The sequence below is a fragment of the Candidatus Caldatribacterium saccharofermentans genome (assembly GCF_050267035.1).
In the GTDB taxonomy this organism is placed as follows: Bacteria; Atribacterota; Atribacteria; order Atribacterales; family Caldatribacteriaceae; genus Caldatribacterium; species Caldatribacterium saccharofermentans.
Genome location: NZ_CP187957.1, coordinates 1,181,096 through 1,635,004, shown reverse-complemented (window position 1 = coordinate 1,635,004; position 453,909 = coordinate 1,181,096). Strand labels below are relative to the sequence as shown.

Below are 453,909 nucleotides of genomic sequence, written 5' to 3'. Positions count from 1 at the left end.
ACAGCACGATGAATTATGAACTCCTTGGGGTCTCGAGGAGGCCGCCTGAGAATGTCCTTGTGTCCAGGCTCCATGCCCAGTGGAACCGTGCAAACCCCATCGGTAACCAGATTGACCCAGAGCACCATGACCGCGGTTAAAGGCAATTCCAGGCCAAGTATCAAGGTAGCCATAAAGGTCAGGATTTCTCCAAGATTCGTGGAAAGAAGGAAGAACACCACTCGGCGTAAGTTATCGTAAATTCTCCTCCCCTCTTCTACCGCTTTGACAATGGTGGCGAAGTTATCGTCCATCAGGATCATGTCAGAGGCTTCTTTAGCCACTTCTGTGCCCGCAATGCCCATGGCTATGCCGATGTCTGCACCTTTGAGAGCAGGGGCGTCGTTTACTCCGTCACCGGTCATTGCTACGATGTGGCCCTGTTCTTTGAGGGATTTGAGGATCTTGAGTTTGTGAAAAGGAGTGACTCGAGCAAAAACGCCGTACTCCAGAGCCGCCCGGGCAAGTACCGGGTTTTCCATCTCGTCGATTTCTTTGCCCGTGATCACCTTTCCGTTATCGACAATCCCCACCTGCTTAGCAATGGCGAGAGCGGTTACAGCGTGATCACCGGTGATCATAACCGGTCTGATTCCCGCTTCTTTAGCAGCTCTAACTGCCTCGATACTTTCCTCACGCGGGGGGTCAATCATCCCCCAAAGCCCGACAAATACCAACCCTTCTTCCACATCGCTACGCTCAAGCTTCTCTTTATCCCCGAACTTTCGGTAAGCCCCGGCCATCACCCGGAGAGCTTTAGACGCAAAATCTTCGTTTATTCCCTCTATCTCTTTACGGAGGGTTTCATCCAGTTCCACAGGCTGTCCGTCCTTCAGTACATGGGAGCAAAATTCAAGTATACGCTCTGGAGCCCCCTTGACATAGGCAACACGACCACCGGATTCCCTATCTGGATGGAGGGTAGCCATGTACTTGGCGTCACTGGAGAAGGGAATTTCCGATAGCCTCTCCTCCTTTTCTGCAGTCTTCTCCAGTCCTGCCTTCATGGCGGCAACTATCAGCGCACCTTCGCTCGGATTGCCCTCGACTACCCATTGACCTTCCTTTTTCTTGAGCACGGCATTATTACAGAAAAGCCCAATTTCGAGCAATTTCTTAAGGTCATCGGGAAGTTCTTCAAGCTTTTCTCCTCCTTCTGTCCTGATCTCACCTTCAGGTGTGTAGCCTTCTCCGGTGAACTCATAGATTCGACCACCGGCCCAAATTCTCGTAACGGTCATCTGATTCTTCGTAATGGTGCCTGTTTTGTCAGAGCAGACTACCGTGACAGAGCCAAGGGTTTCTACCGCAGGAAGGCGCCTGATAAGGGCATTCCGGGAAGCCATACGTCGAACGCCCAGAGCCAGAGTCACACTGATAACCGCAGGAAGACCTTCAGGAATTGCTGAGACGGCTACCGCCACCGAGAACATCAACATCTCTGCCGGCTTATAACTGCGAAGGAGTCCCAGGATGAAGACGAAGGCAGCCAGGACAATACCGGCGACTCCAATAACAATACCCAGCTTATGCATTCTTTTTTGCAAGGGTGTTTCTTCTCTCTCTGTGGCGCTGACCTGGGCAGCTATTTTGCCAATCTCAGTCCTCATGCCCGTTGCCACAACCACTGCCAGACCCCGGCCACCGGTCACACTGGTGGACATATAGACCATGTTTTTCCGATCTGCCAAGGGGGTATCCGGGTCCAGAACCCCTACTTTCTTTGCTACCGGCACTGATTCACCCGTGAGGGCCGATTCATCCACCTCCAATTCCTTGGCCGAAATAAGCCTGGCGTCTGCAGCAACCCGGGCGCCGGTTTCAAGGACAAGGACGTCTCCCGGCACCACCCCAGTAGCATCGATTTCCTTTGGGATCCCATCTCTCAAGACTCGGGCGTGGGGAGAGGCCATGCGACGCAGCGCAGCCAATGCTTCTTCAGCTCGCCATTCTTGAATGAAACCAAGCAGGGTGTTCAGGACGATCACACCGGCGATCACCATCGCATCAATGGTATGTCCTATAAAAAGAGAAAGGATGGCAGCCCCGATAAGCAGGTAAATCAAGGGGTTGCGAACCTGCCTTACGAGGAGCTGGAGAGGGTTTGTTCCTTCTTCTGTCTCCAGAGAGTTAGGACCCACTTCTTCCAGACGACGCAGGGCTTCTTCAGTTGTCAGACCTTTCTCAGAAGTCTTAAGACGTCCCAGTACCTCCTGTACACCTATAGCGTGCCAGTTATCACCCTGAGTCTGCTCCTTCACAGCCCCACCTCCCTAAGAGCTGAAAATGTGTTCTGAAAAAGGACCCGTTGATGGCGCACAGGTTCGCATCTACGGGGTGTTCAGAAAGTCCAGTGCCTCTCAGCTCTTCCTGGGGTCCCCTCCTCAAGTTCCAGTGGGTTTTCTCCTATTGTACACTTCTTCTGTCCGCCTTTCGAGGTGGAACCCCATGGTTGCAAAAGGTCCACTTTATCTTTGAAGAAACAGTGAAACCCTCTCTCCTGAGGAGGACGGCGAGCCTTGTCTTCGAAAAGCGAATATTTCTCCCGGAGTTTTTGAATTCCCTCCACAAGCTCCGGTGTCCACTGGGGCTTCCGGATCTTTTTGGGTCTTCTGGATCTATCTCCGAGGCTTTTGAGGTTTCTGGGGTTCCACTTCTTCTTCCACCGAAAGGAGGCTCCGGGCTATCCCATCTTTCGCAAGTAACAGCCACAGGGTGGGGGCTGAGCAAAGTCGAGGACTTCAAGGATCCTCCCTTCTTCGAGAGTCCATGGATTCTGGAAAGCTTCCCGATGGCACTCCCCGTGGAGAAGCCCGAAAGGTGAGGATCTCCAGAATATGCCGATAGACTTTTTGCTCCCTTTGTGCTACTCTTCATGTAGGTGCAGGGCCTCCCTTCTCTTAGGGTTTTCGACACCTGAGTTAGGATACAGGGTCCTGCACCTTTTTGTCTACCCTACCTGTTGCAGATCTCTGTGAACCTATCCACAGCCTGTATAGGTCCGATAGTGTCAACCTATTGTAGGGATGTTTCTTAAAACCCTCTCCACTCCTGAACTCTCTCATTATGGGTTTCTCCTCCTCAACCTCACCCATCCAGAGGATTACGGTCACCTCATATCGCAGGAACCCAAGACGTACTCTCGCCAGGGCCTTGAGGGTCATGCGGAGAGTACTCACTGCTTTCCGCATCACCGGGATGGTGTTTTACGGTTTCAGGGGAAAGGGCGAAGGGAGGAAGCTTACGCTTTTGGGCTCTCAGAATGTCGCGTCACACTGAGCACCGTTGAATTTCAGGGCTCGGAAAGATATCTGTGGGCTACTCCTCTTCCCCATTTCATGAGGCGAAGGGAAAGCCTCGCCAGAAGAGAGGCTGATCACCTCGGGACCGGCGGTAAGTTCCCGGTTTCTGAGGAGGATGTTCTTCCTGGGGGAAGGACCAGGGCTTCCAGGAAAGGTCAATCCCCCTCTTTTTTCTTAAGCCAATCGGGTCATCGAGGAATTGCCGGCATCCTTGGGTTGACAGGGGTGCTCCAATCTTTCCTGCAGATGACCCGGAAAGAGGCCCTGCTTTTTCCCAGAAGATTCCCCTCTTTAGCTTAAAACCCGCAATACTTCCCTTACGGCTTCACGACCACCTTGAGGTATGGCCCCTTTTGAATCTCCCGGAGCATCTCGGGGAGTTCCTGGAGGGAGATGACCTTCGAAATGTACGCTTTGCCATCGATGCGTCCTGCACCCATAAGGTCAAGGCAGGTACGGATGTGGGCGGTGGTGGCCCCTGAGGTCCCGTGGATGAAGAGCTCCTTGTAGTGGACCGTGTTGCCATCGACCTGGACCATACGGTCGTCCTTGGGAAGACCTCCGAAGAAGTTCACCCGTCCCCGGGGGGCAGCAAGTTCCACCGCCTCTTCCTGGGCCTTACGGGAAGATGCGGCAACAATGACGACATCAGGGCCAATCCCCTGGGTTTCCGCAAGGACAACCTCTCTCAGGTTCTCCTTCGCAGGGTTGATGAGCCGGTCAGCACCGAAGCGCTTCGCCTCGGAAAGGCGGGCTTCCTGGATCTCGGCAACGAAAACCCTCGTTGCTCCAAGGACCTTAGCAAGCGCTACGTGCATGCATCCGACCGGTCCTGCACCGATAACCAGAACCCGGTCACCCAGTCCCACCCGGGAGAGGAGCTGACCGTTCAGGGCACAGGCCATGGGCTCGGAGATCGCCGCTTCCTCAAAGGAAAGGCCTTCGGGAAACTTCACGAGATTCCCCCGCCGCACGGCCTTCTCCGGTACAAGGACGTACTCGGCAAACCCTCCGGGGTAGTAGTACCCAAAAGCCTCGGTCCTCTCCTTGAAAACAAGGCAGAGATTCGTGAGCCCCCGCTGGCAGAAAAAGCATTGCCCGCAGGAAACAATCGGGTCCACCACGACCCGATCTCCTATCTCGTACCCCTCCACACCTTCTCCTTTCTCGGCAATAACCCCGGTAATCTCATGGCCGAGAATCTGGGGTCCGGTGATGGCCCGGTGGCCAAAGTGGAAAATGCGAACATCAGTCCCGCAGATGGCACACGCTTCAACCTTCACCAGCACGTCCCCTTTCCCCACCTGAGGAACCGGTCGTTCCTCAACCCGAAGATCCAGGGGTCCGTAGAAAACCGCCGCTTGCACGTTCCATCACTCCTTTTGTGGGCGTCGCCAAAATTCGTACCAGGAAATGATTCGCTCCCCCAGAGGGCTTGCAGGGGGAATACCACAGAACTCCTCAAGTAGAGGAAAAAGGCCTTTTTCCTTTATTATCTCCCGAAGCCGAACCGCCTCAGGATCCCCATGCCAGTCGTAACACAGGGCAGCAGCGCACACGCAGGCAACGTATTCAGGGAACACCCCCTCCTCGAGGCAGAGCAGAGCGCTCCCGATAAGGCGCTCAGAAGGAGCGAGTTTCCGAAGGGGATCCCGGGCAACCCGGTGCACGGTATCCCGAAGGAGGGGATTCCCAAAGCGTACCCGGATGTCCTCCCGGATCCTCCTGTGCTCTTCCCGGTCAAGGTCGGGAAACCGGCGAAAGAGCGCCTCGGTTGTTTCATCCAGAGCCTTCTCGAAAACTTCGTTGATCAGGGGGTCAGAAAACCCCTCGTGGACGTAGGTACGACCCCTCAGGTACCCGAGGTACGCCAAAGCGGCATGGCCGAGATTGTGGGTATGGAGTTTCCGAAAGAACTCGGCTTCGAAGTTCACCACCGGTTTCATGCTCTGAACGCGGGGCGGAAGAGCCCGCAAGGCCCTGGCATCATAAGGAAACTCACGGTACGCATCGGCAACCACAAGGAGGGGATCCTCAAGCTCCGGGAACGCTTCTCTCGAGGGAACCATACGGGCCACACTCGTAGCCACAAAACCGATATACTTCTCGGCCCACAACTGCTCTTCCCCGGTGAGGTGCTGGAAAACCGCTTTTTTGAGGAAGCTTGAGGCATCTTTGGCATTCTCACAGAGGTAGATGTCAAGAGGTGGCCCGCTGCATTCCCGGCGTCTTTTAATTCCCAGAGCTATGAGGGGAGCAAGGCTTTCAAGGTTTTTCACCCCAACTGCAGTTCCAGAGACCTCAGCCTGAGAAAACACCATAGCAACTGCTTCTACGTCAGAGGCATGGAGCGCCCGTACCGGACCGATGGAGCACTCGATGGTTTCTTTCGTATACGCATCGAGAATACGGAGGGGATACACCTTTCGGGTGTTGAGGAGGTCAACGAGGTCCTTTCGGACATCGACGAAAACGACCTCGTATCCCGCCTCGAAAAAGAGCTGCGCCATGAATCCCCGTCCGATGTTACCTGCCCCAAACTGCAGGAAGATGCCCAAGGTGCACCTCGAGTTCTTTTTCCCTATTGTACGCCCTTTTTCAGTCCCGCGACAAGGTACTCCTCAGGGGTATCACGAACGATGAGAACGGAAAGCCCAAGGCCGGCAAGCATTCGGGCGACTTCGTCTCCCTCGGGAAGGAGATGGTTTCTGGTGACCTCGTTCTGTGCGTGGAGAGCATTGATGTACTCCCGAGAAGCGGTGTGGAGAATGGCAAAGACCCCGTTGTCCTTGAGGAAAGCAAGGAGGTGCCGAAGAGTCCCCTCCTTGTCCTCGAAATGAGGAAAGGAGGAGTAACAGATGATGGCATCGAAAGTCTCGGCGAACACCACTTCTTTTGCGTCGCCGTGAACGTACCGGATACCATCGTCCCCGAATTTCTTCCAGGCTTCCGCAAGCATGGCCTCAGCAAGGTCGAGCTCCACGATGAGGGAAGGAGCAAAAAGTTCCCGGAGAAAAGGGATGAGGATTCCCGTGCCCGAGCCGACATCAAGAATGACACCACCCCGGACAATGGGAAGTTCCGAAAGCAATGCCCGGAGTTTCCCTTCAGGAACCTCCTGCATGGCGTCCCAGAAGGGAGCTTTCTCGTTAAAGAAGGCGCGGATATCCTGCGACATCTTTCTCCCTCCTCAGAATGTTCTGTGTTCAAAGTCAAGTCCCCTGGAAGGCAAGACTCCTTTTCCGTTCTAAGTAATGGGGATCATAGGGAATCCCACTCCTCAGGATGGCGAAGATCTGCCGGAGGAGCTTGTTGGCTACGGCAATCAGGGCCACCTTCTTGGGTTTCCCCCGGGCAATCAGGCGTTCATAGAGCACCCTGCACTGCTCATTGAACCGGGAAGCACTGAGGGCGGAAAGAAAGAGGAGCTTCCGCAGGAAGGGATTCCCCCTTCTTCTTCATCCAGGCTCGTTCCTTCCTCTTCCCGGACTGGTCTATCTGGGGGGCAAGACCCAGAAAGCTTGCGAGTTCCTTACTCCTTGCAAAGCGGGTGAGGGGAGAGAGGATGCCCAAAATGGCACAGGCCAGCCTCTTCCCTACCCCAGGGATGCTCAGAAGGAGCTCGTACGCTCTTGAGGCATACTGGAGGGCCAGGTCTTCGGCTTCCTTCTCTAAGGTCCTCAGGGTCTCTTCGATTCTCTGGAGTTCCTCCTCGTAGAGCTTTTGGAGTCTGGGGTGGGGGAAGGGATGGTGATGGAGGGCCTCCAGGTGGTTGAGGATCTCGGTCCTCCTTTTCTGGTAGTCCTCGATGGTCTTCTGGATCTCCTCAAGGAGGTAGGCTTTCTTGTCCTTGGGGACGAAGGGTGGAGGGGAGGCGAAGAAGCCGAACTGGGCCAGGATCCTGGCATCCACAGGGTCAGTCTTGGCTCTTTTCTGGAGCATCTCGGCGTACTTCTTCACCACGAAGGGGTTGACCACGCTCACCGGGTAACCTCGCTCTTTGAGGAAGAGGGCGAGCTTCAGGTGGTAGACCCCTGTGGCCTCCATGACGAAGAGGACGCTGCTCATCTCCCCAGGGAGGTACGGGGTGATTCGCCGCAGAAGCTCCTCGGGAGAGGAAGGGACGGAGAAGTCCCGGAAGCGCTCCCCGTCAAAGAGGCTCACCGCACACCGCTCCTTCCCCACATCAATGCCCACCACGAGTTTCCTCTCCACTGGTACTCTCCTCCTTTCTCTTCGTCTTCCTGTATCCTCCCTCTCTCAGGCTCTCATCGTGCACCATGCAGGCTCTTCCGCCTCAATGCTCCCAAGCCTTGGGAGAGGGGAAGGTGGGGGACAGCATTCCGAGCAGTCTTCACCGACCATGACAGTTGGGCGTCCTTATCCCACCTTCTCTTCTTCCTTCTTCATAATACATCGAATAAATGGTTTCCCAGGAATTTAATATACGATGACTGGGGAGAAGTCACTGCGAGGTCGCTGTTTTGCCTCCGAAGCAGTCTCATCTCTTGGGCGGTCATTGCAAGGTCGTCGTTTCGTCTGCGAAGCAGTCTCGTGAGACTGCTTCGCTTCGCTCGCAGTATCGTCTCCGAAGCAATCTCTTTCTTCTTTTTACCTTGTGGAATACGGGGCTGCTTCCGGCTACACTCCTCGCAGTAACCCACGAAAAGGTCACTGCAAGGCCGTCGTTTTGTCTCCGAAGCAGCCTCAGAGATTCCTCGCCGCTTCGCGGTTCAGAATGAGCGTAGTAAGTCCCGGAACCGCCACAAGCTGGATGGCAATTCCCGGCAGGGAGACCACAAAGAGACTCTGGAGAAGCGCCAGCACATTGAAGCCTCTCCCCAGGATGGCAAAGAGCACGAAGTACCCAAAGATTGCCACCACACGGCCCAGAAGCATCGCTCCAAAAAGCGAAGGAACAATGCCCCACCGGAGGCGGCGGAAAAAGAGGGAACTCGCAAGCCCGTACATCCCGAGTTCCCCCATCATGACGAGGAAATTGGGGAAGGGCGGCATGCCGCTCACCAGGAAATTCACCGGAGGGAGAACCACACCGAGGAGGAAACTCTCCCCACTCCCGAGGAGGAACCCTCCAAGGAGCGCCGGGATATGCATGGGGAGGAATACCTGCCCGGGGATGCCTGAAAGATGGAACAACGACGGAAGGACAATGCCAAGGGCAAGGAGCACCGAAGCCCTGGTGAGGTTGCGGACTTGCAAGAGCACCACCCCCTTTGTGACACGATTATGGAAGATTGTAGCACGAACACCTGCTGCCTGGAAAGATGTTCCCTGGTATAATAGGGAACGTATGGCGATGCATCTTGTGCGTTTTGGGGTTTCCATGGAAGCGCAACTCCTTGAGGCATTCGACAAAACCCTGGCTCGGGAAGGCTTCGCCAACCGTTCCGAAGCCCTGAGGCACCTTGTACGTCGCTTCGTGAGCGAGCAGCGCCTTGAGCATCTTGAGGGGGAGGTCTTCGGAGCGGTCACCATTGTGTACGACCATACGGTCCGGAACTGCACGAAGCGACTCCTTGAGCTTGAACACACCTTTCGGGATACCATTGCTTCCACTACCCATGTGCACTGCAATACAAAGACCTGCCTTGAGGTGATGCTTGTGCGGGGGGACGCAGCGTCTGTCGCTGCCCTTGTGCGGAAACTCAAAAACCTCAGGGGTATCAAAAGCTGCCATGTGACCTGCGTGAGTTCCCATGGATGAAAGAATACGATACGTCGCGCTTCGCCGAACACTCCTTTACGTCCTTTTCTGCAACCTCGGTGTTGCCCTTGCCAAGGTCCTCTACGGGAAAATGGCGGGGGTTGCGAGCGTCACCGCCGATGGGTTCCACTCTCTCTCTGATGGGGCCTCAAACATCATCGGGCTTTTCGGGCTTGCCTTTGCTTTCCGTCCAGCAGACGCCAGTCACCCCTATGGACACAAGAAGTTCGAAACTTTTGCTTCCCTGGGCATTGCCATGCTCCTTTTTGGTGCAGCTTCAGAAATCATCCGTGAGGTATGGACCCGCCTGAGCACATCCCATATCCCCGAAATCCGAACTGAAAGCTTTGCCATCGTTGCGGTCACTATCCTCGTGAATACCTTTGTGGTTTTCTGGGAAAAATCGGTAGGTCGAAAATGGCGGAGTGACTTCCTCCTTGCGGATGCCCTGCACACTCAGAGTGACATTTTCGTTTCTCTGGGAGTCTTTGGAACGCTCGTAGCAGTGAGGCTTGGCCTTCCCTGGATGGACACCCTCACAGCACTCGTCATTGTCGGCCTTATCGTCAGGGCAGGAATTGCCATCATCCGGGAGAGTTCTCGCATCCTCTGTGACGCGAACGTGCTCCATCCGGAGGCCATTGCCCACGTCGTGCGGGAGATTCCCGAAGTCCAGGGATGCCACAAAATCCGAACCCGTGGACGGGCCGATGACATCCACCTCGACCTCCACGTCCTTGTGGACGAAAACATGTCCGTTGAGGAAGCTCACCGGATCTCGGAAGAGGTGGAACAGGCCATCAAGCAGAAGTTTCACGGTGTGACCGACGTGACGGTGCACATTGAGCCGACCACCGAAAAGGAGGAACACCAGTGAAGTACCGCATTGACCCGGCGATTTTCGCCTCGTACCCCGAGTACCTCCGGGGTGTTCTCGTCCTCTCGGGGATGGCGAACCACGGCGAGCAAGAAGACGTGGTCTGTCTTCTCCGGGAAGCAGAACACACTGCCCGGGAACGCTACACCCTTGAAACCCTCCGGGACGATCCGAAAATCGCAAGCTGGCGCGAAGCCTTTATGAAGTTCGGGACGAACCCCAACCGGTATCCTCCCTCCATCGAGAGCCTCCTCCGGAGGGTCCTCAAAGGAGGTACTCTCCCCTATATCAATACCCCTGTGGCCCTCATGAACACAGTGTCCCTCCGTTATGGTCTTCCCTGCGGAGGCGATGACCTGGGGAAAATTGAGGGAGACCTCGTGCTCACCTATGCACAGGGGGACGAATGGTACATCCCCCTCAACGGTACCGAGCCCGAACCTCCGCAAAAAGGCGAAATCATCCTTCGGGATAGCCGTAAGGTCCTCTGCCGGAAGTGGACCTGGCGACAGGGGGACGCGACGAAAATCACGGAAAGCACCGTATCCGCGGTCATCAACATCGATTGCCTTCCTCCCTTCACGCTTGAGAACCTCGAGGAGATTCTCGCTGAAGCCTCGTCCCTTTTTGCCCGGTACTGCGGCTGCCACGTCATAACGGGTGTCCTGAAGAACGATGCCCCGGAGCTTGAGATCCCTGTGGTACAATAAGGAAAAGGAGGAGAGCCTATGCGATACGCATTCCTGGCACTGTCTTTTGTGTTCCTCTGGGTTTCCCTCGCCTGGGCCGATGGGGAAGTCCCTTCTTTTGCCCCGTATAGCATTGACGTTCCCGAAGAAGGCTACGCCCAGGTGATGTTCGACCAGGGGTATAACCTCTACCAGGTAGGGAGGAAGGAAGAAGCCATTCAGTTCTTCATCGAGGCTGTCACCACGAAACCCGACTTTGTGAAAGCCTGGATCTGGCTTGCCCGAACTTATCAGGAAGAGGACATGTACGATGAGGCCATCTGGGCCTGGGAAAAGGTGGTGCAGCTTGACCCAGAGAACCAGCAAGCCCGGTATTTCCTGCGGAAGGTTCGTAACTGGAAACAGTACGGGAAAGAGGCCTGGGAGAACTACGAGCAGGGTATTGTAGCTCTGGAGCGGGGTGAGCCCTACGACGCCATAGAGTACTTCAAAAAGGCCATCGAGGCCAACACAACATTCGACAAAGCCTACTACTGGCTTGGGATTGCAAACCTCCGCACCGGCGACTACCATAACGCCGTCTGGGCCCTGGAAAAATACGTGGCGCTTCGACCGGATGATGCTGCCGGACAGTACTGGCTCAGGGAAGCTCGTTCGCGCCTTCCGAAGACAAAATAATCGCTACTGCCCGCACTGGAGAAGCAGTTGCAGAGGAAACCTTCAGGGGAAAGCCGAAAAAGAGGGCTTCTTTCCCCACGAGGCAGGCGACGTTGGTAAGGTTTTCGTAAATCAGCACTCCTGACCCAAGGAACAGGCGGTGCAAGGGGAAGGGCGGTTCGTCAATGCTCTCTGCTTCAACCCCCACTCCTTTCACGCCGCAGGCAAGGAGTGCCTGTGCGTCCTCCTCGGTGAGCTTTGGGTTCCCCACAAAGAGGACGACGTCCCCCTCCGCCACGTTGAGTTTCCGAAGTAGCGTCTCCTCAAGAGGACGGGGAAGTCCCCCGAGATCAAGGGCTCGAGCCCGCCCAAAGAACCGTTCAAGAGCGATAGCCTCCACTCCCGGGGCATTTTCAAAGAAGTGCTGGGGAACATCCACGTGGGTTGCCGCATGCTCTGGAAGGAAAAGCGCCCGGGTGGCGAACCCGTGGACATCGTGCCGATGCCAGGGGAGAACGAGGAAGGGTGGGTCCCCGGAGAAAGAGGACTCCCCCGGAACAAGGGTCCGGGAGAGGTCGACAATCAGGTTTTCAGGCTTTCTGATACGCCGCAATGAATCTCCGAATGGAGCGGTCATAGGTTCGCTCAACGTCAGGTGGAAAGAAGCACCCCGGAATTTCCCCATGGGCGCGGTGGTACGCCACACACTCGCAGCATTTCCCACGCTTTGCACAGGAAAGATACGTACAGGTGCACTGAGCAAGGTTTTCTTTCAGGTGACACTCGGGCATACGCGCTCCTCCTTTTCCTCAACGACTTTGGGATCCCTCCGGATGTGTCCTTCATAGAGGAGGTAGGTTCGAAAAATCTCCAGGTACATCTTCAATCTATGGTACACCCCAAGGAACGGGCCGTACTTTTCCTCCTTGTGGTAGTGTGCAAGACCCCAAAGTGGGACCATCTCGATATTCGCCGCGGTATCATGGGCAAACTTTGTCAGAAAGACTTCAACCCCAAAGCGAGTCCAGGAGAAATCGGGGAGATTCCGTACCCATTTCCCCCGTACCGCCCGCTGCCCATTGAGAATGGGGAAGAAGCGCTGGGCAAGGTCGCTCGACCCCCTTCCCCCCTTGAACACCCCAATCGTCATATCGAGGAACGGATACCGGACGAGGGGCTCAGCCAGAGCCAGAAGATGCTCCTTCTGGAGGTACAGGAGGTCCGCATCGATGAAGAGGTAGATATCGCTGTCTTGCGTTTCCCGAATGCCGGAAACCAGGGCCTTCCCTTTTCCGAAATTCCTGGGATGGCGAAGGACCAGAACAGGGAAGCGTGAGGCCACAGACGCCGTGTCATCCCGTGAACCATCGTCGATGACCACCACCTGGTCCACGAAGTCTGCGGCACAGACCACCTCAAGGACTCTTCCAATCCGCGGAGCCTCGTTGTACGCTGGAATAAGAACAGTTATACTTTGGCCGTCAAGCATTGGTCTCACTCTTGCAAAGTGGCGTGAAAGCCTTAGAATATTATACATAAAACGCACGAAAGGGAAAGCCACTTGCCAGAAGCACGAGAAGAAAAAGTCACTGAGTGGCTCAAAAGGTTCTATTACCTTCTCATCCTTGCCCTTGCGCTGTACCTTGTGCACCTTCTGCGGGATGTTCTTGTCCCCTTTGTCCTTGGGGGACTTCTGGCCTACGCGCTCACCCCCGCCGCGCGATTCCTCAACAAAAGAGGGCTTTCTTGGAAACTCTCGGTGGTCATCGTCTTCCTCGCCTTGCTTCTCTTCTTCGCCCTACTCTTCTTCCTCATCATCCCTGAAGCCCTGTCACAGCTCAAGGCTCTAGCGTCTGCTGCCCCCAGGTACATTGAGGACTTCGTTGGGAAAATCCTTGAAGCAGCCAGGGCCCTGGATGCCAGGTACCCAGAGCTTCATCTTGCCGAGGCAGTGGAGGATTTCCTACGGAACTTTCTGGGAAACTTCGAAAACTACCTCCAGACCATCACGAAGAACATTCTGAACCTCGTTTCGCTCTTCATGAGCGTGCTCTTTCTGGGTTTCGTCGTCACTCCCTTTGCCCTGTACTACTTTATGGTCGACGCGGCGAAAATCCGGGGGGCACTGGTGCGAATCCTTCCCAGGGAACGTCACAGGGAGTACGTCGAAATCCTCCGGGATGTGGACAGGGTCGTCGGCAATTTCATCCGGGGTCGGCTGATTCTCTCCCTCTTTGTGGGATCCACAGCAACCGTGGGGTTGCTCGCTATGGGCATTGAGTTTCCCCTGGTCATCGGCATCATCGCCGGAATCGCCGACGTCATCCCGTACCTTGGACCCATTGTGGGGGCTATCCCGGCACTCCTTTTTGCCAGCACAAAGTCGCTCTGGCATGTGGTGGGGGTTGTGGCCCTTTTCAGCGGCATCAACTTCGTCGAAGGCGTGGTTGTTACCCCCCGGGTCATGGGGAAAGAGACCGGATTGCACCCGGTGACGGTGCTCTTTGCCCTCCTTGTGGGAGGAAAGCTCTTCGGAGCCCTGGGAGTCATCGCTGCCATTCCTGTGGCGGGAGTGCTCAAGGGTATTCTCCTCCACCAGAAAAAGACGAAGACAAAGGTGACAGAACATGGGAACACTCTGTAACGCTTTAGCTGTGGTCCTCGGAGGGCTTCTGGGAATGGTCCTGCGGGGGAAGTTTCCCTTGCGTGTTCAGGAAGCCCTCATGCATACCCTGGGGCTTGTGTGCGTACCTCTTGGGCTCTCCATGGTCCTCAGGGGGGAGAAGTTCCTGGCTCTCCTCTTGAGCCTTGTGGCTGGAAGTGCGCTGGGAGAACTCCTGCAGCTTGAGGGACGTCTGGAACATTTTTCGAGGCAGCTTGAGGAACGTCTGAAGGCTGAAGCAGGAACATTTGCTCCGGGGTTTCTCGCTGCAACACTGCTTTTCTGCATCGGCCCAATGACCATCATGGGGTCTCTTGAGGACGGCCTGGGGAAAGTCCCCCAGATTCTCTACACGAAGTCTCTCCTTGACGGGACAGCCTCGGTTGCCCTTGGAGCAAGCCTTGGCATTGGCGTTCCTTTCTCAGCCCTTTCCATCCTCCTCGTCCAGGGAAGCATCACGCTTCTTGCTCGATTTATCGCCCCGTCCCTCTCAGAAGCCTTTGTCCGGGAAATGACCGCAACCGGAGGCGTCCTTATCCTGGGGATTGCCCTGAATCTCCTCAACCTCAAGAAAATCCGGGTGGCCAACCTCCTTCCGTCTCTTGGCTTTGTGGCGCTTTTCATCCGTATCCTTTAGGAGGTGACCCCTGTGCGCATTGCTGTTTTCTCTGACATCCATGCGAATCTTCCGGCACTGCAAAGTGTCCTTGAGGATATCCAAAAAACCGGTGTGGATATGATGGTGTGTCTTGGGGACCTCGTGGGGTACGCTCCGTTCCCAAATGAGGTCATCGAAACGGTGCGGGATCTTGGAATCCCCACCATCATGGGGAATTACGACCAGGGGGTGGGGTTTGACCTTGAAGACTGTGGCTGCGCATACCGAACAGAAGAAGAAAGGGCGCTGGGGCACGTATCGCTTACCTGGACTCAGGGAACGGTGACCGGGGAGAACAAGGCGTTCCTTCGGAACCTTCTCCCCCGGTACGAACTTAAGGCAGGAGCTTTCCGTTTCCTTTTTGTTCACGGAAGTCCCCGTCGGATCAACGAGTATCTCTTCCCCGACCGGCCGGACTCGAGTTTCCTCCACATGATGGCTGGCGAAAGCGCCAATGTCCTCGTCTGCGGTCATACCCATATCCCCTTTTTCCGGGAGGTCAACGGACTCTTCATCGTGAACGACGGGAGCGTCGGACGGCCAAAGGACGGTGACTGGAGGGCAGCCTGGGCCCTGCTTGAGGTTGGGGAGAAACTCTGGGTTTCCTTTCGCCGCTGTGAGTATGACCTTACCCCCCTCAAGGAGGCCTACCCCCGGAGTGGGCTTCCAGAGAGGTTCCTTGAGGACCTCTTGCCTTCTCCTGAAGCGCATTGACACCTTTTCAGGGGATTTGTATAATATGCTCAATTTTTAAAGAGGGAGGATAGTTTCAGGTTCATGGTGGAAATCGACAGCGTCGTGGAAGGGAAGGTTGTGGGCATCACCCGCTTCGGTGCTTTCATTGAGCTTGAAGATGGCAAACGGGGTCTTGTGCACATCTCTGAAATCGCCCACCACTTTGTGAAGGATGTGAACGACTACCTCAAAATCAACGACCGGGTGAAGGTTAAGGTTATCGGTATCTCTCCTGATGGGAAGATTGACCTCTCCATCAAGCGGGTGAACGAGGACAAGGAGTACCTTGAGAAACTCGAGAGGAGCCGGGCGAGTTTCGAGCAGAAAATGAACCGGTTCCTGAAACAGAGTCAAGAGAAGCTCTCAGACCTCAAGAGGCACCGGAACGGGAAAAAGAAACGCTGAGATGTCGTGGCATCCCAAGGAAATTGCTGCCCTCCTCTGGGACCGCAGACCCTGGCTTGTCCTCACCGGAGCGGGGATTTCTACCGAAAGCGGAATTCCTGATTTCCGGACCCCTCAAACAGGTCTCTGGGAACAGTATGATCCGGTTGAAGTCCTCTCCACCGAAGCCCTCTTTGAGCGCCCTCAGGTCTTTTTCGGGGTTGGTTTCCGGGTCCTCATGCGCTTCAAGAACGCCAGACCCAACAGAGCCCACGAAATCCTTGCCGAATGGGAAAAACGAGGCCTTGTGGAGGCCGTTGTGACCCAGAACATCGACGGCCTCCACATCGAGGCAGGATCCCGGAGGGTCCTCGAAATCCACGGACACCTTCGCTCAGGTCACTGTGTGATGTGCCATGCCTCTTTCCCCATCGAGGTCCTTGAGGAAAAGGTCGCCCGGGGTGAAGTCCCACCCCGGTGTCCGTGTGGAGGAATGATCCGGCCGGATGTCGTGCTCTTCGGCGACATGCTCCCACCGTGTTTCGAAGAGGCCACAGAGCTCGCTCACCGCCTGCCTCTTCTGGTTATCGGTTCGAGCCTCCAGGTGTCACCGGCGAATTTCCTCCCCTCGTACACGCCGCTTCTTGGCATCATCAACCTCACCCCGACCCCCTTCGACTGGAAGGCCCGATTCGTTATCCATGAAAAGGCCTCTCTTGCCCTGGAAGCACTCCACAGAGAACTACTCCCCAAATTCCCGTAAAAGGTCTTCGGTCGCACGTTCGCCGAGTTTCTGCACCGCCCCTGGATTGGCCGGGGTTCGCATCCCGACACGAGCAAAAAAGCGGTTTTTCTTTTCACGGCTTTTGAAGGTGCGCTTCGCCCAGTTGCTCCCGTACCCCCGTCGTGAGGACATCTCAAGGACCGCATGGCCCCAGAGCACCCAGGCACTCTCCAGGAAAAAGTCCGCTAAAGGTGCAAGGTATGGAGAATCGAAGTCGTCAACGAACTTCTGGCCGTAACGGTTGAGCTCCGTGCCCACAAAGACGGGGAAATGGTGCTTTTTCGCCGTTTCCACAAACTCGTAGAGCTTGCGGACCTTGAGTTTCCGTTCCTCATCGTCGGGAATATTCCAGTTCCGGTCAGGAATGAGGAAAAAGGTTTCTACGTCATTGGCCTCGCAGAAAGCGATAAGTCTCTCAGGGTCGGCCTCCCCACTCCGGGTCCCGTCAAGCCAGGAAAAGGAAGGAAGGGCACCTACCGAGAAAATCATCTCGTTCACTTCCTGAATCCTGGGGAAATCCCCCACATCGGGCTGAACGTATCCTACGCCGCCGAACTTCATGAGGCGTGAGCGGATGAAATCATAGAACGAAGCCCGGTCTTTCTCCAAAACCTGGACTTCTTCTTCCCGAACACCAAGCTTTTCCGCCCAGAAACGGGCACGATCCCGGGGATCTGGGAAAACGCTCTCTGCTCTCCTGACATAGGCCACAACAATGTGGCGCTCGGTGGGATTGTGGGAGGGGGTAAGAGGCAGGACATCAGCTTCATAGTCGATAGCAGCCTCCTGAAGATACGCATTGACCCGGGCGATAATCTTTTTATTCCGCTCCTGAGCGATCCGCTTGAGCCTCCGCAGGGTTTCAAGAGCCCGGGTCCCTTCCTCAGGAAGACGCACAAAACCGTTCCCCATGTAATAGGCAATGCCAGGCTCGTTGGGAGAGCTCAGCTCTTCATTCCGGAACTCAGGGAGGTAAATCCGGGTCTCAAGACCCGAAACCACGGGAAGCCCCAGGGTGAATCCCCCAAACCGGAACTCCTCCAGAGCATCTAAGACGTCAAAGTCGACACTCCCCGCTACACTGAGACCCTCCTTTTTTGCCCGCCACACGATGTGGAGAGGCGAATACCCACAGGCGTTGAAGGAGAAGAAGGTGTGGAAGTGGAGGTTCACCACCGGGCGAGGTGGAGGGAAGGAAATCTCCCCCCTCCGGTAAGCTTCAGAAAGCTTGAGAAACGCTGCCTTCCTTCGCTCAACATCGAAGTCATCAAGCTGTGCCTCAAGGTCTTCGATCCGCACAGGTCACCGCTCCTTTCTCTTCAAGAATCCTTCTCCCTACCCAAACGAGAAGTTGCTGGAACAGGAAAACCCCCAGAAGGGCACAGGGCACAGCGGCCAGAACCACCGCAAAACCAAACCGTCCCCCAACAAAGCCGAAAAGCCAGGGGAAGAGGAAGGTTCCAAGACCATTATTGAACAGCACCCAGCCCGAAGCCGTAGAAGATACCTCAGGAAAGGCAACCATGGCATAGGTGAGCGTGAGGGGGATGAGCGTTGAGAGCGAAAACCCCGCAAAGAAGAGCAAAAGGGGTGCCAGAAAGGAGGAAGTTTCAGAAAGAAGAAACAGTGCTATCCCCAGAGCACCCCCAAGAGCGTTTGCCCGCATCAGGGTGAGGTATCCGGCCCGCTCGGAGAACGAAGCAAGGGCAAAACGGCCCACAAGAAGCCCCAGCCAGAAGTAGGAAAGGTACACGGCTCCGACAACCTGAGGCAACCCCCGGCCTTTCAGGTAGGTCACCAGCCACCCGTTGAGAGTACTCACCCCAGCCGCGTAAAGGAGCATCATCCCCCCAAGAAGGAGGAAGGTTTTCCGGGTAAAAGCCCGGAAGACCGCGTTCCCCGGAGGAGCGCTGATATTCCGGGGGATGAATGGCAGAAAGAACAGCCCCGCGGTCACTGCCACAAGCCCTGTGACGAGCCCATACAGGCTCTGGAAACCGTATCCCCGGGTATGGAGGAAAGCGTAAAGCCTTGGCGCAAGGAGCGACCCAAGGCCGAAGAACGCATGGATGAGGTTGAGCACCTCTCCAGGGCGTTCCGGGAAAAGGCTCTGGGCCACAGGATTCACCATGCAGTCCACAAAGCCCACCCCAACCCCCATGACCAGAAATGCAAAGAGAAGCCAAGAAAAAGATGACCCCACGGCGATGCCCAGAAATCCAAGCACTGCCAGGAGCAGCCCCAGACGGAGCACCGTTCCCCGGAACACAAAGTCCCCCAGGATACCTCCAAAAATCAGGGCGAGGAAGTACCCCAGACCCTGGAAGAAGAACACCTTTCCGGAAAGGGCATAAGGAAGGGAAAAGCGCTCTGCAATCTCGGGAATCACCGATCCTGCTCCTGAGATACCCACACCTATCACGATGAGGGCAAGGAAAAAGGGGATGAGGAGAACGCCACGTTTCACCGCTGCACAACCTCCGTAATCATCGTCAGAATGCCCTCCTTCACAAATTCTACGGCAATGGCCGAAAGCAAAAGCCCGAGAACCCTTGAGAGCACCTCCACAATTCGCTCCCCAAGGAACACCGCAATCTTGGGAGCGAAAAGGAGCAGTACCCAGGTGACAAAAAGGGTGCTCACCAGGGCCAGGAAGGGGATGAAATACCCATACTTTCCTGCAAGAACAATGATGGAGGTAATGGCCCCTGGACCGCAGAGAAGCGGTGTCCCGATGACCACGGCAATGGCTCTGGTGTCAGCCTCTTTTTTGGAAAACTGCAACCCCAGGATATCCTCAATGCCAAGGAGGAGCAGGATCACCCCTCCCGCCACCATGAAGCTGGAAAAGGAAATCCCAAGAAGAGAAAACAGGGCCTGCCCCCCAAAGAGGAAAATGACAAGGAGCACAAAAGCTACAAGGACAGCGAGGAAAGCCTGTTCCATTCGCTCTCTCTCGGACATCTTGCGGGTGAGGGCGAGAAAGGTCGCCATCCCTAAGAAAGGGTCAAGGATAACGATGAGCACCACAAAGGATTTCAGAAAGGCCCAAAATGCGTCCACCGTATCACCTCGCTTCCATTATAGGGAAATCCAGGGAATTGGAAAGAAGCTCGATGGTTCTCTATAAAAAAATACAGGAGGTGGTTTGCAGTGCCCCGGGTGGAAAAGGTGGGAGAGATTTTCCGCTGTGAGGTCTGTGGCAACGTGGTGGAAGTGAAGGAAGTCGGCGGTGGAGAGCTTGTGTGCTGCGGACAACCCATGGTCAAGGTCGAAGAAGCCCCGAAAAGGAGACGCCAGTGTCGCCGAAAAGCCTCTGCCTGATGATTGGCCTTGCTCTTTCGGTCTTTGCAGGAAGCTTAGCGCTTGCCCATCCCCCATCGCAGATTGCGGTAAGTTTTGATCCCGAAACGTCGCTTCTTGTCATCCGCGTCATCCACAGCGTTCCCAATCCCCAGGGTGACCACTACATCGACGAGATCCGGGTCTTCCTGAACGGAAAAGAGGTCATTCTCCAGCGCTTTTTCTCCCAGTCCTCGGCCCAGGAACAGCAAGCTCAATACCTCGTTGTTGATGCGAAGAAGGGCGATGTCCTTGAGGTTTTCGCCCACTGCAACAAATTCGGTGACAGAAAAGCCCAGCTCACCGTGGAGTAACAAAGCGGTGCCCGGGGTGTTCCCGGGCACCTCCTGAATCTTTAGCGGAAACTCCTCTTGAGCCTTCGCTTTTCCTGTGCCCGTTTCAGAGCAAGTTCGATGAGGCGATCAAGGAGCTCCGGGTAAGGGATGCCACTCACCTCCCAGAGCTTCGGGTACATGCTGATTTTTGTGAACCCCGGAATGGTGTTCACCTCGTTGATGAAAATCTCTCTCTCCCGCACGAAGAAGTCCACCCGGGCCATGCCCTCGCATCGACATATCCTGAAGGCCAGAAGGGCAAGTTCCTGTACCCTTCGCGTTGTTTCCTCATCAAGCGGCGCAGGAGCAAGGAGCTCTGCCCCTTCAGGGTCCAGGTACTTGGCCTCATAGGAGTAGAACTCGTGGCGCGGAACGATTTCTCCGGGCAGTGAGGCGAGAGGCTCTTCGTTGCCCAGAACCGAGCACTCGATTTCCCTCCCGGCGATGTACTCCTCGATGAGGACCCTGTCATCATACTGAAAGGCTTCGGCGATCTTGCGTTCAAAATCCTCACGACCTTCCACCTTCGCCGTACCTACCGAAGACCCAAGGGTTGCCGGCTTTACAAAAAACGGGACCCCCAGGATATCGGCGACTTCAGAAAAGCTGGGAATAGTGCTTCCCCTGACACAGAGGAAACGTACTACCGGAAGTCCCGCCTCCCGAAGGAGTCTCTTGGTCACTTCCTTGTCCATGCAGATAGCAGAGCCCAGAACCCCAGAACCGACGTATGGGAGATTCGCCATCTCAAGAAGCCCCTGGAGCGTCCCGTCCTCCCCAAAGGTCCCGTGGAGCAGGGGGAAAACCACATCCGGGGTAGCAACGACCTCCCTGCGGGAGAGACTGTACAGCCTCCCCCCTTCAGGATGGGGAAGGAGCACCACCTCTTCACAGTGCTGAGAACACTCCCCTCGTTCAAGGTCCTCCTTCTCACAGAGTCGCCAGAGGCCATCCTTGTCAATGCCCACAAGCAGCACCTTGTACTTCTCAGGATTCAGCGCCGCAACGACGTTTCGGGCCGATTCCCAGGAGACCTCGTGTTCCACAGACTTTCCGCCAAAGAGCACAAGAACCGTAAGTTCTGGCACTTCTCCTCCTCCTCAGAACGTCAGTACTTTCCAGATCGTCTCAGCAAGTACCCGCTTGCCTTCGAGAACTTCCATCTTGAAGAATACGGTTGCCGCATGGTGCAGAAGCTCAAGAGGAACGGCCACTTCAAGGCCATTTTTTCCCATGGCGTACCGTAAAGCCCTGAGGGACCCGTCTTCTGAGGGAATTGCAACTACCTTCGGGCCTTCCGTTCCCACCTCCACATCTACGACGGTTTCCTCACCCCGGAGAGGGACAACAGGTAGGAAATGGAAACGGTACCTTACTTCTTTCGAGGACAGATGGTGGACGGCAAGGTACAGGTATTCGGCATCTTTTGCCATAGCAAGGAAGGAAGGCAAGGAGGCCTTCCGGAACCCATTTTGCCGTATTCGTACTTCTGGCGAGGAGAAGGTAATGTTCGGTCCATCCCAGTCATCCCATTGTCCATCAACCGTAATTCCTTCAAAAAGGGTGGGAATCCTGGCTTTGCGGGCCTCAACGAAAAGTTCATTGGCCCGGACAAAGCTCAAAGGATATCCTCCCACAGACTGGGAACGGTATTTTCGAACTGCCCGCATTTTGGCAAAAACGGTGTCCTTCCCCAGGAAGTAGTACCGCCACTGGATGGTGGGCACAAGGAGTTCCCTGGGGGGGATGAGTTTCACTCCCGGTCCGGTCAGGCTCCCATGGGGCCAGAAGTTCCAGTGAACGAGGTACCAGAACACCCGGGTATTCTCGAAAAAGGGGTCCTCATAGCGGAGGCGTTCCAGCGCATACATGGTGAAGTTGTATACTGCCCGGTGGTCAGGATGGGTATCAAAGGGGGATGCAGTGAGAACGAGAGTGGGCCGCACCATACGGAGGATTTCCTCAAGATCAGCAACCACGCTCTTGCCGCAGTACGGGCTCTCCGGCCTGAAGCTTGTATCCGGGGTAAACTCTCTCCGGGTCAGGCGGGAAAAGTAGGGAATGTCCGGTAACCAGTGCTCATACCAGAGGAGCTCCAGACCCCGGTCGGGATACCCGAGGAAAAACACATGGTCTTTCGGGACCCCCAGAACCTCAAGGGCCTCTAAAGTTTCTCTCTGCCGACGGTCTCCAAGAAGGGGGGCTCGGCTCGGTCGACTCACGAGAAACCTGAAGGCTTCACCATTCGTCACCACAACCACATAGACCCTGGCCCCCTGTTTCACTGCATCGTATATGAACCCTCCTGCTCCAAAGACCTCATCGTCACAGTGGGGAGCCACGACAAGAAGAACATCCCCGGCCGTACACGAAAGGGAGCTACTGTTTGCAGGGCTCAGATGAGCAAAAAAAGGGATAGAAGAGCGAACCTGAGCAAAAAGCAAAAATCCCGAAAGAACCGCAACAACGACAACGAGAATGGCAAACTTCAGATGCCCTTTTGTCATCCTCATTCAGGAGCCTGTTTCATTCTCGTCGTGAAACTTCGAACAATCTTTCGAAAGGTTGGGAAAACCGCGTCAAAGGTTTCTCTCGACGTCCAGCAAATAATCCGGTAAAACCCCTCATTCCTGGAGAAGAGGTAGAGAATTCCCTGCATTTCCCTTCCCCATTCGGGGAAGGAATACACGTACCAGTAGGCGGGGACGTGGTCGATCTCGGTCCTCCCCTCACCGAGAATCTGCACACCCGGGTACAGGAGAATATCGCTGCGCACCCGTTCCTTGAAGGCGTCAAAAGAAGTGTAATACCGGTACTCCAGGGTCACCCACACCCATGCCTCCCCAGAACGAGCCGAAAGCATGAGGGTGGGATCAAAAGATTCCGGAGGATTTTCGACTTCCCACCCCTCAGGAAAAGCTATGGCAAAGCCGGCAAGAGGAGAAACGTAAGACACGAATTCCTCAGCTGAAGCCGAAAAGGAACAGCACACCACCGCACAAAGCGCAAGAACAAGAACGCGCACCATCTTTTCTAACCCCCTTTTCTCAATTATACCTGAAGTAAACCTCTGGCGAACCCCAGAACACCGAAAAACTCCACACTGGGGCAATGTTGACGCGGAGAGTATAATGGAGGGAGAACAATACCCAGGGGTGAAGGCACCATGCGCGATGTGGTCGTGGCCGGATTTTTGGCTTTGAAGGACTACGTGGCCACGCACGTTCTCACCTGTCTTGTGCCTGCCTTTCTCCTTGCAGGGGGCATCGTCAGCTTCATCAACCGGGAAGTTATCCTCGAATACCTCGGCGAGAAACGGTCGAAACTTTCCTCGTTCTCCCTGGCCAGCATAGCAAGCTTCTTTGTTGCCGCCTGTTCCTGCACGGTGATTCCTGTTGCCAGTGGTCTCTATTTTGGCGGTGCGACTGTTGGTGTTGCCTTCATCATCCTCTGGGTGGCCCCAGCCACCAATGTCCTTGCCCTCACCTACACTGGAAGCCTCCTTGGAGCCTCTATGGCCTTCGCCCGGGTGGTCGCGGCGATCATCATGGCTTTTCTTGTCGGCAGCATCATGAGCCTCGCTTTCCAGAGAGAGCACACAGTACCCGTGTCTTCCGAAGGAGGTAGTAGTCAGCCAAAAGGTGCGATTCTTGAGAGGCGAAGCGCCTTTCTCCTCTTCCTCGTTCTCCTTTCCCTTCTCCTCCCCAATTACCTCATTCGGAGCGGACCCTACCTCCACAAGGTCATCCTCTGGGCGGCACTGACTGCGATCTTCGCCACGTACGCAAAGCTTGCCTTTCCCCCGAAAGCCATACAGGAATGGCTTCGGGAAACCTTCTGGTTTGTGCGGCTCATCTTTCCCCTGCTTCTTCTTGGTGTTTTCGTGGTCGGCGTTATCGGAAAGCTCCTCCCTGAGACCTGGATTCGTACCTGGCTTGGGGGGAACAGCATCCGGTCCTCCTTCCTTGCCACGCTCATCGGTGCTGTAAGTTACTTCGCCACGCTCACCGAAGCGCCTTTCGTGAGCACCCTTATGAAACTCGGCATGGGCAAGGGACCAGCGCTGGCTCTCCTCCTCACTGGACCCGGCCTGAGCCTCCCCAACTGGCTGGCCATCGCCCGGGTCTTCGGGGGAAAGAAAGCTCTGGTGTACGTTGCGACCATTGTCCTCCTCGGTACAGTGGTCGGCTGGTTTTTCGGGAATTTCATTTTCGCTCCCTGAGGAGGTGGATACCCGTGAACATTGCCGTTTTCGGCATGGGATGCCCGAAGTGCAAGGCAACTGAACACAACGTCCGAGAAGCGTGCAGGGCCCTGGGGATTGATGCAGAGGTGACTCACGTTGCCGACCCCAGAGAGTTCGCTAAAATGGGAGTCCGCATGACCCCTGCCGTGGTCGTTGACGGAACGGTGCTCTTTTCCGGGAAAGTCCCAACCGTTGAGGAGCTCAAAGAAGCCCTTCAAAAACTCCGTTCGTGAGACCATGAAGAAAGCGTCATGCCCTGTATGCCACAGTGAGGGTCAGAACGTTCTGGCCCTCACTGTGAAGCACCTGGTGAGGGAGGCCCTGAGGGACACCGTACACGAAACGACGACTTACCACCTTTGCCTCAATCCACATTGCCCGGTGGTCTACTTTGATGCCTCTGGGAAGACCCTGAAGAAAGAAGACCTCAAGATTCCCGTATGGTACAAGGACGGAGCTTTTCCGAAGTACATCTGTTACTGCAGTCGGGTCACGGAAGAGGAGATACGCTCTGCCATCCGCCAGGGAGCAAGAACCCTAGAAGACATCCAGAGGATGACCGGCGCCGGAAGTAAGGGGTTTTGTCTTACTGAGAATCCTTCAGGACGGTGCTGTCACGGAGAAATCGCAAAAATCCTTGAGAAAGCTTGCAGGGTATCGCCACAGAGCCAGTAGTAACCCTTGAAAGATTCCCCTTCAGAATCTATAATGTTGCAAAAAGTGAATACCGTCCGTTGAGGGTGCCTTAAGGCTTAAAAGGGAAAGCGGTGAAAATCCGCTGCAGCCCCCGCTACTGTATACGGCGACGAATCCCAACCACTGGGGAACACCTGGGAAGGTGGGAGGAGGATGACCCGTGAGCCAGGAGACCTGCCCTCAACGATGCTAACCCTTCGGAGGGAAGGGCAATGGCAAAGATACTGCCCCTCTTTCTGGAGGGGCATTTTTGTTCCTCAAAGGAGGTGGACCCTGTGCGTGTTCTTCTCGTGGCTCTCTTTAGTGCAGCAGGTTTTCTCTTTTGCACTTCCCCCGTGTACGCCATGCACATCTCAGAGGGATTCCTGCCACCCCTGTGGTGCGGGGTGTACTTCGCCCTGAGTGCTCCCCTGGTCTTTCTGGGGTTTCTGCAGGTGCGAAGGATGCAGGATCCCCACACCAGAATGTTCCTTGCCCTGGCCGGAGCGTACATTTTCCTCCTCTCTGCCCTGAAACTGCCCTCGGTCACCGGTTCCTGTTCCCACCCCACAGGGACAGGACTCTCAAGCATTCTCTTCGGTCCTGTGGTCACCGCTTTTCTCTCGTCTCTTGTCCTCCTCTTCCAGGCGCTCCTTTTAGCCCATGGGGGCATCACCACCCTGGGAGCCAACATCCTCTCCATGGGCATTGCGGGACCCCTCACAGGATTCCTGGTGTTCCAGCTCCTGCGAAGATACCGTTTGACTGTGGCCGTCTTCTTTGCCGCCTTCACAGCTGACCTTGCCACCTACGTGGTTACCTCTTTTCAGCTTGCCCTGGCTTTTCCGGGACGGTCTTTCCTCCTCTCCTTCGCCAGGTTCATGGCCCTTTTTGCCGTCACCCAGGTCCCCCTGGCCGTCATGGAGGGGCTTTTGACCGTGGCGCTTTTTGAATACCTCCGGGCCCGAATGGGCGCTGAACTTACCCGTCTGGGGGTGAGGATAGCATGAAGGGGAAGATTCTCCTGCTTTTCCTCTGCTGCGTGGTGCTCTTTTTCGTTTCTCTCCGCCTTGGACAGCACCAGGGAGATCTTGCAGGAGCCGATGAAGAAGCCCAGGCACTCATTCAGGAAATCGCCCCGGATTTCAGCCCCTGGTTCTCCCCCCTCTGGGAACCACCCTCAGGGGAAATCGAAACCCTGATTTTTGCCCTGCAGGCAGCTACAGGAGGGCTCATCATCGGGTACATCCTCGGGAAGCGAAGCACGCACTGATGTTCCGGCACGTTGTGATGTTCGCCTGTGAAAGTCGGGGGCGCACCATGCACCCGGGGGAGAAAATGCTCGTCGTGTTTTTCCCCATCGTCCTTTTGGGATTCTCAAGAAGTGGTGCGCTCCTTGCCGCAAACATTGGGCTTTTCCTTTCCCTCCACCTCTTCTTCCGAACACCCTGGCGGTGGGTCCTGCGCTCCACACTCACCCTCCTGGGCTTTGTCGGTAGTTCCAGTTTTGTCCTTCTTCTTGAATACCCCCTGGATTTCGTCCTCCTTGTGGTCCTCCGCGCCGCTTTCTCGGCTTTCGCCCTGACCTTCTTTCTCTTCACCACTCCCCCGGGGGATATCTTCCTCTTTCTCTCACGCTTCCGGACACTTCGGGAGTTCTGTACCATCGCCCAGGGCATGGAACACTTCATCCTTGTCCTTGAAGAGGAATACCACCGTCTCGTGGTGACCATAGGTCTTCGGGGAGGATTCCGGACCTGGCGCCTTGCCATCCGAAACAGCGGAAAGATTGGAGCACTCCTTTTCAAGAATGCCCTCACCCACTACGAGAGGACGAAAGAAGCTCTTGACTCACGCCTCTTCCCCGGCTTCATCCCCTCCTGGGAGAAGCCATACACGTTCTCAGGGAGGCGCCTTGCCGTCATCCTGGCGTACATTGCCGGTCTGGGCTGCGCTGTAGCCTTCCTTTCATGACCTCAGATAACGTCTTCCGGGTCGAAAACCCCACCCAGAAAGAGGAGCGCTCCCGTCCTGTCATCCCGTATGGCGAAAAAGAAAGGGCGGTTGACCACCATGGTGAAGGTCTCCCCCATTCCCCTCGACACCACCACGGCCGAGGCCGCTGAAGCCTCGGTGCCTTCTTCGTGCACTTCCACAAAAGCCCGGTGCACGACGCTACTTATGTAGGCCTCACCCTCAAGGAGGTTGCAGAAATCCGCCCCGGGCACCAGCGCAGGGCCCATCCCCAGGCGTTTCAGCACATCCCGGAGCTCCTTCGCACCATACGCGAGACGGAACCTGGGCAGGCTCACCGTCCCCTCCCGCTCCCGAAACCCCCTTACCAGAGCCTCCCAGCGTTCCCAGCTCAGGGAACGGATGAAATCCTCAAGGTCTACACCGGGGTCGGGAAGGAAGAGGTACATGCCGAACCGTCCTTCTTTTCCGTAGGGGATGGCCACCGCCTGGAAATCCTCTCCCTTAAGGTACCGATAGACCCCCGACCGGGTCATGAACAGACAGGTTTTCGTTCCTCCCTCGGGAAGGAAAAATGGACCGGGCCTCGTTTCACCCCTGTCGAAAGCCACCGTCCAGGCGCCTCGGAAAAACACTGCACTCGTGACGATCACAAGAGTTTCCGGGTCGATACGCTCGAGAATCTGCTCGATTGTTCCTTTAGTGTGCTCTCGAACCCAGCCGTTCACTGCCTCAAGGGCTCCGGGATGGGCGACGTCGAGCACCCTCACCTCGGCACCGTATCCCTCCCTGCCTGCGGAGAGGAACTCCTCCCTGACCGGCAAACCCTGCCTGACCCAGAGGGCGCAGGCTTTGTGAAGCAATACCCCGGGGTCTTCCTCGTGAAGGCTTCCAAGAAGCGCCGCATGGCCCTCCTGGACTTCCCGAAGCCCAAGACCCTCAAGGCCAAGCGCCAGGGCTATGGATTTCTGGGTTTCCCCACAGGCTCCGGCACAGGTTACGGCCAGAGGCAGAAAAAGGCCAAAAGGCGAGAGGGCGACGTTCCCCGTCTCTTCATCAAGGAGCCTCGAAAACAGACGGAACCCAAAATCCCCCTGGGCAGCAACCACCCGCGCCTGAAGATCCGGGTCATCCCCCGCAAGGGGCAGAATGCCCAGCTGCCCGTCGTTCTCGTTGTAGAAAAACAGGGCACTCTTCTCGTACCGACTGAGCATGAGGAATCCGGGGGTGTAGTGTTTCAGAGAAAAGCGCTGGGGGTTCGGTTCAAACTCCGGGTGAGCCCATCCCCCCACTTCGTGCTGCCAGCAGGTGCCGTCAAAGGAGAAGTGAGAGACCTCCACCGGAACACCTTCTGAGGCCAGAACCTCGACCTCCGGCCCTCCCAGCCCCCGCAGGATGCCAAGACCCGGGATGCGTTCCTCCTGAAGGAGACGGGAACCGGAGAAGGTCACAGCCCCAAGGTAGCCGTCGTTCTCGTTCCCCACAATGAGCCCGAGCCGCCCATACCGGGCCACGAGGAAGAAGAACATCCCGTAGTGGGGGATGCGGTACCGTTTGGGATTCTCCTGAAACTCAGGACGGGCATAGCCGGCAACCTCGTCGTGGAGGTATGCTCCTTCCGCCCAGAGGCCCACCTCCACCGGTCCACCCAGAGAGCGAACCTCAAACTCCTCCCCTACCCTCGTCACCCGGGCAAGACCATCCACCTCAAGCTCGGTGAAAGGACCTCCCTGGAAAACCCGGTACATCAGGTACCCGTCGTTCTCCCGCAGGAAGACGAGGTACACCTTCTCATAGCGGGCAAGAAGGAGCACGCAGGTCCGGTAGTGGGGTAAAGGGAAATACTGGGGGTTAGCCTGGAATTCCGGGCGGGCCCATCCTCCCACCTCGGTGTGGAAATACAGCTGCTTCTCCTCTTCCCACCCGGCGATGAAAGTGTTCCCCCGGACCTCCACCCCCTGCGAAGGTCTTTCGGGAGTGGCACTCCCTGCAAGGATGAGGTACGAAACCTCAACCGGCTGTGCAGGATTTCGGGCCTGCACCTCAAGGACGTAATCTGTGGCCCAGAAGAGGCGGTGGTCGGGGTTTGGCACGGCTACAAGGCGCACGAACTCGGGGTCATCGATGAGCACAATGTGCTCCCAGGGCAGGGCGAAGACCCCTCCACGGTGAAGGAAAAGCAACACCGGAAACAAAAGAACCAGAAGGAAACGCTTCATCCTCTCCCCTCCTCTCTGTGCTGCTTTTTCCAGTATACACCACCTTGGTCCTTGGTCAGTGCCAATCTCCTCTCATCGTTCACTTTTTCCTTTGACTTTTCCCAGAATCATCCAGAGGAAAAACAAGGTTGGGGAGAAAAGAGCGTCAGGGGAATATCCCTGAGCAGGTTGGCAACGATTTTTATTTTCTCCTGCTAAAATAGTGGCAAAAACACCTTGGGGGGATACACCATGATACGGGGCTTTCACTCAGTGCGGGGGAAGATGCTCGTTTTCATCCTCATCCCGGTGGTTGCGGCTCTTCTGGGTATCGTGGTGTGGCAGAACCTGCAAAGCCGCAACCGTGCCTACGAGAACGCCCGGGCGGTGATGGAGGCTACTGCCAGGGAATTGGCCAATGAAGCCGATGCCATCCTGGAAGTGGCCATGAATGCCGCCAGGACCATGGCTCAAGGATTTTCAGCCTTTGAGTCCATCCCGCAGGAGCACCGGCGGGAGGTCCTGAGGGGAATGTTACGGAAAATCCTGGAAGAGAATGAGGATTTTTTAGGGACGTGGGCGTGCTTTGAGCCCAACGCCTTAGACGGTCTGGATGAAAAATACCGGGGAACTGAAGGACACGATGAGACCGGTCGCTTCATCCCCTATTTTTTCCGGGATCAGGGAAAAATCTCCGAAGAACCCCTCCGGGATTATGAAACCCCGGGAGCCGGAGACTACTACCTTTTAGCCCGAAACTCCGGGAACGAGGTGCTCCTTGAGCCCTACGAGTACGAAATCGCTGGAAAAAAGACCCTCCTGACCACCTTCTCGGTACCCATCCGCAAAAACGGGGTAGTGGTGGGGGTGGCCGGCGTGGACATCGCCCTTGACACCCTGAACGAGCGATTCAGCGGCAAAAGGGTTCTCGGGAGCGGCTTCCTGCGCCTGGTCTCGGCTAAGGGTATCGTGGTCGCCCACCCCCAGGAAGACCGCATCGGGAAAATCTGGGGAGAGGTCAAAGATAACTCTGCGGCGGTGATTCTGGAGCGAATGAAAAGAGGAGAAGTGTATACCGGGGTAGAATACTCCGAAGCTTTGAAAAAGTACACCCTCAAGACCTTTGTCCCCTTTTTCGTGGGGGATACCCGGGAGCCCTGGATTGCCGGAACAGTGGTTCCCCAGGAAGAGGTCTTTGCCCAGGCCAACCGGGATTTCCTCCGGTCGATTCTCATAGCAATTGCTGGAGCGGTGGCAATAGGGCTTCTCATCTTTGTGGTCTCCGGGGCCATCGGTCGCCCCTTACAGGTCCTGGCCCGGGTGGCCGAACAGGTGTCCCGGGGAGACCTGCGGGTGGAAGTTCGAGCAGTCCGCAGCCGCGACGAAGTAGGAGTGCTCGCCCGAGCGCTCTCCACCATGGTGCAGAACTTGCAGGACACGATTTCCCGGATTACCAACACTGCTTCCACTCTGGCTGCTTCTTCGGAGGAGCTTTCTTCGTCTATCGGTGAGATTTCTCGAGCAACCCAGGAGATTACGAAAACCATTGCCCAGGTTGCTGACGGAGCAAACCGCCAGGGAGAGGAGCTCCAGAAGCTCAACGAACGGGTCCATGAGGTGAGTGATGAGGCGAAGAACATCGAGGAACTCTCGAAGAAGAACCTCAACCTCCTTGAGGTGACGCTCAAAGAAAGGATTGGGAGAAACGCCGAAGCCCTTGATGAGGTCACGAGGAACATCGAGGAGGCGGTACGTGAGGGTGGAAGCGTTGCCGATGAGGCAGAGAAAGGCCGGGGGGCCTTGAACCTCCTTGTGGAGAACATCGAACGCATTGCCCGGATCTCCCAGGAGGTGGGCCAGAGCATCGCCAAGCTCGAGGGCCGCTCTCAGGAGATTGGACGGATTGTGGACGTCATCACCGGGATTGCGGAACAGACGAACCTCCTCGCCCTCAATGCTGCCATTGAGGCTGCCAGAGCCGGAGAGGCAGGGAGAGGCTTTGCGGTGGTGGCCGAAGAGGTGCGGAAACTCGCCGAAAGCTCGGCTCAAGCTGCCCAGCAGATTGCCCAGCTCATCGCCGAAATCCAGAAGGACACCCAGGATGCTGTGCACCGCATGGACCGGACAAGCGCTGAGGTGGCAGAGGGTGTCTCCCAGGTCCAGAACGTGGTCCGGGGGCTCCAGAACATCATCGACGCCATCGGAAAGGTCCGGGAGGCCATTGCCCGGATCAGCGCCTCCCGGGATGTCCTTGAGGAGACCCGGAAGGACATGGAGGGGGTGCAGAACGAGGTCATCCGCTTCTCCGGGGACATTGCCAGGGCTGTGGCGGTCATCACCGAGAACATCGCCGCCATTGCCGAGCAGGTGGCCGCTCTTGCTGCCATTGCTGAGGAGAACGCTGCTTCAAGCGAAGAGGTCTCCGCATCCACCGAGGAGCAGAGCGCTTCCCTTGAGGAGATCGCTTCAGCAGTGGAAGCTCTGGCTAGACTAGCCGAAGAATTGAGGAATTCCGTGGACCGATTCCAGGTGTAAATTTCGGTGCCGCAAACGAAACCTTCGTTTGCGGCACTCTTTCCCCAAAGGCATGTAACCCGGAAGTCTCAGCCTGGAGAATATCTGAAGTTCAGGCAGGGTGGTGGGAACCCTCCCCATCCTCCCGGGAATAGAGAGCCTGCAACGGTTCCGGAGGAATCCCGAGGTTTTTAGCACGGTCTCCCGGCCTCCCTGTTCCTCACAGGATGTTCCCTCTTTACGGAGGATAGCCCCCTCGAGGACTCCTTTCCTCCCCGTTTTCCTCAAGGATGGTCCTGAACACGTTCCCGGGGAATACGTGGTACAATGGATGGAGAAAGTATTCTGGCAAGGAGGGGACAAGATGTCACAAATTCGTTTTCTGGTGGTTGTTTTCACCCTCTGCGTGGTGTTTGCGGGAGCCCAGGGGCTTTGCGCTGCAGAAACCCAAAAAACCGCCACAGAGTTTTTCTCAGACGGTGACCTCATCAGTGGCTGGTACTGGTTGCGGGATCCTTCGTTCAACCAGGTTGCCGAGTGGGTGTTTGAGGGGATACCCGAAGGGATAGAAGACCTGGTGCTTGACCTTGAGGTTCTGGCCACCAGCCGGGCCGATGGCCCCCGGGGGGTTGACGCTCGTTTCTTCCTCTCCTACGGTATTCCTCCACAGGGAAGACAGGGAGGGCTCATCGTGGGAACAAAGGAGGTCTTCCTCCCCAATGTTTCGCCACCTCACGACCCGGTGGGGTACACCTGCCGGGGACGCGTGACCATCCCCCGGAAGAACCTGGAACGTGCCTCGGTCCTCTGGATACGGGTTCACCGGAACCCCGGGCCGTTCCTTTCCGGAAAAAGTCCCTCCACCGTCCATGTGGCTTTCCGGAAAGAGAGCGTCACGCTCCTTTTGAGCGGGGAGACCCAGGAGGGAGCTGGAAGTGGCTTTGCCGAACCGGATGCCGAAAGAAGAGAGAACGCGGTGGCGATTACACCGGGTACAATAAGCGGTGACCTGGGATATAGACGCAGCGACGGCTCCATTGACTCGGCTGACTGGTACCGCTTCCCGGCAGAACAGGGGCAAATCATCACCCTCTCCCTTGCCTTCCCTCAGGGAGCTTCCTTCTCCCTCTCCCTCTACCCTCCCGGTTCGGGAAGTAGCGTGGGGAGCGTGGTGACAGTGGGGAACAGGAAGTCCCTGGAGTACGTGGCCGGGGAAAGCGGGGAGTGGTTCGTACGGGTATATCGCTTGCGCGGAGCGGGGGAATACAGCTTGAACCTTGCAATTGCCAACCAGAACGATGCCGGAAGCGGTCAAGACGCCGGGAACAACCGCTGGGATGCCCTCCGTATCGGGGAAGGGACCTGGCAGGGATTTTTGAAGAGCGCTGACTCGACTGACTGGTATCGTTTTCCGGTGGAGAAAGGGCAAATCATTCGTCTCTCCCTCACCTTCCCTCAGGGGGCTTCGTTAACCCTTTCTCTCTACCCTCCTGATTCGGGAAGTAGCGTGGGGAATGTGACAACCAGAGGAAACACAAAATCTCTGGAGTATGTGGCCGGGAAAAGCGGGGAGTGGTTCGTACGGGTTTCTCGCCTGCAAGGCGCGGGGGAATATGAGCTGACCATTGGGAAAGAGGCTATGGCGACACCAACGCCCACCCCCACCCACACGCCGCAACCCACTCCCACCTCCACTCCCCAGCCTCCAACGGAGGTCACTCCTCCCCCGGATCTTGCCACACCTCCGCCTTTTGCCGGGTACCTGATTACCGTGGTGACCGGGGACAAAACGGGTGCCGGAACAGATGCCAACGTTTACATCACCCTCTACGGGGAGAAGGGGAAATCGAGGGAACTCCTCCTCGATAACCCCCAGCGCAACGACTTTGAGCGGAACCAGACGGATACCTTCACCATCCCTCCTTCCCAGGTCGCCGACCTGGGAGCTATCCGCCAGGTCTACCTTCGCCATGACGGGAGTGGCGTTGCCCCGGGATGGTACGTGGCATCTGTTACCGTAACGAACGTCGCCACCGGGGAGAAGTACCGGTTCATCTTCAACCGCTGGCTGGCCACCGATGAAGAAGACGGCGCGCTGGGTGCCTTCCGGGAATGCCTCCCCACCACCAAACAAACCTTCACCCCTCCCTACTCTGACACACGGGTGTGGACCCATAAAGTCGGTAATGCCGACTGCAGAGCCTCGGCCAACAGAGAATCCGGTGGCATTGCCTTCTACATCGACGCCTGGGTGGGCGGGTCCACCGCCACGTCCGGGCAGTCCATCTGGGTGAGCACCTCCCGTCCGGCGACCCTCATTGTGACCCCCACCATCAAATACGTGGGCGGAACGTACAATTTCGCCCTCGCCTCTTTCTCTGAGCTTGAGCTCTTCTGCGAGGTCAACGGGAATCTCTACCGCACTGGCATATCTCCAGCTTTCACCGGCCCGGTCGTCCTCGACAAGGTGCTGTCCCTTGCGCTCCTTGCGGCAGGGGGGCTCGCCCCGCAGAACGCCCGGAGTATTGTGGACCTCATCGCCACCGGGTACAGTCTCACCCAGCTTTCGGCAGCCCTGCAACAGCTTGAAGCAGCCGGAAACGTCGCTACCGTGCGGAGGAGTTTCACCGTAGAAGCTCAACAGGGCCTGAACAAAATCTCTGTGGGTTTGCGGGGTAATGCCTCGGGGGTGGCAACCGGCTCGGCCTTTGTGATTGTGGGTGGACAGGTGACATCAATCGAGGTAGAGGGAATACCGTAAGAAGATCCCGGTGCAAACCCGGGCTTCCGCTTTTTTCCGTCCCCACTCCCCGTGTGGGTAGCCGCCGGATGTTACCGTATCCAGGCAACGACGTTCCGGTTCCTTGGAGGAGCCTCCCCAAGGCAATCCAGGGCGTACCCCAGGGCCACTGCCCAGAGGGGTCGGTACCCTTCGGGAATCTGCAAAAGCCTCCGGTACACCTCGCCCTCAGGGCTTGAGAAAAGGAGCTCCACAAAGCCAATCCAGCAGGAAGCTACACCCAGAGATTTCGCCGCAAGGAGCATGTTCTCGGTCGCCGCCGCACAGTCCACCGGGGCAGAGGGATGGTCTTCTTTTCCCAAGACCAGTATCACCGTTTTAGCATGGTGAAAAACGTGAAAGTCCTCCCGTCTGGCGCGGCTTTCAAGAAACTCGTCCCCTGAGGAGAGCATGATGCTCTTTGTGGCCTCGTTCATCTCCTCAAGAAGCCCCTCGTTCTCAATAACGGTGAAAAACCAGGGCTGTCCGTTCCGGGCCGAAGGGGCAAAGACCGCAGCCTCAAGAATGGCCCGGATTTTCTCCTCTTCCACCTTTTTTGGGGAATACGCCCGGACACTCCGTCGGGTTCTGATGGTCTCCATCACCGCATCTTCGAGAAAACTCTCCATAGCCCTTCCTCCTGAAAGGACAGAACCTCACCGTTTCAGTTCTTCCCGCATCCTCTCGTACTCTTCCCTCGTGATCTCCCCCCGGGCATAGCGGCGCTTGAGAATCTCGATGGGGTCCTCCTCAAAGAACCTGGAAGGGCGAAACATGTGCCTCCCGGCCCAGAAAAGGAGAAAGAGCAGGCAGAAAAGGCAGAGGAGTATCACAACGCCTGCGAGAATCCTCCCCCAGAAAAACCACCCCCAGGGGGAGTAACAGTAGCCCCAGAAGGGGACCCAGAACAACCCGTGTCCGTGCATACCACCGCCTCCAGGGAAATTATACACCGGGTTTCTGGAGGGATTTGTGACCAGAATGTGTCGCAATTGTGAAATCTCTCCGATGCAGCGGGGAAGTCCTCAAGAGGAGTCAGCGCCGACGAAATGGACCCACAGGAGTCAAAGGAACCGGACAATTTTCGAGTTCTCTACATTCTTGAATGCCGCCGGGCATCGGCTTACTGCCACGAAGCCGTACCACCAGGCGAGCCACAGGAGTAGCCACAGAAGCCGTCCTCTTCGCCACCTTCAGCCGGAGTGACCAGCAATACACCTCCACTGATCCCCGGGCGCGATCCCGCTCACCTGAGTCTGCCCGGGCCCTGGAAATAACCGGACTTCGGCCCCATTATAGCGAATGTGTCTTCGGCCTGCACAAAGACTAGTTCGACCCCGGAGAGATCCCTAATAGCACCTCAAGAAGTGCATCCCAATAAAAGACGCGCCGCTTTGTGGAATCTCTGGGGAATTTGCTGGAAAGCATTCCAGGCATTTACCCCGGGGCAACAGGGCACCTTTCTTTTACAATGTCCCTCATCACTGTCCCGGAGGTGTTGAGGATGCAGCGGAAAATTCTGGGAGTGTTCCTCACCGCCCTTCTGATCTTTGTCCTCCCGGCGTGGGGAGGAACCGAAGAAAAACCCATCACAACCATAAGGGAACTCCTCCGCAACCCCCAGGCGTACTTCTTCAAGGAGGTCACTTTGAAGGGAGACGTTATCCAGGTTCTGAGCAAAGAAGCTGCGGAAAAAGGGAAAGACGAGGTTACCTGGCTCATTCTGCTTAATGACTGGAGCACCACCGGCGTAGCTATAATCATGGGCGTAACCTCAAAAGACGGGGCAAAACCGGTTCAGGGGGACAGAATCAGAATCTCTTGTTCCGTGATTTCCTACACAGTCTACGAGACGGTTTTAAAAACCACCAACGAAGCCATCATCTGCCTCCATATTGAAGAGAAGCACGGCCCCATCGTTTTTCTCAACTAACCCAGAAACCCCACCGGTCCCGGGGACTCAAGCCAGAAAGGTCCCCGGGATTTTCAGCTTTGCCTCTCCTCCCACTCCACCGTACAGCCGTAATCGCGCAAAAGCTTCTCAAGATCCTGCTTCAGCCGCCGCATTGCCCCTGTGGGGTCATCGACCCGAAGAAGGACCGTGGCTCCTTGCAGCTCCCGCAGCCTTTGCGCAGCTTGAAGCAGAGGATACAGGATATTCGCGCTGGTCCGCACCGTAAGCGTTATCGCCCCTGACTCAGGGGAGGAAACCGCGGTTCCCGGCTCTTTTTCCTGTTTTTTGGGAGACGCAATCAGAACCACGTTGCCGTTTTTCAGTACCTCCTCCGGGACTTCCTCGCCCACAAAAGTCCTGCTACCGGCCTGAACCCCAAAAATCCCCTGCCGCACACCTTCCCGGATAGCTCCTGTGATGGCTTCCTTAGGGTTTTTCAAAAGCGGCTGGCCCACCACACCCGTGAAGATGGTGTTCACCTGAGAGAGCGAGACCTCGCCGCCGTTCTCCTGAAGCACTCCCTGCAGGTACTCCGGAGCAATCCGTTCCAGGAGAATGCCGTTTTTCTCCAGGAGCTGTCTTGCGTACTCATCAAGGGTCTTTACTCCTGGGAACGCCGAAGTCGCAGACGATACCTTCTTCACTCCGGAAACGCCCGGACGGTAGACATCCTGGTACATCTTCAGGAAAAGGCCTTCAATACCCGTTCGTTTTTCCCTGAGCTGCTCCTGCACCTGTTCCCGGTCCTCGGGTTCCATTTCCCTGAAAGACGGCGAATGGGCGACTTCTTCAAGAGCCAGGTATCGCCGGACCAGCCCCTGCAGGGCCGCAAGTTGTGTGGTATCAGGGGCAAGGAAAACGAGCATGTTCTTATTGGTGCGGATATTGCCCCCCACCGACTCAAGCGCCTGCACCATCCACTCCTCGGGATTGGTCACCCCCGGGGGAAGGATGACAAGGGTGGGCTGCGCGCAATCGGGAACAGACTGCGGTTCCCCGGGGGCTACCACAACCTGGAAAACACCTTTCCCCTTGCCCGATACCTCCACAAGCCACTCCGCGATTTTCCCCTCCACCTGCTCATCGGTGATTTCGTTCTCAAAGTCCAGAATCATTTTGTTCAGGTTTGGCCTGGCGCTAAAGAGGTACCGCCGATCCCGGTAGCGCAAGTACCACAGGCGCTCGCGAAGACGTCCCAGGACCTCTGAGACCATGGCGGGATTGACCTCAGGACGCAGAAGGGCAGTACGAATCTCCTCCTCCGTTGCCCCTGCGTCACGGGTGGCGGCAGAAATGCTGTACAGGAAAATACACGTCGCCGCTCCCCGACCGAGCTGTTCCCGGTGGTATTCGCCGCCCAGTGCCCGATCAACCTCCTGCGACCGTCCCAGAACATCCCCGGTCACGATGGCGTCGAAGCCGCTATCGAGAAGCCGCACCACCTCCCCCCGGATATGCCGGTCAGCAAGGTCAACGTGGTGTGGCTGAATCAGGATAGCCGAACCCGGCCGCTGACTCCAGAGGCGCCGCAGAACCAGGGCCAGAAGCCGCAGGGCTCCCCGGGTGCGCTGGAACTGCGGGTGCGGCCCCCAGCGTTCATAAAGCAAATCGATGAGTTCAGGATGGAAAGGATAGGCCGCCAGCATCCGCTCCCTGTAATCCGGAGAACGCAGGCGGTCGGGGAAAAAGCGAGCGTATTCATCGTAGTAGTCCCGCAGGGCTTCTACAGCTTTTCTGTGGTCCCGCTCGCTCCCCGTATTCTGGAAGAGCCGCCGCCGCAGGACTCCAAAGATTTCATCCTGAGCCACCGGTGTCTCCACAAGCTCCATCCGCCCCAGGACCTTTTTGGCGTACTGGAAAAGCCGTTCCGCCACCTCCTGACTCTCCGCAGGAATCTCAAGAGAAGAGGCCGGCAAGGCCAGGACGAGCACACTCCGGGGCGTGGCGCTCACTGCAGAGGTGAGTTCCCCAAGGAACGTCCCGGTTTGCTCCATGAGACTGCTGTCTCCCACCCTCACCGCCCGGGCTTTCAAAAGATATTCCAGAACCTCATCCATGAGAACGAGAGCCGGCTGGTAGCGTTCGAAAAGTTCGGTGAGCTGTCGCCCTCCGGGAGAGGTCAGCGTCCGGTCTGCTTCGGCAAGAAGCTCGTAACCCTCTCTCCCTCCAAGCTGGTATGCCAGCTCCCCCCAGAGGGTCCGGATGGTGAAACCTTCCGGCACCGTTCTCCCCCGTACATCAAGCCCCCGCCCGTCTAAAACCGCCACCCGGACGTCCCGGGGCAGAGCCTCAAGACCGAGCCGGTCGAGAATCGGTCGGAGCACCTCATGCTCATCCAGCGCCTCAGGAGAGCAAACGGCGTGGTACAGTGCGGTCATGGTGTGGGTTTTGCCACCACCAAAGGGGGTTTCAAGACGCAGTACCGGTGCACCCCGCCCCTTCCCCGAAAGCCTCCCCAGAACCCGCTCGAGCAAATCCGCAAGGGCCCGGGTCATGAAGGTCCGCAAGAAGAACCGCTCGGCGTCGGTGTAGTCCTTATCGGCCAGACCCTGCGCCACATGGAAGAGACTGATGGCAAAAAGGGAAGGGTCCGGATCTCGCGAGAACACATCAGGATGTGGCTCACAGACTTCCCAAACCCGTTTGACGCCCTTCATCACACCCGATCCTCCCTGAGCATTTATTCAAAAAGCCGCAACTGCGCCGCAGCTTGCCAGGAAGCTTCGCTCTGCCGGATGAGACTCCGCCGGCTCCCCAGAAGCTGTGCCAGAGCCGTCGCTTCTTCTTCCGTCTCCTGGCCGTTTTGACTCTGCTCTATCTCCAGAAGCGCCTGCGCCACCTGCCACAGCGGATGGTCCTCCGAAAGAATCCCCGCCTGCCCTAAAAGGCCAGAGAGTGCTTCCACCTCTCCCCGCCGCCAGAGATACAGGAGAAGGTGCAGCTGGTCGATTTCGGGAAGGCGGAGAAAGCCGCCGTCTTCGAGGGCCTTCTGCAGGGACCTTAGAAAAGCCTGTTCCGCCATCCGCCTGCGGAAGGCGAGAAGCTCCACCTGGTCTTTCTTCCGCAGGACAAGCCAGTGTTTTTCTGAAAGCACGTCGAGTTCCGCCCCCGCAGATTTCGCCAGCTTGTTCGCCTCATCAAAGGAGAGGGTTTCCCCGCCGTACGCCCAGCGGTAAAGGATATAGAAGCGGGTGGGTTCATCAAGACGGGAAAGACCCAGTTTTTCCAGCGTGAAGACCGTCACGATTGAACGGACCTCATCCAGGAGATGCTCCACCGTGATTTCCTGACCGTCAGGCCGCATGACCTTCCGGTAACGCCCGAAAACCCCCACCGCCGGCCCAATGGCGGAAATAAAGAAATCCGCTCCGCGGATTTGAGCTTCCCAGAACCTCGAAAGGCGTTCCCGGACAACCTCCTCCAGTTCCTCCCGCACCTTCGCGTACCAGCCAACCCCGGCGTTTTCCGGACGGCGCCGGCAGGCCATGAGAATGGTGCTCTGGATGGCGCCCTTCCCCCGCTGGTGGGTGGAGGCCTCCATTTCGGTGTGGACGGGAAAAGATGCCGTCGGGTACAGCCCGGCATCAAGGAGTGCCTGGATGAGGCTCTCCCATGCTTTCGTGGAGCGGTGGGTGAACATCACCACCACCATCCCTTCGGGCCTGAGGACCCGGTAAATTTCGGCAAAGGCTTCTTGCATGAGCCGCTGGTAGTGGGCCTGGGCAATCTGCTCACCCCGCTTGCCCCCACCAAAGCGAGCAGGGTTGACCACCGCTTCTTCGTCTTTGGGGACAAGCGGTGTAGCGAAGGCTTCGGGGTAGAGGTCTCCCACGGTGCGCCTGAGCCACACGTAGAAGAAATCCGAAAGATCGGCGTAGGGGACGTTATCAGCATAGGGTGGGTCAATAACCACGGCATCAAAAAATTTCTCCGGAAAAGGCAGCGCGGCGGCAGAGCCAAGATGCACAGAGCCTGTCTGTACTCTTACTTCGATCGCCCTTTTAAGACCAGCCAGAACCGAGTCAAGGGCGCTTATCCATCCGCTTTCAACAGTGTTTCTTTCTGCGTAATCCCAAGTCATGTGCAAATGATGCCCGCTAAATACAGCTTCTACTTTATCATGTCCCGCCCTCCAAGCAGAAAGAAGGGCGTTGTAATTTGCCATAGAATCCATTACTAACGCCAGATACGTCGCCACGGCTTTTGCAAAATCGGGGTCGCCGGTTTGCTGAAGGATTTGCCGGTAGGCCTCCCGCACGTACTTCCCGAAGGTGCACAGCGCCAGAAGCTGGCGGGGGTTGAAGAATTTGCCCCACTGAAGAAAGCCATAACTTGCTTCAACGCTTTGCTGCTGACCTGCTCCAACCAGGCGTGAAGGCTCCTCCGGCACCCAGGGGAGGCCAAAGGCCCAGGGGGATGGGGTCTGCACGAGGTTTTTCAGGGCCTCTTCGGCTTTGCAGAAGGCGGCAAGGTCTTCTTCCTGCACCAGGCGGTAGTTTCGCCCCTGTCCTCTGCCGCGCGTTGTCACCACCGCCACAAGCCGGTGCCCCATGCGTCCGGCTTGGGCTTCCGCTTTCACGTAGTCGTCCTTGACGCTTGTGCCGCAGACAAGGCACACGGCGTTGCCCCGGCTTACTGTCCCTTTTGCAGGGTCAAAGTCAACGGCACCGCCCTGCACGATGACAAAGTCCACCCGCCTTGCCGCACGGTTTGGGATGGGTTTGAGGGCTACCTTTTTGTTGTCTTTGCGGGCAAGCCACCATTTTGAAGCCAGTGGAATCTCGGCGCCACAGGAGGGATTGGGGCAGCGGATGGTCCGGCTCCAGATATAGGCGATGGGGGTTTCCCCGGCCAAGGAAGGATAGAATTCGGCAAGCTCCTTTTTGGCCCTCTCAAGCACCCACTCACCGAAGCGCTTCACCTCGCGGGTGAGCTTCTGCCCAAAGCGCTGCGGGTACTCAACGGTCGCTTTGAGGATGAGGTAGGCCACGGGGTTGTATTCAAGGGCGTACGCCTCGGCACCCAGGCGCAGGGCCTCAAGGGGGATGGAACCGCCACCGGCGAAGGAGTCAAGGACCTTCGGTGGTCGGTCCCCGAAACGCCGACGAATGAGCGTTCGGGCCCGCTCAAGGAGGTAGCGCCCCCCGGGGTCGCCATCGTGCACCTCCCACCGGCAGAGGTTTACAAGAAAGCGCTCCTCCACCTCTGCCTCTTCGGGAAGAAGCGCTCCCAGGACCGCTGCCCGAGCCACGACAAGGGGCTTTCGCGCCCACCAAACATGCAGGGTGGAGATGTGCCCGTGGCGGATGGCCTTTTCACGCCGGGCTTCCTGCGATAGCACCGCGATCGGCAGCGCCTGCTCAATGAGGAACCGTTCCCCCATCTGGCCAACCTCCCTGCCCTCTGCACTCATTATCGCACACTCTCATTTCGAAACCAATTTGCAGAGACGGTTCGATAACCTGCTAAGACGGTTTGATAATGTGCGCGCTTGGGACATAGCGCCTGCCACGCTTCTCACCTATCGGTTCCAGCCAGCCTTTCAAAACCAATCGGCGGGCGATCAGTCGGGCCCGGACAGGCGACACGCCAAGCGCTTTCTGGATGTCGCTGTTCTTCACAAAGCCTTTTTGTTCAAGGACAGGTCGTAACTTTGCCAACTCTGGGGGGATTTCGGCGACGGCTTTTTCTGGCTCAGCGATGACCTCGTAGACCCGTCCTTTGGGCTTAGTCAGCCGTACGATACCTCGACGCATGAGGTCCTTAATATCTCGACTGGCAGTATAGAGGTCTACACCAACGAGTTTCTGGTAGGCCCGGCTGGTGAACCGTCCACCGTGCTCGTAGGCGTAAGCGAGCAGGCGAACCTGATTGCGCGCAAGCCCCTGACGTTCAAAGCGCCGGAGCCACCGCATCGTTTCGGGACGATAGACGGGAGTACTCCAGAGGGTGACGACGAACCGTCCCCCCTCCAGGCGAAACTCCGGAGGCCGGAGTCCCTCCCGCTCCATAACCTCAAACATGCGTGGGATGCCTTCGCCCAGCTCGCGCATATAGCCAAACGCTGTGAGAACCCTCACAATGCGAGGATTGCGTGAAGCGTGAACCCGCTCCCTATTCCTCAGCTTTTCGAGGGTCACCGGCTCCACCAGCTCGCCAGGGCTCCAGACCTCCATACGGTCGTCGAAGAGATGCACCTCGATGCCGAGACCCTGAAAGCGATAATCCCGATGCGCCACAGCGTTGACCACAGCTTCCTGCCAGGCAAAGTCGGGATAGGCCAGCCGCTCCTCAAAGAAGAGATCCAGAAGCTTCTGGCGCTCGGGGATGTACGACCGAATCGTGTGATAAGCTTCTTCAACCAATCGCACGAGTGGGGCCTCTATGCGGATGCGCTTGACGATGTTCAGCTCAGCACCGGTTCGGCGTTCAGTACCCTCCCACAGAATGAATTCAATTCCACAGCGGGGATGCCAGCGGGTTGGGTCCTTCGCAAAAAGCAGCACTGCCGCCAGGGTAAAGCGCAACTGACCGTTGATGTTTTCAGCCAGCCGGTATTGAACGAGGAGCTCCTCGGCGGAAAGATGCATCCCGCTTTTGTGTGCCAGCTCCTGTACGAGATCTGTGTCCAGATCTGCCAGCGTGACATCAGGGAGAAACTGCATCTCTGTGCTCCGTTGCAAACGGGAACGCTTCATCGCCTCGATATCCCCAGCCGGAAAGGGCAGATTCTGGGAGCCCACCCGTAAGAGATATCGTCCATCGGTGAGCTGGTGAACTTCCGCACTCCAGTCCGTCTCAAAAACCCAGACGCGCCGCTCTTCCAGGACAACCTCCGAGAAACGAAAATTCAACCAGGGACGAACAAGGTCCTGGATCTGCCTCCGGATGGCATCCGGGCAATATTTGTCCGGAACGCCGAAAACCGTTCCATCGTCTTCCACACCGAGTACAATGGTGCCACCATCGGCATTAGCCATCGCGACCAGCGTTTCCGCAACATCGCGAACCACATCCTTGACAGGGCGGGGATGAGGAAATTTGCCCCTCCGGTCATAGCAACTCTTGCGCTCTAAGAATTGCCCTTCAGGCTGCGTCGTCAGGTAGTCCAGGGTCATGGCCACTGCGTAGAGCCCCCCTTCCAGTCCTCAACCACCACTTTGACCACTCCCACAACGGGCTGTGCCCGGAGACGCTGCGCGGGATTCTGGATGGTATGAAGCTGGGGACTATCCAGGGCATTTTCCACCACGTAGACCCAGTAAGCGTCCTGCAGGCGTTCGGCCATCTGCCACTCATGAGGGGTGAGCTCCAGAGGACCGGTGGACGCAAAGGATTTGACCTCGATGTAGCGGGTTTCGGTGGAAGATGAGGAGACGATGTCGTAGCCCAGGAATCTCTGGCTCACATCCTCGGGCTTTCGGCCTGCCTGCCATTCGTACTCCATGGCCACCCGCATACCCACCTCCTCCACGCGGCGCTTCACGTCTTCAGGCGGAGGAGGTACCTCCTCTGGAGCCTTCTGGACTTTGGGGAGAACGCAGACCACCGCCTCAAGCTCTGGCTCAAGGAGCACAATCTGGCGCTCCTTCTCGAGCTCCTCCAGGCGTTCCCGCTTTTCCCGAAGGAGCGCTTTGCAATTCTCCTCTTCCTGACGGATGGCAATCCCCATGTCCTCGCCCCGGTCCTGACGGGCGTGGTAGCTGAAGAGCTTGTCCTGGGATTCCCTGATCAGGGTATCGTAGGAATTCTTCAGGAATTTCTCCTTAATAGCACACTCCCGTTCTCTTCGCCTCTGTGCCTCTTCACGGAGCGCACCAATGCAGGCAAGGACCTCTTCTCTGGCGGCTCGGCTCACCTCCTCGAGGTAGTGGGGTAAATCCTCGGGAAGGGGCAAATCCTCGGGCCAGGAACCGAGCTCCCAGACCATTCGCGGGTCCACCTCAGAGATGGTGCCACCTTCTGCATCGTGGAAAAGGGTCACAAGGCGTTCCAGCACCGGACAGCCCCGTCCATCCTGGAGGCGTACCCGGTATACCCAGAGCGTCCCCCGGCGCCCCTTTTCGTCTCCCAGAACCACCATGACGGGACGGTCTTTCTTCAGGTTGTGGTCAATGAGGGCCTCAAGGAGCGGGTGCCCCGGAGCGAAGAACTCGGTGTCCGTTTTCCTCGCCACTTCCCGCTCAAAGGCTACCCGGATGCCTCTTGCGAAACTCTCCTGACGGAGGTTACAGGACTTCAGGAACTCTCGGGGAACGCTGAGGCGGAAAACCCCGGGGTGGTGGCGGTCCTCAACGCACTGCCCACCGACACTCTGCACCGCAAGGCGACTGAAGCGCTCCACATCCCAGGGAACCAGCCGGTGGAGAATCGAATCCACCTCGTGTTTCCTCACCGAAGAGAGGTCGATGTAGTGGCCGGCCAGGGCGTTCTCCTCGAGAGTCCGGCGGAACTCCTCCACCCGCCGCTCGATATCCACCTCAAGCAGGCGCTCAAGCTCCGGTTCCTCACCTTTTGTCACCGCCTGCATGATCAGCTCTTCGAGGCGCTCGCCCTCAAGGAGCATGCCGATGACGTCGTACACAGTATCGCCCAGGCGTTCCCGCATCCGTTCGAGCTTCTCCATGAGCCGCTCGAGCACCTTGCCCTCGCGGGTTTCGGGGTAGAGCAGATTGAAGATGAAGCAGTCGCGCTTTTGCCCGTACCGGTGGATGCGCCCCATGCGCTGTTCCAGGCGGTTGGGGTTCCAGGGAAGGTCGTAGTTCACCATGAGGCGGCAGAACTGGAGGTTGATCCCTTCCCCGGCGGCATCAGTGGCCACCATAACCGGCACCTCGTCCCGGAAACGCCGCTCCTCCTCAATGCGGGCCGACAGATCCATCCCTCCGTGGATGACCGCACAGGGGAATCCCCACTCTCGAATCCGTCGCTCCAGAGCCACAAGGGTGTCCTTGAACTCGGTGAAAATGAGTAGTTTCTCTTCAGGGTTATGGCGGAGGTACTCCTCAACGACCCGCCGCAGTTCCTGGACTTTGGCTTCTTCTCCCGCTTTCTCGGCCTCCTGTGCCAGGCGGATTAACCGCTCAATCTCCTCGATTTCTTCCCGCAGTTCCTCGGGCGAAGAGGCCGCGGTGAGTCCCTCAAGCTCTTCCTGGAACTTCTCCAGGCTCTGGGCGGTCATCTCTGCCAGGTCTTCCCGGACATCCTCCCAGGTGTCCTCATGGAGATCGGGGAATTCCTCTTCCACCCTCCTCTCCCACTCCTTGAGGAGCACCTGGAGCTTACTCCTGCGGCGGCGGAGAGACTCCCGGATGGCAAAGAGGCTTGAAGACAGCCGGCGCTGCAGGGTGGTCAGAGCCAGGGCGACGTTGCGGCTCTTCCGGTCCGTCTTTCCGGACACCGTAACGTAAAAGCGGCGGACGTACCGGGTAACCTCTTCGTAGAGATGTTTTTCCGCTTCGGTCAGAAATACCCCGAGAGTCCTCACCTCCCGTTTCCTGAAAAGCTTCCGCCCTTCCAGGTCAGTCACCTGCTCCTTGGTGCGGCGCAGGACAAAGGTCAACTCCTGGGCCCGTGCGGCCCTCTTGAGGTCCTCTGGTCTTGCAAAGAGGCGGGGCTCAAGGAGGTTCAGGAGGAGAAAGTAAGCCTCGTCGTCTCCTCTGTGGGGCGTCGCGGTGAGAAAGAGGAGGTGATTCGCTCTTGAGGCCAGCGCTTCGCCGAGCTGGTACCGCTTGGTCTTGTAGACCTTCTGCCCATAGCGGGTGGCCGAAAATTTGTGGGCCTCGTCTACAATAACCAGGTCCCAGGACTGGCGGGACAAGGTCTCTCGCACATCCTCCTGGCGGGCGAAATCCATGGAGACCAGAACCTGCGGGTTGTGCTCGAAAAAATTCTCCTGATAGAGCGTGGCAAGGAGATCCCGCCGGAGGACGACGAAGCCCTCCCGGAACCAGTCGGCCATTTCTCTTTGCCACTGGTCCACAAGGTGGGCCGGAACAACGACAAGGGTTCGTCGAACAAGCCCTCGGGCCTTGAGCTCTTTGAGGAGCAGTCCTGCCATGATGGTCTTCCCAAGGCCCGGGTCATCGGCAAGGAGGAAACGGATCCGGGGCAAGGGAAGGATGTGCCGGTACACAGCATCCACCTGGTGGGGCAGAAGGTCAACCTGGGTTACGCTCACCGCATAATGCGGGTCAAAGGCATAGGCCAGGCGCATTCTGAGGGCATCGATAAACAAAAGGCAGGGTTCTCGAAGGCGCAGAGCCTTCTCCGGGAAAGCCTCCCAGAGGGAAGGAAGACGGCGCACACGGTGCGCAAACTCCTCCGGGGTGAACACGAACCGCTCGGCTTTCTGCGAGGGATGGAAGATGACCCCCAGGGTGACACTGGTATTCCCCTGCCGGATTTCGAAAACCTCTGCCTCTTCGGGGAAAGGGTCAATTCGAACACGGTCGCCTACCCGCACCTGCAAGGGAACCGATGCCCTCCCTCCTTTTGAGAGCGCTCTCTGCCAAGTATAGCACAGGGGAAAGCGGTGTTGCACCCTGTGGGTGGGGGGTACTCCTTGCATCCTTGCGAGGATTTGGTAAAATAAGAAATGCTCTTTGCGGTGAGCGTAGCTCAACTGGTCAGAGCACTGGACTGTGGATCCAGGTGTTGGGGGTTCAAGTCCCCTCGCTCACCCCATTTCCTGCGCGCCCGTGGCTCAATGGATAGAGCAACGGACTACGGATCCGTAGGTTGGGGGTTCAAATCCCTCCGGGCGCGCCAGCTTTTTCTTCCCGCCTCTTCCGCAGCTCTGCGCCGTCTGCCTCTCTCTTTTCTCTGCGTTTCTCCCGAGTCCGGTGGCCTTAGCGGAGCTCGCTTTTCGGGGTGAGTTCTGTGGGCAAAGCCAGTAGCTCCACATGCGCGAAGTTTTGAGGCTTTACTTGAGCTCTTCCTTGTATAGGTTCACATCATGTGGGACACTCGGAAAGCCCGGTGTCTCTCAGCTCCTCCCGGGGCTCCTCTCCCCATTGCAGATCTCCGTGAACCTATCCAGCCTTCGTAGCTCCGGCTACAGGAAGACGGGAAACCCCTCTCGTGATGCTCCCCAGGGACGGGGTGGCGAATGCCGAATGCTTTCATGCTTCCCCGGGAATCCCTGCCCCTGGAGGCTCTGGAAAGCCCACACTCCTGAAACACCCGGCGCATGGGGCTGTGGCGATTGCGGACCAAAAGGTGTCACCAGAGTTCTCCCTCCGCGGCAAGATCCCCAAACCTTCCGGTGTTCCGCCCACAAGCCACACGTATGCCAGAGAGTAAGGTATAATCCTGTAGCAAGGGGGTGACACGGTGCGGCCGGAGGAGCGCCGTTCCTGGAGGGTCCTCGGTGGTGTTCTGGCCTTCGCAGTGTTTCTGGCGGTGTGGGCCTACCACTTCCCCATGCTCCTTGTTGCCATCCCGGCGCTCGCTTTCATCGTTCTCTGCACGTCCCTCTGGGGGATAAAAGGAGGGCTGATTTCGGCAACTCTCGGTGCCGCCTTCATGACTGTTTCCTACCTCACCCACCCGGAACCGACGGTCCGGGGGCTTGTCTTAGCGTATCTTGGGTGCTGGAGTGGGGATGGTGGTGAGCCGCATAAGGGAGAGCGAGAAACGCTACCGGCTCCTCTATGAGAGAGGAGAAGAGCTCGAAGAAATCCTGAAAAGGGAAAGGGACATCTTCCGGCAGTACTTCGACCTTGTTCAGACTATCATTGTGGCCCTGGACAGGGAGGGGAAAGTAACCTTCATCAACCGCAAGGGATGTGAGGTCCTTGGCTATCCCTACAGTGAGATTATAGGGAAGAACTGGTTCGAGAACTTCCTCCCCGAGCGGATAAGGGACGAGGTAAGGGGGGTCTTCCAGAGGCTTGTCTCCGGGGAGGTAGAACCCCTGGAATCCTACGAAAACCCCGTGCTCACCCGCGATGGAGCTGAAAAAATTATTCTCTGGCACAACACCGTCTTACGTGACGATTCCGGAAGTATCACCGGAGTCCTAAGCTTGGGCGAAGATGTAAGTAGACTTCGTCGTCTAACTCACAGGTTAGAGTTTCTGTACAGGGGAGCAGAAGTGTTACTCACCAGAGAATTGAACAAAGAAGAACGGGCTCAGGCTGCAGTTCGTATTCTTGTAGAAGACCTCGGCGTAGCCTTAGCCTGGATAGGTTACGCAGAACCCGATGGAGAGGTAAAAATCCTGGCACAGTATCCGGAGGAACATCCCTATACCAGGGACCTCAATATCCGCTGGGACAATACTCCCTGGGGGCAGGGTCCCACAGGAATGGCGATCCGCAGTAGTACCCCTCAGATTACCCAAGACGTTACCAGTGACCTCCATTTTACCCCTTGGAGAGACAGGGCAGTCCAGTTTGGCTTTGCATCCACCGCCGCATTCCCTTTAATAACAAGAGGACACACTGTTGGTGCTCTTAACCTCTACAGTACTCAGAAAGCATTCTTCACTCAGGGACTTGTTGATACCCTTCAGACATTTACTAACCTCCTTGCTTCAGCACTGGAGAATGCCCGCCTTTTCGAAGAAATCCAGCAAAGACTTGCGCGTACTCAGGCACTCCGCAACATCGATATGGCAATTACTGGGAGCCTGGACCCGAGGGTTACCATTAATGTTGCTCTGGATGAGGTTACCCGCCAGCTGGGGGTAGATGCAGCTGACATCCTGAAGCTCAACCCTCATACCCTCACCCTGGAGTATGCCGCAGGACGAGGTTTTCATACCCGGGTTATAGAGGGGATGTCTCTCAAGCTGGGTGAAGGATTAGCTGGAAAAGCTGCGTTGGAAAGGCGTATCATCTACGAACCCAATCTCCCAGGCAATGAGGAATTTGTAAGAAAGGAACTTATTACCGTAGAGGGCTTTGTCTCCTATTATGCGGTTCCCCTTATTGCCAAGGGAAAAGTCCTGGGGGTCATGGAAATTCTTCACCGATCGCCCTTTAAGGGCGACAGCGACTGGCTGAACTTTCTGGAGATTCTGGGAGGACAGATCTCGATTGCCATCGATAACGCGGAGCTCTTCTATAATCTGGAGCACTCCAATATAGAACTCGTCCAGGCTTACGATGCCACTCTTGAGGGATGGGCATATGCCTTGGAGCTTAGGGATCGAGAGACCGAAGGGCATTCAAGAAGGGTGACAGAACTCACCGTGAGAATCGCCAGAGAGATGGGAATAAAAGATGAGAAGATCGTCCATATAAGACGTGGGGCATTACTCCATGATATTGGAAAATTAGGGATTCCGGATGAGATCCTCCTCAAGCCGGGGAAACTTACCGAGGAAGAATGGGAGATCATGAAAAAGCACCCGGTGTACGCCTACGAGATGCTCTCGAAGATAGCGTATCTTCGCCCTGCCCTGGATATTCCCTATTGCCACCATGAGAAATGGGATGGGAGTGGCTACCCCCGGGGGTTAAAGGGTGAAGAGATCCCCCTCCCTGCCCGGATCTTCGCTGTGGTGGACGTCTTCGACGCCTTAACGAGCGACCGACCCTACCGGAAGGCCTGGTCCAGAGAGGAAGCCATAGCGTACATCAAGGAGCGAAGCGGAAAAGATTTCGACCCTGCGGTGGTCGAGGTGTTCCTTGAGGTGATCGGCGCATCCCGTACCCAGGAGGCATCCTGAGGAGGAGCTCCCGGAAGGTCCATACCTCCACCATCGGGCCTTGCCTTTGCCCGGACAGGGTGAAAAAGAGTGCTCCTCCGCCACTCCAAAGCACGAGTCCCGACACGATGGTCTGCGGGATCACCTGTATCCCTGGAGATGCCAAAGGGGATGCCCCGGAAGATGCGCTACCCGATGATGGAGAGGAAGGACACGGAGGGATTCTCGGAGTTTCCCTGCTTCTTCCGTTTCTCCCTGTACATGCGGTGGTCAGCCTCCCGGATGGCCTCCTCAGGTTCTCCTCTCCCGTCCCACACGCTCACCCCGAAGGAGAAGGAGAGGTCCCCGAGGGATCGGGCAATGCGCTCCAGGACTTTCCAGGCGCTCTCCTCCCCTTCCCCGGGGAAGGCGAGGAGCACCTCATCGCCACCGAAGCGGACGGCGATGTCCCCACCGCGGATGTTCTAAAGGACTGCCTGGGCAAAGCGCCCAAGGACCCTGTCCCCGGCGGCATGGCCCTTTTCGTCGTTCACCTTCTTGAGGCCGTCGACATCAAGCATGGCGAAGGCGATGGTCCCGCCGGTACGCTTTTGTCGCTTCACCTCCCGGGGGAGCCACTCCTCGAAGAAGTACCAGCGGGTGTAGAGGTTCGTGAGGTGGTCCCGGATGGAAGAGCGCTTCAGGCTCTGGAGGCCCGCCCTTCCACCGAGAAAAAGGAGGAAAAGCCCCACGAAGGTACTGGCGGCAAGGGGAAAAGGACTGTAGATAATCCCCAGAGAGGCGATGGCAAGGCCCCGTAGGTGGAGGCATGGTAGTGTGTTTCCCGGATAAGCGCACGTATCCGGTAATAGGTATCGATGGCGACAGCGGCCAGGGCAATGAAGAATGCTCCCCGCAGAACGTCCCCCACTGTTCTCCCCTCCCACAGAAACCCGGGAATGAACGTCAGCAGGGTATTGTACCAGAAACAGAGACAATTTTACCGAGCCGGTTATTCTTGCTCACCACGTCCGTGGGTTTCCCCCATTCCCCTCCAATCCTTTCAAAAAGGCAGGGTTCAAGGGCCTCTTGGTGAGAGAAAAAGAAATCTGTTACAATACATTCAGTTATCAGTATCCTGCTGGCGGCGGAAGTTTGCCCGGGTGGAAGGGAATCCGGTGGACATGGAGGATTTCGGACAAATCAGGAATCTCCTGCGGGAATACCGCTCCCTTGAGGGAGCGGGAGCGTTCTTCAGAGCCCCCGGGGGTTTTGCCACCTTCCGGAACCCTGTCACGAACCAGCACCACTGGCTCTTCTACGACGGAGAGAAGGACCGCATTATCGAGCACCGTCTGGACGCCATACAGTTCATCCGGAGCCAGCCGCATGAGGAGCGGTGCCGTTTCCCGGGGACTTTAACCCTCAGCCGCTCATCAAAAAGCTCCGCGGCACCTCTTCAACCGCATTCGTGCTGCAGAGATTGCCCTGGAAAAGCTCCCCGTTCCCCAGCGGCAGATTGTTAACTGGCTCCATGCCCTCTCACCCTCCGCGGGGAGGAACAGGCTGCTCCAGTATTTCGAGGTCCGCTCCCTCACCGGTGCCGCCTTCAACGAGCTGCGGAACCTCTGGCGGGAACGCTCCCAGTGGTCCCTGGAGGAATGGCTCCACCGCCTTCAGGAGTTCGCCGAGAGTCACCCCTATCCTGCACAGGAGGATGAAGCACGCGCTCTTACCCCGGAGAGCGAAGAAGCCCTGGAGTGCATCGCCTGGACGCTCCTTGTGTAAGGGGCTGCCCGGACTGGGTTGGGAAAATTCGTGGCGGGAATTGAAAATATAACGTTCTGGTTATAGAATAGAAAATGGAGATCGTCCAGTATCCCGAGGAGCTCGATCCTGAGAAGAAGGGAATCCTGGACAGGTTTGCCGAAAAGCACCGGCGGAGATACGGGAAGTTCCTCTCCCACTTTGAGGAGATATGCCGGCGACTCAAAGAAGACAGCACCTTTTTCGAGGTTCTCAAGAAAAACGGCTATGTGAAAAACCTGGGTGGGGAGCTCTGGGAATTCCGGATTCCACCTGCCGGAAAGGGAGGGGTCTTGCAGGTATACTTCTTGTTCTCAAGAGTGATACGGGAGAAAATCGTTATCCTCGATCTGGAAATCAAGAAGGAAAGCGAGGCGAACCTTGAGAGGGCAAGGGAGAGACTGAAGATCTACCGGAAGTGGGAAGAGGAAAGGTAGGGAGAGAGGATGGCCGAGAGAAAGAGTGCGCCGAGGAAAGCGGTGGTGGGAGACATGAACGTGGAACGGGATATTGAGGAACTGTTTGAGAAGCTGCGGAAGGACCGGGAGACGGCCGAAACACTCGATTACTACGCACCGCTCAACGCCCTGATCCTCGAAGTTGTCGAGGAGCGAACTTACCAGAATCTCACCCAGGAGGAGCTTGCTCGACGCCTCGGCACCAGACAGTCAGCCATTTCCCGGTTTGAGAATCTGGGGAGAAAGCCGGGCTTTGACTTCCTGCAGAAGGTGGCCCGGGCTCTGGGGGGAAAGCTCTTCATCACCATCCACGGCCAGTACGCGGCGCTTGTCCCCCGCAAGTACCGGGAGCTCATCAACAGGCTGGCCAGGGAAAGGGATACGACACCGGAGGCAGTCGTCAGAGAACTCCTCGTGGAGGCTCTGGAGAGGAAGATGGGGGAGGAGCTTTTTGCCGAAATCATCAGGACAGTTTCCGTGCCCAGGAAGAATCCCGTGGTGAGCGCTGGTCCTGAGGAGAGCACGTCGGAACCGTGGGAAGACGACGAACGACTCAGTCTCGCAAGCTGAGCCCGGAGGAGTTCCAGAAATTCCTGGAGCTCATCGACAGCCTCGAACTTGAGGACATAACCGTGATGAAGATGAGCTTTGAGCTCCTTTCTCCTCTAGAGGAGGGGACTGTGGCCATCAAAATCGGAGAGCGAGCCGGGTCTCCCCAGCGGAAGGGAGAGAGCCTGGAGGTACCTCAGGCCTTCGCCATCACCGTCGAGCAAAAAGAGGAGGAGAAGCTCCGCTTTCGGGTGGAGTATCTCCTCACGTTCTCCGTAGCCAGGGAGGAAACTGTTTCGCAGGCTCTTGAGCACGAGGGAGTCACCAGGTTTTTCCTTGAGCAACAGGTACCAAAGCTTGTGTGGCCCTTTCTGCGGGAAGACTTCCACTTTGCCTGCTCCAAGCTGGGGCTCCGGCCCATAACCCTGAAGCTCCGCAAATAAGGAGACGAATCTGGGAGAGAAAATACAACCCGTCTTCGGGTTCCTCAGGACACACTCACCGGAAAAGCCTTGAGAACGCCCTCCCGGTGGCTTTCCCGAGAGCCCTCTGGAGGACCCTCTTCCCCAGCGCTTCAGGGCCTTTTGTTGCGGCCTCGACGTCACCAAGGAGCCTCGCAAACGTGTAAAGGAGCGACCGGGTTGCTTTGAGGGAGTCTCTTCTTTGGGCCACCTCCCACCCCTCCCGAAAGAGAGCACACCAAAATTTCGGCCAGGAGGAAAAACCCGGGGGGTTTGCCCCAAGGATTTTTTGCGCCCGAGCTTGTGCTCACCCGGAATGTGGTGCTCATCCCCTCACGGTGGTTTCGGTGGCTCTTTGGCCGGGGGCTCCCGGATGTGGTCTGAAGCAGTTCCTGTATAGTGGGGAAGGCGTCAAAATTGAGGCCGAAGACTGGAGCCTGGACCCTGAACACTTCTCTCCCGCCATCCGCGCAAAGGACAACTTAGTGCTGGGGCGGGGTTGGCAAAAACTACCTGGTGCTCTTCTCTCCGGACCTTGAGGTGCAGTCGGGGGACATCGCGGTGGTGGAGGTGGACGAGGAGGGGCTCACGGTGAAGCAGGTGTTCCTCCGGGGGAACCTGGTGGTCCTGCAACCCAGAAACAGCCGCTACGAGCCGAGGATCCTCGAGAGGGAGGAAGTGAGCATCCGGGGCAAGGTCCTCCTTGTCCTCAACTACCTGAACCACCTGAGGAGGGTGTGAGGGGCTTCCGGGCGAAGGAGGGCGGGATGAAAGAACGTGGAGCACGGAGAACCTGCCTGAGAAAGGGTGTTTTCTTGCCGTTCATTCCCGGGCTATAATGGGAAAGAAAGAACCTGAAGGAGGGGTGAAAGGTGAGAAAGTCCGGTTTTGCTCTTCTTTTTCTGGTGTTCCTTTTCGTCTTTTCTTTTGTGTTTCTCGCCCATGCTGAGAGCGATGAGGTGGAGGAGTGGATCGACGCACTGAAAGATGAGGACCCACGCATCCGGCAAACCGCCGCCGAAATCCTGGGGAGACTCAAGGACCTGCGGGCTATAGGTCCCCTCATTGTAGCTTCGGTGGATGGGGACTCGAAGGTGCGAGAAGCGGCTTCAAAAGCACTCCGAGCTTTCCCTGGATGGGAAAAAAGCGATGCCGCAAAAGGTGTGGTTCCGGAGCTCATCGAAGCCTTGAGGGATGAGAGCTCCTTGGTTCGATGGCATACTGCCTTGGCTCTGGGGAGAATCAAGGACCCCCGGGCGGTGGAGCCCCTCATCATGGCTTTGAAGGATGAGGATTCTGGGGTTCGCTGGCAGGCCGCCGAAGCCCTGGGGAAAATCAAAGACCCCAGAGCCGTGGAACCGCTTATTGAAACTCTGAGGGATGGGGTTCCTCAGGTTCGACGGACTGTTGCCTTGGCCCTAGGAGAAATCGAAGATTCAAGAGTAGTGGTACCGATTATCGGGGCACTCCAAGATGAGGACCGCTCAGTTCGAATAGCTGCTGTAATAGGCTTGAGGAAAATTGGAGACCCCAGAGTGGTGGAGCCCCTCATTGCAGCCCTGAAGGATGAGGACTCCGAGATCCGGAAGGCTGCCGCCTTCGCTCTGGGGGAAATCAAAGACCCCCGGGCGGTGGAACCCCTCATCGCTGCCCTGAAGGATGAGGATTCCGGGGTTCGCCAGAATGCTGCCTTCGCCCTGGGGCGGATCGGGGACCCCAAATCCGTAGATCCCCTTATCGAAGCCCTTAAGGATGAGGATCTCGGGGTTCGAGCGGCTGCCGCCAAAGCCTTGGGGAGAATCGGAGACCCAAAAGCCGTAGAACCACTCATTGCGATGCTGAAGGATGAGTATCCCTGGTTTCGGTGGCATGCCGCCGAAGCCCTAGGGAAAATCAAAGACCCCAAAGCAATAGAACCGCTCATCGAAGCATTAGAGGATGAGGACTCTTCGGTTCGATGGCGTGTTGCCGAAGCTTTAGGAGAAATCAAAGACCCCAGAGCAATAGAACCACTCATCGCAGCCCTGAAGGATGAGGATCTCTGGGTTCGAGGATATGCTGCCTTTGCTCTGATACGTATCGACCCGGGCTGGCGGGAGAATAGCGCTGTGAAAAGTGTGATTGCTGAAGTTTTCTCAGCTCTGAAGGATGAGCATTTCGGGGTTCGAGCGGCTGCCGCCAAAGCCTTGGGGAGAATCGGAGACCCAAAAGCCGTAGAACCACTCATCGAAGCTTTGAAGGATGAGGATCTCTGGGTTCGACAAAATGCCGCCCAAGCTTTAGGAGAAATCAAAGACCCCAGAGCCGTGGAACCACTCATCGAAGCCTTGAAGGATGAGGTCCCTGGGGTTCGGTGGTTTGCTGCCCAAGCCCTGGGGTGGATAGGAGACCCCAGAGCAATAGAACCACTCATCGAAGCGCTCCGGGATCCATTTTCAAGAGATTATGTTGCCGAAGCCCTGGAGAGAATCACCGGAGAGAAGCTGGGGAGGAATTTCTGGAAGTGGCGGGAGTGGTTTGAGAAAAAGACCGCCGCCTCCGCACCCACCACCTCCAGGGTGGAATTTGAGGGGGAAGGCGTCCCTTACGTGTGCGGAGGAGGGTGCTGGAACGGGGGTCGGGATCGCTTTGGGGGGTTGAATGAGATTTCCATAGAGAACGGGAGGCCGGGAAAGTCCGTCCGGATATTCCCGGTGCGGGGAACCCTTCCGCAGAAACTGCGGGTGGTTCTCGAAGGCCGGAGGTGGCAGCCGGACCTGGGGGATCACATCGATTACGCTGCTTTGGGGTTGGAGCGGGGGGATAATAGCTGGAGTAAAACCCCCCAGACCATCATCGAGGGTACCCTCACCCCGGGTGGGTCTTTGACGCAGAACGGGTACACGCTCACCTATGAAGGTGGGGGATTCCGTATCTCCCTGGCCGGTGACTATTCGGAGGCCTTCAAAGCTGTCCCCTGGAAAGGGGTGGTCCTGAGGGTTTACGATGAGGCGGGGGTGGAGATGGGGAAGTACTCCTTCAAAGAAACCCGGATAGGTTCGGACCCCTCTTCCCCCCTCGAAGCTGGGGGTATTTTCCCCCGGGTGGAGTCAGCCTTCGGGCAGTGCGTGTGGTGGGCGCTGTGGAGGAAGTGGGAAGAGGAGTGGAAGCCGGATTCCAGTAAGGTGATCAAAGCGGGTTCCCTTTTCTATCCCCCTCCCGGTGGGAAGCGGATCGAAAAGGGATGGCGACCGCTCCCCCACGACATCATCGTCCTCCACAGAGGTCCGGGGAACGGCCACTACGCCTTTGTGGAAGGGGTGGATGATGAGGAATATCGAAGCGGTGCCAAACCCTACATCAAGCTCTCCATCAGCGAATTCAACCTGGCCACGGATTTCGGGGGTTACACGCAGACGTACTCCGCAAGCACCGTTTACTGGTGGCCGGACGGGGAGGAGGTGAGGTTCACCCGCAACCCCCAGCCTCCCTACCGGGGTTACCCCTGGACGAAGAAGACGAACGAGCAGTGGGAATGGTACTACGTCGGCCCCGAGCGCTCTCCGGTGGGTACAGGTCCTGCCCGCAACCCACGTGTGCCTTGAATACAGCAGGGCCCCTGCTCCTCTGGGGGGGCAGGGGCTCACACCCCCCATCCTCTTCTTCACAAGGAGGTTCACCGGAGTCGCCCGCTCGTGCTCCCGGCAGAGATCCTCGTGAGTGAGGGCGAGGTATCGCTTCGTCATGGAGAGGTCTGCATGGCCGAGCGTTCGCTGCAGGGCAAAGACATTCCCCCCACCCCTCAAAAAGAGGATGGCGAAGGAGTGGTGGAGATCATAGGGCGTCACGGGGTAGCCTGTCTTTCGCGAGTACTTCCTGAGTCTCCGGGAGAAAGCCTCGACCGAAAGCTCCTTCCCCTCAAAGCCGAAAGATGCGGGGACTCCCACCACTTAAGGAGCCGAAGCTGCAAAAGCCGCTTCACTTTCCGGGGGAACCACTCCCTGGGGAAGTTTTAACCATCCGAGTACGGAAAGAGTCAGCTGTTAAGTACGGTAGAGAACCCGGTCTGTAAGTTTTCAGTGGCTTAGGAGGTTTTTGACCCCCCGTCAACTGTACCGCCTCCTCCGGCCTCACCACCCGCCACTCTCCAGGCAGGGGTCCGGGTTCAGCCACTTTGCAGCCCTCCGGGGGTCTGGAGTCATGACGGACTGCCCTCCTCAAACCGGTCGAGCAAGGCTTTGATCTTTTCACGTAGCAGGGGAACATCTTCGGTGGCCGTAACCCAGACGATCTTCCAGTCCACGGCAAAGTACTCGTGGACGGCGATGTTGCGGAAAGCGACGATGTCCACCCATTCGATTTCCGGGTGCCGTTCGGTGAAGCTTCGGGGCAGGCGTGCCGCCGCCTCGCCGATGACGATGAGCTTTTGCAAAACGGCGCTCTGGACGAGCTCATCCTGCATGAAAGCGGCCTCATCCGTCCGCCGGAGAAACCGCTCAATGGCATCGCAGGCGTCCAGGATGTCCTGCAAGTAGAGCCGCTCAGGACGCATAGAGGACGACCTCTTCTTTCAGGATCTCCTCGCGGATTAGAGGCTTCAAACCCGGGCGCGGCACGAGGTCCACGGGACGGTGGAAAATCTCCGCAAGCTCACGCTGCATGCGGCTCAGCTGCAAAAACCCCACACGTGCGTCAGGCTCGAACTCCACCAGAACGTCAATGTCGCTCTCCGGTCCGAAATCGCCACGCACGGCGGAGCCAAAGAGGGAAAGCCGCCGGATGCGGTGCCTCCGACAAAATGCCTCAATTGCCTGAAGCGGAATACCGGAAAGGCGCAGCACATTCTGCCTCCCCGCCACAGCGCACCACCTCTGCTACCGGAAGAATTTCGACATTGCTCTTCCGGTGGCTTTTCCAAGAGCCCTCCGGAGAATTCTCTTCCCCACTGCTTCGGGGCCTTTTGTTGCGGCCTCGACATCGCCGAGGAACCTTGCCAGGGCATAGAGGAGCGACCGGGTTGTGGTAAGGGATTCTCTCTTTCTCCGAGCCATCTCCCACCCCTCCTGGAAGAGAGTATACCAGAATTCCGATCTTCCTCTATTGAGGTAACCCGGAGGTTCTATCCCTTACAGGTAGGTGACAAATCTGTTTTGTGGCCTTGAAATGAGAATTCCTGAGAGAGCCGTGTCCACCCGTCAAGGCAAGCTTTAATGGCCTCTGGCATTCCTCCGCCTCTTGCCAGAGAGGAGCAACCCGGGGTCGTCTCTGGGGACCGGGCGCGGGAGTGTTATGATGGTAAAGGTGAAGGATTCGATGAGGACGAAAGTCCTTGAAGACATTGTGCGGATCCTCAGGGACCGCAGGGAGGAGCTTCACCGAAATCACGGGGTGCGTGAACTGGGCGTCTTTGGCTCCTACGTGAGAGGCGAGCAGCGCCCAGATAGCGACGTTGATATTCTCGTCGATTTTGACGAAGTTCCTTCCTTTTGGGTGCGAAGGTGGATCTTGTAATGAAAAGGGCTTTGAAAAGGCATATCGGCAAAAACATTCTTGAGGAAGTTGTGTTTTTGTGAAGAGAGCATCCTAGATTCCTTAGAAGATATCCTCATATCCTCAATGAGTGCGTCTACCTCATAAAGCGTTCCAGGGCGATCACGTATCAGGATTTCCTGGACAACGAGGACCTGAAGAGAGCCTTTGCCCGAAGCCTTGAAATCATCGGTGAAGCAGCGAAAAAGGTTTCTCGTTCCATTGGGGCACGACACCCCGAAATGAACTGGCGCGATGTTGCTGGCATGAGAGACAGGTTGATTCATGACTACTTCGGCGTTGACTACGAGGTGATTTGGAAAACGTCGTGGAGGACATACCAGTGCTCTATGCGGCAAAGTCCATCCTAACGATCTCAGTGAAGAAGGAAGGCATTCTGAGCACTGAAGCTATGTCTTCCTCGTCCTTGAAAAACCCGCATCCTGGGAAGCAAGATGAGAAGGAACCCACATTGGCACCCCTTTACCCCGGGCCACAGTATGCTTTTCAAGATCAGCTATCCAGGCTCCCTGGAAGGATTTTCGAATTCTCCAGGGAGAGCCACGAGCTGTTTGCAGGATCGAGGAGGAGCTCAACAGCGTCAGCAGAATTTCTCCCCCTCCACGTCCCGGGGTAGCGTTTGAAGCAGCACAGGGCATGGCGGAAAGGAGTTAGACCCAGGTGGTATCCCACCGTTTCTCATTCATGGGTTTTTCTCCTTCTTCCCGCTGAAGGGCTGCGGGGTAGGATACCCTTCCAGGATACGCTTTCCTTCCACCGTATCACCGCGGACTTGCGCTTCTATGGAGACTTTTCCGCTACTTTCCACCCGCTGGGGCGTTCCCAGGCCGGGAGCGATGTCCTGCAGTTCCCGGGTAAGCTCAGGCGGCATCGAAGGCGGCACAACTTCCATCCATCCCCGCTCCTCTCCGGTCATGGACACTGCACTTCCCTTCCAGGTTCCCTCGAGTTCTGCTTCACTTGCGAAACGGTAGCGGATGCTTTGTCCCTCCCCAAGGGGGATCTCCAGGGAACCTTCGTGCTTGTAGGTCATGGTGGCCTTTCCGTCCGGGGTGAGGGTGAGGGTGAAGGGAACCCGGTAATTTCGAAGGCCCAGCTTCTCCAGGTTCGGATCGGCAAAGAGGATTTCCCCCCGGTAGGTGCCGCTTGGGTCTTCCTGGGGGCTGCGGATCACATACCCTCCGCAATCGTACTCCACGAAGATGGCATCGTCTTCTTCGGCCTCCACTTCAACGCTGAAAGAGTTCAGGTCCTGTCTCAGGAAGTTCTTCACCGGAATACGGGTTTTCTCCTTTCCCCGCTCCACCACCACGAAAACCCCGTTGCGGATTGTGAACCTCTCCTGCCACTGGAAGTTGAGGTGATGCGTGATTTCCCCCACCACTTCAAAAACCCCCTCTTTCCCCGCTACCGGCGCTACCGAGGCTTTGACGTCAAAGCGGGGCAAAAAGGCGTAGAGCACCCCGGCGCAGGCCCGGACCGCAGTGGGGAGGAGAATGGATTGCTGGTCCTCGACCACCCGACGGTCGATGGCGTAACGGCGTCTCCGCCACCACCGGTCCAGAAACCCTCCCTTTGCCAGGGCCCGGTAGCGGTGTCCGTCGGTGGTGGTGGAGTACAGGTACCCGTCCCTGCCGTCCTCAAGCTTCTCTAAGGACGGTAAGGTGTACCGTCCGGGGATGGTGTCCTGGGAGAAAAAGTTGGCGTTGGTGTAGGAGGCGACATCTTTCATGAGCGCTTCGGCATCGAAGCGGAAGTATTTAAGGTTCGCCGGACGCCCTCTCTCCAGGGCCTCACGGAGGTGGTCGCCGGAAGTGCCACGCTCGTAGGGGTCGGGATCCCCAAGAATGGCCGCATGGCCGTCGTTCCGCACATGGGCCGGAACGGTCATATCCGCCACCATATGCATCACTTCTCCTACTGCCCGCCAGGCCTTGCCGTAGAGGTCTTTGGGGTCCTTACTCTCAATGGCTTTCTTCAAGTACTCTTTGGCCTGGAGCCAGCCGTACTCCTGATCGAAGAGTCCCAAAAACTCCATGGTATCCTCAGGGCGGGTTCGAAAAGTCCAGGTGACGGCATCCCGCTGCGGGTTGTCAAAGGTGGTTCCCCCAAGGAAACGTATGAGCCGCACCAGGAACTGCTGGTCGGTGAGGTAAGGCCGTTCAGAGTTCGTCGGGTCATAGAAGTGAAGAAGAGCCATGGGCCCTTCAGGTTCGTCGGCGGAAAAACCGCCTCCGATGAGCCATTCCCGGATGGTCTTCTCCCGAGCCACCTCGATGCGCGGGAAGAGGTTGCGGGTACCGTCCTCCGGTCCCCAGTCGATGCCCTTCCAGCGCTCTTCGTTGAAAGAGGCGAATCTGAGGTAGGGGTCTTTACCGTCTTCCCGGAAAAAGGTCTTTTCAAAGTACTCAATGGCGGCGCGGTTGATGGCCTGGTGGGCCTCTCCCATGGCGTCATCGTACCCCCAGCCCACCGGGGAGAGAAAGAGCACGAAGGACAAAAGACCGAGAATCAGAATCGCTCGATTTTCCATTCTTCCCCCTCCCTTTTGAGGGTGATGGGATAGGTCACCCCGTCCACAGTCATCTCATAGAAAGCCTCATCAGAAGATACCTCCACCTCCCGAGCCTCACGGAGCGCTCGGGCGACTTTCCGGACCTCCTCTTCAGAAACGGCGGGGTCCCCCTCCAGGGATTGCCGGAGGTCCGAAGATAGAAGTTCCCGGAGGGCAGCAAAGTCAAGCGCATCGAGTGCTTTTGCGGCAGCCTGGAGGACCTCACCGGGCCCGGTGGCAACATGAGACGGTGCGGGTTCACTGGCCGCAGGGGGTTCGGCGCCCTCCGGGGCAAGAACGCGGAAAGACAGCCGAACCGGCTTTCCAAGCGGCACCCCTTCCTGGGAGCGCAAACCGCTTCCCAGAAAGAGGTAGTACGTTTTCCCTGCCGGCCACCTTTCTTCCAGGGGGAAAACCTGGAGTTTCCGGGGGTCCTCTCCGGTAACGGTGACCCTCACCGCAAGGGGTATCTCTCCACTTTCATGCTCACTCACCCACACGGTGTCTTCCCGCAGCGAAGAAGCATCAAGGGGAAAGGTGAAGGTCACTTCCAGGATATCTTCCGGTCGAAGGGTGAGCTCCGGCCAGTCAGTGAAGGTGTTCCCCCAGAGGTTCTGGGGGAACGCCAGGAAACCCAAACCGACGAGAATGAACAAGACCAGGAACGTCCTCATGGTTTTCCCTCCTCAGAATTCCCGGTAACTCTGGGGAACGATTTCCCCCTGGCGGTATTCCATCTCGGCGAACTTCCGCCCGTCGGGGAGCCACTTCACCCATTTCCCTTCCCGTTTATCCCGGCGGTACGGCCCCTCGGATTCCTTGGTGCCGTTGCGGTAGTAAAGGGTGAAGAGGCCTTCCCGGAGTCCATCCCGGTAGGTGCCCCTCTGGCCCACCACACCGTTATCGTAGAAAGAGACCCACACACCTTCTTTTTTGCCGTGCTCGTAGGTGCCCTCAAACTTTTTCTGGCCATTCTCGTAGAAGGCGGTTTCGGTGCCGTGTTTCACCCGGCGGCCCTGGTTATCGAGGTAATAGGTGTACTCCAGTTTCACCTTTCCACTGGGGTAATACTCCCGGTGGGTGAGAAGTCGTGGGCCAGGGCTTTTGAGCTTGAGGGGAATTCTCTCCATGGCCAGCATCTCTTTCGTGACGGTATCGAAGGCCTTCACGGTGAGGGTGAACTGCCCTGCTTGGATAAAGCGGTGTTCCACGGTAGCACCGTCGCTTGCGAGGGGCTGGGTTCCGTCCCCGAAGTTCCATACATAGCGGACTGGATTCGGTGGTGGGGGAGAAAGGATGGCCGAAAACCGCAAGGGTTTTCCGGTTTCAAGCTCTGCCGGCTCCGGCTCAATGCGAAGCGCAAATTCCGGGGGTTTGGTTTCCGCGGGAGTGGCTGTGGGAAGGGATTTTTCCAGAGTTTCTGCGGTGGGGATTGAGGCCACCACAGTTTCCGGAGGTGTCGGTGGTGCTTCCGGGATAACGGTTCCTGGCAAGAGATGAGGAGAGGGAACTGGCGAAGGCACAGGGCTTTCCGGAGGGGTGGTAGCGAGTGCTGGTGGTTCTTGTGGTGTCTCCTCCGGAGGAACGATTTCGGGTAGGGGGGAGGGAGGCTGTGATGCTTCCCCGGCAAGAGCGGTTCCCGGTGGGAGAGAAGGTACTGGTGATGTTTCCTCTGGAAGAACGATTCCCGGTGATGGAGAAGGCGAAGGCATCGGTGGGGTTTCCTCTGCAACAAGAGTTCCCGGTGAGGGAGGGGGAGTCTCCAGAGGGAGCGCCCGGATCTCACTCACCAGAAAGGGCACCGGGGAAGGATTGGCAAAGCCAAAAAGCGCATAAGGGGTGACTTTTCGGGCCGCATAGATCATGCCGGGGCTACAGGCCACTCCGGCGATACTGCCCGTGGTTTTCACCGGAAAAGGGAACTGGTGGTCCTCGAGGGTACCCCAGGCTTCCTGGAGATTCCCCCCGGCATCAAAGTGAAGGAGGAAACCGGAATGATTATCGGCTACATAAATGTCTCCCCGGTGGTCCACGGCGATACCCGCCGGGGTAAAGTAAGGCCTTTCTTTGGTGAAGTCAGTTTGCAGGGAGATTCCCCGAACCCGGGGGACTCGCTCGATGGACCGCAGGAATTTCCCGGAAGGATCAAAAACCGCAACACGGTGACTCCCCGGATCGCTCACCAGCACCTCTCCGTCTTTCCCGATGGCGATACCGGTGAAGACCAGGTCCTGGAGGGTCAGTTCTCCATCGCCAAAAGAGTAAAGCACTTTCCCCTCCCGGTCCAATTTGGTCACCCGGGAAGCCCCAACTTCCACCACGTAGACGTTTCCTTCCCGGTCGACGGCGATGCCCTCAGGTTTTTGGAGCTCGGCTTTGCCGAAAACTCCCAGGAAGTTTCCCTTCCGGTCGAACTTCTGGATGCGATTCATACTATCGGTCACGTAGATATACCCCTCCGGGTCAAGGGCAATCCCTGCAGGGTAGAAGAGTTTCCCCGGCTCCATTCCCTCTTCTCCAAAGGTGAAAAGCAGCGTTCCGTCCGCCCCAAAGACCACCACCTGGTGGCGGCTGTGGTTGGCCACATACACTCGCCCCTCCAAATCACAGGCCACCCCCTGGGGGGAATCGAGCACTTCCTGCCCGAGGAGCCTGCGGAGGGGATAGGGAAAGGCGCCGATGGTGATGCTCTCAAGAATCCTTCGGGCTTCGGGGCTGCCCTTCTTAAGGAAAAGCCCGAATCCGAGCTTTGATCCTTCCAGGAACACCATGAAGGCTTCTTTCCCCATGAATTCGGCCCGGTAGAGGGAGGTGGTGACACCTCCGATGGTGATGGGTTCCTCGGTGAAGGGGGTGCCGCTCTGCTTCAATTCTTCGATCGGGCCGGCAGCGTATTCTCCGCTCAGGACCACAAGGATATCGGCACTCTGGAAGATTTGTTCTCCTTCCGGAGGCTCTCCCTCCCAGAGGGGACGGATGAACCCTCCCGGGTCACCAGGTCTTTCTCCGAAAACCCGGAACCACCCCTCCGGAAGCTCCAGGGTAAGCTGAGCGATGGTGTGGGTCTTCCACTCTTCGGCTCTCCCGGGAAGACTGGGGGAAATACCGATGACAAGCACGAGAAAGAGAACCGGGAACTTCCAGCGCATTGTACCTCTTTCCCCTCCTTTTCGAGGTGTTTGGAGTATTGTAGGAGAAAGAGCAGAACATGTCTACAGCGTCCTCACGCAATTTCCCCCGCGGCCCCAGGAAGAGCTTGTGGATGAACGGAATGGTCAAAGGGGTCTCGTCATACTCTATCTCCCTGATCGCTCTCCCGACAGGGTCGATTGTTTCGGGGACTCGGGAACAAAGCGACGTCAACACCCTGCAGATACCGAAAGTCCATCACTCCTGTTGCGTTCCTCTCTCAAGCTCTACGGAAAAATCCACCACAACGCTGATCGCCACAGGATTTCTCCCCTTCCTTACGGTTTCCTGAAAGGACCGGCTGTTCGAAATGGCAGCGTGGAGACTGTCTACAGCCACCGGGACCCTCAGCCACACTTCCCGGGTTACAGGATCAAAGATGATTTCTTCCATGTCCCCAATCCACTGTGGAAAGGCGGAAGGAGAACCGGTCAGCATTGCCTGCGGCGAATACGCATAGAACACCGTGGGAGCACCGATGATTCCGGGGTCAGGGACGGGTGTGCTTCTCCCGTGAACATCCAGAACCACTACGGCAAGTGGATTCCCCTCAAATGTTCGCTTGAAGCGGAGGAATTCTCTCCCTTCTGGCGTCTCTTCCCTGATCCCGGAAATTCGAAAGACAAAGGGTGGTGCAGGGGTTATTCCTGTAATCCGACCAGGAAAGGAAGAAGAATATTCCCGAGAGAAGTCAAGCGTTGCCGTTCCCTGGAGAACTCTCTCCCCCTTGCCAGTGGCAACCTCGAGGATCTCGACAGGGCCATGGTACCGGTCCCTTATCACGTGACCCCCGGCGGTCACCTGTATCGTGGCGCCTTCCCTTCCACACCACCGGCACTCCACATCGAACTCAAAGTTCGAACGCTCTCCAGGGTCCCTCCGGCCGTTAAAGTTGGTATCCTCCTCTCCATCACAATAACAATCGCCGTCATTGTTGACATCGAGTTCCTTTCGCCTCCCATCATGGTCGCAATCGGCATCCCTCGGCCGGTAATCTCCCTTTTCGTCAAAGATGTACGCCCTAATCTCGTAAAGGTCCGATACCCCATCACCGTCACTATCGGGGTTCCGGGGGTTGGTGTGGAAACGCTTCACTTCGTCAAAATCAATGACGCCATCCCCATCAGAGTCACGTCCCGGGAGAACACCAGAAGAACGCTCAATGTCCCGACCAAGGTCGTACTCATCCTTACAGGGAGAGTACTGCCCTTCTAAAGGTGGCACAATGGCATATCCTGCCCAGAACATTTCCTCGCCTGTGGGAAGACTCCGCAGAGACCAGCGAGCGTTCTCCCCAAGGCCAAGCTCCACGCCGAAGAGATTGAGAGGGCAAAAAGCCGGATCGTGCACTATAAGAGCGGGATCTCTCGGGTCATCGTCATAACCAACGACAACAACGGCATGGTCTACCCGCCGTTGCAGGAGCAACAGATTTTTGCCTTCAGGAACTGCAAGGATAAAGGGCCTTCCCTGGTCAATATACCCTTGAAAAGTGCCAAAAAATCCTGCCGTGTTGGATGAGACATCAAGGACCAGAGGAGGGTTGGACGCACCAAGAGCCCACTGAAGCAGTTCAGCAACCCGACTCCCGGGGACACCCAGCGAGTGGCCGAGGTCGCCCTCAGGCTCATGACCACCATAAACCTCATAGGCAATCCGATCCTGGCTCAAGTCCCCGCCAAAGTATCGGGTAATCATCGCCAGAGAAGCAAAGACGCAATAGTGTTGACTGTGCTCCGAAAGTTCCTCAGAGAGCTGAGGACCGTCCCAAGCTCCGGAACCTCCTTCGCTGCACCCATCAAGGCACAGCATCCAGGTGTCCTTGTGCTGGGTGATGAAAGGAACGGGGAGAATGACTTCCCGGGCCAGAGAAACCACACAAAGGGAGAAAACCATAACCAGAGAAAGTGCGAAACACCGCACAGTGTACCCACCTCCAGCTTTCCCCTCAACCCTGCTCATTGAGATGCCTTGACCTTCTCACCCCGGGGAGCCCAGGATGGTGATCCGAAAGGCGAAACAGCCCGGAGTGAAGACAGAGGAGAAACACGTATCGGTCGACCCTGATGAGAGGTACCGCAGCCTGAGATCACAACCTGGACGGCGAGGTCCACTCTCAAAAAGCCCGGGCACAACCGTCCCGGGCCAATAGCGACACGCCTGTAGCCAGGACACGCACTGCTTAGAAAGAGAACTGTTCCCCTATCGCCGCCCCGCAAGGAACGGTAAACCTGACACCGTTACTGGAGACTCCGTTTACGGTGACCACGATATCCCCGGTGGTGGTCGCAGGAACGAGGACGGTGATCCGGGTACTGGACCACGAAAGGACCTCAGCAGGGACACCGTTGAAGGTCACCACACTCCCTCCCTGGGTATCGCCAAAGCCAGTCCCCTTGATGACCACCGTCTCTCCCGGTGCACCACAGGTAGGATGCACTTCGGTGATGGACGGTGGCTCAAGTGAGGGCGTGGAAAGCGGAACACCGCCGTTTTCACAACCAGAAAGGGCAAAAAACGCCAAAGCCACGATCAAAAACCACATTCTCCCCATGTATACTCCCCCCTCCAAGGGACAAAAAGACCCCGGCTCAGGGCAAAAGGCTCTGAGCCGGGGGAGCACCAGGCTATGGAGTGACCACTCCAGTCGCCACGTTCAAGGCAGCGTTGAACGGATTGCCGGCTTTGTCAGTCACCCCCATGAGCGGGGTGTAGGCGAAGAACACCTGAATCTGGTCACCGGCGATCAGGCGGTCGGTCATCCAGTTTCCAGTGAGCGTAACGCTCTTCCGATCTGCACTGAGGGCCACCTGGGTGACGTTGAAAGTACTCCCTCCAGGACAGATGAGGCAGATAACATCCCAGACCGCAGGCAACGTAAAAACATTCATATCCCCAACCACAATCTCCTCATTGAAGTACACCACAATAGTCGGGGCATTGCCCAAAGGAGCATCGGCCTTTGCCGAGAGCGAATGGAGGTAGGGCCCGGTCCCATCGACGACGATGGTGAAGGGAGTCCTGCTGCTCTCCGGTAAACTCCCCTGGGTAGCGGTGAACGAGAGGTTATAGGTACCCTCGGTGGTCCCGGAATTCCACGTCCAGGCGAACTCCCCGCTTGGCAAAGCCGAGGTCTGGCCGATCACGGTACCATCGCGGTAGACCTTGATCACCGCACTGCTTGGGGCAGTCCCCTGGAAGTAAACATTCTGGGAGAAACGAACCGGATCACCACTCTGGAGGATTCTTCCGGTAACCGGCGAACCTTCACGAACAATGGTGATGCTCGGAGCGGCCGTTCCCGGTGTCGAGGTCGGGGCAGGTCCTGGAGAAGGCCCCGGAGTCCCCCCACAGCCCACGAGAACCACACAGAGAAGAACAGGCAACACAAGGAAAAGGAACCACTTTCGACGCATGCTTTCCCCTCCTTTGCAGGTGATGCACTCATTATACTCCCCCGGAAGGCAAAAATCAAAAAACCCGACCCATATCCGGCCCAGGAAGTGCTACAATATTCCCCGAAAGGAGGGAGAGGAAGAGCATGCGAAAGAGGAACACCCTGGTGCTCTGCATCGTTACCATGCTCTTTGCCACCTTCGCGTTCCTTCTTGCAGGATGCGGACCCCAGAACCCACAACCCGAAGCCCTGCCAGAAGCGTCCCCTGAGGCATCTCCTCCAGCGTCCCCCGGAGCGTCACCAAGAGTCTCACCGGCACCGCAGGGGCTTGTAGGACTGCTGTTATAGCCAGAAGGAAACCAAAGCCCTGGAGCCTGCCTGGGCTCGGGCTTAAACAGCAGACCTGGAAGAAAGCAGAGTGACCCCTGTACTGGTGAGAAGTTCGGGAGCATTCCCGGTCGGGCGACCCGGTATACGCTCACAGGGCGCTAACTCGAGATTTCTCTGTCCTCCACAGGATGTTTCCCGTTCATGGAAGAACTCCCCCCTACTCCTGCAAGCAGTGAGTGACCCCCAGCGACACCCCCGAATGAACACGAACCCACCCAAAAGGAAAAAACAGGTTGCAGCAAGGAAGGAATAAAAAGAAGGTAAAACCCCTTTCAGGGCGAAGAGGTGATGGAGATGAGCAACATCCTTTTTGTCGCTGTGACGTTGTCCCTTTTCCTTTTCAGGGTCCAGGCCGCTTTCGCCCAGGAAAACCTTGAAAAGGCCACCTTCGCCGGTGGATGTTTCTGGTGCATGGAGAGTGTTTTCGAGCACATCCCCGGGGTGGTTGAGGTCGTCTCCGGGTACACCGGGGGACACACCGAAAACCCCACGTATGAGGAAGTGTGTTCTGGGAAAACTGGCCACTTCGAGGCCGTCCAGGTAACCTATGACCCGGAAAAGGTCACCTACGAAGAGCTCCTCGAGGCCTTCTGGAAGAACATCGACCCCACCGATCCGGGAGGGCAGTTCGTCGACCGGGGTCCTCAGTACCGCACCGCCATTTTCTACCACAGCGAATCCCAGCGCATCGCAGCAGAGCACTCAAAGGTAGCCTTAGAACACTCGGGGAGGTTCGAAAAACCGATTGTTACCGAGATTCTCCCCGCCTCCACCTTCTACCGGGCCGAAGAGTACCACCAGGACTACGCCAAGAAGTGCCCGCTGCAGTATGAATTCTACCGTTCCCACTCTGGCCGAGAGGAGTTCCGAAAGAAATACTGGCAGAAACCCTGGGAGAACTTCCAGAAACCCTCTCCGGAAGTCCTGCGCCAGAAGCTCACCCCTCTGCAATTCCGGGTCACCCAGGAAAACGCCACCGAACCACCATTCCAGAACGAGTACTGGAACAACAAACGCGAAGGCATTTACGTGGACATCGTCTCTGGAGAGCCCCTCTTCAGTTCCCTGGACAAGTTCGACTCCGGGACCGGATGGCCGAGCTTCACCCGGCCGCTTGAACCGGGCAATATCGTCGAGGTGGAAGACCGCAGCCACTTTATGGTGCGCATCGAAGTCCGAAGCCGCCATGCCGACTCCCACCTGGGGCATGTTTTCGACGATGGACCCCCACCCACCGGGAAACGCTACTGCATCAATTCCGCCGCCCTGCGGTTCATCCCCAAAGAGGACCTGGAGAAAGAAGGATACGGTAAGTACCGGAAGCTTTTCGAAGAATAAGCCCCAGCCATCCCGGAAGACCTGCCTCTGGGATGGCTTCTCCAAGACCCTGTGATACCCGGTTCTGAGGTTCCTTACTCCCTTGACACTCCTGGTATAATCAAAGGAAGTCGAAAAATCCGGAGCGTGAAACCATGACGAGGGCCGTTATTTTCGACATAGACGGAACCATCACCGATACCAATCCTCTCCTCCTTGAGGCCATACAGAGGGCCTATAAGGAGTTCACCGGAGAGGAAAAACCAGAAGAGTACTTCGTGTTCACCCTGGGCATTCCAAGCCCGGAAACGGTGCGAAAGCTCGGTATCCCCGAGGACAAATCTCAGGACTTCGTCAAGCGGTGGCAGGACCTCATCAGGGAAGCAATGCCTAGGGTGCAGCTTTTCCCAGGGATGCGGGAGGTCCTTGAAACGCTCAAAGAAGCGGACATTCCCATGGCGATCGTTACAGCAAAAGTACGCTCAGAGATGAGCTACCAGTTCGACCACCTGGGGCTCAATAACTTCTTCAGGGTCATCATCTGCGCCGAGGACGCTCCCCGTCCCAAACCGTATCCGGATCCCCTGCTTTTGGCTTGCGAGAAGCTCTCTGTCGCTCCTCAAGAAGCGCTCTTTCTTGGAGATAGCGTGTACGATATCACTGCGGCTCGCCTTGCAGGGGTACCTTTTGCTCTGGCCCTCTGGGGAGCGCTGGAGCGTGAACGGGTGCTCACGATGCACCCGGATTTCGTCCTCTCCTCCCCCAGGGACCTTCTCAAGATTCTCCGGAAGAGTCTCCGGGAGAGAGCGAAAGCATTGCTCTGAGGCTTAAGGCGTTCTCAAACATCGGGATGTTGTTGAAAAGACAGAAGGCGTCTTTTGAGGATGCTTTGAGGAGCTTCGCAAGGAAACGAAGCTCCTCGTCGCTGTAGCAGTACCGGTAGGACCCCCTGCCGTGCAGGCGGAAGTACACGACCTCCCCCCACTGGGGGGAATCCCCAAAAGGGTCCACAACGTGGACGAGATCAAGCTCCTGGCAGATGACCCGGATGTCCTCTTTTCGCCACTTCCCCCGGGGTTCCCAGGCAAGGAGCACCTCTTTTCGGGGGAAACGCTCAAAGAACCGAACCAGGTTCCTCCGGTGCTCCGGAGTTGGAGTGAACGAGGGAGGACACTGGAAGACGATCACCTTCGCCTGCAGGGCCACCGCCTCTTCAAAGGTGAAGCGAGCACACGTTGCCACCTCTTCGGTGTCCTGGAAGAACCCCAGGTTTTCGGGACGAAAACCCGAAGGAAGCCGGGTGCGCCGGTACGTGGGGGAGGAAGCCGGATGGGTGATGCCCTGGAAAGCCTTCATGGTGAACACGAAAGACGGCGGAGCTTCCTCTCGAAGGCGGACAAGACTTTCTGGGGGAACGAGGTTGTAAAAGGTTTTCTGGACTTCCACCACATCGAGGTGCTGGAAGAGCTCAGCCCGCTTCCTTGGGAAACCGCAGACACCAACGCGAATCATGGACAGAGCAGAATAGCCGACGCAACCTTGCGTTCTCCCAGAAGGTCTGAGGGAAGGTTCAGGATTTTCCCCTCAAGGTAGAAGGTCGTCGACCCCCCACCATCGAGATTCAGGGCAGATCTCATCCGGTACGTCTTCAGTTCCTCAACGAGCTCCTCAATCGTCATCCCCACACTGTGGCCCGGTCGCCTCCCATCGACAATGAGAAAGAGCACACGTCCATCCTCGAGGTTCCCCACCACCGTGCGGGGGTGTCGTTTGGCCACAATATCAGGATTGAAATCTCCAAAAGGCCCGGGTTGCCCTTCGAAGAAAAGGAGCGGGCCTCCACTCACGGCATACCGGACTTTCCGCCACTCCTCAAGCTGTTCTGGTGAAGAAAAGAGGGTCATCCGCACCCGCACGCGGTCGCCGAGCCGGAAAGCCTCGCGGAGCCTCTGCGCTCCCTGGCCCCGGCCAAGGAGAATGAAACCATCCCGGGGGATAGGGGTTTTCCCCTTCCCATCAAGGCGGATTTCCTGCACCACGCCACCCCGAACGATGACCTCAACCCCCTCCTGGGGAGGGGTTTCATTACCGAAGAAAAAGTCGTAGAAGGTCACCTCATCCCCGTTGTTCAGGCGGTTGATGCCCTGAATCGCCACCTCGCCTCCCTCCCCGATGGCCCTGCACTCAAGACGGGTCTCCCCAATCACGAGGTGATTCTCCGTGGTAAAACCTGCCGAGTACCACCCTTTCTGGGGTTCGGAGAGAATACGCCCATCAACCATGAGCAGTCCTATGGGGTCGCCGTTTTCAGCAAAGAAACTCGCGTTCATGGCAAAGAGAGCCCCATGGCGCCGGGCAATGTCGCTCGTTTTTTCCCGGTCCATCACCTGGTCCTTCGCCAGGGCAACCCTGAGACGGAATGGCGCATCAAGCGGGTCAAAGATGAGAGCCAGGGTAAAGAAGGGTCCGGGAGGAAGGGCTTCCTCTCTCTTTCCGGTTCCCCCTAAAGCCACGGGATACGAGGGAAAACCCTGCTTCTCCAGGCGAGCCCGAAAAGCAGCAAGCTCCTCTTTTTTATACGGTCCAACCCGAACCTTGAAGAGCCCCCCTTCCTCGACGACACTCGCGGAATACCCGAGTTCCTTGAGCCACCCGGCCACCCTCTGAGCCCGCTCTTTCTCTCCGTAAGCACCGACCTGCAGGAGAAACATCCCACCGGAAACCCCCAAAGAGGAGCCCACCGGTTGCCCGGCGGTCTGCCGAGAAAGGGGAGAAAATCCCCACTTCTTCACCACAAGCTCAAGGTTGGGGTGGATACTTTTGCGGCGCTCAAAGCGGATATCCCCCCGGGCGTATTTCTTCAGGGTTTCCTTTATGATGGTGAATTCCTGAGTACTCAGGACCCTTTTTGGGAAGACATTGCCGGAGATATCCCCCCGGATGAGGGGTGGTTCTAAAGATGCTGCCAGAAAAAGCCAGCGCCGGTCTTCATCACCGATATCCCCGATGTCTCGAAAGACCACACCCCGGGTATCCACAAAGGACAGAAGGTCATCGTAGGAGAGCGCCTGGAGGATGGTCTTCACCGCCTCAAGGCGCACAACCGGATCGGCCGACCTTTTCCCCGGAGGAAGCGAGAGCGAAGTCTCAAGGATACCGTTCAGGGACTTCAGGAAATCCCCCCAGGTGACTGGGGTGAGTTGGGCAAAAGCCACAGAGGAGACCAGAAACTCCAGAACCAAGAAAACGACAAGGAGCCCTAAGGGGGCTTTCCAGGTTTTCCTTTGCAAAGGGGCATCACCTCAGGATGTGGTCGCTTGAGCCTTGATATGCCGACTGCTCAGCTCTTCCATGACCTCGACATACGTCAGGCCTTCGTGTTTCAGCAAGACAAGGAGATGATACAGGAGGTCGGCCACCTCATACCGGAGGTGGTCCCTGCGGGTTTCTTCTCCCTCAAAGGCGGCAAGAAGGACCTCAGTGGCTTCTTCGGCAACTTTCCGGAGAATCTTCTCCTTCCCCTCGGCAAGAAGCCTCGCCGTGTACGAGGAGGGAGAGGGGTGCTTTGCCCGCTCCTCAATAATCGAGAACAAATCCCCCAGGAAAGCCAGAAGTGGCGAGGCAGGGCAGGATGCCCGGGGCTCTAAAATCTCTGTCCCCTCAACCATCCGGTGGAAGCACGAGAAAAACCCCGTGTGGCAGGCCACGCCTTCCTGCCGCACCTGGACGAGGAGGCAATCCCGGTCACAATCCACATAGACCCGCTCAACATGCTGCACGTGGCCACTTGTTTCCCCCTTGTGCCAGAGGGTTTTTCGGCTCCGGCTGTAGAACCAGGTGGTTCGTGTCTCTAAGGTCTTCCGAAGGGCCTCCTCGTTCATGTAGGCCACCATGAGGACTTTCCCCGTGACCGCATCCTGGACTACCGCGGGGATAAGCCCGTGTTCGTCGAAGCGGAGCTCCTCAAAAACGCCCATTCAATCCTCCATCCGCACCGGGATACCGCGTTTCCGCAAGAAAGCCTTGGCCTCAGGAATGGTGTAATGACGGTAATGGAAAATCGAGGCTACAAGCGCCGCATCGGCTTTACCTTCCTGCAGAACTGCGGCGAGATGCTCAAGTTTTCCCGCTCCTCCAGACGCAATAACGGGAATCTTCACTTTCTCGGCAATTTTCCGCGTGAGACTGATATCGTACCCCGATTGCGTCCCATCGGTGTCCATGCTGGTCAAGAGGATTTCCCCTGCACCCAGCCGTTCTACCTGCTGCGCCCAGGCAATGGCATCCTTCCCTGTGGGGGTTCTTCCCCCGTTGATGAAGACCTCCCAGTAGCTCCGGGAGGTAATCCGGTCCCAGGTCCGCTTCACGTCAATCGCCACCACCACACACTGGCTCCCGAAACGCTCAGCAAGCTCGGTGATGAGGTTGGGATTTAAGACCGCCTGGGTGTTGATGGAAACCTTGTCCGCTCCTGCTTTCAGGAGCTTGCTCACGTGTTCGACGCTTCCGATACCTCCCCCCACGGTGAAAGGAATGGTGAGTACCTCGGCGACCTTTTCCGCCACGTGAATCATGATCTCGCGCTGCTCATAGGACGCCGTGATGTCAAGGAAGACCAGCTCATCTGCTCCCTCTTCCTCATAGCGCTTGGCCAGCTCCACCGGATCACCCACATCCCTGAGGTTCTCAAAGTGGACTCCCTTGACCACCCGACCTTCCTTCACGTCAAGACAGGGAATAATCCGCTTGGCTAACATTGCCTTCCTCCTGCACGCTCAAGGATTTCCCGGAAACTCACTCGACCTGTATAGAGCACCTTCCCCAGAATAACCCCAGAAACTCCAGGGATGGTCTGAAGAAGGAGAATGTCCTCTATCCCCCGCACACCTCCAGCAACAATTACTGATACCCCGCTGTCCTCGATGAACCTCCGGATGCTTTCACCATCCACGCCCTCAAGCGTTCCATCCCGGGTCACATCGGTCAGAATGAAACGAGTGACACCTCTTTCGTGGAGTTCCCGGGCAAGATCCGAAGCCCGCAGAGACGTCCCCTCGGTCCATCCTGAAACCGCAAGTACGCCATCCCGCACATCCAGGCTCACAGTGAGGCGCTCGCCCCCCACTTTGAGCATCTCCGCAAATGTCTCCGGGTCCTTCACCACGACGCTCCCCACCACGGGGAAGGCCACCCCAAGGTCGAGATAACGGCGAAGGACTTCAAGCGTCCTGATACCTCCACCCACCTGGACGGGAATGCGCACACTCTTCACGATGCTTGCCACACTCGGGAAGTTCCGGGGCTCCCCAGCCCTTGCTCCCTCAAGGTCCACCACATGGAGCATAGGCGCTCCCTCTTCTTCAAGCTGTTTTGCCACGATGAGGGGGTCATCGTGGTAGACCTCAAGGCGCTGGTAGTCCCCCTGGGTGAGACGAACTACCCGCCCGGCGAAGAGGTCAATTGCCGGAATAAGAAGCATTGCTATCGATGCTCCTCACCCAGTTCTCAAGGAATTTCATACCCCAGGTGGCACTCTTTTCGGGATGGAACTGTACACCCCAAAGGTTGCCGACGTTCACCACCACCGGGATGGTCACATTGTAGTTGCAGATGCCCACCACACAGGACTCGTCTTCAGGAAGGACGTAGAACGAGTGAGCGAAATAGAAAAAGCGCCCCTGGGGGATGTTCTCGGTGAGCGGCGCCTGCCGCTTGAAGTAAATCCGGTTCCAGCCCATGTGAGGAACCTTCGTGGTCGGGGGGAGCTTTCGCACCTCTCCAGGGATCAGGGCAAGGCCCTTCTTTTTGGGGGCCTCCTGACTCCGTTCAAAGAGGAGTTGCAACCCAAGACAGATGCCGAGAATGGGTTTCCCGTCGTCAAACATCTGGCGAAGAACAGATACAATCTGACCCTTCTCCATATTCTCCATGGCTTCTCCAAAGGACCCCACACCAGGAAGAATGATGGCTTCTGCAGCCCCAAGGCGCTCGGGGTTGCTGGTGACCTCGACAGTTTTCCCAAGACGCTCCAGGGCCTTGGCGATGCTGCGGAGATTGCCAATCCCGTAATCCACAATGGCGATCATAACCATCCTCTCCTACAGAATTCCTTTGGTCGACGGAAGGACATCTCCCCGGACCTGCACTGCCTCATGCAGCGCCCGGCCAGTAGCTTTAAAGAGCGCCTCAAAAGCATGGTGCGCATTTTTCCCCCACCATATTTTAGCATGGAGAGTGAAACGCGCAAAGGAGGTAAAGGATCGGAGGAACTCCTCAAGGAGGACGACCTCAAAATCCCCCACCTTCGGCCCCAAAGACGAAGGGACATCGTAAACGAGGTAGGGACGCCCGCTGAGGTCCACCACGGCCATCCCCAGAGCCTCGTCCATGGGGACGAAAGCCGAACCGAAGCGCTGAAGACCTTTTTTGTCTGCAAGGCACTGGTGTAGAGCTTCTCCAAGGACTATTCCCACATCTTCCACAACATGGTGGTTGTCAACACGTTTCTGGTCTCCCTCGGCCCGGAGCACAAGATCCCACCCTGCGTGGAACGCCAGAGCCTCAAGGAGATGCGGGAAGAACGGGACATCGAGCACAATGTCGATCTGTCGCGCACCATCGATGTTCACAAAGACCTCCACTTCGGTCTCTTTTGTCGTCCGCCGGAGTTGTGCCTCGCGAGCCAGCTCCATCACCCCTTCCCTAATTCTACAAAAAGCTTTTCCATCCGTCGAGGGGAAGACAAAAACGTCACCCCCACCCTGGAGAAAGCCCAAAAAACCGCTATCCAAACACCAGGAGGAAATTTCGGAGAGAGTCTTTTCCCTTCGCCCCTCCCTGTGCTAAACTCAAAAGGGAGAACACGAATGGGGGTATCGATACATGGCCAGAGATATTAACTATTTTTTCGGCATCGGAAACCTCACCAAGGACCCCGAACTCCGGTACACCCCTCAGGGGACACCAGTCTGCCGCTTCCGAATGGCCATGAATCGGCGGTACCAGGGGAAGAGCGGCCCGGTTGAAGAGGTTACCTACATCACGGTCGCTGCCTGGTCCAAACTCGCTGAGCTCTGTGCCCGTTACCTCCACAAGGGGAGCAGGGTTGCGGTTGTGGGCGCCCTCCGTTCCAGCTCCTGGGAAGACCGAAATGGTGGGAAACGCACTTCCTACGAAATCCGGGCTGAAAACATCCAGTTCCTCAGTGCTCCCCGGGGTGCAGCTTCAAGCGACCAGGACATCATCGACTTCTCACAAGACATCGATGTGGAGCGTTTTGGGACCTTCTCCGATGAAGAGAGCGGAGAACCCCTGGGGGACCTCGAAGACATCCCGCTTGAGGGCAATGAAGAAACTGCTGACGATATCCCTCCTTTTTAGTGCTCTGGTCCTTTTTGCCTTTGGAGCTCTGGGCGAAGCTCAGATGGTCATCACCGTTAACGGGGAGCGTATCCAGAGCGGAGCCCGGGTTGTCTCCCGGGGTGGTACGCTCTACGTCGCCGTTGAAGACCTTTTTCGGGACATCGGGGGGGTTGCTTACTACTCCCCCATCATGAACAAAGCAAACCTGAAATTCGGCAAAACCTCCTGGGTGCTCTCCCTGGACAAGGGCGTTGCGATTACCGACAACCGGGAGGTTCCCTTAGAGGGGAAAGTCTTTGTGGAGAACAACAAACTCTACCTCTCCCTCCCTCTTCTTGCCGAGCTTTTTGGCTTTCGCATCTCCACAAGAACGCAGGAAACTCCCACCCCAGAGGCCCCTCAACTTGCCCCATCTCCCAGGGCTGGGGCACCGATTCTTTCGGGCGTTCGCTTTTCCTCGTACAATGAGGAAATGCGCACCCGGATCACCTTTGACTTCCAGGGTAGCGTTCCTCCCTTCACCTCCCAGATTGACCGGGAGAGGAACACCGTGACCATTCTCTTCCGCAACTGTAGCCTTGGGAACGTCGCCTCTCCCATTGCCGTCAACGACCCACGGGTGGGGACCATAACGCTTGAGGAGAAGAACGGGCAGGTCGAGGCGAACATCGCCTTCCGGGGGGCCATTCAGGTTCGGGAGGGAAAGCTCAATGGAGGAAACCCCCGGGCATACTTTGACCTGAGGAGCCTTGTGGAGGTCACCGAGGAGGTTCCTCCCTCTCCGGTAACATCCCCTTCTCCGAAGCCTTCTCCTTCACCACGTCCATCCCCCACACCCGCGTTCTCTCCCACACCCAGTCCCTCTTTCGAGGTCATCAACCGTAACGTCGTGGTGCTCGACCCAGGACACGGGGGGAACGACCCGGGATGTGTCCACAACGGGTACCAGGAGAAAACCATCGTCCTTGAAATCGCAAAAAGAGTGCGGGATATCCTTAGGGCCCGGGGATACGAGGTGTACATGACCCGGGAGGATGACACCTATCCCACTCTTGACGACCGGTACCGCCTGGCCAACAGCAAAAACCCCTTTGCTTTTGTGAGCATCCACTGCAACGCCTCACCAAACCCAAAAGCAAGCGGTATCGAGGTCTTTGTGGGAGGGACGAAGCCCCGGGGCGAAGGAGCACTCGATGTGGCCCAGCGGGAAAATGCCCCCTTTCTTGCCGAGCAAACAACCTTTTCTGAAAACCTCGAGAAACTCAATTCCATCTACACCTCGGCCTACTACCTGAAGAGCCGTGAGGCGAGCGCCAAACTGGGAGACCTTGTGGTGCAGCGTGTCGCCAGTCAGACCGGCCTTACTGCCCGGGGAGTGAAGGAAGCGCCTCTTGTGGTTCTCGGTCACATGTTCTATCCGGCATGCCTCGTAGAGGTCGGGTTTCTGAGTAACCCCGGTGAAGCGAAGAAACTCGCCTCGCCTTCCTTCCAGGACCGTATCGCCCGGGGGATTGCCGATGCCATAGAGGCCTTTGCGAAAAGCCCCGAGCTTGCCAAGCTCCTTGGAGGATAGAAAACCATGGAGGAGTGGAAATACAGGACGAAGAAAAAGAGACGGAAAAAGCGGACGTTCTCCTGGCAAGCGCTTCTCTACATCCTGCTTGGGGTGCTCCTCTTCTTCGGTGTGGTGTACGGAAGCGAGATGCTTCTGCGCCTCTTCCGCCAGCCTCCTTCCGAAACCCCCCGTCCCACCGGGATTTTCATCCCCCGCGGAGAGGAGATGGAGGTTGTGGTGTACTTCGCCAACGCCGACTTCACTGCTTTAGTAGGGGAGAAGAGACGGATTACAAAAGACGAACGGTGGATGGAACGGGTGATCGGGGAGCTCTTGAAGGGTCCGGAGAACAAAGACCTCTTCAACGCCCTGCCCTCCGGAACCCGTCTCAATGCTGTCTTTGTGGAAGGGAGAACGGCTTACGTCGACCTCAGCGCTGAGATGGCGAAAAACCAGTCAGGGGGAGCGTCGCAGGAATTCCTGAGCGTGTACGCCATTGTGGACACCCTGACCGCCTTTCCCGAAATCGAAGCGGTGAAAATCCTCATCGATGGGAAAGAAACTCAAACCCTCTGCGGTCACATCGACATTTCTGCGCCTCTGCGAAGGGACGAGCGCATCATTGCAAAAGTTCAGTAGTTTTCAGGAACTCGGACAGTATCTCAAAGGGAGGACATCCATGCGGAGCGATGGGCGGCGACCAGATGAACTCCGGCCAATCAGCGTTGTGCGAAACTACCTGAAGTACGCCGAAGGGTCCGTATTCATCGAAGCGGGGAATAACCGTATTGTGTGCGCCATATCCGTCGAAGACCGGGTACCCCAGTTCCTCCGCAACACGGGCCAGGGCTGGATTACCGCCGAGTATGCTATGCTCCCCCGTGCCACCACAACCCGGAACATCCGGGACGCTGTGAAAGGGCAAATCGGTGGGCGGACCCATGAGATCCAGCGCCTCATCGGAAGAGCCCTGCGTTCGGTGGTGAACCTTGAAAAACTCGGAGAGCGGACCATCCTTGTGGACTGCGACGTCATTCAGGCCGATGGAGGGACGCGGACGCTGGCCACAACCGGCGCCTTCATAGCCCTCGTGGATGCCCTGTGGAACCTCCTTGATCGGGGAACGCTCCCGGAACGGGGTATCGTGCGGGACTACCTTGCTGCGGTGAGCGTGGGCATCGTGAACGGCGAAATGCTCCTTGACCTCAACTTTGAGGAAGACTCTGTGGCTCAGGTGGATATGAACGTGGTGATGACCGGAAGCGGAAAACTCGTGGAAGTCCAGGGAACAGCCGAAAAGGAGCCTTTCTCCCGGGAGACCCTGAATGCCCTCCTCGACCTTGCCCAGAGGGGCATCCAGGAAATCCTGACTCTGGAGCGGAAACTCCTCGATCGGGGCCTTCCATGAGACCCACGGTGTACGTTGTCACGAAAAACACAGGAAAACTCGTCGAGATACAGGACATCCTCAGACCTTTCGGCATCGAGGCAAAGAGCATCTACGACGTTGCCGATATCGGTGACGTTGCAGAAACCGGGGAAACATACCTGGCGAATGCCCTTATCAAAGCCCGGACAGGGTTTGAAAAAACGGGACTGCTTTCAGCTGGAGAAGATTCAGGGCTTGAAGTCGATGCTTTAGGAGGGCTTCCCGGGGTGTATTCTGCCCGTTTTGGAGGGCCCGGGCTTTCCCAGCGTGAGCGCATCGAGCTTCTTTTGCAAAAGCTCCAGGGCGTTCCTCGCGCACAGCGCACTGCCCGTTTCGTGTGCGTTGTCGCCCTGGTATGGCCGGGGGGAGAAAAGGTTTTTGAGGGAACCTGCGAGGGCTTCATCGCTGAAGAACCTCGGGGAGACCGGGGATTCGGGTACGATCCGGTTTTCGTCTTCCCACCCTTTGAGAAGACCTTCGCCGAACTCGGCCCGGAAGTCAAAAACCGCGTGAGCCACCGGGCCCAGGCATTCAGGAAACTCGCGCAGTTCCTCAGGGAGAATCTACAACAAGCGAGCATTGCTTGGTATCCTGAGTCATAACGAGTAAAGGCGAAGAACATGGCAGGCTGTGGAACACACCGCCTTTCCATTTCAAACAGTGACCGTAAGCATTGGGGTTGCCACTGCAAATGCAGGCGACTCCGCCGACTCCCTTCTCGACAGAGCCGACCGCTGCCTCTACCAGGCAAAGAGGGCGGGCAAAAACCGCGCGTGTGCAGACCCCTCATAGGGGCGCGAAAACACACAGCCCTACAGAAACCTTGAGAAAAACATCACGCACGGAGCCACGCAGAGGGAGTGCAGTACCCCACTCACCACCCCAAGGGGGACGAGTTTCCCCCCGCTGACCCGTGAGAGCACCCCAAGGGTTGTGTCCATACTCGTTGCGCCGCCCAGGGCCACCGCCGCCCATCCCCCGAAGACCCGATACACCCACTCGAGGTTCACAAGGGTGAGAATTTCCCGGAAGACGTTGGTGGCAAAGGCGAAAAGTCCCAGAGAGGGATTCCCCAAGCGAGCCAGAAGGACCCCCGAAAGAGAATACCAGCCAAACCCCGAAGTCACGGCGAGGCACTCCCTGAGAGTCATCGGAGAACAAAGCGCAACGAATGCCGCCCCAGAAAGACTTCCAACCATGGCCGCAAGCGGCAGGAGGAATACCCGCAATCCCAGCGACCGAATCTCCTCAAGGGCTTTGCTCTCCCACGCAAGCTCCATCCCCACGCCGAAAACGAGCACATAGAGGGAAACGTCAATCCATCGCTCCAGAAAGCCTTCAAGAGTGGAGGGGAAAAGGCCGGAAAAACCGAACAGTATTCCTGCACCCAGACTGAGCACAATGCCAATCACAGCCGTTTCCTCTTTCTCACCATTCGTTCCGCAAGGCCTGCAACAACCACCGCTCCAGCCCCTGCAGCGAAAGCCAGAGACAGCGCCGAAAGACCGAAAGAAGCCAGCTTCATCCGCAGGAACTCCTCCTGCCCCAGGCGAACCCCCATGGCAAAAAGCAGGAACAAAAGCCCCACGGTGCTCAGGGTTTTCCCTGTTCTTCTAGCCAGACCGGACCGCACCAGCCTCCCCACAAGGAAACCAAGGGCAAGCACTGCAAGGAGAAGCCACATCATTCGGACTCTCGCTCAAAGACAATGCCCTCGTACTTTTTCAGGACACTCCTCCGCCACCGGAGGAACACCTCCTCAACCTCTTCAAGGCGCTCTCCATTTCCCTCCTCAAGGAACCGCTTGAGAAGCTCCTTGATTTTCCGGGCCTCCCGGTCAGGAGGGTGCAGGGACTCCACAGCATAGCGAGAAGGGACCTCCCCACCCTCAATGGTCACGAGGATATCCCGAACCCGGTTGTGGAAAGCGATCACGCCCTCCAGAGAAACGGCACGCTGTGAAAGACCCGGGAGGAAAAAGGTAGCAACGCTCAAAGCCACAAAAACAATACAGGCCCCGTAGAGCAACCGTTCCCCCCATCGTTTCCAGGAAAGCCCCGAAAACCCGGGAGCAAGAACCCACCCAAGGCCCATACCAGCGAGAAGCCCACCCACATGGGCAGCGTTATCGATTGCCGGAAAGGTGAAGCCAATGAGAAGGTTGATGAAAATGAAAGGGAGAATGCCCATGCCGAGGCGATGCAGCGACGTATTCCGGTACTTGAGTCCTCCGGCAAAAAGGAGTCCCGCAAGACCAAAGATGGCCCCACTCGCTCCCACGCCAATCTGGCGGAAATTCACAAGGTACGAGAGGAAACTCCCTGAAAGCCCAGAGAGTACATAGGCCACGAAGAACTTCCGGTACCCGTAAATGCCCTCGACAAGCCGCCCAAGCTGGAAGAGAGCGTACGTATTGAAGAAGAGATGCCAGACATTTCCGTGGAGAAAAATGCAGATGAGGAGCCTCTGCCACTCTCCTGAGGCAATGAGCGGTCCATATTTGGCCCCAAGGCGCAAGAGGTTAGGAAGAGTAAAGCCACCGCTTGCCACGGTGGCCACAAAGAACACCAGGTTGAAGACGATAACCGGATACAGCATCAGGAAACCCGGCTCAGCGCTTCCTCGACTTCCCGCCGGAGGGTCTCATCGGTAGAAAGGTACTGGTTGATTTCGCTTGAGAGCTTCACAAGAAGGTACAGCCAGTAAATGGCAAAGGTGATGATACCCAGGATGATGAAAAGAGCAATGCTTCGCCGCGGGACCCGGAAGACCCTTCCGGTGAGGCGGACACCGTATTTGTCCTCAAGGTACTGGTAGAGCTTGTCCTTAAGGTCGGAGAGCTTCCCGATGGAACGGAACACAAAGGAGAGGTACACGGCAAGAAAGATGAACGCCAGGATGTTGAAGACGATGGCGTACACCCCGGTGAAGAGCCCAATGACATAGAACACAAGGTAGACCCAGAACGGCCAGGTCTGCACGATGAACTCCTCACTCCGGTTGGCGAAAAATCCTATCTCCCCCCGGAGAGGGTCCTCCAGATGGTCCTTGAGGTTCAGGAAAACATCCCGGGTATTGGTTACATTGGTGTTGATGGCCCGGGACCACTGGTAGAGAACAAGAAGCTGAAAGATGGCGCTGAGGATACCAAAGACCGCCACTCCTGCCACAGCCCCAGCGGTAGCTCCCACCTGGAGTTGCACTGCAGAAACCATGGCCGAGATAGAGAAGACCACGGCAAGAATCACGAAAACAACCGCAAGCACCGCCAGGGACATGCTCACCCGATTCTCCTCGAGGAACCTCGAAATGGCCACGAGTACTCCCCCCTTCCTCCCTTTTCCGTCATTGTAGCACAGAAGGGCTTTTTTTCAGCATGTCAGGGTCCTATTCCCCGAGAATTTTCACTAGCACCCGCTTGGGGCGCTTCCCGTCAAACTCTCCGTAGAACACCTGCCCCCAGGGACCAAGGTCGAGTTTTCCTTCAGTGATGGCAATGACCACTTCCCGTCCCATAATGGTCCGCTTGAGGTGGGCATCGGCGTTGTCCTCGCCGACGTTGTGGCGGTACTGCTCATAGGGCTTTTCAGGGGCAAGCTTCTCAAGCCACCGCTCGAAATCCTCGTGCAGCCCTTCTTCGTCGTCGTTGATGAAGACGCTCGCCGTGATGTGCATGGCATTGCACAAAAGAAGCCCTTCCTTGATGCCGCTTTCGCGGACACAGTCTTCAAGGAGGGGGGTGATGTTCACGAAGGCCCGTCGCGTGGGGATGTTGAACCAGAGTTCCTTCCTGTAGCTGCGCATGGTTCCTCCTTCGGAGCTCTGGCGGAGAGGGAGGGATTCGAACCCTCGAGGCGGATTTTCGTCCGCCTAATCGCTTAGCAGGCGATTGCCTTCAGCCACTCGGCCACCTCTCCAGGACAGGGGTAGTATACCATGGAAACCTCATGCCTTCAATACCCCGAAAGGGCGTAGGCACTCTCAAGCACCCTTTGAACGAAAACCCCATCCGCAACAGTTGCCCCAAGGGAAGGTTGTCCGGCAATCCGCAAAAGGAAATCGTGGGCACAGGCAATGTGCGGGCGAACCCAACCGATGGCGAATTTCCCGGGAATGCGATTCGGGTAGGGGTACTGATGGACTGATTCAATGAGCTTGAATCCCCGGTTCCCCCCGTATGGACCGCCTCTCTCCCGAGCATCGTAAACCTCAAGGAAATTCGGCTGCATCGAATTGAAACGGACGGCACCCTCCATTCCTTCAATCTCAAGACGCAGCTCGTCGCAGCTTCCCGTGGCGAAGCGACTGGCCTCAATAGTCAACGGCGCACCGTTTGCAAGGACTCCAGAGACCTCTGCCCAGTCATCAACAAGAACCTCCTCGAAGTCTTCCCCTTCAGGATTTCTGGGGCGCTTCGTGATGAAGGTCTTCCCCCGGGCTCCCGTCACCACAAATGCTCCCAGAAGGTAATGGACAAGGTCGATGAGGTGTGACCCCAGATCAGCCAGGGCACCGCCTCCCGCAAGGTCTTTCCGGAGACGCCAGCTCATAGGACGCCGGGGGTCGTTGTACCCTGAATGGAGGTACTGGGCCCGAACCCGGACCACCTCACCCAGAAACCCCTCGTTTATGAGTTCTCTTGCCCGCAGGATTGCAGGAACGAAACGATTCTGAAAGGCCATCCCGAAGGCCACACGGCTTTGCGTCACGATTTCCTGGATCCTCTCGGCTTCCCTGAGGTTGAGCGCCAGGGGTTTGTCGCAGTAGATGTGCTTTTGTGCCTTTGCAGCCTGTTCCACAACCGGAAGGTGAAGAGCATTGGGTGTGGCCACCACGACAACGTCAATGTCTTCCCTTTCAAGGAGCTCCTCAACACGATGGGTGGCAAAAGGAATCCCGGTCTCCTCTTTCGCCTTTTTCGCCGTCTCCTCCCGGGAAGTGCAGATGCCCCGAATCTCGGGGAGAAAGGGAAGATCACTGTAGTAAAAAGGGAGGGCCGAAAACGCCAGAGCGTGGACCCTCCCGATAAAGCCAAAACCCACGATGCCAATACCGAGTCGCTCCATCTACTTCACCTCAAGTTCCGGGGTGAGGATTTCGATGCCATGCATGTACCGGCGGAGCACCTCAGGCACAACAACCGTTCCGTCTTCCTGCTGGTAGTTCTCAAGAATCGCCACAAGTGTCCTCCCCACCGCAAGACCTGAACCGTTCAGAGTGTGCACGTAGTGGAGCTTTCCCGTGTACGAACGGAAACGGATGTTGGCCCGGCGGGCCTGGAAGTCCTCGAAGTTACTGCAGGAAGAAATCTCCCGGTACCTCCCCTGAGACGGCAACCACACCTCGATATCGTACGTTTTCGCCGCAGCAAAGCCCAAATCAGCGGTGCAGAGGGTCACCACCCGGTAGGGAAGCCCCAAAAGCTCAAGTACCTCTTCCGCATCCCGCACGAGTTCCTCAAGCTCATCGTACGAGGTATCGGGGTGGACAAACTTCACAAGCTCCACTTTGTTAAACTGGTGCTGGCGGATGAGCCCCCGAACGTCTTTCCCGTAAGAACCTGCCTCCCGTCGGAAACAGGCGCTGTAGGCCACATAGTAGATGGGAAGGTCGTCCTCTTCGAGGATCTCATCAGCGTGGAGGTTCGTCACCGGAACTTCTGCAGTGGGGATGAGGTGAAGGTCATCCTGACAGTGGTAGAGGTCGTCAAAGAACTTCGGGAGCTGCCCTGTCCCGGTCATGGTCTTCGTGTTCACAAGGAAAGGCGGGAAAATCTCCCGGTATCCGTGTTTTAAGGTATGGAGGTCGAGCATGAAGTTGATGAGCGCCCGCTCAAGGAGCGCCCCTGCACCCTTGAGGACGGTGAAACGTGAAGAGGCAATCTTCGCCCCCCGCTCAAAGTCAAGGATGTTGAGAGTCTCCCCAATTTCCCAGTGAGGCCGGGGAGGGAAGGTGAACTCCCTCGGTTCCCCCCACCGGCGAACCTCCACGTTGTCCTCTTCACCATTCCCAAGCGGAACGCTCTCGTGGGGAATATTGGGGAGGAAGAGGAGCTTCTCCTTCCACTCTTCCTCCACCTCCTTAAGTTCCCGGTCGATGGACTCGAGGCGTTCGGAAATCTCCCCGCCTTCAGCAAGAAGTGCCCCGGGGTCTTTTCCTTCCCGCTTCAGGGCCCCGATGGTCTTGGCCAGCTGATTCTTCCGCTGTTTTAAGGCATCGGCTTCTCTCTGAAGTACCCTTCGCTTTTCGTCAAGGGCAAAGAGGGTGTCCAGAAGCTCTGTGCTCATGCCCCGTTTCCTGAGTGCCTCGGCGACATCCTCCCGGTGTTCCCGCACCCACTTCCAGTCAAGCATGGTCACTCTCTCCTTCAACCCTTGATGACTCCCAGAGGTCGGGCGTAGGCCACCTTTTTCGAGATTCCTGCCCGCTCCACAACCTCAACGACTTCTCCCACGTCCTTGTAGGCCTCGGGAATTTCCTCCCTCAAAGTTGCCTTGCTCTCGGCCATAACCAGAATACCCTGCTTCTCGAGTTCTGCGGCGATGTCCCGGCCACGGGACGTCCGATCGGCTTCAGAGCGGCTCATCACCCGCCCGGCTCCGTGACAGGTGGACCCGAAGGTTTCCCTCATGGCGAGTTCCGTCCCCACCAGGATATACGACCCTGTACCCATATCCCCTGGGATGAGCACGGGCTGACCGACGCTTCGGAAACGCTCGGGGACTGCAGGGTGACCTGCGGCAAAAGCTCGGGTCGCCCCCTTGCGGTGCACACAGAGTTTCAGGCGTTTTCCGTCAACCTCGTGTTCTTCAATCTTGGCGATGTTGTGAGCAACGTCATACAGGACCTCCATCCCAAGGGCCCGGGCTGACTTCCCGAAAACCTCTTCGAAAGACTCGCGAATCCAGTGGGTGATGAGCTGGCGATTTGCCCAGGCAAAATTCGCCGCCGAGGCCATGGCCGCGAAGTACCCTCGTCCCTCCGGAGAGTCAAGTGGTGCACAGGCGAGCTGCCGGTCCGGAACCTTGATACTATAGCGGTTCATGGCGTTCTGCATCTTCTGGAGGTAGTCGGTACAGATCTGGTGACCAAACCCCCGGGAACCGGTGTGGACCATGATGATGACCTGTCCTTCAAAGAGCCCGAAAACTTCCGCAATGTCCGGGCGAAAGATTCGTTCCACCACCTCAATCTCCAGGAAGTGGTTCCCCGAACCCAGAGTTCCGAGCTGGTCCTTCCCCCGCTCAACAGCCTTGTCGCTCACCGCATCAGGGTCAGCTCCCTCCATGGCCCCACCTTCCTCGATGCGGTCCTTGTCCTCCGGCCAGCCAAACCCCCGGGAAATCACGTACTGCGCTCCCTGGGTCATGACCTTGCGGAGTTCTGCTGGTGAAAAGGAAAGCTTGCCCTCCGAACCCACACCGGAGGGAATGTTCCGGAAAAGAACCGAAAGGAGCTTTTCAAGGCGAGGGAGAACCTCGTCTTTTGTGAGGTTCGTCTTCACTACCCGAACCCCACAGTTGATGTCAAACCCCACACCCCCCGGGGAAATCACCCCTTCCCCGAAAAGGGTGGCCGCCACACCCCCAATAGGGAACCCATACCCCCAGTGGATATCGGGCATGGCCAGCGACTTCCCCACAATCCCCGGGAGAAAGGCGACGTTGGCCACCTGTTCCGGGGCCTGGTCCTTCCGGATGGCCTTAATCATCTTCTCGCTGGCGTAAATGACTCCTTCAACCTTCATGCCGTGTTTGTAGTCTTTGGGAATTCGCCAGCGCCAGTCGTCTATCTTCTGCAGTGGCCCACTCCACTCAGCCATATGCTCAACCTCCTTTCAGATATCGAAGTATACCTGTGCCCGGAAAAGCCCTGGCTCAACTTCCTCCACTTTCACCTCGTGGTACGTGCAGGCCTTCACCACCCGGAAAAGCTCGTGTCTCTCAAAGTCCAGGGGTTCTCCGGAAACCCGAGCCCTGAGGTAATACTGCCCGAGTTCCTGGATGTCAAAGGCCTTGAGAAGCACTTCCTCAGCTTCGAAAAGGTAGAGCAGCTCATTGAGCCAGGTCACAAGAAGGTCCTCGTAGTCGCTTCCCTCAACGGCAACTTCTGCCGTGAACCCCCCATCTACCTTTTCTAACGCCCCGATAAGAGAAAACATTCCCAGCGCGGCGTTCGCGAAAAGCTCCTCCAGGGACCTTCCCCAGGCTACAAGACCGATATCCGCAGTGTGGTCGAGGACTTCAAAGGGCTTTTCCATCAGTACCCGATTGGAACCCCCTCTCCCAGGCGAAACAGCGCCTTGAGTTTATTCACCAAAACCTCCGTGGCGTTGAGGAACGCTTCCTCGGTGCTTCCCCCAATATGGGGCGTGCAGATGACGTTCTCATGGGTGAGAAGCTCAAGGTCCTGAGGTGGCTCGGTTTCGTATACATCCAGAGCCACACCGGCAAGGTGTCCTTCCCGAAGCACCTGAAGGAGAGCCTTCTGGTCGATTACCTTCCCCCGCGAGGTGTTGATGAGGTACGCACCTTTTTTCATCTTCCGGAGCATCTCTTCAGAGAAAAGACCCGTGGTCTCACTATTTAAGACCACATGGAGCGAGACAATGTCGCTTCGCTCAAGGAGCTCCTCAAGCCGGAAGGCTCGTTTGACTCCCCGCCGGGTGAATTCTTCTTCCGGAACATACGGGTCGTAGGCGAGGACTTCCGCCCGCATGGCCTTCACGATTTCCGCTACCCTTCGGCCGATACTGCCAAAGCCCACAACCCCCCAGGTTTTCCCCTCGATGGTCTTCCCCGTGTACTGGCCCTTGGCCCACTTCCCCTCTTTCAGGAACGCACAGGTGAGGTACAGATGGCGCAGAAGGGCGATGGCCAGTCCCACAGTGAGTTCGGCAACACTTGAAGCCGAAGCTTCGGGAGTATTGATGACCTGAATGCCTCGAGCTTCGCAGGCCCTCTTGTCGATGTTATCCGTTCCCACTCCAGGACGGGCAACAACCTTGAGCCTTGGGGCATTTTCGATGATGCGGGCAGTCACCTGGGGTTTGGAACGGACGACAAAAACATCCTTATCCTGAATGGCTTGGAGAATTTCTTCCTCATCGTGTGAGGAGAGTACCTCCACCGGTCCAATTTCTTCAGAAAGCCGCTTGACCATGTCCTCCGGAACCCCATGGGCACAGAGAATACGAATGGTTTCAGCCACTCCAGTCCACCTCCACTCCCGCAAGAATGGTCGAAATATTCACCTTCTGGCCCTTGCCTCTCAGGACCTCTCCAAGGACAAAAAGCAGAGTCCCAGGGTTTCAGCAACCTTCAGGGCATCACCGTGTCGCACCCAGATGGTTCTGTCCTTTTTTTGCCACCTTCCCGCTCCATATGCCTTCTCGCTCAAGGGCCAGAAGGACCTCGTCCTCCACAACTCCTTCAGGGAACCTCAGACAAGTCACCGAAGGGAAAGCCGCCATGCCATGCACCATCAAAAAGGGGGCAGCGAGCTGAAGGCTTCGCCCTCCAGGTCTTTTCCCCCACAACAAGGAGTGAACGGTTCCTGGAAAGCAACGGACTCTCCACCACCGCCACATCCACAGCGCTTTCGTCCAGGGACAGGGGGAAAACCCCAAAGGACTCGCTCACATCAAGGGCGTACAGCACATCAAAAGACCTGCACACCCTTCCCAGAGCCTCAAGCTCAACAGCGAAAGGCTCCTCCCTCCCCACATGGGTGACGAACACCCCTTTGATGGAGCTTGCCTTCTCGGCCTCAAAGAGGAGATAAAGGTCCTCCACCTGTGGAGGCTTCCCTCCATATCCCTCAAGGCGGATGACCGAAAGCCCGAAGCCCTCGGCAACCCTGACCCAGTGTTCTCCCCTTTCCCCAGAGACCAGACACACCACCGTATCTCCCGGAGAAAAGCAGCTGACTACCATCGCCTCTCGTCCCCAGGCCACGGGGAAGGGACAGAGGAAAACCTCCTTTTCTGTCCCCAGAAGGTACTGGGGAACCTCGGGAACTTCCATTGTGTCTCTCCTCCAGAAAACAAAAGCTCTCGCCCAAGGGGCGAGAGCTCTCCCGCGGTGCCACCCTTCTTCGGTGGTTGCCCACCCTCAAAACGCTAACGCGCCTAAAGCGCGTTGGGCACTACTCCCGTTCGTACCCACAACTCCAGGGCGGATTCAGGGAAGAAGAGGACCGGCTTCCACCTTCCCCGGTTCTCTGCACCTCTTCAGACTCCCCTACTACTCCCCTTCATCGTCTTTCGACGCACCTTTTACAGAAACTATAGCACAAAGCGAGGAAAAGTCAACGGAGGGAAGGCGAGGAAAGGCACCGGACAACATCGCCTTTCCGCAACCGCACAAGACTCAGAAGCAAGAAAGCGTCTTTTTCCAAGTGGAAGCGTATGAGGTGCCTGCCAGAGGTGTACTCAAAAACCTTCTTCAGAAAGGTATTCTCACCGCGAATCTCAGAGAACGGGAAGAATTTCCCCCGGACAAGCAGTCCTTCCCGGTTCACCACAACCGGACCGAAGGAAAAACTCCGAAGTGCCCCTCCAGGGTAGGTTCGCTCCGTTACGAGGACCTTCGGGAACACGATTTCAGGGGTGTGTTCGCAAAAAGCACCAAGGAGACTTTCCTGGTTTGCGGTGAATTCCTCCTGGGTGAGCCCATCGATGAAGCCATACGCATCGATGGTCCACTTCCTGTGACAGGAAAGGCAGAGCACCTCGTTCCCCTTCCCGATGATGCTGCGGAACCTCCCACAGGCGGGGCAGAAAAACACCACCCGTTCAATGCCCTCAGCCCGTCTTTCCCCCTGAAAGGAAATCCGGTGACGCTTCTGCCACTCCCACTCAGAATGCCAGAAAGACGGGAGAGAGCCACAGGCGGTGAGGGTAAAGCGAATGAACACCGGACCCCTGCGAGAGTGGTCTGCCCAGAGGGGTTTGCGCATCCAGGCTCCCTGGATGTGGGCGAAAACCACCGGAACCTGGAGCCGGGCAAGGAGTTTCTCCGTTGCTGGAGTCACTCCCCGGTTCACCCCGTTCCAGGGAATTCCTCCTTCAGGGAAAAGCCCCACCACTCCTCCTCTCTCCAGCACCCGGAAGATACCCCGGACCGCGCGGCAGTCGGGCAGGGCTTTTCTTTTGGGAATGGCGCCCACGGCACGGATCAGAGGACCGAGAAAGGGGTGCTCGAAAATCAGCCGGTTGGCCACCCAGACAATCGGGTATGGAACAAGGGCGTCAATGAGAAAGGGGTCGAGAGCGCTGAGGTGGTTGGCAACAAGCAGGAAAGGCGGAGGGGGTAGCTCACCCTCTACCTCAAGGGGAAAACTGAGGAAATACGGTGCAAGTACGCGCTTCCCCAGGCGCCACAGCAAGGTCCCTCCGGGGAGATTGTGCCGTTCCCAAGCCGAACCCGTAGTACTCCCACCCTTCAAAACCCGGTGCCCCTGAAGCGACTCCAGGCTCTGGGGAAATTGTACCATGGACCATGCCCAAAAGCCACTTCATTCGTTCTTGAGAAAAACCCGGTGGCAACATCCCGCAGAGGGAGTACGATAAAGACAGAGAGGCGCTCTCGCCGAAAACCCCAAAAAACTGGTGCGCCCGGCGGGAATTGAACCCACAACCTTCGGCTCCGGAGGCCGACGCTCTATCCTGTTGAGCTACGGGCGCACCTCTACTCTCAAGAGTATACTCGGGAAACACCACAAACACAAGAGACCCCCACAGGGAAAAGAGCTTTCCCTGTGGAGGATTGCCGTCACTTCACGACTTCCTTCAGGAGCTTTCCTGGACGGAAGAAAGGTACTTTCGTTTCAGGGATATGGATCTCCTTCCCAGTCTGCGGGTTTCTCCCCCTGCGTCCTGCTCTCTTCTTCACCCCAAAGGTTCCAAACCCCACAAGCTGGACCTTCTCACCCTTCCGCAGAGCGTTCTGGATAACCTCAAGCATTGTATCCACGATGCGAGCAGTGTCCTTTTTGGTGATAGCCATACCCTCCTTTTTGAGCTCCTCCGCAAGAGTACCCACCAGTTCCTGCTTGTTCATCCTCCCCAAACCTCCTTTTCCTGAAAATGAATTTTAAGCCGGAAGTACGATGAAGCGTATCGCCGTTTTTTCCGAATCGTCAATTTTCACGTCCACGAAAGCCGGGATACAGACAAGGTCAATACCACTTGGAGCAAGGTACCCCCGAGCAATGGCAATAGCCTTCACTGCCTGGTTCACCGCACCTGCTCCCACTGCTTGCATTTCTGCCCGCCCATGCTCCCGAATGGCTCCCGTCAGCGCCCCGGCTAAAGCTGCCGGCCTGGTTCGGGACGAAATCTTCAAAAGTTCCACCCGGAAACCTCCTTGCACCTTCTGTGCAACTCCCACACAACCCCATGTCGTCCTCTTCAGGACGAAACAAGGCTTTTTCTCTTTTGCCAGTATTTTAGCGCACTGTCAAGGGTTTTGTCACGGTCGGGGAGAAAATTCGCTAAAAATTTGCTCTCTGAGCCTCAAGGTACTCCTGAGCCCTCTTCAGGATGCCCCGCTCATTCTCATAGTGGAGTAAGTCCAGCGCCTGAGCGAGGTCAACCCACCGAACCTCCTCGACCTCATCCTGTGGAGGGAGGGAACCCCGGGTCATCGCCTCCATGAGGTAGAAGGCGGCGTGTTCCTCAAAAAGCCGTCCGTTGCGCTCATAGGTGAAGGCAATTTCTCCAATCCTTGGGCCCAGGCGGGGAACACATCCCGTCTCTTCGGCAACCTCTCGCAGCGCTGCAGCTTCCTCACTTTCTCCTCCCTCAAGATGCCCCTTGGGAAGCGTCCAGAAGGGAGAACCTCGTTTACGGATAAGGAGCACTTCGAAGGAAGAGCCCTTTCTCTGCACCACCACTCCGCCACTTGAGCGAACGAGAACCTTCTCCATGGCCTCACCCGAGATTTCGCTTGAGAATCAGCGCACCCTGGGGAACACCAAACTCCCGCGCCACAGGAACACACTTTGCCTTGAGGAGGAAGTAGATATTCTCCCCCCGACCGCTCAGGGTTTCAAAGTTCCCCTGTCCTTTGGAGATAATGAGGTCGGCTCTCTTCCAGACCTCCTGAAGCTCAAGGGGTGCCCGCGAAAGGTCGATGCCTGTTTCGGCCTGGCCCGTGGTGAGCAAATGCACCAGCCCTTCAAGGCCGGCTTCACGAGCATCCTCAAGAAGGGCATCGTTTGAGATGGGACCTCCCTTGACGACGAAGAAAATCTCCTTCTCCCCCAGGTTCTGTATCTCCTCCACGAGAATCCGGTCAAAAACAATTTCCCCTGCGTTATCCCCAACGTATACAATGGTTCGTGCCCGGGAAAGGTCAGCAGCAAAAGCAGGGAAATCGTACCTCCCCCACTGGGCAGAGGTCACCTGGGTGAGAATGCCCTCCACATCCACCTCCCGGTACACTCCAAGGTCGATGATGTTCCCCGCAATGGCCACAAGAACTGCTCGTTCAAGGCGATTTTCCCCAGAGGCCACGAACTCTTTAAGCCTTCCATAAAGCTCAAGGGCCATGCGGTTGTAATGCCGCTTGAAACGGTAGTAAATGTCCTCGACCCCTGTGGCTTCCTTGGCAATCTGGTGCGCCAGAGTGGTCATGTACGCAGGTGTCCAGCAGGGATCCGCCTGGGCGTAAAGCGCACAGACCCTCTGGGAAACCTTCCAGAGAAGGTCGAAGGAAGCCCCAGCGATTTCCGCAGCTTCCTGGGCCTGACGGATGTTGCAGGTGAAGCACTCAAGCTGCGCCTTCATACCTCCACAACCTTTCCATTGCGGCTTTCCACCATTTCCTTAAAGAACTTCCGCAACTGCTGCTCATTCCCCAGAACGTAGATGATGTCCCCTTTGAGTAGCACCTCGTCGGCCGAGGGCGAAACTCGGTACTCGTTATCCCTCCTGATGGCCAGAACAGTGATACCGTAGCGATTCCGCAGCTGGGCCTTCCCCAGGGAGACTCCATGGAGGAGCGCAGGAAGCCTCACCTCCACAATGTTGTACCCCGGGAAGAGCTCCTCCGTCCGTATGGCGTTGGGGAAAGCCAGAGTTTTCGCCACTCTCAGGGCCATATCCCGCTCGGGGAAAATCACCCGATCCGCTCCGATTTTCTCCAGAATCTTCCCATGCATCTCGTTGATTGCCCGGGCGACAATGAAGGGAACCCCGAGTTCCTTCACCGCAAGGGTGGTGAGAACACTCGACTGGATGTCGTTCCCGATGCTCACGATGGCCACGTCGAAGTTCTTCACCCCCAGGGCCTCGAGCACCTTCTCATCGGTGGTATCAGCCTGGACCACCTCGGTGATTTTCCCCGCCATCTCTTTTACCGGGTCCTCTTCGATGTCCACTCCAAGAACCGTGAACCCCTGCTGGTACAGGGCGATGGCGATGCTGCTCCCAAAAATACCCAGTCCAAAAACGGCAAACTGTCTCATTGTTCCACCAGACCTCGCTTCTTCACGCTAGCCTTGGCCTCAAGGCGCTTCATGAACCATTCCCTGTTCACCACAAATCGTTCCAGGCGCCCTTCCCCTACTTTCTCGACCTCGTCAAAGGCCTCGGCTTCAAAAACGAGACGGTTCCGGTAAATCTCCACAAGGGTGGCCCGGGCAGTGACCTTCATGCCCTTTGGGGTTGCTGCGATATGGGAGATGCTGATTCTTGTTCCCACGCTGACGTACCCTTCGGGAAGGTGATGCTTAACCGCTTCGTGGGCAGCGTTGTCCATGAGCGACACAAGCATAGGGGTTGCGAAAGCGGGCACCATATCGGGGTCAAAGCGGTCTGCCGTGGTCTCCTCATTCACCACCATGCTGGCTACTCCGGTCAGACCAATACGCAGCGTGTTCGCTTTCATGGACCTTTTCTCCTCCTTTGGAAGGACTTTCGTCCTGGGGGATGTCCAGAATCCGCTCGATGTCTTCCCGCCCCAGGACCTCTTTTTCCACCAGCTCTTTCGCCAGCGCGTCGAGCTTCTCCCGGTACCGGACGATGATGTCCTTTGCCCGCTCGTACGCCTGATCAATAAGGGCCCGGACTTCCCTATCGATGGCATAGGCGATTTCCTCACTGTAGTTCCGGTCTTCGGCAATGTCACGTCCCAAGAAAACCTCCTTGTGCTTTCTGCCGAGGGTCAGAGGGCCAAGGAGCTCGCTCATGCCGTACTCACAGACCATCTCCCGGGCGATTTCCGTGGCTTTCTTGAGGTCGTCATGGGCACCGGTCGTCACATCCTTGAAAACCACTTCCTCCGCCACCCGTCCTCCGAGGAGAATGGAAAGGCGCGCCATGAGTTCCTGCTTGGTGAGGAGGTACCGGTCCTCCGCAGGGAGCTGCAACGTGTACCCCAGGGCGACACCCCCCCGGGGGATGATGGAAATCTTGTGGATTGGATCACTGTTTGGCAGGACCTTCGCCACAAGAGCATGCCCTGCTTCGTGGTACGCGATGATGCGTTTCTCTCGTTCGCTGATGATGATGTGTTTCCGTTCCGGTCCGGCAATGACCTTGTCGATAGCCTCCTCAAAATCCTCCATTTCGATGACATCCTTCCCCTTGCGGGCCGCAAGGATGGCCGCTTCGTTCACGAGATTAGCAAGATCTGCTCCAACAAAGCCAGGCGTGCGACGCGCCAGAACCTCAAGGTCGACGTCTTTCCCCAGGGGTTTCCCCCGAACGTGCACCCTGAGAATGGCCTCCCGTCCCCTGACATCCGGCTGGGGAACAGCAATGCGCCGGTCAAACCGCCCCGGGCGCAAAAGGGCAGGGTCAAGGATATCAGGACGGTTCGTAGCGGCGATGAGGATCACGCCCTGGTTGGGGTCAAAGCCGTCCATCTCCACGAGGAGCTGGTTGAGCGTTTGCTCTCGCTCGTCATGTCCCCCCCCAAGTCCTGCTCCCCGGTGCCGCCCCACAGCATCGAGCTCGTCGACAAAGACGATGCAGGGAGCGTTCCTCTTGGCGTTGGCGAAAAGGTCCCGAACCCGTGCCGCCCCAACTCCCACGAACATCTCCACAAAGTCCGAACCGCTGATGCTGAAGAAGGGTACCCCTGCCTCTCCGGCAATGGCTTTGGCAAGAAGGGTCTTCCCTGTGCCCGGAGGACCATAGAGCAGCACACCCCGGGGGATTCGGGCGCCGATTTTCTGGAACTTCCGGGGGTTTTTCAGAAAATCCACAACTTCCTTCAGCTCTTCTTTCACCTCGTCAATACCGGCAACGTCGTCAAAGGTGACCCTGACCTTCTCCGGGTCCACGAGCTTGGCCCGGCTTTTCACGAAAGAGGTCACTTTACTCCCCCCCTGAATCTGCTGCAGGAGGAAAATCCACACCACAATGAGTAAAATCGTGGGAAAGAGTGAGCTCAGAATCCTCGTCCACCAGGACGGTTCAACAGGGGGACGCGCCTCAATCTCAACGTTCTGATTCCGGAGAATCCGGATGAGCTCGGGGTCCTCGGGGGCATAAGTGGTGAAACGAGTCCCGTCAAGCATCTGCCCGCTGATACTCCGGTCAGCAATGACCACCCGGCGGACGGCTCCCCGCTGCACCGCGTCAAGGAACTGACTGTAGGTCAGTACCTGTGGAGGGGCCTCGCGCTGCATAAGCGAGGTGGCCAGGGAAATCACAATGATAAGGAAGAGAAGATAGAATCCTAAGTTCCGGTAAAATCTCCCACCAGGAATATTGTTCATCCGCACTGACCCTTTCCTTCCCTCTGGGCATCGTGATAGTAGTCGGGCTTCAGGACAAAGATAAAGGGATAGTTCCGGTACCGTTCCGCGTAGTCCAGACCATACCCCACGACGAAACAGTTGGGAATTTCAAATCCCAGGTAATCGATGGTTAGGTCCTGCACAAGTCTCCTCTCGGGCTTACTCAAAAGTGCACACACCTTAAGGCTTGCCGGGCCCCGGGTGGAGAGCACCTCCTTGAGGTGTCGCAGAGTCAGTCCTGTGTCCACGATGTCCTCAACGATAAGGACGTGTCGCCCGGTGATGGGTTTGTCCAGGTCTTTGAGAATTCGTACCACGCCGCTTGTTTCACACTCGTCTCCGTAACTTGATATCGACATAAAATCAACGCTCAGGGGAACCCGAATATTCCTGACAAGATCAGCCATGAAGATGAATGCTCCCCGAAGCACCCCGACAACCCTCAGTTCCTTCCCCGCATAGTCCCTGCTTATGGCCTCTCCGAGTTCTCGAACCCTCTGCCGAATTTCCTCTTCGGTGATGAGAACCCGTTCGATGAAGTCCTCCACCGTTTCACCCCTTACGCCGCCGCAGCTCCACATGGAGAATACTCTTGCTATTTTCCTGAACTCTCACCCGTTCGTCAAGGGCCAGGCCGGGAATCCAGAGTACCTTCTCCTGGTCACAGAGGAGAGGAAGAAGCCGCCTCCACTCACGAATAATCCCCCACTCTTCGAAAAGTTCCTTAAGCTTTCGCTCCTTCCCCCTCCATTGCATGCGGTCTCCCTCGCAGAAATTCCGGAGCACCAGAGGAAGAGCACATTGCTCGTAGTCCAGGGCCTCGCGCCAGACCGCACCATGAACCTCTCCAGAAAACGGGGTAAAACGACCCTCAAGGACAACCCCAAGGTCAGGAAAGGCGTGCACTCCAGGGAAATAGAGGGGAAAACTCCACGAGGGCATGTCGACAAGGGGGAGAGGGGAGGAAGAAGCCCAGAGATACCCTCCCTGCACGAAAACCCGAACCTTCCCCGGGAGGACGACCTCGCCTTTTCGCCTCTCCACAAGATGAAGGATGTCCTCAATCTGGCCCCGGGTAACATCCCAGAGGGTTCCGCGAACCTCCCGAAGGAACTGCCGCACAAGCCATGGCCGCTCTGGGGGGGGAACAAGGAGCACAGCGTCAAGGGGTATGCCTCCTCCCCCATGCACCTGGACAAGGGGGAGACTCTTTTCCTCCCGCAAAGCCAGAGCCTCCTGGGCGTTCAGGGAAAGCCGGGCCAGCGCCTCCACAGCGCGAGGGTTTATCTCCTCAAGCAAAGGAAAGACACAATGGCGAATCCGGTTGCGGAGGAAACGCAGGTCGAGGTTGGAACTGTCCTCAACGAAAGAGATACCCTCCCTCTCAAGGAACTCCCGGATCTCGCGGCGCCGTACCCCAAGGAGCGGCCGCACATAGACGCCTTCCTTTGGTCGCATGCCGCAAAGGCCCAGAAGGCCGGTACCCCGGACGATGTTCATGAAAACCGTCTCCGCCTGGTCATCAAGGGTATGCCCTAAAGCCACACAGGAAGCTCCGTGAGCCATCCGGCACGCTTCGAAAACCTCGTACCTGACGATTCGCGCCGCCTCCTCAAGGGAAAGCCGCTTCAGGCGGCAGAACGCCTCCACATCTCTTCGTTCCACGATAATGGGAAGCCCCCGCTCCTCTGCCCACCGCACACAGTGAGCCTCATCACGGTCAGACTCTTCTTTGCGAAGTCTGTGATTGAGGTGAAGGAGCAAAAGTTCGATGTTCAAGAGCGACCTGAGACGAGCCAGTATTTCGGCGAGGGCGGTGGAATCTGGTCCTCCAGAGAAGGCGACAAGCACGACATCACGGGGGGCGAAGAGGGAATGCTCCCTGATGAACTCGTAGACCTTTCGTTCCAGTGCCTGCACCGTGCAAAACCTGCACAATCTGGTGGCGGTGCAGGGATTCGAACCCCGGCGCTCCGGGTATGAGCCGGATGCTCTAACCAACTGAGCTACACCGCCACCCCTTTTACATTATACTGAAAAGCAGTAAAAAAACAAGAACCCTGTATAGGTCCACATCATGTGGGACACTCAACAAGTCCGGTGTCTCTCAGGTACTCCCAAGGACTCCTGTATCCCAAGCTCCAGTGTGGTCTTTTCCTATTGTACACCTCTTCCGTCCACCTTTTAAGGTGGAACCTCATGGTTGCAAGATCTACTTCATCCTCATAGTGCGCCCAGAACTCCTCCCGGAAGGTCCGGTTGAGCCGTTCCACCATCCCATTGAGCTTGGGAGACCTTGGAGGAAGGACGAAGAGCTTGATACCGTATTCCTTACAGGCCTTCTCAAACTCCCCATAGAATTCACTTCCTCCATCTACCTGAATAGCCCGCACTGGAAAGGGGCACTTCCTGAGGAGTTCCTCGAGGAACACCCTGGCGAGGTTGGCCGTGGCTTGAGAATGGAGGGAGGAATAGGCCCACCTGGAGATAAGATCTCCGGCGGTAAATTGCTTATACACCTTTCCAGGGAGGGGACGGATGTCCAGAGTATCGATGGCGATGAGGTCTCCTGGGGATACCACCTTGTAGTCTCTGGGTTTTCTCTGGGCATGGGGTCTTTAATTCCCCCGTGGGCTTTTTGTGGCAGAAACCCTCCTCGGTTTCTCTCCCTCTTTGAGGAGACCCCGGGTCTTGAGATACCTGAGGATCCTCCCCACGGTGGAGGAAGAAGCAGTGAAACCCTCTCTCCTGAGGAGGACGGTAAGCTTCCCTTTCCCCAGGAAGGGGAATTCCTCCCGGAGTCTTTGAATTCCCTCCACAAGCTCTGAGGTCCACTGAGGCTTCCGGACCTTTTTGGGTCTTCTGGACCTGCCTTCCGGGCTTTGGAGGTTTCTGGGGTTGAACTTTTTCTTCCACCGGTAGTATGTACTCCGAGCTATTCCGTACCTCCGGCAAGTGACGGCCACAGGGTGGGTTTTGGCAAAGTCGAGGATTTCAAGGCGAATCCTGGCTTTTTTTGAGAGTCCATGGATTCTAGCGAGCTTAGCAATGGAGCTTCCATGGGGGAAGCTCAAAAGGTGCAGGATCTCCAGAATATGCCGATAGACTTTTTGCTCCCTTTGTGCTACTCTTCATGTAGGTGCAGGGCCTCCCTTCTCTTAGGGTTTTCGACACCGAGTTAGGATACAGGGTCCTGCACCTTTTTGTCTACCCTACCTGTTGCAGATCTCTGTGAACCTATCCAGAACCCCCGACCACCATGCAGATACCTGCTTGTTCTCCCGCAACACCTTTTTGGCTTTCCAAGCCATAAGGGGTTCCGCACTTTCGCCAATTTTGCAACGAACCTCCGGGGATTCAGAGAGGAACCAGGGTTTGTTGCGGATTCAGGTTGACAGACCTGCACAATTGAGGGGATTACCACTCCCTTACGCTCTCCCATTCCGCAAAGCAAGAATAATCTTGCCGAACCTTCTGATCTACAAGTAAACGAGTTTCTGCTCTCAAAGAAGGTTTATTATTATATTATCCGCTGAACTAACAAGGAGACTATACCCGGCTTTCCCTAAAATCCTCTCAACAACCCTTCCAACCGCTCCGAAGGACTGGCTCGAAACATGGGGAAGCACATAGCCAACGACGTTATTTCCGCTTCTTCTCAGACCTCTTGCCAGACTATTAGGCCGGTATCCAAACTCTCCAACCATCCTTAAAACCCTTTTTCCGAGTCGTCTCGCCTACCCCGCGTCCTCCGTTAATAACCTTCGAAACAGTCCTTACCCGAAACCCCGCCCTTTTTGCAACCTCATTCAATGTAGGAAACATACTCTTCTTCCCCCTGAGGACAACCCCTTAACTGCCAACGTTGGCAAGCAAGAGCAGTATACAAAACCTGAGCCCCTCTATCTGTCAACCTCTCTTGTATATAGGCTCACACTATGTGGAAAAATCAACAAGCTCTCCAAGGTACTCCCAGAGCTTCTCTCCTCAAGCTCCAGTGTGGTCTTCTCTTACTGCACACCTCCTCCGTCCACTTTTCGAGGTGGAACCTCATGGTTTAGCTTCAAGGTCTCAAAACGTCGTCCTTATCGACTATGGCCTCAAACTGTCTACAGTTATCTTTGGTCGAACCACTATAGACAAGCCCCGACAATGCTCCCAGATACATGGGCATCTTGAACAGGGCGGTACCACGATTGGGCTAGGAGTACCTGTGGCATCGTACCATTGTACCATCGGAATAGACTTTCTCCTGTGGGGGTCTGTGCTTGCAGATTGCCAAAGCCTCAGGGCACCGACCCGCAAACTTGCAACCTTCAAGAAGGTATTCCTCCTGCTCTTCAAGGATTTGTACAGGCGCATCGTCTTTAGCTTCAGGGTCCGGTTTGGGCACAGAATGTAAGAGAATCCTTGTGTACGGATGCCTGGGTTGAACGAGGATTTCTGGAGTTCCCATTTCAACTATGTTTCCTCTGAGCATTATGGCTATACGATCACTTATATAGTAGGCAGTCGCAAGGTCATGGGTAATGTAGATAATGCTCACGCCAAGTGCATCTCGTAGCTTGCGAAAGAGGTTGACTATAGACATCCGCAGGGAGGCATCGACCATTGAGACAGGCTCGTCAGCGACAAGAAGCGAAGGATTCGTGAGAAGGGACCTTGCAATAGATGCTCTCTGGAGTTGCCCTCCCGAGAGTTCCCCAGGGTATTTTCCCTCAATTTCAGCAAAAGCAAGGCCTACCGCCTTTAATTTGTCTTCAATCAGCTCCTGAGCCTGTGCTCGGGTTTTTGCTAAACCATAGTTATAAACGGTTGCAAAAAAGTAGTTTTCAACCTTCTTGAGAGGGTTGAAGGTTTCAAAGGGATTCTGGAAAACCGCCTGGACTTCCTTGAACCAGGTCCTCCGGTTTCCAAGATACTGAAGGTTCTGGCCTCTGTACAGGACTTCTCCCCATGTAGGATACTCAAACCCCAGTATAATTCTCGCGGTTGTGGTTTTACCACAACCACTCTCACCTGCTATTGTGAAGATTTCCCCAGGTGCTATGCTAAAAGAAACCTTCTCCACGGCAACGATTTTAGCCCGTGCGACAAAGCTCCCAAGCGTGAAGATTTTCGTGAGGTTACGTACCTCGAGAAGCTTCTGCATGAGACTGTTACCTCCCACTCCTTAGCCAGCACGCCACTTTTCGCTCAGCACCAACACTGACCAGCGAAGGAGTTTCCTTCTTACAAAGCTCCAAAGCATAAGGGCAACGAGGATGAAAGGCACAGCCAGCGGGGAGATTCAAAAATGAGGGTGGATTCCCCGGCACTCCTTCTCGTACCTGCTTGTCGCCAATCCTTGGAAGCGAGTCAATGAGGTACTTCGTGTATGGATGTAACGGCTCTTTAAAAATGTCCTGTGTAGGGCCTTCCTCGACAATTCTTCCCGCGTACATAATGGCCATTCTCGTCGTGATATTTGCATGAACACCCATATCGTGAGTCACAAGAACAACAGTATTGTGTGATTCTTTTTGGATCTCCTTAAGGAGTTGTATCACAGCCTTTTGGGCTACCACATCGAGTGCCGTCGTAGGTTCATCGGCAAGAATGACCTTCGGTTTAAGAAGTGTCGCCAGGGCAATGGCAAGCCGTTGCCTCATTCCCCCAGAAAGTTGATGGGGATAAGCATCGAGAACCTCGGGTCCAAGCCCCAGAGTTCTAATGTGCTCCCTTGTCATTTTAAGAAGCTCGTCCTCTCTCCCTTCGACGTGGCTTCTGAAGAAATCGAGAAAGGTCGCCTTGATTCTGCGAATAGGATTAAAAATACTCATGGAACCCTGCGGGATATAGGAGATGTACTGCCACGCAAGCCTCTTCTTTTCCGATTCAGGGAGGGCAAAAATATTAACTTCCTGCCCCCAGGGGTAATAGTAAACTTTTCCCCCAAAGATTCGCAGCGGTGGTTCAACCGCCGTGACAAACAGAGCTTTAAGAAGCGTGCTTTTACCCGAGCCACTCTCTCCAGCAATGCCATATATCTCATCACCTGGAACGTTGAGGTTTATCCCATTGACTGCCGGAACAGTTCTCCATCCATTTGGAGACTGCAGGACGTAACCAGCTTTCAGGTTTTCTGACCTAAGCACCAAGTCCATACGATCACTCCCTTGTAGCTCTCCATAGGCGACTCCTTGGATCCATGTATTCGCATAGGCTCACTGAAATAAAGTAGAGTCCGGTAAGGAGCACAAGGGTCAGCACAATAGGAGTCATGATCCACCACCAGTATCCGAGAAGCAGCGCTTGGCGACGCAGTGCCCAGTAGAGCATTGTTCCAAGGGTGGGAGTTTCAAGTTTGCTCAATCCAAGTATTGCCAGGGTGATCTCCGAAGAAATCGACCAGGTCATATTATTCAACACCGTAGATAAAAGAAGCGGGGTGATATGGGGCATGTACTCTCCGAAGACAATGGACAATACGTTCTTCCCCGAAAGTATCGCTGTTTGTGTAAAAGTTTGTTCACGGAGGCTGAGTACCTGAGATCGTATTGTTCGAGCATCCCATGGCCAACCGAAGAAAGCAAGAAGAATGCTCAGTCCTATAAGGCTCAGCTGGCCTTTCATGATTGAGGCAACGAGAATAAGCATCATAACAAGAGGTAAGACAAGGATACCATCGGTGAGGAACATAAGGATTTGATCGGCAATACCTCCTTTGTAACCCGCAAGAAGGCCAACGACAGTGGCGATGATTCTCGAAAGAAGTGCCGCAACAAAAGCAATAATCAGCGAATTCCGTACAGCAAAGGTGGCTTCCCAGAAGACGTCCTGACCCTTAGAGTTCGTTCCCAAGATATGAGGCCACGAAGGAGGCATATCTCGGGGAACTTGAAGCCATTCTACAGGGTCATAAGGCGAAAAGAACGAAAGAAAGGCAAGTATTACTAAGGCTGAGAGAAAGGTAAAGCCAAGCGTAAACCGATAATCCTGGAAAAGTGCTCGAAGGGCTTCCATTCCATTATCCCCTTTTCATTTGTATCGAATTCTGGGATCCAGCAACGGGTAACATAGATCAACAATGAGCACCAAGGTGCTCACCATAAATATGGATATCGCTGCTATGCCCATGATGAGATTGTAATCAGCTCTCGAGATTGCTTCAAAGAGGAGAGTTCCTACGCCGGGATAAGAGAACACTATCTCGACAATTATGGCTGCGGAGTAAATCTGGCCTATGGAAAGGGCAAGACCTGTAACCTGAGGAAGCATGGCGTTGCGTATAACATACTGCGAAACTAAACGCCACGTGTGCACACCTCCAAATTTCGCATGACGCACAAAATCTTCGTTTTTCACATTCTGCACTAAAAGCCGCATCTGATGGTACCATACCGCCCCACCAAGAATGACCATGGTGAGTACAGGCAGGAATGAATGCCGTAAGATATCCAGAAAGGAGGCAATGGTGAGAGAAGGAGTTTTACCGATACTAGCCCCTCCTCCGAGGGGGAAGATTTTCCAAAGATATGCGAACAGGATGAGAAGGATGAGTCCGAAAACATAATGGGGCATGGGTCGTATGACGGTGGCCAACGTATCTAAAAGTTTTGCCCACCTTTTTTGAGAGAAGTAGCCTGCTATGCCTCCAATGACGTTGCCAAGAAGCCAAGCGGCGATGGTCGAACTCAGCATGAGTCCGAGTGTCCAGGGGAGAAACCGCCGAATAAGCTGAGATACTGGAGTGGGGAATTGAAAGAAAGAAGGTCCAAAATCGAGCGTGAGCATGCGCTTCCAGAAAGAAACGTATTGGGTAAGGAGGGATCCCGAAAGCCCAAAGAGCTCTTGAAACGTAGCCACCATTGTTTCCACCGTTTTCGCATCAAGCCCTGCTCCATGCTGCTGAAATTGGCCAATGATAGCCCGGATGGGGTCCTGGGGAAGTAAACGGGGGATAAAGAAAACCAGAGTAAGGCCAAGGAAAACAACAAAGATGTATTGAAGAAACCTCGCAATAAGATAGATCTTCAAAGTCTTCGCACTCATGCGCTATTTTTCCTCCTTCAAAACTGTGCCTTGCTCTCCCGGGGTTTCCAGGAGAGCAAGGCAGTTGCTACTCATGCTACTTTTGAGAAGGCTTCAGGAAAGGTAAAGTAAGCTTAAAGTTGGGCCACCAGTGCCATGGATGAGGATAGAGATTCTCAGCGCCTGGATAGTTGGTCCAATACATTTCGCTCCAGCCAAGGAACGCAATGCCACCATAAATTGGAATCGTTGGCATCTCTTCGACAAGGAGTTTTAGGGCCTCAAGTCCAAGGTCAATAGTTGCCTTTTCATCAGCGATATCCACCTTCTCAAGCTTTGCGATGATTTCATCCATGCGTGGGTCGGACCAGCGTGAAGAACCACCTGGATCAAATGCGACATATTCTCCGATGGGTCTTACCTGGGAAGAATGGAAAGGCCAAAGGGTGCGGTAGAGGTCAACCCCGGCACCCCAGGGTTCCAGAGCAGCCCAGGTAGTATTGATATCAAACTCGCCAAGGAGGTTTAACGTGGTGAATTGCAACGGTGTCCACGTTTCGATACCTATGCCAAACTTTCTCCACTGGTCAGCAGCGGCAAGCATCGTTCTGTGGTGGAAAGTTGTTGGTTCTGGGTGTCCTAAAAGTTGAATAGTCCACAGGGAACCGTCAGGAAGGTGCCACCTGCCAAACTCGTCTCTAAAGAACCCGTGTTTTTTCAAAAGTTTTTCAGCCACGTCTGGGGCATATTTCCACCATCCAATGCCAAAGATGTCCTTGATGGCTTCAGGGTCTTCTGGAACGGGGTATCCCCTTTTCTTAGCAAGAGCTGCGAGTTTTGAAGGGACTTCCGGATCAAAGGGTTTGAACTTTTCTCCATTACCAAGGTCCAGTTCAAAGTTTAAGAGCCACTCGTACATTGGTTCAAAGTAAGCTTTTCTGTATGCTGGAACGGGAGGGATGTGGATTGGAGACACAGGTGCCATAAGGTCAGCTGCTATGGTCATGAATTCCTCGATATTAATTGCTAAGGTAAGCGCCCAGCGAACATCCCGGATGTTATAAGGTTCCTTCATGTGGTTGAGAACGAGGCCTGGCACGAATGGGTCGATGTTACAGACCCACGGCCATTCCTTGCGCCAGGTACGTACATGGGGGGCCCTCATAGCCGCTCTCATGCCTTCTACCGAGAGATAAGCCAGGTCCAGTTCCCCGTTTAAAAGAGCCAGTATTTTGGCTTCTTCCGTGGCAAATACCCGGGTGGTGATATACTTGGGCTTCGGTTCACCGTAAATCTTGCCCGTAGCACTCCTGTCCCAATCCTCTCTTCGCTTCCAAGTCGTCCAATAACCTGCGGGATCGTAGCTTTCCAGGACATAAGGGCCAGTTCCAACTGGTGGATTGAACTTGAACGTAAGCGGATCCTCGACCTTTTCGAAGACGTGTTTTGGCATCGGTCTGAGGGCTCCCCAACGGTCCAGGAAGTAGGAGTGGAACCGGGAATTTGGTTTCGTAAGCTCGATTTCCACGGTATAGTCGTCAATCTTCCGAATCTCTTTTACGTACTCCGCCATTGGCCCATGCATGAGGAGCTGAGGAATGCGTTTGTGAAGATCAACGGTGAAAACAACGTCATCTGCTGTGAAAGGCACACCGTCGTTCCAATGGATTCCTTCGCGCAGACGTATGGTCATCTTTGTGAAATCCTCGCTGTATTCAGGGGGCCATTCTTTGGCCAAGAGTGGGAGAATCTCACCGGTAGCTGGTTCGGCAATCCAGAGCGGTTCAAGACAGTACTGATGAAGTCCCCTGTCTGGCCATCTCCATCCTGCCCAAACATTGAAGTCATCGGGTGTGCCGATAACACCGGTCACCGTATCGTGAATTAAAGTTTCTTCTCGGGGTTGAGCTAAAATCGGGTAAGAAATGAGCAAAGTCCCTACTATCAACACGCTGACGGACAACCAAATAACTCTTCTCATACTTTCTACCTCCTCCTTTACTCAACAACAATCATCTGATGTCCTTTTACTTGTGGTACCACAAAGTGCACGTACTTGCCATCATACTCGAAGGAAAGATTCTCAAGCTCCGGAACAGTTCTCACCTCCTTTGGAGAAAGAGGGGTTCTCAGCTCTATTTTCACCCCGGTGATAGGAACACAGTCCTCCACCATGTCAATGCGACCCTTGCTGCCTATGGGGTAATACAAAAGATGAAGGATGAGCTGATCCCCTCTTTTGAGAACCGTAGCTTCTCCCTGTGTTGGGAAATTTGAGACCCGAAGCAGGGGGTTTGGTAAGAGTCGCTGTAAGCATTCCTGAAGAATGAGACGATATACAGGGTATCCCCATTTTCGGTACATGGCAAAAAACGGGTGGGAAATATAAATCACCTGACCCACCTGCACGATAACGGGCTCGTCAGTGAGATACGCTGGAGGAGTCTGGCGATGGGAACAGAAGGTTTCCCATGTCCGGTTAAAGTAAGGATGAACGGCCTTCCCGAGAACCTCACCCGCTCCTTTTAGCTTTACCTTACTCCCTCGCTCGTACAGGACGTAATCGTATGAAGGATCAAGGCTATCGAAGGATTCATGTATACGCACAAATTCCCTTTCAAACGGCGATGGTCCGAGGTACTGAAGACCGAGTTCTGCAAGAGCAAAATCTCTTTTCTCAGGATCCAAACCCGACTCATGAGTGAGAAGAAGTGCTCCTCCCCTCCTGAGAAAGCCCCGCACCTTCTGAGTGAGCTCTTCGTCGAAAAGAACCCTGTCCGGAGCTACTAATAAGGGAATCTCTGTCAATAAGGTGAAATTGGTGCTTAAGCTCTGTAAGAAGAAGTGTAGCACCTTCATCAGAATCTTGTCCGACTGCTTTACCGATGCCAAACAAGGGAATTGGACCCTCTGTTTCTTCACACACAAGAACTCCTATATCCGCTTGAAGCTCTGCATCGTGACACCAGGGTTCCTTTTCTTTTACCTGAGCATATACTGAACCTATGAGCTTATACGTTGCTGAATCGAGCTTACCGCGGGGGTGGAGCTGGTCTCCCACAGAGCACTTTGCACCCAGGGCAAGTGAACGGAAACACTCGTATTCTAAAGCGGTCTTGCTTTTTAACCCGCCAAAATCTCCCCATGAAATGTGAAACCTTCCAGTCTGTCCCACAATTTCTTTTCCAAGGGGTGCGCAGTAACGAGCGAATACCGGGAAGTGAAGATAGCCCCACCCTCCTGTTGGTAGTGACTCTATCTCAAAGTGCGTCATGTATTCCTGTTCAGGTCGGATACCCTTGCTGGGGTTGTTCTGCAAGCGCATTCTTGTATTAAAGACAACAAGTGCACCGGGCTTTTTCCTCTTTACCACATCGTAAAGCCTTGCCATAGCCTTTCTTTCTACTTCGAGGTTGTGAGCAAGTCGATCTTCCTTGGAGTCAATGCGAAGCCCCTTTGCCCGCATGCTCTTTTGACAGTTGTGGCAAAAACAGCCACTCGGATGTTGCACAATGATGTCGTACCAGATACCGTCTACGTCGTAGAGCGTTAAAACTTCCTCGACCTGCGCGCATACGTAGTCAATGTACTCCTGAGCATTCAGGCAAAGGTATTGCCATCCCTTGCTCTCAAGAGGACCTCGACCGATAAGTCTTCCCTCCTGGTCAACCTGGCGCCACTCAGGATGGGTTGAGGCAGCAAGTTCATCCCAGACCACCGTAGTGTAAACGACACAGCGGATATCATACCGGCGAAGTGCTTCGACCATCTCCCCCAGGAGATCCCTTTTAAGGGATGGGTGGGGAGTACCCACTTTTGTGGGGTAGTAACAGTACCCGTGATGGCATTTGGAGAAGATGTTGATAGAATCAACATGGGCTTCTTTCAGGGTTCTTGCAAACTCTTCTGCATCAAAGTCAGCACCAACATCAGGAATAAGTGGCGACGTATGAAAGTCAAGATGGACTCCGCGGAAACGTATCTTAGCCATCAATTTTTACCCCCTTTTTGCCCATTTGGGGCTATTGAACTCCTTACAAGAAGCTCGCATTTTAGCCGAATCTCCCGAGGTGCTCTTTTAGGTTTGCTATCTCGCAATTTCTCAATCAAAAGGTTCACAGCCTCCTCACCCATGTCCCATGCTGGCTGCACAGCACAGGTTAAGAACGGTTCAACCACGGGTGTCCACTCGATATCGTCAAAACCAACAATACTTATATCCTGGGGGATGCGTATCCCCATCTCACGGGCAACTTCGAGGAACCCCACGGTTATGTTCCCACTGGTGAGAAAAATCGCTTTCGGAGGATCCTTGAGGGAGAGGAGCTTTTTTGCTCCTTCTACACCCACTTTTTTCCCCATTCCTTTTCCAAGGAAGACGTGTTCTTCCTTGACCTGAAGGCCTCGCTCCCGCACAGCTCGCCAGAAACCGGAAGCTCTTTCACAAGCAGTAAGCATCGTAGGCTCCCCGCTAATCATTCCAAGTTCAGTGTGCCCGTTTTCAATGAGCATGTTTGTGAGACGATACGAAGCTTCCTCATTGTTGACGCCCACAAAATCGAAATTCCCGTCTGCAGGGACTGTATCAATGAAAACAACCCGTTCGGCAAGAAAACGCAAAAGGTCTTCCCTCACAGCAGGGGCTAAATTTTGTTCATCCAGACAACGAATAGTAGTAGCAACAATAATTCCTTCCACTCCGCTCCGGTACATTGTTTCTATCAGTTCCAGTTCCCGTCCCGGTTCACCATAACTACATCCTAAAAAGAGGTGGTATCCCTGTTGACTCAGATGAAATTCGATAGAACGAATGATGCGGAGCCAAAAAACATTATGAAGCTGCGAAACAATAAAACCAACAACACGCAGCTCCTGAGCCTTTAGAGCAGAAGCGATAGGGTTTTTCCGGTAGCTGATGGCTCTGATGGCTTCCAGTACCTTTTTTTCCGTTTCAGGTAACACCGGACGGGTTTTATTCAACACATGAGATACTGTGGAGGGAGATACACCAGCCAGCTTCGCCACGTCGCGTAGCGTTGGTCTCTTTTTGTTTTTATTCTCGTTCACCGTCCTACCTCATTTAGAAAAATTTTGCGCAACTTCTTTCCACATTCTAAGACGAAACCAATGACTAGTCAATAGGGACGAACGTGAGGTAAAGGCACTTTTTGAGGATCACCTCAGCAAAGTATACCGTTTTCTGGTGCGCGGGCCTTCTCCCAATACAGGTAGAATCTTTGCATCCTTAGGGTCTCGGAAGGAAGACGGGATTCCTGGTCTTTTTCCGGAATGTGAGAAACATTTTCCGAAAAATGTTTTATAGCCTCAGCAAGGTGCCTTTTGATTTCTTCTGGATGTTTGATTTCCTCCCTGAAGACAACCCGAGCAGGTTTTCGAGAAACACCAAAGCCAGCCTCCGTCCACTTCCAGACAGACAAGGATACAAAGCTCCCGAAGTCCGTGATGAGAAACTTCCACTCTAAGCCCGGAAAGAGGACCTCTGGAACAATCTAACGAAGAACACGAAAAAGACTGCTGCAACAAAACTTCAGAATGCGACTATGGTAAACCCTGCCTGAACCAAAGGCGCAAGAGCACGGTAATAGGTGGAAAAAGACGAGTTTAGGCATGTTCGTACAGGACTCTACTCCCCGCAGGGAATACGCTGGAAATCCCAGGCGTACTTCACTGTCCCTGTGTACAGGGGGTACTCCACCACCTTTTCACCCTTCACCACTTTGAGATCTGGGGTGACCCCCTGGATTTCGCCGCTTGACATCTCGAAGCGGTCAAGTTCTGTCTCCAAAGAAGCAGTGCTGGTTTCCCGGGTTTCCCCGGTGCAAACGTCGTGATATCGACTCAGGACCTCCGAAAAACCTTTCCAGACAAGGCCTCTGAATCCGCAGGAGAAGCGATACTGCCCGGTTTTTCTGTCCACCACCACACTGGCAGAAACCCGAAAATCTCTGTCGCTCAAGGTTCCACGCACCCTGGTTTCCGAAGACTCCCAGCTCCCCGGCCTCACCGGGACCTCGCCTCTTCCCCCTTTCCTCCGGCAGGTGGTCACACAGCTCTCGTGGAAGGTTTTGATGGTCGCTTCGTACGTCCCCGAGAAATCCTGGGAGAGGATTGTCTCGGGTTGACCTGGCTGCAAAAGAAGCTCACCCCGGATATGGGCGTGGAGTTTGGTGGTAAGTTCTGATTCATCTCTCCCACATTCTGTGGGATCGCTCTCTTTTGCTTCCCTGTAGGACAGGTCCACGGTGATATCTACCGTTCCCCGCCAGCATGCCGGCTCCTCCACCAGGGCAACCGAAGTTCGCTCCTCCACAGCATCCGGATACTCCCTGGGCTGGTACCGGGCAATGACCTCCACTCCTTCCTCTTGTACTCCTGCCTGGTACATGAGCCGAATCCTCCCCCAGGCATCGGTTCGTACCTCACCCTGGGGCTTTAGGGAACCATCCACAAGGCCCTTTGCCTCTATGGTGACCACCTCACCCTCCAGGGGGACGTGCGCCCCATCGGGGGTAACCTGAAAAAGGCGCACCTCAAGAGCGGTCGATGCACCGGGGGCAATGTACACTTCTTCCGGTTCAACTTCTAAGGTGACCCCGGCAATGGGGACCGGGGGCAGGACGTCCTGAACTCGGACCATGTCGATGCCGCAGGTTTTTGCCTGAAAGAGGTCAAACCCAGGTTCTAATCCTTCTTTCAGGGTGTAGGTGACCGACCCACCTTCTTCACCCGTAATCTCCAGGAGTACAAGGTTCTCGGTGACCACAAAATCCTGCGGGAAACCCTTTGTGGGGTGCAGTTCTCCTCGCTCCGTTCTTCTGGGGAAAATCACCACCTGGCCATGGTGCCGGTCAAAGACCAGCTCACCCTGACAATTCTTTACCCGAACGCGGATATCCATCTCCCGTTCATCGAGTTTTGGGGAAACGTAGGGCTTCCCCAGGGCAAACTCCATCACCGGTCCCCGCGGAGGGACCCGGTGGGTTCTTTCGTACTCCAGAATCCGGTCTTTCAGAGAACCGTACCGGTCGATATTCCGCTCGATGGTGCGAAAGACGTCGGGGTCATCCCGCACAACAGAAACTCCAAGGACACTTCCAGGAAACCCGCACGCATTGTTCTGCACAAGCTTTGAGCTCATGAAGACGGCGGTGTACTCCCCCTCAAGGACACCGGCAACTTCGATATCCTCCCCTGCGGCAATAAGACTCAGGGTGTAGGAAAAGCTGTAGTCGCAACCGCTGCCATCCTCCACAAAATCAACCTGTGGGGAATTCTCTCGAAGCTCCTCCAGGACTGTTGCACGTATCTCCTGCCAAAGGGATTCCCAGGACCGGTGGGGATACTGCCCCTTCAGGTACTCTCGAAAATCTGCCTCGTCCACAACCGCCCCGCTCACCGATACCCTGGGTCTTGAGCAGCCATCTTCCCAAGCGTGGACTTCTGGCAAAGCCACGGTAAGCAGGACGAGAGAACATACCAAGAGGACTATCTGCCAGGCTTTCTTCATGCTCTCCCCTCCTTGCTCCAGGCTATTATACCATGTTCGTCGTCCGTCTTCTTCCGAGATACCCCTTGTGAGGAACATGGCCCCGGGTGCCCCCCGGAAAACCCCTGGAACTGCGGCTTGTCTGGGAAACTCCCCTGCGGGTCTTCCCGGTACAGGTCGGTTCTATCTTACGGGAAGGAAAGCTGGAACCCCAGTTTGCAAATGTCCTCGCCCCGAAGCTTTGCACAGAAGGTATAATCGAAATCTTTTTCCCCGAGAACACCCTAAAAGACCAGGATGTTTTTCGCTATAACCCGCAGTACTATGAGCTGCGGCTTCCGGAAAACCAGTCTCCCCAGGCTGATTTTGTGCTTGGGAATGATGAAATGTCCCATTTTAGAATTACCATGTTCGACGCCAGCCCCTCAAGCGATCCCGATGGGGTGATCACCGATTACTGGTGGTGGTCGCCGGATCTGCGCTTTCCCGACACCCACGCTTTGAAGCTCACCCACGCTTTCAATGCTTCCGGTATCCTCCCGGTAACCCTTGAGGTCCAGGACGACCGGGGAACCACAAGCCGCATCGAAAGAGAAGTGGCCGTCGATGCTACAAGAACCATCGGCGGACGGGACGTCACCATTCCCCCTGCGTCTGTACGGGCGCCAAAGGTTTCCTACGAAGTGGAGGTGCTCACTGGAGATACTGAGGGCGCGGGAACCGATGCCCGGGTATTCCTGGCACTCTACGAAAAGCAAGAACGCCAGGGGGTGGTCTATGGCTCTGGGGTGATGGAGCTTACCTCACCCCTCAATCCTTTTGAACGGGGAAAAAGGACCGCTTCTTCCTCGACCACATCGTCCTCCTCCACGATAACTCCGGCAGCCGCCCCGGGTGGTACGCGCTGGGCCTCAAGATAAAAGACATGTCGACAGGAAAGGAATGGTTTTTCCTCCCCGACCGCTGGCTGGCGCTCGATGAAGCCGACCATAAAACCTATGGGGAATTCAAGCCCCTCACCTCCACTTATTCTGCCGGAATCCTGGTAGAAAGCGAGCGAAACTCCTATAACCTCACGGAGCTCAGTAAGACCATCTTCATCGTACCTTTGGGGGTAGCGGAGTTCTACTTCACCTGCGGCGACGGCACGAAAGCGATGGCGGTGTACCGGGAGAACGGCACCCTCCTTGGCTGGCATAACGCTTCGGGGAAGAAACGCGTGGTACCCTATATTCCCGAGAACGAATGGGGCGTGAAATTCAAAACCGCCGACCTCACCCGTCCGGAACGCTTCAAAGTGAAGGTTTTCAGTGGAAACTTGCAAACCGAGCAATGGATCTGGATCTTTCCCGCTCACTGGTCCACCTACCCCCAGGCGGCGCTCCGGGCTTCACTACTCTTTGGCCTCAAAAACGAGGTGAACAGAGCGGAGGAGAGTAACATTTTTTACTCCGCAAAGAGAATCCGGGAATACCTTGCGCAGCTTAAAGCCGATGTGGTGAACGCCTCTTTACCTTCCCTGCAGTACGGCGTCAACTCCCTCTCCATCTTCGGACCTTCCCCCGACAGTCTCATCCAGGACACCCTCTCCACCCTGGTGGAGCAGTACCTGGAAAACCAGGAAGGAGTTATCCTGAGAATTCTCGGCCTTCTCACCTCCGAGGCGGTTTCGGAAGCAATCGGACTTTTAACCACCCTCTACGATGCGTACCGGTGGGCCACGGAATTCCCCGCTATTCTGGGAACCTCGGTGAGCGAAGTCTACAAGGTGGTCCTTCTGAACCACCTGGGAGAAAGCGATCGGACTTTCCGGCAGATCGATCTCCTCCTGCGAAAAGCGAAAGAATTCGTCGCCGAGAGTATCCGATGCCTCGAAGCAAACGACGCCCAGGGTTGCAACGAAGCGCTGCGAAAACTCAAAACTCTGGTAGTGGGGAATAACCCCACAAGCAATACTCTCAACAACCACCGGATTGACTACGGGAACTTCGGCATCGAGGATCTGGACCCCGGCATTCCCGATTACCCCCTGGCAATTCTCATCGCCGAAGAGATGGTCGCCACACAAAACTGGCGAGACAAGGGACACCCGGTGTACGTGGGGGACGAGCTTCTCTCCATTCTCCCCTACGACAAAGTCACCTGCACCAACGCGGCTTTGGATATCTTCGAACCCCTCTTTCGAGAAATCGCCGAATTCGCAGGAATCCTTGTGAACCTGTGCCTCCTTGAGCCTCTCTGAAAAAACTCTCTCCATCCCCGAAAGGACCCTTGACAGGGGTTCCCCGTTTTTGTAAAATTTGCGCAAAATCAAAAAATTGCCAAAGAAGGGAAAAGATGGCTACCCTGAAGGAAATCGCCCAGAGAGCTGGTGTTTCCATCACCACGGTATCCCATGTCCTCAACGGTACCCGCCCGGTGAGCACCGAGCTCAAAAAGCGGGTTCTCGAGGCCATGGAGGTCCTGGGAGTTGAACCCCGATTTCCCACTCGAAAGAGGTCTTCTCAGCTTGTCGCCATGCTCATCGACGACATATTCAACCCTTTCTTCACCGAGGTTTTTGCCGCTGCCGAGGCCACAGCCCGGAGCATGGGGTACCATCTTCTCCTCCTCCACTCCATCGAGCGGGGCTCGGATCTTTTGTACCTGCGGGATCTTGAGGAGAAATCCGTGGACGGTCTCATCGTGGCCACGCGGCTTGGGATTGCTCACCTCAAAAAAGCCTTCTCCACAAAGCTCCCCATGGTTTTTCTCGGGGGAAGTTTTGACGTCCCCTTCTCAACGAGCGTATTCCTCCCCGACAAAGACGGGGCATACCTTGCCACGAAGCACCTTCTCGAGCTCGGTCACCGGGACATTCTCTGCCTTGGTGGACCTGCAAAGTTTTCGCTCTTTCGGGAAAGGTTCGAAGGGTACGTAAAGGCCCTCACCGAGTGGGACCTTGCCCCCAACCCGCAACTCATGGTGGAAATGCGCCTCACCTTCGAGGAAGCCTACCGCTTCGGGAGAGAATTCCTGGGGAGAGCACAGGGCAACGTCACCGCCGTTTTCACCCATAACGACCCCTCGGCCCTGGGGATTCTGAAGGCCGCCCAGGACCTGGGGATAGACGTCCCTCGGGAACTCTCTGTTGTGGGTTTTGACAACACCTACGTGACCCGCTTCACCCAGCCACCCCTCACTTCCGTTGACCTCCCCAAAAAAATCATCGGGAAACGACTGGTGGAACTCCTCATCCGCCTCATCCAGGGGCACAACGTGGAGCCCTGCTTCATTGAGGAAGTCTCCCTCTCGGTGAAGGCCTCCACTGCTCCAAGAAGAAAGGAGGAAAAGTCTTGAGCTCACAGACCAAAATCACGGTTATTGGCGCCGGCAGCGCAGTATTCGGACCTCCAACAATTGCGGGTATCCTCAAAAACCCGGATCTCCGGGGAGTGGAGCTCTTCCTCCACGATATCAACGCCCAGGGTTTAGAGAAAATCCACGCCCTGGCAGAAAAACTCAACACCAATTTCTCCGCAGAGGCCCGAATCCGAAGCTCCACAAATCGTGAAGAGGCCTTAGACGGGGCAGATTTCGTCATCCTTTCCATAGCGGTGGACCGGGAAGAATGCTGGAAGCTTGACCGGGAAATCGCCCTGAAGTACGGCATCAACCACTATGCCGAAAACGGAGGACCGGGGTCTTTCGCCCATACGGCGAGAAACCTCTCCGTCATCATGCCCATCCTCCGGGACATGGAGAAATACTGCCCGAATGCCTGGCTTCTCAATTTCACGAATCCCGTTCCCAAAATCTGTACCGCCGCAGCACGGTACACCAAAATCAAAACCATCGGCATCTGCCACCAGATTCAGTTTGGGTACTTTATCCTTGCCGGACTCTTTGCCGAAGAACTCGGGCTCAAAATCCCTAAAGACTTCAACTTCCGCTGGAACGACCAGTCCATTGCCCTTTTTCGTCTCATGAGCAAAAAAGCCCGGGAACGATTCTTCATCCGTGCCTTTGGTCTCAACCACTTCACCTGGATGCTCTCGGTGACAGAACGGGAGACAGGGAAAGACCTCTACCCGGAAATCCGAGAGCGTGTCCCCAAAATTCGGAAAACCCTGCCTTCTTTCGAACCTCTCACCATGGAGGTCTTTGAAGTCTTCGGGCTTTTGCCCGTTCCCGGAGACTGCCACCTCTGCGAGTACCTCCCCTACACCCACAACATCCACCGCAAAACCTGGGAACGCTACGACATCCAGATGTACGATTTCGAGTGGGCAAAGCGGGGACGGGAAAGGATGTGGGAGGAGATTGAACGAGCCATACAGGGTGAGACCCCTCTCTCCCGCTTTGAAGAGCTTGAGACCGAGCGGGGAGAGTTCATCATTGCTGGGATCCTCCGAAACCTCAATGCCTATGAGGAAGCGGTGAACATCGCAAATTCCGGCTACATTCCCAATCTCCCTGAAGGAGCCATTGTTGAGGTTCCGGCACTTTTGGGAAGCGAGGGACCGGTGGGGCTTGGGGGAGGGAAACTCCCCGAGCCCATCGCAGAACTGTGCCGAAGGCAAATTCTTATTACGGAGCTCATGGTACGGGCTATCGTCGAAGAGGATAGAAAACTCGCTCTGGAAGCCCTGGCACTTGACCCTATGATTGACGACCTCGAGGTGGCACGGAAGATCCTTGAGGAATACCTCACCGTTTTTGCCCCGTACCTGGCGTTCAAACTCCACTGAGGAGGTGGTATGTTGAGAAAGAGCATATTTCTTCCAGATTCTGTTACTCGCGATAGCGAGCAGGGGGGAAATGCATGGGTTTGCTGAGGGATTTACCAAAGTTACGTAATTATGTCAGGAAAAGAGAATCAAGCTGGGATAGAACGGGGGGAAATAATGACAGGATACTCATCGCTCCCCAAGAGAGAAGGATCATAGCTGACATAGATGGTCCTGGCTGTATAACTCACATATGGATGACGATGGACTGCAAAGAGGAACACTTCCTCAGAAAAGTTATCCTGAGGATCTGGTGGGACAACGAGAGGGAACCCAGTGTTGAAGTTCCCGTTGGGGATTTCTTTGGAATGGGGCACAGTCTCACCAGGAATTTTGCCTCTTTGCCTCTTGCCATGTGCCCACAGGATGGGAAAGGCTTTAACTCTTTCTTTCCTATGCCTTTCTTTGAGCGAGCCAGAGTTGAAATACACAGCGAGTGTGCCCGGGAAAAACTTGTCCTTTACTACTACATAGACTACGAACTGTACCCTCACTCTGAGGATCTGGGAGATGTTGGATTGTTCCATGCTCAGTGGCGCAGGGAAAACCCTTGTCACGGGATCGTTCATCCTCCGGAAACCTATCACGAACCTGGTTTCAGGGGTTACAACCTCACCGGCGAGGAGAATTATGTCATCTTGGAAGCACAGGGGAGAGGCCATTATGTTGGTTGTATCCTGAACATTGAAAACCTTGGAGCACCCACGGCGTGGAACTGGTATGGAGAGGGAGACGATATGATTTTTGTCGACGGAGAGAAGTGGCCACCCTCTCTCCATGGTACTGGTACTGAGGACTACTTCAACTGTGCCTGGTGCCCTACCCAGGAGTTCATCGGACCTTACAATGGGATTCTGCTACCAGGAGGAAAGAACTGGTCAGGGAAGATCACACTCTATCGTTTTCACATCGAAGATCCCGTCTACTTTCAAAAATCAATCAAAGTCACCATTGAACATGGACACGCTAACGATAGATCTGACGACTATTCGAGCGTCGCTTACTGGTATCAAACAGAACCTCACCTGAGCTTTCCACCTCTTCTATCGGTCGAAGAAAGGTTACCAAGAGGAAAACACTGAAAAGGGGGTGATGCGTGAAGTGTGAAAGACTTAAAAAACTTCGAAAAGAACGATGTGCTTAAGTAGCTGTGGTGTTGAAAAGAGTTGATAACTTAAGGAAATATTTGAGGAGGTATGGAAAATGAAAAACTTTGTGTTTGCAAGCGTAGTATTGCTCAGTGTGTTTTGTCTGCTCATAGGAGCTGGATTTGCGCAGCAGCAAATCACCCTGAAGTTCTGGAAATTCGCAGCACCCGTTGATGACCCTATAATTGAAAAGTATATAAATTTGTGGAATGAACTGCATCCTGACGTCAAAGTCGAATTTGTCACCCTACCCTGGTCGGACTATGTCGGATTGGCTTTGCCAGCAGCATTTGCAAGTGGTGATGCTCCCGATGTCTTCTGGCTAAGTCCTGGAGACCTTTTGCGTTACGTAAACGAGGGGATGTTAGCTCCGCTGAATGAGCATGTGACAGAAACTGATTTAGCGGACCTTGTGCCAGCTGCTCGCCAGAGACCGACTATTGAAGGTGTGCTTTACGGTCTGCCAGTAGAAATGGAACCTGTGGCCATTTACTATAACGTCGATTTGTTCGAGGAAGCAGGCCTACGACCACCCAGGACCTTTGATGAACTTCTGAATACTGGAGAAAAGCTAAAAACTGAAGATCGTTACGCTCTGATCATTGAACCGGTACCCTCTTACTATCAGCTATTCGTCTGGTATCCCTTCCTTTGGGGGGCTGGTGCCGACGTTGTATCCCCAGACTGGAAAAAGGCCACCATGAACACCGAGGGTGCCATTGCGGCCTTGAAGATTTGGGGTGATTTAATCAAAAAAGGTCTGAGCCCTTCCACGCTTACGGCAGGAGGCTCCGGTAATATCGTGCACTTGCTCAATAAATTTGCCGCGATGCAGCTGGTGGGAATGTGGGCAATATCCGATCTCAAGCTGAATCCTCCCGACTTCAAAATCGACATCTTCCCTGTTCCCACACTGAACGAGAACCTCTCACCGGTGTCGGTTTTTGGCGGTTGGAATTTCGTCGTCAATTCTAAGTCTCCCCACCAGAAAGAAGCGATCGAGTTCAGTAGATGGTTTGTGTTCGAAAGCGACTTCCTGAAAGAATTCTGTGTGGATCGGGAATCAAAGCTTCCCAGCAGGGTAAGCCTTGTGGAAGCAAGCAAAGAGAAGTTTGCCGGAAACCCGCTCGCAAGGAAATTTATAGAAACAATTCTTCCTATTGCTCGTCCTGAACCAAGGTATCCAACCGACATTGCAAAGGCTCTTATGGATGCACTTTCTTTCGTCATGTTTGCGGACCTCCCTGCAGAGGAAGCGGCACGTCTGGCAAACTTCCAAATCCAGAACTTCCTGGACAATTACAAGGGCCGTATCGGTGCTTACACAGACTAAGTGGAATAGGAGGGTTGGGCCACTCCCAACCCTCCTTTAGGAGGTCCACATAAAGGATGTCTTGGAAATCGAAGCGATCGTATAGAAGCTACAAAAGAGCGCAAGTCTTTACTGGATATCTCTTTGTCCTTCCCGATCTCATCGGATTGGTCGTTTTTTATGTAGTTCCGGTCTTTTTGGCAGTATACCTTGGGCTTCATGAATGGAGCGGCTTTGGGGAGATGCGTTACGTTGGTTTTGCTAACTTTCGCAACATGGTCGCTGATGCCTTGTTTGTTCGATCGCTATGGACAACGTTTAAACTTGTGGTACTCTTTCTTCCCTTGAATTTTGCCATGAGCCTGGGACTTGCCCTGTTGGTTCAGGTTCCGAGCAGGGCTGTTAGTGTATTCAGAACAATCTACTTCACCCCGGTGGCTATTTCAGCCGTCTCGGTAGGTCTGATTTGGAGATTTATGTTTCAGTCCCATGGAGTCGTGAACGCGCTTTTGACAGGTCTGGGGTTGCCCAGGCAGCCTTTACTTGGTTCGTCCGGCCAAGCTTTACCGATCCTTATCAGTACCATTCTATACCAGTCGGTTGGATATTATATGGTGATTTTTATTGCTGGACTCAATGATATCCCTTTAACACTGTACGAAGCAGCTCGAGTTGATGGAGCAGAATGGTTCCAGAGGTTTAAGTTTATAACCCTGCCTCTCCTCAAGCCAGTGATCCTCTTCGTTTTAGTTATAAGCCTGTTGAACGCCTTCCAGGTCTTCGACCAAATCCAGATCCTCACCGCAGGAGGACCTGCCTACGCAACCACCACTACGGTTTTTTATGCCTACCGTATAGCGTTTGAGTTTTATAAGTTTGGCTACGGTGCGGCTATCAATTTTATCGTATTTCTTATGCAACTTATGATCTCCTTGCTGATGTTCAGGGTAATGAGAGGAGGGCGAATAGAAGAGTGAAAAAAAGAACTGCACATATTGGGATAGTAAAGTGGTTCGTCATGGGTATCATTGCTCTGATTATCTTGTTCCCCCTGTACTGGATGGTAAACGCCGCATTGAAGAGGGGTCCTGAGGTATTCAAGGTACCACCGCAATGGTTTCCGGTAAAACCACAGTGGCGAAATATCATTCCTGGGGTATTTCAGCACGCCCCTTTATATCCCCGGTGGATGCTTAATACACTCTTTATCTCTGCGGTTGTAACGGTAGTAGCTCTCTATTTACACGCCATGGCTGCGTATTCGCTTGCACGGTTAAATTACCCTGGGAGGAAGATAATCTTTTACACGATTATTTCCACTCTTATGATTCCAATTACCTCGATAATCATACCTGTTTTTATAATCGTTCGTGCCTTTGGCTGGATAGATACTTATATGGGCCTTATCATCCCGGCAATTCCACATGCATTTGGAATTTTCATGCTCCATCAATTTTATATCCAGTTTCCCAAAGACCTGGAAGAAGCGGCAGTGGTAGATGGATGTGGTCCGGCAGGCGTGTTCTTTAGAGTGGTATTGCCTAATTCCCGTTCGCTTCTGTCAGCATTGGCAGTATTTTTCTTTATAGCTAACTGGAATAGCTATCTCTGGCCATTGTTGGTAGTACGTACTCCGTCAATGAGAACTCTTCAACTTGGTATCGCCACTTTTGTGGGTCCCTATGAAAATCCCTGGGGCTTATTGATGGCTGCCAATGTTATTGCCACATTACCTACGCTTATTCTGTTCTTTTTCTTGCAACGTCAACTGATGACTTCCATAACCATGACCGGAATCAAAGGTTGAACTTCCTGTGGCAATCTTAGTAAAACCATGAATGAACTCATTAATGATGTAAAAATTGACGCCTTCCACTCGTTTCAGGACGAAATTATCCCTGTGATAGAATTCAAAAAACGTTATGGAGACAAAATCGGTATCTTGGGCGGTGTTGACATGGACAAGCTCTGCCGCCTTGAAAACACAGAACTACGCCAGTACGTCCGCAGCATCCTTCAGGAATGCATGCCATACCGTTACGCCCTTGGATCGGGGAACTCTATCGCTAATTACATACCGCTTGAGAACTACTTAGCAATGCTGGAGGAAGGCCTGAATTGGTTTGATAAGCAGTAAAACGAATAGAGCCAAATCCTCCACACTGAGGAGCGGATAGTTTTTTTCCTGCTTAGAAGGGCTTTATCCCAGCGTTGCGCACCTTGAATCTTGCATTCTCAAGTTCTGGTAAGGAGGTGGTGCACCAGAGAGAATGAGTTCTAAAAGTCACTATCCGGTGACTTTCTGAGATTGACTTCGGAAGGAGAAAGTTCTTATCGAACAGCTTGAGAAGCTCCACCCCAGTATCCACGTCGAGATGTAAGAAGGCCCCTCGGCCACCAACGTGCGGTCTTCATGACCCGCGCCACATCCCGAACGGTCCCCGTGGGCATTGCCATGCTTTCTGGAGCTTCCCAGTACGAAATCCCCTGGGACCAGATTTCTGCAGCCACCGTCCTCACTACACTACCCCTTGTGGCCTTCGTGGTGCTCTTTCAGCGGCGTATTGTCGAGGGTCTCACCGCCGGAGCGGTCAAAGGGTGAGGGAAAGGTACAGACCTCTCTGGCGCACGAAGGTGATGAAATCCCGGTAGAGCTCGTGATGGCAGAGGGTTTTGCCGTCACCAATGGCGATGAGTTTGGCACGAGCCCGGGTCAGCGCAACATTGAGCCGCCGAGTGTCAGCAAGAAACCCGATTTCCCCTCTGGGGTTACTCCGGACAAAGGACAGGATGATGACCTCCTTCTCCCGTCCCTGGAAACCATCTACGGTGCTCACCCGGATGGATGGAGAAAGGACCTTACTGATCTCATTCACCTGGTCATCGTAGGGGGTAATCACCCCAATCGCCTCCTCCGGAACCCCCAGAAGCAAAAGGTCCTCCACGATTTCCCTCACCAGGCGAACCTCAAGGGGATTCCAGAACGAAAAAGACCCCGGAAACTGCCGCTCAAAGCGGTTCTCGCAGAGCGCGGTATCGAGGAAGACGAGGGGCTTCCCTGGGTCCACCGCCTCCCGGTGACGGACCCCCTCCCGTAGCGTGATGCCGAGATCCTGTAGTGTCCTCCGGGCAACATCGAAAGCTGCCACAAGCCGCCCGCCGTAGAACTTCTCGTTGGGAAAAGCCATGATGTCCTCGTGCATCCGGTACTGGACGTTCAGGAAAGCAGAACGCTGCGGGTAGGTTTCTATGAGCCGCTCAAAGAGCGTCCGTGAGAGAACCGGCTGTGCCTCGAGGCTGAGAATGGTGGGCGGGAGTTGCTTGTGGTCCCCGCTCATGATAAGCTTCTGGCCTTTCACCACAGCCACCAGAGCAGAGGGTTCCGTGGCCTGGGACCCCTCATCCACAACGACAATGTCGAAGGACACATCCTCGAGGAACTCGCTCCCGGCGCCAATGTTGGTGCTCACCACAACCTCTGCCTCTTGAAGAACCTCCTGAATGGCCATTCGCTCAAGATGCCTGGCCTCTTCCGCAAGCTCTCTCATTTTTTCGTTCAGCGTAATCCAAAAAGCCATGGAACGTATCTTCTCCTGTGGCACCCCGCGCTTTGGGACACCTAAAGAAGCGAGGGAGCGGATTTCCTCATCGCTCATCCCCCGCCGCCACTGCGGTGAGGGTCGAAGGTACCGGTCCCGTTCCTTCTTCAGTGCCTGCACTTTCTCCCAGAGCTCCGCCACCCTGCGGTACACAGGCCGGCTCTCCACCAGGGCGAACAGGGTGTGGCTGAGGAGCGTCCGCTCCACCCTCGCCGGATGGCCAACCCGCACCACCCTGACCCCCCGCTCCACAAGCCCAAGGAGGAGGTTGTCGCAGGCCGTGTTGGAGTCGGCCGTGGCCAGGACCTTCTTCCCTCGTCGCACCTCCTGGAGGATGTACTCCAGGATGGTCCGGGTTTTCCCTGTCCCTGGAGGGCCATGGACGAGGAAGAGCAGGGGTTCCGCAAGGGCCCTCCGGACCGCCTCCTGCTGGGAGGGATTGAGGTCCCGGTCGGCAAAGGCTACCCCACTCAGTGGTGCGACCGAAACCCCGTCACCTTCTCCAAGGAGAACTTTTTTGAGCGGGTACACTTCCGGGGTTACCCCGGCAAAGCGGGTCAGGGCTTCCTCCATTCTCCGGAAAGCAACGTCGTTGACGTAGAGGTCAATCCGGAGATTCCGCCGCTCGACCCATGGGGGAGGGAAATCCGGAAAGGCCACGGTGATGGAACGGGAGGTGATTTCCGTCACCGTCCCCTCGATGCCGCTCCGCAGAGGATCCCTCCCATGGCTCACCAGGACCACATCGCCAACCCGAATCTCGGTTTCCCCGAACTCCCTCTCCCGCCCGAAACGGACAAGGTGGAAGCCCCCAACCTCCCGCCCCACGTATTTCCCCGAAAGGCCAAGGAGCGCCCGCCCCTTCCGCTCCCGCGCTTCAGGAGAGAGGGTACGGATTTCCTGCCGCATGACTGCAATCTGTGCTTCCCGCTCCTTTTTGAGAGCTTCTCGAAAGACGGCAAGATACGAGTGGCTATTCCTTCCGGTATGGTTCATACCGAGCCGGAGGCACTGCCCTCCCCACAAAGCCCGAAAGGACGAGAATGGTCACAAGGTAGGGGATGAGGAGGATAATCTGGGAGGGAAGGACACCCAGAGCCTGCAGGCGCATCTGCAGGGCGTCGGCAAACCCAAAAAGGAGGCTACTTAGAAGACACCCCAGAGGGGTCCACTTCCCGAAAATCATCGCCGCAAGGCCGATGAATCCCCGACCGCTCGTCATTCCCCAGGCGAAGAAATTGAGATGTCCCAGGGAGAGGAACACGCCCCCGAGACTTGCCACCAAAGACCCAGCCACAACCCCAAGGGTCTTGTAGCGGAAAACGTCAATCCCTGCGGTGTCCGCTGCCTGGGGATTTTCGCCCACTGCCCGCAGACGCAACCCCCAGGGGGTGGCAAAGAGGAAAAAGTGGAGGACGAAGACGAGGACTACGGCGAGGTACACCAGGAAGGTGTGCTCGTTGAGGACCGGCCCAAGATAAGGGAGACGGGCAAGAAGGTCACTGCGAAGGGGAGCGAATCCCGAAACGGCTTCCGAAGCCCCCCGGGAACCCCAGATTTTCTGGGAAAGGAAAGCGCTGAGCCCAAGGCCAAAAACGTTGACCCCTGTTCCCACCACAATCTGGTTCCCGAAAAAGCGCACGGTCAGAACGGCAATGATAAGCCCCCAGAGGAATCCCGAAGCCAGGCCCCCCAGAAATCCCAGAAGGGAGGAAGAGGTGAAGTAGGTCACAAGCACTCCAAAGAACGCCGAGGTGAGCATGATGCCCTCAAGACCGATATTCACCACCCCCACCCGCTCACAGAGGAGTCCCCCCAAAGCGGCAAAGAGGATGGGCGTTGCCATCCGGAGCTGAGCCTGAAAGAGACTCAGGTTGATGATTTGCGAGAGGCTCATGCGCTACACCTCGCTCCTGCGGGGTTTCCTGCGGCGTGCAAGGAGCTGCTCGATGAGAACGGGCGCCGCAACAAGGAGAATCACCAAAGCCTGGATAATGAGCGAAAGGTCAAGGGGGACTTTGGTCACCCGGGTCATGGTCATGCCCCCTGCCCGGAGCATCCCAAAAAGGAGCGAGGCAAAGATACATCCCAGGGGATGGAGCCGCCCCACAAGGCTCACCGCAATCCCATCCCATCCGTACCCCGGGGAAAACCCATCCACGAACCGCCCATGGACCCCGAGGATTTCTCCCCCTCCCCCGACACCGGCGATGAATCCGCTCAGGACAAAGGCGAGAATCTGATATCTCCGCACGGAAATCCCCCGGTTTTCCGAAGCCTCAGGGTTTGCGCCCACCGCCCGGATGCTGAAGCCAGGAACGGTTCGCTCGAGGAACCACAGAACGAGAAACGCCAGCCCCAGGGCAATGGGAAAGGCAAGGGAAAGTTGCGTTGGAGGGAGAATCCGCGGAAGTCGTGCCGAGGGGGCAACAGGTTCAGTCTGCGCCACCCACCCTGGAGCCTTGAGGGGGTAATTCACAAAGTAACTCGTGAGGTAGAGCGCCACATAGCTCAGCATCATGGTGGTGATGACCTCATGGGCCCCGAGGTACACCTTAAGGAGCGCCGGAAAGAGGGCGTACACCGCACCTCCAAGACCCCCGGAAAAGAGGGCAAGAACCGCATGCAGGGGAAAGGGCAGACCCCGGAAGGAAATCCCAAAGAGGGCGGCGGTGAAAGCCCCGATGAGGAACTGCCCTTCAATGCCGATATTGAAAATCCCCGAGCGGAAAGCCAAAAGAAAGGCCAGTGAGGTGAAGAGAATGGGCGTGGCCTGGGTGAGGGTCTGCCCGATGGCGTTTCGCGTCCCGAAAGCTCCCCGAAAAAGGGCCCAGAGTGCCGAAAACGGAGGATATCCGGTGAGGAAAAGCACCAGCATCCCCAGAAGGAAGGCAAGACCAATGGCGAAAAGTTCCACAGGGACGGTCAATCTAAGCCTCATGGAGTACCTTCCCTCCCATGAGGAGCCCAAACTGGTACTCGTCGCTTTCTGGAGAGAGTTCACCAGCGATACGCCCCTCGTACATCACAAGGACCCTGTCGCTCAGCGCCCGTACTTCGTCAAGGTCAGCAGAAATGAGCAATACCCCTTTTCCCTCGCGCTTTACCCCAAGGAGGATGTGGCGGAGGTACTCGGTGGCGGCGACATCCAGCCCCCGGGTGGGCTGACAGGCCAGGACGAAAAGGGGGTGGAAAGCCAGCTCCCGGGCAACCACAACCTTCTGCTGGTTGCCACCGCTCAAAAAACGTAGCGGCGTGTCTTCACTTGGAGTAACGATGCCGAACTCCTGAATCTTCTGGCGGGCAAAATCCCGAATACGGGCAAAATCCAGGGTCATCCGCCCTTTCCGGAAAGGAGGCTCCGTTTCAAACCCAAGGAGCAGGTTCTCCTTGACAGAAAAGTCCAGAATAACCCCCCGGCGGTGGCGGTCCTCAGGAATGTGGGCCATTCCCTGGAGGATTCGTCCCTTTGGAGGAATCGCCGTGATGTCCCTCCCCCGGAAAATCACCTTGCCCTTTTTGGGCTTTCGCAAACCCACCACCACCTCGGCGAGTTCCGATTGGCCATTCCCCTCAACCCCGGCAATCCCGAGGATTTCTCCTGCGTGGACTTTGAGGGAAACGTCCTGAAGGGGTACTCCAGGGGGGTCAGTGAACACGTGGGAAAGCTCAAAAAGCACCTCTTCTTTCGCAAGGCGCTCCCGTGGAAACTCAAAAAAGACCTTCCGTCCCACCATCATCTCCGCAAGCATCTGGGGAGTGGCCGAAGAAACCGGAAGCGTGCCCACTTTCTTCCCCCGGCGCAGGACCGTCACCCGGTCGCAGAGGGCGAAGATTTCCCGGAGCTTATGGGAGATGAAAAGAATCGTTTTCCCCTGGGCCTTCAGGCGATGGAGGGTTTCGATGAGCTGGTCAACCTCCTGGGGAGTCAAAACCGCCGTGGGCTCATCGAGAATGAGGATCTCGGCTCCCCGGAAAAGCACCTTGAGGATTTCCACCCGCTGCTGCACCCCAATCGGCAACTCCCCAGCGTTCTTCGCAAGGTCCAGGCGAAAACCCGTCTCCTCAAGCAACCGCTCAACCTCGGCGAAGGCCCGAACCCGGTCTACCCGGAGACCCCGGCGGGGTTCCCGCCCCAGGACGATGTTCTCCCACACCCGAAGGTGCGGGACAAGCGTCAGGTGCTGGTGGACCATGCCGATGCCAAGGCGAATGGCATCGAAAGGGCTTGCAATGTGGACTTCATGTCCCCGGAGGAAGATGCGCCCTTCATCGGGGCGGTACAGCCCGTAAATGCAGCTTGAGAGAACGGACTTTCCCGCCCCGTTCTCTCCCAAAAGCCCGTGGATTTCCCCCTCTTCGACGTCGAGGTCAATGTGGTCGTTGGCCACAACCTCACCAAAGCGCTTGGTGAGGCCCCGGACCGAGAGCACCACCATACCTCATCCACCGAATTCCGGCGGTCGGGGAACCCGGAGTTCTCCTTTCGCTATCTTCTCCCGGGCTTCGAGCATCTTCTCCATCGCCTCTTTGGGAAGTTCCACCGCGTGCTTGAAGCCAAATCGCTCCTCCCAGAGGGGCTCCTCTTCGGGGAAGCGACAGTTGCCAATCCACCCTTCCGCAACCCCCTTCTCAAAAACACCCCCCTGGAAGGTTCCTGCAAAGGCCGCCTTGATCGTCTCGTACACTGCGACGTCCACGCGCTTCGTGAGGCTGGCAAAAATGTGCCCGCCCAGGTAACACTGGCAGGCGTCCACGCCCATGGCGTATACCCCACGCTCTTTCGCCGCCTCTAAAGCCCCAAGACCGCTTTTTCCTGCTGCCGCCCAGATGACGTCACACCCCTGGTCGATGAGGGAAAGGGCGAGCTCTTTCCCCTTGGTCGGATCAGCCCACCCGCCGACGTACACCGTGGGGAGGACCACCGCTCCCGTATTCGCCCACTTCACCCCCTCCTCAAACCCCAGGAAGAAATCGCGGATGAGGGGGATGTCCATGCCGCCCACAATGCCAATTTTCCCGGTTTTCGTCATGTACGCCGCAGCGATACCCAGGAGGAACCCTCCTTCATTAGCCTTGAAAAGGAGCGAGGCCACGTTGGGCTGGTTCACCACCATATCCACGATGGCGAACTTCTGCTCCGGGAACTCCTGGGCGATTTTGTTCAAGGCATCGGCCTGGTCGAAGCCAATGCAGACGATGATCTCGTACTCTCCCGAAGAGGCGAAGTCCCGCTGGTAGCCTTCGTACTCGGCAATGGCCTTGGGCTCCACGTAATCGAGTTCCACCCCGAGTTCTTCACTGGCCCTGAGCGCTCCAGCGTAGGAAATGTCGTTGAACGACTTATCCCCAAGACCCCCCGTGGCGAGAATGAGCCCGATCTTCTTCGGTGCCGCAAAAGCCCAGGACGAGAACACCAGAAGCACAATGACTGCCCACAAAACTCGCTTCATCCTCGAAAAACCCCCCTTCGAAACAGTGGATTCTCCTCCATTGTACCGTGTACGGAAAGAAAGGCAAAGCCCCTCCTTACCACACCATATCATATTTCTCGGCCTGGGGTGGCTTTTCTCAGGAGACCCCGGGAGAAAGGAGAGCATTACGGGCACAGGGCCACCTTTGCGGTGGCCCCCGTGCTTACTGCCGCTTCACGATTTCCACCACTTCCCCCATGGGGCCGGAAAAGTAGGCGTAGTGGAATCCGTGGCTTTCGGTGGGGGGAAGGAGTACGGGCACACCCTGGGTTTTCAAAAACTCGAAGACCGATGCGACATCATCCACCCAGAGGGCAAGGTGGAACCCGGAAGGGTTAGTGAACCCTTCCGGGTTCTCCGGCGCAAGAAGCTCAAGGAGTGTGTTCCCCAGAGAGAGAAAGGCGATGTCAGCTCGCTCACCCTCGTCGAAGAACCGCTCAAGGAGGGTGCACCCGAGGAGATCCCGGTAAAACCGCAGGCTCTCCTCCATATTTTTTGTCACAAGCGCCACGTGGTGAACACCCAGAAACCGCATGGGAAAGCCCTCACTCCACGGTGACTTCACTGGCAAAGTGGCGGTACTTTGGAATGACCCGCTCCTCGAGGACCTCGAAAGTCCCCGAAAGCCGGATATCCCGGGACGACGCGCCGATCATGACCTCGAAAGTCCCGGGTTCCACCACAAAGCGCATATGGGCGTCATAAAAGGCGAGCTGTTCTGGGAAGAGAGTGAAGGTCACCGTTTTCCGTTCACCGGGAGCAAGGCGGATCTTCACAAAGCCTCTGAGTTCCTGCCGCGGCCGCACACAGGAAGCCACTTTGTCCCTGAGGTAGAGCTGCACCACTTCCTCACCCTCACAGGTCCCCGTATTCTCCACCGTACACTGCACCGTCACCGGTTCAAGCCCCCTGACCTTCTCAGGGGTGATCTGGAGGTCCCGGTACGCAAAGGTCGTATAACTCAGGCCATGCCCGAAGGGGAAAAGGGGCTCTGCGTCCACCGTGACGTACTCGCTGAAGGAGGTGGGCTTGCGGTTGTAGTACACCGGGACCTGTCCCGAAGCTTTCGGGAAAGAGACGGGGAGTCTCCCCGAGGGATTGTAATCCCCAAAAAGGACGTCGGCAATGGCATTACCCCCCTCCTCCCCAGGATACCAGGCCTCAAGAATAGCGGGAATATGTTCGTGTTCCCACAAAAGCTCAAGAGGCCTTCCGTTCACCAGGACGAGGACGATGGGTTTCCCAAGTTCATGCAGGGCTTTGAGGAGGTTCCGCTGCGCTTCCGGGAGCGCAAGGTCTACACGGTCACTCCCTTCTCCGGAAAGGGACTGGCGGAAGAGCCCACTGCGCTCACCTAAAACGGCGACGATAACCTCGGCTTTCTGAGCGACCTCCAGAGCTTCCCGAAGGTCTTCTTCCGAAGACTCAGTCAGGCCGCATCCCCGGGCGTAGAGGACCTGGGTTTCCGGAGAAACCTTCGCCTTTATCCCCTCAAGGACCGTCACGGTGGGGACGGCCACCTCCCAGCGGGCTTCCCTCCCCTTCCAGGCGAGGACACTGGGAACATGGGTGGTGAAGCTGTAGTCTCCGTGGAGGTTGATGGGGTCATAGGCATTGGGGCCGATGACGGCAAGGGTCCTGAGGTCTTTCTTGAGAGGGAGAACCCCATCGTTTTTGAGAAGAACCAGTGATGCCCGGGCAGCTTCTCTTGATAGCGCTCTATGCTCTGGGGGGTCAAGGAGTACCACATTCCCCGGATCGGCAAAGGGCAGACCCTCAAGAAGCCCGAGTTCATACTTCACCACAAGCACTCTTCGAACAGCCTCATTGAGCACCTCCTCACTGATGCAACCCTCCCGTACCGCGGCAACAAGGTGGGGGAAGCAATCGGCGTCAGGAAGCTCGATATCAATTCCTGCCCGGAGAGCCAGAACCGCGGCTTCCTTTTCGTTCTCTGCCACGTGGTGGAAGGTCGCAAGCATCCGGACCGCCTCGTAATCCGAGACCACGATTCCTCCAAAGCCCCACTCTTCCCGCAGGACCTTCGTGAGGAGGAATGACGAGGCCGCACAGGGCACACCGTCAATCTCGTGGTAGGCGTTCATCAGTGAACGCACTCTTGCCTCCCGGACAGCCACCTCAAAGGGGAAGAGGAACACTTCCCGCAGCTCCCTCTCTCCAACCTTTGCCGGGGCGAGGTTTCGTCCCCCCTCGGAGATACCATAGGCCGTGAAGTGCTTCGCCGTGGCGACGATGCCTTCTCGCAGGTCCTCCCCCTGAAGGCCCCGAATGTAGGCGGAGGCCATCCGGGAAACGAGATAGGGGTCCTCCCCAAAGGTCTCTTCAGTCCTCCCCCAGCGAGGATCCCGGGGGATGTCAAGGACCGGGGCCAGACCCTGGTGCACGCCGAGAGCTCGCATGGTCTTCCGGATGGCAGTGGTGACGTTCTGTACAAGCTCTGGATTGAAGGTGCTGGCAAGACCAATGGCCTGGGGGAAAACGGTTGCCCTCTTACACAAAAGCCCACTGAGGCACTCCTCGTGAATCATTGCCGGGATGCCAAGCCGCGTCTTTTCTTTGAGGAAACGCTGAATGGCGTTCCCGAGTTCCACGGCCTCCTCCGGCTCAAGATCCGGAGTCCCCAGAAGGCGGGTGATCTGGCCAATGCCATGAGCAAGAACGGTCCTCGCCTTCTCCTCAGAAAATTTTCTCCCCTCAAGGAGTCTGCTCGCATGCACCGCACAGAGCTGGGCCACCTTCTCCTCAAGGGTCATACGGGAAAGGAGCTCATTCACTAGTGCCATACCCTCTTGCATCAACCTCTCCTCCTTCCTTCATTTTGCCCATTTGTGACACCGCACAAGAACCCCGTCGACCTCGACTTCCTGCGGCACTTCCCGGCTACAGAGTTCCCAGGCCTCGGGGCATCTTCCGGCAAACTTGCACCCTGTTCTGAGGTATTCCTCCCGCTCCTCGAGAAAAACAATCCGTTCTTCAAGCCGCTTTGCCGGATCCGGTTCCGGGATGGACTCAAGAAGGAGCCTCGTGTAAGGGTGCCTGGGGTTCCCGAGGACCTCCTCCACCTTCCCCATCTCCACGATGTTGCCCCGGAACATCACGGCAATGCGGTCGCTCACGTAGTACGCTGTGGCTAAATCGTGGGTGATGTAGAGGACGCTCACCGCAAACTCGTCGCAGAGCTTGCGGAAGAGGTTCACGATGGACATGCGCAGCGACGCATCGACCATGGAGACCGGCTCATCGGCAACAAGAAGGGACGGATTCGTAAGGAGAGCCCGGGCGATGGAAGCCCGCTGGAGCTGTCCTCCGGAGAACTCGCTGGGGTATTTCCCCTCAATTTCCTCAAGGGAAAGCCCTACTGCCTGGAGCTTTTCCTCAATGAGCCTTTCGGCCTGATCTTTCTGGGCAGCGAGTTTGAAATTAAAGACCGTCTCAAAAAAGTAACTCTCCACCTTCCGCAGAGGGTTGAAGGTCTCGAAGGGATTCTGGAATACTGCCTGGACCTCCCGGAACCAGGACTTGCGGTCCGTAAACTCCTCAAGGGCTTTTCCCCGGTAACGGATGGTTCCCCCCGTGGGTGGCTCAAAACCCAGAATCATCCGGGCAGTGGTGGTCTTGCCGCAGCCGCTCTCCCCAGCGAGGGTGAAGATTTCCCCTTCTTCAATGGTGAAGGAAACCCGGTCCACCGCTGTGAGGCGAAGGCGGGAGAAAATACTCCCTAAGGCAAAAACCTTGGTGAGGTTCTGCACCTCAAGAAGTAACGACATGACTTGCCCTCCTCAGGAAACAGGCCACCTTCTGCTCTCCAACCTCCTCGAGTTCAGGAACCTCCTCACGACAGCGTTCAAAGGCAAAGGGACAGCGAGGGTGAAAAGGGCACCCCGGAGGAAGCTGCGCAAGGGAGGGAGGGCTTCCCGGGGCACTCTCCCGCAGGCGTTTATCCCCAATGCGGGGAAGGGAACGGATGAGGTACTGGGTGTACGGATGCAGAGGGGTGGTGAAAATATCCTGGGTCCACCCTTCCTCCACAATTCTTCCCGCATACATGATAGCCATCCGGGTGGTCACGGTAGCGTGAATTCCCATGTCGTGGGTCACAAGGACAATGGTGTTGCGGAGCTTTCGCTGGATGTCGAAAAGAAGCTGCAGCACGGCCCGCTGGGCCACAACATCTAAAGCCGTGGTGGGCTCATCGGCAAGGATAACCCGGGGATTCAGGAGTGTCGCCAGGGCGATAGCCACTCGCTGGCGCATGCCTCCTGAAAGCTGGTGAGGATACGCTTCGAGGATTTTTGGGGAAAGTCCCAAACGTTCGAGGTGTTCCTCGGCATGACGCAGAAGTTCCTGGCGCATTTTCTCCGAAACATGGCTTTCCAAAAAATCCATGAAAGTCGTCCGGAGTCTGGCCACAGGATTGAAAACGCTCATGGACCCCTGGGGGATATAGGAGATGTAGGTCCAGCGGAGTTTCTGCCGTTTCCCCTCAGGGAGAGCAAGGGCATCGAGGTACTCCCCATCGACCCGGTACAGCACCCGCCCTCCAAAGTGCCGCAGGGGCGGCTCAAGGTTCCCCAGAAGGACCTTAAGAAGCGTCGTCTTCCCGCAACCACTCTCTCCGGCCAGGCCGTATACGGTGTTTTCGGGAATAACGAGACTCACCCCGTTGACTGCTCTCACAACCTTCTTCCCTCGCGGGGTCTCGAGGACGTAAAACGCCTGGAGGTCTTCGGCTCTGATTACCGGAAGCATCAGGATCGCGCCCCAATCCGCTGAATTCGCATTCGAGGATCAAGGTATTCGCTGACACTCACAGAAAGCCAGTACAGGGCCACAAGGAGGAGAATCGTGAGCACCACAGGCGTGGAAATCCACCACCAGTGCCCGAGGAGCATCGCTTGATACGTGATGGCCCACTGGAGTGTGGTCCCGAGGGTCGGGATTTCAAGACGCACAAGACCGAGAATAGCAAGGACAATCTCCATGCCAATGGCCCAGGCGATGTTGTTGATGAGTGTGGAGAAGATGAGGGGGGTGGTGAAGGGAAGGTACTCCCGGATGACCAAACTCATCGTCCCATTCCCAGAGAGCGCCGAAGTTTTGGTGAACTCCCGCTCCCGCAGACTCAGAATCTGGGACCGTATGGTGCGGGCATCCCAGGCCCATCCAAAGAAGGCGAGCAAAAGCCCTGTGTTCACCAGGGTCATGCTCCCCCGAAGGAGCATCGCCACCATGACGAGAATAAGGAAGAGGGGAATGACCAGGAGTCCATCGGCAAGCCCCATGAGAACCCGATCGAGAGTCCCGCCCCGGTATCCAGCAACAAACCCCACAAGAATCGCTACAATCCGGGAAACCAGCCCGGCAATGAGGGCAATGATGAGGGAATTCCGGATGGAGAAAGTAGCCTCCCAGAAGACGTCCTGCCCTTTGGAATTGGTCCCGAGGATATGGGCTCGGGAAGGGGGCCTGTCCCGGGGAACCTGGAGCTGGCGGATCGGGTCGTAAGGGGAGGCAAAGGAGAGAAAGGCCAGGGCTACCAGAAAGAGGAAAATGACAAAGCCTACGGCGAAACGGTAGTCTCTGAAGAGTTCTCGCAGGGCCTCCATGGTCTCACCTACCGGTGCCGGATTCGGGGATCAAGAAGGGGGTAGAGGAGGTCTAAAAGGAGCACGGCCGTGGCGATGGTGAGGATGGAAAGCACGGTGATGCCCATGACGAGGTTATAGTCCCCCCGGGTAACTCCCCGATAAAGCAGGAGGCCCATCCCCGGATACGAGAAGACCATCTCCACGATTAAGACACCGCTAAAGACCTGCCCCAGGGCCAGGGCCAATTGCGTCACCTGGGGGAGCATGGCGTTTTTGAGGACATAGCGGAAAACCACCCGCCGTTCCTTCACCCCACCCACCCGGGCATATTCCACGAAATCCTCCCGCTTCACGTTCTGCACAAGGAGCTTCATCTGCTGGAACCAGACCACCCCACCGAGAATCACAAGGGTGAGAGCAGGAAGAAAGGAGCCCCGGAGAATCGCAAGAACAAGCTCAAGGTTCAGGGCCATCCCTCGCCCAATGCTTAGGCCCCGAGCCGGGAAAAGGGGCCACACATAAGCGAAAAGAATGAGGAGCACCACGCCGAATATGTAGTGAGGGATAGGGCGAATGACCATGATAACAGCATCGAGGATTTTCGACCAGGACTTCCCCGAAAAATACCCGGCGATCCCTCCGATGATATTGCCAAGCGCCCAGGAGAGAACGGTCGAGGTGGCGAAAAGGCCTATGGTCCAGGGGAGGTAAATGCGAAGAAGCTGCGCTACTGGCGTGGGGAACTGGAAGAAGGAGGGGCCAAAATCAAAGGTGAACACCCGCCGCCACATGGTGAGGTACTGCTCAAAAAGGCTTCCCTTGAGGCCGTAGAGCTCCTTCAGAGTTTCCATGAGGTTCCGCACCGCCAATGGATCCAGCGAAGCCCCCTGGGCCTGAATTTGAGCAATGATTTCCAAAACCGGGTCCTGACCCGTGAGACGAGGAATGAAAAATACCGCAGTAATACCACAGAACACAACGAGCACATACTGCACAAGCCTTGGAACAAGGTAATCCCGGACGAATCGCATACCTGACCTCCCCAGGGTCCCCCGGGGATCCCCGGGGGACCCTAAGACGTTACAGATTCACTCCTTTGCCCTCTTCAGGAACGGCAGCATGTACTTGAAGTTCGGCCAGTGCTGGTATGGCTGCGAGTAGGGGTTCTCGGCTCCGGGGTAGTTCGTCCAGTAGTACTCATCCCAGGCCACCGCACCGCAGTATCCGTAGGTGGGAATGGTGGGCATCTCTTCCACAACAATCTTGAGGGCCTCAAGACCCAGAAGTCGGGTAGCTTCAACCTCGGTGAAGGGGTTTGTGGTTTCCATCTTCTTCAAAAGCTCATCCAGTCGAGGATCAGACCACCGGGCGGCTCCACCGGGACCAAGGGTTACCGCCTGGCCGATGGGAACAAGGAGGCTTGAGTGCCAGACGTCAAAGGTCCTCGAGAGGTCCACACCCACACCCCAGGGCTCCGCTGCCGGCCACATGGTACCGACTTCAAACTCACCCATAAGGTGCAGGCTGTTGAAGGCCTCGGTGGCGTTGACCGTAGCGTCAATCCCGAATTTCCTCCACTGCTCAGCAGCAGCCATGGCGTTGCGGTAGTGATGATGTGCAGGATTCGTATCGGTGACAATAGTAATCTTCCAGGGATTGCCATTGGGGAGGTACCACTTGCCATCGGCGCCTTTCGTGAAGCCGTGCTTTTTGAGGAGCTTCTCGGCCACCTCCGGGGCGTACTTCCACCAGCCCATGCCGAAGATTTCCCGAATGGCCTTGGGGTCCTCAGGAACAGGGTACCCTCGCTCTTTGGCTGCCTGGGCAAGTTTTGCAGGAATTTCCGGATCATAGGGCTTGAACTTTTCGCCATTCCCAAGGTCAAGCTCGAAGTTTTTGAGCCACTCCTCTAAGGGGTTGAAGAAGGCCTCAACGTAAGCTGGAACAGGTGGGAGGTGAATGGGGCTTACTGGTGCCATGAAGTCAAAGGCCGTAGCCATGTACTCCACCATGTTGATGGCAAGTACCAGTGCCCACCGCACATCTTTGATGTTGTACGGCTCCACCATGTTGTTGAACATGATACCCGTGATGCAGGGGTCGATGTTCACCACCCAGGGCCAGTCTTTCCGCCAGGCTCGGGCGGTGTTGCTTCGCTCAAGGACCACTCGAAGGCCCTCGGGAGCATACTGCGCCATGTCGAGTTCGTGCCGGAGCTGGGCAAGAATTTTTGCCTCTTCAGTCTCAAAGGCCTGGAAGAGGACGTACTTTGGTTTGGGTTCCCCATAGAGCATCCCTGTGGGGGTCTTCTCCCAGTCCCCCCGCCGCTCCCACAACGTCCAGAACCCGGCAGGATCGTAGTCCTTCAGAACGTACGGACCGCATCCCACAGGAGGGTTGAATTCGAAGGCGACAGGGTCTTCGACCTTCTCAAAGACGTGCTTGGGCATGATACGCAGGCATCCCCAGCGGTCGAGGAAATGGGAGTGAAACCGGGAGTTCGGCTTTTTGAGCTCCACAACTACGGTATAGTCATCGGTCTTGTAGACTTTATCCACGAATTCTGCCATGGGCCCATGGTAGAGGAGCCCGGGGGTCTTCACGTGGAGGTCGATGGTGTACACCACATCGTCAGCGGTGAAGGGTACTCCATCGCTCCAGGAGACACCCTGGCGGAGTTTGATGGTCATTTTTGTAAAATCTTCACTATAGATGGGCATTTCTGCAGCAAGTCCCGGGATGATTTCTCCGGTGGCGTAGTCCACCGTCCAGAGAGGTTCACAGACAAGCTGCTGCAAGCCTCTATCCTGCCAGCGCCATCCCGCCCAGAGGTTGAAGTTGCTTGGGGTACCGACACGGCCGGTGAGCTGGTCAACGATGAGGGTCTCTTCCCTTGGCACCCCACCCGGAAGCTGGGCGAGGGCAAGACCCCCAAGAAGTACGAGAAGCACCACCGCAATTCCCAGAATCCCCTTCTTCATAATTCTCCCTCCTTCTCTCTCGTTTTCTGGGGACTTCACACAGTACTCCACTCCACAAGCCGACACGGAAGGACCACGCTCTTCCCCTCACCTCCCTGAATCCTCTCCATAAGGATTTCCGCTGCCACCTTCCCCAGCTCTCCCAGGGGTTGCTCCACCGTTGGGATTGGGGGATCCGTGTACTTCACCGCCTCAATGCCGTCAAAGCCAAAGATGGCGAGGTCTTCGTGGACCCGAAGGCCTCGTTCCTTTGCTACCTGCAAAGCCCCAATGGCCATTTTGTCGTTAGCGCAGAAAACTGCAGTGGGGAGAGGATGGGTTTCCAAGAGCCTCTCCATCGCTTTTCGCCCGCTCAGCCGGCGGAAATCCCCCTCCACGATGTACTCCCGACGAATAGGGATTCCCCGCTCGATGAGGGCATCAAGATAGGCCCGGTATCGTTCCTCCGCATGGCGGTGCCCCTGAGGACCGCGGATGTGGGCGATGCAGGTGTGACCTTGCTCAAGGAGATACCGCATGGCTTCCCTCGCCCCTCCATAGTGGTCGATGTCGACGTAGCTCACCCCGTCACCCTCCACCCTCTGGTTCACCACGACAAAGGGGAAACCTTCCCGCACCAGGTCGCTGACCTCCGGGTACTGCACCGGCCAGTGGGAGAGGATGAAGAGTCCCTCAAAGAGGCGATTACGGGCAATATCAAGGAGGGCTTCCCGCTTGTCCAGGGGGTGTCCATTGAAGAACTCTCCTCTCACCACGATCTGGAGGTAGTACCCCGAGGAAGAGGTAGCCGCAAGGAGGCTGTTGATAAGGTCCCCGTAGAAGGTGGAGAGTTTTCGGTCTTCCCGGATGAAGGCGCAAAGAAGAACCGTCCTCGTTTTCCCCTTGACGAGATTCCGGGCCAAAACGTTGGGACGGTACCCAAGCTTCTGGACCGCTTCAAGGACCTTTCTTCTGGTCTCTTCAGAAACCTGCCCCTTGTTGCTCAGAACAAGGGACACCGTTGCAGGCGAGACCCCTGCCAGACGGGCCACATCTTTGATGGTGACCGGCACAGGTGACGCTCCTTAAAACGGTTTAGCTTTCAAGGGAATTATAATGTTGCTCTTCTGAAAAGTCAACATGAAGAATGCAAAAATTTCTAAAAACGTTTTAAACCATGGCAGTGCGGCAAAAGAAAACACCACCAGGTTGCAGGAACGCTCAGAAGGTAACAGGAACTACGCTTTTGCGAGAAAAAGCCTGGAACCTTGTTTCAGGCACCGTACAGGTGGCAGCGAACAAGATGCCCCACTTCAACCTCCCGCATGCCTGGTTCTTCTCTCCTGCAGACCTCTCGGGCCTCACGGCAGCGGGGGTGGAACACGCAGCCTGGAGGGAGATTCACGGGACTCGGGATTTCCCCTGTGGAGACGATCTTTTCCGGCTTGAGCCGCTCTTCCTCTTCGGAGATCACGGGGATTGAGGAAAGGAGCATCTGGGTGTAGGGGTGGAGAGGACGTTCAAAGAAGACCTGAGCCGGAGCAAGTTCCATAATCCTTCCAAGGTACATGATGGCCACCCGGTGGGCGATATTCCGCATGAGGCTCAGGTCGTGAGTGATGAAAAGATACCCGAGGTGCCGCTCTTTCTGAATCCGAACAAGAGTATTGATGATCTTTGCCTGGATGGAAACGTCCAGGGCAGAAGTCGGTTCATCGAGGACAAGCAGCGATGGCTCGGTCGCAAGCGCCCGGGCAATGGCGACCATCTGTTTCTCTCCACCACCCAGGGCTCTCGGGTACTTCTCAGCGTAATCGGGCGGGAGTTCAACGATATTCAGGAGCTCTTCCACCCTTTCCCGGAGCTTCCTTCCATCCACCAGGCGGTGGACCCGAAGAGGAAGCTCGAGAATTTCCCGAACGGACCGACGGGGGTTGAGAGAAGACCCGGGATCCTGGAAGACAATCTGGAGCTCTTTTTTGAGCGCCAGGGAACGACGAGCATGGGGCATGGTGATGTCCTGACCCCTGAAGAGGATACGACCCCCGCTTGGGCGGTACATCCCCATGACCATGTACGCCACCGTGCTCTTTCCCGAGCCCGATTCCCCCACAAGCCCAAAGGTCTCTCCAGGATGAATGGCAAAACTCACGCCCTGCACGGCTTTGACAATTCCCCGAGAGGTGGCGAAAAACTTCCTGAGTCCTTCGACCACAAGGAGTTCATCCATGGCTGTCCCTCCCAAAGAGAAAGCAGGCAACCCGGTGGTCTCCATCGACAGGAAAAAGCTGGGGTTTTCTTTGGCGACAGATATCCATGCAGTGAGGACAGCGGGGGTGGAACCGGCACCCCGAAGGGGGATCGAAATAGTCAGGAATGCGACCTGGAATGCCCTCGGCAATTCCCGTTCCGGTGAGCTTGGGCACGCACCGCATCAGCGCTTCAGTATAGGGATGGAGTGGCCGGGCAAAAAGCTCTCCAGTCTTTGCCTCCTCCACAATCGTTCCTGCGTACATCACGTAGACCCGCTCGGTCCACTCCCGGATCACCCCAAGAGAATGGGAGATGAGAATCACTGCCATCTTCCGCTCTTCCGCCAGGCGGTGGATCAGGCGGAGAATCTGGTCCTGGATGGTCACATCAAGCGAGGTTCCCGGCTCATCGGCAATGAGGAGCTCCTTGGGACAGGCCAGAGCGAGGGCAATGCAAACTCGCTGGCGCATCCCTCCAGAAAGCTGCACCGGATAACTCTCGAGAATCCGGGGAGGATCAGGAAGGGCCACGCTCTGCAGCGCAGAGAGAGCAACCTCCCGGACCGAAGCGTGATCTCTTTTTCCCAGAGCATACCGGATGGCATCCTCAAGCTGTTCTCCTACTGTGAACACCGGGTTCAGCGCTGCCGTGGGGTCCTGAAAAATCATGGAAATCCCAGATCGCCTCAAGTGCTCGAGTTCCTGCGGACGCATGGAGAGAACATCCCGACCCTTAAAGAGGATACGTCCTCCCCGAACAACTCCAGGAGGTTTCGGGAGGATACCCATAATCGTCTTCATCGTGGTTGTCTTTCCACAACCCGTCTCTCCCACAAGCCCCACTCTCTCCTGGTGGCGGACTTGCAGGGTGACTCCGTCAAGGACCTTCAGATACCCTCCATAAACTCGGAAATGCACTACGAGATCCTGAACATCAAGAAGCACATCCTGCATCTATGCTTCCTCCAGGGAAAAGAGATCGCCTATGCCATCCCCAAGAAGGTTGAATCCAAGGACGATGAGCATGATGGCCAGACCTGGAAAGACCGAAATCCACCAGTACTCCGGAAGGTACTTCGCTCCGTCGGCCACCATCGTTCCCAGAGCCGGTTTGGGAGGCTGTTCCCCAAGCCCTACAAAGCTCAAAGCAGCGCCAATGAGAATCACCCAGCCCATATCGAGGGTCATCTTCGTGAGGATGGTCGAGACACAATTCGGGAGGATTTCCCGGAAGAGGATGTGGAACTTGCTTGCCCCGATGAGCTCAGCCGATTGAACGAAGTATTCGTTCCGGAGCGACGTGGCCATACCATACACAAGACGCGTGTACCAGGGCCACCACATGACAGAAACAGCAATCATGGCATTGGTGAGGTTGGGCTTGAGGACTGAGGTAATCGCCAGAGCCAGGATAAGGGGAGGAACGGAAAGGAAAACATCCGTGATGCGCATGATGAGGATATCAACCCAGGATTCCTTGAAGTAACCGGCCAAAAGCCCCAGGGTAACTCCCACGGGGACGACGATGGAAAGGACCACAATCCCCATAAGCAGCGACGACCGGAAGGCGAAAAAGACGCGACTCAGGACATCCCGACCGAAAATATCGGTCCCAAAAGGATGTGCTAAAGATGGGGGTTGATTGGCCTCACGGTAGTTCACGTACGGTCCAGCATGCTCAGGGTATGGTGACACCCAGGGAGCGAAAACTGCACAGAAGACCACACCCACGACAATGATGAGACCCACCACAGAGAGAGGGTTTCGAGAGAACTTGTACCACCACTTGCCGATTTTCGTCCGCCGCATCCTATTTATTCACCCCGCTCCACAAGGCGAATTCTTGGGTCAAGGTAGGCGACAACAATATCGACAAGGATATTGACCGCGGTGAAGATAACCCCAAGAACCATCACCACCGCAACAATTGCCTCGATGTCCTTGCGGAGCATAACATTGATGCCATAGCGGGAAAGCCCCGGCCAGTTGAAGAGGAGTTCTACAAGAAAGGCGTTCCCGATAAGGGAAGCAAAATCAAGTCCCAGAATAGAGACGGTAGGGATGATGGAGGGCTTAAAGAGGTACTTCGCAACGACCACCCGTTCAGGGATACCGTAGGCTCGTGCGGCAGCGACGAAATCCCGCCGGGCGTTCTCCAGCATGCTGGCCCGGGTGATTCTTGCCTCCTGGAACAGCCCCCCAAGAGAAAGGCTCAAGGCCGGAAGAAAAAGGTGCTTCAGAGCATCGACCAAGGCTATCCAGTTCCCCGAAAGGAGGCTGTCAAGGGTGAGAAGACCTGTTAGACGGGGTGGAGCACTAATGCCAGGACCCAGGCGTCCAATCGTGGGGAACACTTCGTAGTACATGCCAAAAAGGAGGATGAGGATGATCGCCACCACAAAGGCCGGTGTGGCAATCCCGAGGTACGCCAGAACCCGGATGACATTATCCACCCAGGTGTTGGCGTATCGCGCCGACAACACCCCAAGAAGGAGCCCAAAAACTGCCATGAAAAGCCCGGCAAAAAGCGCAAGCTCAAGCGTCGCCGGGAGGAATTCCCTGATGTCCTCTATAACCGGACGACGGGTGTAAAGGGATTCACCAAAATCCCCCCGAAAGACCGACCGCAGCCAGAAGAAATACTGAACGTAGATGGGCTTATCGAGATGGAGTTTTGCCCGAAGGGCTTCCACGGCTTCCTGAGTCGCCCGGGGACCCAGAGCCGCCCGAGCAGGATCACCGGGAACAAGACGGGCAATGATGAAGACGACCACCGAAAGCCCCAGAAGTACGAAAACAGAATATCCCAGCCGCCGCAAAAGGTATCGGGAAAAGTTCATCGCACTCCTTCACCAGTCCTCAGAGACGGGAGGCCCCATGGGGCCTCCCATATTATACTCTCTACTTTTTCTTCAGCAATTCCTCCCGTTTCTCGGGGTACACCCGGATGTCCATCATGTAGTGGTTGTACCCCATCACCGGGTTGACCTTTTCTCCGCGTTCGGCACGTTCTGCCGCCAACCAGTCAATGTAGTAATCCTGATAGGCGTAGTTTTCAGGCTGGTCGATGAGGAAGAGCGACGGACAGAGCTCCACGATGTACTCCTGGATCTTCCGGTATTTAGCAAAACGCTCTTCCTTGTCCACAGTGGCGATGGCATCTTCGATCATCTTATCGAGCTCTGGATCCTGGAGCCACTCGGTCTGTTCCCAGGTTCCACAGGACGAAGAATGGTACTTGGACTGGATCATGGAACCGGCCTCCGCATAGTGGGGCGAGACGAAAATGAGGTACATGTGGGCCGTGGTCTCCGGAGTCGCCACCTCTTCGATGATTTTCATCCAGGGAGTTTTAATAACGTTCACCTTGATGCCAAGTTCTGCCGCATTCGCCTGGATGAGGAGCGCCACCTTCTCTTCGTCAGGAACTTCGGCACACCACACGAGGTCCACGGGGTACTCATCGAGTTTGTCAGCGTACTTTGATTTTGCAAGTTCCTCTTTAGCCTTCTCAAGGTCCCGCCTGTACTGGTACACTTCGGGGTTGTGTCCGGGCAGGATAAAGGAAACCGGGCCCTGCGCCTGTCGTGCACCGGGGAAAATCTGATTGGCGATGGCGTCGTAATCGATGGCATACGCCAGGGCTTTCCGGAAGTGGATGTCGTCTGTTGGGGGCTTGCGGTTGTGCATCATGCAGAAGAAGGTGCTCCCCCCAAAGAGCTTGGCCACCTTCACGCCCTCGAGTTTGCTCGCCACCTCGTAGAACTCTGCCGGCTGGCGGAAGTCTGAAATTTCGAGCTCCCTCTTACTCAAAAGGGTCCGAACCGTGGCGGTCTCTGTGGTACCAATGTACTTGAATTCCTCGGGAGCATTGGGGTCGAAAGGCTTCCAGTAGTCGGGGAACCTCACCGCGTGGAGATGTTCCTCAAGGCGCATCTCCTTCACCATGTATGGACCAGAACCGGCATCGTGGGTGAGGAGCCACTTCTTCCCGTAATCTCCCATCTCCCCGTATTCTCCCGTGGGTTCAATGTGGGCGAGGACCTCGTCTTTGTTGAGGATATAAAGGCGCACCAGCGCATAGAGGAAGGGACCAAAAGGCTTTTTCAGATAGAAACGAACAGTATAGTCGTCCACTGCCTCAACCCTGTCGATAATGGGCTTGAAAATGTAGCTATACCCCTGCCCGATGGTCAAAAGCCTTTCCATGCTGAAGACCACGTCTTCGGCCTTGAGTTCTTCTCCATTGTGGAACTTCACACCCTTCCGGAGATGGAAGGTATAGGTGAGGCCGTCTTCTGAAACTTCCCAGGACTCGGCAAGGTGGGGCACAACCTCTCCGTCATAGGTGGGGAACACCAGGGTGTCATAGAGGTTGGAAACCGAAACGGAACTCGAGAAGTCCGCTGCAACTGCCGGGTCAATGTAGGTGGGCCAGGCTTCGGTGAAACGGACGATTTTCGTTGATTCAGCCCATCCCAGGCCGGCCACAAGGAGGACGCCAGTCACAAAAACAATCGAGAAAATGACCCTGTATACCTTCATACTCCTCCCTCCTCAGATGGTGAAAACGCCCTTTTCCATAATAACTTTTCCATCAACCACCACCGTGGGGTTTGTGATGATCCCGTCGTTGTGGGTTTTCGAGTCGATTGTACCACCCATGTCGAGGTTCATCCCCAGGGCGATGTGTACTGTCCTGAACGCCTTTTCATCCTCCAGGACGTTCCCCGTGATTCGTGCCTTTTCGTTGGTCCCGATGCCCAGTTCCCCCACATAGTACGCATTGGGGTCCCCGAGGTTCTCCAGAAAACGTGCCAGTTCCTGGGCCTCTCTTCCTCCCTCAATCCTCACCACCTTTCCCCGGACGATTTCAAGACGTATAGGTTCGCTGAGCACCCCAAGGGGGGACATGGAGCCATCGATCACCGCCACCCCTTCCACCGACTCCTCAACCGGGGCGATGTAGGCCTCTCCTGCCGGGAGGTTCCCCCATCGTCCCTTCTCCCGGTAGAGCCCATCATCAGGAGGAATACCGGGTTTTCTACCCCTGATGCTCATGCGCAGATTCGTTCCCCGCTCGGTGGTGATGGTGACCTCGTTGCCCTCCTCAAGAATGCGGGTCACCTTCCAGCTGAGCTCAGAAACCCTCTGGTAATCCGCCGTCATCGCCCCTACCGTCATCATGTCCTCGGTAATCCCGGGCATGCTGGCAATGCGGGCCCCTTTCTCCGTCGCCGCCATGCGGACCTTCGTGTGCGTGAGGCTCATCGTGGTCACAAGGAGGGCCACATCGCAGGAGAGAAGAGCGGCTCGAACTTCATCCGGAGGCTCTTCGGCGTGGTGTGATCGGGGGGTCATGACCATCATCGTCCCGTCAACCCCAAGGGCATGGAGGGCAAGGAAGAAGCTCTCGGCAATGGAGAGTTTCCCCGTATCGGTAACCACAAGCACCCGCTCTCCCGGCTTCACCCCCATACAGTCCCGTACGGCAATCATGGCTCCCTTCATAAGCGGTGCAAGCTGCACGCTCCCACCTCCTCATGCCTTCCCGAGCTTTGCCGCAAGCTCCCGGAGTTCCGGGTCCACCACCTGGCCCCGGTCGATGATGAGCTCCCCATCAAGCCATACCGAGGTGTTGAGGCAAATGCCGTCAGAGTGAGATGGCGCAGGAATACCATCAGGCGGAAGAAGGATAGCACCGATATTCCCCACACCCCACTCGGTGCACCCCCAGACCCGCTCATCCTCCAGAATATCTCCGGTGAGCTTTGCCCCGGGGTTGAACCCGTAGCACACGTGGGCCATGCAGAACATCCGGGGGTGATTGAAACTCCGAAGCCACGCTTCGAATTCCACCGCTTCTTTCCCACCTTCAATCTTCACGATTTTCCCCCGCTCCACGGTGAGCCGGATGGGCTCTTTCAGAAGACCCACAGGGGGAACCACCGAGCCATCGAAGACGATGACCCCGTTGACCGTATCAAGGTTCGGCGTCCAGGCAATCTGTCCCGACATCATGTGAGAACCAGGCGTATCCGCATACCCGAGTTCGCAGTTCACCGGGTGCGTGGGGTCGTTCTCGAATGCCACATCCCCACCCGAAGGCGTGGTCATGCGAACCTTTTTCGCCCTTCGGGTTTTTTCGGCAAGCTTCTCCTGGAATTCCCGGAGCACCGGATAGTTCACCCGTCCGATGCAGCGGACCATCATGTCGGCGTTCATCCCCACAAGACACAGATGCCGGAGCCTGGGATTTTCCCGAAGGGCGATATCGTACGGGGTGGAGTATAGAAGCCACTCGTTATTGAACTCCACCCAGGCATCGACCGATTTGAGAAGCGCTGCGAGGGGCTCCATGGGGAGCATAGGATCGGCAGCCTTCCCTACCCCAAGAGGCGCAGGGATCCAGACCACCAGAGGCTTTGCTCCACAGGCAAAAGCCGCACGAGCCGTGGCATCAACCACCCGCTCATCGCTCTCGGTGTCCGCAGTAATGAGAAAGGTCTCCCCCTCCCTGAGCTTGAACAGTTCCCGCACCAAGATATCTGCAGCCTTTCCCAGTTCATACTCGTAGAGTTTCGGCAATTCAACCACCCCTTTCCTGAGCCTTGTAGGAGATTATATCATCTTCTCCAGAGGGCGCGTAAGGGTTTTTGCGGCACTATGCCCAAAACGGACGAGGCACGACCTGAGGATATCCCTTGAAGGAAAAGAGACGAGAGATGCCGCGAGGTGCCGAAAGACTCTTCCGAAAAAGCAAACATCATTACCTCTGTGGAGCCGACTTCTCAGCTGGAAGTACAAACCACTTTTGAAGGTCATCGAAATCTACTGGGGGACAAACACTGCGATGAATATCCAGTCCTCTTTCGAGAGGTTGCTCGGACGATGAATTGTACCTCGTGGAATGTGCAAAACCGACACTGCGGGAACTTTATGGGATTCAGAACCAACTTCCACAACTCCCTCGCCCCTTATGGTAATGCGCGTCTTGGTGGAACCTTCATGACCGTGGCTTGGCCCCTTTTGTCCAGGCTCATACCGGAATACCGCTACACTCAATGGCGTGGCCTTTTCAAACCCGTCCAAAAGTATCCGGGCAAGCCTTCCCGACAGAGGAGGTAAACTCCGAAGTTCCACAACTTTTCCATAAATTACACCCATCTCTATCCCTCCCTGGCATAGTGTCCCGTTAAATGTTTCTGGTCAGCGTGATAACACTTCACCTCAATTGCCGCAAATCCCCGAAACCTTCGCACCCCACACTGCGTCCAGCTGACGCAAAAACGAGGTATAAGAGCTTTTCCACAGAACACTTCCAACGCCTTCACCTGCCTTCCGCCTCTTCCACTAGCTTTCCGGCTCATTCATGGTGGAGATCGGGAGGGATTCCCTGAGCACCGGGGACTGAAGGTGGGGGAATCTGATCGAACGAGATAAAAGACGCCCTGGGACGGGAAAGCAAGAGACGTTCCCTGTGCTCACCCTATGGCGTAGAGGTGAGGATGACTTTAGTGGGGCACTACCGTTCTTCGGCCCAGGGTTGGAAGACCTGGTGCTCATCAGGGCGGAGGACCTCATCTCTGTTCCTACAAAAAGAGCGAAAGGGGTAAAAAACGCCTTTTCGAGGCTATCCGAAAGCATGAAGAGTTCAAAGGTTACCCCTGAAGCTTTTTCGAAGGGATTACATCACTCTTCGCCCACAAGCACTACCGGGATTTCCTGGACCCTGGTGAGTGCCCGGTCAGCGGTAAAAAATTCCTGGCATTGTGCAGCCAGTGCGCATCCCACCTGGAGGGCGTCGGGGGTTTTGAGGTTGTATTTTACCCTGATTTCTGCTCCTTTCTCTGCGGCTTCAGTATCAATGGGATAAACCTGAAGACCGGGAAAACCTCTGAAAAGGTAGTGGTACCCGGCTCTGAGAGCATGATCCTTTTTCGCTACAACCGGAATCAGAACTTCAAAGTAGGAGAGAGAAGAGGTACAGAGAACAATTTCTCCTTTTTCCGCTTTGAGAAAAAGATGCCGAACTCGAGAAAAAAAGCGCTCGTGTTGCTCCAGGAAGTATATAAGGATGTTGGTATCAACGAAGACTTTTTTCATCCCATTCCCGGCGGAGACGGTCAAGGTACCCGTCTTCGTAGAGGCCTTTCCCTATACCGGCAATCTCTTCGATACTCTGCGGTAGGGCAACGAGCACCATCCGGTTTTCTTCCACTTCCAGGAGGAGTTTTCTTCCTTCACGGAGACCAAGGCGCTTCCGGATTTTTTTGGGGATTACAATCTGATTTTTCTTACCAATCGTAATAATTTCTAACATTTTCAAAAACCTCCGATAGCAGAATAGAACACCACCGACTCTCCTGTCAAGCCCGTGTATAGGTCCACATCATGTGGGACACTCGGAAAGTCCAGTATCTCTCAGCTCCTCCCAGGGCTCCTCTCCCCAAGCTCCAGTGTGGTCTTTTCCGATTGTACACCTTTTCAGTCCACCTTTTGAGGTGGAAATTCATGGTTGCAAGATCTACCTCATCCTCATAGTGCGGAGAGAACCCTCCCGGAAGGTCCGGTTGCACCGTTCCACTATCCAGGGATGCGAAAGACCCTGGGGAAGGTGAAGAATCTGATGCCGTGCTCCTGCAAGGATCCTCAAATTCCCCGTAGCATGCACTCCCTCCAGTACCTCCTGGTTTGAGCGGGAAAGGGGTACCTTTCGGAGTTCCTCGAGGAACACCCTGGAAAGATTCTCGTGGCTTGAGCATGGAGGGAGGAATAGGCCCACCGCAAGACGAGATCTCCGGCAGGAATTCCCTATACACCTTTCCAGGAAGGGGACGGATGTCCAGAGTGTCGATGGCGGCAAGATCCCGGGGGATACCACCTCGGAGTCTTGGGGCTTTCTCTGAGCATGGGGTCTTTGATTCCCCCGTGGGCTTTTTGTGGCAGAAACCCTCCTCGGTTTTTCTCCCTCTTTGAGGAGACCCCGGGTCTTGAGATACCTGAGGATCCTCCCCACGGTGGAGGAAGAAGCGGTGAAACCCTCTCTCCTGAGGAGGACGGTGAGCTTCCCTTTCCCCAGGAAGGGGAATTCCTCCCGGAGTCTTTGAATCCTCTCCACAAGCTCTGGTGTCCACTGGGGCTTCCGGATCTTTTTGGGTCTTCTGGACCTATCCTCAAGGCTTTGGAGGTTTCTGGGGTTGAACTTTTTCTTCCACCGGTAGTATGTACTCCGAGCTATTCCGTACCTCCGGCAAGTGACGGCCACAGGGTGGGTTTTAGCAAAGTCGAGGATTTCAAGGCGAATCCTGGCTTTTTTGGAGAGTCCATGGATTCTAGCGAGCTTAGCAATGGAGCTTCCATGGGGGAAGCTCACCAGGTGCATGGATGCACCAGAATATGCCGATAGACTTTTTGCTCCCTTTGTGCTACTCTTCATGTAGGTGCAGGGCCTCCCTTCTCTTAGGGTTTTCGACACCGAGTTAGGATACAGGGTCCTGCACCTTTTTGTCTACCCTACCTGTTGCAGATCTCTGTGAACCTATCCAGCTTCATTTTGAAAAATTCTGCAGAAAAAATCAATTTTTTCAAAAATAAAATCAATGCATGGTCAGCGAGATAAACCGTAATTCGGAATACCGCCTTTAAAAGGTATAGAGCGCTGGGATCTGTACTACTTCTCTCTTTATACCCTCTTCAGGTGATCTGGATAGTTGAAATCAGAATCATTTCTCTTTTGGGTGCACCCACCTGACATCCAGGACCCTCAGCCCAGGACAGCCATCCCTGGGCCCGAGGACCAGGCAGCCCTCTCTGAAGAACACCAGCCCCACGGCAAACCCCTCCCGTGGAAAGCATCCTACCAGGATTTTCCCAAAAGAAAAGCATTGCCTCGAACCTATCTTCTCCTCAGGACATACTCGGGAAGCCAAAAAGGATAATACTCCTCTGAGTTACCAGGTAAACATCCACCAACTTTTTCCTGCCTTGAGAATCACAAGCTACGCGGAGAGGTAGATCGAGGTCTGAGAAACCCTCGACGGGAAAGCCCATTTCTTCTGCAAAAGGAAACCGCTCCCCTTAGGGTTCCTGAGGAAAAGGTAAACGAGAAACCCCAAAAAAAGAAGACACGTTCCACCCCAGGACCATCTATGGAACAGGTGTAGAAACAAAGTGCGACTCCAAGAATAACATTACATTTTTATTATGTTCATCTCTCCCTCCCCGGAAATCACTGATTTCGCTTTTCAAGAGTAATACCATACAACGCCCTTCGGGTATACTGTGAGAGGAAAACGTGCCCCAAAAAAGGAGGCGAACTTAATGGAGATAGGCCTTGGAACGATCGTCTACGAGTTCGCAGGTATTCCGCTGAAGGCCTCATTGGAGAGAATTGCTCAGTTTGGCATCAAGTACATCGATGTCCTGGCCTTTGGCGACTACAACCCTGCGTTCTTCCCCAAAGAGGAACAGGTAGCCATCGCCGAAAAACTCCATGCCCTTGGCATAAAAGCCTCAAGTGTTGTCACCTGTGCCCATGGCAACCTAGCCTCAGATGACGAGGAGGAAGTCGCCTTTGCAGTGGAACAGCTGAAACTCGCAGCTCTCTTTATCAGGCACCTTGGAGGAAGGCAGGTGCTCATCGGAAAGGGCGTTGGGAATATCGATTTTTCTCTCCCGAGAGAGCGGGCGTGGAGGAATGTCGTCAAGGTACTCAAAGAGTACTGCCAGTGGTGCCAGAAGCACGATGTTTTGGTTATCCTGGAACTCGAACCAGAAAGTCTCTATATCTGCAACGGGCCAGAGGCCATGCGACGGCTCATAGAAGAAGTAAACGAGCCCAATCTCTTCGCCAACATCGATATCGGCCACTTGAACATCCTCCGGGTTCCCCCTCAGGACCTTGCCCCTCTGAAAGAGAAAATCATCCACGTTCACATTTCGGATAACGACGGCCTTGCACACACAAACAGCATCATTGGTGAAGGTACCACGGATATTCGCTGGTATATTGATACACTCCTTGATTTTGGTATCGATGAAGTTGCCCGGTCTCAAGGAGAAGTGGCAGTAGCAGGAATAGAGCTTGGACATCCCGGAGAGTATATTCAGGATCCAGATTATCGCGTCCTCAAAAGCTTAGGAAACGTCCTCTCCCGGGTACCGCGGTTGCGGAAAGTCAGGGGAGATGAAGACATCTGACCACACCCCGTGCCTGGAGGGATGCACGATGAATCTCTACGACCGTCTTGAGCGGATGACCCGCCGATGGTGGTTGTACCTTGCCATTCTCTGTATCCAGTTCCTTCCACCCTACACCACCCGGGGAATGACCGGTTTCAACTCCCAAGAGATCAATCGCCTCGTGGGGGACGTCCTCTCTCATGCTCTTGTTCTGTCGTGGGTCAATCTCTCCCCACTCTTCAAGGTTCTCCCTCTCGCTTTCCTGGTCCTTCTGGTGTACGTTCCAAGGAGTAGGCCGTTTTTCAGTCTCTTTGCTGCCCTCCACTACCTGGTGCTCGCTTTCTTCCAGAACATGGCTTTCTTAGAAGACCGGGGCCTGGCCATACTCACGAACAACGCGGTGATGATTACCCTTGTGGCACTCTCTTTCCTTGTGGAGGTTTTCGCCCGAAAGAACGCGTTTGCCTTCAGGCGGGTCAACTGGAAGAAAGGTTCCCTCATAGGCATGGCGGCCTTTGCTTTCCTTTATCCCGTCGACCCTGTTTCGTTCCGCCCGGACTTCCACATCAAACACCTTTTCACCAACGCTGCTGGCCTGACGTTCTGCATGATGACCCCTCTGTACCTTACGGTGCTTCTTTTCACCTATCCGGAAGTGAATCTGGTAACTCTCCGTGTCACAGGTCTTGTGGGGACGATTATCGGACTGTACAATCTCTCCTTCAATTTCTTCTTCGATCTCCCAAAGTTCTGGTGGAATGGCATCCTCCATATCCCGCTTCTTCTCATTTCCCTGTACGCTTTTGTTCTTTCCTTCCAGCGTAGTCAGAGGCGTGCATTGTCCGATCCCGGCACCACCTTCACCGGGAAAAGCGGGGAAGAAACAGCTTGAGTGTTCGGCGTCTTACTTTTCCGGCAGGAAAGCAAAAAGCCCAGGCTCGTGAGCCTGGGCCGGGGGGATGTACGGCAGGGCGTTTAGGAGAAACGCCTGCGCAGGATTTCCCAGACTTCTCGCTCCACTGTCTCGAGATAGGCAAGCCGTTCGGCGTACTTCCCCCCTTCAAAAGGGGTATGGAGAAAGATATCCACCAGGCGCAGGGCAAGGTCTTCCGGTATTGTTCGGGCTCCCAGAACAAGGATATTGGCATCGTTGTGCCGACGGGCATACTCGGCGGTGAATTCGTTGAAACAGAGAATAGCCCTGATACCTGGATAGCGGTTACTGACCACCGTCATGCCACCACCGGTGCCACAAACGAGAATCCCCCGCTCTGCCTTTCCTTCAAGGATTGACTTTGCCACTGCCTGGGCAAAAGGGCCAACACCGACTGGATCCGGAGAAAAGGCGCCAAGATCGTACACCTCGTGGTTCTCCTGCGCAAGTTTCTCCACTATCGACTTCTTTAGCGCAAAACCCGCGTGGTCAGAGGCAACTGCAATCCTCACCAGGGTCACTCCTTGTCGCTTTCCATCATCATATCCTGCAGCTTCCGGAGTTTTACCACGAAGGAATCCTCGTCCAGGGCAACATCCTGGTAAGTCAGGACTTCTCCTCTGGCAACCGGTCTGAGCACTTTCGCATGGTGGATAACGCCAATGGGTACTGCGTGTAAGCTTCTGGCTTCCTGGGCGGTATAGATTTTGCCGAAGACATCGAACCCACCGATACCGTCGATGAATTGCCCCGGGGATAAATCCCTCTTTGCCACCGCAACAACCTCAGAGTGGAAGTAGAGGGAATTGATGGTGGGTTCCCCGAAAAAGCAGGCTTTGGCCACTGAAAGTGGGGTTTCGAAGCTGCAGAGATGGTACGGCCGATAGAGGATGTAGTACGGACCCTCGCCCATGGAGTAGAACTTGAGGTCCTGCCTCAGGTGAGGGGAATCCGTGGTGAAGATGACAAAAACCCCGGGGGCAACTTTTCCAGTCGAATAGTCAACGACGAAATCTCGCTCGAAAATCCCTCCATCCCTCTTGGGGATGTACACTCGGGGGAGATCCGGAACATCCACTCTTGCCCCGTGCATCCCCGGGATATCGGGCAACGCCCCGGTGGCATTGGAAACTTCAGCCATCTCAACCATCGTCTTCGTCCCGTCCACGAAGGCGCAGAGCATCTTTGGGTTCATGTTCTTGCGCAGGGCTTCCTCCCGGCAGGTATCAGGAGTGGCGAAGAAGTCCACAGGGTTATTCTTCCCCTTCCCGATACACACCACCTGAAACCCCAGGGCTTTTGCAAACCGGTAGAGCTCAATAACCGCCCCAGGCTCGTCTCCTGCCGAAACGGTGTACACAACCCCCGCCCGGTCCGCCAGCCGTTTCAGAATCCACCCCACAGTTACGTCGGTCTCCACGTTGAGCATCACGATGTTCTTCCCGTTGAGGATGGCCTGCCAGGCAACCTGTGCACCGACCTCCGGTGACCCGGTGGCCTCAACCAGCGCAGAGAGCATGCCTACCTTGGGGAGAAGATGGGCAGAGGGGGTCACCACAACCTTTCCTCTTTCCAGGGCCTTCTGTGCCTCGTCGACCTTCTCGGTCACCACGATGTCTTCTTCACCGTACCCCACTTCCTTAAAGGCCCGTATACCCCGCTCCACCTCAAGGTCGGCAATAGCAGTAATCCGCAATCCAGGCATTTTATGGGTGAGGTTGACCATCCCGCTTCCCATCTGCCCACAACCCACAAGACCAACCTGGAGATATTCCTTTTCTGCTTCCCTTCTCTCAAGTTCCCGCAAGAGGTTATGCATCGTCGATCCTCCTTTCATCCCATACGGTGATGGACATCTCTCAGAGCAAAATAGAGATCCCGGTAAATAGCCAGCTTTTCCTGATATACCCGATGGAGCCGCTCATTCGGCTCCCAGACACCTTTCACCTGCACCATTCTGGCTGCCGCTTCCTGAGGAGAGGCATAGGCCCCCAGTCCACAGGCGGCAAGAATAGCCGCCCCGAGAACACTGGCATCTTCACACTGTAGAGTCTTCACTGGTCTGCCGAAAATATCTGCACGAATCTGCAGCCAAAGCGGCGAACGAGCACAGCCTCCGGTGACCCGGACTTCCTCAAAGGTCACACCCTGTTCCTCAAAGAGGTCGAGGCTCATCTTCTGCTCGAAAACGACCCCCTCAAGAATAGCCCGGATAACCTCTCCCTCATCAGTGTGAAGGGTCATGCCCACAAAGGCGGCCTTCGAGAAGGGGTCTATCCAGGGAGTGCCACTGCCTACAAGATGTGGCAGGGCGAAGATGTGCGATGGTTCTTTCGAAGCCCTCTCCACAAGCGTTGCATAAGAGTCCTCTCTGGCAAAGGTATCCCGGTACCACCGCAGGAAAAGGCCAGCAGTCTGGTTCAGTGTGGCAAGGAGAAACCTCTGGGGCAACACATGGGCATAGCAGGAGAAATTCTGGGGGTGAATCCGTAAAACCACCGAAGGATCCGACACCGGTATCCCAAAGACCTCTGCAGTCCCAGCGTTGTCAAAGGCCACGCGTTCTTCTGTTGACCCTGCTCCCAGAGCGGCACAGCACTGGTCATGTCCCCCCGCGACCAGGCGAAGGTCAGTTGGGAAGCCGAGTTCTGCGGCAACTTCTTTCTGGACCGTTCCAACCACGGTTCCCGAGGGGAAGCAGGTAGCAAGGCGCGATGCATCAAGCTCAAGGTACTCCAGAAGCTCTCTGGACCACTCTCTCCTGTGCATATCAAAGAGGAGCGTTTTACAGGCCATCGAAAAGTCGATGGCAGGAATGCCCCCCAGTTTCCAGAGGATGAAATCCTCGTAGCAGAGCATCTTTGCGCTCTGGCGAAAAACCTCAGGTTCGTGCTTTTTCACCCAGAGAATCTTCGCCGCGCTGGTCAGAGGATGCACAGGGACACCAGACATGGCAAGAAGCCGTTCGGCCCCAAAACGTTCTTTGAGCTCCTGAGCCTCCTCTTTGGCCCGCATATCCATACCCAGAATAGCCCTTCGCAGTGGCTTCCCCTGACCATCGAGGAAGATAACGGCTTCTCCCTGCGCCGATACAGACAACGCCTGAGGTTTTCTATCCGTTTTCTGCAGTGCCTCCCGAATTGCCTCCTGAACTAAACCCCAGACTTCTTCCGGGTCTTGCTCAGCCCACCCTGGTTGAGGACTGGTATACCCGTATTCCCGGGAGGCCCCCGCAATCAGGTGACCATCTTCATCGAAAAGCGCTGCTTTGCAGCGAGTCGTTCCCACATCCAATCCCAGGAAAAACACTTACCTCGCCCCCCTCTTGCTAAAAAGGTGAGCCTCCTCAAAATACCTGCCTATAGCCCGGGCAATCTCCAGCGCAGCGCTCTCCACAGTGCTCCTTGAGGCTCCAGCAATGTGCGGAGTGAGGATGACGTTCTGCAGGTCTGCCAAAGGATGTTTTCCACACCAGGGTTCCTCGCAGCAAGTGTCAATGCAGGCAAACGCGGGGATACCACGTTGCAGAGCTCGCACAAGAGCCTCTTCGTCGACGAGTTCTCCCCGGGAGGTATTCACGAAAATGGACCCCGGTTTCATCATCCTGAATTCCCGTTCCCCAATCATTTTCCTGTTCTCCCCCGTGTACCTCACGTGGAGAGAAACAATGTCCGCAACTTGCAGGAGTTCTTCAAGCGAAACCTTCCGCACTCCGTACATCGCCATATCCTCCTGGGGCACAAAAGGATCGTACGACACCACCTCGCGAACGCGAAAAGGACCAAGGAGCTGAGCGACCCTTCGGGCAATTTTCCCAAAACCTATGAGTCCAACAGTAACTTGCGAAAGAGGAAGGGGAGCCAGAGCGTAGTCAAAATACGAGCTCTGGCTCCAGATGCCCAGGAAAGCCTCTCTGCAGGCTCGAACAATCCCCCGCCGCGCAGCAATGAAAAGCCCTACGGTGAACTCGGCCACAGCCTCCACGCTTCGTTCCGGAGCAAAAAAGAGAGGAATCCCACGTTTTTCAAGCGCCTCGCGATCCACATTCACCGGCCCACTCCGCAGACACCCTACTACCTGCAAGCGAGGGGCATGCTGGAGGAGATGTTCATCCACAAGACCCATTTGCGTTACCAAAATTTCTGCTTCTTCTACCTCTTTCAACGCCTCTTGAGGGTAGGGGACGTATTCCCGCAACCTCTCCCCATAGCAAAAGGGAACTTCCGGCCACCCCAGGTCGTAGTAGACCCTCTGGACCCCTTCCCAGAAGGGATCTTGAGAAGTAGCCTGTTCAAAGATCTCAGGTGTGAAAAAACGGTCGGCAAAAATCAGCGCCTTGAGCATTATCTCAAGTCACTATTTTGAGAGCTTCCGCTTACCATGGCTGTTACAACATCTTCAATAGAAGTTTGCTCTTTGGGCACATCTCTAACCAGATTACCTCGGTTGAGAACCACGATACGGTCAGCAACGGAAAAAATCTCCTCTAAAGTATGACTGATGAAAATGATAGAAATCCCCCGTTGTTTCAGATTAAGCATTAAATCCAAAACCTTCCTGCGCTCTTTAACCGATATCGCCGCTGTCGGCTCATCCATGATAAGAAGCTTTGGAGCAGAGTAAATAGCACGAGCAATAGCTACACATTGTCTTTGTCCACCAGAAAGAGACAGCACTGGGGACCTAATAGCGTTATCTTCAACGTGTACACCGAGAATGTCCCTTAACACTCTTTTCGTCTCTTCAAACATTTTTTTCTTATCTAATGTTCGAAAAACTTTCCAATCCCTTCGCACCACCTCTCTCCCTATAAACACATTCATACTCGCATCCATGTTTGGCGCTAAAGCAAGGTCTTGATAAACGGTTTCGATACCGGCATCACGAGCTTCTCGGGGAGTCGAAAAAAAGACCCTGTGACCTTCGAAATAAATCTCTCCTTCTTCCGGGGGATAAACTCCAGAAATCACCTTGATAAGAGTTGATTTTCCTGCTCCATTATCTCCCACGAGACCCACAATTTCCTGGTAGTGCACTTTGAAGTTTACCCCCCGCAAGGCCACAACACCGCCAAACTTTTTAACGATGTTCCTGGCCTCAAGAAGTATCTGACCACGTTCAGTAGACATGGTTATTCCCTCTCCCCCTGCGCCTTTCCTGTACTCCGAACCACGCTCAAATAGGCAAATCTTTCTCGTAACACGTCAATCGTTACCGCTAAGACCACCACTGACCCAATAATGGTTCGCTCCCAATAGGGAGAGATACCCAGTATGGCAATAGCATTTTGTAAAACACCCAGAATAGCCGCTCCTGCCAGCGTCCCGATAACACTGCCCTTACCACCCGCTAGGCTCGTGCCACCTATGACTGCCGCTGCAATAGAGGGCATAAGCCAATACTGACCGATGGTTGGCTGACCAGAAGTGAGTCGCGCCATCATAAGTATCCCGGACAGAGCTGAGAGAAAACCCGAGATAGCGAAAACAGCGGTCTTCGTCCGTTCCACGTTTACCCCTGCTACGCGGGCTGCGGTCTCGTTGCCGCCAATAAAGTAAACCCTCTTTCCAAATACAGTGGCATTAAGCATAAAACTTAAATAAATAAGCACTGCAATCATAATGAAAACCGGAACTGGCAAAATCCCCAAAGACCCCCGTCCCAGGAAGAAAACAGATTCTGGTAGCCTTACAATAGCCCTTCCCTTGGTGATCACAAGGATTAAACCGCTGATAGCTTCCATAGTTCCCAACGTAGCAATGAAAGAATTCAGACCCACCCTGGTAACTAGCAATCCGTTCAAAAAGCCAAATCCAAGACCGACTCCCAACCCTGCAACAATAGCCAGAAACGGTGACAACGCAAGGAAACTCATGAGCCAAGCCGTTATAATTCCACTTAACCCAGCGATAGAACCTATCGAAAGATCGATCTCTCCAGAAATCAAAACCAAGGTTTCGCCAAAGGCAACAATACTAATGAACGAGAAGCCTAGAATAAGAGTAGTGATGTTGTAACGGCTCGTAAAAGCTGGATTAACAGCAGCAATTAAAATACACATGATAGCTAAAGCGACAATAATGCCTCCTTCTTGAGAAGCAAAAACCCTTCTTACAAAGCCCCAAAACGAATCGCGCATTCACACATCTCCTTTCGCAAAGATTTAAGTCTTCCTCCGCCCACTCGAGTGGGCGGAGGAAGACCCTACCTATTGGTTATTTCCATTGCGTGTAGACGTCAAGATCTTCTTTGTAAACCACAAATGACCCAGTGTCGTGTTTATCCGGAATGTGATGACCAGTATTCAAAGCCCAAAGATAGATTGTACTCCAAAAACCTATTTCCTTAACCCTTTGCACGGACATAGCTAAGACTGTACCATCCCTCACGAACTCAACCATCTCTGGCAAATCATCCATGCCTACAACAATAACTTGGCCAGATTTTCCAGCATCCTTCACCGCCCTTGCTGCTCCAATAGGTGCTGTGGCATTGCAACCATAAATACCCTTAAGGTTAGGATGAGCAGCCAACATGCTCTCAGTCAATCTTATGGCCTTTTCAAGGTCATCGTTATCGGCAAGTTCCGCGACAATCTTAATGTTGGGATACTTACTAAGAGCTTCTTTGAACCCTGCGACTCTGTCACGGTGGTTAGGAGCAGTCGGACTCCCTATGAGAATACCGACTTCCCCTTCATAGTTGATAGCCTTCGCAAGGATTTCTGCCATTTCCTTTCCATCTGCAATATAATCAACTCGTCCAACAAACCCTATCCGGCCACTTTCCGGAGCGTCAGTGTCAAAACAAATCGTAGGAATACCCATCTTCAAGGCTTCCTGAATGGCAGGAACATCCGAACCAGGATCAAGTACTGCCACCGCCAACCCGTTAGGTTTCTTGGAAATAGCCGTTTCGATTTTTCGAACGTGTTCAACCACATCAGCTTCCTGAGGTGCAAGCCACTCCCACTCTATGTCGTACATTCCAGTTGCTTCGAGGAGGCTTTCAGCTTTCTTGATTCCATCAATGACATCCTCATACCAAGGGTGCACCAGCTTTGGAACAAAGATAAAGTAAAGCTTTTGCTTCTCCTGTGCAAAAACAGCACCCACCAGCAACACCAGGAGAACTGCTACAAAACCGATTAACAACCACCGTTTCTTCAAGGCTCATACCCCCTTCTTTTAAAGAATTCTTGAACTCTGCAAGTTGGGAAAACTTACACAAATCATACAAACAAAATTGTCATTGAGCTGGCTTTTCACCTCCCTCCTACTTCTACAGGAACTTCCGGATAAACTCGGCCGCGTACTGAGCGTGCTCATCATAGACTGACTCGTCGACCTTCTCCCGAAAGGCAAAGTAAGGATCGGCATGGGGAGGAATGTACTCCAGGACAAGATACCCCGGAAACTGAATGTCCTTGAGCGCGGAAAAGATTTCCGGCCAGCTGAGGTGTCCCTTGCCGGGAAGGTCCCGTTGGTTATCCGCCACGTGCATGTGGACGAGCCAGCCCCTGGCCTTCCGGATTGCCTCGGGAATACTGGATTCCTCGATGTTCATATGGAAGAGGTCCCCCATGATTTTGACGTTGGGCAAGTTGATGTCCTGGGCAAGGCGTATGGCCTGTTCCAGACGGTTGATGAGGTACGTTTCGAAGCGGTTCCAGGGTTCGATGACCAGGGTGACTCCCCGGGAAAGCGCATATTCTCCACACTCCCGGATACCCTCAACCGCATACTTCCACTCTTCTTCAGGAGGAAGCTCCCTGGTGATTCGCATGTTCGCCGTGGGAGCCACAATCACCACTTCTGCACCGATGGCTTCCGCAAGATCAATGGTGCTTTTAGTGTACCTTTTTGCGTTTTCCCGAATTTCCGGATTCGCACTGGTGAAGTCCCGGTCTTTCTTCCAGATGTTGCAGATGGACCCGGCTCGAATGTTGTACTTCGCAAGGAGCGACCGCACCTCTGCCGGGTCGTACAGGTCTGGTTCACCCACAAACTCAACGGCGTCGTAACCAAACCGGCTCAAACGGGCAATGCTTTTCTCCACCGGTTCATTCCCAAAGACCAGGATGTTGTAAGAGAGCTTCACGAGGAGACCTCCTCTCTCCGGACATGCTCTTCCCTCAGGCGGGCAAGCTCCCGGAAGTCCTCCTTGAGGTGTTCATAAAGCCTCCGGTAGAGCTTGTAGTACTCACGGTAGAGTTTATGGTTTTTGCTTGAAGGTTCAAGAGGGTCCACGTACTCAGCGAGCTTTTTCGCTATCTGGAAATTCGGGAAGACACCACAGGCTACACCGGCAAGAATCGCTCCCCCATAAGGAGCGCCTGCCCTGTTTTTGAGAAATACCGTGGGTACATTGAAGACGTCGGTGATAATCTGCCGCCAGAGCCTGCTCCGTGCTCCGCCTTCGTTGAAAACGATAGGGAGATTAATTTTCCATCCTGCACTCTGGACAATCTCAAAGTTATGGTACAGCGCATAGGCTACCGATTCCATAAGTGCCCGCACGATATGGCCCTTGGTGTGTGAGAGCGAAAGGCCGAAGATCACCCCCCGGGCGTAAGGATCCCAGAGGGGGCTCCGTTCTCCCATGAAGTAGGGCAGGGCAAGCAGGCCATCACATCCTGGGGAGACTTTTTCCGCCTCGAGATTCAGAAGGTCATAGGCACTCACACCGAGAATCTTCTCCACCTCGACCTCAAAATGTGCAAGGTTATCCCTCACGTAGCGCAGAAGCTGCCCACCGGTGGTTGTGGTGGGGATGGTGACGTAGGTGGTTCGGGATTCCACCGCGTGGGGGCACACCAGCATCTCCCGGAGAAAGTCCGTGGTCTTGTGCACAATCCCGAAATTCCCACAGGTCCCCAGGTTCATCTGCACGTCGCCCTCTGCGGTGGTGCCGCTTGCTACACAGCTCACGCAGAAGTCCACAGCGCCGGCACACACCGGTGTGCCTTGAGGGATACCTGTTGCCTTTGAGGCTTCTTCCGTCACCTCACCGATAACGTCCTCGCAGGAAAAGGCAGGAGGGAAGAGGTCTTTCGAAAGACCAATCTCATGAAGAACATCTTCGTTGAACTTGTGCCGGCGGATATCCCAGGCCACCCCATAGAACGCTGCAGAACCGATGTTAACCGTGAACTTCCCCGTGAGCTTGAAGTTGATGAACCCATCGACGGTAAGCGCCTGGAAAACCTTTCGAAAAGACTCAGGACGATTGTTCTTCTCCCAGAGGAGATTCACAAGCATCGGATGGTCATCCACCGGGTTTCCGGTAAGGGCAAACATCCGCTCTTCGCCAATGGTGCTCTTCAGCCAGGCCACCTCTTTTGTGGCCCTCCGGTCCATGAGGTTATAGGCAAGATGAACGGGGTTGCCATCGCGATCAACCATGACGAGATTCGGCAAAGCCGAAGATACTGCAATACCCCGGATCTGGCGGGGATTCACTTTGGACTTCGCTATGCACTCTTGGATAACCTCACAGGCAACCTTCCAGTACAGATGGGGATCGTGCTCCGACCAGCCAGGATGCTGGATAATGATGGGGTATTCCCGAAACGCATAAGCAAGCACGCGACCTTCGGCATCAATAAGGCAGGCTTTACCCCCTCCAGTCCCGTAATCAAGACCCAGGAGATACTCAGCCATGTTTCATCCTCCCAACGTAAAGGGCTCAAGAGTGGTGATAGACCTCAACGCCAAGGTAGGTGACCAGCGCTTCCCGGACTGCTTGAGCAACCTGCGAAAGGTTAATGGCCACATGGTGCTCGAAACCGTTCTTACAGATGCACTGGAGAAGGTCTTGGAGCCTTGGAACACGGGCTACTCCCCAGGCACCAAACGTCTTCGCCACATCCTGCGTGATTTCGCCTTCGCCGACATAGGCCTTGATTTTCCCTCTCAGGTCGTCAGTCGACAGGCGCAGGAAGGTAAAAGGTCCGGGTTTAATATTCCCCCGGCAGCTCCCGTAGGCATTCTCCATACCCACCGTCGCCCCGATGACATCGGCGTAACGCATTTCCATTGTGGCAAAAATCGAACGTGGGTAGTTGCCACAGTGAAAGAGAACGCACTTTTCCGGATCGTTACCGAAATTGTTGTTCCAGTCCACAAGGGCTGAGGGCTGATTTGACGCAAGACGCAGGATGTACATGCTCAGGGCTCCGGCAACATCTACCTCGCAGGCTGAAGGCATGAGCTTTTCACCCATCATGCTCATCACAGCGCAGGGGGTGATCCCGAGATTATACTCCATGGAGGTCCAGCACTGGATGGCGGTGGCCCGGATATCGTTTTCTGCCATCCAGCGTTCAACCACGAGAGCAAAGCGGGCCATGGTGAAGAGTTTGTCTTCTGGAACTGCACTCACGTCACAGTACGCGCGGATTTCCTCGAGTTTCTTCTTTGCTTCCTCTTCAGGCACCTTCCTCATGGCCGCAAAAATCTCCGAAAGATCGATAGTCTCCACTGAGATACCGTACGTTTCAAGGATTTTCTCTGAAAAGCGGACGGTATTGAATGCTCCTGGACGAGCCCCGATGGCCCCGATTTTCAGATTTTTGAGACCCCTCACGATGCGACAGACCTGGGCAAACCAGCGGAGGTCTTCACGGAAGCTCTCCTCTTCCGGCCAGACGGTGTGGAAACGGGTGAGGGAGAAGGGGATTCCAAACTGAACGAGGTTGTTACAGACCGAGATTTTCCCACAAAAAGCATCACCCCGGCCGGCAAGGTCGAGGTGCTCGGGGTCATCGGGAAAGGCGTGAACGAGTACCGGCACCTGAAGGCCGCTCAGTCGAAGGGTATTTGCTACCCCTTTCTCATCTCCAAAGTTCGGTAACGTGACGATCACTCCGTCGATACGATCGGCATGAGCGCGGAAAAGAGCAGCACATTTCTTTGCGTCCTCCCAGGTCTCCACCGTTCCGAGCTTCGTGTCCTCTGGAGAGGGACAGACAACCTCAAATCCCTCTTCTTCAAGCACCCGGAGCATTCGTTCCCGTCCTGCCGCCGCCAGTGAGTCAGGGAAGAACCCACGATTCCCAACGATGAGCGCAAAAACCTGAGCCATCCTTTTGACACCTCCTTACCGCTTTTTCAAAACCCCTGAACGGAGAATATCGATGAGCACAGCCGCAAGAATCACAAGACCCTTCACGACCTGGTGGTAGTACACGCTGACCCCAAAAAGCGCTGTGACGCTTCCTCTTGTACTCCTCTGCAGGCTGCCTCCCGCATAATCTGTACCGATGCTTTAAGGCCTCTGTCCTTGCGAAAAAGTCCGGAAGTTCCCCCAATGAGCACTCGAGCTCCAGCCTCAACCACCTCCGGAATGGTTTGCTCGTTGACGTTGCCGTCGACTTCAATGAGGCAACGAAGTCCCAGACTCTCGATACGATAGGCCAGTCGGCGAATCTTCTCAACCGTTCCGGGGATAAACTTCTGACCCGCAAAACCAGGATGCACAGCAAGAACAAGCACCATGTCCACCTGTGCAAGAAGCGCGTCAGAAATCGCTTCAGAAGAGGTTTCAGGACACAGAGCGACCACTGGCCTTGCCCCTACCGAGCGAATAACCTCTGCGAGACGCTCAGGATCTGCTGTTGCCTCTACGTGGTATGCAATGTAATCCGCACCTGCCTGCACGAACTGCTCAACGTACTTTTCAGGATTCCAGCAGGCAAGGTGCACCTCAAAGGGTATTTTCGTGTACGGTCGCAAAGAGGCAAGAACAGGAGGACCCATGATGAACGTGGGGGCAAACCGCCCATCAACCACGTCAAAATGCAGAAATGCCACACCTGCCTCCTCGAGTTCCCGAATCTGTTCTGTGAGGTGCCCAAAATCGGCACAGGCGATGGAAGCGGAAATTAATACCTCTTTCATGGCTTCAGAACCACCTTTAAGGCTTTACCACTCAAAAGTGCGTCAAATCCCTCTGCGAATTTCTCAAGAGGCAACACATGGGTGATATACTCCCGGGCATGAATCTTCCCCGTTGCAAACATGTCCAGAACGATTTCGTGGTGCTTAGGGGAGAAGGTCGTTGCGCCGATGACATGGAGACCACGGTAATGGATGAGATTGCTGTCAAAAACCACTTTGCTGTTGTCTTTCGGAAGCCCTCCAAAGAAAAGAATCCGGCCACCTTTTGCTGCCATGGCAATGGCATCCTGCTGGGCCTCTCCCGAAGGACAGGCCACAACGACCACTGAGGCCCCCAGACCATCGGTGAGGGCAAAAACCCGATCGATATGCTCTGAGGAACCGGGGATGTTCCTGATGAGGACATCGGGGGAAAACCTCCTAGCCAGTTCCAGGCGACTTTCAAGTACATCCATGAGAATGATCTTCCTTGCCCCTCGTGCTCTGGCAATTTCCACATGGAAACACCCGATTGGTCCTGCACCGATGATGACTACAGTGTCCTCAAGGGATGTTCCCGCGATCTCGTGAGCATTCACGCAGGACGAGGCAGGCTCCGATATCGCCGCTTCCTCAAAGGAAAGACCCTCGGGAATTTTATGAATGCTTCCAAAGGCAAGCGCCTCTTCAGGTATGGCCATGTACTCGGCAAACCCCCCAGGCCAGGCCTGGGCGAGTTCCCGCTGGTTCACACAAAGGTAATATATTCCTCGCCGGCAATACCAGCAAACACCACAGTACACCGGGGGAGCCACGGCAACCCTATCCCCAACGCTGAACTTCTTGACCTCTTTCCCCACTTCAACAACTACCCCAGCCACCTCATGGCCAATAACCCAGGGAGGACGAACCCGGGGGTGACCACTCTGGAAAGTCCTCAGATCCGACCCACATATGCCACAGGCCTCAACCTTGACCACCATGCCCCTATCGGGACACTCTGGCTTTGGGACGTCCTGCAATTCCATCCTGCCAGGTTCAAGGAAAACCAGGGCTTTCACGATTTCATCTCCTTCTCATGCTTCCTGAGTATGCTTCCGAAGCAATTCCTGGGCAGTGTGTTCATCGGTAACGAGAATCTTGATAAACCTCCCCCGCAGAGCGCCCAGGATGGCTTCTACCTTGTGCTCCCCACCGGCAAGACCAATCACGTTGGGCATTTTTCGGAGCTCTTCAAGGGGCACAGCAATGGTTCGGTTATGGAGTTCAAGGTCCAGTACCTCTCCCCTGATATTAAAGAACTGACCCAGAATATCCCCCACACCACCCATCTGCCGGATAATCTCCATATCCTGCCAGTCTATGAAACCGGCCCGGATATAGGTCGAATGCTGCTGGCTGGCCACGCCTATACCAAGGAGCGAGAGCCTTGCTCTTTTGGCCATTTCGAAGGTTTTCTGATTCACTCTTTCAGACATATAAAAATCTTTCAAATCCGGGCTCTCCACCACCTCAGGAGCATGGATGTAGTAGCACTCACCCCGGTACATGGAGGCAAGCTTCTCCCCAATGTTATACGGGTTCATAAAGGAACCGACGGTAAGGCCACCAGCCAGGCTCACAAACTTTACATCCTCTACGCCATCTTTGGGGAACAGGTTGTCCGCAAGGTACCGCAGGGTCCTGCCCCAGCTTATGCCCACAAGGTCTCCCCGCTGGATCATTCTGTGGAGGAGGATCGCACCACCCTTCCCGATGTTTTCATAAACCATGTCTAAGGAAGGAGAAGAGGGGACAACAACCGCATCGGTGAGGTGGAAGGTATCCTTTAACTCCTTTTCCAGAGAGAGGAGATGGGCGTTAGGAGCCTGAATATAGAAGCGGACAATGCCGTTACGCCGGGCCTTGTCGAGGAGACGAGTGGTTTTCGGACGGGAGAGGCCAAAACGGTCCGCAATCTCACTCAGGGTGATGCCCTCCTGATAATGCAACCAGGCTATCCGGACCATCAAATCCTCTTCAGGAAGTGGCATGGGACACCTCCAGCATCCTGCTCATACATCTACCATAGTTTGCAATATTTTTCAAGCATGGGAAAAATAAAACATTATCGGGTGAACACCAGGAGATAATCATGATTAGCCGGAAGAGCACTGATTTCGACAACCTCACTCCTGCAGCAGACATCAGGCCGGAAAAATCGCCTCTCTTCAAGGTCGACACCCCACACATCCTCCCATGCTGTACCGTTGAGTTTCAGGGAAATACTCTGAGGTGAAGGGAGAAAGACCACAGTGGTTTTCCCGTCAAAAGTCGTGGCTGCCCGAATCTCGGGATTCGGGGTCATCACCATATCCTGGGCCGGCCTGAGACCAAAAAGACGGAAACGCTCGATAATGAATTTTGCCAAAGCCACGTCCCAGGCTCCATCAAGGGCAAGGGCTACCCGCCACTCCAGAGGCTCTCCCGAAAACTCCACTCCCCGGAACTCGGCCCCTTTTCGGTGCCAGCACCAGATGCCATGAGCACCATAGGCAACTCCAGCGCTTGCCCCAGAAAGGAGGCTTTGCCAGACGGCTTTCCGGACATCCAGGGCCCTGAAGCGATTCTCCCTGGTAAACCCATAGGGATGGCCCTCGTAGCAGGGTTCAGCATTCACCACTGGTCTTTGGGGTGTAAGAGCGGCGAACTTCTCTCCAAGGACATAGGGGAAATGCTGCTCGGCCTTCACATGACCAGACTGATAGGTATAGAAATCAAGATACGGGGAATGCAGAATATCTTCCGGAAGGTCTGCCTGAGGCTGGAGATGGAAAGTGGTGAGGGCCTGAGGAGCAATGGATTTGACGATTTCCAGCGCCCTCAGGTAGTACCGCACCGTCTCCTGAGAACCGAAGTTGGTATCCCCACTGATGATAAAAATGGGGGAAAACTTTTTAAATCTCTGTACCACATACTCCACATATCTCTCCATGGTCTCAAAAGGCATCACCATGGGAATTCCTCTCTGAGACGCCCAGGTATCGGGAACGAAATTGCACCAGAGAAGTACCAGAGCAGGGATGAAGCCTTTCTGCGTTGCCAGCTCCAGAAGTCCTTCAGCAAAATCAAAGTATGCTTCGTCAATCTGGAAGGAAGAGTACTCACCCCGTTCGTCTCTCCGGAAGGGAAAGCGAAGGTACGGGACGCTGGCATCCCACTGGTACAAAACGTTGATTTGTAAAGCATTGAACCCTTGCAACTTCCGGTATTCAAGATACTCTTTCCACTCCTCCTCGGTAACACTGGTAAAAGCGCTCCATACCGTGTCGGCAAGGTAGAAAAAGGGCCGCCCATCAAGGACAAAGTAAGTTTTTTCCGGAGCAACCTGCAATGCCGGCATAGCTTTTCGGCCTCCTTTCTATTTATTCAACGCCGCCTGTATCCCTTATAAGTGTCTCCATAAGACTTCTCATTGAGGTCTCCCATGCCCTGAGGAACCGCTCATAAAAATCAAACTGGGGCGAATCGCTGTTATCAAAACCTCCATTCTCTGCAAACCACCGGAGGCACCGTGCAACTCCATCCCTGTAGGAAGTCCGGGTGGCAAAACCAAGGTCCTTTTTGGCCAGCGCAACCGAAAACACGTTGGAGTATTGAAAGTTTTCTACGCACCATAAAGCTTTCCTGGGGAAAGCCTGCCCGAGAACTTTTGCAGGAACATAGACCGGGCGAAGAGGCATCCCCATTACGTCAGCCACGATTTCGTAAAGACGATTCCAGCACATGACTTCTTCACTCGCTATGTTGTACGCCTTTCCATAGGCAAGCGGGGTCAACAAAGCATTGGCGAGGGGGACAGCCAGATCCTCAGCGTAGAGAGAGCTCCACAACGACGTTCCATCTCCATGAATGATTACCGGCTTTCCTTTCTGGATGCGATCCAGATGGTCGGTGGTCCAGCCAAAAACCTGAAGAAGTGGTGTCACGCCCTCACAGTAGGTATGGGCAGGCCTTATGATGGTGACTGCGAATCGCTTTTCTCGATGGGCTTTAAAGAAAACTTCCTCACACTGTGCCTTCTTCCAGGCATAGGCAAAGGATTTCCGGGGGTTTCGCTCAGCGTCTTCGGTGACGGGATAAACCGCAGCAGGCTTGGTGTAAACATCCACAGTGCTCACAAAGAGATACTGTTCAATCCTTCCCGCAAAGGTTTGAACCGCAGCCTCCGCATCCTGAGGTTCGTAACAGGCCAGATCCACCACAACATCGAAGTTATGTTCAGCAACCGCCTGCAGAAGCGAGATGTTCTTCCGATCTCCGTGAATAACCGACACCCCTGGCTCATTTGGAAAAACCCGCCGGGACAGGCCCCTAACAAGAAGGGTGACTTCGCAGCCCCTTTTCCAGAGTTCTTGAGTGACAAACGAACCGATGGTGCCCGTGCCACCGATAACGAGAACCTTCACATCTTCAGAGCCCCCGGGCAAAAGCTTCGAGTTTCCTGAAGAAGTCGGCAAAGATCTCTCCAGCCACAACCTCCACGCACACCTCAATCTTCCGATCCCCTGATTCATGACGGTAAGAGAGGTCAGGATTCAGACGAGGAGCCGGAAGCTCCACATAGTAGCCCCATTCGGGGTTGACCAGAGTCCCTACAGCCGGAGAATCGCCGTAAACCCACCACTCCCTCGGGGACGGGGTGCTCACACGCCAGGTTTTGAAAAGAGAAACAAGGTAATCTCCAATTGCCCCTTTCCCCAGAACAAAACGCTCCATTTCGGCAACACCCACCCGCATCATCCGGTAGGTGGTGCGGGGGTACTGAACCAGGGAGAGTCCTGAAACAAAGACCACATCAGCTGCCATCCAGTCGTTGAATGCGTTGAATTCAGGTCCACCCGTGGGCCACCAGCCTCCCCCAATCCAGAGGACCACGACCTTTTCGGCAATTTCCGGAGCCATAAGGTAAGCTGAGGCCATATCGGTGAGGGGTCCCAGGAAAGCAATGTACAGAGGCTCAGTGGAATTCTGAGCACAGGAGATGATGAACTCTGCGCCTTCAGACTTCTGCGGCACATCGGGTTTCTCCAGAGCAAGGGGAGCGCCTTTGAGAACCTGGACTTTTTCTTCCATGCCCAGGAGCTTCAAAAGGTGCTGAATCTCCCGATAACTCTGCTCCATGCTGTCCCTATCGGTATGCGTCCCGTAATGGGCAGCAATGATACCTTCTACTTTAAGTTCTGGTGAAAGGAGTGCATGCACAACGGCCATCTGGTCATCGATTTCGTTATGCGCATCGGTATTGAGAATGACCCGGCGAGGTCGCTCGGGGGAAGGAATACCCCCCAAAAAGCGGCTCTTCCTCAGAGCCCTATCCTGAGCTACGAGATCTTGAATATCCATCCCTGCACCTCCTCACTTTCTCCCGATGAGCAAAGCATCGCTATTGAAGTCACTCATGGCTACCTGCCACTTTCCGTTGCTGTACTTCAAGACCGGCTTCGCAACAACCCTCTCCTCAAGGTCAATGAGAAAGAATTGCCGATACTCACCCAGGTCCTTCTCGATAGCCACATCAGCCGCATAAGGAAAATACACAACGATTTTGTCCTTTCCAGTTGCGATACGGATCCACTGGTTTTGGCCAATGGATCCTTCCTCGGGCTCTATGTCAAAGAGGTCGAAAGCCTCGAACACAAACCGGCAAAAGGCCACATCCCACGCTCCACGAAACCTCAGCGCGGTACGCCAGTCGAAGGGATACCTGAAGTCCACGATCCCTTCCCAGGACACACCCCATTTCTTTCCTCTTTTATGCCAGCTCCATATTCCATGGGCACCATACGTGACCCCCGCCTTAGCCCCGGAAAGTAAACTCCGCCACACTGCTCTGCGAACGTCGGTTGCTCCATACCTTCCCCTCTCGTGCCCCATTCCCTCATAGCAGGGTTCTCCATTCACAATGGGGCGCTTTACCGGCAGACGGTAAAACTGCTGAGCCAGGGCCACAGGGTTTTCCACCCAGTCAAAACCATGCCCAGACTGGTACATGTAGAAATCAAGATGCGGTGAGTTCACAATCTCTTCGGGTAAATAATATCTCGGTTCGGCAGGGCCAAGGAGATGAATGGTGGTGAGCGCCTGAGGGTCTCTTGCCTTGATAATTTCCAGAGCTCCCAGATAGTATTCGATGGCTTCCTGACTCTCGAGGTCTGTATCTCCCCCTATGATGTACACCGGGTGAAACTTCCGGAATGCTTCCACGACATACTCAACGTACCGCATGGCCTGTGGGAAGGGAATAACATCCTGGGGACGGAGCCTCGAAAGCCAGGTTCCTCCCACATAATTGCTCCAGAGGACCACGAGTGCTGGGATAAAACCGCGTTCCTTCGCCATACCGAGCATTTTTTCTACTCGCCGGAAATACTCTTCGTTGAAGGTGGAGTAGTCAAACCGTCCGTCCGCAGTTTTCTGAAAAGGAAAAATCTCAAAATCTGATTCACTGGCGTCATGCTGGGGAAGAATGTTTATCTGCAGTACGTTAAACCCCTGCTTTTGCCGATACTCGAGGTACTCCTCCCACTCGGGAAAATCGGCATTGGTGAAAGCACTCCACACCGTGTCAGCAAGCCAAAAGAAGGGATAACCCCGATCGTCAACAAAAAAGTCACAAGAAGGCGCAATCCTGATCTTTTGAGAAGATAAGCCTGTTCTCGTCTCTTCCATGTTAAGGAAATCACTCCTTTAAAGAAAAAACCGGGGATAGACCACCAAATCTATCCCCGGTTCATAATGGTTCCTCTTCAGAACTTGAACTTAAAACCTAGTTTCTCCAAGGTTCCTTCAACATACTGTCTCCAAATGCTTGCCAATTTCTCTCTCCCTATTCTCTCGGTTATCCTCTCCCACGCTTCTTCGACTCTACTCAGAGCCGTTTTTTCATCGAATTCTCCTTGGAGGTAGGAAGTAACTATCTTGCCAAACTCCGTATAGTATTCCTCGTTTCCAGGTATCATGATATCGGGAACCCCATGGGCCAAAGCCGCTAAGTATGCATCGATGAACTCCTGCTCTATAGGAATTGTCCATTTGCTGGCATCCCTGGCGGAGTACGCATAGACATCGGCACAGCTTACCCAGTCGCTGAGAGAAATCATCTTCCTTTCTGGGCGCAAGAGTTCCCTCAGAACAGCATAAGCTGCATCGGGGTGCTTAGTCGACCTTGGAATGGCCATAAATCTCCCCCAAGAGAGCGTGTTATACTTCACTACGACCCCTTCATGTTCTACTCCTGGCCAGAGCGAATATCCAAACTTACCCTTCCAGTGCATGCCACAACCTTCTCCACGTTCATCGCAAAGCAGGTACTTACCAACGTCACCCCACTCTAACGCCATAGCAACCTGACCCTTCCACACAGCTTGCCAGGTTCCAACCAAGGTCATTCCTATATAGCCTGGAGGTGCAAACTCTGTACAAACCTTCTTAAATACCTGAAGTGCCTTTACTCCAGCTTCGTTATTTATTTGAGGGCGTAGCTCTTTATCAAAAGGAAGTACGCCGTTACTGTAACTCACAAATATTGGCACCCAGTACATGTAAACACTTGGAGCAAAGTCAATGCCACTGAAAGTGGCACCATACTCAATTTCACCATCGTTATCCCAGTCCCATCCAGTGAAGAATTCTGCAACATCCAGAAACTGATCCCAGGTCTGGGGAGGAACGGGTAAGTCATAGCCATACTTTTCCTTGAAGCGAGCTTGATAGTCTGGATTCTCGAGAATATCCTTTCTGTAGTAGAGAATTTGCGTGTCTCCATCGACAACTATTCCATAAATTTCCCCGCCCCACTCGCAGTAGAGTTTTCTGTACACATCGACAATATCTTCGTAATCCTTCATTGCCTCGGGATCTTTCTTAAGGTATTCCGTAATGGGCAGGAAATAACCTCCCGCCATAAAATCTCCATTCCAGCGGGGAACCGAGGTTACAATGTCGTAGGCACCTTCTCCCATCATCCAGTCTTTCATGAGCAATTGATAGTGGTTTGGATCGGGCTCGTTGATAATTTCGAACTCAACACCCAGCTTTTCCTTGAGGTAATCAACATGGTATGTCAGTAAGGGAGCTTCTCCTCCAGCGCCTATGAGTGCAGTGAGCTTGACGCCCTCAAAGGGTTTCTGTCCGTAGCACACTCCTCCCAGCAAGCAGAGAACCACTACCGCAATCCAAATCGCCTTTATTTTCTCTCTCAGCATCTCCTTCAACCCCCCTTTGTGTTTTTCTTTGCATTTCTTCCAAGCCCCTAACCTCAGAGCAGGAGATTCCAACTAACACTCACAACACTAACCAATCACTCTCTCACCCCCCTCTACTCCTTAACAGCACCAAAGGTGAGTCCCCGCACCAAGTAACGATGGAAAATAGTCGCAAAAACAACTCCAGGAATGACACTAAGAAGGCTGGCTGTAGCAATTTGGGGATAAGCCAAGGTATTACCCCACCTCAGTTTTGGCACAACCACCGGTAATGTATCCCACTTAGGGCCTGAGAGCAAAAATGCAAAAAGATACTCGTTCCAGCAAGCCACAAACGTAAAGACAAACACCACCGCAATAGCAGGAATCATCAATGGGAAGATAATCCGCCCAACAACCTGTAGGGGAGAGGCTCCGTCGACCACTGCTGCCTCGTCTAACTCCTCAGGGATTTCCTGCAGGAAACCCATAAGAATCCACACGGCAAACGGTATATTCCCCAAGAGATAAGCGATTATCAAACCCATGTGTGTTCCGTACAGTCCCAACAGCTTAAATATAAGGTATGTAGGGACCAAAAAGGCTACAGGAGGCAAAAACTGGTTAGAAAGTATCCAGAAGGATAAGTGTGAACCCCCAGTCCTGAACCTCACAATACTATACGCCGCCAACAAGCTAATTGCAATACAGATTAATGCATTTGCCACAGCAATCACTAAACTGTGTTTCATCCCACCCAAAATCAGCTGAATGCCAACCGCAGCACGCTCTGGAGCGTATCTGAAATTCTCTAAAGTGAACTTTGGAGGCCAAAAATACGGTGGATACCTAAGAGCATCGCCCTCCTTCATAAACGAAGTACGAATCAGCCAGTACAGCGGACCGTAAACCCACAGTAAAGCCAGAATAACTACAAGCCATGCAATGAAGGAACTGATACTCTTTCTCACGCTTCAATCCCCCCTCTCATTGCCCTTATAAAGGCAGCAATCACGAGTACAATAACAGGCAACAAGAGGAAGGTCAAAGCAGATGCGTAAGAAAGATTCCAATAGCTGAAGCCCTGGTTAAAAATGTAGTAGCTTATCACCTCAGTAGCACCACCAGGTTTCCCTTCCGTTAAAGCCCTTACCAAGCCAAAAGTTTTAATAGCACCAGAAATCCTTAGAACCAGGGCTACTACAATTACAGGTTTCAAGAGGGGAAGGGTAATCCTGGAAAACATCTGTAACCCAGATGCACCATCTATTGCTGCTGCCTCGAATATATCCCTCGGGAGGCTGATCAAGCCTGCATAAAGGACCATCATCATAAAGGGAATCGCCGTCCAAGAATCACCCATAACGATGGCAAAAAAGGAACCAGTCGTAGTTCCCAACCAATCAATCTTTTGGAGCCCAAGGAGATCCAGAAGGTAGCTTATAGGTCCGTAGTGGTAACTTAGAACTAAATACCACATAATCCCGATCCCAACATCGGTAACCATTGTTCCAGCAATAAGAGGGACACACAACTTTTTTCCTACTTCTCCCAAACGGTTCAAAGCAAGGGCAATACCTAAACCTGCCCAAAATTGCAAAGGAATTCCTAAACCAGCGAACTTAAAGGTAACCCAAAGAGAGCGGCGAAAATTGGGATCACTGAGAGCCGCTTTGTAATTTTCTAAACCGCAGAAACTCAAGGGTTCAACCGGAGTTTTTGGCCAGCGAAACAAACTCAGTCTGAAGGAATAAACAAACATAAATAACCCGAAAAAGGCCAGTATTCCGACCACAGGAAGAACCAAAGCCCATTTGATACCTTTACTCCCTAACGTTTTGATTCCCTCCTTTCATAGAGTGCATGCATGGTCCTTTTGACAAGCTTGTTTATAGCACAATTGTTTCAAAATTTCAACTGGAGAAATATATTTATCACTGACCCGAACGCTTGGCCCCTCGCAAGCCAGCCTCTTCTCACTCCTTCAGTGCCCCAGCCGTTATTCCTGAGACAAAGTACCGCTGGAGCAGGACATACACTACGACAACCGGAAGAATTCCAAGAAGCACCCCTGCATTAATAATGGGATAAGAAGAGGCAAACTGGCCCTGGAAGTACATCATCCCCAGAGGAACCGTCTTCCATTTATCGGAATGAATAAAAATCAACGCCATGAGGAATTCGTTCCACGTTGCGAGGAAGTCCATGATAAAAAGCGCTAGTACTGCCGGTACAGAAAGTGGGAGAATAACCCTTAAAAGGACCAGAAACTCCGTACATCCATCGATTCTTGCCGCATCAACGAGCTCATCTGGTATCCCTCGGAAAAACCCTCTCAAAACAAGTATCTGAAAGGGAAGCCCAAAAACAATATAAGGAAAGAGTAACCCCCAGAGATTGTCCAGAAGGTAAAGTCTTTTGAGGAGTATGGTTAGCGGGAGAAGCACCACGTTCACCGGTATACCTAAACCCAAAAGGAAAAAGGCCAGCAAGGTTTCTCTCAACCGGAAACGGTATTTCGCAAGGGGATAGGCAGCAAGAGCAGCGACGAATATCCCCAGGGGAACTTTCACAAAACAAATCGACAAACTGTTCTTGTAGTACACGCTGAATCTGCCCATTCTCCAGGCATCGGGAAAGTTCTGAAGAGTAACAGATTCCGGTGGGGCAAATACTCCTCGCGTCACAACGTCCTGCTGGGTACGCAAGGAGGTGAGCACTACAATCGCAAAAGGGAAAAGCATAAGAAGGGTTAGAAAAACTAGGAAAAAGAAGGACGTACTGCTGTAACCTCGCTTCATCTTTTCTCCCCCCCTACCGCCTCGACATAATCCGGATATATGGATAGGTGACCCCTAAAGAGGTAGCAGCCGTTATCCAGGCAATGGCAGATCCAAACCCAGCTTTGTGGTACACAAAGGTATTGAAGTACATCCAGGTACTCAGGACCTGCGTGAAGTTCCCCGGCCCTCCCCAGGTCATAACGTAGATCAAGTCAAACACCTTGAGCGATCCAATCATGAGGAGTGAAATAACCACAACGAAAGTCTCGCGCAGAGAAGGTATCGTGATGTAGAAGAACTTCTGTACACCCGTGGCTCCATCGATATCGGCCGCCTCGTAAAGTTCCCTGGGAATTGCCTGCAAACCTGCCAGGAAGAGAAGCATCGGGAAACCCGTACCCTGCCAGATACCGGTGAGAATAACAGAGTACAAGGCTACGCTTGGGTCAGAAAGCCAGTTACGTGCAAGATGGGGCAACCCAATAATCCTGAAAAAAGAATTGACGGCGCCAAAAGTGGGGTTGTAAATCCAAGACCAGATGATACCAACCGCCACCAGAGGCAAAACGGCAGGAGAGTAAAAAGCGGCCCTGAAAAAAGTTCGACCAGGGATTTTCTCGTTAAGTATCACGGCAAGAATCAAACCCAGGGCCACGGGAATTGAAAGCATAAATGCCATCCACGTAAGGTTATTCTTCAACACCAAAAGAGAAGTTGGGTCGGAAAAAAACCTGACATAGTTCCTTAAACCAATGAAAACCTTTGACGGCGAGAGACCATCCCAGCGGTACAGGCTGACAATGAAGGAAAAAATCATGGGGTACACCAGAAAAACCCCGTAGAAGGCGAGTGCCGGAAAGAGGAGCCAATAGCGTGAGAGGAACCTACGTACCTGCATGGAACGACAAACCTCCTTGGAGCAAAATGAAAAGGCCTCTGCACCCCGGGCACAGAGGCCTTTTGGGGTGTCTTATCTTATTTCATGCCAGGTGCGGAACCAAACACTTTAATTCCCGTTTCTTCCTTGTACTCTTCAATGGCAGCCTGCATCCTCTTTGCCGCATCTTCAGGAGTCAAAAGCCCCAAGGCCACAGAGTCCTGAATTTCAAAGTACTTGTGCATGAGTTCAGGAGGAAACGCCTGGTCCGTAGGAGGATAAACATCCTGCAGTTGTTCAAGGACCTTCCGAAACTCATAAGTATTCGGCAACTCATTCTTATCAGGGTATACCCCAATGGTACAAGTACTTGTTATAGCCTTTCCCAACCACTTTTGCTGGACGTCTTTCTGGATAAACCAGTTGATGAACTCGAGAGCCTCTTTTTTGTACTTACTCTGGGCGTTCACCATGAACTGCTCGGGAAAACCCGAAATACGCAATGGCTCATGTTCTGTAGGATGCAGGAAGAACCTGAAATTGTTTACATCCTGGCCATCGTGCTTAAACACCGTCTCCATCCAGCTACCTTCAAAGACCATAAGCGCCTGACCCTGGTACATGGGCATCCGCGCATCATCTGGGTTGATCTGGATGAAACCTGGCACAATCCATTCATCAGCCCACTTCTTGAAAAGACGATACATCTCCACAACCTCTGGACGATCCCAGGATTCTTCCGCCGTATTTAGCTTATCATGAAGCTCAGGACCTGCGGTATACTCCAGCAGGTAATCCAGAAGACGCATGACCATCCAACCGTATTTCCCAGCAACCGACAGTGGATAAATCCCTGCCGCTTTGGTCTTAGCACAGAGCTCCTCAAGCTCTTTGTAAGTCTTCGGTTCAGTCAACCCCAGCTGATCCCACAAATCCTTTCTGTACCAGAAAGTCATACCATGGGAACAGATGGGAACACCGTAAAGCTTCCCGTTTCTCCGAACCGCTTCAATGGTCCAGGGGATCAGTATCTTGTTCCAACCATACTTTTCGAAGTACTCATCCAAGGGCTCACAGTAACCGGCATCGGCAAAGAATCCCGAAAGTTCGCCTCCCCAGTTAAACCATACGTCTGGAGCCGTTCCCGCGGCTGCGGCTGTTTTCAAGACCTCAATGTATACCGCCGCACCTGTTCCCGCCACCGATTCGTGAGAAATCTTGACCTCCGGGTTCAACGAGGTGTACTCAGCAAACATCTGATCCAAGTATTCTTTTTGCTGCCCACCCCACACCGTCATCACTCTCAACTCAATCGCCGCAGCCGTACCCACCATTCCTAAAACGACCAGACAACAGATACCCAGATACAGTACCCTCTTCATCCCAATCCTCCTCTCAACGAATTTTTCAAAACTGAAAAAAATCGGAAAAGACAACTCTACGTCACCAAGCGAAGACCCCACCTCCTCCACATAAAATCTTGACCTGAGATAACCAGGTCACAACCTATTATAGCGAAAACTACTAAAAATTTGCAACAAGAAGAAAAAGTTTCGTCATGCGGGGGCAGAGCGCTAAGGTAGCAGGCAGGAAGCGCATAGGGGAACAGCATAGGAATCTCCTGGAAAGTGGAAAGGAAGGCAACGCTCTATTAATGTCAACGTCAACATCTATCATTGATCGTAACTCCTGGTCCTACCAGGACCGGTATAAGACCTCAAGGTCCCCCGGGTCTGGGAAGAGAAAATGAAATTGATAGACGAAGGTTGAGAATCAGGATTTCACAGCCCTTCTCCTGGCCTCCGCCTTTGCACTCTTCAATCCTGACCACTAAGTATTTTTTCCAAGGTTCTTACTCGCTCTTCCAGCCTGCTTTTCTCCTTTTTTAACGCCTCCACCAAGCGTTGCGCCATAGAGTAGAAGTTGGCTTTTCTGTCCCCTTCCAACTCCTCAAAGAAATCCTCATTTGCTCTCTCACAAGTTTCTATCCAGTCCTTACGAAGCGCACTCGCTCCGTAGAGGGCACCGACAATTTGACCTATGATGCTTGCTATGGTGTCGCAGTCTCTACCAAAGCTCGCACCCTCAACGATACTCTCATTTGGGTCCTCACCACAGAGGTAGAGAATACCCATCGCTGCAGGGATGAATTCCAAACTGTTGCCACTGAAGAATCTCTCCTTATTCCAGTTTCTCTGAGGCCACGTCCAATCGAGCATCTTCTCATAGAATTTTTCGACAAATTCGTCTACTGTTTTGCTCTTGTACGCAATGTCCATGGTGAGAACTATCCCCCGTCGAAAGACATCGGAGCTGTACCTTGTCATCGTGTCCAGCACGGTCTGCACGGTGGCACCTGGGAGGAAGGCCGATGCGATTCCTGCAGCAAGACTTGCAGCTGCGTCCCGATTAACACCTTCCTGATTTATGGATGCAATGTTAAACCCATCCTGGTATGCTTGAGCGGGATCGCCTGCATTTATGATACCAACAGGTGCGATGGCCATTGACGCACAACCGACGGGAGGCTGTCCCTTTCCTGTCTCCCAAGGATTCATGCCTATTTCCAGCTTCATTTTCACTATCTTTTCGTTGGTCCAAAGTCTTTCGGGATTCAGTTCGTTCAACCATACTTCAGCAAAATCGTCTGGTGTTATCCTGCCGCCCTTTCGAACGATGGCAAGGCACATATAATGACGCAGCACTGTGTCATCGGTAATGGAACCCGGAGGTCCTCCACAGTACTCTTTTTTAAACGGCATCAAATCCCTCACCTTGCCATACTTTTCGCGGATTTCCGTGTAATACCAGCCCTCGACGGGTGCTCCCAGCGCGTCTCCAATTGCTCCTCCAATCAAGCATCCATATACCTTGTCGAGGATATCCTTGCTCACCTTCTGTCTCCTCCTTTCAGTAGATATGCACAGCTCTGGTTACCTATTTCTATCCCTTGAGGGCCCCCATGGTGATGCCCTCTATGAAGCGCCTTTGCAGAATGGCGAAAAGGATAACAAGGGGAAGGATGCTTATCAGGACCCCTGCTGCTATGAGGGAGTAGTTCGTCTGGTACTCCGACTGGTAGAACATAAGGCCTAGGGGAACGGGTCTCAAGGAGTTGTCGTGGATGAACAAAAAAGGTACTATGAAGTTGTTCCACGTCCACATGGATTGGAAAATAATCAGCGAGATCCAGCCAGGAAACGAAAGCGGCAACATTACGTACCAGAGCGCCTGTATCTCCGAACAGCCATCTATTCTCGCAGCCTCTATCAATTCGGTAGGTAGACTCATGAAGAACGACCTCATCATAAAGATCCCAAACGGTAGGCTACCAGAGGCAATAGCGATGATAACACTCCAATAGGTGTTGATAAGGTGAAACCTATTCAGTAGAAAATAGAGGGAGATCATAACGGCCTGAAAAGGAAGCATGAGACCTGTAAGAATAAGATAGAAGAGAAAATCTTTAGCCTTGAACCTTAATTTTGCAAACGAGTATCCGGCAAAAGTGGCCAGAAACATCACTATTAAAACCGTAGGGACTGTTATGATGATGCTGTTCTTTATGTACATGCCGAAGTGTCCAACCGTCCATGCCTCTCTGAGGTTCTTAAAAAGAATGAACTCAGAAGGAAAAGTCAAAGGACCTCTAAGGACCTCCGGGTTACTTTTGGAAGCTGTGAGTCCGACGATAACGAGGGGGATTAGCGTGTACATAGCTGCGCCAATAAGGAAGAGATAAACAATTACCCGGCCCACAGAAAAAACTCTTTTCCTTCTACCTTTTTTTACTGCCACTTACATCCCCCTTTCTTGGTACCGAAGGTACAGGACAGAAACTGCAAGAATAAAACAGGTTAAAAGAATCGCAATGCTTGCTCCATAGCCAAAGAAATACTCTGCAAAGGACTTTCGATAAATATAGGTGGCCATAATCTGGGTAGCATGTCCGGGTCCGCCCCCGGTCAGGAGGTACACCAGGTCAAATACCTTAAAAGAGTCGATCACCGTATAGACAACGACCATGGCGACAACATACTTGATCTGGGGAAGCGTTACGTTGATAAAAATCTGGATTGCATTGGCTCCATCAATGCGAGCCGCATCGTAAAGGGTAGGATCGGTGTTTTGCAGTGCGGCCAAAAATATTACCATACAAAAACCAAAATACGTCCAGGCCCCAGCAACTATTACCGCTGGAAGGGCAAAACTGGGTTCACCGAGCCACCCTTTGGCTAAGAATCCGAGACCTACAGTCCTCAACACCTGGTTCAGGAGGCCAAACACAGGATTAAAGATCCAGCTCCACACGATAGCTACTATAACTTGGGTAAGAAGGCGCGGGAAGAAAAATATGGCTTCAAACACAGTCCTGCCCACTATTTTCCCAGCGAGGAGTGTAGCAAGTATTAACCCTGGAAAAACCCCAAGCGCTATAATCCCAGCAGTGTACATCACGTTGTTTTTAAAAGATACCCATACTACGCGATCCTTAAATGCCTGGACATAATTAGCAAGAGACACAAAAACCTTTGGCCCCGCTCCGTCCCATTTATAGAAGCTCAAGGCCGCAGAATCCACAATGGGGTACAACACAAATATCCCATAGAGTACCAGAGCGGGTAAGAGGAGCAAATAGCCTATTCTCTCTTCTGCCATGGGTTTATATCTCCTTTGGTGAGGGGATTTTTTTGTACTTCAGTAGCATAGACAAACCTCCTGGTGGGCTGCAAACACAGCCCACCAGGAGGAATCCCTTTCTACTCCAGTTTAAATGTATCGTAGGTTAAACCTTCCTCTCTCCCTTTTTGCCAAAGCTTATCCCACTCTTTGACGAACTCGTCCACCGTTGTCTGCCCCGTGAGTATTTCCGCAACACCAGTTTTCAAAAACTCGAAAGCCTCGGCTGGAGTACCCATGGAAAGACCGGGGACAAATTGAATTTCTTCACTGGAGAGAGCTTTTATTGCTTCTTTCACCAAATAGTGTATGTTCCATCCCGCGATGTCTTCCTCAGACAGTTTCAGAGGAGGAATGGTTGCCGCGACTTCGTACCATAGCTTCGCAGCCTCCTTTGAAGCCATGAGATAGTCGACATAGTCGATTGCTAACTCAGGGTACTTGGTCGAATTGCTGATTACATAGCCAGAACCACAGAAGAATATTGTGCACGAAGGCTCACCCTCCTTTACCCGAGGCCAGAGAAATACACCTATTTCAAAGTCCTTTACATTTTCGATGTAACCGCCTATCATCCAGTTCCCCTCGGGGTGCATGACCGCTTTTTGCTGGTAGAAGAACATGTTCCCCTCATCGTAGCCCAAGGCAACAAAGTTTGGGGGGTAGAAGTTGCGCTTTGGCCATTCAATAAAGGCCTTCTGAAGAGCCTCTCTCACTTCGGGCATATCCCAGCTCCCACCTCTAAACATTGCCTCTTCCGCCTTTTCTTTCCCCAGGTAACTCCACAGTATCGCGGTGGCGAGGTTCGTTTTGGTCCACCAATCCCGGGCAGACCAGGCTATCGGTATGTATCCTGCAGTAAGGGCTTTCTCGCATATATCTTCGAGCTCACTTATACTTTTAGGAGGAGTTACTCCAAGTTTGTTAAAGATGTTCTTGTTATAGTATATAGGGACGTATTCTATCTCATGCCCTACTCCAAAAGTCCTCCCACCAAAGGTGGGGATAGCTTTTGCTCCCTCCACGAGTTTCTGGTTCCATCCCCGTTTTTCCCAAACTTCGGTCAAATCCATGACCAAACCCGCTTTTGCCAAGGGACCAAGAAATGTAATTCCCACTTCCGGGTATATAACATCAGGGCCTGTTCCTGACAGGAGCGCAGGTCGGATCTTATCGGCTATCGTTGCTGCCGGCATGGCACTCCGCTCAACTTTAACATTTGGATGCATCTTTTCAAAGTTTGCATCCATCATATCAACAGCCTTTTTATCACTAGTACCAGTCCATTGGTCCCACACTTTGAGCACAATTCTCTCAGTCTGAGCGCCAGTGCTTCCTGCGATAACCAGTGTGATCACCATCGCTACAGCCGTCATTAAGACACACGGAAAAACGCTTCTTTTAAAAACCACAAAACTCCCTCCCCTCTTGGATTTTATTGGAGAAACGTTCGGTAAAAAGTATAACACCACTTCTACCAAATTTTCAACTAATGAAAAAAATGATAGCGTCAACTTATTGTAGGGATATTTTTGAAAACCCTCTCCATGGTTTCATTTCCTGATCTACCTTCCTTTCCCTCACTCATCCAGATTACAGTCTTTCATATCACAGGAACCCAGGACATATCTTGGGTCAGGGCCTTGAGGGTCATACGCAGAGCACTCACGCTTTGCGCATCACCAGGATGTTGTTATAGACTTCCCGGAACACCTCCTTCCCCCTCTCCTTCTCTTTCTTGATGGTCTCAGGGGAAAGGATGAAGGGAGGAAGTTTCTGCCTTTGGGTTCTCAGGAAGTAGTGCCTGATTGAGCACCTGTTGAACTTCAAAACTCGGAGATATCTGCGGTCCACCCCTTTCCTCCCCCAGCCCATGGGACGATGGGAGAGTCGAGCTGAGAGGATAGGCTTTTGTGGGCTTCGGCACTGATTCGCAATTCCAGCTCTCTATGGTGCCTGGCATTCTGGATTCCCCCGCGAGTTTCCGGAGAGGTAGATGTAGAGGTTTTCAAGGCCTCTTTGGTCTCTGGAATTCTTACCCCGGGAGAGGGCCTTGAGGAGCAAGGCTTCCACTTCCTCCCAGGAACTCTCTTCAACTGCCTTCCAGAGTTCCTCTTCTGAGCCATCCCGGGGCAGGGCTTCTCGGATGCGTTTCCCAAGGTGGAAGCGGTCCAGGATGAAGGTGGCCTTGGGGATGATCTCCAGTCCTTTCTTGGGGAGGAGGCCCCATCACCACAGAGGAAGATCTCCTGTACCGTGTCGAGGTCATAGTGTTCCTCCAGGTACTCGAGGACCTCGAGGAAGAGCTCTTCGGTGTCCTCATAGCAACCGGCAAAGTAGTGGGGATTCTTGAGCTTGGCTCTCCCTGAGCTTGAGACTTCCTTCCCCTCATGGACGTAGAGAGTTTCCCAAGGATTCTGGACTTCTTCCTCCTCTTTCTTCCCTTCTCTTTGGGGGAAAGGACCAGGGCTTCCAGGAGAGAATCAATCCTTTTCTTCCCAAAACCAACCTGGTCGTCGAGGAGGTACAGGTATTCTCTGATGTCTTCGTGTCCAAAGGAGGTTCTTCCTTGGGGTGACATCCCCAAACAGGGTGAGGATGGTATTCATGGTCTCCCAGAGCCTTTCCTCAAATTCCTGGAAATCCATTCCTTCAGGAAATGGAGAGAAAATTCCAGAACTCTCTGGAACTCTGATACCATGGGACCCTACCTCCAGAGTGCTTCCCATATACCAAGTTGGAACCCCCGATAAATTTCCGCTAACGGGGTTTTTCTCTCCCGTCCTCCTTGTAAGAACCACAAAAAGCGCTATAATACAGGAAAAAGTAGAAAAACTGGTTCCCTTCCGTGGTGCCCCTTTTTGGGGAGAATAGGGAAGTCCGGTGAAAGTCCGGCGCGGACCCGCCGCTGTGATGGGGAGGAAGGAGAGCATAGCCACTGGCGAAAGCTGGGAAGGGTCTCCTTCCGAGGAACCTGAGCCAGAAGACCTGCCACGGAAGCGCCAAAGAGGGTGATGGCAAAGCCCTCAGGCATTGCCTGAGGGCTTTTTTCATTTCAGGAAAGGAGGATGCCGATGGAACGGAAAGCTCTGAGCACTTCTTTCCCCCTTCGCCTGAGCCTTGTGGCTACCCTCGTGGCCTTGAGCGTTGTGGGGTCGTTCGTGAAAATCCCCAGCCCCACCGGAACCGTGGCTTTAGACTCCCTTCCAGGATTTTTCGGTGCCCTGTTTTTGGGATACCCTGAGGGAGCGCTCATCGCCTTTCTGGGGCACATTCTGACTTCCCTGAACGTCGGGTTCCCCCTGGGGGCTTTTGTGCATCTTGTGATTGCCCTGGAGATGGCAGGCATTGCCCTGGCCTTTCGTTTTGCCTTCCTGCGGTGGAAGTACCCTGGGGCCGTCCTTGTGGGCACCGTTCTCAACGGCGTCTTTGCCCCGCTGAGCGTCGTCCCCCTTTTCGGGTGGGGGTTCTTCTTCGGTATCCTGCTCTCCCTCCTTGTAGGATCCTTTGTCAACGTCTTCCTTGCCGCCCTTCTTCACCGGGCGTTGGCACGGCGATGAACCGGGATTGCCTTGTGGTGAACACTGGCAAAGAGGAACTCCTCGTGGCCTGTGACGCCCTTGGTGGGATAGGACCAAAACCGGGGGACAGTCTCTCTGTCCCCCTCGAAGTATCCGCTCAGTTCACCGCCCGGGTTGCCCTGGCAGAAATCCTTGCGGCGGGAGGAGAGCCTCTGGCGCTTTCTGTAACCCTGAGTATGGAACCCTATCCCTGGATTGAAGAAGTGCAAAGGGGAATCTCCCGGGAACTCCGCACCATCGGCAAAGAGGATCTCCCCTGCGTCTTCTCTACAGAGAAGAACGTCCCTACCTCAGCCACCGGCCTTGGGATAACCGTTCTTGGCCGAAGAACCCCAAAAAGGGAGGAACCGCTCCTCGAGGGAACCCTGTATGCTCTGGGCGTCCCTTCCTGTGGCCGGGAAGTCCTGGAAAACCTCCATGCTATCGCTGATCTTGCCGACATCCTGCGCCTTCGGGAGGAGTGCCCTGAAGCAGAAATCGTCCCCGTGGGGTCCCGGGGGATTTTCTGCGAGGCCCTGCTCTTCCTCTGGGGAAGGCCGGCCACCCTCTCCCTGAACCCCCACCCCCCGTTTTCTCTCTACAAAAGCTGTGGACCGGCCACTGTCCTCCTTTTTACAAGCACAAAAAACATGGATGAACTTACGTCGTGCTTCCAGAAACCCCTGTGGGTGGTGGGAGAACTCAGGGCACAAGGACGGCCGAGGCCTGAACCTGCCCGTTCTTGAGCTTTTTCAGGACCTCATTGGCCTCCTCAAGAGGATATATCTCGCAGAATATCCGGAAGCGATATCGCCCCGCCATCTCAAGGAGCTCCCGCACATCCTGGCGGGTACTGTTGGCCACACTCTGGATGACCCGTTCCCGGTAGAGGAGTTCATACGGGATTTCAGGAATTGGGGTAGCGTAAATGCCGGCAGCAACGACTTTCCCTCCAGGCGCAAGGTGTTCCAGAGCCCTCCGGATAAGGAAACCGGAGGGAGCAAAGACAATGGCAGCATGGAAGGGCGAGGGAGGGTCATCCTCGGCGCCACCCACAAAGCTTGCGCCAAGTTTTCTTGCAAGCTCTCTGTGATGAGGACTTCGGGTGAAAACAAAGATCTCTTTCCCCTCGTAAAGGCCCATCTGAAGCACAAGATGCGCCGAAGAACCAAAACCAAAAAGCGCGAGGATATCACCCTTTTGGGTTTCCGTTGCCCGGTACGCCCGGTACCCTATGACCCCACCACAGAGGAGAGGAGCGACTTCTGGACTCTCGTAGCCCTCAGGGAGCGGATATACACTGTCCTTTCGGGCCAGGAAGTACTCGGCGTACCCTCCATCCACATCGTATCCGGTGAAACGGGCTTTGGAACAGAGGTTCTCCCTTCCTCTCCGGCAAAAGGAGCACTCCCCACACACAGAAAAGAGCCAGGGCGTTCCCACCCGCTCCCCGGGACTGATACCCGTTACCTTTGGCCCACACGCAACCACCCGTCCCACAATCTGGTGTCCCAAAATAAGGGGTAGACGGTGAGGGGGGAGTTCCCCTTCCACGATATGGAGGTCGGTGTGGCAGACCCCACAGGCCTCAACCCGAACAAGAACCTCATCGTCTGCAGGCTCGGGAACAGGAAGCTCCCGCAGAACGAGGGGGTTTTCCTCACAGGGCGCCTGACGCTCAAGCACCATGGCCCTCATGAACTCTCTCCTCCTCCGCGAACCAGGTGAAGGTTCTTTCGAGGCCTTCCTCGAGAGTCACACGGGGTTCCCAGCCAAGAAGACGCCTCGCCCGCTCAATGGCCAGGGCAACGCGGGAAATTTCTCCCTTTCGTTCCTCGGCAAAAACCACCTCGATATCCTTTCCCGCAATGCGCCTGAAAAGCCCAAGGAGCTCAAGGACACTTGTTTCCTTCCCCGTTCCGATGTTGTATGCTCCAGAGGGGGCGTAGAGTGCCAGGAGGTTAGCCCGGGCAACGTCCTCCACAAAAACGTAATCCCGGGTTTTTTTTCCATCCCCGAACACCACACAGGGCTCATTCCGGAGGATTTTTCTGGAGAAAATGGCAATCACTCCCGCCTCACCCAGGGGGTCCTGCCGTGGCCCATAAACGTTGCCGTAGCGAAGCGCCACACAGGAAAGCCCCCAGACCGCTTCATAATAGGAGAGGTACTTCTCCGCAGCGTACTTTGCAACCCCATAGGGGGAAAGCGGAGAGGGAGGGTACTCTTCACCAACCGGGAGCTCCTCCACCTCTCCGTAGAGCGCTCCACCGGTTGAGGCGAAAATCACCCTCTGCACTCCGTACATCCGGGAGAGCTCGAGAACCTGAAGTGTCCCTAAGATATTCACCTGGGCATCGGCGAGGGGGTCTTCCACCGACTGGCGAAGGTTGATGTGAGCAGCATGGTGGTTCACGCAGAACGGGCGTTCTTGCTCAAAAACCCTCCGGAGCGCCTCCCGGTCCATGATGTCGACCTGGTAGAAGCGAGCTTTCGGGTTAAGGTTTTCTACCTTTCCCGTTACCAGATTGTCCACTACGGCAACCGAAAAACCAGCCTCAAGGTACGTGTCCACAACGTGTGAGCCGATGAAACCGGCGCCTCCGGTGACCAGGATGGTTCCCACGGCAACTCCTCCTCTCTCAAGGAGCATAGGGCAAAAGTGCGGAGCTGTCAAAGGGGAACCTTACTACCTCTCAAGCTCTGCCTTCATGCGCTGGTACTCATCTTCAGAAATTTCCCCCCGGGCATAGCGCTTTTTGAGAATTTCCAGAGCCTCGTCGTTCCCTCTCTTCCCGGCACTCTCCCCAAAAAGGCGTATCGCAAAGTACACCACAAAAAGGAGAACAAAAAGACCGAGGAACAGGCCACCCCATCCCATCATGCCACCAACACCAAAAGGGCAGAATGCAAAACCCTGTGGGTCAGCGAACACCGGACCTGAAGCAAAAAGCGCAGCAAAAATCCCCCATAGGATGAGCTTTCTCACTTTCATTGTATTTTCCTCCCTCTACCATTTCCATAGGATTTGCGTATTGCAACACACCGGTCTACAGTTTATTCCGTAAAGTCCTTTCGTCCCTTGCTTCGCTTTTCTATAATTGACATGAGTGCCTATGCGGTGTTACCTCCTTATGGCAGACGGAGAGTGGGAAGAGCGCATTGCCCTTGAACTCCGCCGGAAGATGAAAGAGCTCTACGGGAAGAGCAAGATTTTCTTCCTCTCCTTCCGGCACCCCGGGGTGTTCGCCGAAAAGGGTTTTGCGGAGGTTTCCAAGGACCGGCCTACACAGCCTCTAAAGGCGTGGTACAGGCTCTGCCAGGACCTCCTGAAGCGGCGGAATCTCCGGGAACGGCGGATATTCATCGGAGGAAATCTCTGGCTTTTGGCACTCGTTACCCTCCTTGGGGGAAGGAGGGTCACCGTGGTGCTTCCTCTGGGACTCCGCCCTTTTCCTGCATCACCCTTTCGTCTCTTCTTCCTGCGCCGTTTTGCCCGGACTGTCCTTGCCGATGACGCAACTTTCGTACAGTTCCTTCGCCTGAAGAATATTCCCGCCTACTTTGTCGGGAACATCCTCGCTGACCTCCTCCACCCCCACGACACACCCTTCCTCCACGGGAAAAAAGCCATCTGTGCCCTTTTCCCCAGGGACGACCACCACATCGAGGACCTGGGGTTTTTCCTCGACTTTGTCGAGCACGCTCCCGACGGTACCTCTCTGTACTTTCTCCTCGCCCTCCCCCAGGGGGTCTCCCTCGAAACGGTGCAGCGTGTTGCTTCCGAGAAAAACTGGGTCTTCCTCGAAAGCCTTGAGGGAGAAGTCATCGAAGGGTACCTTGTGCGGGAGAGGGTCTACCTCAACCTCACAAGGTTTCTCCCTGAAGCCCTGGACCAGGCAACGTACATGGTGAGTGCCGACCAGAAGATACTGATTCAGGCTGTGGGGCTCGGGAAAACGGTGGTTCCCGTGCAGACAGGGAAAGCTGAGGAAACGGCAGCGCTTTTGCTCCACTCGGTCTCACTTTTTGAGTACAATCAGAGCATGAGCGCCCGGTTCGGGAGAAAGGGCGCCATTGAGCGGATCGCCGTCTTCCTCCTCTGGGGTGTCGTGGAAGACCCGGCACTCCCTCACCGTTTACAAACAATCCACAAAAGAGGGTGATGGCATGGCTGGTCTCGTTCCATGGAATCTCGATGCAATGCTGCTTCAGTTCCTCAACGAGGACCTGGGACCCTTTGACCTTACTACCCAGGGGCTTGGGGAGCTGAAAGATCGGGTAGTTCAGGCACAGATTATCGCCAAGGAACCGGGAGTCATGGCTGGTGGCCCCTTTGCCCTGCGAATCTTTAAGCTCCTTGACCGGGAAATCCAGGGAACAATCCACGTCGCAGAAGGCGCCCACTTCCTGGCAGGAACTGTCCTTTTGAGCCTCTCCGGCCGGGCGGAAGCGATTCTTGAGGGAGAGAGGGTTGCCCTGAACCTTCTCGCCCGGCTTTCAGGCATTGCTACAAGAACAAGGGAGCTCGTGGACCTTGTGGCCGACCTTCCGGTCCGCATCGCCGATACCCGGAAAACAACACCTGGTCTCCGGCTCCTTGAGAAATACGCCGTTTGCTGTGGGGGAGGCACGAACCACCGTATGGGGCTTTACGACTGCGTCCTCATCAAGGACAACCACCTGGCGCTCTGCGGCTCGGTAAAGGAGGCTATCTTCCGGGTTCGCAAGGCAGTGCCGTTCACCACAAAAATTGTCGTGGAGTGCGCAAGCCTTGAGGCTGTTGCTGAGGCCTGTGAAGCCGGAGCAGATGTCATTCTCCTTGACAACATGCCCCTTGAGGACATTCGCCAGGCAGTGAAAATTGTGAAAAAACGGGCGATCGTTGAAGCCTCAGGAGGCATCGGCCCCCACAACGTGCGTCTTGTCGCCGAACAGGGAGTGGACATCATCTCCACAGGATACATCACGCACCATGCTCCCTGGATTGACTTAAGCCTCAGAATCGGTTGATACCCATGGTTTATGATGCCCTGGTCATCGGAAATGGTATTGCTGGAAGCTGCACGGCGCTCTTCCTCGCCCGGCAGGGCAAAAGCGTCTGCCTCGTGACGAAGGCCTCTGCTCTCGACGAAACCAATACCGCCAGGGCACAGGGGGGGATAGTCTTCCGGGGAGAAAGGGACACCACAGACCTTCTCCTTGCGGACATCCTCCGGGCCTCGTCCTTCTCTTCCTGCCGGAAAAGCGCCCGGATTCTGGCTCGCCTTGGACCAGTGCTTGTTCAACGTTTTCTCATCGAGGAACTCCACGTACCCTTCGAGCGGAAGAAAGAAGGCACATGGGACCTTTTCCAGGAAGGTGCTCACTCCCTCCGGCGCATCCTCCACGTCAAAGACTATACTGGAAAAGCGATTCAGGAGCGCCTGAACGAGGCGGTGCTCAAAGAACGAAATATTACCCTCTTTCCCAGAACTTTTGCCTTAGAGCTCATCACCTCGCTGCACCTTGCCGACTTCGCCTTCCGGTACAAGCCTCCTGAGTGCTTTGGGGCCTATGTCCTCAGGGGGAACGAGGTTATCCCCATCTTTGCCCGTGCCACAGTTCTTGCCACCGGTGGACTGAATGCCATCTTCCGCCATTCCTCCGGAGGCCCTTGGTGCACGGGAGATGGGTTCGCCCTGGCATGGCGGGCACAGGCAACGTTAGTGAACATGGAGTACATCCAGTTCCATCCCACGCTCCTTTATAGCCCTGGCGAACCCTATGCCTTCCTCATCTCTGAAGCGGTTCGAGGAGAAGGTGCCGTTCTTCTTGACCGGGAGGGGAAACCATTCCTTGAGCACTTCCATCCTCTGGGGAATCTCGCCCCCCGGGATGTCGTTGCCCGGGCGATCTTCCAGACCATGAAGGAAGAAGGAACCTCCCACGTTTTCCTTGATCTCAGCCCCCTTGGGGCCGAAAAAATCCGCACCGCCTTCCCCGAAATCTTCGAGGAACTCCGAAGAAGAGGCTTCGACGTCACCCGGGAACCCGTTCCCGTGGTTCCGGGAGCGCATTTCGCCTGCGGAGGTGTGCTCAGCGATTCCTGGGGGCGAACCACGGTTCGCCGTCTCTATGCCGTTGGTGAGGTGGCCTGCACCGGGGTTCATGGAACGAACCGCCTTGCCTCCACGAGTCTTCTTGAAGGACTCGTTTTCGCTTTCCGGGCAGCTCGCTCCATTGTTTCTTCCGAACCACCCCTTGCCCCTCCTCCACTTCTCCCCTTCCCGGAACAGGTGGGAGAACCCCCAGAGGAACACGTTCTTGCAGAACTTCGCCGGGTCATTCAGGAAACCATGTGGGAGTACGTGGGGCTTGAGCGGGAGAAAGCAGGGCTTTTCAGAGCTTTGGACTGCCTTCTTGAGGTGAAACAGAATGTCCTCAACCTCCAGCAACGTCATGGGGTTTCTGCTCCCCTAAGGGAGTTAGAAAACATGGTCGATACAGCCCTCCTTGTGACCCGGGCAGCTTTGCAGAATCCCCTTTCTTTCAGTACCCCCCTCATTCGCTCCGGGCGAGCGCCTTCTTCCCCAGGCGGCTCACAAGACGGACGATCTTGAGGTTCTTCAGGCCGTTTTTTGTGTGGAGGGCAAAGTACAGGCTAAAAGAGGGTTTCTCCTCAAGGAGAATCTCGACAAGCGCCTGAGCTAAACGACCCGGATCATGGCGTGTGGGGTGCTCTGGAGAAAGCAGTGGTGCCTCCAGGATCTTTCCTGGGAAGTCCCACTCCCCACCTTCAGCGAAAATCGGTTCAATCCCGGACTTCTTAAGTTCTCGCAGCACCTCCTCCTGGGGTCGCTCCCCATTCACCAGGACGTAGTTCACCCGCTCCCTGGGGAGGAACTGAAAAACCGCTTCGAGGTGGTCCGAGAACGTGTACCCATCGGTTTCTCCTGGCTGGGTCGTGACATTGCACACGAAAACCAGGGGTGCCTGGGACCGGAGAATGGCCTCACGGACCTCTTCCACGGCAAGGTTACAGAGAACGCTCGTGTAGAGACTTCCAGGACCAAGGACGATGAGGTCGGCGTCTTCTAAAGCCCTGAGGACCTCCGGGGTTGTAGGAACTGATGGAGGGTCGAGGAAAATGCGCTTAATGCGCTTCCCACAGCTCCCCACATTGGACTCACCAGAAACAATCGTCCCATCAAAACACTCGGCCTTGAGGAGCACGTTCTCCAGGGTCGTGGGGAGAACCCGACCACGGACAGCCAGGACCTTGCTCGACTCAAGAATCGCCCGCTGGAAGTCCCCGGTCACCTGGGTGAGGGCGGCGATGAAGAGGTTCCCGAAATTGTGACCCTTCAGTTCGTTGTCCTCGCTGAAGCGGTACTGGAAGAGGTCTCGCATGAGGGGCTCGGTGTCGGCCAGGGCAATGAGACAGTTCCGGATATCCCCAGGGGGCAGAACCCCCATATCCCGGCGAAGCCTCCCCGAACTCCCCCCATCATCAAAAACCGTGACAATGGCCGTAAGGTTTGCAGTGTACTCCTTGAGACCATGGAGCAGAGTGTAGAGGCCATGACCTCCGCCAATGGCCACAATGTGCGGCCCACGGGTGAGTCGGCGACTCTTGAAAATGGCTTCAGCGATGTCCTCCTTCTCAGGGACAAGCGCACTGATAATGGAGCGGTTCATGCGCTGCAGGCCCCAGACGATGAGGGCAGCCCCACCAACAATCCAAGCAAGTCCAAAGACCACTGCCAGCGAGTAGTGTCCAAGGAAAGCAAAAACGAAACGCCGCCAGAGAGTGTAAAAACCCCGAATCGACGGGACGGAGAGAATGAGACTCATGCCCAGGGAAATGAGGAGTACGCCACAGACGGCGATAAAGAGCCAGCGCTTTACCCGCATCCCTGGGTACAGCCATCTGACGAAACGACGCAAACCTCCCGGTTCCATCCTCCTTCCCTCCTCTACGACCTCCCCCATATTGTACCGCATTCGCCCCGGTCTGTCGCTTCCCAAAAAGTGAAGGCAAGAAAAAAGAGACGCCATCCTGGAATAGCCAGGGTTTTTCAGTGGTCAACACTAAAGGGGTGAACACCGTGAACCTCTACGAGAGCATCCGAACCTTCGATAGCCTGTACTACAAAGCGCTGTGGAAAAGGATTCTGAGCAGGCTCAAGCACCACCGTCACCGTCTCCTTCCTCTGGCTCCCTGGTGGGAGGTCGTCGGAACCGGTGAAGCCACCTATCGGGGCATCAAAGCCGTTCCCATCGCCCAGATTGTTGGAACCGAGAATCGATTCAGCGACTTCGACCGAGAATTCCTTCCCCTGAAACGCAGAGACCGCCACCGCTGGGCCCGAATCCATGCCCTGTACGAAGAGGGGAAACCGCTGCCGCCGGTATCCCTGGTGAAAATCGGTGACTTCTATTTCGTCCGGGATGGGCACCACCGGATTTCGGCTGCTAAAGCCTCAGGGGCACTGTACATCGATGCAGAGGTGGTGGAAATCCCAATTCCCCGGGACGCCCCCCAGGACTCTCCTGAAACGCTTTTCCACCACCTTGAAGAACGGGCATTCCGTGAAAAGACCGGCCTTTCCCCCATACGGATCACCGTCCCTGGAGGGTACCTGGAGCTCCTCCGCCTTATTCAGTGCTTCCAGTGTTCCTCCTGCCCCAATGCAGAAGAAGCAAGAACCCAAAAAGGCCACTGTCTCTCCTGGGAAGAGGCCGTTTCGGGATGGTACGAGCACTGCTACCTGGGAGCAGTGAAGGTCATCGAAGAGCACAGAATCCTGCGGAGGTTTCCCAACCGAACACCCGCTGACCTCTATCTCTTCACCCTGGAAAACCTCGACCTCCTCCGAAAGGCGGTGTGTTTCGTTCCCTCCCGGAGGACCATAACCCAAAACCGGTGGAAACTCCGCCAGATTGCCCGGACAAAACAGTTATAGCCTGCTTTGCAGCAACCTCCCAAGAGCAAAGGCCGTCTGTTCAAGGAGCCTTCCCGCCTCTTTCATGGCTTCTCCCTCGGACATTGGACCGTCCACGATAGGGAAAATCCCCACAATTTCTTTGGGGAGCTCGGGAATCTCCTCCCAGGCTATCTTCCCCGCGAGGATAAGGAGAGGCTTCTGGTGCTTCTGGCAGAGTTCTAAAACCCCGGAGACCACCTTGCCGAAAAAGGTCTGCCGGTCTACCTTCCCCTCCCCACTCACCACAAGATCAGCACCTGCAATGGCTTCCTCAAGGCCCACCATCTCCGCCACAAGGCGGATGCCGGAGACTATTCTTGCCCCGAAAAAGGCAAAAAGCCCGGCCACAATGCCCCCTGCTGCCCCTCCCCCGGGGAGATCGTCCACCCGAACGCCGAGGTGGCGCTCGATGACCCGGGCAAAGTGACGCAGCCCCGCATCGAGCAACTGAACGTCCTCGGGATCTGCTCCCTTCTGGGGAGCGTACACGAAGGCTGCTCCCTGGGGTCCGTAAAGGGGATTCGTGACGTCGCTGGCAATGAGGAGTTCCGTCCCTTCCTGGGGACGAATCATGTCTCTGATGTCGATACGGGAAATTTTCGGGAGGTTCTCCCCGATACCCAAAAGCTCTCTCCCATCTTCATCGAGAAACCTCACCCCCAGGGCCGCCAGGGCCCCCATGCCTCCATCGCAGGTTGCGCTTCCCCCAACGCCGAGAATAACCCTGCGAAACCCCTGCGCAAAGGCAAAGCGAAGGAGCTCTCCAACACCATAGGTTGTGGTGAAGCGGGGATTGCGCTTTTCTTCAGGCACAAACGAAAGCCCCGCAGCCTGAGCGAGCTCAAGAACACAGACCTCACCGGGGAGAATCCCAAGGCGTGCCCTCACCTTCTCCCAGAGCGGTCCTGTAACCTCGAGCTCTTCGATACTCCCTGATACCCCACGCACCAGGACCTCCACCGTTCCCTCGCCCCCATCAGCCAGGGGCTTTTCGGTGACCTGGAAGCGAGCATGAGCCCTCTGAAAACCCCGCCGTATGGCTGAAGCGGCCTCAGGACTCGTCAGGCTCCCCTTGAAAGAATCAGGACAGACCACGATGCGCACGACCCTTAAGGACCTCCGGGTTCACGAGATTGGGAGGGATTTCTCCCTGCAGTGCCTTCACAAGGTTTTCAGCCGCCATTTCTGCCATCTTCGTCCGGGTGGCGTACGATGCCGAGCCAATGTGAGGAGCCAGCACAACGTTCTCGAGCTCGAGGAGTTCCGGCTCCACTTCGGGTTCCCGCTCAAAGACGTCCAGGGCCGCACCACGAATCCAGCCCTCCCGGAGAGCCCGGACCAGAGCCTTTTCATCGACAACAGGACCCCGGGCGGTGTTGATGAGGTAGGCCTCTTGCTTCATCATGCGGAGCTCCCGCTCGCCAATGAGGTGGTAGGTGTCTTTCGTCAGGGGAACATGGAGGCTCACGAAATCCGACGTCTGCAGAAGCTCGGGAAGGGGAACGAATCTCGCCCGGTACTGCCGCTCGATCTCTTCTGGAACCCGCTGCAGGTCGTAGTAGAGAACCGTCATGTCAAACCCCAGAGCCCTCCGGGCCATAGCCTGGCCAATCCGGCCGAAACCCACAATACCCAGGGTCGCCCCGTACACGTCGGTCCCAAGAAAGAGCATCGGTTCCCATCCCCGGAATTTCCCCGCCCGGACGAACCTGTCGGCCTCCACAATCCTCCGGGCCACGCTCATCATGAGCGCCCAGGCAAGGTCCGCCGTGGTTTCCGTCAATACCCCGGGGGTGTTGGTCACCATGATACCCCGCCGCGTTGCCTCTTCCACATCGATGTTGTTGTACCCCACGGCGTAATTGGCGATGACTTTGAGATTCGGTCCTGCCGCCTCCATGACTTCCCGGTCGATGGTGTCGGTGAGAAGACAGAGAATCCCGTCTTTCCCCTGTACCTTCTCAAGGAGCATCTTTCGGGGAAGCACGCCGTCGAAATCGCTGACCTCAACCTCGCAAAAGGAGGCAACAATCCTGATACCCTCTTCAGGAATCCTGCGGGTGATAAAGACCGTGGGTCGCCTCAACGCGTCCTCACTCCTCTCTCAGAGTATGGGAAAGAGCCGGTTCCACGCCGAAAGAAACGTCCGCTTGGCGTTGGCCACCACCAGGCGGGGGTTTTCGCCAGGAAGCGGTTTCACCTCGAAGGAAATTACCGGATGCTCGGCGAAGGTCGTCCTCTCAAAGTACCCGATACGGAAAAGCGCCCTGAGGAATTCTGTTATCTCCTGGACATCGTTGCATCCTTCTTTCAGGCCAAAACGGGGATGTGTATCGCCATAGGCAGGATGCCCTTTCACCAGCACAGCATTCCCGATGTGGACGTGGTTCACAAAGGGAGCAAGGAGGGTGAGCGTGCCGGCGGGGTCCTCGAAAAGGAGCGGCTCATGGGAAAGGTCAATCGTCAGGCCGAAATTCGGGCATTCAGCTCGAACGAGCGAAGCCACCTCAAAGGCAAAGGGAGCCGGACCGATGAGGGCTCTTTTGTCCACCGCGTAATCAAAGACCTCGAGGTTCACCCCAAGGAGGTATCCGGAAACCTCTGCCCGTTGTTCTGCATACCGGCAAAGCTCCACAAGGGATTCGACGAGTCGCTTTCTCGCCTCTTCCTCTTTCCTCTCTCCCGGCCGCTTCCCGGAAGGGAAGGCCAAAGCTTTCGCTTTTGCAACGTACGCCTTATCCACAGCCTGCTTGAGGGCTTCAAGGGCCTGTTTCCGCTCTTCCTCTTCAAGAGCACCCAGGTTGAGTCCCTTTGAGAGCACAAGGGGCTGGGCCCCAAGAAGGACCTCGACCCGGGCCACATCGCACATTGTGCCAATGGTCTGAAGCACCCCTTCGTCAAGAAGGGCACTCACCTCAATGGCCTGGAAGAATTCATCCACAAGGATTTCTTCCACGCTCTGCACAACGTCTTCTTGAGTCGTCGCCTGCGGATAAGCCATGAAATGCACAATGCCCATGTGGAACGTGTCGTGCCACGGGTACACGTTCTGCACCTCCTCCAGGATCAAGCGTACTGGTTCTTTGCCCCTTGAGAACATAGTACCGGAACGCAGAACCGGGCACAATACGTTCTCTGGCTGGTGTCCGCTCCTGCCGCTCTCCGTTAACTGGAAAAACGCCCCAGACTTCGGAGAGCTCCAGAAGCCCGCTGTAGTCTATGGCCTTGAAATCTCCGACGAATCCCCAAAGACCTGGGAACCGCTAACCCACCTGGGTTTCCTGAATACCGTCTTCCCGCAAAATTTCTCGCAGGTCCTCCGGCCACAACACTCCCATTTCGCAGAGGATATCACCCAAAGGGCGATGGGAGAACCTTTGAACCCGGAGTGCTTCGGCAAGGTGTTCTTCCTCAATAATTCCCATTTTGAGAAGCCTCTCGCCCAGACGGGGGAACTGTTGAGGAAGCTTGCGCTTTAGCACTTCCAACCCCTGGGAGATTGCTTCTGAAGGAGCAAGAACCACTGCCACTTTCCTCACGCCCAGTTCCGCTGCAAGGCTACTCATCGTCTCCTGGGAGAGCGGCTTTGCGGTCGCAAGGAGCACAGAATCCCTGCCCCATGCTATCGGCACCACAGCATACCGGCAAAAAACCGCCAGGAAACGAGAATGATTCCCTTCTATCCGGAGGGTATAAGGATCCGGTTCCAAGAAACCGGTTTGCAACAGCTCTCCCAGACACTCCAAGAGCTCTGTTTCGGTGATGAACCCTTCCTTAAGGAGCTTCTCACCAAGGCGTTCCTGCTCCTCCTTTCTCCGAAGCGTCAAGGCAAGTGTTTTCGGATCAACAATACGCTTTTCAAGGAGAAGGTCTCCAAGGCGGCGTCTGTAGCGGACCAGGGCCTTGGGAGAGAGATACGAATGCCTGGTCTTCTGCCACCGTGGACGACTCCGGGGGAATCCAAAAAGAGCGATTCGCCAGGCCCGGAGAGTGGCAAGGAAGTTAATCACGTTGCCCCAGACCGTCCGAAGGGGTAAAAGCGGGGGAATCAGGCAACCTGCCACTGCTGAACGCCACCCATAGACGTTCTTGAGCGCTACCATCCGCATCAGCTGTCGCTCAATCATGAAAACGGTGAGCACCGCGCTCAACCACCAGGAAAAAGACCCTCGAGGGTAGACAGGGGACAGCGAGCAGAAGAGAGAGCAAACAAAGTAGGCAAAAACCGCATAGCCCGGCAAGGGAAGGAGATTCCCGTACTTGGCCTTCCAGTCCCGGTAAAGGCTGTACTTGGCAATGCGGGAAAAACGCCGGTCGCAAAGTATCTGCCAGAGCGAAAAACTCTGAAAGGAAATACCGTAAATCCAGCGTGACTTCTGTTTCACCGCTTCCCTGAGGGTGTTGGGGAAAATTTCCCGAGTAGCAATGTACTCCACCACCACTCGCCCATCCTCTGTCACCCGTTCCACTCCTTCAAGGAAGAAATGGGTGGCGATACCGAACCGGGCGAAATCCAGGGAAAGCCTGTAGTCTTCAGTGAGACTCTCCTCATCGAAGAGTTTTCCAGTCCCCAACGCATCCAGCACCGAGCGGGCAATGACGAAACCGGCACCCGCCGAGGGAACTACTGCCCCACTTGCCTCCCGGGCAGGCAAGCCTCGATAGTGATTCTCAGCAAACTCATCGGCATAGGTAGAAGCGGTGAGGTAAGGGAAAAAAGTACGCCAGCTGGGATAGACCTGGAGAGGAAACACCGGCAACTGCACCACTTCGTACTTCAACGAGAGGTAGTTGGCCAGCTTCAAGGAGGTGGGGTGGATCACGTCCTCAGCGTCGTGGATAATGAAACACCCAAAACGAAGGCGTCTTTCCTGCTCGAAGCGGAGGATGAACTCGAAAACCTGGTTGAGGTTTTGAGCCTTGCTGGTAGGACCTTCTCGAGGATTCACTACAGCGTGGATTTGAGGATACCGCTCCGCTAATTTCTGGACCTCTTCCACCGTGGCAATATCGTTCGGGTATACCCCAACAAAAACGTGTAGGAGCGCCAGGGGGTAATTGACAGAGTGAAGGAGGTTCTCCACCATGGGTCCAATGACTTCGGCTTCATTCCAGGCGGGGATGAGGATAGCAATCAATCTCCGGGGCACCCGGTCAAGTTCTTCAATCCGTAACCGGTGTCTGATTCGTTTTCGGCCCCAGAAGTAGTAGTAAAAGTCCCAGAAAAGGTCATCAAGACTGAAAAAGAGAAAGGATGCAGCAACAAGAAAACCTGTCCAATACAGGATCCTGCCCACAGCCCTTGCGCGTCATCCTTCCGCGAATCCGAACGCTGAGGGTATTCTATCAAAAAGACGAATCGCAACGCCAGTACCTGGGGCTCACATCCTGTGGGACACCAGAAAGTCCGGTTCTCAGACGTTCCAGGGTTTCTCCAGTCCCGGTAGAACCTTTTCCTCATCAACCCTTTTCCAGGGCGAATGGATTTTCCACGTCTCATCCCCACCGGTGCGGTGCTTTCTGCCCTACTGCGGGTTCCGGCATGCCGAGGGGCAGGCAACTTTCGACCTCCTTTATTCACCCAAACACCGACCTTCGGTCCGGTGGTACCTCCCGAGCAATGCCGAAACGTGTGCCTCCATCGGGTATAATGTACTGGGAGTGACACCTGGGTGAGCGGTGAAATCGCCTACATCGAAGACGAGAAAGACGTTGCGGAGTTTGTGACGTACTTTCTGGAAAAAGAAGGGTACCGTGTCCTTCACTTCTTTAGAGGAGAAGATTTCCTCAAGGAAATGGAGCGCCTCTCGCCCCAGCTCATTCTCCTTGACCTTATGCTTCCTGGTATCGGAGGATTCGAGGTTTTCCACCACATCCGGGCCCATCCCCGTTACCGGAATACCCCGGTCATCATGCTCACCGTGAAGGACGACCCCATGGACATCGTCTCGGGTCTTGAGATGGGAGCCGACGACTACGTAACAAAACCCTTTCACCCCCGAGAACTCTTAGCCCGCATCAGAGCAGTTCTGAGGAGAGCCTCGAACCTACCTTCTGGGGGGAAGCCCCTCCAGGTTGGTGACCTTGTGCTCTTCCCGGAGAAACTCACCGTGGAAGTCCACGGAACAACCATCCCCCTCTCTCTCCGGGAATTCCGACTTCTTGAGTTCCTTGTGCGCAATCGAGGCAAGGTGGTCTCCCGACAGCAGATTCTTGACGAAGTCTGGGGCGAAGACGCTTTTGTCACCGACCGGGTGGTGGACGTGTACGTGGCACACCTTCGGAGAAAACTCGGCACCCTGGGGCAGCAGATTGTGACCGTTCGGGGAGTGGGGTACTCCTTTGAACCCTCTTGAGCTATTCCTCCTTGGGGTTTTGGGGATTGCAGCGTTCTTTCTGGGATATGCTCTTGCCCTTCTCAAAGGAAGGCCCTTCGCCGAGCTCCTCGGGGTAGCACCGGAGAAAAGCCCCAGAGAGGACCTAAAGCAATCTGTAGAGGAAACACAAAAGCACAAAGAAGCGTTGTTCCGGGATTTCCTCGCCCTCCTTGACCGTGTGTCTGCCGGGGGAGCGCTGTACCTCAGGGACAGGCACCGCCTGCTCCTCAACACGACCTTTGCCCAGGCCATTGGTTTAAGAAGCGATGGGGTCAGAGAGGTTGCGTTCTTCGAAATCCCGGTTTTTGGGGATGTCCTTGCCCAGGCCGTATCGTCAGGAGAAAGGGTGAGCGTTCCTTCTTCAGGATTTGCCTTTTTGCCCTTTCTTCTTGGCGAGGAACGCTTCCTGCTCCTTGAGGATGAGAAGAAAAAAGACCAGAGACTCCGGAGCCTCAGGTATTTCCTCACCGCCCTCTGGCACGAGGTCCAGACGCCCCTGACCGTCCTCTCGGGGTACCTGGAAACTCTTGAAGAGGGTCGTCCCATGGAAGGAGAAATCCTCTCCCGTATGGTGCGACAGATCAGACGTCTTGAAGGGACAATCCGGGAAATCCAGCGACTCAGCGTTCTTCTTGGGGAAAAGCCGGAGAGAATTTCGGACCGGGAGTTCTCCGCCCTCCTCCAGGAGGTTCTCGAAAAAGCCCGGGAAGACCGCAAAGACCTGCGGGTTCGGATCGATATTGCAGAGAAAGAAGGTACAGGTCTTCTCCCCCTCTCCCGCGGTGAGGCCTTTGTGCTCCTTTCTAACCTCATCACCAATGCCTTCTCCTTCAACGTTCCCGGGGGAGAAGTCGCCATCACCGTGGCTTTCGGGGAATCGGAGCTGCGTCTTACCCTTGAGAACACCACCTCACCCCCTGATGCCGAGTTCCTGCGCTGGTTCTTCGACCCCACTGAGGCGCTTCCCCGGGGAGGGAGCGGCAAAGGCGTGGGGCTGTACCTCATCAGGGAGGTGGTGGAGCGAGGGAACGGAACGATTCATCTGCGGCCCCAGAGAGATCGAGTAGTTTTCGAGATCACGATTCCCTGGGAAACGGAGGGTGGCAAAATTTCCGAAGGGGAAACCCCTCCTCGTTGACGAACCTCACCCACCCTGGTATAATTCCATCTGCAAGCCGGGCTGGTGGAATAGGAAGACACGCTATCTTGAGGGGGTAGTGGGTTTTCGCCCGTGCGGGTTCGAATCCCGCGCCCGGCACCACCTCAAAGGCAAAGACTTCCCAAGGCCTCCGAGAAAGCCCACAAAAGCCTCAAGACCCATGGTATACTTAGAGGAAAGACTGGAGCGTGAAGGTCATGAAATGCAGCCGCTGTGGAAGGCCTGCTTTTGCGAAATTCAGAAGACACAATGCTGCCTTCTGCGAGGAATGCTTTGACCTCTTCTTCGAGCGCCAGGTTGAAGGGGCTATCCGCCGGAAACGGATGTTCACCAGGGACGAAAGAGTGCTCCTTGGGGTCTCCGGGGGAAAAGACAGCATGGCCCTGTGGCATTACCTCCACCGGGCCGGCTACAGGGTTTTCGGAGTGCATGTTTTCCTTGGCATTGGGGAGTACTCTGAGAAGTCCCGCGAGGTTGTAACCGCCTTTGCCCGGTCCTGCAACCTCCCCCTGACCGTCCTCGACATCCAGGACTTCATTGGGTGTTCCCTTCCTGAGGCTACCCGCAGGCTCAGAGAACGGGCCTCCTGTTCTCTCTGCGGGAGCATCAAGCGCCACATCCTCAATCGTTTCGCTTTCGAAGAGGGTTTTGCCGTGTACGCCACCGGTCACAACCTTGATGACGAAGCTGCCACGCTCCTTGGCAACGTCCTGCACTGGCACGTTGACTACCTTGCCCACCAGGACCCTCACCTCCCGAGCCCCCATCCGAAAATGACGAGAAAAGTCAAGCCCTTCTACACCCTCACGGAAGAGGAAATCCTCCGGTACGTGGAGCTCCACCGTATCCCCTTTGTGCCTGAGCAATGTCCCCTCTCTCAGAGAGCCAAAAGCCTCGACTACAAGGAAGCCCTGGCGCTTCTTGAGGAACGGTCTCCCGGGACCAAGCACATGTTCTTTCTGGGGTTCCTCGAAAAGGGCAAAGCGTACTTTGCCCGGAGCCTCACCCCTCCGGAACTCCGTGAATGCCAGAGGTGTGGCATGCCCACCACCCAGGAAGTCTGCTCCTTCTGCCGTACTGTGGAGAGGCTGAAAGCGAAAGAGGTGAAGAACCATGCGCATTCTCGCCGTGAATAGCGGAGGATCCTCCATCAAGTATGAGCTCTTCGAGATTGGAGAACAGGAAACCTCAATCCTCCGGGGGAACATCAAGCGCCTGTACCGTCAGGATTCTTTCCTCGAACAGATGTCCTCTTCGGGCACTCTGGTAAAGAACGTCCCCAACCTCGACCACGAACGAGGACTGCACCTTATGCTTGAATCCCTCACTGAAAGCGGATACCTCAAAGACCTCACGTCCCTTGACGCCATAGGGATCAAGCTCATCAACGGGGGCAAAAGGGTGATGGAGACGCGCTTCATCGACGACGAGGTTCTCGCAGCCCTTGAGGACCTCGCTTCGGTCACTTCTGTGCACAATCCCCCGGCACTTCTTGCCATCGACATCTTTCGCCGGATTGTTCCTCACATTCCCCTCGTGGGGGTCTTTGAGACCACCTTCCACCGTTCCATCCCGCAGGCCCACCGGGTTTATGGTCTTCCCTGGTCCCTGAGCACCGAGTACGGTCTTGAGAAGCTTGGCTTTCACGGGAACTCCTACCGGTACATCGCCGAACGCATTGCCGAGCTTTCCCCTCACCACAAAAGAGTCGTGGCCTGCCACCTTGGCAGTGGCTGTAGCGTCTGCGCCATAAAGGACGGGAAATCCTTCGATATCTCAAGTGGCTTCACCCCACAAAGCGGGGTCATCATGTCCACCCGTCCGGGGGACTTCGACCCTCAGGTTCTTTTGTACCTTGTGGAGAAAGCAGGGCTTCAGCTTGCCGACCTCAACCGGATACTCACCAGGGAATCCGGACTTTTGGGGATTTCCGGAGTCAGCGGGGAAATGTGGGAACTCGAGCGAGCAGCCAAAGAGGGAAATGCTCAAGCTCAGCTTGCCATTGATGTTTTCGTGTACCAGGTGAAGAAGTACATCGGAGGGTTTGCCGCCCTCATGGGGGGCGTGGAGAGTCTGGTGTTCACCGGAGGAATCGGAGAGAACGACGCCTACATCCGGGAGAGCATCTGCGAGGGTCTGGCATTCCTTGGGATTGAGGTTGACCCGGAACTCAACGCCCAGATGGTGGGCGGAAAAGAGGGGAAAATCAGCCGGTCCACCTGTGAGGTCTGGGTGATTCCAACCCGGGAAGAACTCATGGTTGCTCGGGAAACCGCACGACTCATTGCCCAAAAAAGGAGGTGAACACCATGTCTTCTGTTGAGTACCACACCCAGGGGTTCAACTGTGCCGAGTCGGTGCTCCTTGGACTCTGCGAGGAAATGCACGTGGCAAGCCCCCTGATCCCCCGGATTGCCACAGGTTTTGGGGGAGGAATAGGCCACACCGGGAATATCTGCGGTGCGGTCAGTGGAGCGGTCATGGCTTTGGGGATCGCCTTCGGGAGAGAGAAACCCGAAGACAGAGCAACCCGGGACAGGCTCTACCTCCTTGTGGAATCTTTCCTCGGGGAGGTCGAAAAGGCCCTGGGTCACCTCGATTGCGCAAGCCTCATTGGGGTTCGCCTCAATACTGAAGAGGGTCTGAAGCGGTACCGGGAGGAAAACCTTCGGGAAAGATGCCGCAGTATCGTGGCAACCGTGGAGGAGATTGCCAAGAGGTACCTCTCAGGAAAGGGGAACCCCGAAAGGTAGGGGGTTCCCCGGGGAATCACGCCCGGTAGTAGGCCTCAAGGCAAAGCGGAACCTTCACGTAACGCTCGTAGAGTTCGTCGTAGATGGCCCGCTCCGGAGAGGGTTCGAAAACCCTTGTGGTGTGGGTGATATTGCGTTTCGCCTCCTTGAGGTCTTTTGCGTACCCTGTCCCCACCATGGCAAAGAGTGCTGCTCCAAGAACCGTGGCTTCCTCACAGGAGGTGACCACTACCGGGAGATTCAGCACATCGGCGCGAAGGCGATTCCAGAGAACATTCCTCGACCCTCCACCCACAACGACCACACGCTGAGGACGGAACGCAAAGGCCTCCGAAAGCGCCTCAACAGCCTGCCGGAGCTGAAAAGCAAGCCCCTCAAAGGCAGCCCGGGCAACGTGGGCCCGCCCCGTGGTGAGCCCAAGCCCCAGGATGGTGCCCTTCGTGCTGTAGGGTTTCAGGGGTCCTGAGGGCATGAAGGCGGGGATGAAGAGCACCCCATCAGCTCCAGGGTCAACAGAGGCAGCCTCCTCCACAATACGCTCGTAGATATCGCTTGCGTCCTTGAGGTCGGCAAAGAAGTGCCTCCGGACCCACTCCACCACACCCCCGGCGATCATGAGCATCTGGGGATTCCAGAACCCTTCCTCCGCGTCAAGCTCAACGAGCATCCCTGTGGTGAAGGCAACCTCCGAATCCCGGTAGTAGGGAATCCGCAACGCGGCAATCTCCCAGGTACCCGAGCTCAGGATGAGCTCGTCGTCCTTCGCCAGGGAACCAACAAGGGCAAACTGGGTGTCGTGACCTGCAGAGGTCACCGGGGTACCCGCAGGGATACCGGTCTCTTCGCTGGCGATTTTCGTCACCGTTCCGATGATTTCACCGCTTTTCACCATCCGGGGGAAGAAGTCCGGAGTGAGGCCAGCAAGGGAAAGCAGCCGCTCCGACCACTGACGACTCCTGATATCCATCATCATGGTGGTGGAGGCTGAAGGGTAATCCATGGTCATTTCTCCGGTGAGCTTGAAGTTGAAGAGCCCGGGCATCATGAGGAAGTACCGGGCTTCATCGAGGGCTTCCGGGGCGTTTTCCCGAAGCCAGAGGAGCTTCAGAAGGGTGTTGAAAGGGATGACCTGGTACCCGGTAATCCGGAAAATCTCCCGGGCGTTCACAAGTTCCACGATTCTCCGTGCCCACTGCTCCGTTCGGGAACACTGCCAGGAAATCACCGGATAGGTAAGACTTCCGTCTGTTCTCACGGGGGCACCATCTGCCCCAAAGGTGGTCACCGAAACTGCCCGGATTTCCCGACCGGCCGATGCAATGACCTTCTGGGTCGCCTGACAGAGTTTCCCCCAGATCTCCTCGAGGTCCCAGACGAGATAGTGCACCGAGCCCTCCTGGTACTTGGGGGCGTTCTGGAAAGCGGCCATGGCGAGAATCTCTCCCTGGGGACTTATGGCCACCGCCCGGACGCTCGTTGCACCACAGTCCAGCACAAGGAAGTACTCTTTCACCATCCTCATCCCTCCTCAGACCAAAAACCGGAGAAAAGCCCCAATGCGCTGGATCTCTGAGAGTTTGGGATTTCCCGCGAACACGTACTTCACCTCTCCTCTCTGAAGCACCACCGCCTCGAGGACCTCCTCCACGATGTTCTCCACCCTCCTTCGTTCCCCGCCGCAGAGTTCACAGGAAGAAGGTGCAAGGGCCATGGTACCGCAGGATGGGCAAAGAAACCCCTCTTCTCGGTAACTCTCATCCACGACCACGGTCTGGCAGGCACCAAAAGAGGCCGCTCGAAGGACGTTGGCAAGACCAATGGTCGCTGAAGCTGCATTCCCCACCATGGTGAGTAAACGGTCAATCAGGGCATGGTCCTCCTCCTCAAGTACCATCCGCTCAAGGTGCAGGGCAACCCTGGAGATTTCCGCAAGACCGCTTTTGGGGTCAAGCGTCACCCGCCCTTTGAGTCGTTCCCGCAGGTACGAGGGGAGCACCCGCTCAAAGAGCGCGTAGTCCTCCTCCCGAAGACCCACGAAGAACACCTCGAAACGCCCTTTTCGGAAGTGCTCAAGGAGGATGTCAACGACATCCTGGAAGTGATGGAAAACTTTCTGCTCGATGCTCCGGGCAATACGGCGTTCCTCAAGGCCATACCATCCACCGGCCCGCACCCTCGAGGGAACATCGGAGAAGAAGGGCTCGTGTTCTTCGATTTCTCCCATAAAGATTTCAAAAAACCTCGCCTCCCGGCGGTCCACAGGGACAAGGAAAATCCGGCGGTACTCGTCAAAGAGGACTTCAAGGGGCCGGGTGTAGGGGGAAGGACCGTACACCACCGTGCACTTCCAGGGTCTGGGGAGCTCATACGCCTCGAAGAAATCGGTCGCAGCATCGACGAAGAGGGCAAGACCCTGCTTTGTGGGGGTAAAGTGGATGAGATAATGCGTCGCCTCACGAACGTTCCTTTGCAGGTCTTCCCGGTCCTCAAACTCACGGTACCGCTGCAGGAACTCCTCAAGGCGAGCCAGAGCCCTTTCCGGGAAACCCTCTCCGGTGGAACAGTACACCGAAAGCACCTTCCCCCGATCCGTCTGCCTTCCAGAGAGCGCAAGGAGCTCCCCCGAAGCCACGAAACGCTTCATGGACGCCTCCCCTCCTTCAGGCGCTCGAGCTTCTCCCCAAAGGGAGGATACACCACACCTTCCTCGGTCACCAAAGCGGTAACGAGTTCCGCCGGGGTCACATCGAATGCCGGGTTCCGGACGGCAACCTGCGGGGCCACGCGCACACCACCAAAGGAGAGCACTTCTTCCGCCCCCCGCTCCTCAATAGGGATATCCGCGCCGGACCTTGCTTTCGGGTCAACGCTTGAAAGCGGTGCCGCCACATAGAAGGGAATTCCGTGATGCCGGGCAAGGACTGCCACCGTATAAGTGCCGATTTTATTGGCTACATCACCATTCATGGCAATGCGGTCTGCCCCCACGATGACCTTGGTAATCACTCCCTGGGACATCAAAAATCCTGCCATGTTGTCGCAGATTAAAGTCACGGGGATCCCTGCTTTCTGGAGCTCAAAGGCGGTGAGCCGTGCTCCCTGCAAAAGCGGGCGGGTTTCATCGGCATACACCACAAGTCTTTTCCCTTCCCGGTGTACAGCCCAGAGAATCGCCCCAAGTGCTGTTCCCCACCCACCGCAGGCTAAGGGTCCTGTATTACAGTGGGTGAGGACCCGGTCACCGTCCTCGAGGAGTCCAGCCCCGAAACGGGCAATGCGCTCCGAAAGGAGGGCATTCTCCCGGTCTATGGTCTTTGCCTCCTCAACGAGGCGTTCCACAATGTCCTCCCAGTCTCCCTCACTCTCCCCAGGCAACCAGATGCGTTGCATCCGGTCCAGAGCCCAGAAAAGGTTCACCGCCGTAGGACGGGTTGCCCGAAGGTCTGCATCGACTTCACGCAGAAAAGCGAAAAAGTCGTCACTCTTCAGAGCCTCAAAAGCTCCAAGGCACACCCCGTACGCTGCCGCCACCCCAATGAGAGGGGCTCCCCGGATCCTCAGGGTCTTTATGGCTTCCACCACATCCCGGTAGTCCTCCGTCTCAATGTAGACCTCCTCGCGAGGAAGGCGGGTCTGATCCAGAAAACGGAGCGTCCTTCCCTTCCATTCAAGCGCCTGAAGCATCGTCATCTCCTTTCTCTACAGACCTTTCCCCAGAAATACCAGAAGCGTCACAAGGCCCGTGGCCAAAGCAGCCCCTCCGGCGACAAAAGGGAAGATTTCCCAGACACCGAAACCCACAAGAAATGCCGCAAGCGTCCCGGTCCAGACCCCCGTGAAGGGCAGGGGAACACCTACGAAAAGGAGGATTCCCCACCTCCCGTACTTTCTGTAGGCGGCAAAGCGACGCTGCGCGCGGGTGGCGTACCAGCTGAAGAGATGGTCAAACCAGGCAAAGGACTGGAAAAGACGGACAAGCTGAGGCAAAAGGCCCATCACGAGGAAAAAGGGAGCAAGGTTCACCACAAAGGCAAGGGGGGCAACGAAAGAGAGGGGGAGCTTCTCCACGAAAACTCCATAGGGGAGCGCTCCCCGAACCTCACTCACCGGAAGGAAGGCAAGAAGCGCCACCCGAAACACGCCCTGAAGGCTCACAGGGACATCCTCCGCACGAGTTCCCGGATGATAAGGGTGAGTTTGGGTTGCGCTTCGTTGGCCGCCTGCACCACTTCTTCAAAGCTCAGCGGCGCCACAACGCCCTCAATGGCCAGGTCTGTAATGCAGGAAATACCAAAGACCCGCAAACCGGCGTGTTTTGCCACAATGACCTCGGGAACTGTGGACATTCCCACCGCATCGGCCCCAATCCGGATGAGGAATCGGTACTCCGCCGGGGTCTCGAGACTCGGTCCGGGAAGGGCCACGTACACTCCCTGGTGCAGGTAGATACCGTGCTCGAGACCGATCTGAAGGGCAAGCTCCCGTAGCTCCGGATCGTACACCTGGGACATGTCCGGGAAACGAGGACCGAGTTCTGGGTCGTTGGGCCCCCGAAGAGGGTTATCGCCGAGGAGATTGATATGGTCGGTGATGACCATGAGGTCTCCCCGCCGCATGTTCCGGTTGAGCCCTCCGGCGGCATTGCTCACGATGAGCACTTTCACCCCCAGGCCTTTCATCACCCGCACCGGGAAGGTCACTTGCTGCAGCGTGTACCCCTCGTAGTAGTGGAACCGCCCCTGCATGACCACTACGGGTTTTTCCGAAAGTGTCCCAAGAATCAGATTCCCCTTGTGGGTCTCCACCGTGGAGATGGGGAAGTGGGGAATCTCTTCATACGGGATGACCCGGTCAATCTCCACCTCATCCACGAGTTTCCCAAGTCCTGTCCCCAGGATAATCCCGATTTGCGGAACGATGCGGGTCCGCTCGGTAATAAAGTGAACGCTCTCCTCAATGTGTCTGCGAAGCTCCATAGAACCACCTCCTGTCATTTTCGAGGGAATGCCCGTTCATACGATTCACAAAGAAACCTCCGGTCAACGTGGGTGTAAATCTGGGTGGTGGCGATGTCGCTGTGCCCCAGGAACTCCTGGACAACCCGGAGCTCTGCGCCCCCCTCAAGCAGATGTGTGGCAAAGGTATGCCGAAGAGTGTGAGGGGTGATACGCTTCGTGATTCCTGCCCGAAGGGCACAGCGCTTCACCATGTTCCAGACACTCTGTCGACTCAGGGGCCGCCCCGAAGGGCCGCTGACAAAAATATAGCGGCTTTTCCGGCCCTTGAGAAGGAACCTCCGGGGTCCGTGGAGGTAGGCAAGAAGTGCCTCCTTGGCCCGTTCCCCAAAGGGGACGATACGTTCCTTAAACCCCTTGCCCCAGAGCCTGAGCATTCTCTCCTCAAGGTCCACGTGCTGGAACTCTAAGAGCACCACCTCGCTCACCCTGAGGCCACTTGAGTACATGAGCTCAAGTATGGCCCGGTCTCGGATACCCGAAGGTTTCGTCAGGTCACAGGCAGCAATGAGCGCTTCCACCTCCTCAAGGGTAAGGACTTCCGGGAGATGCCTCCGGATGCGGGGAGTGTCAAGGAGCTGCGCCACGTTCTCCTTCACTATTTTTTCCCGCACCAGGAAACGAAAGAACGTCCGGAGGGCGGAAATGCGGCGGGCCAGCGAAGTCGCCTCAAGCCCTGCCTGAGACTCCTGCGCCACAAAAGCCTCAAGAACGTCAAGGGACACACTTTGCAGGTCCTCAATTCCCTGACGCTCAAGGAAACGAATGAAACTCGTAATATCCTGGCGATACGCAAGCACCGTGTTCTCCGCTGCCTGCTTCTCCCAGAAAAGGAAGTTGAGAAATGCCTCCAGGGTTTCCTCAAGCGACGACACGTCTCCGCAACACCCCCCTGAGCACCAGGGCAAAAAGAATAATCCCAAGGCAGGCTACCTGCCCCAGGGTGAACATTCCAAGAATCGTGAAGGGCTCATCCCGGAGGTACTCGATGAGAAACCGGGCCACACCGTAGAGGGAAAGGTAGTCCAGAAAGAGCTCCCCCCGGAAACGGCAACCCTTTTCAAGGCGAAGAAGGATCAGGAGAATCACGAGAGAATACCCAATGGCGTAGATTTGCGTGGGATAGCGAAACCCCTCAAGGTGAGGAAATCGAACTCCCAGGGGGAAAAAGGGAAAGGGGCACACCCGCCCAAAGCAGCACCCGTTGAGGAAACACCCCACCCGGGCAATGGCATATCCCAGCGCAAGAGGCGGGGCAAAAAGGTCGAAAAACGCCGCCAGGGGATAGCGCTTCAGGCGAAGGTAGGGAACGGTGAGGGCAATCGCTCCGAGAACTCCGCCGTAGAAGGTGAGCCCCCCCTCTCGGAAAGAGAAAATGTGTGAAGGAAATTGCCGGTAGTAATCCCAGTGGAGGATGACGTAGGCAAGCCTTGAACCCAGAACCGCCCCAATGATGCACAGCGAAGCCGCTTCAATCACCGCCTCAGGAGAAATACCGAAGCGCGGAGCTCGCCGGATGGCAAAGAGAATTCCCACAAAGAAAGCCAGACCCAGAAATACCCCGTAAGAGTACACCGGGAAGTTCCCGATCGTGAAGAGGATACGATGCATCAAAACACCACCTTTTCCTGAGAGTCAATCACCTCAACCCAGACTGGAAAAGATGCAATTCTCGCCTCCCGGCCGTCCTGGAGGTAGTACCGCGTCTTCTCCCTGAAGTTCTTCTTCTCCCACACAATAGGGACTGCCTTTCCCCGGAGGAACATCCACCCGGATCCCCGACCGACGAAACGAATCTCCACCCGGCCCTCGGCGTCCTTCACCTTGTGCTCAGCCACCTGGACGATAATCGTTCCACAGGCAATCTGGACTCCCGATTCCCCATCCCGGTGGGGCTCGCCGTTCACGGAACGGAGGTACACCTGCCGTTCCGGATCGTACGTGAACTGGACCCGGTAGTTCCGGTCGTACCGTATCTCGAGTTTTGTCGCCTCCTGTCCCTCGAGGTCCTCCCCCGGGGCCAAAAGGGCAAAGGTTGCGGCGCGGGCCGGCCGGCCAAGGCCCAGGCGCTGTACTTCCTCGAGAAGGCCGGGAAAAAGGGCGTAGAGATTGTGGGGAGGACGACGGTCCCGTACCCGCTCAAAGGGACGGAAGTTCTTCTGCTCATCGATGTGATCCACGGCAAGCTCCCGGAGATACGTGTAGGCCTCAACGCTTCCTCCGCTGTGCACGAGAATCGCATCGTGCTCGAAAGCTTTGAGGACGAAGTAGGGACGAGCACTCCGAACCGGACCCACCCGCCCTGCAGACTGGGGCTCAAAAACGGCGAGAAAGCGCGTGATGCCGCCCTCGGTGAGCATCTCATAGACCACGCTTGCCCGGCTCAGGCCATACTGGGGACGGGCTTGAGGAGTATTTTCAATGGCAAAGGCAAAAGGTCTCCGAACGTACGGAGACCGCCGCTCAAAAGTCCCTGCAGGGGGCACAAGCTCTCCCGTTGCCAGGGTTTCCCCAACCATCCCCTCACTCGTTGCCAGGCCTTGCTCGGCAAGGGAAGCCAGGAGGTTCGACGGCCCAGTTCTCTCAAGCATCCCCCGAAGGGTGGTTTCTGCCTCCGGGCCCTCCCACTGCATCCTCTCCTCCACCTGGAGTTCCTCTCCAGGGGTGAATACCCGCTCCCCTGAGGGAGCAGCCCGCTCAAAGACGCTCTCCGCCTGAGGGAGATCCACGGGGGGCTTGGGGATGCGAACCTGCTGCCGCTCTTGCTGCACTTTGGCAGCAAGTTCACTCTGTACCTGGGGCCTCAGGGATTCTTCTGACCTCACGTTCTCTGGGGGCTTCAGCTCTGCCCGGGGGAATTCCGCTTCAGGTGAGAGTGCCTGTGGAGCCTCTTTTGCAGGAAGCTCCATGAGTTCTACCACAATAGGCTTCTCCTCTTCTCTCGGAATCCGGAAAGAGAGCCAGAAGATGGATGCCACCGCTATGAGGGCGATGTTCACTCCCAGGGACACAAGGAGTGACCACGACCACACTTTCTTTTCGTTGAACACCACCCTACTTCTCCTCCCCTGGCTGGGTGGCAATGGCCATTCGCTCCACTCCAGCCCTTCTCAAAAGGTCCATGAGTTTCACCACTCTCCCGTGGAGCACCTCCCGGTCCGCCTCGATGACCACGACTGCATCGGGGTTTTTGCGAAGCTCCACCACAAAGAGGCGGGGGAGTTCCGTCCAGTCGGTGAGGCTCCCGTTGAGGTAGAGGGTATTCCCCTTGGTAAGGGTGACGGTGATGGTTTTCGCCTCTTCAATCCGGGAGAAATTCGCCGATGGGAGGTTCACCCGGGCCCCGGTCTCCACGCTCACGAAAGTGGTGGTGACGATGAAAAAGATGACAAGCTGCAGGATGACATCCACCAGGGGGGTGACGTTGACTTGGGGTTCAGCTCTCTTCTTCCATCGCCGGAACCGGAACATCGGCTTCCTTCTCCTTCAGGGCATACTCCCGGCTTTCAATGAGCTCCAGGACCTCACTGGAGACCCGCTCGATTTCCTGGACCAGGCCCTCGACAAGATGAGCGAGGTAGTGGTGCATGACGAGGGTGGGGATGGCCACAGACAGTCCTGCAGCAGTGGTGAGGAGGGCTTCGGAAATCCCTCCGGCCATCTCCGTGGGTTTCCCCACGCCCACAGCGGCGATAACGGCAAAGGTCCGGATCATCCCGGTCACCGTCCCCAAAAGCCCAAGGAGAGGGGAGATGTTGGCGATGACGACAAGGGTTGAAAGGCGCTTCTCAAGGAGTGGGAGCTCAAAAGAAGCGGCGGTCTCCATGGCCTCCCGGGCTTCCCGGGGAAGGCCCTTGAAGTACTTCCTGAGACCAGCGAGAATAATCCGGGAGGCGGGGTTGGGGGAACGGGAGGAGAGCTCGAGAATCCCCCGGAGGTCTTCCTGGGCAAGGGCTTTGCGGACAGCTCTCAGGTACTTGCGGATACGGTCTTTGAGGTGCCGCAGGACGTACCAGCGCTCGATGAAGACAGCCAGGGCAATGACCGAACAGGCCACGATGGGGTACATGACGTACCCACCTTTGGCGATGACGGAAAAGACCTGCATGGTGCTACCTCCTGTTTTCGGGTTCCTGCACCTCTTTGAGCACGGCAATCCGTTCCCGGGCCTTCACCACCCACTCGTCCTCCTTTGGGAACCCGCTAACCCGGGCGTACACTCTCTGGGCCTCCTCGAACTCCTCAAGGTACTCAAGGCACACCCCAAGCCAGTACCCTGCCCTGGTGAAGAACTCGCTCTCTTTGCTTGAGAACACTTCCCGGAAAAATGGAGCAGCCTCCGCAAAACGCTGCTCCTTCAAAAGCAGCGTCCCCGTGGCATACAGGAGGGGACAGAGGTCCTCAGAGGGTACGCCCTGCGCCCTGAAATTCTCAAGGATACGCTGGGCTTCTTCAGGATTGCCCTCTTCAAGGAGGATGCGCGAAAGGAGCCTGAGGAGTTCTCCTCTCCTTGGCCCCTGAGGGAAACGTTCAAGGTACATCCTGACAAAAGCCTTCGCCTCCTGCTTCTTTCCGGAAGCGAAGGCCGCCTGTGACGAGAGGACAAGAACGTTCTCCCCCCGGGGATGCTCCGGGTACAAGCTGAGGAACTCCTTGGCCTCCTTGAGGAACACTTCGTACTCCTCAAGCGCAGAGAGCCCCTCAAGGAGGAAAAGACGGACCTCCGCATCCCGCTCACCCTGACCCTTAAGCCGCTCAAGAATCGTCACGCTCTCCCGCACGTTCCCAAGGTGATATTGGGCCACCGCCACACGGAGCGCAATGGAAAAGTCCCTCCGTTGCTTCTCCTCAAGGAGGCTTGCCCACTGGATGACGTCGTTCCAGGCCTTCCCCTGGTAGGCGATATCCACAAGGTACAGGAGCGCTTCCTGGCGAAGTGTCCAGGGAGCGTCGAGAGACGCCTCAAGGTGGGTACGGGCCTCTTCGAAACGCCCAAGAAGGTAACAGACCTTTCCAAGGAGAAAGAGGACCTGTTTTCGTTCTTCTGGCAAAAGGTCGTTCCTTCCCGCAAGGGCCTCAAGGCGCTCCAGGGCTTCCTCGTAGAGGCCTTTTTCCATCACCTCCAGGACTCTCTGGAGTTCTTTCGCGGTAGGTCGGCCAAGGATGGCATCGGGATCCTCTCCCGCTTCCAGCAAAACTTCCCGAGCACTCTTTTCATCCCCCAGGCGTTCACAGGCTAAAGCCAGCAAAAGGGCGTATTCCTTTTCGAGCTTCCCCGTTCTTGATTTGAGTTCGCGAAGAGCCGACGCTACTTCCTCCCATCGCTTCCTCTTCCAGGACAATCTGGCCCACAGGCGGAGGAAATCTTCGGGGAAACGGTTCCTGATGGACTCTTTCCTCTCCTCAATCACCCCCACTGCATCTTCAACTTTCCCCGCTTCAAAAAGCACTGAGGCAAGCTTCAACACAGCCTCATCGGCGAATTTCCCCTGGGGGTATCTGGCAAGGTACTCCTGAAAGGCCTTTTCCGCACCATTCCAGTCCCGTTTCCGATAGAACGAATCGGCCACAAGAAACATTCCCTCCTCTCCCCCAAGACGGCCAAAGTGCTTCGCGGCTTCATCTTCAAGACCAAGGAAACGACAGGTGTACCCCAGCATCTCTACCGCCTTCTGGGTAAACTCGCCCTGAGGATAGCGGGCAAGGAAGGCCTCAAGAAAGGGTTTGACCTCATGCCATCTTTTCCCTTCATACAGCGCGAAAGCGCACCAGAACATTGCCCGCTCGAGGAACGGACTCTGGGGGAAACGAAGGAAGAACTGCTCAAACGCCCGCCGGGCTTCCTCAGTCCGCTTTTCTCTGGCCAGTGCCTCAATCCACAGCGCCTCCGCCTCTTCGATGAAGGTGGCATAGGGGTAGTCTCGAAGAATTTCTTCAAGAAGTGGCAGAGCGTCACCGTACCGGGAAAGGGAGAAGAGGGAAAGCGCCATGCCAAAAAGGGCCCGTCCTTTCTCCTCTTCCTCCGTGTACCGGGAGGCCTCCCGGTAGTGCTCAAAGGCTTTGAGCCACACCTTCTCCTCGGCGTAAATGTCCCCAAGAAGGAGGTGAGCCCTGCCCAGAGAAGGATTGTTCTGCAAGGCCTTTTCGAGCATCCGTTTCGCTTCGTCTCTCTCCCCCCACCCTAAAAGCTCAAAGCCCATTTCGTAGTACGACCAGGCCCGGTCCTCAGGGTGCGGAAGGGTGGCTGCCGCTTTCTCTCGCTCAGCAAGATAGGCCTCCCGCCTTCCCATCCGGTAGTAACACCGGGCCAGGTACTCATGGGCGTCAGAAAAGAGCGGACTCAACGACACCGCCTGCGCAAAATACGGCACCGCCTCCTCATACCGGGCCTCCTCGTAGTGCCGGTACCCCTCTTCAAAGGCGCGGACCGCTTCGCGACCGTGCTGCTGTTCTCTTCTCACCCGCTCCAGGAATCGCCGACCCTGACTGTGCAGGGGGTCAAGCTCAAGGAGCTTCTCCCAGGCCCTCCGTGAGCCCTCAAGGTCCCCCACCTCGTACAGGGCACGACCCAGCCAGTAGTACGCCTCTTTCATGGAAGGATTCCACCGGGTGGCCTCAGCAAAGTACGTGGCCGCCTGATGGAAATTCCCCAGAGCGAAACTCTGGTACCCCTGCACATAGGCTTCATAGGCCTCTTTGCCAAAAATCCGGGCCTTTTCGGCAAGCTGGGCAAAGTACCGGGCTTCTCTGAGGTCTGGGGAAAGGCTCAAGGCCTTCTCAAAAAGGGACTTTGCCTCCTCCAGGTTCCCCCGCTCATACCAGATTTTCCCCCAAAGGAGGTACGCCTCAGCCCACGAGGGAGCGAGTTCCGCCGCCCGCTCCGCATACCTCAGGGCCTCATCGAGCCGCTTTTCAAGGAGGTAGAAAGACGCAAGGCGGAAGTACGCCTGGGCCACCGGGAGGGTAGAGGTCCCGTAGGCGTCGCTGAGCCTTGCGAGGTACTCCTCCCAGGTTTCGATTTCTTTCGCCCACCACCTCGTTACCCGGTACATGCAGGCGAGGTAATAGTACGCCTCGGGGTACTCTGGCACCTTCTGTATGGTCTCTCGGGCAAGGGCAAAGGCTTTCTGCCAGAGAGGTAAATCAGGGTACTGGTTCTTCCCGTATTTCCGGATGGCTTCATCCATCACCACGACACCCTCATAGAGGGGGAGGAGATCCTCCAGGGCTACCGGAAGCGGTAGAGAAGAAGCAAGGGAAATGCCGAGCTCCTGACCAAGGTGCTCAAGAACGTACGCCGCGAAATCTTCTAACTTCCCCCACTCAAAGACCGCACTCGGGATGTCCAGAGACGCCCCATCCTGAACCCGGACAAGGCGCGGGCTCACCACCAGCCGTTCCCTGCCCCCGAGGACCCGGAAGCGGAATGCTCCAGAAAGGACATGAGTGCACTGCATTTTCCGCCCCAGGGTCTGGGCGGTGAGCGGAACAAGAAGGGCATCCCAAGAAAGCTGGGATTCCCGCACCAGGTTATCCCCCAAAACCACATCGTGCACTTCCACATATCGTTCAAGCTCGCGCTTCACAAGGTCCCGGAGGAGGTACCCCAGATAGGCCTTCTCCCCATCCCGGGGGACAAAGGGAAAGAGCGCCACACGAATGCCGTCTTTTGCGAGGGCAAAAGACACAAGAAGAAGCAGCATGAGTACGAAAACCGTACTCCCCACCTTCACCCGGATACCCACCCTACTTCTCCTCCCCTGGCTGGGTGGCAATGGCCATTCGCTCCACTCCAGCCCTTCTCAAAAGGTCCATGAGTTTCACCACTCTCCCGTGGAGCACCTCCCGGTCCGCCTCGATGACCACGACTGCATCGGGGTTTTTGCGAAGCTCCACCACAAAGAGGCGGGGGAGTTCCGTCCAGTCGGTGAGGCTCCCGTTGAGGTAGAGGGTATTCCCCTTGGTAAGGGTGACGGTGATGGTTTTCGCCTCTTCAATCCGGGAGAAATTCGCCGATGGGAGGTTCACCCGGGCCCCGGTCTCCACGCTCACGAAAGTGGTGGTGACGATGAAAAAGATGACAAGCTGCAGGATGACATCCACCAGGGGGGTGACGTTGACTTGGGGTTCAGCTCTCTTCTTCCATCGCCGGAACCGGAACATCGGCTTCCTTCTCCTTCAGGGCATACTCCCGGCTTTCAATGAGCTCCAGGACCTCACTGGAGACCCGCTCGATTTCCTGGACCAGGCCCTCGACAAGATGAGCGAGGTAGTGGTGCATGACGAGGGTGGGGATGGCCACAGACAGTCCTGCAGCAGTGGTGAGGAGGGCTTCGGAAATCCCTCCGGCCATCTCCGTGGGTTTCCCCACGCCCACAGCGGCGATAACGGCAAAGGTCCGGATCATCCCGGTCACCGTCCCCAAAAGCCCAAGGAGAGGGGAGATGTTGGCGATGACGACAAGGGTTGAAAGGCGCTTCTCAAGGAGTGGGAGCTCAAAAGAAGCGGCGGTCTCCATGGCCTCCCGGGCTTCCCGGGGAAGGCCCTTGAAGTACTTCCTGAGACCAGCGAGAATAATCCGGGAGGCGGGGTTGGGGGAACGGGAGGAGAGCTCGAGAATCCCCCGGAGGTCTTCCTGGGCAAGGGCTTTGCGGACAGCTCTCAGGTACTTGCGGATACGGTCTTTGAGGTGCCGCAGGACGTACCAGCGCTCGATGAAGACAGCCAGGGCAATGACCGAACAGGCCACGATGGGGTACATGACGTACCCACCTTTGGCGATGACGGAAAAGACCTGCATGGTGCTACCTCCTGTGTGAGAGAATATCCCGGACTTCCGGGAAAGTTCCCCCCTATCCGAACCTCCCGGTGAGGTAATCCTCGGTCTCCTTCCGGCGGGGATTCGTGAAAATCTGCGCAGTGGGACCAAACTCGATGAGGCGACCCATGAGGAGGAAGGCGGTGTAATCGGACACCCGTGCTGCTTCCTGCATGTTGTGAGTCACAAGGACAATGGTGTACCGCTCCCGGAGCTTCTTGATGAGCTCCTCAATGCGAGCCGTGGCAATGGGGTCCAGGGCTGAGGCCGGCTCATCCATGAGGAGAATCTCCGGCTCCACCGCAATGGCCCGGGCAATACAGAGCCGCTGCTGTTGCCCGCCTGAAAGCTCCAGAGCCGAAGCATGGAGACGGTCCTTCACCTCATCCCAGAGTGCTGCTGCTTTGAGGCTTTCCTCCACCCGCTCCTGAATCGCCCTCCTGTTCTTCCAGCCCTGAACGCGAAGGCCGTATGCCACGTTCTCGAAGATGCTTTTGGGGAAGGGATTGGGACGCTGAAAGACCATGCCGATGCGCCGGCGCAAAGCCACAGGATCCACGGAATCCCCGTAGACGTTCTTCCCGTCAAGGAGAATTTCTCCCTGCACCCTGAGGTTTTCGTAGAAATCGTTCATCCGGTTGATGCTCCTCAAAAGCGTTGACTTCCCACACCCCGATGGACCAATGATGGCAGTGACCCGGTTTTCCGGAATATCCAGAGTGACGTCATAGAGAATCTGCTTTTCGCCAAAGAAAACGCTGAAATTCCGGATGCTCAGCTTGGTTTTCTCCCCCAGCATTTTACCACTTCCTCACCATACGGAATCTCCTCCGCAGAAGGATTGCCGAAAAATTCACAAGGAGTACCAGGACAAGAAGCACCAGAGCCGTTCCATAGGCCAGGGGGATCTGTTTTTCCGGCCTTGTTCCTTCGGTCATCAACCCATAAATATGATAGGGAAGCGCAAGAACCCGATCAAAGGGCGAGCGGGGAAGACCCCGGGCGTAGAACGTCGCTGCCGTGAACATGATGGGGGCCGTCTCCCCCGCCACGCGCCCGACGGCAAGAATGAGTCCGGTGAGGATACCGGGAAACGCAGCAGGGAGCACCACCCTGCGCACTGTTGTCCACCGGTCGGCCCCCAGGGCGAGGGAGGCTTCTCGGAAAGCATGGGGGACACTGCGCAACGCCTCTTCACAGGAAGCAATCACCACGGGAAGCGACATAATACCAAGGGTGAGCGAGCCGGAAACAATGGACACACCAAAGCCAAAGAGCTTGACGAACACCGAAAGCCCAAAAAGCCCGAAAACCACCGAAGGCACCCCGGCAAGACAGTGGATGGCACTGCGGATTGCCCGGACCACAGGGTGAGCGGGGGCATACTCCACAAGGTATACCGCCGAGAAAACCCCAAGAGGGAGGGACACCAGGATACTCCCCAGGACAAGGTAGAGCGTTCCGACAATGGCCGGAAAGATCCCCCCTTCACTCATCCCGTGCCGGGGGAAAGAGAAGAGGAATTCAAGACTCAAGACCCTTCCACCTTTAAAAGCAATAAAGCCCACCAACACTCCCAGAGCAAGACCAATGACCACCATGGCCAGTCCACAGAGGAAAAACCAGAACTTCTCCTTCACCTGTCTGGCTTCCACCGTTACCGCCTCCAGAACTCCCGCCGGCTGAAGAGATTCACCACAAGGTCAAAAAGAAGCGTGATAGCAAAAAGCACCACAGCCACTAAAAACAACACCCGATAGTGCAGGCTCCCTACAGGCGTTTCTGCCATCTCCGCCGCGATGGTAGCAGTCATCGTCCGAACGGGCTGGAAAAAGGATCGAGGAATGAGAGCCGCCCCACCAGCTACCATGAGGACCGTCATGGTCTCCCCGATGATTCGCCCTGCCCCAAGGATAATAGCCGCACCAATCCCTGAGGAGGCAGCCGGAACAACCACCGCCCTGATGGTCTCCCAGCGGGTTGCCCCCAGGGCCAGAGCCGCTTCGCGGTAGTCCCGGGGAACAGCCGTAAGGGCGTCTTCCATCACGCTCACCACCACCGGAATGGCCATAAGACCAAGGAGCATCGAGGCCGTGAAGGCCGTGAGACCAGTAGGGAGGGTGAAGATTTCCCGAAGAAAGGGGGCAAGGAACACCACCCCAAAGAACCCGTAGACCACCGAAGGGATACCTGCAAGGATTTCGATGAGAGGCTTCAAAAATTCCCGAAGACCCCGGGGACAGATTTCAGCGAGGAACACCGCGGCCAGGAACCCCAAAGGAACAGCAAAGGCAAGCCCACCAAGGGTTACAAAAAGCGACCCCAGAAGGAGGGGAAGAAGGCCAAATCGGGGTGGCGAGGAAACCGGGTACCAGCGCCGCCCCAAAAAGAACTCCGAAAGGGAAACGTGAGAAAGTGCAGGAAGCCCCTCCACAAAAAGCACAGCAATAATACCAAGAATAAAGGCCACCGAAGAGAGCGCAACGAAAAACAGCACAAGGCCGGCGGTATCCCGCGGTTTTTTGCCCAGACCTCACTTCCTCCTTTCGATCATCCCCCTCCATTAAACCAGGCTTCGGGGAGAAAATCAACCTTCCCCCAGGTTCCCCACTTCCTCCAGGGCAGAAAGCTGCCGCTTTAGAGCGTTCTTCTCAATTCCCAGACCTTCACTCAGAAGGGCAACAATGTCCTTCTGCGTGAATCCTCGCCTGCGCAAAAGTTCAAGAAGCCGCCTTGGCACCTGAACCTCTTCTTTTCTCTTCGGCGCCCCCTCAACCACGATGACCACCTCCCCCAGAACGTCTCGCCCCTTCAGCATCTCCTCCACCTCCGCCACTGCTCCCCGGAGGATTTCCTCGTGGATCTTCGTCAGTTCCCGCGCCACAAGAACACGTCGCTCTCCTCCTGCAATTTCCCGGATATCCCCAAGGGTTTCGAGAAGTCTTCTGGGGGACTCATAGAGCACCGTTGCTTGAGGGAGGAGAAGTACCTTCTTCAGGATTTCCCTTCGTTCTCTCCCTTTTCGGGGGAGAAATCCCAGAAAGATGAAACCGGAGAACGCAAATCCCGAGTACACTACTCCAAGAAGGAATGCTGAGGGGCCAGGGAGGACTTCAAAGGGAACGCCCTCCTCAAGGAGGCGCAGCACAAGTTCCATCCCCGGGTCCTGTATTCCAGGCATGCCGGCGTCAGAGACAAAGGCAACAACCTTCCCCTCCCTGACAAGCTTCAGGATGTCCCGGGTGGCCTGGGGAATGTTGTGGGCGTGGTAACTCAAAAGGGGCTTACGGATCTGGTAAGCATTGAGGAGCTTCAGGGTGACCCGGGTATCCTCACAGGCAATGCAATCTGCCTCCCTGAGCACATCGAGAACCCGGAGGGTGATGTCCCGGAGATTCCCAATGGGGGTGGGGCAGAAGTACACCTTGCCCCACCCTTGCTTTTCTGGACCCATGGGCTCAGCGCTTCTCTGCTTTCAGAGGCACAAAATACGTCCGTCCGCCGCGGTCAATGAGGAGAAGCACCGTGTCCCCAGGGGTAATCCGGGCCAGGGCTTCCTCCCAGTCGGCAAGGGAAGCGATCTCGGTCCTGTTCACCTCAAGGATGACGTCTCCAGGTCGGAGACCGACTTTATCAGCAGGCCCTCCCACCCGGACACTGACGATCACCACTCCGCGGGTGGTCCGAAGACTGTACCGCTCCACCAGGTCATCGGTGATTTCGGCCACCTCAAAGCCCAGGTCCACCTGCTGGATTTCAGGTATCCCGACACTCGACTCTTTCAGCTCTCCAAGGGTAGCTTCAAGGATTATACGCTTTCCATCCCGCCACACCTCAAGACGCACACGTTCCCCGGGACGGCGAGAACGAATCTCCTGCTGGAGACTACTTACTGTCAGGACTTCCTTTCCGTCCACCTTGAGGATAATGTCCCCCCGCTTCAGCCCCGCTTCCTCTGCCGGGCTTCCCCTGGAGATGTCCGCAACCAGAGCGCCTTTGGCCTCTGAAAGCCCAAATTTCTGGGCAAGTTCAGGCGTAAGATCCTGGATGTACACCCCAAGCCAGGCCCGAACAACCTTCCCCTTCTCGATGAGCTGTTCAAGGATGGACTTGGCCATGTTGATGGGAATGGCGAATCCAATGCCCTGGGCATAGGGGAGGATGGCAGTGTTGATCCCAATGACCTCTCCACGGAGGTTCAGAAGTGGACCACCGCTGTTGCCGGGATTAATGGCGGCATCGGTCTGCAGGAAGTTCTCGTATTCCCTTCCCGAGTCTCCCGCCGAAATCGGCCGACCCTTGGCGCTCAGGACTCCAACCGTGACGGTGTGGGAGAGACCGTAGGGGTTCCCGATGGCAATGACGAACTCACCCACCCGTGCTTTGTCCGAATCTCCCAGGGGAATGGTGGGAAGGTTATCGGCGTCAATCTTCACCACTGCAATGTCGGTGAGGGAATCCGCACCGACGACTTTCCCCTCGTATTCTTTCCCATCGATGAACGTGACCTTGATTTCGTTAGCCCCGCGAATCACGTGCTCGTTGGTGAGGATGTACCCGTCAGAACGGAACACGAATCCCGTACCGATACCCCTCTGGGGGATTTGCCGCTCAAGCTCCGGAATGTCTCCAAAGAAGCGACGGAAAAAAGGGTCACTGAAAAAGGGAGCCAGGGGAGAACGGTACACGGCAATACGCAGGGTGTCGATGTTCACCACCGCAGGACTCACCCGCTCCACGATATCTGCAACGATATCCGGGTTTTCAGGTATTGCCGAAGCTGCCCACCCGGTGTTTACTGCAGCAAAAAACACAAGAACCAGCACTCCAAAAATGCCCTTGGAGCAGACCCTTCGCATCACTCTCGACCTCCTTCTTGAAGAAATGATTCCATGATTTCCTGCCCCACACGGGGATCAAGCTCTCCAATGAGGAGGAAGTAAAACCCTCCCTTTTCTGCCGTCACCCGGACCATTCCCCCTTCCTGGACGAGCTGCAGGTACCGGGGGGCGCTGGATGCAGAAATCCTGAAAGGGTACGCACTCTGGAAGAGGATGAAAGAGCGAAGGCCATCGCTGTACACAAAGCCATAGAATTTCTTCCCGCCATCCTGGAGGAGATAGGCTCGCCGCAACCGGAACCCCAGGGGGACAAACCCGGAAAGGGCAAAGGGAGAAGTTCCCGGGAACCTCCTTCTGGGGGCTTCGGCACCCAGAACCCTGGCGCTCCAGAGTTCCAGAAGGCGGGTCATCTGTGCCACCCAGGGGAAATCAGGGGAAGCATCGCGGTAGAGCATCCTCCACTCCGCAAGGGGCTCTCCCCAGGGAGCGTACGTCCTCTGGCCAATCATTTCCCCTCCATCCCCAAAGATGATAGACCGGGCAACCTTTCCCGTCCACCGGGAGATCAGGGCGAGTTCATCCTCCCGCAGCTCGAAGACGTAGTTCTCAAGAAGCAATGGCAGGTCCTCCCTCTCAAAAGGAACAAAAGGGAAATCAAGAAGGGGGTAAACACTCTCCACCTCTCCGCTTTTGAGGTTCACCACGTACCGGGAATGGCCAAAGCGCATGTGTACAACCTCTTCTTCCCCCAGTGTTTTCCAGGCAAACCCCATACCTTTCAGGAAGAGGACTTCCACAAAGCGCTCCTCGCCTTTCGCAAAGTCCTTTAGTCGCCATACTCCCCAGTAATCCCCGGCCAGAGATGCCTCGAGGACCCTCTCCACTACAGAACGTGCCTCTTCAGGACTGAGCACCTGTGCAAACCCCGGGAAGACGAAAACCAGGAAAAACACAAGAGGGAGCAGCACCCTCATCGGTACTCACCGGCGAGGAATTCCAGTGTCTCAACCCTGACTTTGCTCTGCGTGAGGACATCCTTACTGAAAGCGGTGAAATGCTCCACGTCGAGGATTTGATCCTCAAAAGAAGCCCTCTGCCACCCCCAAAAAACAAGAAGCGCCACAAAAAGGCCGAGGACAGCCACAAGAGCCCAGAGCACCCGGCTTCTCCGCACCAGGCGAAAGGCCCGTTCCAGAGAAAAACTCTCCCCGGGGACAACCCGGGGGGTGATATCCCCCAGTTTCCTGGCCACTGCCCGCACGAGAGCGAATTTCTCATACTCTTTCCGGCACAAAGCACACACCTCAAGGTGCCTCTGTACCCTGAGGTATTCTTCCCGAGAAAGCTCTTCGTCGAGGAAAGCAGAAAGCTTCCTTACAACCTCCCGACACCGCATGTTCTCATCCCCACAGCCCCAGAAGCTCATCACCATACGCCGCCTCAAGGGCTTTTTTGACATACCGGCGTGCCCGGTGGAGACGGGACCGGACCGTCCCAATAGGGCAACCGATGACCTCACTGGCCTCCTCATAGGAATACCCCATGATGTCGCAGAGGACCATAACCTCCTTCATCTTGGGCGGAAGCCCCTCGATGCATCTGTAGACGTCCCGGATGACCTGCCGTTTTAAGGCGATGGTTTCAGGCCCTTCTCCCTCGTCCTCCAGCTGTTCGGCGAAATCCTCCTCCTCATCTTCCCGCTCAGCCTGCCAGAGGGCAGAGAAAAACTTCAGGAAGCGGTCCTTTTTCTCCCGCTGGCGATGGATGTTGAGGAGAATCGCAGATACCCAGTTCTCAAAGGGGTAGCGGTGGTCGAAGCTGTGACGGTACTGAAAAGCCCGCAGAAAGGCTTCCTGAACGAGATCTTTTGCCCGTTCAGCGTTCCCTGTGAGGTAGTAGGCAAACCGGAGGAGATGGGCCTCACACTCTTTCACCTGTGCCTCAAACCAGGCTCGTTCCTCCTCAAGGGTTTTCCCAAGAGGTAGAACGTGCTCTTCAGCCATACGCATCACCCCATTAGGGGATACCAACGCTTCCCCCTCAGAGTTCCCTCCTCTACAGGAAGTACCTGTTGTACTCCTCCTCGGTAATCTCCACTTCCCTGCCATCCTCAAGCTCGAGGCGGATGCTGTCCTTGAAGACATTCACCTCAAGAATTTTCGCCAGGCCCATGGGGGTAATCACCTTGCTCCCCTTCTTGGGGAAGCGCAAAAGCAACCTCCGGTAGAGGGGGTACTCAAAGGCCAGGCAACACATGAGGCGCCCACATACTCCTGAGATCTTCGCCGAGTTGAGAACAAGGTTTTGCTCCTTGGCCATGCGGATGGAGATGGGGTCGAAATTCGAGAGAAACGAACTGCAGCAGAGTTCCCGACCGCACATGCCGTACCCGCCGAGGAGCCTGGCCTCATCCCGCACCCCAAGCTGGCGCATCTCAATGCGGGTACGGAAAATTGCTGCCAGGTCCTTCACAAGCTGGCGAAAGTCGACCCGATCCTCAGCTCCAAAGTAAAACACCAGCCTCCCCCGATCCAGCGTATAGTGGACCTGGAGGAGCTTCATGGGGAGATTGTACCGGGCGATGAGTTCCCGGGCAATTTCGAAGGCATCTCGTTCCTTCTCGCGGTTGATTTCCCACTGGAGAAGGTCTGTTTCTGTGGCCCGCCGAAGAACAGGCCTGGGGGGCTCAGCCACCTCCGGGACGGTGATTTTCCTCACCACTACCCCAAGCTCGAGCCCCAGGATGGTCTCCACCACGCACTGTTCGCCCACCTCAAGGGGAAGCGACCGGGGGTCGAAGTAGTAAACCTTGGGGTTTCCTTCAAAGCGCACACCTACAAGCGGTATCACGAGAGTTCACCTCGCAGCTTGAGCAGAAAGTGAAAACAGGCAACGTCCCACTGAGCATTGGCAAGAATGTCCTCAGAAAATGTTCCCAAAGCCGCCAGAGCCCGCCGGAGTGCTCCGGAATCCAGGCGGGCAAGTCGTTCCACAAAGCCCCGATCCTCCTGAGAGAGCACTGCCACCCTGTGGTAGCAGTCTCCCAGAAGACGGACAAAAAGGGCATCCCGGAGATACCCAGCAAGGAGAGGGAGAATCCGGCGGAGTTCCTCCCGGTGCTGGGAGAGCCAGAAACCAGCCTGGAAAATATCCCCCTCCTGCACCGTCTCAAGGAAAGACCGTACGGCAAAAAGGGCGTCCTCCATCCCTTGGGCAAGGTGCAGCGCCTCACCAATGCTTCCAGAAGAAGCAAAAGCAAGAACACGGGCAAGATCCGGATTGAGGCCTTTGTGCTCTTCGAGGTACTTTGCCACAAGCTCTTCGGGAAGTGCAGCGAATGCGAGCTTCTGACAGCGGGACACCAGGGTCCCGGGCAAAGCCAGAACCTGAGAAGCCACAAGGAAAAGTACCACACCTTCAGGGGGTTCCTCAACCGTTTTCAGGAGACAGTTTGCCGCCTCTTCAGTGAGCTTCTCCGCCTCATCAATGAGGCCAATCCGAAAGGGGGAGAGCACGCGCTTGAGGGCGAGGCGCTCGATGAGATCGCGCACCTCGTCAATGCCAATGGTGTTTGTTTTCGGTGAAATCAGGAAAAAGTCCGGATGGAGAGAGGCATCAAAGAGCAGGCAACTCCTGCACCGGTTGCAGCCCGCATCAAGGGATTCAGGACAGAGTAAGGCCTTCGCCACCTCAAGCGCCAGGGTTTTCTTGCCCACCCCTGAGGGACCGAAAAAGAGATAGGCATGATGAACCCTCCGGGACACCAGGACACGGGCCAGGAATTCTTTCTGCATCACGTGACCGAGAATTTGGGGCCAGAACATCGTTTCAAAACCGCTCGTAGTACTCGATGGGAATTTCAAAGAGGACGCCCCCACCCTTGAGGACCTTGATTTTCTGGGGGACGAAGGGACCAATGGGTTCGTTCACCGGGACTGTGGACTCCACAATCTCCTCACGACGGGCACAGCATTCCCGGATAATGGCAAGAACGGTCTCTCTGCGGTCTCTGTCAACACCGATGAGGAAGGTAGTGTTCCCTTCCCGGAGAAACCCTCCTGTAGAAGCGAGTTTCGTAAAGGCAATACCGCGTTCTTTTAGCACGTCGGCAAGGCGCAGGGCATCCTGGTCGCGCACAACGCAAATCAAAAGCGACGTGGGGGTCACACCTCTCCCTCCTTCCACTGCCTGATCCTCGGGAGTACCCTCTCCACAATTTCCTGAAAGACCTCCTCCTCAGAACGGTTGACGGGAATCACGATGAACCGCTCTGGTTCCCGGCGGGCAAGCTCAAGGTATCCCTCCCGTATCCGCTCAAGAAGGTGGGTCTCCTGGGCAAACTCAAGCTCAAAACGGACTTCCCGGGGGTCGTGGCTTGCCAGCGACCGGGAAAGGCCAGTCTCCGGCTCCACATCAAGGAGCACCGTGCAGTGAGGCGTCAACCCACCGGAGGCCTGTTCATTCAAAAGACGAAGGAACGAGAAATCCACTCCCCGGCCCCACCCCTGGTAGGCTAACGTGGAGTCGGTGAAGCGGACACAGAGGACAACCTTCCCGGCACTGAGCGCCGGAGCGAGAACTCGCAGCACATGCTCTCGCCGGGCGGCCGCAAAAAGCAGAGCCTCTGTAAGGGGGTCAAGAGAACCCGTTTCAGGGCGAAGGAGGAGCATCCGCAGCGCTTCGCCAAAGGGCGTTCCTCCCGGTTCCCTCGTCAGCACACAGGGGAGACCTTTGCTTTGCAGGAATTCGAAAAGCCGCTGTGCCTGGGTGGTTTTGCCGCTGCCCTCAATGCCCTCAAAAGTCAGGAAAAACCCCATTTCATTCGTCCTTGTTGAGAGACCTCGGGTAAATCACCACTCTCCGGAAAGGCTCTTCTCCAATGCTCTGGGAAAAGAGGTTGTACCGCTCGGCGATTCTGTGCTGGAGACGCCGCACGAAGGCATTCCGCGGGGAGAGCTCAACCGGTTCCCCAAGCTTCAGAACCTGGCGTGCCGCCCGCTCAGCCTCAAGAAGTCCCGACTCCTCAGGCTCCGGAGAGGCCTCCGAGTACCCGAAGAGGTCGTGGACGAACTTCTGAATCTGGTTGTAAGTGTTGCTCCGCACAACGTGCACCGGAATTCCCCGGTTTTCCGCCTCACGGATTTTGCTCCCCCGTTTGCGGTACCGGCTCTTCAGGGTGAGAACGAGATCAGCCCTGTTGAGGTCGTCCACAATCTCCAAGGGGGCCTTTGCCTGGGCGATGGCCCGTTGCATGTAATTCTTGCTGATGGCAAAAAGGTACACCCGGAGCATCCGGCCCTCGGGCATTCCCAGGACCTTCCGGGACGGCTCCTCCTGGGGAACCACCACGAGCTCCTCCTTCCGGGGACGGCGTTCCGCAATCTGTACCGTTCCCTCTTTGGTTCTCCGGCGGATTTCCGGTTCCGGATCGTATCCCCGAAGGAGCAGGTCCACCGCCTGGGCCGTATCGTGGTAAATGGCCACGGTATCCCGGTCCCGGAGTTCCACAACGATGTCGAAGGTGGGAACTGCCTTGCGCTCCAGAATCGCCTTCTGGGTTCCCCGTCGCCGGGCTTCCTCATCACTCAGGATGACCGACTGGATTCCTCCCACAAGGTCGCTCAGGGTGGGATTGAAAAGGAGGTTCTCGAGCGTCGTTCCATGGGCAGTGGCGATGAGCTGCACGCCGCGCTCCGCAATTGTTCGGGCAGCCCGCGCCTCCTCTTCCCTGCCGATTTCATCGACGATGATGACCTCGGGCATGTGGTTCTCCACAGCTTCAATCATGACGTCGTGCTGCCGCTCTGGAGACGAAACCTGCATGCGCCGTGCTCTGCCGATTGCAGGATGGGGAATATCCCCGTCCCCTGCAATCTCGTTCGAGGTGTCCACAACGATGACCCTTTTCTGGAACTCATCGCTCAGGACCCTCGCCACCTCCCGGAGTTTGGTGGTCTTGCCGACTCCCGGAGGACCAAGGAGCAGGATGTTCTTCCCCGAGATGATGACGTCCCGAATGATATCGATTGTCCCATACACTGCCCGGCCCACCCGCAGGGTCAGACCCACAATGTCACCCAGACGGTTCCGGATACAGGAAATGCGGTGGAGCGTCCGCTCAATGCCTGCCCGGTTATCCCGGGTGAACATCCCCACCCGCTGGACCACGTAATCGATGTCTTCCCGCTCCACCACCCGCTCAGAGAGCATGGCAAAACCCTTACTGAAACGGATCTCGGGCGCTCTCCCAAGATCCATGACAATCTCGATAAGGTCATCGATGTTCTCCTGCTCTTCCAGGGCCTTGCGAATGTGAGGAGGCAGGACCTCGAAGAGCTTGTCCAGATTGTCCACAACACCCTGAAACTGCTCACCCATTCTCTGTTTCTTCCTCCTGTCAAGAAAGTTCCTTTCGCTTCCGAATAACCAGAAATCCGGCGTTTTATTTCTTGGAAGTACCTCCATTATAGCAGAAAGTCTCTTTCGCTACTTTCCGGAAATGGATATAATGAGGGGAGGATGAAAATTCTGGCGCTCAGCGACCGGGTTGACCCTCGAATTTACAGTTCCTTCTGCAAAGAACGGTTCGGGGATGTGGACTGCATTATCTCCTGTGGGGACCTTCCCGAATACTACCTGGACTTTGTGGTTTCCACCCTCAACGTTCCACTCTTTTTCGTCCACGGCAACCACGATGCCCCAAGGGAACAAGAATCCCTCGCCGGGGGAACCAACCTCGACGAGCGGGTTATCTGCTACCGGAACGTCCTCATCGCCGGGCTTGAAGGATGTTACTGGTACAACGGGAATCCCCACCAGTATACCGAGCGCGAGATGTACTGGAAGTACCTCCGGCTCCTCCCTCGTCTCCTCTTCGCCCGTCTCAAACACGGGAGGTACCTTGATATCCTCGTCACCCATGCTCCCCCAAAGGGCGTTCACGAAGGGCAGGACCCTCCCCACCGGGGGTTTGCCACCTTCACCCACATCCTGAAAAAGTACCGTCCCCGGTACCACCTCCATGGGCACGTGCACCTCTACGGCTCAGCCCAGGATATCGCCACGCAATTCCTCGACACCCTTGTGGTCAACTGTTACGGGTACCAGGTCATCGAGATTGTACCGGAGAAAGGCTAATCGGGGTGTGGTACAATGGAGGAGAATTTCTGGTGATGCCGGGTGTCCCGTTCGCTTTTGCGAAAGAAGGAAGAGCTTCTCGAGGAGATCAGACAGGAGGTTGAGCGGTGTACCCTCTGCCCCCTGGCCAAAAACCGGACCCAGACGGTTTTCGGCGAGGGGAACCCTGACGCCCTCATCATGTTCATCGGTGAGGCCCCGGGAGAGGACGAAGACCGTTCCGGGCGCCCCTTTGTCGGAAAAGCAGGGCAGCTCCTCACGAAAATCCTCCTTTCTGTGGGCATCCAGCGAGAAGAGGTGTACATCGCCAATATGGTGAAGTGCCGACCCCCGGGGAACCGGACCCCCACCCTTGAAGAGGTTGAGGCGTGTTTCCCATACCTTGAGGCACAGATTGCCATCGTCAACCCCTCGGTCATCGTGACCCTGGGGAGCGTCTCCACAGGGTACCTCCTGGGCACCAAGGAGCCCATGAGTAAGCTCCGGGGACAGTGGTTTGACTGGCGCGGGGGGAAGCGAATCTTCCCCATGTTCCACCCGAGCTTCCTTCTCCGGCACGAATCCCGTGCTCCTGGTTCCCCGAAATACCTCACCTGGCAGGATATTCAGGAAGTGAAGCGGGTGTACGACCTTTTGCGGGAAAGCACCCGCAGGGTATGATATAATAGCAAGGAAATACCGAAAAGGGAGGGAGGTATATGAGCTACCTCGAATCCATCAAAGCATTCACAACTGAACAGGTGGTCAAACTCATCGTGAACTCGCTGCGGAACGTCTCAGACGAAACCATCATCAAACTCACGTACCTTGCCGAGAAACTCACCCCTATCGAGTACTACCGGGACCAGATCCGGGGGCTTCGCCAGATGTTCGAGGAGAAGCGCCCACAGATCGTCCTTGCCCGGCGAGTGCTTCAAGAAACCCACCCTAACGTTCGGGAAAAGCTCATGGTGAACCTCATCGTGAAGAGCATCCTCCTTGGGGTCCCAAAGCGGCAAAAACTCGAAAAGGAACTCGGCTGCCAGGTACCGTTCTTTTTTGTCGTGAGCCCCACCATGCGGTGCAACCTCAACTGCTACGGGTGCTATGCTGGCCAGTACCGGAAAGAGAGCGACATGCCGATTGAGCTTATGGATCGGATTTTCACCGAGGCGAAAGAGATGGGCATGCACTTCTTGACGATTTCCGGTGGCGAGCCGTTCATTCGCGAGGAACATCTGGACTTATTTGAGAAACATAGTGATATTTGTTTCCAGGTTTACACGAATGGAACGCTCATCGACCGGGAAATGGCCAAGCGCCTGGCCCGCATGGGGAACGTGTACCCTGCTATCAGCGTTGAGGGCTACGAGGAAGAAACGGATGCTCGGCGAGGCAAGGGAACCTTTAAGAAAATCATGCAGGCCATGGAAGCCCTTCGGGACGAGGGGGTACTCTTCGGCTTCTCCATCACGGCAACCCGCTACAACACCGAGCTCGTCTCAAGCGACGAATTCATGGACTTCCTCATCAGCAAGGGCTGCAGCTTCGGGTGGTACTTCACCTATGTCCCTGTAGGGAAAAAGCCCGACACCAGCCTCATGCCCACACCGGAGCAGCGAATCCACCTGCGCAATCAGGTTCACCGGCTCCGCTACGAAAAGCCCATTTTCATTGGAGACTTCTGGAACGACGGTCCCTACGTGGGTGGGTGTATTGCCGGTGGACGGCGGTACTTCCACATCAACAACATGGGGGATGTGGAACCCTGCGTCTTCTGCCACTTCACCGTCGACAACATCAAGAACAAATCCCTGAAGGAAGTCATCTCCTCTCCCTTCTTCCGGGCCATTCAGGAACGGCAACCGTACGACAACAACCTCATGCGGCCCTGCATGCTCATCGACGTCCCGGAAGTCCTCCGGGAAGTGGTGGAGAAGTACGGAGCTCGCCCGAGCCATGAGGGCGCAGAAAGTCTCATCACCACGCTTAAAGACGAAATCGATTCATATGCTCAGGCTTTCAAGAAGCTTGCTGATGAGATCTGGGAGCGGGACTACAAGGGAACCATCTACTACAAGGACTACAAGAGCGAGCGGCAGGAGTACCTCAGGAAGCTTCAGGAAGAGGCGGAGAAGAACCGCAAAAAGGAAGAGGTCCGGGTGTGACAAACAGGGGGTCCTACCGGGACCCCCTGTTCTTCAAAGCTCGAAAGCCGATATCCCGGCGATAGTACATCCCCTCAAAGTGGATGCGTGACACTGCCTCGTACGCCCGGCTGTAGGCCTCCTCAAGGTCCTTCCCAAAAGCACACACGTTGAGGACCCGACCACCATCGGTGTAGTAACCATCACCCTGCCACACCGTTCCGGCATGGAAAAGGAGCACCGTATCTCCAGGACGATTCGGGAATGCCTCGAGTCCCTCGATTCGTTTTCCCCGTTCAAAGTGGCCAGGGTACCCGCGGCTTGCAAGCACCACCGAAAGCATTGCCTCAGGGGTCACCTCAAGGCGCATGGTGTGAAGTTTCCCTTCCCACAGGGCAAGGCTCACCTCAAGCCAGTCGTTCCGGATCCGGGGGAGTACCACCTGGGTTTCCGGATCTCCCAGACGGACATTGAACTCCAGAACCCAGGGTGTTTTGTCCTTCGAAATCATGAGCCCCAGGTAGAGCACCCCCCGGTAATAGAGGTTTTCCCGCTCCACGCCTTCAAGAAGTGGAAAAATGATGTCCTTCTCAACCCTCCGGAGCACGTCCTCATCCACCACAGGTGCCGGAGAGTATGCCCCCATGCCCCCCGTATTCGGACCAATGTCCCCCTCACCGACCTTTTTATGATCCTGGGAAGAGGGAAGGAAAAGGTACGATGCACCGTCAAAGAGCACCATGACTGTGGCTTCCTCACCCTCGAGGAAGTCCTCCACCACAATCCGCTCTCCTGATGTACCGAACTTCTTCTCCACCATGAGCTCCCGGACGGCAAAGGTAGCTTCCTCAAAGTCCTGAGCGATATATACGCCCTTCCCCGAAGCCAAACCTTCGGCCTTCACCACCACAGGATAGTTCTGCCGCCTCTTCAGCGCCTCCAGAGCTTCCCCAGGGTCGTCAAAGACCGAAAAAGGAGCCGTAGGGATCCTGTACCGCTTCATGAACTCCTTAGCGAAAACCTTACTCGCCTCAAGGAGGGCCCCACGCCGGTCGGGGCCGATGATGGCTCGCCGCTCGGCGAGGAATGTATCGACAATTCCCGAAGCCAAAGGCGCTTCAGGACCAACAAGGACAAGTCCAATGTCTTTCTCCCGCACGAAATCGAGCATCTCCCGGAAGGAGGAAAGGGAAACACAGGTCCCCACGCTCCTCATGCCTCCGTTCCCGGGAACACAGAAAACCTCCTCAACCTCAGGGCTCTGGGCGATTTTCCAGGCGAGGCAGTGTTCTCTCCCACCACTCCCCACAACCATGACGCGCATCCCTTACTCCCCCCTGATGAAGACTTTCCTTCCCCGAACCTCGAGCTTCCCCTCAAGAAAGAGCTTTACCGCCTGCGGGTAAATCTGGTGCTCGTACCGGAGGATTCGCTCAGCCAGGGTTTCTGGAGTATCGTCTTCAAAAACCGGGCAGGTCGCCTGGAGAATGATAGGCCCTGTATCCATGCCCTCATCCACAAAGTGGACAGTGCAGCCGCTCACCTTCACCCCATACTCCACAGCCTGTCGCTGGGCCTCAAGACCCGGGAAGGCAGGAAGGAGTGAGGGATGGATGTTCATGATGCGGTTTCGGAAACGCTGGACGATTTCCTTTCCCACAATGCGCATGTAACCCGCAAGGCAGATGAGGTCCGGGTTCTCCTGCTCAAGGACTTCAAGGAGCTTTGCCTCATAGGCCTTTTTGCTGGGAAACGACTGGTAATCCAGAACCAGCGTGGGGATTCCTGCCTCCTGAGCCCGGCGCAGGGCGTAAGCCACAGGATTATCGCTGATGACCAGGCTGATTGTTCCCGGGATGAAACCACTCCGGGAGGCGTCGATAAGAGCCTGGAGATTGGTTCCCCTTCCCGACACCAGGACGACGATCTTCTTCACTCCAGGGTCACCCCCCTCTCACCGCGGACGATTTCCCCAAGAATCCAGGCGCGCTCCCCAGCATTCTGAAGGAGATGCAGGGTACGCTCTGCCTCCTCTTGGGCCACTACCAGGACAAAGCCCACTCCCATGTTGAACACCCGCCACATCTCCCTCTCAGGAACGTTACCTTTTTCCCCGATAAAGCGGAAAATCCAGGGTACAGGAATGGTGTCCTTCCACACACGGGCCCTCAGAGACTCCGGGAGAATCCTCGGGAGATTCTCCACAATTCCACCACCGGTGATGTGCGCCATCCCCTTTACCCGGACTTCGCGAAGGAGCGGCAGAACACTCCGGACGTAAATCCGGGTGGGGCGGAGGAGTTCCTCGGCAAGACTTTGCCCTTCCACCTCAGCATCAAAGGGAACTCCAGCATGCTGCAGGACCTTGCGCACGAGAGAAAAGCCGTTACTGTGGAGACCAGAAGAGGCCAGACCTATGAGCACATCCCCTTCGGCGATGTCCTTCCCACTGACGATGGCTTCCTCCTCCACAATGCCCACCGCAAATCCCGCAAGGTCGTACTCATCCTCAGGGTACATATCGGGCATCTCGGCCGTCTCTCCCCCAAGGAGCGCGCATCCTGCCTCCCTGCACCCCTCAATGATCCCCGAAAGTACCGCTTCAAAGACCTCGGGGTTTAAACGTCCACAGGCGAAGTAATCGAGGAAAAAGACTGGCTCCGCTCCCACACAGAGGACATCGTTCACGCACATGGCCACGAGGTCTTTCCCCACTGTATCATGGCGGTTGAGCGCCAGGGCGACCTTGAGTTTCGTCCCCACGCCATCGCTCCCGGCCACAAGACAGGGCCTTGTGTAGCGGTCGCTGATGCGGAAAATCCCGGCAAATCCTCCAATGCCCTCCAAAACCTCAGGACGAAACGTGCTCAGGGCTTTACCTTTTAGCCGGCTGATGACTTCAAAAGCCCGGTCCATGTCCACTCCTGCTTTTTTGTAATCCCACCGCTCAGGCATGCCCTTCCTCCTCCCAGATGCCAGCCCGCTTGAAGATGGCATCGACGTGCCGCAGGTAATGGTGGTAGTCAAAGAGCCGGGTGAGTTCCTCCCTGGAGAGATGCGCCCGGATCTCGGGGTCTCCCTCAAGCACCTCCTGGAAAGTCACTTCTTCATCATCCCAGGTCTTCAGAGCACAGCGCTGGACCAGGGCATAGGCTTCTTCGCGAGTGAGACCCTTCTCAACAAGAGCAAGGAGCACCCGCTCAGAGAAGACAAGACCTCGACTCCTTTCGAGGTTCTTTTTCATCGCTTCAGGGTAGACCACAAGGTTTTCTAAAAGACGGGCGAAGGTATTCAGGAGGTAATCGGTGAGAATACAGGAATCCGGAAGGATGATGCGTTCTGCCGAGGAGTGGGAGATATCCCGCTCATGCCAGAGGGGGATGTTCTCCAATGCCACGAGGAGATTCCCCCGCAAAACCCGGCTCAGACCACAGATTTGTTCTGCCGTAATGGGGTTCTTCTTGTGCGGCATGGCTGAGGAGCCTTTCTGCCCCGGGGAAAATCCCTCCTCAACCTCCCGGACCTCAGTCCGCTGGAGGTGGCGAATCTCAAGAGCGAACTTCTCAAGGCTTGTCCCAATCATTGCCAGAGCCCACAGGAATTCCGCATAGCGGTCCCGCTGGATGATCTGAGTAGACACGGGAGCAGGCCGAAGACCGAGTTTTTCGCAGACGTACGCCTCAACCCGCGGGTCCACATTGGCGAAGTTCCCCACCGCTCCAGAAATCTTTCCCACACTGATGGTCTCTTTTGCCTGCTCAAGGCGTCTTCTGTTCCTCTGCATCTCCGTGTACCAGGTGGCGAGTTTCAGGCCAAAGGTTGTTGGTTCTGCATGGACCCCGTGGGTCCGCCCCACCATGAGGGTATACCGGTGTTCCCAGGCCCTTCTCCGGATCACCTCAAGGACCCGGTCGATGTCCTCAAGAAGCAGGTCCGCAGACTCCCGAAGGAGAACGGCGTTTGCCGTATCGAGGACATCAGAAGAGGTCAACCCAAAGTGGAGAAAACGGGATTCCCGGCCAAGGTTTTCGGAGAGGCTGGTGAGAAAGGCGATGACGTCGTGCTTTGTGGTTTTCTCGATTTCCTTCATACGCTCGGGAGAAAAGCGGAGATTCGCCCGAATCCGCTCGATGTCCTCTTTCGGGACAACCCCGAGTTCCCCCCAGGCTTCAAGCACAAGCATCTCAATCCGTATCCAGACCTCAAAGCGATGGGCATCGCTCCAGATGGCCTGCATTCTCGGTAGCGTATAGCGTTCAATCATCCCTATCCTCCTTTCCGGGACTCCCTAAAATTCTACCACGACTCCCGAGAACGATTGGTCTTCCCGGAGAGGCCACATCACCGTATAATGGAAGCAAAAAGGAGAACGACCATGGGGATTCTTGCCAAAACACTTCTGTACCTTGGCCTCTATGCGCTCCTCCACTTCGGGTATGAGGCCACAGGGTGGGAGGCGTTGCGTCCCGTTTTCGGGAGCAGCGAATCGGTCTTTGAACACCTCAAGATGGGCTTTTTCGCCTACCTCTTTGCCTCACTCCTTGAGTTCGGTCTTCTACGGAGGCGTCCCGTCTTCCCCCGGGGATTCTGGTTCTCACGCCTTCTGGCAACCTGGTCCATCCCCTGGGTCATTGTCACTGTATGGTACCTTGTCCCCGGGCTTTTTGGGCGACCTCTCCCCTTTGCTCTAGAACTCACCTGGGCACTCGGGGTAACGTTCCTCTCGGGAATCTTCAGCGGAGCGCTCGAGCGAGGGCTCGAAGACGAATGGCCCTCCCCTTTTGCCCTGAGGGTGGTCCTCGCACTCTTCGGTGTTGCGGTGTTCTTCTTTGTATGGTTCACCTATCACATGCCCTGGGTTGACCTTTTCGAGATTCCTTAGGCGTTTTGCGAGCCCCTGCAGCGGGGCCGGGCGATGACGATGTCCGCAGCCTGAAGCAGTGCCTCAAGCATGTCGACCTGTGTCTGAGGATGCTCAAGCTCAAGACGGGCAAAAACTTCGCCCCGTTCTCGAGAGACGTACTTTGGAGGAAGGGCACGGAGCGCCAAGGCCAGAACGTCTTCCTGGCACTGAGGACACCGGCAAAGCTCTGGCTTCGCCGCATAGACTTCGGGAAGAAGCTTCCGCAGAGCATCTTCAAGAATGTTCTTGAGCATGGGAACCCACTCCTAAGCCGTCGTGTCGATGAGATGCCCGAGCTCACCAGAGACTTCACGGCTCCCAGATGTTTGGGCTTCGGCCTCCCACGAAGAAGGAACTTTCGTTTTTGTCCCCTTCTCCCTTTCTTTCTTCCTCTTTTCCCTCAATTCACTCCGCTGTGCTTGTGGAGGGGAGGCCACAGTCTCCTCAACCTGCTGTGCTTGCCGAGCAAGTTCCTGAGCGAAAACCTGCCCCTGGGCACTCAGGGCACCTTCTTGAACTCGCTGTACCCGGGCAACCTCAGGCGCCCGGGTGACGACATTCTGCATGTTGACCGGGTCGATCACGACCATCCCTCCTTTACCCGGGGCCGCTCGAAGGACCCAATGACCACATCCTTATCCTTTTCATAAAAGGAAGCGTAGACGATTTCGTCCCGCACGATATAGGTGAATTTCCCGATGGTGATGCGGACCTGGGGGTACACTTTCTCTTCAACGAGCACCTTGCCCTCATGGTGCTCGAAGACCTCCTCGATTTCTGCCAGCCGCTCCATATAGATTTTCTCCTGCTCCCGGGCAAGCTCATAGGCTTCCCTTGCTCTCTTCAGCGCCTCAAGGAGTTTTGGCTCAAGACAGGCTCCGCTTTTTTGTTTTCGCCAGGCAAGCTGGAAAACTTTTTCCGCTTCCTGGATGGTTTCCTTAGCCTTTTTGAGATTATCCTGAATCCTCCTGTACTCCTCCTGGATCTCGGGATCAAGACCCACAACCACCTCAGTCCTCGTTCCCATGGGGGATCCCAGAACCTTCACCCAGACGAGATTCCCCGCTTTGGTCACCCCACCAGCGAGAAGCCCCTTTTTCCCCCGGACGATCACGTTCCTTCCTGCCGAGAGGAAGCTGTGGAGCGCTGCCTCCTCCACCAGGATATCTCCCCGGGCCTTCACCGTAGCGTTCTCCACCACCCGCACGATGACGTTGCCTTCCGCCTCCACCACACCTTTATCCCCTCCAAAAAATCCCCTCCGGATGCGGACATTCCCCCCAGCCTTGATGGTTGCCGCCTCAACGCTTTCCCAGACCTCGATATCCCCCTCAGCAGAGACGGAAAACCCCGAACGCACCGTCCCTCGCACCACCACCGACCCGACGAAATGGACGTCTCCGGTCTTCGGCCCCACATCACCGTCAATCTCAAAAAGGGGGAGAACGGAAACGACCTTCCCCACCACCACCGGACGCCCCGAAACCTTGGCAACGGCTTTCTCCCCACCCTCAATGAGCTCCACGTTCTTCCCCGCCCGGATTTTTGCCGGACGCCCAGGAGGTGCGGGAACCTCCTTCCCAAAGACATTTTTCCCCGGGATGCCTTCTTCTGGAGGAACGAGTTCAGCCACGAGATCCCCTGCTCGGACTTCAGGGATGTGGAGAATACCGAAGAGTTCTTTCTGGCTTTCCGGCTCCTCAAAGAAATCCCGGTGAACCTCCTCTTCAAAGAGGTACCGGACTTCCCCATCTTTCCCGCGTTGGGGTCGAATACCCTCAGCCACAAGGTAGTGACCAGAGTTTGCAAGAAGCAGTTTTCCCCGCTCCTGTACTTCTTTCGTGAGACCAAAAACGATGCCTTTGCGATGGAGGTACTCCTCAAGCTCCTCGTAGGGAGCAAGGTCGTCCTCTGTGAGGGGTTTTTTGACCACGATTTCTGCCCGCATGCCATCGGTGGGCACAAGAAGCTGGAAAAACCCGTCCTGCTCCAGACCATCAAGGAGCTTTTTCTCGTCTTTCTCCACGCTGCCTTCCCTCCCACTCCTCAAGACGCACTCGAAGACGAAGGAGAGTCCGGGAAAGAATCTGGGAAACCCTCCCTTCGCTCACCGAAAGCACCTCACCAATTTCCCTGAGAGTCAAACCCTCAAAGTAGTAGAGGCTCAGGATGAGCCGTTCCCGCTCAGGCAGCTCATCAATGAGCCGCCCGAGGTACTCGAGAAGCTCCCGGTCCTCAAGTACCTCCGAAGGGTCAGGCACTTCCCCAAGGTCCTCGACCTTTTCTTCCTCTCCGAAAAACAGCGCCGGCTTTCCCTGTTCCACAAGCCAGGTGATTTCCCGAAGAGAAAGCCCTGTGGCCTCAGAGAGGTCCTCAAGGGTGGGTTCTTTCCCTTTGTCTTTTTCCCACCGGCGCCATGCCTCAAGCACCCGGCGCAGATCCTGGCGCTCACCCCGGGTGAGGGGGTCGAGACTTCGGAGGTAATCCAGGATGGCCCCCCGGATGCGGGAGAGGGCATAGGTCTCAAAACGCACGCCCCTGTGGGGTTCAAACCGGTCAAGGGCCTGCAAAAGCCCAAGGATACCGTATCCCTCGAGGTCCTCCCGGTCGATGTACGGGGGAAGGAGGTAGAGAATGCGACCCACGACGATTCGCACGAGAAAAAGGTAGTGTTCGAGAAGCTTTTCCCGGGAAGCCTTATCACGCCGGGTGAGAAAATCGCTCCAGAGCTTCTCCACATCCTCAGACTTCTCAACGATGTTCATCATGAGCTCTCACCTGTCTTGTCCTGGGGGATGCCCTGTCGCATAATCCAGAAAAAGTAGGCAAAAAGGAGGGCATACACCACCCCGAAAAGCACGGGAAGCCGCACGCTTAAAGCCCAGAGGCTCATGCCCCGGAGTATCCCCAAAAGCACATACCCCAGGACAAACGCCCAGGCCCCAAGAAGGGCAAAAAGCTGCGCCAGGCTCCTCCGGTACCGTCTCTCATCCCTCATATCACCATGACATCCCGCCCGAGGATTTTGATCTCGAGTCTCCCATCCTCAAGGTAGAAGAAAATGCTCCGCCCCCGGTTCCCTCCGACATCCTCACCCTTCAGAGGAATTCCAAGAACCTTCAGGGCTTCCTTAACCGCCTCGGCGTTGCGCTTGCCAATGTCAAAGAGCGTATCCGCTCCGGAGAACATCTTCGCTCCTCCCGAAATCTTGGCGAAAATATTCCGCCGGCTTGCTCCTGCTTTCTCGACCTCCGCAAGGAGCGCTGGAACCGCCGTGTCAGCGAATTTAAAGGGATTGCTCTGGCCAGGGAGGTGTTCGGGAAGGAGAACATGCACCATCCCCCCGATTCTCCGCACCGGATCGTACAGGCACACCCCCACACAGGAACCAAGCCCAAGGACACAGAGAACATCCTCTGGATCATTGCTCACCCGGTACTCTGCCATGCCGACAGCGATTTTCCGTGCCATGTCACACAACCCCTAAGGCCTGAAGGATGATCTCTAAAGACCCCGTGTCCGGGATGAGCATGAAGTACCCGGTAATCCGGTCCTCCTCCTCCACGAAAACCGTCTCGATGAGGAGGGCGTAGTCGCTGTGCTGGGAAATCTCGATGAGAACGACGTCCACAATGGCACCGGCCATATCCACGGCAATAGCGGGAACGGAGTGGTTGAGGTGGAGCCCGGTGAAATCCGCCAGAGCCGAAAGGTACGAGGACGATAGAATATTCCCAATTTCCCCCATGGCCGATGAGGCGAGCTCGTCCATGGAGAGAATCTGGTCCCTTGAGGGTGCCATATCTCCAAGGAGGATGCGCATGATTTTCAGGGCATCGTCAATGGTCATGACAAAGAGGATGTGCCCCGCAAGGGCACCGAAAACGCTCAGATACACCCCCAGGACTTCTTTCTCCGGCCCTCCAAGCCACTCAGGGACGTCTTTTAAGGGGAGAATCCTCACAAGAGGCACTTCCATGTTGACCCTCTTTCCCACCATCTTGGAGAGGGCTGTGGCCGCATTTCCCGCACCGATATTCCCGATTTCCTTCAGGGCATCAAGCTGCATTTCGTTGAGGTCTTCAAAGAGGACCATCGCTCACCCCTTCCCCTCTTTCCGGTAAAAAAACGGCAGAACATACCGGAGCCCAAAATTTCCAGGGTTGGCAATCCGTTCTGTGCTCCCAATCCAGAGATATCCTCCCACCCTGAGCGCTTCAGAAAGCTTGCGGAAGGCCACCTCTTTGGCCCGATCCTCAAAGTAAATCACCACGTTCCGGCATACCACAAGGTCAAAGGTTTCTCGAACCGGGTCCTGGAGGAGATCATGGTGTTCGAACACCACACGTTTTTTCAGGAAAGGCACAATCTGGAAACGACCATCCTCAAGCCGCTCGAAATAACGGGCAAGGTACTCAGGCGGAACGTTCCCCAGGTACTGCTCCACGTACACCCCCCGTCTCCCCTGCTCTAAAGCGTCGTCGTCAATGTCAGTGGCCCAGATGCGGTAGGGCTTTTTGACCCCCATCTCCTCAAGGAGGATAGCGATGGAGTACGCCTCGCTCCCTACCGAACACCCGGCGCTCCAGATGCGGAGCACCGGTCCACCACCTGAAAGCATCTCGGGGAGGATGCGCTGCCGCAGGTCCTCAAAGCGCTCGGGGTTTCGGAAAAACTCCGAGACGTTGATGGCGAAACGGTTCTTGAAGTCCTCAAGAACCTCAGGTCTGGTCTCAAGGAGCCTCACGTACTCGGCCACATCCCTTGCCCCTGCCCGGAGCATAATGAAGTGCAGCCGGCGACGGAGCTGATTCTCCTTGTAATAGGAAAGGTCAATCCCGGTGAGCCTGCGAACCACATGCCGCAAAAGCGCTAAATCCTCACTCCGTATGGTCTCCACGGCGATCCCACTCCACGATGGCTCTGCCAATTTCCTCGATGGGGAGCACAAGGTCCGCAAGGCCCTCTTCGATAACCGCCCGGGGCATGCCGAAAATGAGGGAGGTCTTCTCGTCCTGGGCAATTACCGTTCCCCCCCGGGCCTTGAGCTTTCGGCAGCCCTCAAGGCCATCCTTCCCCATGCCAGTGAGAATCACAGCCAGCACCCGGTCACCGAAGACCTCAACGAGAGAAGAGAGGGAAATATCTGCGCAGGGCTTCAAACCCTTGAGTGGGGGACGGTCGTCAAGCACCAGGCGCCGGTCACCATTGACAACGAGGTGCTTCCCCCCTGGAGCCAGAAAGGCGTGGTTGACGAAAATCGCCTCTCCCCCCTGGGCCTCCCGCACCGGGAAAGGCGCAAGGTCACTCAGGCGGTCGGCAAGGCTTTTCGTGAAACCCGGGGGCATGTGCTGGACAAGGACCATACCGCTTTGGCGCAGGGGCGAAAGGCCCTGCATGAGAATCTGCAGGGCCCTTGGTCCTCCTGTCGAAGAAGCCACAAAGACCACCCGCTGGGATTCACGCTGTACTTCTTCCCTGTGAACTCGTTTCTTCAGCGCTCCGGCACACCCTGTGCACTTCCGAACCCGCTCAAGGGGAATGGTGCTCACGGCCTTCACCTTCTGGATGATCTCCTCTTTTTTCCGGTCAATATCCAGGGAAATCGCTCCCGAAGGTTTGGGAATGAAATCGAGTGCCCCAAGCTCAAGCGCCTGCATGGTGATTTCGCTTCCTTCCTGGGTCAGGGCGCTGAGCATGATGACCCGGAGAGGCCGTTGGGGAAGGGTTCTCCTCAGGAATTCCAGGCCGTCCATACGGGGCATCTCCACATCAAGGAGCACCACATCGGGGGAAGCAGTGGGAAGCATCTCCAGCGCCTCCATCCCGTCCCGGGCCAGGGCCACCACCTCGATTTCAGGGTCAGTCTCCAAGAGATCCTTCACTATCCGCCGCATGAACACCGAATCGTCCACCACCATGACCCGTACCGGCTTCATCGCTTCAAAAGCCCCTTTCTCCGGAGTTCAATCTGTTTCTGGAAGATGTACTTGATGATATCCTCCCGGTCCCGATCGGTGATTTCACTGAACTGGAAGGCATAAAGCCCCGGACCGTCTTTCCGTACTACCTGAGCCCGGCCAACGATGTCTCTGCCGTCAAGGGATAGAAGAAAGAGGAGTTCCTCTTTAGGCTCGAAAACATCCCGCCCTTCCCGCAGCTGCACGAGCATCCCTCCGCCACTGATGTTCTTCGTGGTGCCCGGAAAGGCCCTTTCGGCTTTCTTCAAAAGAACCGGAAGCACCGCCTCAAAACGAACGTAGTTACGGCGCTGTTTGCGAACGACCTTCTCCGGCATGGCGAAGACCACATAGGCGATGTTCCCTCGCTTGACCCGATCCTGCACTTCCCCCTCAAAGAAAAAAACTTCGTTGTCACCGATGACGTACACCTCGAGAGTCTCGCCAATGCCCACCGGGACAAGCGTTCCCCGCTCCTGGGGCGCAGCAAACCAGAGTCTTTCCCCGTTCACGAACTCCAGGCGGCTTGGATAGTACACGATTTCAGTTTCCCCTCTGTCATTCCGCCGACGCACCCCAAGGCTTGCCTTGCGATTCGGCCGGAAAATGCGCTCTGCCTCCATCATTCTTCTTCCTTCACAACCCCCTCCACCCGGACCTCCACATCCCGGGGAATCTCTTCAAAGGCCAGGACCACGAGTTGCGGCAAGGAACCGGAAAAGAGATTCCGGATGTTCCTCCTCATTTTACCAGGAACAAGGAGGATTGGGAAATGCCCAAGGCTTGCCATCTGTTCCATCTTCCTTGAAAGGCCTCCCAGGATTTTCCGGAAGCGCTCTGGAGAGAGCACCTCTTCTCCAGTAAAGACCCGACCGAGAAAGGCCTCAAGGTTGGCATCGAGGGTGAGCACATGGAGCTTCCCGTCGTCTCCCAGGTACTGCCGGACAATGCTCCGGGAGAGCCTCCGCCGTGCCGCCTCGATGAGCTCCTCGATGCTCTTTGCCTGTCTTGCAGAGTCGGCCAGAGCCTCAAGAATGAGCACAAGGTCACGAATGGGAACCTGCTCTGCTAAAAGCCCCTGCAGAACCTTCTGCAGGTCTCCTAAAGACAGCACATGGGGGATGAGCTCATCCACCACCGCCTGGTTCACCCGCTTCACCTGCTCAACGAGAAGCTGCACATCCTGCCGGGTGAGGAGCTCCGCCGCATGGGATTTCAGAACCTCCGCAAGGTGAGTGATAAGGACCGATTCCGCATCAACCAGGGTGAATCCTGCGATTTCTGCCGTTTCCTTCTGTGCCTCGCTCACCCAGTATGCTGGGAGGTGAAAGGCCGGTTCCCGGGTGGGGATGCCCTCGATGGGGACCGCCTCTCCCTGGGGGTGGAGCGCCAGGTAATGGCGGGGCAGAATTTCCCCCTGGGCAACTTCAACCCCCCGGATTTTGATCACATACTGGTTGGGGCGAAGGCGAAGGTTATCCCGCACCCGGATGGGAGGGACCACAAACCCCTTGTCTTTGGCCATGTTGATGCGCATCTGGGTGATTCGCTCAAGAAGGGTTCCTCCACTCTGCGGGTCCACAAGGGAAACCAGGGCATATCCGATTTCGAGTTCAACCGGGTCCACCTCGATGAGACGGGCGATTTCCTCGGGGCTTTTGGGGAGTTCCTCTCTCTTTGGCGGCTGGGGTGGCTCTTTCTTGGGTTTTTCCCGACCCTGCACCAGGAAAAATGCCCCAGCGAGGCTGGCAAGAAGCAGAAAAGGCACTTTTGGGAGACCCGGGACCGCTCCAAGGAAAAGGAGCAAAAGCGCGGTCAAAAGCACTGCCCGGGGGGTCTGAGTGAGCTCCCTCGTGACATCCTGCCCGAGGTTCTCCTCGCTTGCTGCCCGGGTGACGATGAGGCCACTTGCGGTGGAAATGAGGAGGGCCGGAATCTGCGCCACAAGGCCATCGCCCACCGTCAAAAGGGCATAGGTCTGGAGGGCGTCCTGTAAGTTCAGACCCCGCTGGACTACCCCGACCACAATGCCCCCCAGGAAATTGATCATGGTGATGATGAGGCCAGCAATCGCATCGCCCCGAACGAACTTGCTTGCCCCGTCCATGGCTCCGTAGAAATCGGCCTGCCGCTCAATTTCCCGGCGCCGACGACGGGCCTCCGCTTCATCGATGAGTCCTGCATTTAAGTCCGCATCAATACTCATCTGTTTCCCCGGCATGGCATCGAGGGTGAACCGGGCCGCGACTTCGGCAATGCGGTTGGCGCCGTTTGTGATGACCACAAACTGAATAATGACGAGGATGAAGAAGATGATGAATCCAACGACGTAATTCCCCCCCACCACGAACTGCCCGAAGGCAGCGATGAGCTTTCCTGCATAGCCCTGGAGGAGGATGAGCCGGGTTGTGGAGACGTTCAGGGCCAGGCGAAAGAGGGTAGCAAAAAGGAGCAGCGAGGGGAAGACCGAGAACTGGAGGGGATTCGTGATGTAGGTGGTGACAAGGAGGGTCATGACCGAGAGGGTGAGGTTACAGCTTAAGAGGAAATCAACGAAGAACGGAGGAAGGGGGATCACCATCATGAGGATGATGAGGATGAAAAGGAAGGCAAAGAGGAAGTCACTGCTTCTTGTCGTTCGCTCAAGGACCCGCCCAAGCGCTTCCCTCACAGGGACCTCCCCTCCCGAGCCGCCTGAAGGCGGTACACAAAGGCGAGAATCTCCGCCACCGCCCGGTAGAGGAATTGGGGAATCTCCTGACCAACTTCACAGAAACGGTAGAGGTCCCAGGCTACCTCCTTGTTCTCCACGATGGGAACACCGTGTTCCCGGGCAATGGCTTTGATTCTCTCGGCAAGGAGCCGTTTTCCCTTGGCCACAAGGACCGGAGCCCGCATCTTCCCCCGCTCATACCGCAACGCACAGGCCACGTGCACCGGGTTCGTGACCACCACCTGAGCTTTTGGTACTTCCTGCATCATCCGCCGACGCGCGAGCTCCCGCTGACGGGTCCGAAGACGGGACTTCACAAGGGGGTCTCCTTCAGTTCGCCGGTACTCTTCCTTGAGTTCTTCCCTGGTCATCCGGATGTTCCGCTCGTACTCAAAGCGCTGGTAAAAAAGGTCAAAAAACCCCACGGCGAGGAAGAGCCCTCCAAGGTACAGCCCAAGTTTCCTCACAAGCCCCCCGGAGGTTCGAAGAGCCTCCGGAAGTTCCATCCCCAGAAGGTCCCCAAAAACCGGCAGTGACCCCCGAAGAACGACATAGGCAAGGAGGATTCCCAGAAAAGTTTTCAGGGCCACCTTGAGGAACTCCACAACCGTGCGAAGCGAAAAGAGCCGTCCCATGCCCTGCAGGGGGTTCACCTGGTCAAAGCGGGGCCGAAGCCGCTCGAAAGAGAACACAAAGCCCGTCTGCACAAACCCCAGGAAAACTCCCACTCCCAGAGCCAGGGCCACAAAAGGCGCCACAGCCTGCACGAAGTACGCCCCCCCAAGGCGGAGCACCGAGCTTGCCCAGGAGAAATCCGGGGAAGGAGGAAGTCGCTCCGTCCAGAGCACTGCAAAGCACTCCTCGAGTTTTTGGGCAAAGTACGGAAGAAAGGCCCCCAGGGCGAGGAAAAGCGAGAGGAAATGGAAGCCGCTTGCAAAATCAATGCTCACCGGCACCTGACCCTTCTTCCTCAGCTCTTCCCGGCGCCTCGGCGTTGGAGCTTCGGTCTTTTCCTGAGCAGGCATGGTTACCCTCCTGAGGCTTCTTCCAATCCTTGTAGATAAAAAAATTTGCCACCTTCAGGGGGCACCGAGCACGCGAAAGAAGGCCCGAATGAAGAGATCCAGAGCGCTCTCAAGGACGGGAAAGATGTAAGGGAACGTCGAAAGCGCGATGAAGAACCCCACACCGATATTGAGCGGGAGACCCACGATGAAGACGTTCATCTGGGGAATGGCCCGGGAAAGCACGGCAAGGGTGAAGTTGGCAAGAAACAGTGCCACAACCACCGGTGCCCCAAAACGCAAAGCGAGCAACATCACCTCTCCCACAAGGCGCACGAATGAGGGGGCAAAATCCGCCTGCAGGGTGAAGGTTCCGGGGGGGATGAGAGCAAAGGAGCGCACAAGCCCAAGAAGGGTCATCCGGTACCCTCCGATTCCCAGGTAGTACATGGTGGCTAAGAGAAGGTAGAATTGCCCCATAACGGAAGACCCCAGGTTCGACAGAGGATCCACCACGTTCACATAGCTGAAGCCCATCTGGAAGTCGATAATCTCCCCCGCAATCTGCACCGAAGAAAACACAAGATTCGTCACCACGCCAAAGACTGTGCCCAGAAGTACTTCCCGGAAAAGCGAAAGAAGATACGCTCCAGAAAACCCTGAGAAAGTCGGAGCACTCTCCCGAACAAGGGGCAGACACAAAAACGCAAAAAGCGCGGAAAAGCCAATCTTTACATGAGGTGGAATGAGCCGGCTCTGAAAAACCGGAGCGGTGAGGAAGAGTCCAAGGCAGCGCGCGAGAAGAAGCAAAAAAAGCAGGAAGTCTTTTAGAGAAAACACCATACCGCTTTACCGGAAGAGCAGGGGGAGATTCCAGAAAAGCTCCCGGGCAAAATCAAGGAGTGTCCGGGCCATCCAGGGCCCAAGGAGAACACCAATGACGATAACGGCAAGGATCTTGGGGACAAAGGTCAGGGTGAGCTCGTGGATCTGGGTTACGGCCTGGAAAATGCTCACGAGAATCCCCACAAGCAGGGCCACACCAAGGACCGGAAGGGCAATCTTGAGGACCACAAGGAGCGCTTCCTGTCCCACGGCGAAAAAGAGTTCTTCAGTCATGGCACCTCACCGGAAACTCAGAACAAGCCCCCGGGTGACGAGGGCCCAGCCGTCGATGAGCACAAAGAGGAGAATCTTGAACGGCAGGGAAATGAGCACAGGAGGAAGCATCATCATCCCCATGGACATGAGGATACTCGCCACCACCATATCGATGATGAGGAAGGGCACGTAAATGAGAAACCCCATGGTGAAAGCCGTCTTGAGCTCACTCACGATGAAGGCCGGAATGAGCACATGGGTGGGGATGTCCGCCTGCGTTCTCGGCCGGGGAAGACCGGAAAGCGACACCATGAGGGCAAGGTCACGTTCTTCAGTCTGGCGAAACATGAACTCCCGGAGGACACCGATACCCCGCTCCAGAGCCTCTTTTTGGGAAATGGTCCCCGCAAAATAGGGAGCAAGCGCCTCGCTCTGGATACGGGAGAAAGTCGGCGCCATGACGAACGCCGTGAGAAAGAGAGCAAGGCCGATGAGCACAGGGGTGGGAGGAATCTGCTGGGATCCCAGGGCATTTCGAACAAATCCAAGGACCACCACGATCCGGGTGAAAGATGTCACCATAACAAGCAGCGCCGGAGCAAGGCTCAGGACCGTGAGGAGCAAAAGAATCTGAAGGGAGAGGGCAAAGTCTTGAGGTGTACCCTCCTTTGGGGGCTCAATGATGACCCGGGGTAGAAGAGGTAGAGGAAGCTCCTGAGCCCAGGCCTGAGCAAAAAAGAGCACAAAAACGACCAGAAAACCCCAGAACGTCACTTTCTGCCACTCAACTTGGGGGAGAGGATTTGCGGAAAATCCGCTCCAGGTACCCTGAGAAACTCTCTGCTTTCGGCTGTTCCACGAGATCCTCAGCATCGAGCTCCAGAACCTCCCGTACTGCACTGCCTGTATGGGCGATCACCACGATGCGTTTCCCCACCTCAAGGAGGTACAGGGTGAGATTCCCCCGCAGGGGCAGGACATCAAGGAGGCGCATGTAACGGGAAGCAGAAAAACGAAGGCTACCTCCCGAGTACCGGCGAAGGAGATACGAAACCCCCCAGAGCATACCCGCCACCACGAGAAAGGCAAGGAAAAAGCGAACAATACTCACCCCTTCCCCCCAGGACGAAGGAGGGGTGACCTCCGGAAGATGCAGTCCCTCCTCGGCAAAAGCCACTCTGGGAAAGAGGGCGAAGAACATTGCAAACTCTGGGAACAATCTCCTCATATCCGTGTCTCCCGGATGCTCCGCATCCGTTCCTCAGGACTGACAATCTCCGTAATCCGGATACCAAAGTTCTCCTCAATCACCACGACTTCGCCCCGGGCAAAGAGGACATCGTTCACGTAGAGGTCCACCGGCTCTCCCGCGAGTTTATCAAGCTCAATGATGGACCCAGGGCCAAGGTCGAGGATTTCCCGCACCGAAAGCCTGGTCCTCCCAAGCTCCACCACAAGCGGCAGCGTCACGTCAAAGAGAAGCTCAAGATTTGCCCGTTCTTGAGACTCACCACGTTTTTTGAATTCCACGAACTCCACCGGCTGGGCCTTCACCTTTGCTCTCTCCTTTTCCTCGCGCTTGCCCTTTTCCTTTTCTTCCAGTGGTTCCTCCCGCACCTGGGTACCCTCTACTCCGGCGAATACCTCTTCTGTCGTCGTTTCTTCCGGCAAAAGTACGGCTACGATTTCCCGGGCAAAGGACAGGGGGACAATCTGGAGCATGGTGCTGTCGATGACATCCTCAACGTTCAAGCGGAAATGAATCACCGCGAAAAAGGGTTCCTTCTGTTCTTCAAGCCAAGCTTGTTCTACGGCTTCAGCGTCCTGCCAGATGGTCTCGGGAGGGGAGATGTTGATTCGCCTTCCCAGAAAATCCGACATCGCCGTACAGGCTGAACCCATCATCTGGTTCATGGCCTCTGAAATGGCACTCAGCTCGATCTCCCCGAGAACTTCCGGAAGCCCCTCCTTCCCATCCCCTCCCATCATGAGGTTCACCATGACCCTGGCATCCTCCTCTTTCACAAAGAGGAGGTTCTCTCCCCGGAGTCCTTCCTGGTACACCACCCGAACGAGGAGATGACGCTCGGGAAAGAGTTCGGGAACTTTCTCCTTTGCTACAACCTCAACCTCGGGGACGGTGATCTCCACCCGCTTCCCCAGAAGGCCACTCAGGGCTGTAGCCGCTGACCCCATGGAGATATTGCCGAGTTCCCCAATGACATCCCGTTCCTGAGCACTCAGGATTTCCTCACTCATTGCCCTTCCTCCTCCACGTACTCGGTGACCTTCACCGCCAGGCGCCGGCCACTTCTTCCTGGAAGCCCTCGCATTTTCACCCGTTTCCCCACGTAAACCTCAAGAGGTTCATGAACCCTCCGGTCAAGAAGCAGGACGTCCCCCACCTCAAGCGCAAGGAGCTCCCGAAGCCGGATACGGGCCTCCCCGAGCTTCACCCAGACCGGAAGCCGAACTCGCTGAAGCCAGTGTCTGATGTTCTCCTGAGCCCTGGCGTCGTAGCTTTTCCGGGAAGCAAACCACAAAGAAGCGCTGAGCTTCTGGGCTATGGGTTCCACGACGATGTACGGAATACAGACCGTCATGACCCCGCTGCGCTCTCCTACCTCAACCTCGAAAGAAAAAAGCACCACCATGTCGTTCCCCGAGACAATCTGCACGAATTCGAGGTTCGACTCCAGGTTCTCCACCCTCGGGTCGATCTGGTAGATGTTTGCCCAGGCTTCTTTGAGGGCACTCATGAGCCGCTCCACAACTTCAAGCATGATCCGGTTCTCGATTTCCGTGAGGGGACGAAGATTCCCAGGAGGTGCTCCCACCCCTCCAAGGAGCCGGTCAATCATGGAAAATACCACGTCAAGGCTCATCTGCAGGACGCACCGTCCCTCAAGAGGAGGGATGGAGAAAACGCAGACGAAAGTGGGGCTGGGAACAGAACGCACGAACTCATCGTAGGTGAGCTGGTCCACGGAAACAAGGTCAATCTGCAGGCGGCTCCGGAGAAACCCCGCAAGATTCGTCGCTCCGAGGCGAGCAAAAGTCGAGAAAATCATGTGGAACGTTCGGATCTGGTCCTTGGAAAACTTCTCCGGACGGCGGAAGTCGTAAACCTTGAGACGGACCTCGGGTTTTGCCTCTTCCTTGATTTTCTCCGCTTCCGCCGCACCAGAACTCAGTGCTCGAAGCAGGGCGTCAATTTCTTCTTGCGAGAGGATTTCCCCCATGTTCCCACTCCCTACTGCATGACAAAGTCCAGAAAGTACACGCTCTCCACTTCCCCCTGAGTAAGCATCCCGTTGATGCGCTCGGCGATGAGGCGCTTCAGGCGTTCCTTTCCTTCGGGAGTCGCCAGGTCCTCAGAAGTCTGGGCACTGAGAATCATGATGATGGCGTCCCGAATCTCCACACTCTTTTTCCGGAGTTCGTCCTCGGCTCTCTGATTGGTCAAGGCGACGCTGATGACCGCCTTGAGGTAACGGAGGTTGTCCTTGTCCGCAAGGTTTACGAGGAAATTCCCCTCAAAGGTGTAGATGATGGGCTCCTTTGCCCGAACCTTTCTGGGTGCATCTTCTTTTGGCGCAAGGAATCCACTCTGTTTCAGGAAATTGTACCCCATGAAGCCCACCATGGCGAGGACAAGGATAAGCAGGATGCTCTTCAGGGAAAACCCCTTCTTTTCCTTCTTCTCCTCTCCGGCAACCTCTTCCGCTCTCTTCGCCATCGGTTCTTCCTCCTTACTCCTCCCGGAGGATAACCACCTCAACCCTCCGGTTCTTCCGCCGGTTCTCCTCGTTCGTGTTGGGAACAAGAGGATGGTACTCTCCATATCCTACCGCAATGAGACGCTCGGGGGGAATCCCCTGCTTCTCGATAAGGTACCGCAAAACGGCAATGGCCCGGGCTGCGGAGAGCTCCCAGTTTGAGGGGAATTGAGGTGTATTGATGGGGAGATCACAGGTGTGCCCCTCGATGCGGACAGCATTGGGAATCTTTTTCAGGACTTCAGCAAGGGCATCGAGAACTGGAATCATCTCCGGACGGAGGTTCGCTCTACCGATGTCGAAGAAGACGTTATCGAGGAAGGTCACCACAAGCCCCCGCTCGTCAATCCGAACGCTCACCTTTTCCGGTGAGAGTTGCGCTTCCTGGATGAGTTTCCGCTCAATTTCCTTCATGAGCCCGACGAGTTTCAGCTGCACCACTCCTGAGGGACTGAGCTGGCTCGGAGGTTTAGGAACGGGAATTTCTGAGGGGTGGAAGACCCGCGGCCCTCCTTCAAGGACACCTAAGGCTCCCTGAATGGAGGACACAATCTCCTTGAACCGGGCAACGTCAATGGTGGAAAGGGCAAAGAGAAGGACGAAAAAGCACAGAAGCAGCGACATGAAATCCCCATAGGTCAGCGACCAGAGCGGTGCACCAGGTGGTACCTCTTCCTCGCGTCTCTTCGGCACTGGAACTCACCTCACGCCTCTCTTGTCTGCCGGAGGGGAATGACCCGCTCCTGACCCTCCCGGGTCCGTTCAAACTGCTCCCGAACTTCCGGAGCAAAGAAGGACTTGAGCTTCTCCTCAACAATCCTCGGGTTATCCCCAGCCTGAATGGAGAGGATACCCTCGATGATGACCTCCTTGAGGAGCACCTCCTGGGAACTGCGGAGTTTGAGTTTGTTCGCCACCGGAAGGCAGAAAAGGTTTGCGATGAGCGCCCCGTAGAGGGTGGTGAGGAGGGCCACCGCCATCCCCGGCCCAACCTTCTTGGGGTCGTCAAGGTGAACGAGCATGGCTACAAGGCCGATGAGGGTTCCGATGAGCCCAAAGGCCGGGGCAAAACTCGCCATGGTTTCAAACACTGCCCGTCCGGTTTTGTGGCGTTCCTCCATGAAGAGGAGCTCCGTTTCAAGGATGCTTTTGAGGAGCTGGGGGTCTGTACCGTCCACTACAAGCTGAATACCCTTCTTGAAGAAGGGGTCGTTGAGGCGTTCAGCCTCCTCTTCAAGGGCAAGAAGCCCCTCTTTTCGGGCCTTCTCCGCCAGCGCCACAAGCGTCCCGATGATTTCTGAAGGATCGGGGAGTTTCTCCTGCATGGCAATCTGGAAGAGCTTCATGGCCTTCATCACCTGGTTGAGGCGAAAGCTGATCATGGTGGCGGCCAGCGTTCCCCCACCAGTGATGAGGATAGAGGGGATGTTGATGTAAATCTGCATGTTCCCTCCGGCAGAGCTCAGCATGCCCCAGAAAACGAGAACAATTCCGATACCGAGTCCGGCCAGCGTCGCTATGTCCATGGCTTACTCCTCCGTTCCTTTCTCCAGGGTTCCGATGAGAATCTTCCCCACTCCCGTTTTCCTCCGGAATTCCACGATCCGGTCGATCACCTCCTCGACTTTTTCCCGCACCACGTACTTTTTCCCCGTCACCAGGGAAATGACCGTATCCGGCGTGGCTTCAATGGTCTCGATAAGGTCTGCGTTGAGCACGAACACCGAGCCATTGAGCCTCGTGAGCGCAATCACTCCCTCTCACCCCCAGAAGGGGGGAGGAAACCTCCCCCTCACCTTACCGCTTGATGTTGATGAGGTCCTGGAGCATTTCATCGGATGTAGTGATGACCCGGGAATTGGCCTGGAACCCTCGCTGAGTGACGATCATATTGGTGAACTCCTGGGCCAAATCAACGTTGGACATCTCCAGAGCTCCCACGGCGATGCTCCCCCGGCCGCCGGAGTTCGCCGGACCGATGCTCGGAAGCCCGGAGTTGTTGGAAATCTGGTAGAGGTTACCACCTTGCTTGAGCAGTCCCCCGGGGTTGGGGAACGTGGCCAGGGCAATCTGGGCTAGGGGTTTGGACTGGCCGTTTGTAAAAATCCCGGTGATGACCCCGTTGGAGTCTGTGGTCACCATATCCAAAGACCCTGCTTCGTACCCATCCTGGAAGCTGATGTACGCTGAGGGGTTCCCACCAAACTGGGTGAGCGCCGAAAAATCAATGGCAAGGTTGAGCGCGTTAGCCCCGGGAATGGCGAACGTCGCCGTTCCTGTGCCTCCTGAAGCCACAAGGCCGTCAGGCCCAAAGGTAATGGTCCCGGATCCTCCTGCTCCTCCCCCATCAAGAGTGGCCTCCCAGGTCCACTCATTGGCATTCGCCGTCTTTGTGAAGGTGACGGTGAGGGTGTGGACATTCCCCAGAGAATCGTACACCTGGGCACTGGTCACCCAGGTATCGTTTTCCTGAGCATTGGCGTTGAGATTCCCTTCAAAAGCGATGTTTTCCGTGGCCTTTGGCTTCATCTGGGCCCCCACAGGGATAAAGATATCCTGGAGGGCTTTTGTGGTATCGATGACTCCATTGGCATCAGCCAGCCATCCCTGAACCCTCAGGCCGCTTGCGTTCACGAGCGAACCATCGGCAGAGAGCTTGAAGGCGCCATCCCGGGTGTAGTACACCTGGCGCCCGTCGCTCACCACGAAGAACCCATCCCCCTGGATGGCAAAGTCCGTGGGGTTATCGGTCGTCTGTAACCCTCCCTGGGTGAAGAGGGTGTCGATGCTGCCAATGCGCACCCCAAGGCCCACCTGCTTGGGGTTCACCCCTCCGGCTCCCCCAGCCTGGGGGCTCCGGGCACCCTCAATGGTCTGGCTCAGGATATCCTCAAACGTCACCCGGCTGGCCTTGAAGGCCACCGTGTTGACGTTGGCGATGTTGTTGCCGATAACGTCCATCCGGGTCTGGTGGTTCTTGAGACCGGAGACCCCGGAAAACAACGACCGCATCATGGCTTTCGAACCCCCCTTCCGCAGGCCCCCGACTCCGCGGACCGGCCTGCCGTATTCATGAAAAGTGCAGAATCGATATGGGTAAAGACCCGATTTTCGTTCTCCACACAGGTGATAACGGTGCGCTCCGGAACGTTCACCACAAAGGCAACACCGTCGATAACGATGAGAGACGTTCTGCCACCTTTTGCCTCAAGGGTCCGGAGACCTTCCTCGAGTTTCTCTCTGACTTCCTGAGAGAGCGGGATTGCCCGTTCCTCGAGTCTTCGCCTTGCGTGCACCGAAAAGGTGATTTCCTGGTCAAGGATGCGCTCAAAAGGAAAGGCGCTGCCCTTCTGTGGGGGAGAACTCCGAGAACCTTCGGCAATGCCTCGTACCCGCTCGATCATGCACCCTCAACCCCCACGAGGTCTGTCATCGGGTACGGCGAATCCCCCAAAAGCACGTACACTGTTTCATCCCGAAGCACCACCCCTGAGACAACTCCACTCGTTCCATCCTTCAGGGTTACCGTTTTCCCCACCAGGTTCCCTGCCTGGACGAGGAGAAGAGCAACCATGCTTTTGTTCAGGTTCTGAATACCCTCAACTGTTGAGAACTGGGCAAGCTGCAGAGCAAGTTCCTGATCTCCCAGGGGCTCCAGGGGGTTCTGGTACCGGAGCTGGTACACAAGGAGTTTCAGAAAAGCGTACTTGTCAAGGGTTGTCCGGCTTTTTGATGCCGTGGTTTCCGTGACGTTTCCCGAAGGTACACCCTGGATTCCAGAAAGCGGTGCCATCGCCCTCACCCCTATACCAGGAAATTCACTTGAGAAACTTCTGGATCCTCAAAAGGTACCTCGTCATCTCCGTCCCTCTCCAGAGCCCTGGTCCACTGGAAGTTCGAAAAAGCGTACGTGTTCTGACCATCTCCAAAGAAATTCGCAAAAGGCATCCCCAAAGCGTCGAAATGCGCCTCAAGGACTGGCAGGTATTTTAGGAGGAGTTCCCGGGTTTCAGGGCTTGACACTTCCCAGAAGCAGCGAATCTGCCCTTCCTGCTCCTCAAGGCGGACGACGATAGTCCCAAGGTGTTCCGGCTCAAGACGGAGCACCACTTCCTTCTGACCTCTGGTTTCCGAGGCCACCTTCAGCACTTCTTCAAAGACCTTGGCAAAGTCTTTGGGAGAGGCCACCGAAACCCTGACGTCCTGAGATATCGCGTGCTCCGCATTCCTTGCCGGGACGAAAGAAGGCGTCATGCCTTCCTCAGAAGAGGTGGTGCTGTCTTTCGCCGTGTCTTTCCTCACCCCAAGGACCGGGGTGGCAGCCTTTCCCCTGAAAGACGTGGCTGTCTCCGGGGAAGTCGCAGAGTCTCCCTGCTGAGAGAGCCCGGGGTGCTTCCGGGAAGAAGCTTCAGGTGCTTCCACGAAGGCTTCGTCTTCACCTTCAGAAGAGCCATCCTGCACCAGAGACTCGCCTTCGGCGGCCAAAGAAGGAGCAGTGTCCTGGATTGGGAGTTCACCCTCAGTGGTCAAAGGAAGAGGGACATCCTGGGTTGGGGGCTCATCCCCGGTGACCGGAGAGGAAGCGTTCTCCAGCACAGCTTCTGGCTCATCCATACTTTCCTGAACGGGAACATCCGTCACCTCCACGGAGGATACCGCAGCTTCGTTCTGTCCGTTTTCTGGCAAAGACCATCCGCACTGGAGCCTGGCACACTGAGGCTTTTCCTCTGAGTTCTCCGCAATCCACGTCCTGAGGTTCTCAAAGAGCATGGTGAAGAACTCCACAAGGGCTTCCTTTTCCCCCTCGATGGAGAACGAGAACACCCCGTTTGCATCCCGGGCACCACTCACGGTCACATTGCCTTCCCCAAGGCGAAGTGTCACGGTGAAGTTCTCCACCATCTCCAGGGCATCGGAAAGGAGCGTGGAAAACTCCTGCAGGGAATCCTGGACTCCTTCTACCCCCAGGGAAGTCACACCCGGGCAACTCAGGGATACGTTACTCTGGGTGCTCAGAGGACACGGAAGGGGCGCATTCTCTGCGCTCTCTGTGTTCCCGCACGAAGCGCTACAGGACTTCACCACAGGGAACGGGGATGGTACGGCGAAAAGACCGGTACTACTCAAGTACGTATCGAGGAATGCGCTAAAGTCCCCTGCGCCCGCCGGTGTGGCCTTTTTGACTGAGCTTTCGCCCGGTACGGATCCCTCAAGGACCGGGATACTGGGAATACAGCAAAAACCGCTCACCCTGTCACCTCCCCTCACGCATTTTCTTCAAAACCGACGCAGCTTTCTCCACACTCATGGCGTTGAGAATCCGGGCCGCATCTCGCTCTTTCATGGCGGAAAGAACCTGCACCACCTCCTCATCGCTCCATTGCTCCAAGATTTTCGCCGCATCCTTCGGCTCCATGGCACTGTAAATCCGGGCCACCCGGGAGAGGTTCCCTGAAGGGGACGGAGAGGGAGAGGGAACCTCGGGGGTGACTCTAGGAACCCCTGCCGTCCCTTCCATCGCCTCCGGCAGTGGACTCACCACCACCGCCACCGGAGATTCCTGAACATCCGTTCCTTCCTGAATCTCTTCGCCCTCCCTCTTGTCCTCTGCAGGAGGCGTACTCTCAAGGGTTGGCCCCGGATACAGGACTTCTGGCGTCCCAGAGGGCAGTGCCATCTCGGAGGAAGTCTCCCGCTGGGCCTCGACTTTGCCTTTACCAAAGGGTAGAAACCGCAAAAATGGGAGGTCTACCATCCCGGTGAACTGGAGAAAGACAAGAAAGGTCACGCCAAAGACGAAAAGCAAAAGCACCGTCTCCCCTGCGTTCCCCTTTTTCTTTGGGGTCTTTGTTGAGCCGACACTTCCAGCGGCGACTTTCTCCCGGGCTATTCGGGGCGCCTTTTTCCCTTTTTTCTCCACCCTCACCCCTCCAGGACTTTCCGGATGAACTCCTGAGTCTCCTTAAAGGGGGGAACCCCTCCGTACTCTCGCACCCTCCCGGGACCGGCATTGTACGCCGCAAGGGCGAGCTCCAGGTTCCCAAAGCGGTCGAGGAGTCCCCGGAGGTACCGTACCCCTCCCTCGATGTTTTCCCGAACATCAAAAGGATTCACAACCCCAAGATCCCGACACGTTTCAGGCATAAGCTGCATGAGCCCCATGGCCCCCTTGGGTGAAATTGCCCTGGGGTTCCCACCCGACTCCACCTGAATGAGCTTGCGAACAAGTGCCGGACTCACCCCGTACTTTTCCGCACATTCGGCGATGACCTCTTCAAAGGAGGGCGAGGAAGAAGAACCCGTAGCACGGGTTTCTGCTTGTCCTAGACTACGGACACCGAACCGTCGTTCAATCTCCTGAATGCGGGAAAGCACCCGCGCTACATTCCCGAACACTGGTCCTCCCTCCGGGCATACCGCTGCACGGCAATCTCATCAAGGGCCTTCTGGTTGTTCCGCTCAACCTCTACAGTGAAACGCTCGTAGTCCTTTTCCCGGAGTTTCTCCAGAACCTTCCGCTCCATGGCGGCGGCGACGAGTTCCTCCCGGGTCTGGCGAATCTGTTCCTCGAGGGAACGGAGGTACATCCGCAGCCGCTCCACCTTTAGCCGGAGGTTCTCAAGGCACCGTTCGTAGAAGATTTCCTCTTCAATGGCCACAGCCCCTTCTTGCTCGCGCTTTGCCCGCCGCTCTGAAAGGAGTGCCCGCTCTTCTTCCTCCATGGCGGAGAGGTGAGCCCGCTGGGACTCGGCGAGCCGCTCGAGCTCAGCAAGTTTGACCTCGATGAGCTCCTCCTTCAGCCGACAGGTGTCGAGCACTTTCTGGAGCCGGAAGTGATACCCCTTCATTCAACAACCTCCCCGAAGAGTTCTTCAAGCCGCCTGAGAGTCTCCTCAAAGGGCGCAGGTTCATCAATCCCCTGGCGGAGGAACTCCCGAACCCGGTCGATCACAGAGAGGGCGTAGTCAATCCGGGGGTTGGACCCCCGCTCGTAGGCCCCGATGTTAATGAGGTCTTCTGCATCCTGGTACACTGAGAGCACCTCCCGGAGTCTCTGGGCCATGGCCTGGTGTCTTGGAGTGGTGATATCGGGCATGAGACGGCTCACGCTCTGGAGGACGTCAATGGCCGGATAGTGGCCTGAAAACGAGAGTTTCCGAGACAAGACGATGTGGCCATCGAGAATGGACCGCACAGTGTCAGCAATGGGATCGTTCATATCGTCTCCTTCAACGAGCACCGTGTACAGTGCCGTGATGGTGCCCTGGGCGAAATTCCCCGTCCGTTCCATGAGACGGGGGAGCATGGTGAAAACCGACGGGGTGTACCCCCGGGTTGTGGGAGGTTCCCCCACCGCAAGGCCCAGTTCCCGCTGGGCCATAGCCAGGCGTGTCACGGAGTCCATCATGAAGAGGACGTCCTTGCCCTGATCCCGGAAGTACTCGGCAATTGCAGTGGCACAGAACGCCGCTTTAATACGCAGGAGGGGGGCCTGGTCGGAGGTCGCCACCACGATGCAGCTTCTCTTCAGCCCTTCTTCCTTGAGGTCCCGTTCGATGAACTCCTTGACTTCCCGTCCTCGTTCCCCCACAAGGGCAATGACGTTCACCTCGCTCTGGGCCCGGCGGGCAATCATCCCAAGAAGCGTGCTTTTACCCACACCGCTTCCTGCAAAAATCCCAATTCGCTGCCCTTTCCCACAGGTGAGGACAGCGTCAATTGCCCGGATTCCCAGGGGGAGAATCTCCCGGATGCGTCGCCGGGAAAGGGGGTTTGGGGGATCGCACTCTAAGGGGTATTCGTCCTCCACCTCGAGGGGCCCCTTGCCATCGATGGGTTCTCCCAGAGCATTAAGGACTCTTCCCAGAAGCCCCGCACCCACCTTGACCCGTCCCTTCTTCCCCAGGGCCACAACTTCGCTCCCAAGCTCTATGCCGTTACGCTCTCCCAGGGGCATGAGGAGCGTCCGTTCCCCCCGGAACCCCACGACTTCTGCGAGGACTTCTCTCCCACCTTCCCGGGAGCGAATGGCGCAGACCTCTCCGAGACTGCAGGACGGTCCCTGAGCCTCAATCACAATCCCCACCGACTGCACTACCCTGCCGTTCACCCGGAGTGTCTCAATGTCCCGGAGGCGCTCAAGAACCCTCGCAAGGTCAAACATGGTCTCCCTCCTCGAGGATACGTGTTACTTCCTCCCGAAGCACGGCAATCTGGGTCTCCAGCCGGGCATCAACGTTCCCAAACTGTGTTTCCACGATGCACCCACCCCGCCGTATCCTGGGGTCCTCCTTCACTTCCACGAACTCCAGCCCCTCGATCCTACGGAAGAGGTCATCCTTGAGGTCCCGCACAAGGAGGTACTCCTCGGGGTTCACCCGGATCACCACTCGTTCTCTCTGGGACAGACGAAGGAGGGCCCGCACGATGGTCTCCTCCACAAAGGGTGCCCGTTCCGCCTCCCGACCAATCACTTTCTCTGCCAGGGCAAAGACGAGGTTCAGGAGGGGTTCTTTCAGCGCCTGCCAGTTGAGTTCTCGCGCTTTTCGGAGTTCCTTTATCCATCCCTCGAGAATACCCACCCGTTCCTCCCAGGACCTGCGCAGCGCCTCCCGGGCCTCGTTCTCCCCCTTCCGCCGTCCCTCTTCCTCCGCCCTTCGACGGATGGCTTCTTCTTCGCTTCTGGCCTGCTCGAGGATGCGCTGGGCTTCCCTCTGAGCCTCCCTGAGGACCATTTCCCTGAGCTCTGCAAGCTCCTCAAGGGAGGGGAGAGGTCGCTCCTCTCCAGTGCAGTCAGAAGGCTCGTCCTTTGGCCCCACAGGGAAAGAAGAACGAAGAAGCTCCACGTGCTTGTACACCTTAGACAATGATTTCGTCCTCCCCTCCGCGGGCAATGACGATTTCTCCAGCCTCTTCGAGGCGTCTGATGATGTTCACAATTTTCTGCTGCGCCTCGTTCACCAGACGCGCACGCACTGGGCCCATGTACTCCATGTCTTCCTTGAGCATCTGGGCCGCCCGCTGGGACATATTCCGGAAAATTTTCTCCTGGACCTCCTGGGAAGCTCCCTTGAGGGCCAGGGCCAGGTCTTTGGTGTCGACCTGCCGCAGAACAAGCTGCACAGCCCGGTCATCGAGGAGCACGATGTCCTCAAAGACGAACATTTCGGATTTGATTTCCTCAGCAAGGGTGGGGTCTCTCTCTTCCAGGGCTTCAAGGATGCTCTTTTCCGTTCCCCGGTCGCTTTTGTTGAGGATTTCGATGAGCTTCTTCTTCCCACCCACCCGGGTGAAGTCCTGAACGAGGAAGGTGGAAATCTTCCGCTCAAGAACCGCCTCAATCTCCCGGACCACCTCAGGGCTTGTGCGGTCCATAAGGGCGATGCGCATGGCCACCTCCCCCCGCACGCTCTCTGGGAGATTGGCAAGAATCGTCGCCGCCTGCTCGGGCTTGAGGTACGAGAGAATGAGGGCAATGGTCTGGGGGTGTTCTCCCTGGATGAAGTTGAGAAGCTGCAGGGGATCGGCCCGCCGCAACGATTCAAAGGGTGTGACCTCGAGAGTTGCCGAGAGACGGGAGATGATTTCCTGGGCCCGGTGCGGTCCCAGGGCCTTTTCCAGGAGCTGTCGGGCGTATTCGATCCCTCCCTGGGCAATGTAGTTCTGGGCAAGGGCCATGTGGTAGAACTCGTTGACGACTTCGTCCCGAACTTCTGGAGGGACCTTTTCAAGCGTAGCAATTTCAAGGGTCAGATCCTCAATCTCCTCGTCGCTTAAGTGCTTGAGCACCTGGGCCGCAAGGTCTGGCCCAAGACTCACAAGGAGAATTGCCGCCTTCTGTCTTCCTGTGAGGTGTTTCCTTGGGACGATGGCCATACCCCTCACTCCTCACTCAGCCAGTTCCGGATGAGCTTGGCAACATTGGCTGGGCTGGTCTGAACGAGCTTCTGGATTTCCTCCTCCATCTGCCGCTGCAGCTCAAGACGCATGCGTTCTTCGGGAGTGAGCTCCGGTGGACGAACTGAAGGGAGCTCTGTGACCTCCTCTTCAGGGGCTTCCTCAGCTTCATAGAACTCTGCTACCACTTCCTGGGGAGGGGTGGTGGCGGCAACAAGAATCCGCCGGCCCAGGATGTAGAAAAGCAGTGCCAGGAATGCCACAACGCCGTACTTCAAAAGGAGCTCAAGGAGGTCAGCAAATTTCTGCGCCGCCAGGGCCCGTCGCTCCTCCTCCCACATCGCCCGGTTGAAGGGGAGGGCTTCCACGATGAGGGTATCCCCCCGGGAGAAGTCAATCCCTGCCGCTGCCTGAACGACCGACCTCACCTTCTCCACGGCCTCAGGAGGGAGGGTGCTGTCCACAAGCACGGCCACCGAAAGCCGTTCAATCCTTCCTGGAGAAGAACTGAAACGCTCCAGAATCCGGTTCACCTCGTAGTTCACCGTTGATTCCCGACGGTTATAGGTGCTCTGGGTACCTCGTTCCTCCCGTTCCCCGTACACGGGGATATTGGAGGCCACTCCCGCAGCACCTCCAGGAGGTGTGGCAGTGCCTTCGTACCGTTCCTCAGTCTCCTTGGTACTCCGGACAATACCCTCTCCTTCAAGGACTGGCTCGAAGACCTCCTTCTCCCCTTCCCGGCGCTCGAAATTCACATCGGCGCTCACCCGAACCACGGCCTGTTCTCGACCCAGAACGCTCTCGAGCATCGTCTGGATTCTCCGGGTGAGCACTTCCTCAACCTCGCGCTTCACTTCGATCTGTGCAGCCGTGAGATTGGCAAGGCCAAGGAGAGTCGTCCCTTCCTTCGTACCAGTTGCCAGGATATTTCCCCGGTCATCAACAATGGCCACGCGCTGGGGATCAAGACCCTCGACGCTGTTAGCCACAAGATGGGCAATGGCCTCAATCTGTTCTTCTCTGAGGGTTGCCCCAGGACGGAGCCTCAGAACCACTGAGGCCGTGGGCTCCTTTCTGTCCTCGGCAAAGAGCCGCTCCTCCGGGAGCACCACGTGTACCCGGGCCGCCTCAACCTCGGCAAGCTGCATGATGGTCCGCTCGAGTTCCCCCTGCAGGGCCCGCTGGTAGTTCACCCGCTGGAGGAAACTCGTCAACCCAAACGTATTCCTGTCGAAGACTTCAAAACCCGTTCCCCGGGTAGGAAAACCTTTCTGGGCAAGCTTCATTCTTGCTTCATGGAGCCGATCCTGGGGAACCTCCACCACCGTTCCGCCACTTGAGAGACGATGGGGAATCCCGAGTTCTGCAAGAGCATCAACCACCCGACCGGTCTCCTGCGGGTCAGTACTCCGAAAAAGCGGTGCGTAATCTGGTTTTCCCGAATAGAGGAAAAGCGTGATGAGGCCAGCGAAAAGGGCGGTGCTCACAAGAAGAAAGAGCACCCGCTGTGGCTGGGTCATACCTCCCCAGACATTCTTCACCTGTTCGGTGAAATCCGCAAGGGGACTCCGCATCGCTTACACCTGCATTCGCATAATTTCCTGGTACGCTTCGATGACCTTGTTCCGCACCTGAACCGCAAGACCCAGGGCGAGGTTGGCCCGCTCCAGGGCAATGACGGCCCGGTGGAGATTTTCTTCCTTCCCCAGGGCCACGTCGAGGATGGCCTGATCGGCCTCTTTCTGGAGGTTGTTCACCTCTTCAAGGGCTTTCCAGAGCTTTTCGGTAAAATCCGCACCATTCGAGGTCCTCGGTGCCCCCTTTCCTGGAGACGGGGAAACAGGCTGCGACGGAATCCGGGAAACTTCCACCATTCCACCCCCTTACTTCCCGATATTCAGGGTGCTCGTCAACATGCTCTTTGCGGCGTTAAGCGCCGCAACATTAGCCTCATAGGCTCTGGTTGCAGCAAGAAGGTCCACCATTTCGTTCACCACAAGGACATTGGGGTACGCCACAAAGCCGTCTTCATTGGCATCGGGATGTCCAGGATCGTACAGAAGCCGGAGAGGGGTTCTGGTATCCTCCTGAATGGCCGCAACCTCCACCCCTCCATCCGCCCGGGGAGTGAAGACGACCTCTTTTCTCCGGTACGGCCCCCCCTGAGGCGTGCGGGTGGTCTCGGCATTGGCGATGTTTGTAGCAATGACGCTCAGGCGGAGCCGCTCAGCCGTAAGGGCCGAAGCACTGATGTCGAAAGAGCGGAAAATCTTCATTTACCGCACCTCCCGGATAACAGTTCGCAAAAGGCCGAGTTTATCGGACACCATACGGGCAAGCGCCTGATAGTACAGGGCGTTCTCCACCACGGTCACCATCTCTTTCTCCACATCCACCCCGGAGCGGTCCTGGCGAACGACGTACTCCTCCTCGAGAACCCTCGCCTCCTGCGAATGTTCTGCCTGGTCCTGGAAATGGGCCCTGTGGGTCACAGAAAGCGGCAGGGTTTCTCCTCTCTGGAGCACGTCCTGGAAAACGCTCTGGAAGTCCACATCTTTCCTTTTGTAGTGAGGCGTCTCAACATTGGCGACGTTCTGTGCGAGAATTCTCTGGCGAATCATGGAGTAATCCAGACCTCGCTCCAGGATCTGCATTACCGGGTCTTTCACCATGTCCCAGGACATCTGCTCACCCCCACCGTGAGGAGATGAAATATTTTGCCAAAACTTCCAGAAAACCCTCCCCCATTTCCATGGTACAATGGAGGAAAACGCTGGCTCTGGTGAGAACCATGCAGGTGCGGCGCTTCCCCTTTTTCAGGATTGGCATCATCGGTGGTGGGCAACTCGGGAAAATGATGGCGCAGGAAGCGAAGAAGATGGGGTTTTTCGTTGCCGTTCTCGACCCCACCCCTTCTTCCCCTGCCGGACAGATTGCTGATCAGGAAATCACTGCAGGTTTTTACGACGAGGAGGGCCTTCGTAAGCTCCTTGCCATAAGTGATGTGGCGACATACGACATTGAGCATGTGAACACCACCTTCCTCAAGGCCTGTCCGGAGAAAGATAAAATTCGTCCTGCTCCTGAGCTTCTTGAAATCATCCAGGACAAGTTCCGCCAGCGGGAAGTGCTCAAGCGGGGAGGTATTCCTGTTCCCCGCTTTGCTCCCCTTGAAGAAGACACCCCCGAGGCCTTCCGGTCCTTTGGATTTCCTCTGGTGCAGAAAGCCCGAAAGGGTGGGTACGACGGAAGAGGCGTGGCTATCCTCCGGGGGGAGGAGGACCTTCCAAGGCGCCTGCAGGGTCCGTCATACCTTGAGGAGTACGTGCCCGTTGATAGAGAACTTGCCGTGCTTGTAGCCCGAAGCACCACAGGAGAAATCCGCACGTACCCCGTGGTAGAGATGATTTTCGAGGAACGGGCTCATATCTGTGACCTCGTCCTTGCTCCGGCCCGAATCCCTGAGGAGGTGGCCGAGCGGGCAAAGGAACTCGGGCGAAAGTGCGTGGAACTCCTTGGAGGAGTGGGGATATTCGCCATTGAAATGTTCTTCACGAAAAGCGGGGAACTCCTCGTGAACGAAATTGCCCCGCGGCCGCACAACTCAGGCCACTTCACCATTGAGGCCTGTGCGACGTCCCAGTTTGAGGAGCACCTCCGGGCAATTCTTGGACTGCCCCTGGGCTCAACAAGGCTCCTTTCTCCTGCAGTCATGGTGAACCTCCTTGGGGAAGAGGGGGAAAGCGGTACACCCCTTGTGGAGGGCCTTGACGAGGCGCTGGCCATTGAGGGGGTGTTCTTCCACTTTTACGGAAAGCGAGAAACCCGGCCGTTCAGGAAAATGGGCCATGTGACTGTCCTTGGGGAAACTCTAAAAGAGGCTCTCGAAAAAGCCCTCAGGGTGAAAAACATTCTGAAAGTCAGGGGGGAGAGGAAGGACCATGAAGGCACCAAAGGTCGGCATCATCATGGGGAGCGACTCGGACCTTCCGGTTATGGAGGAGGCAGCCAGAATCCTTGAGGAATTCGGGGTAAGCTATGAGATCACCATCGTCTCTGCCCACCGGACTCCCGAACGCATGTTCCGGTATGCCCAGGAAGCAGAAAGCCGGGGCATTGAGGTCATCATCGCCGGAGCAGGAGGGGCAGCTCACCTCCCCGGTATGGTGGCATCAATCACACCCCTTCCAGTCATCGGGGTCCCGGTGAAAAGCTCGGCCCTCCAGGGGCTTGACTCGCTCCTTTCCATCGTCCAGATGCCCCCCGGGGTTCCGGTGGCTACTGTCGCTATCAACGGGGCCCGGAACGCGGGGATTCTCGCCGCCGAAATCCTGGGAATCAAGTACCCTGAGGTCCGGGAGCGGGTGCGAGCATATAAGGAGTCCCTGCGCAAAATGGTGGAGGAAAAAGCAGAACACCTCACCACTACTTTCGACGGCGATGTCTGAACGGCACCGGCATGTTCTTTTGCTCTTTCTGACGTTCCTGAAAATCGGCGCCTTCACCTGGGGAGGGGGATACGCCATGATTCCCCTTATCCGGCGGGAACTTGTGGAAAAGCAGAAGGTTCTGAGCGAAGATGCTTTCCTTGAGGCCCTCTCCCTCGCCCAGAGCCTCCCCGGGGCTGTAGCTGTGAACACTGCGTCTTTGGTGGGACTCATGATTGGTGGGATCACCATGCAGCTTGCGTTCGTTCTAGCCACCGCCCTGCCGTCTTTCTTCTCCATCGTTGTCCTGGCCTTTTTCTTCCTCCGCTTCCGGGAACTTCCTCTTGTCCAGGCGTTCTTCCGGGGGGCACTGGCTGTCGTTGTCTCCCTCATTGTGCTTGCCGTGTGGCAGATTGGCAGAAAAGCGGCTGAGGATTCTGTGGATTTCATCCTCGCTGCCGTGCTCTTGGGGCTTTTGCTTTTCACCGGCATCCACCCGCTTTTCGTCGTCCTCCTTGGAGGAGGGCTGGGGCTTTTCTTGCGGCGATGACGTACCTCTCCCTTTTTCTTGCCTTCCTGCGGGTGGGCTTTTTCTCTTTTGGCGGGGGGCTCGCCGCCCTGCCTCTCATCGAGCGGGAAATCGTCGACACGTACCACTGGCTCTCAAAACCTGAGTTCCTTGAGCTCCTTGCCCTATCCCAGCTCACCCCAGGACCCATCGCCATCAACGCCGCCACGTTCACCGGGTTCAAGGTCGGGGGGATGCTTGGGGCTTTCGTCGCCACCGGAGCCTTTTGCCTCCCATCGGTATTCCTCACCCTTCTTGTGGTGACCTTCCTCTCCCGCTTTCGGGAAAACCCGTACGTTGCAGGGTTCCTCCGGGGTCTGCGCCCGGCACTCCTTGCCCTCCTTTTCCGGGTTGCGCTCTCGGTCATTCAGGATGGCATCCACGACTGGTTCGGGTTGCTCTTGAGCATCACCGGAGGAGCACTGCTCTTTTTTGGGAAAATCGAGGAGATCCCGTTGCTCCTTTGTGGAGGACTCCTCGGACTTCTGTGGTACGGGTGGCGGTAGAAAAATTCTTCTCTCCCCCTAAAGTTTCCGAAAGAGGTGCCGATACCCCTGGGAGAAGACAGGACCAGGCACGCACCACACAAAAATTCCTGAAAAGAGGTGGTCCTAATGTTCAGAAGCCTCAAGGCAAAACTCCTCTTTTTCTTCCTCCTCCTCTCCATCGCTCCCCTCGTGGCCGTGACCTACTACGGCATAGAGGTGTTTCGGGGAAAGCTCGAAGAGAACGCTAAAGAAGAGTCCATGGCGCTCCTTGAAACCACTGCGCTTGCCCTTGACCAGTGGCTCAACGAGAAGGTCGAGCGCCTCCGGGCCCTGAGTGAGTGGGAGGACGTAAGAGCGCTCTCCCCAGAGCGGACGCTCCCTGTCCTGAAAACCCTTGATGTTGCCGACCCGCAGGCAGAAATGTACTTCTTCGCCCACGAGGACGGAACAGCCTGGACGACGCTCGATAGCCAGGCGAACATCGGTGACCGGGAGTACTTCAAGAAAGCCAGGGAGACCGGAAAGCCCCAGGTCTCAGACATGGTGGTCTCAAGAGCCACGGGGAAGAGAATCGTCGTCATCGCCTACCCTATCACCACCGGTGGGCAATTCCGGGGTATCATTGCCATGACAGTCGAGGCAGATACCCTGTCGCAGCTTGTGGCTTCGGTGAAGCTCGGGAAGACCGGCTACGGGTTCCTCGTGGATTCAAAAGGGTACGTCATCGCCCATCCTGATGAGAGCGTCATCATGAAGATGAACGTCACGGAAACGGGCTCAGAGAGTGCGAATGCCATCGGCAGGCGCATGCACCAGAGGGAAAAGGGGTACGGAACGGCCCTTCTGAGCACCAAAGAACTCAAGAATATCGGCAAAGACCAGAGGTTCTTCGTGGCGTTCACTCCTCTTGCTGCTGCCCCCTGGACGCTGGCGGGCAACGTCCCGGAAGAGGAGCTCTTCGGCGAGGTCTTCACCCTCCGGAATGTCATCCTCCTCATCATCGTCGCCGTGGCCGTTGTCGTCGCCGTGGTGTCGCTTGGTGTTTCCGGTGCAATATCCTCAGGTATTGCCAGGGTCAAGGACATCATCAACCAGGTAGCCCAGGGTGAACTCAGGGTGGACACAAAAACCCTCGAAGACGTTGCCTCTGGAAGCGACGAAGTGGCTGTTCTGGCCCGGTCCTTCCTGGGGATGCTTGGGAACCTCAGGGAACTCGTGACCGAGATCCTCAGCACCTCTTCTTCCCTGGCCTCCTCGAGCGAAGAAATCGCCTCCTCCATCGATGAAATCTCGAAAGCCACCCAGGAAATTACCAAGACCATCTCCCAGGTCGCAGAAGGTTCCACCCGCCAGAGTGAAGAGCTCCAGAGAATCGGTGAAGAGGCCGCACGCATAGGGGAACAGGCGGAGAAAATCGCCCAGGCCACCCGGAGGAACCTGGAGCTCCTTGCCCTCATGCAGGGGAATCTCGCCAAGAACCAGGAGGCCCTCGAGGCGATCCAGCAGGCCATGGAAAGCACGCAGAAGGAAAGCGTAACCACCCGAGGTGAAGCCCAGAAAGGGAAACAGGCCCTGCAGCGGCTCATTGAGAACGTCTCCTCCATAGCCCGGGTGAGTGAAAAGGTGGCCGAGAGTATCCACGTCCTTGAAGAACGCTCCCAGGAAATCGGCAAAATCGTGGACCTCATCACCGGCATCGCGGAGCAGACCAACCTCCTTGCCCTCAATGCGGCGATTGAGGCGGCAAGAGCCGGTGAGGCCGGACGGGGCTTTGCCGTCGTGGCTGAAGAAGTGCGCAAACTCGCCGAGGAATCCGCAAAAGCGGCAGAACAGATTGGCGCCCTCGTTGCAGAGATCCAGAGAGATACCCGACAGGCCGTTGAGAACATGGAACGGGCACGGAGTGAAGTCGAGGCAGGGAGCAAGGAGAGCGAGAACGTGGCTGCGAACTTCAACGAAATCCTCCTGGCCATCGAACGGCTCGAGGGGGACATCGAGAACCTTTTTGGGTCTTTAAAGGAAGCCTTCCTGCTCCAGGAAAAGACCCTGCAGAGCGCCGAAGAGGTCGTCGCTTTCTCCAAAGACAGCGCCGCGCTCATCAGCAAGACCACACAGGGGGTACAGAACATCACCGAGAACATCTCCTCCATTGCCGCTGTGGCCGAGGAAAACGCCGCCTCAAGCGAAGAAGTCTCGGCCTCTACCGAAGAGCAGAACGCCTCTCTTGAAGAGGTCAACTCGGCCGTCCAGGCCCTGGCGCAGATGGCCCAGAACCTGCAGAAGCTCGTGGGGCGGTTCAAGGTATGACGGAGGCGGGGCTTCTGCCCCGCCTTTTTCGCCTTGCATCCCCCGCCCTTTTCCGGTAAGATAAAGACATGTACGGCGAGGGGTTTGAGGGGAAAATCATCGATATTTCCACAGTCCGTCTCTTTCGGTTCTTCAGGCGCCTGGGGCTGTATGTCCTTTTGGCCATTGTCATCCTCTATTTCCTGAGCGGCGTGTACGTTGTGGGACCCGATGAGGTGGGGGTAGTCCGGCGCCTGGGGAGCTACCACCGTACCGTCCCTCCGGGAATCCACTACCGGCTTCCCTATCCTTTCGAAAGTGTGGTCCGCCCCAAAATCACCGAGGTCCGGCGGGTGGAGATTGGTTTTCGGACTCTTTCTCCCGGTCCTCCGCCAAGGTACGCTCTGGTTCCTGAAGAATCCCTTATGCTCACCGGAGACGAGAATATCGTGAGCTGCCAGTTCATCGTGCAGTTCCGCATCAGTGACCCCTACCAGTACCTCTTCCGCATCAAAGACCCTGAAAAAGCGGTGAAGAACGCCGCCGAGGCCGCCCTCCGGGAAGTTGTGGGGAAAAAGACGATTGACGAGGTGCTCACCACCGGGAGAGCCGAGGTTCAGGAAGAGACGCGAACCCTCCTCCAGGACATCCTCAACCGGTACGAGGCGGGAATCCGGGTGATCGCCGTTCAGCTCCAGGACGTCCAGCCCCCGCAGGAAGTTGTGGCGGCGTTCAAGGACGTGGCCAGCGCCCGGGAGGACAAGGTCCGTTTCATCAACGAGGCCGAGGCCTACCGGAACCAGATTCTGCCCCAGGCTCGGGGAGAGGCTGCCCGCATCCTCAAAGAAGCCGAGGCCTACAAAGAAACTACGATCAGAAAGGCCGAAGGAGAGGTTGCCCGGTTCCTTTCTGTACTCCGAGAGTACGAGCTTAATCCGGAAATCACTCGGGAGCGGCTCCGCCTGGAAACCCTCGAGCGTACCCTCCCGAAGGTCAGGAAGTTCATCTTTGACGAAGAAGCTGTCTCCCAGGGAACACTGAAGTTCCTTCCGCTCTCTGAGGGGGAGAAAAGCGATGAATAGCAAAGCCTGGACGCGGCGCCTTTTGTCTTTTGTCCTCATCCTTATACTCTTAGCTCTTTTCAGACCCTGGTACGTTCTTGATGAGACAGAGCAAGGAGTCATCGTCCAGTTTGGAAAACCGGTCCGGGTGGTTCGAGAAAGCGGCTTCCATCTCAAACTCCCCTACCCTTTCCAGGTAGTGCAAAAATTTGAGCGCCGGCTTTTAGAGTACGATTCCCCTCCTGAGGAGGTCATCACCCGCGACAAAAAGACCCTCGTGGTCGACAGTTACGTCCGCTGGCGTATCGCTGATCCTCTGGTTTTTCTGCGAACCGTGGTGAGCGAAAGCGGCGCAGTGGTCCGGATTGACGACGTGGTGTACTCGGAGCTTCGTACCGAAATCGGACGGGTGGACCTCTTTGACCTTGTGTCCAAAGTGCGGGGAGAGGTCATGAGCCGGGTTACTGCCCGCTCTAACGAAAAAACGCGGGAATTCGGCGTGGAAATCGTGGATGTCCGAATTAAGCGGGCGGACCTTCCCAAACAGAATGAGGAAGCCGTCTTCCAGCGGATGAAATCGGAAAGAGAGCGCCAGGCAAGGCAGTACCGTTCCGAAGGCGAGGAGGAGGCCACAAAAATCCGGGCCGAGGCCGACAAGGAACGGGCGCTCATCCTCGCCGAGGCAGAGAAACAGGCGCAGATGCTGCGGGGTGAGGGTGAAGCCGAGGCCCTGCGAATCTATGCCAGGGCTTACGCGAAGAATCCCGAATTCTTCGCCTTCCTCAAAACCCTTGAGCTCTACGAGAAATCCCTGAAAGAGGGTGATACCCTCATCCTCACCCCAGCCTCAGACCTTTTGCGGTACCTCAGGAGTGCGCAAGAACCTGGGCCACAAGAGGCAGAAAGGTGAAGGCGGGCCCTCCACCCATAACCACCCCAACCTGGGCGGCTTCGAAGATTTCCTGAGAAGTGGCTCCCGCTCTCTTCGCCCCCTGAACGTGCAGGACCACACAGTGCTCGCAGTGGATGGCAACACCAATGGCCAGGGCGATGAGCTCCTTCGTTTTCAGTGACAGTGCTCCATCAGCCATGACCTCGTGGTAGAAAGTGAGAAAAGGGGTGACGCTTTTGGGGGACTGTTCCCGGAGCTCCCGGATCCCCTTCCGGTACTCCTCGAGGAATTTCCCGATATCCACAGGCTACACTCCTTTCTTTTGCACCTTAAGGATACGCCGCCTCAGGTGGGACGGCGGAATCCCCATCTCTTCCCGATAGAGCGTGCAGGTCCTCCGGGCAATACAGATGCCCTGGGCTTTGAGCTTCTCGGCGATTTCCCGGTCAGAAAACGGATGATGGGGGTCTTCTTGCAGAAGAATCGCCCGCATGGCCTCTTTCACTGGATAGGAAGCGTCGAAGAAGAACTTCACGCTCCGTACCACCCCGTCGGGAAAGCGGAGGAATTTCCTTTTGAGCACCTGGCAGACACCGCTCACACTCATCCCGAGAGCTCCAGCAATTTCCCCCTGGGTGAGAGGAACGAAAAAGGAGGGACCACGGCGGAAGAACTCCCGTTCTCGTTCCACAATGTACTCAAGAATTCGCAGAAGGGTCCGGTACCGGTACGAGAGACACGACAGCACCTCCCGGGCTTCCCGAAGCTTTTCTCGGAAGAAATGGCGTTCCCGCTCTGGGAGCTCCCGGTGCTTTTTCCGCCAGAAGGCAAGGACTGCCTCGCTCAGGGTCACCTGCATGGAGAAGGAGGGGACAAGGACAACGGCGAACTCTCCTTCCGCAATTTCCACGATTTCGGCATCGGGGTATACAGAGGACCTGTCCTCTTCGAGGTCCTCCCGTTCCCGGCCAAGGGTGCTCTCGAAGGCCTGGGCAGGAGAGAAGAAGAGACGATCCCTGTAGGGACGGATAAGGGCGGCAAAGCGGTCGGGGTCTTCCCGGAACATCCGACGCAGCGCCTGCGGGCTTTCTCCAACGCCAAGCTCGGCAAGTTGCATCAGGAGGAACTCCACAGCGTCCTGAGCTGCAAAACCCGGGAATCCTGCACGACGCACCTTCTCCACGACTTCCTCGACCTTTTTAGGCGGTACACGAAGCTCAAAAGCCAGGGTCTCCGTGCTTTCCCGCAAGAATCCCTCGGCATCGAGATGGATGAAAAGCGCCTGGACAATGCGCTTTTCATCCTCCCTAAGCCCAGCAAGGCTCAGAATCTCGTCAAAGAAGAATTCCTTCCATCCCCGTTCCCTACCCAAAGATGCAACGTCCTCCACCGGGACCTCTTCGTTCCTTCCAAGGTACCGCCCACAGCGGGGGCACCGATCCGGATATCCGGGAATTTCCGTACCGCAGCCAAAGCACATGGTGCCTTCCCGAATCTCAAGAAGGGGGTTTTCTTCAAGCACCCGCTCAAGATGGGCCTCAAGCTCAAGAACCGGTAGGGCCATGAGCGTGCTCGCCACCACCATTTTGGGAACCATCTGACGTTTCTGCAGGGGCTCCAGAACAAGGCGAGGCTTTCTCGGGTTCATGTTTCAGACCCCCGTTCCACGGGGAGAAAGACCTGGACTCTGGTGCCCACACCTTCTTTCGAGGTCACCTCAATCCACCCCCCATGGGCCCGGACAATACCATAGGAAATTGAGAGACCAAGGCCTGTTCCCCGTTCCTTCGTGGTGAAGAAGGGCTCAAAAATCCGGGGAAGAAGGGTCTCAGGAATGCCCTTCCCCGTATCGGCAAAGACGACCTTCACATAGCTTGAGAACCTTTTCTTCCCTTCCCAGGGGGGGACATTCTCAAGGAGCACACTCTCGGTGGAGATCCGGAGGACCCCACCCCGCTCCCGCATGGCCTCAAAAGCGTTTTTTGCCAGGTTCATGAAGACCTGGCGCATCCTCGTCCGGTCAACCAGAACAAGGGGGAGGTTCTCCTCAAAGGCAAACTCTACCCGCTCGTTCTCCGCACAGAAAAAGTCCACCAGCGCAAGGCTTTCGCGCAAAAGCGTATTGATGTCCGTGGGCTCTCGCTGGAGCACAAGAGGCCTGGAAAAGTCCACAAGGTACCGGATGACTTCGCTGCAATGTGCAGCTTCTCGCTCGATTTTCTCCAGGACTTTTCGGGTCATCTGACAGGTAGGACAGTTGTTGTTCCCCTCAATCTGGGCAAGGAGCATCTGGGTATACCCGTAGATCACCCCGAGGGGATTGTTGATCTCGTGGGCCATGCTGGAGACGAACCGGCCAATACTTGAGAGCCGTTCCATCTGGCGAATACTTTCTCCCCAGCGGGCACGTTCCGTCACATCCTCCACAAGCCCCACCACCCGCATGGTTTCCCCTTCCCGCCAGGAGAAAAACCGGAGGTTCAGGAGGCGATCACCGTTGAGGGTAGAGTTCCGCTGCAGGCGAAAGTTCCGCACCAGGTACTCCTCACCAAAGCGCAGGCTCTGCCACATATCATCGAGCATTTCCTGCGGGAAGACTTCATCCCACCTCCGGCCCAGGACCTCCTTTTCTCTCTTCCCTGTCAAGGCCTCCATGGTGCTGTTCCAGAAGAGAATCCGCCCTTCCCCAAAAGAAAGGAACACCACCCCCAGGGGGAAGTGGAAAAAGCAAAGGCGCAGGAGCCTTTCCTCAATTCTCTGAGCCGAAAGGAGCATCCGCCGTTCGGTAGGGTTTAAGGCGTACGCAGGGGGGGATTTTTCGTCCCGGAGCGGACCTCCACTCACCCACACCGAGTGCTCCCCAAGGGTCTCCGTTCGGAAAAAACACAGCTCCTCTCCCTGCACGAAGAAGTGGAGTCCGCTCTGCAGGAAGGTGGGGTCTTTTAAGGCCTCCTCCACCGGCTTCCGGTACCTGTGGAGGCCGTTGTAGAGGAGCGTGCCGTCTCGCGTTCGAAAGGCCACATACGCGGCCTGCAAGCGACGTCGGATCCCTTTGAGCAAAAGACCCCAGGGAATAACCCACTTCATTGCTTCAGTTGCCCAGGACTTTCTTCACCGCCTCAATGACCCGCTCGGGCTTGAAGGGCTTGACGATGAAGTCACGGGCTCCGGCCTGGATGGCATCAACCACCATGGCCTGCTGTCCCATGGCACTGCACATGATAATGCGGGCGTTGGGGTCGCGCTTTTTGATTTCTCGCACCGCAGTGATGCCGTCCATTTCAGGCATGGTGATGTCCATGGTGACGAGATCCGGCTTCACCTCTTCGTACTTGAGCACCGCTTCTTTGCCGTTGCTGGCCTCAGCCACAACCTCGTACCCGTTTTTCGTCAGAATATCCTTGAGCATCATCCGCATGAACGCAGCATCATCCACAATCATAATCCGTCCGGGCATAGTTCCTTACCCTCCCACCTGAACCATTTTCCAGAGGAGACTGGCCACATCCACAATGAGCGACACCCGTCCATCACCAAGAATGGTTGCTCCTCCAAGCCCCCGCACATCACCGATGTACGACCCAAGCGATTTGATGACAATCTCCTGTTCACCGACAATCTCATCAACCACAAGGCCGGCGAGGACCCGTGCCGTGTTGACCACAACGGTATAGAGAACGTCAGGAATGTTCATACCCTCTTCATACTCCGCTTTCTTCCCCTCAAGGAGGTCCTGGAGACGCAAAAGCGGCAGGGTTTTCCCACGGAAGAGGGACGTGAGCGTCTTATTCGCCCAGTACGTGTTTTTCTTCTCAATCTTCTCTATTTCCACCACATCCGCCAGGGGTATGGAGTAGATCGCCCCGTTCACCCGGACGAGCAGAGCCCGAATAATCGCAAGGGTCAGGGGCAAGCGCAGGAAAAAGGTCGTTCCCTTCCCCTTCTCACTCTCCACGTGGACCTGGCCGTTGACCCGTTCGATGTTCCGGCGGACGATGTCCATGCCCACGCCACGCCCGGAAACATCCGTGACGTTATCGTTAGTGGAAAACCCCGAGTAGAAGATGAATTCTATGGCCTCCCGATCGCTCATCCGGGCAAGTTCCTCCTGAGAGGCAAGGCCAAGGGCCAGGGCCTTTTGCCGGACTCTCTCCACATCAATGCCCCGCCCATCGTCCTGGACGAGGATCACCACCGAGTTCTCTTCCTGGTACGCTTTGAGGAGAATGCGACCCCGTGGGGGTTTCCCCAGAGCCACCCGCTCTGCCGGCGGTTCAATGCCGTGGTCCACGGCGTTCCTGAGAAGGTGAATGAGGGGATCCGTGATTTCTTCGATGAGGGAGCGGTCAAGCTCCGTGTCCTCACCCTCGATGATGAAATCAATCTCCTTTCCGAAGTTCCGGGCAAGATCCCGCACCATCCGGGGAAAACGATTGAAGACCTCAGCAAGGGGGAGCATTCGGGCCTTCATGATTTCCATCTGGAGCTCGTTCGTCACCCGGCCGATATGCGTCGTCGTATCCGCAAGGAGAGACCTGAGATGGGCAACCTCTTTGTTCTCCTGGAGCTTCCTGATAATGTCCTCAAGGCGGGCCCGGTCAATGACGAGTTCTCCCACAAGGTTCATGAGAGCATCAAGGCGTTCCACATCCACCCGAACCGTTTTCTTGAGCCCGCTGGTGACTCTGCGCTTTTCCTGGGAAGGTACCCGTATCCCCCCCTCCTCTTTTTTCTCTTCCCTTTCCACCCTCATCAGGGTCTCCCGTTCCTGCACGGTAACTTCTGCTTTCTCCACTTCAGCAACGGATTCCACGATCCGCCTGATCTCCTCTGGCGGAAGTTCGGACCGCACGAAAATATCAAAGCTCTGCCCAAAGCGCTCGCTTTCGAGCTCGGTGAGGGAGGGGTTCGTACTCACCACGTCGATACCGTTTTCCTGGAGGCGGTTAATGACAAGATAGGCCCGAACTCCCTTCATGGAGCAATCAAGGGTCAGAAACACCCGCACCATGTAGTCCTTTTCTTCCTGCGACGTTTCCTCCGGCTTTGCCTCCACTTCGGGTTCCTCGCCCACTTCCTCGCCTCCCTGACCTCCTCCCTGTGCCCCGAGGAACCTCTGGAGCATCCCCACAATCTCCCCGGTCTCAACCTCAGGCTCTTTGCCCTCCAGGGCAATCCCGTTTCGCATGAACTTCAGAAGGTCCACACCTCGAAGGAGCGCATCCACGAGCTCCGGGGTCACCGCAATGGTCTTTTTCCGAACGCCATCAAGGAGGTTCTCCATGAGGTGGGCAAGCTCCATCATCCTCTGGAAACCCATGGAGCTTGAAGAACCCTTAATGGTGTGGAATGACCGGAATATGGCCTGAACAAGACTCTCATCGTCGGGGCTTTTCTCAAGCTGGACGAGGTTCTCTTCCAGGCGCTCAATATGTTCCTCGACTTCCTCAAGGAAAACCCCCAGGTACCGTTCCATGTCAAAGGCTTCGGCCATGCCTCCTGCCCTCCTTTCCTATTCGATAATACTCTTCGCCGGCGAGGGGCGCGCAAGCGTCACCTGGACCACAGTAATCGAAAGATAAGCAATCTCAACCTCCTCTGAGTACGGAACAAATCCTTCTTTTTCCACCACGAGCACGGCCTTGCCAACCGGAAGGTTGCTCAGGGCAAAACTCCCGCTACCGTCTGTTGTTGTGGTGTATGTCCCATCAACCGTAACCGTAGCTCCCGAAACGGGGTTCCCTTCCTCATCCCATACATATCCTACCAGTTTCCCCAAAAGGGGTGCAAGTTCAATGGTAAGGGAAAAAGACGAGGGACCGGAAGGGATATCCACGGCCTCGCTCTTTGGCGCATATCCTGTGGAATACACCACAAAAACCTGTCGCCCCGCAGGAACGCGAGGCAAAAGGAAGGACCCATCAGAAGCGGTGAGGTCAAAACGTTCCGGGAAATCCCGGAGTGTCACCTGAGCACCTTCAACGCCTGCGCCGGTCACCGCATCGACGACCTTCCCCCGGACGGTGACAAGGGGATGGACCGGAGGCAGAGGGGAAAGGTTGCCAAAGCACCCCGAAAGGAACACAATACACAGGATGAAAGGCACAATCCTTCCCACATCAACCACCCTGACGAGCAAGGTAGTACACGTACCGGCCGGGGGTAAGCTCAAGGGTGTAGATGACGATGGTATCGGTAAGGGGAAGGTAGCCGTTTTTGGTGATGGCAACGGTGTATGTCCCGGGAGGAAGCTGGAAATGGGCTCTCCCGCTGGCATCAGTATAGCGGACTGCGGTGATTTCTCCGGACACCGAAACCTGAGCCAGGGGTACCGGGAGGACGTACCCCTCGGGAGAGCCCGGTTCAATCTCGTACACGAAGATATAGGTATCCTTCACCTGCCAGCGAACCCCGCATCCAGAGAGAACGAAAAGGAGAACGAGAACAAGTACCGCAGCGTGCTTCATCGTGCGACCTCCTCAGGGATTGCAAATTCTCTGGATAAAATTTTTTGCCACAAAGAACCCTGTGGTATGATATCCTCAAGAGGAGGGATATCCATGCGAAAGGCACTGCTCTTTGGCATTGCGCTTCTTGCCCTCTTGGTGGCACAGGGAGAGGCCCTGGAAATCCGCTCCCTCGGCCACTCTGCCTTCTTTCTGGCCTTCGAGAGCGGCCTTCGGTGCGTCCTTGACCCTTTTACCCCTCAGGTCGGCTATCGTATTCCCGAAAAGCTTGAGGCTCAGGTCCTCATAAGTTCCCACGAACACTTCGACCACTTCTTTGAGGGTTTTGTGGGGAAACGTGTTCCAGTTCTCGTGGGCACAAGAAACAAAGGGGCCGACTGGAACCTCTTCGACGAGACCATTCAGGGTGTCCACGTCTTTGCCCTTCCCTCGTACCACGACGAGGAACAGGGCGCCCTTCGGGGGAAAAACGCGATCATCGTCCTTGAAGGAGATGGTTTACGCCTTGCTCACCTTGGGGACATCGGGGCACCCCCTGAGGAGAGCGTCAGGAAGAAGCTCAGGGGTGTTGACATCCTCTTTGTGCCTGTGGGAGGAAACTACACCCTTCCCCTCGACTGGGTTACGGAACTCATCCGGGACCTTGCCCCTCGAGTCGTCATCCCCATGCACTACCGGACGGAGGTCACCCGGGACTGGCCCATCGCACCTTTAGCAGATTTCCTCTCCAGGGTGCAGGAGTGGAGGGTGGAGAAAAAGGGTAGTGTCCTTCATATTAGCGGGGACACCCTTCCCGAACCAACGACCATCTGGATTCTCGAAGAGGAGGGACCAGCCATGGAGCAAAGGGGAGTGCTGGAAATCACCCTGGACTTTGAGCGCCAGCGCACCATCGCCTCCAACCAGTACGCAGTCTGGATCGAGGATGAAGAGGGGAACCTCGTCAAAACCCTCTACGTTACGAGATTCACAGGCCGTGGGGGATACCGGCAAAGACCGGACTGCCTCCCCACCTGGGTGAAGAAAGCCAATCCTGCGTCGTTACCACCCCAGACCGTTGACGCCACGACGAGTGCCACCCCAAAAAGCGGGCACCAGGTATATACCTGGGACGGAAAAGACGAAAGTGGTAACCCCGTGCCTCCCGGAACGTATCGCTTCTTCGTCGAAGCCACGCTCTTTTGGTCAAGCCGGGTTCTTTTCAGCGGAACTTTCACCTACGGCGAGGGAAGCGTCGAAGATATTCCCGTCACCGTTGAGTACTTTGGCGAGAGGCACAATGAGGGAATGATCACGAACGTCAGGGCTCGCATTGTTCCGTCCCCGTGACTGCTGCACAATTTGTAAAAATACACGACCGACCTCGGGGTCGAATCTCTTCCCGAGTTCCCTCTCGATTTCCCTGAAAGCCAGAGAGGGAGGTAGCGGAGAACGGTACGGCCTTCCCAGGGTCAAAGCTTCATAAGCATTGAGGAGAGCACCGGCCGGCTCAGGAAGGGAATTTCTCTTCCCCGAAGCCCTCGAGGGTATCCCCTGCCATCCCATCGTTCCCTGAAGCTCAGTATTGCATTCGCTACCGGCATGAGCTCAGCAAGCTGTGAAGCAATCCGGTACCCCACCTCGCTGTGACTTCGAACCACCGTCCACTCTGCAGGATGGAGCTCAACCGCCGGTTTCTTGAGGAGTTCCACCGGAAGGGCTACTTTCCCCACATCGTGGAAGAGCAGAAGACGTAAAAACCGCTCGTTCTCCTCCTCCGAGAAGGAGAGTACTTTCGCGAGTTTCAGAGCGAGTGCAAGCTTTGCGAATGTCCCCATGCGGGGTTCAAGGGGGTATATTTCCTTCTCGAGATACTCCCGCAGCAAAGTAATGATTCTCCGCTCAAGGCTCCTTCGCCCTGCGATTTTCTCATGGTACATTGCTTTCTCGGCTTCCTGAAGCACGCTCCAAACATTCTGATGCGGCAAGGTCTTCGTAGCCACACCAAAAGCAAGGGAAACGGGAAAGGGCCCGAGTTTGCTCGGGAACTCAAGGAAAGAAGGAAAACGGCGGGCAAGGTTCACCGCTTCCTCGTACGGCGTTTTGGGAAGGAGGATAACGAACTCATCTCCCCCAAACCGTGCCACAATATCCTCCCGCCGATACGTCTCCCGGAGCTTTGCTGCCACCTTTTGCAGGAGCAAATCGCCATACCTGTGCCCGAGGAGGTCATTGACAAGCTTAAAGGCGTTCATATCGGCCATGATGAGGGAAAGGGGGAGCTGTCGTGGGACATCAAGGCGTGTGAGCTCCAGCTCAAAATACGCTCGGGAAAAAAGGTGAGTGAGGGGGTCCTGAAAAGGATTGGCGCCTTGAGCCTCTCTCTTCTGGACAGACTGTGCAAAAAGGCGCTCGTCATAGTAAACAAAAATCCAGAGCTGTTCTCCCTTCCGCGCGTTCTTCTCTTCCCCCAAGAGTCTCACCAGGCTTTCGGAGAACACCCTAAGCTTCAGGTCCTGTCATCCTCTGAAGCCTCCGGATTTCTCGACGAATCTCTTCGAGAACATCGGTATTCCAGATGCGTTTCCTGCCACCCCGCTCGGTCACAGAAAAAACGATGAAAACCCGTCCCCCCTGTTCCTGGTGAAAGCGCTCATGAGCATCCTGCATCCATTGTTGCCACTTGTGCAGTTCTGGCGTTTGACTGTACGTGATAGGTTTCACCTGAATGCCAACATAGCGGTTGCCAACGGGAATGAAAAAATCAACACTGTAGCGGCGGTCCCAGCTATCCGGTGCGGGCTGGAGCTTGACACCGAGCAGTTGCTCAAGCTGTTCGTAAACTGTGTGTTTTTCGGTCACATACCCTGCATACGTTCGGTGAATCACCACCTCACGCACATAGGCGATGCAATCCTCCTCGGTGACCTCCGCTACTTCCTTCCGAAGCTGTTCGCTGATTTTCGCAAAGAGCCGGCGCCCAACCTCTTCAAGGTGCTCCGCCATGGTGCGACCAAACATCCGCCATCCCGAAGGGACGTGCTTTTTAGGGACCTGTTCATAGTAGTACTGCTCCCACTCTTCCTCGCTCCTTGGAGCACAGACTCGGATAGCCTCTGCAAGCCGACCAACGTACTTCGGCCGGTTCAATTGCCACCGATTAAAAGCAATGTTCAGCACCCATTCCTTTGACATTCCTCTGCGCCTCCAGCTTGAGGAATTTCTCCCGATACCTGTGGGGCAAGTCTTTCTCTGCAAGGGCAAGGCCCATCTCGACCATCTTTCGATTCACAAAGAGTTTATTCTCAAGATACAGATAGACCGGAAGTAAACCTCCCTGGGCTTTTGGTGGAAGGTCAAAACGCAGAACAACACGCTTGCCCAGAACATACCGGCGCAGGTACTCCAGGGCCTTCTCACGCCGATCAGGTGGGACGGAAATCCCAAGGAGGGTCACTAGGAGACCATTGTCCATCCTGAGTGTACAGTCATCGTGTACGGCCACAACTCTATACTGTGCTTCAGAACCAAAGCGGAGCTTTTTCGGGTCCACAAGAGGTACGGCGTCCTGGACCCTGGGCCTATAGCCTTCGGGTGGTTCTACAGGAGGATAAATACCTTCCCGGAACAAGAAAGATACAGGAAGAAGGCCGATTTTCTCCTTCATGATGGGGAGGAAATCCCGCTGGATTTCGTAACCGATACCCCTTCTTCCAAGCTCCAGCGCCACCTTCACCGTGGTACCGCTTCCCAGAAAGGGGTCAAGAACGGTTTCTCCGGGGAAGGAAAACATACGAATGAGGCGCCGAGGGAGTTCTTCGGGAAACATCGCCTCGTGGTCGATCTGCCGTTCCCCGCCAAAGGTCCAGTGACCGGAGAAGAACTCCTTCCATTCATCCCGGCTCATCCGTGCAGCCTCTTTGAGGTCTTGTGAGACCTTCCCGGAGCTTCCGGGCTTTTTAAAAAGCAGGATGAACTCATAGTCCAGTTCAACAATACCGTTTGGGGGATAGGGAAAGGACCCCATGACCACCGCTCCCCCGGTGGTCCTCATGGTCGTCTTCTTCTGCCAGATGATGGCCCCCATGTAATCAAAACCGATGGTCTCACACTGAGCGATGACCTCAGCATGAAGAGGAATGACCTTGTAACGGCCATAAATACATGCCCGGGCGAACTGGTCGCCTATATTGACGCAGAGCCTTCTTCCGGGAAGCAATACCCGCCAGCATTCCCTGAAAACCCGGGCAAGATCGAGGAGATACTCATGAAGCGTCTGTCCGTAGCCTATCTGCCCCGGCACCCCATAGTCTTTGAGGTGCCAGTAGGGAGGTGAGGTCACCACAAGGGAAACGCTTTCATCCTCGATTTCCCTCATGTTCCGGCTATCGCCGATGATGACTTTCCCTTCTACGCCCAGAGATGTCACCCCCAGAACCTCAACCCCTCATCGAGCATCACCAGGTACTGCTCAAGGGGGACGTAGTTCGCAATGGAGTTCCCCGACCCCAGGGCAAAACCACCCTGTAAGGCACAGGCTTCAAGAATACTCCGAACGTACCGGCGAAGGTCTGCCTCCGGAAGACGGATGAGTTTGTCCAGGTCAACCCCACCAAGAGCAGCAACGTTCTGTCCGTACCGTTTCACAAACTCCGTCACCGGGAGGATTTCATCCTGGAAGGAGTGGAAGGCATTGATGGGAACACGCTCGAGGAACGCGTCGAACACCCCGTAGATGTTCCCGCAGGAGTGGAGGAAGTAGGACTTCCCCTTCTCGTGGGCAAGGGCGCAGAGCTTTTCATGCCAGGGGAAGACAAAATCCTCGAGGTCTTTTGGAGAGAGGAAGGTGGCGCTTCTAAACCCCCAGTCGTCCCCCTGGAAGATGCCCCCCACGATGTCAAGGTCGATGAGCTGCCGGTAGAAGGAAAGGGTGACTTCCCCCACCCGCTCAAAGACCGCCTGGACGAGAGGCCGGTTTTCGTGGAGGAGGACGGCAAGGCCCTCAAAGCCAAGGAGGATTTCGCTCACCACCTCAAAGACCCCGCTACAGGCGTTCAAAAGCAGCTTCATCCCCTCGGGAAGAAGGGACGAAAGGAGTTCATAGGGAGAGTAATCAAAACCTGCCGCATCAGGCCAGGGGTAGCGCTCAAAATCGTCCCAAGACGCAATCACCCCCGAGGACTCTTCAACCCACTCCCGCACCCCCCGGGAAAAGAGTGCGGTGTCTTCTCCTTTTCGGGTTTTCCCCACAAAGCGAAGCCCCATCCCGGGCACGTCCACGAAGATGCAGTAGTCGTACCCCAGGCGTTTGTAGAACTGGACAGACTGGCGGAGGAAAAGGGGCATGGTCTCGGGCGCAGGCGGTGCAGGGGTTTCCCCAAAGAGCCTGCGGGTCACCTCCGCAATGATTTCCGGGTCAACGAGGAGTTCCACAAAGTGGACCCGTCGGGGAGGCTTTTTTCGAGCCAGAACAGCGACAAACTCGGCAAAATCCGGGGCGAAACGGTCTTCAGCGATCCACTCGAGGATACGCATTTACTCCCCCACAACCTGGACCCAGACCCGGCGTGTCCTCGGCCCATCGAACTCGCAGAGGAAAATCCCCTGCCAGGTCCCAAGAAGGAGTTTCCTATCTTCAAAGAGGACGCTCACCGACGGCCCCACAATGGAAGCCTTCACGTGGGCCGGGGAATTCCCCTCCCCATGCTCATAGGGGAGGTTCTCGGGAACGGCATGACGGAGCCCCCGGAGGATATCAAGGACCACATCCGGGTCGGCACTTTCGTTGATCGTGACCCCTGCGGTCGTATGGGGAACGTATACCGCACAGATCCCCCGCGTTTTCCCCGATTCCTCGATTGCTCGGCGGACAAAGGAAGTGATGTTCACGAGTTCCTCTTTCCTCCGTGTCGCTACCGTGAACTCATACATGGTTCCACCTCCTACTCGAAGAGCTTTCGGAACTCTTCTTCGGAAAGAGAGACGACGCCTTCGCCATATCGCAACAATCGTTTCTCCTCAGAAGTTGCCCAGGGCGTGAGAGGGAAACGGACGGTGAGGGGGAGACGGAAAAAGGGCTGGTCCACGATGACCTCCCCGGGGAGTAGTGCCGCCGCCTTCTCCCGCAGGATGCCCTGAAGGTGTGCGTACTCTTCCTTGCTGAGTTCGGCGTACTTCTGTCTTCCCACCACCGTCGTTGCCGCCTGGGTCACCACGCGGTAATCCACCTGAGAGGCAGTCTGCTCTGCCCCGATAAGGACAATCCGGAAGGACCGGCCCCGTTCAGCCACATCCCGGAAAATCTGTCCGAGGGGCCCACCACCCTCCCGGGGGGCGTATTTGTTGAGTTCATCAAGGTAAATGAAGACCGGTTCTTTCAGGAGATCCTGTTCTTTCGCCCAGAGAATTTCCCGGAGCACTGCACCCACAACGAAAGTTTGCCCCCGGGAAGAGAGCTTGGCGATGTCCACCACCGTCACCCCCGCAGGACGGTTCCAGGGTAGGATATACTCGGGAACAGGGGGATGGTGGAAAACGACGGTGCGGGAGGGAAGGATGCTCCGCCACAGCCTGTCAAGGCCGCTCCGCTCCGCGAGACGTAACCTCCGGGAAATGGCAAGGACCGTTTTGTCTTCAATCTTCTCGCTCCCAAGAGCCGTCGCCAGCGCCCTGGCCCCCTGCTCTCCCTCCTCAGTATACCCATGGAGGAGCTCGATGAGGTCCTTCAGAGAATTCGGAAGCCCGAATCTCTGAAGCATCCACTTTGGGTCCTGGCCGCACACCGCAAGGTACAGCCGCACCAGTGTCCGGTCATCAAGGCCTTCGCAGGAAAAACGGATGTTCTCCTCAAGGTACGGAGTGTCCCGCGAGAAGAGCTCTGCCCTGGCTTCCCTGACAAGACATGTGTACTGGTCATAGAGGAATTCCTCAATCACCGAGACCGCCAGAGCAAAATTCGGGTTCCTCTCGAGCTCCTCCGGGTCAAAGAAGAGCGGCAGGAGGTGGAGCTCGGCAATGTCGAGAATGTCCCATCCGTAGACGCTCACCCGGTCACGGGAGTGACGGATGTCGGGTCGGCCGTCTTTCCTTGGAGGAACGGCCACGGTAACACCCTCAAAGGGCCGGGCGTCCACACCAAAACGCCGGAACATGTCCTCCCAGAGCTGGGCTTCTCTTGAGCCCTTTGCCTCTTCCCATTCGCTATTCCAGTGGTCAAGAAACAGGAGGCTTTCGCCCTTCACGTTGAAGACGATGGCCCGGCTATCCCGCAAGAATGTGGCCACATCTCCTGAGAGAAAGCACTCCGGGGCGCGAGGGTAGTTGAGCATCATCCAGAGGAGGAAGGTGGCGTAGGAGGTTTTTGCCGCCACACCTGACTGGCCGCTGACGTTCACATGGGCTCCGTTGTCCCCAAGGAGGTACCGTACATCGAGGTACGCCACCTCGTTATTCGAGAGCACTCCACAGGGAAGGGCCCGCTTTGCCCGTTTCACCTCGTCAAACCCCAGCGCCACATCGGTCTCCTCGGGGGGGACGAGGAAAACCCTCTCCCCCACGGGCGGAGGGACAAGAGGGGGAACGGTGACAAAACTCTCCCCTTCCTTTTTCAGGGTTCTCGTCACCACCACCTGCCCAAGGTAAATCGTCACACCACTGTACCGTCCCTCAGCATAGGCCTCCTCCTGGTACCCCGTGGTGACCGTCCCGTCCCAGGAGGCCACCACCTCGTTCACCACGCCATACAGCCGAAAGGTTTCCTCCCCCCAGGAGAAGTCTACCCGCACAATCGCCTCAAGACGAATCCCAGAAGCAAAGGCAGGGCGCATCCGCACCCAGAAGGTGTAGGGAGTGACTTCCCGCAATCCCGTGACAGTACCAATCTCTTCCAATTTCTCCCACCTCACTCTTCAAGGCGTTCCCGCACCAACGAGGGATTTTTCTCCCAGAGTACCCGCTGCACGAGTTCCCGCACAAACCCTGAGGGGGCAAAGTGCTGGGCCAGACGTTCCTCAAGGGCAATGATCGGGAAGAGGTTTTCCGGAAGCCTCCGCCAGGGGTAATCCCCCGTGAGCTCAGGCAAAACCTGCGCCAGGCCGTCAAAGAGGCGGGTAATGTCAGGACGAAGGGCGGGGAACTGCTCCTCGGGAACCACAACCTCCAGGCGAACCAGACCCTTCCAGGGGAAAGCGGGATCCTCCACCAGGCGGACGTAGGAGAATACCCGCAGGACGTCGGTGCGGTCCTGGCGCAGAAACCCCACAACGGCTGGGGTTCTGCGGCCACGGGGGAGACGAAGAAGAGACTCAAGCCATTCCTGAGGGAGGCGGAGCTCCTCCACCCCCTTCACGAGACCACAGGGGCCGACCCCGGGGATGAAGGTGGGAGGATCGATGAGGTGGATGGTGCCGTCTTTGACGACCGGGACACGCCGGTCAAGGAGCCGGCGTACTTCTTCTCGTTCCAGGCGCTGCATGGCGTTAAGAACGGCTTGCCGGGCGACCTCGGTGTCGGCAAAAATCCTTGCTCCCCGCCGTGTCTCCTCAAGGCGGAAAACCATCCCCATGCCCAGGTCGATCTCCGGATGCTCCACCACTGCCCGAAGGGCAAGCTCTTCTCCTGCTCCGAGAACCCGCGCAAAAGACGGAGGCGAGGAGGGAGAAAACCCAAAAGAGAGCCCTCTGCCCCTCTCCCACTGTACCCAGGAAGCGGCAACCTCGGCCAGAAGCAACACTGCAGTGCGGTAGAGAATCCGCACATGGATGCGGGCCTTCCCATCCACAAAGCACACCCGGTCAAAAGCCGGAAGCGAAAGGTCCTGGGGGAATTCCCGCCATTCTTCGCTCTCCCAGAGGTCCCTGGGAGCAAGAGGGATATCTTCACCCACTTCGCGGTGGAAAAAGGCCTCGTCCTCCGTGTACCAGTGGTCCACCTGGGTGAATCCTCCCCGAAGCAACGCCCCTATGTCACGATGCTTTCGGTCTTCTTCCACCGTACTGCCCCCTCTCTGACCTCAAGCTGCACCGGGAAGTACCCGGCAAAATCCGGATCGTGGGTCACCACCCCCACCATTTTCCCCTCCCGGCTCAGACGGAAAATGGCATCAGCCACGAGATCAAGGTGTTCCCGGTCAAGGGACGAGAAACCCTCATCGATGAAGAGGCACTCCGTTCTGCGAGCGTAACTTTTCTCGAGCTTGAGACTCGAAAGGGCCAAAGCCAGGGCCAGGGCAATCAGGGTCTTCTCCCCGCCTGAACACTCCTCCGGCAGGCGCTCTCCTCCACCGAACTTTCGGTCAAGAACCGCAAGGTCCGCCATGCCCCTGCGCATCTGCATCCGCAGTGCATATCGCTCCCCTGAGAGTTTCCGGAGAATCCGGGAACCCTCCTCTTCAAGGCGGGCGAAAAAGAGCCGGAGTAGATAGTTCTTGAACCCGCCCACCTCAAGCGCCTGCTGCAAATCCACATGAACCCGGTACTCCTTCATTCTCTGGCCCACCGTCTCGCGGAGTTCCTTCCACTCTCTCTGCTTCTCTTCGTTCTGCCGGAGCCTCTCCCGAACCTCTCCAAGGCGTTTGTGGAGGAGAGACACCCGCTCCTCAAGGTCCTGAGCTTCCTTCTGCCACCGAGCAAATGTCTCCTCGAGTTCGTCCTCAGCAAGGCCGAGCTCGGCAAAAAGCCGCTCCTTCTCCTTCCGCTGCTCTGCTATTCGCCTTTCCAGTCCTTCAAGCTCCCCTTCCAGGCGATGGAGCACTTCCCGCCAGTTCCCCCGTTCTCTATCCCGCAACCGGCAGTACGTGGCTTCATCCCACCCTCGCTTCTTGAGCTCTTCAAGAAAGGCCTGCCGGAGGCGTTCCTCTTCCTGACCCAGGGAGCGCTGGTCCTGCAAGAGCTCCAAAAGGCGTTCCTTCAGCCGGTTTCCATCCCCCTCAAGAAGCATGATGTGCTCCCTTTTGGCCCTGATTTCCGCTCCAAGGCGCACAACCTCCTGCCCGGCTCTCTGAAGCCTCCTTTTGAGGTCCTCGGCAAAGGCAAAAAAGGCCTCCTCAGGTACCCCACTCTCAGCAACTCCCCATAACGCACAGTACTCCCCAAGGACTGTTCGCTGTCGCTTAAGCTCTGCTTGCAGTGCCTCTAAGGTGGCGGTTATACTCTCAAGACGCTGCATCTCTTCTTGCAACCGCTCTTCAAGTGAGGCAATCCGTCCTTCAAGGGCAACCAGGTCCTTCCGGAACACTTCCACTTCCCTCTGCAGTGCCTCCCTGGCCTTCCCCTGGGACCTCACCCAATCGCGGAAACGGGAAAGGTTCAGCACATCCTGCTCGGGGTACCCGCAGCTCTCAAGACTCTCTCTGATGCGCTGATGCAGCTTTTGCAGCTCTCGACTGAGAATCTCCTCCCTCTTCCCCACTTCCTCAAGGTCTCTGAGGGCTCTTTCCTCCTCCTCTTTAAGCTCCACAATGCTCCGGAGGAGGTGTTCTCTCTGCGACGCAAGGCGGGTGAGGCGCCCATGGAATTCCCGGTACTCCTCCTCAAGCGCAAGGATATCCACCCGCACCCTTTCCCCTTCCGGGAACGGCACCGCGCTCCCACACACCGGACATACCCCGTGGCGACGCCACTCCTCCTCAAGTTCCCCAACCACAAAGGCCTTGACCCCAAAGCGGTACTTTGCCTCACGGTCCTCTCTCTGGGTTTCGAGTTCCCGCAAAGAAGCCTCAAGCGTTTCCTGCTCCTTCAAAAGTCCAAGCAGTTTCTCCTTTTGCCTTGCAAGCTCTCCTTCGATTCTCCGCCGCTCCTCCTTAACCTGCCTCAGCTCCTGGTGCTTTTCCCGTTCCTCAGGAACAAGGGCGTCAAGAACCCGGGTTGCCTCTTCAATCTGTGCCCAGGTACACTCCATCCTGGCAAGACAGGCCTCCCGTTCTTCGAGCGCCTTCGCTTTCCTCTCCCGTTCTCTCAAAAGGTCTTCGTGTTCCCTCACAAGCTCCTGGATTCTTGTCCTGAGTTTCTGCCCTTCCCTCTCCCAGAATACGCACTCCTCTCTGCACCTCCGGATATCCTCAAAAAGGGGCTGCCCCCGCTCCTCAACCTCCCGGACAAGGCGCTCGAGCTTTTTCTTCTCCTCGAGGGAACACCTCTCCTCCCTGAGGAGCTCTTCCAGGGACTTTTTGGCCGAAAGAAGGTCCTCTTCGGCCTTCCTGAGGTCTTCCCCAGTCCTTGCTACCTCCTGATTCACCCGCTCAAGGAGCTCTACCTTTGCCCTCCAGGGCCTCTCAAAGGCCTCACAGAGACGGTGTGCCAGCTCAATATCATCGTCTTCCTGAATTTTCGGTCGCACCTCTTCGCAGCGCTTGCGGAGGACAGAAAGTTGTTCCTCGCTTTCCCGGAGCTTCCGGAGGATTTCCCCAAGCTGCCTCATCTTCTCCAGGCGCTTCTGCAGGTTCTGGCGCCGGGACCTGGCACTCTCGAGTTCCTGCTCGATGTTTCTCACCTCTTCCCGGAGTCGCACCTCCTCTCCAGGAAGGTCCTCGGCTTCAAGCAGGCGAAGCCTTTCCTGCCGCGATCCGAGTTCCCCCTCAAGAGCCCTCATCTTGCCTCGAACCTGCTCGCGGATTCTGTCGAGGATGTCAAGGCCAAAGAGGCTACTCAGGATCCTGAAGCGGTCCGCCGAAGACGCTTCAACAAAGGCCAGGGTTTCTCCCTGGGGAAGGAACACAGAGGACCGGAAGGTCAGGGCATCACAGCCGAGGAGCTCTTCAATACGCTTGTTGACCCCCTGCTCCCCAGAGGCCACCGGCTTCCACCGCTCCTTCTCGTACTGCTCGAGGTAGGCCACACCCCCCTGCTTTGCCGAGTACTCCCGGGTAACCCGGAACTTCTTCTCCCCAAGGAGGAACTCAAGCTGCACCCGTAAGGCTTTTTCGGGACTCCCCCGGTAAATGAGCTCCTTTTTCCCTCGTTCAGAACGAATCCCCCGGCCATACAGGGCGAAGTACATCGCCTCAAGAAGCGACGACTTTCCTGCTCCGTTGGGACCCACAATGACGAAGAGGTCTGAGGGAAACTCAAGTTCTGCACGCTCAAGCCCCAGAAAACGCTCAACCCGAAGACGCAGTGGTCTCATTCTTGATCTTCCTCAAAAGCCCTGTGGTAGTATACTTCAAAAAGCCGCACCACGTCCTCCGAAAGCCCCTCCTCCTCAGCAAACCGGGCGAAAAGCTCCGGTAGCGCCGCTATATCGAACGAGGCCTGGTCGCTTTCTTGACGATCCTCCTCATCCCAGACCGCCTCAACCACCACCACCTCGAAGTGTTCTCCCCGGAGGCGGCGGAGTTCCGTGAACCACTCAGGAGAAAGTATTTCCCCCGGAATCCGGAGCCGCACATAGTTCCGTCGGCCGTTGCGCAGCCGCTCCTCAATGAGGCGGCGAACCTCCAAAACCCCAAGGGGCCTTTCGAGGTCTATGCTCAGAAGGGCAGAGCTTTCAAAGAACACCGGGCAAATCCTGGGTCTTTCCCCAAAAACGAGCTCCACCAGCACAAAGCCACCCTTCTGGTCAGGGTTTTTGAAGTTCTCCGGAACAAGGGACGAGGGGTAACAGAGAGGGAAGGGAGTCTCAAGAACCGTGTACCCGTGGAGATGCCCCAGAGCACCGTAGGAGAAACCATGGGGGAAATCGGCCTTTTTGAGGAAGATTTCCCGGGAAGCATTGGCCTCAGCGTAGAAGGCCAGCTCTTCCACCGTCAGATGACCGAGGAGAATGTGGAAATGGCGGGGATTGAACGAGTTCTTCCACTTCTCCATGGTGCGCCGAAGGTGGTCCCTCACCATGGCCTGAACCGTTTCCCCGGGGTGATCAGCAAGGAACCTCGAGAGTGGCAGATAGGGGATCGGGAAAATGGTCACCCCAAGCTCCGGAAAACTCCGCGGCTCCATATCCCGGATGACTGTGATGCTTTTGGGGAACACCCGCTGCAGGGCTTCCACGGCGTACCAGTCATGGTTCCCGATGAGCCACACGAAAGGAGCGACCTCCGCAAGTTCCACAATGACCTCAGCGGCAAGCTGGATGGCCTCCCTGGGGGGATGGTAGTACTGGTGGAAGAGGTCCCCGGCATGGAGCACAAGGTCAACCCGTTCGTCTCTTGCCACCCGAATGAGCTTTTCCAGGCACTCCCGCTGTTCCTCCAGGCGGTCAATCTCCCGGTGACTCTTCCAGGAAACAAGCCCAAGATGCCAGTCGGCGGTGTGGAGTATTTTGAGCGGTCGCATTACCACTCCCCGAAAATATTGTAGCATAATCCTCCGGGTACCCTTCAGGATGTTCGGCAAACCCAAAAACTCAAGGAGCACACATTGACACCCTGCAGGGCCGATGGTATTATTTTTAGACGTCTAAATAAAGGAGGAAGAACCGTTGAGGAATCAGGGAACATCGCTTCACGATGCTCTCCTCCAGGTCATTCGATACCACTTCATCCGGTACCACCAGCTCCTTGGGACCATTGGACTCTACAGAGGGCAACCGCCTATCCTTGGCATGCTCTGGGAAAAGGATGGACGAACACAGAAAGACATCGCCGAAGCCCTGGGCCTCCGTCCTCCCACAGTCACCATTATCCTCCGGCGCATGGAGAAAAACGGGCTGGTGCGGCGGGAAACTGACCCAGAGGACCTGAGGGCTGTGCGGGTGTACCTTACCGAGCGCGGGAGAAACCTGCAAAAGGAGGTCGAAAGGATTCACCGCGTCCTCGAAAAAGAGTGCTTCTCCGGGTTCACCCAAAACGAACGACGGCGCCTCCACGAGTTCCTCATCCGTATCCGGGAGAACCTGGAAAAAGCCACGGGAAGGTACCACACCTCTTTAGAGGAGGGAGACCGGTGAAGAAACTCCTCTCTTACCTTCGGCCCTACTGGAAAGCCGTTCTCCTGGCCCCGCTTCTTATGGTTGTCGAGGTCATCTGTGACCTCTCGCAACCTGCGCTCCTTGCCCGGATTGTGGACCACGGGATTGCCCGGGGGGATACGTCCCTTGTCCTCCGGACCGGAATGCTCATGGTGGCCATAGCCCTCGTAGGCGCAGCCGGTGGCATCGGCTGTACGGTGTTCGCAAGCTCCGCCAGCCAGAACTTCGGCAGGGACCTCCGGAGAGACCTCTTCAGGAAGATCCTTACTCTTTCCTGTGCCGATCTTGACCGCTTTTCCTGCGGGACACTCCTCACCCGCCTCACGAACGACGTGACCCAGCTCCAGAATGTCGTCCTTGCCGCCCTGCGCATCGTCGTTCGGGCGCCACTCCTTTTCCTGGGGGGAACAGTGATGGCGGTGGTCATGGCTCCCCGCTTTGCGCCCTTCATCTTCACCGCCATTGCCCTTGAGGTCGCCGTTTTCTCCATCCTCTTCAAAAAGGGCGTCCCCCTCTTTGCCCGGGTCCAGGAGAAGATTGACCGGCTCAACACCATCATCCGGGAAAACCTTGCAGGAATCAGGGTCATCCGTGCCTTCACGCAGGAGGCACGGGAAAAGGAGCGCTTCTTCAGGGCCTCGAGAGACCTCACCAAAGCCACAGTGCAGGCATTCCTCCCCATGGTGACCTTCCTGCCTCTTGTGCTCCTCATCATGAACCTGAGCATTGTCGCCGTTCTCTGGGTTGGAGGGCAATCGGTCATTGCAGGTCGCATGGAGGTCGGGTCCATCATGGCGCTGACCAGCTACGTTTTCCAGATCCTCTTCTCCCTCATGATGATCGGGCACATCCTGACCTCGGTGAGCCGGGCAAGCGCTTCGGGGAAACGGGTCATTGCCATCCTCGAGCAGGAAGCCACAATCCGCAACCCCCTTGTGCCCGATACCACCCCGATCACCCGGGGCGAAGTGGTCTTCCGGGACGTCTCCTTCTCGTACCACGGTGAGCCGGTGCTTTCCGGAATTTCCTTCACCGTCCATCCCGGGGAGACCGTGGCCATCGTGGGCACGACAGGTGCAGGGAAATCGACACTGCTTTTCCTCATCATGCGCTTTTACGATCCCCTCTCCGGAGAGATTCTCATCGACGGCATCGACATCCGCACAAAAGACCTCAAGGTCCTGCGAAGCGCCATAAGCGCAGTCTTCCAGGAACCGCTGCTCTTCTCGGGGACCATAGAGGACAACATCCGCCTGGGGAACGAGGGAGCATCGTTTGAGGAAGTGGTCGAGGCAGCCAAAATCGCCCAGATCCACGACTTCATCATAAGCCTTCCCGAGGGGTACAGAACGCCTGTAGGTTTGCGGGGCGTCACCCTCTCAGGGGGGCAGAAACAGCGCCTGACCCTCGCCCGGGCCCTTTTGAGAAAACCGGTAATCCTCCTCCTTGACAACTGTACGAGCGCCGTGGACGCGGCCACCGAAAAACGGATCTTCGAGGGACTCATGCGGTGGCGGTTCCCGTGCACCAAATTCATCGTTACCCAGCGCATCACAGCGGTAACTCAAGCCGACCGCATCCTTGTCCTTGACCGGGGACGACTCGTGGCCTCAGGAAAACATGAGGAGCTCCTTGAAATTTCCCCACTCTACCGGGAAATGTACGAGCTCCAGGCAGGAAGGGAGGAAGTCACCCGTGTCTAAACCACCCTTTCCCGTGCTGCGGCGAGGACCGGGACACGTTCCCGAACCTCTGGAGCAGCCGGAGGATTTCTGGAAAACGCTCCGGAAGCTCTGGCAGTACCTGAGAACCCAAAAACTCAGGATCATCCTCGTTGTTCTTTGTGTTGCCGCCGGGGCAATATGCACGCTTTCTGGGCCTTACCTCATCGGGAAAGCCATTGATGAGGCCATCCTTCCACGGAACCTCGTCACCCTCCTGAGGTACACCCTGTTCCTCGTTGCGCTGTACCTTGGGGCATCCCTTTTTGCGTTCCTCCAGGAACGCCTGGCGGTCGCTCTCTCCCAGGACGTGGCGCTTGCGCTTCGTAACGAAGCCTTCTCCTTCCTCCATGCCCTTCCCCTTCGCTTTTTCGATACCCACAACCACGGTGACATCATGAGCCGTCTCACAAACGACATCGACACCATCGGGAGCACCTTGGCAACGGTGGCCACCCAGACCATTGCGAGCTTTGTGACCCTTGCGGGCACGGTGGTGGTCATGTTCACCCTCCACCGAATGCTCGCCCTCGTTGCGCTTTCTGCCATTCCCCTGACCCTCTGCGCAACACGCTTTGTGACCAGGAGAACACGGGAAACCTTTCTCGCCCAGCAGACGATCCTGGGCCAGCTCAACGGCATCCTCGAGGAAGACCTCACCGGGCTCAGGGTCCTCAAGGCCTTCATGCGGGAAGAGCGGGAATTCGCCAGATTCTCTTCGGTCAACGAGAACCTCGCCGCAGTGGGGGTCCGGGCGCAAATCTGCGCCGGCATCATGGGGCCGCTCATGAACGTCATCGGTAACCTGAACCTTGCGTTCCTTGCGGGGTTTGGAGGGTGGTTTGTCCTCAGGGGCGCAGCAAGCATCGGAACCATTGCGAGCTTCATCGCCTATTCCCGGCAGTTCATCCGACCCGTCAACGAACTCGCCATGCAACTCAACACGCTTCAGTCAGCCATGGCAAGCAGCGAGCGGGTCTTCGCCCTCCTTGAGGAAACTCCGGAACCTCCCGACGCATCGAACGCCCTGGAACCCCAGGAAATCCGCGGGGCCGTGGAATTCCGAAATGTCACGTTCTCGTACCGGAAGGGCGTTCCCGTGCTCAAGAACGTGAGCTTTTCTGTGGAGCCGGGACAGGTTGTGGCGCTCGTTGGGCCGACCGGAGCAGGAAAGACCACCATCGTCAGCCTCCTTGCCCGCTTCTATGAGCCGGAAAGTGGTACCATCCTCATCGACGGCATGGACATCCGGAGGATACGACGGGAACGCCTGCGGTCACTCCTTGGCATCGTCCTTCAGGACACGTATCTCTTTGCCACCACCGTCCGGGAGAACATCCGCTACGGACGCCCCGAAGCTCAGGACAGCGAGGTCGAGGAGGCGGCACGTCTTGCCAACGCCGAGCACTTCATCCTGAGCCTTCCCGAGGGGTACGATACCGTCCTCTCCGACGGGGGAGAAAACCTGAGCCAGGGACAGCGCCAGCTCCTCGCCATCGCCCGTGCCTTCCTCGCGAACCCTGCAATCCTCGTTCTTGATGAAGCCACGAGTAACGTCGACACCCACACCGAGCGCCTCATCCAGGACGCAATGCTCCGCCTCATGCGAGGGCGGACGACCTTCATCATCGCCCACCGCCTGAGCACTATCCGTAATGCTGACCTCATCCTTGTCGTGCGGGACGGGGAAATTGTGGAGAGAGGGACCCACAGGGAACTCCTGGAGAAAAAAGGATTCTATTTCTCCCTGTACCTGAGTCAGTTCGGAGAGGAATTCTCCTCAGCCCACCTCTGAGCACGTACTACTGCCTTTTTCCACCCTGCATAGAGTTCTTCCCGGCGTGATGGGCTCATCCGAGGCTCAAAGATTCTCTCCACCTTCCAGTGCTCTGCGATCTCCTCTTTGCTTTTCCAGAACCCTATGCCCAGCCCTGCAAGGTACGCTGCCCCCAGAGCGGTCATCTCTGTAACAGCCGGCCGTACCACCGGAACTCCAAGAATATCCGCCTGGAACTGCATGAGGAAGTTATTCCGTGATGCTCCACCATCAACCCGAAGGGAGGAAAAGGCCTGCCCCGAGTCGGCTACCATGGCCTCGAGGATATCCCTTGTCTCGTAAGCCAGAGACTCAAGGGTGGCCCGGACGATGTGCTCCCGGGTCGTGCCCCGGGTGATGCCGATGATAAGCCCCCGGGCGTACATATCCCAGTACGGTGCACAGAGCCCGGTGAAGGCTGGAACCACGTAAACCCCACCCGTGTCAGGAACGGAACTTGCCAGAAGCTCTGTCTCCGCAACGTTCTGGACAATCCGCAATCCATCCCGTAGCCACTGAAGAGCCGCTCCGCCGATAAACGCCAGACCTTCAAGAGCATACTCGACTTTCCCATCGATATACCAGGCAAGATCCGTGGTTAAACCGCACCGCGAGGGGACAAACTGCTCGCCGATGTTCATCATAAGGGCTAAGGCTGTGCCATAGGTATTCTTGGCCATCCCGGGAGAGAAACATGCCTGTCCAAAAAGGGCAGCCTGCTGATCCCCTGCGACCCCCGAGATGGGAACCTCCCGGCTTCCGAAAATCTCCTGAACCCTCGTGGACGCCATAACTCCACTTGAGGGCACCGGGGTCGGGAGCATTTCTCGAGGAATGCCCAGGATACCAAGCAGCTCCTCGTCCCACTCCAGGGTCCGCACGTTGAAGAGCATGGTTCGCGAAGCATTCGAGTAATCAGTGATGTGCATCGTCCTCCCGGTCAAAAGCCACAGAAGCCATGAATCGACACACCCGGCAAGGACTTCTCCTCTTCGCACAAGCTCCCGGGCCTCAGGGACGTGGTCGAGAATCCAGCGAATTTTGGTCGCTGAAAAATACGCATCGATGGGGAGCCCGGTTTTCTCTCTGATGCTCTTTTCAATACCCCGTGCCTTCAATTTCTCACATATTGGGGCAGTCCTGCGGCATTGCCAGACAATGGCATTGTGTAGAGGTTGTCCTGTCTTTTTATTCCACACCACGGTGGTTTCACGCTGATTGGTAAGACCGATACCAGCAAGCTGGGAAACCTGAATTTTTGCTCTCTCGAGAACTTCGCGTATACAGGTTACCGTGGTTTCCCAGTAATCCCAGGGATTATGCTCCACCCAGCCAGGCTGGGGGTATATTTGTGGAACCTCCCGATACGAAGTGGCTACAATGTTGCCTCCCTGATCCACAAGAATCGCCCGCGTTTCCGTTGTCCCCTGGTCAATGGCTAGAATGTATCTCTCCAACTCTCCCATCCCAGGCATTACAATCTAACTCTTCTTAAGCGAAGAAGGACAATGCTTGAGCTCATGGAGAACTCAGAAAATCGCCTGCAACAGGCCTGCAACAATTTACCCCTTTCATCCACGAACCTTTCGTGTAGCTACGTCAACCGCCGCGGCACCAATGATAATACCGCCGATAAGCGTAATTTGCCAGAATGGAGAGACACCAAGTAATACCAACCCGTTACGGAGTATGCCAATAATGAGGACGCCGATGACGGTTCCAAGTACAGTCCCTTCGCCACCAGCGAGGGAAGTTCCTCCTATGACTGTTGCAGCAATCACGTCAAGTTCAAGACCTGCTCCCACAATCCCCTGAACGCTGGAGAGAAACGAGAGGTTCAGGATCCCCGCCAGTGCTGCTAAGGTGCTGACAAACATAAAAGCGAGGGTTTTTGTTCGTTCTACATTAATCCCTGAAGCTCTTGCTGCACGAGCATTTCCTCCAACCGCCCGAAGGTAAAAACCAAAGAGAGAACGATGACAAAGGAAATATCCAAGAATGACAATAGCCACAAAGAAAATAGTTAACATGGGAATGAGGTCAAAAACCCTACCTTGACCAAGAAAGAAAAAGAGAGGAAGACGAGGATCGCAAACAGTTTGAGAACTCAAGAAAACAGGCAGCCCCTGCGTGATGAGAAGATAAGAACCTCGAACCACGTTCAGCATCCCAAGAGTAACAATAAGCGAGGAGATTTTCCCATAGTTTACCAAAACACCATTGGAAAGACCGATGAGCATTCCGACCATGACAGCCGCAATGATGGCAACCCATATGGGATGTCCTGCCCTCATCAAAAGACCACAGGTGACAGCGGAAATGCCATAAACTGCTCCGACTGAAAGATCAATCTCGCCAGAAATAATCACCATAGTCATACCAACCGAAATAATCCCTAACAGGGAAATCTGCCGCAACACGTTTAAGAGATTGGTAATCCTTAAAAAATGTGGTGTCGCTAAGGAAAAACCGGCAAAGAGAAAAACCAGCGCCAAAACAATTCCTTGTTCTCGAAGATTGGGCAAAAATAAGAAAAGCTTTATCCGCGACATGGAGAAGACAGCCTCCTCATATCTGGAGAACCTTTTTTTCTCGTTCCTCCCTGATAACCTCAACCAGTGCCACCACATTCTCAATGGGGACATCCCGCATGATTTCCTGAGCCGGAGAGATAATGAGCCCCCCACCCTTCCCCAGGATTCGTATGGTTTCCCTGGCCATGGCTTTCACCTCGTCAGGCGTGCCGTAGGGCAAAAGCTCCTGGGTGTCGATACCCCCGTAGAAGGTGATGTACTTGCCGAATTCCCTCTTGAGGTAGGCAAGGTCCATGACTGGTTGCACCGGTTCGAGGACGTCAAGGCCGATGTCGATCATGTCGCCGATGATTTCGGTAATGTTGCCACAGGAGTGGTGGATCACTGGAAGGCCAGCATCCTTGTACACCCTCCACACCTTGGCCCAGCGGGGCTTGAAGTACTTCCTCCAGGTGTCCCGGGAGATGAGGAGCCCCCGCTGAGTGCCGAAGTCATCCCCGGTGTGGCCGCACCTGAACCCTGCCTGGACGACCTGTCGGGCGACTTCGACCTTGTACTCGGTGATGGCGTCAAGGAGCCGCTCAATATCCTTTGTCCCCAGGGCGAGATCGAGCATGAAGGCTTCGAATCCCCGGAGCCCCCAGGCTTTCTCAAGGATGCCGTGGTACCCGGTGCAGACAACGAGGTAATCTCCGGAGTACCGTTTCAGGTCCTCGGTGGCCACAGTGAGAAGACCGGGTTTTGTCGGGTCCGGGGGTTCGAACTTTTTAAGGGCGTCCTCGTCCTGGAGGGGGAAGTGGCGGATGCAGAACCCATCAGAGTACATGTCAAAGCCAATGCCCCAGCGGTCGTAGACGATGCCCCTTTCCCAGTCCACCCGGGCAAAACCCATTGCCTCGGATCTCTTCAGGAGTTCATGGTCCTCCCGGTAGCGGAAGACGTCGTCCATAGTGAACGTCAGGTAGAGGTGGTTGTCGAGGTATGCTTCGAGGCCTTGAGGAGAGGCAAGCCCAAGCACGTTTTGCAGTTTCTCTTTGGTGGTCTGAGAGGCAAAGTATATCTGGCTTGGGAGGTAATCTATCTCCTGACGAGAAATGGTTCGAAGCACTCGTTCCTCGCGGGTCACCAGGCTCACTCTCCCCCTTAATCTAGGGCTTTCGCCCCCATGGCATGAGCAAGGATGGTCTCTTCAGAAATAGCTTCTCTTTGGAGTTCCCCTACGATTTTCCCCTTATACATCACGAGAACACGGTCACACAAACCTGTGATCTCTGAGAGTTCCGAGGATATGAAAATGATAGACATGCCCTCCCTGCGCAAGTCTTGAATAATCCTGTACATCTCTTGCTTTGCCCCTACATCGACTCCCCTCGTCATTTCATCAACAATAAGGATCCGAGGTTGAATTGTAAGCCAGCGCGCTATAACCACTTTCTGCTGATTCCCCCCACTGAGATTCCTAACCTTTTGCGAAAGCCCAGAAGTCTTAATATTAAGCTTCTTGACAAGGGGAGAGGCTATCGTTACGAAAGACGCTGGCGACAAAAAGCCACGTTTCACCAACTGTGGTGCCCTCACGACGCCAATATTCTCCTTAACATCCATATTAAGGAAAAGGCCAGTCCGGCGCCGATCCTCAGGAACCATGGCAAGACCAAGTCGAATTGCTTCCCAAGTATTTCTTATCTCGATACGCTTTCCATAGAGAAAAATTTCTCCCCGATCTGGAGGGGAGAACCCGAACAGTGTTTCCGCAAGTTCCGTTCTGCCAGAGCCCTGCAAACCATAGATACCAAGTATTTCCCCCTCGTAGAGGGCGAAAGAAATGTCTTGGAAGAAAGTCCCCCGGCTAAGATTACGAACCTCAAGCACTACTTTTTGCAATCGCTTTGGAGGAGGTTCATACTTAAACATCTCAACAAACGTCTTTCCAACCATCAATCGGACAAGGTCCTCAGGATTTGTCTCCTCTCGTACTACAGTTGTCACATATTTCCCGTCTCTCAGAACTGTAATTCTCTCGGCTATTTCAAAGACCTCTTCAAGCCTGTGTGAAATAAAGATAATGGTGGTCCCTTCTTTAACAAGCTTACGAAGAATCTCAAAGAGCCGTTTTGCCTCAGCCACAGTCAGAGCCGATGTAGGTTCATCAAGCACCAATACCTCTGAGCGAAAAGCAACCGCCCTGACAATTTCTACAAGCTGCTGCTTTGCTATGCTTAGGTCCCTAACTCGGGCTTGAAGAGGCACGTCTACCCCGAAGCCTTTGAAAATCTCCTGTACTCCCTTAACTTTCCGCTCCCGTTCTAACCCCTTTAAACTCTGCCCCAAAAAGATATTTTCAAGAACGGTGAGATTAGGGCACAGCATTAGCTCCTGATGAACAACATTAATTCCAAGACTCCTCGCCGCGTGGGGGTCAGGAATAACAACGGGGCGTCCCCGATAGACGAGGACGCCTCGATCGGGCTGAATCTCCCCTGAAAGGATATTCATCAGGGTTGTTTTCCCCGCTCCATTCTGCCCCACAATGGCGTGAATCTCACCCTGTCTGATGCTAAAACTCACCTGGTCAAGTGCTACAACTCCAGGAAAGGTTTTGGTAATTTCTTGGAAGATGATAATGTCCTCCATTCCTCCGCTCTCCCCATACTCAGCCTACTGGTTCACCTCTCTCAAGCTTTTCAAGGTATTCTTCCACATTCTTCTCATCAACCCGTAAAACTCCTGTATCCACGCTTTGAAGAGGAACGCCTTCCACAATAAATTCGTAGAGCGCCTTTACAGGGAGGTATCCTTGTTTAAATGGGTCTTGGCTCAGCGAAGCATTTGTGGCACCAGCCTTGATGTTTTGGAGAGTTTCAGGGAGAAGGTCATGTCCAACATGCCTGATCTTTCCGACCAAGTTATTCCTCAAGATATACCTCCCAACAAGTGGTGTCGTTACAGCATCAAGAGTAGCAATCCCTGCAACATCAGGATTTGCAAGCAGTGCATTCTCAATTGCCGCAAAGGCAGTGTATTCCTCAACACCAGTGTTCACAGTAGTAAGAACTTGAATATCGGGATATTTTGCAAGAACCTCTCGCACCCCCCTCTCCCGATCCAAGGACCACGCTGCTGCTGCATCGCAACTAAAAATGAGCACTTTTCCTTTCGTTCCCATGTACTCCACCAGAATCTCCGCCTGAGTCCTTCCGGACTGGACGAGATCCTGCCCAAAGAATGCCAGTCGTTTCGAGCCAGGAGCATCACTGTTAAAAGAAACAGTAGGTATACCTGCGTTAATAGCTTTTTCGATGACCGGATTCAGAGCTTCAGCGCTAACGTTAGATATAGCCAGTCCGTCGACTTCACTGGCAATAAAGTTCTCAATCATTGCAACTTGAGCTTCAACATTTGGTTCAACAGGCCCTGTAAACTCAGCATTAACTCCAAACTCCTTTGCCGCTTCCTCGACACCTCTCTTAAGAACCATAGCGAAGTTGATACCAGTATTGTGATATACGACTTTGAAATTGAGCACTTCTCCCTTTTTCACTTTTTCAACGATGCGATCTGCAAGTCTAAATTCCTGTGCCCATGCCATCTGGACACAGAATATCAGAGTAACGCAGAGAACCAGCGTTCTTCCAATTTGACCCCTTTTCATCTTTCTTCCACTCCTTTCCTTCTGCCAAACATTCCCAATCTTGAGACACCAAGAACAACAAGGTGACCTAACCTTTCTAACCAAAGCTTACGGATAGCCCTCCTTTCAATCACCTCCTTTTCCAGAAAGACGAAGGCACGACTCCCGCACCACGAGCTCTGGTTTCAGAACCAATCGCTGGGGAGAGTCAACCTTCCCAGACCGGATAGAACGCAAAAGAATGCCCACGGCTGATTCGCACATCTCAAAAATAGGCTGTCGCACAGTCGTCAAAGAAGGCTCGCATATCCTGCTTAGCCATATATCATCATATCCCACAACGCTGATATCTTCTGGAATCTTGACCCCTCTCTTCTTGAGAACATCTATGGCCCCTAAGGCCATAAAGTCGTTAGCAGCGAAAATGGCATCTACTTCCACTCTGTTGTCCACAATGTGTTTTGCCACTTCCACCCCACTTTGAAAGGTAAAATCACCCTCAAAAATCAGTTCTTTTCGAAGACCAATACCATTCTCTTCAAGCGCCCTTCGATATCCGATCAGGCGTTCCCAAGAAGTTGAAACTCCTTTCTTTCCAGAAATGAACGCGATTTTCTTCCTACCTAGACGGAGTAAATATTCCGTAGCCATCCTTCCTCCTTCTTCGTTGTCGCACAAAACTAATGGAACACGGAGACCCTCCACTGCTCGATCAAGAACAACAACAGGAAGCAGTACTCTGTTGATCTTCTCAACAAAAGACTCATCCCATCTTCCTGAGGGAACAAAGATAATTCCGTCGACATGATGTCCTTCCAAGAGATCTAAGTACTTCTCCTCTAGAGAAGGTCCCCCCGAGGTATTACATAAGAGAAGAAAGCATCCAGAGCGGGAGATAAATAACTCAATGTTCTTCACCAGATTCGCAAAAAAGGGATTCTCAATGTCAGGGACCAAAAGCGCAATGGTGATACTCCTTTTTTTTCTGCCAACCCTTAATGGAGTACCCAATTCCTTAACTGCCTGCTCGATCTTCTGACGAGTTTCGGGAGAGACAGAGTCCCTATCCTTATAGAAACGAGAAACACTTGCAATACTTACCTGGGCTCGCTTGGCAATCTCTGCAAGGGTCAATCTCATCACCAACACACCACCTCCATTCTATTAAAATTTCAGATACTTTTCAAGCAAGTTTTAGCAAAAATTGGGAACAATTTTCAAAAAATACCGCGAGTTTTGAGAGCACTACTCCATCAGAGGCGTGAGGGGACTGAAAGTTCTAAGACTCAAGAGAGAAGTACGGAACCTTCTGGAAAACCCATAAACGGAGGATAAACTTTGGGTCCCAAGAAGGTGTACCGAGGAGAACCCAAGGAGGAACGAAAGGGAGGAAGTATGGGGAAGACTGCAGGAATGCCAAAAACCAGATACCCAAAAGGGGTACTAGGTAGTATCTCAGGAAGTGTGTCCATAGGGCAGCATCATAGCCTTCCCAGGAAAACCTGGAAAAGAAAGGAGGGAAGGCCCTAATAGCGGACAAAACCCGCAAGCAGATCCTAAAAGAAGTGGAGAAACAGATCGGGACCTTGGTAAAAGAAGCTACTAAAGGCACTTATGAAGGAAGAATGGGAAATCTACCTGGAAAACCATCCCACCAAGGCCAACGGTTATTACACCCGTGACCTTCTTACCTTAGTGAGGCCGATGGAGAACCCTTAAAGTTCCCCGCGTACGGGAAGGCGATTTCCATTCCCAGATCCTTCCCTACAGGAAGCAGACCCCGCTGGAATTCTCCGAGGCCATCCTCACCCTTTATGCCGTCGGTGTAAGCACCCGGAAGATCTCCACCCTTTTGGGGAATCTCCGGCGCTTTCTCCTCACCCTAAAAATGTCTCTTGCCTTTTTGAGGTCACCCAAGAACAAGTGAAAGCCTGGCGGGAAAGACTCCTGAGCAAGGAGTACTACGCGGTGTTTCTGGACGGGATTTTTCCCTCTATCCGCCGAGGGAAAACGGTCAGGGAACTTGTGTACTCGCTTTAGGATCGAAGCCGATGAGTGATGGAGATCCTCGGGTTTTGGCTCTTCGGCGCAGAAAGGAGAAAGCGCCCAGAGTGAGGAGGAGGTCTCAAAGACCTTAAGCAACGCGAGATTCAAAGGGTGGGGATCTCCGTTACCGATGACCTGCCAGGTGTAGAGGAGACCATCAGGAAGATCTTTCCTTGAGCGGATTGGTAGCTTTGGGTTCTATATGCAGTGAGGAATGCGCTCAGGAAGGTCGGAAAAAGGACCAAGAAGCGCTGGCTGAGGCTCTGAAGAAGATTCACCGGGCCGAGAGCCAGAAGGAGGCCAGGGAAGCCTCACAGAGCTTGCGGGAGCGTTGGGGCACAGTCTATCCCGGGATCGCGGAGCACTGGAACCAAAGCCTATGCTCTTTTGGCGTTCCTACGTCGTCCTAAGCCCATCCGTCGCTACCTTTCCACCACTAATCAGTTGGAACGGTTGGTCAAGGAGGTCAAGGGCGGACTAAGGCAGTGAAGGTGTTGTAGAAAAGCTTCTGTGTTCGGTTTTGAGTCAGCTGGATGAGGCTTAGGGATCCCTTGAGCTCCAGGAATTTGTGAAAATACAGATGGAAAACTACCATGCTAGTTGGACACAATAGACACTACAACTATGCAATCCGCACTGACACGCCTGTACCTAAACAAGTAGCCCCTGCAAGATCAGGTTTTTAGCTTCTTCAAAGGCTCGAATATCCCTGAAGCCTCAATGCCAGGGGCTACCTACTGAATGAAGACAACGTTAGAAAACCCTTGTTCAAGGCAAAAAGAGAACCTTACTGAAAAATTCTTCTCGTGCCCAGAGCCGACGAAAAACATCCGGAGCTTCATCAAGAGTAAAACGGTGACTGATGACCGGTTCACACTTGATATGGCCTGAGGCCATGAAACGCAGGGCAAGCTCCCATTCATTCACTGGGAAGGGAGAGGCTAAGGAATTCCATGCACCTATAACTCTAAGCTCTCCCCTCAGAAGGTTATCCAAGGCCTTTTTTGAGATTACAAGTTCGTCGTATGAAATACCACAGAAAACTACAATACCCTCTTTCCTTACCATACGTAAACTCTGTTCTTGGGTCACCTTAGATCCAGCAATTTCAATGACCTTATGAACACCCTCGCCTTCGGTTTTCTCGAGGACAAACTCTACAGGGTCGACCATTTTTGCATTTACCACGTAGTCGGCACCAACCTCTCGCGCGATAGAAAGTTTCTCCTCAAAAATATCGACAGCAAAAACTTCAGTTGCCCCCATCACTCTTGCCCACTGTATGGCAAAAAGGCCAATAGGGCCGACACCAAGAATGACAACTTTGTCTCCTGTGCTCACTTGCGCTTGCCGAAGCGCATGAAGAGCAATAGCCACAGGATCAGTGCAAGCTCCCGATTCAAAATTGATTCCTTCTGGAAGTTTCAAAAGGTTCGTTGCCTCTACAACAACATACTCTGCCATAGCCCCATCAGTGCGGGAACCATAATAATCGTAGTTATCACAGAGGTTATACTTCCCAACCCGGCAATATTTGCACACTCTGCAAGGAATAAGAGGAACAACTGTTACCGGATCACCAACCTTATAGCCTGTGACACCAGGTCCAACTTCGACAATCTCACCGGAGAACTCATGACCTATAGTCATGGGGTAAGAGTAAGTTCCCTTTTCCATCACCCTTCCCGGATCCGAGCCACAGACACCAACTGCTTTAACCTTCACCAAGACCTGGTACTCTTGAACTTCCGGTATGTCCACTTCCTCCACTCGAAGATCCCCTGGAGCGTGCAGACGAACGGCTTTCATTCCCGACATTGTCCTTCAGCTGGCCTCCTTCCTTAACCAACCTTAAATGAGCAACTCTGCAACTTGTTGCTCACTCACTCGTGACTCCCAAGATAAGCTCTCAAAAGTATAGCCCCTAACAAAACGATGGCATTGAAAATCATTTGGGGATAGGGATGAATACCTAATAAATTCAGAATGTTGGAAATGGATCCAAGCACAAGAACACCCACCAGGGTGCCAACAACGCTTCCTTTTCCTCCTGAGAGAGGAGCACCACCTATTACCACTGCTGCAATAGCTAGTAATTCGTATCCGTCTCCAACTCTAGGTTCACCGCTATCCAGTCTCCCGGCCATCATTACCCCAGACAAGGCTGCTAGTGTACCCGAGAAAGCATAGGCAAATAGCTTGACGCGATCGACTAAAATACCCGAAACGATTGCTGCTTCTTTGCTCTGGCCAATGGCAAAAAGTTCAACGCCGAGCGGGGTATGCTGTAGAATCAGATAACCCACAGTCGTCACCAAGATCCATACCAATACCGGAAATGGTACTCCAGATATTGTTCCCGCACCGATAAACTTTGTCTCCTCAGAAACCCCAAAAACGGTCTGCCCCCCTGTCACGGAGAAGGCCAGAGCTCTTACTGTAATCATTGTTCCTAGAGTAACTATAAAGTCTGGCACCCTCAGTTTAGTCACCGCGAGGCCATTCAGCAAACCTATTCCTGTTCCTACTAAGGTGCAGAGTAAGAATATGATAAAGGGAGGAAACAAAAAAGAAAGCTTATCAACATAACCTAAGTATATTCCCCAGTGTTGCCAAAGGGCGCATAGAGTACAGGAAAGGGCAAAAATCGAAGCAATCGAAAGATCAATCCCCCCGCATATAACTACAAATAGCAACCCTAAAGCCAACAAGCCAATAAAGCTACTCTGCCTTAGAAGATTTTCCATATTTCTTAAGGAAAGGAAGGCTGGTGATAGAAACGAGCAAAAAGCAAATACGATTAGTAAAATAAAAAGCGCTCCATATCTATCGAGCAGCCAAAGCACGGCACGCTTATTGATCTTATTCTTCAAGTTAAGGATCGAGAGACCCGAGACCATGGATAGCCCCCCATTCAAACTGCTGAACAGAAACAACCAGTCTTAATGCCACTTGCCAGCTTTAAAAGTTCTGCAACGTCACATCCTGTTGCATCCATAATGCCCATTAACTGCCCTCTAAACATCACTGCTACTCTGTCGGAAACCCCTAAAAGCTCCTCTGCTTCTGAAGAAATAACTATAAAGGATACCCCTTCCTTTGCTTTCTCCCTTATAAGGTGTGCTATTTCTCTTTTCCCTGCTACGTCGACACCCCGCATGGGTTCATCCAAAATCAAAACCTTACAGCGTTTTGCAAACCATCGCGCTAGGACCACCTTCTGTTGGTTTCCACCACTTAGGTAACGCACTGGTTGAGCAAGAGAGGGAGTTTTTATGTCTAATTCTTTCGTAAAATGTTCTGAAACACTATTCACCTCTTTCCACCTTATCAAACCTCTTCTTGTGATATCCCTTAAGGTCGGCAATGTTATGTTAAGTGATACAGAGAGGTCTAGAAACAACCCTTGAGATTTTCTTTCTTCAGGAGCCATAGCTAGCCCAAGATGCATGGCTCTCCACGGGGACACTAAGCTGACAGGTTTACCTTCAATCAAGATCCTCCCAGAAGTGGGAGGGAAACGACCTATCAGGCATCTTGCAAGTTCACTTCTTCCGGAACCCACAAATCCAAAAAGACCTAACACTTCCCCTTTTCTTAAACTAAACGATATTCCTTTTAGCCTTGGCCTGGTAAAGTCACTACATAGATCCATAACCGACAGAACAACCTCTTCGCTCCCTGTCCTCACTTCTAGTTTGCTTTCGACTTTTGGTTTGGTCGGTTGACCCATCATATCTTCAATAAGTTGTTCGAGATTCGTTTCGCTAATTGCCTTTGTGGACACCCTTATACCATCCCTAAGCACCGTTACTCGATCACCCAGTTCTATTATTTCCTCCAATCTGTGAGACACGTAGATGACACTCATACCTCTACGGCGTAGATCCCGAATAACTCTAAAAAGCCTCTGTTGCTCCTCAATTCCTAAAACTGCAGTAGGTTCGTCGAAGATAACTACTTCCGCACTAAGTGCCAATGCTCTCGCAATGACTACCAACTGCTTTACAGCTGCACTGACTCCTGCAATAGGCAAGGATGGGTCGATATCCTCTTCTCCTAGTGCTTTGAGTAACGTCCGCGCCTTAGAAAGCATTTCTTTATAATCTATAACCCCTCGCCGTCGAGGGTAATCACCTAAAAAAACATTTTCCGCGATTGACAAATACGGAACTACGTCCAACTCTTGGAAAACAGTAGCTATACCAAGCTTCCGCGCTTCTCTTGGAGAGGATATTTCTACTTCTCTTCCTTTATATATAATTTTTCCCGAATCCTTGCGGTACACACCGCTTAATATCTTTATTAATGTCGACTTTCCAGCACCATTCGCCCCTATAAGACAATGAACCTCACCAGGGTATAACTCGAAGTCGACCCCTTTCAGGGCCTGTACGCCCGGAAAGTTTTTCGTTACAGAGCAAACTCTTAATAAAGGCTCTGACACAACACTCCCTCCTAGCAAACCAAATCCTTGGCAAGACGATAAAGTTTTTGGTATTTTTCATAGCTATCCCGATACGCAGAAAAAGGAACTATTGGAGATACTTCCTCAAAAGTCGGTTTCATGGCCAGGAAACCTTCTTCGAAGGAAGAAAAAACACCAATGCCAGTAGCAGCTACAATAGCATTACCAAGAAGGGTCATGTTTTCCGAGGTAACCTTTAGAGGCCGCTCAATCACATCGGCCAGTATTTGCGTCCAGAGGCGGCTCTTTGTTCCCCCTCCGCAAACCCTGATATCCCTAACCTGAATTCCTCCTTCCCTAAGACGGTCAAAAAGTAACTTAACCCCAAAAGAAATCCCCTCATATAGTGCCCTACCAACCTGAGGAGCACCGTGGTACAGGGTCAAGCCCCAGATCAACCCTCGAGACGCAGGATCCTTATAGGGTGTTCTATTGCCTTGCCAATGGTCTAAAACCACTATTCCTTCGGCTCCTGGGGCCACTTCAGACGCTTCTGCATCTAGGAGGTCAAAGGGACTAAGCCCCTTTCTGTCTGCCTCTATAGCATAATGCTTAGCCACCTCTTCCACAAACCATCTAATGATTGCTCCACTAGATATCTGACCCCCTTCCAAAAGGTTAACGCCTTTGTAAAGAGGTTCTTTATATGGCCCCCAAAAACCAGGAATCGGCTCGCAAATTGTGGTATTCATAAGAAGGACGGAAGAGGACCCTATAACGAGGGAAACATCTCCTTCTCTAAAGCTGCCCGTACCTACCAGGGAGAGGTGAGCATCGACTCCTCCCTGAACCACTGGGATGCCCTCCTTACAGCGCAAGTCGGCAGCGATTTCTCTCTTCAGGACGCCTACAGGTGTTCCTATCGGTAACACCTCGGAGGGAATTTTGCAGAGCAGATCGGGGAGACCAACTGCTTCTAAAAAATCTACTGGCCATCCTTCGCCAGGGATATAATTCCATTTACAGGAGGCGTTGCACTGTGAAGCAACCCATTTTCCAGTTAACATATAGTTCAGCCAGTCCAAGGCCTCAACAATAAGATAAGCCTCTGAGTACAACTCTGGTTGCTTCTCCTTTATCCAGAGCAGCTTAGGTAAGAACCACTCTGGAGAAACTGAACCCCCACACCAGCGAAGAATAGGAGAGGCTATTCTGTTAATTTTCTCTGCTTGTTCCGTAGCTCTAGTATCCATCCACAATATGGCCCTTGCTAGGGGGTTTCCCGCAGAGTCCACAGGGAGAACCGTACTAGAAGTGGCGCTCGCTGTAATACCTATCACCGAGCACTCAGGATATTTGCTTGTTACTTCTACCACGCCCAACCGTATAGCACTCCACCATTCTTTTGGGTCTTGCTCAGCGGCTCCGGGAGCAGGATACCATGTTTTGTAAGACTTGACCGCCAAAGCCAATAAACGTCCCTCAAGATCGTACAGAGCCACTCTTGCGCTTTGAGTGCCTAAATCAATAGATACAATACCCTCCACTTTGACCACTCCCTGAAAGTCGACTCTGAGGAATCTAGAAGCTTGCTCTCACCACAAGCCACGGGTCAAAGGTCTTTCCCCAGCAGATATAAGCGCCACCATTCCAATAATTACTAAGCCCTTAATTACTTGTTGCGTATAGAATTCTACGTTCAGTATACTCAGGATGTTAATGATTATCCCAATTAACAAAACACCACCTAAGGTGCCTACAAGGTTTCCTTTGCCTCCACTCAAGGAGAATCCCCCTATGACTGCAGCAGCAATGGCCTCCAAGGTTGTCCCCGAAGCTACCCTTGGATCCGCTGAGGCCATGCGACCAACAAGGAGTATTCCTGCAAGAGCGGCCAATACACTCGAAGACCAATACGCAAACACCGTGACTCCAAGCGTGTTTATCCCTGTCAACTTCGCAGCTTCTGGGTTACCGCCGATTACATATAAGTTTCTGCCTAAAGAAGAATATTTAAGAAGAAAACTGAATAGGACAACAATCAGGAACCAAATTACCGTCAAAACAGGTACCCCAGCAACGGTTGAAAAACCAGCGTTCACGATGTAGTCAGGCACAGAGAAGATCGGCTGTCCAGAGGTCATAGAATACGCCAAACCCCTCGCAAAAACTGAGATTCCCAGAGTAACGACAAAAGGCGGCGCTTGAAGCTTAGCCACCATAAGACCGGTTAAGACACCAAGAAGACTTACTAACCCGACAGCAAAGACTAAAGAAAATGGCTCGGGGAAAACAGGACTCACCTTGCCCGCTTCTTCGTAAACTTTCATGAAAGGAGGCATATATGTGAACATATATCCTCTTATCAGGTTTGAATAATATACCCCTGCTAGGGCCATTATTGACCCTACCGAAAGATCTATTCCCCCAGTAAGTATCACAATGGACATGCCGATAGTTGCTATACCCAATACACTTTGCTGGTTAAAGAGGTTTCGCAAATTTTCTGAGCTTCTGAAGGTCGGAGAAATAAGAGAGAAAAACACGAAGAGAAAAACCAATCCCCAAAAGACTCTACTCTCCTGAGAGTTAACTACAACTCTGGTCACGACGATTCCTCCTCCTCACTGCGCACAAGGCGGTTTTTTCTCCCGCCTCGTGCGCAGGTTAGCAACGTAACTAGAAGATAGAATCGGGATCGTAGTAGTGTTCCACGTTCTCCTTGGTTACTAATATGGTGCCTGTAATAACCTTTCCACCTTTAGTAACACCTTCTGGAAGTTTTCCAGTCTGCAGGTATTCCATAAGTATATCGAAAGCTTTGGCAGTAATTTCAGATGGGTTGTTAATGACGGTAGATTTATACTGCTCCCCCTTCATTATCTCTAAATAGGCTTCCTTCTGACCATCTACCCCACAAACAGGGATATTTGTCATGCCAGCCGCCCTGAGGGCATCTAACGCACCCAAGGCCATAGCATCGTTATGTGCATATACTAGATTAATTTTATCCCCATATGCTGCTATCGCGTCCTCCATAGCTTTCATGCCCTCAGCTTTGTTGTAATGAGCCATATACGTGGCCAGAATCTTGATATCGGGATATTTTTCGGAGAGAACTTCTCGTAAACCACCTCCACGACCCTTTCCGGCAGGACAGCCAGGATCACCTGCAATTTCGATTATGTTACCCTTTCCTCCCAGCAGCTGGCCTATAAACTCTCCTTGAAGCCTACCCGCCTGCCATTGGTCTATGCCCACATAGACAAGGTAATCTCCATACATCGGCCTATCTATAACCACTACCGGGATCCCCTTCTCCTTTACTTTTTGCATAACTGGCCTCAACCCATACTCCGTAACGGGATTCACGATCAACGCATCAACACCTTGCAAAAGTAAGGTTTCAATATCCTTTATCTGCTTCTCTATCTCGTTCTCAGCATTAAGCAACAGCAACTCAACGCCATACTCTTTTGCTTTTTCTTCTGCGGTTGCCTTCATTGCAAGATAATAGGGACAGTTCAGCGCGACATGGGCAAAGCCAATCTTGAGTTGTTTGGCCTCCGCGATTCCAGAAATGGTACTTAACAGAAGCAATATCAGCACCAGAACCTTAACTCCCTTTCCCGCCATCTTAAGACCCTCCCTTCGAGGAATTTTTTGGGACCTAGAAGCCCCTGTTGCTGTTAGAATTGTAAAAATTTTTGCTAATTTTGTCAATAACAGAAGTAAGAAATTCAACGCCAAATTACGTACCTGTACGCCAGAAAAATCTTTCAAAGACTTGGATGAAGCCTTGACAGTAACGTGGCTCACTGGTAGTTTTGTCGTTAGTAATTGTAACAATTTTAACACCAATTGTTTTTTGCTGTAGTTGTTCATGTTCACGACAGGGCAATGTTAACATATTAATGGGTGTATTAATGGGTGTAGATAAGGTGAATGTTCAGTCCGATAACTACCTGGTTAACAGGGGGTGAAATAATGAAAAAAAACGAACGGCTTGACTATATAGGCAAGCAACTTGTTCAAAACGGGGCGGTTAGCATTAAAGAACTAGCTGAGAAGCTAAACGTCTCAAGCATGACTATTCGGAGAGATCTTCGGAAACTTGCGGAAGAAGGCATCCTCAAGCTTATTCCTGGAGGAGCCATCCTAAAAAGAGAATCCAACATCACTGATGAGCAAGAATATACCGTCACTAAGGCTCAATTACAGATGACCAAAGAAAAAATCAAAATCTGCAAGAAAGCAGCTCTCCTTGTCCAAGAGGGGGATACCATTGTTATCGATACTGGGTCCACAACAGAACATCTTCCTGGGTTTATCCCGCCGAATATGAGTCTTACAATCATCTGTTACTGCTTAAATACTCTCCTTAGTGTTTACAGACACTGTAAAAACAGCCGCATTATACTCCCAGGAGGATATTTTCATGAGAACACTTTGATGTTTGAAAGTCCTGAAGGGATTTCTCTAATCCGAAAAATGAGAGCAAACAAAGCTTTCATATCTGCCGCGGGAGTTGACGATAAGCTTGGCGTAACTTGCGCAAATCTCCACGAGGTGGAAACAAAAAGAGCCGTCATTGAATCTTCAGATACTAAAATCCTTCTCGTTGACTCTTCAAAATTTGGAAAGATCACCACCGCTTACTTCGCAGACCTCAAAGAATTCGACATTGTAATAACCGACGCAGGAATCCCTGAGAAATATCTGAAAATCCTAAAGGACTTAGGTATCAAGTGCTACGTTGCGTAACTAACCCACGTCCATGGCACAGGATTCTTTCGCACTTCCCTCTTACCCCTTCACAATCCGCCCAAACCCTCTCCGTTTTACCCCGGCGGCATTGGCTTCATCGGTATCGATATGGAACGCGAGCCGGCCGTTTGGGGAAACCCGGACAATCACATTCTGGAAAACCACCCCAATGGGTCCGGGCACCTCTATAGCGATTTTCTCCCCATCTCGTAGACCAAGCCTCTTTGCTTCTTCCGGGCTTGCATGGAGGTGACGCATAGCCCGGATTGCCCCCTCTTTGAGCGTCACCGAGCCCTTAGGGCCCACAATGGTGATGGGAGGAGATCCTGCCACATCCCCACTCAGACGAACCGGAAGGTCCATTCCCAGATAAAATCCATCGGTGAAAGATAATTCCACCTGGTCGAACTTGCGAAAAGGGCCGAGAATCCGCACACCCTCAATGGAGCGCATGTTGGGGCCAACGAGCGTCACCGTCTCCTGAGCAGCAAATTCCCCTCGCTGGGAGAGTTCCCGAAGCGGAGTCAGCTCCTTCCCCTTGCCGTAGAGCACCTCAAAGGTCTCTCTTGTGAGGTGGCAGTGGCGGTTTGAAACCTCAACAGGAATGGTGCATTCTCCCCCCGGTACCTTTGGAGCACCCTGGAGTTCCTGGACCACGATTTCGGCAATGTACGCCACAAGCTCATCGAGGCGCTCCATGTTTCCTCCCTCACTCGCCTCCCGTGACAATCTTCACCGAGGCGCTCGTCCCAAGACGAGTGGCCCCGGAAAGAATCATGAGCCTTGCGTCCTCAAAGGTCCGAATGCCCCCTGAAGCCTTAATCCCCATTTTGGGACCAACGGTTCTCCGAATCAGCGCGACATCCCGGGCGGTGGCACCTCCCGTGGAGAACCCCGTGGAGGTTTTAACGAAGTCATACCCCACCTTCTTGATAATTTCAGAAGCCAGGACCTTTTCCTCATCGGTGAGAAGACACGTTTCGATAATAGCCTTGGTGACCGTCGTGGGACGGCAGGCCCGCTTCACCGCCCAGAGGTCTTCTTCGAAGGTCTTGAGGTCCCGGGATTTCAGCGCTCCGATGTTGATGACCATGTCGATTTCATCGGCCCCATTTTCGATGGCATTGCGGGTTTCAAAAGCCTTGGTGCGGCTATCGGTTGCTCCAAGGGGGAAGCCGATGACGGTGGCGACCTTCACCCCTGTTCCCCTGAGCCTCCGGGCGCACAGGGCAACCCAGCAGGGGTTCACGCACACGGCGTAGAAACGGTACTGCACAGCTTCATCACAGAGCTTCTCGATCATTGCCCTTGTGGCGTCAGGCCGAAGGAGGGTATGGTCGATGTAGCGGGCAATGTCTGAAGGAGTCACAACAAGGTCACAGGTACACTCTGAGGAGCTCTGTGGAGCACGCACCCGTTGTTCCTCACTCCGGGAAACACCCTGAAGCCTGGCCAACACCTCTTTTGTTACCCGTTCGATAAGCTCTTCTCGATTCATGGTCCGAAATGACCCCTCTCCACCGCCATGATTTTGTTCACCCGGGACCAGTGCCGTCCCCCGGCAAATCGCGTCTCAAGCCAGAGTTTCACGAGCTCACACAGTTCCTCCGGCGAGTGTCGGGCTCCAAGAGTGAGGACATTGGCGTTGTTGTGCTCGCGGCTGTTGATGACGCTGTCCCGGTCATAGCAGAGCGCCGCCCGAATACCCCGTACCTTATTGCACACCATACAGGAACCGATGCCCATCCCGTCAATCATGATTCCCCGTTCACACTCCCCGGAGGCGACTTTCTGTGCCACCTTCACGGCAAAGTCCGGGTAATCCACGCTCTGGTCTCCGCTGAACGTCCCCACATCGTACACCCGGTACCCCAAAGAGGTGAGGTACCGCTTGAGGATTTCCTTTGCCTCGAAACCCCGGTGGTCCGAGCCAATGGCCACCCGTACCACATGGTCCTTCTGGTTCACGGGGTCAGGCTCGGTCTTTGGGGAAGTTCCCAGGGCATGCAGCCCTCCCACCACGTTCTGGACGACTCGGGAAAAGCTCCGTTCTGGCATCGTCTCTCCCCCTACTGCTCAATCTCATCCACGATTCCCACGATGAGCATTCGGATTGGTGCCTGGGGATCACCAAGAATCGTCCGGCAGGAATTCCCCTCATCGATCACAAGCACCGTATCCCCAACCCCTGCCTGGACCATATCGAACGCCAGAATCGTCTGGCCCTTTGGTCGTCTTTCCCCGTCAAGGGGTTGCACCACCATGATTTTCAGACCCTGGAGGATGGGGAGTTTTGCCGTTGCCACCACATTCCCCACAACCTTCCCGAGCATCATGGGGATGCACCCCCCTCAACATTCACCGCATCGACAATACCCAGAATCGTGCAATCGGAGGGGTTGAACCAATTCGGGAGCGCCAGCGCTGCCTCCCGCCCTCCCTCGAAAAAGACAATGTCTCCCGGACCGGCCTGAACCGTATCACAGGCAACAAGCGGAGACCCAACCTCTTTGAGGTTCTCATCAAGAGGCTGAATGAGGAGGAGCTTGATGCCCTCGAAGGAGGGAACCTTCTGCGTGGCCACCACTGTCCCAATAACCCGAGCAAGCCTCATGTTCCCTCCTCCTCACACGATGCGGAAGTAGTCCACCAGGGTGCAGCGCCGCTCCCGGGTGAAGGTCCGGGCGCGGGTGAGACCCTCCCCGGTGGGGGTAGCAATGGTGAAACTGGTGAAACCAGCGCCACCCTTCCCGAGCCCACTGTACGCCGGGCCGTTCTTCACAAAGATGGAACAGTCCATCATTTTCGCCATTTTCGAGAGATTGGCGATATTCCGGGAATGCATGACCGCCGTGTGCCGGAAATGGTGCTCACACTCCACAGCAAACTCCATGGCCTCTTCCACGTCATGGAAACGCACAACAGGAATCACGGGGAGCAACTGCTCCGTCCAGATCAGGGGGTTATCCCGATCGACTTCACCGAAGAGAATTCTCGTGTTCTCGGGAACCCGAAGGCCGATTTCCCGGGCAATGAGTGACGCATCCTTCCCAACCCACTCCCTTTTTGGCTTTCCAGGCTTTCCCGGTCCCCCCGGTTCATCGATGACCAGGCGCGTGACCTCTTCCATCTGGTGCCGATTGAGCCGAAAACCCCCGTTGAATTCCATGGCCTTCTCGAGGTCCTCGGCAACCTCGTTCACCACAAGAATTTCCTTCTCACAGACACAGACGATGTTGTTGTCGAAACCGGCGCCGAGGACGATATCCCGACCCGCCCTGGCAATATCAGCCGTCTCGTCCACCACGCAGGGAGGATTTCCGGGGCCGGCAGCAATAACCTTCTTGCCGCTTGCCATAGCCGCCTGGACCACCCCTCCCCCACCGGTGACCACAAGAAGGCGGACCACGGGGTGCTTCATGAGCGCCTGAGCAGACTCAAGGGTGGGGCTTCCGATGGCGCAGACGAGGTTCTCAGGACCCCCGGCTTCGACGATGGCTTCGTTGAGGAGCGTCACGGTAGCGCAGGATGAGCGCTTTGCCCCCGGATGGGGGTGGAAAACCACGGCATTTCCCGCTGCCACCATGCTGATGGTGTTATTGATGATGGTTGAGGTGGGGTTGGTGGACGGAGTAATGGAGGCAATCACCCCGTAGGGTGCCCGCTCGACAAGGGTGAGCCCATGTTCATCGGTGAAGGCCATGGGCTCAAGGTCCTCCACCCCCGGCGTTTTTAAAGCAGCGAGGCGGTTCTTCTCGACCTTATCCGCCACGCGACCCATTCCCGTTTCTTCATGAGCCATCCGGGCAAGGGTTTCCGCTTCCCGAACAGAAACCCTCCGGATAGCACGGATAATGTTACGACGGGTCTCAAGGGGAAGCTCCATGAGCTTCTCGTGAGCCTTCCGGGCTGCCCTCACCGCTTCTTCGATGTTCTCGAAAACCCCTGCGCCCCGCAAAGGAGGCTCCCCCTGAACTTCTGGAGCTCTCGGGAGCACCCCGCTTTTTTCGAGTCTCTCAATCACCTGCTCCACAATGGAGCGGATATCGGCTTCCTTAACCTCCATACGTCAACCCCACCTTCAAAAGAGGAAGTACGGCCGGATATCGGGATGGGGACTGGGGATGATGACCTCCTTGCAGAGGAGTCCCCGCTGGGAAATCACCGTTTTTGCTGCCGAGACGGCTGCCTCCACCTCGTGGACATCCCCCATCATCTTCACGTACGATTTCCCACCCATACCCACCGCCAGACGCACTTCGGTAATGAGGACATCGGCCGTCTTTGCCGCCACATCGGCCGCCTCAATGCTGGCGATGGCCGAAAAGGACTCGACCACCGCTACGGCATCCCACATCTCGCAGACCACCGTCCCCAGAATGGCCGGGATAACCTGGGGATGGAGATTGGGGATGAAGAGTTCATCCACCACGCAACCTTCTCCGGCTTCTTTCCCCGCGGTGAGCGAGGCGTCAACCTCGGCCACCTCACCACTCACCACGATGAGGAATTTCCCCGGACAGATGGTTTTCGCATCAACAACCCTCACCGGTGCAGCCTTCACCATGGCATCCAGGGCCTTGATGCCTATGGCGATGGAATTGAATTCCAGTGCTCCCAGAACGACGATGTCCATTCGTCCACCTCAGCTACCGGGCCTCAATAACCACCCGCTCGTCATCGACAAAGACGACACGCCCCCCGATGCTGGCATGCACACGGGCACTGACCTCTTGCTCTGCCTCTCCCACAAGGTCTCCCTCCTGCACCACATCCCCTACCCTGACCACTGCTTGAGCCGGAGCCCCCGCGTGCTGCTTTAAGAGAAGCTCAACCCGCTCCGGTGGCGGAACCTCCCGCATCCGGAAAAGCGGGCGTTTCTCGTACTCTTCAACCCGGATTCTCCCCTTGACCCGCAACATCGGAACCTTCCGGTACGGAAAATCCACACGGGTCTGCAGAACCCTCTGGGGAAACACCGGTCGATACTGCATCCTGAGGAACTGCTCTTTGATCGCCCGGTTCACCAGTCTCGGAGAGAGCTCCATCGGGCAGGCAATTTCACACAGGCCACACTCGCTGCAGAGCACCGCACGCTCGATGACTTCGGGGGGCACATCAAGCCCAAGGGCAATCTGCCGCATGATCTTGTGTGGAGCCAGGTCATGCCCCAGAAGATACCGGGGGCAGAACTCCGTACAGTACGTGCACTGGCAGCAGGCGGTCTTGCTCTGCCTGATGATGAAGGGAAGGGGCAGGGTCTTCTTCTGCACGAGAACATGGTCCCGGGGGAGGACAAAAAGACCCGAAGTCGTCTTCGTTACCGGAGCCTTCAGGTCGGTGGTCACCGACCCCATCATCGGCCCTCCCACAAGGAGGACGAAGTCGTCCACCGTGGCGCCGCCGCAGTACTCCAGAACCTTCTCAAAGGGTGTCCCCACCCGCACCCGGAGGACCGAAGGCCGGCGAACTTCCCCCTGACAGGTCAGAGTGCGCTCGATCACCGGTTTCCCTTCCACAGCCCGGGCAATGTTCCGGAGCGTCTCAACGTTCAGCACCACCACGCCAACCGAAGGAGGGATCCCTCCTTCGGGAACAATACGCCCGGTGACCTCCCGCACAAGCAGGAACTCATCCCCCGCCGGATAGTAATCGCCCAGAGGGAAAATGCTGAGGCCTTCTTTCCCCTGAGAGGCTTTCCGGAGGGCTTCCTCCGCGGGAGAACCTCTGCCCTTCAGAGCAATGACGCCCTTTCTGGCCCCGGTCGCTTCCATGGCGAGACAGAGACCCGCAACCACTGCTTCTGCTTCTTCTTCCATGACGAGCTTGTCGTTCCCAAGGAGCGGCTCGCACTCCGCACCGTTGGCAATGACCACCTCAACGGAGCGAGAGAGCTTCACATGGGTAGGGAAGCCTCCCCCTCCTGCACCGACCACTCCCATGGCTTTGACGGCTTCGGGAACTGTCATCGCTCTTCTTCCTTCCGGAAGACGACCTGGCCATTCTCTTCTATGCGATCCACGATGCCGACAATGACACAGTCTATGGCCTTCTGGTAGGTGAACTCGGTCTGGCGAGCCGAACTCCCCTGGGAGATAAGGACAACTTCACCTCTTCCACTCCCCACAAGGTCAAGGGCCACCAGGTACTCGCCCTTTTCTCTCCCCCGGGTATCGCAGGCCCGCACCAGAAGGTATTTCCCTCCGGTAATACCATCGTTTTTCTGGCTTGCCACCACCGTTCCAACAACCTTAGCCAGAATCATGCCTTCTCCTCTGGTCACGTGGTCACAACAGCGTCCTTCTGGTACACTACTTTCCCGTCGACTTCAATTTCATCCACAATCGCCACAATGGCGGCATCGCTTGGTTTGCCCTCGGTGATCGCAGTCATCCGGGCGCTGCTTCCTGAAACGTAGAAAACGATTTCTCCCTTTCCTGCCCCGACACAGTCCATGGCCACAAGGTAATCCCCTTTCCCCTGGAGCGTCACAGGGTCAATTTTCTCAAGGAGCAGGAACTTGATGCCCTTGATTTTCTCCTCTTTGCGGGTGGAAACGACCGTCCCCACCACTCTGGCGAGAATCATGGGGTAATGTTCTCCCTCTCAATCCTTTTCGCCGATAGTGATATCCTTCTTCTTGCCGCCCCGACCGAGAGGAAGAACCTCGTCCACATTCGGATGAGGACGCGGGATGATATGGACGGAGACGACCTCTCCAACCTTTGCCGCTGCAACCTGTCCGGCGTCAAGAGCCGCCCGCACTGCCGCCACGTCCCCTCGTACGATAGCGGTGACGTACCCTCCGCCAATCTTTTCGTATCCGACGAGTTCCACCTTTGCCGCTTTGACCATAGCGTCAGCTGCCTCCACCATCGCCGCAAACCCACGAGTCTCAATCATGCCCAGAGCATCTGAGTAGACTTCGCCCATCGTTCCCTACTCCTTTCCATTCGTTCAGGAGGAAGCCGGCGCTCCCTCCTGAGGTGTTATTATTTACACAGATTCTGTCATGTATATAACACAATGCTCTTCTCCTGTCAATGAGGGATGGAGAGTTTCCGTTTTTTCGCTTGAGGCTTTTCTGGTCTTGCGCTAAGGTATTGGGAAGAAAGGAGGAAAGGCTATGCGAGTAGGATGCATGGGAGAACTCCTCGTAGAAATCATGCGGGATAAGGTGGACGTTCCTCTGGGTGTTCCCGGGGTTTTCCTTGGGCCGTACCCCAGCGGGGCCCCAGCAATTTTCGCCGGCTGCCTGGCCCGTCTGAAGGGAGAGGTCTTTTTCGTCGGTGCCATTGGGCGGGATGATTTTGGCTTTCTCGTCCTTGAGCGGCTACAGAAAGACGGAGTGGACACCTCGGGCATCAAAATCCTCGACGACTTCACCACCGGAGTGGCCTTTGTGACCTATTTCAGCGATGGTTCCCGGAAGTTCATCTACCACATCTCCCGGGCGGCTTCAGGGCAGATATTCCCTGAGGACGTGCGGGAGGAGGATTTCGTAAAAGTGGACCTCCTGCACGTTATGGGCTCCACCATGCTCATCAATGAGAACTGCCGGGCTTCCTATGAGAAGGCTATCCGTATCGTCCGGGAAGCGAAAAAGCGCGTGAGCTTTGACCCCAATTTCCGGCCCGAGCTTTTGGGGAAGGACCGGGCCCGGGAGCTCTTCCTGCCCATTCTCAGGGAGAGTTTCATCGTCTTCCCCACCGAAGAGGAACTCTCTGTCCTCACCGGAGAGCAAGATCCCCTGAGGGCTGCAGAGAAGGTACTCTCAGAAGGCCCGGAGATTGTGGCCATCAAACAGGGAAAGCGCGGCTCCACCGTGGTAACGAAAAAGGAAGTGTACACGCTTCCGGCCTTCCCTGTGGAGGAAGTCGACCCCACAGGGGCAGGAGACTGTTACTGCGCCGGGTTCCTGGCAGCCCTCTCCCAGGGGATGAGCGTGGAGGAGGCGGGGAGGTTTGCCAATGCCGTGGGAGCCCTGGCGGTAACCAGAAAGGGTCCCATGGAAGGAGCTCCAACCTGGGAAGAGGTGGAAGCATTCCTGGAGCGTTTCTAAGGAAGGAGGAAGAGGATGTTCCCTCGCGAAACGGTTGACACAAGCCCCATCCGGGAGAAAGCTCAAAAGGCTGGTGTCCCGGTCTGCGATTTCCTGATGCGGAAAATGCAGGAGCTGGCAGGGCTTGAGGGGAAACCCCAGACGCTCCTTGCCGTGTGCCCCAATTCCCGGACGGTCATCCGGGCAGCCCTGCGGGCAGCCAAACGAGCCCGGGCCCCGGTGAAGTTCGCCGCCACGCTGAACCAGGTGGACATCGACCGGGGGTACACGGGGCTCACCCAGGGGGAATTCGTGGAGCTCGTGAAACAGGAGGCCGAGGCCATCCACTTTGAGGGGCTCATCATCATCGCCCTGGACCATGGGGGACCATGGGTGAAAGACCGGCACACTATCGAGGGATGGGACCTCAAAACGTGCATGGACTGGGTGAAGCGGTCGTTTGAGGCTGCAATTGACGCAGGGTATGACCTCCTCCACGTTGACCCCACTGTGGACCGAACCCTGCCCCCTGGGACGACGCTCCCTGTGGAGACGGTCATTGAGCGGACGGTGGAACTCATCGAGCATGCAGAAAACCACCGGAAAAAGCGGGGACTTCCTCCCATTTCTTATGAGGTGGGAACCGAAGAGGTCCATGGGGGGCTTGCGGACCTTGGGGTTTTCGAGCGGTTCCTCGCCGGGCTCAAAGACGCCCTGAAAGCCCGGGGGCTTGAGGGAGTCTGGCCGATTTTCGTGGTGGGGAAGGTGGGAACAGACCTCCACACCACGCTTTTTGACCCCCAGGTTGCCCGGGTGCTTTCCGAAAAGGCCCGATCGTATGGGTCCTTCATCAAGGGACACTACACCGACTACGTGGAGAACCCCGAGGACTATCCGAAATCGGGCATGGGGGCAGCCAACGTGGGCCCGGAGTTCACCGAAGAAGAGTACAACGCCCTGGCTGAGCTCGCCCACATAGAAGAGGAGCTCTTTGCCCGGAAGCTGGTGGTCGAAAAATCGGAAATCCTTGAAGTCCTCACCCAGGAAGTCCGCAAAAGCGGCCGCTGGAAGAAATGGCTCCTCCCTGAAGAAATGGGGAAGGACCTCCTGGAACTCCCCAGAGAGCGGAAAATGTGGCTGGTGAAAACGGGATGCCGGTACATCTGGGCCCAGCCGGAAGTGGTGGCGAAAAGAGCACTGCTTTACGAGAACCTGAAAAGAAACGGGTACTTCCCGGAGGATATCGTCCTCACAGCCATTGAACGCGCTCTTGACAAGTACTTCCGGGCATTCAACCTCGTGGACCTTGACCTTCGGCTTCAAAAAGTCCTGTGAAGTGGTATGATAGAGGGGAAAGGAGGGTATTCCCCCATGAAAGGTCGCCTCTTCTGTGGGGCTGTTTTCGTGGCGGTCGGGGTCCTGGCGCTCTGCGGCTCCCTTTTCGCCCAGGAGGAAGAGTTCACCATCCTCTCCATCCTGCCACCCCCCGACACCATGGTTCCACCGGTGCTCACCGAAATCCGTATCGTTTTCTCCCGGGAGGTCGTCACACGCGAGGATGTTGGGGTTTTCCGGGACTTCTCCTTCCTTCCCCTCTCCATCAATCCACCCCTCCAGGGACAGTTCCTCTGGGAGGATGAGAAAACCCTGGTGCTGAAGCCCAAAGGAGCGCTCCGGGAAGCCACCCGGTACGTTTTCCGTTTCCGGGATGACTTCCGGGATGTGCGGGGCAGGCTCCTTGCCGGACGCCACGACTTCACCCTCTCCACCGAACCCCTCAGGGTCCTTGGCATCAAGCAGGTGGACTATACCGAAGAGGGTGGGGTGGTGCTGGAGTGCAGTTTCTCCCTTCCCGTTCTTCCCCAGAAACTCCGGGGGTTTCTGACGCTCCGGGATGCCCGGGGAAACGAAGTCCCCTACGCGCTCCCCCTGGGTCCGGCAAGCACCAGGCTCTACCTGACAACCGTTCCCCTTCAAGAACCGGTGCTTTCCGTGGAAATCCTCCCCGGACTCACGAGCGAGCGGGGTCCCTTGGGCCTTGAGGGCGCCTACCGGAAGACCCTTGAAGTCACCTACGCCTTTGAGATTCTGGGGAACTGGGTGTACTTCGAGAGCCCTGAGTCCTGTGTTATCACCTTCAATACCTCCACGCCTGTTGACCCGGAAGCCCTGGCTCCCTTCATCCGCGTCGATCCTCCATCCCCCTTTACGGTCCGCCGAAGCTACGGAGGGTTTGCCATTGTTGGACCTTTTCTCCCCAGGGAACGAAAGGTCATCACCGTAAAGCGCGGGGCCCAGGCAAGGAACGGAGCGAAACTCCTTGAGGACTTCACCCAGGCCATCATCATCCCCGATCTCTATCCTTTCGTTGCCTTCCCCATCACCGGGACCTACATCACCGAGGCGCTGGGGGCACGAATTCCCGTAACGCTCCTCAACGTTCCCAAGGTGCGGGTGCTCCTCTGGCGGCTCTACGACAACAACATCCCCATCGCCCTGGCGAACCTCCCCCGGGTTCCTGCCGAGGCCTTAGGGGAACTCGTTTGGGAAGAGACGCTCTTCAACGACAGTCCTCCCAACGTCCCTGTGCGGAAAGCTTTAGACCTTATGCACCTCACGGGAAACCGGAAGGGAACGTATCTCCTCATCGCCCAGGATGCAAGCGATGAGAGCTGGGCCTTCGCCGAGCACCTTGTGGCCTTTACCGATATTGGCATCGTCGCCAAAGTCTTCCCCCAGGGTGTCCTCGTCTGGGCCAATTCCCTGCGGGATGGAACACCCCTTGTCAACGCCTGGGTTAAAGTCTTCTCCCGAACCAACCAGCTGCTCCTTGAAGGAACCTGCGATGAAGAAGGGCTCTTCCTGGGAACTCGGGACATCCCCTGGGACGAAAAGACCAGACCCTACATCGTCACGGTGCAGACCCCGGATGACCTCTCATTCCTGGTCTTAGAGGGTGAACTCTTCGCCACAAGTGGTTTTGACATCACCGGGCGGGAATACCTGCGGAAAGGCTACGAGGCCTTTCTCTACCTCCCCAGAGGAGTGTTCCGGCCAGGCGAAGAATTCAAGGCCCAGGCCATTGTCCGGGGACCGGGGTTCCTTCCGCCGCCAGCTTTCCCCGTCCGGTTTGCAGTGCGAAACCCCCTGGGTCGGGAAATTGCAGAAGAAAGCACCATGCTCTCCCCTCAGGGTGGGGCCACCTTCTCTCTTCTCCTTCCGGAGAACGCCCTCACAGGAGCATACGTCCTCTCCCTGACCCTCCCTGACGGGAAAACGGTTCTTGCGGAGAGGCAGTTCCTTGTCGAGGAGTTCGTTCCTCCTCGCCTCCGGGTTAACCTTCAGGCAAGTTCTCTCTCGGTCACAACGGGGGAGGACGTGAGTGTGGACGTTGCCGGCGAGTACCTCTTCGGCCGGAAGGCATCTGGACTCCCCTTCACTGCCCAGGTGGTCTTTGAGAGCACTCTCCCCTCCTTCCCCGATTTTGCCACCTACACCTTCGGCAACAAAGAAGCGACCTTTTCCCCCCTCACCCTTCCCCTTGGGGAGGGGACGCTCAACGAAGAGGGAAGGGCGTCCTTCTCTTTCACGGTTCCTTCGGACCTCCGCCCTCCTGCCCTCCTCACCGGGAAAGTTACCGTCACTGTGAGCGATCCTGCCGGCCGCCCGGTGAGCGAGAGCCTGAACATTCTGGTTTCTCCCTATCCCGTGTACCTGGGAGTGGCCCTCCCGGAAGGGGAGTTTGAACCGGGAGTCCCCCTTACCATTGCCCTTGTGGCCCTTGACAGAGAGGGAAAGCCGAAAGCAACCGGGGTGAACCTCCGGATCTTTCGGATCCTGCGCCATTTTGTACTCTCCGCCCCGGAAGAGGGAGAGGGCCTGCGGTACCGGGAAGAGGAGGAATGGGTGCCTGAGGTGGAAACTTTCCTTTCCCTTGCCGAAGGGAAGGGAACCTACACCTTCACACCTAAAACTTACGGAGAGTACCTCCTTGAGGTGAGCGAGCCCCAATATCTGAGCACCACCACCCGCAGGTTCTTTGTTTTTGGGCGGTACGGTCTTGCCCCCCAGGGTGAGGCCCTGCCGGACCGCCTCAACCTTGTCCTCGACAAACCCCGATACCGCCTGGGGGAAGAGGCTGTTTTGCGGTACCGGGCACCATTCGCCGGAAAAGCCCTGTTCACCGTGGAAACGGACACCATCGTGTCCGCTCAGGTTGTTGCGCTTGAAGAAAGCGGCGAAATTCGCTTCGAGGTTACCGAGGCCATGGCCCCCAACGCCTACTGTTCCCTCGTGCTCCTTCAGGAAGGCACTCCACAAGAGGGTCCACTTCGGGCTCTGGGGGTCACACCCCTTTTCGTGGACCAGGAAAACCATCGCCTCGTGGTGACCATCACAACCCAAACGAGTGCCCACCCAGGGGAGAAACTCCCCTGCACGGTGATGGTCCGGGATACCCACGGAAACCCTGTTCCCGGGGCCGAAGTCACCCTAAGCCTTGTGGACGTTGGCATCCTTGCGCTCACCAATGAACCCGTCCCCGACCTCCTGGGGTTCTTTTCCGCCAAACGGCGCCTTGGGGTCGGAACCTTTGACCTTTACAGCAATCTCATTCTGGGTGAACCCTCAACAACTCCCCTGCTCCATCCAGCTGGAGGTGCTCCAGAAGAGGCCTTCCTCAAGGCACAGCTCTCCTTCCTCCGTCCTGCATTCTTCAAAATCCTCTCCCTCTTCGTCCCGGGTCTTGTCACCGACAAAGAGGGAAAGGTCACGCTTGAGCTTGCCCTTCCCGATGTGGCCACAACAGCGCGAATAGCGGCCCTGGCCTTTAAGGAAGACCGGCTCGGCACCGGCGCCACAGAGGTTCTCCTTGAGGAGGAGATTGTCGCCGAGGTTCTCCATCCCAGGGCTCTGGCTCCAGGAGACTCTTTTACCATCCCGGTCACGGTTTTCTCGAAAAACGATACCCCCACTCAGGTGACGCTCACCCTTTCGACCAATGACCTCCTCGAGGTTACCCCGAAAGAAGTCACCCTCACCCTCCCACCCCGGGGGAAAGACGTGGCCTACTTTTCGGCAAAAACTTTGGGGATTGTCGGAGATGCGGAGATGACCCTTCTTGTGCGCTTTGCAGAAAGGACAAAGCGCGAGTCCTTCCGCTTCCCTGTTCGTCCGGCCACGCCGAAAATCACCGTCTCCCTTGCCGGAAGCGTTAACCCCGGTGAGGAGGAAACCCTGGACATTCCGGAGAATTTCGTGACCCGGACTTTTGGGGGGCAACTGCTTCTCTCTGGCACTCCCGATGTGGACCTCAGGCGTCTTGCCTCAATCCTCTGGGAGTACCCGTACGGGTGCCTGGAGCAGACGACGTCAAGTGGCTGGGTGGCCCTGCTTCTTCCAGAATACCTGCAGGACCTTGACCCCCTCCTTGCTCCTCGGGCACTGGCCGAAAAACACCTCATGCGGAAGATTCGCCGAATCCTCTCCCTCCAGACCCCTGATGGTGGCTTCAGTGCCTGGCCGGGAGGGGAAAGCCGTCCCTGGGATTCGGCGTACGCCTACCACTTCCTCCTGGAGGCGCACAAACGGGGTGTGGACATTCCCTCCTCATCCCTTGAGGAAGCCAAAAGCTACCTCCTGCGCTTTCTCACCATGCCACCGTACACCACCTGGGAAGAAGAACTCCGGGATTTCTACACTGCCAAAGCCTACGCTGCCTATGTCCTTGCGCTTTCTGGAGAGAGGCCGTTGAGTACCCTTGAGGAACTCCGGGAAAAACGAACGTCCCTCAGGGGGTCAGGAGTCTTCTTCCTCGCCCTCACCTATGCGCTCCTTGGTCAAAAGGACCTTGCCCGTAGCCTAGTTGGGGAGTGGACGCCTGGTTTCTCCGGAGAGCCTCAAAGCGGTGGGGTGTACGAATCGCCCCTGCGGGAGGGGGCTTTAGCCCTCCTCCTTGAGCTTGAGCTTGACCCCACCCACACCCGGGCAACGTACCTTGCGGGGAAACTCCAGGAGGTTCTCAGGGAACGGGCATACCTTTCCACCCAGGAAGCGGCGTTTCTCCTCCTTGCCCTTTCCCGGTACTTTGCTCAGGAAAAGCGAGCCGAAACCTTCGAAGCGAAAATCCTTGGGAAAACCGGCGAGACCCTTGCCTCCTTTAGCGGCAGGGACCGGGCAAGTCTTGACCTCACCCTCCTCCCCTCCCCGCCGTGGACCATCCGGAACGAAGGCCAGGGGAAGATCTTCTACCTTCTCCATACCGAGGGTGTGCCGGCAACGCCTCCATCACCCTGGGACCGGGGCATGGCGGTCCGGAGGACGTACCTCGATGCCTCAGGGAATCCCCTGAAAGACCCTGTTCCCCGGGGTGAGGACATTCTGGTCCTTCTTGAGCTTGAAGCCCCAAGGCCCCTCGACAACGTCGTGGTGGTGGACCTTCTCCCCGGAGGACTGGAGTTCGCCCACTTTGAAACCTCTGGGGAAACCGGGGAAGCAACGCTCACGGTCTTTGTGGATCGCCGGGACGACCGGGTGGTGTTCTTCTTCTCGCACCTTGAAGGGAAGGTATCATACCGCTACCGCGTCACGGCCATTACCCCCGGGACGTTCACCGTAGCTCCAATACAGGCAGAGTGCATGTACAATCCAGGGATATCGAGTCTCTCTGGAGGTGGAACGCTCCGGGTGGAATGATGCGGAAAAGAGGACGCAGCATTCTCTGGAGTGTGCTTGTAGGAGGTGTGGTCCTTTGTGGGGGAGGGATGTACCTTCTCTCCCTCCCCCTTGAGGTGACTCCTTTTTGTACCTATACTTCTTCTTTTGCGCTCTACGACCGGGAGGGACGGCTGCTCTGCCTTCTTCGCTCTCCAGACGATGCATGGCTCATCCCAGTACCCCTCAAAGAGATGGGGCAGTGGATGCCCCTCCTTGCGGTGGAGAGCGAGGACCGGAGATTCTTCAGCCACCCCGGTGTGGATTTCCTCGCCCTGGGTCGGGCAATCTGGCAGAATCTGTGTGCCCGGAAGGTGGTCTCTGGAGCCTCCACCATCACCACACAGCTTGTGCGGCTTGTTCTGCCCCGGGAAAGAACCCTGAAGGTCAAACTCAGCGAATACCTTCTGGCGCTGCGCCTTGAGCGCATCCTGAAAAAGGAGGACATCCTCGAGTCGTACCTCAACCGGATTCCCCTCGGGGGCAACATCAAAGGGGTTGAGGCCGCTTCCTGGTACTATTTCGGCAAAAGCGCAAAGGACCTCACCCTCCTTGAGGCCGCTTCTTTGGTGAGCCTTTTCCCTGCTCCAGAACGGTTCCGGCCCGACAAAAACCCTGAAGGTTTCCTGAAGCGGCGGAATGCCCTTCTTGAACGTCTCTGCCGAAGAGGCATCATCTCTCAGGAAGCATACGCCCTGTACGCCTCTTCTCCCCCTCCCATCCCCCGGGGCTTTCCCCGTCTGGCATACCACGCCGCCTGGTTCCTGCGGCAAACCACGACTGCGTCCCGGGTTGTCTCCTCCCTTTCCTTTTCCCTCGAGGAGTGGCTTGAGCGGTTCCTCAACGAGGCTCTGACTACTTTACCCCGGGAAATCACCGCCTGCGCGGTGGTGGTGGAGAACAGTACCGGCGCAATCCTCGCCTATGTGGGGAACGCCCGCTTCCGCAGAGATCCCGAGCAGGCTTTTGTGGACTGCCTCCAGGCCCCTCGCTCTCCGGGCTCTACCCTGAAGCCTTTTGTGTACGCCCGGGCGTTCGACCGGGGGCTTCTCGTCCCCTCAAGCATCATCGCCGACACCCCTTTTGGCCTTCGCGGGAACGTCCCCCGCAACTTCGACGAAGGCTTCCGGGGACCGGTGAGCTGCGAGATGGCCCTGGCCCTGTCCCTGAACGTCCCGGCCGTGCGGGTGGCTCGAAAGGTTGGCCTTGAGGACGTTCTGGGTCTTCTGCAGACTTTGGGATTCTCCGGGTTGCAAAGGAGCGCCGATTTCTACGGGGACTCCCTGGTCCTTGGGGGATGCGAGGTAACGCCCCTGGAACTCGCCAGGGCGTACACCGCCCTCTCCCGCCTTGGGGAGGCAATCTCCCTGAGTTTCTTCCGCGAGGACGAAGGCCCGCAGAACAAGCGGATATTCTCTCCGGGAAGCGCCTACATGGTTGCCGAAATCCTCGCCGACCGTTTCCGCTTCAACCCTCTCCCGAAAAGGACACTCCCCACGCCCCTTTGTGCTTTCAAAACCGGAACCTCTTACGGCCTTCGGGATGCCTGGACCGTGGCGTACAACCCCCGTTACACGGTCCTTGTGTGGTTTGGGGATCCCCGGGGCCTGCCCCACGAGGAACTCGTGGGGATACGTCTTGCCGCCCCCTGTGCCCTGCGCATCATGGAGCACCTCATGGGGAGAGAACGGGTGTGGTATGGGTGTCCCAAGGATATCGAGTGGCGGGAGGTCTGTCCGGTTTCGGGGAAAATCGCCTCAGCCCGCTGTGAGGGAAAAATCCTTGCACCCTTCCTTAAGGGCGTCTCTCCCCTTGAGGTCTGCGACCTCCACACCACTTCCCCGGAAAATCCATCCTTCCCCTGGCCTGGGGAAGTCCAGGCTGCCCTGGGAAGACCGGACGCCGTTCCTCTTGCCATCGTCTCCCCGGTCCCCGGCCGGCGGTACTTCACCCTTCCCGGTGCGTCTTTTCTCCGTCTTCCTCTCCGCGCCGAAGGGGGAAAGGGACCCATCTTCTGGTTCGTGGATGGAACATACGCCGGACAGAGCCAGCCCGGGGGGACCCTCTTCGTCTCCCTTCCCCTGGGAGAGCATCGCATCATTGCCTCTGACAAAAGCGGCCAGAGCGATACCACTGAGGTTGTGGTGAGCCCTACAGCCTTCGCAAAGACCCGAAGGGATTTCGGAGCTCCCTCGCCATGATCCGCAAAAGGCATACCCCGGCGCTCCAGAGTACAACGGTTCTCGTGCTCTTCTTCCTCCTTCTGAGCTACATCTCCTTAGAGAACGCTGCCTCAATCCTCTCCCGAAAGCTTCAAGAACAGTTTGCCTTTTCTTTTTGGGAAAACGAAAGGATGAAGGACGAATTCGCCCGCTTTTTTGGCCTGAAAAGACCGGAGACGGGAAAGCCCCTCTTCATGCCTCCTCCAATCCTTGCCGACTACGCCGAGGCCCTGGTCTACAAGGATATCCCTTATGGGAAAAAGAAGGGACAGACACTCGATATCCTCGTGCCTTTACGTCTTCGCAGCGACGAAAAGCTTCCGGTGTTCGTCTTCGTCCACGGAGGAACCTGGATTGGAGGCTCAAAGGACGAGGTCCTCTACAGCCACTTCGCCCGGGAGGTCCTCAAAGCGGGGTACCTCTTCGTGAGTCTGGACTATCGGGTTTACCCGAAGGTCCGCTTTTCGGGAATCCTCGGGGATATCCGCCAGGCACTGCTCTGGCTTTTTACCCACATCGAGGAATACGGGGGGCGAAAGAAGTTTGTCCTCTGCGGCCACTCCGCTGGGGCGCACCTTGTAGCCCTGGCCACCGTGCAGCATGGCGTGCTCCCGGAGGATGTCCTGAGGAGCATCACCCAGGTATTCCTCCTGAGTGGCCCCTACGACCTTCCCGCATATGACGAAACCCTCGATATCCCCTTCAAAAACCTCATCCGCCGGGTATTCTTCGACCTCTTTGAGGGGAGGAACAACCTCAGGGAGCTCTCCCCGGTTTTCCAGGTGGAGCACACCCATATCTCCTATGTTCTTGTGGTTGGAGAAAGAGACGAAATCACCCCCAGGGAGCAATCGGAGAAACTCCTCGCGAAGCTCCTTGAGAAGAACAACACCGCTTTCCTCTTTGTGGTCCCGAACGTGGGTCACGGAGGAACGCTTTTTGTCCTCAACCCTGATTTTGACCGGGAGAGGGTCTTTGCTCCTATCTTTCGCACCCTTCTTGAGCAGAGTGCAGAAACGTCATGGTACAATAGGGGAGAATCATGGAGGGGTTCGACTGGTACGGGAACGTCATACTGCCACTTTTTGTCTTCGCTTCCCGGGTAGGCGATGTGAGCCTGGGAACCCTGCGCATCATCCTCACCGCCCGCGGGAAGAGGAGCCTTGCCCCGCTCCTTGGGTTCTTCGAGGTCCTCATCTGGATTGTAGTGGTGAGCCAGCTCATCACCCATGCAAGGACGCCTTTTGCCTTCCTGGGGTACGCCGCAGGATTTGCCCTGGGGAACTTCCTGGGTATCTACATTGAAGAGTGGTTCGCCATAGGGTACGTCATCGTGCGAGTGATCCTGCAGCAGGACGGAGAGCGGCTCTTTTCTGCCCTAAAGCGCGAAGGATTCGGCGTCACGGTTTTCAACGGACAGGGCACCCGGGGACCGGTGAAACTCATTTTCACCGTGGTCCGGCGAAGGGACCTCCGGAAAGTCCTCAGCATCATTCGCGCCGTCAGTCCTTCGGCCTTCTTCTCGGTGGAGGACATCCGGGCAGCCCACGCCGGGGTCTTTCCCAAAGACCAGTGAGGCGGGGGAACGAGGTGACTCAGTTCCCCCAGCGAGCAGAAGAAGGAATGACGAGGACGTACACCGAACGCTTCTTTGGACCATTGAACTCGTAGAAGTAGATCCGCTGGTCCTCCCCAAGAAGGAGCCTGCCCCGGTGGGCGATGAGGACCTCGGTAGGAGCCACAAAGGCCGCACCGGTTTCCGGCTTTTCAAACTCTTCTCTCTCCAGGACCTTCTTCAAGAGGTCATTGAGCGGCGGCTCTGAGGTCCTGGGTTTTCCGGCCTGGATGTTGACCGCCGCATCGCCGTGAGGGACGTAGACGAAGACTCCAGCTTCCTCGACCTGGGCTTCCGCCACAATCCGGGCCACCTGATCCGTGATGTCGATGACTTCTTCTTTCGCCGTGGTCTCAAGCGTTATCGTCTGGAGCATGCGCCATCCCTCCTCTGGCTACTTTGTGGTTTATTGTACCACGCCCATGGTATAATACGGAAAAAGGGTCCTTCCTGGGTGTTCGGGAAGCCGGTGCGAATCCGGCACGGTCCCGCCACTGTGAGAAGGGACGAAAGGCCCACGATGCCACCGGGGAAAGTCCGGGAAGGCGGGTCGAGTAGGCTTGGACCTTCGAGTCAGGAGACCGGCCCGGGAAGCGGTGCTCGTTCTCTGCGGAGGACAGAGAACGGAGCTTTTCTTTTTTGAGGACGATGAGGACCGCCATACTCTTTGCGGCTTTTGGCACAACGCAACCGGAGCCCCTGGAGGACTTTGAGGGCTTCCTGAAGCGGGCACAGGAAGTCCTGAGAGGCGTCGGGGTTTTCTCGTCTTTTGTTTCCCCCACGGTGCAAAGACACCACGGGATGGAAGGTCTCCTCACCACCTTCGGACAGATCCACGACGCAGGGTACACCCGTGTGGTCGTCCAGCCGCTTCTCATTGTCCCTGGAGCGGTGTACACTGCAGTCCTGAACTTCTGCGCTGCTCTCACAACCCTCAGGGATATCCGGGGAAACCCCCTCTTTGCGGAAATGCTCTTCGGACGAGCGCTCCTTGGAACACCAGAGGACCAAAAAGCGGTGGTCGCTGCCTTCACCCCCCTTGTGGCCCCGCACCTCAAAGACCGGGGTACAGCCATCGTCTTTGTAGGGCACGGAAGCAGAGAGGGCGAAAGTGCCTACAGGGAATTCGACAGGCTCGTAACCCGGGCTTTCGGCCCCCAAAGCGGTGTGGTGGTGCTTGAGGGAAGCCCGAACCTTGCAGAGCTCCTCCCAAGGCTCAGAAAGATCGCACAGAGGGTCATCCTCTGGCCCCTCATGTTCTTTACTGGACACCACTTCAAAAAAGATATCGCCGAAGGCCGTGGTTCCTTAAGAGAAAGACTCAGAGAGGAAGGGTTCACGGTGGAAGTTCTCCCCCGGGGACTCCTTCAGGAGGAAACTTTCGTGAGGATGCTCTGGGAGAGAGTGGAGGAACTCCTCACCCATGCGGGGACAGGACATTGAGCGGCTGAGCCTCAGGATGATCCGGAGCATCCTTCCATCCTACGCCCTGCCTGAAGCGTACACCTTCCTCTTTGAGCGGATTGTCCATGCCACGGCCGACTTCTCGCTCCTTCCACTTCTTGTGCTCAAAGAGGGGTTTATTGAGTGTTTCTTCGAGAGCCTGACCCCGGGGTACACCATTTTCTGTGATGTAGCGATGGTGCAAAGCGGTGTGAACGAGAAGCTCCTCAAGAAATCCGGAGTGCAGCTTGTCACCTTCGTGCACACGAAAGCGTGTGACCAAAGATCCAGAAAGCACCGCCTCACCCGGGCGGCGGCCTCGGTGGATTTTGCCTGCGAGCAGGGTATCCGGGGGTTCGTTTTCGGGAACTCCCCCACAGGACTTGGGCGACTCCTTGAGTGGATCGCAAGAGGATACCGGGTCGACTGGGTGCTCGCCTGTCCTGTGGGATTCGTGGGTGCTGCAGAGGTAAAGGAAGAGCTTCTGCGTCTTCCCGTTCCCGCCCTGGTGCTCCGTGGCCCCCGAGGAGGAAGCCCCATTGCAGCGGCCGCTCTGAATGCTTTACTCCGGGAATTCCTGCGGAGGAGAAACCATGCCTGACCCAAGCGTCCTCATTCCCACAACGGGAACCTGTGCCGCCGCCTGTGCAAAAGCTGCTGCCCTGAGGTTCCTTGGCGAATCCCAGGATGCGGTGGAGGTCACCCTGCCTCAGGGAGGGAAGACCAGGGTGGCTGTCGCCACCACTCAGCAGGGCAGGACATGCTGGGCCGAAACCGAGAAACCCTGCGGCGAAGTCCATGACGTCACCGCAAAAGCCCTCATAAGGGTTCGCTTCACCCCGCTTCCCGGGGGAGATATCCTCATCACCGGGGGTACTGGAGTGGGTAAGGTCACCCGGCCGGGACTTCCCGTTCCTCCGGGAGCATGGGCCATCAATCCTTCTCCTCGCCGGCAAATCACCGAGAACCTCCGGGAAATCCTCCCCGAAGGCCTTGGCGGGTGGGTGGAGATCACCATCCCCCGGGGTGAGGAGATTGCTCGGAAAACCTGTAACCCCCTTCTTGGCATTGTGGGAGGTCTTTCAATCCTTGGCACCACGGGCCTTGTCCGTCCTATTTCCTGTGAGGCCTTCCAGGAAACCATCCGGCTGCACCTTCGCCAGCGGGCCCTCCTTGGGGGAGGAGTCTGCCTTGTTTTCGGAAACTATGGAAGAGCCTGGGCCCGGAAACTCGGTTTCCCTGAAGCAGCCACGGTTGAGGTGGGAACTTTCCTTGGATTTGCGCTTGAGGTTTGCAAGAGGGAGGGTATCTCCCGGGTTGTGCTCCTTGGCCAGATAGGGAAGATGGTCAAGGTGGCCGGAGGCATCTTCGACCTCCACCACGAGGTGGCCGATGCCCGGCGGGAAATCCTCTTTGCCCACCTTGTCCGCTTCGGTTTACCGGAGAGGTTCTGGAAAGCAGTGTGGGAAGCCAAAACAGCCGAAGAGGCCCTGGAACACCTCATGGCCTGGGAACGACACCGGGAGTTCTTCGCCTACCTCGCGCAAGAGATTTCTCAGAGAGTACGTACTCGCCTGGGAGGGAAAACCGAAGTGGAGAGCATCCTTTTTTCCCTCCGGTATGGGGTCCTGGGGAGGGGATGAGATGCCACGGGTGGTGCTCGTCGGTGTGGGGCCAGGGAACCCCGAACTCCTCACCCTCCGGGGGAAGGAGGCCATAGAGAGCGCCCGGGTGATCATGGGGCGGGAGGACCTTCTGAGCCTTTTCCCGCACAAGGTGGGCATCCCCCTTCGGGGAGACGAAAAAACCATGCGGGAACTGATCGGCCAGGCTCTTGAGGATTTCGCCGAAGTGACGGTACTCCTCTCCGGAGACCCGATGCTCTTTAGCCTGGCCAAGCACCTTCCCGCTTCCTGGTCCATAGAAATCATCCCCGGGGTGAGTAGCTTCCAGTACTTCCTCGCCCGTCTGGGTATCCCCTGGGATCACTGTGCCATCGTGAACTGCCACGCGACCCAAGACCTCTCGCGCCTTGTCTTTGCCCTGGAACAGGGGGATGGCGTGGTGGTCTTTGCGGGGCGACGGCTCCAGACTTTAAGGATTCTTGCAATCATCGGCGCTCTGCGAGCGCATACGGAGGTTTTCGTAGGAAAAGACCTATCGCTTCCGGGGGAATGGATTGGGCGGGGAACCCCCGAAAGCCTCCGGAAAACCCTTCCCGAGGAGGATGGCCTTTTCCTCCTCTTCGTTCCCCCGGGAAAACGTCGAGGCATTCGCTTCCTTGAGGACCACGAATTCCTCCGGGGTACCGTTCCGCTGACGAAAAAGGAAACCCGCATGCTCCTTCTGGGAATCCTAGAACTCGCCCCAGAGGTAACCGTCCTTGAAGTTGGGGCAGGAGCCGGGGGCATGACCGTAGAGATGGCCCGCCGCATCCCCGGAGGAAAAGTCGTGGCTGTAGAGAAGGACCCCAGGGCCCTCGGGTACCTCAGGGAAAACCTCAGGCGCTTCTTCGTCACCAACGTCGAAATCCACGAAGGTGTCGCGCCCTCGGCCATTCCCGAAAGGCCCTACGAGCGGGTTTTCGTTGGGGGAAGCGGAGGGAACCTTCGGGAAATCCTCAAAAAGAGCTACGCCCTCCTTGAGGCGGGTGGCCGAATTATCTGTAGCGCCGTAACGCTCAGGACTCTGGAAGAGGCCACAGCAACCCTTGGCACGCTCTGTGGGGAGAATGTTGGGGTCCTCTCCCAGAGCATTACCCGCTTTGTGGGGGGAAGCCGGCAGGGCCAGTCCCTGAACACCGTCTTTATCGTCTGGGGGAGAAAGCTATGAAGACCGTGTACTTTGTCGGAGCCGGACCGGGAGACCCGGAACTCCTTACCCTTCGGGGGAAAAGGCTTCTTGAAGAGGCGGACTGCATCGTGTATGCAGGGTCTTTGGTGAACCCAAAAATCCTTGACTTTGCTCGAGAAGAAGCGGTGAAAATCGACAGCTCCCATCTCTCCCTTGAGGACATCGTCGACTGTATCGAGCACTTTGTGCAGGAGGGGAAGATGGTGGTGCGCCTCCACTCCGGAGACCCCTCGATTTTCGGCGCCCTCACCGAGCAAATCGCCGCTTTGAATCGGCGAGGGATTGCGGTAACCGTTGTCCCCGGGGTCTCCTCGGTCTCGGCCGCTGCGGCATGTCTTTGCCGGGAGTACACCGTTCCCGGAGTGAGCCAGACTCTCATCGTCACCCGCTGCGCCGGAACCACCCCCGTCCCTGAAAGGGAAAAACTGTCGCTTCTTGCCGAACACCGTGCCTCCATGGCCATCCTCCTCAGCGCCCACCTTACCGGGGAAGTCCAGAGAGCCCTCCTTGAGGCGTACCCTCCCGAAACCCCCACTGCTTTGGTGTACCACGCCACCTGGCCTGACGAACAGATCCTCACCGGAACCCTGGGAGAACTCGAGCGTCTCTCAGAAGCCCTGCACCGTCGGGAAAGCACCATTATCCTCGTGGGGGAGTTCCTGAAAGCCGAGGGCAAGCGGTCGTATCTTTATCGGAGGAAAACCCCATGACGGTCGTCATCGTTCCCTGCGTTGCCTCTTCCTTCCTTGAGAAGACCATACTGGACTTCTTCGGGGAGAAGGCCTTCCTCTGGAGTGGTCCACCAAGGGAAGCTTTCGAGAAACTCTGGGAGCGTACTGACCTTTTCGTGTGTATCGGAAGTCTTGGTATTGTTGTCCGACTCATAGCACCCTTCCTCAAGGACAAGAAGGAAGACCCGGGAATCCTCTGCATTCCAGGTTCCGGGGACTTTGTCATTCCCCTTTGCGGGGGACATGAAAAGGGGGTGAATGCTCTCGCCCTTCGCCTCGCCCGTTTCCTGAAAGCCCGCGAGGTGCTGACTACGGCTTCTGAAGCCTTTGGCGTTTTCACCCCCAGGGAACTCGCCGAGCGCCTGGGGTGTGCCCTTGAGGGAGACCGGGAGTGCGAGAAGGCAATCCTTGGTCTTCTCGCCCGCGGAGATCGGGTCCCTCTCTTCGTCGACGACCCTTTTCCCCTTTTGCCCTTTCCCGGCTACGACACGAGGCCCCTCACCGGGCCGCTACCTCAAACCTGCCTTGTGCTGAGTGAACGGCTCTTTCCGGAGACCTCTGCTCTCTTCCTCCGGCCGAAAACCCTTGCCGTGGGCCTTGGCTTTCGAAAGGCGTGCAACACCGAACGCCTGGTCGCCTGCATCAGGGACTTTCTCGAAAGTCAGGGCTTTGCCCTCGCCTCTTTGGGAGAACTCGTGAGCATCAGCCGGAAAGCAGAAGACCTTGCCCTCCTTGCCGAAAAACTCGGGGTGCAGAGCGTTCTTGTTGACGAGGACGTTCTTCGAGATATCCCTGCCCCCTCGCCCTCACCCTGCGCCGAAAAACACCTCGGCCTTCCGGGAGTGGCTGAACCGGTGCTCCTTGCCCGGGGGTACACGCTCCTTGCCCCTAAAACCGTGTACCCCGAGGTTGCGCTGGCTTTAGGGAGGAAACCGTGGTCCCGAAGGGGGAGTCTGCTCCTTGTCAGCTTAGGAGATGGGGCAAACACCATAACCCTTGAAGCCCTTGAAGCTTTAGAGGAAGCGGAGGTCATCCTGGGGTACAGGGCGTACCTTGACCTTCTTCCCCCGCGCTTTCGGGGAAGGGCTCTCCACCGTTTCTCCCAGATGAAGCAGGAGGTGGAACGGGCGAAAGAAGCCCTGCGTCTTGCCCGATGTGGCAGCATCGTTGCCCTCGTTTCCGGAGGGGATGTCGGGGTTTTCGGAGCGGTTTCACCGGCGCTTGAAATGGCCCAGGAAGAGGGGATTCCCTTCCGTGTCGTTCCCGGGGTGAGTGCCGTATCCTCCGCTGCCGCTCTTTTCGGATCTCCCCTTGTGAAGGGCTTTGCTGTGGTGAGCCTGAGCGACTACCTCACCCCCTGGGAGGAAATCCAGAGAAACCTTGAGCGGCTTGCCGGAACCGACCTTACTGTTTCTGTGTACAACATCGTCGGGCGGGGGAAAGAAGAGAAAATCGTCTTCCTCAGGGAAACTTTCGCCAGAGCACGGGGTCAGGATCTCCCGGTAGGGATTGCGCGGAAAGGAGGGCAAAAACGCGTGGTGAGGCTCTGCGATCTCCGCCCTGAAGACCTCGATATGTCGTGCCTTCTCCTTATCCCTCCAAGAGGCGTTCAGAGTCTCGGCGATGTCCTCATCGTTTCGAGGGGGTACCGGTGGTGAAGCTCATCCTCATCGGGACCGGACCCGGGGAACCGGACCTTCTCACCCTCCGGGCCGCAAGGTACCTCAGGAAGGCTCGCCTCGTCTTTGCTCCTCTTGCCCGATCCGGGGAGAGCCGGGCGTACCGGACCGTCAAAGAATTCCTCCCCAAAGACACCCAGGTCGTGTTCCTTCCCTTTCATGACCAGGAGGATTTCGTTGCCCTTGCCCGGGAAGTCGTCGGGGCGATTTCCTCCGGACACCATAAAGAAGCGGTGTTCCTTGTCCTTGGAGACCCCCTCCTCTACTCGTCGTTTTTCCGCCTCTTTTCTGTCCTCCGCACACTCCTTCCGGACCTCACCTTAGAGGTCATTCCCGGGATCAGCGCCTTTCAGTTAGCGGCAGCGTACGCCACCCTGCCCCTCACCCAGAAAGAGGAAGTCCTCACCCTTGCCCCCGCAACCCTCCCCGAAGACAGGCTCAGGGCACTCGCCGGGCTTTCCGACACCCTGGTGCTCTACAAGCTCACCGCTCTGAAGGACAGAGAGCGCCTCGAGCATCTTGCAGCAGCGTTCCCCCTCTGCCTTCTTGGAGAAGACCTGGGAGGGGTAAACCGCCTGACGTTCTCTCCCTCCTCTTTTGAGGGGATTTCGTACCTTTCGCTTCTTGTCCTCAAAAAGCACCCACCCCATGGTACAATACCAAAAGAGGGGGTCGAGACGATGGAGAACTTCGAATTCCACAATCCCACACGGGTACTCTTTGGGAAAGGGACCACAGACCGTGTTGGCGAAGTCTGCGCCGGGTTCGGGAAAAGGGTGCTTCTCGTGTACGGCGGTGGTAGCATCAAACAAACAGGACTCTATGACCGGATCCAGCAGAATCTCACCCAGCACAACCTCGAGGTCTTTGAGCTTCCAGGTATCAAACCCAACCCTACCCTGAGCAAGGTCAGAGAAGGGGTGAGGCTCTGCAAAGAGAAGAACATTGAGGTCGTGCTTGCTGTGGGTGGCGGCAGTGTCCTCGACAGCGCCAAAATCATCGCCGCCGGGGCGTGCTACGAGGGCGACCCCTGGGACTTCTTCATCGACAAGAGCAAGATCCCCGGAAGGATTCCCCTTGTGACTGTTCTGACTCTGGCAGCCACGGGTTCAGAGATGAACCACAATGCGGTCATCACGAACGAAGCAACGAAAGAGAAACTCGGACTCGGGCATCCGGCGCTCTTCCCCGATGTGTCGATTCTTGACCCTGAAAACACCTTTACCGTCCCGAAAGACCACACCGTCTACGGCATTGTGGACATGATGGCCCACGTGTTCGAGCAGTACTTCCACAAAACCCCCGAAACCCCCCTCCAGGACCGCCTGGCAGAAAGTATCATGAAGACCATCATCGAGTACACCCCGAGAGTCCTCGAAAACCCCAAAGACTACGATGCCCGGGCCACCATCATGTGGTGTGGGACACTGGCTCTGAATCATCTCCTTGAAGCAGGCGTTGAGGGCGACTGGTCAAGTCACGACATCGAGCACGAACTCAGCGCCTTCTACGACATTCCCCACGGGGCGGGCCTGGCTATTATTTTCCCCCAGTGGATGATGTACGTCCTTGACGAAATCCCGGGGAAATTCGCCCAGTTCGCCGAGCGGGTGTGGGGCATCCCCCGCGCAAACCAAAGCGACGAAGAACTCGGAAGGGCTGGCATTGAAAGGACCCGACAGTGGTTCCGGGAGATCGGTGCCCCCACAACACTTCGGGAGGTGGGCATTGGGGAGGAGCTCCTCGAAACCATGGCGGAAAAGGCCACAAAACGGGGTCCTCTGGGCTCGGTGAAAAAACTCAAAAAAGAAGACGTCCTGGCCATCCTCAGGATGTGCCTGTAACACCTGGAAAAACCCTTGAAAAAAACTGGCCCCGGAACGTATCCGGGGCCAGTTTGTCCCAGGCCTTGAAAGAACAAACCTCGCCGTCTTTGCGTGACTTTCTGAAAACCCCAAAAAGGCGGAAACCCCTTCCGTTCCCCTGAAACTGTCCAGAAGGAACGGGAGATAAGGAGGGAGGGTTTCCGGGAAATCCTCAGCAACATCCCGGTGATGCGAAAAGCGGTGAGCACCCTGCGTATGACCCTCAAGGCCCTGACCCAAGATATGTCCTGGGTTCCTGTGATATGAAAGACTGTAATCTGGATGAGTGAGGGAAAGGAAACCAGATCAGGAAATGAAACCATGGAGAGGGTTTTCAAAAATATCCCTACAATAAGTTGACGCTATCTGGACCTATACACAGAGTGGATAGGTTCACAGAGATCTGCAACAGGTAGGGTAGACAAAAAGGTGCAGGACCCTGTATCCTAACTCGGTGTCGAAAACCCTAAGAGAAGGGAGGCCCTGCACCTACATGAAGAGTAGCACAAAGGGAGCAAAAAGTCTATCGGCATATTCTGGAGATCCTGCACCTTTTGAGCTTCCCCCATGGAAGCTCCATTGCTAAGCTCGCTAGAATCCATGGACTCTCCAAAAAAGCCAGGATTCGCCTTGAAATCCTCGACTTTGCTCAGCCCCTCCTCTTAGCCGTCACCTGCGAAAGATTGAATAGCCCAAAGCCTCCTTTCGGTGGAAGAAAAAGTTCAACCCCAGAAACCTCCAAAGCCCGGAAGGATAGGTCCAGAAGACCCAAAAAGGTCCGGAAGCCTCAGTGGACCTCAGAGCTTGTGGAACGGATTCAAAGACTCCGGGAGGAATTCCCCTCTTTGGGGAAGGCAAAGCTCACCGTCCTCCTCAGGAGAGAGGGTTTCACTGCTTCTTCCTCCACCGTGGGGAGGATCCTCAAATCTCTCAAGGCCCGGGGTCTTTTGAGAGAGGGAGAGAAACCGAGGAAGGTTTCTGTCACAGGGAATAGAAGGGGACACCAGAGACCCCATGCCCAGAGAAAACCCAGAGACTACAAGGTGGTATCCCCAGGGATCTTGCCGCCATCGACACTCTGGACATCCGTCCCCTTCCTGGAAAGGTGTATAAGCAATTTACCGCCGGAGATCTTATCTCCAGGTGGGCCTATTCCTCCCTCCATTCCAGGGCTACGGCCAACCTCGCCAGGGTGTTCCTCGAGGAACTCCTCAGGAAGTGCCCCTTTCCAGTGCGGGCTATTCAGGTAGATGGAGGAAGTGAATTCTATGGGGAGTTTGAGAAGGCCTGTGAGGAATACGGTATCAAGCTCTTCGTCCTTCCTCCAAGGTCTCCCATATCCGTGGAGTGGTGGAACGGCTCAATCGGACCTTCCGGGAGGAGTTCTGGGTGCACTACGAGGAGGAGGTGGATCTTAACACCATGAATTTCCACCTCAAAAGGTGGACTGAAAAGGTGTATAATCGGAAAAGACCGCACTGGAGTTTGGGATACAGGAGTCCTTGGGAGTACCTGAGGGATACTGGATTTGTTGAGTGTCCCACATGATGTGGACCCGTACACAGAGTTGACAGCAGGGCGTATTTTGTGTTATCTTTTAGGTAAAGCGGCCTGGTGATTTGGAGAAGGCCCAGAAGATAGTTAGTTATCCTATCTTCTGGGCCTTGTATTTTGAGGGGGTGGAAGTTGATGGAGTACTTACAAGAGCTTCCCGCGAAAATGAAAGCAGTTGTAAACTATGCCCCTTTTGATTTTCGTCTTGAGGAGGTCGATGTTCCCAGTATTGGCCCAGGCGAGGTGCTGATAAAAGTTGGTGGTTGTGGTATTTGTGCTGGGGACGTAAAAACTTTCCATGGTGCTAAAAGGATATGGGGTGGAGACGGACAGCCTCCTTATGTCCAGCCACCAGTCATCCCGGGACACGAGTTTTACGGTCAGGTTGTAGCTTTGGGCGATGGTGCGGGGGAAAAGTACGGCCTTTCATTAGGAGATTGGGTTGTTTCAGAGCAGATCATTCCGTGTGGTGCCTGTCGATTCTGTAAAAGAGGAGAGTACTGGATGTGCGAGGTGCATTACATATACGGTTACCAGAAGGGGGCGTCAGATGGGGGATTTGCCGAGTATGCTAAGTTGCCTAAGAACGCTATTAACTACAAATTGCCTCCTGGATTCCCCTTGAAAGTTGCTCCTTATGTTGAGCCTTTAGCATGCGCAATCCATGCAGTCGAAAGAGCGGAAATACAACTTGAAGATGTTGTAGTGATTGCAGGAATGGGGGCCCTTGGGCTTGGTATGTTGCAGGTAGCAAAATTAAAGAATCCGCAACTCTTAATAGCTATCGATGTGGTTGAGAAGCGTCTGGAATTGGCGAAAAAGCTCGGGGCTGATATAGTGATGAATCCCGAGAAAATCGATGTAGTTGCAGAGGTCAAGAAGCTTACGGATGGTTATGGTTGCGATGTTTATATCCACGCGAGTGGCCATCCGAAAGGGGTCATTCAGGGCTTGCAGATGATCAGGAGGTTGGGAAGATACGTCGAGTTTAGTGTCTTTAATGAGCCCACAACGGTAGACTGGAGTATTATTGGAGATGTGAAAGAGTTGGACATACGTGGGGCTCATTTGAGTCCTTATACCTATCCTCTTGCGATTTCCTTGTTGCATCGTGGAATTGTTAAGGCTGAAGAAATCATCACTCATGAATTGCCCCTTGAAGAATTCAAAAAAGGTCTTGAAATTGCCGAAAATAGCAGAGTATCAATTAGAGTTGTCTTGCGTCCTTAATAAGGCTATAAAAGGGAGTGGTCACCATCGTTAAACACATCCTATGCTGCTTTGTTTTCACAATGTTGATTATTGTCTTTCTTTTTCCCATGTTCTGGACTGCAACGCTTTCGTTTAAGACGTACACTGATATCGTGTCAAGTGTGCCCAAATTTTTCTTTTCTCCTACCTTTGTGAATTACCGAGGACTTTTTACCGGTGAAACCGGTACGACTTCCTTGCCAATTACTGCGCCCAACTTTCCACGCTATTTCTTGAATGGACTCATCATAAGTGGAGGGGCTACTCTTTTAGCTATGCTTCTTGGAGTACCTGCCGCTTATGTGCTGACACGGGCCAGATTCAGGAATGAGAGTACGAGGGAAAACATGGCGTTCACAATTCTGAGCTTCTGGTTTGGCCCTGAGTTGGCAATTACGATTCCTCTGTATCGTATCTATCAAAAACTTGGACTTTTGGATAGTTACCTTGGTCTCATCCTGGTTTACCAGCTGATTGGAATCCCTTTTGTGGTCTGGATGAGTCGAAACTATTTCCTCGACATTCCTGTTTCTGTTGAGGAAGCTTGTCTTGTAGATGGAGCGAGTAGGTTGCAAACTTTCCTGAAGGTTGTGTTACCCCTTGCAAAGGGCGGGTTGTCTGCAACAGCTCTTTTAACGTTTCTGTTCTGCTGGAATAATTTTGTTTTTGCTCTGGCTGTCGGGGGAGAGAGAACAATGCCGGTAACTACTGGATCCTTAAGTTTTATCAGATATGAGGCGGTTCTTTGGGGGCAAATGGCGGCAGCGATTGTAATCTCCGCGATTCCTGCCATTCTCTTAGCTCTTCTATTGCAGAGACATATAGTGCGAGGATTAACTTTTGGTTCTGTGAAAGGTTGAGTCTAATATGAAAAAGTGGATTCTCATCCCTGCAATTCTGGTGCCGATTCTCGTGGGAGTTATCCCATTTGCGTACGGAGTATATTTGTCCTTTACCGATTGGAAAATGGCCAATCCCCGAGCTTCTTTTGCTGGACTCGCGAACTATTTCTTCCTTTTCAAAGATAGGACCTTCTGGTCGGCGGTAGGCATTTCTTTCCAGTATGTTGCAATGGCTGTATCTGCAGAGCTGGCCCTGGGAAGCTTGTTGGCTTTTCTTCTTGCCAGAAACACCCGCGGACAGTGGTTTTTTAGATCTGTTATCATCCTCCCCTTGACCATCGCGCCTGTCCTTTCTGCGCTTATGTGGAAACTCATGCTTTCTACCCAAGGTGGCGTAGTGAACTATCTTCTGGGTTTTGCCGGGATACAGCCGATTCCTTGGCTTGCCCAGCGATCAACTGCGCTGTTCACACTTGCAATGATCGATGCTTATATTTATACTCCTTTTGTGGCATTGATTCTTTTCGCGGGTCTCCAAAGTCTTCCTCGAGAACCTTACGAAGCAGCGCTTGTTGACGGGGCATCTGGATGGGGCTGTTTCAGGTACATTACTTGGCCTCTTTTGAAGCCTTTGGTATTGGTTTCAACCATGTTTCGGTTGATTGTGTCTTTCAAGATATTTGACACTATCTATGCTACTACTGGTGGCGGGCCAGGTACAGCCACGACTAACCTTCATTTGTGGGTTTATCTGGGGGCCTTCCGCTACGGTGACATGGCCTACGCTATGAGTGGAGCAGTCATTCTCTTCCTGGTCATTTATGCTCTCGTGTTTATCTTTGTGAAGCTGTGGAAGGAGGCAACTGCGCATTACTGATGCAAAAAAGGGGGTGGGAAAAGGCTAAGAAGGCTTTTGGCGATAGTTGGTAGTGCATTGCCGGTGTAAGGCAAAACACGGAGTGATGGTTAAGCAGAACGAAGACAATGATTAAAAATAAAGACTGGGGGTAGAGGAAATGAGGAGGTCAGGGTTCCTGCTCGTCATTGGGATCGTGGTACTTGGCTTGTGTGTCTGTGCTGGTGCCCAGGGTTTAGACGTGTCTGCGTTTGAGAAAAGCCCGGTGAACTGGAAGCAGTTTGAAGGAACAACCTTGAATCTCCTGCTCTGCAAGCACCCAATGCAAGCTACGTTTGAGAAGCTGGTGGGGGACTTCGAAAAGCTTACAGGAATAAAAGTCAACATTCTAGCGCTTCCGGAGCAACAGTTTTTTGAGAAACAGACTATGGTTTTAACAGGTAGTTCTCCAGAATTTGATATTGTAATGACCTCACCTATGTTGAATTGGAAGTTTATCCCCGGAGGGTACTTAGAGCCTCTTAACTCATATATTGAAGACACTTCGCTTACGGATCCTCAGATTTTTGACCTTAGCGATTTCTTCCCAATGACTATTGAAGCAAGTAAAGTTGCTGGCAAGCTCTATGCGATTCCTTACCAAGTCGAAGCTTACTGTCTCTATTATCGCTCCGATATTTTTGACAAATACGGAATTAATCCCCCCAATACTCTGGAGGAAATATACGAAGTAGCTAAGAAGGTCCAGGATGGCTTTAACAATGAGGGCGTCACAGGAATCATCCCCTTTGTTGTAAGAGGTGTACGGGGAGCCGGAACAGTGAATTCAGCTTACCTGAGTCTCTTTTCTTCCTATGGTGGTCGTGATTTTGATGAAAACGGTAAACCAGGGATTTACAGCGAGCCAGTAGTACACATGACAGAACAATGGATAAAGCTAATTAAGGACTTTGGTCCCAAGGATTGGCCGAGTCTGGACTGGTATGACGTGAAAGAAGCCCTTGCTTCTGGTAAGGCTGTCATGGTTATTGATGCCGACCACTGGGGCGCAGAATTGGAAGATCCGGCATATAGCCAGATTGTTGGCAAATGGAAAGCAACACATGTTCCGGAAGGACCAGCTGGAATCAAGTCAAACATCTGGGCGTGGTCGGTGGGTATGAATGCAGCGTCCAAGAATAAGAAGGCAGCGTGGTTGTTCCTTGAGTGGGCTGCCAGTACACCTGTCATGTTAGTGGCCTCAGCTCAGTACAATAATCAGACACCAACACGCAATTCGGTATGGAACGACCCCACCGTGGTTGACATTACAAGTAAATGGGGTAATGGTACATGCCGTCCTATTGTAACCAAGAATCTCGAAGAGTATGCTGCTCTAAGATGGACACCGAACCCCAATGCTTTTGCTCTTAGTGAGATGTGGCAGGAACATCTCCAAAAAGTTTGGAGCGGTGAGATGACGGCTGAGGAAGCAATAAAGGAAGTTCATGCCCGAGCTGAAAGGTTAGCACCTCCAAAGGACTGGTTGAAGAAGTGAGAGTTTGGCTGTAAGACCCGTTGTTGCGCGCCCTCGGACCTGTTCCGAGGGCGTTTTTGTTGATGGTACTCACTACTCATATAGCCCACCATATGTTATGAATGTCTTTTGGGGATGGGGCCACGAACTTAGCTGAACTTGCTAAAGTCGCTCCTTCCGAAGATGCTTCCGAAGAGTTCTTAAGGATCAAGGGTGTTCTCAAAACCTTCGATGCCTGTCCCTTCTGTAGCAGTGTTAAGTGTAAATCCAACCCAAAAGAACAAACCTCACCATCCAGAGTATGGTAGAAGTCTTGTTAGTGAAAAACCACCAAAAACACCCTGGAGGTGAGGTTCCATGGATATGGTACAGCAAATCCTCAAAGGGTTCCAGAGGTTCTGAATTATTCTCCACTTTTCTGAAGCAACTGGAGCAAAGGATGAATTTCCAAAAGTTAAGAAAAGGTTCTGGGAGACCAATGAACAGTTGTGGGTAAAGACATCCTGAGGGTTGTCCTCGAAGCCAAAGATGAGGAAATCTCCCGGGAAAAAAGACAGGACCTCCTTCCAAGTGGTCCGAAGAAATGACTAAAGAACCATCCTCACCCTCTTTGGGGATGTCACCTTAAGGAGTACCTCCTACCGGAAGAAGAGCAACCGGGAGTACCGACACCTTCTGGATGACAGATTGGTTTCAGGAAGCAGAGAAGAATTGACCTCTTTTGGAAGCCCTGGTTCTCTTTACCAGAAAGCCAGGAGGGACATCCTCCCCAGAAACTGGGAACTCACCGTCAGTCCTGAGGTGGCGAAAAGACTGGTCCACAACCTGAGGAAAGACGAGGAGAAGGAAGAAATTTCAGAGAAGAAGCTGAAGCCAGCAAAGAAAAAGCTTCCCTACCTCTTCATTAAAGCGCTTGATGCCGTGTCCCTCTCTAGGAGAAGGGGAGAGGGGGAAGAGGGAAGCTAGAGTCCTTGCGAAACTGGTCTATGTCTATAAAGGAAGGAAGACTCGGGTTCAGGGATAGTCAGGCTCAAGAATCCCTACTACTTTGCCGGTTACTATGAGGATGTCGAAGAGCTCTTCCTGGAAGTCCTCGAATATCTGGGGAAACTCTGACCTCAATTCGGTAAAAGAAATCTTCCTCTGCGGCGATGATGTCTCTTGGATTAAGAAAGGACTGGAGATCATCCCCAGGGCTATCTTTATCTTGGATTGCTTTCACTTTGCCAAACGCATCCGGAAAGCCCCGTCTAGGATGGTTCTGCAGAGAAAATTTGGGAAACCACAGAAGTAGGGTTCCTTGGGAAAAGGGCAGACCATGCGAGCCATCTCCAAGTCCTGAAGTCCAAGAGGGACTCAGCCAGCTCTAATCCTTGAGAATCCAAAAAGCAAGAAGCTCTCCCCTTCCACCCTTGACAAACCCTTTCTCCCTTCTCTATACTTGACTTAACCGGTTCAGTAAACCGGTTCAGACACACCCATGATGACCATTGCCGAAATCGCTCGTTTGGCCGGAGTCTCGAAAGCCACGGTCTCCAACGTCCTCAACGGACGGGTGGACCAGGTGAGCCCTAAAACCCGGGCTCGCATTGAGCGCATCATCAAAGAGTACGGGTACGTCCCCAAAAGGGCTGCCCGAAGCCTCAAATCCAACCGTACCCGGACCATTGCGCTCCTTTTCCCGCATCTCCCCGCCAACCTCATCGCTAACACCTTCTTCTTCCCGGGGTTTTTGAGCGGTGTTGCCCGGGCCTGTGAGGAGGCGAGCTACCAGCTTCTCATCACCACAAGCGCAAGATCCTGCGATACCGAATTCCACTATGAGGCGCTGGTTCGAAGCCGGAGCGTCGACGGATTCATCGTGAGCGAAATCTTCGTGAACGATCCCCGCTTTGTTGTCCTTCGGGAGTTCCGGATACCTTTTGTGAGCATCGGTAAACCCGAAGGTGAGGACATTTCCTGGATAAGCTGGGTGGACCACAACCAGGAGGAGGTCTCCTACAAAGCAGTACAGCGGCTCCTTGAGCTGGGCCACAGGGACATCGTGTTCCTTGGCCTTTCCCGGGGGCGGGTTTACACCATGCAGCGGCTTGCCGGGTACAGTAAAGCCTTGAAAAAGCGTGGCATCCCCCTCCGGGAAGAGCTCATCCTCACCGAGGAAATCGAGAAGGATAAGGTAGCCGAAAAACTCGAAAAGCTTAAAGAACAGGGCATAGCCTTTTCAGCGCTTTTTGTTATCGCCGAGTCCTTAGCCTTGAGCGCCCTGCGGGCCCTTCAGGATCTGGGTTTCCGCATCCCCCAGGATGTGTCGATTCTTGGGAACATCGAAACCGACAACTACCGCTTCTATGTCCCTCAGCTTTCAGGTATTCGTGTGCGGACGGAAGACCTGGGGTATGAGACTGCGAGGCTTCTCATCGACCTCATCGAGGGGAAAGTGCAGGGGCCGGTGGGGAAGTACCTTGAGGCGGATTTTGTGGAAGGATGTTCCATTGGACCATGTGGTGAGAGGAGGTGAGAACCAGAGGCGTTGAGTAAACGTCTGGCACAATCCAGGGTGTTCCAAAAAATCCTGAGAAAGGAGGACATGTGGTATGCGGTGGTATCGGTTCCTTGGCATTGTGGTGTTTCTGGGTCTTTTCCTTGCGGCTTTCGGTGGAGCGTCCGCCCAGAAGATCACAGTAACCATTCAAGATTACTTCGACCCTGCGGGAGGGATGGCAAAATTCGTCGACCGGTGGGCTGAAGAGTACATGAAAAAGAACCCCGACGTTGAGGTCAAGCACGTGTACATTCCTTTTGCCCAGCTCCTCCCCACCATCCTCCAGCAGGCCCTCACGGGAACGCTCCCGGAGGTCGTCATGGCCGACAATCCCTGGGTCCCCAACCTCATCAAGGCCGGCGTGTACCTTGACATCACCGATAAAGTGAAGGAGTGGGGCTGGGAGAACTGGGAGGACTTCTTCAAGGGCCACCGGGACCTCACAAGTTCCGACGGAAGGGTGTACGCCTTCCAGGTTACCACCAACAACCTCGCCCTCTTTTACCGGAAAAGCCTCCTTGAGAAAGCAGGAGTTGCCGAACCTCCGAAGACCTGGGCAGAGCTCAAAGAGGTTAGCGCGAAAATCAAGGAAGCCCTCGGCATTTACGGGTTCGGCTTCTGCGCTACCGCAAGCGAAGAAGGCACCTGGCAGTTTGAGCCCTTCCTGTGGAGTAACGGCGGAAGCCTCCTGGAACTCGACCAGAAAGAGGCTATTGAAGCCCTGAGCTTCCTCGTGGACATGGTGGAGAAAGGGTACACCCCCCGGGATGTCGTTAACGTCTCCGGCCAGGGCGACGTCACCCAGTGGTTCATCAACGGTGAAGTGGCTATGATGGAGAATGGGAACTGGGAATTCGGCTGGCACCTCACTCCGGATGTTCTGGAACAGCTTGGTGACGTCGGTGTTGACGCTCTGCCTGTTCCAAAGGAAGGCGTAAAGCCCATCGTGCCTTTCGGTGGAGAATGCTACGGTATCGGCGCAAACACGAAAGACCCGAAAAAACTCGCCGTTGCCTGGGAATTTCTGAGCTTCATTGCCTCCACCGATGGGATGCTTGCGGCAAACCTCGAGCACGGGGGACTCCCCACCCGAGCCTCGGCAGCGGAAAAGATTGCCGCTCAGAAACCCATCCTTGCTCCCTTCCTGGAGCAGGCAAGATACGCCCTGCCAAGACCCCTGGTGGGTGGTCTTGAGAAGTATCCCGACGTGTCCTCAACTGTCTGGACGGCGATCCAGCGGGCACTCACCGGTATGAAGACGCCTGAGGAAGCCCTGAAAGAGGCCGCTGAGGCCATCCGGGGACTCTTCTCTCCGGAGGAGTACGAGGCGTACCGGAAACAGGCCCGGGAACTCATCGCCGCTGCAGCACAGTGACAAAGCGGGGAGGGGCTCTCCCCTCCCCGGGAAGGATGAGCATCATGAAGGGAACAAAGGTTGCCTACTTTTTCCTTCTTCCGGCGCTACTCTATGTCCTTCTCTTTGGGCTTTATCCCCTTCTGTACAACATCTTCCTGAGCCTCCGGGATGTCACCTTCATCACCTACATCCAGGGAACCGCCCGCTTCGTGGGCCTCGGCAACTACAGAGAACTCTTCGCCAACCCCATTTTCCAGCGAACCTTTTCGAACACCCTCCTCTTCACCGGTCTTTCGATTCTCTTCCAGTTCACCATTGGGTTCCTCCTTGCCCTCCTCTTCACCCGTTCTTTCCCCCTCAAGGGGGTGCTCCAGAGCCTCATCATGGTCCCCTGGGTCCTGCCCATCATCGTGAGCGGTTCTTTCTTCCGCTGGTTCTTCAGCGACAACGGGATGCTCAATGGGTTCCTCCTTGCCTTCCGGCTCATCGAACGACCCATCCCCTGGATCACAAGCGGTCATCTCCCCATTTTCTCTGTGACCATGGCGAACATCTGGCTTGGCATCCCCTTCAACTTCGTCCTCCTCTACACCGGCCTTCAGGGAATTCCCGAAGAGCTCCTTGAAAGCGCCGAAATCGATGGGGCCACAGGATGGCAGAAGGTGCTCTTCATCATCACACCCTTGCTGCGACCAGTGATCCTTGCCACCCTGACCCTGGGGTGCATTTTCACGGTGAAGGTCTTTGACCTTGTCTGGATCATCACCCAGGGAGGACCGGGAGACGTCTCACACCTCTTCAGTACCCTGTCGTACTCCTTGGCCTTCAACAAGCTCCACTTCGGAAAGGCCTCTGCTGTCCTCATCGTCATGGTCCTTGTCGTAGCCCTGCTTACGGCGCTTCTCAATCTCTTCCAGAGGGAGGTCTGACATGAAGCGGAAACACCACCGGTGGAAATGGACGGTGTACGCCCTCATCCCCACGGTGATTGTTATTCTCCCCCTCTACTTCATCGCCATTGCCGGGTTCCAGAGTGTGGCCGAAATCTTCCACAAACCTCCCCACCTTTTCCCTCCCAATCCCACCCTCGCCTACTACCGGGATGCCTTTGTGACGCTTTCCCTGTACCTGAAAAACAGCCTCATCATTGCCCTGGGAGTCCTCTGCGTTACCCTCCTTGTGGCCCTCCCTTCAGCCTTTGCCCTTGCCAAGTTCCATTTCACCCTGAAAAGGCCTGCATCGTTGATTCTTGCCTTTACCCAGGTGCTCCCGGCCACCGCGGTCATCATCCCGCTTTTTCTCATCTTCAACCGCATTGGCCTCATCAACAACTACCTGGGAGTGATTTTCGGGATTTCTGTCTTCACCATCCCCTTTGCCACCATCGTCCTCAACGCGTACATTCAGGCCATTCCCACCGGGCTTATGGAGGCGGCGCTCATTGACGGTGCAGGGTTTTTGCGGATATTCCTGAGTATCATCTTGCCTTTGGCAAGCCCTGCCATCGCCACGGCGAGCATCCTCACCCTTATCCTTGCCTGGGGGGATTTCATTTTCGCTCTCTCTTTTCTCAAAGAACGGACACTCCAGCCCATGAGCATCGGGCTCTACAATTTCATCGGACAGTACGGTGTCCAGTGGAATAAACTCCTGGCGGGGAGCATGATTTTCGCCGTCTTCCCCCTGGTGGTGGCCCTCCTTGCGGGGAAGGCAATTGTCGCGGGACTCACGGCAGGAGCGTTCAAAGAGTGAACCTGGAGGTGGTGAGCTGTGCGTTTCCATCGTGAAGGAAAACGGCTTGTGGCAGAGGGAGGTGGCGAGCTCATCTGGGTTGAACCCTTCGGGCGGGATTGCCTCCGTTTCCGATCTTCTCTGCGGGGACGCATTGAGCCTCTTGACTGGACCCTCCTTCCTCAAAACGAGGTGGAGCCAGAAATCACCATAACCCCTGAAAAGGCGACCATCCGGAACGGGAGAATCACCGCCGAAATCGATGCCCGGGGAAGCGTCCGCTACAAAGGCCAAAACGGGCAGGTGCTCCTTGAGGAACTCTGGATTGACGGGAGGGTGCTGAATGCCGACCTCCTGAAGGCCAGGAACTACAAGGCCCGGAGTTCCGAACTCTTCCACATTGCCCTGTACTTCAAGGCCCATCCCGAGGAGCACTTCTTCGGCATGGGGCAGTACGCCAACGACTGCCTCGACCTCAAAGGGTGCGTCCTGGAACTTGCCCAGCGCAACACCCAGGTGAGCATTCCCTTCCTTCTGTCCTCCCGGGGATACGGATTCATCTGGAACAACCCCTCCATAGGGAGGGCAGAGCTTGTGCGCAACCACACCCTCTTTGTCGCTGAAGGAGCACGGCAAATCGACTACATTGTCATTGCCGGGGATACCCCAAGAGACATCCTCCGCCGCTATGCCGAAATCACCGGGAAACCGCCCATGATTCCTGAGTGGGCCCTGGGATTCTGGCAGTGCAAGCTCCGGTACCGGACGCAGGAAGAGCTCCTCGAGGTTGCCCGGGAGTACAAAAGACGGGGCCTGCCCCTTTCAGTCATCGTCATCGACTTCTTCCACTGGCCCCACCAGGGGGACTGGAAGTTCGATCCCCGGTACTGGCCGGACCCCCAGAGAATGGTCCAGGAACTCCAGGAACTCGGCGTGAAGGTCATGGTCTCCATCTGGCCCACGGTGGACATTCAGAGTGAGAACTACCGGGAGATGGCCGAGCGGGGGTTACTCATCCGGACGGAGCGGGGCATTCCGGTCCTTTTCACCTTCCGGGGCATCACCACCATCTTCGACGCCACGAATCCTGAAGCCAGGAAATTCATCTGGGAGAAGGTGCGGGAGAACTACTACCGCTACGGCATCAAGATGTTCTGGCTTGACGAGGCCGAGCCGGAATTCGGCATGCCCGGGTTCGGGTACGACAACGTTCTCCCCTACGACTACGATAACCTCCGGTACTTCCTCGGGAATGGCCTTGAAGTGAGCAACATCTACCCCTTCTTCTACGCCCAGGCCTTCTTTGAGGGGATGAAAGAGGCCGGTGAAACCGAAATCGTCAACCTCATCCGCTGCGCCTGGCTTGGGAGCCAGCGGTTTGGTGTCGTGGTGTGGTCCGGAGATATCCCCTCAACCTTCGAGTCCCTCCGGAAACAAATCAAGGCCGGCCTCAACATGGCCGTCTGCGGCATCCCCTGGTGGACCACAGACATCGGGGGATTCTACGGTGGAGACCCGGAGAGCCCGAGTTTCCGGGAACTCATCGTTCGCTGGTTCCAGTTCGGGGTGTTCTGCCCCATCTTCCGCCTCCACGGATTCCGCCTCCCCTACCCCGAAGACCCCAACCGCTGCCCAGCGTATGAACTCACTGGGGGACCGAATGAGGTGTGGTCCTTTGGCGAAGAGGTGTACACCATTCTCAAAGGGCTTCTTTTCCTTCGGGAACGCCTGAAGCTCTATATCCTCGAAGGGATGAGGAAAGCTCATGAGGAGGGTATCCCCTTCATGCGACCGCTTTTCCTCGAATTCCCCGAAGACCCCACCTGCTACACCGTGGAGGATGAGTACTTCTTCGGACCAGACCTCCTCGTTGCTCCGGTAGCCGAAGAAGGGGCGAGGAAACGCCGCGTGTACCTGCCAAAAGGTGCCCGCTTCACCGACCCCTACACAGAGGTCACCTACGAGGGGGGCCAGTGGATTGAAGCCGACGCCCCGATAGAACGCATCCCCGTTTTCCTACGGGATGGGGCAAGACTCCCAATCTGCGAATAGCACCACCTCCCCCCTTTCCTCAACCCTGTTTTTCTGGTATACATGGGGAGAGTGGTACCCACGAGGAAGGGGGGAGATGGTGGAATCGTTCCTTTGCGATTTCCCGAAGCACATTTCCGAGGGGTATCGAAGGGGGAAAGCATCCGCCACAAAACCCCTTGCCCGCCCGCCAAAGGGCATTCTCTTCTGCGGCATCGGTGGTTCAGGAATCAGTGGAAGGATTCTTGCCCATGTCCTCAGGCCTTCTCTTTCGCTTCCTTTCCATACCATCTCCTCTCCTCCCCTACCCTCCTGGGTTGACGAAAATACCCTGTGTATAGCCTCCACGTACTCGGGGAACACCGAAGAGACCCTGGCCCTTACCCGGGAAGCTCGGGAAAGAAAAGCGCTGCTGCTTCTCCTTTCCCAGGGAGGTACGCTTGAAAGGGAAAAACACGAAGAGGACGTCTTTGTGCCCCTCCCCGGGGGCCTGCAACCCCGATTTGCCCTGGGGTACATGGTCGGAGGGCTCCTTGGGGCTTTTGAGGGACTCTTCCCCGGACTCTCTTTCGCCCGGGACCTTGAAGAGACGGGGAAGTACCTCGAGGAAATCATTCCCACGTATGCTTCACCTGCAAGTTCCCCGTACCGCATAGCAAGGGACATAGCGGGTACCATTCCGGTCTTCGTGGGCATCGAACACTCCACAGATTTTGCCGCCTGGCGATTCAAGACCCAGTGCAATGAGAACGCCAAGCACGTGGCCTTCGCAAGCATACTTCCTGAAGCCATGCACAATGAAATCGTGGGGTTTGCACATCCTGAGACGTTGCCCCTGTCGTTTGTCTTCCTCCACGATCCAGAGGAACCAAAGTTCTGCACCACCATGGCCCGAGCATACCTGAGGCATGTGGCAAAGAGAGACTGCAAAACCTCTGAAGTATGGGCCCAGGGAACAACACCTATGTGTCGTGCTCTATCCCTTGTGGCCTTTGGAGACTGGCTGAGCATGCATCTTGCCCGGATACACGCTGAGGACCCCGGCCGTATTCCAGCCATCACACACTTCAAGCGGTTTTTCAGGAAACTCGAGTGTACCTTTGATGGAGGGGAGAAGAGATGAAGCGCAGCGTCTTTGCCTGTGCAGTACTGTTCTGCCTCGTGTTCTTCCTGTGCAGGGAGGGAGTGGCAACACCGTTCTCCTGGACGCTCCGGGAAATGACCGGCATCCCCGGAGATATCATCCTCGAGGGCCCGGAACCCTCTGTTTCCCTCTACCTCCCAGTCGTCCCCGGGATGCGCCCGAAAGAAACGGTGCTCTCTCTGGAGTACGTTGCCTCTCCGGCTCTCCCCCGTGGCGCAACGCTTTCAGTATACGCCGAAGGGGTCCTCCTTGCCTCCTGGGAAGTTCGCCCCGGGGAACACCGTGTTCAGATCCCCTTCACCCCCCTTGAGGGGTTCGAGCTCAAAGACACACTTTCAGTTGACATCCGGGGAAACTTCTGGCGGAGCGAGAACCTCTGTGAGGACCTTCTCTCCCGGGACCTCTTCGTCCGCATCCGTCAAGCAAGTCGTCTCTTTGCGGATCTCGATGAAGTGAGCTGGACCGTCCGGGACTTCCTCCGTTTCCCTGCCTCGCGTATTCGCATCTTTCTCCCTGAAGACCTGTCCCCGAAAGAACTCCTCGGTGCGTACCTGAAGCTCTTTGCGTTCCTCCGCCGTTCCCGGCGGGAAGTCACCACCACAACGCTGCCCCCAAGGCTCCCCGAAAAAGGGGATACCAGAGAACTCTCCATCGTTCTTCGAGAAAGAGGCCTTCGGGACATAGAGCTTTCCGGGTCGACGCTGTATCTCACCCCGCAGGGGGTACAGGGCGTTCTTGCTGAAGCCTCGCTCCTCGTGGACCGTTCCTTCAAGGTCTGGAGTCTGCCTCTCTTTTTTGAGAGAAAACACACCCTCCGGGACTTCGGCATGCGGAGTACGACCCTCCGGGGCATTGGAGAACTCCGGCAAACGGTGTACTTCACCCTTGCAGATCTCGGCGGGATCCCTGCCTCCCTTCACCTGACCCTTCTTTCCTCAAGCACGCCCCTTCCAGAGACCCCGAAGGGGGAAGCGCTGCTCAAGGTCTTCCTCAACGGCAATCTCGTTTTCACCCGGAAGATTCCAAGAGCAACACGGAGAGGTATCCAGAAAGACACCGTTTTCCTCCCTCCGGGGCTTCTCGGGCGGGAAAACGCTCTTGACATTGTCTTCTCGTACTTCCCGGAAGTTGGAGAATGCCGGCGGGGAACCATACCTTTTGAAGCCACAATCTTTGAGCAGTCGTATTTCTCCGGCACCTTCAGGAGAGTTCCGGATACCATTACCTTTGCCGACGCCCCCACGGTGTTCTCCGGAAAGGCCTGGGTTGTCCTTCCTGAAAAGCCCTCCCTCGAAGAAGTCGAAGTGATGGCACGACTCTACAGTGCCCTCCGGGAAATCGACGCAACTCCCCTTGCCCTTGAGGTGGTGCACACCATTCCCGGGGCACGGCGGAAACCCCTGTCCTTCTCTCTCCCTGCCTTTCTCAAAGCGCTCAAGGAACGGGATTTCCGATTCGTCCTCACCCCACCACCTGTGCTTCGGGAATACTTCCTCGTTTTCGACAGAGAAGGGAAGTTGCTCTCGCAGACCCCCGTCTCCCGCAAGGATGAAGCCCTGGTACTCGCTCCCCTGCCATACCTTGAAGCCTCTGTCCTCACCCCTGATACGCCACTTGGAGTGCTCGTAGCACAAAAACTCCTGGGGAAACCGGCGCTCATCTTCACCCCCATCGGGCGCAGAGACGTTGCTTACAGTGCCTTCCTCACGCATTTCACGGGCGCAGGAACGCTGCGCGCCATGAAGGGGAATGTGGCGCTCTTCACCCCGAAGGGCTGGGGAGAAACGCTTGTGGCCGTACGCACTGCTTTTCCCCTCGAAGAAGCCTTCCTGCGGTGGCGGCTCCTGATCTTTGCCGGTGCCTGTGTCGTCCTTTTCGTATGGTGCCTTACCCTGTACCGGAAGCTCGTCCGTGCAAGACCGCTATGACCCGGAAACTCCTTGGCGACATCCTTGTATCCCGGGGGTATATCAGCAAGGAAGAACTCGAAGAGGCCCTGCGCCTTCAGAAAGAAAGTGGAAGGCTTCTTGGGGAAATTCTCGTCTCCCGGGGCCTCGTGCACCCGGTAACGCTCTATGAAGCTCTGGCCGAGCAGGGCAATTACCTCTATGCAGGAAGGGACCTCGAGAAGCTCCTTGAGAGTATCGACCCGGGTCTTGTCCTTCGTTTTGACCCCCAAGACCTCCTTGGCCTTGCCCTGTTCCCCCGCCGCATTGAGAACGGCGTGCTGGAAATCCTCACCCCCTTTCCCGACAACAGGGCCCAGGACATCTGGCTTGAGGAGACCTTCCCCCAGGTCCCCGTAACCAAGATCCTCATCACCCCTTACGAACTCGACTGGCTCCTCCACTTTTTCTTCAAAGAGCGTTTTCTCGCCGAAGCCACTACCGGGCTTTTCTTCCGAGCCCCGGAAGAGTCAGCCGCCTCTCCCCTCGTTCCCTGGCAATGGGGAACCCTCACTGCGGTGCTTTTCGCCCTTCTTTTCGGAGCATTCTTCGCGCCACAGGCTACAATCCGGACACTCTTCGCGGTCATGAACTTCCTTTTCCTCTCCCATGTCCTCTTCAAAACCATCGTGGGAATACGGGGAGCAGGAAAAATAGAGTCCGTCGAAATCACTGGAGAGGACCTGGCTTCCCTTAATCCCCGCACACTCCCCGTGTATACCATCCTTCTGCCCCTCCACCGGGAACCAAAAGAGGTCTTAGAGCAACTCGTGGCATCCATCCGCTCCCTTGATTACCCCCAGGAAAAGCTTGACGTGCTCTTCCTCATCGAGGAAGACGATGCAGAAACGCTCCAGGCCTGCAAGGAAGCTCGTCCTCCCTACAACGTCCGCTTCATCCTTATCCCCCGGGGAAACCCAAAAACAAAGCCCCGGGCCTGCAACTTCGGTCTTGCCTTTGCAAGGGGAGAATTCCTTACCATATACGATGCGGAAGACATCCCCGAAAAAGACCAGCTCAAAAAAGCCGTTGTCGCCTTCTCAAAGCTCCCCAGAGAGTGCATCTGCCTCCAGGCAGCTTTGAACTTCTACAACCCCACCCAGAATCTCCTCACCCGCCTGTTCACCCTGGAGTACTCTTTCTGGTTCGATTACCTCCTCCCCGGACTCTTTCACCTTCGCCTCCCTATCCCCCTTGGGGGAACGTCAAACCACTTCCGGACCGAGGCCCTGCGGGATCTTGGTGGATGGGATCCCTTCAATGTGACCGAAGACGCGGATCTCGGCATGCGGGCACATTACCGGGGCTTTCGGGTTGGTATTCTCCCGTCCACAACCCGCGAAGAAGCCAACAGTCGAATCAGAAACTGGATTCGCCAGCGATCCCGGTGGCTCAAGGGGTATCTCCAGACGTTCCTCGTCCACACCAGGCGACCCCTTTACGCCCTCCGGGCCTCAGGCGTTCGAGGACTCCTGACCCTCTGGCTTTTCATCGGTGGAACACCTCTTGGGTATGCTGCCTCCCTCATGCTCTGGGGGGTGTTCTTCGCGTGGCTTGCAACTCGCGGGAGCTTCCTCAACGCCTACTTTTCCGGAGCGCTCCTGTGCATCGGTGCGGTGAACCTCTTTGTGGGAAACCTCCTCGGTGTCTACTTCTCGATGTTTGCCGTCCTCCGGAGAAACCTCGACCAGCTCCTGCCTGTTGCCCTTCTCAACCCCCTGTACTGGATGCTTGCAGGTGTAGCTGCCTGGAAAGGCATTGGGCAGCTCTTCTCCCGGCCCTTCTTCTGGGAAAAAACCGTTCACGGGCTCCACAGGGGGAAGCAACGATGAGACAGAAAGGCGCGCTGTACGGCGCACTGGGCGTTGCAGCCCTTCTGGGCATCATCAGCACCCGGGGAACCCCTGTAAATCCAGAGGTTCGCTTTTTCCTCCTTCGCCTGCTTTCAATCCGGAGCCTCCCTGACCCCGCCCGGGGAATACTCACCACCTATCCTCCGTTTCCCCTGCTCCTTGCTCTGGCCTTCCGCGAATACTTCCCCCTTGTCACCGGGTGGAGTACTGCCTGGGCACTCCTTCTTGTCGGGGTAAAGCGGGGGAACCTCCACTCTGCCCTCCTTGTCCTCCTTTCTCCGGTCTTCCTCTTCGGGACCCTGATGCGACCTGCCCTGACACTCTTCTCCCTCTTTGCTGCCCTGGGATTCTCTGCGATTCTCCAGAGCGTCGCGGAGGAGAACCTCGAAAGGCTTCTTCTGGGAAACCTCGCCTTTGGTTTTGGCGCCTGCCTCCACCCTCTGGGGCTCTGGCTTTCGCCCGTTTTTGCGTCCTGCGAGGCCTGTTCTCTCCGGGTACCAATGTATCGCCGGGGAACACTTGCAGCACTTGCTCTTTTCCCATTCCTCGTCTTCCAGAGCATAACACCCTTCTTCGGCTGGGTCTATGAAGGGTACGCATGGATTTCCTTTCAGGACCCGGGGTTTTCCCTTGAAGCCTTCCTCAGGGGCGAAAGCATGACTCCATGCGCCCAGAACTTTCTCCTTGCACTGCCTTTTCTCTTCGCCGCCTTGTTCTCCGGACCCCTCCGTGCTCTGATCTTCTGGGGCATTTTCGTTCTCTCCCTCCCTGCGCCTCACCTTACAGTTCCCTTTGCTTCCCTTCCCCTTGCGTTCCTTTTTGCCCTTGATCCGGAACCCAGAAAGGGAACCCTGTTCTGGATCCTCGCAGGGAACGTTCTCGGCTGGGTGCTCGTTCTCTTCGGATTCTTCCCGTGTTGAGGACAGAAAAAACTTTGTGTTACAATAGGAACGCCTATGGGGACAGCAGTTGCAGTGGCCAATCAAAAAGGCGGCGTGGGGAAGACGACAACCTGCGTGAACCTGGGGGCGTGCCTTGCCGAGCGGGGGGAACAGGTGCTCATCGTGGATATCGACCCTCAGGGGAACGCCACAAGCGGCCTGGGCATTGAGCGGAGAACCCTCACCCAGTGCGTGTACGACCTCCTCATCAACGGCGTGGAAGCGGGAGAGCTCCTCAAGGAGACCGAGGTCCAGGGCCTCTGGCTTCTGCCTGCCACGATCCGCCTGGCAGGAGGAGAGGTGGAACTCGCCACCCTGCCCAACCGGGAGACCCGTCTCAAGGAAGGACTCAAGCACCTTGTGCCGAGCTTTGACTGGATTCTCGTGGACTGTCCTCCTTCTTTAGGATTGCTCACCATCAACGCCCTGACTTTTGCCCATGCCGTTCTTGTCCCCATCCAGTGCGAGTACTACGCCCTTGAGGGGCTGGGTCAGCTCATGACCACCATCACCATGGTCCGGAGCGCCTTAAACCCCCGCCTTGAGCTTCTGGGGGTGCTCCTCACGATGTTCGACCCCCGCACCAACCTCTCCCAGCAGGTGGTGGACGAGGTGCGAAGGGTCTTCCAGGAAAAGGTCTTTCGTTCTATCATCCCCCGGAGCGTCCGCCTGAGCGAAGCCCCAAGCTACGGGAAACCCATCACGCTCTATGAAGGAACCTCAAAGGGGGCTCAGGCGTACCGGGAACTTGCTGAGGAGGTTCTGGAGAGGGTCCATGACAAAGCGTGGTCTCGGTAAAGGACTTGAGGCACTCATCCCGGGAGCTGGGCTTTTTGGGAACCGCACCATCCAGGAGGTTGACATCGAAAAACTCCACAAAAGCGACCTCCAGCCCCGCACCCATATGGATGAGGAACGGCTTGAAGAACTCGCCGAGTCCATCCGCCAGCACGGGATCCTCCAGCCAATTCTTGTGCGCAAAAGCCCTGAGGGCTTTGAGATCATCGCCGGAGAACGGCGCTGGAGAGCAGCCAAAAAAGCAGGGCTCAGGACCGTCCCGGTGATTGTCGAAGAGGTTGATGAAGAGAAAAAGCTTGAGCTTGCCCTCGTCGAGAACCTCCAGCGGGAAGACCTAAACCCCATGGAACTTGCCCGGGGGATCAAAAGGCTCATGGAGCGCTTCGGGCTCACCCAGGAAGAAGTCGCCGAACGCCTGGGGAAAAAGCGTCCTACGGTAGCCAACATCCTCCGGCTCCTTGAGCTCCCCGAGGATATCCAGAAGCTCGTGGAAGAGGGAACCCTCTCTTTAGGGCACGCTAAGGCTCTCCTTGGACTTCCTGAAAAAGAACAGCGAGCCCTTCTTGAGGAAATCCTCAGCCGGTCGCTCTCTGTGCGGGACACCGAGCAACTCACCCGCCAGAAGAAAGCGCGGGAAACGATGCCTGCAAAACCTCCCCAAAGCGAAGAGGCGCACATCGAAAACCTCCTCACCCACTACCTCGGTACCCGGGTCCGGGTGGGGAAAGGAAAAATCACCATTGCGTACCGTGACCTTGACGACCTCAAAAGGCTTTACGCACTCATTGCGCGGGCAGAATAAGGAGGGGTAAGGGTGAAGCGTCACCTCACGGTATTCTGGATCAGTCCCCTGCGGGGGCAGATGCGGCGTCTGCACCTGCGGTGGCAGACACTCCTTCTTGGATTCGTCATCCTCTGCGTAGGTATCGGCCTTGGCATCGGGGGCGTCCTCTGGTACCAGTCCCGGATGAAGCGGGAACTCTTCGCCACCATGGCGAGAATCGAGGAAATGCGGAAAAATCTCATGGTCCTTGAGGCCCAGAAAAAGGAACAGGAAGCGAGGATCGAGCACCTCACAAAGGAAGCGGAAAACGTGCTCAACGAGCTCAACAACCTCCGGGAGCTCGAACAGAAGGTGCGGGAGGTCATGGAAAAGAGCCTTCAATCTCAGCTCAAAAGGCTTGGGGTGAACCTGTCGCTCTCAACGAATGAAGTACAGACCTGTATTCCCCTGCACCGTTTCCTTGCGGGGCTCTTCCTTGCTCCCCAGGAGGGCGCAGGAGGACCGGAACTCGCTGCTTTCATTCCTCTCCCCTCGCAGACGCTCCTTCCACCGGTCACCCCTCAGGACCTTACCACCCGTGCGCTTGAGGATACCCTCATCTGGCTTCGAGGGGAGATTCTTTTGCGGCGAAAGGCCTTTGAGGAAATCCTGGATCTTGCGCAGAAGAGAGACCGGATCCTCGAAGTCGTTCCCTCCCGCTGGCCCACCTGGGGAAGAGTCTCCTCAAACTACGGCTGGCGGCGGGACCCCTTCACTGGCCGCCGGGCCTGGCATACCGGCGTGGACATTGCCGCCCCGCTGGGGCGAAGCGTTGTGGCTGCTGCCGAAGGTCGGGTGGTCTTTACGGGGTGGAACGGCAATTACGGCAAGTGCATCATCATTCGCCACGACTTTGGGTTTGAGACAGTCTACGGGCACCTCTCAAAAATCCTTGTGAACGTCGGTGACCGGGTGAAGAAGGCGCAGAAAATTGGAGAAGTTGGGAATACTGGCCGGAGCACCGGCCCACACCTTCACTATGAGGTTCGCCGCTACGGCAAGGTCGTGAATCCCTGGCCCCATCTCCCCTGAGGGGAACAGGCGCTTTTCCATGAAAGTATTGGAATGAAAAAGACACTCGCGAAGGAGGCGAAAGGGAATGCGGAAGTTCATCGTCCTCTGCCTTGTCGCTGTGCTCATTTCCGGAAGCGTCGCTTTCGCTGCAGTGGAAAAGGTGAAGGTCAGAAAGATTGACATCCTGAAAGTTCAGAACGTCCCCGAAGTTCGGGTGGAACTCGAGGTCCAGGGAAGCGGCACCATCTTCGTCCAGGCCTCAACCGACTACGACAAGTACACCTACGTCACCGAACCCGTGACCCTTGAGATTTCCTCACCTCAACCCTTCTTCGTTCTCCGCTTCCCTAAAGGAGACTTTCGTCGGGTGAACCTCCTTGAGAACCTCAGCGAGGAAATCCCCGAATTCGCCGAAGGGAAAAAGGTCGTGGTGTACGTGTACGAGGCAAAGTACACTTCTTCTGAGGGGCAACCCGAGGACATCAAGCAGGACATTGCCAGGTACGGGTATGCCCTGCGAGGGGTTCTTGCCAAAGGGACAAAGGAAATCCAGCTTGCCAGGAAATGAGGGAAATGCCATGAACCAGCTCTACCGGGAAATTGCCGAACAGCCTGAGGTCTTCCGCCGTATCGCCACAACCTACGTGAACGAGGAAACCTTTGTGTCCTGGTATGAGGACCACCCGGGAACCATCTACCTCACGGGGATGGGGAGCTCCCTCTTTGCTGCCTATCCCGCCTACCTCTACCTCCTCTCCCGGGGGTTCCCGGTGGTGTACATCGACGCTTCAGAGCTCCTCCACTACGGCCTTCAGGGAATACGGGACGTCGATACCCTGGTGCTTCTCTCGCAGTCGGGAGAGTCCTACGAGGTCCTTGAGATCCTCAACCGCCTGACTTCCCGCCCGAAGACCCTGGCCTTCACCGCTTCACCAAAGAGTACCCTTGCCCGAAGGGTCACGAAAGCCATCGACATTTTAAGCGGCACAGAATACGCCGTTACCGCCACGAAAACCCATACCGCAACACTCGTTACTCTCAACCTCTGGGCCATGGCCCAGGCAAAAGATAAAGCAACCTTCCTCCACGCTTCTTTAGACCTTGAGCTCCTTGCAGAAGAGGCTGAACGCCTCATCGGGACTTCCCCTGAGTGGACCAAGAAAACGCTCAAAAGCCTCGAGTTTGCCCAGGGGGCAGAAACCAGGGTCCTCATCGCCCGGGGGCCTGCACTGAGCGCGGCCTGGCACGGGTGTCTCCTCATGTACGAGTGCGCCAAGGAGACGTTTCTGAGTTTCTCCGGGGGACAATTCCGCCACGGCCCCCTGGAGCTTGCCGTAAAGACCATGTTCGCTATTGTTCTTGCCCTTCCCGGGAAGACCCAGGAACTCCTGGTCCGTCTGGCAGAAGAGCTTGCCGGGCGGGGCGTGGGGGTGCTCCTTGTGGGCGCAACGCTTGAAGAGCGGTACAACCTCAAGGTCCTTCCGCTGCACTTCCCGAACGAATACTTCGCTCCTGCACTCTCGGTCATTCCCATTATGCTCCTCGCCTACACCATGGCCGAAGAAAAGGGGATAGAGCCGGGGAAGGCTTTTCTCATCCAGAAAACGACTCTGAGGGAGTAGCCATGCCAAAGGTCTTTGTGGTGGGGAACGTGAGCCTTGACCTTGTCCTTGGGGGTATCCCCGACTACCCCGACTGGGGGACGGAGGTGCTCATCCCCGGCTATGTCATGCGCCCCGGGGGAGCGGCGAGCAACGCTTCCCTTGCGCTTGCGGCTTTAGGGGTCCCAACCTTCATCGTCGCCACGGTGGGGAAAGACTCCCTGGGAGAAGAGATCCGGAACCACTTTGTGAAAGCAGGCATCCGGGTGGACTTCCTTTCCTTTTGTCCCACAAGGCAAACGGCTATCTCCGTGGGAGTGACGAATGCCCAGACCAAAGAGCGGAGTTTCCTCACAGACCTCGGAGCCCAGGAATGCCTGTCACGAGAGCACCTGGAGGCGATATCTCCCCTCCTTGAGGAGAGAGACTTCCTGCTTCTTTGCGGGTACTTCCTCTCACCAGGACTCAGGGTCCCGGAGGTCAGAAACGTCCTTTCAGGTTTTGGGCAGCGGGGTGTCACGATGCTCTTTGATACGGGTTGGCCCACCGAAGGCTGGACCGAAGATGTGCGGGAGGAAATCCGGACCCTCCTTCCCCTCTTTGACTACTTCCTTCCCAACGAAAAGGAGCTTGAAGGTGCAGGAGGGAGAGACATTGCGCTTCTTCCCCGCAAGGGAACCATCGTCAAGCAGGGTGAGCGAGGGTGCACCGCCTACACCAGGGACGGGGTGTTTTCTGCAGCTACCCTCCAGGTTTCTGTGACCGATACCGTGGGTGCAGGAGACTACTTCAATGCCGGCTTCATTTTTGGGCTCCTTGAAGGATACCCTCTCCCCCTTTCCCTGCGCTGTGCAACCACCGTGGCTGCCCTCAACATCTCCACATCCCCTGAGAGGAACAACCTGGCAACAAGGAACACCCTCACCACCATGCTCTTTCCGGGAGGGGTGCCCCGGTGAACCTCCCCCTTCCCCGGGATGTTGCTCCGGGTGTGCGGCTTACTGCCTGGCGCATTGTGGAGTTCTCCTTTCAAGCACTTGAGGGACAGGACAAAGGGGGGTTTGACGTGTACCCGGAAATCCGGGTGACGAAAAACTCCCAGGGACAAAACGAGGGTCGTCTCCTCCTAACCATGAACTTTTTTGGGGAAGGACCGCAGGGTTTCACTGTTCACCTCGTGGCAGAGGCAAAGTTCGCCGGGGAAGACCTTGAGGCGGAGAAATTCGCAAGCATCTGCCGTACCCAGGGGGCGGCACTCCTTGTGCCTCCCCTGCGCCAGTTCGTTCAGGAGTTCTTAAGCCGGGTGTACTCCTGATGCTCCATCGCTTGCCCTTTCGCCATACCCGCCGCCTCCGCCGGATCCTCACCACCTTCTCCCGCTACGGTTTCCCGCTCCTTTCCAGAAGGTTCCCTCTCCTGGAGCGCCTGGGCTTTCTGGTCTCCCGGGAGGCTCTGAAACATCCGCCTCAGGAGAACCTCCGCCGGATTTTCGAGGAACTCGGGCCCACCTTCATCAAAATCGGCCAGATTTTGAGCACCCGACTTGATCTCCTCCCTGAGGAGTACTGCCGGGAACTCCGCAAACTCCAGGACCAGGCACCTCCTGTCGCGTTTCCTGATATTCGCAGGGTGCTTGAGGAGGAGTTCCGGGTTCCTTTAGAAAAGGTCTTTCGCTTTTTCGATCCTGAACCTCTTGCCTCGGCCTCCATCGCCCAGGTCCACCGGGCAGAGCTCCCTGACGGGACCCGGGTAGCAGTGAAGGTGCAAAAACCAGAAACGGAGCAGACCATCCTTGAGGACCTTGAAATCCTCGAGAGCCTTCTTCATCTTGCCGACCGCATGCATGTTCTCGAGGAAGGTATTCCGGTAGAGGAACTGTTCCTGGAGTTTCGCAAACACCTCCTGCGGGAGCTTGATTTCCTCGCCGAAGCCCAGAACATGCGCCGGTTCCGGGAGAACTTCGCCCACTTCCCCGGTGTGACCATCCCCCGGGTGTTCCCCTCCTACTGCACGAAGAGAGTCCTCGTGAGCGAACTCATCGAGGGCATTCCCCTCACGCACCTTGACACTCAAGCTTTGCAGGAAGAAGAGCGAAAAGCCTTAGCCGAACGGGGAGTGGAGGCCATCCTCAAGATGGTTTTCGAGGACGGATTCTTCCACGCCGACCCTCATCCGGGGAACATTCTCCTTCGCCTGCCCGAGCAGGATCTCGTCTTCCTGGACTTTGGGACCGTGGGGGTGGTGGACCGGAAGACAAGGGAAACCATGGTACGGCTGCTCCTCGCCCTCCTTGAGAAGGACACCGAACGGGTGGTGGAACTCCTTGAGGAGGAACTCCTCCTTGCCCCTCTCTCCTCACCCCTTGCCCTGCGCCTGGACCTGAGTGAGGTCCTTGAGCGGTACATCGCCCTGAACCTAAAGGAGATTCGCTTAGAGAGTGTGGTGCACGAGTTCTTTTACCTGGCGAGGAAACACCGCCTCCGTTTCCCCTCGCACCTTGCCATCCTCCTGCGTGCCCTGGTGGTGGCAGAGGGAACAGGGCTTCTCCTTGATCCCGCTTTCAACGTCTTTCCTCAACTTGAGGGGGCCCTGCGGCGTTTCCTCCTTGAGTCCATGCGCCCAGAAGAGGTCCTGAGGCGCCTTGAGGAGTACGTCCTCGACTGGAAAGATCTCCTCGAAAACCTCCCCCACCGACTGGACCAGCTCCTCACCCACGCACTCTCGGGGAGAATCCGTCTCCAGGCGGAAAGCCAGGATTTCAGAGAGATGAACCGGCGCATTGAGCGCATGAGCACTCGCCTTTCCCTGAGCGTGATTCTGGGCTCGCTCCTTGTGGGGTCCTCCCTCATCTACACCAACTACCCCTATTCACGGGTTTTAGGGATTCTCGGCATCCTCGGGTTTGCCGCCGCCGCTTTCCTGGGAGTTCTCCTTGTCGTCGAAATGCTGAGCCACAGGTAGTGGTGTCCTATGGACAGAAGAAGGGTGCGGCTGGTCAAAGCGGGAAGGAGAAGAAAAGGACCCATCCTCTACTGGATGCAGCGAGAGCAAAGAGTCCGGGAGAACTGGGCGCTGTACTTTGCCCTTGTGCTTGCAAAAGAAAGCGATGTTCCGCTTTACGTTTGCTTCAACCTCGTGCCCGATTTCCTCGGGGCCCTGCCCCGGGCGTACCTATTTATGCTTGAGGGCCTGCGGGAGGTTGAGGGGGAACTCGCCGAGCTCCACATCCCCTTTGTGTTCCTTCGGGGTCAGCCAAAAAACACCATCCCGGACCTTGTCCGTGACCTCGAAGTTTCAGTTCTTGTTATGGACTTCAACCCTCTGAAAATTGTTCGGGCCTGGAAAAGAGAGGTTTTGGAACACCTCACAGCCACCGTGTTTGAGGTCGACGCAAGAAACGTCGTCCCCGTCTGGGTGACCTCGCCAAAGAAAGAGTACGGGGCCTTCACCATCCGCCGGAAAATCCACCGCCACCTCCCGGAATTCCTGGAAGAATTCCCAAAGCTTGGGAAACAGCCTTTCCGGGGGGTTACCCACCGGGCCTGCGACTGGGAGAGGCTCTTCCTTGAGCTTTTCCCCGAAAAGCCCAAACTCCCCTGCACCCCGGGGTACACCGCAGGAATGCGTATGCTACGGGAGTTCCTTGAGGAACGCCTCCCCCACTACGCCGAAAAACGGAACGACCCGGCAGTTCTTGCCACCTCCCTCCTCTCCCCCTACCTCCACTTCGGACAGATTTCGGCCCAAAAGGTGGCGCGAGAAGTGCTGAGATTTCGGGAAAAATACTCAGAGAGCGTGGATGCCTTCCTCGAACAGCTCATCGTGCGTCGGGAACTTGCCGAGAACTTCTGCACTTACGAGGAACACTACGACACTCCTTTGGGGTTCCCCCGCTGGGCTCAGGAGACCCTCAAAGCCCACAGGACCGACAACCGACCGTACCTTTATACCCTTGAAGAGCTTGAGAGCGCCAAAACCCACGACCCCCTCTGGAACGCCGCCCAGAGGGAGCTCCTTTCTGCAGGGAGAATCCACAACTACGTGCGGATGTACTGGGCAAAGAAAATCCTCGAGTGGTCGGAGAACGAAGAAGAAGCGCTCCGGCGGGCCATTGACCTCAACGACCGGTACGCCCTCGACGGGCGGGACCCCAACGGGTACACCGGGATCGCCTGGGCCACAGGGGGCGTGCACGATCGGCCCTTCCCGGAGCGGGAAATCTTCGGCAAAGTCCGCCCCATGACCCTTGAACAGTGTGCCCGGAAGTTCAGCGTGGAGAAGTACATCGCACGGGTTGAGGACCTTTCTAAGGATTCCTGAACCTCACCGCCGTCCCATAGGCAATGATTTCTGCCGCCCCGCTCATGACCAAGCTTGTCGCAAGACGCACTCCCAAAACGGCATCAGCCCCGAGTTTCCTCGCTTCTTCCACCATCCGCTCAAGGGCAATCTTCCGTGCTGCCGCAAGCATCTCGGTGTACTCTTTGATTTCTCCTCCCACCAGGGTCCGCAGAGCGGCCACGATGTCTTTCCCGAGCCAGCGGGCACGAATGGTGCTTCCGCAGACCACCCCAAGCACTTCCTGGACCTCTTTCCCGGGAATGGACTCAAGAGTCGAGAGGAGCATCTTCCCACCTCCTTCGTGTACTCTGGGGGTATTATACCTTTTTGGGGCCGTATGGAGGCCAGAAGGCAAGGTAAACTCAAGCGATAGAACACCGGGCACCTTCCTGAGAGGAAAAACGGCTCAAGGGACATCGAAAGAACCCGGCAAGGCTTTGTTCGGCAATCCTCGCAGAGGGGTTTCTTTTTCTTTAGGGCGGTGGCCCAGCAAGAGGGGAAGTGCTTCAAAAACCCTGGCGGAGGGGGTGGGACTCGAACCCACATTGCCCGTCGAGGGCGTACCGGTTTTCAAGACCGGCTCCTTAGCCAGTTCGGACACCCCTCCTCGGGGAAAATTATACTGGCTCTTCTGTACTCTCGCAACCCACTGTATAGGTCCACATCATGTGGGACACTCAACAAGTCCAGTGTCTCTCAGGTACTCCCAGGGACTCCTGTACCCCAAGCTCCAGTGTGGTCTTTTCCTATTGTACACCTCTTCCGTCCACCTTTTAAGGTGGAACCTCATGGTTGCAAGATCTACTTCATCCTCATAGTGCGCCCAGAACTCCTCCCGGAAGGTCCGGTTGAGCCGTTCCACCATCCCATTGAGCTTGGGAGACCTTGGAGGAAGGACGAAGAGCTTGATACCGTATTCCTTACAGGCCTTCTCAAACTCCCCATAGAATTCACTTCCTCCATCTACCTGAATAGCCCGCACCGGAAAGGGGCACTTCCTGAGGAGTTCCTCGAGGAACACCCTGGCGAGGTTGGCCGTGGCTTGAGAATGGAGGGAGGAATAGGCCCACCTGGAGATAAGATCTCCGGCGGTAAATTGCTTATACACCTTTCCAGGAAGGGGACGGATGTCCAGAGTATCGATGGCGGCAAGATCCCGGGGGATTCCACCTCGTAGTCTTTGGGTTTTCTCTGGGCATGGGGTCTCTGGTGTCCCCTTCTATTCCCTGTGACAGAAACCTTCCTCGGTTTCTCTCCCTCTCTCAAAAGACCCCGGGCCTTGAGAGATTTGAGGATCCTCCCCACGGTGGAGGAAGAAGCGGTGAAACCCTCTTTCCTGAGGAGGACGGTGAGCTTCCCTTTCCCCAGGAAGGGGAATTCCTCCCGGAGTCTTTGAATCCGTTCCACAAGCTCTGAGGTCCACTGAGGCTTCCGGACCTTTTTGGGTCTTCTGGACCTTCCTTCCAGGCTTTGGAGGTTTCTGGGGTTGAACTTTTTCTTCCACCGGTAGTATGTACTCCGAGCTATTCCGTACCTCCGGCAGGTGACGGCCACAGGGTGGGGGCTGAGCAAAGTCGAGGACTTCAAGGCGAATTCTGGCTTTTTTGGAGAGTCCATGGATTCTAGCGAGCTTAGCAATGGAGCTTCCATGGGGGAAGCTCACCAGGTGCAGGATCTCCAGAATATGCCGATAGACTTTTTGCTCCCTTTGTGCTACTCTTCATGTAGGTGCAGGGCCTCCCTTCTCTTAGGGTTTTCGACACCGAGTTAGGATACAGGGTCCTGCACCTTTTTGTCTACCCTACCTGTTGCAGATCTCTGTGAACCTATCCACCGGTGTCTTTAAGCTCCCGCTAAGGCTTCGGTGGGGGTCTTTTGCGGCATCACACGGTTTCAGGTCCACCTTGTCACGGGGGTACTCTGCAAGGAATCTTTTGAGCTTTTCGGCCCTCAGTGCCTCCCAAACCAAGAGCGTCTGTTTTCCTGAAGGAAACCCGGAAAGGCCACCTGATAACTGCACTCAGTAAACCCCTGCGCCAGACCTTTGCCATCTCAAGGAGCGGGTTCCCCACATCCCCGCTCAGAACGAAAAAGAGGCTTTCCCTTAAAGGGCCTGATTTTGGACATAGAACATTGCGAGATCGTGGTTTCGTTTCCGAAGCAGTCTTCTTTTCCCTCCATTCGTGGAAATACGGGACTGCTTCGTCACTTCGTTCCTCGCAGTGACAGAGAAAGAAATCCTCGCAGTGACAAAAAGAAACCCTCACAGTGGTAGGGAAAAGAGTCGCAGTGACCTTTCATTTGTCACTGCGAGGTCGAAGTATCGCCTCCGAAGCAGTCTCTGAGACTGCTTTGCCTACAACGGCAGAGAAAACACTGCCGGATTGTTTTGCTTCCTCCTTGTAGTGACAAATAAGGGGGTTTGCGCCGTGGCCTTTTCCCATTACTCTTCCACCACGAAGTGGTAAGGAATCGGGGTTGAGACTGCTCTACCAGAAGACACCACAGGGCTCGCAACGGCTCTCCTGCCGTTATAGAGGCTGCAAAACCCCAAAGCAAGACCTGGGGCTCACAGACGACGCGGGAAAGGAGAAACTTACGACCCCGTAGCAGCAAAACAGGACGGTGCACCCAGAGAGACTCAGTGGGCGCCCTTGCCAAGGAGCATAACGAGGAAGGTTCGACCAAGAATCTCGAAATCCAGGCTCAGCGAGAGATTACGCAGGTAGTACAGATCGTACTCAAGCTTTTCCCAGACTGTCTCCGGCCCCTCATCGTATCTTCCCCGCACCTGAGCCCATCCGGTGATTCCCGGCTTCACGAGGAGGCGTATTTCATAATAGGGAATGAGCTTTTTCCACCGCTCGACGAATTCCGGACGCTCCGGCCGGGGACCCACAAGGCTCATCTCCCCCCGAAGGACATTCAGAAGCTGCGGGAGCTCGTCAAGGCGAGTCCGGCGGAGAATCCTCCCCACCCGGGTGACGCGGGGGTCGTTTTTCTGAGCGAGAACCGCTCCGGTTGTTTTCTCCGCGTCAGGGACCATGGTACGGAACTTGCATAAACGGAAAACCTGGCCATCTTTTCCCACCCGCTTTTGCCAGTAGAAAACCGGACCCGGAGAATCGAGGTAGATAAGGAGTGCAAGAAGGCCAAAGAAAGGAGCAAGGAGCACTAGGAGAATTCCGGCCACTACCCGGTCCAGGGCGTACTTGAGCGGTAGGTACGAATTGTCCCTGACCATCTGCTCATAGTTTAAGAGATCCGCCAGGGTGAGTTTAATCTGGCCCCGGTGCTCCTCAAAGAAGGCCAGAGCCTCCCGAGTCCCCCAATCAATACCCTCTTCACGGAGGAGAACTGCTGCCTTTTCTCGCTCTTCAGGCTCAAGGAGCAGAAGTACCCGGTCGATATTGAGGTCCTGGACGATACGCCGGAGGTACTTCCGGAGCTCCTCCTCTCCCAGGGTATCAATATCAGTCCCCCCAACCACCACCCCGGAAGAGGTATTTCTCTTTCGGAGGTCCTCAAAGAGCTTTCTCCCCCTCTCCCCCCGGTAGAGGACAAAGAACCGTTCGTCTCGCCACTTTCTGAAAAGAGGAAGGCGGAGGACAAAGAAGCAGAAAAAACTCACGAGGATCCAGAGGAGAATCACCAGGCGAGGGAAAAAGAATGCCCGAAGGTAGAAAAGAGCCGCGGTAAAGACGAAAAAGGTGAGTACACCCGAGGTCACAAGGCGGGAAAAACCAAAAGAGGCCGATCGAGAACGCCTGGAGTACATGCCAAGAAGGGCGTGGAGAAAGACCTGAAGGAGGGGAGCAACAAAGAGCCATCGGAAGGACAAAGCGAAAGCCCGAAGGACGGCCACGTCTCCCTTGAGTAAGAAATGGAGCCAGAAAGCCCCAAAAAGCGAGCAAAGCCCAGCAAGATAGTCGAAGAGGGGAAGGTATCTCTGCCCGGCTGTCGTCATGAACAACCCCTCAAGGCAAAACCTCGCCTTTACCCATTATACCCCAAAAGATGGCACAGGTAAGCCCCTGGAAAAACCGAAAAGAAAGCTCGATTAAAATGATACCTCAACGAGCCTCTGGGCTTCTCTCAGGACCTCAGGGGAAGAAAAAGGATCCCGGCAGGAGCGGATGGCTCCCTCCACAAGGCCCACAAAGGACTCCGGAGGAAGGAAATGGGGGATGTCCCGGATGTAGACTGCCTGGGGATAAAGCCTGTGGGCCGCTTCATAAATGAGAACCTGTGCGGTGGTGTAGGCAGTGATCTCCCCAAGGTCGTTGAGGGTGTCCCTCTGCAGGGGATGGAATCCCCCTGCAAGCTGCACGTTCTTCCACCTGATGTACACAAGGCAGGAAGAGCCAGAAAAGGAGGGAAGGGAGAACTCTCCGTTTTCACCGAGAAAACCCCGGAAGACCTCTCCCCTCTCGTTATACGCAAGAACCACTCCCGCCTCAGGGAAAACCGCCTCGCAGGAAGGGAGCACCACCCTTCCTCTCACCCCGCATCCTCCCGGGGTTCCAAAAGACGGACCCTGAAGACACCCCCCAAGAAAAGGCACAAGGAGAAAAAGAAGCATCGCAACCCTCATACCAGAGAGATTACCTGGGACTCAAGAAATTTTCCATAGGAAAAAGGGACTATTTTGGGCGAGAACAAGGCCCAGATTGATTTTTCCGCCATTGCAGGTTCTGAATTTTTCGGGTGAAGCAACCTCTGGGGTTACCCCGCTTACAGTGACTCTTCCTGTGCGTCATCATGTTGCAGGGTCGAATCTTTTTTTCCCAGGGTGTGAGGCTGCTTCGTCACTTCGCTCCTCGCAGTGACCTTTTATTTGTCACTGCGAGGTCGTAGTATCGTTTCCGAAGCAGTCTCAGAGGTTTCCTGCTGCTTCGCGGTTTCGGAAGGACCAAAGAAGGGGCCACTGCGAGGTCGTAGTCTCGTCTCCGAAGCAGTCCCTTCTCTCAGAGAGAATGAGGTTCTCCACCACCCCACAACCCGGGATAATACGGGGCAAAAAGAACCGCTGCATGAGGATAGAGGCATCCCTGCAACGCCTGGAGGAAAAGCCTGAGCAAGATACGTCCTCATGGTGCGGGAACGCACCACCAGGCCACACCGCTTCAAGCTCAGGGGAACCCCCGCAGGAAGAACTCACAGGCGGGGATAACCTTCACGGTGATGTCACCGTCCAGTTTGAACTCCCCCCGCTCATCAAAAGAGAGGATATACCCCTCCTTAAGCCCAAGAACCCGGCAGGCTTCTTTAAGGCCTGCAAGTTCCCGCTTTGCAACCTCCTTGTTCCCCAGAGAGAAACACACCTGGATGGCGACCTTTCCATCGAGGATGAAATCGCACTCTTTTTGCTCCTTGAAGCACACAAGCTCCCGGGAGGACCTCAGAAGTTCCAGGAAAACGGCGTTCTCCAGGAGAACCCCTGCGCCTTCCTGGAGAAAGCGTATCCCCCGCAAAAGTCCAGTATCGATGAGGTAGACCTTCTTCTCCGCAAGTTCGGATTTCACTAAAGACCGGTAGTGCTTCCGGAGCAGCTTCACGAAGTAGGCGCTTTCGGCAAAATCAAGATACGCATAGAGGGTGTCCTTGCCCACTTTGATACCCTGGGACCTGAGTTCATTGTAAATTTTGTGCACCGAAAGGAACTTCCCGGAGTTCTCCGCCACCCGCTTCAGGAAGTACTTGAGCACCAGAGTGTCCCGGACCTGGTACCGCTCGGCGATATCCCGATAGAGCATCACTTCAAAGTACTCCTGGAGGGTCCGTACTTTCAGTTCCTCCTTGAGCAGAGCCACCTCCGGAAATCCCCCAAATTCTAAGTACTCCCGGAAAAGCTGTATCGCCCTGGCCCGCCTTGGGGAGCTATAGAAATCTCGCTCCGGGTCGAAATCAAACCCCTTAAACCGCAGGAATTCCCTGAAACTCAGGGGCAAAAGCTCGTAGTTGACGGTCCTTCCCCGGAGTGCTGTGGCAATCTCCCGGGAGAGGAGCCTCGAGTTTGAACCGGTGATGAAGACGTTCCGGCTCACGCTGTCGTAGAGACGGCGCACGAACTTTTCCCATCCGGCGACATTCTGGACCTCGTCGAGGAAAAAGTAGCAATCCGCCAGGTCGAGGTCCGGGTAGAGTTCCCGGTAAGCCTGGAGGATAAAGTCGAGTACATGGACGTCAAGGTCCACCCGCTCGTCCTCGAAGTTCAGGTAGAGTACCCGCCGCACATCAATGCCCCTCCTGAGAAGGTCCTTTACATGCTGGAAGAGGAGATAAGTCTTCCCCGCCCTCCTTGGCCCCACCACAGAGATGATTTTCCCGGAGCCAAAGGGCAGCTCCAGGTCTCGCTCTATGAGGTCTGGCAGCTTCCCGGTGTGGAACTCGTAAATGATGGACTTCAGGGTATCCTTCACCATGGCAGGGAAATTCTAATCCAAAGCTTTCCTTCCGTCAAGGAAAATTCTGAGACTGCTTCGTCGCTTTCGCTCCTCGCAGTGACCCTTTCTTTGTCACTGCGAGGTCGCAGTTTCGTTTCCAAAGCAGTCTCGACTGCCAGAGGTCATTGCGAGCCTCGTTTTTTCGTTTGGCGAAGCAATCTCAAAAAGTCCCACCCAGGAGTACAAGATTGCTTCGCTTCGCTCGCAACGGCGAAAAATACTGCCGGATTGCTTCGCTTCGCTCGCAACGGCAAAAAATACCGTCGGGTTGCTTCAGGCCTTCGGCCCTCGCAACGACAAACAAAAAGAATCACTGCGAGGTCGTCGTTTCGTTTCCGAAGCAGTCTCTCCTCTCCCCACCTCGTGGAAATGCGAGACCGCTTCGTCGCTTCGCTCCTCGCGGTGACAAAGTATGGGGGTCACTGCGAGGTCGTCTTTGTGTCTCCGAAGCAGCATCAAAAGCACCCCAGAACTACGGGGTTGCTTTGGGCCTTCGGCCCTCGCAACGACAAGAGGGGGAAGTCACTGCGGGGTCGCAGTTTCGTCTCCGAAGCAGTCTCACGTAGCCGGACAATCCCCATACCTCATGACCCATCCTGCACTCTCTTCCGCGTAAAGAGGACAATGCCGGTCCTTAAGGCCTCTTTCGCCAGAGGAACGTGGAGCTCGTCCCTGGTGTACGGGAAGACGTCCACCGGAAAGCCAAGCCGGATTCTGGTCAGCCACTCCCCGATGCGCTCAAGGAACGGTTTGTCACTCCAAGCAAGGACAATGAGCAGGTCGGCATCACTTCCCGGCAGTGCCCGCCCTTGAGCCAGAGAACCGAAAAGCACGATTTGCTCAACCTCTGGGTTTTCTTCCCCCAGGCGCTGTGCCTCCCTCGTTAAAGCCTCAAGGAGTTCTCTCTCCTCCAGCCAGAAGACCTTCACAGAACCCGAGGATTCTTCGCGCACAAAGGATGGCATGGTGCGCCTCCTTTTCGGTGAAGTACTCCATGGGGCTACCCTCACTGAAACCGTTGGGATATCGGGATGGGATGTAAAAGCGGTCAAGGACACGGGCACATTCCAGGAGTTCCTCGCTAACCGTTACTTTCTTCCCCAGGATTTTTAGGAGTTCACTCAGAGAATGACCGAGGACAACAGCGTGCATCTTCTGGAAAACGGCCTTCAGGGCTTTCTCGGCGCCTTGCTGGGCAGCAAAGCAGGCCCACTCGTAGAAGCCCGCTTGTGCCATCGCCTCGGCCACTTCGCAGTCCCGCTTTGCCTGCTTCCACCAGTCGGCACTTCGCTCGGGCACGGATAGCTCTCCTTACCAAAAACTTCCCGACTTTCCGCAACCCCAGGTCTTCTCGCTCCTACCGCTTCGATTATACCACTTCGCCCGGCTCCTACCTGAGTTCTTCTCCCAAACCACGAGAAGCACCCACCGGCTCCCGGTCTCTATGGTGATCAACGGAGAGACGTTGCTTAAGACCATGTATCGCCCTCAGGACAATCACAAAGCCAGACCGCCTTGAGCTTTCGGCCCCCGCAAGGACTATTTCCCATCACCGCAAGGCCGTCGTTTCGTCTCCGAAGCAATCTCGCCTTCCGCCTTTTGGGCGGCCATTGTGAGCCCCGTTTGTTCGTTTGGCGAAGCAGTCTCAAAGCCGGATTGCTTCGGGGCTTCGCCCCTCGCAATGACCGGCGAAGGCGTCACTGCGAGGTCGCAGTTTCGCCTCCGAAGCAGCCTCACTTTCCTTCGTCTCATTGAAAAATACGGGACTGCTTCGTCGCTTCGCTCCTCGCAGTGACCTTTTCTTTGTCACTGCGAGGTCGTAGTGTCGTTTCCGAAGCAGTCTCGCTTTCCGTCCCCCAGGCTGGTCATTGCGAGCCTCGTTTGTTCGTTGAGCGAAGCAATCTCAGATTGCTTCGCTTCGCTCGCAACGGCGAAAAATACTGCCGGATTGCTTCGCTTCGCTCGCAATGACCCACAAAGGTCACTGCGAGGTCGTCGTTTCGTTTCCGAAGCAGTCTCGCCTTTTTCAGCTTCTTCGGTGTTCACGCGAACCAGAACTATGAGGTTGCTTCGTCACTTCGTTCCTCGCAGTGACAGGCTGAGAGTCACTGCGAGCTCGTAGTTTCGTCTGCAAAGCGACCCCAAAGCCGGATTGTCCTGAAAGCTTTGTCCCTTTGCAAGCATAGAGAAAACCCCAGAGACGAGAGGCACATTCCTACGGTAGTACAAAGGAGCCCAGGTGATGGAAGATCCCGCAGCACGGCGAGTCAGTCCGTAAGGAGTAACCGGACTTTTTGCAGGACTTCCGCAATGACCTCCTTCGGCAGCGAAGCGATGTACTCTGCTTACTGTTCCTGCCAGTCGAGGCTCTTCATCTGATCAGAGAGGATGACCCCGCGAACCGGAAGAGCAGGTGGAAGGACAACCTCAAAAGGATAACCTTTACGTTTTGAAGTTACCGGGCAAAACAGGGCCAGACCTACTTTCTCGTTGTACGCCCGGGGGGGAGAGCACCACAGCCGGTCGCCGCCCGGACTGCTCGTGCCCACTCTGGGGGGTAAACTGCAACCAGACAAGATCACCCCTCTCCGGGACGTATCGTTTTTCCCTTACCATGCCTCCCGTCCCCGGGGCTTCCTGGTGTCAACTTCCTGGTGGAGATTTTCAGGGGTGACTTCGGCAAGAAGCGTCTCCAGAGTGGAGATTTTCTTTATGAGAAGTTTCCCCTCCCAGAGCTCAAAATCGACCTCGGTCCCCTCGGCAAGGCCAAGGCGTTCGGCGAAAATCTTAGGGATGTGAACCTCGAGGCTATTTCCCCACTTCCTGACGCGCACCATGTGCGTCCTCCTCATGTGGGATATACCAGGTATATCCTGGTGACTGCCGTTTTGCAACCTGGGGCCAGGCGCCGGAAAACCAAAATTGCTTTTCCAGCGTCCTGCTCTATTCCCGGATTCCACCTGGTGATGAAGCAGGGAAAAAGAAAAGCCCACCGTATAGCTCAGCTTGCTCTGGATTTGCCTCCACAACGACCTCTCCAGCACACCGCTATGAACCTTGTCTGCTCTTTGAGAAAGCAATTCTGAGACTGCACCGCTTGCAACGATCCCTCAACCTGCCACTGCAAGCCGCGGCATCGTCCCGAAGCAGTTTTTCCTCTTTGAAAAGGACCGAGCAACAAAGGAGGCCAGTGTGGGAAACGCCGGAATGGTAGTCACAAAGGGCCTACACAGCCCGGAAAGTGCACAGCCGGGTCACACCGGCCGGTTTTGAGTCACAGTGTGGTATAATGGGGAGCAGAAAGGTGAGGAAGTCCTATGCCTCGGCTCATCAGTGTGCGTGATTTTCGACAGCGCATGAAGGAAATCCTGGGGAATGAAGAGGTCATCGTCACCAGAGACGGGGTACCGGTGGCCCGGGTGGTTCCCCTTGACCCTGTAGAGCGCTTTGCGATGTTCCTCGAAGGGGTGAGGAAGAGCTTCGAGGAAGCAGGCCTTGATGATGCTGAAATCCAGGCAATGTACCGCAAGGCCCGAGGAAAGGCGTCTTGAAAGTTGTCCTCGATGCCAACGTCTTCATCGCCGCGCTCCTCAAAAACGGAGGCACTGCCTTCCAGGCCATGAGTATTGCCCTGCGGGAATACGAGGTCCTTGTGCCGGAGCAATTCATCAGGGATCTCTACTCCTTTCTGCAACAGGCAAAGAAAAAGGGTGTGAAGACCAGCCCTGAGGACTTCCTCAAAGAAATCGCCCATCTCCAGGACAAAGGCGTCATCAGGGTCGTCAAAACGTGTGGCTCCCTTTCCATTTCTCCCCATGAGGCAGACAATCACTATATCGAGGCAGCTGTGGAGCACCAGGCTTCGGTAATCCTGAGTGGCGATGCAGACCTCAACGTTAGAGAAGTTCGAGAAAAGGTCCATGAGGAGTATGGGATCACCATCTTCCCTCCCCATGAGTTCCTGGAATGGCACAGAACGCGGCATACCTCACGCTGAGGCCGCCCGGGCTTTCGTAAAAGCTTTGCCCATCTTGCGCTGTGACGAGACTGCTCCTTGCCCACTTCTTTGTTACTGTGAGGTCGTAGTTTCGCTCTTTTCTTGTGTCACTGCGAGCTCATTTTTTGCCCCTTTTCTTTTGTCACTGCGAGGTCGTAGTATCGTCTCCGAAGCAGTCTCGCTTTTTTTCGCTTCTTCGGTGTTTACGTGAACCAGAACTATGAGGTTGCTTCGTCACTTCGTTCCTCGCAACGGCGGGAAATACGTCCGCCGACTTTCGCTTCGTCGCTTCGCTCCTCGCAGTGACAAAGGCAAGGTGTCACTGCGAGGTCGTATCGCCTCCGAAGCAGTCTCAGAGATTGCTTCGCTTCGCTCGCAACGGCGAAAAATACTGCCGGATTGCTTCGGAGGGCTTTGCCCCCTCGCAGTGACCCCCATTGCGTCGCCGCGAGGTCGTCGTTTCGTCTCCGAAGCAGTCTCACCTTTTTGCTCCGACAAGGGAGTGTCACTGCGAGCTCGTAGTATCGTCTGCGAAGCAGTCTCGCTTTTCGCCCAAGGGCTGTCACTGCGAGGTCGTAGTGTCGTTTCCGAAGCAGTCTCGCTTTTCGTTCCCCAGGCTGGTCATTGCGAGCCTCGCTTTTTCGTTTGGCGAAGCAATCTCCTCTCTCACCCTGTGGGAATACGAGACTGCTTCGCTCCGCTCGCAGTGACAACAAAAAGGCGAAGCAATCTCACTTTTCGCGATTGTGAGGCTGCTTTGCCTCAGCGACAAAAGGGGTTACTTCGAAGTCATAACTTTACTCCTTTCCTCATTTCTCACGGACACAAGAAGGGCTTCGAAACACTGGTATCCGGAGAAAAGCCAACAGAAAAACTCACACAGGAGGTCTGGGTAGAGAAGCACCCCTTTCCCAACGTGTTACCGCAGCTTTACAAAGGAGGGCTCAGGAAAAACCGAAGCGGCCTTTCTGGATTATCAGCCCAGGAAATAACCCTGGTAATCCGTTAGAGAAATTCCGGCTTCACGCAGGATTTTCCTTAAAAGACCTATCCCCAGAGTCTCACCCCTGTGAACGGGAACAACCACTATCTTCCCGGCGGCGTTCCTCAAAACGTGGTGGCTTCCCTTCACCCTCACCACAGCAAAACTCCTATCCTGCAGGAATCGCAGAAGCTCCTCACCGGAGACCCTCGGAAGCCTGGGGCTCAAACCTTTACCTTCTGCACACCCACAAATTCAATATGCGTTTCCGTCTCCCCTTCCCCCAGTGCCTCGAGGTAGGCTGCTATAGCTTCCCTGGTTCGTTCCATGAGTTCATCCAGAGTCCTCCCCTGGGAGTGGCAGCCGGGCAGCTCCACCACCGTAGACACAAACCAGCCGTCTTCGTCTTTCTCGATAACCACCGTGAACTCCCTCATGCCCCATCTCCTCTTTTTGCTACGTAAACCAGCTATAGTCTACCACAGCTACCACCAGAGAGGTTCCCCACCCCGAACTGACCTTAGGAGCCTTGCCCCGAAGCTCTCCTGGGGAAGAGCAAGCCTCTACATCACCCTGCATGTACTCCGGGTTTTCCAGGAAAACGGGATTGCTTCGCTTGCAATGACCCACAAAAGGAGTCACTGCGAGCTCGGAGTTTCGTCTCCGGAGCAGTCTCTGAGATTCCTCGCCGCTTTGCCGCTCGGAATGACCGGTCAAAGGAGTCACCGCGAGGTCGTATATTCGTTTCCGAAGCAGTCTCGTTTTTTTGCCCCAACAAGAGGGTGTCACTGCGAGCTCGTAGTATCGCTTGCGAAGCAGTCTCATTTCCTGTAGCCCTGGGACCGCTTCGTCACTCCGTTCCTCGCGGTGACAGAAAAGAAGGACTCGCAGTGACCTCCCACTTTGTCACCGCGAGGTCGTCGTTTCGTCTCGAAGCAGTCTCTCTTTTCAACAAGTCCAGAAGCGCAAAAAGAAACCCTGAATCAACTCGGCGCCACAATTCTTGCTTTCTCTCTTTTCCGCCCACCGACTCAACACAGGTACGGGAGATTTGGGGTGGTCCCAAATACAAGAGGAAAACCCTCGGTCGCTTTTTTGTCCTTCTCCCAGACCCAGAGGCCTGCAGCTCCCTAAAGGTTTTTCACCATACACTCAACCAGAATCAAGCTTTACCTTAACAAACCCGGTGCTCTACAGCCTCCCCATCGGGTATGCCCTCACCAGAGCTTCCGGGTACCAAAAGATGGATGGGGTGGCGGTGATACCGATAATTCTAACTCCCTCCAAATGCAACCCTTTTCATGCCATACAGAGGTGGGCTCAGCCCACCTCTGCTCTGTATTACACCTTCACACCTGCGATCAAACAGAGGTGCTGTTAGCTACTCGTTATATCATTCACCCAGTACACTTTCTCCGGACAGCTCAGATCGCCAAGGTTTTTGAGGGTGATTTTTACTTTGTACTTACCAGAGGGAGGATTATCGCCTTCGATACCACTATTAATCTTTAAGCCTTCGATAGTGAAGTTTCTACCGTTTGCAGTTTTTTCATCAGTCTTATTCTGATTTGTGTTTTCTAAGTACAACTCTGCTTTCACCTCAATACGATCGTTGCAGACGTTGTAGTCAACCCAGCCGTCAAGCCAAACTTCCCATGTTTTCTTTTTCTTATCTTTACCCTCATCCCTATGCCATACAGCTTTTATTGGATGCTGGTCGGTACTGATGAGCTCGAAGTAGCAGCAGCATTTGCCACCACCCAGTGTTATTTGCTTCGTAAGGGTGGCTGGAGAAGTCGTACATGCATTTTTGACCTCAACCTGCACTTCATAGGTCTTACTATCACATTCTTCAATATTTGGAAACTGGTGAGAAGTTGCTGTTATCCAATCGGAGTAAATCCATGATCCACCACTCTTCTTGCGGTAAGAGTAACGATACTCAAGAGTTGGGCTTCCGCTGGCCTGGACATTGGTTATCTCGATTGTGCAGGTCTTGCAAGGTGGTTGTGATGTTGAGGGTTTTTTACAGGCGCTACAGGTACTCTGAAAATCAGTGCTAAGCGTCGCTGGACAGCTACAAGAAGCGGTGACATCAAAATTAGTTATGGTAGCTGGAACGCATACTGTTCCGCCACCTCCGCCGCTTCCACCTGTGTAGGTGTTCGTAATCGTCCAATCGCCATACCAAGAATTACCCGTAGTGACGGTAATACCATTAGGATACTGGGGTGACCAGCCGTCGGGCACAGGATCCTCGATGATAGTATACTCGCCTTCTCCCAAGAAAAGCTTCGCCTCTCCAGCACCGGTGATTATGAAAGTGCCCACTTCACGCCCATCCTTTATTACTTTAAAAGAGAAAGAGGGTGGTTCCCCGTTGCTGTAACCCTCAAGCTTTTTCCTCAGGATGAAAGCGTAAAGGTTAGCGCTATCGGTATCGGTCACGGTAGTGCCGCCATACTTCCCAGAGGCTGTAGCGGTGTTGGTGACAACCTGCCCAGGGTTTTTCCACTCTGGAACAGTGCATTCTACATCGAACTCCCAAACGCCGCCTGGTGCTAATGTGCCGGTATATTCTTTGTTGACCCCACAATCAGTGTCATCCACACGTACGTCGGTCAGAGGAACGTTACCGGTGTTGGTGACTTTAATTCGATATTCTGCCGTTCCCCCGGCAAGAACAAAATCTGGTCCGGTTTTCTCAATACTGATAGCAGGTCGAGGTTCAACCGGCACGGTACCCTCCTCTGGGGCATAAACCGTTACCGAGTTTCCGTTGGTGATGGAAACCACAGCCTTGTTCCGGTACTTGGCGCCTGGCTCAAAGGTAAGACCGGTGAGGGAATAACTGAAGGTTTCGTTTCCTCCGGCTGGGATCTGCGAAGTCACCGGAATAGTGATGGGAGAACCTACATCCACCCACATGGTGCCGTCCCACTTCTGCAGCTGGTCCACAATGGTAAGACCGGTGGTAGCGGCAGTGCCAGTATTGGTGACCGTAATCGTTCCGCTGACCGAATTCGAAGTGAAAGTAGCGGTCTTGGAAGCAGTGATGGTGGTAGTTGCAGCGGTTCCTCCACCCCCACCGGGTGTTCCCCCTCCACCACCTGGTACTACCCCTCCTCCGCCACCCGGGGCACCGAAGTAGGCCGCGGCGATGCGTCTTGCCCACTGGAGGACAAAATCGTCTTTCTGGGCATCCGCACACCGGGCAAGGACTCTTCTCACCGCCTCGACAAACTGCGGGTACCTCGTGAGGTCGAAATTCGGGATATCGCTGCACTTCACAAGGCCCGGATAGAGTTGCTTTGCCACCTCGTAAACAATCACCTGCGCCGTGGTGTAGTAGTTGGCCTCTCCGGCGTCGTTGGTCTTTCCACTTTCCACGATGATGCCCTTCTTCACCCGGGCAGTGCCTCCGGGGACATCGGCGTAAAGGACGTAACAGGAATCGCTGGCGCCGCTGACCTCGTAGTTGCCGCAATCATCGGTCTGCGTCTCGAGAACCTGTCCTCCTTCCCCCTCAAGACGGACTTTCGCCTGCGGGGCAGGGACATTGCCCTCAGAGACCTGGGGGCTGGCGCAGGAAAGGGTGTAGCAGTTGTTCCCTGGCATCGCCACCTTACCACGAATTCCGGTCACTCCAGGAGCACCGAACTGGGCTCCCGGGAAGCAACCCACCATAAGGAGCAGAACCACAAGACCCACAGCACCAAGGGAAAACACAATGACCTTCTTCATCTAAAAACCTCCTTCTGGGTTTTCTGCCTCCAGACTACTGCGGGAACGACCGGGAGAGAATAGGCCGGTTTTCCTATTCTCTGCAAAGGAAAGGACTATTTTGCCCCCGGTGCCGGCAGGGGCTCACGCAGACTGCGGTTGAGAAAGAAAAAAAGAAGACCCAGAAGGGATGTACTGCGGGCAAAACTCCTCAGTGCAACCTACGATACGAGTCCCGGAACCTGACCAGAAGCCTCCCGGAGGGTCCGGTAGAAATCCTGCACGTCCCGGCCCTTGACGATGTAGGCGTAAGCACCCCGGCGGAGGGCTTCCTCCTCGTATTCTTCATACATGCTGAGCATCACCACCGGGATGGAGAGCTCTTTTTTGAGCTTTTCCAGAAGTTCAAGCCCGTCTTCGTTGTTCAGGCGGACGTCAAGGACCACCACATCGGGGTTGAGTTTTTTGAGGCGGGAAAGCACTCCCCGACTCCCTGTGCTCTTCCCCACGACCCGCAAATCCGGCTGGCTGTTGATGAGGAACTCCAAACTCTCAAGGAGGAAACGATTATCGTCAATCAAAAAGACCCGAATTTCTCTGTGCCCCACGGCAATACCTCCTTTGCTTCACACAGCATACCCCTTCTCCCCTTTTCCTGCCATAGGCAGGAAGACCTAATTGCGGCACCTCCCCGTCCTATTTTGCCTCTTCCAGGAACCCCTCACGGAGGGCCAAAAAGATGATTTCCCGGCGGTCGGAAAGGCCGAGTTTCTGGAGGATGTTGCTCACGTGGTTTTTGACGGTCTTCTCGCTGATGAAAAGGAGCTCCCCAATCTCCCGGTTGCTCTTCCCCTGGGCAAGGAGCCGCACCACTTCCTGTTCCCGGGGAGAGAGTTTCTCCCAGATGGTCGACCTCCCCTGGGGGGCTGCTTTCCTCACCAGGTGGTGAATCCTGGAATACACGAGGTCGCTCAGAAGGACCTCGCCCGAGAGACAGGCCCGGATGCTGCGCAAAAGCCGCTCCGGCGAATCCTGCTTGAGGACGTACCCCCGGGCTCCCTCAAGAATCGCCTGGATGACGATCTTTTCATCCTCCTCCACCGTGAGCATGAGAAAGGCCGTCTTCTTCTTGGCCTCGCGGAGCTTCCGGAGAAGCTCAAGCCCATTCCCCCCAGGGATGTTGAAGTCAAGGAGCACCAGGTCCACCTCAAGGGGGGAAATTTTCGCCACCGCCTCCTCGAAGCTGTGGGCCAGTGCCACGACCTCGAAGTCCCCCTCAGCCTCAAGGAGCTTCTTGAGGCCGGCTGCAAAAATGGGATGGTCGTCCACCAGGGCTACCCGCCACCTCGTCATCCCCGCTCCACCTCTTTTAGGGGAATGAGAGCCTCAACCTTCGTCCCCTTTCCGGGCGAGGAACTGATCCGCAACCGCCCCCGGATGGTTCGAAGCCGAAGGCGCAGGTTCATGAGGCCGAAATGCCCCTCACCAACGTCTTTTGGGGTAAAGCCCACTCCATCGTCCTCCACAAGGAGGCGGAGTTTCGCCCCCGACAGTGTCTCAAGCACCACCCGCACTCTCTTTGCCTGGGCATGTTTCGCCACATTCGAGAGGGCCTCCTGGAGCACCGCCACCACCGTCCTGTACACCCGGAAGGCCAGAGGACCCGAGGGGAGGGTAAGCTCCTTTTCCACCACAATTCCTGGGGGCAGGAAGCTCCCGATCACCTCCTCGACCTTCCGCTGGAGCTCAAGAGAAGAAACCGGCTTCCCTCTAAGCTCTGAGAGGATGAAGCGGGATTCCTCGATAGCAATGGTGTTGAGGTTCTGGATTTTCTCTAAAAGCCCCCGGGCGGGTTGCCAGTCTTCCCCCACTTCCCGGCTCAAAAAGTGGAGGTAAATCTGCTCTGAGGCGAGAATCTGCGCAAGGCCATCATGCAGCTCCCGGGCCAGGCGGTTCCGCTCTGCCTCCCGGGTGAGTTTCTTGGTCTCCTCAAGGAGGCGCAGGTTCTCAAGGCAGGATTCCGCAAGAGCCGAAACTACAGAAAGGAGGAGGAAATCAAGGACGTCAAGGGTGTTGTCACAGAAGGCAAAAAGTACATAGTGCCTGGCTTTCTCCACCGCAAAAGGTAGGGCAAGAAGGGACCGGCCCTGGAACTCCAGAAAGCGGGGTGTTCTTTCCTCAAAAAGAAACGCCACCCTTTCCTGAAGGGGAGACAGAGCTCTCCAGGTGAGCTCCTTCGGCCAGCCCAGGGTAAAGACCCGCCACGACCTCCGGGGCGAAAAGCGGAAAATCGCCACCTGAGAGGCCCCGGTGAGGACCCGCACCGAATCAGCAAGCTTTGCGAAAGCCTCATTCTCTGAGGAAGCGCAGGGCACCCGGCGGGCGAAAAGGGAGATGATCTCGGAGAGAGCAAGAATTCTCCGCTCATGCTGGCGCCGCAGGAGGTTCTCTACAAGGAGAAGGCCAATGCCTTCTGCCAGCGCCGAAAGCCGGGGGAGTTCCTTGCGGGGGAAAGAGGGGAGAAGGGTGTTGAGGTTGAGCACCCCGATGACGTTTCGGGCACTGTCGAAAATCGGAAGGGACGCCGAGGCGTGTTTTCTCGTCTGGCGGCGGTCAGGATACAGGGAACCGGCATCGATTACGATGGGTTCCCGCCGCTCAAAGACGAGCGCAGAGACACTCCCCTCCTCGTTCCCCACCCGTTCCCCCAGGTACTCCCTGCGGATGCCTCGCCCGGCAGCAAGGTAGAGTTCGCCTTTTTTGTCCCGAAGAATCAACGATCCGCTCTCTGCCCGGGCGACCTCTAAAGCCAGGTCGAGGATGTGGTCGAGAACCTTTTGCTCTTCTTCGGAAAGGACGTATTCAGGAATACCCATCCCCCCTGGGGAGATTATACCACCTGGGTCTTTCTTTGAAAGATGAGTTTTCCCTCCGGACCCTCCTTTGCGCCCTGAATATCTGAATCTGTACTCGAACCACTTTTGGCGCTGTGTTGCCTTCCCTGATCGTGCGAGGCCCTGGTTTCTCCCTTCCTGCAGGGCTATGTGCGCCTCTCTCACTACGCCACCGCAAGGTCGCGGTTGTACCTTTTTGTCGCTGCGAAGTCGTAGTATCGTTCCTTCCCTTGTCACTGCGAGCTCGTAGTATCGCTTGCGAAGCAGTCTCTTTCCCTACCTGGGAATACGAGATTGCTTCGGGCCTTCGGCCCTCGCAATGACCAACAAAAAGTGTCACTGCGAGGTCGTTGTTTTGCCTCCGAAGCAGTCTCAAAAAACCCTTACCCAGGAGTACAGGATTGCTTCGCTTCGCTCGCAACGGCGAAAAATACCGCCGGATTGCTTCGCTTCGCTCGCAATGACCCACAAAGGTCACTGCGAGGTCGTAGTATCGCTATCTCTCTTTGTCACTGCGAGCTCGTAGTTTCGCTTGCGAAGCAGTCTCTCCTCTCAGGAGTCATTGCGAGCCTCGTTTTTTCGTCTGGCGAAGCAATCTCACGAGACTGCTTCGTCACTTCGTTCCTCGCAGTGACAGGCTGAGAGTCACTGCGAAGTCGTCTTTTCGTCTCCGAAGCAGTCTTGAACTGTCAGGAGTCATTGCGAGCCTCGTACTATCGTTTGGCGAAGCAATCTCCTCTCTCATCCTTTGGGAATACAGGACCACTTCGCTCACAGTGACAGAAAAGGGCTCTTACGACCCCCAGCAGGTCATTGCGAGCTCGTCTTTTCGCTTGCGAAGCAATCTCTTCTCTCATCTGTGGGAATATGGGACTGCTTCGCTTCGCTCGCAGTGACACACACAAAGTAGTCATTGCGAGCCTCGTACTATCGTTTGGCGAAGCAATCTCAGAGATTCCTCGCCGCTTCGCGGCTCGGAAGGACTGAAGAAGAAACGGCTCGGAATGACCGGTCAAAAGAGTCACTGCGAGGTCGTAGTATCGTTTCCGAAACGGTCTCGCCTTTTTCAGCTTCTTTGGTGTTCACGCGAACCAGAACTATGAGGTTGCTTCGTCACTTCGTTCCTCGCAACGGCGGGAAATACGTCCGCCGACTTTCGCTTCGTCGCTGCGTTCCTCGCAGTGACAAAAACAAGGGATTCCTCGCAGTGACAAAGAAAGGGTCCTCGCAGTGACCCCCCACTTTGTCACTGCGAGCCTCGTTTTTTCGCTTGGCGAAGCAGTCTCATTTTTCGCGATTGTGAGACTGCTTCGCTTCGCTCGCAGTGACAGAAAAAGGACTCGCAGGGACAGAAAGGGGCTCACAGTGACAAAAAGGCTCGCGGTGGCAGAAAAAAAGGGCTTGCAGCGGCAGAAAGGGGTTTGTAGTGGCAGAAAAGGGCTTGCGGTGACAAAAGGGTCACAGCGGCAGAAAGAGACTCGCAGGGACAAGGAGGGACTCGCAAGACAGAAAAGGAGCGCAGGGACTTCAAGGGCCTACGGTGACTTCCCAGTGTGTCGCTGCAAGGCGCCGTTTTCTACCTGAAGCAGTCTCGCTGTCAGAAGAAGAATGACGCTCCCCGCCCTTCATAACCTGAAAAGACGAAAAGAAACAAAGCAATTCGACTCTGCTTTGCCTAACTCCCAGCCTAACTTCCCATAAAGCCCCGGATCATCCCTCCGGCACAGGGGACTGTGGTATGATACCCTCAGGGGGTGAAAGCGTGCCGGCAAAATCGAAAAAATCCGGAGGTTCTCTCGAGAAAACGAAGAAAGCGAAGCAGGCTCCCTCCTGGCTTCCTTTTCTCGAGAATACCGTTTTCTGGTTCCTCTTTGCCCTGGTTCTCCTTGCTCCCTACTACCGGGGGCTCTATTTTCGCCTTGAGCGCTATCCCTTTTTCCTTTTTATCTGTGGTGCAGGGATTTTCTTGAGCTTCATCCGCCTGTACTTCCGCACCCCTTTCGTCCTTCCAAAAGACCTCACCCTCGTCTTTACCCTCTTTGTCCTCCTCTATGGGGTGAACGTCTTTTTTGCTGCCGACCGCGGCCTCTCCTACCAGGAGTTCGTCAACTGGGGTGTGTACGCTCTCCTCTTTTTCCTTGTGGCCTCCCTGAAGACTCCTCTGCCCCGGGCCGTCTTTTTGCTTTTCGGGGGGAATACGGTCCTCCTCACCCTTCTTGGGCTCTTCCAGGCCTTCAGGTGGATTCCTCCCTACACGTACATCCTTGGTATGCCCCTCCAGGGGATGTTCGAAGGTGGAAGGCTCCATTCCACCTTGCAGTACCCCAACACCGCCTCGGCTTACCTTGGTGCGGGGTACCTGGCCCTCCTTGGGATTACCCTTGAAGAAGGAAAAACAGAGGGGTTGAACTTCCTGGCGTCTTTCCTGGCTTTCCTTGCTCTGGCGGGAACGTTCTTCACCTACTCCCGGGGAGGACTCCTTCTGCTCGCCCTGATGCTCCTTTTCCTCCTCCTCTTTTTCCCGCAGAAAATTCGCGCAGGGCTTTTCTCCGGAATCCTTGCCACTGCCCTCCCCTTTTTCGTTCTCCTTCCCCTTCTCGAGCGTTTCCTCCGGGCGCTTCAGCCCCTCCCCTTCTGGGGCATCCTCCTTGTGGGAGCTTTCGCCTCGGCATCCTTTCGGGGCCTTCTTGAGCCTTTAGAGCGAAGGCTCAAGATCTGGCCGGCAAAGAGATTCCTCGCTTTTATCGGTGTCCTCTTTGCCACCGTGGCCTTTCTCTTTGTCCTTGCCGTCCATCTCGGTCTTGTAGGAGGTGGGGCCACAAGGCTTCTTGATGTGAGCCTCCGCACCCGCAACGTCTGGGAGCGGCTCATCTTCTACCGAGACGGTCTCAGAATTTTTGCTCTGCGTCCTGTAAGCGGCTGGGGCGGGGGAGGATGGGAAGCCCTGTACCTTTCAGTTCGCTCTTTCCCCTATTTCACAAGGAGCACCCATAACTTCTACCTCCAGGTCCTCGTTGAAGGAGGGCTTGTGGGGATGACTCTTCTTGTGCTTCTCCTCTTTTTCCTCTTCCGGATGAGTAGCAACGCTTTCCGCCGGAACCCCACGCCCTGGGTGGGGATGCTCTTTGGGATTCTCGTCTTTGGCTTTCTGCACGGATTTGTGGATGTCGACTTCAACCTCGGGGCATACCAGCTTGGGGTGTGGTTTCTGGCAGGATGCCTGGTTCAGGGGCTCCTTAAAGAGAGCAAAAAAGAAGCCATCCTTCCCTCCTTCTTCCTCGGCGTGGCCTTTCTACTCTTTTTCATTCTGAGCTTTCTCCCCGTCCCTTCAGAGCGCTTCAAAACGCTGGGTGATTCCTTTGTCCAAGAAAAGAAGTGGGACGAGGCCGTCTACTTTCTCGAACGAGCTTCCCGCTTTGAGCCCTGGAACCCAGAAATCCACTATGCCTTAAGCCGGGCCCTGCGGCAGAAGTTCCTCCTTGAGCGCAAAGAGGCTCTCCGCCAGTGGGCCATTGAAGAGGGAGAGAAAGCCCTGCGCCTTGCCCTAAGGAACGCTTCTATCCTCGAGCACGTGGGCATTCTCTACGCCGAGCGGGGAGACTTTGACCGGGCACTTCCCCTCCTCAAAAAAGCCGTAGAATCCAATCCTTTCGAGCTCAGCCACTACCTGAACCTCGCCCGGGTCTGCCGCTATGCCGGGAGATTCTTCCTGGAAAAGGGCGAAAAAGAAAAAGCCATTGTCTTTCTCGAGGAAGGCATTGCAGTAGAGGAACTCCTCAGAAAGGCTGAAGGGCGCTCTTTAGTACCGCTGAAGTGGGATACCGGGGAGGTCAGGCAACTCATCGAGGAAATGAAAACCCTGAAGCAAAAGGCCGGTGAGTAGAGCTCCTTCTTTTTCAAGAAGCTCTACTCATCTTTTGTCTTTCGTTCATCCGCAGGCAGGACATGGTGGAGGAGTTGGCGGCTTTGGGGGCCCTGTGGGAGCAGGAGGTGTAGTTGGAGTTACAGTTGGAGTCGGAGGGGTGGTTGGAGTAGGGGGTGCAGTTGGAGTGGTTGCCGGAGTCTCTCCCACCTCTCCCCCCGGAACCCCGGGAGCGCCAAAAAGCGTGTTGACCAGGGCTTCTGCCAGGGCCCGTACCCCGGGGTCTCCCTGGGCATCCTTGCAGTCGGCAAGGACTGCTTTCACCGCCTGAACCAGGGCGTCGGTGGGCTGAATGAGGTGGATGTCTTTCATCGGCAGTGCACCGGGGTAGAGCTCTTCGGCCACTTCCCAGATGATGACCTGAGCGGTGGTGAAGTAGTTGGCCTCTCCGGCGTCAGAAGAGGAAACGAGTGTCGTGATGCCCTTCTTCACCCGGATGTTCCCCTTCTGGGCGTAGACCACGTAGGCTTCCCCTGCTTTCCCCCAGAACTCAAAAACCCCCTGAGCATCCGTTCTTGCAGTCAGGCGGCTCTCCTGGTCCCCCACGATGGTGAGGTCGGCGTTGGGAAGGGGAAGACCTTCAGTGATATCCGGATTGGCTACAAAATCAAGGTAACAGGCATTGTCCGGATTCGCCACCACACCCCGCACCCTGACAGGAAACTTCTCCCCCGGGGTCATCTGACACCCCATGATGGCAAAGACAAAAAGCGTGAAAACACTCAACCCAAACACATATCTCTTCCACATACTCATCCCTTCTTTCCTTCAGTGTCCTTTCTCCACATGCCAGCTCTCACATTCACCATTGGAACAGAGGACGACGGTAGCGCTCATCGTCGAATACCCCTGTGATGACGACACCGAAACCACCGTACTTGAGACCGAGGAAACGAGGGTTGAGGAACTTCCTCCTTCTGGCTTTCCTTCAAAAGCCGCAAGCTCCCCCTCCCCAGCACAGCCCAGAAGCGCAAGAGCCAGAGCCCCAGAAAGAACGAAAAAGAGCAGCATCCTCATACCGTACCCTCACCCTCTGTTCCCGAACCGGTACCGGAGGGAACCTCCACGGAAATATCGATTGGCCCCACGTTGACGTCTCCCACGTTGATATCCCCGATGTTCACCTCGGGGGCTCCAGTTTCTGTGGTCTCTGAGAGTGCGTTGTAAACCACCACGTTTACGATAGGGGAGACGTTGATGTTGAGGCCAAGCTGAATGTTGTTCTGGATAATATTGGCGATGTTCAGGGCAATGAGGTCAGCACTGGCGCTTTGCGTAAGAAGGGCAAGCTGGGTACTTGTGAGGGTATTCCCCTGCAGGATGTCCTGGCCGTTTACGGATACCCCGAGGAGATTGAGGTAGAAATCGATATTTGCCGGAAGAGAAGAATCGTTCGAGCTTGAGGACGCACCGTTTGAGCCCGAACTCGCCGGGCTTGAATTCCCCGAACTGGAAGTACTTCCCGAAGGCGAAAAGTTCACTCCCCCACCAGGGGAACCCACCGAAGGCACCCGGTGTCCCCGCAAAATCCGGCTCGCAAAAACTCCAGCCGCGCTTGAGCTCCGCACCCCTCTCTCTGCACCCCAGGCTCCGCTGGCAAAAATGAGAAGACACAGAGCCAGAAGAAAACTCCCCAGAATAATTCTTTTGCTTTTCCTCATGGAAAACTCCTCCTCAGGAAAAATTTTGAAGGCCCCAGGAAACCCTGGGGCCTTTCCTTGAAGCTCGACTGCGGGTGGTTATTTCCCTGGCTTTCCGCCCTCCGTCTCCGTGTTGTAGCTACCCTCGATCTTGACCCGGTTCACACGGGAAACCTTGGTGATGACCGCAGCAATGACGGGAACGCAGCTCTCGTTCGTGGCTGTCACGGAGCTTGACTGGTTTGCCAGGGCAACATTGCCGCTGACCCCGATGGGGACATTCCCTGCGATGGCGCCGGTACCGTTCCCGCCGGTATCACCACCGGTGTTCGTGCTCCCGCTGGAACCACCCTGACCGTTATTCCCCTGATTCCCACCACCGAAGCTCAGTGCTCCCAGAAGCCCTGGAAGGCCACTTGTTGCGCTGGCATCTCCGGTACTGGTCATTGCACCAGCCCCTGCATTCCCGGTTGTCTGCGAGACATCACCGGAAGACTGAAGAATCGCCAGCCCCTGGTCCACGCAGAACCAGTTGTCCTGGAGCACTGTTGCCCCGGTCACCGAAACCGCCACGATACTGTTGAGACTGCCACTGTCGGTGAGAGAAACATCCTGAGCATAGGCGAGCCCCAACCCTAAAACCACCGCTACCATGAGGGACACAAAGAAGAGATTCTTCACTGCTCAAACCCCCTTTTGAATTTGGTGCCCTCATTATCTCGCGGGAGAAAGGAAAGCCAAAGAGGCGAAGGTCTGAAGCGGACAGGGAAGTATTGCCACCTTTTCCGGGACTCTGTCCTGAAGAAACAGGGACTGCCCGGAAAAGGGGAGAAGGGTGGGACTTTCGCCCACCCCGGAGTCACTCAAAGCCTAAAAGCTCGGTTTTCCGTATTTTCCAGCTTCCTGCAACTTTCACCAGGGTCACCCGCAGGTGGTCCGTCCCCGAGTAGGTGGATCCCCCGTATTCCTGTACCCAGTGCTCGTCGACGGTGACCACCACGTTGTCCTCACTGAGGATGTTGAGCACTTTGAGGTTCCGGAACTCATCCTCCAGGATGGTTCCGGTCATCGTCGTCTCGAGGATGAAGGTCCTCAGGGTCTCCTGCGTGGCGATGGTGATTGCGGTTCCTTCGTAATCCACGTACTCGAAAGGCAGGGTGTAGAACCCGAGGACCCGCTCCACATCGTTTGACCGCAGAGCCTCCGAAAGGTCTGCAAAGAACTGATTGATTTCCGCCCCGATGGTGGCTACCGTCCCCGGGGGAAAGGTCCCCGAAGTCACAGAGCACCCGGCCACCAGAAAGAGCACAAAGAGTGTGGCAATGGCAAAGTATTTCACAGTTACTCCTCCTTTTTGGGAGTATCCCCCTCAAGGGGGAACCCCTCCTGAATGGCAAAAATCACCAGCTTCACCCGGTCTTCAAGGTTGAGCTTGGTGAGGATATTGGTCACGTAGTTCTTCACCGTTTTCTCGCTCAGGAAGAGCTCCTGAGCTATCTCCCGATTGTCCTTTCCCTGGACGATGAGACGCAACACCTCCTTTTCCCTCGGGGTGAGCTCGCCAAAGGCTTTCGAACCACCCTGTCTTGCTTTTGACCGCCCCCTTTCAGCGAGGTACCTCATCATCTCCCCGCCGATGACGGTGTCACCCTGCAGAGCCGCCTGGATGTCACGCGTGATTTTCGCGAAAGAGGAACTCTTGAGGATGTACCCCTGCACCCCGAGGGACAGGGCCCTGAAGAGGCTCTCGCCTGAAGCATCCATGGTGAGGATGAGCACCCTCAAGCCGGGCATCTTTTCCCGAAGCACCTTCACCACATCAAGGCCGCCAAGACCCGGGAGGTGGAGGTCCACGAGGGCGAGATCGGGCTTCTCCTGCGGGATTCCCCGCACCGCTTCCTCGCCGCTTGTGTAGCACACGCAGCGGCCAATCCCCGACCCCTCGAGGAGGCTCCTCAACCCCTCGGCAAAGAGCACGTGGTCATCCACAATGGCGATTTTCGGAAGCTTTTCATTTCCCATAAAGCGGCACCATCACCTTCACCGTTGTTCCTCGATTCCTTTTTGAGCGCACCCGCAAAACCCCCCTCTGGAGCAGTACCTGTTCCCGCAAAAGGTCAAGACCATGGCCGTGTTTACTCTCTCCGGTCTCTTCCATACCCTGCCCGTCGTCGTGGAAGAGCAAATACACCTTACCCTGGCTCAGGCCTATTTTGACCACCACATTCCTGGCCTGCGCGTACTTCAGGGTGTTGTTCAGCGCCTCTGCAGCAACCTGCAGGAAAAGCTCACGGATTTCAAGAGGCACAAGGTACTCGGGAATGCGCATCGTGACTTTGTGGTGGATTTTCTGGGTTCCCAGCGCAAGGCGATGCTCAAGAACCTGTACCAGGGTCTCCGCAAAGCCCTTTCTCTCCTCAACACTTTCCCAGAGTGTCCGGAGGACATCCCGGGATTGCAGAAGGCAACGGTGTACTGCAGCACCTACTCTTTCGAGGATGACCAGAATATTTCGGCGCTCCACGTTCCCCGAAGAGAGCTTTCGCCGAAGGACCTCGAGGTAGAGCTCAACGCCCGCCAGGTCCTGAGTGAGGGTGTTGTGGATTTCCTGGGCAATCCTCAGCCGTTCCTGCCTGCAGGCAGCGGCTTCAGCCGCTTCAGAGAGAAGACGGTTCTCAACGAGAACTCCACTGAGGCCAAAAAGAAGCGCAAGCGCGTCTTTCACTTTCTCTGCGAGGGGCCTTTCAAGAAAAAGGACTGTAACCCCGAGAACTCTCTGGCCGGAGACCAGGGGGTAAATAGCGGCAAAACGCAAGGAATGGCCCGGTCCTCGTGGTTCCTTTCCAAGCTCCAGAAAGAGGGGACGTTTTCTCTGCCACGCTTCTCGCACTGCAGGAAAGAGAGTGTTCCGGTTTTCTTCCCAGCTTGAAAAAAGGGTATCGCCCCAGGGGGAAAAGACCAGAGGGACTTCGGAGAAAGGGGGGACCAGAAGCACAAGAAGAGGAGCCCGGGTGGCGGCAAAGGCAGCCACAACAGTTCTTCGCAGAATCGACGCCACGTCTTCCGAGAGACCGCCAAGAAAGACCAGAAGCCCTCGCTCAAGCTCTGGAACCTTCGTTATTCCACTCCCTCCAAGGCGAAAGGCCACTTCCCAGGCCAGAAGCTGCGCCGAGACAATCTCCTCGCCGCTGAAAGCCTGATCTTTCCGGTTAAGGGAGAGGAACCCGAAGACCTCCCCCGAGCCGGTCAAAAGAGGAAGGCAGAGGGCGTATGGTTCCCTCCCGCGGGGAAAGGAGGAATGCCCCGGAAGAGTCCTCTTCCCATCAATCTGGACTGTGCGCTTTTCCCGGAGAACAGTACCCGCAATTCCTTTTTTTGCGCTGAACCCCTTCCGTACCCTCCCGGACCAGAGACCCACCGAGGCCACCACCCGGAACCGCTCTCCGCAAAGTACGGCAATGGTTCCCGAAGAAGCGTGGAACCCCCTCAGTGCCTCCTGCAGGACTTTCTGGATCTCATGCTCTCCTTCCACAGAGCCCTCCAGTTTTTCCCACAAAGAACGGGACTTTTGCCCACGGATAAAGGACCGAAGGCTCTTTCCTGAGCAATCCAGAGCATGCTACCCTCAAGGGAGCACACAGAAGGGAAAGGAAGACGGCGTGAGAAATGTTATCAGGGTGTTCCTCGTTGACCACAGCCCCATCTTCATCGAGGCTTTCGCTTTCCTCTGCCGGGAAGAACCCGGGGTTACCCTCGTCGGGTTCTCAGAGGAGGGGAAGAATGCCCTGTCAGAGATTCTGCGGGCAAAACCCGATGTGGTCTTCGTCGATGCCCAGCTTCCCGATGTCAACCCGCTGCACTTTGTGCGGGCCATAAAAGAGGCCCGGGCCACAACCACGGTCATCGTCCTTTCTCTCTTTGCATCTGCTGAACTCTCCGGGAGGGCCATCGCGAGCGGGGCCTCAGCCTTTCTGGTGAAGGGGTCTTTTGAGGAGATTCTCGCTACTCTCCAAAGGCTCTCTCCAGAGCAAAACCACAGATCCTCTTTCCATTCTACCCGGGACCCTCAGGGAGATACATAGGCCACAGTACCCATTTTGCCCCACTGGAAGTCCTATTTCTCCCTGGCCTCTACTGTATGGTACAATAGGGGAAACTCGCTCAAGAAGGAGGAACGTTTATGCACCGAGGCACCTTTTTCCTTGCCCTCATCCTGGGACTTGTGGTCCTTTTTGCCCTTTCTGGATGCTGGTGGTTCGAAGGCCTTTTTCCCGCTCCTTCGCCTTCGCTCCCCCCGACGTCACCCCTTCCCACAAACACCGATATGGACAGGAAGGACTTCACCATGTTCAGCCTGGAAGGCGGCACCATCACCCTCTCGTCCTTCAAGGGGAAGCCGGTGCTTCTTGTGTTCTTCTCGCCTGGGTGCTCCCACTGCAAGGCAGAGGTCCCGGCCCTCAACGAGGTGTACCGGAAGTACAAGGATACCCACGGTCTTGTGGTCCTTGGGGCTGGGTACGGCCTTGAAGACAGTATCTCAGCCTTCGTCCAGCAGAACGGGGTGCAGTATCCCGTGGGGTACTTCACCGACCGGGCGGTCCTTGAGATGTACGGGGTATACTACGTCCCCCACAACGTCTTCTTCAACCGTGAGGGAAAACTGGTGAGAACCGCTATTGGGGAACTTTCATTGTCCAACCTGGAAAGTTACCTGCAGGAAATCTTTTGAAAAAGCGAAAGAGCCTGGGCGATTTTTCCTTGCTGTCCAGGCTCTTTGAGAATGATTTCCAGAGCTCTGGAAAAACCCGATCCCCTATGAGGGTACCGTCGGACAGATTAGGCGCTAAAAGAAACAGCGAGGCGAGCAGAACAAGATAAAGGGGGACCCGGGGGAAACTGTCACCTGATGGATGACGCGTAGCTCGAAAAGGCTCAAAAAGAAAAGGCGATTCCCCATTTCAATCCGCCCAACTATTACGCCTCATAAACTTTCTCATCCAAATTCTCCCTATTGTTGTACCTGAATTCTCACCCCTTGAGGTAGCATCTAAGTTCTCCTTGCCCATTCCGTGATATCTCCATTGCTATGGTCCGCCCATTCATGCTTAAACCCATACGTCACCAAGCTATCTAACTTTTGAATCTCTCCGTGTAGATGAGACTCCTTCTCTTGACCTTCTTCATTGGCGCTCTCAAGAGAGTCCCTGCGCTTCCCTCTTCGACAATCTCCACCCTCGCTTTCCCCTGGCTCCCTTTCCTCTGTTTCTCTCTTCTTCCCCCAAAACAGCTTTCGTCTGCTTCGACCTCTCTCGTCAAGCGATGCGCATCTTTGGAAGTGCAATGGAAGATCGCCTTGCACACCATACAATGGACCCATAAATTTAGACACGAAAATGGGAGGTTCTAAGCGTCGAATGGGTACCAGGAAACAATACTCGGCTACGATGAAGGCAAAAATCGTCCTGGAAATTCTTAAGGAAGAGAAATCCATCCCCCAAATCGCATCCACCTACGGCATCCATCCTTCCATCCTGAACCGCTGGAAAAACGCAGCAGTGGAGAAACTCCCTTCCCTCTTTGCCGATGATACGAAAAGCAGAGAACATCTGAAAGCCGAATACGAGAAGAACATCCAGGACCTCTATACCGAGATTGGTCGTTTAACCACTGAGCTTGCCTGGCTTAAAAAAAGAGTGGCTTCTGAGCTCGGTCGAGACAAGCGCCTGGATTTGGTGGAATGGAATCACCCGGAAATATCACTGAAAAAGCAAGCAGAATTTTTGAATCTCAATCGCTCCAGCTTATACTATCGCCCGGTGCCCCCTTCCCCAGAAGAGATAGCCATCAAACACCGCATTGGTGAAATATACACCGAGTACCCCTTTTACGGTTCCAGGCGCATTACCGTCCAGCTTCGAAGAGAAGGATTCTCGATCAACCGCAAAACCGTTCAGCGCTACATGCGGGAAATGGGCTTAGCAGCCATCTATCCTCAATCGAACTTGAGTAGGCGAAACCGGGAACATCGAGTCTATCCTTACCTGCTACGGGGTCTTTCCATTACTCATCCCAACCAGGTGGGGTATAGACATTACCTACATTCGGCTGGTTGGAGGATGGATGTACCTGGTAGCCATCATGGACTGGTATTCCCGCTTTGTAGTCAGCTGGGCCTTAGAGAGTAGCTTGGAGGCCACTTTTGTACTGGTGGCAGTACAAGAAGCAATGGAGAAAGCCAGGCCAGAGATCATGAACAGCGACCAGGGAAGTCAGTTCACCAACCCGGATTACATCAGGTTCCTCGAGGGGGAGGTGTAAGGATCAGGAGGAAAGCAAAGACCGGGCCACTGACAACATTTTCACCGCACTATCTCCGAAGCCTGAAATACGAGGAGGTCTACCTCAACGAATATCAGAGTCCCAGAGAAGCCAGGCAGGGTATCTCCCGGTATCTTACGTTTTACAACCACCACCGACCTCATCAGTCTTTAAAGTACAGAACACCGGCAGAAGTTTACTATGGAAAGGGTTAGGACATATGATACCCTGTTGGACATATTTTTCCACGCTTAAGATAAAGATCGTGTCTTGACAAAAGGGTCCACCTCACCAGACTCTATAGCCGTGTTGCAGGAAATGCCCAGTTCTTTGTATACCCGGTTGACGAGAACCTCGAAGACAAAGAGCTTTAAAGCTCAGACGAACTCCAAGAAGGGTGCGCGCGACCCTATAGCAGGCTCTCCTTTCGAGCGATCCATTCCCTTTGGTAGCTTCAGCACTCATACCTTTGCCTTCTCACCTCACCAAGAAAATGACTGCGAAAGAAGGGACAGGCGTCAAAGGCCTTGAGAGCACCTCTGGTTCTTAAAAACTCCTCGGAAGCCTCTTCAGAGGAAGCGATTTTCGTAAGTTCAGCTAAGTTCTTGACCCATCCTCCAAAGGAGAGCATAGCGGATTATATTGAGCAATCACCAAAGAAAAAAATAGGCCCCGGGAAAACCCGGGGCCTGAAACAACTACCTTCATTACCACAGCGAACAGCCAGATGGCGGAGTCACTGGCTCACAGACCGCAGCGCAGCAACCGGAATCCTCGAGACCACAGCGAGTATTGCCAAGCTGGTCGTAAATCTTGCACTTGTATGCGAGCTTCCACTTCACGGTGTCAGCAACAGAGGGTTTCTGGTAATCCTGAAGGCCAAGGTCTTTCTTGTATTCATTTGCATCCTCTTTGCTGCAGATAAGGCCCGCAAATGCGCCTTCTGTGATTGTTGCCGTAATCTTGATCTTCTGGTTAGAAATTTGAGTAACATTAACATTAGAAGCTTTTACACCATCCTCGAACCCGCTGCCCTGTCTTGTGGGGTTCACAACGGTGATTGTCCAGTTCGCTGGATTGGTGATACATGCCCAATCTCCTGCAATTGGCTCGTCAAAGGTCAGTATAATGGCGAACGACCCATCATCATCGGGATCATCAGAAGTGTACAGCCTCTGCACCACTGTGCTCACAACCTCCGGATAAGCTGTGTCTGCTGTGGGAGTAGGAGCTGTTGGGCTTGGGCTTGCTGTGGGGGTTTCTGCTGGCTTACAGCCGACCATGGCAAGGACTGCAACGGCAAAGGCTGCGGCAATGAGCAACCACACGTACTTCTTCATGCAACACAACCTCCTTTACCTTGGGGTTTCTTCCTGTGCCTTCCGTGCGGGCTTTCCGCTGTTTCGCCCACAGGGTGCGGCCATCCGTCCTCTTGAGATAGGGCCGGAGAGTTTTGCCCTACCCTTGACCCTCTCGACCTCAGGGCAAGAGAAGAACGCCACACGGCACAGCTCAATTATATACTACGAAGGGGACAAAAGAAAGTTTCGCCCCGGAATTCCTTTTCAGGGGTTTCCCGGAGGCGGCGGAGAGGCCCCGTCCCCTCCACCACCGCCACATCGATTGCCCCTACACAGCTGCTGCTGCAGCTCCAGCCGTCCCAGGAAGAGGGAGCGCTTTGTTTGTCGAGCAAGCACACCTGAACGCGCTCGGGCGCTGAGTCCTTGGATAACTGCAGAATAATTTGGCTCGAACTACCGGGAATAGACAGGATATTCAGACGCCAGACAAGGAGGAGGTCGCTGCCAGTTATAGGCCCGGTACTATTCGGATACACAAACTCTAAGCCCACATGAGGATTGTCAAAACCAAGGCGCATCACGTCGTTTCCAGGGGTAAACGTTATACTTCCTCCGTCTTTCCCTTCAAGGTGCACGACAAGGTATACCTCAGAGAGAGCAAGTGGGTTGTAGAGGGTGTAGGGAATGAACACTTCGCCTAAAGGGTTAAATTCTGCCTGACTGTCTGTGGTCCCGAAGTAGGGCTTGGAAACGTCGGGAATACCCGTTGTTCCGGCAAGACGCACATAAGCCTTCGATGCGGCGAGGATGTTTTCTCGGGGGAGATTCCGCAAGCTGTCCAGGCTCGTCAGGTTGTTGACCTTAACAAGGTATACCTCGACCTCGTATTGCCCCAAAGGAGCAGAATTTGCAAAGGCCAGGAAAAACCCGTGCGTGGAACTCCCCTGAAGGGCCATACCGGTAAGACCTTCTCCACAGCCGTAGTACCCTATCCACCTGCCCTCGCCATCGGTGCCAAGATAGCGAATGTCATCCCGGTACTTCTGGAGTGTGCTGGAGGTGCTTGTCAGGATGTCATCCAGCGCTTCGGCAGCGTCGAAATAGCCTCCCTGGCCGGAAAAGAAGGGGATAACACCCACATCCCCTTCTTGGAGCACCCCTTGAGGCGGCTTAATCGCAAAGAGGAGCCCAAAACTGGTATTTGCTTCATTCCCCATCACCTGGACTATAACACTTGCTACGACCATGTTCTGGTTCGAAATCCCCCCGAAATCGTCAACGAAAACCTGTATTTCGGGGCTGCCAACCTGCGAGGTGAGCTCCACCTGCTTCACCACCTTTGCCAGAGCCCGGCCCCGAAAGCTCAAGAGGAGCTCGTCTTCGTTGTTAATACCACCCACATCCACGAGGTAAAACGTCAGAGTGTATTTTCCCAGGGGTAAGCCATCGGCAAACGCCAGGCCCACGTTGGCGCCAAAGCTCGTACCAACCGTGATTCCCTTAAGTCCTCCCCCAAAACCACAGTACCCGATCCACCTGCCACTCTCTACACCGAGAAACGCAAATCCAAAGGAACCAACGGGGAGAAAACTTCCTTCCCCAAGACTTCCAGGACCACTTGCCTCAAGGACCACCACGAAAGACTTTCCCCAGAGACGGGGATCGTTCTGAGGGTTATGCACCCTGACGTACAGGTCAACTGCTCGCGCAGAAGTGTAGACCTTTGCAGGAGTCGTCACGTCAAAAGAGAACCCGCTCCCGTACTGGGGCTGTATCGCAGGAGTAAAGGTCGTCTGAGGAATGGTCACGATGTTGGCCGCAAGCCGTGTAACATTGCTGTCCTTAAGGGGGTCAGCTCCTCTCTGCAGAGCTTTCCTGATTTCTTCTACGAGTTTTGCAAACTCCTCTTTTTGTGCCAGGGAATTCAATTCTTCCTCGGTAAAAGTCTCGCCTTTCTGCACCTTCATAAAAGCCACAACGGCAAGAGCCGTACTCTCGAAGTCGGTATTGCCAACGTTTTTGCGTTCTCCCTCCGCAATCCTTGCAACCGGCGCGTAGACTGTGATCGACCGGCTCTCCACCTTGACCAGGTACGGACCACCTGAAGGAGTGACAATCCGGTATATACCCTCTTTCGTCGTCCTGCCAGAAGCGATGACCTCTTCAGTCACCATTGAAAGAACGTACACACTCGCATCTGCAAGCGGGACGAAATTCGAATCCTTGAGCGCCTGTTCCCCGGGAAGAACCGCTCTTCCCTCGATGACACCGTGACCCTTTGGGGGAAGCGGGCTCAGGCCTTGGAAACATCCCGAAAGCAACACTACAAGACAAAGCACCACGAGAACCGGGAAGAATCTCAAGCGCATACCTTTCTGCCCCCTCTCTGCAAGCGTTGGGAAAATAGCGCTTTTTTAGAGGGATACCATAGATTCCGGACGAGTTCAAGGATTTCGAAGTTCTTTTACCGCTGCAAAAAACGAGATGAAGATATCTGGCGGTGTTACCGAGTAGAAGCAGAAAGGTTGAGACAGGCGTGCATAAGCCATGAGAGCAGCAAGGCTATATACCAGATCGCAAAATTTTTCTTTTACCAGGGTGTGGAACTGCTTCGGGGCTCCGTCCCTTGCAGTGACCCCCTGCCGTGTCATTGTGAGGTCGTGGTTTCGTTTCCGAAGCAATCTCGCTTTTTGTCCCCCACTCGGTCACTGCGAGCTTCGCTTGTTCGTTGAGCAAAGCAATCGCGCTTTCCGTAGTCCTGAAACCGCTTCGTCGCTTCGCTCCTCGCAGTGACAAAGAAAGAGCTCCTCGCAGGTGACAAGGAAAGAGCTCCTCGCAGTGACCCTCCATTTGTCACCGCGAGCTCGTCGTTTCGTCTGCGAAGCGGTCTCTGAGACTGCTTCGCTCCGCTCGCAGTGACAAAAAGGGTGAAGCAGTCTCACTTCGCTCCTCAAAATGACGGAAAAAGAATTGGCTCGGAATGGCAGTCCCGGGCCCATCACGGCCCCGGCAATGGCGCAGAAGCGTGGTTCAAGGCGGCAGAAACGGGGCATCCCTCAAAGCGGCAGAAGACCTCCCCTTTCCGGTATCAGAGAAAAGAGCGGATTCCTGAAGCTGTGCGACCTGGGCAACTCAGGGTGGGGATGAGCTCCAGGCCCCCTAATCCACTCCGGTATTTCCGGCACTACTCTGGCCCTCAAGCCAGGCTGTAACTTCGCCGATGAAACCCGGGAAGACCCGGAGAGCCTTCTTGTAGTGAGCATACACCAGTTCATGGTCCAGTTCCATATACCCGTGGACAAGGATATTGCGAAATCCTCCTAAGCCGCGGAGCTCCCGGTAGAGCTGCTCGCTGATGACCCTCTGCCGCCAGAGTTCCTCGAGAATCTTCTCGTATTCGTCCACGGCAATGCGAAATGCCCCAGCAAGAATGTGGTTCCCCGTATCAAGGATTAAAGAAGAGGCAAGCTCCAGGCCCCGTTCCACAAACCACTGAAGGTTGACGTCACGCCGGTACTCCTCAAGGGAAATCGTCTCTTTCTCACGCAACCTGCTGAGGACCTCTTCTAACTTCTGCAAGCGGGCGATTATGCTCTCCCTTTTGAGTACCACCGGCGTACCCTCTCCTGAAAGTACCGGGTCTGCACTTTGCGAAGATAGGCGGTATCCTGGTACCTGCGGATGACGTCGATTTCAAACGAGTTCAGCACCTCTTCATTCTGGGCATAAATGAGCCTGCCCCCGGAAACGACCTCGAACTTCAATGGGAGAGAGGCACGGTTGAGGAGCAAAAGGTCAAAGCGCTCCGTCGATAAAGCGTTGCGGATTACAAGGTAGAGCTCCCTGTATGCCTCAAAAAGCTCATCACCTTTTACGCCTGGCCTGAGGAAAACCGCAAGGTCCACATCAGACCATGTTCCATTATCTCCCCGGGCGTATGAACCGAAGAGGTAGGCGAGGAGCACCTCATTTTGTCCCGCAAAAACAGGGTGCAGTCTCCTCACGATTTCATCGGCATTTACAATGGCTGCAGGCAGTATTTTTCCTGAAGGACCGCGGTAATCCGAAGCTATGCCCACTTCGTCACCCCTCAGACGTTCAATTCAGGACCGCCACACCGACATTGTACACCTTTTCCGTAGCTAAGACCAGGGCGTTCATGCCTTGTACAGGTTTTCTCCTCGTACAGGACTGCACACCATCTGTAGCAACCTCTGAGACTGCTTCGCTTCGCTCGCAGTGACAAAGGAGAAACCCTTGCAGTGACCCCCTGCCGTGTCATTGCGAGGTCGTAGTTTCGTTTCCGAAGCAATCTCGCTTTTTGTCCCCCACTCGGTCACTGCGAGCTTCGCTTTTTCGTCCAGCGAAGCAGTCTCTCCCCTCAGGAGTCATTGCGAGCTCGTAGTCTCGTCCGCGAAGCAATCTCACGAGGTTGCTTCGTCACTTCGTTCCTCGCAACGGCGGGAAATACGTCCGCCGACCTTCGCTTCGTCGCTTCGCTCCTCGCGGTGACAAAGGAAAGAGTCACTGTGACTTTTTGCGGGTCATTGCGAGCTCGTCGTTTCGTTTGCGAAGCAATCTCTTCCTCAAGAGCCGGGATTGCTTCGCTTCGCTTCGCTCGCAACGGCGAAAAAATACCGCCGGATTGCTTCGGGGGCTTTGCCCCCTCGCAATGACTGGCGAAGGTGTCACTGCGAGGTCGTAGTATCGCCTCCGAAGCAGTCTCTCACCTCTGTGGTCTTTACATTGTTTTGGGTCTTTGGACCTCACGGCGTCTTTGTGTTCAAAGCCAGGTCCCCCGGGGGCAAAGTTGCCTTCAAAGGAAGGGAAACCCCGTGACAGCAAAGGGAACCCCAAAGGAACGTACCTCTAAAGCAGGAGGATCTCGGGGACTTTGCCCCTGGCGAATTTCCGGGAAAAGGAGGGGAACTCCAGGGCGATGATGCTCCCCTCCTTGCTGTAGTCAATCACCATCCCCGGTTCCTCAACGTACTCGCTGTAGGCTACCTGCTCCTCAGAAAACCGTATCTCGAGGAGGTCACCCTCCTTATCGTACAGAATCCTGATCATGTTCCTCCCTCGCTTTGCGAAGCCTCCGGTCAAAGAAAGCGCTCACCAGTAAAAACGCCCCTTCTTTCTCCCATCTCCCAAGAACCCGCAGGAACTTCCCCTCGAATCCCCGGACGTAATGGATGAGCTCGGGGTCGTTTCTATCCCGCAAGGTAAGCTCCGGTTCAAGGACGACAAGGCGCACCAGCTCAAGAGGGATATTTCGCTGCGAAAGCTTCTCCCGAGCATGAATGGTGAGCCGAATTTCCACCTCTCCCACAGTCCCATTATACTATAACCCCGTTCCCCGAGGTTTTTCAGTACTCTGCAACCCACCCCTGTCATCACAGGATTGCTTCCCTGTTTTCCCCTGCCACTGCAATGCAGTTCTGGGACTGCTTCGTCGCTTCGCTCCTCGCAGTGACAAAAGAGAAACCCTCGCGGTGACAAAACAAGGAAATCCTCGCGGTGACCTCCGGTGAGTCATTGCGAGCCTCGCCTTTTCGCCTGGCGAAGCAATCCCGCTTCTCGCCCTTTGGGCGGTCATTGCGAGCTCGTAGTCTCGTCTGCGAAGCAATCTCGCCTTTTACCCAAAGGCTGTCACTGTGAGGTCGTCTTTTCGTTTCCGAAGCAGTCTCGCCTCCCAGGAGTCATTGCGAGCCTCGTTTTTTCGTCTGCGAAGCAATCTGAGATTGCTTCGCTTCGCTCGCAACGGCGAAAAATACTGCCGGATTGCTTCGCTTCGCTCGCAGTGACCCACAAAGGTCACTGCGAGGTCGTGGTTTCCGAAGCAGTCTCCCTCAGAGTTCCTCGTAGAGGTCTCTCCACTGGGGGTTGAAGGCGTTGATGAGGGCGATTTTCTTCGCCCTTGAACCACCTTTGATTCTCTTCTCCCGGAGAATCGCCTCTTCCGGGTCATCGAAGACCTCAAAGTATACGAGCTTCACCACGTTGTACCTGGCGGTGAATCCGGGAACCGCTTTCGTTTTGTGTTCCCAGACCCTCCGCTTCAGGTCACCGGTCACTCCAGTGTAGAGGACGGTATTTCGAGGATTCGTCATGATGTACACGAAGTACTGGCGCTTCACGGCAAAAGCTTACTCAAAGGACTCTCTTTTGGGAAGGGGGCTTCTGGGGGGTTTCCTGTTCATCGCTCTTTTTTGGTCAACGCAAAGGTGTACGCTTGCCTGTGGAAGCCTGTGGAAAAGCCTCGGGGACTGCTTCGCTCCGCTCACAGCGACCTTTTATTTGTCACTGCGAGGTCGTCGTATCGTTTCCGAAGCAGTCTCGCTTTGTGCCCCCATGCAGGTCATTGCGAGCCTCGTTTTTTCGTCTGGCGAAGCAATCTCTCCCTTCCTGAAAAACGAGACTGCTTCGCTTCGCTCGCAGTGACAAAAAAGGTGAAGCAGTCTCAGCCTGAAATGCCCGGAAGAGACTCAGCAAAAAGGGAAGGGCCTGGTCCTATGCCTCTTCTAACCTCTGGGCGAGTTCGCGTAAAAACTCGCCGAAACTACCAATTTCCTCCCGGAAGGCCCGGTACGTACCCTCCAGGTCCTCAAGAAGAGGTCGCATCCTTTCCCACTCCAGGAGATACCCGTAGACATTCCGGAACACGTGCCGAAACCTCAGGTACACCTCGAGCTTCTTTTTGAGTTCCTCAGAAATCACCGCAGGGCGGACCTCAGGAATGGCTATACTCATCCTGAAAAGGAGCCTTTTGTGCCACCCGGGGTCTTCCGTTTCCCTCGTCCCATCGATGTCCCGGGAAATGAGCTCAAAGATATCCTCAACGATGGTGTAGAAATCATGAAGCAGGCTCCCCAGCCCTCTGAGGGCAAAGCGGTCAGGTTCTTGAGAGGTGTAATAGACGACTTTCTCCCTGGCCTCATCGACCACAGTCTCCAGGGAATGCAAGAGGCTCTCGATTTCCCCAAGGAGCGAAAGTACCGCTTCCCTCTTCCCCATAAAGCAGAACCCCATTCCTCAGGATGGTTTCTTTGAGCGGAGGCGAGCAGGCATCAAGGTCCACAAGGTCCACTTCGAAATCGCCCATCCGGTTGACCTCGGCAAGAAGGCGGAAGTACTCTCCGGGGGGAATGCCCTCGGCCGCCAGGTCGATGTCCGAGGAGGGACCAAAACCCCACCGGTGCTTCAGCGAAAAGGCCAGCGACCCAAAGAGGTACACCCTTTTGGCCTTCCCCTTTTCAACCAGGAATTTCGCGGCAGCAAAGGCCACCTGGAGAGCTCTCTCCGCCCTCTTTCTCTCCTCTTCTTCCTCGGCCTGTATTCTCCTTTTCCAGGCGCAGAGATACAGGGCAATATCAGGCACTTTCACAGGGTCCATTATATCACAGCCAGGATACGTCCAATTTCTGTGCCCTGGAGCCCTGAGGTGTGTTCAGGATGCAGAACACCGGTTGAGGGATGAAACCATTTGGAATTCCTCGCCGCTTTGCATTTTCATAACAATCCCACCGTGGTCAGGGGGTCCTTGAGGCGGGGTACCTCACTGCCGCTTCGCACCTTTGCAATGACCCCCATTTTGTCACTGCGAGGTCGTCGTTTCGCCCTTTTCTCTTGTCACTGCGAGGTCGCATTTTCGTCTCCGAAGCAGTCTCTCCTCAGAGATTCCTCGCCGCTTCGCGGCTCGGAAGGACTAAAGAAGAAGGGCTCAGAATGACCGGTCAAAAGAGTCACTGCGAGGTCGTGGTATCGCCTCCGAAGCAGTCTCGCTTTGTGCCCCCAGGCGGGTCATTGCGAGCCTCGTTTTTTGTTTGGCGAAGCAATCTGAGATTGCTTCGCTTCGCTCGCAGCGACGGAGAGTCTGTCGGGTTGCTTCGGGGCTTCGCCCCTCGCAACGACAAACAAAAAGAGTCATTGCGAGCTCGGAGTTTCGTCTGCGAAGCAATCTCTTCCTCAAGAGCCGGGATTGCTTCGGGCCTTCGGCCCTCGCAATGACTGGCGAAGGTGTCACTGCGAGGTCGTAGTATCGCTTGCGAAGCATTCTCAACCACCAGATTGCTTCGGGGGCTTCGCCCCCTCGCAATGACTTGGGGGAGGTCACTGCGAGGTCGTAGTATCGTTTCCGAAGCAGTCTCAGAGATTCCCTGCCGCTTCGCGGCCCGGAAGGATCGAAAAAGAAAGGCCCGGAAAGACAAAAAGCAGCAAAACAACCTCAGAGGCCTGAAACTCCTGTCGGCCGTCCTCCGATGCCAAAAAGTAAGAAGCCCCAAAAGCTCCTCTGTGGTATCATGGTATATGCCGGGTCTCATCAAAGGGCAACCCTTAAAGCCGGGCAATGTATTTTCCGGGAGGATGGCAGTGGGAAAATTCTCCACGCATCTCTGGACGAGGTTACTTGAGGAAAAGCGCGAAAATCGAGAAAGGGAGAGGATGGAAACCCTCGAAAGCGTCTGCAAAAGCCTCAGAGAGTATTTTTCCCTGAAAAAGGTTCAGGCAGTGTACCTCTGCGGCTCTCTCACAAGAGAAGGGGAATTTGATTCCTTCTCGGACATCGACGTGGCGGTGGAAGGTCTTGAAGAAGATTACTTCACAACACTCTGTGAGCTTGAAGAGCTCCTGAAAAGAAACGTCGACCTCATAGAGCTCAGAAGGTGCCCCTTCAGGGAGCGAATCCTTAAGGAGGGCGTAAGGGTACTGTGAGTAGAGGAAGGATTGCGCTCCTTCTTGCCTACCTTAAAGAACAGTGGAGGGTGCTTGAGAGGATATACACCGGGCTCCAGGAGCTCAGTATACAAGGCGAAAAGGACACGGTTTATGCGGGGTATCTCCTCCATAACTTCTACACTGCTTTCGAAGACCTCATGAGGGAGGTCGCCAGAACCTTTGAGAACGCCGTGGACGACACCGCACGATACCATCGGGAACTTCTGAAGAGGATGAAACTGAACGTGGCGGGTATCCGTCCGGCGCTCGTCTCCGAGGCATCCTTCAGAATTCTCGACGAACTCCGTGCCTTCAGGCACGTCTTCCGGCATGCTTACGGGTACGAACTGGAGAAGGAAAAAGTGGAGCACCTGGTGAAGAAGTTGAAGGAAGGTATTGGCAGCATCAGAAAAGATGTCGACGCCTTCAGGGCATTCCTCGAGGAGGAACTGAACCCCTCTCCACCTGAGAGCACAGACCCCTCCAAACACCAATGACCTTGGACACCATGCCTTTACACGGGATATCCGGTTTCCCAAGGACATCCTGAATGCCTTTCAGGGGAAAAAGGGCCATTGCACATCGAGCCCACCGCGAAGTTCTATCCAGGTAGTCATCGCAAGCCTCGTTGTTTCGTCCTTTTTCTTTGTCGCTGCGAGCCTCGTTTGTTCGTTGAGCGAAGCAATCTCCTCTCTCACCCTGTGGGAATACGAGACTGCTTCGTCGCTTCGCTCCTCGCAGTGACCTTTTATTTGTCACTGCGAGCTCGTCATTTCGCTTGCGAAGCATTCTCAACCACCAGATTGCTTCGGGGGCTTCGCCCCCTCGCAATGACTTGGGGGAGGTCACTGCGAGGTCGTAGTATCGCTTCCGAAGCAGTCTCGCTTCTTTCACCTTTCAGGCGGTCACTGCGAGGTCGTAGTGTCGCTTGCGAAGCAGTCTCTCCTCTCAGGAGTCATTGCGAGCCTCGTTTTTTCGTCTACGAAGCAATCTCACGAGGTTGCTTCGTTACTTCGTTCCTCGCAACGGTGGGAAATACGTCCGCCGACTTTCGCTTCGTCGCTACGCTCCTCGCAGTGACAGATAAAGGAATCCTCGCAGCGATAAAGAGGAAAACCCCTCGCAGTGGCCCCCAGCAGGTCATTGCGAGCCTCGTTTTTTTGTTTGGCGAAGCAATCTGAGATTGCTTTGCTTCGCTCGCAGTGGCGTAAAAAGTGAGCTCGGAATAACCGAAAAAGAGGGCAAAGCAATCTCGCAATCGAGCTACTCTTGATGCCTCAAATAGAGGAACCATTGAGGGGATATCCTCAGAGTTCTATCGGGAGCCTCCGGATCCGGACGGCGTGCTCCTCCACAGTCACCGCACAACCCCGAAGGAGGAACGACTCAACCTGAGGAACCACTTCAAGGAGCCTCCGGGCAACGGTTTCAGGCTCTGGAAAGGGCAAACGCAGGGTGACAAGGCTCGGAGAGGAGTATCCCGAGAGCGCCAGAAGAACCGAGAAGTCCAGGTCCTGGGTGATGACAACCCGCTGTTTTCGGCAAGCAAATGCAAGAACCTCGAGGTCCTTTGCGCTGGCAGGTAAAACCTCCGATACTCGCAGGATGTCCCAGCCCTGTTCTTGAAGCAATCTGACGGTTTTAGGGGAAATGTTCATGTCGGCGAGAAAACGCAAAGTCGCCATACCCTCAGGCGCCCGGCACAATGTGGTATTCTTCGGCAACAACCCAGGCGGCGTACTTTACCGCCTGCCGGACATCTTCTTCTTCAAGCTCCGGGTATGCCTCAAGGATTTCCTCAACCGACCTTCCCCCGGCAAGCATTTTTAAAATTACGCTCACTGTAATCCTTGTGTTGCGAATAGTCGGTTGCCCCAGACAGACACTCGGATCAACGGTGATGCGGTCGAGTTTCTCCGGCATCGTCTTTCCCCCTTCTTGAGAGTCCACCTCGTAGTATACCCCGACTCCACCCCGACGACAACGAGTGGGGAAACCCGACCCGTGCCACTCCAGGCATATTTTAGAGCAAGGCAATCACCGCAAGGCTACGGCATCGCCTCAAAAGCAACATTGAAAAACAGGATTACCCCGGGGACTTTCGACCCCTCGCAAGGACCAGAAAGGGTGTCACTGCGAGGTCGTCTTTCAGGCGGAGTCACTGCGAGGTCGTCGTTTCGTTTGCGAAACAGTCTCGACTGTCAGCGGTCATTGCGAGCCTCGTTTTTTCGTCTGGCGAAGCAGTCTCGTGAGATTGCTTCGCTTTGCTCGCAACGGCGAAGAAATACGCCGGATTGCTTCGCTTCGCTCGCAACGGCAGGAAAAGCACCTGCCGAACTGCTTCGCTCCGCTCGCAGAGACAGATAAAGGAATCCTCGCAGTGACAAAGGGAAAGCCCTCGCGATGACCCCCGCTTTGTCACTGCGAGCTCGTAGTTTCGTCTGCGAAGCAGTCTCAAAAGCACTCCGAAAATACCGGATTGCTTCGGGCCTTCGGCCCTCGCAATGTTCTGTGTTCAAAGTCAAGTCCCCTGGAAGGCAAGACTCCTTTTCCGTTCTAAGTAATGGGGATCATAGGGAATCCCACTCCTCAGGATGGCAAAGATCTGCCGCAGGAGCTTATTGGCTACGGCAATCAGGGCCACCTTCTTGGGTTTTCCCCGGGAGAGTAGGCGTTCATAGAGCATCCTGCACTGCTCATTGAACCGGGAAGCACTGAGGGCCGCAAGGAAAAGGAGCTTCCGCAGGAAGGGATTCCCCCTTTTACTCAGCCAGGCCCGTTCCTTCCTCTTCCCGGACTGGTCTATCTGGGGAGCAAGACCCAGAAAGCTTGCGAGTTCCTTGCTCCTTGCAAAGCGGGTGAGGGGCGAGAGGATGCCCAAAATGGCACAGGCCAGCCTCTTCCCTACCCCAGGGATGCTCAGAAGGAGCCTGTACTCTCTTGGGGCATACTGGAGGGCCAGGTCTTCAGCTTCCTTCTCTAAGGTCCTCAGGGTCTCTTCGATTCTCTGGAGTTCCTCCTCGTAGAGCTTTTGGAGCCTGGGGTGGGGGAAGGGATGGTGATGGAGGGCCTCCAGGTGGTTGAGGATTTCGGTCCTCCTTTTCTGGTAGTCCTCGATGGTCTTCTGGATCTCCTCAAGGAGGTAGGCCTTCTTGTCCCTGGGGACGAAGGGTGGAGGGGAGGCGAAGAACCCGAACTGGGCCAGGATCCTGGCATCCACAGGGTCAGTCTTGGCTCTTTTCTGGAGCATCTCGGCGTACTTCTTCACCACGAAGGGGTTGACCACGCTCACCGGGTAACCTCGCTCTTTGAGGAAGAGGGCGAGCTTCAGGTGGTAGACCCCTGTGGCCTCCATGACGAAGAGGACGCTGCTCATCTTCCCAGGGAGGTACGGGGTGATTCGCCGCAGAAGCTCCTCGGGAGAGGAAGGGACGGAGAAGTCCCGGAAGCGCTCCCCGTCAAAGAGGCTCACCGCACACCGCTCCTTCCCCACATCAATGCCCACCACGAGTTTCCTCTTCACCAGTACTCTCCTCCTTTCTCTTCGTCTTCCTGTATCCTCCCTCTCTCAGGCTCTCATCGTGCACCATGCAGGCTCTTCCGCCTCATATTCTGTCAAGCCTTGGGAGAGGGGAAGGTGGGGGACAGCATTGCGAACGGTCTTCACCGACCATGACAGTTAGGCGTCCTTCTCCCACCTTCTCTTCTTCCTTCTTCATAATACATCGAATAAATGGTTTACCAGGAATTTAATATACGATGACTGGCAGGGGGTGTCACTGCGAGGTCGTCTCTTCGTTCCCGAAGCAGTCTCGCTTTTTTGCTCCGACAAGAGAGTGTCACCGCAAGCCTCGTCTTTTCGTTCGGTGAAGCAGTTTCTCCGAGGTTCCCCACCACTTTGCAGCCTCAGAAGGACAGGAAGGGGAGTGGCCCGAAACGACCGAAAAAGGGTACAAGCGGAAAACCGACCCTTAAAACCCCTGCGGAAGAGCCTACATGGTATAATAGGCGCGATGGAGGTATGTCGGGCTTCAGCATTGAGGAAGTCAGGTCGTGTGCGAGGGGAAGGCTGTACAGCATAAACGCCCGGGGGGAAAGGATCAGCGTCCTCTTCCTCCATCACGCTTTAGAGAGGGTGAAGAAGTGGTCCCTTGCAGAAGAGCAGGTCCTGGAAACGCTCCTTTTCCCCGAAGAGGTTGTCACCGGGCACGGCAAAAGGTATATCGCCCACAGAAGGTACGAAGGCTCCCATCTTGTCCGGGCTATTTATGAATACGACGGCAATACACCGGTGCTCGTCACCGTGTACTTCCCCTATGCCGAGCGGTACTTCCAGGGAGGTGAAGTCTCTGAAGATAAAATACTCGAGAGAGGCTGATGTGCTCCTGATAGAGCTCAGAGAGGGCCATCCAGCGGACTCCATAGACCTGAAGGAAGGGGTTATTCTCCATCTTGACGAACGGGGTCTTCCCCTGGAAATAGAAATACTCGACGCCTCGAAGCTCACTTCGCTTGAAGAAATCCACATTATGGCGCCCCTTGAAGCCGTCCGCTGAATCCGGGTTTTTGCGTTTCCCATACACCCTGCAGTAGCCCTCAAGGTTAAAGACCGGTCCTCGATCAGCCCACACCGGACTCCTGGACTTGCAGTGCTTCTCCTGCCGTGTTGTTGCAAACTTGTCGTTTTGCTCTTTTTCTGCTACTGCGAACTCGTTGTCTCGTTCGCAAAGCAGTCTCCAAAATTGCCTCGGGGCCTTTGACCCCTCGTAACGACAGAAAAGCAATGCCAGACTGCTTCGCTCCGCTCGCAGTGATCTTCCATTTGTCACTGCGAGCTTCGCTTTTTCGCCCAGCGAAGCAGTCTCCCCTCTCCCCACCTCGTGGAAATGCGAGATCGCTTCGTCGCTTCGCTCCTCGCGGTGACAAAGTATGGGGTCACTGCGAGGTCGTCTTTTCGTCTCCGAAGCAGTCCCGCCTTTTTGCCCCAACAAGAGAGTGTCACTGCGAGCCTCGTTTTTTCGTTTGGCGAAGCAGTCTCTCCTCAGAGATTCCTCGCCGCTGTGTGACCTGGAAAGACAGGAAACATGGAGAAACGGCGGTCGGCGCAAAACAGTGGAACCATTATCCTGAGTCCGAAGAAACACGACCCAGAACTTCCCGGACCCTCCCGAGAACCTCCCGGGCAATAGCCAGAGCTCTCCTGGCATCTGCAGCCGTGGGCTCTCCCTCCGGTAAAAGCCCAAGGTCGGCGGGATAACGGGATTCGATGTACAGGCCGTTCAAGAACTCAAGTTCCTCTTTATCAAGGGAAAGGCTCTGGTACCGCCTCCTGACCCTCTGGTACAGAAAAACGAGGTCATGGGTTTTCGGAGGGTTCACTTTCTGGTTCCAGAGTAACCCCTTCAGGAGCTTTTCCACGCTCTGCTGGGCGTGAAAGGAGGCCAGGCGATATATCCCCTGGTTGTAGAGTACTTCTGCCGCCTGCAGGTCTTCCCGGGCATAGTCAAACCAGGGGTTTCTGTTCATAGAGCACTTTCCCCGTGGAGAGGACCTCCCGAATAAAGGGCGATCCTTCTTTGCGGAGGAATTCCACTTCTTCCGGGGTCAGGACGATGACGTCAAGGGGGATTTTTCGGGAAATACCCCTTAAGGCTTCCACCCGCCGGTTCACCCTCCGTTCCCCGGTTCGTTTAATCACCAGAAGGTCGACGTCGCTCTCGCTGGACCCTTCGCCCTTAGCCAGGGAACCGAAGAGTACGATTTTCTCGGGATGGTACTGCCGCACAAGCCTCTCCACAATTCTCGCCAGTTCTTTTTCCCAGGTTTTGCCTGCCGGGTAAGCGCGCTTCCTCATCACGAACCCCGCCTTCATTGTAGCACAATGGTGCTTTCGAGTTTTCTCCATCCGGTCGCAACGTCGAACCCCTACTCTCCAGAAGAAACGGTCGCACATTTCCTGTTACTTCGCCGTTCCGCTTCCTGCAGTGACCCTTCTGCTGCGTCACCGCAAACTCGCCTTTCCACTCTTCCCCTCTGCCACCGCAAGGCCACCGTTTTGCCCTTTTTCTCTGCCACTGCGAGGTCGTAGTTTCGTCCTTTCCTCTTGTCACTGCGAGGTCGTAGTATCGTTTCCGAAGCAGTCTCGCTTCTTTCACCTTTCAGGCGGTCACTGCGAAGTCGTAGTGTCGCTTGCGAAGCAGTCTCTCCTCTCAGGAGTCATTGCGAGCCTCGTTTTTTCGTCTGCGAAGCAATCTCACGAGGTTGCTTCGTCACTTCGTTCCTCGCAACGGCGGGAAATACGTCCGCCGACTTTCGCTTCGTCGCTCCGCTCCTCGCAGTGACAAAGGGAAAAAACCCTCGCAGTGACAGAGAAAGAAACCCTCGCAGTGACCCCCAGGCTGGTCATTGCGAGCTCGTTTTTTCGTTTGCGAAGCAATCTCGCCTCTCAGGGGTCACTGCGAGCCTCGTTTGTTCGCTTGGCGAAGCAGTCCCGCTTTTTACCCGAGAGTTGTCACTGCGAGCTCGTCTTTTCGTTTGCGAAGCAATCTCAGAGATTCCTCGCCGCTACGCGGCTCGGAAGGACTGAAGAAGGGGTCACTGCGAGGTCGTCTTTTCGCTTCCGAAGCAGTCCCTTCGGATTGCTTCGGGGCTTCGGCCCTCGCAGTGACTGGCGAAGGCGTCACTGCGAGGTTGTGGTGTCGTTTCCGAAGCAGTCTCTTTCCCCCAAAAGGCGAGATTCCTCACCACTCCGTGGTTCGGAATGACGGGTGAAAAGGTTGTCACTGCGAGTCTCGCTTGTTCGTTGAGCGAAGCAGTCTCTGAGATTCCTCGCCGCTTTGCGGCTTCGGAAGGACAGAAAAGCAGTGGCTTCGGAAAGAAGGGAGAAGAATCGGCTTGGAAAGACAGAAGAAGTGGCTCGGAAATATACGAAGCGGCCCTTCAAAGAGAAAACGGCTTCAATGGGATATCCTCAGAGTTCTATGGGGAGCCTCCGGGCAACGGTTTCAGGCTCTGGAAAGGGCAAACGCAGGGTGACAAGACTCGGAGAGGAGTATCCCGAGAGCGCCAGAAGAACCGAGAAGTCCAGGTCCTGGGTGATGACAACCCGCTGTTTTCGGCGAGCAAATGCAAGAACCTCGAGGTCCTTTGCGCTGGAAGGTAAAACCTCCGATACTCGCAGGATGTCCCAGCCCTGTTCTTGAAGCACCTTGATGGTTTGGGGAGAAGAGTGCGCCTCTATTACAACCGGTGGAAAAGTAGCTGATAGATGTGAGAATGAGATACAATAATCCCAAGGGGAGGACAGATGGTTCGTTTTGGCCCCTTCGGGGTATGTCAATACTCAGGGTAAATAAAGCCGGAGTTGATTATTGTGGGGATGAAAGAGTCCAGTCTTGAACTCGCCTGGCAAAGAAAAGAACTTCTCACTCGAGAGTTACAGAAAATCGTGAGTTTTTTGATCGAAAAGTACCAGCCGGAGAAAATAATCCTCTTTGGCTCGCTGGCAAGTGGTGAGGTGAAAGAGGAAAGCGACATCGACCTTTTGCTCATCAAAAACAGCGACAAAAGGCCACTGGAAAGAGCCATGGAAGTCATGGCACTGCTTGGTTATCCCCGCATTGCTCTGGACATCTTCGTCTACACCCCGGAAGAAATCGAGTACCTGAGAAAAGAAGGAAGCCACTTCATCGAAGACATTCTGGAGCGGGGCAAGGTCCTTTATGAAAAGAATCACTGAAGTCTGGTTATCTTATGCCCTTGAAGATTTCATCATGGCCCAGAAAGCCCTTGAAATGGGAATATATCGCCAAACCTGTTTCCATGCCCAGCAGGCCGTGGAAAAAGGGCTCAAGGCCTTCCTTCTTGAAAAAGACATAAAAATCAGGAGAACTCATAACCTTCTGGAGCTGAGCAGTGAGTTTGAAGCTCGCGGTATACATCTACCTGTCGAGCCCTCAGAGCTGGATTTCCTGAATCGTGTGTACCGGTTTCGCTATCCACCTGACATTGGTCTCTTACCGCAGGGTCAGCCAACCCAGGAAGACGCTCAGAAAGCCCTGAGGATTGCCAGAAAAGTCATGGACTGGATCCAGCAAACTCTCACAGAAAGCCGCTAAACCATAAAACAGGGCCTTACCACACCCTCTCACATCGCTTTCACATAGCGCTTTGCAAAACCTCTCATAAGACCTCCCTGGTGTTCATACGTTCTGCGCTGCAGACTCTTGGTCACTCCAGACGTAGAGAACCCGGCTGCCTTTGTTGGTGAGAATGGAAACAGAGTACTCCCTCTGCCCTGGATGGTTCTCTCACTGCAGTAAAATCCGGGATTCCAAAAACAAGTTCGGGGATTGCTTCGGGGGCTTCGCCCCCTCGCGATGACCAACAAAAAGGTCACTGCGAGGTTGTTGTTTCGTCCTTTTCTCTTGTCACTGCGAGGTCGTATTTTCGCCTCCGAAGCAGTCCCATTTTTCGCCTTTTGGGCGGTCATTGCGAGCCTCGTTTGTTCATTGAGCGAAGCAATCTCCTGAGACTGCTTCGCTTCGCTCGCAGTGATCTTCCATTTGTCACTGCGAGCTTCGCTTTTTCGCCCAGCTAAGCAGTCTCCCCTCTCTCCACCTCGTGGAAATGCGAGACCGCTTCGTCGCTTCGCTCCTCGCGGTGACAAAGTATGGGGGTCACTGCGAGGTCGTCGTTCCGCTCGGCGAAGCAGTCCCGCTTTTTACCCGAGAGTTGTCACTGCGAGCTCGTTTTTTCGTTTGCGAAGCAATCCCAGAGATTCCTCGCCGCTACGCGGCTCGGAAGGACTGAAGAAGGGGTCACTGCGAGGTCGTCGTTTCGTTTCCGAAGCAGTCCCTTCGGATTGCTTCGGGCCTCCAGCCCTCGCAACGACAAACGAAAAGTGTCACTGCGAGCTCGTAGTCTCGTCTGCGAAGCAGTCTCTTTCTTTTTAGAATACGATGGTTACTTCATCACTCTGTTCCTCGCAGGACACGGGGGATGCGCGAAACCGCTGCGCTTGTAACGAATAAAAAGCCCTCGCGGTACCACAGGGGAGTATCACCCTCTACCTGGTTCAGAGCTCCAGATTCCCTTAACCATGCAGTAAACAGAAGAAACGCGCTGGTCTCCTGTAACCGGAGTGGCTTGAAAAGAGGCGCGAGGATGTTCAATCGTTCCCGCTCACCAGCTCTCCAGGGGATTTCCTCCCCCGTTCGGTACGATCGAAGTCGGCGCCGAAGCTCACAATCTCTAAGTTATACTTTGTCGCCACCCCATACTGGTATGCATCGTCAAAGTCGAGTCTGAAGCGAGAAGCAGCATCGATAACCATCCCCATATCTTCCGGTAAAAGATGCAAAAGCCGCACGCCGGCGTTACAAATCACATCGTCAAGGAAGTCTCGAAATGCCTGGTGCTTATTTTTTCGGAAAAAGCAGGATGCCGATGGAGTGGAGGGAGTAATCAGAGAGGAACAACCCGTACTTTTCCGGGTGCGAAAGAAATTTCTTTGCTTCTTCAGCGCGTTCCTGTTCCAGGAGGATTTCAAGAAATACATTGGTATCAACGAGAAACCTCACCGTCTCCTACTCTCCAGCGTGCTATGGCATGCTGCAAAGCCACCGAAGTGTACTGGTCGCGTAACTCCCTGAGTGCTCCTGCCCAGGAAAAGAGTGGTTTCTTTGTGGCTTTGCGCCCCCTTTTCTCCAGTAAAAACCGGGCAAAATCCTCCACTTCTTTCTGAAGTTCAGGAGGCAGCGCCTCAATCACATCCCAGATGGTGCTTTCCTTACGCATCTACAAACCCCACTCAAAACGTATTTCTGCTTTGCAATTATAGCACACACCGGGATTCTTCCGTTCTCCTTGCTTACAGTGATGTTTTAGAGGGTGGTCACCCCAAGGTTGCACCGGCATCAAAGCGACTCCTGTTTTTACCCCAGGGTTCTCACCACCGCGAGCCTCTTATGTTCGTTGAGCGAAGCAACCTCCCCACCACAAAATCGAGATTCCTCACCACTCTGTGTTCGGAACGACGAGCGAGGGGGCTGTCTCTGCGAACTCGTACTTTCCTCTGTGAAGCAGTCTCGCTCTTAGAGTATGGGGGTTGCTTTGCTGCGCTCGCGATGACACCCAAAAAGGGGTGAAGCAGTCTGAAATTGCTTCAGCATCTCCCCAAAAACCAAAAAAATCAAAGACCTAACTACCAATGCCCCCTTTAACCCCTTCCCTCTTCATCCAAAGTTCCCTTATAATTAAGAAAGCTAACCGTAGAGGTGTGGACAATCCATGAAGGCGATCCACAAAAAGGCTGTACAGCTTTTTAAAGACAAACTTCAGGAAGTCTACGGTAATCGCCTAATCGCGGTGATTCTGTATGGTTCATATGCAAGGGACGAAGCGGATGAGGAATCTGATATCGATCTTCTCATCCTTCTAAAAGATATAAGTGATTTCTGGAAAGAGGTCCACCGGATTTCGGAGATTGAATCAGAGGTTCTGGAGCTCCTTGATTATCAGGTCCTTATCTCAGCGATCCCAGCGAGAGCCGAAGATTTTTACCGAAAACAGTTACCCATTTTCATGAATGTGAAAAAAGAAGGAGTCTTTGTTTGAAAACCGAAATCGAAAGACTAATCAGAAAGGCCAGAGAAAGCCTTGAAGCAGCAAAGATGTTATTCCGAGAGAAGTACTACGGTTTTGCTGTCTCACGGGTTTATTACGCTATGTTCTATGCAGCTGAAGCAGCTCTTCTCAAAAAAGGGCTTTCTTTTTCGAAACATTCTGGTGTGATAGCGGCTTTTGGGAAGCACTTTGCGAAATCTCAGGTGATTCCCAGCAAATACCACAAAATGCTTCGTGACGCCTTCCGAGCAAGGAACATAGGGGACTATGACTACGAAGAAGAGGTTACGAGAGAAGAGGCTGCAAATATCCTTTCCAACGCCGAAGACTTCCTGAGCGTTATCGAAAATTATCTCCAAAAAGAAGAGTCTTGAGCACTGGACTTCCCCCATATAGGCAAAGAGACTCCGTTTGGCTTCCTCCGCAAGTGGCATAACGTTCTTTCCCGATACACTCAGTTTTTAGGGTTTTGAAGAATGATTCCACGCAAGAGCCCCCATAGCAATTGCCCTTCCGGATAACTTACCCAGAAATCCGCATTCCCTTAAGATACCCTGATAGGCAGGATGCCCATACTGCAATCCCTGATCGGAGTGATAAAAGAACGGAGGATGGTTTCCTTCTTTCTTGAGCTTGCCAGAGGCAATGGTGAGTGCCGGAAGTGAATGCTTCCCCACTTCCTCAACTTACAATCTTGCGAAAGTAGCCAGGGTAACAGCCGGGTAGCCACCTTCTCTCTGGGGAATAGAGGTGATGAGGAGCAAGATGCATTTCTCTTCCACATTGAAAATTCTGGGTGAGATTGGGAAATCTGCGGTGAGAGTGGGAAGATCTGGTGGTTCCTCGATAACCCTTACATCTACCCTGAAGACCCATTGAACGCATCAATTTCGCTACCTCATCCTCACCACAAAAACCCTTCCTGAGTAAAGCGGTATCCTCCCCTCCCATAGTTCCTGTGGCTCTCCCGAAAGGCTTCAGGAAGCCTCATCAGTTTCCGGTTTTATAACCGCTCACCGAAACTTTCGAGCCTTAAGCCGTCTCTATCGAGAAGAGGGGCGCTACCCATCCATAAAACGAAACTTCATCGTGGTGTGGCTCAATGGTTCATGCGCTTTTTAAAATATCCCTTTCTTTCCGTAACTCTCTTGAAATCCCTTTATAGCTGGCGCACAGAGCTTTCTCTTTTGCGAGATTCTTTGCCGGGGAAAGGTTCCTGCGGGTCCTCCCGAAAAGCTTTCTTCCACCTGAAGGTAAGACTTTCCCGTATATCAAACTCAGGCTTCAAGCTACAGACTGCTCTTCCTCTTGGAGAGGCGAAGAATCTCCAACTTGAATTCCCGAACCCTTTCTACGAAACACTTTTCCATTTTCCATTCTTTGGCATCCCTCAACCGATTATACACACAATCTTCCTCCACCAAACTGGGGGAAGTTCAAGGATACTGCCGCAAAATTCAAGAGGTTGTAAACATATTCATCCCAGGTAAACAAAGAGAAACGGTGATTCCGGCTGATACTCAGAGTTAGCAAGAAGCAAAAATCATCCTGAATTGACAAACACTTTGCGCTCGTCATGCTGAACTCGTTTCAAGGTTTCCATCATTCCAGCATCCCCTACCTTTCCTTCCCACTCCGTGCTTTCGATGGAAACTCCGAGATTCCGAAATAAGTTCGGAATAACGGGGTTAGGGAGTGGTCTCTGCGAGGCTGTATTTGCGTTTTCGAAGTGGTCTCGTTTTTTCAAAGCCCCGGCATTCTCACATTCACCGGAAATACACAAGACCGCTTCGTCGCTTTGCTCCTCGCGGTGACAGAGAAAGAGAGCCCTCGCAGTGGTCCCCCAGGCTGGTCATTGCGAGCTCGTTTTTTCGTTTGCGAAGCAATCTCGCCTCTCAGGGGTCACTGCGAGCCTCGTTTGTTCGCTTGGCGAAGCAGTCCCGCTTTTTACCCGAGAGTTGTCACTGCGAGCTCGTCTTTTCGTTTGCGAAGCAGTCTCAGAGATTCCTCGCCGCTACGCGGCTCGGAAGGACTGAAGAAGAAACGGCTCGGAATGACCAATGAGGAGTGCCACCGCAAGCCTCGTTTTTTCGTCCTTTTCTCTTGTCACTGCGAGGTCGTCTTTTCGTTTCCGAAGCAGTCTTGCTTTTTGCCCCAACAAGAGAGTGTCACTGCGAGCTCGTAGTCTCGCTTGCGAAGCAGTCTCAACCACCAGATTGCTTCGGGCCTTCAGCCCTCGCAAAGACTGGTGGGTGGTCACCGCGAGCCTCGCTTTTTCGTTGAGCGAAGCAACCTCCCCACCACAAAATCGAGATTCCTCACCACTCTGTGGTTCGGAATGACGAGCGGGGATTGTGGTTCGGAATGACGGGCGAGAGGAGTGTCTCTGTGAAGCCGTACCTTCGTTTCCGAAGGGTCTCGCACCCTATAAAACCAAGGAACGATCACCCAGCCCCCAACTTCTCAAGCGTACCTCTCGAGAAACCTCCGGTAAATCCTTTCCATCTCCTGCAACACCCGCTCAAGGGAATACGCCTCGACTTTCCTGCGGCTTTCTTCACCCATTCTCTCCCGCAGCCCCTTCGACCCGATGAGCCGTCCCAGAGCCTCAACAAGCGCCCCGACATCCCCCAGGGGAACGAGGAACCCGTTCACCCCATCCTCCACAAGGTCCCGGTTCCCCCGAACATCGGTAGCCACAAGGGGTTTTCCCGCCGCCATCCCTTCAAGGAGCGCCCGGGGGAGTCCTTCGCGCTTTGAGACGAGCACCACGATATCGGAAGCGGACAAAACAGCAGGAACGTCCTCCCTTTTCCCCAGAAAATGCACTCGGGGAAGGGACTCCCGTTCTGCCCAAACCCTCGTCTTTTCCAGAAGCTCCCCATCGCCCACGAAAAGCAGGTGGGCATGTTCAAACCTTTTTGCCACTTCCCTCCAGGCTGCAAGAAGAAAGGAATGGTTCTTGGTGGGCGTGAACTCCGCCACACAGGTCACAACCACCTCGTCATCTCCTATCCCCAATTCTTCACGCAGAGAGGAATTGACGTTGCGGAAGCGCTCTAACTCCACCCCCACCCCGGGGACGAGAAAGAGATTTTCCCCGGGAATAAAGCCCAACCTTTTTCCGTGTTCAAAGTCCTCCTCATTCAAAACGATGAGCGCATCGGTGAAAAAGGAGGCGATTTTCTCGGCGGTGTACCAGAAAAGCCAGGCTTTCCACGAAGCTCCCCGGAAAAAGTGAAACCCATGGGCGGTGTAAAGTACAAGAGGCACCCGGGCTATTTTCGCTGCGATTCTTCCCAGGAAACTCGCCACCGGAGTGTGGGTGTGCACGAGAACATAGCACCTTTCTCGCAAAAGCCGGAAAAGCCTCCAGAAACTCAGGAAATTCGAAAAACTCAACGGGCGGCGGGAAAAGGGAATGGGATGCACCTGGAATCCTTCACGCTCAATCCTTTCCCGAAACCCCGCCTCCCCCGCTGCTACCTCCACTTCGTACCCAAGAGAGCGCAGAAGCTTCATAAAGGGAAGGTGGAAGTAGAAGATGTGGCTGTCGACGGTGGCGAGAAAGAGAATACGGTGGTTCATTGCTCTTTCCCTATCACTCCTTCAAAAATGTCAAAACGACAATCCAGCTGTACTTTTTCAGGAAAGGACAAAGCCGAAAGAGCGCGTCGTCGATATTCCACGATCGCTGGACCAGGCGTCGAAAGTTTTTCCCCAGCAGAGGGCGAAAAGGCAAAAGGGGCAAAATGGACAGGACAAAATGCTTCTTCTCAAGCTTGAAGTACTTCTGGAAGTACTCAAGATCTACAAGCCTCAGGGGGTGTTCAAAAGGGGTACGGGCACCTGGAGTTAAGCGCCTGAACAGGTTAATAAAAGGGTTATGCCCCATTGGTTCGCAGAAAACAGCAACCCCTCCTCTTTTTAAAACCCGATAGAGCTCTGGTATTGCCCTTCGAAGGTCAAGATGGTGTAAAATCGCAATACCAGCAACAAGGTCGAAAAACTCATCAGGAAAGTCCAGAGCCTCAGCATTCATAACCCTGAAATCCACTTGAGGGAGACGGGCCCTGGCCCTCATGATCATCCCCTCAGATATATCGATACCATAAACCTCTCTTGCCCCAGACTCCCACAAACGAAGCGCGACACTCCCCTCCCCACATCCATAGTCCAGGAATCGAGCGTTTTCCGTCTGGAGCCTCCTGAGATATCCATGAATTTCCTGCCAGAAATACCGGTAGGCGTATTCATCAATACCTTCCGTGTAGCGTCTCACCCTCTCCCTTTCTTTTCTCCGACCGTAATCATCGTCGTGGAAGGACCTTTCGTATTCTAAGCGACCGTTGCTTAGCTTCATGGAACCCCCCTGAATTTACCAGTCTTTCCCAACCTGACACCCACATACCACCCACCAATCCCCAGGGCCACAAGGGTCATGAGGAACCCGTACCGTTCCCGGTACAGGGGGCCGAGGTTGGGAAAAGCCAGAGCGTATATCAGGAGCATGAGGAATGCAAAGAAGAAAACGACCACCAGGGGTATTTTCCCGTACCGCCAGAAAGTAAGGGAGAAGAAGAAAAGGGAGAGGTACACCACGACCATCTCTAGACCACATATCCGTCTTTTCAAAGCCCCTCCCGGAGAAGTCCCCTCTTTGAGCCAGTCAGATGGAAAAGGCGCCAGAAATCCCACAACAACAGCCCTGGGGATATACCGGAGGACATCGCCGACACTGTGGAAAGTGACCTCCCAGTCGATGTTTCCCATGGCCTCAGGGTCGATAAAGCGGTACTGTTCTCGAACTTCGGCCAGTCCCCGAAGTTTTTCCTCAATAAAATCCGGTACCCAGGGTGAATAGGACCAGGGGTGGGTTAAAGGCTTCCCAATGGGCTTCTCAATGCGGGCAATACCGTTCACGCTGAATGCCGCGACCCAGAGAAAGACCAGGGTCACCCACCATAGTTCTGGCTTTCTCCTCCGGAAAAGCATAGCCAGACTGAGAGCCAGAGCGGCCACCAGAGACAAAAACCCTAAAATCTCCACAGCGTAAGGACGCACAACCCAGACAACCAGGCTCCCCCCGGCAATGGCAAAAAGCGAAAAAACCCCACGTTTTCTTTCAACCAGCATGCACCAGCCCCAGAGGAAGAGCAGAACCCCCAGAGCAAAAATCCCGTCCTTGTGCAGCTGAGCATACCAGTTCATCGCCGAGGGGAAGAAAACAAAAGGTAGCGTGGCCAGAAAAGCGCTGCTTCTCTCCCCCACAAGGTCATACACCAGAAAGAAAAGGACAATACCACCCAGGGCATGCACCAGGGCGTTGAAAGGGAGCATGACCCAGGGTTTAGGGGCAAAGAAGAGGTAGAAAATCGCTGCGATTCCTGCTGGAGCCTGACCTTCAGGACGAAGTTCCCACGCTCTCCACCCTTCAGCCCTGATACGCTCTGCTAAATCCTTCGCCAGCCGGTGAAAGTACAGCCAGTCTCCTCCTTGCAAAAGCCCTTCTCCGGCGTGGAGTGAAGGGAAAAGGTGGGGTAAGGCAACAAACTGGACAAAAATCCCTACGAAAAGGGGGTAGAGGAAAAACAGTAACCATATTTTCCAATGCGATTCACTCAACCTATCAAGTAGGGTATATTCCCCCATACACACTCACAAATCTTCTATATCCCTCCAGATAGCTTCCTGTCAAGTTTCCCCCGGAGTATTAATATCAGTGTGCTGGTGAATGCCTGATACGGAAAACAATTCCCCTCGAAATTCACACCAGCTTTCCAGGAATCCCATGCATCCCCCACCAAACCCCACCTCCAACCAGGAAAACCACAAAAACAACCATTCCGAAAAGAGGGATCGCCTCGTGCAGCCTGCAGTGACCGGTTAGGGTGGTCATTGCGAATCTCGCTTTCTCGCCCCCTCATTTGTCACCGCGAGCCTCGTTTGTTCGTTGAGCTAAGCGGTCTCGCTTTTCACCCCCAAGGTTGTCTTGCGAACTCGTATTCTCGCCCCCAAATTTGTCTCTGCAAACTCGTATTTTCGTTTGTGAAGCAGTCTCTCCCACAAAATCAAGATTCCTCACCACTCCGTGGTTCGGAACGACGGGCGGAGGGCTGTCTCTGCGAGCGAAGCGAAGCAGTCTCTCTTTTTAAAGCGCGGAAACCCTTTGACCGCAGGAAAGAAAAAACAAAAGGATGCTGGCGCATCCTTACAACAGCTGAAAAACCGCCGGACTGTTTTGCGGCGCTCGCAAAACCATAAAGAGGTGGAAACACCGAAAAACACTCAGAACCATTACTTTCTCCTTTATTGTATTACACAGATACGAGAAAATCGGCTAATTTCTGTGCTAAGCTCCCCCAGTTAATAGAATGTTCTATATACTCTCGAGCGTTGCGAACAAGAGTTCGTCGCAAATCTTCGTCTTCATAAAGCCGCATTATCGCTGCACTCAGCGAGTGTACATCACCGGCTTTAGTGATGAGGCCGTATTTTCCATATCCTACTTGCTCCGGTAACCCCCCGGAATCGGAAACAATCACGGGTTTATCCATAGCAAAGGCGATAGCCACCACGCCCGATTGGGTGCCACCGGTGTAGGGAGCGACGATAACATCGCTCAAGTCAACGAAGTAGGCAATCTCTTCGTCGGTTAACCACCGGTTCACAAAGAGAACTTTTCCCGAAGGAAGGCGGTCTAAGAGTCGCTTTTCTTGAGCGGTTAGATCTCCATCTCCAGCGATTAAGAGTCTAAGGTGTGGGTTTACAGTTTGCAAGCTCGAAAAGGCCTCGAGGAGTACTTTGAGACCTTTGTAGGGTCTAATGCGCCCGACAAATCCAATTAAAAATTCCTCGGGACCCTTTTTTTCGAATTCCCTTATAGCTTTCTTCTTAAAGCGAAAATCATGAAAGGGACCATGTGGCAAGGTGAGTATCTTCTCGCTTTTAAAACGATACCGTCGAACCAGCGTATCTCGATAAACGTCACTTAAAATAACCAAACCGTCGCTATTTTTGATGAGACGGTACTGAAGCCACCATAACCAGAGATTCCCTTCACCAAGGTGGAAGACGGGGTCATGGAGTGTGGTCACTACTTTTATTTCCGGATTCGCTTTCTTCAAGGCAACAACAATGCTTGCACTCCAGAGATGCGCCATGGGGAAGAAAACTATGGAGCTCCCAGCCTCGAGTATCTTCCCCTTGATTTCCTTGATGGCTCCTCGGAAAACAAGAGAAACAAGATATTCCCGCAGGTCCCGATAGGTATTCACAAAGTGGATTTTTCGAAAACCCTGCCAGTCCTCTTTATTTTCTATAAAAGAGGAGAGCAAACAGAGCTGGTCAAAATACTTTTCGAGTTCTCGAGCTAAATTCAGAGAGTAGAGATTGCCACCGCCTCTACGCCCCAAGTAAACTGTGGCAACCCGTTCCCTCCTCACTCCCTCTCCCATACGTCCTCCAGCCTCACAATGTCGTCTTCTCCCAGGTACTCGCCGTTTTGCACTTCGATAACTTCAAGGTCCACCTTTCCGGGGTTCTCCAGGCGGTGCTGCGTGGATTTGGGGATGAAGATGCTTTCACCTTCGTGAAGGAAAGAAACCTTTTCTCCCACGGTAACCTTTGCCGCCCCTCTCACCACCACCCAGTGTTCCGTGCGGTGGTGGTGAAGCTGTAAGCTCAGACTCATCCCCGGGTACACCACGAGCCTTTTGATTTTAAATCGTTCCCACTCTTCCAGGACTTTAAAGTACCCCCAGGGTCGATAGGAGGTGAGGCCGCTGCGCACCACTTTGGTGTCTTCTCTTTCGAAATCCTGAAGCAGTGTTTTCACCTGGTAGCCTTTTCCCCGCCGCACGAGAAGCAATACGTCCTCGGTGTCCACCACCGTGGTTTCTTCGATGCCGATGAGCACCACGAGCTTTTTCCCGGTTTCAATCACCAGGTTCCCCCGACTCTCCAAGGAGCGAATAGAATGGTTATCGCTTTCCCAAAGTTCATAAAGCGCATCGAAGGTTCCGATATCAGACCAGCCGGGGTCACAGGGGAAAAGGAGGAGATTCTTACTCTTTTCTAACACCAGGCGGTCAAAAGAGAGCGAGGGGAAAGAAGGATACCGTTCCAGAATCGCAGATGCACTGTCACCAGGAAAAACGAAATCTTCGAAGAAAGGCAATCCTATCCGCTCAAAGTCTTCCAGGCGAAAGCAGAAAATACCGCTATTCCAGAAATAAGAACCCTCCTGCAGAAGTCTTTCCGCTTCTTCGGGGGAAGGTTTTTCCACGAAACACTCTACCCGAAAGAACCCTTTCCCCCAGGAGTCCCCCCTTTTCATATATCCATAACCGGGGTAGGGTCTCTGGGGTGGGATTCCTAAAAGAACGTAGAAGTTCGGGGGGACATTCTTCATCTGTTCCAGAGCCAAAAGAAATTCCTCATTTCGCTCCACGTAGTGATCCGAAGGAGTCACACAGATGATTTCATCGCTTCCCCCAAACAATTCCTTGAGGCGCGCAACACCCAGAAGCACCGCAAAAGCTGTTCCCCGCATAAAAGGTTCGCAGATAAACTGTGGTTCCAAAAGCCCATATCGCTCAACTTCTCGCTGCACCAGGAATTTCTTATCCTTCTGCGTCACAATGAAAATATCTTGAGGAGCACAGAAATTGAGGAACCGCTCCACCGTAAGCTGCAAGAGCGATTTCTCTCCCAAAATCCGCAGAAACTGTTTGGGATATTCCTCCCTCGATAAAGGCCACAACCCCGTACCGATGCCACCGGACAAAACGAGGATTTTCAAAATCTTTCCCCCTCACATTACCCGAGCGAATCCCCGCTTCTACAACATCTCTCGATAAGCCTCACATACTCCTCCACAGCTTTCTCCACGGTGAAATCCAGGGCTCTTTGCTTCCCTCTCTCTGAGAGTTCTCTCTGCAAGTCTCGATTTTCAAGAACTTGGAGGATTCCCTGGGCGAGTTTCTCCGGGTCTTTGGGGGGAACGAGGATGCCATACTCTCCGCCTGCGAGAATCTCCCTCGGTCCTGAGGGGCAGTCGGTGGCAACCACCGGGCACCCGCAGGCCATAGCTTCGACGAGGACGGTAGGGAGACCCTCCCACTGGGAGGAGAGGACGAAGAGTACCGTTCGCTTCATGTGTTGGTAGGAGTTCTCCACAAAGCTTTGAAAATCAAGGCCTCTCAAGTTATAAAAACACCATCCTCCAGGTCTCGAACTATGCGTTCGTACAAACATCGTGAAAGATAATCCCAGTGGAAGCGATTGACTTCTTCCATCTTGCGCTCGCCAAAAAGTGTCCAAATTCTTTCCTGAGAATCAATGTCCTTTGTCAAAAGAGCTTTCAAAATCTCAACGATTTCCTTCACACCCCTGGAACCGTTCGGTACAATCCTTACACCTCCCATATTCAATGCAACCTTGTTGAACTCCTCGTCCTTATCGCCTAAAACCAAAATCGGTCGCCCGCTGGATAGATACTCAAAATATTTGCCGGTGAAAATACCCCGGTCATCGTCGCTTTTCAAAAGTAAGAGCACATCAGACGAGCGCTGAATCTGCAAGGCAGTTTCCTTTGAGACTTCTCCCAGCACACGACAGCAAGAAGACAGGTGATGTTCTTCGACCAGACGTCTCACAAAATCAGCCTGGCGGCCAGCGTAAACGAACTCTACATCCTGGCGTTCCGTTTCGGAAAGATGAGAAAGGGCGTGAAGGAGCGTTGTGAGATCCTGCTTCCCCGGGTATATTGTTCCTGTGTAACTGACTCTCAGCTTTTTGGCCGGTAAAAACCCCTCTACCGAATCCGGAACCAAGTTTACCGCAGAAAAACCGTTGTAGAGACAAAAAAACTTTTTCTTATCAACATCTATACCCTCCGCACGCGCAAACTCCAAAGCATCCTGAATCATGGAATGCGAAACCATAGTTACCAAATCAGCAAAAACAAAAGTGTCTCTCTGAAGTTTTCTGAGCTTTTTTGAGGACTCTATAAACACATAACTATCACCAACCATAGGGTCTCGAAAGTCGGCAACCCAGTAAATATCTGTGCCCATTTTCCTCTTAAGGTACAGCCCAAGCTCGTGTGACATGGAAGGACCATGACTCGTGAACAGAACCCTAACGTTATTTTCCCAAATATATCGAAGGAGTTTCAGAGCGGTAAACCCTCTAAAAACAAAATATCCCCCCGATTTCGTATCATCTCGGAAAACAGGACTGCTATACCTCCAGTGCCATAGCTTTTTTCGGATTTCCTGAAAAGCGCTCAACCACCTCGTTCTCTCACGTGCCCGTTGCGCTTCTAAGGACCTGGGAAATAAACCCCTCAAGACAACCTTTTGCAACATCCTTCGTCCCATCTCATACAGAGAAAAAGGTATGGGGAAAGCCGAGAATTCAACGATATCCTTACAGAAAGAAAGGTCAAAACATTCCTCCGAACCCAATGAGGTAGGAATCGTGAAAAGATAGACTTCCAAACCCTGTTTTGAGAGACCCTGACAAAGACCGTAAATCCGATTTGATGCTACCGGTTTCTTCTGTCTACCATAGAAAGCTAAAACACCAATCCTCATGATTATTAAGACCCCACCTCTAACTTATCGTGACTCCTCGCAATCTCTATCGAGTACCCTTACAAGGTTTTTATCTCAGCCCCACTTCATAACACCACCCTCACCCTGGCCCAGGCCCACTGAAAGAGGGCTTTTCCGGTTTTTAAATATATCATCCAATCACCCCGCTGGGGAAGCACCACGCTGGTCCAGCGGTTACCGGAGAGTCGGCAGTAAAAAAAGAGAGCACTCAAGAACGAAACCGTATATGAGGCGGTTGAAGCCCAGGCCGCACCGACAATCCCATAGCGTGGAATCCACAGGAGGTTTAAAACCACATTGGTGAGCACAGCGACCGAGCCAGTATAAATATTTAGTCCCGGAAATCCTCGTCCAGCGATATCATTAGCTAAGACCCGTCCGGCGCTGAGAGCCACAATTCCAACCAGCAATGCCTGTAATGCGCTCACTGCCGGTAGAAAAGCTTCGGAATAAAGCAAAAGCACAATCCAGCGGCTAAAGAGCACTAACACCAAAGCTCCAAGAGCCGTTACCCAGAGCACCGTGCGCGCTACCAGGGGAGTGAATTCCCTGCGACGTTCTTCTTCCTTGCCCACCGTTGCCTCGTACTTTCGAATCGATGGATGATCCTTACAACAAACTTGCCGCCAGAGTCTAACTTGAACAACTATAAATTCCCAAAATCTTTTGAAAAGAGAAGGGGAAGAGCAATTTTTAGGATAACGAGGCTCAAAAAGTACCGTCTGCCACCCTCTTTTGCGCAAACCCTTCAGGATTTCGTGTACATGTGCATGAGCTGCCTGCCCCTCTCTGGTAGACTGAAGCGTTAGATAAAACAGCTTCGGCAAAGCTCTGCCCCCTTTCAACAAACCTGCTCCCTGTTATTCCAGGCGACGACTTTTAAAATGTTGAGATACAATCCTCTTTGCCAGGCCTGCACCAGACTTGTATTGTGCCAGAGCAAGCTAAAACTCCCACAGAAACAATGACAGATATTAGAGAGCTTCTCAATTTGTTCGAGAGCTTGCTCCGGTTTGAGACCCATATATCTGTCTTCCAACAAAGTAGCATCCATAACCATTAAGGGAATCTCGCGCAGTCGCAACGCCCTCCTTGCTTTCAAGTCAAACACTGGAAACTCACGACATGTGCCACACCGAAAACCGACGTGATCGGCGAAGCCGAGCGTAGCGTCGTAATCCAAACCAACCTCATCCCATATTTGCCACGTCACGGGGTTTTCCCAGCGCAAGTAGTGCTGGCGACCGCCCCACCGGTCCTGGACGATGTGCAGTTTGTCAGCCACCCGGAGTAAAACCTCAAACTCGGCGCGTGTTCGAGCAAGATCCTTATTTATATGCATTATAACTTGTGTGGAGCCCAATTTCGTGACCTCGCTTGTGGATACGGGACAACAATTCCTGTACCCAGGGTGAGTCCAAGCTATAGTTTTCATCAAATCGGCTATCACCGGAACCAACCTTAAAATAAAACGCACTCTTGAGCCCGTACCGCTCACTTACGTTCATGATGAAATCAAACGTATTCACGGGATCCACAGCATAGTTCCCGGTGACTTTGGCCCTGAACCTGCGCCAGGCCAAGCTCAAATCCTTACGTTTGACAAGGTCACCACCGATACCCTTCAAGACATTGAGCCAGGGCTTGTCTATTGTACCCGCCAGGCAATCCACATCGTGGCTTAGAAACACCTGATAGTTCCATTCTTTCCGCCTAAGCCAGGGCCATAGGCGTTTCATGCAAGCCCAGAGAATTTCGACATATTCATCAACTATCGGCCGGTCCAAAAAGCCTTCACGGTAAGCCAGTGAAGCCCCGGCCGGGAAACGATTTCTTGTAATCACTACTCTCACACTTAATCAGAGCCAATTGTATTATGGCTGCCACACCTAACACACTTATCTCACGTTCGGACTCCAAATTAAATGCCCCATTAAGTGCCAAGATTACGGATGCTGGACTGTGGGATTTCTTCTTTACCATAGCATAAACCTTCCTCAACAAACCAGCTTTATCCAGTTTCTTCAAAATCGATTTCAATTTTTCCCTATATGCGCTAAGGGGAACGGTAGTCTCCATCCTCAACTTCTCTTGAATGTAATTTACATATTTTTTATACAATCTCCGATCAATTCGCAATTGCAGTGGTACGTGTTCCCAGAACAACATCACTTCTTGATCCCACCAGGGCATCCACCAGTCTAATCCGAAAAAGTCGTAAACCCGGACAGAGTTAACAATATACTTCGCTTGTCTTTCAGCCCAATCCCAACTCTCATAAAGTCCGATTGCATCTGCTACAGTCAACACTTCGTTCTGTTCAAAATATGCCTCCAGGCGTCCTCGTACGCTCCTCAGCACTTCTTGCTCGTTTAAGCCCACATACTCTGCAGCTAATGCAGAAGGCATGAGGACATAATGATGTCGCCAAATGGCTTGAATTACCTTCTGGACATCACATCTTGTGGAACTAATCAATTCTGCAGGGATATGGCCTCCACTTACAAAATCTCCTGTATGTCCAGGCACTATCACAGCCTCTCCTGAAAGCATTCCTTTGGTCTTTAATTCCATAATCGCAGGCCAATCTTGAAGATGAGCTAGGGATACTAGTTTACTGGCATATTTAATATAGCTCTGACACTCGTTAGACCAGTACCACTGTTTCCAAAGATCACGGCTGTACTCTACAAAGTACCATGGTATTCCCAACTGCCGAGCCACCTCTTGAGAAATGCGCGATTCCCAATTACCTTTGACTCCATAGCTGAAGGCCAAAACATTTTTATACCCCAGTCTCTTAAGGGTCATCACAATTAAACGCGAGTCTAGGCCCCCACTTAGAGGAATTACTATAGTTCTCCCCCTAGCAATCTTTACCAACCTCTCTATTGCCGCAAGCGTTACCTCGTCAAGCCTCCGTAATAGGTCTGTCTCGGGGGCGTTGTCCTTCTCACCTTTGCCAGTAATAAACTCATAGTACTGCATAGAGTGAATTGAAGGAAGGTTATTTTTCTTGCAAACCCTAAGGGCTTCCCCAGCTTGAAGCTGTCGAATTCCCCGATTAAACGTATAGTTCCCAGTAACGTAACCTGTTAGGAGAAACTCAGCGACAGAAGCGAGATCATAGTTCTTGCCAACATTGGTTTCAATCCACTGAGGATCGTCACTCAATATGAATTCGTCTTCTTTTATAGCGTAAAAAAGTGGAATGCTACGAACCCGGTCTACCGCAATATAGTACTCGTCCCCGCGATGAACCACCACGGCAAAGAAACCGTTTAATGCTTGGATTTTCTCAAAAAATTCTGACCAACTATCAACTTGTTCAAAATAGGATACCAAGGACTCTCCGACTTTAAAGCAATCCCCATCAAGGCCAACACCTATTACCGAAATGTTGTCAGTACGACACCATCGGTCTTCCAATTTGATGCGAATCTCAACCACTATTTCCTCTCCCTCCGTGCAATCTATAAACAACAAGGGCCGTAACTAAAAAGGCCGTAAATCCACCTGCGACCAAAAGCTGTAACATATTCTGACTTAGCACTTTGAAACAAATCAAAAGAAGAAAAAATGGAGCGTTGATGCCAAACTCTTTTAGCAACGTGGGTATACCTACTTTAAGGAACGCCACACATGTAACCTTCATGATCCATACAAGATAGCCTAACCAACATATAGTGCTGGCGATTGCAAATAGGCCTATAGCAATACGTGAAGAGCCAAGCTTCCATCCTAACAGAAGAGCGCCAAGTCTGCTTGCTAATAAAACGATCTGAAAAATAGCTTCCTGACATTGTTTCTCTAATATGATAGAAAAGGCTGACAATGGCGATGCGACAAACACTAGAAAGACCCATGGTATCAACCACTGAATTATAACACCTGCTTCTCGCCAATTCTCTCCAAATATGAACATAGCCATTTCCGGTGCGATCAGGCCGATGAGAACGAAATAAGGCAAACCAATCAATACCAAGTATCTAAAAGTAGAGATGACTAAGTAAGAAACGTTGCCCTGCCGTCGTGCTTCTGCTCCTGTTGGAAGCAACACTTGAGTTGTTGATTGACTGATAAGTTGTGTTGGTATCCACAATACACGGTAAGCAAGCATGTAAAAACCGGTTACGGTCGCCCCAAAAAGTGAAGAGAGCATCAAGATAGGAAGCTGCATGCTCAATGTATTGAATATCCCTGCCCAAGAGGAATACAACGGAAAACGTCTGTACCGGTTCAACACCTTTGACAGCTCTATTGAATTAACAGCCTTCAGTAAGTCCTTATGGGGTCTCCAAAACATCCTAAAAAGAGTAAATACCCCAGCACTCTGCCCTACAATTTGCCCTAACAACAGCCCCAGAGGAAGAGGATTTATTAAACCAGAAACCACCTGCGTAAAAGCAGTTCCTAAACCCTGATATAGTTTTGTACAAGCAATAGCCGCAAATGCTTGTTTTCGCGTCGCCCAGTAACTGAATACTTGATAACTTCCCACCAGGAACACGCCGATTGGCAATAGCCAAACGTAAGGTCGAAGGCCAGGAACACTCAGCCATTGCACGACCTGGGCCTTTAGTAGCCAGGCCCCCAAACTTACTACCAGGCTCATCAAAATCACAATACCCAAACACAGCACTACAAGATTAGCGGCGTCTTCGTCCCTTTCAGGTAGAGGAATCGCCAGTTCATAGCGCCAACTCGCGATTACAGTCAAGATACTGAGAATTGAGGAATAAACGGCTAAAGTCCCAAAATCCCCAGGCGTATAGAGCCGTGTAAGGATTGGCGAAGCCAGGACCGTAATGGCCTGCCCCAGCGCTGTGCCTCCTGCAAGTATAGTTACACTCCGGGCAAACTGCCCGCGGGGGAGAAGCACACTTACTGTTTTCTTTACCCAACTCCAGCCTACCATTCCACGTTCCTTCTAACTCTTCTGCACAGTATCATAAATAAATGATGGTCAGTACAACCCTCTCTCCCGCCCTCCCATCCCCATAGGGCCAGATTGATTCTTCTCCTTCTCTTGCCTCCAGGGCCACCTGAACAATCCGCTCAGCGTCACACCCCACCAGAGTGTTCCATCCTGCCTCCACCGTTTCCACCCATTCGGTCTCTTCCCGCAGGGTCACGCAGGGGACCTGGAAGAAAAAGGCTTCTTTCTGCACCCCGCCGGAGTCGGTGAGAATCACCCGGGCGTTCTTTTCGAGGATGAGCATATCGAGGTACGAGACAGGCTCAAGGACCCGCACGTCTTTGGGATGAAGGCCGGTTTCCCGCAACCGTTTCTGCGTGCGGGGGTGAAGGGGAAGGAGCACGGGAAGACCCTCCCGAGCTATGCGCTCCAGACCCTCAAGGATAGCCCCAAGGCGCTCAGGATTGTCGGTATTCTCGGCGCGGTGGATGGTGGCCAGGGCATACGCTTTCGGCTTGAGGTCGAGTTTTTCGAGAATCCGCGCCCTCTTTTCGGCAAGTTCCGCATAGAGGAGCAGGGCGTCGTACATCACATCGCCGGTGTTAACGACTAAAGGGCTATGATGGGGGAAATCGGAGGGGTTGCAATCCAGGGGAAGGAGTTTCCCACCGTTCAGGATACCGGTGAAACCCTCACGGCGGAGGTTCTCCACCGCATTCTGAGTGGGACAGAAGAGGAAATCGGAAACGTGGTCGGTGAGAACCCGATTGATTTCCTCAGGCATTTTTCGGTTGAAGCTGCGAAGACCCGCTTCCACGTGGGCCACAGGGATATGGAGCTTGGAGGAAGCCAAAGCCCCAGCAAGGGTGGTGTTGGTGTCGCCGTAGACCATCACAAGGTCAGGTTTTTCCCGTACAAGGACTTCCTCGATGCGTTTGAGCATCTCACCGGTCTGGTAGCCATGGGTTCCCGAGCCCACCCCCAGGTGGTAATCCGGGGCCTTCAAGCCCAGTTCATCGAAGAAGACCTGGGACATCTCGTAGTCGTAGTGCTGGCCGGTGTGAACGATAAGGTGAAGAATCGCATCTTTTGCCCTCTCCATTGCCCTGCAGATTGGGGCAAGCTTGATGAACTGCGGCCGCGCACCGACAATGCTCACAACCTTCATCACGAGCGAACCCTCTCCATCCCTTCCCGGACTACCGCTATGACCCGGCTGATTTCTTCTTCACCCATCAGGGGCTCTATGGGAAGGCTCAGGACCTCTTGAGCGGCTTTCTCTGCTTCCTGGAGTTCGCCGAAAATTTCACATCGCCCCTGGAAGACCTTCATTTTGTGGAGCGGCACCGGGTAGTACACCATGGCTTCAATACCCCGCGATTTCAGGTATTCCCGCAGGGCGTCTCTTTTGCCATTCCTCACCCGCACCGTGTACTGGTGGTATACGTGCTCCACACAAGAAGGAAGGAGCGCATCAGGAGAGGGAGGAAGGCGAAGATCCTGAAAGCCGGAGAGACCCTCGCTGTACTTTCGAGCGATGTTTTGCCGGAGGGCATTCCATCGGTCAACGTGCCGGAGTTTCGCAAGGAGCACTGCAGCCTGCAGGGTATCGAGCCGTGCCTTGTAGCCGATGTGGTCCACGTTGTACTTATCACGCCCCCCGTGGACCCGCAGGGCACGGGCAAGCCCGGCAAGGGTGTCGTCGTTTGTGGTAATCATCCCGCCGTCGCCAAAGCACCCCAGGTTTTTGGTGGGGAAGAAGCTGAAACACCCGGTGTCACCTATGGAACCGAGTTTCTTCCCCCTGAAACTCCCCCCAAAGCCCTGCGCCACATCTTCAACCACGAAGAGATCATGCGTTCTGGCTATCTCCATAATGGCGTCCATATCGCAGGGAAATCCAAAAAGGTGCACCGGAACGATGCCCACAACTTTTTTCTTTCTGGAAGCAAAAAACGCCAGGGCCTCTCGAATCTGAGCAGGGTCGATATTCAGGGTCTCGGGGTCGATATCGACAAAACAGGGGGTTGCTCCGGCGCGAAGAATTGTGTCACCCGTGGCAGTGAAGGTGAAAGGTGTGGTGATGACGAGGTCATCCTTATCCCAGAATTCCTCGCCTTTCTTCTTCAAAGCTAAAGCCCTGAGCGATAACAGCAGGGCATCGGTACCCGAGGAAACACCCACGGCGTGTTTTGTCCCGATGTAACCTGCGATGTTCTCTTCAAGCTCCTGAACCTCTTTCCCCAGGATGAAGTTCGACCTGTTGATGACTTTATCGATGCGCTCTTCTATCTCCGGATAGATTGAGAAGGTCTCCCTGGTAAGATCCAGCAGGGGAATGCGGTCGTTTCGCTCGTTCTCTATGCGCTTCAGAAAATCACGGGGGTGAATGGTGATTTCCGGGTACTTCTCAAGAAGCTTTTTGTCCCGTGTGAGAATCAACCCATCTATCGCCCGGGATGAGGCAATGATGAGCGAGTTCTCGATATCATCGAGGTCCACGGTAACGTAGGAAGGCGTTTTGGCGATTTTGAAGTAGGAGAGAATTTCCCTGACGAAGTTCCGGACAATCTTGAGCTTCTGCTTTCTGCTTTTGTGGGGGTATTCCCTCGAAATGTAGCTGTACTTCAGGAACTCGAAATTACTTATCGTGGAAGCGGCAACAAAGGCAAAGTCCTTGTGCTTGAGGTAATCAAAGGCTTTCACCGATTCTGGATATCTCTCTCTTCTCTCTGTTTCGTAGTAGTCGAGGAGAATATTCAAATCAATCAGAATGTTTCTCATCGTAGTACTCCCCACACGCCCTGTAGAGCTCCTCATCGTCATCCAAATCGGCAGAATGGGTGGCCATGCCTATTTCTCGCCAGTGCTTTTCCAGGTATTCCTCATCCCACTCCTCTTCCTCTTCCGTATCGATATGCACAATCTCCACCCCGTCTTTCTGGAAACGCCGCAAAACCTTGAGAAGCTCATCCAGAATATCCTCGTTTTGAACATCCAGCACCAGTCTCATGAGCGGATCCTCCGGGTTTCTCCAGGCTGTATTCCGAAAAGCTAAACCTCCTTCAGAGCCACAAGCCGGTTTTCCTGTATTGTGTACTCGTTTCCGCAGGAAGAGCAACGAGCGTAATGGTTATCGAACTTCAGGGTGACCCCGCACTTACACACCCAGCCGATTTGCCGTGCCGGGACACCCACAACCAGGGCGTAGTCGGGAACATCCTGCCGAACCACCGCCCCCGCCCCCACAAAGGCATACCGTCCGATGGTCACCCCACACACAATGGTGGCGTTGGCCCCGATGGTAGCGCCCCTCTTCACCAGGGTTTTGCGGAACTCGTGCTTCCGCTCCACAAAAGCCCGGGGGGTATAGACGTTGGTGAAGACACACGACGGGCCGCAGAACACCTCATCCTCCAGGGTGACCCCCTTGTAGATGGAGACGTTATTCTGGATTTTGCACCGGTTGCCAATGACCACCTCAGGACCAATCATCACATTCTGCCCGATGACGCAGTCTCTCCCAATACGGCTTCCTTTGAGGATGTGGCTGAAATGCCATATTTTCGTGCCTTCTCCTATTTCGACGTCCTCATCGACATAGGAGCTCTCGTGGACGAAGTAGTTCCTGCGCTTCACGGACGATAAGGACCCTCCCCTCAGGGAGGCCCCGGCAAGCTCAAGAACCCGAAGCACCCGAAGCCCCTCCTCCCCATCGGTGAGAGGGATCTTGCGGTGCACCACGCAATCCACAAAATGGGCAAGCTCCTCTCTCAGGGGTTCTCGCTGCTCCACAGGTATAGCCTGGGCTTCCCCCTTCGTTACCTCCGGAATACCGTTTTCAAAACGCACCCGGTGAGGATAGAGAAGGAGTTTCTCCTTGCTCACATCATCAAATACAAGCATCCCCTCTGAGCCGACCACAACGAACCGCTGTTCTTTGAAAGGGTGAAGCCAGCTTGCAAAGACATGGGCTTTCAGATTCCCCTCAAACTCGAGATGCACGCAAACGGTATCCTCGATGTTTTTCTGGAGATAAGCCCCTCCAAAGGCCGCAACCCGAAGGGGTTCTTTTCCTGCAAGAGAAAGGATGAGAGAAAAATCATGAGGAACCAAGCTCCAGAGGACATTCTCCTCCGTTCTCACCCGGCCCAGGTTGAGACGATTGGCGTAGATGTATCGTATCTCGCCGATTGTCCCATCGCGAACCACTTCCTTAAGCTTTTTCACCGCCGGGTGGTAGTGGAGAATGTGACCAACCATGAGGATTCGTCCCCTTTCCCGGGCAATCTCAACGAGGTCCTGGCCTTCCTTTACGCTGAGGCTCAAGGGTTTTTCAACAAAAACGTCTTTCCCCGAAAGGAGCGCTTTCTTAGCCAGCTCGTAGTGCGTTGCGGCAGGCGTGGCTATGACCAGCGCCTGCAGGGAAGAATCAGCAAGGACCTCTTCGAGGGAAGATGTGCAGCGGAGGGAAGGATAGTTTTTCCGGAGTTCTTCACACACTCTTTCGTCCACATCGCAGACGGCTCCCAAAACACCCATCTCCAAGAGGTTTCGAAAAATGTTCCTACCCCAGCGACCTATTCCTAAGAGAGCGACAAATCCTCCTTCCACCACTTTCTCCCCTCTTTCAAGCCTTCTTGACCTTTTCAGACCTCTGGCGGATGAGATTCCTCGTATCTACGATGAGCTGGGCGTTCTCAAGGAGAAACCTTTCATCGTACGCCGAATGGTCTGTGGCAACGAGTACACAGTCGTATTTCCTCAGATTCTCTGCCGTCAGAGGAACGGATTGCTTGCGAAAGTCATACTTCCGCAGCCGGGGGATTTCGGGAATGTAAGGGTCGTTGTAGTCGACAACGGCACCCTTTTCCTCAAGAAGCTGGATGATTTTGAGAGACGGGGATTCCCGCATGTCATCGACATCCTTTTTATAGGCTACCCCAAGGACAAGTATCCTGGCCCCTTTGATGCTTTTGCCCCTCTCATTAAGGGCCTCTATGGTTCTCTGGACCACATGGTAGGGCATCTGGGCGTTGATCTCCCCGGCAAGCTCGATGAAGCGGGTGTGGAAGTCGTACTCTCTTGCCTTCCAGGTGAGGTAGAAGGGGTCCACCGGAATGCAGTGTCCTCCGATTCCTGGCCCAGGATAGAAAGCCTGAAACCCAAAGGGTTTGGTGCTGGCAGCCTCGATAACCTCCCAGATGTCAATGCCCATCCGGTCAAAAAGCAACTTCAGCTCGTTGACCAGGGCGATATTCACCGCCCGATAGATGTTCTCAAGGAGTTTCACCGCCTCAGCTACTCTTGTGGAAGAAACTGGAACTGTCTTTGCCACGATTTCGCCGTACATCGCCCGGGCCACTTCGAGGCTTTCCCGATTTATCCCTCCAACGACTTTGGGAATCTCCGAAGTGGAAAAGTCTCTATTTCCCGGGTCTTCCCTTTCAGGAGAGTAGGCAAGGTAGAAGTCCCGGCCCGCCACAAGCCCCGACTCTTCAAGAATGCGCCTCAGGTCCTCGTCGGTCGTCCCCGGATACGTTGTCGACTCAAGGACCACAAGCTGCCCAGGGCGCAGGTATTGCGCAATGGTCTTCCCGGTATGAAACACATAAGTCATATCCGGCTCACGGTAGCGGTTGAGAGGAGTGGGTACACAGATGATGATGCAGTCGACCTCAGAAAGCTTTGAGAAATCCGCAGTGGGGGTGAAACGGGGAAGGCAGGCCTTGATTTTTTCTTCGGGGATATGGTGGATATAGCTTTTACCCTGGCGGAGCACCTCCACCTTTTCCTCATTGGTATCAAAACCAACGACTTTAAAACCAGCGCGGCAGAACTCGATAACCAGCGGGAGACCCACGTATCCAAGGCCGATAATTCCTATGATGGCTTCCTTCTTTTTAATTTTCTCAACAAGGTTTCCCATGTTCATTGCTCCCCTTCCCCAATTTTAAACACTTTCTATCCGCCAGGTTAACCACCTTTTATTTCGTACCAAACTATTAAGGCCTCAGGACACAACTTTTTCCTGACACGTGCTGGAAAAATTCCTTCACCATTATCCTCGCTGTTTTCCACATGAGCATGAATGGTGCTCTCAATTTTCTCCAATCCCCTGATGTAAAACCCCTGAAGCCACAGATGCCCCCTACCGTACCTGCTAACAATGGTGAACCCACATACCACCACGCCAGACTCTCACCCTTCTTTCCACAGGGGGAGTGCTCCGTCAAGCTTAAGAACATCTTGTAACCTTTCAAGCTCCTCTCTCTCCAGGACAAGGTAGCGAATTCTCCGGTGGATAAGGGATTCGGCTTTTCTAAGGAGCTTATGGAGGTACTCTTCATCCACCTCGCCTAAAAGTACAAGGTCGATGATCCCTGAATCTTTCCCCCGGGCATAGTCTCCGACGATGTACGCTGCCTGGATATGACCGAGTTTTTGCAGGACTTCCCCGACGAGTTTATCGATGCCGGTGAACTTGCGCACCATGCTCTGGATTTCGGGGAAAAGAGGGTGCTTCCTGTTTGCCCGATAGAGCTTTACCCTACCGTTTTCGAAAGATTCCAGAAGACCTGCTTTTTCCAGCCGGTTTAACTCCACCCGGATGGCGTTGGTGGATTCCCCGAACTCTTCAGCCAATTCCCGCAGATACGAAGTGCTCTCCGGATTGAGGAAAAACCTGAGAAGTAACCTAATTCGAGTTTGCGATGTAATTAAAGAGTCAAGCATTATTCTCACCTTTTGAGTAAAAATACTACTCATAAAAGAGAACGTCAAGGTGTTGAAGGAAAACCCTAAAGAGAGCAACCCCTTAAAATAGATTCAAACAGCGTTTTCAGGAAACCATGGCGAATTCAGGGGCAATGACTTTAAAAATTCAGATCCACAGCGATCCCCGTGAGGCACTGTATAGGTCCACATCATGTGGGACACTCAACAAGTCCGGTGTCTCTCAGGTACTCCCAAGGACTCCTGTATCCCAAGCTCCAGTGTGGTCTTTTCCTATTGTACACCTCTTCCGTCCACCTTTTAAGGTGGAACCTCATGGTTGCAAGATCTACTTCATCCTCATAGTGCGCCCAGAACTCCTCCCGGAAGGTCCGGTTGAGCCGTTCCACCATCCCATTGAGCTTGGGAGACCTTGGAGGAAGGACGAAGAGTTTGATGCCGTATTCCTTGCGAGGATCCTCAAACTCCCCGTAGCATTCACTCCCTCCATCTACTTGAATGGCCCGCACTGGAAAGGGCGTACCTTTCGGAGTTCCTCGAGGAACACCCTCAAATGGAGGGAGGAATAGACCCATCTCAAGGCGAGGTCCTGGGCGGTGAATTGCTTCTACACCCTCTCTCAAAGTAGCGTTCTGATTTAGAACGATTTCTTGACTAATTCGTTCTATGACAGAACTGTTTTGAACCTACTTCCCAAAATACGTTCCATTATAGAACGAATATATGGTATAATAGAGCTTGTAGCTGAACGATCGTATTCAGGGAGTGATCTCTATGAACATGGAAAATATCATTGAATCCTTAGAACTACGCATGAAAAGAATGATCTCTTTTCTTCCAGAAAGACGTCGTCCTTACTTCAATGAACTGGAGAAGCGTTTTGCAGCCAGAGGTATACTTCTTGCTGGTCCTCGTGGAAGTGGAAAGACAACATTTCTCTTATCACTGGCGCAAAAGCGAAACCTTTTCTACATCTCGACTGATGATCCTATCATCTACACTGTTCCCTTCCAGGAGCTGGCTCAGTACATACTCGTCAATTACGATGGCCTGATTATCGATGAAGTACACTATCTGAAAGATTGGCCTTTGCACGTTAAAAGCCTCTACGACTCATTTCCAAATAAAACGATCTGGTTAAGTGATAGCAGCCCAGCAGTACTGAGAAAAGGCGTAGTTGATTTATCAAGAAGATTCGTCGTTCACAATCTTCCGTTGATGTCTTTAAGAGAATACATTTATTTTGAGACAGGAAAAGAACTACCGAAAATCCCTGACCCGTTTGATGAAAGATTCACAGAACTCGCGATAGAAGTTTTAAAGCACGTTGATGTTCTGAAGTACTTCAGAGACTACAAAGAGCACGGTACAAGACCTTTCTATAAAGAGGGGAATTTCAGGGAACGAATGAGGAACGTCATAGAGAAAAGCATACACGCAGACATACCTTATTTTGTGGGGCAACTCAGCGATAATCATCTTGGAGTTATGAGGGCGATAATCAGCCATCTGGCTTTCTCAAAGATTCCAACTGTGAATATCGAAGCGATGTGCAGAGATTGGAACCTTGGTAAAGAAAAGCTTTATCAATTACTCTGGGCCATGGAAGAAATTGGTCTTGTAAATGTAGTTCGAAAAACAAGGATTGAGAAACCATACTCGAAAGGTGCGAAGATCCTTTTTGCTGACCCCGTTATCTACAGCGTTCTTGAGGGAGAGACAGGTAACTTCAGAGAGGCATTCGTTGTTTTTGTCCTCAAGAATAAAGGTGAGGTGCTCGTAGAAAAAGATGAAACCAAAGGCGATCTGATCTTCAACGACCTCCGTTTAGAAATCGGTGGCTCAAATAAAAAACCGAAAGAAGCTGATTACGTGATACGTGACGATATCGACCTGCCTGTTCGAAACGTCACTCCAATGTGGGTACTTGGGATGGGGTGGTGAGATTTTAAACCTCTCTTTTATCATTTTTTTCCAGAGCTGGCTTGCTTAAGTGCCGGTTAGGCAAAATTCTCTTCCTGTAGCTTTCGTTCATCTGCTCTGTAACAATAAGGAGCACCTTTTCCTCAGCCTCTGGCTGGGAGAAGGGCTTAACACCTTGGACCTCCTTTGTACCTCCTTAGTGAACCTCTCCAAGGCATTTGTGGTGGAGATGAAGGGCTTAAGCTCTTGAGGATAGGAAAGGTCCCTTTCCCAGGAGGTAACCACTTCCGGGTAAATCCTCTCCCAAGTCTCCTGAAACTCCTTAAAGAAGCCCTGAAATCCTTCTTTTTTTTCTTTGATGGACTACCCTCCTTATATCCTCGGCCAGGGCTTCCCGGTCCCCCTTTCTCACCTTGGCCAGGCTCTGCCCCATTTTGTGCAGGAGGCAACTCTGAAAGTCAGCTTTGGGAAATACCTCCTTCTAGACCCCATCCTCGCTGATCCCCAGGGCTCAGTAGACCACTTCTTCTCCCACTCGGAAGGAACCCCTTGGGGACTGTATTTGCTCTCCAGGAGGGCCTTGAGGGTCGGGGAGATGTCCCTGGGTGGAGAGGTCACCTGTATCCATGGCATAGGGAGCTTTTCTAACCTCTCCTCCTTTCCCATGGTCTCCAGAACCTCCTTAATCCTTTCCAGAATCTCCTTTGCCACCAGCCTTTGCAACAGGGCTTTAACCTCTTCCTTGCTTCCACCCAATTCCTTGAGGAGTTTTTGGTATTTAGTACACTATGAGCGAAAGTCAGCAGACGTATTACCGCCCCCTGCGAGGAACGTAGCGACGAAGCAATCCCAACACTTTAAAGGCGAGACTGCTCCGGAGACGAAAATACGACCTCGCAGTGACATAGTAAGGGTCACTGCGAGCGAAGCGAAGCAGTCTCGTATTCCCAGAGGGTGAGAGAGGAGATTGCTTCGCCAAACGAAAAAGCGAGGCTCGCAATGACTCCTGACAGTCGAGACTGCTTCGGAGACGAAAAAGCGACCTCGCAGTGACAGCCCTTGGGTAAAAAGCGAGATTGCTTCGCAGACGAAAAAACGAGGCTCGCAATGACTACCTTTGTGTGCCACCGCAAGCGAAGCAGCCTCAGGGGCTATTTTTCAGAAACAAGCGGACAAAACACAGTGTTTCAGGGCCGGACCTCTTCGGGCAAGCGAGCCAGCACCGCTTCGTAGACCTCCCGGGCTAAAGCCAGGTCCCCACGGGCTTCTTCAAGAGAGGGTTCCTCCATTTCCCCAGGATACCGGAAGAGCCAGGCAAAGACCGTCAGCTGGGCGGCTCTCTGGCACAGGCCCTCCAGAGTCCTGTCGATAGCAAGACACTGCTGGCCAAGTACAGAAAGGTCATGGGTTTTGCGGAAAGGGACGTCATGCCAGCTCAGGAAAGCCTTCGGAGCTTTTTCTGCGGCCTGCTGGGCATGGAAAAGGGCAAGACCTGTGAGTGGGGGTTGAAGAGCAAGGAGACACTCCGCAGCACGCAAATCTGCCAGGGCCTTAACCAGCCAGGATTGTGTCTCGGCAACTCGTTCCGGATCACCGGGCATAGAGCAACTTCCCCTCACGGAGCACCGTCGCCGGGAAGGAGGCCCGAAGATGAGCCCGACGGCGAAAAAGCTCCATGGGCCACACAAGGATATCTGCAGACACGCCTAAACCCCAAAGGAGCGCATGGGCTTTCTGGCTGAGACGGTACAGAGGCTCTCCTGAGGTTTCCCGAACGAGCACGAGGATATCGTAGTCGCTATCGGGCTTCCCCTCACCCCGGGCAACCGAGCCAAAGAGGTAGATGCGCTCTGGCTCAAGGGCTAAAACCAGCCGTCGGACGATCTCGGCAAGCCTGGGGTCCTGCTCCACAATGGCATCCTTTGCCTCTTTCTGATTCGCACAACCCACGGGACTCACCTCATCCCCTTTTTCCATTGTACCATTTGTCATCATGCTTTGCAGCTCTGGCTTGAAGCAGGATGGGGAAACGGCATTCCTCATACCTCAGGTTGTGAAGCGGCAAAGGAATGAACCTCAAGGGTCACTGCGAGGTTTTCTCTTTGTCACTGCGAGGAGCGAAGCGACGAAGCGGTCTCGCGGTTTCCCAAGGCAGAGGAAAAGCGAGATTGCTTCACCTTTTTGTTGTCTCTGCGAGCGAAGCGAAGCAGTCCCGTATTCCCACAGGGTGAGAGAGGAGATTGCTTCGCCAAACGAAAAAGCGAGGCTCGCAATGACTCCTGACGGTCGAGACTGCTTCGGAGACGAAAAGACGACCTCGCAGTGACATAGGAAAAGGGCAAAACGGCGACCTCGCAGTGACGACTCTCGGGTAAAAAGCGGGACTGCTTCGCCAGGTGAAACAGCGAGGCTCGCAGTGACTCTTTTTTGTTCGTCTTTGCGAGGGGCGAAGCCCCGAAGCAATCCGGTGGTTGAGATTGCTTCACCAAACGAAAAAACGAAGTTCGCAATGACCATCTGAGAGGTGAGACTGCTTCGCAGGCGAAACGACGAGCTCGCAGGGACACTCCTTATCGGCCATTCCGAGCCGCGAAGCGGCGAGGAATCTTTGAGACTGCTTCGGAAACGAGAATACGACCTCGCAGTGACAAATGAAGGGTTACCGCGAGGATCTCTTTTTGTCACTGCGAGGAGCGAAGCGACGAAGCAGTCTCACGAGATCGCTTCGCCAGACGAAAAAAATGAGGCTCGCAATGACTCCTGACGGTCGAGACTGCTTCGGAAACGAAAAGGCGACCTCGCAGTGATATCCCGTTTGTCACCGCGAGGAGCGAAGCGACGAAGCGGTCTCAGAACCACAGGAAATGGGACTGCTTCGCAAGCGAAACTCCGAGCTCGCAATGTTCTGTGTTCAAAGTCAAGTCCCCTGGAAGGCAAAGCTCCTTTTCCGTTCTAAGTAATGGGGGTCATAGGGAATCCCACTCCTCAGGATGGCGAAGATCTGCCGCAGGAGCTTGTTGGCTACGGCAATCAGAGCCACCTTCTTGGGTTTTCCCCGGGAGAGTAGGCGTTCATAGAGCATCCTGCACTGCTCATTGAACCGGGAAGCACTGAGGGCGGAAAGAAAGAGGAGCTTCCGCAGGAAGGGATTCCCCCTTCTTCTTCATCCAGGCCCGTTCCTTCCTCTTCCCGGATTGGTCTATCTGGGGAGCAAGACCCAGAAAGCTTGCGAGTTCCTTGCTCCTTGCAAAGCGGGTGAGGGGAGAGAGGATGCCCAAAATGGCACAGGCCAGCCTCTTCCCTACCCCAGGGATGCTCAGAAGGAGCCTGTACTCTCTTGGGGCATACTGGAGGGCCAGGTCTTCGGCTTCCTTCTCCAGGGCCTGGAGGGTCTCTTCGACACGCTGGAGTTCCTGCTCATAGTACTGACGGACTTTAGGTTGGGGGAAGGGGTGGTGCTTCAGGGTTTCCAGGTGGTTGAGGATTTCGGTCCTCCTTTTCTGGTAGTCATCGATGGCTTTGAGGACCTGTCGCAGGTGGTAGGCCTTCTCCTCCTGGGGATGGAAGGGGGAGGGGGAGGCGAAGAACCCGAACTGGGCCAGGATCCTGGAGTCAGCTGGGTCAGTCTTGGTCCGGCGCAGGCGCATCTCCGCATACTTCCTCACCACAAAGGGATTCACCACGCTCACCCGGTGTCCTCCCTGGACCAGAAACAGCGCGAGCTTCAGGGAGTAGACCCCGGTGGCCTCCATGACGAAGAGGACCTCCGCAGCATCCTGGGGGAGATGGGGAGTCACCCTCTTCAGGAAGGTCTCTGGATGAGCAGGGGTAAGACCCTGGAAAAGGTATGCTCTGCCATCGAAGACACTCACCGCATAACTCTCCTTCCCCACATCGATGCCCACGACCACCTTGTTCCCCATGGTTCCGTTCCTCCTTTCCTTCTCTTCTCCTTTCCTCTCTCAGGCTCCCATCGTGCACCATGCAGGCTCTTCCGCCTCAATGCTCCCAAGCCTTGGGAGAGGGGAAGGTGGGGGACAGCAAGCTGAGCGGTCTTCACCGACCAAGACAATTGGGCGTCCTTATCCCACCTTCTCTTCTTCCTTCTTCATAATACATCGAATAAATGGTTTACCAGGAATTTAATATACGATGACAAAAGGGGAGGGCGAAACGACGAGCTCACGGTGACAGAGGAAAGGGGCAAAACGATGGGTTCGTAGGGACAGAAGAAAGGAGCGAAAAGACGGCCTCGTGGTGACAGGGGAAAAGAGCGGAAAGGCAAGCTCGCAGGGACAAAGAAAAAGGCGGCCTCGAAGGGACAGGAGTGCCTCTGGTCTTCCGCAGCAAAGGCCAAAGCCCCGGACAGTCCTACTCCACAAGCACCAGGCCGTAGTAGTTGGCCCGGCAGGACCTTGCGCGGACAACCTCAATCGGAAAGCCGAATTTCCGCACCGTGGCGTACACGTCGATACCGCAGGCCTCCATAGAGGGTCGGGCAAGTTCCGGATGACGGCATGGGTATTCCCGGGGACATGGGTCGCAGAGCTCACAGGGTCCGGAGGGCATGGCAAAAGCCCTGTAGTATCCGGAAAGGAAAAGCTCCCGCTCAAGGTCGGCGCAGACTCTGCGGAGATTCTGCCAGCTTTCGGGCTGCCAGAGAAGAACCGCCCGGGTGTAAGAGTCGAGGATTTCCCGTGTCCTCTGGGGGTCGGGACTGTAGGGCGGGCAGGTAAGGCACATTCCATACCCGTCGCATCCGTACTGACACTTCAGGCGAACCCACTCTCCGGTGACGACCTCACGAGGGTCAATGAGCCTGAAATCCCGGACTTTTTCCGAAAGAAACAACGCAAGGTACTCTTCAAGTGCTTCCCGGGACATCGTCTCTCCCCCGTTTCAAGAGAAGAAGACTTAAGAATACCCCCAAAAGACTTGTGCATCCTGACACAAGGAAGCTCACCGTGTGCCCCCCTGTGATATCCCGGCTCAGGCCCCCAAGGAGGGGACCGATGATGCCCCCCACGCCCCAGGCGGTGAAGAGGATACCGTAGTTCACCCCGAGGTTTTTGAGGCCGAAGAAATCCGCACAGACCGCAGGGAAGATGGCGAGCATCCCCCCAAAGGTAAACCCCACGAGGCTTTTCCCCACAAGAAGGAGTGCGGGATGGGTGAGCTGCTCAAAGACAAAGAAGACGATGGTTTGAATCAGGAAGGCAAGGCTCAGCGCTCTCCCCCGTCCCAGGTAGTCTGAAACTGTCCCCCAGCTCATGCGGCCAAGGAAATTCGCCACCGCATAGAGGGCAACGGGAACAAAGCCGTATTCAAGCCCGGCAATCTCTTCGGCAATACGTGGCATCTGGCCGATGACAAGGAGTCCGGCGAACGTACCAAGAAGGAAGAGCACCCAGAGGAGCGCGAAAGCCCTGGTTCTTACCATTTCTTTCGGGGTGAAGTCTTTTGCAGCTTTCAGAGCCACGTGCTTTTTCCCAAAAGGCAGCACCACAGGGGTCCAGGATGCCGGGGGATTGGCGATGAGAAAGGACAGGGCAAAAATCACCCCGGCGAAGAGGCAGCCGAAAATGAGAAAGGCACGGGAAAGCCCGTAGCGTGCGATGATGGCGTGGGCAAGAGGCGCAATGTACACCGGGGCGATGCCGTAGCCGCTGACCACGATTCCTGAAATGAACCCCCGGTGCTGGGGGTGGAACCACTTGATGGCTGCCGGCGTCGGCGCAGCATACCCAAAGCCCATGGCAAGGCCAAAGAGGACACCGAAAAAGAGTGCAAGGCCAGGAACCGTAAGGGTGACGGAAGCCCCCAGGAACCCCACTCCTGCAAGGAGCGCCGAAAACCACAGGGCCGTGCGGGGCCCTTTTCTATCCTGGAGCCGTCCGGCAGGGACCATGGAAAGGGCAAAGATAAGGGAGGCGAGCATATAGGGAATCTGCGTCTGTGTCGCACTCCAGCCGAATTCTTTGGCAAGCGTTGCGGCGATAACACCCCAGGCATAGAGAAACCCCAGGGTGAGGTTGACGCCAAGTCCAGCGAAAACAACCGCCCAGGCGCGTTGCATCATGCGCATCCTCCCTTCCTGGCAAAACGCTCAAGAAGGAACACTGCTCCGATTCCTCCTCCCGCAAGAAGAGCGTTGAGGGGGAAGGCGGTGAGGTAACTCCCCGTGAGATCCCGAAGCACCCCCGAGACAAAGGTCCCCACGATGGCTCCTGCACCGTATGCAGTGAACACCATCCCGTAGTTCTGGGCGTACGTTGCCCTCCCGAAAAGAGCATACGTCGTTGCCGGTGCCATGGCAAGCCATGCACCGAGGTTCATCCAGAGGACCGCAAAGGCGAAAGCATAGGTCACCGCATGGGGATAGGCAAAGAAAAGGAGTGATGCAACGATGATGGAGAGATACGAGAGGAGCGCCCCCGTTTTGAATCCTTTCCGGTCCACAAGGTACCCAAAAAGGGGCCGCCCGGCACCGTTGAAGATGGCAAAGAGGGAGACGCTCAGCGCGGCTTTCTCATACGAAAGTCCCACAACCTCCTGTGCCACCGGCCCTGTGATGCTGATTGTCGAGAGGCCCACAAAGGTCCCAAAGAAAAAGCTCACCCACAGGGCCCAGAACTTCCCCTGCCGGATGAGGTTGGTGCGGGGTGGAGGAGTGTTCTGGGTGGACGTTTCCCGGCTTTCAGCAAAGCGGAGGAGAAGCGCAATCGGAACGGTCACAAAGAGAAACGCAACCCCAAGAGACCGTAGAGCAGCAAGAGGCCCTGCGGCTTCCACAAGCCGCCGGGCTATGGGAGCGGTGACGAGGGGAGAAAGACCGAAACCGACGACGGTAGCCCCCAGGGCAATACCGGGGGTTTCGGGGAACCAGCTTACCGAAACCGCTAAGGGCACTCCGTAGGCAATACCCACCCCGATGCCGCAGAGAACACCGTAGAAGGCTAAAAGACCAAGGTACGAGCGGGAGAATCCAGCACCAATCCAGCCAAGGCTCATCACTACGCTCCCAAGAAGGGCGACAAACCTTGGGGAGTACTTCCCGAGGAGTTTCCCCCCAACGGGCATGAAAAGCGCGTAGAAAAAGAGCGCAAGCATGTACGGAAGACCACTCAGGGTTGCCCCAACCCTAAAGGTCGCTTCAAGGGGCTTTCGGAAAACGCTGTAAGAGTACACGGTGCCAAGGCAAAGGAGCAGGAGCATGCCCAGGACGATGTACCCGATGCGCTTCATCCCCGTCCCCTCCAGAACGCTTCGAGGTTGAGGTCAAGCGCTTTCCCCCGGAAGGCCTTTTGCAGGGCCTCTTCCCAGGAGCGTTCTGTGCCTACCGGAAACACCCGGCTCAGCACCCCAAGGAGGACGGAGTTCGTTACCCGGATGTCCCCAAGCTCGAGGGCGATGTCCGTTGCGGGGACAGCAAGGACCGCGAATCCTGCGCCTTCAAGGGTCTCAGGGATGTGCTTCGGGTACCGGGATGGGTCGAATCCTGGAGGGCACATGGTGAGGCGGTTCAGGATGACGGTTCCGCCCTGCTTGAGGTATGGAAGGTACCGCAGGGCCTCGAGTTCCTCAAAGGCGACCATGAAGTCGGCTTCGCCCCGGAAAAGCAGGGGTGAGAACACCTCTTCCCCGTACCGCAGGTGGGTCACCACGCTTCCTCCCCGCTGGGCCATGCCGTGGACTTCCGACTGGCGCACGGAGAGCCCTTCCTGAACAACAAGATGGGCAATGACTTCACTGGCCTTGAGAATGCCCATACCTCCAACGCCGCAAAGGACCATGCTCCCTTTCATCCTTTCTCCTCCTCAATCGCCGCAAAAGGACAGAGTTCTCGACACAGTCCACAGGCGTTGCAGCGCTCGGGGACGATGACCACCGTTTTTTCGTTCCTCGCCAGGGCAGGGCATCCAGCGCTCAGACAGACGAAGCATCCCCGGCAGCGGTCTTCCCGAACACGGAAGCGGCGCACGGTACCTCTGGATTTTTTGAGCTGGCACGGACCCTGGATGAGGAAAAATGCCGGCTCGGAAAGCTTTCGAGCCTTTTCGAGGGCTTCCCGGATTTTTTTGGGTTCATAGGCACCGATGGTCTCCACAAAGGGAACACCCACTGCCCGGGCAAGTTGCGCAAGGTCCAGGCGGTGCGTTTCCTCGCCCATGAGGGTCCTTCCCGTTGCTGGATGGTCCTGTCCCCCGGTCATTGCCGTTGTGCCGTTGTCAAGGACAAGGACCACGATGGGGGTTTTATTGTACACGACGTCAATGAGGGGTGGGATACCGGCGTGGACGAAGGTGGAATCGCCAAGCGCGGCAACCACAAGAAGCTCAGGGTGGGCGAGCTTGATCCCTTCGGCGATGGAAATGGAAGCCCCCATGCAGAGGCAGGTGTCCATGGCAGAAAGCGGTGGGAGCGTCGAGAGGGTGTAACACCCGATATCCCCGCACACCACGGCTTTCAGGTCATGCAGGACTTTGAAAACCCCCCGGTGGGGGCAGCCGGCGCAGAGCGTCGGCGGACGAGGGATGAGGAAGTGGCTCAGGTCCACAGAGTCACGTTTTTTCTCGGGGAAGAGGCACCCGATGAGGACATCGGGAGTGATCTCCCCAATCCCGGGGAAGACCTCCCGGCCCTTGACCGGTATCCCCATGGCTTTGATTTCCCGCTCCCAGACAGGATCAAGCTCCTCAAGGACGAGGAGTTCTGCAACCTCGGAGGCGAACTCCCGGATTTTCCTCCTGGGAAGAGGGAAGCTTACCCCGAGCTTCAGGACCGAGACCTCGGGAGCAACCTCCCGGAGGTACTCGTAGAGCACACCTCCGGTGATGATGCCCATTTTCCGGTCCCGGAGTTCTATCCGGTTGAGGGGCGTCTCCTCCACCCATTGCTCCAGAGCCTTCAGGCGCTCCTCAAGAACTTTTCGCCGTTCCCGGGCAAAAGCGGGAATCATGACGAATTTCTCCGCTCGCTTTTCATACCTCCTTGTGGGGACGCTCTCCCGTTCCCCTTCTTCGACCACGCCACGGCTGTGGGACACCCGGGTGGTGGAACGGACAAGTACCGGGGTGTCGAACATCTCGGAGATGGTGAAGGCAAGACGCACGAATTCCCTGGCCTCGGCAGGATTCGCCGGCTCAAGGCAGGGGACTTTGGCGAAGAAGGCGTAGTTTCTCGTGTCCTGCTCATTTTGAGAAGAGTGCATTCCCGGGTCATCAGCGACAATGGCCACAAAGCCGGCGTTCACTCCGGTGTAGGCCAGAGTCATCAGGGCATCGCTTGCCACGTTGAGTCCCACGTGTTTCATGGTGGCCAGGGCCCTCTTGCCCCCTATGGCTGCTCCAGCAGCCACCTCAAAGGCCACTTTCTCATTGGGGCACCAGCGGGAGTGGACTTCGCGGTAGCGGCTCAGGAACTCGAGAATCTCTGTGCTTGGGGTTCCAGGATAGCCTGCGGCAACCTCAACACCGCCCTCATAGGCTCCCCGGGCAAAGGCTTCATTGCCTAACATGACCCTCCGGGGGGAAGATTGCTTCTCCAAGGGACTGTCACTCCTTGCGGTGTTTTCTTAGGATTGTACGGGGAAAGGCGCAAGAAGTCAAATCCGGAGAACCCCGGCAGGTACAGGAAGCATCAACCGAAAGTTCAGCCTTCGCGAAGTATCCCCAGGGTGTAAACTCTCCTGAGGACCCTGCGACTCCTTGCAAGGACAAAGAAGAGAGATTGCTGCGAGGTCGTCGTTTCGTCTGCGAAGCAGTCTCTACTCCTGGGGGTCATTGCGAACCTCGTTTTTTCGTTTGGTGAAGCAATCTCAACCACCGGATTGCTTCGGGGCTTCGCCCCTCACAATGACTAAAGAAGAAGGGCTCGGAATGACCGGTCAAAAGAGTCACTGCGAGGTCGTCGTTTCGCCTCCGAAGCAGTCTCTCCTTTCCTCACCTCATGGAAATACGAGACCGCTTCGTCGCTTCGCTCCTCGCGGTGACAAAGTATGGGTGTCACTGCGAGGTCGTCGTTTCGCTTCCGAAGCAGTCTCAGAGATTCCTCGCCACTTTGCGGTCTGGAAGGACAAAAAGAAAGACCTGAGAGACGGGGAGGAACAGAAGCACCCAGGATACTGCACCAGAGGATGCTGCGCAACACACCGGGTGGTAGAATAGAACCAAACCACAGGCCAACAGGTGGACCGGGTGAAGGAGGTGAAAAGGCCATGCCGACGGCTCTCGAGCTGACCCGGGAGGGGTGGAAACCCTATCTTGACGCTGCCCGGAAACGTCCGTCCCCACCGGCACGAGAACCTGCAAAGCACAGCGAGCGAGTACGTCTTGTGGCCCGTGTCCGTGAAGCCGCCAGGATTTTGAAGTCCCGTTTTGGCGCCCGGCGGGTGGTGCTCTTTGGCTCACTGGCGCACGAGGCATGGTTCATGCCCGACTCTGATGTGGACATTGCCGTAGAAGGCCTGGCAGGTGATGAGTACTGGCAGGCCTGGAAAGCGGTGGAAGAGATCATTGGGGATCGCCCGGTGGACCTGATCGAAATCGAGCGGGCCGGGGAGCCGTTGCGTCGGGCCATTGAGCGCTACGGAGTGGAGCTATGAATATCCGTTACCTGGCACTGGCGGAGCGAATCCGCGGTGAAATCCCAGAACTCGAACGCGTAGCCCAGAAAGCCCTGGCAGCCTGGACCAAAGCACAGAAGACGCCCGAGGAGAGCGCCTACCTGGATTCAGTGGCGCTGAACCTGCACGGCTTCTACTCGGGGTTAGAGCGCCTGTTTGAGCTTGTTGCCAGACACATCGATGGGGTTATGCCGGATGAAAAGACCTGGCATCGGGATTTACTCAGAAGAATGGCGAAGGACATAGCCGGTGTACGGCCTGCTGTGATCAGTGAAGGTACCGCTTCAGCGCTGGACACATTCCGGCGGTTTCGCCATCTCGTACGGAATGTCTACGCCACGAGTCTTGTCCCGGAAAGGATGGCCGGGTTGATGTCGGTTCTCCCGGATCTGTGGTCCACGTTGCGTGAGGAACTGCTGGCCTTTGCCGACTTCCTTGAAGCGCTGGCTCAGGCTACGGAAGAAGCAGGCAAGCCCCCGGATGAAAATGCGTGACTCTCTCCGGAGCTTTCCGGGATTCCTCGTCGGTACCTCACTCGTTCTTTTCCTCCGTCATTTGCAAGCTCGTTTTTTTTCGCCTGCGAAGCAATCTCAGAGATTCCTCGCCGCTACGCGGCTCGGAAGGACAGGAGAAAGGAGGCGGAGCAGTCTCGTTTCCTGTGGTCCTGAGACCGCTTCGTCGCTTCGCTCCTCGCGGTGACAAAAAGAGCCCTCGCAGCGACAAAAGAGGAACCCTCGCAGTGACCCTCTGCCGTGTCACTGCGAGCTCGTAGTCTCGCCTGCGAAGCAATCTCAGGGACTCTTCAGGGTACTTCACCCGCAACGGCAGAGAAACGCCCGTCGGATTGCTTCGGGCCTTCGGCCCTCGCAATGTTCTGTGTTCAGAGTCAAGTCCCCTAGAAGGCAAAGCTCCTTTTCCGTTCTAAGTAATGGGGGTCATAGGGAATCCCACTCCTCAGGATGGCGAAGATCTGCCGCAGGAGCTTGTTGGCTACGGCAATCAGGGCTACCTTCTTGGGTTTTCCCCGGGCAATCAGGCGTTCATAGAGCACCCTGCACTGCTCATTGAACCGGGAAGCACTGAGGGCCGCAAGGAAAAGGAGCTTCCGCAGGAAGGGATTCCCCCTTTTACTCAGCCAGGCTCGTTCCTTCCTCTTCCCGGATTGGTCTATCTGGGGGGCAAGACCAAGGAAACTTGCAAGCTCCTTGCCATTCCTGAATCTGGTGAGGGGCGAGAGGATGCCCAAAATGGCACAGGCCAGCCTCTTCCCTACCCCAGGGATGCTCAGAAGGAGCCTGTACTCTCTTGGGGCATACTGGAGGGCCAGGTCTTCGGCTTCCTTCTCCAGGGCCTGGAGGGTCTCTTCGACACGCTGGAGTTCCTGCTCATAGTACTGACAGACTTTAGGTTGGGGGAAGGGGTGGTGCTTCAGGGTTTCCAGGTGGTTGAGGATTTCGGTCCTCCTTTTCTGGTAGTCATCGATGGCTTTGAGGACCTGTCGCAGGTGGTAGGCCTTCTCCTCCTGGGGATGGAAGGGGGAGGGGGAGGCGAAGAACCCGAACTGGGCCAGGATCCTGGAGTCAGCTGGGTCAGTCTTGGTCCGGCGCAGGCGCATCTCCGCATACTTCCTCACCACAAAGGGATTCACCACGCTCACCCGGTGTCCTCCCTGGACCAGAAATAGGGCCAGCTTCAGGGAGTAGACCCCAGTGGCCTCCATGACGAAGAGGACCTCCGCAGCATCCTGGGGGAGATGGGGAGTCACCCTCTTCAGGAAGGTCTCTGGATGAGCAGGGGTAAGACCCTGGAAAAGGTATGCTCTGCCATCGAAGACACTCACCGCATAACTCTCCTTCCCCACATCGATGCCCACGACCACCTTGTTCCCCATGGTTCCGTTCCTCCTTTTCTTCTTTTCTTCTCTTCTCCTTTCCTCTCTCAGGCTCTCATCGTGCACCATGCAGGCTCTTCCGCCTCATATTCTGTCAAGCCTTGG

The 453,909-nt window shown here is 55.3% G+C and carries 445 protein-coding genes, 7 tRNA genes, 10 pseudogenes, 3 riboswitches and 1 other annotated feature (1 of these 466 running past the window's edge); of the genes and pseudogenes, 140 read left to right on the top strand and 322 right to left on the bottom strand.

Annotated features, from left to right (window positions below; all coding sequences use genetic code 11):
• The 8 genes from ACPT9Q_RS08305 to ACPT9Q_RS08270 all read right to left on the bottom strand — a co-directional run.
• Window positions 1–2,300, bottom strand: the 5' portion of a protein-coding gene (locus ACPT9Q_RS08305; protein ID WP_427365563.1) for a cation-translocating P-type ATPase. Its footprint begins 415 nt before the window's first position; 2,300 of the gene's 2,715 nt are visible here — the first part of the coding sequence; its start codon is at window positions 2,298–2,300; its stop codon lies beyond the left edge, outside the window.
• Window positions 2,301–2,960: 660 nt separating this feature from the next.
• Entirely contained in the window at window positions 2,961–3,203 is a 243-nt protein-coding gene (locus tag ACPT9Q_RS08300; RefSeq protein ID WP_427365561.1) for a hypothetical protein, read from the bottom strand.
• Window positions 3,204–3,658: 455 nt separating this feature from the next.
• Entirely contained in the window at window positions 3,659–4,708 is a 1,050-nt protein-coding gene (locus ACPT9Q_RS08295) for a zinc-dependent dehydrogenase (protein ID WP_427365560.1), read from the bottom strand.
• 6 nt (window positions 4,709–4,714) lie between these two features.
• Window positions 4,715–5,899, bottom strand: a complete 1,185-nt coding sequence (locus tag ACPT9Q_RS08290; RefSeq protein ID WP_427365559.1) for a mannitol-1-phosphate 5-dehydrogenase — start codon at window positions 5,897–5,899, stop codon at window positions 4,715–4,717.
• 23 nt (window positions 5,900–5,922) lie between these two features.
• Entirely contained in the window at window positions 5,923–6,519 is a 597-nt protein-coding gene (locus ACPT9Q_RS08285; RefSeq protein WP_427365558.1) for a class I SAM-dependent methyltransferase, read from the bottom strand.
• Window positions 6,520–6,553: 34 nt separating this feature from the next.
• The gene (locus tag ACPT9Q_RS08280) at window positions 6,554–6,718 is read right to left on the bottom strand and encodes a hypothetical protein (RefSeq protein WP_427365557.1); all 165 of its coding nucleotides are present in this window, start codon (window positions 6,716–6,718) and stop codon (window positions 6,554–6,556) included.
• A gap of 10 nt (window positions 6,719–6,728) precedes the next feature.
• The gene (locus tag ACPT9Q_RS08275; RefSeq protein ID WP_427365556.1) at window positions 6,729–7,556 is read right to left on the bottom strand and encodes an IS110 family transposase; all 828 of its coding nucleotides are present in this window, start codon (window positions 7,554–7,556) and stop codon (window positions 6,729–6,731) included.
• Window positions 7,557–8,048: 492 nt separating this feature from the next.
• Complete coding sequence (locus ACPT9Q_RS08270; protein ID WP_038305325.1) at window positions 8,049–8,567, bottom strand: ECF transporter S component; 519 nt, start codon at window positions 8,565–8,567, stop codon at window positions 8,049–8,051.
• A 10-nt stretch (window positions 8,568–8,577) separates the two neighbouring features.
• Between ACPT9Q_RS08270 and nikR the strand changes: the two genes are divergently transcribed.
• From nikR to ACPT9Q_RS08250, 4 genes are read left to right on the top strand one after another with little or no spacing between them, the layout of a single operon-like run.
• Window positions 8,578–9,066: a nickel-responsive transcriptional regulator NikR gene (gene nikR / locus ACPT9Q_RS08265; RefSeq protein ID WP_427365554.1), complete on the top strand. Its 489-nt coding sequence runs from the start codon at window positions 8,578–8,580 to the stop codon at window positions 9,064–9,066.
• The gene (locus ACPT9Q_RS08260; RefSeq protein ID WP_427365553.1) at window positions 9,059–9,943 is read left to right on the top strand and encodes a cation diffusion facilitator family transporter; all 885 of its coding nucleotides are present in this window, start codon (window positions 9,059–9,061) and stop codon (window positions 9,941–9,943) included. The genes nikR and ACPT9Q_RS08260 overlap by 8 nt, the downstream gene beginning before the upstream one ends.
• Entirely contained in the window at window positions 9,940–10,653 is a 714-nt protein-coding gene (locus ACPT9Q_RS08255; RefSeq protein WP_427365552.1) for a B3/B4 domain-containing protein, read from the top strand. Before ACPT9Q_RS08260 ends, ACPT9Q_RS08255 begins: the two co-directional genes overlap by 4 nt.
• Before the next feature lie 18 nt (window positions 10,654–10,671).
• A complete protein-coding gene (locus ACPT9Q_RS08250; protein WP_427365551.1) occupies window positions 10,672–11,310 on the top strand; it encodes a tetratricopeptide repeat protein in 639 nt (212 codons plus the stop codon).
• Here the strand turns inward: ACPT9Q_RS08250 and ACPT9Q_RS08245 are convergent.
• From ACPT9Q_RS08245 to ACPT9Q_RS08235, 3 genes are read right to left on the bottom strand one after another with little or no spacing between them, the layout of a single operon-like run.
• Complete coding sequence (locus ACPT9Q_RS08245) at window positions 11,273–11,902, bottom strand: cyclase family protein (RefSeq protein ID WP_017873869.1); 630 nt, start codon at window positions 11,900–11,902, stop codon at window positions 11,273–11,275. The two genes, ACPT9Q_RS08250 and ACPT9Q_RS08245, sit on opposite strands and share 38 nt — an antisense overlap.
• Window positions 11,880–12,080, bottom strand: a complete 201-nt coding sequence (locus ACPT9Q_RS08240) for a DUF6485 family protein (RefSeq protein ID WP_017873868.1) — start codon at window positions 12,078–12,080, stop codon at window positions 11,880–11,882. The genes ACPT9Q_RS08245 and ACPT9Q_RS08240 overlap by 23 nt, the downstream gene beginning before the upstream one ends.
• Window positions 12,062–12,778, bottom strand: coding sequence for a glycosyltransferase family 2 protein (locus ACPT9Q_RS08235; RefSeq protein WP_427365550.1), 717 nt, complete (start codon window positions 12,776–12,778; stop codon window positions 12,062–12,064). The genes ACPT9Q_RS08240 and ACPT9Q_RS08235 overlap by 19 nt, the downstream gene beginning before the upstream one ends.
• Window positions 12,779–12,850: 72 nt before the next feature.
• On the opposite strand from ACPT9Q_RS08235, the gene ACPT9Q_RS08230 reads away from it, so the two are divergent.
• The 5 genes from ACPT9Q_RS08230 (at window position 12,851) to ACPT9Q_RS08210 (ending at window position 16,491) form a co-directional block, all read left to right on the top strand.
• A complete protein-coding gene (locus ACPT9Q_RS08230; protein ID WP_427365549.1) occupies window positions 12,851–13,933 on the top strand; it encodes an AI-2E family transporter in 1,083 nt (360 codons plus the stop codon).
• Window positions 13,917–14,588: a DUF554 family protein gene (locus ACPT9Q_RS08225; protein WP_017873424.1), complete on the top strand. Its 672-nt coding sequence runs from the start codon at window positions 13,917–13,919 to the stop codon at window positions 14,586–14,588. The genes ACPT9Q_RS08230 and ACPT9Q_RS08225 overlap by 17 nt, the downstream gene beginning before the upstream one ends.
• 12 nt (window positions 14,589–14,600) lie before the next feature.
• Window positions 14,601–15,323: a YfcE family phosphodiesterase gene (locus ACPT9Q_RS08220; RefSeq protein WP_017873423.1), complete on the top strand. Its 723-nt coding sequence runs from the start codon at window positions 14,601–14,603 to the stop codon at window positions 15,321–15,323.
• Window positions 15,324–15,386: 63 nt separating this feature from the next.
• Window positions 15,387–15,749 (top strand): S1 RNA-binding domain-containing protein, encoded by a 363-nt coding sequence (locus ACPT9Q_RS08215; protein ID WP_017873422.1) that lies wholly within the window; start codon window positions 15,387–15,389, stop codon window positions 15,747–15,749.
• Between the two features lies 1 nt (window position 15,750).
• On the top strand, window positions 15,751–16,491 hold the full coding sequence (locus tag ACPT9Q_RS08210) for a Sir2 family NAD-dependent protein deacetylase (RefSeq protein ID WP_017873421.1): 741 nt from the start codon (window positions 15,751–15,753) through the stop codon (window positions 16,489–16,491).
• On the opposite strand, the gene ACPT9Q_RS08205 is transcribed toward ACPT9Q_RS08210, so the two are convergent.
• Genes ACPT9Q_RS08205 through ACPT9Q_RS08195 form a run of 3 tightly spaced genes read right to left on the bottom strand, consistent with a single transcriptional unit; the run spans window position 16,471 to window position 19,575 of the window.
• Window positions 16,471–17,811: a hypothetical protein gene (locus ACPT9Q_RS08205; RefSeq protein WP_017873420.1), complete on the bottom strand. Its 1,341-nt coding sequence runs from the start codon at window positions 17,809–17,811 to the stop codon at window positions 16,471–16,473. The genes ACPT9Q_RS08210 and ACPT9Q_RS08205 overlap by 21 nt on opposite strands.
• Window positions 17,792–18,979 (bottom strand): MFS transporter, encoded by a 1,188-nt coding sequence (locus tag ACPT9Q_RS08200; RefSeq protein ID WP_427365548.1) that lies wholly within the window; start codon window positions 18,977–18,979, stop codon window positions 17,792–17,794. Before ACPT9Q_RS08200 ends, ACPT9Q_RS08205 begins: the two co-directional genes overlap by 20 nt.
• Window positions 18,976–19,575, bottom strand: a complete 600-nt coding sequence (locus tag ACPT9Q_RS08195; protein WP_017873418.1) for a MarC family protein — start codon at window positions 19,573–19,575, stop codon at window positions 18,976–18,978. The genes ACPT9Q_RS08200 and ACPT9Q_RS08195 overlap by 4 nt, the downstream gene beginning before the upstream one ends.
• Before the next feature lie 90 nt (window positions 19,576–19,665).
• Between ACPT9Q_RS08195 and ACPT9Q_RS08190 the strand changes: the two are divergent.
• Window positions 19,666–19,791, top strand: a pseudogene (locus ACPT9Q_RS08190) (desulfoferrodoxin FeS4 iron-binding domain-containing protein); the annotation flags it as partial.
• A 20-nt stretch (window positions 19,792–19,811) separates the two neighbouring features.
• Window positions 19,812–20,168: a hypothetical protein gene (locus tag ACPT9Q_RS08185; protein ID WP_427365547.1), complete on the top strand. Its 357-nt coding sequence runs from the start codon at window positions 19,812–19,814 to the stop codon at window positions 20,166–20,168.
• Window positions 20,169–20,209: 41 nt separating this feature from the next.
• Here ACPT9Q_RS08185 and ACPT9Q_RS08180 read toward each other — a convergent pair whose 3' ends face one another.
• Genes ACPT9Q_RS08180 through ACPT9Q_RS08170 form a run of 3 tightly spaced genes read right to left on the bottom strand, consistent with a single transcriptional unit; the run spans window position 20,210 to window position 23,217 of the window.
• Entirely contained in the window at window positions 20,210–21,277 is a 1,068-nt protein-coding gene (locus tag ACPT9Q_RS08180; protein WP_427365546.1) for a D-alanine--D-alanine ligase family protein, read from the bottom strand.
• 12 nt (window positions 21,278–21,289) lie between these two features.
• A complete protein-coding gene (locus ACPT9Q_RS08175; RefSeq protein ID WP_427365545.1) occupies window positions 21,290–22,702 on the bottom strand; it encodes a PIG-L deacetylase family protein in 1,413 nt (470 codons plus the stop codon).
• Window positions 22,699–23,217, bottom strand: a complete 519-nt coding sequence (locus tag ACPT9Q_RS08170) for a PsbP-related protein (protein ID WP_017873413.1) — start codon at window positions 23,215–23,217, stop codon at window positions 22,699–22,701. The genes ACPT9Q_RS08175 and ACPT9Q_RS08170 overlap by 4 nt, the downstream gene beginning before the upstream one ends.
• A 138-nt stretch (window positions 23,218–23,355) precedes the next feature.
• On the opposite strand from ACPT9Q_RS08170, the gene ACPT9Q_RS08165 reads away from it, so the two are divergent.
• The 6 genes from ACPT9Q_RS08165 to ACPT9Q_RS08140 all read left to right on the top strand — a co-directional run bounded on the left by ACPT9Q_RS08165 (window position 23,356) and on the right by ACPT9Q_RS08140 (window position 27,084).
• Window positions 23,356–24,411: a permease gene (locus ACPT9Q_RS08165; RefSeq protein ID WP_017873412.1), complete on the top strand. Its 1,056-nt coding sequence runs from the start codon at window positions 23,356–23,358 to the stop codon at window positions 24,409–24,411.
• Between the two features lie 14 nt (window positions 24,412–24,425).
• A complete protein-coding gene (locus tag ACPT9Q_RS08160; RefSeq protein ID WP_017873411.1) occupies window positions 24,426–24,668 on the top strand; it encodes an MTH895/ArsE family thioredoxin-like protein in 243 nt (80 codons plus the stop codon).
• Between the two features lie 4 nt (window positions 24,669–24,672).
• The gene (locus ACPT9Q_RS08155; RefSeq protein ID WP_427365544.1) at window positions 24,673–25,110 is read left to right on the top strand and encodes a (2Fe-2S)-binding protein; all 438 of its coding nucleotides are present in this window, start codon (window positions 24,673–24,675) and stop codon (window positions 25,108–25,110) included.
• Window positions 25,111–25,156: 46 nt separating this feature from the next.
• Window positions 25,157–25,327: riboswitch (cobalamin riboswitch) on the top strand.
• A 148-nt stretch (window positions 25,328–25,475) separates the two neighbouring features.
• Window positions 25,476–26,120: an energy-coupling factor ABC transporter permease gene (locus tag ACPT9Q_RS08150; protein ID WP_427366749.1), complete on the top strand. Its 645-nt coding sequence runs from the start codon at window positions 25,476–25,478 to the stop codon at window positions 26,118–26,120.
• Window positions 26,117–26,383, top strand: coding sequence for an energy-coupling factor ABC transporter substrate-binding protein (locus tag ACPT9Q_RS08145; protein WP_017873937.1), 267 nt, complete (start codon window positions 26,117–26,119; stop codon window positions 26,381–26,383). The genes ACPT9Q_RS08150 and ACPT9Q_RS08145 overlap by 4 nt, the downstream gene beginning before the upstream one ends.
• Window positions 26,383–27,084 (top strand): energy-coupling factor transporter transmembrane component T family protein, encoded by a 702-nt coding sequence (locus ACPT9Q_RS08140; protein WP_427365543.1) that lies wholly within the window; start codon window positions 26,383–26,385, stop codon window positions 27,082–27,084. Before ACPT9Q_RS08145 ends, ACPT9Q_RS08140 begins: the two co-directional genes overlap by 1 nt.
• 2 nt (window positions 27,085–27,086) lie before the next feature.
• On the opposite strand, the gene ACPT9Q_RS08135 is transcribed toward ACPT9Q_RS08140, so the two are convergent.
• Complete coding sequence (locus ACPT9Q_RS08135) at window positions 27,087–29,303, bottom strand: serpin family protein (protein WP_427365542.1); 2,217 nt, start codon at window positions 29,301–29,303, stop codon at window positions 27,087–27,089.
• A gap of 231 nt (window positions 29,304–29,534) precedes the next feature.
• Between ACPT9Q_RS08135 and ACPT9Q_RS08130 the strand changes: the two genes are divergently transcribed.
• Together ACPT9Q_RS08130 and ACPT9Q_RS08125 are read left to right on the top strand one after the other, a co-directional pair.
• The gene (locus tag ACPT9Q_RS08130) at window positions 29,535–31,817 is read left to right on the top strand and encodes a methyl-accepting chemotaxis protein (protein ID WP_427365541.1); all 2,283 of its coding nucleotides are present in this window, start codon (window positions 29,535–29,537) and stop codon (window positions 31,815–31,817) included.
• A 100-nt stretch (window positions 31,818–31,917) separates the two neighbouring features.
• A complete protein-coding gene (locus tag ACPT9Q_RS08125) occupies window positions 31,918–34,557 on the top strand; it encodes a PLAT/LH2 domain-containing protein (protein ID WP_427365540.1) in 2,640 nt (879 codons plus the stop codon).
• A 71-nt stretch (window positions 34,558–34,628) separates the two neighbouring features.
• On the opposite strand, the gene ACPT9Q_RS08120 is transcribed toward ACPT9Q_RS08125, so the two are convergent.
• The gene (locus tag ACPT9Q_RS08120) at window positions 34,629–35,204 is read right to left on the bottom strand and encodes a nitroreductase family protein (RefSeq protein ID WP_427365539.1); all 576 of its coding nucleotides are present in this window, start codon (window positions 35,202–35,204) and stop codon (window positions 34,629–34,631) included.
• 27 nt (window positions 35,205–35,231) lie between these two features.
• On the bottom strand, window positions 35,232–35,501 hold the full coding sequence (locus tag ACPT9Q_RS08115) for an SHOCT domain-containing protein (RefSeq protein WP_427365538.1): 270 nt from the start codon (window positions 35,499–35,501) through the stop codon (window positions 35,232–35,234).
• A gap of 578 nt (window positions 35,502–36,079) precedes the next feature.
• Between ACPT9Q_RS08115 and ACPT9Q_RS08110 the strand changes: the two genes are divergently transcribed.
• A complete protein-coding gene (locus tag ACPT9Q_RS08110) occupies window positions 36,080–36,508 on the top strand; it encodes a hypothetical protein (protein ID WP_427365537.1) in 429 nt (142 codons plus the stop codon).
• Between the two features lie 53 nt (window positions 36,509–36,561).
• Here the strand turns inward: ACPT9Q_RS08110 and ACPT9Q_RS08105 are convergent, their stop codons facing one another.
• From ACPT9Q_RS08105 to ACPT9Q_RS08090, 4 genes are all read right to left on the bottom strand, one after another.
• Window positions 36,562–39,186, bottom strand: coding sequence for an ATP-binding protein (locus ACPT9Q_RS08105; protein ID WP_427365536.1), 2,625 nt, complete (start codon window positions 39,184–39,186; stop codon window positions 36,562–36,564).
• A gap of 23 nt (window positions 39,187–39,209) precedes the next feature.
• Window positions 39,210–41,912 (bottom strand): DUF1156 domain-containing protein, encoded by a 2,703-nt coding sequence (locus ACPT9Q_RS08100; protein ID WP_427365535.1) that lies wholly within the window; start codon window positions 41,910–41,912, stop codon window positions 39,210–39,212.
• A gap of 82 nt (window positions 41,913–41,994) precedes the next feature.
• Complete coding sequence (locus ACPT9Q_RS08095) at window positions 41,995–43,647, bottom strand: ATP-binding protein (RefSeq protein ID WP_427366748.1); 1,653 nt, start codon at window positions 43,645–43,647, stop codon at window positions 41,995–41,997.
• Window positions 43,644–46,994, bottom strand: coding sequence for a helicase-related protein (locus ACPT9Q_RS08090; protein WP_427366746.1), 3,351 nt, complete (start codon window positions 46,992–46,994; stop codon window positions 43,644–43,646). The genes ACPT9Q_RS08095 and ACPT9Q_RS08090 overlap by 4 nt, the downstream gene beginning before the upstream one ends.
• A 144-nt stretch (window positions 46,995–47,138) precedes the next feature.
• On the opposite strand from ACPT9Q_RS08090, the gene ACPT9Q_RS08085 reads away from it, so the two are divergent.
• From ACPT9Q_RS08085 to ACPT9Q_RS08070, 4 genes are all read left to right on the top strand, one after another.
• Window positions 47,139–47,215: transfer RNA gene (locus tag ACPT9Q_RS08085), tRNA-His, on the top strand.
• 8 nt (window positions 47,216–47,223) lie between these two features.
• Window positions 47,224–47,299 (top strand) — tRNA-Arg (locus tag ACPT9Q_RS08080).
• Between the two features lie 564 nt (window positions 47,300–47,863).
• The gene (locus ACPT9Q_RS08075) at window positions 47,864–48,187 is read left to right on the top strand and encodes a hypothetical protein (RefSeq protein WP_427365534.1); all 324 of its coding nucleotides are present in this window, start codon (window positions 47,864–47,866) and stop codon (window positions 48,185–48,187) included.
• Entirely contained in the window at window positions 48,141–50,207 is a 2,067-nt protein-coding gene (locus tag ACPT9Q_RS08070) for an HD domain-containing phosphohydrolase (protein WP_427365533.1), read from the top strand. Before ACPT9Q_RS08075 ends, ACPT9Q_RS08070 begins: the two co-directional genes overlap by 47 nt.
• Before the next feature lie 167 nt (window positions 50,208–50,374).
• On the opposite strand, the pseudogene ACPT9Q_RS08065 reads toward ACPT9Q_RS08070, so the two are convergent.
• Both ACPT9Q_RS08065 and ACPT9Q_RS08060 read right to left on the bottom strand, forming a co-directional pair.
• Window positions 50,375–50,917 (bottom strand): annotated as a pseudogene (locus ACPT9Q_RS08065) (GGDEF domain-containing protein).
• On the bottom strand, window positions 50,866–51,096 hold the full coding sequence (locus tag ACPT9Q_RS08060; RefSeq protein WP_427365532.1) for a hypothetical protein: 231 nt from the start codon (window positions 51,094–51,096) through the stop codon (window positions 50,866–50,868). Before ACPT9Q_RS08060 ends, ACPT9Q_RS08065 begins: the two are co-directional and overlap by 52 nt.
• Before the next feature lie 247 nt (window positions 51,097–51,343).
• On the opposite strand from ACPT9Q_RS08060, the gene ACPT9Q_RS08055 reads away from it, so the two are divergent.
• The 4 genes from ACPT9Q_RS08055 to ACPT9Q_RS08040 all read left to right on the top strand — a co-directional run bounded on the left by ACPT9Q_RS08055 (window position 51,344) and on the right by ACPT9Q_RS08040 (window position 53,421).
• Window positions 51,344–51,691 (top strand): hypothetical protein, encoded by a 348-nt coding sequence (locus ACPT9Q_RS08055; RefSeq protein ID WP_427365531.1) that lies wholly within the window; start codon window positions 51,344–51,346, stop codon window positions 51,689–51,691.
• A 336-nt stretch (window positions 51,692–52,027) separates the two neighbouring features.
• A complete protein-coding gene (locus ACPT9Q_RS08050) occupies window positions 52,028–52,408 on the top strand; it encodes a hypothetical protein (protein WP_427365530.1) in 381 nt (126 codons plus the stop codon).
• Between the two features lie 9 nt (window positions 52,409–52,417).
• The gene (locus ACPT9Q_RS08045) at window positions 52,418–52,999 is read left to right on the top strand and encodes a helix-turn-helix domain-containing protein (protein WP_427365529.1); all 582 of its coding nucleotides are present in this window, start codon (window positions 52,418–52,420) and stop codon (window positions 52,997–52,999) included.
• The gene (locus tag ACPT9Q_RS08040) at window positions 52,963–53,421 is read left to right on the top strand and encodes a hypothetical protein (protein ID WP_017874291.1); all 459 of its coding nucleotides are present in this window, start codon (window positions 52,963–52,965) and stop codon (window positions 53,419–53,421) included. Before ACPT9Q_RS08045 ends, ACPT9Q_RS08040 begins: the two co-directional genes overlap by 37 nt.
• A 55-nt stretch (window positions 53,422–53,476) precedes the next feature.
• Here the strand turns inward: ACPT9Q_RS08040 and ACPT9Q_RS08035 are convergent, their stop codons facing one another.
• Window positions 53,477–53,650: a hypothetical protein gene (locus ACPT9Q_RS08035; protein ID WP_427365528.1), complete on the bottom strand. Its 174-nt coding sequence runs from the start codon at window positions 53,648–53,650 to the stop codon at window positions 53,477–53,479.
• Window positions 53,651–53,955: 305 nt separating this feature from the next.
• Between ACPT9Q_RS08035 and ACPT9Q_RS08030 the strand changes: the two genes are divergently transcribed.
• The gene (locus ACPT9Q_RS08030) at window positions 53,956–54,180 is read left to right on the top strand and encodes a LexA family protein (RefSeq protein ID WP_427365527.1); all 225 of its coding nucleotides are present in this window, start codon (window positions 53,956–53,958) and stop codon (window positions 54,178–54,180) included.
• A gap of 131 nt (window positions 54,181–54,311) precedes the next feature.
• Complete coding sequence (locus ACPT9Q_RS08025) at window positions 54,312–57,023, top strand: HEAT repeat domain-containing protein (RefSeq protein ID WP_427365526.1); 2,712 nt, start codon at window positions 54,312–54,314, stop codon at window positions 57,021–57,023.
• Between the two features lie 174 nt (window positions 57,024–57,197).
• Here ACPT9Q_RS08025 and ACPT9Q_RS08020 read toward each other — a convergent pair.
• The 4 genes and pseudogenes from ACPT9Q_RS08020 to ACPT9Q_RS08005 form a co-directional block, all read right to left on the bottom strand.
• Window positions 57,198–57,365, bottom strand: a pseudogene (locus ACPT9Q_RS08020) (site-specific integrase); the annotation flags it as partial.
• Window positions 57,366–57,616: 251 nt separating this feature from the next.
• Window positions 57,617–57,970: a HepT-like ribonuclease domain-containing protein gene (locus ACPT9Q_RS08015; protein ID WP_427365525.1), complete on the bottom strand. Its 354-nt coding sequence runs from the start codon at window positions 57,968–57,970 to the stop codon at window positions 57,617–57,619.
• Entirely contained in the window at window positions 57,960–58,277 is a 318-nt protein-coding gene (locus ACPT9Q_RS08010; protein WP_427365524.1) for a nucleotidyltransferase family protein, read from the bottom strand. The genes ACPT9Q_RS08015 and ACPT9Q_RS08010 overlap by 11 nt, the downstream gene beginning before the upstream one ends.
• Before the next feature lie 15 nt (window positions 58,278–58,292).
• Window positions 58,293–58,469 carry a hypothetical protein gene (locus tag ACPT9Q_RS08005; RefSeq protein ID WP_427365523.1) on the bottom strand — a complete coding sequence of 59 codons (177 nt, stop codon included), beginning with the start codon at window positions 58,467–58,469 and terminating at the stop codon, window positions 58,293–58,295.
• A 262-nt stretch (window positions 58,470–58,731) separates the two neighbouring features.
• On the opposite strand from ACPT9Q_RS08005, the gene ACPT9Q_RS08000 reads away from it, so the two are divergent.
• The 3 genes from ACPT9Q_RS08000 (at window position 58,732) to ACPT9Q_RS07990 (ending at window position 59,584) form a co-directional block, all read left to right on the top strand.
• Window positions 58,732–58,929, top strand: coding sequence for a nucleotidyltransferase family protein (locus ACPT9Q_RS08000; RefSeq protein ID WP_427365522.1), 198 nt, complete (start codon window positions 58,732–58,734; stop codon window positions 58,927–58,929).
• Between the two features lie 98 nt (window positions 58,930–59,027).
• Entirely contained in the window at window positions 59,028–59,318 is a 291-nt protein-coding gene (locus tag ACPT9Q_RS07995) for a HepT-like ribonuclease domain-containing protein (protein ID WP_427366744.1), read from the top strand.
• Entirely contained in the window at window positions 59,264–59,584 is a 321-nt protein-coding gene (locus ACPT9Q_RS07990; protein ID WP_427365521.1) for a hypothetical protein, read from the top strand. The genes ACPT9Q_RS07995 and ACPT9Q_RS07990 overlap by 55 nt, the downstream gene beginning before the upstream one ends.
• 66 nt (window positions 59,585–59,650) lie before the next feature.
• Here the strand turns inward: ACPT9Q_RS07990 and ACPT9Q_RS07985 are convergent, their stop codons facing one another.
• The 7 genes from ACPT9Q_RS07985 to ACPT9Q_RS07955 all read right to left on the bottom strand — a co-directional run bounded on the left by ACPT9Q_RS07985 (window position 59,651) and on the right by ACPT9Q_RS07955 (window position 68,305).
• Complete coding sequence (locus ACPT9Q_RS07985) at window positions 59,651–61,501, bottom strand: hypothetical protein (protein ID WP_427365520.1); 1,851 nt, start codon at window positions 61,499–61,501, stop codon at window positions 59,651–59,653.
• Window positions 61,480–62,196 (bottom strand): DUF2950 family protein, encoded by a 717-nt coding sequence (locus ACPT9Q_RS07980; protein WP_427365519.1) that lies wholly within the window; start codon window positions 62,194–62,196, stop codon window positions 61,480–61,482. Before ACPT9Q_RS07980 ends, ACPT9Q_RS07985 begins: the two co-directional genes overlap by 22 nt.
• A 12-nt stretch (window positions 62,197–62,208) precedes the next feature.
• The gene (locus tag ACPT9Q_RS07975) at window positions 62,209–64,671 is read right to left on the bottom strand and encodes a PKD domain-containing protein (RefSeq protein WP_427365518.1); all 2,463 of its coding nucleotides are present in this window, start codon (window positions 64,669–64,671) and stop codon (window positions 62,209–62,211) included.
• Window positions 64,672–64,909: 238 nt separating this feature from the next.
• Complete coding sequence (locus tag ACPT9Q_RS07970; protein ID WP_427365517.1) at window positions 64,910–66,673, bottom strand: C39 family peptidase; 1,764 nt, start codon at window positions 66,671–66,673, stop codon at window positions 64,910–64,912.
• A 220-nt stretch (window positions 66,674–66,893) separates the two neighbouring features.
• Window positions 66,894–67,265: an IPT/TIG domain-containing protein gene (locus ACPT9Q_RS07965; RefSeq protein ID WP_427365516.1), complete on the bottom strand. Its 372-nt coding sequence runs from the start codon at window positions 67,263–67,265 to the stop codon at window positions 66,894–66,896.
• A gap of 73 nt (window positions 67,266–67,338) precedes the next feature.
• Window positions 67,339–68,127 (bottom strand): hypothetical protein, encoded by a 789-nt coding sequence (locus tag ACPT9Q_RS07960; protein ID WP_427365515.1) that lies wholly within the window; start codon window positions 68,125–68,127, stop codon window positions 67,339–67,341.
• Window positions 68,128–68,182: 55 nt separating this feature from the next.
• Window positions 68,183–68,305 carry a hypothetical protein gene (locus tag ACPT9Q_RS07955; RefSeq protein WP_427365514.1) on the bottom strand — a complete coding sequence of 41 codons (123 nt, stop codon included), beginning with the start codon at window positions 68,303–68,305 and terminating at the stop codon, window positions 68,183–68,185.
• A 604-nt stretch (window positions 68,306–68,909) separates the two neighbouring features.
• On the opposite strand from ACPT9Q_RS07955, the gene msrB reads away from it, so the two are divergent.
• Together msrB and ACPT9Q_RS07945 are read left to right on the top strand one after the other, a co-directional pair.
• The gene (gene msrB / locus ACPT9Q_RS07950; RefSeq protein ID WP_427366742.1) at window positions 68,910–69,836 is read left to right on the top strand and encodes a peptide-methionine (R)-S-oxide reductase MsrB; all 927 of its coding nucleotides are present in this window, start codon (window positions 68,910–68,912) and stop codon (window positions 69,834–69,836) included.
• Between the two features lie 134 nt (window positions 69,837–69,970).
• Window positions 69,971–70,639, top strand: a complete 669-nt coding sequence (locus ACPT9Q_RS07945; protein ID WP_427365513.1) for an HAD family hydrolase — start codon at window positions 69,971–69,973, stop codon at window positions 70,637–70,639.
• Here the strand turns inward: ACPT9Q_RS07945 and ACPT9Q_RS07940 are convergent.
• The 7 genes from ACPT9Q_RS07940 to hisB all read right to left on the bottom strand — a co-directional run bounded on the left by ACPT9Q_RS07940 (window position 70,590) and on the right by hisB (window position 76,507).
• A complete protein-coding gene (locus ACPT9Q_RS07940; protein ID WP_427365512.1) occupies window positions 70,590–71,327 on the bottom strand; it encodes a DUF72 domain-containing protein in 738 nt (245 codons plus the stop codon). The genes ACPT9Q_RS07945 and ACPT9Q_RS07940 overlap by 50 nt on opposite strands.
• Entirely contained in the window at window positions 71,324–73,030 is a 1,707-nt protein-coding gene (locus ACPT9Q_RS07935) for a phosphodiester glycosidase family protein (RefSeq protein WP_427365511.1), read from the bottom strand. Before ACPT9Q_RS07935 ends, ACPT9Q_RS07940 begins: the two co-directional genes overlap by 4 nt.
• 87 nt (window positions 73,031–73,117) lie before the next feature.
• Window positions 73,118–73,792 carry a bifunctional phosphoribosyl-AMP cyclohydrolase/phosphoribosyl-ATP diphosphatase HisIE gene (gene hisIE / locus ACPT9Q_RS07930; protein WP_017872993.1) on the bottom strand — a complete coding sequence of 225 codons (675 nt, stop codon included), beginning with the start codon at window positions 73,790–73,792 and terminating at the stop codon, window positions 73,118–73,120.
• The gene (hisF, locus tag ACPT9Q_RS07925; RefSeq protein WP_017872994.1) at window positions 73,793–74,572 is read right to left on the bottom strand and encodes an imidazole glycerol phosphate synthase subunit HisF; all 780 of its coding nucleotides are present in this window, start codon (window positions 74,570–74,572) and stop codon (window positions 73,793–73,795) included.
• Complete coding sequence (hisA, locus tag ACPT9Q_RS07920) at window positions 74,566–75,294, bottom strand: 1-(5-phosphoribosyl)-5-[(5-phosphoribosylamino)methylideneamino]imidazole-4-carboxamide isomerase (RefSeq protein ID WP_427365510.1); 729 nt, start codon at window positions 75,292–75,294, stop codon at window positions 74,566–74,568. The genes hisF and hisA overlap by 7 nt, the downstream gene beginning before the upstream one ends.
• The gene (gene hisH, locus ACPT9Q_RS07915) at window positions 75,272–75,901 is read right to left on the bottom strand and encodes an imidazole glycerol phosphate synthase subunit HisH (RefSeq protein ID WP_017872996.1); all 630 of its coding nucleotides are present in this window, start codon (window positions 75,899–75,901) and stop codon (window positions 75,272–75,274) included. Before hisH ends, hisA begins: the two co-directional genes overlap by 23 nt.
• A 12-nt stretch (window positions 75,902–75,913) precedes the next feature.
• On the bottom strand, window positions 75,914–76,507 hold the full coding sequence (gene hisB, locus ACPT9Q_RS07910; RefSeq protein ID WP_017872997.1) for an imidazoleglycerol-phosphate dehydratase HisB: 594 nt from the start codon (window positions 76,505–76,507) through the stop codon (window positions 75,914–75,916).
• A gap of 190 nt (window positions 76,508–76,697) precedes the next feature.
• Here hisB and ACPT9Q_RS07905 point away from each other — a divergent pair, with 190 nt between their 5' ends.
• The 6 genes from ACPT9Q_RS07905 to ACPT9Q_RS07880 are packed head-to-tail and all read left to right on the top strand — an operon-like array spanning window position 76,698 to window position 80,953.
• Window positions 76,698–77,195, top strand: coding sequence for a single-stranded DNA-binding protein (locus ACPT9Q_RS07905; RefSeq protein ID WP_017872998.1), 498 nt, complete (start codon window positions 76,698–76,700; stop codon window positions 77,193–77,195).
• Window positions 77,161–78,750, top strand: coding sequence for an N-acetylmuramoyl-L-alanine amidase (locus tag ACPT9Q_RS07900; protein ID WP_427365509.1), 1,590 nt, complete (start codon window positions 77,161–77,163; stop codon window positions 78,748–78,750). The genes ACPT9Q_RS07905 and ACPT9Q_RS07900 overlap by 35 nt, the downstream gene beginning before the upstream one ends.
• Window positions 78,751–78,756: 6 nt before the next feature.
• Complete coding sequence (locus tag ACPT9Q_RS07895) at window positions 78,757–79,371, top strand: GerMN domain-containing protein (RefSeq protein ID WP_017873000.1); 615 nt, start codon at window positions 78,757–78,759, stop codon at window positions 79,369–79,371.
• A gap of 40 nt (window positions 79,372–79,411) precedes the next feature.
• The gene (rph, locus tag ACPT9Q_RS07890; protein ID WP_017873001.1) at window positions 79,412–80,140 is read left to right on the top strand and encodes a ribonuclease PH; all 729 of its coding nucleotides are present in this window, start codon (window positions 79,412–79,414) and stop codon (window positions 80,138–80,140) included.
• Complete coding sequence (gene rdgB / locus ACPT9Q_RS07885) at window positions 80,137–80,763, top strand: RdgB/HAM1 family non-canonical purine NTP pyrophosphatase (protein WP_427365508.1); 627 nt, start codon at window positions 80,137–80,139, stop codon at window positions 80,761–80,763. Before rph ends, rdgB begins: the two co-directional genes overlap by 4 nt.
• A 28-nt stretch (window positions 80,764–80,791) precedes the next feature.
• Window positions 80,792–80,953, top strand: a complete 162-nt coding sequence (locus ACPT9Q_RS07880; protein WP_427365507.1) for a diguanylate cyclase domain-containing protein — start codon at window positions 80,792–80,794, stop codon at window positions 80,951–80,953.
• Window positions 80,954–80,973: 20 nt separating this feature from the next.
• Here the strand turns inward: ACPT9Q_RS07880 and ACPT9Q_RS07875 are convergent, their stop codons facing one another.
• The 37 genes from ACPT9Q_RS07875 to ACPT9Q_RS07695 form a co-directional block, all read right to left on the bottom strand.
• The gene (locus tag ACPT9Q_RS07875) at window positions 80,974–81,573 is read right to left on the bottom strand and encodes a lysine exporter LysO family protein (RefSeq protein WP_427365506.1); all 600 of its coding nucleotides are present in this window, start codon (window positions 81,571–81,573) and stop codon (window positions 80,974–80,976) included.
• Window positions 81,570–81,848, bottom strand: coding sequence for a LysO family transporter (locus tag ACPT9Q_RS07870; RefSeq protein ID WP_427365505.1), 279 nt, complete (start codon window positions 81,846–81,848; stop codon window positions 81,570–81,572). Before ACPT9Q_RS07870 ends, ACPT9Q_RS07875 begins: the two co-directional genes overlap by 4 nt.
• A complete protein-coding gene (locus ACPT9Q_RS07865; protein WP_017873005.1) occupies window positions 81,845–82,759 on the bottom strand; it encodes a rhomboid family intramembrane serine protease in 915 nt (304 codons plus the stop codon). Before ACPT9Q_RS07865 ends, ACPT9Q_RS07870 begins: the two co-directional genes overlap by 4 nt.
• On the bottom strand, window positions 82,759–83,478 hold the full coding sequence (locus ACPT9Q_RS07860) for a DUF4234 domain-containing protein (protein ID WP_427365504.1): 720 nt from the start codon (window positions 83,476–83,478) through the stop codon (window positions 82,759–82,761). Before ACPT9Q_RS07860 ends, ACPT9Q_RS07865 begins: the two co-directional genes overlap by 1 nt.
• Window positions 83,479–83,548: 70 nt before the next feature.
• On the bottom strand, window positions 83,549–83,965 hold the full coding sequence (locus tag ACPT9Q_RS07855) for a secondary thiamine-phosphate synthase enzyme YjbQ (RefSeq protein WP_427365503.1): 417 nt from the start codon (window positions 83,963–83,965) through the stop codon (window positions 83,549–83,551).
• A gap of 19 nt (window positions 83,966–83,984) precedes the next feature.
• Window positions 83,985–84,078, bottom strand: a tRNA-Ser gene (locus ACPT9Q_RS07850).
• Between the two features lie 36 nt (window positions 84,079–84,114).
• Window positions 84,115–85,227 carry a Gfo/Idh/MocA family protein gene (locus ACPT9Q_RS07845; protein WP_427365502.1) on the bottom strand — a complete coding sequence of 371 codons (1,113 nt, stop codon included), beginning with the start codon at window positions 85,225–85,227 and terminating at the stop codon, window positions 84,115–84,117.
• Window positions 85,228–86,514: a serine--tRNA ligase gene (gene serS / locus ACPT9Q_RS07840; RefSeq protein ID WP_017873009.1), complete on the bottom strand. Its 1,287-nt coding sequence runs from the start codon at window positions 86,512–86,514 to the stop codon at window positions 85,228–85,230.
• Between the two features lie 14 nt (window positions 86,515–86,528).
• Window positions 86,529–87,983, bottom strand: a complete 1,455-nt coding sequence (locus ACPT9Q_RS07835; RefSeq protein ID WP_427365501.1) for an RtcB family protein — start codon at window positions 87,981–87,983, stop codon at window positions 86,529–86,531.
• Between the two features lie 15 nt (window positions 87,984–87,998).
• Window positions 87,999–88,421: an archease gene (locus tag ACPT9Q_RS07830; protein WP_017873594.1), complete on the bottom strand. Its 423-nt coding sequence runs from the start codon at window positions 88,419–88,421 to the stop codon at window positions 87,999–88,001.
• A complete protein-coding gene (locus ACPT9Q_RS07825; protein WP_017873593.1) occupies window positions 88,421–89,371 on the bottom strand; it encodes an NAD(P)-dependent oxidoreductase in 951 nt (316 codons plus the stop codon). The genes ACPT9Q_RS07830 and ACPT9Q_RS07825 overlap by 1 nt, the downstream gene beginning before the upstream one ends.
• Window positions 89,372–89,592: 221 nt before the next feature.
• Complete coding sequence (locus ACPT9Q_RS07820) at window positions 89,593–90,186, bottom strand: hypothetical protein (RefSeq protein WP_017873591.1); 594 nt, start codon at window positions 90,184–90,186, stop codon at window positions 89,593–89,595.
• A gap of 33 nt (window positions 90,187–90,219) precedes the next feature.
• Window positions 90,220–90,428: a binding site (T-box leader), on the bottom strand.
• 41 nt (window positions 90,429–90,469) lie between these two features.
• Window positions 90,470–91,609, bottom strand: a complete 1,140-nt coding sequence (locus tag ACPT9Q_RS07815) for a lysophospholipid acyltransferase family protein (RefSeq protein WP_427365500.1) — start codon at window positions 91,607–91,609, stop codon at window positions 90,470–90,472.
• A 161-nt stretch (window positions 91,610–91,770) separates the two neighbouring features.
• Window positions 91,771–91,847: transfer RNA gene (locus tag ACPT9Q_RS07810), tRNA-Arg, on the bottom strand.
• Window positions 91,848–91,935: 88 nt separating this feature from the next.
• A complete protein-coding gene (locus ACPT9Q_RS07805) occupies window positions 91,936–92,223 on the bottom strand; it encodes an HU family DNA-binding protein (protein ID WP_017873589.1) in 288 nt (95 codons plus the stop codon).
• Between the two features lie 33 nt (window positions 92,224–92,256).
• Entirely contained in the window at window positions 92,257–92,517 is a 261-nt protein-coding gene (locus ACPT9Q_RS07800) for a stage V sporulation protein S (protein ID WP_026137334.1), read from the bottom strand.
• 139 nt (window positions 92,518–92,656) lie between these two features.
• Entirely contained in the window at window positions 92,657–93,091 is a 435-nt protein-coding gene (locus tag ACPT9Q_RS07795; RefSeq protein ID WP_017873587.1) for an NUDIX domain-containing protein, read from the bottom strand.
• A gap of 4 nt (window positions 93,092–93,095) precedes the next feature.
• The gene (locus ACPT9Q_RS07790) at window positions 93,096–93,953 is read right to left on the bottom strand and encodes a damage-control phosphatase ARMT1 family protein (RefSeq protein WP_427365499.1); all 858 of its coding nucleotides are present in this window, start codon (window positions 93,951–93,953) and stop codon (window positions 93,096–93,098) included.
• Window positions 93,950–94,633: an NAD-binding protein gene (locus ACPT9Q_RS07785; protein WP_017873585.1), complete on the bottom strand. Its 684-nt coding sequence runs from the start codon at window positions 94,631–94,633 to the stop codon at window positions 93,950–93,952. Before ACPT9Q_RS07785 ends, ACPT9Q_RS07790 begins: the two co-directional genes overlap by 4 nt.
• Window positions 94,630–95,055 (bottom strand): thioesterase, FlK family, encoded by a 426-nt coding sequence (locus ACPT9Q_RS07780; protein ID WP_026137333.1) that lies wholly within the window; start codon window positions 95,053–95,055, stop codon window positions 94,630–94,632. The genes ACPT9Q_RS07785 and ACPT9Q_RS07780 overlap by 4 nt, the downstream gene beginning before the upstream one ends.
• Window positions 94,997–96,892: an ATP-dependent zinc metalloprotease FtsH gene (gene ftsH, locus ACPT9Q_RS07775; RefSeq protein ID WP_038305092.1), complete on the bottom strand. Its 1,896-nt coding sequence runs from the start codon at window positions 96,890–96,892 to the stop codon at window positions 94,997–94,999. The genes ACPT9Q_RS07780 and ftsH overlap by 59 nt, the downstream gene beginning before the upstream one ends.
• Window positions 96,889–97,461 (bottom strand): hypoxanthine phosphoribosyltransferase, encoded by a 573-nt coding sequence (gene hpt / locus ACPT9Q_RS07770; protein ID WP_017874015.1) that lies wholly within the window; start codon window positions 97,459–97,461, stop codon window positions 96,889–96,891. Before hpt ends, ftsH begins: the two co-directional genes overlap by 4 nt.
• Window positions 97,462–97,465: 4 nt before the next feature.
• Window positions 97,466–98,833, bottom strand: a complete 1,368-nt coding sequence (gene tilS, locus ACPT9Q_RS07765; protein WP_427365498.1) for a tRNA lysidine(34) synthetase TilS — start codon at window positions 98,831–98,833, stop codon at window positions 97,466–97,468.
• Window positions 98,834–98,853: 20 nt separating this feature from the next.
• A tRNA-Met gene (locus ACPT9Q_RS07760) sits at window positions 98,854–98,929 on the bottom strand.
• A gap of 59 nt (window positions 98,930–98,988) precedes the next feature.
• Window positions 98,989–99,495 (bottom strand): integrase core domain-containing protein, encoded by a 507-nt coding sequence (locus tag ACPT9Q_RS07755; RefSeq protein ID WP_427365497.1) that lies wholly within the window; start codon window positions 99,493–99,495, stop codon window positions 98,989–98,991.
• Between the two features lie 36 nt (window positions 99,496–99,531).
• Window positions 99,532–99,987, bottom strand: coding sequence for a helix-turn-helix domain-containing protein (locus ACPT9Q_RS07750; RefSeq protein WP_427365496.1), 456 nt, complete (start codon window positions 99,985–99,987; stop codon window positions 99,532–99,534).
• Window positions 99,988–100,416: 429 nt separating this feature from the next.
• Window positions 100,417–100,620, bottom strand: a complete 204-nt coding sequence (locus ACPT9Q_RS07745) for a hypothetical protein (protein WP_427366772.1) — start codon at window positions 100,618–100,620, stop codon at window positions 100,417–100,419.
• Window positions 100,592–100,738, bottom strand: a complete 147-nt coding sequence (locus ACPT9Q_RS07740) for a LacI family DNA-binding transcriptional regulator (protein ID WP_427365495.1) — start codon at window positions 100,736–100,738, stop codon at window positions 100,592–100,594. Before ACPT9Q_RS07740 ends, ACPT9Q_RS07745 begins: the two co-directional genes overlap by 29 nt.
• A 376-nt stretch (window positions 100,739–101,114) precedes the next feature.
• Window positions 101,115–102,065, bottom strand: coding sequence for an ABC transporter ATP-binding protein (locus ACPT9Q_RS07735; RefSeq protein ID WP_427365494.1), 951 nt, complete (start codon window positions 102,063–102,065; stop codon window positions 101,115–101,117).
• 7 nt (window positions 102,066–102,072) lie between these two features.
• Entirely contained in the window at window positions 102,073–103,059 is a 987-nt protein-coding gene (locus tag ACPT9Q_RS07730; protein ID WP_427365493.1) for an ABC transporter ATP-binding protein, read from the bottom strand.
• Between the two features lie 4 nt (window positions 103,060–103,063).
• Entirely contained in the window at window positions 103,064–103,918 is an 855-nt protein-coding gene (locus ACPT9Q_RS07725) for an ABC transporter permease (RefSeq protein WP_427365492.1), read from the bottom strand.
• A 15-nt stretch (window positions 103,919–103,933) separates the two neighbouring features.
• Entirely contained in the window at window positions 103,934–104,947 is a 1,014-nt protein-coding gene (locus ACPT9Q_RS07720) for an ABC transporter permease (RefSeq protein WP_427365491.1), read from the bottom strand.
• A 76-nt stretch (window positions 104,948–105,023) separates the two neighbouring features.
• On the bottom strand, window positions 105,024–106,907 hold the full coding sequence (locus ACPT9Q_RS07715) for an ABC transporter substrate-binding protein (RefSeq protein WP_427365490.1): 1,884 nt from the start codon (window positions 106,905–106,907) through the stop codon (window positions 105,024–105,026).
• A 17-nt stretch (window positions 106,908–106,924) separates the two neighbouring features.
• Window positions 106,925–107,614, bottom strand: coding sequence for a hypothetical protein (locus ACPT9Q_RS07710; RefSeq protein WP_427365489.1), 690 nt, complete (start codon window positions 107,612–107,614; stop codon window positions 106,925–106,927).
• A 7-nt stretch (window positions 107,615–107,621) separates the two neighbouring features.
• The gene (locus tag ACPT9Q_RS07705) at window positions 107,622–108,917 is read right to left on the bottom strand and encodes an alpha-L-fucosidase (RefSeq protein WP_427365488.1); all 1,296 of its coding nucleotides are present in this window, start codon (window positions 108,915–108,917) and stop codon (window positions 107,622–107,624) included.
• Window positions 108,917–109,993: a LacI family DNA-binding transcriptional regulator gene (locus ACPT9Q_RS07700; protein WP_427365487.1), complete on the bottom strand. Its 1,077-nt coding sequence runs from the start codon at window positions 109,991–109,993 to the stop codon at window positions 108,917–108,919. The genes ACPT9Q_RS07705 and ACPT9Q_RS07700 overlap by 1 nt, the downstream gene beginning before the upstream one ends.
• Window positions 109,994–110,570: 577 nt before the next feature.
• The gene (locus ACPT9Q_RS07695; RefSeq protein WP_427365486.1) at window positions 110,571–112,454 is read right to left on the bottom strand and encodes a hypothetical protein; all 1,884 of its coding nucleotides are present in this window, start codon (window positions 112,452–112,454) and stop codon (window positions 110,571–110,573) included.
• Window positions 112,455–112,540: 86 nt separating this feature from the next.
• On the opposite strand from ACPT9Q_RS07695, the gene ACPT9Q_RS07690 reads away from it, so the two are divergent.
• From ACPT9Q_RS07690 to ACPT9Q_RS07645, 10 genes and pseudogenes are all read left to right on the top strand, one after another.
• Complete coding sequence (locus ACPT9Q_RS07690) at window positions 112,541–113,353, top strand: PKD domain-containing protein (protein ID WP_427365485.1); 813 nt, start codon at window positions 112,541–112,543, stop codon at window positions 113,351–113,353.
• A gap of 5 nt (window positions 113,354–113,358) precedes the next feature.
• A complete protein-coding gene (locus ACPT9Q_RS07685) occupies window positions 113,359–114,675 on the top strand; it encodes a hypothetical protein (protein WP_427365484.1) in 1,317 nt (438 codons plus the stop codon).
• Between the two features lie 95 nt (window positions 114,676–114,770).
• On the top strand, window positions 114,771–115,772 hold the full coding sequence (locus ACPT9Q_RS07680; RefSeq protein ID WP_427365483.1) for a LacI family DNA-binding transcriptional regulator: 1,002 nt from the start codon (window positions 114,771–114,773) through the stop codon (window positions 115,770–115,772).
• On the top strand, window positions 115,769–117,163 hold the full coding sequence (locus tag ACPT9Q_RS07675; protein ID WP_427365482.1) for a hypothetical protein: 1,395 nt from the start codon (window positions 115,769–115,771) through the stop codon (window positions 117,161–117,163). Before ACPT9Q_RS07680 ends, ACPT9Q_RS07675 begins: the two co-directional genes overlap by 4 nt.
• Before the next feature lie 74 nt (window positions 117,164–117,237).
• Window positions 117,238–118,284 carry a glycoside hydrolase family 172 protein gene (locus ACPT9Q_RS07670; protein WP_427365481.1) on the top strand — a complete coding sequence of 349 codons (1,047 nt, stop codon included), beginning with the start codon at window positions 117,238–117,240 and terminating at the stop codon, window positions 118,282–118,284.
• Window positions 118,285–118,405: 121 nt separating this feature from the next.
• Window positions 118,406–119,683 (top strand): ABC transporter substrate-binding protein, encoded by a 1,278-nt coding sequence (locus ACPT9Q_RS07665; protein WP_427365480.1) that lies wholly within the window; start codon window positions 118,406–118,408, stop codon window positions 119,681–119,683.
• A 56-nt stretch (window positions 119,684–119,739) separates the two neighbouring features.
• Window positions 119,740–120,639, top strand: coding sequence for a carbohydrate ABC transporter permease (locus ACPT9Q_RS07660; protein ID WP_427365479.1), 900 nt, complete (start codon window positions 119,740–119,742; stop codon window positions 120,637–120,639).
• Complete coding sequence (locus tag ACPT9Q_RS07655) at window positions 120,636–121,469, top strand: carbohydrate ABC transporter permease (protein ID WP_427365478.1); 834 nt, start codon at window positions 120,636–120,638, stop codon at window positions 121,467–121,469. Before ACPT9Q_RS07660 ends, ACPT9Q_RS07655 begins: the two co-directional genes overlap by 4 nt.
• A gap of 27 nt (window positions 121,470–121,496) precedes the next feature.
• Window positions 121,497–121,799 (top strand): hypothetical protein, encoded by a 303-nt coding sequence (locus tag ACPT9Q_RS07650; protein ID WP_427365477.1) that lies wholly within the window; start codon window positions 121,497–121,499, stop codon window positions 121,797–121,799.
• 291 nt (window positions 121,800–122,090) lie between these two features.
• Window positions 122,091–122,264 (top strand): annotated as a pseudogene (locus ACPT9Q_RS07645) (carbohydrate ABC transporter permease); the annotation flags it as partial.
• Here the strand turns inward: ACPT9Q_RS07645 and ACPT9Q_RS07640 are convergent.
• The 24 genes from ACPT9Q_RS07640 to ACPT9Q_RS07525 form a co-directional block, all read right to left on the bottom strand.
• A complete protein-coding gene (locus ACPT9Q_RS07640) occupies window positions 122,254–124,257 on the bottom strand; it encodes an IGHMBP2 family helicase (protein ID WP_427365476.1) in 2,004 nt (667 codons plus the stop codon). The pseudogene ACPT9Q_RS07645 and the gene ACPT9Q_RS07640 overlap by 11 nt on opposite strands.
• The gene (locus ACPT9Q_RS07635; RefSeq protein ID WP_427365475.1) at window positions 124,235–125,158 is read right to left on the bottom strand and encodes an ABC transporter permease; all 924 of its coding nucleotides are present in this window, start codon (window positions 125,156–125,158) and stop codon (window positions 124,235–124,237) included. Before ACPT9Q_RS07635 ends, ACPT9Q_RS07640 begins: the two co-directional genes overlap by 23 nt.
• 3 nt (window positions 125,159–125,161) lie before the next feature.
• Complete coding sequence (locus tag ACPT9Q_RS07630) at window positions 125,162–126,202, bottom strand: ABC transporter permease (RefSeq protein WP_427365474.1); 1,041 nt, start codon at window positions 126,200–126,202, stop codon at window positions 125,162–125,164.
• The gene (locus tag ACPT9Q_RS07625) at window positions 126,192–127,700 is read right to left on the bottom strand and encodes an ABC transporter ATP-binding protein (RefSeq protein WP_427365473.1); all 1,509 of its coding nucleotides are present in this window, start codon (window positions 127,698–127,700) and stop codon (window positions 126,192–126,194) included. The genes ACPT9Q_RS07630 and ACPT9Q_RS07625 overlap by 11 nt, the downstream gene beginning before the upstream one ends.
• 3 nt (window positions 127,701–127,703) lie before the next feature.
• Window positions 127,704–128,714 carry a BMP family lipoprotein gene (locus tag ACPT9Q_RS07620; RefSeq protein ID WP_427365472.1) on the bottom strand — a complete coding sequence of 337 codons (1,011 nt, stop codon included), beginning with the start codon at window positions 128,712–128,714 and terminating at the stop codon, window positions 127,704–127,706.
• 184 nt (window positions 128,715–128,898) lie between these two features.
• A complete protein-coding gene (locus ACPT9Q_RS07615; RefSeq protein ID WP_427365471.1) occupies window positions 128,899–129,270 on the bottom strand; it encodes a VOC family protein in 372 nt (123 codons plus the stop codon).
• 10 nt (window positions 129,271–129,280) lie between these two features.
• A complete protein-coding gene (locus tag ACPT9Q_RS07610) occupies window positions 129,281–131,551 on the bottom strand; it encodes a glycoside hydrolase family 3 N-terminal domain-containing protein (protein WP_427365470.1) in 2,271 nt (756 codons plus the stop codon).
• An 18-nt stretch (window positions 131,552–131,569) separates the two neighbouring features.
• A complete protein-coding gene (locus ACPT9Q_RS07605) occupies window positions 131,570–132,523 on the bottom strand; it encodes an ABC transporter ATP-binding protein (protein ID WP_427365469.1) in 954 nt (317 codons plus the stop codon).
• Entirely contained in the window at window positions 132,507–133,505 is a 999-nt protein-coding gene (locus ACPT9Q_RS07600) for an oligopeptide/dipeptide ABC transporter ATP-binding protein (RefSeq protein WP_017873690.1), read from the bottom strand. Before ACPT9Q_RS07600 ends, ACPT9Q_RS07605 begins: the two co-directional genes overlap by 17 nt.
• Entirely contained in the window at window positions 133,505–134,362 is an 858-nt protein-coding gene (locus ACPT9Q_RS07595) for an ABC transporter permease (protein ID WP_427365468.1), read from the bottom strand. The genes ACPT9Q_RS07600 and ACPT9Q_RS07595 overlap by 1 nt, the downstream gene beginning before the upstream one ends.
• A gap of 8 nt (window positions 134,363–134,370) precedes the next feature.
• Complete coding sequence (locus tag ACPT9Q_RS07590; RefSeq protein ID WP_017873688.1) at window positions 134,371–135,375, bottom strand: ABC transporter permease subunit; 1,005 nt, start codon at window positions 135,373–135,375, stop codon at window positions 134,371–134,373.
• Window positions 135,376–135,432: 57 nt separating this feature from the next.
• Entirely contained in the window at window positions 135,433–137,325 is a 1,893-nt protein-coding gene (locus tag ACPT9Q_RS07585) for an ABC transporter substrate-binding protein (RefSeq protein ID WP_427365467.1), read from the bottom strand.
• Between the two features lie 35 nt (window positions 137,326–137,360).
• The gene (locus ACPT9Q_RS07580; protein WP_427365466.1) at window positions 137,361–138,377 is read right to left on the bottom strand and encodes a LacI family DNA-binding transcriptional regulator; all 1,017 of its coding nucleotides are present in this window, start codon (window positions 138,375–138,377) and stop codon (window positions 137,361–137,363) included.
• Window positions 138,378–138,577: 200 nt separating this feature from the next.
• Window positions 138,578–139,534 (bottom strand): ABC transporter ATP-binding protein, encoded by a 957-nt coding sequence (locus ACPT9Q_RS07575; protein ID WP_427365465.1) that lies wholly within the window; start codon window positions 139,532–139,534, stop codon window positions 138,578–138,580.
• Entirely contained in the window at window positions 139,527–140,510 is a 984-nt protein-coding gene (locus tag ACPT9Q_RS07570) for an oligopeptide/dipeptide ABC transporter ATP-binding protein (RefSeq protein ID WP_017874093.1), read from the bottom strand. Before ACPT9Q_RS07570 ends, ACPT9Q_RS07575 begins: the two co-directional genes overlap by 8 nt.
• Window positions 140,511–141,365 carry an ABC transporter permease subunit gene (locus ACPT9Q_RS07565; protein WP_017874092.1) on the bottom strand — a complete coding sequence of 285 codons (855 nt, stop codon included), beginning with the start codon at window positions 141,363–141,365 and terminating at the stop codon, window positions 140,511–140,513.
• 5 nt (window positions 141,366–141,370) lie between these two features.
• The gene (locus tag ACPT9Q_RS07560) at window positions 141,371–142,396 is read right to left on the bottom strand and encodes an ABC transporter permease (protein WP_427365464.1); all 1,026 of its coding nucleotides are present in this window, start codon (window positions 142,394–142,396) and stop codon (window positions 141,371–141,373) included.
• Window positions 142,397–142,457: 61 nt separating this feature from the next.
• A complete protein-coding gene (locus ACPT9Q_RS07555; RefSeq protein WP_427365463.1) occupies window positions 142,458–144,101 on the bottom strand; it encodes an ABC transporter substrate-binding protein in 1,644 nt (547 codons plus the stop codon).
• 12 nt (window positions 144,102–144,113) lie between these two features.
• Window positions 144,114–145,085, bottom strand: coding sequence for an aminopeptidase (locus ACPT9Q_RS07550; protein WP_427365462.1), 972 nt, complete (start codon window positions 145,083–145,085; stop codon window positions 144,114–144,116).
• Between the two features lie 12 nt (window positions 145,086–145,097).
• Complete coding sequence (locus tag ACPT9Q_RS07545) at window positions 145,098–146,144, bottom strand: aminopeptidase (RefSeq protein WP_427365461.1); 1,047 nt, start codon at window positions 146,142–146,144, stop codon at window positions 145,098–145,100.
• 243 nt (window positions 146,145–146,387) lie between these two features.
• A complete protein-coding gene (locus ACPT9Q_RS07540) occupies window positions 146,388–146,723 on the bottom strand; it encodes a cupin domain-containing protein (RefSeq protein WP_427365460.1) in 336 nt (111 codons plus the stop codon).
• A gap of 525 nt (window positions 146,724–147,248) precedes the next feature.
• The gene (locus tag ACPT9Q_RS07535) at window positions 147,249–147,662 is read right to left on the bottom strand and encodes a type II toxin-antitoxin system VapC family toxin (RefSeq protein WP_427365459.1); all 414 of its coding nucleotides are present in this window, start codon (window positions 147,660–147,662) and stop codon (window positions 147,249–147,251) included.
• On the bottom strand, window positions 147,643–147,879 hold the full coding sequence (locus tag ACPT9Q_RS07530; RefSeq protein WP_427365458.1) for an AbrB/MazE/SpoVT family DNA-binding domain-containing protein: 237 nt from the start codon (window positions 147,877–147,879) through the stop codon (window positions 147,643–147,645). Before ACPT9Q_RS07530 ends, ACPT9Q_RS07535 begins: the two co-directional genes overlap by 20 nt.
• A gap of 204 nt (window positions 147,880–148,083) precedes the next feature.
• Window positions 148,084–148,995: a helix-turn-helix domain-containing protein gene (locus ACPT9Q_RS07525; protein ID WP_427365457.1), complete on the bottom strand. Its 912-nt coding sequence runs from the start codon at window positions 148,993–148,995 to the stop codon at window positions 148,084–148,086.
• Window positions 148,996–149,879: 884 nt separating this feature from the next.
• On the opposite strand from ACPT9Q_RS07525, the gene ACPT9Q_RS07520 reads away from it, so the two are divergent.
• A complete protein-coding gene (locus ACPT9Q_RS07520; RefSeq protein ID WP_427365456.1) occupies window positions 149,880–150,758 on the top strand; it encodes a sugar phosphate isomerase/epimerase family protein in 879 nt (292 codons plus the stop codon).
• A gap of 28 nt (window positions 150,759–150,786) precedes the next feature.
• On the top strand, window positions 150,787–151,632 hold the full coding sequence (locus tag ACPT9Q_RS07515) for a hypothetical protein (RefSeq protein WP_427365455.1): 846 nt from the start codon (window positions 150,787–150,789) through the stop codon (window positions 151,630–151,632).
• A gap of 83 nt (window positions 151,633–151,715) precedes the next feature.
• Here ACPT9Q_RS07515 and rpiB (ACPT9Q_RS07510) read toward each other — a convergent pair whose 3' ends face one another.
• The 30 genes and pseudogenes from rpiB (ACPT9Q_RS07510) to ACPT9Q_RS07365 all read right to left on the bottom strand — a co-directional run.
• Window positions 151,716–152,186 carry a ribose 5-phosphate isomerase B gene (gene rpiB / locus ACPT9Q_RS07510; RefSeq protein WP_427365454.1) on the bottom strand — a complete coding sequence of 157 codons (471 nt, stop codon included), beginning with the start codon at window positions 152,184–152,186 and terminating at the stop codon, window positions 151,716–151,718.
• Between the two features lie 5 nt (window positions 152,187–152,191).
• Window positions 152,192–153,493: an NAD(P)H-dependent oxidoreductase gene (locus tag ACPT9Q_RS07505; protein WP_427365453.1), complete on the bottom strand. Its 1,302-nt coding sequence runs from the start codon at window positions 153,491–153,493 to the stop codon at window positions 152,192–152,194.
• Window positions 153,494–153,507: 14 nt separating this feature from the next.
• Complete coding sequence (locus ACPT9Q_RS07500; protein WP_427365452.1) at window positions 153,508–154,983, bottom strand: FGGY-family carbohydrate kinase; 1,476 nt, start codon at window positions 154,981–154,983, stop codon at window positions 153,508–153,510.
• On the bottom strand, window positions 154,984–156,018 hold the full coding sequence (locus tag ACPT9Q_RS07495) for an NAD(P)-dependent oxidoreductase (protein WP_427365451.1): 1,035 nt from the start codon (window positions 156,016–156,018) through the stop codon (window positions 154,984–154,986).
• Window positions 156,018–156,803, bottom strand: a complete 786-nt coding sequence (locus tag ACPT9Q_RS07490) for an ATP-binding cassette domain-containing protein (RefSeq protein WP_427365450.1) — start codon at window positions 156,801–156,803, stop codon at window positions 156,018–156,020. Before ACPT9Q_RS07490 ends, ACPT9Q_RS07495 begins: the two co-directional genes overlap by 1 nt.
• A gap of 2 nt (window positions 156,804–156,805) precedes the next feature.
• Entirely contained in the window at window positions 156,806–157,813 is a 1,008-nt protein-coding gene (locus tag ACPT9Q_RS07485; RefSeq protein WP_427365449.1) for an ABC transporter permease, read from the bottom strand.
• Between the two features lie 76 nt (window positions 157,814–157,889).
• A complete protein-coding gene (locus ACPT9Q_RS07480; protein ID WP_427365448.1) occupies window positions 157,890–158,843 on the bottom strand; it encodes a substrate-binding domain-containing protein in 954 nt (317 codons plus the stop codon).
• A gap of 112 nt (window positions 158,844–158,955) precedes the next feature.
• A complete protein-coding gene (locus tag ACPT9Q_RS07475; RefSeq protein ID WP_427365447.1) occupies window positions 158,956–159,774 on the bottom strand; it encodes a sugar phosphate isomerase/epimerase family protein in 819 nt (272 codons plus the stop codon).
• A complete protein-coding gene (locus ACPT9Q_RS07470; protein ID WP_427365446.1) occupies window positions 159,771–161,336 on the bottom strand; it encodes an FGGY-family carbohydrate kinase in 1,566 nt (521 codons plus the stop codon). Before ACPT9Q_RS07470 ends, ACPT9Q_RS07475 begins: the two co-directional genes overlap by 4 nt.
• A gap of 25 nt (window positions 161,337–161,361) precedes the next feature.
• Window positions 161,362–162,759, bottom strand: a complete 1,398-nt coding sequence (locus tag ACPT9Q_RS07465) for an L-fucose/L-arabinose isomerase family protein (RefSeq protein WP_427365445.1) — start codon at window positions 162,757–162,759, stop codon at window positions 161,362–161,364.
• 83 nt (window positions 162,760–162,842) lie between these two features.
• Window positions 162,843–163,574 carry a ribulose-phosphate 3-epimerase gene (gene rpe / locus ACPT9Q_RS07460; protein WP_427365444.1) on the bottom strand — a complete coding sequence of 244 codons (732 nt, stop codon included), beginning with the start codon at window positions 163,572–163,574 and terminating at the stop codon, window positions 162,843–162,845.
• The gene (locus tag ACPT9Q_RS07455; RefSeq protein ID WP_427365443.1) at window positions 163,571–164,614 is read right to left on the bottom strand and encodes an alcohol dehydrogenase catalytic domain-containing protein; all 1,044 of its coding nucleotides are present in this window, start codon (window positions 164,612–164,614) and stop codon (window positions 163,571–163,573) included. The genes rpe and ACPT9Q_RS07455 overlap by 4 nt, the downstream gene beginning before the upstream one ends.
• Before the next feature lie 15 nt (window positions 164,615–164,629).
• Complete coding sequence (locus ACPT9Q_RS07450; RefSeq protein WP_427365442.1) at window positions 164,630–165,586, bottom strand: sugar-binding transcriptional regulator; 957 nt, start codon at window positions 165,584–165,586, stop codon at window positions 164,630–164,632.
• 74 nt (window positions 165,587–165,660) lie between these two features.
• A complete protein-coding gene (locus ACPT9Q_RS07445; RefSeq protein WP_427365441.1) occupies window positions 165,661–166,935 on the bottom strand; it encodes a DUF4038 domain-containing protein in 1,275 nt (424 codons plus the stop codon).
• A gap of 22 nt (window positions 166,936–166,957) precedes the next feature.
• Window positions 166,958–168,001 carry an NAD-dependent epimerase/dehydratase family protein gene (locus ACPT9Q_RS07440; RefSeq protein WP_427365440.1) on the bottom strand — a complete coding sequence of 348 codons (1,044 nt, stop codon included), beginning with the start codon at window positions 167,999–168,001 and terminating at the stop codon, window positions 166,958–166,960.
• A gap of 4 nt (window positions 168,002–168,005) precedes the next feature.
• The gene (locus tag ACPT9Q_RS07435; RefSeq protein ID WP_427365439.1) at window positions 168,006–168,938 is read right to left on the bottom strand and encodes a nucleoside hydrolase; all 933 of its coding nucleotides are present in this window, start codon (window positions 168,936–168,938) and stop codon (window positions 168,006–168,008) included.
• Window positions 168,939–168,950: 12 nt separating this feature from the next.
• The gene (locus tag ACPT9Q_RS07430; protein WP_427365438.1) at window positions 168,951–170,264 is read right to left on the bottom strand and encodes a DUF4038 domain-containing protein; all 1,314 of its coding nucleotides are present in this window, start codon (window positions 170,262–170,264) and stop codon (window positions 168,951–168,953) included.
• A gap of 77 nt (window positions 170,265–170,341) precedes the next feature.
• Window positions 170,342–171,799: an ABC transporter substrate-binding protein gene (locus tag ACPT9Q_RS07425; protein ID WP_427366741.1), complete on the bottom strand. Its 1,458-nt coding sequence runs from the start codon at window positions 171,797–171,799 to the stop codon at window positions 170,342–170,344.
• 113 nt (window positions 171,800–171,912) lie between these two features.
• On the bottom strand, window positions 171,913–172,749 hold the full coding sequence (locus tag ACPT9Q_RS07420) for a carbohydrate ABC transporter permease (RefSeq protein WP_427365437.1): 837 nt from the start codon (window positions 172,747–172,749) through the stop codon (window positions 171,913–171,915).
• Window positions 172,746–173,585: a carbohydrate ABC transporter permease gene (locus ACPT9Q_RS07415; protein ID WP_427365436.1), complete on the bottom strand. Its 840-nt coding sequence runs from the start codon at window positions 173,583–173,585 to the stop codon at window positions 172,746–172,748. Before ACPT9Q_RS07415 ends, ACPT9Q_RS07420 begins: the two co-directional genes overlap by 4 nt.
• A gap of 169 nt (window positions 173,586–173,754) precedes the next feature.
• Complete coding sequence (locus ACPT9Q_RS07410) at window positions 173,755–174,399, bottom strand: carbohydrate ABC transporter permease (protein ID WP_427365435.1); 645 nt, start codon at window positions 174,397–174,399, stop codon at window positions 173,755–173,757.
• Between the two features lie 193 nt (window positions 174,400–174,592).
• Window positions 174,593–175,459 (bottom strand): carbohydrate ABC transporter permease, encoded by an 867-nt coding sequence (locus tag ACPT9Q_RS07405; RefSeq protein ID WP_427365434.1) that lies wholly within the window; start codon window positions 175,457–175,459, stop codon window positions 174,593–174,595.
• Window positions 175,460–175,536: 77 nt separating this feature from the next.
• Window positions 175,537–176,910: an ABC transporter substrate-binding protein gene (locus ACPT9Q_RS07400; RefSeq protein WP_427365433.1), complete on the bottom strand. Its 1,374-nt coding sequence runs from the start codon at window positions 176,908–176,910 to the stop codon at window positions 175,537–175,539.
• 345 nt (window positions 176,911–177,255) lie between these two features.
• Window positions 177,256–178,332, bottom strand: coding sequence for an ADP-ribosylglycohydrolase family protein (locus ACPT9Q_RS07395; RefSeq protein WP_427365432.1), 1,077 nt, complete (start codon window positions 178,330–178,332; stop codon window positions 177,256–177,258).
• A 49-nt stretch (window positions 178,333–178,381) separates the two neighbouring features.
• Entirely contained in the window at window positions 178,382–179,236 is an 855-nt protein-coding gene (locus ACPT9Q_RS07390) for a carbohydrate ABC transporter permease (RefSeq protein ID WP_427365431.1), read from the bottom strand.
• Window positions 179,237–180,097: a carbohydrate ABC transporter permease gene (locus ACPT9Q_RS07385; protein ID WP_427365430.1), complete on the bottom strand. Its 861-nt coding sequence runs from the start codon at window positions 180,095–180,097 to the stop codon at window positions 179,237–179,239. It lies immediately after the preceding gene.
• 101 nt (window positions 180,098–180,198) lie between these two features.
• Window positions 180,199–181,530, bottom strand: coding sequence for an ABC transporter substrate-binding protein (locus ACPT9Q_RS07380; protein ID WP_427365429.1), 1,332 nt, complete (start codon window positions 181,528–181,530; stop codon window positions 180,199–180,201).
• A 253-nt stretch (window positions 181,531–181,783) separates the two neighbouring features.
• Complete coding sequence (locus tag ACPT9Q_RS07375) at window positions 181,784–181,972, bottom strand: hypothetical protein (RefSeq protein ID WP_427365428.1); 189 nt, start codon at window positions 181,970–181,972, stop codon at window positions 181,784–181,786.
• Between the two features lie 93 nt (window positions 181,973–182,065).
• Window positions 182,066–182,293: a hypothetical protein gene (locus ACPT9Q_RS07370; RefSeq protein WP_427366740.1), complete on the bottom strand. Its 228-nt coding sequence runs from the start codon at window positions 182,291–182,293 to the stop codon at window positions 182,066–182,068.
• A 104-nt stretch (window positions 182,294–182,397) separates the two neighbouring features.
• Window positions 182,398–182,517: pseudogene (locus ACPT9Q_RS07365) on the bottom strand (hypothetical protein); the annotation flags it as partial.
• 175 nt (window positions 182,518–182,692) lie between these two features.
• On the opposite strand from ACPT9Q_RS07365, the gene ACPT9Q_RS07360 reads away from it, so the two are divergent.
• From ACPT9Q_RS07360 to ACPT9Q_RS07350, 3 genes are all read left to right on the top strand, one after another.
• Window positions 182,693–182,992, top strand: coding sequence for a hypothetical protein (locus ACPT9Q_RS07360; protein WP_427365427.1), 300 nt, complete (start codon window positions 182,693–182,695; stop codon window positions 182,990–182,992).
• Window positions 182,951–183,128, top strand: a riboswitch (cobalamin riboswitch). Its footprint overlaps the gene before it by 42 nt.
• A gap of 58 nt (window positions 183,129–183,186) precedes the next feature.
• Window positions 183,187–183,678, top strand: a complete 492-nt coding sequence (locus ACPT9Q_RS07355; RefSeq protein WP_427365426.1) for an ECF transporter S component — start codon at window positions 183,187–183,189, stop codon at window positions 183,676–183,678.
• Window positions 183,675–184,424 (top strand): AIR synthase related protein, encoded by a 750-nt coding sequence (locus ACPT9Q_RS07350; protein WP_427365425.1) that lies wholly within the window; start codon window positions 183,675–183,677, stop codon window positions 184,422–184,424. Before ACPT9Q_RS07355 ends, ACPT9Q_RS07350 begins: the two co-directional genes overlap by 4 nt.
• Here ACPT9Q_RS07350 and ACPT9Q_RS07345 read toward each other — a convergent pair.
• From ACPT9Q_RS07345 to ACPT9Q_RS07335, 3 genes are all read right to left on the bottom strand, one after another.
• Window positions 184,381–185,376 carry a zinc-binding alcohol dehydrogenase family protein gene (locus ACPT9Q_RS07345; protein ID WP_017873695.1) on the bottom strand — a complete coding sequence of 332 codons (996 nt, stop codon included), beginning with the start codon at window positions 185,374–185,376 and terminating at the stop codon, window positions 184,381–184,383. The genes ACPT9Q_RS07350 and ACPT9Q_RS07345 overlap by 44 nt on opposite strands.
• A complete protein-coding gene (locus ACPT9Q_RS07340; protein WP_017873696.1) occupies window positions 185,357–186,304 on the bottom strand; it encodes an SDR family NAD(P)-dependent oxidoreductase in 948 nt (315 codons plus the stop codon). Before ACPT9Q_RS07340 ends, ACPT9Q_RS07345 begins: the two co-directional genes overlap by 20 nt.
• Window positions 186,305–186,367: 63 nt before the next feature.
• Window positions 186,368–186,673 carry an SHOCT domain-containing protein gene (locus ACPT9Q_RS07335; RefSeq protein WP_017873697.1) on the bottom strand — a complete coding sequence of 102 codons (306 nt, stop codon included), beginning with the start codon at window positions 186,671–186,673 and terminating at the stop codon, window positions 186,368–186,370.
• Between the two features lie 121 nt (window positions 186,674–186,794).
• Here ACPT9Q_RS07335 and ACPT9Q_RS07330 point away from each other — a divergent pair, with 121 nt between their 5' ends.
• Genes ACPT9Q_RS07330 through ACPT9Q_RS07320 form a run of 3 tightly spaced genes read left to right on the top strand, consistent with a single transcriptional unit; the run spans window position 186,795 to window position 190,280 of the window.
• On the top strand, window positions 186,795–187,844 hold the full coding sequence (locus tag ACPT9Q_RS07330; RefSeq protein WP_427365424.1) for a hypothetical protein: 1,050 nt from the start codon (window positions 186,795–186,797) through the stop codon (window positions 187,842–187,844).
• A gap of 4 nt (window positions 187,845–187,848) precedes the next feature.
• On the top strand, window positions 187,849–188,691 hold the full coding sequence (gene nadC, locus ACPT9Q_RS07325; protein WP_427365423.1) for a carboxylating nicotinate-nucleotide diphosphorylase: 843 nt from the start codon (window positions 187,849–187,851) through the stop codon (window positions 188,689–188,691).
• 5 nt (window positions 188,692–188,696) lie between these two features.
• The gene (locus ACPT9Q_RS07320) at window positions 188,697–190,280 is read left to right on the top strand and encodes an L-aspartate oxidase (RefSeq protein ID WP_427365422.1); all 1,584 of its coding nucleotides are present in this window, start codon (window positions 188,697–188,699) and stop codon (window positions 190,278–190,280) included.
• Here the strand turns inward: ACPT9Q_RS07320 and ACPT9Q_RS07315 are convergent.
• A complete protein-coding gene (locus ACPT9Q_RS07315; protein WP_427365421.1) occupies window positions 190,222–191,622 on the bottom strand; it encodes a gluconeogenesis factor YvcK family protein in 1,401 nt (466 codons plus the stop codon). The genes ACPT9Q_RS07320 and ACPT9Q_RS07315 overlap by 59 nt on opposite strands.
• A 146-nt stretch (window positions 191,623–191,768) precedes the next feature.
• Between ACPT9Q_RS07315 and ACPT9Q_RS07310 the strand changes: the two genes are divergently transcribed.
• Window positions 191,769–192,626: a hypothetical protein gene (locus ACPT9Q_RS07310; protein ID WP_427365420.1), complete on the top strand. Its 858-nt coding sequence runs from the start codon at window positions 191,769–191,771 to the stop codon at window positions 192,624–192,626.
• Here the strand turns inward: ACPT9Q_RS07310 and ACPT9Q_RS07305 are convergent.
• The 4 genes from ACPT9Q_RS07305 to ACPT9Q_RS07290 form a co-directional block, all read right to left on the bottom strand.
• On the bottom strand, window positions 192,621–193,751 hold the full coding sequence (locus ACPT9Q_RS07305) for a glycerate kinase (protein WP_427365419.1): 1,131 nt from the start codon (window positions 193,749–193,751) through the stop codon (window positions 192,621–192,623). The genes ACPT9Q_RS07310 and ACPT9Q_RS07305 overlap by 6 nt on opposite strands.
• Window positions 193,729–194,733: a glyoxylate reductase gene (gene gyaR, locus ACPT9Q_RS07300; protein WP_427365418.1), complete on the bottom strand. Its 1,005-nt coding sequence runs from the start codon at window positions 194,731–194,733 to the stop codon at window positions 193,729–193,731. Before gyaR ends, ACPT9Q_RS07305 begins: the two co-directional genes overlap by 23 nt.
• A gap of 18 nt (window positions 194,734–194,751) precedes the next feature.
• A complete protein-coding gene (locus tag ACPT9Q_RS07295) occupies window positions 194,752–195,693 on the bottom strand; it encodes a TIM barrel protein (protein ID WP_427365417.1) in 942 nt (313 codons plus the stop codon).
• Between the two features lie 217 nt (window positions 195,694–195,910).
• A complete protein-coding gene (locus tag ACPT9Q_RS07290) occupies window positions 195,911–197,944 on the bottom strand; it encodes a glycosyltransferase (protein ID WP_017873186.1) in 2,034 nt (677 codons plus the stop codon).
• Window positions 197,945–198,319: 375 nt separating this feature from the next.
• Between ACPT9Q_RS07290 and ACPT9Q_RS07285 the strand changes: the two genes are divergently transcribed.
• The 6 genes from ACPT9Q_RS07285 (at window position 198,320) to ACPT9Q_RS07260 (ending at window position 202,936) form a co-directional block, all read left to right on the top strand.
• Window positions 198,320–199,003, top strand: a complete 684-nt coding sequence (locus ACPT9Q_RS07285) for a winged helix-turn-helix domain-containing protein (protein ID WP_017873187.1) — start codon at window positions 198,320–198,322, stop codon at window positions 199,001–199,003.
• Window positions 198,990–200,162 (top strand): sensor histidine kinase, encoded by a 1,173-nt coding sequence (locus ACPT9Q_RS07280; protein WP_427365416.1) that lies wholly within the window; start codon window positions 198,990–198,992, stop codon window positions 200,160–200,162. The genes ACPT9Q_RS07285 and ACPT9Q_RS07280 overlap by 14 nt, the downstream gene beginning before the upstream one ends.
• A gap of 36 nt (window positions 200,163–200,198) precedes the next feature.
• Window positions 200,199–200,285: transfer RNA gene (locus tag ACPT9Q_RS07275), tRNA-Leu, on the top strand.
• A gap of 95 nt (window positions 200,286–200,380) precedes the next feature.
• A complete protein-coding gene (locus ACPT9Q_RS07270; RefSeq protein WP_427366739.1) occupies window positions 200,381–201,319 on the top strand; it encodes an ATP-binding protein in 939 nt (312 codons plus the stop codon).
• Entirely contained in the window at window positions 201,297–202,487 is a 1,191-nt protein-coding gene (locus ACPT9Q_RS07265; RefSeq protein ID WP_427365415.1) for an acetate/propionate family kinase, read from the top strand. The genes ACPT9Q_RS07270 and ACPT9Q_RS07265 overlap by 23 nt, the downstream gene beginning before the upstream one ends.
• A gap of 5 nt (window positions 202,488–202,492) precedes the next feature.
• Window positions 202,493–202,936: a C-GCAxxG-C-C family (seleno)protein gene (locus ACPT9Q_RS07260; RefSeq protein ID WP_017873191.1), complete on the top strand. Its 444-nt coding sequence runs from the start codon at window positions 202,493–202,495 to the stop codon at window positions 202,934–202,936.
• Between the two features lie 16 nt (window positions 202,937–202,952).
• Here the strand turns inward: ACPT9Q_RS07260 and ACPT9Q_RS07255 are convergent, their stop codons facing one another.
• The 26 genes from ACPT9Q_RS07255 to ACPT9Q_RS07130 form a co-directional block, all read right to left on the bottom strand.
• Entirely contained in the window at window positions 202,953–204,452 is a 1,500-nt protein-coding gene (locus ACPT9Q_RS07255; protein WP_427365414.1) for an FGGY family carbohydrate kinase, read from the bottom strand.
• Between the two features lie 12 nt (window positions 204,453–204,464).
• Window positions 204,465–205,580: a hypothetical protein gene (locus ACPT9Q_RS07250; RefSeq protein WP_427365413.1), complete on the bottom strand. Its 1,116-nt coding sequence runs from the start codon at window positions 205,578–205,580 to the stop codon at window positions 204,465–204,467.
• Window positions 205,577–206,620 carry an S-methyl-5-thioribose-1-phosphate isomerase gene (mtnA, locus tag ACPT9Q_RS07245; RefSeq protein ID WP_017873195.1) on the bottom strand — a complete coding sequence of 348 codons (1,044 nt, stop codon included), beginning with the start codon at window positions 206,618–206,620 and terminating at the stop codon, window positions 205,577–205,579. Before mtnA ends, ACPT9Q_RS07250 begins: the two co-directional genes overlap by 4 nt.
• 15 nt (window positions 206,621–206,635) lie before the next feature.
• On the bottom strand, window positions 206,636–207,091 hold the full coding sequence (locus ACPT9Q_RS07240; RefSeq protein ID WP_017873196.1) for a small multi-drug export protein: 456 nt from the start codon (window positions 207,089–207,091) through the stop codon (window positions 206,636–206,638).
• Window positions 207,088–207,912, bottom strand: a complete 825-nt coding sequence (locus tag ACPT9Q_RS07235) for a purine-nucleoside phosphorylase (protein WP_427365412.1) — start codon at window positions 207,910–207,912, stop codon at window positions 207,088–207,090. Before ACPT9Q_RS07235 ends, ACPT9Q_RS07240 begins: the two co-directional genes overlap by 4 nt.
• A 14-nt stretch (window positions 207,913–207,926) precedes the next feature.
• Window positions 207,927–208,826, bottom strand: a complete 900-nt coding sequence (xerD, locus tag ACPT9Q_RS07230) for a site-specific tyrosine recombinase XerD (RefSeq protein ID WP_017873198.1) — start codon at window positions 208,824–208,826, stop codon at window positions 207,927–207,929.
• Window positions 208,813–209,562 carry a prolipoprotein diacylglyceryl transferase gene (gene lgt, locus ACPT9Q_RS07225; protein ID WP_427365411.1) on the bottom strand — a complete coding sequence of 250 codons (750 nt, stop codon included), beginning with the start codon at window positions 209,560–209,562 and terminating at the stop codon, window positions 208,813–208,815. Before lgt ends, xerD begins: the two co-directional genes overlap by 14 nt.
• Window positions 209,562–211,004, bottom strand: a complete 1,443-nt coding sequence (locus tag ACPT9Q_RS07220) for a DUF3048 domain-containing protein (protein WP_427365410.1) — start codon at window positions 211,002–211,004, stop codon at window positions 209,562–209,564. Before ACPT9Q_RS07220 ends, lgt begins: the two co-directional genes overlap by 1 nt.
• Before the next feature lies 1 nt (window position 211,005).
• Entirely contained in the window at window positions 211,006–211,422 is a 417-nt protein-coding gene (locus tag ACPT9Q_RS07215) for an ExbD/TolR family protein (protein WP_427365408.1), read from the bottom strand.
• Window positions 211,388–212,059 carry a MotA/TolQ/ExbB proton channel family protein gene (locus tag ACPT9Q_RS07210; protein WP_017873752.1) on the bottom strand — a complete coding sequence of 224 codons (672 nt, stop codon included), beginning with the start codon at window positions 212,057–212,059 and terminating at the stop codon, window positions 211,388–211,390. Before ACPT9Q_RS07210 ends, ACPT9Q_RS07215 begins: the two co-directional genes overlap by 35 nt.
• Window positions 212,060–212,063: 4 nt before the next feature.
• Window positions 212,064–215,696 carry a tetratricopeptide repeat protein gene (locus ACPT9Q_RS07205; RefSeq protein ID WP_427365409.1) on the bottom strand — a complete coding sequence of 1,211 codons (3,633 nt, stop codon included), beginning with the start codon at window positions 215,694–215,696 and terminating at the stop codon, window positions 212,064–212,066.
• A 1-nt stretch (window position 215,697) separates the two neighbouring features.
• Window positions 215,698–216,114, bottom strand: a complete 417-nt coding sequence (locus tag ACPT9Q_RS07200) for an ExbD/TolR family protein (protein WP_427365408.1) — start codon at window positions 216,112–216,114, stop codon at window positions 215,698–215,700.
• Complete coding sequence (locus tag ACPT9Q_RS07195; protein WP_017873752.1) at window positions 216,080–216,751, bottom strand: MotA/TolQ/ExbB proton channel family protein; 672 nt, start codon at window positions 216,749–216,751, stop codon at window positions 216,080–216,082. Before ACPT9Q_RS07195 ends, ACPT9Q_RS07200 begins: the two co-directional genes overlap by 35 nt.
• Before the next feature lie 52 nt (window positions 216,752–216,803).
• On the bottom strand, window positions 216,804–217,568 hold the full coding sequence (pstB, locus tag ACPT9Q_RS07190; RefSeq protein ID WP_017873753.1) for a phosphate ABC transporter ATP-binding protein PstB: 765 nt from the start codon (window positions 217,566–217,568) through the stop codon (window positions 216,804–216,806).
• Window position 217,569: 1 nt separating this feature from the next.
• Window positions 217,570–218,424, bottom strand: a complete 855-nt coding sequence (gene pstA, locus ACPT9Q_RS07185) for a phosphate ABC transporter permease PstA (RefSeq protein ID WP_427365407.1) — start codon at window positions 218,422–218,424, stop codon at window positions 217,570–217,572.
• A 2-nt stretch (window positions 218,425–218,426) separates the two neighbouring features.
• The gene (gene pstC / locus ACPT9Q_RS07180) at window positions 218,427–219,266 is read right to left on the bottom strand and encodes a phosphate ABC transporter permease subunit PstC (RefSeq protein WP_017873755.1); all 840 of its coding nucleotides are present in this window, start codon (window positions 219,264–219,266) and stop codon (window positions 218,427–218,429) included.
• A gap of 90 nt (window positions 219,267–219,356) precedes the next feature.
• Complete coding sequence (gene rsmI, locus ACPT9Q_RS07175; RefSeq protein WP_427365406.1) at window positions 219,357–220,223, bottom strand: 16S rRNA (cytidine(1402)-2'-O)-methyltransferase; 867 nt, start codon at window positions 220,221–220,223, stop codon at window positions 219,357–219,359.
• Window positions 220,224–220,227: 4 nt separating this feature from the next.
• Entirely contained in the window at window positions 220,228–221,628 is a 1,401-nt protein-coding gene (locus ACPT9Q_RS07170) for a Do family serine endopeptidase (protein WP_017873258.1), read from the bottom strand.
• Window positions 221,628–222,584: a hypothetical protein gene (locus ACPT9Q_RS07165; RefSeq protein ID WP_427365405.1), complete on the bottom strand. Its 957-nt coding sequence runs from the start codon at window positions 222,582–222,584 to the stop codon at window positions 221,628–221,630. Before ACPT9Q_RS07165 ends, ACPT9Q_RS07170 begins: the two co-directional genes overlap by 1 nt.
• Window positions 222,581–223,042 (bottom strand): zf-HC2 domain-containing protein, encoded by a 462-nt coding sequence (locus tag ACPT9Q_RS07160; RefSeq protein ID WP_017873260.1) that lies wholly within the window; start codon window positions 223,040–223,042, stop codon window positions 222,581–222,583. The genes ACPT9Q_RS07165 and ACPT9Q_RS07160 overlap by 4 nt, the downstream gene beginning before the upstream one ends.
• Window positions 223,011–223,613 (bottom strand): sigma-70 family RNA polymerase sigma factor, encoded by a 603-nt coding sequence (locus tag ACPT9Q_RS07155; RefSeq protein WP_017873261.1) that lies wholly within the window; start codon window positions 223,611–223,613, stop codon window positions 223,011–223,013. Before ACPT9Q_RS07155 ends, ACPT9Q_RS07160 begins: the two co-directional genes overlap by 32 nt.
• A gap of 52 nt (window positions 223,614–223,665) precedes the next feature.
• Window positions 223,666–224,460 (bottom strand): regulatory iron-sulfur-containing complex subunit RicT, encoded by a 795-nt coding sequence (locus ACPT9Q_RS07150; RefSeq protein ID WP_017873262.1) that lies wholly within the window; start codon window positions 224,458–224,460, stop codon window positions 223,666–223,668.
• A complete protein-coding gene (holB, locus tag ACPT9Q_RS07145; protein ID WP_427365404.1) occupies window positions 224,457–225,434 on the bottom strand; it encodes a DNA polymerase III subunit delta' in 978 nt (325 codons plus the stop codon). The genes ACPT9Q_RS07150 and holB overlap by 4 nt, the downstream gene beginning before the upstream one ends.
• Window positions 225,435–225,438: 4 nt before the next feature.
• Window positions 225,439–225,777, bottom strand: coding sequence for a cyclic-di-AMP receptor (locus ACPT9Q_RS07140; RefSeq protein ID WP_427365403.1), 339 nt, complete (start codon window positions 225,775–225,777; stop codon window positions 225,439–225,441).
• Window positions 225,774–226,427, bottom strand: a complete 654-nt coding sequence (tmk, locus tag ACPT9Q_RS07135; protein ID WP_017873265.1) for a dTMP kinase — start codon at window positions 226,425–226,427, stop codon at window positions 225,774–225,776. The genes ACPT9Q_RS07140 and tmk overlap by 4 nt, the downstream gene beginning before the upstream one ends.
• A 1-nt stretch (window position 226,428) precedes the next feature.
• The gene (locus tag ACPT9Q_RS07130; protein WP_427365402.1) at window positions 226,429–227,988 is read right to left on the bottom strand and encodes a R3H domain-containing nucleic acid-binding protein; all 1,560 of its coding nucleotides are present in this window, start codon (window positions 227,986–227,988) and stop codon (window positions 226,429–226,431) included.
• Window positions 227,989–228,129: 141 nt separating this feature from the next.
• Between ACPT9Q_RS07130 and ACPT9Q_RS07125 the strand changes: the two genes are divergently transcribed.
• Genes ACPT9Q_RS07125 through ACPT9Q_RS07115 form a run of 3 tightly spaced genes read left to right on the top strand, consistent with a single transcriptional unit; the run spans window position 228,130 to window position 230,894 of the window.
• Window positions 228,130–228,747 carry a metallophosphoesterase family protein gene (locus ACPT9Q_RS07125; protein ID WP_427365401.1) on the top strand — a complete coding sequence of 206 codons (618 nt, stop codon included), beginning with the start codon at window positions 228,130–228,132 and terminating at the stop codon, window positions 228,745–228,747.
• Window positions 228,748–228,804: 57 nt separating this feature from the next.
• Complete coding sequence (locus tag ACPT9Q_RS07120; protein WP_427365400.1) at window positions 228,805–229,407, top strand: uracil-DNA glycosylase; 603 nt, start codon at window positions 228,805–228,807, stop codon at window positions 229,405–229,407.
• Between the two features lie 38 nt (window positions 229,408–229,445).
• Window positions 229,446–230,894 (top strand): radical SAM protein, encoded by a 1,449-nt coding sequence (locus ACPT9Q_RS07115; RefSeq protein WP_427365399.1) that lies wholly within the window; start codon window positions 229,446–229,448, stop codon window positions 230,892–230,894.
• A gap of 13 nt (window positions 230,895–230,907) precedes the next feature.
• On the opposite strand, the gene purD is transcribed toward ACPT9Q_RS07115, so the two are convergent.
• Genes purD through purB form a run of 4 tightly spaced genes read right to left on the bottom strand, consistent with a single transcriptional unit; the run spans window position 230,908 to window position 235,137 of the window.
• A complete protein-coding gene (gene purD, locus ACPT9Q_RS07110) occupies window positions 230,908–232,197 on the bottom strand; it encodes a phosphoribosylamine--glycine ligase (RefSeq protein WP_427365398.1) in 1,290 nt (429 codons plus the stop codon).
• A 3-nt stretch (window positions 232,198–232,200) separates the two neighbouring features.
• The gene (gene purN / locus ACPT9Q_RS07105; RefSeq protein WP_017873273.1) at window positions 232,201–232,809 is read right to left on the bottom strand and encodes a phosphoribosylglycinamide formyltransferase; all 609 of its coding nucleotides are present in this window, start codon (window positions 232,807–232,809) and stop codon (window positions 232,201–232,203) included.
• Window positions 232,806–233,828, bottom strand: coding sequence for a phosphoribosylformylglycinamidine cyclo-ligase (gene purM, locus ACPT9Q_RS07100; protein WP_427365397.1), 1,023 nt, complete (start codon window positions 233,826–233,828; stop codon window positions 232,806–232,808). The genes purN and purM overlap by 4 nt, the downstream gene beginning before the upstream one ends.
• Window positions 233,821–235,137 (bottom strand): adenylosuccinate lyase, encoded by a 1,317-nt coding sequence (purB, locus tag ACPT9Q_RS07095; protein WP_427365396.1) that lies wholly within the window; start codon window positions 235,135–235,137, stop codon window positions 233,821–233,823. The genes purM and purB overlap by 8 nt, the downstream gene beginning before the upstream one ends.
• A gap of 111 nt (window positions 235,138–235,248) precedes the next feature.
• Here purB and ACPT9Q_RS07090 point away from each other — a divergent pair, with 111 nt between their 5' ends.
• The gene (locus tag ACPT9Q_RS07090) at window positions 235,249–235,755 is read left to right on the top strand and encodes a hypothetical protein (protein WP_017874026.1); all 507 of its coding nucleotides are present in this window, start codon (window positions 235,249–235,251) and stop codon (window positions 235,753–235,755) included.
• Here the strand turns inward: ACPT9Q_RS07090 and ACPT9Q_RS07085 are convergent.
• From ACPT9Q_RS07085 to flgB, 36 genes are read right to left on the bottom strand one after another with little or no spacing between them, the layout of a single operon-like run.
• Window positions 235,752–236,030 (bottom strand): late competence development ComFB family protein, encoded by a 279-nt coding sequence (locus ACPT9Q_RS07085; protein WP_017874025.1) that lies wholly within the window; start codon window positions 236,028–236,030, stop codon window positions 235,752–235,754. The genes ACPT9Q_RS07090 and ACPT9Q_RS07085 overlap by 4 nt on opposite strands.
• A 12-nt stretch (window positions 236,031–236,042) precedes the next feature.
• Window positions 236,043–236,366: a TetR family transcriptional regulator gene (locus tag ACPT9Q_RS07080; RefSeq protein ID WP_427365395.1), complete on the bottom strand. Its 324-nt coding sequence runs from the start codon at window positions 236,364–236,366 to the stop codon at window positions 236,043–236,045.
• Window positions 236,357–237,802, bottom strand: coding sequence for a FapA family protein (locus ACPT9Q_RS07075; protein WP_427365394.1), 1,446 nt, complete (start codon window positions 237,800–237,802; stop codon window positions 236,357–236,359). Before ACPT9Q_RS07075 ends, ACPT9Q_RS07080 begins: the two co-directional genes overlap by 10 nt.
• On the bottom strand, window positions 237,774–238,544 hold the full coding sequence (locus ACPT9Q_RS07070; RefSeq protein ID WP_017873349.1) for a FliA/WhiG family RNA polymerase sigma factor: 771 nt from the start codon (window positions 238,542–238,544) through the stop codon (window positions 237,774–237,776). Before ACPT9Q_RS07070 ends, ACPT9Q_RS07075 begins: the two co-directional genes overlap by 29 nt.
• The gene (locus ACPT9Q_RS07065; RefSeq protein WP_017873350.1) at window positions 238,541–238,774 is read right to left on the bottom strand and encodes a hypothetical protein; all 234 of its coding nucleotides are present in this window, start codon (window positions 238,772–238,774) and stop codon (window positions 238,541–238,543) included. Before ACPT9Q_RS07065 ends, ACPT9Q_RS07070 begins: the two co-directional genes overlap by 4 nt.
• A complete protein-coding gene (locus ACPT9Q_RS07060; protein ID WP_017873351.1) occupies window positions 238,771–239,247 on the bottom strand; it encodes a hypothetical protein in 477 nt (158 codons plus the stop codon). The genes ACPT9Q_RS07065 and ACPT9Q_RS07060 overlap by 4 nt, the downstream gene beginning before the upstream one ends.
• A gap of 1 nt (window position 239,248) precedes the next feature.
• Complete coding sequence (locus tag ACPT9Q_RS07055) at window positions 239,249–239,872, bottom strand: chemotaxis protein CheC (protein ID WP_017873352.1); 624 nt, start codon at window positions 239,870–239,872, stop codon at window positions 239,249–239,251.
• 3 nt (window positions 239,873–239,875) lie between these two features.
• Window positions 239,876–240,676 carry a CheR family methyltransferase gene (locus ACPT9Q_RS07050; protein WP_427365393.1) on the bottom strand — a complete coding sequence of 267 codons (801 nt, stop codon included), beginning with the start codon at window positions 240,674–240,676 and terminating at the stop codon, window positions 239,876–239,878.
• Window positions 240,657–241,715 (bottom strand): protein-glutamate methylesterase/protein-glutamine glutaminase, encoded by a 1,059-nt coding sequence (locus ACPT9Q_RS07045; protein ID WP_427365392.1) that lies wholly within the window; start codon window positions 241,713–241,715, stop codon window positions 240,657–240,659. The genes ACPT9Q_RS07050 and ACPT9Q_RS07045 overlap by 20 nt, the downstream gene beginning before the upstream one ends.
• Window positions 241,712–242,362 (bottom strand): flagellar brake protein, encoded by a 651-nt coding sequence (locus ACPT9Q_RS07040; protein WP_427365391.1) that lies wholly within the window; start codon window positions 242,360–242,362, stop codon window positions 241,712–241,714. The genes ACPT9Q_RS07045 and ACPT9Q_RS07040 overlap by 4 nt, the downstream gene beginning before the upstream one ends.
• Window positions 242,359–244,407, bottom strand: coding sequence for a flagellar biosynthesis protein FlhA (gene flhA, locus ACPT9Q_RS07035; RefSeq protein ID WP_427365390.1), 2,049 nt, complete (start codon window positions 244,405–244,407; stop codon window positions 242,359–242,361). The genes ACPT9Q_RS07040 and flhA overlap by 4 nt, the downstream gene beginning before the upstream one ends.
• Complete coding sequence (gene flhB, locus ACPT9Q_RS07030; RefSeq protein WP_017873357.1) at window positions 244,404–245,474, bottom strand: flagellar biosynthesis protein FlhB; 1,071 nt, start codon at window positions 245,472–245,474, stop codon at window positions 244,404–244,406. Before flhB ends, flhA begins: the two co-directional genes overlap by 4 nt.
• 54 nt (window positions 245,475–245,528) lie before the next feature.
• On the bottom strand, window positions 245,529–246,263 hold the full coding sequence (gene fliR / locus ACPT9Q_RS07025) for a flagellar biosynthetic protein FliR (RefSeq protein WP_427365389.1): 735 nt from the start codon (window positions 246,261–246,263) through the stop codon (window positions 245,529–245,531).
• Window positions 246,264–246,302: 39 nt separating this feature from the next.
• Entirely contained in the window at window positions 246,303–246,572 is a 270-nt protein-coding gene (fliQ, locus tag ACPT9Q_RS07020) for a flagellar biosynthesis protein FliQ (protein ID WP_017873359.1), read from the bottom strand.
• Window positions 246,573–246,578: 6 nt separating this feature from the next.
• A complete protein-coding gene (fliP, locus tag ACPT9Q_RS07015) occupies window positions 246,579–247,328 on the bottom strand; it encodes a flagellar type III secretion system pore protein FliP (RefSeq protein ID WP_427365388.1) in 750 nt (249 codons plus the stop codon).
• A 10-nt stretch (window positions 247,329–247,338) separates the two neighbouring features.
• Window positions 247,339–247,782: a FliO/MopB family protein gene (locus ACPT9Q_RS07010; RefSeq protein WP_427365387.1), complete on the bottom strand. Its 444-nt coding sequence runs from the start codon at window positions 247,780–247,782 to the stop codon at window positions 247,339–247,341.
• Complete coding sequence (gene fliY / locus ACPT9Q_RS07005) at window positions 247,779–248,813, bottom strand: flagellar motor switch phosphatase FliY (RefSeq protein ID WP_427365386.1); 1,035 nt, start codon at window positions 248,811–248,813, stop codon at window positions 247,779–247,781. The genes ACPT9Q_RS07010 and fliY overlap by 4 nt, the downstream gene beginning before the upstream one ends.
• The gene (gene fliM, locus ACPT9Q_RS07000; protein ID WP_427365385.1) at window positions 248,810–249,796 is read right to left on the bottom strand and encodes a flagellar motor switch protein FliM; all 987 of its coding nucleotides are present in this window, start codon (window positions 249,794–249,796) and stop codon (window positions 248,810–248,812) included. Before fliM ends, fliY begins: the two co-directional genes overlap by 4 nt.
• An 11-nt stretch (window positions 249,797–249,807) precedes the next feature.
• Window positions 249,808–250,293, bottom strand: coding sequence for a flagellar basal body-associated FliL family protein (locus ACPT9Q_RS06995; protein WP_427365384.1), 486 nt, complete (start codon window positions 250,291–250,293; stop codon window positions 249,808–249,810).
• Window positions 250,294–250,306: 13 nt separating this feature from the next.
• Window positions 250,307–251,026, bottom strand: coding sequence for an OmpA/MotB family protein (locus ACPT9Q_RS06990; RefSeq protein ID WP_427365383.1), 720 nt, complete (start codon window positions 251,024–251,026; stop codon window positions 250,307–250,309).
• An 11-nt stretch (window positions 251,027–251,037) separates the two neighbouring features.
• Window positions 251,038–251,859, bottom strand: a complete 822-nt coding sequence (locus ACPT9Q_RS06985; RefSeq protein ID WP_427365382.1) for a motility protein A — start codon at window positions 251,857–251,859, stop codon at window positions 251,038–251,040.
• A 3-nt stretch (window positions 251,860–251,862) separates the two neighbouring features.
• Window positions 251,863–252,087: a flagellar FlbD family protein gene (locus ACPT9Q_RS06980; protein WP_017873781.1), complete on the bottom strand. Its 225-nt coding sequence runs from the start codon at window positions 252,085–252,087 to the stop codon at window positions 251,863–251,865.
• 43 nt (window positions 252,088–252,130) lie between these two features.
• Window positions 252,131–253,348 carry a flagellar hook protein FlgE gene (locus ACPT9Q_RS06975; RefSeq protein ID WP_427365381.1) on the bottom strand — a complete coding sequence of 406 codons (1,218 nt, stop codon included), beginning with the start codon at window positions 253,346–253,348 and terminating at the stop codon, window positions 252,131–252,133.
• The gene (locus tag ACPT9Q_RS06970; protein WP_427365380.1) at window positions 253,345–253,737 is read right to left on the bottom strand and encodes a hypothetical protein; all 393 of its coding nucleotides are present in this window, start codon (window positions 253,735–253,737) and stop codon (window positions 253,345–253,347) included. Before ACPT9Q_RS06970 ends, ACPT9Q_RS06975 begins: the two co-directional genes overlap by 4 nt.
• A complete protein-coding gene (locus tag ACPT9Q_RS06965) occupies window positions 253,734–254,126 on the bottom strand; it encodes a flagellar hook assembly protein FlgD (protein WP_427365379.1) in 393 nt (130 codons plus the stop codon). The genes ACPT9Q_RS06970 and ACPT9Q_RS06965 overlap by 4 nt, the downstream gene beginning before the upstream one ends.
• Window positions 254,127–254,137: 11 nt before the next feature.
• The gene (locus tag ACPT9Q_RS06960) at window positions 254,138–255,583 is read right to left on the bottom strand and encodes a flagellar hook-length control protein FliK (protein WP_427365378.1); all 1,446 of its coding nucleotides are present in this window, start codon (window positions 255,581–255,583) and stop codon (window positions 254,138–254,140) included.
• A gap of 4 nt (window positions 255,584–255,587) precedes the next feature.
• Window positions 255,588–256,253: a MotE family protein gene (locus ACPT9Q_RS06955; RefSeq protein ID WP_427365377.1), complete on the bottom strand. Its 666-nt coding sequence runs from the start codon at window positions 256,251–256,253 to the stop codon at window positions 255,588–255,590.
• Window positions 256,254–256,255: 2 nt separating this feature from the next.
• Entirely contained in the window at window positions 256,256–256,729 is a 474-nt protein-coding gene (locus ACPT9Q_RS06950; protein WP_427365376.1) for a lytic transglycosylase domain-containing protein, read from the bottom strand.
• Window positions 256,714–257,181: a flagellar export protein FliJ gene (locus ACPT9Q_RS06945; RefSeq protein WP_427365375.1), complete on the bottom strand. Its 468-nt coding sequence runs from the start codon at window positions 257,179–257,181 to the stop codon at window positions 256,714–256,716. The genes ACPT9Q_RS06950 and ACPT9Q_RS06945 overlap by 16 nt, the downstream gene beginning before the upstream one ends.
• Complete coding sequence (fliI, locus tag ACPT9Q_RS06940) at window positions 257,178–258,497, bottom strand: flagellar protein export ATPase FliI (RefSeq protein WP_017873950.1); 1,320 nt, start codon at window positions 258,495–258,497, stop codon at window positions 257,178–257,180. The genes ACPT9Q_RS06945 and fliI overlap by 4 nt, the downstream gene beginning before the upstream one ends.
• The gene (locus ACPT9Q_RS06935; protein ID WP_427366738.1) at window positions 258,490–259,191 is read right to left on the bottom strand and encodes a FliH/SctL family protein; all 702 of its coding nucleotides are present in this window, start codon (window positions 259,189–259,191) and stop codon (window positions 258,490–258,492) included. The genes fliI and ACPT9Q_RS06935 overlap by 8 nt, the downstream gene beginning before the upstream one ends.
• Window position 259,192: 1 nt before the next feature.
• Window positions 259,193–260,209 carry a flagellar motor switch protein FliG gene (gene fliG, locus ACPT9Q_RS06930; protein ID WP_427365374.1) on the bottom strand — a complete coding sequence of 339 codons (1,017 nt, stop codon included), beginning with the start codon at window positions 260,207–260,209 and terminating at the stop codon, window positions 259,193–259,195.
• 5 nt (window positions 260,210–260,214) lie between these two features.
• Window positions 260,215–261,807, bottom strand: coding sequence for a flagellar basal-body MS-ring/collar protein FliF (gene fliF, locus ACPT9Q_RS06925; RefSeq protein ID WP_017873953.1), 1,593 nt, complete (start codon window positions 261,805–261,807; stop codon window positions 260,215–260,217).
• A 3-nt stretch (window positions 261,808–261,810) separates the two neighbouring features.
• Window positions 261,811–262,107 carry a flagellar hook-basal body complex protein FliE gene (fliE, locus tag ACPT9Q_RS06920; protein ID WP_017873954.1) on the bottom strand — a complete coding sequence of 99 codons (297 nt, stop codon included), beginning with the start codon at window positions 262,105–262,107 and terminating at the stop codon, window positions 261,811–261,813.
• Window positions 262,108–262,116: 9 nt separating this feature from the next.
• A complete protein-coding gene (gene flgC, locus ACPT9Q_RS06915; protein ID WP_427365373.1) occupies window positions 262,117–262,509 on the bottom strand; it encodes a flagellar basal body rod protein FlgC in 393 nt (130 codons plus the stop codon).
• Complete coding sequence (flgB, locus tag ACPT9Q_RS06910) at window positions 262,510–262,917, bottom strand: flagellar basal body rod protein FlgB (RefSeq protein WP_017874275.1); 408 nt, start codon at window positions 262,915–262,917, stop codon at window positions 262,510–262,512.
• Between the two features lie 107 nt (window positions 262,918–263,024).
• On the opposite strand from flgB, the gene ACPT9Q_RS06905 reads away from it, so the two are divergent.
• The 7 genes from ACPT9Q_RS06905 to hflC all read left to right on the top strand — a co-directional run bounded on the left by ACPT9Q_RS06905 (window position 263,025) and on the right by hflC (window position 269,973).
• Window positions 263,025–264,254 carry a 5-(carboxyamino)imidazole ribonucleotide synthase gene (locus ACPT9Q_RS06905; RefSeq protein WP_017874277.1) on the top strand — a complete coding sequence of 410 codons (1,230 nt, stop codon included), beginning with the start codon at window positions 263,025–263,027 and terminating at the stop codon, window positions 264,252–264,254.
• Window positions 264,175–264,681 carry a 5-(carboxyamino)imidazole ribonucleotide mutase gene (gene purE / locus ACPT9Q_RS06900; RefSeq protein ID WP_026137424.1) on the top strand — a complete coding sequence of 169 codons (507 nt, stop codon included), beginning with the start codon at window positions 264,175–264,177 and terminating at the stop codon, window positions 264,679–264,681. The genes ACPT9Q_RS06905 and purE overlap by 80 nt, the downstream gene beginning before the upstream one ends.
• The gene (locus tag ACPT9Q_RS06895) at window positions 264,674–265,210 is read left to right on the top strand and encodes a chromate transporter (protein ID WP_427365372.1); all 537 of its coding nucleotides are present in this window, start codon (window positions 264,674–264,676) and stop codon (window positions 265,208–265,210) included. The genes purE and ACPT9Q_RS06895 overlap by 8 nt, the downstream gene beginning before the upstream one ends.
• A complete protein-coding gene (locus ACPT9Q_RS06890) occupies window positions 265,207–265,734 on the top strand; it encodes a chromate transporter (protein ID WP_427365371.1) in 528 nt (175 codons plus the stop codon). Before ACPT9Q_RS06895 ends, ACPT9Q_RS06890 begins: the two co-directional genes overlap by 4 nt.
• 108 nt (window positions 265,735–265,842) lie before the next feature.
• Entirely contained in the window at window positions 265,843–268,023 is a 2,181-nt protein-coding gene (locus tag ACPT9Q_RS06885) for a methyl-accepting chemotaxis protein (RefSeq protein WP_427365370.1), read from the top strand.
• Window positions 268,024–268,091: 68 nt separating this feature from the next.
• A complete protein-coding gene (gene hflK / locus ACPT9Q_RS06880; RefSeq protein WP_427365369.1) occupies window positions 268,092–269,084 on the top strand; it encodes an FtsH protease activity modulator HflK in 993 nt (330 codons plus the stop codon).
• Window positions 269,077–269,973, top strand: a complete 897-nt coding sequence (hflC, locus tag ACPT9Q_RS06875) for a protease modulator HflC (RefSeq protein WP_427365368.1) — start codon at window positions 269,077–269,079, stop codon at window positions 269,971–269,973. Before hflK ends, hflC begins: the two co-directional genes overlap by 8 nt.
• Here the strand turns inward: hflC and ACPT9Q_RS06870 are convergent.
• The 7 genes from ACPT9Q_RS06870 to ACPT9Q_RS06840 form a co-directional block, all read right to left on the bottom strand.
• Window positions 269,930–270,259, bottom strand: a complete 330-nt coding sequence (locus ACPT9Q_RS06870) for a carboxymuconolactone decarboxylase family protein (RefSeq protein ID WP_427365367.1) — start codon at window positions 270,257–270,259, stop codon at window positions 269,930–269,932. The two genes, hflC and ACPT9Q_RS06870, sit on opposite strands and share 44 nt — an antisense overlap.
• A gap of 3 nt (window positions 270,260–270,262) precedes the next feature.
• Window positions 270,263–271,603, bottom strand: coding sequence for a hypothetical protein (locus ACPT9Q_RS06865; protein WP_427365366.1), 1,341 nt, complete (start codon window positions 271,601–271,603; stop codon window positions 270,263–270,265).
• Window positions 271,600–272,976, bottom strand: coding sequence for a two-component system sensor histidine kinase NtrB (locus ACPT9Q_RS06860; protein WP_427365365.1), 1,377 nt, complete (start codon window positions 272,974–272,976; stop codon window positions 271,600–271,602). Before ACPT9Q_RS06860 ends, ACPT9Q_RS06865 begins: the two co-directional genes overlap by 4 nt.
• Before the next feature lie 70 nt (window positions 272,977–273,046).
• Complete coding sequence (locus ACPT9Q_RS06855) at window positions 273,047–273,412, bottom strand: response regulator (protein ID WP_017873509.1); 366 nt, start codon at window positions 273,410–273,412, stop codon at window positions 273,047–273,049.
• Between the two features lie 6 nt (window positions 273,413–273,418).
• Window positions 273,419–275,449: a chemotaxis protein CheW gene (locus tag ACPT9Q_RS06850; protein WP_427365364.1), complete on the bottom strand. Its 2,031-nt coding sequence runs from the start codon at window positions 275,447–275,449 to the stop codon at window positions 273,419–273,421.
• A gap of 18 nt (window positions 275,450–275,467) precedes the next feature.
• The gene (locus ACPT9Q_RS06845; protein WP_427365363.1) at window positions 275,468–276,073 is read right to left on the bottom strand and encodes a carboxypeptidase regulatory-like domain-containing protein; all 606 of its coding nucleotides are present in this window, start codon (window positions 276,071–276,073) and stop codon (window positions 275,468–275,470) included.
• Between the two features lies 1 nt (window position 276,074).
• A complete protein-coding gene (locus ACPT9Q_RS06840) occupies window positions 276,075–276,422 on the bottom strand; it encodes a carboxypeptidase regulatory-like domain-containing protein (RefSeq protein ID WP_017873512.1) in 348 nt (115 codons plus the stop codon).
• A 93-nt stretch (window positions 276,423–276,515) separates the two neighbouring features.
• On the opposite strand from ACPT9Q_RS06840, the gene ACPT9Q_RS06835 reads away from it, so the two are divergent.
• On the top strand, window positions 276,516–277,751 hold the full coding sequence (locus tag ACPT9Q_RS06835) for a DUF2271 domain-containing protein (RefSeq protein ID WP_427365362.1): 1,236 nt from the start codon (window positions 276,516–276,518) through the stop codon (window positions 277,749–277,751).
• A gap of 122 nt (window positions 277,752–277,873) precedes the next feature.
• On the opposite strand, the gene ACPT9Q_RS06830 is transcribed toward ACPT9Q_RS06835, so the two are convergent.
• Genes ACPT9Q_RS06830 through ACPT9Q_RS06790 form a run of 9 tightly spaced genes read right to left on the bottom strand, consistent with a single transcriptional unit; the run spans window position 277,874 to window position 289,669 of the window.
• Window positions 277,874–278,884 carry a diguanylate cyclase domain-containing protein gene (locus ACPT9Q_RS06830; RefSeq protein WP_427365361.1) on the bottom strand — a complete coding sequence of 337 codons (1,011 nt, stop codon included), beginning with the start codon at window positions 278,882–278,884 and terminating at the stop codon, window positions 277,874–277,876.
• A gap of 19 nt (window positions 278,885–278,903) precedes the next feature.
• Complete coding sequence (locus ACPT9Q_RS06825) at window positions 278,904–279,596, bottom strand: MjaI family restriction endonuclease (RefSeq protein ID WP_017873516.1); 693 nt, start codon at window positions 279,594–279,596, stop codon at window positions 278,904–278,906.
• A complete protein-coding gene (locus tag ACPT9Q_RS06820) occupies window positions 279,562–280,830 on the bottom strand; it encodes a DNA methyltransferase (RefSeq protein WP_427365360.1) in 1,269 nt (422 codons plus the stop codon). Before ACPT9Q_RS06820 ends, ACPT9Q_RS06825 begins: the two co-directional genes overlap by 35 nt.
• Entirely contained in the window at window positions 280,827–281,936 is a 1,110-nt protein-coding gene (locus ACPT9Q_RS06815; protein ID WP_427365359.1) for a uroporphyrinogen decarboxylase family protein, read from the bottom strand. Before ACPT9Q_RS06815 ends, ACPT9Q_RS06820 begins: the two co-directional genes overlap by 4 nt.
• Window positions 281,937–282,332, bottom strand: coding sequence for a secondary thiamine-phosphate synthase enzyme YjbQ (locus ACPT9Q_RS06810; protein ID WP_017873218.1), 396 nt, complete (start codon window positions 282,330–282,332; stop codon window positions 281,937–281,939).
• Between the two features lie 11 nt (window positions 282,333–282,343).
• The gene (locus tag ACPT9Q_RS06805) at window positions 282,344–284,290 is read right to left on the bottom strand and encodes an ATP-binding protein (protein WP_427365358.1); all 1,947 of its coding nucleotides are present in this window, start codon (window positions 284,288–284,290) and stop codon (window positions 282,344–282,346) included.
• 11 nt (window positions 284,291–284,301) lie between these two features.
• The gene (locus tag ACPT9Q_RS06800; protein WP_427365357.1) at window positions 284,302–285,390 is read right to left on the bottom strand and encodes a hypothetical protein; all 1,089 of its coding nucleotides are present in this window, start codon (window positions 285,388–285,390) and stop codon (window positions 284,302–284,304) included.
• Window positions 285,360–288,521, bottom strand: a complete 3,162-nt coding sequence (locus ACPT9Q_RS06795; RefSeq protein WP_427365356.1) for an AAA family ATPase — start codon at window positions 288,519–288,521, stop codon at window positions 285,360–285,362. The genes ACPT9Q_RS06800 and ACPT9Q_RS06795 overlap by 31 nt, the downstream gene beginning before the upstream one ends.
• The gene (locus ACPT9Q_RS06790) at window positions 288,518–289,669 is read right to left on the bottom strand and encodes a metallophosphoesterase family protein (protein WP_427365355.1); all 1,152 of its coding nucleotides are present in this window, start codon (window positions 289,667–289,669) and stop codon (window positions 288,518–288,520) included. Before ACPT9Q_RS06790 ends, ACPT9Q_RS06795 begins: the two co-directional genes overlap by 4 nt.
• 145 nt (window positions 289,670–289,814) lie before the next feature.
• Between ACPT9Q_RS06790 and ACPT9Q_RS06785 the strand changes: the two genes are divergently transcribed.
• The 3 genes from ACPT9Q_RS06785 to ACPT9Q_RS06775 are packed head-to-tail and all read left to right on the top strand — an operon-like array spanning window position 289,815 to window position 293,819.
• A complete protein-coding gene (locus ACPT9Q_RS06785) occupies window positions 289,815–290,282 on the top strand; it encodes a MarR family transcriptional regulator (RefSeq protein WP_017873223.1) in 468 nt (155 codons plus the stop codon).
• Window positions 290,279–292,006 carry an ABC transporter ATP-binding protein gene (locus ACPT9Q_RS06780; RefSeq protein ID WP_427365354.1) on the top strand — a complete coding sequence of 576 codons (1,728 nt, stop codon included), beginning with the start codon at window positions 290,279–290,281 and terminating at the stop codon, window positions 292,004–292,006. Before ACPT9Q_RS06785 ends, ACPT9Q_RS06780 begins: the two co-directional genes overlap by 4 nt.
• Entirely contained in the window at window positions 291,999–293,819 is a 1,821-nt protein-coding gene (locus ACPT9Q_RS06775; protein ID WP_427365353.1) for an ABC transporter ATP-binding protein, read from the top strand. Before ACPT9Q_RS06780 ends, ACPT9Q_RS06775 begins: the two co-directional genes overlap by 8 nt.
• Here ACPT9Q_RS06775 and glpK read toward each other — a convergent pair.
• From glpK to ACPT9Q_RS06745, 6 genes are all read right to left on the bottom strand, one after another.
• A complete protein-coding gene (gene glpK / locus ACPT9Q_RS06770) occupies window positions 293,783–295,297 on the bottom strand; it encodes a glycerol kinase GlpK (RefSeq protein WP_427365352.1) in 1,515 nt (504 codons plus the stop codon). The genes ACPT9Q_RS06775 and glpK overlap by 37 nt on opposite strands.
• A 114-nt stretch (window positions 295,298–295,411) precedes the next feature.
• A complete protein-coding gene (locus ACPT9Q_RS06765) occupies window positions 295,412–296,392 on the bottom strand; it encodes an ABC transporter permease (protein WP_427365351.1) in 981 nt (326 codons plus the stop codon).
• Between the two features lie 16 nt (window positions 296,393–296,408).
• Window positions 296,409–297,500, bottom strand: a complete 1,092-nt coding sequence (locus ACPT9Q_RS06760; protein WP_427365350.1) for a uroporphyrinogen decarboxylase family protein — start codon at window positions 297,498–297,500, stop codon at window positions 296,409–296,411.
• A 17-nt stretch (window positions 297,501–297,517) separates the two neighbouring features.
• Window positions 297,518–299,008 carry a sugar ABC transporter ATP-binding protein gene (locus ACPT9Q_RS06755; protein ID WP_427365349.1) on the bottom strand — a complete coding sequence of 497 codons (1,491 nt, stop codon included), beginning with the start codon at window positions 299,006–299,008 and terminating at the stop codon, window positions 297,518–297,520.
• A gap of 19 nt (window positions 299,009–299,027) precedes the next feature.
• The gene (locus tag ACPT9Q_RS06750) at window positions 299,028–300,026 is read right to left on the bottom strand and encodes a sugar ABC transporter substrate-binding protein (protein ID WP_427365348.1); all 999 of its coding nucleotides are present in this window, start codon (window positions 300,024–300,026) and stop codon (window positions 299,028–299,030) included.
• A 105-nt stretch (window positions 300,027–300,131) separates the two neighbouring features.
• The gene (locus tag ACPT9Q_RS06745; RefSeq protein ID WP_427366736.1) at window positions 300,132–301,145 is read right to left on the bottom strand and encodes a LacI family DNA-binding transcriptional regulator; all 1,014 of its coding nucleotides are present in this window, start codon (window positions 301,143–301,145) and stop codon (window positions 300,132–300,134) included.
• 389 nt (window positions 301,146–301,534) lie between these two features.
• On the opposite strand from ACPT9Q_RS06745, the pseudogene ACPT9Q_RS06740 reads away from it, so the two are divergent.
• Window positions 301,535–302,664, top strand: a pseudogene (locus tag ACPT9Q_RS06740) (IS256 family transposase).
• A gap of 155 nt (window positions 302,665–302,819) precedes the next feature.
• On the opposite strand, the gene ACPT9Q_RS06735 reads toward ACPT9Q_RS06740, so the two are convergent.
• From ACPT9Q_RS06735 to ACPT9Q_RS06710, 6 genes are all read right to left on the bottom strand, one after another.
• On the bottom strand, window positions 302,820–303,821 hold the full coding sequence (locus ACPT9Q_RS06735; RefSeq protein WP_427365347.1) for a galactitol-1-phosphate 5-dehydrogenase: 1,002 nt from the start codon (window positions 303,819–303,821) through the stop codon (window positions 302,820–302,822).
• Between the two features lie 113 nt (window positions 303,822–303,934).
• Window positions 303,935–304,951, bottom strand: a complete 1,017-nt coding sequence (locus ACPT9Q_RS06730; RefSeq protein WP_427365346.1) for an ABC transporter permease — start codon at window positions 304,949–304,951, stop codon at window positions 303,935–303,937.
• 14 nt (window positions 304,952–304,965) lie between these two features.
• Entirely contained in the window at window positions 304,966–306,498 is a 1,533-nt protein-coding gene (locus ACPT9Q_RS06725) for a sugar ABC transporter ATP-binding protein (RefSeq protein ID WP_427365345.1), read from the bottom strand.
• 11 nt (window positions 306,499–306,509) lie between these two features.
• Window positions 306,510–308,006 (bottom strand): FGGY-family carbohydrate kinase, encoded by a 1,497-nt coding sequence (locus tag ACPT9Q_RS06720; protein WP_427365344.1) that lies wholly within the window; start codon window positions 308,004–308,006, stop codon window positions 306,510–306,512.
• A 48-nt stretch (window positions 308,007–308,054) separates the two neighbouring features.
• The gene (locus ACPT9Q_RS06715) at window positions 308,055–309,068 is read right to left on the bottom strand and encodes an ABC transporter permease (protein WP_427365343.1); all 1,014 of its coding nucleotides are present in this window, start codon (window positions 309,066–309,068) and stop codon (window positions 308,055–308,057) included.
• A gap of 70 nt (window positions 309,069–309,138) precedes the next feature.
• Entirely contained in the window at window positions 309,139–310,095 is a 957-nt protein-coding gene (locus tag ACPT9Q_RS06710; RefSeq protein ID WP_427365342.1) for a substrate-binding domain-containing protein, read from the bottom strand.
• 351 nt (window positions 310,096–310,446) lie between these two features.
• On the opposite strand from ACPT9Q_RS06710, the gene ACPT9Q_RS06705 reads away from it, so the two are divergent.
• The gene (locus tag ACPT9Q_RS06705; protein ID WP_427365341.1) at window positions 310,447–311,223 is read left to right on the top strand and encodes a DeoR/GlpR family DNA-binding transcription regulator; all 777 of its coding nucleotides are present in this window, start codon (window positions 310,447–310,449) and stop codon (window positions 311,221–311,223) included.
• A 42-nt stretch (window positions 311,224–311,265) separates the two neighbouring features.
• On the opposite strand, the gene pduL is transcribed toward ACPT9Q_RS06705, so the two are convergent.
• From pduL to ACPT9Q_RS06650, 11 genes are all read right to left on the bottom strand, one after another.
• The gene (pduL, locus tag ACPT9Q_RS06700) at window positions 311,266–311,925 is read right to left on the bottom strand and encodes a phosphate propanoyltransferase (protein WP_427365340.1); all 660 of its coding nucleotides are present in this window, start codon (window positions 311,923–311,925) and stop codon (window positions 311,266–311,268) included.
• A 10-nt stretch (window positions 311,926–311,935) separates the two neighbouring features.
• Window positions 311,936–312,529, bottom strand: coding sequence for a deoxyribose-phosphate aldolase (deoC, locus tag ACPT9Q_RS06695; RefSeq protein WP_427366735.1), 594 nt, complete (start codon window positions 312,527–312,529; stop codon window positions 311,936–311,938).
• Between the two features lie 191 nt (window positions 312,530–312,720).
• Entirely contained in the window at window positions 312,721–313,284 is a 564-nt protein-coding gene (gene rpiB, locus ACPT9Q_RS06690) for a ribose 5-phosphate isomerase B (protein ID WP_427365339.1), read from the bottom strand.
• An 11-nt stretch (window positions 313,285–313,295) separates the two neighbouring features.
• The gene (locus ACPT9Q_RS06685) at window positions 313,296–313,562 is read right to left on the bottom strand and encodes a EutN/CcmL family microcompartment protein (protein WP_017873722.1); all 267 of its coding nucleotides are present in this window, start codon (window positions 313,560–313,562) and stop codon (window positions 313,296–313,298) included.
• The gene (locus tag ACPT9Q_RS06680; RefSeq protein ID WP_427365338.1) at window positions 313,559–313,840 is read right to left on the bottom strand and encodes a EutN/CcmL family microcompartment protein; all 282 of its coding nucleotides are present in this window, start codon (window positions 313,838–313,840) and stop codon (window positions 313,559–313,561) included. The genes ACPT9Q_RS06685 and ACPT9Q_RS06680 overlap by 4 nt, the downstream gene beginning before the upstream one ends.
• A gap of 12 nt (window positions 313,841–313,852) precedes the next feature.
• Window positions 313,853–315,292 carry an aldehyde dehydrogenase family protein gene (locus tag ACPT9Q_RS06675; RefSeq protein WP_427365337.1) on the bottom strand — a complete coding sequence of 480 codons (1,440 nt, stop codon included), beginning with the start codon at window positions 315,290–315,292 and terminating at the stop codon, window positions 313,853–313,855.
• A 15-nt stretch (window positions 315,293–315,307) separates the two neighbouring features.
• Window positions 315,308–315,862, bottom strand: coding sequence for a BMC domain-containing protein (locus ACPT9Q_RS06670; protein WP_427365336.1), 555 nt, complete (start codon window positions 315,860–315,862; stop codon window positions 315,308–315,310).
• Window positions 315,863–315,875: 13 nt separating this feature from the next.
• The gene (locus ACPT9Q_RS06665) at window positions 315,876–317,195 is read right to left on the bottom strand and encodes a 4Fe-4S dicluster domain-containing protein (protein ID WP_427365335.1); all 1,320 of its coding nucleotides are present in this window, start codon (window positions 317,193–317,195) and stop codon (window positions 315,876–315,878) included.
• Window positions 317,192–317,509 (bottom strand): EutN/CcmL family microcompartment protein, encoded by a 318-nt coding sequence (locus ACPT9Q_RS06660; RefSeq protein WP_427365334.1) that lies wholly within the window; start codon window positions 317,507–317,509, stop codon window positions 317,192–317,194. The genes ACPT9Q_RS06665 and ACPT9Q_RS06660 overlap by 4 nt, the downstream gene beginning before the upstream one ends.
• Window positions 317,506–317,814: a EutN/CcmL family microcompartment protein gene (locus tag ACPT9Q_RS06655; RefSeq protein ID WP_017873727.1), complete on the bottom strand. Its 309-nt coding sequence runs from the start codon at window positions 317,812–317,814 to the stop codon at window positions 317,506–317,508. Before ACPT9Q_RS06655 ends, ACPT9Q_RS06660 begins: the two co-directional genes overlap by 4 nt.
• 18 nt (window positions 317,815–317,832) lie before the next feature.
• Window positions 317,833–318,159 (bottom strand): BMC domain-containing protein, encoded by a 327-nt coding sequence (locus ACPT9Q_RS06650; RefSeq protein WP_017873728.1) that lies wholly within the window; start codon window positions 318,157–318,159, stop codon window positions 317,833–317,835.
• A gap of 193 nt (window positions 318,160–318,352) precedes the next feature.
• On the opposite strand from ACPT9Q_RS06650, the gene ACPT9Q_RS06645 reads away from it, so the two are divergent.
• The 6 genes from ACPT9Q_RS06645 to ACPT9Q_RS06620 are packed head-to-tail and all read left to right on the top strand — an operon-like array spanning window position 318,353 to window position 329,776.
• A complete protein-coding gene (locus tag ACPT9Q_RS06645) occupies window positions 318,353–319,288 on the top strand; it encodes a carbohydrate kinase family protein (RefSeq protein ID WP_427365333.1) in 936 nt (311 codons plus the stop codon).
• A gap of 15 nt (window positions 319,289–319,303) precedes the next feature.
• Window positions 319,304–320,602 carry a class II D-tagatose-bisphosphate aldolase non-catalytic subunit gene (locus ACPT9Q_RS06640; protein ID WP_427365332.1) on the top strand — a complete coding sequence of 433 codons (1,299 nt, stop codon included), beginning with the start codon at window positions 319,304–319,306 and terminating at the stop codon, window positions 320,600–320,602.
• Window positions 320,603–320,638: 36 nt separating this feature from the next.
• Window positions 320,639–325,960, top strand: a complete 5,322-nt coding sequence (locus ACPT9Q_RS06635) for an MG2 domain-containing protein (protein WP_427365331.1) — start codon at window positions 320,639–320,641, stop codon at window positions 325,958–325,960.
• Window positions 325,957–328,179, top strand: coding sequence for a penicillin-binding protein 1C (gene pbpC, locus ACPT9Q_RS06630; RefSeq protein ID WP_427365330.1), 2,223 nt, complete (start codon window positions 325,957–325,959; stop codon window positions 328,177–328,179). The genes ACPT9Q_RS06635 and pbpC overlap by 4 nt, the downstream gene beginning before the upstream one ends.
• Window positions 328,176–329,306 (top strand): alpha/beta hydrolase, encoded by a 1,131-nt coding sequence (locus tag ACPT9Q_RS06625; RefSeq protein ID WP_427365329.1) that lies wholly within the window; start codon window positions 328,176–328,178, stop codon window positions 329,304–329,306. Before pbpC ends, ACPT9Q_RS06625 begins: the two co-directional genes overlap by 4 nt.
• The gene (locus tag ACPT9Q_RS06620) at window positions 329,243–329,776 is read left to right on the top strand and encodes a DUF2179 domain-containing protein (RefSeq protein WP_427365328.1); all 534 of its coding nucleotides are present in this window, start codon (window positions 329,243–329,245) and stop codon (window positions 329,774–329,776) included. Before ACPT9Q_RS06625 ends, ACPT9Q_RS06620 begins: the two co-directional genes overlap by 64 nt.
• A gap of 19 nt (window positions 329,777–329,795) precedes the next feature.
• Here the strand turns inward: ACPT9Q_RS06620 and ACPT9Q_RS06615 are convergent, their stop codons facing one another.
• Window positions 329,796–330,191, bottom strand: coding sequence for a YjbQ family protein (locus ACPT9Q_RS06615; protein WP_427365327.1), 396 nt, complete (start codon window positions 330,189–330,191; stop codon window positions 329,796–329,798).
• A 59-nt stretch (window positions 330,192–330,250) separates the two neighbouring features.
• A riboswitch (cobalamin riboswitch) is annotated at window positions 330,251–330,419 on the top strand.
• Between the two features lie 44 nt (window positions 330,420–330,463).
• Here ACPT9Q_RS06615 and ACPT9Q_RS06610 point away from each other — a divergent pair.
• The 34 genes and pseudogenes from ACPT9Q_RS06610 to phrB all read left to right on the top strand — a co-directional run bounded on the left by ACPT9Q_RS06610 (window position 330,464) and on the right by phrB (window position 366,506).
• Window positions 330,464–331,258, top strand: a complete 795-nt coding sequence (locus tag ACPT9Q_RS06610) for a sirohydrochlorin cobaltochelatase (protein ID WP_427365326.1) — start codon at window positions 330,464–330,466, stop codon at window positions 331,256–331,258.
• Window positions 331,239–331,859, top strand: a complete 621-nt coding sequence (locus tag ACPT9Q_RS06605) for a precorrin-8X methylmutase (protein WP_427365325.1) — start codon at window positions 331,239–331,241, stop codon at window positions 331,857–331,859. The genes ACPT9Q_RS06610 and ACPT9Q_RS06605 overlap by 20 nt, the downstream gene beginning before the upstream one ends.
• Complete coding sequence (gene cbiD / locus ACPT9Q_RS06600; protein ID WP_427365324.1) at window positions 331,852–332,901, top strand: cobalt-precorrin-5B (C(1))-methyltransferase CbiD; 1,050 nt, start codon at window positions 331,852–331,854, stop codon at window positions 332,899–332,901. The genes ACPT9Q_RS06605 and cbiD overlap by 8 nt, the downstream gene beginning before the upstream one ends.
• A 1-nt stretch (window position 332,902) precedes the next feature.
• The gene (cbiT, locus tag ACPT9Q_RS06595) at window positions 332,903–334,090 is read left to right on the top strand and encodes a precorrin-6Y C5,15-methyltransferase (decarboxylating) subunit CbiT (protein WP_427365323.1); all 1,188 of its coding nucleotides are present in this window, start codon (window positions 332,903–332,905) and stop codon (window positions 334,088–334,090) included.
• Window positions 334,087–334,821 (top strand): precorrin-4 C(11)-methyltransferase, encoded by a 735-nt coding sequence (gene cobM, locus ACPT9Q_RS06590; protein ID WP_427365322.1) that lies wholly within the window; start codon window positions 334,087–334,089, stop codon window positions 334,819–334,821. The genes cbiT and cobM overlap by 4 nt, the downstream gene beginning before the upstream one ends.
• The gene (locus tag ACPT9Q_RS06585) at window positions 334,818–336,500 is read left to right on the top strand and encodes a cobalamin biosynthesis protein (RefSeq protein ID WP_427365321.1); all 1,683 of its coding nucleotides are present in this window, start codon (window positions 334,818–334,820) and stop codon (window positions 336,498–336,500) included. Before cobM ends, ACPT9Q_RS06585 begins: the two co-directional genes overlap by 4 nt.
• Window positions 336,422–336,958, top strand: a pseudogene (locus ACPT9Q_RS06580) (SAM-dependent methyltransferase); the annotation flags it as partial. The gene ACPT9Q_RS06585 and the pseudogene ACPT9Q_RS06580, both read left to right, overlap by 79 nt.
• Window positions 336,959–337,201: 243 nt before the next feature.
• A complete protein-coding gene (locus tag ACPT9Q_RS06575; RefSeq protein ID WP_427366734.1) occupies window positions 337,202–338,365 on the top strand; it encodes an iron-containing alcohol dehydrogenase in 1,164 nt (387 codons plus the stop codon).
• Window positions 338,366–339,491: 1,126 nt separating this feature from the next.
• Window positions 339,492–339,812 (top strand): integrase catalytic domain-containing protein, encoded by a 321-nt coding sequence (locus ACPT9Q_RS06570; protein WP_427365320.1) that lies wholly within the window; start codon window positions 339,492–339,494, stop codon window positions 339,810–339,812.
• On the top strand, window positions 339,734–339,934 hold the full coding sequence (locus ACPT9Q_RS06565; protein ID WP_427365319.1) for an integrase core domain-containing protein: 201 nt from the start codon (window positions 339,734–339,736) through the stop codon (window positions 339,932–339,934). Before ACPT9Q_RS06570 ends, ACPT9Q_RS06565 begins: the two co-directional genes overlap by 79 nt.
• Window positions 339,935–340,075: 141 nt before the next feature.
• Window positions 340,076–341,170, top strand: a complete 1,095-nt coding sequence (locus ACPT9Q_RS06560) for an alcohol dehydrogenase catalytic domain-containing protein (RefSeq protein WP_427365318.1) — start codon at window positions 340,076–340,078, stop codon at window positions 341,168–341,170.
• 62 nt (window positions 341,171–341,232) lie between these two features.
• Window positions 341,233–342,051: a carbohydrate ABC transporter permease gene (locus ACPT9Q_RS06555; RefSeq protein WP_427366733.1), complete on the top strand. Its 819-nt coding sequence runs from the start codon at window positions 341,233–341,235 to the stop codon at window positions 342,049–342,051.
• A gap of 7 nt (window positions 342,052–342,058) precedes the next feature.
• Window positions 342,059–342,910, top strand: a complete 852-nt coding sequence (locus ACPT9Q_RS06550) for a carbohydrate ABC transporter permease (protein ID WP_427365317.1) — start codon at window positions 342,059–342,061, stop codon at window positions 342,908–342,910.
• A 139-nt stretch (window positions 342,911–343,049) separates the two neighbouring features.
• Window positions 343,050–344,426, top strand: a complete 1,377-nt coding sequence (locus tag ACPT9Q_RS06545; RefSeq protein ID WP_427365316.1) for an ABC transporter substrate-binding protein — start codon at window positions 343,050–343,052, stop codon at window positions 344,424–344,426.
• Between the two features lie 780 nt (window positions 344,427–345,206).
• Window positions 345,207–345,371, top strand: coding sequence for a hypothetical protein (locus ACPT9Q_RS06540; protein WP_427365315.1), 165 nt, complete (start codon window positions 345,207–345,209; stop codon window positions 345,369–345,371).
• 94 nt (window positions 345,372–345,465) lie between these two features.
• On the top strand, window positions 345,466–345,699 hold the full coding sequence (locus ACPT9Q_RS06535) for a UPF0236 family transposase-like protein (RefSeq protein WP_427365314.1): 234 nt from the start codon (window positions 345,466–345,468) through the stop codon (window positions 345,697–345,699).
• Window positions 345,700–345,885: 186 nt separating this feature from the next.
• A complete protein-coding gene (locus ACPT9Q_RS06530; RefSeq protein ID WP_427365313.1) occupies window positions 345,886–346,923 on the top strand; it encodes a LacI family DNA-binding transcriptional regulator in 1,038 nt (345 codons plus the stop codon).
• Window positions 346,924–346,999: 76 nt separating this feature from the next.
• Window positions 347,000–348,322: an ABC transporter substrate-binding protein gene (locus ACPT9Q_RS06525; RefSeq protein ID WP_427365312.1), complete on the top strand. Its 1,323-nt coding sequence runs from the start codon at window positions 347,000–347,002 to the stop codon at window positions 348,320–348,322.
• 44 nt (window positions 348,323–348,366) lie between these two features.
• Window positions 348,367–349,233, top strand: a complete 867-nt coding sequence (locus ACPT9Q_RS06520) for a carbohydrate ABC transporter permease (RefSeq protein ID WP_427365311.1) — start codon at window positions 348,367–348,369, stop codon at window positions 349,231–349,233.
• Window position 349,234: 1 nt separating this feature from the next.
• Complete coding sequence (locus tag ACPT9Q_RS06515) at window positions 349,235–350,056, top strand: carbohydrate ABC transporter permease (protein WP_427365310.1); 822 nt, start codon at window positions 349,235–349,237, stop codon at window positions 350,054–350,056.
• Between the two features lie 18 nt (window positions 350,057–350,074).
• The gene (locus ACPT9Q_RS06510) at window positions 350,075–352,087 is read left to right on the top strand and encodes a glycoside hydrolase family 31 protein (RefSeq protein ID WP_427365309.1); all 2,013 of its coding nucleotides are present in this window, start codon (window positions 350,075–350,077) and stop codon (window positions 352,085–352,087) included.
• A 76-nt stretch (window positions 352,088–352,163) separates the two neighbouring features.
• Window positions 352,164–353,189 (top strand): SIS domain-containing protein, encoded by a 1,026-nt coding sequence (locus ACPT9Q_RS06505; protein ID WP_427365308.1) that lies wholly within the window; start codon window positions 352,164–352,166, stop codon window positions 353,187–353,189.
• On the top strand, window positions 353,186–355,138 hold the full coding sequence (locus ACPT9Q_RS06500) for a cellulose biosynthesis cyclic di-GMP-binding regulatory protein BcsB (RefSeq protein ID WP_427365307.1): 1,953 nt from the start codon (window positions 353,186–353,188) through the stop codon (window positions 355,136–355,138). The genes ACPT9Q_RS06505 and ACPT9Q_RS06500 overlap by 4 nt, the downstream gene beginning before the upstream one ends.
• On the top strand, window positions 355,135–356,988 hold the full coding sequence (locus ACPT9Q_RS06495; RefSeq protein ID WP_427365306.1) for a glycosyltransferase family 2 protein: 1,854 nt from the start codon (window positions 355,135–355,137) through the stop codon (window positions 356,986–356,988). The genes ACPT9Q_RS06500 and ACPT9Q_RS06495 overlap by 4 nt, the downstream gene beginning before the upstream one ends.
• Entirely contained in the window at window positions 356,985–357,929 is a 945-nt protein-coding gene (locus ACPT9Q_RS06490) for a hypothetical protein (RefSeq protein ID WP_427365305.1), read from the top strand. The genes ACPT9Q_RS06495 and ACPT9Q_RS06490 overlap by 4 nt, the downstream gene beginning before the upstream one ends.
• Before the next feature lie 36 nt (window positions 357,930–357,965).
• The gene (locus ACPT9Q_RS06485; protein WP_017873082.1) at window positions 357,966–358,748 is read left to right on the top strand and encodes an AAA family ATPase; all 783 of its coding nucleotides are present in this window, start codon (window positions 357,966–357,968) and stop codon (window positions 358,746–358,748) included.
• Window positions 358,726–359,550: a ParB/RepB/Spo0J family partition protein gene (locus tag ACPT9Q_RS06480; protein ID WP_427365304.1), complete on the top strand. Its 825-nt coding sequence runs from the start codon at window positions 358,726–358,728 to the stop codon at window positions 359,548–359,550. Before ACPT9Q_RS06485 ends, ACPT9Q_RS06480 begins: the two co-directional genes overlap by 23 nt.
• A 12-nt stretch (window positions 359,551–359,562) precedes the next feature.
• Window positions 359,563–360,603, top strand: a complete 1,041-nt coding sequence (locus ACPT9Q_RS06475; protein WP_427365303.1) for a peptidoglycan DD-metalloendopeptidase family protein — start codon at window positions 359,563–359,565, stop codon at window positions 360,601–360,603.
• A gap of 67 nt (window positions 360,604–360,670) precedes the next feature.
• On the top strand, window positions 360,671–361,153 hold the full coding sequence (locus ACPT9Q_RS06470) for a hypothetical protein (protein WP_427365302.1): 483 nt from the start codon (window positions 360,671–360,673) through the stop codon (window positions 361,151–361,153).
• Window positions 361,154–361,163: 10 nt separating this feature from the next.
• Window positions 361,164–362,207: an SIS domain-containing protein gene (locus tag ACPT9Q_RS06465; RefSeq protein WP_427365301.1), complete on the top strand. Its 1,044-nt coding sequence runs from the start codon at window positions 361,164–361,166 to the stop codon at window positions 362,205–362,207.
• A gap of 2 nt (window positions 362,208–362,209) precedes the next feature.
• Window positions 362,210–363,145: a PfkB family carbohydrate kinase gene (locus ACPT9Q_RS06460; RefSeq protein ID WP_017873768.1), complete on the top strand. Its 936-nt coding sequence runs from the start codon at window positions 362,210–362,212 to the stop codon at window positions 363,143–363,145.
• Window positions 363,142–363,501, top strand: coding sequence for a hypothetical protein (locus tag ACPT9Q_RS06455; protein WP_017873769.1), 360 nt, complete (start codon window positions 363,142–363,144; stop codon window positions 363,499–363,501). The genes ACPT9Q_RS06460 and ACPT9Q_RS06455 overlap by 4 nt, the downstream gene beginning before the upstream one ends.
• Window positions 363,501–365,147, top strand: a complete 1,647-nt coding sequence (locus ACPT9Q_RS06450) for an ABC1 kinase family protein (RefSeq protein ID WP_427365300.1) — start codon at window positions 363,501–363,503, stop codon at window positions 365,145–365,147. Before ACPT9Q_RS06455 ends, ACPT9Q_RS06450 begins: the two co-directional genes overlap by 1 nt.
• A gap of 9 nt (window positions 365,148–365,156) precedes the next feature.
• Window positions 365,157–366,506, top strand: a complete 1,350-nt coding sequence (gene phrB, locus ACPT9Q_RS06445; RefSeq protein WP_427365299.1) for a deoxyribodipyrimidine photo-lyase — start codon at window positions 365,157–365,159, stop codon at window positions 366,504–366,506.
• On the opposite strand, the gene ACPT9Q_RS06440 is transcribed toward phrB, so the two are convergent.
• From ACPT9Q_RS06440 to ACPT9Q_RS06390, 11 genes and pseudogenes are all read right to left on the bottom strand, one after another.
• A complete protein-coding gene (locus ACPT9Q_RS06440) occupies window positions 366,493–366,813 on the bottom strand; it encodes a heavy metal-binding domain-containing protein (RefSeq protein WP_017873772.1) in 321 nt (106 codons plus the stop codon). The two genes, phrB and ACPT9Q_RS06440, sit on opposite strands and share 14 nt — an antisense overlap.
• Before the next feature lie 230 nt (window positions 366,814–367,043).
• Window positions 367,044–367,134: transfer RNA gene (locus ACPT9Q_RS06435), tRNA-Ser, on the bottom strand.
• A gap of 57 nt (window positions 367,135–367,191) precedes the next feature.
• Window positions 367,192–367,635 carry an integrase core domain-containing protein gene (locus ACPT9Q_RS06430; protein ID WP_427365298.1) on the bottom strand — a complete coding sequence of 148 codons (444 nt, stop codon included), beginning with the start codon at window positions 367,633–367,635 and terminating at the stop codon, window positions 367,192–367,194.
• A gap of 242 nt (window positions 367,636–367,877) precedes the next feature.
• Window positions 367,878–368,144: pseudogene (locus ACPT9Q_RS06425) on the bottom strand (helix-turn-helix domain-containing protein); the annotation flags it as partial.
• A 1,024-nt stretch (window positions 368,145–369,168) separates the two neighbouring features.
• Complete coding sequence (locus tag ACPT9Q_RS06420) at window positions 369,169–370,494, bottom strand: sugar transferase (RefSeq protein WP_427365297.1); 1,326 nt, start codon at window positions 370,492–370,494, stop codon at window positions 369,169–369,171.
• 93 nt (window positions 370,495–370,587) lie between these two features.
• Window positions 370,588–371,109, bottom strand: coding sequence for a hypothetical protein (locus tag ACPT9Q_RS06415; RefSeq protein ID WP_427365296.1), 522 nt, complete (start codon window positions 371,107–371,109; stop codon window positions 370,588–370,590).
• A 550-nt stretch (window positions 371,110–371,659) separates the two neighbouring features.
• On the bottom strand, window positions 371,660–372,952 hold the full coding sequence (locus ACPT9Q_RS06410) for an ATP-binding protein (protein ID WP_427365295.1): 1,293 nt from the start codon (window positions 372,950–372,952) through the stop codon (window positions 371,660–371,662).
• A gap of 605 nt (window positions 372,953–373,557) precedes the next feature.
• Window positions 373,558–373,902, bottom strand: coding sequence for a nucleotidyltransferase domain-containing protein (locus ACPT9Q_RS06405; RefSeq protein WP_427365294.1), 345 nt, complete (start codon window positions 373,900–373,902; stop codon window positions 373,558–373,560).
• The gene (locus ACPT9Q_RS06400; RefSeq protein WP_427365293.1) at window positions 373,865–374,272 is read right to left on the bottom strand and encodes a HEPN domain-containing protein; all 408 of its coding nucleotides are present in this window, start codon (window positions 374,270–374,272) and stop codon (window positions 373,865–373,867) included. Before ACPT9Q_RS06400 ends, ACPT9Q_RS06405 begins: the two co-directional genes overlap by 38 nt.
• Before the next feature lie 968 nt (window positions 374,273–375,240).
• Window positions 375,241–375,589: pseudogene (gene mazF, locus ACPT9Q_RS06395) on the bottom strand (endoribonuclease MazF).
• Window positions 375,583–375,810 (bottom strand): AbrB/MazE/SpoVT family DNA-binding domain-containing protein, encoded by a 228-nt coding sequence (locus ACPT9Q_RS06390; protein ID WP_427365292.1) that lies wholly within the window; start codon window positions 375,808–375,810, stop codon window positions 375,583–375,585. The pseudogene mazF and the gene ACPT9Q_RS06390 overlap by 7 nt, the downstream one beginning before the upstream one ends.
• A 480-nt stretch (window positions 375,811–376,290) precedes the next feature.
• Here ACPT9Q_RS06390 and ACPT9Q_RS06385 point away from each other — a divergent pair, with 480 nt between their 5' ends.
• Window positions 376,291–376,524 (top strand): type II toxin-antitoxin system Phd/YefM family antitoxin, encoded by a 234-nt coding sequence (locus ACPT9Q_RS06385; protein ID WP_427365291.1) that lies wholly within the window; start codon window positions 376,291–376,293, stop codon window positions 376,522–376,524.
• Window positions 376,521–376,970 carry a putative toxin-antitoxin system toxin component, PIN family gene (locus ACPT9Q_RS06380; protein ID WP_427365290.1) on the top strand — a complete coding sequence of 150 codons (450 nt, stop codon included), beginning with the start codon at window positions 376,521–376,523 and terminating at the stop codon, window positions 376,968–376,970. The genes ACPT9Q_RS06385 and ACPT9Q_RS06380 overlap by 4 nt, the downstream gene beginning before the upstream one ends.
• Before the next feature lie 976 nt (window positions 376,971–377,946).
• Here the strand turns inward: ACPT9Q_RS06380 and ACPT9Q_RS06375 are convergent.
• From ACPT9Q_RS06375 to ACPT9Q_RS06350, 6 genes are all read right to left on the bottom strand, one after another.
• Window positions 377,947–378,180 carry a type II toxin-antitoxin system HicA family toxin gene (locus ACPT9Q_RS06375; protein ID WP_427365289.1) on the bottom strand — a complete coding sequence of 78 codons (234 nt, stop codon included), beginning with the start codon at window positions 378,178–378,180 and terminating at the stop codon, window positions 377,947–377,949.
• A complete protein-coding gene (locus tag ACPT9Q_RS06370; protein WP_427365288.1) occupies window positions 378,177–378,389 on the bottom strand; it encodes a type II toxin-antitoxin system HicB family antitoxin in 213 nt (70 codons plus the stop codon). Before ACPT9Q_RS06370 ends, ACPT9Q_RS06375 begins: the two co-directional genes overlap by 4 nt.
• 940 nt (window positions 378,390–379,329) lie before the next feature.
• Window positions 379,330–381,696 carry a DUF7507 domain-containing protein gene (locus tag ACPT9Q_RS06365; protein ID WP_427365287.1) on the bottom strand — a complete coding sequence of 789 codons (2,367 nt, stop codon included), beginning with the start codon at window positions 381,694–381,696 and terminating at the stop codon, window positions 379,330–379,332.
• A gap of 200 nt (window positions 381,697–381,896) precedes the next feature.
• Window positions 381,897–382,283, bottom strand: coding sequence for a response regulator (locus ACPT9Q_RS06360; protein ID WP_427365286.1), 387 nt, complete (start codon window positions 382,281–382,283; stop codon window positions 381,897–381,899).
• A gap of 88 nt (window positions 382,284–382,371) precedes the next feature.
• The gene (locus ACPT9Q_RS06355; RefSeq protein WP_427365285.1) at window positions 382,372–383,028 is read right to left on the bottom strand and encodes a response regulator; all 657 of its coding nucleotides are present in this window, start codon (window positions 383,026–383,028) and stop codon (window positions 382,372–382,374) included.
• A complete protein-coding gene (locus tag ACPT9Q_RS06350) occupies window positions 383,025–384,551 on the bottom strand; it encodes an ATP-binding protein (RefSeq protein ID WP_427365284.1) in 1,527 nt (508 codons plus the stop codon). Before ACPT9Q_RS06350 ends, ACPT9Q_RS06355 begins: the two co-directional genes overlap by 4 nt.
• Before the next feature lie 1,780 nt (window positions 384,552–386,331).
• Between ACPT9Q_RS06350 and ACPT9Q_RS06345 the strand changes: the two genes are divergently transcribed.
• Window positions 386,332–388,452, top strand: a complete 2,121-nt coding sequence (locus ACPT9Q_RS06345; RefSeq protein WP_427365283.1) for an O-antigen ligase family protein — start codon at window positions 386,332–386,334, stop codon at window positions 388,450–388,452.
• Window positions 388,453–388,497: 45 nt separating this feature from the next.
• On the opposite strand, the gene ACPT9Q_RS06340 is transcribed toward ACPT9Q_RS06345, so the two are convergent.
• The 7 genes from ACPT9Q_RS06340 to ACPT9Q_RS06310 form a co-directional block, all read right to left on the bottom strand.
• On the bottom strand, window positions 388,498–389,241 hold the full coding sequence (locus ACPT9Q_RS06340) for a hypothetical protein (protein WP_427365282.1): 744 nt from the start codon (window positions 389,239–389,241) through the stop codon (window positions 388,498–388,500).
• 18 nt (window positions 389,242–389,259) lie between these two features.
• Complete coding sequence (locus ACPT9Q_RS06335) at window positions 389,260–389,508, bottom strand: hypothetical protein (RefSeq protein WP_017874364.1); 249 nt, start codon at window positions 389,506–389,508, stop codon at window positions 389,260–389,262.
• The gene (locus ACPT9Q_RS06330) at window positions 389,505–390,152 is read right to left on the bottom strand and encodes a hypothetical protein (protein WP_427365281.1); all 648 of its coding nucleotides are present in this window, start codon (window positions 390,150–390,152) and stop codon (window positions 389,505–389,507) included. The genes ACPT9Q_RS06335 and ACPT9Q_RS06330 overlap by 4 nt, the downstream gene beginning before the upstream one ends.
• 78 nt (window positions 390,153–390,230) lie before the next feature.
• Complete coding sequence (locus ACPT9Q_RS06325; RefSeq protein WP_427365280.1) at window positions 390,231–390,812, bottom strand: hypothetical protein; 582 nt, start codon at window positions 390,810–390,812, stop codon at window positions 390,231–390,233.
• A 178-nt stretch (window positions 390,813–390,990) separates the two neighbouring features.
• Complete coding sequence (locus ACPT9Q_RS06320) at window positions 390,991–391,470, bottom strand: hypothetical protein (protein ID WP_427365279.1); 480 nt, start codon at window positions 391,468–391,470, stop codon at window positions 390,991–390,993.
• A 2-nt stretch (window positions 391,471–391,472) separates the two neighbouring features.
• On the bottom strand, window positions 391,473–392,153 hold the full coding sequence (locus ACPT9Q_RS06315) for a LuxR C-terminal-related transcriptional regulator (protein ID WP_427365278.1): 681 nt from the start codon (window positions 392,151–392,153) through the stop codon (window positions 391,473–391,475).
• On the bottom strand, window positions 392,143–393,663 hold the full coding sequence (locus ACPT9Q_RS06310; protein ID WP_427365277.1) for a GAF domain-containing sensor histidine kinase: 1,521 nt from the start codon (window positions 393,661–393,663) through the stop codon (window positions 392,143–392,145). Before ACPT9Q_RS06310 ends, ACPT9Q_RS06315 begins: the two co-directional genes overlap by 11 nt.
• 127 nt (window positions 393,664–393,790) lie before the next feature.
• Here ACPT9Q_RS06310 and ACPT9Q_RS06305 point away from each other — a divergent pair, with 127 nt between their 5' ends.
• From ACPT9Q_RS06305 to ACPT9Q_RS06295, 3 genes and pseudogenes are all read left to right on the top strand, one after another.
• Entirely contained in the window at window positions 393,791–394,213 is a 423-nt protein-coding gene (locus ACPT9Q_RS06305) for a response regulator (RefSeq protein WP_427365276.1), read from the top strand.
• A 98-nt stretch (window positions 394,214–394,311) separates the two neighbouring features.
• Window positions 394,312–394,860 (top strand): TlpA family protein disulfide reductase, encoded by a 549-nt coding sequence (locus tag ACPT9Q_RS06300; protein WP_427365275.1) that lies wholly within the window; start codon window positions 394,312–394,314, stop codon window positions 394,858–394,860.
• A gap of 685 nt (window positions 394,861–395,545) precedes the next feature.
• Window positions 395,546–396,664, top strand: a pseudogene (locus ACPT9Q_RS06295) (IS3 family transposase).
• A gap of 492 nt (window positions 396,665–397,156) precedes the next feature.
• Here ACPT9Q_RS06295 and ACPT9Q_RS06290 read toward each other — a convergent pair.
• From ACPT9Q_RS06290 to ACPT9Q_RS06250, 9 genes are all read right to left on the bottom strand, one after another.
• Entirely contained in the window at window positions 397,157–397,789 is a 633-nt protein-coding gene (locus tag ACPT9Q_RS06290; protein ID WP_427365274.1) for a hypothetical protein, read from the bottom strand.
• A gap of 176 nt (window positions 397,790–397,965) precedes the next feature.
• Window positions 397,966–400,119, bottom strand: a complete 2,154-nt coding sequence (locus ACPT9Q_RS06285; RefSeq protein ID WP_427365273.1) for a hypothetical protein — start codon at window positions 400,117–400,119, stop codon at window positions 397,966–397,968.
• 790 nt (window positions 400,120–400,909) lie between these two features.
• Window positions 400,910–401,299 (bottom strand): type VII toxin-antitoxin system HepT family RNase toxin, encoded by a 390-nt coding sequence (gene hepT, locus ACPT9Q_RS06280; protein WP_427365272.1) that lies wholly within the window; start codon window positions 401,297–401,299, stop codon window positions 400,910–400,912.
• A gap of 38 nt (window positions 401,300–401,337) precedes the next feature.
• Window positions 401,338–401,829, bottom strand: a complete 492-nt coding sequence (mntA, locus tag ACPT9Q_RS06275; protein ID WP_427365271.1) for a type VII toxin-antitoxin system MntA family adenylyltransferase antitoxin — start codon at window positions 401,827–401,829, stop codon at window positions 401,338–401,340.
• Between the two features lie 790 nt (window positions 401,830–402,619).
• Window positions 402,620–402,820 carry a DUF2283 domain-containing protein gene (locus tag ACPT9Q_RS06270; RefSeq protein WP_017874415.1) on the bottom strand — a complete coding sequence of 67 codons (201 nt, stop codon included), beginning with the start codon at window positions 402,818–402,820 and terminating at the stop codon, window positions 402,620–402,622.
• Window positions 402,798–403,070, bottom strand: coding sequence for a DUF4258 domain-containing protein (locus ACPT9Q_RS06265; RefSeq protein WP_427365270.1), 273 nt, complete (start codon window positions 403,068–403,070; stop codon window positions 402,798–402,800). The genes ACPT9Q_RS06270 and ACPT9Q_RS06265 overlap by 23 nt, the downstream gene beginning before the upstream one ends.
• Window positions 403,071–403,599: 529 nt before the next feature.
• Entirely contained in the window at window positions 403,600–403,887 is a 288-nt protein-coding gene (locus ACPT9Q_RS06260; RefSeq protein ID WP_427365269.1) for a GIY-YIG nuclease family protein, read from the bottom strand.
• Between the two features lie 373 nt (window positions 403,888–404,260).
• Window positions 404,261–404,764 (bottom strand): hypothetical protein, encoded by a 504-nt coding sequence (locus tag ACPT9Q_RS06255; protein WP_427365268.1) that lies wholly within the window; start codon window positions 404,762–404,764, stop codon window positions 404,261–404,263.
• Entirely contained in the window at window positions 404,685–405,143 is a 459-nt protein-coding gene (locus tag ACPT9Q_RS06250) for a nucleotidyltransferase family protein (RefSeq protein WP_427365267.1), read from the bottom strand. Before ACPT9Q_RS06250 ends, ACPT9Q_RS06255 begins: the two co-directional genes overlap by 80 nt.
• A 971-nt stretch (window positions 405,144–406,114) precedes the next feature.
• Between ACPT9Q_RS06250 and ACPT9Q_RS06245 the strand changes: the two genes are divergently transcribed.
• Window positions 406,115–406,462, top strand: a complete 348-nt coding sequence (locus ACPT9Q_RS06245) for a nucleotidyltransferase family protein (protein WP_427365266.1) — start codon at window positions 406,115–406,117, stop codon at window positions 406,460–406,462.
• Window positions 406,459–406,962, top strand: coding sequence for a hypothetical protein (locus tag ACPT9Q_RS06240; RefSeq protein WP_427365265.1), 504 nt, complete (start codon window positions 406,459–406,461; stop codon window positions 406,960–406,962). Before ACPT9Q_RS06245 ends, ACPT9Q_RS06240 begins: the two co-directional genes overlap by 4 nt.
• Window positions 406,963–407,772: 810 nt before the next feature.
• Here ACPT9Q_RS06240 and ACPT9Q_RS06235 read toward each other — a convergent pair.
• The 3 genes from ACPT9Q_RS06235 to ACPT9Q_RS06225 all read right to left on the bottom strand — a co-directional run bounded on the left by ACPT9Q_RS06235 (window position 407,773) and on the right by ACPT9Q_RS06225 (window position 409,988).
• On the bottom strand, window positions 407,773–408,150 hold the full coding sequence (locus ACPT9Q_RS06235; protein WP_427365264.1) for a DUF5615 family PIN-like protein: 378 nt from the start codon (window positions 408,148–408,150) through the stop codon (window positions 407,773–407,775).
• Between the two features lie 4 nt (window positions 408,151–408,154).
• Window positions 408,155–408,388, bottom strand: coding sequence for a DUF433 domain-containing protein (locus tag ACPT9Q_RS06230; protein WP_427365263.1), 234 nt, complete (start codon window positions 408,386–408,388; stop codon window positions 408,155–408,157).
• Between the two features lie 598 nt (window positions 408,389–408,986).
• Window positions 408,987–409,988, bottom strand: a complete 1,002-nt coding sequence (locus ACPT9Q_RS06225) for an IS110 family transposase (RefSeq protein WP_427365262.1) — start codon at window positions 409,986–409,988, stop codon at window positions 408,987–408,989.
• Between the two features lie 498 nt (window positions 409,989–410,486).
• Here ACPT9Q_RS06225 and ACPT9Q_RS06220 point away from each other — a divergent pair, with 498 nt between their 5' ends.
• Both ACPT9Q_RS06220 and ACPT9Q_RS06215 read left to right on the top strand, forming a co-directional pair.
• The gene (locus ACPT9Q_RS06220; protein ID WP_427365261.1) at window positions 410,487–410,843 is read left to right on the top strand and encodes a DUF4258 domain-containing protein; all 357 of its coding nucleotides are present in this window, start codon (window positions 410,487–410,489) and stop codon (window positions 410,841–410,843) included.
• Between the two features lies 1 nt (window position 410,844).
• Complete coding sequence (locus tag ACPT9Q_RS06215) at window positions 410,845–411,021, top strand: DUF2283 domain-containing protein (protein ID WP_017874196.1); 177 nt, start codon at window positions 410,845–410,847, stop codon at window positions 411,019–411,021.
• A gap of 565 nt (window positions 411,022–411,586) precedes the next feature.
• Here ACPT9Q_RS06215 and ACPT9Q_RS06210 read toward each other — a convergent pair.
• From ACPT9Q_RS06210 to ACPT9Q_RS06200, 3 genes are all read right to left on the bottom strand, one after another.
• Window positions 411,587–411,991 carry a HEPN domain-containing protein gene (locus ACPT9Q_RS06210; RefSeq protein ID WP_427365260.1) on the bottom strand — a complete coding sequence of 135 codons (405 nt, stop codon included), beginning with the start codon at window positions 411,989–411,991 and terminating at the stop codon, window positions 411,587–411,589.
• Entirely contained in the window at window positions 411,969–412,319 is a 351-nt protein-coding gene (locus ACPT9Q_RS06205) for a nucleotidyltransferase domain-containing protein (RefSeq protein WP_427365259.1), read from the bottom strand. Before ACPT9Q_RS06205 ends, ACPT9Q_RS06210 begins: the two co-directional genes overlap by 23 nt.
• Window positions 412,320–413,435: 1,116 nt before the next feature.
• Window positions 413,436–413,672 (bottom strand): DUF5615 family PIN-like protein, encoded by a 237-nt coding sequence (locus ACPT9Q_RS06200; protein ID WP_427365258.1) that lies wholly within the window; start codon window positions 413,670–413,672, stop codon window positions 413,436–413,438.
• 171 nt (window positions 413,673–413,843) lie between these two features.
• Here ACPT9Q_RS06200 and ACPT9Q_RS06195 point away from each other — a divergent pair, with 171 nt between their 5' ends.
• Complete coding sequence (locus ACPT9Q_RS06195; protein ID WP_427366732.1) at window positions 413,844–414,203, top strand: nucleotidyltransferase domain-containing protein; 360 nt, start codon at window positions 413,844–413,846, stop codon at window positions 414,201–414,203.
• The gene (locus ACPT9Q_RS06190; RefSeq protein WP_427365257.1) at window positions 414,187–414,582 is read left to right on the top strand and encodes a HEPN domain-containing protein; all 396 of its coding nucleotides are present in this window, start codon (window positions 414,187–414,189) and stop codon (window positions 414,580–414,582) included. The genes ACPT9Q_RS06195 and ACPT9Q_RS06190 overlap by 17 nt, the downstream gene beginning before the upstream one ends.
• A gap of 1,052 nt (window positions 414,583–415,634) precedes the next feature.
• Here the strand turns inward: ACPT9Q_RS06190 and ACPT9Q_RS06185 are convergent.
• Together ACPT9Q_RS06185 and ACPT9Q_RS06180 are read right to left on the bottom strand one after the other, a co-directional pair.
• Complete coding sequence (locus ACPT9Q_RS06185; RefSeq protein ID WP_427366731.1) at window positions 415,635–416,024, bottom strand: PIN domain-containing protein; 390 nt, start codon at window positions 416,022–416,024, stop codon at window positions 415,635–415,637.
• 5 nt (window positions 416,025–416,029) lie between these two features.
• Window positions 416,030–416,263, bottom strand: a complete 234-nt coding sequence (locus ACPT9Q_RS06180; protein ID WP_427365256.1) for a DUF2281 domain-containing protein — start codon at window positions 416,261–416,263, stop codon at window positions 416,030–416,032.
• 492 nt (window positions 416,264–416,755) lie between these two features.
• Here ACPT9Q_RS06180 and ACPT9Q_RS06175 point away from each other — a divergent pair, with 492 nt between their 5' ends.
• Both ACPT9Q_RS06175 and ACPT9Q_RS06170 read left to right on the top strand, forming a co-directional pair.
• On the top strand, window positions 416,756–417,082 hold the full coding sequence (locus tag ACPT9Q_RS06175) for a nucleotidyltransferase domain-containing protein (RefSeq protein ID WP_427365255.1): 327 nt from the start codon (window positions 416,756–416,758) through the stop codon (window positions 417,080–417,082).
• The gene (locus ACPT9Q_RS06170) at window positions 417,079–417,465 is read left to right on the top strand and encodes a HEPN domain-containing protein (protein ID WP_427365254.1); all 387 of its coding nucleotides are present in this window, start codon (window positions 417,079–417,081) and stop codon (window positions 417,463–417,465) included. Before ACPT9Q_RS06175 ends, ACPT9Q_RS06170 begins: the two co-directional genes overlap by 4 nt.
• A gap of 2,089 nt (window positions 417,466–419,554) precedes the next feature.
• Here the strand turns inward: ACPT9Q_RS06170 and ACPT9Q_RS06165 are convergent.
• From ACPT9Q_RS06165 to ACPT9Q_RS06075, 19 genes are all read right to left on the bottom strand, one after another.
• Window positions 419,555–420,679 carry a glycosyltransferase family 4 protein gene (locus tag ACPT9Q_RS06165; RefSeq protein WP_427365253.1) on the bottom strand — a complete coding sequence of 375 codons (1,125 nt, stop codon included), beginning with the start codon at window positions 420,677–420,679 and terminating at the stop codon, window positions 419,555–419,557.
• Window positions 420,680–420,692: 13 nt separating this feature from the next.
• Window positions 420,693–421,373 carry a class I SAM-dependent methyltransferase gene (locus ACPT9Q_RS06160; protein WP_427365252.1) on the bottom strand — a complete coding sequence of 227 codons (681 nt, stop codon included), beginning with the start codon at window positions 421,371–421,373 and terminating at the stop codon, window positions 420,693–420,695.
• Between the two features lie 77 nt (window positions 421,374–421,450).
• Window positions 421,451–422,716, bottom strand: a complete 1,266-nt coding sequence (locus tag ACPT9Q_RS06155) for a hypothetical protein (protein WP_427365251.1) — start codon at window positions 422,714–422,716, stop codon at window positions 421,451–421,453.
• Between the two features lie 692 nt (window positions 422,717–423,408).
• Complete coding sequence (locus ACPT9Q_RS06150; protein ID WP_427365250.1) at window positions 423,409–424,548, bottom strand: glycosyltransferase family 4 protein; 1,140 nt, start codon at window positions 424,546–424,548, stop codon at window positions 423,409–423,411.
• Window positions 424,533–425,894 (bottom strand): sugar phosphate nucleotidyltransferase, encoded by a 1,362-nt coding sequence (locus ACPT9Q_RS06145; protein WP_427365249.1) that lies wholly within the window; start codon window positions 425,892–425,894, stop codon window positions 424,533–424,535. Before ACPT9Q_RS06145 ends, ACPT9Q_RS06150 begins: the two co-directional genes overlap by 16 nt.
• A gap of 17 nt (window positions 425,895–425,911) precedes the next feature.
• Window positions 425,912–426,250: a glycosyltransferase gene (locus ACPT9Q_RS06140; RefSeq protein ID WP_427365248.1), complete on the bottom strand. Its 339-nt coding sequence runs from the start codon at window positions 426,248–426,250 to the stop codon at window positions 425,912–425,914.
• Window positions 426,251–426,294: 44 nt separating this feature from the next.
• Window positions 426,295–427,692, bottom strand: a complete 1,398-nt coding sequence (locus tag ACPT9Q_RS06135) for a glycosyltransferase (RefSeq protein WP_427365247.1) — start codon at window positions 427,690–427,692, stop codon at window positions 426,295–426,297.
• Between the two features lie 86 nt (window positions 427,693–427,778).
• Complete coding sequence (locus ACPT9Q_RS06130) at window positions 427,779–428,540, bottom strand: polysaccharide biosynthesis C-terminal domain-containing protein (RefSeq protein WP_427365246.1); 762 nt, start codon at window positions 428,538–428,540, stop codon at window positions 427,779–427,781.
• Window positions 428,541–428,554: 14 nt separating this feature from the next.
• Complete coding sequence (locus tag ACPT9Q_RS06125) at window positions 428,555–428,998, bottom strand: hypothetical protein (protein WP_427365245.1); 444 nt, start codon at window positions 428,996–428,998, stop codon at window positions 428,555–428,557.
• A 43-nt stretch (window positions 428,999–429,041) separates the two neighbouring features.
• Window positions 429,042–429,557, bottom strand: a complete 516-nt coding sequence (locus ACPT9Q_RS06120) for a DUF7033 domain-containing protein (RefSeq protein WP_427365244.1) — start codon at window positions 429,555–429,557, stop codon at window positions 429,042–429,044.
• Complete coding sequence (locus ACPT9Q_RS06115; protein ID WP_427365243.1) at window positions 429,508–431,163, bottom strand: asparagine synthase-related protein; 1,656 nt, start codon at window positions 431,161–431,163, stop codon at window positions 429,508–429,510. The genes ACPT9Q_RS06120 and ACPT9Q_RS06115 overlap by 50 nt, the downstream gene beginning before the upstream one ends.
• Window positions 431,156–432,631, bottom strand: a complete 1,476-nt coding sequence (locus tag ACPT9Q_RS06110) for an oligosaccharide flippase family protein (RefSeq protein WP_427365242.1) — start codon at window positions 432,629–432,631, stop codon at window positions 431,156–431,158. Before ACPT9Q_RS06110 ends, ACPT9Q_RS06115 begins: the two co-directional genes overlap by 8 nt.
• Before the next feature lie 31 nt (window positions 432,632–432,662).
• Window positions 432,663–433,799: a UDP-N-acetyl glucosamine 2-epimerase gene (locus ACPT9Q_RS06105; RefSeq protein ID WP_427366729.1), complete on the bottom strand. Its 1,137-nt coding sequence runs from the start codon at window positions 433,797–433,799 to the stop codon at window positions 432,663–432,665.
• Window positions 433,799–435,415, bottom strand: coding sequence for a DegT/DnrJ/EryC1/StrS family aminotransferase (locus tag ACPT9Q_RS06100; RefSeq protein WP_427365241.1), 1,617 nt, complete (start codon window positions 435,413–435,415; stop codon window positions 433,799–433,801). Before ACPT9Q_RS06100 ends, ACPT9Q_RS06105 begins: the two co-directional genes overlap by 1 nt.
• On the bottom strand, window positions 435,396–435,644 hold the full coding sequence (locus ACPT9Q_RS06095) for a hypothetical protein (RefSeq protein WP_427365240.1): 249 nt from the start codon (window positions 435,642–435,644) through the stop codon (window positions 435,396–435,398). The genes ACPT9Q_RS06100 and ACPT9Q_RS06095 overlap by 20 nt, the downstream gene beginning before the upstream one ends.
• A gap of 41 nt (window positions 435,645–435,685) precedes the next feature.
• Window positions 435,686–437,245, bottom strand: a complete 1,560-nt coding sequence (locus ACPT9Q_RS06090; protein WP_427365239.1) for a Gfo/Idh/MocA family oxidoreductase — start codon at window positions 437,243–437,245, stop codon at window positions 435,686–435,688.
• A gap of 16 nt (window positions 437,246–437,261) precedes the next feature.
• Window positions 437,262–438,566 (bottom strand): nucleotide sugar dehydrogenase, encoded by a 1,305-nt coding sequence (locus tag ACPT9Q_RS06085; protein ID WP_427365238.1) that lies wholly within the window; start codon window positions 438,564–438,566, stop codon window positions 437,262–437,264.
• 266 nt (window positions 438,567–438,832) lie between these two features.
• On the bottom strand, window positions 438,833–439,366 hold the full coding sequence (locus ACPT9Q_RS06080; RefSeq protein WP_427365237.1) for a winged helix-turn-helix domain-containing protein: 534 nt from the start codon (window positions 439,364–439,366) through the stop codon (window positions 438,833–438,835).
• Window positions 439,367–439,557: 191 nt separating this feature from the next.
• On the bottom strand, window positions 439,558–439,875 hold the full coding sequence (locus ACPT9Q_RS06075; RefSeq protein WP_427365236.1) for an integrase core domain-containing protein: 318 nt from the start codon (window positions 439,873–439,875) through the stop codon (window positions 439,558–439,560).
• Between the two features lie 265 nt (window positions 439,876–440,140).
• On the opposite strand from ACPT9Q_RS06075, the gene ACPT9Q_RS06070 reads away from it, so the two are divergent.
• The gene (locus ACPT9Q_RS06070) at window positions 440,141–441,310 is read left to right on the top strand and encodes an ATP-binding protein (RefSeq protein ID WP_427365235.1); all 1,170 of its coding nucleotides are present in this window, start codon (window positions 440,141–440,143) and stop codon (window positions 441,308–441,310) included.
• An 87-nt stretch (window positions 441,311–441,397) separates the two neighbouring features.
• Here ACPT9Q_RS06070 and ACPT9Q_RS06065 read toward each other — a convergent pair whose 3' ends face one another.
• The 11 genes from ACPT9Q_RS06065 to iorA all read right to left on the bottom strand — a co-directional run bounded on the left by ACPT9Q_RS06065 (window position 441,398) and on the right by iorA (window position 450,806).
• The gene (locus ACPT9Q_RS06065) at window positions 441,398–441,574 is read right to left on the bottom strand and encodes a hypothetical protein (RefSeq protein WP_427365234.1); all 177 of its coding nucleotides are present in this window, start codon (window positions 441,572–441,574) and stop codon (window positions 441,398–441,400) included.
• Between the two features lie 123 nt (window positions 441,575–441,697).
• Window positions 441,698–442,000: a hypothetical protein gene (locus ACPT9Q_RS06060; protein ID WP_427365233.1), complete on the bottom strand. Its 303-nt coding sequence runs from the start codon at window positions 441,998–442,000 to the stop codon at window positions 441,698–441,700.
• Window positions 442,001–442,476: 476 nt separating this feature from the next.
• Complete coding sequence (locus ACPT9Q_RS06055; protein ID WP_427365232.1) at window positions 442,477–442,890, bottom strand: HEPN domain-containing protein; 414 nt, start codon at window positions 442,888–442,890, stop codon at window positions 442,477–442,479.
• Window positions 442,880–443,239: a nucleotidyltransferase domain-containing protein gene (locus ACPT9Q_RS06050; protein WP_427365231.1), complete on the bottom strand. Its 360-nt coding sequence runs from the start codon at window positions 443,237–443,239 to the stop codon at window positions 442,880–442,882. The genes ACPT9Q_RS06055 and ACPT9Q_RS06050 overlap by 11 nt, the downstream gene beginning before the upstream one ends.
• Before the next feature lie 967 nt (window positions 443,240–444,206).
• Window positions 444,207–444,371 carry a hypothetical protein gene (locus ACPT9Q_RS06045; RefSeq protein ID WP_427365230.1) on the bottom strand — a complete coding sequence of 55 codons (165 nt, stop codon included), beginning with the start codon at window positions 444,369–444,371 and terminating at the stop codon, window positions 444,207–444,209.
• A 10-nt stretch (window positions 444,372–444,381) separates the two neighbouring features.
• On the bottom strand, window positions 444,382–445,212 hold the full coding sequence (locus tag ACPT9Q_RS06040) for an IS110 family transposase (protein ID WP_427365229.1): 831 nt from the start codon (window positions 445,210–445,212) through the stop codon (window positions 444,382–444,384).
• Between the two features lie 448 nt (window positions 445,213–445,660).
• Window positions 445,661–446,173, bottom strand: coding sequence for a DUF2284 domain-containing protein (locus tag ACPT9Q_RS06035; protein ID WP_427365228.1), 513 nt, complete (start codon window positions 446,171–446,173; stop codon window positions 445,661–445,663).
• On the bottom strand, window positions 446,154–447,374 hold the full coding sequence (locus tag ACPT9Q_RS06030; protein WP_427365227.1) for an L-lactate MFS transporter: 1,221 nt from the start codon (window positions 447,372–447,374) through the stop codon (window positions 446,154–446,156). The genes ACPT9Q_RS06035 and ACPT9Q_RS06030 overlap by 20 nt, the downstream gene beginning before the upstream one ends.
• A complete protein-coding gene (locus ACPT9Q_RS06025; protein ID WP_427365226.1) occupies window positions 447,365–448,534 on the bottom strand; it encodes an OFA family MFS transporter in 1,170 nt (389 codons plus the stop codon). The genes ACPT9Q_RS06030 and ACPT9Q_RS06025 overlap by 10 nt, the downstream gene beginning before the upstream one ends.
• Window positions 448,531–449,094, bottom strand: coding sequence for an indolepyruvate oxidoreductase subunit beta (locus ACPT9Q_RS06020; protein ID WP_427365225.1), 564 nt, complete (start codon window positions 449,092–449,094; stop codon window positions 448,531–448,533). Before ACPT9Q_RS06020 ends, ACPT9Q_RS06025 begins: the two co-directional genes overlap by 4 nt.
• Complete coding sequence (iorA, locus tag ACPT9Q_RS06015; protein WP_427365224.1) at window positions 449,091–450,806, bottom strand: indolepyruvate ferredoxin oxidoreductase subunit alpha; 1,716 nt, start codon at window positions 450,804–450,806, stop codon at window positions 449,091–449,093. Before iorA ends, ACPT9Q_RS06020 begins: the two co-directional genes overlap by 4 nt.
• Window positions 450,807–451,505: 699 nt before the next feature.
• On the opposite strand from iorA, the gene ACPT9Q_RS06010 reads away from it, so the two are divergent.
• Together ACPT9Q_RS06010 and ACPT9Q_RS06005 are read left to right on the top strand one after the other, a co-directional pair.
• Window positions 451,506–451,892: a nucleotidyltransferase domain-containing protein gene (locus ACPT9Q_RS06010; RefSeq protein ID WP_017874148.1), complete on the top strand. Its 387-nt coding sequence runs from the start codon at window positions 451,506–451,508 to the stop codon at window positions 451,890–451,892.
• On the top strand, window positions 451,889–452,407 hold the full coding sequence (locus ACPT9Q_RS06005; RefSeq protein WP_427365223.1) for an antitoxin: 519 nt from the start codon (window positions 451,889–451,891) through the stop codon (window positions 452,405–452,407). Before ACPT9Q_RS06010 ends, ACPT9Q_RS06005 begins: the two co-directional genes overlap by 4 nt.
• 401 nt (window positions 452,408–452,808) lie before the next feature.
• Here ACPT9Q_RS06005 and ACPT9Q_RS06000 read toward each other — a convergent pair whose 3' ends face one another.
• Window positions 452,809–453,804: an IS110 family transposase gene (locus tag ACPT9Q_RS06000; protein WP_427365222.1), complete on the bottom strand. Its 996-nt coding sequence runs from the start codon at window positions 453,802–453,804 to the stop codon at window positions 452,809–452,811.
• Window positions 453,805–453,909 lie beyond the last annotated feature (105 nt).

What these genes read in the sequence shown, in the direction of transcription:
- ACPT9Q_RS06750 (WP_427365348.1), bottom strand. Translation starts at nt 300,026, where the DNA reads ATGAAAAGGGGTCAAATTGGAAGAACGCTGGTTCTCTGCGTTACTCTG.
- ACPT9Q_RS06680 (WP_427365338.1), bottom strand. Translation starts at nt 313,840, where the DNA reads ATGAGGCTTGCTCGGGTTATTGGGACAGTGGTGGCCACGCAGAAGGTT.
- ACPT9Q_RS06985 (WP_427365382.1), bottom strand. Translation starts at nt 251,859, where the DNA reads ATGGACATAGCGACGCTGGCCGGACTCGGTATCGGAATTGTTCTCGTT.
- ACPT9Q_RS07065 (WP_017873350.1), bottom strand. Translation starts at nt 238,774, where the DNA reads ATGAGGGATGAGAGACGGTACCGGAGGAGCCTGGCGCAGCTTTTTGCC.
- ACPT9Q_RS07405 (WP_427365434.1), bottom strand. Translation starts at nt 175,459, where the DNA reads ATGCAGGTACGTAGGTTCCTCTCACGCTATTGGCTCCTCTTTCCGGCA.
- ACPT9Q_RS08210 (WP_017873421.1), top strand. Translation starts at nt 15,751, where the DNA reads ATGTCGTGGCATCCCAAGGAAATTGCTGCCCTCCTCTGGGACCGCAGA.
- ACPT9Q_RS07210 (WP_017873752.1), bottom strand. Translation starts at nt 212,059, where the DNA reads ATGCAGGTCTTTTCCGTCATCGCCAAAGGTGGGTACGTCATGTACCCC.
- ACPT9Q_RS06095 (WP_427365240.1), bottom strand. Translation starts at nt 435,644, where the DNA reads ATGAGACTGGTGCTGGATGTTCAAAACGAGGATATTCTGGATGAGCTT.
- ACPT9Q_RS06230 (WP_427365263.1), bottom strand. Translation starts at nt 408,388, where the DNA reads ATGCCGGAGAAACTCGACCGCATCACCGTTGATCCGAGTGTCTGTCTG.
- ACPT9Q_RS07530 (WP_427365458.1), bottom strand. Translation starts at nt 147,879, where the DNA reads ATGTTAGAAATTATTACGATTGGTAAGAAAAATCAGATTGTAATCCCC.
- hisA (WP_427365510.1), bottom strand. Translation starts at nt 75,294, where the DNA reads ATGCTTCTTATTCCGGCAATTGACCTCTTCGCCGGGCGGGTAGTTCGT.
- ACPT9Q_RS08050 (WP_427365530.1), top strand. Translation starts at nt 52,028, where the DNA reads ATGGAGATCGTCCAGTATCCCGAGGAGCTCGATCCTGAGAAGAAGGGA.
- ACPT9Q_RS06365 (WP_427365287.1), bottom strand. Translation starts at nt 381,696, where the DNA reads ATGAAGAAGGTCATTGTGTTTTCCCTTGGTGCTGTGGGTCTTGTGGTT.
- ACPT9Q_RS07200 (WP_427365408.1), bottom strand. Translation starts at nt 216,114, where the DNA reads ATGTTCCGGTTCCGGCGATGGAAGAAGAGAGCTGAACCCCAAGTCAAC.
- ACPT9Q_RS08130 (WP_427365541.1), top strand. Translation starts at nt 29,535, where the DNA reads ATGATACGGGGCTTTCACTCAGTGCGGGGGAAGATGCTCGTTTTCATC.
- ACPT9Q_RS07125 (WP_427365401.1), top strand. Translation starts at nt 228,130, where the DNA reads ATGAAAATTCTGGCGCTCAGCGACCGGGTTGACCCTCGAATTTACAGT.
- ACPT9Q_RS06000 (WP_427365222.1), bottom strand. Translation starts at nt 453,804, where the DNA reads ATGGGGAACAAGGTGGTCGTGGGCATCGATGTGGGGAAGGAGAGTTAT.
- ACPT9Q_RS07960 (WP_427365515.1), bottom strand. Translation starts at nt 68,127, where the DNA reads ATGCGTCGAAAGTGGTTCCTTTTCCTTGTGTTGCCTGTTCTTCTCTGT.
- ACPT9Q_RS07665 (WP_427365480.1), top strand. Translation starts at nt 118,406, where the DNA reads ATGAAAAACTTTGTGTTTGCAAGCGTAGTATTGCTCAGTGTGTTTTGT.
- ACPT9Q_RS07730 (WP_427365493.1), bottom strand. Translation starts at nt 103,059, where the DNA reads ATGGACTTGGTGCTTAGGTCAGAAAACCTGAAAGCTGGTTACGTCCTG.
- ACPT9Q_RS07720 (WP_427365491.1), bottom strand. Translation starts at nt 104,947, where the DNA reads ATGAGTGCGAAGACTTTGAAGATCTATCTTATTGCGAGGTTTCTTCAA.
- ACPT9Q_RS06315 (WP_427365278.1), bottom strand. Translation starts at nt 392,153, where the DNA reads ATGGGAAATGAAAAGCTTCCGAAAATCGCCATTGTGGATGACCACGTG.
- msrB (WP_427366742.1), top strand. Translation starts at nt 68,910, where the DNA reads ATGGAGAGTGTTTTCGAGCACATCCCCGGGGTGGTTGAGGTCGTCTCC.
- ACPT9Q_RS08120 (WP_427365539.1), bottom strand. Translation starts at nt 35,204, where the DNA reads ATGGAGAGTTTTCTCGAAGATGCGGTGATGGAGACCATCAGAACCCGA.
- ACPT9Q_RS06485 (WP_017873082.1), top strand. Translation starts at nt 357,966, where the DNA reads ATGGGGACAGCAGTTGCAGTGGCCAATCAAAAAGGCGGCGTGGGGAAG.
- ACPT9Q_RS07575 (WP_427365465.1), bottom strand. Translation starts at nt 139,534, where the DNA reads ATGGATGAACTCCTTGTGGTCGAAGGACTCAGGAAGTTTTTCGCCACC.
- ACPT9Q_RS06465 (WP_427365301.1), top strand. Translation starts at nt 361,164, where the DNA reads ATGAACCAGCTCTACCGGGAAATTGCCGAACAGCCTGAGGTCTTCCGC.
- ACPT9Q_RS07385 (WP_427365430.1), bottom strand. Translation starts at nt 180,097, where the DNA reads ATGGCAGAAGAGAGAATAGGCTATTTGCTCCTCTTACCCGCTCTGGTA.
- ACPT9Q_RS07235 (WP_427365412.1), bottom strand. Translation starts at nt 207,912, where the DNA reads ATGGAGCTTCGCAGACACATTGAGGAGAGCGTTCACTTTATTACCGAG.
- ACPT9Q_RS06135 (WP_427365247.1), bottom strand. Translation starts at nt 427,692, where the DNA reads ATGAGGATTGGTGTTTTAGCTTTCTATGGTAGACAGAAGAAACCGGTA.
- tmk (WP_017873265.1), bottom strand. Translation starts at nt 226,427, where the DNA reads ATGGGGTTTTTCCTGACTTTTGAGGGCATTGAGGGCAGCGGCAAAACC.
- deoC (WP_427366735.1), bottom strand. Translation starts at nt 312,529, where the DNA reads ATGATCGAGAAGCTCTGTGATGAAGCTGTGCAGTACCGTTTCTACGCC.
- ACPT9Q_RS06855 (WP_017873509.1), bottom strand. Translation starts at nt 273,412, where the DNA reads ATGCCCGGACGGATTATGATTGTGGATGATGCTGCGTTCATGCGGATG.
- ACPT9Q_RS06450 (WP_427365300.1), top strand. Translation starts at nt 363,501, where the DNA reads ATGCTCCATCGCTTGCCCTTTCGCCATACCCGCCGCCTCCGCCGGATC.
- ACPT9Q_RS06865 (WP_427365366.1), bottom strand. Translation starts at nt 271,603, where the DNA reads ATGAACCCGAGAAAGCCTCGCCTTGTTCTGGAGCCCCTGCAGAAACGT.
- ACPT9Q_RS07565 (WP_017874092.1), bottom strand. Translation starts at nt 141,365, where the DNA reads ATGCGGCGGACGAAAATCGGCAAGTGGTGGTACAAGTTCTCTCGAAAC.
- ACPT9Q_RS07265 (WP_427365415.1), top strand. Translation starts at nt 201,297, where the DNA reads ATGCGCATTCTCGCCGTGAATAGCGGAGGATCCTCCATCAAGTATGAG.
- ACPT9Q_RS08110 (WP_427365537.1), top strand. Translation starts at nt 36,080, where the DNA reads ATGCAGCGGAAAATTCTGGGAGTGTTCCTCACCGCCCTTCTGATCTTT.
- fliG (WP_427365374.1), bottom strand. Translation starts at nt 260,209, where the DNA reads ATGGCCATCGTCCCAAGGAAACACCTCACAGGAAGACAGAAGGCGGCA.
- ACPT9Q_RS06185 (WP_427366731.1), bottom strand. Translation starts at nt 416,024, where the DNA reads ATGTATTTCTTGAAATCCTCCTGGAACAGGAACGCGCTGAAGAAGCAA.
- ACPT9Q_RS06410 (WP_427365295.1), bottom strand. Translation starts at nt 372,952, where the DNA reads ATGGTGAAGGATACCCTGAAGTCCATCATTTACGAGTTCCACACCGGG.
- ACPT9Q_RS06300 (WP_427365275.1), top strand. Translation starts at nt 394,312, where the DNA reads ATGCACCGAGGCACCTTTTTCCTTGCCCTCATCCTGGGACTTGTGGTC.
- ACPT9Q_RS07345 (WP_017873695.1), bottom strand. Translation starts at nt 185,376, where the DNA reads ATGAGGGCCATGGTGCTTGAGCGTCAGGCGCCCTGTGAGGAAAACCCC.
- ACPT9Q_RS06330 (WP_427365281.1), bottom strand. Translation starts at nt 390,152, where the DNA reads ATGAGGAAAAGCAAAAGAATTATTCTGGGGAGTTTTCTTCTGGCTCTG.
- ACPT9Q_RS07485 (WP_427365449.1), bottom strand. Translation starts at nt 157,813, where the DNA reads ATGCGCGATTCGTTTTGGGGCTTTGTAAGAAGGGTTTTTGCTTCTCAA.
- ACPT9Q_RS07905 (WP_017872998.1), top strand. Translation starts at nt 76,698, where the DNA reads ATGGCCAGAGATATTAACTATTTTTTCGGCATCGGAAACCTCACCAAG.
- fliF (WP_017873953.1), bottom strand. Translation starts at nt 261,807, where the DNA reads ATGCGGAGTCCCCTTGCGGATTTCACCGAACAGGTGAAGAATGTCTGG.
- ACPT9Q_RS08140 (WP_427365543.1), top strand. Translation starts at nt 26,383, where the DNA reads ATGTTCCGGCACGTTGTGATGTTCGCCTGTGAAAGTCGGGGGCGCACC.
- ACPT9Q_RS06850 (WP_427365364.1), bottom strand. Translation starts at nt 275,449, where the DNA reads ATGGCCGAAGCCTTTGACATGGAACGGTACCTGGGGGTTTTCCTTGAG.
- ACPT9Q_RS07470 (WP_427365446.1), bottom strand. Translation starts at nt 161,336, where the DNA reads ATGGCTGAGTATCTCCTGGGTCTTGATTACGGGACTGGAGGGGGTAAA.
- ACPT9Q_RS07865 (WP_017873005.1), bottom strand. Translation starts at nt 82,759, where the DNA reads ATGCTGTATCCGGTTATCGTCTTCAACCTGGTGTTCTTTGTGGCCACC.
- ACPT9Q_RS07170 (WP_017873258.1), bottom strand. Translation starts at nt 221,628, where the DNA reads ATGCGAAGGGTCTGCTCCAAGGGCATTTTTGGAGTGCTGGTTCTTGTG.
- ACPT9Q_RS06815 (WP_427365359.1), bottom strand. Translation starts at nt 281,936, where the DNA reads ATGCGTATCCTCGAGTGGATCGCTGAAGACCGTTTCGCCCCGGATTTT.
- ACPT9Q_RS07090 (WP_017874026.1), top strand. Translation starts at nt 235,249, where the DNA reads ATGGGGATTCTTGCCAAAACACTTCTGTACCTTGGCCTCTATGCGCTC.
- ACPT9Q_RS07795 (WP_017873587.1), bottom strand. Translation starts at nt 93,091, where the DNA reads ATGGAGAAGGTTCTCGTTCGCTCAAGTGGCGGAGTGGTGGTGCAGAGA.
- ACPT9Q_RS07505 (WP_427365453.1), bottom strand. Translation starts at nt 153,493, where the DNA reads ATGCATAACCTCTTGCGGGAACTTGAGAGAAGGGAAGCAGAAAAGGAA.
- ACPT9Q_RS06885 (WP_427365370.1), top strand. Translation starts at nt 265,843, where the DNA reads ATGTTCAGAAGCCTCAAGGCAAAACTCCTCTTTTTCTTCCTCCTCCTC.
- ACPT9Q_RS08045 (WP_427365529.1), top strand. Translation starts at nt 52,418, where the DNA reads ATGGCCGAGAGAAAGAGTGCGCCGAGGAAAGCGGTGGTGGGAGACATG.
- ACPT9Q_RS06840 (WP_017873512.1), bottom strand. Translation starts at nt 276,422, where the DNA reads ATGAAGCACGCTGCGGTACTTGTTCTCGTTCTCCTTTTCGTTCTCTCT.
- ACPT9Q_RS07515 (WP_427365455.1), top strand. Translation starts at nt 150,787, where the DNA reads ATGAATCTCTACGACCGTCTTGAGCGGATGACCCGCCGATGGTGGTTG.
- ACPT9Q_RS06235 (WP_427365264.1), bottom strand. Translation starts at nt 408,150, where the DNA reads ATGGCGACTTTGCGTTTTCTCGCCGACATGAACATTTCCCCTAAAACC.
- ACPT9Q_RS06685 (WP_017873722.1), bottom strand. Translation starts at nt 313,562, where the DNA reads ATGATGCTCGGGAAGGTTGTGGGGAATGTGGTGGCAACGGCAAAACTC.
- ACPT9Q_RS07060 (WP_017873351.1), bottom strand. Translation starts at nt 239,247, where the DNA reads ATGGCACGGAAAATCGCTGTCGGCATGGCAGAGTACCGGGTGAGCAAT.
- ACPT9Q_RS07620 (WP_427365472.1), bottom strand. Translation starts at nt 128,714, where the DNA reads ATGAAGCGAGTTTTGTGGGCAGTCATTGTGCTTCTGGTGTTCTCGTCC.
- fliM (WP_427365385.1), bottom strand. Translation starts at nt 249,796, where the DNA reads ATGGGGGAAATCCTCTCGCAAGAAGAAATTGACGCCCTGCTTCGAGCA.
- ACPT9Q_RS06250 (WP_427365267.1), bottom strand. Translation starts at nt 405,143, where the DNA reads ATGGACCCTGTGAAAGTGCCTGATATTGCCCTGTATCTCTGCGCCTGG.
- ACPT9Q_RS07595 (WP_427365468.1), bottom strand. Translation starts at nt 134,362, where the DNA reads ATGGAGGCCCTGCGAGAACTCTTCAGAGACTACCGTTTCGCCGTAGGC.
- rsmI (WP_427365406.1), bottom strand. Translation starts at nt 220,223, where the DNA reads ATGGGTCCAGAAAAGCAAGGGTGGGGCAAGGTGTACTTCTGCCCCACC.
- ACPT9Q_RS06975 (WP_427365381.1), bottom strand. Translation starts at nt 253,348, where the DNA reads ATGATGCGGTCGTTGTTTTCCGGGGTCTCCGGTCTCAAGAACCACCAG.
- ACPT9Q_RS06810 (WP_017873218.1), bottom strand. Translation starts at nt 282,332, where the DNA reads ATGTATGAGTTCACGGTAGCGACACGGAGGAAAGAGGAACTCGTGAAC.
- ACPT9Q_RS06710 (WP_427365342.1), bottom strand. Translation starts at nt 310,095, where the DNA reads ATGGCGGGAAAGGGAGTTAAGGTTCTGGTGCTGATATTGCTTCTGTTA.
- ACPT9Q_RS07520 (WP_427365456.1), top strand. Translation starts at nt 149,880, where the DNA reads ATGGAGATAGGCCTTGGAACGATCGTCTACGAGTTCGCAGGTATTCCG.
- fliQ (WP_017873359.1), bottom strand. Translation starts at nt 246,572, where the DNA reads ATGACTGAAGAACTCTTTTTCGCCGTGGGACAGGAAGCGCTCCTTGTG.
- ACPT9Q_RS06795 (WP_427365356.1), bottom strand. Translation starts at nt 288,521, where the DNA reads ATGAGACCACTGCGTCTTCGGGTTGAGCGTTTTCTGGGGCTTGAGCGT.
- ACPT9Q_RS07320 (WP_427365422.1), top strand. Translation starts at nt 188,697, where the DNA reads ATGGTTTATGATGCCCTGGTCATCGGAAATGGTATTGCTGGAAGCTGC.
- cbiD (WP_427365324.1), top strand. Translation starts at nt 331,852, where the DNA reads ATGCCTGACCCAAGCGTCCTCATTCCCACAACGGGAACCTGTGCCGCC.
- ACPT9Q_RS08145 (WP_017873937.1), top strand. Translation starts at nt 26,117, where the DNA reads ATGAAGGGGAAGATTCTCCTGCTTTTCCTCTGCTGCGTGGTGCTCTTT.
- ACPT9Q_RS07660 (WP_427365479.1), top strand. Translation starts at nt 119,740, where the DNA reads ATGTCTTGGAAATCGAAGCGATCGTATAGAAGCTACAAAAGAGCGCAA.
- ACPT9Q_RS06150 (WP_427365250.1), bottom strand. Translation starts at nt 424,548, where the DNA reads ATGGGAGAGGGAGTGAGGAGGGAACGGGTTGCCACAGTTTACTTGGGG.
- ACPT9Q_RS06415 (WP_427365296.1), bottom strand. Translation starts at nt 371,109, where the DNA reads ATGCTTCTTTTTCTCCTTGTGCCTTTTCTTGGGGGGTGTCTTCAGGGT.
- ACPT9Q_RS07535 (WP_427365459.1), bottom strand. Translation starts at nt 147,662, where the DNA reads ATGAAAAAAGTCTTCGTTGATACCAACATCCTTATATACTTCCTGGAG.
- ACPT9Q_RS06080 (WP_427365237.1), bottom strand. Translation starts at nt 439,366, where the DNA reads ATGCTTGACTCTTTAATTACATCGCAAACTCGAATTAGGTTACTTCTC.
- ACPT9Q_RS06335 (WP_017874364.1), bottom strand. Translation starts at nt 389,508, where the DNA reads ATGAGGATGCTGCTCTTTTTCGTTCTTTCTGGGGCTCTGGCTCTTGCG.
- ACPT9Q_RS07835 (WP_427365501.1), bottom strand. Translation starts at nt 87,983, where the DNA reads ATGGCTGAGTGGAGTGGGCCACTGCAGAAGATAGACGACTGGCGCTGG.
- ACPT9Q_RS07820 (WP_017873591.1), bottom strand. Translation starts at nt 90,186, where the DNA reads ATGGAAGTTCCCGAGGTTCCCCAGTACCTTCTGGGGACAGAAAAGGAG.
- ACPT9Q_RS06965 (WP_427365379.1), bottom strand. Translation starts at nt 254,126, where the DNA reads ATGGCACCGCTTTCTGGAATCCAGGGTGTACCTTCGGGAAACGTCACG.
- ACPT9Q_RS06140 (WP_427365248.1), bottom strand. Translation starts at nt 426,250, where the DNA reads ATGAAGCGAACGGTACTCTTCGTCCTCTCCTCCCAGTGGGAGGGTCTC.
- ACPT9Q_RS07940 (WP_427365512.1), bottom strand. Translation starts at nt 71,327, where the DNA reads ATGATTCGCGTTGGTGTCTGCGGTTTCCCAAGGAAGCGGGCTGAGCTC.
- ACPT9Q_RS07130 (WP_427365402.1), bottom strand. Translation starts at nt 227,988, where the DNA reads ATGGGTGAGCAGTTTCAGGGTGTTGTGGACAATCTGGACAAGCTCTTC.
- ACPT9Q_RS07450 (WP_427365442.1), bottom strand. Translation starts at nt 165,586, where the DNA reads ATGCCACTTCCTGAAGAGGATTTGATGGTCCGGATAGCCTGGTTGCAT.
- ACPT9Q_RS07410 (WP_427365435.1), bottom strand. Translation starts at nt 174,399, where the DNA reads ATGGGCAGATTCAGCGTGTACTACAAGAACAGTTTGTCGATTTGTTTT.
- ACPT9Q_RS07680 (WP_427365483.1), top strand. Translation starts at nt 114,771, where the DNA reads ATGGCTACCCTGAAGGAAATCGCCCAGAGAGCTGGTGTTTCCATCACC.
- ACPT9Q_RS07270 (WP_427366739.1), top strand. Translation starts at nt 200,381, where the DNA reads ATGAAATGCAGCCGCTGTGGAAGGCCTGCTTTTGCGAAATTCAGAAGA.
- nadC (WP_427365423.1), top strand. Translation starts at nt 187,849, where the DNA reads ATGGCTGGTCTCGTTCCATGGAATCTCGATGCAATGCTGCTTCAGTTC.
- ACPT9Q_RS06220 (WP_427365261.1), top strand. Translation starts at nt 410,487, where the DNA reads ATGTCGGGCTTCAGCATTGAGGAAGTCAGGTCGTGTGCGAGGGGAAGG.
- ACPT9Q_RS07740 (WP_427365495.1), bottom strand. Translation starts at nt 100,738, where the DNA reads ATGTTTCCTACATTGAATGAGGTTGCAAAAAGGGCGGGGTTTCGGGTA.
- ACPT9Q_RS07745 (WP_427366772.1), bottom strand. Translation starts at nt 100,620, where the DNA reads ATGGTTGGAGAGTTTGGATACCGGCCTAATAGTCTGGCAAGAGGTCTG.
- ACPT9Q_RS06175 (WP_427365255.1), top strand. Translation starts at nt 416,756, where the DNA reads ATGAAGGCGATCCACAAAAAGGCTGTACAGCTTTTTAAAGACAAACTT.
- ACPT9Q_RS08005 (WP_427365523.1), bottom strand. Translation starts at nt 58,469, where the DNA reads ATGGCTCGGAGAAAGAGAGAATCCCTTACCACAACCCGGTCGCTCCTC.
- purB (WP_427365396.1), bottom strand. Translation starts at nt 235,137, where the DNA reads ATGATTGAACGCTATACGCTACCGAGAATGCAGGCCATCTGGAGCGAT.
- ACPT9Q_RS07785 (WP_017873585.1), bottom strand. Translation starts at nt 94,633, where the DNA reads ATGAGACAGTTTGCCGTTTTTGGACTGGGTATTTTTGGGAGCAGCATC.
- ACPT9Q_RS07215 (WP_427365408.1), bottom strand. Translation starts at nt 211,422, where the DNA reads ATGTTCCGGTTCCGGCGATGGAAGAAGAGAGCTGAACCCCAAGTCAAC.
- ACPT9Q_RS07605 (WP_427365469.1), bottom strand. Translation starts at nt 132,523, where the DNA reads ATGTCGTTACTTCTTGAGGTGCAGAACCTCACCAAGGTTTTTGCCTTA.
- ACPT9Q_RS07790 (WP_427365499.1), bottom strand. Translation starts at nt 93,953, where the DNA reads ATGAAGGCGCAGCTTGAGTGCTTCACCTGCAACATCCGTCAGGCCCAG.
- ACPT9Q_RS06255 (WP_427365268.1), bottom strand. Translation starts at nt 404,764, where the DNA reads ATGGGGAAGAGGGAAGCGGTACTTTCGCTCCTTGGGGAAATCGAGAGC.
- ACPT9Q_RS07985 (WP_427365520.1), bottom strand. Translation starts at nt 61,501, where the DNA reads ATGGAAAATCGAGCGATTCTGATTCTCGGTCTTTTGTCCTTCGTGCTC.
- ACPT9Q_RS08000 (WP_427365522.1), top strand. Translation starts at nt 58,732, where the DNA reads ATGAGGACGAAAGTCCTTGAAGACATTGTGCGGATCCTCAGGGACCGC.
- rpe (WP_427365444.1), bottom strand. Translation starts at nt 163,574, where the DNA reads ATGAAAGAGGTATTAATTTCCGCTTCCATCGCCTGTGCCGATTTTGGG.
- ACPT9Q_RS06055 (WP_427365232.1), bottom strand. Translation starts at nt 442,890, where the DNA reads ATGCCCGGTGATCCGGAACGAGTTGCCGAGACACAATCCTGGCTGGTT.
- ACPT9Q_RS07705 (WP_427365488.1), bottom strand. Translation starts at nt 108,917, where the DNA reads ATGGCTAAGATACGTTTCCGCGGAGTCCATCTTGACTTTCATACGTCG.
- ACPT9Q_RS08165 (WP_017873412.1), top strand. Translation starts at nt 23,356, where the DNA reads ATGCGCGATGTGGTCGTGGCCGGATTTTTGGCTTTGAAGGACTACGTG.
- ACPT9Q_RS06245 (WP_427365266.1), top strand. Translation starts at nt 406,115, where the DNA reads ATGGCAGTGGGAAAATTCTCCACGCATCTCTGGACGAGGTTACTTGAG.
- ACPT9Q_RS06070 (WP_427365235.1), top strand. Translation starts at nt 440,141, where the DNA reads ATGAACATGGAAAATATCATTGAATCCTTAGAACTACGCATGAAAAGA.
- ACPT9Q_RS07165 (WP_427365405.1), bottom strand. Translation starts at nt 222,584, where the DNA reads ATGAGGGTGCTGCTCCCTCTTGTGTTTTTCCTGGTTTTCGTCTTCCCG.
- ACPT9Q_RS06560 (WP_427365318.1), top strand. Translation starts at nt 340,076, where the DNA reads ATGGAGTACTTACAAGAGCTTCCCGCGAAAATGAAAGCAGTTGTAAAC.
- ACPT9Q_RS06610 (WP_427365326.1), top strand. Translation starts at nt 330,464, where the DNA reads ATGAGGACCGCCATACTCTTTGCGGCTTTTGGCACAACGCAACCGGAG.
- ACPT9Q_RS06355 (WP_427365285.1), bottom strand. Translation starts at nt 383,028, where the DNA reads ATGACGAGGTGGCGGGTAGCCCTGGTGGACGACCATCCCATTTTTGCA.
- ACPT9Q_RS06005 (WP_427365223.1), top strand. Translation starts at nt 451,889, where the DNA reads ATGAATATCCGTTACCTGGCACTGGCGGAGCGAATCCGCGGTGAAATC.
- ACPT9Q_RS07970 (WP_427365517.1), bottom strand. Translation starts at nt 66,673, where the DNA reads ATGAGCAGGGTTGAGGGGAAAGCTGGAGGTGGGTACACTGTGCGGTGT.
- ACPT9Q_RS07640 (WP_427365476.1), bottom strand. Translation starts at nt 124,257, where the DNA reads ATGAACCATACCGGAAGGAATAGCCACTCGTATCTTGCCGTCTTTCGA.
- flgC (WP_427365373.1), bottom strand. Translation starts at nt 262,509, where the DNA reads ATGAAGATTTTCCGCTCTTTCGACATCAGTGCTTCGGCCCTTACGGCT.
- cobM (WP_427365322.1), top strand. Translation starts at nt 334,087, where the DNA reads ATGAAGACCGTGTACTTTGTCGGAGCCGGACCGGGAGACCCGGAACTC.
- ACPT9Q_RS06730 (WP_427365346.1), bottom strand. Translation starts at nt 304,951, where the DNA reads ATGGTCTCGGGTCTCTCGATCCTTAACTTGAAGAATAAGATCAATAAG.
- ACPT9Q_RS07945 (WP_427365513.1), top strand. Translation starts at nt 69,971, where the DNA reads ATGACGAGGGCCGTTATTTTCGACATAGACGGAACCATCACCGATACC.
- hisF (WP_017872994.1), bottom strand. Translation starts at nt 74,572, where the DNA reads ATGTTAGCCAAGCGGATTATTCCCTGTCTTGACGTGAAGGAAGGTCGG.
- ACPT9Q_RS06640 (WP_427365332.1), top strand. Translation starts at nt 319,304, where the DNA reads ATGTTCCCTCGCGAAACGGTTGACACAAGCCCCATCCGGGAGAAAGCT.
- ACPT9Q_RS06205 (WP_427365259.1), bottom strand. Translation starts at nt 412,319, where the DNA reads ATGAGGAAGCGCGCTTACCCGGCAGGCAAAACCTGGGAAAAAGAACTG.
- ACPT9Q_RS06995 (WP_427365384.1), bottom strand. Translation starts at nt 250,293, where the DNA reads ATGGCGAAGAGAGCGGAAGAGGTTGCCGGAGAGGAGAAGAAGGAAAAG.
- ACPT9Q_RS06165 (WP_427365253.1), bottom strand. Translation starts at nt 420,679, where the DNA reads ATGAACCACCGTATTCTCTTTCTCGCCACCGTCGACAGCCACATCTTC.
- ACPT9Q_RS06500 (WP_427365307.1), top strand. Translation starts at nt 353,186, where the DNA reads ATGAAGCGCAGCGTCTTTGCCTGTGCAGTACTGTTCTGCCTCGTGTTC.
- ACPT9Q_RS06030 (WP_427365227.1), bottom strand. Translation starts at nt 447,374, where the DNA reads ATGCGCATGATGCAACGCGCCTGGGCGGTTGTTTTCGCTGGACTTGGC.
- hisB (WP_017872997.1), bottom strand. Translation starts at nt 76,507, where the DNA reads ATGGAGCTGGCTCGCGAGGCACAACTCCGGCGGACGACAAAAGAGACC.
- ACPT9Q_RS06645 (WP_427365333.1), top strand. Translation starts at nt 318,353, where the DNA reads ATGCGAGTAGGATGCATGGGAGAACTCCTCGTAGAAATCATGCGGGAT.
- ACPT9Q_RS06490 (WP_427365305.1), top strand. Translation starts at nt 356,985, where the DNA reads ATGAGACAGAAAGGCGCGCTGTACGGCGCACTGGGCGTTGCAGCCCTT.
- ACPT9Q_RS07570 (WP_017874093.1), bottom strand. Translation starts at nt 140,510, where the DNA reads ATGCAGGATGTGCTTCTTGATGTTCAGGATCTCGTAGTGCATTTCCGA.
- hflK (WP_427365369.1), top strand. Translation starts at nt 268,092, where the DNA reads ATGTACGGCGAGGGGTTTGAGGGGAAAATCATCGATATTTCCACAGTC.
- ACPT9Q_RS06655 (WP_017873727.1), bottom strand. Translation starts at nt 317,814, where the DNA reads ATGATTCTCGCCAGAGTGGTGGGGACGGTCGTTTCCACCCGCAAAGAG.
- ACPT9Q_RS07965 (WP_427365516.1), bottom strand. Translation starts at nt 67,265, where the DNA reads ATGGGGAGAATGTGGTTTTTGATCGTGGCTTTGGCGTTTTTTGCCCTT.
- ACPT9Q_RS08170 (WP_017873413.1), bottom strand. Translation starts at nt 23,217, where the DNA reads ATGGTGCGCGTTCTTGTTCTTGCGCTTTGTGCGGTGGTGTGCTGTTCC.
- ACPT9Q_RS08135 (WP_427365542.1), bottom strand. Translation starts at nt 29,303, where the DNA reads ATGAAGCGTTTCCTTCTGGTTCTTTTGTTTCCGGTGTTGCTTTTCCTT.
- ACPT9Q_RS06180 (WP_427365256.1), bottom strand. Translation starts at nt 416,263, where the DNA reads ATGCGTAAGGAAAGCACCATCTGGGATGTGATTGAGGCGCTGCCTCCT.
- pbpC (WP_427365330.1), top strand. Translation starts at nt 325,957, where the DNA reads ATGATGCGGAAAAGAGGACGCAGCATTCTCTGGAGTGTGCTTGTAGGA.
- ACPT9Q_RS08100 (WP_427365535.1), bottom strand. Translation starts at nt 41,912, where the DNA reads ATGGGGGAACGGTTCCTCATTGAGCAGGCGCTGCCGATCGCGGTGCTA.
- ACPT9Q_RS07650 (WP_427365477.1), top strand. Translation starts at nt 121,497, where the DNA reads ATGAATGAACTCATTAATGATGTAAAAATTGACGCCTTCCACTCGTTT.
- ACPT9Q_RS06270 (WP_017874415.1), bottom strand. Translation starts at nt 402,820, where the DNA reads ATGATCAGGATTCTGTACGATAAGGAGGGTGACCTCCTCGAGATACGG.
- ACPT9Q_RS07625 (WP_427365473.1), bottom strand. Translation starts at nt 127,700, where the DNA reads ATGGTGGTGCTCTCGGTCCGGGGCCTCACCAAGCGCTTTGGTGAGGTT.
- ACPT9Q_RS07630 (WP_427365474.1), bottom strand. Translation starts at nt 126,202, where the DNA reads ATGAGGCTTAGATTGACCGTCCCTGTGGAACTTTTCGCCATTGGTCTT.
- ACPT9Q_RS07670 (WP_427365481.1), top strand. Translation starts at nt 117,238, where the DNA reads ATGGGTTTGCTGAGGGATTTACCAAAGTTACGTAATTATGTCAGGAAA.
- ACPT9Q_RS07585 (WP_427365467.1), bottom strand. Translation starts at nt 137,325, where the DNA reads ATGAAGAAGGGGATTCTGGGAATTGCGGTGGTGCTTCTCGTACTTCTT.
- ACPT9Q_RS07040 (WP_427365391.1), bottom strand. Translation starts at nt 242,362, where the DNA reads ATGATGGAGGCAGAGCGCATTTTCCGGCCGAATCGCAAGGCAAGCCTT.
- iorA (WP_427365224.1), bottom strand. Translation starts at nt 450,806, where the DNA reads ATGTTAGGCAATGAAGCCTTTGCCCGGGGAGCCTATGAGGGCGGTGTT.
- ACPT9Q_RS08115 (WP_427365538.1), bottom strand. Translation starts at nt 35,501, where the DNA reads ATGCACGGACACGGGTTGTTCTGGGTCCCCTTCTGGGGCTACTGTTAC.
- ACPT9Q_RS06945 (WP_427365375.1), bottom strand. Translation starts at nt 257,181, where the DNA reads ATGAAGGGGTATCACTTCCGGCTCCAGAAAGTGCTCGACACCTGTCGG.
- ACPT9Q_RS06505 (WP_427365308.1), top strand. Translation starts at nt 352,164, where the DNA reads ATGGTGGAATCGTTCCTTTGCGATTTCCCGAAGCACATTTCCGAGGGG.
- ACPT9Q_RS07330 (WP_427365424.1), top strand. Translation starts at nt 186,795, where the DNA reads ATGCGGTGTTACCTCCTTATGGCAGACGGAGAGTGGGAAGAGCGCATT.
- ACPT9Q_RS07780 (WP_026137333.1), bottom strand. Translation starts at nt 95,055, where the DNA reads ATGAAAGCGAACACGCTGCGTATTGGTCTGACCGGAGTAGCCAGCATG.
- ACPT9Q_RS06555 (WP_427366733.1), top strand. Translation starts at nt 341,233, where the DNA reads ATGTTGATTATTGTCTTTCTTTTTCCCATGTTCTGGACTGCAACGCTT.
- ACPT9Q_RS07695 (WP_427365486.1), bottom strand. Translation starts at nt 112,454, where the DNA reads ATGAAGAAAGCCTGGCAGATAGTCCTCTTGGTATGTTCTCTCGTCCTG.
- phrB (WP_427365299.1), top strand. Translation starts at nt 365,157, where the DNA reads ATGGACAGAAGAAGGGTGCGGCTGGTCAAAGCGGGAAGGAGAAGAAAA.
- ACPT9Q_RS06895 (WP_427365372.1), top strand. Translation starts at nt 264,674, where the DNA reads ATGTCTGAACGGCACCGGCATGTTCTTTTGCTCTTTCTGACGTTCCTG.
- ACPT9Q_RS07155 (WP_017873261.1), bottom strand. Translation starts at nt 223,613, where the DNA reads ATGGCTGAAGAGCACGTTCTACCTCTTGGGAAAACCCTTGAGGAGGAA.
- ACPT9Q_RS06525 (WP_427365312.1), top strand. Translation starts at nt 347,000, where the DNA reads ATGCGGTGGTATCGGTTCCTTGGCATTGTGGTGTTTCTGGGTCTTTTC.
- ACPT9Q_RS08235 (WP_427365550.1), bottom strand. Translation starts at nt 12,778, where the DNA reads ATGCTTGACGGCCAAAGTATAACTGTTCTTATTCCAGCGTACAACGAG.
- cbiT (WP_427365323.1), top strand. Translation starts at nt 332,903, where the DNA reads ATGCCACGGGTGGTGCTCGTCGGTGTGGGGCCAGGGAACCCCGAACTC.
- flgB (WP_017874275.1), bottom strand. Translation starts at nt 262,917, where the DNA reads ATGTCCTGGGACATGGTGAAAGACCCGGTAATGCAGATCCTGGAGCGA.
- ACPT9Q_RS06025 (WP_427365226.1), bottom strand. Translation starts at nt 448,534, where the DNA reads ATGAAGCGCATCGGGTACATCGTCCTGGGCATGCTCCTGCTCCTTTGC.
- ACPT9Q_RS06020 (WP_427365225.1), bottom strand. Translation starts at nt 449,094, where the DNA reads ATGAAAGGGAGCATGGTCCTTTGCGGCGTTGGAGGTATGGGCATTCTC.
- ACPT9Q_RS07610 (WP_427365470.1), bottom strand. Translation starts at nt 131,551, where the DNA reads ATGCAAGAGGGTATGGCACTAGTGAATGAGCTCCTTTCCCGTATGACC.
- ACPT9Q_RS06755 (WP_427365349.1), bottom strand. Translation starts at nt 299,008, where the DNA reads ATGGAGGACATTATCATCTTCCAAGAAATTACCAAAACCTTTCCTGGA.
- ACPT9Q_RS07805 (WP_017873589.1), bottom strand. Translation starts at nt 92,223, where the DNA reads ATGAACAAGCAGGAACTGGTGGGTACTCTTGCGGAGGAGCTCAAAAAG.
- ACPT9Q_RS07045 (WP_427365392.1), bottom strand. Translation starts at nt 241,715, where the DNA reads ATGAAGCCGGTACGGGTCATGGTGGTGGACGATTCGGTGTTCATGCGG.
- flhB (WP_017873357.1), bottom strand. Translation starts at nt 245,474, where the DNA reads ATGCCTGCTCAGGAAAAGACCGAAGCTCCAACGCCGAGGCGCCGGGAA.
- ACPT9Q_RS06545 (WP_427365316.1), top strand. Translation starts at nt 343,050, where the DNA reads ATGAGGAGGTCAGGGTTCCTGCTCGTCATTGGGATCGTGGTACTTGGC.
- ACPT9Q_RS07975 (WP_427365518.1), bottom strand. Translation starts at nt 64,671, where the DNA reads ATGCGCTGGAAGTTCCCGGTTCTCTTTCTCGTGCTTGTCATCGGTATT.
- ACPT9Q_RS07540 (WP_427365460.1), bottom strand. Translation starts at nt 146,723, where the DNA reads ATGGGTGTAATTTATGGAAAAGTTGTGGAACTTCGGAGTTTACCTCCT.
- rph (WP_017873001.1), top strand. Translation starts at nt 79,412, where the DNA reads ATGCGGAGCGATGGGCGGCGACCAGATGAACTCCGGCCAATCAGCGTT.
- ACPT9Q_RS06550 (WP_427365317.1), top strand. Translation starts at nt 342,059, where the DNA reads ATGAAAAAGTGGATTCTCATCCCTGCAATTCTGGTGCCGATTCTCGTG.
- ACPT9Q_RS07465 (WP_427365445.1), bottom strand. Translation starts at nt 162,759, where the DNA reads ATGGCTCAGGTTTTTGCGCTCATCGTTGGGAATCGTGGGTTCTTCCCT.
- ACPT9Q_RS06530 (WP_427365313.1), top strand. Translation starts at nt 345,886, where the DNA reads ATGATGACCATTGCCGAAATCGCTCGTTTGGCCGGAGTCTCGAAAGCC.
- ACPT9Q_RS07845 (WP_427365502.1), bottom strand. Translation starts at nt 85,227, where the DNA reads ATGGAGCGACTCGGTATTGGCATCGTGGGTTTTGGCTTTATCGGGAGG.
- ACPT9Q_RS07635 (WP_427365475.1), bottom strand. Translation starts at nt 125,158, where the DNA reads ATGAGCCTCTCGCAAATCATCAACCTGAGTCTCTTTCAGGCTCAGCTC.
- ACPT9Q_RS06520 (WP_427365311.1), top strand. Translation starts at nt 348,367, where the DNA reads ATGAAGGGAACAAAGGTTGCCTACTTTTTCCTTCTTCCGGCGCTACTC.
- ACPT9Q_RS06045 (WP_427365230.1), bottom strand. Translation starts at nt 444,371, where the DNA reads ATGCTCTATGAACGCCTACTCTCCCGGGGAAAACCCAAGAAGGTGGCT.
- ACPT9Q_RS06100 (WP_427365241.1), bottom strand. Translation starts at nt 435,415, where the DNA reads ATGAGAAACATTCTGATTGATTTGAATATTCTCCTCGACTACTACGAA.
- holB (WP_427365404.1), bottom strand. Translation starts at nt 225,434, where the DNA reads ATGTTCTGGCCCCAAATTCTCGGTCACGTGATGCAGAAAGAATTCCTG.
- ACPT9Q_RS07010 (WP_427365387.1), bottom strand. Translation starts at nt 247,782, where the DNA reads ATGAGGAGATTGTTCCCAGAGTTTGCAATGTTCTTCGCCCTCTTTCCC.
- purD (WP_427365398.1), bottom strand. Translation starts at nt 232,197, where the DNA reads ATGCGCGTCATGGTTGTGGGGAGTGGTGGGAGAGAACACTGCCTCGCC.
- ACPT9Q_RS08250 (WP_427365551.1), top strand. Translation starts at nt 10,672, where the DNA reads ATGCGATACGCATTCCTGGCACTGTCTTTTGTGTTCCTCTGGGTTTCC.
- ACPT9Q_RS07115 (WP_427365399.1), top strand. Translation starts at nt 229,446, where the DNA reads ATGAGCTACCTCGAATCCATCAAAGCATTCACAACTGAACAGGTGGTC.
- rdgB (WP_427365508.1), top strand. Translation starts at nt 80,137, where the DNA reads ATGAGACCCACGGTGTACGTTGTCACGAAAAACACAGGAAAACTCGTC.
- ACPT9Q_RS06460 (WP_017873768.1), top strand. Translation starts at nt 362,210, where the DNA reads ATGCCAAAGGTCTTTGTGGTGGGGAACGTGAGCCTTGACCTTGTCCTT.
- ACPT9Q_RS06440 (WP_017873772.1), bottom strand. Translation starts at nt 366,813, where the DNA reads ATGCTCCTCTCGACTCTTGAGTCCATTCCCGGGAAAGAGGTCCAGGAA.
- ACPT9Q_RS08285 (WP_427365558.1), bottom strand. Translation starts at nt 6,519, where the DNA reads ATGTCGCAGGATATCCGCGCCTTCTTTAACGAGAAAGCTCCCTTCTGG.
- ACPT9Q_RS06835 (WP_427365362.1), top strand. Translation starts at nt 276,516, where the DNA reads ATGCGAAAGGCACTGCTCTTTGGCATTGCGCTTCTTGCCCTCTTGGTG.
- ACPT9Q_RS06285 (WP_427365273.1), bottom strand. Translation starts at nt 400,119, where the DNA reads ATGCGCTTGAGATTCTTCCCGGTTCTCGTGGTGCTTTGTCTTGTAGTG.
- ACPT9Q_RS07335 (WP_017873697.1), bottom strand. Translation starts at nt 186,673, where the DNA reads ATGAAAGTGAGAAAGCTCATCCTATGGGGGATTTTTGCTGCGCTTTTT.
- ACPT9Q_RS07315 (WP_427365421.1), bottom strand. Translation starts at nt 191,622, where the DNA reads ATGGAACCGGGAGGTTTGCGTCGTTTCGTCAGATGGCTGTACCCAGGG.
- ACPT9Q_RS08015 (WP_427365525.1), bottom strand. Translation starts at nt 57,970, where the DNA reads ATGCGTCCTGAGCGGCTCTACTTGCAGGACATCCTGGACGCCTGCGAT.
- rpiB (WP_427365339.1), bottom strand. Translation starts at nt 313,284, where the DNA reads ATGCCAGAACGGAGCTTTTCCCGAGTCGTCCAGAACGTGGTGGGAGGG.
- ACPT9Q_RS06195 (WP_427366732.1), top strand. Translation starts at nt 413,844, where the DNA reads ATGAAAGAGTCCAGTCTTGAACTCGCCTGGCAAAGAAAAGAACTTCTC.
- ACPT9Q_RS08155 (WP_427365544.1), top strand. Translation starts at nt 24,673, where the DNA reads ATGAAGAAAGCGTCATGCCCTGTATGCCACAGTGAGGGTCAGAACGTT.
- ACPT9Q_RS07260 (WP_017873191.1), top strand. Translation starts at nt 202,493, where the DNA reads ATGTCTTCTGTTGAGTACCACACCCAGGGGTTCAACTGTGCCGAGTCG.
- ACPT9Q_RS07555 (WP_427365463.1), bottom strand. Translation starts at nt 144,101, where the DNA reads ATGAAGGTATACAGGGTCATTTTCTCGATTGTTTTTGTGACTGGCGTC.
- ACPT9Q_RS07855 (WP_427365503.1), bottom strand. Translation starts at nt 83,965, where the DNA reads ATGCGCAGCTACAGGAAGGAACTCTGGTTCAACATCCCCACGCGACGG.
- ACPT9Q_RS06190 (WP_427365257.1), top strand. Translation starts at nt 414,187, where the DNA reads ATGAAAAGAATCACTGAAGTCTGGTTATCTTATGCCCTTGAAGATTTC.
- ACPT9Q_RS07895 (WP_017873000.1), top strand. Translation starts at nt 78,757, where the DNA reads ATGGAGGAGTGGAAATACAGGACGAAGAAAAAGAGACGGAAAAAGCGG.
- fliY (WP_427365386.1), bottom strand. Translation starts at nt 248,813, where the DNA reads ATGAGTGAGGAAATCCTGAGTGCTCAGGAACGGGATGTCATTGGGGAA.
- ACPT9Q_RS07350 (WP_427365425.1), top strand. Translation starts at nt 183,675, where the DNA reads ATGAACCGGGATTGCCTTGTGGTGAACACTGGCAAAGAGGAACTCCTC.
- pstB (WP_017873753.1), bottom strand. Translation starts at nt 217,568, where the DNA reads ATGCTGGGGGAGAAAACCAAGCTGAGCATCCGGAATTTCAGCGTTTTC.
- ACPT9Q_RS07085 (WP_017874025.1), bottom strand. Translation starts at nt 236,030, where the DNA reads ATGCTCAAGAACATTCTTGAAGATGCTCTGCGGAAGCTTCTTCCCGAA.
- ACPT9Q_RS08150 (WP_427366749.1), top strand. Translation starts at nt 25,476, where the DNA reads ATGCACATCTCAGAGGGATTCCTGCCACCCCTGTGGTGCGGGGTGTAC.
- ACPT9Q_RS06575 (WP_427366734.1), top strand. Translation starts at nt 337,202, where the DNA reads ATGGAGAACTTCGAATTCCACAATCCCACACGGGTACTCTTTGGGAAA.
- ACPT9Q_RS07715 (WP_427365490.1), bottom strand. Translation starts at nt 106,907, where the DNA reads ATGAGAAGAGTTATTTGGTTGTCCGTCAGCGTGTTGATAGTAGGGACT.
- ACPT9Q_RS07055 (WP_017873352.1), bottom strand. Translation starts at nt 239,872, where the DNA reads ATGGTCCTCTTTGAAGACCTCAACGAAATGCAGCTTGATGCCCTGAAG.
- ACPT9Q_RS06290 (WP_427365274.1), bottom strand. Translation starts at nt 397,789, where the DNA reads ATGAAGAAGTACGTGTGGTTGCTCATTGCCGCAGCCTTTGCCGTTGCA.
- ACPT9Q_RS07600 (WP_017873690.1), bottom strand. Translation starts at nt 133,505, where the DNA reads ATGCTTCCGGTAATCAGAGCCGAAGACCTCCAGGCGTTTTACGTCCTC.
- ACPT9Q_RS08095 (WP_427366748.1), bottom strand. Translation starts at nt 43,647, where the DNA reads ATGACCCTGGACTACCTGACGACGCAGCCTGAAGGGCAATTCTTAGAG.
- ACPT9Q_RS07495 (WP_427365451.1), bottom strand. Translation starts at nt 156,018, where the DNA reads ATGCTCAAGGCGCTGATTTTTGCCGACCGTTTTTTCACACCTGAGATC.
- ACPT9Q_RS07435 (WP_427365439.1), bottom strand. Translation starts at nt 168,938, where the DNA reads ATGGATATTCAAGATCTCGTAGCTCAGGATAGGGCTCTGAGGAAGAGC.
- ACPT9Q_RS06035 (WP_427365228.1), bottom strand. Translation starts at nt 446,173, where the DNA reads ATGTCCCGGGAAGCACTTGAAGAGTACCTTGCGTTGTTTCTTTCGGAA.
- hisH (WP_017872996.1), bottom strand. Translation starts at nt 75,901, where the DNA reads ATGATCGCCATTGTGGATTACGGGATTGGCAATCTCCGCAGCATCGCC.
- mtnA (WP_017873195.1), bottom strand. Translation starts at nt 206,620, where the DNA reads ATGCTTCAGGCGCTTGAATGGAAGGGAAGGACGCTCCGTTTTCTGGAT.
- ACPT9Q_RS06670 (WP_427365336.1), bottom strand. Translation starts at nt 315,862, where the DNA reads ATGGACATCGTCGTTCTGGGAGCACTGGAATTCAATTCCATCGCCATA.
- ACPT9Q_RS06705 (WP_427365341.1), top strand. Translation starts at nt 310,447, where the DNA reads ATGAAAAAAAACGAACGGCTTGACTATATAGGCAAGCAACTTGTTCAA.
- ACPT9Q_RS06625 (WP_427365329.1), top strand. Translation starts at nt 328,176, where the DNA reads ATGATCCGCAAAAGGCATACCCCGGCGCTCCAGAGTACAACGGTTCTC.
- ACPT9Q_RS06495 (WP_427365306.1), top strand. Translation starts at nt 355,135, where the DNA reads ATGACCCGGAAACTCCTTGGCGACATCCTTGTATCCCGGGGGTATATC.
- ACPT9Q_RS06085 (WP_427365238.1), bottom strand. Translation starts at nt 438,566, where the DNA reads ATGAACATGGGAAACCTTGTTGAGAAAATTAAAAAGAAGGAAGCCATC.
- ACPT9Q_RS07445 (WP_427365441.1), bottom strand. Translation starts at nt 166,935, where the DNA reads ATGCCGGCATTGCAGGTTGCTCCGGAAAAAACTTACTTTGTCCTTGAT.
- ACPT9Q_RS08175 (WP_427365545.1), bottom strand. Translation starts at nt 22,702, where the DNA reads ATGAGGATGACAAAAGGGCATCTGAAGTTTGCCATTCTCGTTGTCGTT.
- purE (WP_026137424.1), top strand. Translation starts at nt 264,175, where the DNA reads ATGAAGGCACCAAAGGTCGGCATCATCATGGGGAGCGACTCGGACCTT.
- ACPT9Q_RS06110 (WP_427365242.1), bottom strand. Translation starts at nt 432,631, where the DNA reads ATGGTAGGCTGGAGTTGGGTAAAGAAAACAGTAAGTGTGCTTCTCCCC.
- ACPT9Q_RS07830 (WP_017873594.1), bottom strand. Translation starts at nt 88,421, where the DNA reads ATGGAAAAGCCCTTTGAAGTCCTCGACCACACTGCGGATATCGGTCTT.
- ACPT9Q_RS06675 (WP_427365337.1), bottom strand. Translation starts at nt 315,292, where the DNA reads ATGGAGGTTAAGGAAGCCGATATCCGCTCCATTGTGGAGCAGGTGATT.
- ACPT9Q_RS07870 (WP_427365505.1), bottom strand. Translation starts at nt 81,848, where the DNA reads ATGATGTGGCTTCTCCTTGCAGTGCTTGCCCTTGGTTTCCTTGTGGGG.
- ACPT9Q_RS06605 (WP_427365325.1), top strand. Translation starts at nt 331,239, where the DNA reads ATGCGGGGACAGGACATTGAGCGGCTGAGCCTCAGGATGATCCGGAGC.
- ACPT9Q_RS06480 (WP_427365304.1), top strand. Translation starts at nt 358,726, where the DNA reads ATGACAAAGCGTGGTCTCGGTAAAGGACTTGAGGCACTCATCCCGGGA.
- serS (WP_017873009.1), bottom strand. Translation starts at nt 86,514, where the DNA reads ATGCTTGACTGGAAGTGGGTGCGGGAACACCGGGAGGATGTCGCCGAG.
- ACPT9Q_RS07725 (WP_427365492.1), bottom strand. Translation starts at nt 103,918, where the DNA reads ATGGAAGCCCTTCGAGCACTTTTCCAGGATTATCGGTTTACGCTTGGC.
- ACPT9Q_RS07590 (WP_017873688.1), bottom strand. Translation starts at nt 135,375, where the DNA reads ATGCGATTCGTCCGGGATTACCTTGTTCCAAGGCTTGTGCAGTATGTG.
- ACPT9Q_RS08215 (WP_017873422.1), top strand. Translation starts at nt 15,387, where the DNA reads ATGGTGGAAATCGACAGCGTCGTGGAAGGGAAGGTTGTGGGCATCACC.
- ACPT9Q_RS07980 (WP_427365519.1), bottom strand. Translation starts at nt 62,196, where the DNA reads ATGAGGACGTTCCTGGTCTTGTTCATTCTCGTCGGTTTGGGTTTCCTG.
- ACPT9Q_RS06615 (WP_427365327.1), bottom strand. Translation starts at nt 330,191, where the DNA reads ATGCTCCAGACGATAACGCTTGAGACCACGGCGAAAGAAGAAGTCATC.
- ACPT9Q_RS08240 (WP_017873868.1), bottom strand. Translation starts at nt 12,080, where the DNA reads ATGCCCGAGTGTCACCTGAAAGAAAACCTTGCTCAGTGCACCTGTACG.
- ACPT9Q_RS06470 (WP_427365302.1), top strand. Translation starts at nt 360,671, where the DNA reads ATGCGGAAGTTCATCGTCCTCTGCCTTGTCGCTGTGCTCATTTCCGGA.
- ACPT9Q_RS06585 (WP_427365321.1), top strand. Translation starts at nt 334,818, where the DNA reads ATGACGGTCGTCATCGTTCCCTGCGTTGCCTCTTCCTTCCTTGAGAAG.
- ACPT9Q_RS06790 (WP_427365355.1), bottom strand. Translation starts at nt 289,669, where the DNA reads ATGCGACCGCTCAAAATACTCCACACCGCCGACTGGCATCTTGGGCTT.
- hflC (WP_427365368.1), top strand. Translation starts at nt 269,077, where the DNA reads ATGAATAGCAAAGCCTGGACGCGGCGCCTTTTGTCTTTTGTCCTCATC.
- ACPT9Q_RS07425 (WP_427366741.1), bottom strand. Translation starts at nt 171,799, where the DNA reads ATGCTGAGAGAGAAAATAAAGGCGATTTGGATTGCGGTAGTGGTTCTC.
- ACPT9Q_RS07685 (WP_427365484.1), top strand. Translation starts at nt 113,359, where the DNA reads ATGTCGACAGGAAAGGAATGGTTTTTCCTCCCCGACCGCTGGCTGGCG.
- ACPT9Q_RS06905 (WP_017874277.1), top strand. Translation starts at nt 263,025, where the DNA reads ATGCAGGTGCGGCGCTTCCCCTTTTTCAGGATTGGCATCATCGGTGGT.
- pduL (WP_427365340.1), bottom strand. Translation starts at nt 311,925, where the DNA reads ATGGAGCGCCTCGATGAGCTTGTGGCGTACATTGCCGAAATCGTGGTC.
- ACPT9Q_RS08260 (WP_427365553.1), top strand. Translation starts at nt 9,059, where the DNA reads ATGGATGAAAGAATACGATACGTCGCGCTTCGCCGAACACTCCTTTAC.
- ACPT9Q_RS06970 (WP_427365380.1), bottom strand. Translation starts at nt 253,737, where the DNA reads ATGATCGAGCGGGTACGAGGCATTGCCGAAGGTTCTCGGAGTTCTCCC.
- ACPT9Q_RS06340 (WP_427365282.1), bottom strand. Translation starts at nt 389,241, where the DNA reads ATGTGGAAGAGATATGTGTTTGGGTTGAGTGTTTTCACGCTTTTTGTC.
- ACPT9Q_RS06385 (WP_427365291.1), top strand. Translation starts at nt 376,291, where the DNA reads ATGCCTCGGCTCATCAGTGTGCGTGATTTTCGACAGCGCATGAAGGAA.
- ACPT9Q_RS06105 (WP_427366729.1), bottom strand. Translation starts at nt 433,799, where the DNA reads ATGAAGGTTGTGAGCATTGTCGGTGCGCGGCCGCAGTTCATCAAGCTT.
- ACPT9Q_RS08300 (WP_427365561.1), bottom strand. Translation starts at nt 3,203, where the DNA reads ATGACCCTCAAGGCCCTGGCGAGAGTACGTCTTGGGTTCCTGCGATAT.
- hisIE (WP_017872993.1), bottom strand. Translation starts at nt 73,792, where the DNA reads ATGGGCGTTTTTGAGGAGCTCCGCTTCGACGAACACGGGCTTATCCCC.
- ACPT9Q_RS07355 (WP_427365426.1), top strand. Translation starts at nt 183,187, where the DNA reads ATGCCGATGGAACGGAAAGCTCTGAGCACTTCTTTCCCCCTTCGCCTG.
- ACPT9Q_RS06620 (WP_427365328.1), top strand. Translation starts at nt 329,243, where the DNA reads ATGGAGGGGTTCGACTGGTACGGGAACGTCATACTGCCACTTTTTGTC.
- fliE (WP_017873954.1), bottom strand. Translation starts at nt 262,107, where the DNA reads ATGGTGGAAGTTTCCCGGATTCCGTCGCAGCCTGTTTCCCCGTCTCCA.
- ACPT9Q_RS06650 (WP_017873728.1), bottom strand. Translation starts at nt 318,159, where the DNA reads ATGGGCGAAGTCTACTCAGATGCTCTGGGCATGATTGAGACTCGTGGG.
- ACPT9Q_RS06515 (WP_427365310.1), top strand. Translation starts at nt 349,235, where the DNA reads ATGAAGCGGAAACACCACCGGTGGAAATGGACGGTGTACGCCCTCATC.
- ACPT9Q_RS06390 (WP_427365292.1), bottom strand. Translation starts at nt 375,810, where the DNA reads ATGGTGCGCGTCAGGAAGTGGGGAAATAGCCTCGAGGTTCACATCCCT.
- ACPT9Q_RS07615 (WP_427365471.1), bottom strand. Translation starts at nt 129,270, where the DNA reads ATGCGGTTTCTGGGTGTTCACCACGTGGCGCTTGTGACAAAAAATATG.
- ACPT9Q_RS07195 (WP_017873752.1), bottom strand. Translation starts at nt 216,751, where the DNA reads ATGCAGGTCTTTTCCGTCATCGCCAAAGGTGGGTACGTCATGTACCCC.
- lgt (WP_427365411.1), bottom strand. Translation starts at nt 209,562, where the DNA reads ATGCATCGTATCCTCTTCACGATCGGGAACTTCCCGGTGTACTCTTAC.
- purM (WP_427365397.1), bottom strand. Translation starts at nt 233,828, where the DNA reads ATGCCTGAGCGGTGGGATTACAAAAAAGCAGGAGTGGACATGGACCGG.
- ACPT9Q_RS06350 (WP_427365284.1), bottom strand. Translation starts at nt 384,551, where the DNA reads ATGGGTATTCCTGAATACGTCCTTTCCGAAGAAGAGCAAAAGGTTCTC.
- ACPT9Q_RS07080 (WP_427365395.1), bottom strand. Translation starts at nt 236,366, where the DNA reads ATGGTCGTGATCGACCCGGTCAACATGCAGAATGTCGTCACCCGGGCG.
- ACPT9Q_RS06210 (WP_427365260.1), bottom strand. Translation starts at nt 411,991, where the DNA reads ATGAACAGAAACCCCTGGTTTGACTATGCCCGGGAAGACCTGCAGGCG.
- ACPT9Q_RS07070 (WP_017873349.1), bottom strand. Translation starts at nt 238,544, where the DNA reads ATGATGAACATCGTTGAGAAGTCTGAGGATGTGGAGAAGCTCTGGAGC.
- ACPT9Q_RS07900 (WP_427365509.1), top strand. Translation starts at nt 77,161, where the DNA reads ATGAAGAAACTGCTGACGATATCCCTCCTTTTTAGTGCTCTGGTCCTT.
- ACPT9Q_RS06370 (WP_427365288.1), bottom strand. Translation starts at nt 378,389, where the DNA reads ATGAGGGAGTTCACGGTGGTTATCGAGAAAGACGAAGACGGCTGGTTT.
- ACPT9Q_RS06635 (WP_427365331.1), top strand. Translation starts at nt 320,639, where the DNA reads ATGAAAGGTCGCCTCTTCTGTGGGGCTGTTTTCGTGGCGGTCGGGGTC.
- fliI (WP_017873950.1), bottom strand. Translation starts at nt 258,497, where the DNA reads ATGTTTGACCTTGCGAGGGTTCTTGAGCGCCTCCGGGACATTGAGACA.
- ACPT9Q_RS06825 (WP_017873516.1), bottom strand. Translation starts at nt 279,596, where the DNA reads ATGTCAAAGGAATGGGTGCTGAACATTGCTTTTAATCGGTGGCAATTG.
- ACPT9Q_RS07560 (WP_427365464.1), bottom strand. Translation starts at nt 142,396, where the DNA reads ATGAACTTTTCCCGATACCTTTTGCGGCGGCTGGGATATTCTGTTTTC.
- ACPT9Q_RS08225 (WP_017873424.1), top strand. Translation starts at nt 13,917, where the DNA reads ATGGGAACACTCTGTAACGCTTTAGCTGTGGTCCTCGGAGGGCTTCTG.
- ACPT9Q_RS06420 (WP_427365297.1), bottom strand. Translation starts at nt 370,494, where the DNA reads ATGACGACAGCCGGGCAGAGATACCTTCCCCTCTTCGACTATCTTGCT.
- ACPT9Q_RS06535 (WP_427365314.1), top strand. Translation starts at nt 345,466, where the DNA reads ATGAGGATGTCGAAGAGCTCTTCCTGGAAGTCCTCGAATATCTGGGGA.
- ACPT9Q_RS08105 (WP_427365536.1), bottom strand. Translation starts at nt 39,186, where the DNA reads ATGAAGGGCGTCAAACGGGTTTGGGAAGTCTGTGAGCCACATCCTGAT.
- ACPT9Q_RS07430 (WP_427365438.1), bottom strand. Translation starts at nt 170,264, where the DNA reads ATGGAAGAGACGAGAACAGGCTTATCTTCTCAAAAGATCAGGATTGCG.
- ACPT9Q_RS06665 (WP_427365335.1), bottom strand. Translation starts at nt 317,195, where the DNA reads ATGACAGTTCCCGAAGCCGTCAAAGCCATGGGAGTGGTCGGTGCAGGA.
- ACPT9Q_RS07250 (WP_427365413.1), bottom strand. Translation starts at nt 205,580, where the DNA reads ATGAAGCGTTTCGTGGCTTCGGGGGAGCTCCTTGCGCTCTCTGGAAGG.
- ACPT9Q_RS07160 (WP_017873260.1), bottom strand. Translation starts at nt 223,042, where the DNA reads ATGGTGATGAGCTTCTGGGGCTGTGGGGATGAGAACATGCGGTGTCGG.
- ACPT9Q_RS07735 (WP_427365494.1), bottom strand. Translation starts at nt 102,065, where the DNA reads ATGCAGAAGCTTCTCGAGGTACGTAACCTCACGAAAATCTTCACGCTT.
- ACPT9Q_RS07490 (WP_427365450.1), bottom strand. Translation starts at nt 156,803, where the DNA reads ATGTCTACTGAACGTGGTCAGATACTTCTTGAGGCCAGGAACATCGTT.
- ACPT9Q_RS06040 (WP_427365229.1), bottom strand. Translation starts at nt 445,212, where the DNA reads ATGGGGAACAAGGTGGTCGTGGGCATCGATGTGGGGAAGGAGAGTTAT.
- ACPT9Q_RS06765 (WP_427365351.1), bottom strand. Translation starts at nt 296,392, where the DNA reads ATGTCGCGGATAAAGCTTTTCTTATTTTTGCCCAATCTTCGAGAACAA.
- ACPT9Q_RS07525 (WP_427365457.1), bottom strand. Translation starts at nt 148,995, where the DNA reads ATGAAGAGTAGCACAAAGGGAGCAAAAAGTCTATCGGCATATTCTGGT.
- ftsH (WP_038305092.1), bottom strand. Translation starts at nt 96,892, where the DNA reads ATGAACAATATTCCTGGTGGGAGATTTTACCGGAACTTAGGATTCTAT.
- ACPT9Q_RS06890 (WP_427365371.1), top strand. Translation starts at nt 265,207, where the DNA reads ATGACGTACCTCTCCCTTTTTCTTGCCTTCCTGCGGGTGGGCTTTTTC.
- ACPT9Q_RS06745 (WP_427366736.1), bottom strand. Translation starts at nt 301,145, where the DNA reads ATGAGATTGACCCTTGCAGAGATTGCCAAGCGAGCCCAGGTAAGTATT.
- ACPT9Q_RS06010 (WP_017874148.1), top strand. Translation starts at nt 451,506, where the DNA reads ATGCCGACGGCTCTCGAGCTGACCCGGGAGGGGTGGAAACCCTATCTT.
- ACPT9Q_RS07255 (WP_427365414.1), bottom strand. Translation starts at nt 204,452, where the DNA reads ATGGTGAAAGAGTACTTCCTTGTGCTGGACTGTGGTGCAACGAGCGTC.